The sequence below is a fragment of the Kribbella qitaiheensis genome, assembly GCF_014217565.1.
Lineage (GTDB): Bacteria > Actinomycetota > Actinomycetes > Propionibacteriales > Kribbellaceae > Kribbella > Kribbella qitaiheensis_A.
In genome coordinates, this window is record NZ_CP043661.1 from 3,024,661 (window position 1) to 3,476,743 (window position 452,083).

Genomic DNA, 452,083 nt, shown 5'->3' on the forward strand with positions numbered 1-452,083 from the left:
CCCACGTCGTCGCCCTGCCCTCGCTGAGCATAGGCCCGCCACCCGCCCGACGCCGTCGTTCCGGCACGTCTCAGGGGTTAACCCGCACGCGGTACGACGCGCGCCCGCGCTCCGCGGTTCGTGGCACCATGCAGCTATGGCCTTTCATATCGCCAACGAGCCGGCGGCTGACCAGGTTCTTGATGAGTACCCGTTCGCTGTGCTGGTCGGCATGATGCTGGATCAGCAGTACGGGATGGAACATGCTTTCCGCGGCGGTTGGAAGGTGCTGGGCCGGTTCGGCAACCTGGACCCCGCTGCCATCGCCGCCGCCGAGCCCGAGGCGTTCAAGGAGCTCTGCAGTCAGACTCCGGCGATTCATCGCTTCCCCGGCTCGATGGCTGCCCGGCTGCAGGAGTTGTCCGCGCTGATCGAGACCCGGTACGACGGCGACGTGACCCGGCTGTGGACGGAGCCGACCACCGGCAAGGAGCTCCTCAAGCGGGTGCAGGAGCTGCCTGGCTTCGGCAAGCAGAAGGCTCAGATCTTCGTGGCGCTGCTGGCCAAGCAACTCGGCGTACGGCCCGAGGGCTGGGAGGCCGCCGCAGGCGACTACGCGCTGGACGGCTACCGCTCGGTGGCCGACGTAGTGGACGCCGACTCGTTGTCGAAGGTCCGCGAGTTCAAGCAGCAGAAGAAGGCAGCCGCCAAGGCCGCAGCCGCCAAGTAGCTACCGCCCGACCAGATTCCGCGTCCGGCCCCGGTGGGCTCAACCCACTGATGTGGGGGTTCACCCCTGGTGTGAGGGTTCGCCCCCCGGCATGCCGATGGGCTAACCCCAACAGGAGGCGGGAAGCACCGCGTTTGGGCGGGGCGGGGCGAGGCGAGGCGGGGCGGGGCGGGGCGGACGTCGGGCGTTTGGGCTTACAAGGTGGCGGCTAGGCGGGTGGCTTGGTTGATGGCTCGTTTGGCGTCTAGTTCGGTGGCTATGTCGGCGCCGCCGATGAGGTGGACGGGGGTGGTGAGCGTGGCGGCCAGGTCTCGGACGGGTTCTTGGCCGGCGCAGATGACGATGGTTTCTACGGCGAGGGTGCGGGGGTTCTCGTGTTTGGGGCCGAAGGTGATGTGGAGACCTTCGTCGTCGATGCGTTCGTAGTTGACGCCGCGGAGTTGCTCGACCTTCTTGTTTTTCAAGGCCGCGCGGTGGACCCAGCCGGTGGTCTTGCCCAGGTCGGCGCCGATCTTTCCGGTCTTGCGCTGCAGCAAGTAAACCTGCCGCGGTGACGGCTCGGGATGCGGTTTGGTCAGAGCGCTGGGCGTGAGGGTCGGGTCCGTGACGCCCCACTCCGCCTTCCACGCGGCCAGGTCGAGCGTCGGGGAGTCCGTCGTGGTGAGGAACTCGCTGACGTCGACCCCGATCCCGCCTGCGCCGATCACCGCGACGCTCGCACCGACTGGTCGTCCGTGGCGCACGACATCGACGTACGAGAGGACCTTCTCGTGGTCGATCCCTGGGATTGCCGGGATGCGCGGCGCTACGCCCGTCGCCAGCACGACCTCGTCGAATCCCTTCAGATCCTCAGCAGTCGCCCGATGGCCGAGGTGAAGCTTCACACCGGTCAGGTCGAGCCGCCGCCGGTAGTACCGGATCGTCTCGGCGAACTCCTCCTTGCCCGGGATCTTCTGCGCGATACCGAACTGTCCACCGATCTCGTCGTCCGCCTCGAACAACTCGACCTGATGCCCTCGCTCAGCCGCCGTCACCGCGGCCGCTAGCCCAGCGGGCCCGGCCCCGACCACAGCGATCTTCTTCGTACGCCGGGTTGGCAGCAGCAAGAGCTCCGTCTCGTGCGCCGCCCGCGGGTTCACCATGCAACTGGCCGTCTTCTTCGCGAAGGCGTGGTCCAAGCAGGCCTGGTTGCAGGCGATGCAGACGTTGATCTCGTCGGCACGATCGGTGCTTGCCTTGAGCACCCATTCCGGATCGGCCAGGAACGGCCGGGCCATGCTGATCAGATCGGCGTCACCGCGGGCCAGCACCTCTTCACCCACCTGCGGCAGGTTGATCCGGTTCGAGGCGACCACCGGAATGCTCACGTGCGGCCGGAACGAGGCCGTCACCGAGGTGAAGGCGGCCCGCGGCACCGAGGTGACGATGGTCGGCACCCGCGCCTCGTGCCAGCCGATCCCGGTGTTGATGATCGACGCGCCGGCCGCCTCGATCTCCTTGCCCAGCGCAACGACCTCGTCCCAGCTCTGGCCGCCCTCGACCAGATCCGCCATCGACAGCCGGTAGATGATCAGGAAGTCCGGCCCGACCCGCTCGCGGATCCGCCGGACGATCTCGACCGCCAGCCGGCGCCGGTTCTCCGGACTGCCACCCCAGCGATCCTTGCGCTTGTTGGTCCGTTCGGCGAGGAACTGGTTGATGAAGTACCCCTCGGAGCCCATCACCTCGACACCGTCGTACCCGCCTTCGCGAGCCAGCGCCGCGCACTCGACGTACGCATCGATCTGGCGCCGGACACCACGATCCGACAACGCACGCGGCTTGAACGGGTTGATCGGTGCCTTCAACGCCGAGGCGGACACGCTGAACGGGTGGTACGAGTACCGCCCCGCATGCAGGATCTGCAGCGCGATCAGCCCGCCCTCGGCGTGCACGGCATCGGTGACGATCCGATGCTTCCGGGCCTGCCGCCTACTGGTCAGCTTGGACCCGAACGGAGCCAGCCAGCCGGTCCGGTTCGGCGCGTAGCCACCGGTCACCATCAGGCCGACTCCGCCCCGCGCCCGCTCGGCGAAGTACGCGGCGAGCTTCGGCAGGTCCTTGGCCCGGTCCTCCAGACCGGTATGCATCGAGCCCATGATCACCCGGTTCTTCAGGGTGACGTGGCCGAGGTCCAGGGGTGCCAGCAGGTTCGGGTACTCACTCATGACCGCTCCGATCGCAGTGCCTCGATGACCTCGTCGCACCAGGCCAGGAACGACTCCTCAGCCCGTACGCCGCCGCGTAGTACCAGATATTGGTGGAGCTCCCGGCCGCTCAGCTTGGCCGGCTTGGGGAAGTCGCGGCGCTGGATCCCGCGGAAGATCTCCAGCAGCGCGGCGTGCTCACCCCGGTGGCGCTCGACCTCGCGCAGTACGGCGGCCGGGTCGCCGAGAGACGCGCCGCGGAGCTTCACACTGAGCCCGTCGCGGAGAACGGCCACGTCGACCGGCTCAGCCAGCCAACGAGTCAGCTCGTCCCGGCCGGCAACCGAGACTTGGTAGACCTTCTTGTCCGGCCGGCCTTCCTGGGCGACGGCCGTATGCGTGACCCAGCCGGCGTCGTCCATCCGCCGCAGGACCCGGTAGATCTGCTGATGAGTGGCAGGCCAGAAGAAACCGATCGACCGGTCGAACCGGCGAGCGAGTTCGTACCCCGACCCGGCCCGCTCGGTCAGCGATACCAGGATCGCGTGCTCCAAAGCCATACCGGGGAATCTACCTATGCAACTCGTTGCACTGCACCTGATTGCAACATGAATCACACCGGACGGTTACCCGGGTAGCCCGCCGGCGACGGCGTACGCGCTCATCCTGGTCATCCTCGGCCCGATCACCGCCCGCTACACCGAGTCGGCCGTCCGCAAACTCAAGTCCCTCCGCACCCCACCCCCGCCGGCCAATCCTCCAGCCGCCGAACGCCTGGAAGATCCAGCCAGTATCACCACCTGACCAGGCAACTGCGAGCCGCCACCACTCACCAACTCAGCTGCCGCCCGGCAGCGCGCGACCAGTGAGCGCAAGAAGCGCGGCGGACCAGCGGTTGGTGAGTGTTGGCGGTCCGCTCACTCCCGCAGATGGCGAGGTGCCATCCGGGCCGCCGGCTCGCGGCCCGTGGGCTGGACTGGGCGACGTCGGTCAGCTCGGGTGGTTGGCGCGGTGGTTGGTGGTCGCAAGGGTGATGGTGGTGGTGATCCGCGCCTGGCGGGTCTCGGGGCGCTTGGCGCCGGCGATCCAGCTGAGGATGCGGACCTGGGATGACGGCGGGAACGCCGCGAAGTGACGGGCGGCGGTGGCGTTCTGGTCGAGCTCGGACTGGAGGTCGGCGGGGATGACGCCGTTCTGGGCTTCGGCCAAGCAGTCCCAGGCGCCGCTTTGGTTCGCCTGGTCGACCAGGTCCTGACCGGCGGGCATCATCAGCCCGGCCTTGGTGAGCTTCTCGATCCGGTCGCGGTTGATCCGGCTCCAGGTGCTGCGCGGGTTGCGCCTGGTGAACTGCTGGTATCGGCTCTGCCCGTCCCGCCTGATCGCCTTCGCGTCGATCCACCCGAAGCAGAGCGCCTGCTCGACCAGTTCCGGCATCTCGAAGTTGACCCGGCCGCTGGTCTTGTTGTGGATGACCAGCCAGACCGACCGCTCCTCCCCCGCGTTGGCCGTCAGCCACTCGCGCCACTCACCGACGGTCGCGAGGTCGGTTGCCAGCTCGTCGGTGACTACCTGCGGGGTCTTGGTCTGTGTGCTCATACCGGAAGCATGCGCCCGATAAGTGCTCACCCAATGAGCACTTTCCACAGGACCTCAGAAAAGAACGTCGGCCCGCTCGTGGTCGAGCAGTTGTTGCTTGCGCTCGAGCCCGCCGCCGTACCCGGTGAGGCTGCCGTTCGAGCCGACCACGCGGTGGCACGGGACGATGATGCTGATCGGATTCTTCCCATTCGCCAGTCCCACCGCCCGCGAAGCGCCGGGCACCAGGCCGAGTGACGCCCCCAGTTCTCCGTACGTCGTGATCTCGCCGTACGGGATCTCCTTCAGCGCCTCCCAGACCCGTTGCTGGAAGGGCGTCCCGTTCATCCGTAGTGGCACGTCGAAGGTGGTCCGGCCATCCTCGAAGTACTCGTGCAACTGCTCGACCACCATCGGCAGAACAGAATCGTCGCGAGCGCCGAACGTCTCCAGGTCCGGCAGATGGCGTTGCCGCTCCATGTAGAGGCCGATCAGCTCACCTTCCGCGGACGAGACAAGCGTGAGCAGCCCGACCGGGCTGTCGATCACCGCGTACGTCATGACCGGGCCTCCCACTCCGCGCGAGTGATCGGCTCGCGAGCCGGAAGGAACGGGGGCCCGAAGCTCGGCACCGACAGCCCGGTGAGCCCGATGAACCGACCCGTCTCGCGCACCTCCACTGCCCAGAACCCGAAGCCCCGGGTGTCGATCGAGGCAGTGAACGCGGCGAGCTGCGTGTCGCTCTGCTCCCGGGTGAAGGTCTTCGGGAAGTGCTCCATCACTGCCGGATCCGCGTTCAGCGCGGCGAACGGCTCCCGGTCCGACTCCTTCCACTGGCGCAGCAGTAGCCGGTCGATGGTCAGGTCACTCATCTCGCTCCGGGATCTTGTTGATGGCATGGTCTCCGGTCGCCCAGAGGTACTGCACGGCGTACGCACGCCAAGGTCGCCACGCTCGCGCGTGCTCGATCAGCGCTTTGGGGGCCTCCGGCAACCCTAGATCGCGGGCGGCGTACCGGATGCCCAGATCGCTTGCTACAAAGGCATCCGGGTCACCGAGCGCCCGCATCGCGATCGACTCGACGGTCCACGGGCCGATCCCCGGCAACGCCGCGAGCTGCTCGCGGGCTTTGTCCCAGTCGGCTCCGGCACCGAGGTCGATCTCGCCCGCCGCCAACGTGGCGATCAGGGTCGTGAGCGTCGTACGCCGGGACTTCGGAAAGGCGAGCGTCTCCGGATCGAGCCCGGCCAGCGCCTCCATCCGCGGGAACAAGTGCGTCAGTCCGCCGGCCGGATCGTCCACCGGATCGCCGTACGCCTGCACCAACCTGCTCGCATGAGTCCGCGCGGCCGCCGTGGAGACCTGCTGCCCAAGCACGGCCCGTACTGCGAACTCCGGGCCGTCCACCGTTCGCGGCACCCGTCGACCGGGCGCCTTGTCGATCAGCGGGGCCAGCACCGGGTCCGTCCGGAGCTGTTCGTCGACCGCGATCGGGTCGGCGTCGAGGTCGAGCATCCGGCGGCAGCGGCTGATCGCAATGGCCAGATCGCGTTGATCGGTCAGTGAAAGCTGGCAGGCGATGTGGTCCGGCATCGGCTTCATGCTTGCCACCCCGTGACCGTGCGGCAGGCGCAAGGTCCGCCGATACGCGCCGTCGCGCCACTCCTCGACACCCGGCACGCCGGTCGCGATGAGATGACCGAAGAGATTGTCCGGTGTCAGCGGCGCACGGAACGGCAAGCGCAGCGAGATGGTGCCCGGCACTCTCTGGCTCGCCCCCTTCTTGGCGCGGCTGCGGAGCTCCGTCGGCGAGAGGGCGAACACCTCCTGCACGGTCTCGTTGAACGTCCGGACGCTCGAAAACCCTGCGGCGAAAGCCACATCGGCCATCTGCAGGGGGCTCGTCTCGATCAGCAGCCGCGCGGTCTGGGCGCGCTGGGCTCTGGCCAGCGCGAGCGGCCCGGCGCCGAGCTCGGCCTGGAGCTGCCGCTGCACCTGGCGGACGCTGTACCCGAGTTGTGTGGCAAGACCTGGCACGCCGTCACGGTCGACGACGCCGTCACTGATCAACCGCATCGCACGGGCGACCAGGTCGGCGCGATCGTTCCACTCCGGGGAGCCTGGGCTCGCGTCCGGGCGGCACCTCTTGCAGGCACGGAACCCAGCCTGCTGGGCCGCCGCGGCGCTCGGGTAGAAGCGCATGTTCTCGACCTTCGGCGGCACCACCGGACAGCTCGGCCGGCAGTAGATCTTCGTCGTCAGGACGGCCGTGAAGAACCAACCGTCGAAACGCGCGTCTTTCGACTGCACCGCCCGCACACACCGCTCGCGACATTCGTACACATCCCCAGCATCCCTGCTGCCACCGACAGTCTCTAGCGATTTTGCGACATGGAGGTGAAGCGGCCCGATCGCGGAAATGCGACGTAAGGATCCGGTGTCGTTTTCCCGCCAGCAGACGCCGCCGCCGGCAGCTGAACTGGAGACACACAAAGCGAACTGGACGAAGAGAAAGTAGCACCGCAGATGACTGAACTGACCGGAAAGCTGGCCTTGGTGACGGGCGGAAGCCGTGGGATCGGGGCCGCTGCGGCGGTCGCGCTGGCCGAGCGCGGAGCCGACGTGGCTTTCACCTACCGGAGCTCCGCGGACGACGCCGCGCAGGTCGTCAAGCAGATCGAGGCGAACGGGCGACGTGGGTTCGCGATCGAGGCCGATGCCGCTGACGCCGAGGCGATCGAGCGGGCCGTCGTACAGGCGGTCGACGTCCTCGGTGGGCTCGACATCCTGGTCAACAACGCGGGGGTCGGCGCGATGGGGATGATCACCGACGTCGCGATCGAGGATCTCGACCGGGTACTGGCGGTCAACGTGCGTGGCGTGTACGTCGCGGCGCAAGCGGCGGCATCCCGCTTGTCGGAAGGCGGCCGGATGATCCACATCGGCAGCTGCGCCGCCGCGCGGGTCACAACTCCGGGGATGACGCTCTACGCGATGAGCAAGGCAGCCCTGGTCGGCCTGAACAAGGGGCTGGCCCGCGAGTTGGGCAGCCGCGGCATCACCTCGAACGTGATCCAGCCCGGCCCGATCGACACCTCGATGAACCCGGCCGACGGACCGTACGCCGAAGCCCAGCGTTCGTTCCTCGCCCTCGACCGGTTCGGCACCCCCGAAGAAGTCGCGGCCGCGGTCGTCTACCTGGCCGGTCCCGGCGCCGCCTACCTCACGGGCACCGAACTGACCATCGACGGCGGCCACGCCGCCTGACCCGTACGACGATGGAGCAGGTCACCCCTGGCGCCGCGCGATCAACTCCTGCGTGGATTCCTGGTACGCCGTCGTGGCGCGACCGAAGTACGCGAACAGGGTGGCCTGCTCCTCGGGCGGCAGGCTTCTGACGACGGCACCCAGCCGCCGTCGGGCTCCGGCCACGGCCCGGTCGAGGCCCTCGGGCTGAGCCGGGCCGCCGTCGGGCTCCGGCTACGGCCCGGTCGAGGCCCTCGGGCTGAGCCGCGCTCTCGACCATGACCTTGCGGCGATCCGCCGGGTCGGGCCGCCGCCGCACGTGCCCGCTGCCCGGTAGTTTCGGGGGATGAGATTCTCGGTGACGTTCGGGGCGGTCGGGGCCGGGCGGGATCCGCGCGGGCTGGCGGAGCTGGCGCGGATGGCGGAGGACTGCGGGTGGGACGGGGTGTTCCTGGAGGACTATCTCGTCTATCAGGGCGACGCGTCGGAGCCGACGTACGATCCGTGGGTTTGTCTGGCCGCGATGGCGACCGCGACATCGACGGTGAGGCTCGGTACTACGGTGACGCCGGTGCCGCGTCGACGGCCTTGGCAATTGGCTGCCGAGGCTGTCGCGCTGGACCATCTGTCCGGCGGGCGACTCGTGCTCGGCGTCGGGATCGGCGATCCGGGCGATCCCTTTCTCAGCGGCGTCGGCGAACCGAGTGATCCGCGCGTCCTCGCCGAGAAGCTGGATGAGGCGCTCGAGATCATCGACGCGCTGTGGAGCGGCGAGCCGGTGACGTTCAGCGGTAAGCACTACACGCTGGATGGCGTTCAATTGACAGCGCGGCCTGTTCAGCGGCCGCGGATTCCGATCTGGGTCGGCGGCAATTTTCTGGTCCCCGCCGTACGCCGGCGCATTCTCAGGTGGGACGGCAGTACCGCGTACAAGGGCAGCACCGACGCTCCTCAGCAGATCACTCCCGACGACGTGCGCGCTCTTCGCGCCGAGGCGCCGAGCGACACCTTTGAGATCAAGGTGACCCGCGGCGACCCGATCGCGTTCGCCGAGGCCGGCGCCGACTGGTGGGGACACTGGATCGCGCCCGGCCCCGTCTCCGAGGCCCACAAGATCCTCCGCGCCGGTCCCCCTCAGCTCAGCTGAGCTCGCGCTTCCGCTCCGCTGCCCACACCGTCCCTCCGCACCGACCCATCCCCGGCTGCCCTGAGCCTCCCTCCCCCCTCGCCACCCTCGCCTTGCGTCCGAACAGCAGTGGGTCCTGCCCCCCACCTCTTCGGACGCAACCAGCGCGGTGGGCGGAGGTCAGGGACGCAGCCACCTTGCGTCCGAACAACTGTGGGGCAGGACCCCCACCTCTTCGGACGCAACCAGCGCGGTGGGCGGAGGTCAGGGACGCAGCCACCTTGCGTCCGAACAACTGTGGGGCAGGACCCCCACCTCTTCGGACGCAAGCAGCGCGGCGGGGAGGCAGTGCGGTGGGGATGCGGGAGTCGGCTGACCGTTGACACGGAAGCTGGTGGCGGGTGAGACTGCGAGGGAGTTTTAACGTTCAAAAGGGCGTCTTCACCGAATTTGAGGGGGTCGTTCATGGCTACGCTGAAACAGGTCGCCGCTCACGCGGAGGTCTCGGTCCAGACCGTCTCTAACGCCTTGAACGCCCCGCACCGGCTCAGGCCCCGACACGCTGCAGCGGGTCACCAAGTCGATCGAACTGCTCAACTACCGCCCCAATCGTAACGCTCGCAGCCTTCGTACCAGCGCGGTCGAGCTGATCGGGTACTGCGTACCGAGCTGGCCGAACGGTCAGGCGCACCTCGTGATGGACCAGTTCCTGCACTCGTTGTGCGGCGCGGCCGAGGCGACCGGGCGGCACATCCTGCTCTTCACCGCGCCGACCGGAGTCGACGGCATGCCGGTGTACGACGACCTGCACGCGCGCCGTCTCGTGGACGGCTTCGTCCTCTCGCAGACCGAGACCCACGATCCGCGCCACGGGTGGCTGCGGGAGCAGAAGATCCCGTTCGTCTCGTTCGGCCGGGTCTGGAAGGAGACCACCCAGCCGGGTCCGTTCGTCGATGTGGACGGCGCCGTCGGCTGTGCGAGCGCAGTACGGCATCTGCACGAGACAGGTCGGCGGCGGATCGGTTTCCTCAGCTGGCCGAAGACGTCCGGACTCGCCGAAGACCGGCTGAGCGGATGGCAGGGCGCCTGCGAGGAACTTGGTCTGCCGACCGAAGGACTCGCGATCCGCTGTGCCGAAGACACTATCGACGAAGGTGCCCGCGCGACCGCCGAACTGCTCGACTCAGGTCAATCGGTCGACGGGATTGTTGCCATCAGCGACATTCTCGCTCTCGGTGTGCTGCGCGAACTCGGCACTCGTGGGCTGACCGCGGGAGTCGACGTGGGCGTCACCGGCTTCGACGATTCGCCGCTCGCGTCCGTGGTCTCGCCGGGCCTGAGCAGTATCCGCCAGCCGATGGATCAGATCGCGGCCGAGCTGATCGACATCCTGACCAGCGGCCAGCCGACTTCCGAAGTACCGGACGAGTCCACCCAGCAGCTCAGGTCGTCGACCGAGCGGCTGCTGCAACCGGAACTAGTCATCAGGGGCAGTTCAGCCCCGGGCTGATGCGGTGTAAGAGGCACCGCGAGAAGGAGGAACCCGTCATGACACCCCGCCCTGTCGGACGAACCACCAGAACCATCGCCGGTCCAGCCGGCATCCTCGCGACAGTGCTCGCCCTGAGCGCCGCCGCACTCCCCTCCCCCGCCAACGCCGGCCCACCAGGCACCACCGACGCCGGTACTACGGCCTCCCCCGCCGCCGCAGTACAAGACGCTGCCGGTACTGCGGGGTCGCGCCTCCGCCAGTGAGTTGTCGGAGAGTCGGCGGCTCGCGGATCGGCGGTCGCTGGTTGTCGGGGACCGGGCGTACGCGATGGGCGACGAGACCGGCCTGTACCCCGCGACCGGCTGGCACACCCGCGGCGAGATGGGCGGCATCTGGACGCCGCCGCTGAAGTTGCTCGACGGGCTGTGGTTCGGCCTCGACGGTGACTGGCTCGGCAAGGATGTCGCCGCCGCGAAGTACACCAGCGGACACGGCTACCAGCGGATCGACTACCCCGGCGACGTCCGCGTCCAGCGGACCGACTTCGTCCCCGACGGGATCCGCGCCACCGTCGTCGGGCTGACGCTCAAGGCGAGCAAGGCCAAGACCGTCACACTCGACGTCGACGCGCACTCCGAACTCATGCCGACCTACCCATGGGGCGGCACCACCCCGAACGCCGGCCAGTCGAACCTCCCCGACACCGGCTCGTACGCCGATGGCGCCTTGCGGTTCCGCGACCAGGGCACCCCGCCGGTCGCGAATGCCGCGGCACACGACTATGCCGCGCTCGTCGGATCGTCCCTGCGTCCGACCAGCCACGCGCTCGGCGCCAACCATCGCGGCCCGCAGGACCCGGCTGTGATCTGTCCGGCCGACGGTGACGCGCCCGCGCACTGCGACGACACAGCCTTCGGCAAGGGCACCGGTGGGCGACTCACCTACAGCGTCGATCTCAAACCCGGTAAGGCCACGACAGTCTGGTTCGCCGTTGCCGGTTCGGACGACGGCCAGGGCGCCGCGCGACGCGAGTACCGCAACGCGATCAGCAATCCGGAAAAGTTGCTGCGGGCAAAGACTGCGAGCCGCGACCGGATCAACTCGATGTCGTCAGTGGACCTGCCTGGTGACCGGCTGCTGCAGCAGAGCGTCGAGTGGAGCAAGCAGAACCTCGCGGATTCGGTCCAGGAGGCACACCACCTGCAGATCCGCGACGTCAACGAAGGCAAGTCGTACCCGGCCCCGGTAGGCACGGTCGACGTCGCGCGCTGGTTCGGCGCCGGCTTCCCCGACTACCCGTGGCTGTTCGCGACGGACGGCGAGTACACCTCGTACGCCGCGGTCGCGGCCGGCCAGTTCGACACGGTGAAGGCACACCTGCGTGCGCTGAAGGACGTCAGCGACATCCTCAACAACCGCAGCGGGAAGGTGGCGCACGAGGTCACCCCCACCGGCGATGTGTACTTCGGTTCCAACACGAGCGCGGGCAACACCGACGAGACGGTGAAGTTCCCGAGTATCGTGGCGCTGCTGTGGCGATGGACCGGCGACGACCGGTTCCGCGACGAGATGTACGACTTCAGCGTCCGGAACCTGAAGTACGTGTACCGCGAACTGGACGCCGACAACGACGGCTGGCTCGAGGGACTCGCGAACGTCGAGCGCACCGGGATGGGATCCGAGAAACTCGACAGCACGGTGTACCTCGCTCGCGGGCTGCGCGATCTCGCCGACCTGGCCGCCTCGAAGCATGATCGTGCGACCCAGCGATGGGCGACCGCGAAGGCTGACGATCTCCAGAAGCGGTTCGAGACGCGATGGTGGGTGGCGCAGGCGTTCGGGTACGCCGACTCGATCGACGACCCGGCGAATCCCGCGAACGACAACACCCCGATCTTCCAGCGGCACTGGACCGGAGTCACGCCGATGGAGGCCGAGGTTGGCGACGCTCCGCTGGCCTCACCGGAGCACGCGAAGATCGCTCTGACACAGCGGGAGAAGCCTTGCTACACAGGCCAATTCGGCCTGTTCCACACCGGTACCGGACCGACAGCCGACCCGGCCGGCAACCCCGGCCCATCTTGCGACGAGGTCGTCTCGGCAGTGAAGAGCGAGCGCAGCATCTTCTCGCTGAACACCTCGATCATGGCCGTTGCCGAGGGCAACTTCGGTCGACTGGGCACCGGTCAGCAGCAGGTGTACACCACCGGCAACGCGCGGATCCAGCTCGACCCGAAGGTCTGGGAGACGCCCGGCGGAATGCCCGAGATCGCGCCGTCGCCCGACTCGCCGGCGAACATCGACCGCGCCTTCACGGACCGCTCGATGACGATGCAGGCGTGGGGCACGTACGGCGTACTCTGGCCGGTCGTGCACCAGCAACTGGGCGTCGACCCTGATCTCGGGCACGGCCGGTTGTCGATCGTGCCGCAGATTCCCGGTGGCCAGCAGAAGGTGGCCGGTAGCAACATCCGGCTCGGCCACGGCTCTGTCGATGTCAGCTCACGCCTTGCGAACAAGGCGATCCGGACCGAGGTGACGATCCACGGTGTCGGTGCGGCCGTCACGATCGGAGCGGTGCTGCCCGCCGGAGCGAAGATTGCTTCCGTCTCGGTCGATGGCCGAAGCACGCAGTACAAGTTGGTGACGACGACGCGTGGTACCGAGGTGCACGTGGCCGCACATGGGTCGCGCTCCACGGTGGTGATCACGCTTCGCTGAATCCCGCTGCACCCGACGGCCGGCGTACAGGACTCCTGTACGCCGGCCGTCGGCGTGTGGGAGCTGGGTCGGGGAGTAAAAGCAAGACCCCTCCGAGTATGAGTCGGAGGGGCCCTGTACAGAGCTGAAGGAAGGTGACGTCTCCAGCTTCCCGGAACGGTCCGTCGGGTCCAGCAGACCCCGTCACCGGTCTACCTCGGTGGGGATCCCCACCGCTAAGGGTCCTCGGCTTCCGTCCGACCCGCCGCTCCGATTGGAACAGCGTGTCGACATTTCTACCTTTCGCGCCGGAGCCGCACAACCCCTTCTGATCAAGAGTTCCCGGCAATTCGCGACCACGCGCGTGTCGTCCACAGTGCGTGCCCGCCCATCCACAGAAACGAGCCGACTTATACACAGGCCCTGTGCATAACCCACCGTCGTACCGACATCGGGTGACCGTCAGCAACTACTCCCAGCGGAAGAACTTCGCGGCGAGCCCGATGCATGCGGCGGCCACCGCGACCAGTGCGATCAGATGAGCGGCGCCGGGCCAGTGGCCGGCCCAGGCGTCCTGCATGCTCGTCATGCCCGCACCCATCGGGGTGATGTCACGGACCCAGCGGATGGCATCCGGCATCAGGTCGCCCGGGGTCCAGACCCCCGCGAAGAACATGCTCGGGAAGAACAGGATGTTGCCGACGATGCTCGCGCCCTTGGCGGTCGAGACGAGTCCGGCGATCAGCAGTCCGATGGAGAGTTCGGCAACGGAGTACGGGATCACGGAGACGGCGAAAGCCAGCGGTGAGGCGGGAAGATCGGCGCCGAAGACGAGGCTGCCGAGCCCGAGGATCAGGACGATCACGACGACGCGATCCGGTCGCAGAGGTACTCGGCTTCCTCCATGAAGTGCGTGACCAGGATGATCGTGACGCCGTCGGCGCGGATCTGCTTGACCAGCTCCCAGGTGTCCCGGCGGCCCTGCGGGTCGAGGCCGGTGGTGAGCTCGTCGAGGATCGCGATCTTCGGATTGCCGATCAGCGCGAGTGCGATCGACAGCCGTTGCTTCTGGCCACCGGAGAGCTTGGCGAACGCGGTGTTGCGGACCTTGGTCAGGCCGAGCCGCTCCAGCATTTCGGCCGGATCGGCGGGTGAGGGGTAGAAGGACGCGTACAGCTCGAGCGCCTCGCCGGCCTTGATCCGGTCCGGGAGTTCGCTCGCCTGCAGCTGGACGCCGACCAGCGAGGTGATCTCGGTGCGGTGCTTGCGCGGATCCAGGCCGAGGACGCGGATCACGCCGCTGTCCGGCGTACGGAGGCCGGCGATCGACTCGACGGTGGTGGTCTTGCCGGCGCCGTTCGGGCCGAGGATGCCGAAGATCTCGCCGGACCGGACGGTCAGTGAGACGTCCTCGACGGCCACGGTCGCGCCGTAGGTCTTGCGGAGGTTGCTAACGGCAACCAGATCGTTGTTCTCCAGCTTGTTTTCGGGCATGGCAGAGCCTCCCTTGGCGCTTCAGGGGGTTACGGAAAGAGGTCAGCCCTTGGCGGGCTTGAGCCCTATCGGACGAATCAGCAGGTAGCCGAAGTACAGGCCGAGTGCGCTCACGGCGATCACTCCCGGTACGGCGACTGCCAGCGGTGGACGGTGGTAGCCGGTGTTCTCCAGCGCCTGGGCGATCCATTGCGCCACCAGCAGGAATTCCGCGGCGGCCGCCGGCAGTACGCCGAGCGGGAGCAACGCGAGACCCTTCCAGAAGCCGAACCGGTAGAACCCGATGCCGAGTAGCCAGCCGGCGACTTCGTGCGACACGATCAGCAGGAAGAACTCGGTGAAGATCAGCCCGACCTGCGAGGTCTTGGTGAACAGATGCGGATTCTCGAGTGCCTGGGTCAGCCCGGCCCAGGTGTAGATCACGCGCTCCACCTGGTAGACGAGCACCCAGAGCAGCGCGATGCCGGCCGCGGTACCGACCAGCAGGACGCCGCTGGCGATGGCGAACATCCGCCGGGTCACTCCGTGCGCGATCATCAGCGTGAACAACGCCGGTGTGAGGGTGATGCCGATCGCGGCCGAGAAGTACTTCGGCGATTGGGTGCCGTAGTCCCACATGCTGTGGTCGAGGCCGCCGCCGACGTACTGGGTGATCAGACCGCCGATGGTGAACGACACGATCATCACGAGGCAGTACCCGAGGATCATCGGACGGAGGCCGATCATCATCGCCTGCAGCACCCGGCGCAAGCGACCGCCGGCCGTGGCGGTGCCCGGCAGGGCCGCAGTACGGGCTTGGGTCGCGGCGGCGCTCATCGCTTGCTCACCTTCTGGTGCGTGGCTCCGGTCAGATGGACGAAGAGTTCCTGCAGGCCGACCTGGCCGATCTCGAGACCGGCCGACCGGGCCTTCGCGAGGAACGCCTCCTCCAGATCGCCAAGCACAGTGACGGACTTCGTCCCACCGAGGCGTTGCTCGGCGAGCACCGTCAGCTCGGCGGTCAACTCATCGACCATCGCGGCCGGGCCGACGATCGAGGCACCCCTGCCCCGCAGCGAATCGACCGGCGCCTGCGTGACGAGCTTGCCCTGATCGAGGATGACAACCTCCTCGAGCAGCGAGCTGACCTCGCTGACCAGGTGCGTGGACAGCACGATCGTGCGCGGCACCTCGGCATAGTCGGCCAGCAGTACGTCGTAGAAGAGGTTGCGCGAGGGGACATCCATGCCGAGGTACGACTCGTCGAAGATCGTCAGCGGCGCTCGACTCGCGATCCCGAGGACGACGCCGAGCGCGGACTTCTTGCCCCGCGACAACTTCTGCACCTTCTGGCGCGTCGGCACCTCGAACTTGTCCAGCAGTTCGCCGGCGAGATCCTGATCCCAGTAAGGCCGCAGACTGCTCGCGAGACCGAGGACATGCTTGACCGGAGCGCTGTCGGTGAGATCGCCGGATTCGCGGATCAGGCAGACCCGGCTGGTGACGATCGCGTCCTCGTACGGCTCGCGAGCGCCGTCGTACTCGTCGCTCTCGATCAGGACCCGGCCGTCCGACGGCTGCCGGAACCCGGCGAGGGTCGCGGCCAGCGTGCTCTTGCCCGAACCGTTACGCCCGAGCAGGCCGTGGATCTTGCCTGGTGCGAGCCGCAGGTCGAGACCGTCGACAGCTGGTACGCCGCTGTATCGGACGGTCAGATTCTCGGTCCGTACTCCGAGGCCGCTCACTGTGCACCGCCTTGTGTGGTCTCGGGCCGCTGCTCATTTTTGGTGATGTGGTCGATGACGTCGCGCAGTGGGACGCCGATCGCGTTGGCCTCGCGGATCATCGGATCGACCACGTCGGCGAAGAACGAGCCCTGCCGCCCGGACCGGAGCAACTGGCGGGCGTTCGGGCTGACGAACATCCCGATCCCGCGCTTCTTGTACAACACCCCTTCGTCGACCAGCTGGGCGAAGCCCTTGGCCGCAGTGGCGGGGTTGATCCGGTAGAACGCCGCGTACTGGTTCGTCGACATGACCTGCTCGTCCTCGGCGAGGGCACCCGTGACGATGTCGTTCTTGATCTGATCCGCGATCTGAAGATAGATCGGGCTGCGATCGTCGAACACCGGCGTCCCTCCTACTCGGTTCTTCGGTTCCTAGGTTCATTACTTGACCAACGAACCGTAGCACCTGGTCGACGAGGCGCGTCAAGTGAGTACGGCGGGAAGCACACCCACGCAGCTCCAACGTCGCCGCTCCCACCCACCCCAGGTCGCCACTCCTCCCTCGCGGCTCAACGAGAGCGGCCGCCTCGCCGGACGAAGCCAGTTCCGTGCTGCTTTGTCGGATCCGGGACTCACATGCACCACCAGTCCCCCGCCTCCGCCGGGCTGCGATGGCCTTGTGCACCAGCTGAGCATTCGGCTCCAGGAAGATGCTCAGCGGATGCACAGAGGCTGGCAACGGACGCAGGCGTTCCGCGTCTTTGTGCACGGCCTGAGCGTGCGATCGGCCCGGAACACTCAGCCTGTGCACCAAGACGTGAGCCGCGACGCAGGAGCGGCGAACCCGGGCGGGTGGGAGCTGCGACGCAGGAGCCGCGTGAGGCACGCGCCCGGCCGGTCATCGAGCGACGACGGTCCAGCATGCTTTCGTCGAGCCGCGACGTGAGAGCGGCGAACCGGGGCGGGTGGGAGCGGCGACAGAGGAGGTGCGTGGGCGTAGTACGTGTGGTTAGAGGGGGCGGGCGAGGGAGTTCAGGTGGGATTGCCAGGTGGTGGCGGTTGAGGCGGGGAGGGGGTCGATGGGGCCGTGGTTCCAGGCGTGGATGGGGCGGATGCCGTGGAGGGCGTTGAGGAGCCAGGTTTCGTACGACGTGAGGTCGTCGGGGGTGCGGGCGCGTTCATCCACCTGAATACCTTGGGTGGCGGCCAACTGGCGTAGGAGTTGGGCTGTGACTGAGGGGAGGAGAGGGCGGGTGGAGGGTGGGAAGCAGAGGGTGTCGTCCTCCCACCAGGCCAGGGATGAGTACGCCGCCTCGATGGCGATTCCGTCTGAATCGACCAGGAGGAGTTCGTCGGCGGCGTGGCTGGTGAAAGCTTGCGCCTTCAGTTCGCCTAGGACCGCGAGGTCGGGGCCCTTGACCCGCGGTGAGGTGCGGGGGTCGGGGCCGGTGTGGATCGCTACCCGGATCCGGCCGCCGGGTGAGGGGGCTGGACGCATCTGGAGTGCCGGGCCGTCGGAGGTCAGTCCGAACCGCGGGAACCAGCGACCGAAGGTCGGGATGCGAGACAGCGACGTGTCCCAAAAAGCTCCTGCGCCGTCGAAACCTGCCGCCGCACACGATCCTACGAATCGCTCCCGGTGCAACTCCAGACCACGAACCTTGCCTGCGGCAACCAAGAACGAATCCGCCACCAGTAAAGAACTCATGAGACTCCGCCGATCATTGCCGTTGCCGTCGTCACGAGCAGCAATCCGTCGCCCATCAGTGAACTCATGAGATCCTGCCGATCGCTGCTGTTGCCTTGAGCACCATTTCGTCGTACTCCGCTGCCGGGTCCGAGTCGAGCACGATCGCGCCGCCCGCGCCGACCACCGTGCCGGCCGGCGTCATCACCGCGGTGCGGATCACCACACTCAGGTCCGCGCGCCCGTCGACGGTCAAATAGCCGAGTGCCCCCGAGTAGACGCCGCGAGCGCTCCACTCCAGCGAATCGAGCAGCTCCATCGTCGCGATCTTCGGTGCGCCCGTCATCGATCCGGGCGGAAAACAAGCCCGTACGGCGTCCAGCGCGTCGACGTCGGGCCGCAGCCGGCCACGCACCGTCGTGACCAGCTGGTGCACGGTCTGGTAGGTCTCCACAGCCATCAACTGCGGCACCTGCACGGTGCCCGGTTGGCTCACCCGGCCGAGATCGTTGCGGATCAGGTCGACGATCATCAGGTTCTCGGCGCGCGTCTTCTCGTCCTCGGCCAGCGCCTTCGCGACCAGCTGGTCCTGAGCCGGGTCGGCCGAGCGCGGCGCGGTGCCCTTGATCGGCCGGCATTCGGCCCAGCCGTCCGCGTCAACGGTCAGGAACCGCTCGGGCGACGAGCTGGCCACCGCGAGTTCGCCGTACCGGAGGAAGGCCGAGTACGGCGCCGGGTTCTGCTCGCGTTGCCAGAGGTAGAACTCGAGCGGATCCTCCACCGCGGGCAGCCGAACCCGGTTCGTCAGGCAGACCTCGTACGTCCGGCCGGCCTCGAGCGCGGCCATGCACGTGTCGATCCCGGCCAGGTACGTCGCCCGGTCCTGCTCCAGATGCGCTTCGAGATCCAGCGCCGCGATCTCCGGCTGACCCCGCCCACTCATCCACCAAGAAGCAGGCAAGCCATCACCCCAACCAGCCGCCGCCACATCATCCGGCTCGTGCACGGCGACCAGATAGCTGACATCGCGATCATGATCGATGACCACGAACCGATCGGCCCAGATCCACAACGCGTCCGGCGTCGGCGCCTCGTGGGCCGTCGCTCCCCCGGTCAGCGCCTTGAACTCGTACCCGAAATACCCGACATACCCACCGCCGAACAGCTCGGCGATCTCCTCCGGTACTGCGGGCAGCCGCGCGCGTCGAGCGGCAAGAAGCTCCCGGAGCTCCGCGAACACATCCCCATCGGCGACATCGCGTACGACGACGTCCCCGCCGACCGACGTACCGAGGACCGAGACGCGGCGCTCCGCGCGGTCGGTCAGGCTCCCGTCGAGCCAGAAGGCGACCGGCTCATCGGCCAGCAGTTCGCGGTAGACCGTCTCGCCGTCGAGGGCGTGATCCACCGACCGAACCGACCAGACCAGAGCAGCCACACGAGAACCGTACCTACCCGCGCCGTCAGCTACCTCGGCCGCCCAACCGGTGGCCCTAGGGCAAGGCCGGCTTCGCCCGCATCGCGGTCAGCCGGCGAACCGGGATGGCGACCTCCAGGCCGTCTTCCTTGGTTTCGGCGCGCTCGGCCAGCCAGGCGGCAGCGGCCTCACGACGAGCGTCATTGCTCCCCGGCAGGTACAGCGCACCGACCATGCGGCGAGCGTCCTCAAGAGACCGGACGGTGTACGCATAGCGCTCGCGCTGACTCTCCAAGATGTCGAAACCGGCGACCCGCATCAGGTCCCGCAGGCCGGTGATCTCGCCTCCCGCCGGGAACTGCGGGGTGGACCGGAGCCGCGTGGTCAGCCCGGAGAGCGTCCGGATGTCACCACGACGCAACGGCCGGACGGCCGGGACGGTGGCCGCGAACACGCCTCCCCGTCGCAGTACGCGCGCCGCCTCGGCCAGCACCTCGGGCAGCGGCTGGAGGACCATCAGGCCCATCGAGCACGTCACCACGTCGAACGCCTCGTTCGCGAACGGCAGGTGCGACGCGTCCGCCTGCACCTTGGGCCCGGGTGACCCGCTGAGCTGGACCGAGTTGTTGTCGACGCCGACCACCCACCGGCCGTACAGCTCGCGGGCGACCGGACCGTTGCCGCAGGCCAGGTCCAGGATCCGGCGGGACTCCGCGGACACGGCTCGGACCAGCCACCGGTACGGCGTGTGGTCGCCCGACACGGCACGGGACAGCAGGGCTTCGGTACTGCCCGGGGTCGCGGTGTGGAACTGCCGCAGGTACCCGGGCCAGTCGATCTCGTTCTCAGGCATCGCGGACAGACGTTACTGCCTGACCACACTCAGTACAGCATCGAGCGCTGCCAGTACGCGTTCTTAATACAGCTCTGAAGTGCCGGACCTTCAAACCACGCTGACGAAGATGTGCCCAGCGGTCTCGTCGCTGATCACACCGCCGGCCTCGCGGCTGCCGACCAGGACACCCTCGGCGTCCAGCATCGAGTCGACCTCGCGGCCGGGCAGCGCGCCCGCGCGGCGCAGTACGGACATCGCGTCGTCGTCGGTCTGCACCGGCTCGGCGATCCGCCGCACCAGCACCCGGACGCTCTCGCCGGTCGCGGCGTCCAGCACCTTGTCGAGCGGCTCGACACCGAACCGGAACTCGCCGATCGCGGTCGCCACGGTGTCCTTCTGCAGCTCCTCCAGGCCCGGGATCGGGTTGCCGTACGGCGACTCGGTCGGGTTGTCCAGGATCTTCAGCAGCCGCAGCTCGACCGCGTCGCTCATCACGTGCTCCCAGCGGCAGGCCTCCGCGTGCACGTCCTCCCACTCCAGCCCGATGACGTCCACCAGCAGCCGCTCGGCCAGCCGGTGCTTGCGCATCACCCGGGTCGCCTGCATCCGGCCGACCTCGGTGAGCTCCAGGTGCCGATCACCCTCGACCGTGACGAGGCCGTCACGCTCCATCCGGGCCACCGTCTGACTGACCGTCGGGCCGGATTGGTGGAGCCGTTCGGCGATCCGCGCGCGCAGCGGCAGGATGCCTTCTTCTTCCAGCTCGTAGACGGTCCGCAGGTACATCTCGGTGGTATCGATCAGCTCGCTCACGACACCCATTCTCACTCACATAGGCAAGCCTTACCCAATTGCCCACCCCACGGCCCACCCGACATCGTTCAAGCGGGCTCGAAAGTTGTTCATCGGCCAGGATGGAGCGATGGGGTCTGCGGTGATGTGGTTTCGGCGGGATCTGCGGCTGGCGGACAATCCCGCGCTATTGGACGCGGTGTCGGCAGGCGATGGCAGCGTGCTCGCGTTGTTCGTGCTCGACCCGGCGCTGTGGGACAAGGCGGGGTCGCCGCGGCGCGATCACCTGGTCTCGTCGCTGCGGAGCCTGTCGGACTCGATCGGCGGCAAACTCGTCGTACGGCATGGCGATCCGGCGAAGGTGGTCCCGGCGCTCGCGGCGGAGATCGGCGCGGTCAACGTGCACATCGCCGCCGACTACGGCCCGTACGGACAACGCCGCGACTCGGCAGTCGAGGCCGCGCTCGATTGCCCACTCGTCAGCACCGGATCGCCGTACGCCGTGGCGCCCGGCCGGGTGCTGACCCAGCAGGGTTCGTCGTACAAGGTCTTCACCCCGTACTACGGCGCTTGGCGCGACCATGGCTGGCGGCAACCGGTGGAGCCGCCGACGGGGGTCAAGTGGATCGGCAAGCGGAGTGACGCGCTGCCGGAGAGCGCCGCGGCAGCCGGCGAGGAGGCCGCGCTGAAGCACTGGCACGAGTACCTCGACGACGTCGCGGCGTACGACGACGAGCGGGATCGGCCGGATCTGGATTCCACCTCGCGGATGTCGGTCCCGTTGAAGTACGGCGAGATCCACCCGCGGACGATGCTGGCAGACCTGCTCCGGAAGCCGAGCGATGGCGCTGCGGCGTACCAGCGGGAGCTGGCCTGGCGCGAGTTCTGCGCCGACCTGCTCGCGCGATACCCGGAGGCAGCCTGGAAGCCGTTGCGGCCGGAGTTCGAGCAGATGGAGTACGACGAGCCGGGCGACGCGTTCGATGCCTGGTGCAACGGGTTGACCGGGTACCCGATCGTCGACGCCGGGATGCGGCAGTTGGCCGAGACCGGCTTCATGCACAACCGGGTGCGAATGGTGGTCGCGTCGTTCCTGGTGAAGGACCTGCACTTGCATTGGAAGTACGGCGCCCGTTGGTTCATGCGGCAGTTGCGCGACGGCGATCTCGCCTCGAACTCGCTGAACTGGCAGTGGGTCGCGGGCTGCGGTGCCGACGCCTCGCCGTACTTCCGGATCTTCAACCCGACCACGCAGGGACTCAAGTTCGATCCCGACGGCAGCTACGTCCGTCGATGGGTCCACGAACTGCAGGACCTGCCTGGTAAGTCGGCCCATGAACCGTGGAAGGACGACTCGCCGTCGGAGTACCCGCGGCCGATCGTCGACCATGCCGAAGCGCGGCAGGAGTCGCTGCGCCGTTACGCCGCGATCAAAGGAACAGCGCCAGGCCCAGATCGTTCATGAGCTCACCGTCGATGGTGAACTCCGCCGTCCGCCGGGCCTCGACGATGTAGCCGTGTCGCGCGTACAGCCGCTGCGCCTCGTCGTTGACGCCGAAGACGTCGAGGCAGATCTTGCGCGCGCCCTGGCGTTCCCCCTCGGCCTTGATCGCGTTCAGCAGCGCTGAGCCGACACCACGACGCCGCGCCGTCAACGCCACCGCCAGACCGCCGACCGTCAGTACGCCGACGCCTTCGGGGAACGGATACTTGTCGGTCAGCCGGGCGAAGCCGACGATCTCGTCGCCGTCCATCGCCACCAGCACGTTCTGCGGCTGGCAGCGCTCGGTGAAGAACGACTCGCGCTCGGCGACCCGGAAGGACGGGAAGCCCGACCGCGAGTCGAAGGCCGTCCGCTCCAGCTCGATCAGCGCCGCACTGTCCGCCTCGACGGCCGGCCGGACGGTCACCTCTGCCTCAGTCATCCCCGAATCCTCCCTCAGGGCAGGACCACTCTTGACGACCGACCCACCCAGCAGCGTATTGTACTAGTTAACTAGATGAATAGGAGAACGCGATGATCGAGTTCCATCTCGACGAGCGGTCGGGCGTCTCGCCCTATCAGCAGATCGTCCAGCAGGTCCGCAACGCGCTCCGGCTGGGGATGCTGCAGGTCGGGGACCGGCTGCCGACCGTCAAAGAGGTGGTCGGCCAGCTCGCCATCAACCCGAACACCGTGCTGAAGGCCTATCGCGAGCTGGAGCACGAAGGCCTGGTCTCGGCGAAGCAGGGCGTCGGGACGTTCGTCACCCAGACGCTCGCCGACACCTCGCTCGCCGCGCACGGGCCGCTCCGGCAGGACCTGCGGCGCTGGCTCACCAAGGCGCGCCGGGCCGGGCTCGACGACGAGAGCATCGAGGCACTTTTCTTGGCCACCTTTCGGACCGCCGCCCAGGAGGAAATAGCGTGAACACAGTGCTGCAGGCCCACGGGTTGGGCAAGAAATACGGGCGGCGCTGGGCGCTGTCCGATTGCACCCTCGAGGTACCGGCCGGCCGGGTCGTCGGACTGGTCGGTCCCAACGGCGCCGGTAAGAGCACGCTGCTGAACCTGGCCGTCGGCTTGCTGACGCCGACCAGCGGCACGATCGAGGTGCTCGGCAGTCCGGCAGGTACCTCGCAGCGGGCGAAGATCGGATTCGTTGCCCAGGACACCCCGACGTACAGCCGGCTGAGCATCGCCGACCATCTACGACTCGGCGCGGGCCTCAACCCGAACTGGGACGATTCCCTCGCCCAGGCCCGGATCCAGCGGCTCGGCCTGAACCCGAAGCAACGGGCCGGCCGGTTGTCCGGCGGTCAGCGCGCCCAACTCGCGCTCACGCTGGGCATCTCGAAGCGGCCTGAGTTGCTGATCCTGGACGAGCCGGTCGCGGCCCTCGATCCGCTGGCCCGGCGGGAGTTCCTCCAGGACCTGATGGAGGCCGTCGCCGAACAGGAGCTGAGCGTCGTCCTGTCGTCCCACCTGGTCTCGGATGTCGAACGGTCCTGCGACTACCTGGTCGTCCTGGTCGACTCCCGGGTGCAGATCAGCGGCGAGATCGAGACCCTGCTGGCGACGCACTACAGGCTCAGTGGACCACGTCGCGACGAGAAGACGCTGCCCGCGGCCCAGCACGTGATCTCGGCGAGCCACACGGATCGCCAGTCCACGTTGGTGATCCGTACCGACCAGCCGATCCTCGATCCCGCCTGGACCGTCAGCCAGCTCTCCCTGGAAGACCTGGTGCTCGCCTATATGGGCCGCGCTGTCACACCCGAATCCCGTCCGGTCCTGGAGGTCCAAAGATGATCTGGCTGACCTGGCGTCAGTTCCGCCTGCAGGCGCTGGTGATCGGCGCCGCGGCGCTGGCGATCGGCTTCGCGCTGATCCTGACCGGACCTGACCTGCTGAACACCTATCAGACCTACAAGTCCGGTTTCCTCGATCAGCTCGAGTTCCAGCAGTGGAACAAGCGTCTGTACATCATCGGCACGATCGCCATGTACGCCGCTCCGCCGCTGATCGGCGCCTTCTGGGGAGCGCCGATGGTCGCGCGCGAACTGGAGGCCGGGACGCACCGGCTGGTCTGGAACCAGAGCATCAGCCGGACCCGCTGGCTGCTCACCAAGCTGGCCATCTCCGGTGGGTCCGCGCTGGTCGTCACCGGCCTGCTCAGCCTCGCGGTGAGCCGCTGGGCCGATCCGATCGACGACGCGGTCGGCGCCGGCCAGCAAACCAACTCGTTCCTGCCCCGGCTGTGGCCCGCGGTGTTCGGCGCCCGCGGCGTCGTACCGATCGGCTACACGGCCTTCGCCTTCGCTCTCGGCGTCGCGATCGGCATCGTCGTACGGCGCAGCCTGGTCGCCGTCGCGATCACCCTGGCGGTGGTGATCGCGGTACAGATCTTCACGCCGACGCTGCTGCGCCCACACCTGGTCACCCCCGCTACGACGACGGTGATCGTGACGACCGAGAACATGCGTGGGATCGAGATCCAGGGATCGCCGACGGATCCTCAAGTGAAGGGGCTCGAGGTCCAGATGGGCGGACCGGGCGACTGGAAACTGTCCGACCGGACGGTGAACTCCGCCGGGAAGCCGCAGGCTTTTCTGCCCACCTGGTTCGGAGCCTGCGCGCCGCCCCCGCCCAATGCGCCGGAAGAGAAGGAACCGCGGCAGAGCCTGCAAACCTGCTTCACCCGGTTGGCGGACGAGGGCTACCGGCAACAGATCAAGTACATCCCGGCCAACCGGTTCTGGGATCTGCAATGGCGCGAGACCGGGGTCTTCTTCGCCCTCGCGTTCCTGCTGGTCGGTTTCAGCGTCTGGCGGATCCGTCGCGACCTGACCTGACCAGCAACCGCAGCAGCAGAGCGATCGCCAGCAGGACGGCGGCCGTGACCACAGCGGCAGGCGGCAAGGTGAAGGCCAGGACGAGACAACCCAGCAAGCCGAGCACATTGACCGCCCGGGGCCAGCGTCGCTGGTCCCGGGGCTGGGTGAAGGCCGCCGCATTGGCGATCGCGTAGTACAGCAGGACGCCGAAAGACGAGAAGCCGATCACGCCGCGAAGGTCGGTGCTGAGGACGAGGACTCCGACCACCACGGCGAGCGCGAGTCCGGCGTGGTGCGGCACTTGGAACCGGGGATGGACCGCCGCCAGCCAGCGCGGCAGGTCCCCGTTCCGGGCCATCGCGAGCGAGGTCCGGCCGATCCCGGCGATCAGGCCGAGTAGCGCGCCGAGGCTCGCCACCGCAGCGCCGGCGCGGACGACCGGTTCGGCCCAGGCGGCGCCGACCGCGTCCACAGCGGCTGCCACTGGTGCGCCCGATCCCGCGATCCCGTCGGGCCCGAGGACCAGGAGCAGGCTCAACCCGACCACGAGATAGAGGCCGACGGCAAGGAAGAGGGCGAGCGAGATCGCCCGCGGGATGGTCCGGGCGGGGTCGCGGACCTCCTCCCCCATCGTCGCGATCCGCGCGTAGCCGGCAAAGGCGAAGAAGAGCAGTCCGGCTGCCTGCAATACGCCGTACGGGCCTGCGCTGGTCGGCCAGGAGGTGGTGTGGTGAGCGGAGGGTGAGACCGCCAGCACGACTACGACCCCGACGAGAATCACCAGGGTGCAGGCGACCAGGACGCGGGTGAGCCTGGCGGTTTTGGTGACGCCTCTGGAGTTCACACCGGCCAGCGCGAGTACTGCGATCAGCGCGACGACACGGCGGATCCAGGCCGGCCCCGGTACGGCGTACGTGGCGAAGGTGAGCGCCATCGCGGCGCAGGATGCGGTCTTCCCCAGCACGAAGGCGCAGCCGGCTGTGTAGCCCCACCACGGGCCCAACCGCTCGCGCCCATAGGCATAGGTCCCACCGGAGACCGGGTAGACCGCGGCCAGTTGCGCGGACGAAGCCGCGTTGCAGTAGGCAACTATTGCCGCGATCACCAACGCGACGAGCAACCAGCCACCTGCTGCCCGGGCGGCCGGCGCCCAGACGGCAAAGACACCGGCACCGACCATCGACCCCAGCCCGATCACCACCGCATCCCGCACCCCCAACCGCCGAACCAGCCCAGGCTGATCGCCGTCGGTCCGCTCGCTGTCGGCCGGCTTCCGGTCGCTCGGCGGGTCTGTGGGGTCCGGGGCGGTGGTCACGGCCGGGGGTCGCTCGCCAGGAGGGCTGCGGCGATCTTTTCTTCGGCCGCCGCGACGGCTTCAGCCGGCGCCGCCGGCATCAGGTCCGCCCAGAGTGGGAGCATCTCGCGACGGGCTTCGAGCATTCCGAGCGGGCGTGGGTAGAACCAGACATGGAAGTGGGCCGAGCCGTCGCCCCAGCGGTAGACGTGCACCCGCGCGATGTCACCGAGCGCCAGGATGGCTCGCTCGATCCGGGCGACCACGCCGCCGTAGCTCGCGGCCATCCGGTCGGGCAGGTCGGCGAACGAGTCGTGATGCTCCCTGCTGGCCAACCACACGATGCCGGGAATGGTGACGTCGACCGCCCGGCAGAGCACCCAGTCCTCGTCACTCCAGAGCGGCGGCTGATGCCCCGAGCGCGCCGGATCGGCGATCCACGCGCAGAACCCGCACGGATCCCCGCCAGGCTCGCCGATCCGTGGCGGCTCGGGGATCACCCGCGGTCCAGGTGCCAGCTTGGTCAGTGGTTCGGCGTACGGCAGTGTCATGGCGACCGTCCCTCTCGAAGGCGCCTCCTCGGCGCTCGGATCTGATGCACCTATGAAACGCCAACGTTGCAGTTTCTGCAACACCTATGTTGCAGAGGATCAGGGATCGACCATGCCACGCAGGACCAGGTCCAGCGTCAGCGAGCGGACCCTGGACCGGGACCAGTGATGCCGTCCGCGCATGTGGACGTAAGTGAAAGCGGCACTCACGAGCAACACCTCGGCAACGTCGCTGATCCGTCCCCGGGGATGGAGGGAGCCGTCCGCCACCCCCTCGCGCAGGAAGCGTTCGAACGGATCCAGGAAGGAGACCGAGCCGTTGCGTTCCTGCTCGCGATGGAAGATCAGGTCGGAGGACAACACCAGCGGGATGTGCCGGTCGATCACCTCGAACAAGGCGGTCAGGGTGCGCAGCAGGTTCTCCCGGCCGGAGCCGTGCGCGGCGAGCACCGGCCACATGGTGTCGCGGTAGTCCTGCGCCAGGTCGTCGAGCAGGGCGTTCAGCAGCGTCTCGACGGACAGACCCTGGCGCCACAGGGTGACGCGGGACCGGCCGACACGTTCGGCGACCCGCTCCAGCGTGACGCCGTTCCAGCCGTGCTCGGCCAGCACCTCGACCGTGGCTGCCCGCAGGGTCTGGTCCACCGTGGTTGCCGTCATACCGATCGACTCCTCAGCCAGGGCGCTCTTGTGAAACATGAACGTTGCATTGCAAGATGACTCTACCAACCGCCGAGGAGGATGCGTGGACGGCAGAACCGAGCTGCGGCTGCAGCTCACCCCGCAGGAGCTGGCCGGCATCGCGGCCCTGACCGCCGGCGTGTCCGGTGTCAACGAGTCGGAGGTCTCTCCGGAGGACGCCGTGGTGGCCGCGATCGAGTTCGCGCTGACACGGCTGATCGACGACTACGAGGTGCCGGACGCGAGCGCCCGTGACCAGGTGCGGATCGCCCGCGACCAGCTCCGCGCCGGCTGGGTCCGCGGCAACGCCTCGCTCTAGATCGCCGTCAACTGCTGCGGAACCCAGATCGCCTTCAGCAAGGTGAGAAGGCGGGCTACCTCGGTGGCGACCGCGGTACGGGCCGGGCCCAGGTATTTGCGGGTGTCAACCAAGGTGGGGTTGGCAGCGAGGGTCTCGCGGACCGAGGCGGTGAAGACGTTGTTGAGGTGGGTGGCGATATTGACCTTCGTCATCCCGGCCTCGACAGCGCGGGTCAGGTCCGCGTCCGCGACACCCGAAGATCCGTGCAGAACAAGGGGAACCCGTACTGCGGCGCGCAGTTCCGCGATCAGCGCGAAGTCGAGCTCGGCGGTGCGCTCGGTCATCGCGTGGGAGGAGCCGACGGCGACCGCGAGGGCGTCGACACCGGTTGCCTCGGCGAAGGCGAGGGCTTCGTCAGGGCGCGTGCGGGCGCCAGGCGCGTGGACGCCGTCCTTGCCGCCGACCTCACCGATCTCCGCCTCGACGAAGACACCGTGATCGTGGCAGAACTTGGTCACCTCGGTGGTCACCGCGACATTGTCGGCGTACTCGAGCTTGGAGGCGTCGAACATCACCGAGGTGAAGCCGAGCGACACCGCCTCACTGACCAGGTCGCGATCCATCGCGTGGTCGAGATGCACCACGACCGGCACTGTCGACGCCGACGCGGCGGCCAGAGTGGCAACGCCGATGGGCTTCAGCGCGCCGTGATACTTCACCGCGTTCTCGCTGATCTGCAGGATGACCGGCGCACCGACCTGCTCGGCCCCTGCGATCAGCGCGGTCGCGTGCTCCAGCTGGATCACGTTGAACGCGCCGACGCCCTTGCCCGCCTTCGCGGCACCCAGCACGACCTCGGCTCCGGAAACCAACGGCATCTCGAACTCCCTTGTCTACAAACTTTGGACGGCGACCTGCGGCTGCCACCGCCGGTACGCCGATAGGTCGATGTCGCCGGCAACCGGTGTCAGGACGGCCGCCGCTGAGGCAGCTACGGCCGACTTGAGTACTACGGACCAGTCGGGCTCGGGTGATTCCGCGACGGCGGCCGCGACCACCGCAGTACAGGCATCTCCTGCGCCAGTGGGGTTTCCGGCTACGCGCTCGACCGGCAGCGCACGCCAGGCACCACTCTTGCTGGCGGCAACCATCCCGCGCGAACCGTCCGTGATGACGGCAGCTGTGGCCCCGGCGACGACTAGTTGCCTCGCGCCTTCTTCGACAGAGATGTCGTTGCCCAGGGCATCGCGCAGCTCGGCCGCATTGGAGCGGACGACAGCGCCTGCCTTCGCCGCGGCGACCAGCGCTTCACCACCGGCGTCGATCACGGTGAGTACGTCGTGATGCCGCGCCCGGACAGCGAGCTCCGCATAGGCATCGGCCGGAAGTCCAGGCGGCAGACTTCCCGAACACGCCAGTACGCCGAGCCTGCCCCACGGCATCCGGTCATGGAAGGCGCGCCACTCGTCATCCGAGATGGACGGCCCCTGCTCGTTGAAGATCGTCGCGTCACCGTCGACACCGTTGACGATGGCAACAGTCCGGCGGGTCTCGCCTCTGATCGGTGTCAGCAGGGCGGTCAGTCCGGCATCGAAAAGCTCTTCGGCGACGAGCTCGCCGGTCACTCCACCGACGAACCCAAGTGCGAGGACCTGATGGCCCAGCGTCGCCGCGACCCTTGCCACGTTGACACCCTTGCCACCTGCGCGCTGCCGCGGATCGGTGACCCGGTGGCTGCCGCCGACAACAAGCTCGTCGACGCTGTAGGTGACGTCGAGCGCCAGGTTGAGAGTGACGGTGCCGATCAATCCAGCCACGCGCCGGCCCGCATCACCTTACGGACGGCGTACTCCTCGTCCAGGAGAACAAGATCGGCCCGTTTGCCGGTCTCGATACCACCCACGTTGTACCAACCGAACGCCTCGGCCGGCGTGGTCGACGCCATCCGCGACGCGTCGACCAGGGACGTCCCGGCCTTGACCGCGTTGGCGAACGCGACATCCATCGTCAAGGTGCTGCCGGCGATCGAATGGGTGCCGTGGGCAAGTGTCGCCAGCCCGTCCTTCACATCGACCTCGAGACTGCCGAGCAGGTAGCGCCCGTTCGGCATTCCGGTCGCGATCATCGCGTCGGTGATCAGCGCGATCCGGTTCACACCGGCCGCGGCCAGGGCGACCCGAACCACCTGCGGATCCAGGTGCATTCCGTCGTTGATCACCTCGAGCAGCAGCCGCGGATCGTTCAGCGCGGCGCCGACCGGACCCGGGTCGCGGTGATGGAACGGCCGCATCCCGTTGAAGAGATGGGTCGCCACCGTCGCGCCGGCATCCGCCCCGGCGATCATCTGTTCGTACGTCGCGTCCGTGTGCCCGAGCGCCGCGACCACGCCGGCGTCGACGACCTGACGGATCGCGTCCAGCCCGCTCGGCAGCTCCGGCGCGATCGTCACCATCTTCACCGCGTCGCCGAGCACCTTCGCGACATCACCCTCGACCGGGTCGCGCAGCAGCGTCGGCTCGTGCGCGCCACAACTGGCCTCCGACAGGAACGGGCCTTCGAGGTGTACGCCGGCGATCACGCCGTCGGTGACCAGATCGGCCAGGCAGGCGGTCTGACTGACGAGCTCGTCGAGCGGTCCGGTGACCAGGCTCGCCATCGTCGTGGTGGTGCCGTGCCTGGCATGGAAGGCCGCGACCTTGCGGGCCTCCTCGGGGTCGGTCGTCGAGTACGTCGAACCGCCACCGCCGTGCGTGTGAATGTCGACGAAGCCGGGGACCACCGTGACGTCGCCGAGGTCCTCGGGGCGCTGCCCGTCGGCCGGCATCCCGTCGGACCGGCGGCCGAAGGCGAAGATGTCGCTGTCGACCACCTGGATCCAGGCGTTCTCGAGTACGTCGTCGGGCGTGACCAGGCGGCCCACGCGATACGTCGTCATACCGGCTGTTCTCCACTCTCTTCGGCGGTGACGCTGTCCCAGGCCATCAAAGCGGCACCTAGACAACCGGCCTCTTCGCCGAGGACGGCGGCGACGATCTCCGGGTTGCGCTGGAACGTCAGCCGCGCGGTGACACCCTCGCGCAGCGGCGCCAGCAGGGTTTCACCGGCTCCGACCAGCCCGCCGCCGATGGCGATCCGGGTCGGCGCGACCAGGGTCGTGTAGAGGACCAGGGCGTCGATCAGAGCGGCCATCGCTTCCTTCCAGACGGCCTCGGCGTCGGGATCGCCTTCCGCGAGGAGCTCGAGAACCTCACGGGAGCCGTCGACGACCCGGCCCGTGCGTACGCCGTACCGTCTTGCCAAGGCGGCGGCAGAGGCGACCGTCTCGAGGCAGCCCCATTGGCCGCAGGCGCAGAGCTCGGCGGCTTCGCCGTTCACGAACCGGGTGTGGCCGAGCTCCCCGGCGTATCCGTCACCGCTGACCAGCGAACCGTCGACGACCATGGCCGCCGCGATCCCGGTACCGAGCGGGAGGAAGAGCGAGTTCGTCGTACCGGTCAGGGCGCCTTGGCGGAGCTCGGCGTAGCCGCCCGCGCGGACGTCGTGCGCCAGGATCACGTGCTGGTCGTGGCCGATCGCAGCCTTCAGCTCCGCGAGCACCGGCGTACCGGCCCAGGCGAGGTTCTCGGCTCCGACGGTGCCCGTCGCGGCGTCGATGATGCCGGGCACCACGACCCCGACGGCCCGGACCCGGTGGCCGTCGGCGGCCGCCTTCTGGCCCAGTTCGACGACGGTTTCGAGCAGGGCTTCGAGCACGGCGCGGCCCCCGGCCTCCCGGGGTGTCGGCCTGGTCTCGCGGTGCAGCACGGCACCGTCGGCGGCGACCAGGCCGCACTTCATCCGGGTTCCACCGAGATCGACGGCAACCACGACTTCACAGGGGTCCACGGAGTGCCATTATGCAGCGTTATCGCACGGTTCGAACATCCGCGAGCATTTTCTGGACACCCTCGACGGGACCAATCAGCCCAGACCCCGCTTCACACAGCTGTTCAAGCGCGGAGGCCCCGGTCGAAGGCGGCGACCAGGAACGCGATCAGGTTCTCGGCCAGCTTGCCCGGATCGTCGACCGGATCGACCGCGTCCCCCGGCGGCTTGGCGAGCGCCTGCGATTGGTGCAGGGCGAGCAGCCCGAGCATGTTCACGTAGCCGAACGCGACCGACTCCGGCGCGGACCTCGGCAACGCGGCCTGCAATGCCGCCAGATACCTCGCCTCGACCGGATCCGACTCGGCGGCGTACAGTTCGCGGATCCGCTGACTCGGGTCGAACGCGATCCGGCCGATGAACCTGGCGACCACCGGCCCGCGCTCACCGCGGCGTAGTACGAGATCAAGTCCTGGCTCGACGAACGCGCGGATCAACTGCTCGGCCGTCGGCCGGCCTTTCGCCTCCAACTGGTCCAGCCGGCGCCGGCGCTCGGTGTTCACCGGCGCCATCGCCCGAGCGACCGCGGCCCGGAGCAACGCTTCCTTCGAACCGAAGTGATAGTTCACAGCGGCGATATTGGCTGCTGCCGCGACCGTGATGGCTCGCAGCGAGGTACCTTCGTAACCCCCCTCGCCGAACCTCTGCTCGGCGATGTTGAGCAATCTTTCCCGGGTTGATTCCACGGGTGTTTCCACAGAGTTCTCCTTCCCCCCGGCCACTGCTCGCTCAGGCACCCCACCTGCTCACGCGCCGTAGCCTGCAGTCAGCATAGTTCAAACGGACGTTTGAATGAGAGTGGTCGGAGCAGTAAATCTGCAAAGTTCTTCAGAAAACGCAGGATTCCTCGCAAATTCCCCTGCAATCGATGCCACACCTAACCCCTCCAACCCCTCCAACCAGCCGAAGCCAGACCACCCAGCTCGGCCTCACCACCCACCCTTACCCCACCCAATCCCCCGCAAGCCCGCCCATATCCACCCCAGTTGCCGCTCCCCTCGGCTCATCGCCCTGTGCCTCCGCCCACCTCGCCTTCGTTCCCTCACCTTCACCACAGAGCGACCGATCCGACCCGCAGCCCCGCCCCCTCGCCTTGCGGGGTTAGGGTCTTTGGCCATGACCAGTGAGGTGGTGCGGATCGCTCCGCGGTTCCGGGGCCCCGCCCAATCGGGCAATGGCGGTTACGTCGCCGGAAGAGTCGGTACTGCGCTCGCCGGGGTCGCCGTCGACGGCACGGTCCCGCGAGTACGCCTGATGGTTCCGCCACCGATGCAACTCGACCTCGACCTGACCGTCGACACCAACGCCGCCCGCCTGACCACCGGCGAGACTCTGGTCGCCGAGGCAGTCCCCGTCGACGCGGAGACCCTGGCGGACGCGGCGATCGACCCAGTCACCCCCGACGAGGCGCGCGCGGCAGAAGCGTCGTACAGGGGTCTTTCCAACCACCCATTCCCAGGTTGCTTCGTCTGCGGCCCCGAGAACACAGAAGGCCTCCACCTGCGCCCAGGCCCGCTCGGCGACGGCCGTACCGCCTGCACCTGGCGCCCAGCCGCCGACCTGACCGGCCCGGACGGCCTGGTCGATCCCGTCTATCTCTGGTCAGCCCTCGACTGCCCCGGCGGTTGGACGATCGACCTCGATGGCCGCCCGTCGGTCCTCGGCCAGATGACCGCCCGCGTCGACGCCCGCCCATCCGCCGGCGAAACCTGCGTCATCATGGGCCGCATCCTCGCCGAGGACGGCCGCAAAACCCACACCGCCACCACCCTCTACGACGCCGACGGCCGAATCCTCGCCCGCGCCCGCCACACCTGGATCCTGGTAAACCCGGCCCTCTTCAACTGACCGACCTAGTTCTTCGGCTTGAGGTTGCTGCCGGGGCGGAGCGCCGCTGTCGTCGAGATCGGCCAGGACCGCAGGCAGGCCGACGCTCAGCATCTCCGCCGGACCCCGCCCAGTAGCTGTGCCATGAAGAACCCGCCGATCCCGGTGAATCCCGTGTGCTCCTAGGTGAAACGCGTGCCCCCAGCCTGCGGCTCAAGTCGATAGACGACCTCCGTCACGTCGCCGCCACCGCGCCGCCACCCTCCTCACCACGGGCCTAACCCCCTTCAACCCCTAACCGCCGACGCCCGCCACGTCGCAGTACCGGATCGACGTTGAGTTCCTGCGAGTTGGCAACTACCTAGGAACTATGGTCGAACCGCAGGAAGTCACCTTCTCCGACCTGCTTCAGCACCCCAACCGCACGGTTGCCCAGCTGAAGACAAGCCGGAGCCGCACGCTGCTGGTGCACCGTCGGGGCGCCGAGGACGATCTGATCCTGACCACCGCCACCCGGGCAGCCAGGACGGCGAGCTGGTCGACGTCGCCATCCGACTGCTGCGAGCGGTGATGAGCAACCTCGCAGCCAACGAGCCGCGACGGAGGAGCTGCGTGGGTGCTTTCCCCGTCGTACGTGGGTGTTTTCCCCTTGGTACGTGGGTGTTAGCGGGTTCTGGCTGCGTGGGCTCGGACTTTGGCTCTGTTGCCGCAGGTGGACATGGAGCACCAGCGGCGGCGGCCTCTTGGGTCCAGGAAGAGCCAGCCGCAGGCGTCGCCGGGGCAGGCTCGGATGTGGTCGCGGGAAGGGCCTGTCAAGAGGTCTGCTGCGAGGAGGGCCAGCTGGTCCAAAGGGAGGCCGAGGTCTTCCGGTAGGTCCCATGCGGCGCGGAAGCCGTTGCCGTCGGCCGGTACTGCGAGGAGCCTTCGGCGGGCGCCGGCTTGGTCGATCACCCGGGCGGCGGCGTCGAAGGAACCCGCTGCGCCCGAGTCGGTGAGTACGTCGTACAGGTCGGCGCGGAACTCGAGAGCCGCTTCCAGCCGGCGGGCGGCGTCGGTGGGTTTGACGGCGGCTTGCTCGATCAGCCGGAAGACGCTCGCGTCGGTGAGCAGCCCGACGTACCCCGTCCAGATCACCAGCGCCTGGTACGACGTGAGCCATTCGCTCCGGGCGGGCCCTCGGCCGGCCCACTCGGAACGGGTGTTCAGGAAGTCGAGGACCGGGTCAGCGCCGACCGGCCTGGGCAGGACGACGCCCTGCACCAGCTCGAGATGGGACGGCAGCGCGGACATGGGTTCAGCGCGGCGTCGTCGTCGGAGTGGGCACCGGGATGCTCACGTTGCCGTTCTGCGGAATCACCATGAACTGGATTTTGCCCGACTCGATCGCGGATTTCAGCAGGTAACCCTGTGACCCCAGCAACGCGACCTGCTGCTTGACGGACTGCAGTTCGACGTTGATCTGCTGGTTCTTCTGCTCCTGCGCCTGCTTGGCGAGCTCGGCCCGCTGCTTGGCTTCGAGCCCGTCGATGATGCCCTTGTCCAGCGGCGTCGGCTTCTGGATCGTGAAGGACAGCTCGCCGCACGCGTTCCCACCGGTGTACGACGGGCCGCAGAAGTAGTCGCCGCCGACGGCAGCCGGCAGCAGCTCGGTGAACTTGGTAGCGGCCGCGCTCTGGAATTTCGTCTTGCGAGCCTCGTTGTTGTAGAGCTCGTTCCACAGGTAGTCGGTGGCGACGGCAGCCAGCGCCCGGTCGATCTGCGGCCGGAAGTAGGACTGCAGCATCGCGTCCCAGCCTGCCTGCGTGTAGGCGTCGGTCTTCAGGCCGATCCGCTCGTGGAACTGCTGAATCACCTTCGGGTCCCGGTTCAGCGTGAAGTAGACCTGCACCCGTACGCCGAGCCGCACGTTGTCCTTGCTCACCACGGTGACCTCGTCGGCGTTGTCGGTGTCCGCGCCGGCGCCGCCGATGATGTAGGACCGCTGATCGATCGGGTACGTGTACAGCTTGTCGCCGGGCCCGATCAGCTTGTTCGTCGAACCGGGCGGCACGATCGACTTGAACTTCTTGTCCTCGATCACGCCGCCGCCGTAGTGCAGCCCGATCCGGTTCGCGTCCGTGCTGGCGAAGTTGAAGATGTTGAACAGGATGATCAACGCGATCACCGCGAGGACCAGACCGCCGATCACTTTCATCTTCACGTTGCCGCCTTTACTCAGCCGATTCTCGGCGGCCGCGGTCGCGTTCCCCAGCTTTGCCATCAGTGGTCGAGCTCCTTGCCCTCGGTGAGTCGCCGGAGGTCGGCGATCGTCAGGTCGGCGGTCAGCGCGACGTCGCGCGGGACCGACGGATGCGAGCTGAGCGTACGCAGGCCCTGCTCGGCAGCCGCGACCGCCTTCTCGAGCCTCCGGACCTCCCCCATCAGCGCCTTCGTCTCGGCGTTGAGCTCGGTCACGGTCTGCTCTGCGATGGCAGCCCGGCGGTACGACGACCACGCGAACCAGACGGTTCCGACCAGCAGCACGATGACGGGCAATCCGAGCCTGAAGACCATGTCTGCAATGGGACCACAGGAGGTCGTTCCACTGTCGGTGAAAACTCCCTTGATCAGCTCCTGGTCGCGACGTAGGTTTCAGTTACACGCGAAGGGAGGTGGTCCAAGGTATGAATTTCACTCGGACTCGTGAGGTGGCGGCGGGCTGACCGCCAACCACTAATTCAGTGGGCAAGTGGTCGGCCAGTTCAACGCCAGCCACCGGATCCGTGGACAGTCAGGAAAGTCCGCCTGACCCCGAGCTCGACCACCCGGTCGTGTCTCCGGAAGCGTCCACGGGTCTTTTTATTTCTCCGAACGCCGGTACGCCGCGCCCGATCGCTCAGCCGGGCAGAGCCTCGTCGGCCGGTGGGCAGTCCAACCCGAGCGCCTCGCCGATCTCGCGCAACTGCGCCGCAAAGTACGCGCCTGCGTCGTCCAGCGCCCAGTGCAGCTGGCCGAAGACCTCCATGCAGATCAGGCCGTACAGCCGGGTCCAGTAGGTCAGCGCCAGATAGACCGCTCCGGCCGGCATCCCGTCGAAGACCTCCGACTTCTGTTCGAGCTGCGCGACCAGTTCCGTCCCGAGCACCTCGTCCGCCGGACTCTCGAACGGCTGCAGATGCCACACCTTCGCCACCAGGTCCTTGAACACCGCCCCGAACCGCATCGCCGCCTGGTGGTTCTCGGTGAACTCGTGCCCCGGATCGAGCGGGTTCGGAGCCGGCGCACCGAACAGCAATCCGAACTCCGCCGGATGGGCCAGCGCCCAATCCCTTAGCCCGCCGGCGATCAGGAACAGTTGCTCGCCGAGATCCGACGCCGGGTCGCCGTCACGCAGACCGACCAGGTACGCCGTGAGCTCGTCGTACAGGTCGGCGATCAGCGCCGAGATGAGGTCCTCATGGCTGGCGAAGTACCGGTAGAGCGCGGGCGCACTGAGTCCGAGCTCGCGGGCGACGGCGCGCAGCCCGACCGCGGACACGCCACCTTCGACCAGCAGCTTCCGCGCCGCGGCTTTGATCTCCGCCACCGTCGCGGCCCGCTGCCGATCCCGCCGGCTCTCGCCCTCCACCTCGACCTACTCCTTCTCCGTCGCCCCGAACCGTACCGCGAACTCCTTGACAGCCAGGCCCGACATGCGGTTCAGTTTACACCGTTAACTGTTAACGGTGTTCACTAAAGCGACCACTGTTAAATCTTCGCCCAGAGGGAGCACGATCGTGTTCGAAAGGCTCGGCAGATTCAACTACCGGCACCGCCGCCTGGTGCTAGCTCTGACCGGCCTGTTCGTGGTGGCCGCGATCGCCTGGGGCACCGGGGTGTTCGGCTCATTGGCGAACGGCGGTTTCGAGGCGCCGGACACGGAGGCAGCCCGCGCCGTCCGCACGATCGAGCAGAGCATCGGCCGGGCCGGCACCGATGTGGTCGTGCTCTACCGCAGCCCGACGCAGACGACGAGCGCCCCCGCCTTCCGCAGCGCTGTCGAGCAGCACCTCGCGGACCTGCCCTCCAGGGAAGTGCTCGGCACCACGACCTTCTGGAGCACCAAGTCCCCCGCCTTCGTCTCCAAGGACCAGCACTCGACGTACGCCGTACTCACGCTGGCCGGCGCGGATCCCGACGAGCGGCTGGCCACCTTCCGCAAGATCGCCGACCAGGTCCGGCAGGCACCGGCCGGGCTCGACGTGAAGATCGGCGGCGAGGACGGCATCAACGACGAGATCAACGCCCAGACCGAGCACGACATCGTGAACGCGGAGACGATCTCGCTGCCGATCGTGCTGATCCTGCTGGTGATCGTCTTCGGCGGCCTGGTCGCCGCGAGTCTGCCGTTGTTCGTGGGCGCTCTGGCGATTCTCGGCGCCTTCGTCGTACTGCGCGCGCTGACCACCTTCACTGACGTCTCCGTGTTCTCGATCAACATCGTCACGATGATCGGACTGGGACTGGCGATCGACTACGCGCTGTTCATCGTCACCCGGTTCCGCGAACAACTTGCTCTCGGCAACGACGTGGAAACTGCGCTGACAGTCACGATGGGCACGGCCGGGCGGACGGTCGCGTTCTCTGGAGTCACCGTCGGAGTTGCGATCTCCAGCCTGGTGTTGTTCCCGGTGATGTTCCTGCGTTCGATGGCGTACGGCGGGGCCGCTGCCGTGCTGGTGGCCATGTTCGCCGCCCTGACCGCGCTACCCGCGTTGCTTGCGGTGCTTGGCGATCGGGTGAACAAGCTGCGAGTTCCCTGGCTGGCAAGGCGAGGCGGGCTCGGCGCGACCGAGCACGGCCCGTGGTACCGGCTCGCGCAGAGCGTGATGCGGCGCCCGATCCGCTACGTCGTAGTACTGGTTCCGCTTCTGCTCGTGCTCGGAATCCCTTTCCTGCAAGTGCAACTAGGCGGTGTGGACCACCGAGCGCTACCGGCCGGCTCGGACAGCCGTACGGTCACCGAGACCCTGCAGAACGACTTCGCCGGCGCCGGCGGATCCGACGTACTGGTGGCCGTCCGTTTCACCACACCGCCGGCAGATGCACAGCAAGCGCTAGCTCCCTACATCCAGCAGCTCGGCCAGGTGCGTGATGTGCAGGACGTGCAGCTCACCGGCTACAAGAACGGTGTCGCCTCCGTCCAGGTCCACACCCACTACACGTCCCAGGAACTGCCGGCACGCGATGTGGTGAAGGCGGTCCGTGCCGTGCAGCCGCCCGCCGGAACCACTGTCGAAGTAGGCGGCGACACTGCCGCTCTGGTCGATCTCTTACACGTACTACGTGAGCGCGTGCCGTGGATGGCCGGGTTCATCGTGCTAGTGACATTCATCCTGCTGTTCGTTGCCTTTGGCTCCTTTGTCCTTCCGGCCAAGGCCCTGCTGATGAACGTGCTTTCACTCTCGGCGTCCTTCGGCGCGATGGTGTGGATCTTCCAGGAGGGCCACCTGACCGGCCTGCTCGACTTCACCCCGTCGGGGTTCCTGGACGCGACCAACCCGGTACTGCTGTTCGCGGTGTTGTTCGGGCTGTCGATGGACTACGAGGTGTTCCTGCTCAGCCGCATCCGCGAGGAGTACGACCGGACCGGCGACAACACCCGCTCGGTCGCACTCGGCCTGCAGCGAACCGGTGGGATCATCACCAGCGCCGCACTGCTGCTGATCATCGTGGTCGGCGCCTTCGCCACCTCAGGCATCGTGTTCGTCAAGATGATCGGCGTCGGCCTGGTGATCGCGATCCTCCTCGACGCGACCGTCGTACGGGCCCTACTGGTCCCGGCCACCATGCGCCTACTCGGCCGAGCCAACTGGTGGGCGCCGGGCCCACTGGCCCGCTGGTGGCAACAACACGGCTTCCGCGAGACCGGGCCGGTCCAAGATCAGGGCTGGAGTCGGACTAGTTCCCAGGAAGAGGAGCTCGTGCGCCGGTAGGCGAGGCGGTCGTGGAGGCGGCCGGTGCGGCCTTGCCAGAACTCGAAGGCTTCGGGGCGGATGCGGTAGCCGCCCCAGAAGTAGGGGGTCGAGATCTCGGTGCCGTCCGGCCACTGCCGCTCGTACGAGGTGTACTGCAGGTCCAGCTCCTCCCGGCTCTCCACCGGCTGGCTCTGCTGGGAGGCCCAGGCGCCCAGCTGGGAACCGCGCGGCCGGCTGGCGAAGTACGCGTCGACCTCGTCGGACGCGACCTTCTCGACTACACCCTCGACCCGGACCTGGCGCTCCATGGCGTGCCAGGGGAACACCAGAGCGCAGTACGGGTTGGCGGCGAGGTCGTCAGCCTTGCGGGACTGCTGGTTGGTGTAGAAGACGAAGCCGCGCTCGTCCAGACCCTTCAGCAGCACAGTCCGCGCCGACGGACGGCCGTCCGCGTCGGCCCGTGGCGATCACCATCGCGTTCGGCTCCGCGAGCCCCGCCTCGGTGGCCTGCGCGAGCCACTTGCCGAACTGCACGATCGGGTCGGCATCGACCTGGCTCTCGAGCAACTCCCCCAGCCCGTACGTCTCCCGCATCTCTCCAAGATCCACAGCCCGAGCCTAGATCAGCGGTGCTGCGGACCATCCTGCGGCGGGTAGCCCTGCTGGCCCGGCTGCTGGCCGGGTGCGTACTGGCCGGGGTACTGCTGGCCAGGAAACGTCTGGCCGGGTTGGTAGTACCCCGGTACGTCCTGCCGCGGTCGCGGAGTACTCCGGGCGTCGGTGATCCAGCGCCGTACGCCTAGCACCAGCAGGATGCCGCCGATGAAGAGCACCGAGCCGTCCCACACGAGGTAGCCGGCCATATCCGTGCCCGGAACCACGAACAGCTTGGCGAGGTCGAAAGCCAGATGCAGCGGCAGGACGAACGCCGCCGCTCCCACGATCGTCAGCAAGAGTCCAGCACCCACCAGCGCGCCGGCGGCGAGCGCCCGGATCGACAGCACGAAGCCGGCCAGCAGCGACACCACCACGATGAGCAGCACCCAAGGAAGCCCGTGCACCATGCTGTTGTCGAACCGCGCGGTCCGTTGATAGTTGAGTTTGATGCCGGCGTAGTTGACCAGCGTCGTGGCGACCCAGGCCACTACGATCCCGATCAGCAGCCCGAGCAGCGGGTTCGGCTTGGTAGGCATGCGAGCGAGAGTAGTCGCCGAACCGGTCACAGATCTGTCCGTCCGGTGAGGCGGCGACCTGCGCTTCCTCGCCACCACCAACAAGTTTATGCTGCCTGGGCGCCATAACCGACAAGGGAGTCAGCGGCTGATGTCAGATCCGAAAACCGAGGTTCAGCACGGTCTGGAGGGAGTCGTCGCCTTCGACACCCAGATCGCCGAGCCGGACAAGGAAGGCTCGGCGCTGCGCTACCGCGGAGTCGACATCGAGGATCTGGTCGGCCGGGTGCCGTTCGAGAACGTCTGGGGACTGCTCGTCGACGGCTCGTTCACCCCGGGTCTGCCACCGGCCGAGCCGTTCCCGCTGCCGGTGCACACCGGCGATATCCGGGTCGACGTCCAGTCCGCGCTGGCGATGCTCGCCCCGGCCTGGGGCCTGCGGCAGCTGTACGACATCGACGACACGCAGGCCCGCGACGACCTGTCCCGGGCTGCAGTGATGGCCCTTTCGTACGTCGCTCAGGCCGCGCGCGGCATCGGGCAGCCGATGGTCCCGCAGCGTGAGGTGGACAAGGCGTCCACCATCACCGAGCGCTTCATGATCCGCTGGCGCGGCGAGCCCGACCCCAAGCACGTCAAGGCAGTCGACGCGTACTGGACCTCTGCCGCCGAGCACGGCATGAACGCCTCCACCTTCACCGCCCGGGTGATCGCCTCGACCGGTGCCGACGTTGCTGCCGCACTGTCGGGTGCTGTCGGGGCCATGTCCGGCCCGCTGCACGGCGGTGCACCGGCACGGGTGCTGACGATGATCGAAGGCGTCGAGAAGAGCGGTGACGCCCGCTCCTATGTGAAGGGTCTGCTGGACGCAGGTGAGCGGCTGATGGGCTTCGGCCACCGCGTGTACCGCGCCGAGGACCCGCGCGCCCGCGTACTTCGCCGTACGGCGCAGGAGCTGGACGCACCGCGCTACGAGGTCGCCGAGGCGCTGGAGAAGGCCGCACTAGCCGAGCTGCGCGAACGCCGCCCGGACCGGGTGCTGGAGACCAACGTCGAGTTCTGGGCCGCGATCGTGCTCGACTTCGCCGAGGTCCCGCCGCCGATGTTCACCTCCATGTTCACCTGCGCCCGTACCGCGGGTTGGAGCGCGCACGTCCTGGAGCAGAAGCGCACCGGCCGCCTGATCCGCCCATCGGCGATCTACTCCGGCCCGGACCCGCGCCCCGCCACCGCCATCGAGGGCTGGAACCCCAACTGGGCCTAGCACCTCGCGTCCGAAGAACTGGCCGCTATGTCCCGCCGGTTCTTCGGACGTAAGGTCGGTGCCGTGAGTCCAGCAGCAAAGGTGAAGCCTGACGATCTGTTGGTCATCTCGCCGCTCAAGGAATTCTCCTGTGCGGACTGCGGGACGACCGACGCCGACCTGATGCGGTTGGAGGACGACGCGCCGCATTGCCTGGCCTGCATGGATCTCGACCACCTGGTCTTCCTCCCGTCCGGCAACACCGCACTCACGCGGCGGGCGCGCAAGGAGAGCACGCTGTCGGCGATCGTGGTGCGCTGGAGCCGCGCGCGGAAACGGTACGAACGGCAGGGCGTGCTGGTCGAGCAACCCGCGCTCGAGCTAGCCGAAGCACAGTGCCTCGCCGACTCCGACGTACGGGCGCGGCAGCGGGAACGTGCCCGGGAGAAGCGGGCCGACGAGGACGTCGAGTTTCAGCAGCGGATGACGGCGGAGATCTCGCGGCTCTTCCCTGCTTGCCCGCCCGAGCGGGCCCAGGCGATCGCGAACCATGCCGGTACCCGGAGCAGCGGCCGGGTCGGCAGATCGGCAGCCGGCCGTGCCCTGGAGGAGAACGCGATCACGCTCGCCGTGGTCGCATCGATCCGCCACGAGAACACGCCGTACGACGAACTCCTGATGGCCGGCGTGGCCCGCTCCGCCGCCCGAGACCAGATCCGCGAACAACTCGACCAGGCCCTCAGCAGTTGGCGCGAGAGGCCGTCGGACTAGTTGGCGGGGCGGGGTTTGGCGGTGCTTGGGGAGTGGCCGGTGCGTTGCTTGTACTGGCGGCTGAAGTAGGGCGCGTCCGCGTAACCGAGGGCGGCCGCGACCTGGGTGACCGTCATCCCTGTCTCCGTCAGGAGTTGATGGGCGCGGTCGATCCTCGCCTTGATCAGGTACTGCGCCGGCGCCATGCCGTTCTGGGCCACGAACCTGCGGGTGAACTGGGCCCGGGACAGCGATGCCCTCGCGGCCATCTCCTTGACACTCCAGTCGCGCCCTGGATCCTGCCGGATCAGCTGGGCGACCTCCTCGATCACGGTGTCGGTCACGCTCGCCGGCGTACCGTGCGCCGCCTCCCAGATCAGGCAGAGCAACTGCTCCAGACAGAGCTCGGCCTGACGCTCCCCTAGCCGATCACCCCGCCTGAACGCGGCATCCGAACTCCTCGCCAACGCACCGAGCAACACCCGATCCCGCACTCCACTCCACCGCTCCTCCGGTACTACGTCCGCCGGGTCCTCCTCCGACCGCAGCTCGCCGACGGTGAAGTGCATGCCGAAGACCAGCAACCGCCTTCGTGGGTCGTGGTTCGCGGTCGGTGCGTCGCCTGGGGCGAAGACTGCGCACGTACCCGGACCTAGGTCTGTCGCCCGGTTGTCGAGTTCCAATCGGCCGATGCCGTCCAGGACGCACCAGAGCAGGTAGTTCGGCAGCGGGCGGGATACCCAGGACCAGCTCGGCTCGCATCGCCAGAACGTGGGCGGGGACAGCAACTGCAGGTCCAGCGGCTGTCCGGTGGAGAGAGCTGGCTGATGCGTCAAAACCTCAAGTCCTTGCGTCGAACTTCCGTGGCTCGCGGATCGCTGGTCTCGGAAAATTACCTTGTCAGGTTCTCAGTATGCGCCGCCGAACGACCAGCGGGGATCGAGCACGGGAGATGTGGATGAGCGTTTCATTCAAGGACGAGTTCGACCGTTCGGGGTACACGCTGGCGCGCGGGCTGTTCGGTGTGGACGAGGTCGAGCAACTCCGGGAGCACTACATGGCGCTGCGGGGACGTGGGTCGTACCCGGGCGACACGGTCGGAGTACGGGCGAACAGCCGCGATCCGCTGCGCCGGTATCCGCGGATGGCGCAGATGCACCGCTGGGACGAGGCCTCTCTGCGGTGGATGATCGACAGCCGGCTGGACGCGGTGATGACCGCGATTCTCGGCAGCTCGCCCTACGCGGTACAGACGATGATCTACTTCAAGCCGCCGGGGTCGCGTGGTCAGGCGATGCACCAGGACAACTTCTATCTGAAGGCTGAGCCCGGTACTTGTGTGGCGGCCTGGATGGCGCTCGACCAGGTGGACCAGGCGAACGGCTGCCTGGAAGTGGTGCCCGGCAGCCATCGGTGGCCGATCCTGTGTACCGAGAAGGCTGATACCAAGGTGAGCTTCACCGATGTCACCGTGCCGCTGCCGGACGCGGCGGCCGCGGTACCGATCGAGATGGAGCCGGGTGACGTGCTGTTCTTCCACGGTGCTCTGGTGCACGGGAGCGCGCCGAACGTCACCAGCGATCGTTTCCGGCGAGCGCTGATCGGCCACTACATCCAGGGCGAGGCGGAGCAGGTCGCCGAGTACTACCACCCGGCGCTGCGGATGGACGGCAGCCCGCTCGACCTCGGGGTAGCCGAAGGCGGCGGCGCCTGCGGCGAGTGGGTGACAACCGACACCGGCCAGGTGGCGGTCCTCACCGGCCAAGAAGCCCTCACCCGCAAACACGAGTAGGAGGCGGGGTGGTCCGGGATGCGAGGGTGGTCCGGGAGGCGGGGGGTGGTCCGCGAGGCGGGGTGGTCCGGGAGGCGGGGGGTGGTCCGCGAGGCGGGGTGGTCCGGGAGGCGGGGGGTGGTCCGCGAGGCGGGGTGGTCCGGGAGGCGGGGGTTGGTCCGCGAGGCGGGGGGTCTGCGAGGCGGGGTGGTCCGGGATGCGGGGGTGTTACGGGGGTGTGTCGGAGGTGTGGAACACTGGAGATCGCTGACAGCGTCGTCGGCAAGCATTCAGCCAGACGACGAAGGGAACCGCTGGTGACCAGCGACATTCAGATCCCCGCAGAGCTCAAGCCTCTCGACGGCCGGTTCGGTGCCGGTCCCTCCAAGGTTCGCCCGGAGGCCGTCGCGGCCTTGGCGACCGAGGGCATCAAGCTGCTCGGCACGTCGCACCGGCAGGCGCCGGTGAAGAATCTTGTTGGTCGCGTCCAGCAGGGCGTCGCCGATCTGTTCAACCTGCCCGACGGCTACCAGGTCGTGCTCGGCAACGGTGGGTCGACCGCGTTCTGGGACATCGCGACGTTCGCGCTGATCCGGGAGAAGAGCCAGCACCTGAGCTTCGGCGAGTTCTCCTCCAAGTTCGCCAAGGCCTCGCAACTCGCCCCGCACCTGGGCGAGCCGAGCGTGATCAAGTCCGACCCGGGCACACGGCCGGTCGCGGTCGCCGAGGCCGGCGTGGACCTGTACGCCTGGCCGCACAACGAGACCTCCACCGGCGTGATGGCTCCGGTCAAGCGGGTCGCGGGTGCCGACGAGGGCGCGCTGGTCGCGATCGACGCCACCTCGGGTGCGGGCGGCCTGCCGGTCGACCTGAACGAGGTCGACGTCTACTACTTCGCACCGCAGAAATGTTTCGCCGCCGACGGTGGTCTGTGGATCGCGATCATGTCGCCGGCGGCGCTGGCGCGGGTCGAGGAGATCACCGCGTCCGGTCGATGGATCCCGGCGTTCCTGGACCTGGCGACCGCGATCGACAACTCCAGCAAGAACCAGACCTACAACACGCCGTCGCTGGCCACGCTGTTCCTGATGGCCGAGCAGACCGACTGGATCAACGGCAACGGCGGTCTGGACTGGAGCGTCGCGCGCACCACCGACTCCAGCAACCGCCTCTACAACTGGGCCGAGAAGTCGGACTACGCGACCCCGTACGTCACCGACGCCGACGCCCGGTCGCTCGTCATCGGCACGATCGACCTGGACGACTCCATCGACGCCGCCGCGGTCGCCAAGGTGCTGCGCGCGAACGGCATCGTCGACACCGAGCCCTACCGCAAGCTCGGCCGCAACCAGCTCCGTGTCGCGATGTTCCCGGCCGTGGACCCCGACGACGTCGAGAAGCTCACCCAAGCCATCGACTACACAGTCGAGAAGCTCCGCTGACGGTTCTAAACCTCAACAGCCGTTCGTCCTCCCGGGCGAACGGCTGTTGCTTTTCACAACACACGCAGGGCGCGGAGGCGCAGGGCGCCAAGTGCGCAAGCGGGGGTCGCAGGGACGCATGCGGTTGCGAATGCAGGGCGCGCGGCGAGCGTGAAGGCGTTGGTGCTGCGGCCGGGAGTTAGGCGGCCGGTGTGAAGGCGTTGATGCTGCGGCCGGGAGTTAGCCGGCCGGTGTGAAGGCGTTGGTGCTGCGGCCGGGGGTCAGGCGGCGGGGGTGCGGCGGCGGGGGTGTTCGTTGGGTGGGGCCTGGCCGGTCAGGCGGGCGTTCTCGGCCATTCGGTCCAGGCGTTCGCGGCGGCCTGGGGGGAAGGTGATGATGGTGATGACGAAGGCGAAGAGGGCCGCGCCGATGATGATCCAGCGGAGGTTGTGGCTCTTCTTGGTGTCGCCGCTGTCGGCGGCCGCGTTCTTCGGGGTGGGGGTCGCGCTCGGGCTGGTCGTGCCCGCCTTGGCGGCCGGTACCGCCATCTCGTAGACGGCCGAGCCCTTGCCCTCGCTGCCGACGAGGATCGAGTTGCCTTCGTTCGAGGCGACGGCGACCGATTCACCCTGCGCGAGCGGCGTGCCGGCGCGGCCGACGACCTTGGGCGCCTCGCCCCAGGCGACTCGGGCGACGTCCACGTAGCTGCGCAGGACCACTACCTGCCCATCGGGCATGAAGGTGCCGTCGGTGACGCCGGCGGGGCCCTCGGCGATCTTGGTCAGCTCGTTCGTGCCTTCCCGCGACGCCGTCTCGGGCGCGGCATAGATACCGCCCAGTCCCTTCGCGACCTTGGTGACGAAGAACAGTTGCCGGCTCTGCGGGTTGATCAGCAGCGTTTCCGCGTCGTGCGCGCCGTCGGGGTACTTGAAGTCGAACCGATGGAACTTCACGCTCGTCGCGTCCGCGAGCTTGTCCGGCTCCGGGATCGTGTACACCTCGATCATGTCCCGGTCGGCCTTGTTGTCGCCGATGTCCGCGATGTAGATCGTGCCGTCCTTGTCGACCGCGACCGCCTCGACGTCCTTGACCGGGGCCTTGAAGCTGAGCACCGCCTTGAGCTTGCCGGTGTTGTTGATGCCGAACACCCGGGCGGTGTCGCCGGAGTCGTTCACCGTCCACCAGAGGTCTTCGTACTTCTGGCTCTTCGCCAGACCCGACGACTCGTCGATCCGCGCGTCGCGGATCGTGAACAGCTTCGTCGGACTGGGCGGCGGATCGGCCTGCGGGAGCGTAATCGCCGTGGCCGAACCGGCGGGCACCGCGGCCCCTGCCAGGCTGAGCAGGGTCACGGCGGTCACGGTCAGGGCGTTTCGCAGCAAGCTCAGAACACCGCCTCGCGGTTGGGATCCAGGACCAGCTCCGCCAGCCGTGGCTTGAGCTGCCACTCACCGACCAGCGCCTCGTACTCCGCGCGGACCTCTGGGCCTGCCGGAGCGCCCGTCCGGGCAGCCCGCAGCAGCAGATTGCGCGGCGTGTGTTCACTGTCCACGAACTGCACCACCTCTACCCGGTAACCGACTTGTCGCAACACGGCTGCTCGCAGCGTATCCGTCAGCACATCCGCGAACCGCTCACGAACGATGCCATACCTGGTGAGAGGTCCGTAAGGCGCCGGTGGTTCGACGCTCTTGAGCTGCTTTTGGATGTCGTGGTGGCAGCAAGGTGCCGCGAGCACCAGCGGAGCCTCCCAGCCGACCGCCCGGGCCAGCGCGTCGTCGGTGGCCGTGTCGCACGCGTGGAGGGCCAGCACGACGTCCGGCGGGCTGTCCAGCTCGGCGTCCGCGATCGTCGCGTCGACGAACCGCAGGTGGTCCTGCCAGCCCAGCGCCGCAACCCGCTTGGTGTTCCGCGACCGGGCTGCCGGAGTGCGATCGATACCAGTCATCCGGACGTCGTGGCCGGCCACGGTGAGCAGGTGGTAGGCCGCGAGCGTGAGGTACGCGTTCCCGCAACCGAGGTCGACCACCTGGAGCGGCCGACCGGACGGGATCCGCCCGGCGGCCAGCGCCTCGTCCACCGCCGGCGCCAGCAGCTTGCAGAACTCGTCGATCTGCTTGTACTTCGACTGCCGCGACGGCTTGACCCGGCCGAGGTGGTCGCTGATACCGAGCTCGATCAGGAAGGGCGCAGCCGGATCAAGGGCGCGCTGCTTGACCCGGTCGTGCCCGGTCTTCTGCTCGTGGCTCTCGTCCTGCCGGTGCAGCAGCGACTTGCCCTTCTTGGTGTAGCGCAACCGCAGCGTCTCGCCGGTCGTCTCGACGTGCCAGTTCCCGTACGGCGCCGAGAGCAGGCCGTCCACGGACTCGGCCGCCGGCTCCCCGGCCGTCGCGTTCCGGGTGTGCGCCTGGCGCTCGTCGTACTCGGTGATCTGCAGGTGCCGGACCCCCTTGAGGTCCACATACCGCAGCTCGACCCGCTGGTACTGCGGCGCGTCCGCGCCCCGGCGCCGACCCGATCCGATCGCGCGGACCAGCGTCTCGGGCGCCAGCAGCGCCCCACGGATCGCTTCGCGTGGTCCGGACTCGTCGTCCGGCTCCCCGATGGGGCCGCCCGGACCCGACTCTGCCTGCATCGCGCCATTGTCGCTGACCGCTCCAACGGATCACAAAACGGTATCGCCGACCGGCGTCAAGGACCCGCGCCGCGACGGCCCGCAGAACACCTCGCGGACCTCGTCGGGCCGGCCTGGTCATCGGAGTTTCTCGTCGTCGCTCAACAGGCCGAGGGTGCGCATCCGGACCTCGATCCCGCCCGGCTGCCGGCCGAGCTCCTTGACCAGCACGTCCTTGCCCATCCCGCCCTCGTGCAGCTCCTTCAGGCGGTCCTCCTCCTCCGGACTCCAGCTCCGGTACGCGTTCGGGAAGGTCTTCCGGGCCTCCTCGATCCGGCGGCCCATCGACCGCGAGGCCAGCATCTCCAGCGACCGGATCCGCATCTGCCGGTGCCGGCCGACCTCCTCCCCCTCCCGCCAGAACACCACCACGCCCTCGTCGAACGTCATCAGGTCGGCTGGGACGTCGCAGTAGTCCTCGTCCTCCAGCATCACCCGCACCATGTCTGACTCCTTCTCGCCGGCGGCCGACCGGCCCGGGTGGCCGAGTCAATTCCCGCTCACTGAAGAAGATGCCGCGAACGCCCCCACTCCCAGCCGTGACTTCAGACCCTGTGGACAACTCGACTCAATCGCAAAACTGGTTTGCAAAAACTCTTTGCAAACCAGTTTTGCAGTTCTAGACTCACCATCATGAGCAACGACGACAAGCCGGTCGGCCCCGACAAGACCGTGCACCTGGACGCCCAGCTGCTGCGGACCCTCGCCCACCCGATGCGCAACCGGATGCTCGGCCTGCTCCGGGTCCACGGCCCGGCCACCGCGACCACACTCGCCGAGCGCCTGGGTGTGAACACGGGAGCGACCAGCTACCACCTGCGCCAGCTGGCCGAGGGCCGGTCTGGTCATCGAGGACGACAGCCGCGGCAACGCCCGGGACCGCTGGTGGAAATCCGCACATCAGGGCACGGAGTTCGACACGAGCCATCTGCTCGACGAGGAGCCGGAGCTCACCCTCGGCTTCCTGCACGGGATCGGCCAGGTCTACGCCGAGAACATGTTCCAGGCCATCGACAGCCTGCAGACCCTGACGCCGGAGTGGCGTGAGGCGAGCTTGATCTCCGACTACTTCTTTCACCTCTCCGCCGCCGAGACGCACCAGATGGTGCAAGAGGTGCTGGCCGTGCTGGAGAAGTACCGCACCGAAGACCTGACCGCACCGGTCCCCGAGGGCGCCAAGCAGGTCACCGTCCAGATCCAGGCCTACCCCAGGGAGTCTCGATGAGCACGGTCACCGCCCAGCCGCCCCCGGCGGAAGAGCAGACGGCCACCAGCAGCACGCCGCACAAAGCGCCGTTGATCGCCTTCCTGGTCGCGAACGTGGTGTCGCTGTGCGGCACCCGGGTGAGCGCCATCGCGATCCCCTGGTTCGTCCTGGTCACCACCGGCTCACCGATGAAGACCGGACTGGTCGCGTTCGCCGAGATGACTCCGCTGGTGCTCTGCAAGGCCTTCGGCGGCCCACTGATCGACCGGATCGGCGGCCGCCGGATCAGCATCAGCGCCGACATCGCCAGCGCCGCGGTAGTCGCACTGATCCCTCTGCTGCACACCCTGCACCTGCTCTCCTTCCCGATGCTGCTCGGGCTCGTAGCCGTGGCAGGCGCGCTGCGTGGTCCCGGTGACGCGGCCAAGGGCACGCTGGTGCCCGACATCGCCGCCGCTGCCAAGGTGCCGCTGGAGCGCGTGACCGGACTGGAGAGCAGCACCGAACGCCTGGCGGGATTCATCGCCTACGGCGTGGCCGGTGGGCTCATCACGCTGGTCGGCACGGTCAACGCACTCTGGGTGGACGCCGTCTCCTTCGCAGTCTGCGCGGCTCTGATCCGGATCTGGGTGCCGAGGCTCACTATCGAAGCAAGTAAGAGCAGCGAGTCGGAAGAGCAGGCGACGTACTTCGAGCAGTTGCGGGAAGGCTGGCAGTTCCTTCGCCGGGACAAGCTGATGATGCCGCTGGTCCTGATGATCGCGGTGACCAATCTGCTCGACGCTGCGATCGGTGCGGTGCTGCTACCGGTCTGGATCAAGGAGCACGGCTTCGGTCCCGGTCACACCAGCATGATCCTGCTCTCGTTCGGCATCACCGCGACCTTGTTCGCCCTGCTGGCCTCCGCGATCGGCGACAAGCTCCCGCGGAAGGTGGTGTTCACGGTCGCCTTCCTGATCTGTGGTGCGCCCCGGTTCGTCCTGCTGGCGTTCGATGCCCCGGTCTGGTCGGTGATGGCGGTCTACGCCATCGGTGGTATCGGCGCCGGCTTCATCAACCCGGTGCTGGGCGCACTCTTCCTGGAGCGGATCCCGCGGCCCATGCTCGGCCGGGTCAGCTCACTGACCAACGCCATCGCCTGGACCGGAGTACCGCTCGGTGGGATCGCGGCCGGTGCGGCGATCGCAGGGATCGGTCTGGTCCCCGCCCTGCTCACGGCAGGCTGCTTGTACTTCGTGGCCACCACGGCGCCGGTCCTCATCGGCCGCACCGAGAACTGGGGCGGCCGACGCTCCAAAGCACAGCGAGCTAAGCAGGATCTCCCGGGTCTTCGGGGAACGGCGGAGCCGCAGGATCTGGTGGCAGTCCCCGCATCTTCGGCCTAGCCGGTACGGCGATCGCCTGCCGGAGCCGGTCGCGTTCGGCACCGAGCAACCCCAGCAGTACGAGGTCCAGCGTCATCCCGCCGACGGCCGCGAACTGTGTCCCGGCGAACTGGAACACCTGAGTCACCAGCAGCGACACCAGCACGGCAAGCTCGAACAGCCGTACTGCGCGCACCCGGTCCCCACGGCGAAACCGCAAGGCGCCCCGAGCGGTGAAGGTTGCCGACAGCAAGCTCCCGGCGGCTACCCCGAGGACCGGAAAGTCCGTCAGCAGCCGCCCGTCGTCGAACCGGATCCCTGCCGCGATAGCCGGCGCACCGATCGCCTGCACCACCAGTACCGCGATCGCCACCCGCGGTGCGTAGGGATGCGTCGCGAGCCGGACGAATCCGCGCTGCAAGGCCTGCCAGGCAGCGTCCACCGGCGCGGCGAGCTCTACCTCGTCAGGAGGGCAGGCTGCCAGCAGTGCCCGGGTCTCCGGCCAACCCTGGAGGCTGGCATCCACCAGGCCGAGCTGTTCCGTCGCCTGCGCGGTACGGCGCTTGGACAACCCGCCGGACACTCCCTCGACGGCATGGTCGATCACATTCGCCAACTGCTCCTTCGGGTCGATCGGCCGCCGGTTGGTGACGTACCTGGACCCGAGCACAATCAGTACGAACATGACGTACACGATCGCCGCGGTCGGTTGGTAGAAGTAGTTGTTGTCCGAGGTGACGAACTTGCCGACCTCGTCGATGAACAGACCGAAACCGACACCGCCGACCAGGGCGGCAGCCGGCCGCACCACCGGTCCGACGTACGAGAGCAGCAGGAAGATCGCCAGCAGCATCAGCAGGCCGCCGGGCAGCACGTGCGCGATGTGCAGGCCCTTGCCGCCGATCTGCGGGTAGCCACTGAGTCCCAGGATCAACCGGGTGATCAGCACCGTCGAGACACCGGCCACGACGAAGGTGGTCAGGTGCTCCGCGGTCCGTACGTTGCGGACCAGACCCGCTCGCATCAGGTACACCGACCGCGCGCTCGTCAGGCTCATGCCGCAGAACGTTAGCGGGCCGGGAGCCGAGCGGTCACCGCACGAGGGCCGTAATCACCACAATGGCGAGTAGCGCCAGCAGTACGACAGAGGTGACGAGCCGTCGAGTCCGGGGGTCCACTGGCTCAGGCTAGGCCATGGCTGCCGATCCCCTGCAGCCGCGAGGGACCAGGAGCCGACCACCGAGACGTCCCCGGTCGAGCCCAGCAGGCCGGTCAGGGGCCGGCACCATCCCAGCTTTCTGGGGTGATTCCAGTTCGGACCGCCTGACCGGATACGGTCGGCGCATGGCCAGCGACGGTGCACGGCAGCGGACGTGACGGATGGCTGCCATTCGCCAGTGGCTGGACAGGACAACCCAGACGTGGATCCCGCCGAAGCCCGGTGATCTGACCAGCTCGCTTCGCTTCCTCTTCTGGCTCGCTCGATCGCAGCCACGGCGGATCGCGACAGGTGCGATGTTCGGCAGTTGCTGGATGGTCGGCTTGACGGTGCCGCCCTGGGTGCTGTCCCGGGCGGTCGATGAGGGACTGGTCGCCGGCGAAACCGCCGCCCTCGTCAGGTGGGCTCTGGTACTGCTCGTGGTCAGCGTGCTGACCGCATTGCTGGCGATCGGGCGGCATCGCACGATGACCAAGGTCCGGATGGACGCATCGTTTCGCTCGGTCCGGGCAACGGTGTGGCACACGTCCCGCCTGGGCGCCTCTCTGTCGCGTCGCGTGAGCGCCGGAGAGGTGGTGACCGTCGGCATCGGCGACGTACACATCGTCGCGCAGGCATTGACAGTCATGGGTCCCGGCGTCGGCGCGGTGGTGGCGTACGGCGTCGTCGCGGTCGCGCTGTTCACGATCTCGCCGTTGCTGGCCGTGATGGTCCTCGTCGGAGTTCCGCTGCTCGCTGTCGCGGTGGGCCCGTTCCTGCAGCGGATCGAGCGCACCGGCGGCGAGTACCGCGTGCACCAGGGGCAGCTGACGACGCGCCTGGTCGATGTCCTGGCCGGGCTACGAGTGCTCAACGGCCTCGGCGGGAAGGGGGTCGTCGCCGAGCGGTACGGACAGCAGTCGCAGGGACTGGTCAGTCGTGGCTACCGGGTCGCCGGGCCATCGAGCTGGGTCGGCGCACTGTCCAGCGGGCTGCCGGCTCTGTTCCTGGCATCCGTGGTGTGGCTGTCTGCGCGAATGGCCGCGACCGGCGCCATCACCATCGGAGACGTCGTTGCCGTCTACGGCTATGTCGCCGTGCTGGTCGTGCCGGTGTCGGCCTTCATCGAGAGCGGTGGTGACATCGCTCGTGCGCGGGTGGCCGGTCAACGAATCATCGATCTGCTCAACCTGCCGGTGACGCACGACAACGACCGCGACCCGGCGATCGTCCCCACTGACGGTGGCCCGTTGGCCGACCCGGAATCGGGCGTCGCGATCCGGCCAGGACGTCTCACCGCGCTGGTCGCCGCGCGTCCGGCGGAAGCAGTCGCGGTGATCGAGAGGCTGGGTCAGCTGAGCACCGATCCCGAGAACGGTGCGACCTGGGCCGGCGTACGGATCGATGAGGTTGCCGCGACGAGTTCAGGCGCCGGTTGGTTGTCGCCGACAACTACGCCGAGGTGTTCGCCGGCTCGGTCCGCGACATCGTCGCGGGACGCCTTGAACCCGGCGACGACCGAATCCGCGCCGCCCTCCACACCGCAGTAGCCGAAGACGTCGTACAAGCATTGCCCGGCGGTCTGGACGCGTCGATCGCGGCCGGCGGGAGTGACCTTTCCGGTGGCCAACGGCAACGAATCCAACTTGCCCGCGCCGTCTATGCCGCACCCGAGGTCCTGCTCGCCGTCGAACCGACCTCCGCGGTCGACGCCAACACCGAAGCGGCCATGATCGACCGGCTCCGCGAAACCAGGCGCGGCTCGACCACGGTGATCACCACGACGTCACCGCTCGTACTGGACCGCGCCGACGAAGTCATCGTCCTCGTCGATGGTCGCGTGTCATCGGTCGGGACACATGACGAACTCCTCCGCAGCGATCGCCGCTATCGAGACCTGGTGTCCCGTGCGCAGGGCGATCAGGAGGACCATGAGTAGGCAGCTGCCGATCGCAGGCACAGCTGAAGTCCGTGCTGCAGCGCTCCGCGACTTGCGTGCGGACCGAGGCGCCGTGGTCGCGATCATCCTTGTCAACGCGCTTGCCTCCGCAGCGGGGCTGGTAGGTCCGTGGCTGCTCGGTCGAATCATCGACACGATCCAAGCCGGCACCGGTGACGTGCTCAGCAAGGTGGATCGGCTCGCGTTCGGCGCGCTGGTGTTCACGATCGTGCAGACAACCTTGACCTGGTGGGCGCTGAAGATCGGCTACCGGTTCGGTGAACGCACAGCAGCACGTGTTCGGGAACGATTCCTGAAGCGCACTCTGGCACTACCACCACGAGTCGCAGACCAACTGCCCACCGGCGACCTGATCGCCCGCGGAAGCACCGACGCAGCTGTGGTGGCTCTGACGTTGCGGTCGGCCGTACCCGAGGTACTCGTTGCCCTCGTCCACGCTCTGTTCCTCATCGTCGCCGTTGTCGTCCTGGATCCATTGCTCGGACTTTGCGGGCTCGCCTGCCTGATCGGCGTCGCAGCAGCCGTGCGCTGGTACCTAAAACGCGCCAGGCCGGCCTATCTGGCGGTAGCGGCGTCCGGAGCAGAACTGGCCGACGTCGTCGCCAGCACTGCCAAAGGCGCCCGGACGATCGAACTGCTCGGGTTGGAAGACCGCCGGGAGCAGGCCACCGAAGCCGCCATCAGTCAAGCCCGGTCCGCCCGCCTAGGGGCACTGTGGCTGCGAACTGTGCTGTTCCCGTGGGCGGACGTGTCGCTAGGACTGCCAGTGGTGGGAGTCCTCCTGGTCGGCGGCGCCCTGCACGCCAATGGTCTGGTCAGCATCGGTTTGGTGGTGACGGCGACGGTGTACCTTCGCCAGCTCGTCGGCCCGCTCGACATCCTGATGCTCTGGATCGAACAACTACAAGGCGCCGGAGCCTCCTACGCGCGCGTCGAAGGGCTAGCTGGCATCTCCGACGAGGAACGCCAGCCGACCGCGCACATCCAGGACGTCGACGCCGATCTCGGTGACCGTATCCAGGTGAACAACGCTCGCTACAGCTACACGGACGGTCGGGACGTGCTGCACGGAATCGATCTGATCGTGCAGCCCGGAGAACGGCTGGCCATCGTCGGCACCTCCGGAGCCGGGAAGTCAACGCTCGCGCGTCTCCTCGCCGGCCTCGACCGCCCGCACACCGGGTCGGTGACCATCGGCAGCACACCAGTTGCTGACCTGCCGCCCGGCCAGCTGCGCGAACACGTCGTACTCATCACCCAAGATCACCACGTCTTCCACGACACTCTGCGCGACAATCTGCGCATCGCGAGACCGAACGCGACGGACGAGGAACTGCACGCCGCGTTGCACGCCGTCGGAGCCGAGTGGTTGGACGATCTACCACTCGGGCTGGACACCGAGCTCGGCCACGAGACCATCCTCGACGGCGCCAGTGCCCAGCAACTCTCGCTGGCCCGAGTCGTCCTCGCCGATCCGCACACCCTGATCCTGGACGAAGCCACTGCACAACTCGATCCCAGAACCGCACGGCGTACGGAGCAATCGCTAGCGGCCGTACTGCGTGGTCGCACCGTGATCGCGATCGCCCATCGCCTGCAGACCGCGCACGACGCCGACAGGATCGCGGTCATGGAAGCCGGTGAACTCGTCGAGCTCGGCACTCACAACGAACTCGTCAGCGCAGGACGCGTCTACGGCAAACTCTGGCACTCCTGGCATGCAGAGGCCGATACCCCCTCCGACTGATCGGGCCGGCTTTGTGGGTTCCGCTTGTGCAGGTTCCGGTACGCCCCGGCCTGATCGCCTCGGCTATCGATAGGAAGCCGGCCGCCGGGGTCGTCGGCAGCGGTCAGCTGGGTGGGAGGGTGTGTAGGGGCTCGGGGCGGTGGACGCCTCGGGGACGGTAGGTGAGGGCGTCCGAGTGGCCCAGGTAGTCGGAGAGCAGCCAGATGATGGCCAGCCACATCTCGGTGCCTTGCAGGCCTGGGATCGCGCGGTCGTCGGTGCCGTCGGGTGCGAAGGCGAAACCGGCGCCGTCTACCCATCTGGGGAGGATGCTTTCCAGAGTGCTTTCGGCCCACCGCTTGCCGTCTGCTCTGCCGAAGTCGGTTTGGTGGCCGGCGAGCCAGAGTGGGTGGATGACGTCGAGGATATTGCAGGCGTTGTAGGCGTTGCCGGTGAAGTGGCGTCGGTCTTGGGTGTGGGTGAGGACCGTGCGGATGGCGGCTTCGGGGTACGGCAGGGGGAGGCCGAACTGGGCGTAGGTTCCGCGGGTTAAGCGGTAGAAGCCGTTGACTACCTGGAGCCAGCCGTTGTCGGGGTCTGGTTGGCCCCAGAGTCCGGTTCGCGGGTCTGCGTGGGTTGTCAGCCAGCCGATCAGGGTGGACAGAGGGCCTGGATCGTTGTGGTCGTTGAGGTTTCGGGCGATCGCCGTACCGGCTGCGTCGATCGCGGCGCCTGCGCTCCAGGCATTTCTTGCCCAGGGCAATTGATTTAGCTGCGTCTCGAGTTGGTCGATCGAGGTGACTGCGTGGATCGGGTGCTCGAAGCGACTGTCCAGCAGTTGGAGGGCATAGCCGGCGCAGAGGATGTGGTAACTGGCTTCGCCGTGGAGGACTGAGAGTTCGCCGTCGAATGGTTGCTTCAGGCCCGTATCGGCGAGGTCGCCTGGTGCGACGAGGCCGGTTCGAGGATCCTGGCGGGCGCGGAGCCGGCGTACGAGGTCGTCGCGGGTGTGGCCGTCGGGGGTTCGGCGGAGGAGCAGATCGGAGAGCTCGATGGCGTCGCACCAGGGGCGGATCGCGCCGGGGCGGTCGAGGCCGGGGCGGTCGACGAACCGCTCGCCGTCATAGCACCGCGCAAGCAGGTCGCCCGCCTGTTCACGCGCCCGGGAAGCAAAAGCAGAAAGGTGGTCCGCGAGGTCGCGGCGGTCAGGAAAGGCGAGGGCCGCGGAGGTGGTGGGGGTGGCGGTGGAGGCCGTGGGTGTGGGGGCGGGCGAATCCCGGCGGTCTCGGATTGCGCGGGCTGGGTTGCCTACTGCTATGGACCAGTCGGGGATGTTCTTGGTGACTACCGCGCCGGCGCCGATGATGCTGTGGGAGCCGATGATGATGCCGTCCAGGACGACCACGTTCGAGCCGATCCAGACGTCGTCGCCGACGGTGATGCCGAGGGCGGTGTGGGGCTGGCGGAAGATCGGCTGGTCGGGGGCGGTGCCGTGGTTGAAGGCGATCAGGCAGGCGTGCGCGCCGATCCGGACACCGTCGCCGAGGGTGATCCGGCCGCGGACCACGGCGAACGGGTTGATGGTCGAGTCCGCGCCGATCGTGATCTCGCCGGTGACGTACGCGTGGGCGCCGATGTAGGACCGCTCCCCCATCCGCAGCCGATCGCAGAACACGGCGGCAGACCCGGCGACGAAGGCATCGGGAGCCAGCTCCGCCTCACCTGCCGCGCCGAGTAAGCGATGCCGCTCGAGTTGCCGCGCGCGGTCCTCGTCCGACGCGGTACCGGCGTACTCCCAGGGCAGGAAATCGAGGCGTTCCGGAGGTTCAGCGATCATGGGATAACGCTATCCAAGACTGCTGGCAAGCCGCACGGAACGGCCGGAAAGCGGACGGCGCTGCTAATGTCCGGGGCATGCGGGGTGGAGGCAAGAGATGACGGCACCCGGATCATCCGACGGCGAGCAGGTCGCCCTCGACGGTCCGGCGAGCAGCGGTGGACGCCGGAGTCAGCGCGTCACCATCAGCGATCTCGCCCGCCGCCTGGACATCTCGAAGGCCTCCGTCTCGTACGCGCTGAACGGCCGCTCCGGCGTCAGCGAGGAGACTCGCCAACGGGTTCTCAGCCTGGCCGAGGAGCTCGGTTTCCACCCGAACTCGGCCGCGGTCGCGCTGTCCGCGAGCCGGACCCGCACGATCGGCATCGTGATCGCCCGGGACCCGGCGCTGATCTCGACCGAGGCGTTCTACATGCGCACGCTGGTCGGCATCGAGCAGTATCTGAACGAGGTGGACTCGTCGCTGCTGCTGCGGCTGACCGGTGAGCACGGCGAAGATCTGGCCGTACTGCGGCGCTGGAGCCGGCAGGGCAGGGTGGACGGATTCATCCTGTTCGACGAACTCGACGACGACCCGCGCGTCCCGCTGCTCAAGGAGATGGGCGTCCCCTGCGTCGTGGTCAGCTCGAACGCGCCGGACGACGGCGTCGGCCGGCTGATCAGCTCACCTGAAGAGACCGTGACGCTGCTGCTGGATCACCTGACCGAGCTGGGTCACGTGGAGGTCGCGCACGTCAGCGGACCGTTCAACTTCATCCACGAGCAACTCCGGGTCCGGTTGCTGCAGGAGCAGGCGCAGCAGCGCGGTATCCGGGTGACGCATCTGGAGGGCAGCTATCGGTACGAGGACGGCGCCGAGCTGACTCGCTCACTGCTGGCCGGGAAGAAGCCGCCGACCGCGTTGATCCTCGGCAACGACCTGATGGCAGTTGCCGCGCTCCGGGTGGCGATGGATCTCGGTACTGCGGTGCCGGACAAGCTGTCGATCCTTGCTTGGGACGACTCGCCTCTGTGCGAGCTCGCCCGGCCAGGGATCACCGCGGTCGACCAGCAGACGATGGAACGCGGCCGGATGGCGGCGGACCTGCTGTTCCGGATCGCGGCAGGCGAGTCCGGCCTGCACTGGGAGACGCCCCCAGGCGTACTACGCGTCCGCGACTCGAGCGGGCCCGCCCACAGCTAAGGCGAAAGAAAAGGGAAGGAAAGCGGCGGCGTAGGGCGGGGCGGCGGGGGTCGCGGGGCGGAGCGAGGCGTGCGCACCGCCGCACCCTCACAACAGCGGACGCTTCGTTTGTTACTTAGCGCGATTGTCGGACTACTACACGCTAGCTTGGGGTTGGTACGAACCTCGCGTCCGGATGGTGGGATTGCGCGATTGTGCGCGTAGCGACCGGGAACGGGCGGATAAGCGCTTTCCGGGTGGGTACGAGATCACGGATAACTAACGAACCCGGCCCATCTGAACCGGTTCGGGTTCCCATACTTAACCGGTTAGGCCACTATGGGGCCCGACCCGCCTCCGCAGTCTGCCGGAGGCTCGATGGGACGAGGAGTCCGACGTGAGACTGCGTTCGCTTGTAGCCGCAGCTGCGGTGTCCGCCCTGGGAATCAGCCTGGCCGCTTGCGGTGGCAGTGACTCCGGCGACAGCTCGAATGGCGGTAGTAGTGGAGATCAGACGCTGACCTACTGGGCCAGCAACCAGGGCACCAGCCTGGACAACGACAAGCAGGTGCTGACCCCGGTCCTGCAGAAGTTCACCCAGGACACCGGCATCAAGGTGAACCTGGAGGTGATCGGCTGGAACGACCTGCAGACCAGGATCCAGACCGCCACCACCTCCGGCCAGGGCCCCGATGTGCTCAACATCGGCAACACCTGGGCCGCCTCGCTGCAGGCGACCGGCGCGTTCCTGCCCTTCGACAACGACGCGATGACCGCGATCGGAGGTAAGGACAAGTTCGTGCCGACGGCCCTGGCGACCGGCGGCAAGGAAGGCGAGGACCCGACCTCGGTCCCGCTCTACGGTCTCGCCTACGGCCTGTACTACAACAAGGCGATGTTCGCCGCCGCCGGACTGCAGCCGCCGAAGACCTGGGAAGAGATGGTCACCGACGCGCAGAAGCTGACCATTCCCGCGAAGAAGCAGTGGGGCATGGCGCTGGCCGCCGGCAGCTACACCGAGAACGTGCACTTCGCCTTCATCAACGCCTCGCAGAACGGCGCCGACTGGTTCGACAAGGACGGCAAGCCGACCTTCACCGGTGACGGCAACGTGCAAGGCGTGCTGCGGTACCTCGACCTGATGCAGAAGGACAAGGTCGCGAACCCGTCGAACGCGCAGTACGACAACGGCACCAAGTCGGTGAACGACTTCGCGACCAAGAAGGTCGCGATGGTGATCAACCAGAACAACGCCGACTCGTCGATCGTTGCCAACGGCATGAAGGCGGGCGAGTACGGCGTGGTGCCGTTCCCCGCACCGGCGGGTGCCGCTCAGCCGGTCGCCAGCCACGTGGCCGGGATCAACCTGTCGATCTTCAAGAACACCAAGCACAAGGACGCGGCGCTGAAGTTCGTCAAGTACATGACGGACGAGGCCACCCAGACGACGCTGGGCAAGCCGTTCTCCTCGCTGCCCGTGCTGAAGGACGCCAAGCCGGTGTTCACGACCGACGCGGCCGAGGCGGCGACGTTCTCCGACGTCTACAACACCAAGTCCAAGCCGCTGCCGCTGGTGCCAGCCGAGGACCAGTTCGAAAGCACCGTCGGTAAGGCGATGAACGGCCTGTTCGGCAAGATCGCCACCGGTGGGACGGTGACCGCCGACGATGTGAAGGCGGCACTGAAGTCGGCCCAGGACCAGGTGGCCGCCAGTAGCTGACACCCCCGCTGTGGCCCGGGCGAGACCGCCCGGGCCACAGGAGGTTGTCAGCCGCAGGCCATCCACAGACAGGAGGCGAGCGGATGTCCGTCGCCACAGAACAGGTCCCCGCCGAGGCCGTGCCCGGCGTCCGGGCGGCCAAGAAACGCGGCCCGGACCATCGCCCCGGGCTGAGCCGGAAACTCCCCTACCTGCTGCTTGCCCCAGCGGTACTGCTCGAACTGCTGATCCACATCATCCCGATGCTGGTCGGCATCTGGATGAGCTTCGTGAAGCTGACGAAGTTCTTCATCGCCAACTGGTCGGCGGCCCCGTGGGCGGGCCTGAACAACTACCGGGTCGCGGTCGACATCCACAACAGCGTCGGCGAAGGCCTGCTGAAGTCGTTCGGCGTCACCGTCGCCTTCTCGCTCATCACCGTGATCCTGTCCTGGTGCCTCGGGATGGCCGCCGCGGTCGCGCTGCAGCCGCCGTTCAAGGGCCGCAGCGCGATCCGGACCCTGTTCCTGGTGCCGTACGCGCTCCCGGCGTACGCCGGAATCCTGACCTGGAACTTCATGCTCCAGCGCGACACCGGCGCGGTGAACCACGTCCTGGTCGACAACCTCGGCCTGATGTCCGACCGCCCGTTCTGGCTGCTCGGCGGCAACGCGCTCACGTCGCTGATCACGGTGGCGCTGTGGAGGTTGTGGCCGTTCGCCTTCCTGACCTTGATGGCCGGTCTGCAGAGCATCCCGCGGGACGTCTACGAGGCGGCTTCGGTGGACGGCGCCGGGTCGGTGCGGCAGTGGCGGAACATCACGCTGCCGTCGTTGCGGCCGGTCAACCTGGTCCTCGTGCTCGTCCTCTTCCTGTGGACGTTCAGCGACTTCAACACGCCGTACGTGCTGTTCGGTACGGCGCAACCGCCGGCGGGCGACCTGATCACCTTCCACATCTACAACGCGTCGTTCCTGACCTGGAACTTCGGCTCCGGTGCGGCGATGTCCGTGCTGCTGCTGATCTTCCTGATGATCGTGACCGGCGCCTATCTCATCGTCACCGGACGGAGGTCCCGCCGTGCGTGAGACCAGAGGATTCAAGGTCTACCGGGCCGTCGTACTGGCCGTGCTCGGACTGTTCGTCCTGGTGCCGCTCTACGTGATGGTGACTTCGTCGCTGAAGCCGCTGCGCGACGTCCAGGGCGCGTTCACCTGGTGGCCGTCGAACCTGACGCTCGACCCGTTCGTGGACATGTGGAAGACCGTGCCGCTGGCACGCTACTTCGTGAACAGCACGATCGTCTCGGTGGTCGCCACGGTCTGCTCGGTGGCGATCGCGATCCTGGCGGCGTTCGCTGTCTCGCGGTTCCGCTTCCGCGGCCGGACGGTGTTCACCACCACCGTGTTGTCGACCCAGATGTTCCCCGGCGTGCTGTTCCTGCTGCCGTTGTTCCTGATCTTCGTGAACATCAACAACTCGACCGGGCTGCAACTGGTCGGCACCCGGCTCGGGCTGATCATCACCTACCTGACCTTCAGCCTGCCGTTCTCGATCTGGATGCTCGCCGGGTACTTCGACAGCATCCCGCGCGACCTGGACGAGGCCGCGTTGGTGGACGGCTGCGGGCCGATGGGCGCACTTGTCCGCGTCGTACTGCCTGCTGCCCGGCCCGGCGTGATCGCGGTGGCGATCTACTCGTTCATGACGGCCTGGGGAGAAGTGCTCTTCGCGTCGGTGATGACGACGGAGTCCAACCGGACCCTGTCGGTCGGCCTGCGCCAGTACTCGACGCAGACGAACATCTACTGGAACCAGATCATGGCCGCGGCGCTGATCGTCAGCATCCCGGTGGTGATCGGCTTCCTGCTCGCTCAGCGCCACTTCGTCGCCGGTGTGACAGCAGGCGCCGTGAAGTAGCCGCGATCAGCGCGGCGGGATGGCCGTGGCGCTGTCGACCGTGAAGCTGACAGTCCACTTGCTGACGAGTTGCCCGGACGTGCCCGCGCTGACCCTGGTCGGTGGGTCGCACCAGACCTTGTAGCCACCGATCATGGTCGGGCCGTCCGGGCACTTGTTCAGGTGTCGGTTCAGCCAGGTCCGGACGGCCCCTTGAGTCTTGGCCTCCCCTGGCAACAGGTTCGAGAGCAGGGTCGGGGTCGCTCGCGTCAACTGGCCGATCACCCGTTCGCGTCCCGCGTCGTTGTTGCCGGCCGCCTGGCTGACGGTCGTCACGCTCAGGGTGGCCAACTGGTCGAGATCGGCGGATGCCGCCTGGAGGGACACCTCCGAGCCGTCGGCGCCGGAGCCGGCCCGGCAGGCGAGGTCGCCGCCGTCCTTCGCGCACTTGGCGCCCTGGACCTTGAGGGCATCGGCCACGCTGGTCACGGTGGCTCGCGGAAAGCAGTACAGCCCGCCGGCCGCCGACTCGCACGGCACAGGCCCGCCACGACCAGGCGTCGTACTGCCCGATCCGCTGCTGCCACCGCTCGGGCGCGCTGTGGGGCGCTCCGACCCGGCGAAGCTGGAGGCGTCGTCACGGTCCGTCTCGAACCGCAGGATGACGAACACCAGAACCACAGCGACCACGACGCCCGCGAAGACGCTCAGGTACAGCCCCGTCCGAGTCGGTCTGACCTGCCTGGAATCCCCCACCGCCCGCACATTACGTGGCGCAGGAGGCCTAGGTGAAGAGTTTCTCGCCCCAGTAGGAGCCGGGAGTGACGCCGCCAGGGCAGGCGAAGACGCCGGAACCGACGTGCCGGATGTACTCGTTCATCGTGTCCGAGCGGGACAGCTGCTGCTGGATCGGGATGAACTGCTTGCGCGGATCCCGCTGGTAGGCAAGGAAGAACAGTCCCGCGTCGAGCCGGCCGAGGCCGTCCGAACCGTCCACGAAGTTGTAGCCGCGGCGGAGCAGTTCGGCGCCTTTGTTGAACTGCGGATGCGCCAGCCGGACATGGGAGTGCGCTGCCACCTTGAAAGAACCGTCAGAATTCTTGGCGCCGAAGTCGATCGTGTCGAACTCGTCGGCCTTGCCGAGCGGAGCACCGGTGCCCTTGCCGCGGCCGATGATCTTCTCCTGCTCACCGAGCGAGGTCCGGTCCCAGATCTCGATCGTCATCCGGATCCGGCGGGAGACCAGATAGGAGCCGCCGACCATCCAGTCCGGGCCGTCCTCGGGCTGCACCCAGAGCTGCTGCTCGAGCTTGTCGGTGTCCTCCAGCTTGAGGTTGTTCGTCCCGTCCTTGAACCCGAACAGGTTCCGCGGCGTGCTCTGCGCCCTGCTGGTGGAAGACGTCCGGCCGAAGCCGAGCTGGGAGTACCGGACCGCGGCCCGGCCGAACCCGATCCGGGCGAGGTTGCGGATCGCGTGCACGGCGACCTGCGGATCGTCCGAACAAGCCTGTACTGCGATGTCGCCGCCGCTCCGGTTCGCGTCGAGGTTGTCCCCGATGAAGTGCGGCAGGTCCACCAGCGCGGCCGGCCGCTTCGCCTTGATCCCGAACCGGTCGTTGCCCGAAGCATCGACGAAGAAGCTCGGGCCGAAGCCGATGGTGATGGTCAGCCGGGCCGGCGGCAGGCCGACCGCTTCGCCGGTGTCCTCGGGCGGAGCCTCCCCCGGTCCGTTCACCGCGCCGTACTGGCCGATGTCGCGGCCAGCCGTCATCAGCGCCGCCGCGGCGGTCCACTCCTTCAGCAACGCGATCACGTCGTCCCGCTTGGTCGCGGTGACGTCGAAGGTCGCGAAGTGCAGCCGGTCCTGGGCCGGGGTGACGATCCCGGCCTGATGCGGCCCGTGGAACTCGACCGGGCCGGTGTTGTCCGCCGCCTGCGATTCCTCGCCTGCGAGCGCCGAGTGCGCGACGTACCCGGCGACACCGGTCGCCACCGCCGCGCCCGCGGCCCCGAACAGACCGCGGCGCGAGATTCCCTTGGAAGACCGTGCCGACGTCATTTCTTCGCGATCACTCCGGCGACCTTGCTGACCGGCTCGGCCAGCGCGTCGACCACGGTACCGAGCTGCTTCTTCTCGGCGTCGGACAGGTTGTACGGCTTGAATCCATCCGCGGTGCGGTACTTGTCGACCGCGGCGAAGACGGCCTTGAAGTTCGTGTCGAGGGTGCTGACAAGGGTGCCGTCCCGCTTCTGCAGCGCCGGGCGGAGTGCCTGGATCGCGGCCTGCGAACCTTCGACATTGGCCTGGAAGTCCCACAGGTCGGTGTGCGAGTAGCGGTCTTCCTCACCGGTGACCTTGCCGGTGGCGACCTCGTCCAGCAGTTCCTTGGCGCCGTTGGCCATCTGCAGCGGGGTGAGCTTCACGACCTTGGCCTTGGCGACCACGGTCTTCACGTCGACCAGCAACTGATCGGCGTACTTCGCCATCCCGGCGGTGGTGTTCTTCTCCCACAGAGCCTGCTCGATCCGGTGGTACCCGGTCCACTCGGTGCCCGGCTCGACGTCGTTGACCCGCGCGTCGATCTTCGGGTCGAGGTCGCCGAACGACTCCGCGACCGGCTCGATCCGCTCCCAGTAGGACCGCGAGACCGGGAACAGCGCCTTGGCCTTGGCCACATCCCCCGCCTTCACCGCGGTGACGAACTCGGTGGTCTTCTGCTCCAGCGCGATCGCCTGCGAGTTCACGTACCGCGAGTAGTTGTCGACGGCCTGCTTGAGCGCGGTGTCCTCGTCCACCTGGGCGGCGGCGTCACCTGCGACGTTCAGGTCGCCGCGGATCCCGTCGCCGACCATTCCGGGCTTGCAGACGGCCTGGTACTTGCCGGTCGGCAGCTCCACGATCAGGTCGCGCTTGAGGCCCGGGCCGATGTTCTCGACCTCACCCATCACCCGGTCGCCCTCGGCGTACACGTAGAACTCGGTGACCTTGCTGCCGCCGTTGGAGATGGAGAAGGTACTGGTGCCCGACTTCACGTCGCTGCGGCTCAGCGCGCACTCCGAGTCGGTCGCCTTGACGGTGACCGGACCGGTCGTGTCACCGGGCGCGGCTGCCGGGGTCTCCTTGGCGCAGCCGGCGACGCCCGCGAGCAGCAGTGCTGCGCCGACTGCGGTGGCCCGGCGGGCCGTGAGCGTGATCATGCTGGTGTCTCCTGGACGGGTGAGAGTGGAACGGGGCCGCGGACGGCTCAGGCTGCTTCGGCTTCTGCCTTGGCTGGTACTGCGGGCGGCGTACTGCGCTTGACGGGGCGCAGGTAGAGCACCAGCACCGGGACGAGATAGGCCAGCCAGGCGAGCGCCTCGATCACGCTCGGGGCCGGGTTGAAGTTGAAGATCCCCTTCAGGACCACGCCGTACCAGCTGTCCGGGGGGATCACGTGCGAGATGTCGAACGCCACATTGTGCAGGCCAGGCAGGATGCCGGCCTCCTGCAGGTCGTGGAAGCCGTAGGCGAAGATGCCGGCCGCGACCAGGATCAGGATCGCGCCGGTGTAGTTGAAGAAGGTGCCGAGGTTGATCTTCACGGCGCCCTTGTAGATGCCGAAGCCGAGGCCGACCGCGACCGCGAGGCCGAGCAGCACGCCGATGAACGGCGTCGCCGTGGTGGCGGTCGCTGCCGACGCGTAGACGATGAACGCGGTCTCGATGCCTTCGCGGAAGACCGCCAGGAAGGCCAGTACGACAACGGCGCGCGAACCCATCTCGAGTGCGGCGCCCATCCGGTCGCGCAACTCCTTGGCGATCGTCCGTGACGCCTTGCGCATCCAGAAGATCATCCAGGTGACGAAGCCGACCGCGAGGATCGACATCACCCCGCTGATGGTCTCCTGGGTGGTGAACGACTTCGCCGTCAGCGCGGTGATGAACTGCAGCAGGGCCCAGCCGAGCGCCGCCACACCGAGCGCCGCACCCACACCGGCCCAGACCAGTCTGAGCCGATCACGATGCCCGGACTTGACCAGGAAGGTGGCCAGAATGCTGACCACCAACGAGGCCTCGAGGCCTTCTCGCAGGCCGATCAGGAAGTTGGCGAGCATGACGGAACTCCAGGGATCTTAGGTACGGCTAACCTTCCGAAGGTTAGCCTAAGAACTCCCATTCGCCCACTGTGTCGTACGCCGCACCATGGCTCGGACCCTCTCCGAGCCGCGATGAGATCAGTTCGACCCGGTCAGCGGTCCAGACCGGTCCTTCGTACTCGTCGAAGATCCGCACCCAGCGGGCGACGTCCATCGGCTGCCGCAGCCGCGCCAGCGTCAGGTGCGGGGTGAACTTGCGCCCGTCCACGGTCACGCCGGCCTTGTTCGCCGCCGATCGCGTGGTCATCGCCAGATGTGGCAGCGCGTCCGACTCGTCCCGTACGCCGGTCCACAGCACCCGCGCGTCCGCCACGCTCGGGAAGGCGCCACTGCCTTTGAGCTGCAGGTCGAACGGCTTCTGCCGTTTGGCGGCCGACTCCAGCCGCTCCGCCAATTCTTCTGTTTTGTACTCCGGTACGTCGCCCAGGAACGCCAAGGTGACGTGCCAGTTCTCGTCCGCCGCCCACCGGATGTCCTCATCCGGAAACGCCCGCCGAGGCTCCACGAACTCGCTCAGGTGTTCCACAACCTCCACCGCCGGCACCAAACCCACAAACAATCGCATCCGCAAAGCGTAGAGGTCGCGAGCCCTCGCTGCTTCTGGATATCGCCCCCGGAGGTGACACTGAGGCATGACTGTGCACACGGATGGGCGGAATCTGCCGGCGCCGTGTGTGGTGGTGCTGGTCGGGCCCGGGGGCGGCCGGGAAGTCGACCTGGGCGGCTGAGACGTTCGCTCCGGACCTGATCGTGTCGAGTGATCGGCTCCGGGCGATGGTCGGCGCCGGCGAGGACGATCTGGCCGCGAGTGCCGATGCGTTCACCCTGCTCGAAGAGGTGGTCAGGCAACGGATCGGCCGGCGACTGACCACCGTCATCGACACGCTCGGACTTGATCCGGTACGACGGCGCAACTGGCTCGAACTCGCCAGGGCGCAAGGGATTCCGTGTGTGGCGGTCGCCTTCGACACTCCCCCGGCGGAGTGCCGGAGGCGCAATCGCGAGCGCACCAAGCGGATCCCGGCCGACGTGCTCACCAGCCAGCTCAAGACCTGGTCGGCGGTGAAGAAGGACCTTCCGGACGAGGGGTACGACGAAGTGCTCGCGCCGCGCGCGGTACGCGTAGTACCGGAGGCGTTCGTTGCCGCGACGGAAGCGGTGCAGCGGCAGCGGGATGCGCCGACGCGGTTGCAATTCGGGTTGCAGTTGAGCAGCTACACCCACAAGGCCGGCCGGAAGACGACGGGCCAATGGATCAAGCAGGTCGGAGTCGCCTCCGAGGCAGCGGGCTTCGACAGCATCTACGTGATGGACCATTTCCGGCAGATCCCGCAGGTCGGGCGCGCGTGGGAAGACTTTCTGGAGAGCTGGACGACGCTGGCCTATCTGGCGGCCTGCACCGAGCGGGTGAAGGTCGGCACGCTCGTCACCGGGATCACCTATCGCAACGTCGCCCACCTCGGGAAGATCGCCGCCACGCTCGACGTACTGAGTGGCGGCCGCGCGGTCTGCGGACTCGGGCTCGCCTGGTTCGAGGCCGAGCACAAGGCGTACGGCTGGGACTTTCCCTCGGTCGGCGATCGCTATGCCTTGCTCGAGGACGCACTGCAACTGCTACCCGTGTTGTGGGGACCGGGCAACAAGCCCTGGCGGGGCAAGGTTCTCGACGTACCGGAGACGGCTTGTTATCCACGCCCGTTGCAGGATCCGCTACCGATCCTGGTCGGTGGCAGTGGCCGCCGCACGCTCAAACTCGCCGCCCGGTACGCCGACGCGGTCAACGTCTTCGGCGATGCGGCCAAGGTGCGCGAGAAATCCGAGTTCCTCAAAGCGCAGACCGACGAACCACCACGACTCACCCAGCTGTCGACCACGCTCGTCGGCAAGGACCATCAGCACCTCACCGAGCTTGTCGAGCGACTCCGGCCGCGCAACCAGGACCCGGCCAAGTACGCCGCGACCGTCAACGCGGGCACTGTCTCCGATCAGATCGGCCGCTTCCGCGAACTCGCCGAGGCCGGTGCGGCCGAGGTGATGCTCAGCCTGCCCGACCTCGACGACGACCTGACTCCCCTCGCCACGATGGCCGAGGTGATCGCCGCCTTCCGCTAACCTCCTTTGCTTACGTCCGAAGAAGTGGAGGACACGTCCCTCCGGTTCTTCGGACGTAAGGAAGAAGGGTCAGCTCTTGAGTTTGAGGTTCAGCAGCGCGTTCTCGATCAGCTCGGGCATCGCCGGGTGGATCCAGTACTGACCGCGGGCCATCGTGTGGGCATCGAGGCCGAAGCTCATCGCCTGGATGACGGGCTGGATGACCGTCGACGCCTGCGGGCCGATCACATGGCAGCCGAGGATCTGCCCGGTGTCCGGGTCGGCCAGGATCTTGGCGAACCCGGTGGTGTCCTCCATCGCCCAGCCGTACGCGATATCGGCGTACGCCTCGCGGCCCACGACGTACCGGACGCCCTGCTCGATCGCCTCTTCCTCCGTCAGCCCGACCGACGCCACCTGGGGCGAACCGAACACTGCATGTGGCACGAACCGGTGATCGGAGTCGATCCGGTCGTCGGGGTGCAGCAGGTTGTGCTGCACGACCCGCGCCTCGTGGTTCGCGACGTGCTTCAGCTGGTACGGCGAACAGACGTCGCCGAGCGCGTAGATCCCCTCGACCGCCGTCTCCTGGAACTCGTCGACCACCACCCGGCCGTCGGACTCCAGCTCGATCCCGGTGACCCCGACATTGAGGAGGTCCGAGTTCGGTGTCCGGCCGACCGCGACCAGCAACTCGTCGACCACCAACTCGTCCACACCCGCAGGGCTGAGCGTCTTGACGACGATCCCGTCCTGCCCGCGCCAGACCCGAACGGTCTCGTGCAGCAGCTTGACCGTGTACCGCTCCTGCGCGATCTCCGTGTAGCGCTTCGCGATCTCGCTGTCCTCGTGCCGCAGCATCCGGTCGGAGCGCGCGATCAGCGTCACCTCGACGCCGAGTGACGAGAAGACATGCGCGAACTCGGCGGCGACGAAACCGCTGCCGATGATGCCCAGCCGGCTGGGCAGCTGCTCGAGGCGCATGATCGTCCCCGACGTCTGGAACCCGGTCTCGTCCAGCCCTGGGATGTCGGGCACGATCGGCCGGCTACCGGCCGCGAGCACGAACCGGTCGGCCGTCAGCACCTCGAGCTCGCCGCCCTCGTTGGCGGTCACGGTCAGCTCGCCGTCAGCGGTGAACCGGCCGGTGCCGTGGTACAGGGTGACGTTCACGTTGTTCGCGTGGTGCTCCCGGTACTCCGCGCCGCCGGCCGAGATCGGGTCGATCCGGCCGAAGATCCGGTCCCGGATGTCCGGCCAGCGCACCCCGGTGAGCTTCTCGTCCACGCCGAGCCGGGAACTGTGCGAAGGGGTGGCGGCCAGGTCGGCGGTGTGCACGAACATCTTGGTCGGGATACAGCCCACGTTCAGGCAGGTCCCGCCGAAGATGCCCTTTTCGACGATCGCCACTTTCCAGTTCGCGAACTGCTTGGACACGATCGTGTTGCCGGAGCCGGTGCCGACGACCACCAAGTCGTAATGAGTCACACCCCATTGTGCGCGTGACCCCCAACCAGAACCCACGGACCATCGTTACCTGGCCCTAACGGTGGAGGCAGCTTGCAGGGCCGGGCCGGCTCAGGCGACCCGGGGCTTGGTGGCCGGTGGATCAGTGAGGGTGGCCTTCTCGCCGAGCAGGTCCGTGGTCGGGGTGAGGATCTCGAGCCGTGGCCTGGGCAGCAGGTGCGGCCGGATCGCCAGACCGCGGCGGCGCGAGAAGTAGAGCACGGAGGCGGTCGTGCCGAGGAAGGTCAGGCTGCCGCCCACGATCAGGGACCACCGGGCGCCGTACTCCTGACCGACCCAGCCGATCAACGGCGAGCCGATCGGCGTACCGCCCATCAGAACCGTCATGTAGAGCGCCATCACCCGGCCGCGCATGGTCGGCTCGATCCCCAGCTGCATCGTGGCGTTGGCCGAGGTCAGCATCGTCAGGGCGGTGAACCCGACCAACGGGAGCACCAGGGCGAAGGTCAGGTACGTCGGCATCAGCCCGCTGATGACGACCATCACCCCGAAGGCCAGCGCGGCACCGAGCACCAACCGGGCCCTGGTCCGGACCCGCCGGGCCGCCAGCAGCGCGCCCGCGAGCGAGCCGATCGCCAGGATCGAGCCGAGGATGCCGTACTCCCCCGCGCCCTTGTGGAACGCTTGAGTGGCCATCAGCGCGGACGTCATCTGGAAGTTCAGCCCGAAACAGCCGGCGAAGAACACCGCGACCAGCACCATCATCAGATCGGGACGGCGCCACAGATACCGCATCCCGTCGCGAATCATGCCCTTGTCACGGGCCGCCACCTTGGGCGTGTGCAACTCGTTGGAGCGCATCAGGTGCAGGGACAGGATCACCGCCGCGTAGCTGACGCCGTTGATGATGATCACCGGCCCGGTGCCGATCCAGTGGATCAGCAGGCCGGCCAGCCCGGGGCCGATCAACCGCGCCGCGTTGAAGGACGCCGAGTTCAGACCTACGGCGTTGGACAGCTCCTCCTTGCCGACCATCTCGACGACGAACGCCTGCCGCGTCGGTGCGTCGAACGCGGTGCCGATCCCGAACAGGAAGGCGAGCGCGTAGACGTGCCAGGTCTGGACCACGCCGGTCACGGTCATCGTGCCCAGGATCAGGGCGATCGCGCCCATCGCGACCTGGGTGATGGTCAGCACCTTGCGCTTGGGGAACCGGTCCGCGATCAGACCCGCGTACGGCGAGATCAGCAGGGCAGGGAGGAACTGGAGACCGGTGACGATCCCCAGGGCGGTGCCGGAGTGGGTCAGCTCCAGGACCAGCCAGTCCTGGGCGACCCGCTGCATCCAGGTGCCGACGTTTGAGACGATGGCCCCGGAGGCGTAGAGACGGAAATTACGAACGTGGAACGCGCGGAAGGTCGGGCTCACATGGCCGCCAGGCGCTCTAGTACAGGTGCTGCCTTGCGCAGGATGTCGCGCTCCTCAGGGGTCAGTTTCTTCAGCTTGTTCTGCAGCCACTCGTCGCGCCGCCGCCGGTTGGCGTGCAGCAGGGCGTGGGCGGTCTCGGTCAGCTCGACCACGATCTGGCGCTTGTCGGTGTCGTGCGGGCGGCGGGCGACGAGGCCGGCCCTCCTCCATGTTCGACACGATCCGCGTCATCGACGGCGGCTTGACCTGCTCGTGCGCGGCCAGCTCGCCGATCGTCATCGCGTCGTGCTTGCCCAGCGCACCGAGCACGCCGAGCTGGTTGGCGGTCAGATCCGCACCATCGACGCGCTGCCGGCGGAGCTGTCGCGACAGCCGCAACGTGGACGACCTGATCGCACTCGCCAGACCGACATCACTCTTCACCTGCTGGGCAACCACCTCGGGCATATCGTTAGCATAACTCATTACCTTTGCTAACGAAAAATATTTACCTGCTATTCCACCGAAGGGAAGGAAGGAAGGCGAGAGGGTCGGGGCCCGGGCCAGCGCGGGGCGGGCGGGGGCCGGGCGCGGGGGGCGCAGGGCGCGGGCGGTGGGGTTGGCCCTGGGGGCATTAGGGTCTGGGGCATGGGGACGGACGCGGATCTGGCGGGGTACGAGCAGCGGTTTCGGCGGGCGGGGTTGCCGTTGTTCATCGAGGACTTCTCGGCGACGCACGACATCTTCACCCGGGCGACCCCGCTGCTCGGGCTCGTCTTCGTCGCGGAGATGCTCGGCGCGACCTCGCTCAAGTGGCCGTTCTGGGTCAACCTGCTCGCCGTACTCGGCGGCCTGGCCGTCCTGATCACCGGCTTCGCCGTCCTGAACCGCCTCCGCGGCCGCCCGTTCCGGTCGCTGCCGACCCGCTTCGGCACCCCCGAACTGGCCACCTTCGTCCTGCTCCCCGCGCTCCTGCCGGTGCTGTCGGAGTTCCAGTTCCGCCAGTTCTTCGGCGTTGCCGCCGGCAACTTGTTGCTGATCGGCCTGGTCTACGCCGTGGTCGGCTACGGCCTGATCGGTACGACGATCTGGGGGATACAGCGGCTCGGCTCCGAACTGGCCAGGTCGGTGGCCAGCCTGGTCCGGGCCTTGCCGCTGCTGCTCGTGTTCTCGCTGGTGCTGTTCATGACCGCCGACATGTGGCAGGTGTTCGCCGGCATGCCGACGACCTTCATCGTCTTCATGGCCGTCGCCTTCGCCCTGATCAGCAATCTCTTCCTGATCCTCCGGCTGCCCCAGGAGCTGGACCGGATCGAACGCGACGCGGACTCGGGCCCGCCGCTGCGCCGGATCCAGCGGCTCAATCTCAGCATCAGCCTGATGATCCGCCAATGGATGCAGGTGCTGGTCGTCAGCAGCGGCGTCGGGCTCTTCTTCGTCGCCTTCGGCCTGCTCGCGATCAGCCGCCACGTCTACGAACTCTGGGGCATCAGCCCCGGCACCTGGTCACACGAGTTCACCCTGCTGAACCACCCGCTGCTGCTCAGCGCGACCCTGACCAAGGTCGCCGCCGCGATCGCGATCTTCACCGGCCTCTACTACTCGATCTCGCTGATGACGGATGCCACCTACCGCGCGGAGTTCCTCGACAACGTCACCGCGGAACTCCGCGACCTCTTCACCGACCGCACCCGCTACCTGGCACTCCGCTCCGAACTGCTCGAAGCTACTCGACCTTCAGCGCGTTCTTGAGGAACTGGATTTCGTAACGCATCAGCCCCGCCACTGTCGCCTCGTCGGTCGGCCGGTGGGTCGCACCGGACAGCGGTAGCACCTGGTGCAGGCGACCCGCCGCGAGCAGAGCAGCAGACAGCCGCAAAGTGTGCGCAGCCACCACGTTGTCGTCAGCAAGACCATGTACGAGGAGCAGCGGCCGCTGGAGGTTGGCCGCGTCGGTGATCGGTGACGATCGGTCGTAGTCCTCCGGGTGCTCGTCCGGGTGACCGAGGAACCGCTCCCGCCAGTGAGTGTCGTAGAGCCGCTGGTCACTCGGGCCGGCTCCTGAGATAGCGGCGTGGAAGACCTCCGGCATCCGCAGTACGGCGGCTGCCGCGAGGGTTCCCCCGTAGCTCCAGCCGGCGATGCCGACCCGGGTCAGATCGAGATCGGGGCAGTACTCCGCAGCCGCGTGCAACGCGACGACCTGATCCTCGAGCGGCGCCGTCAGCGTGTCCCGATGAACAGTCTTCTCCCACGCCGGACCACGTCCCGGCGTACCGCGGCCGTCCGCGATCACCACCGCGAACCCAGCTTCGGCGTACCACTGAGCGGTCGAGAACCACCAACTACTGGCTCGCATCACCAACGCCATCGCAGGCCCGCCGTACGGCCGCATCAGCACCGGCAGCGGCCCATCCCCCGGCTTGTGCCACGACGGTAGGAGCAACGCCGTACGAATCTCCCGTACTCCGGCGCTCAGCCAGGTGATCCGGGGCGTGACCATCGGCTCCGCTTGGAGCGAGGTGACCGCCTGATCGGGCCGGCCATCCCGGCGTACGACGAAAGTCCGGCCGGACTCGGTGTTCGAGGCGAGCAAGAGCGCCCCGTCGACCCGATGGCCGGTATGCGAACCCGGGCCGTCGCTCAACCGACGCAGCCCCGCCTCGTCGTACAGCCACAGGTGGCACTCGGTCGGTTCGTCGTTCGCCTCGAACAGCACCGATTCACCCGACACTTCCAGAACGCGGCGGAGCTGCAGGCCTTCGGGCGTCACGGGCAGGCCGTCGATCGTCAGCCGCCGGGTCTCGCCCTCGTCGGCAGTGTGGACGAGGGCGCCCGAAGCGGTGCGCGCCGGCGTACCGCCGATGATCTCGACCCAGGCCGGGTCGCGCTGCTCGTGCAGGAGCCTCGTTCGACCCGTGTCCGCATCAGCCGCCAGGACGTGCAGGACGCGCTGATCGCGAGACTGGACGCTGATCAGCGGCCCGTGGGCATCCCAGCCGGCCGAGACCAGATACTCGTACCCCGTCCGGTCCCACTCGATGGCGACCGACTTCCCCTTCAGGTCGAACGCGTGCAACGAAACCAGCGCATTCGCCGTACCCGCTGCGGGATAGGCGATCTCGCGCGGCGGCCGATCCGGGTTCGCCGGGTCGGCGATCCACCAGCGCTGGACCGGAGTCCGGTCGACCCTTGCCGCCAGCAACGAAGTACCGTCCGGCGACCACCAGTGGCCGCGACTCCGGCCCATCGACTCCGACGCGACATGCTCGGCAAGACCCCAGCTGGTCTCTGGATCCGCATCTTCGGCCATCAGCCGATCGTTGCCGTCAGCAAGTTCGACCACACGCAGTGCACGGTCGGTCACGTAGGCGATCCGGCTGCCGGTCGGGTCGATCCGTGGGTCGACCGCCGGTCCCGCTGTCGGCACAGGCTTCGGCTCGCCATCCCCGTCGAGCACCCAGAGGTCGCCGTTCAGGGCGAACGCGACGGTGCGCATCGTCGAATCGGTCGTGTAGTCGACGATGCCGGCCGCGCTCTGGCCGGACCGTTCGCGGCGGATCACCTCCGCCGCAGGGATGGAGCCGTGCTCGTCGGGTGCGACCAGGAGCCGCTCGCCGTCGTCGTCCAGCAACCACAGGCAACTGGTCCGGTCCTCGGGACCGCGAGTACGGAGGAAGAGCGAGCGACGGCCGTCCGGTGCGAGGGTGAAAGCGCCCGGCAGGCCGAGGGTGAAGCGCGAGGTTCGCGCAGTCTGGGCAGGGAATCCGTTGGTATCCATACCTGAAATTCTGGGTGGTTGTATCAGGCGGATCAGGAGGTGACTTGGCCTGACGATCAACGCTTCGGAGCGGATCAGAGAGGCGATGCCGGAGAGCCCGACGACAGTCAGTCTAGCAAGGCCCGGTGTCACGCCCAGATGCGAGTAGGCCAGGCCAAAGCTGAGCGCCGGATGCCCAGGGTCCGGCATCCGGCGCAGGCACTCCGCTCTTTGTGCTCGGCCTGAGCGTGCGATCGGCCCGGAACACTCAGCCGGTGCACAAAGACGTCCACATCGCAAGCAAGGCGGGCTTCCCTGACGGCCCCAGCCGCGGAATGAGCCGACCTCCTCAATCGCGCTCGGAGCGGCCAGAAAGGGGGACCTTGAACACCAAATCGGGACGGTGAACAGGTCACTTCATGTCCGCAGTCCCGGTTTGGTGTTCAAGGCCCCAAGTTCTGGCCGACCGCGAGCGGTGGAGCACCCCACCATCACGAACTACGGCTGTAGTACTAGGACACCGCCCCGTCAGGTGAGCCAGTCACCCAGCGGGCCGATCGCGAAATAGACGACGAACAGGGCCGAGACGAGCCACATCAGCGGGTGGATCTGACGGGCCTTGCCGCGGACCACCTTGAGCAGTGTGTAGGAGACGAAGCCCGCGCCGATCCCGGCCGAGATCGAGTAGGTGAACGGCATCAGGATGATCGTCAGGAACGCCGGGATGGCGACCTCGAGATCGTCGAAGTCGATCCCCTTCACCTGCGTCATCATCAGGAAGCCGACCAGCACCAGCGCCGGCGTGGCCGCTTCGTACGGCACCAGCGTGACCAGCGGCGCGACCACCATCGAGATCAGGAAGCAGATCCCCGTCACCACGCTCGCCAGCCCGGTCCGCGCGCCCTCACCGACGCCCGACGCGGATTCGATGTACGACGTGTTGCTGGACACCGATGCCGCTCCACCGGCGGCGGCCGCGACGCTGTCCACGATCAGGATGCGCTGCGAGTTCGGCGGCGTACCGTCCTCGTCGAGCAGGCCCGCCTCCGCGCCGATCGCGGTCATCGTGCCCATCGTGTCGAAGAAGTCCGCCAGCATCAGGGTGAAGATCAGCAGCACCGCGGAGACGACGCCGACCTTGTCGAACGAGCCGAACAGGTTGAACTCGCCGATGGTGTCCAGATTCGGTTTGGTGAACCAGTTGTCCGGCAACTTGGGCACGCTCAGCCCCCAGCCGCCCGGGTTGTCGGCGGTCCGGCCGCCGACGTTGAAGATCGCCTCGACCGCGATCGCCAGCACGGTCGCCGCCAGGATGCCGATCAGGATCGCGCCCTTCACCTTGCGGGCGTACAGCGTGATGATCAGGATCAGGCCGACCACGAAGACCAGCACCGGCCAGCCACGAAGGTTGCCGCCGACACCCAACTCGACCGGCGGGCCACCGGCCGCCGTGGGCCTGCGGACGAAACCGGCGTCGACCACGCCGATGAAGGCGATGAACAGGCCGATGCCGACGCTGATCGCGACCTTCAGTTGCAATGGCACGGCCTCGAAGACGGCCTTCCGGAACCCGGTCAGCACCAGGATCAAGATGATGATGCCCTCGATCACGACCAGGCCCATCGCGTCGGCCCAGGTCATCTTGGTCGCCACGCTGAAGGCGATGAACGCGTTCAGACCGAGACCGGTCGCCAGCGCGAGCGGGAAGTTCGCGACCACGCCCATCAAGATGGTGACGACACCGGCGACCAGCGCCGTGGCCACCGCGATCTTCGCGATCGCCGCGACCGGGTCGGTGCCGCCGCCGACGTACTGGCCGGTGCCGTCCTTGACGGTGCCGATGATGAGCGGGTTCAGCACGACGATGTAGGCCATCGTGAAGAACGTGACCAGCCCGCCGCGGAGTTCGCGGCCGAGCGTGGAGCCACGCTCACTGATCTTGAAGAAGGTGTCTAGAAAGCCTGACCCGGGGCGGGCGGTGGCAGCCTGTGGCGAACTCATGCCCGCATCGTGCCAGTCCGGCGGACAGGTTGCGAGCAAGTTCACCGAACCGTGTCGACACGAGTCCGGGCCGAGGTCGGCGTGAGCCCCGGTGCCGGCCGGAACTGCCGATGTCGGCGGAGGCTCTCGATGTCGGCGGGGACTAAGGTGGGGGCGTGGCAGAGGAGAACGAGGCGCCGGTCTCGAAGAAGCGGACCGACCCGACCAGCCAGCTTGCCCGAGGCGAGCTGATGCACGCCGACGTGAAGCCACTGGACGTGTCCGGCGTCCCGACGGTGATCTTCGGCATCGTCGCCTGGGCGGTCGCCTTCGTGGTGGTGCTGATCTTCCGTGCCGACCTGAAGAAGGACGGCGACGAGTGGTGGCTATGGGTCACCGTGGCCGGCTTCGGCCTCGGCTGGGTCGGGCTGCTCTACTGCCGCCGCCGTTGGGCCGCCATCCAGGCCGGCCACCGCCCCGAACACGAGGACTGACCCTCAGCTCGCTGCGGAACCGCGCCTAGTAGTTCGCGGTTGCTTCCGCGTCGATTTCCGCCGCGGAGGGCATCTGGACCTCGTCGTCCGACGACGGCTCGGCGGCGGCCTCGACCTCGATCTGAACGGCGTCGGCCTCTGCAGTCTCCTCCCGTAGTACGTCCGCCACGTAGGCCCGTACGGCGTCGGCCGCTGCAGTCTCTTCTCGTACTACGTCCGCCACGTTGGCCTGTACCGCGTCGGCCTGGACTTGGCCGGCCTCTTCGTCCGGTACGACGTCCGTCCGGGTCGCGGTCTCCATCGCCAGGTCGTCGTAGCCGGTGGTGTCGAAGGCGTGCTCCGTGGACGGGTGGTCCGGTGCCTCGATGACGACATCCGAGTGCGCGCCGCAGCCGTAGTCGTAGGACACGACCCGGCCTTCACCCGGCGCCATCTCGTTCGCGCAGGCGCCGAAGGCCTGGCCGAGGCTGTCGTTCAGCCGGATCCAGTAGCCGCAGGAGTGGCACTTGTACGGCACGGCCTGGGCGATCGGGGAGGTCGGGCCGAAGTCCCCGGCGTACCAGCGCTCGGCTGCGTCTTCGCGACCGTCCTGCGAGAGGACGCGCTCACGGCCGAGACCTAGTTCCTCGACGACTGCCAGTACTTCGTCGGATGCGCCGGTCTCGGTGAAACCGGCCTCCAGCCGCGGGTCGTCCGGAAGCGTCGGGAACAGGTCGCCAGGGCGCAGGTCGCCCGGCTGGACGCGCTCCGACCACGGCACCCAGACCGGTGCGACGATCGCCTCGTCGCCGGGCAGCATCACGACCTCGTTGACGCTGATCGTCTTCGCGCGCGAGGCGCGGGTCACCGTCACCGCCCAGCGCCAGCCCCGGTAGCCCGGGTGGGTGGAGGCGAAGTAGTGGGTGACGAGCCGCTCGCCTTCGACCAGATGGCCGAGGTGCTCGCCGACCTGGGCGGCGCCCGCCTCGACGATCGCCGCGTCGCGGGCAGGTTCGACTGCCGCGACGCAGACGGCGTCGGGCTTCGCGCGGACCGGTTCCGGAGTCTTGACGGGAGTCACAATCGGTCATTCTCGCACGCCGCCGGACGTGCTCCGAACCGCGATCCACAAGTTCCCGCTGGTGTTGTCCACACAGTTCCGCGCCGCACCCGCGCTGTGTCCCTGGCACAAGGCAGGATGGGTGCATGGACAGTCCAGATCCCGCGGATCGCCGGCGCCCCGAGCACCCCCGGCGCCCAAACCCGGGCCCTGGCACCAACAACACCACCGGCCGCGCGCCGGGCGATACCGGTGGAGACCGTCGTACGCCGGGCAACAGCGGTGGCGGCGGACGTCCACCAGGCAACGGCGGTGGCGGCGGCCGACCACCTGGTGATGCTGGTGGAAACGGACGCCCACCTGGCAACGGCGGTGGGGGTCGGGCGCCGGGTGATGGTGGTGGGGAGAAGAAGGGCGCGGGTGGGCGGTTCGATGATGCTGGGCAGAAGCTTGACAGTGCCGGGCAGAAGATCGGGTCGGCGGGGAAGAAGATCGGGCATGCCTCGAAGGTCGGCGCGGTCGGGTTCGCGTCCGCGTCGAAGAAGACGGCCGGATTCACCGGCAAGGTGGGCAAGGCGACCGGTCGGCGGATCCGTGGTCTGACCGGTGCTCAGGGTGCCGGCGAGTCGGGATTGTCCCGGCTGATCGAGCTCGGCGCGATCAACGCGGCCGGCGACACAGCCTTCGCGGTGTCCCTCGCGGGCACAGTGTTCTTCGCAGTGCCGAGTTCGCAGGCCCGGGATCGGGTCGCGCTCTTCCTGTTGCTCACGATGGCGCCTTTCGCGTTGATGGCTCCGCTGATCGGCCCGGTCCTGGACCGGTTCCGGCACGGCCGCCGCTGGGCGATCGGTGCGACTCTCGGGCTGCGGGGCTTCCTCGTCTGGAGCCTGGCTGCCTCGATCTCCGGCAGTTCGGCCTGGCTCTACCCGGCTGCGCTGGGGTGCCTCGTCGCATCCAAGGCGTACGGCGTCACCCGAGCATCCGCAGTGCCGCGACTGTTGCCCAAGGACGTCACGTTGGTGACGGCGAACTCGCGCATCTCGCTCGCAGGTCTGGCCGGCGCCACCATCGGCGCGGGCATCGCAGGCGCGTTCGCCGCGATCGGGCCGCAGTGGTCGCTGCGCTGGGCCGCGCTCGTCTACACGGTCGGCCTGGTCCTCGCGATCCGGCTGCCCACCAAGGTGGACTCCCCCGCCGGCGAAGAGATGACCGGTGCGGAGGGCCGCGAGGCTCGTCGCCGGGCGATCACCGCGGCGGTGTCGCGCGGAATCCGCTGCAACCTCGGACTCCGGTTCGTCTCCGGCTTCCTGACCATGTACCTGGCGTTCCTGCTCCGGGACAAGCCGATCAGCGGGCTCAACGGAGCGGTCGCCGCAGGCGCGGTGATCGCGGCGGCCGGTATCGGCAACAGCCTCGGCACCTTGACCGGGTCGTTGCTCAAGGCCCGTAAACCCGAGGCCGTGGTGCTGGTCGTGCTGTTCGCCGACGCGATCGTGGCGATCTGCGTGGCGGTGTTCTACGGCTTCCCGCTGCTGATCGCGCTCGGCCTGGTCGCGGGGCTGTGCAGTTCCCTCGGCAAGTTGTCGCTGGACGCGATGATCCAGCGCGACGTACCGGAATCAGTCCGTACGTCGGTCTTCGCGCGCTCCGAGACCGTGCTGCAACTGGCCTGGGTGATCGGCGGCGGTTGCGGCATCCTGCTGCCGCTCATCCCCCGCCTCGGCTTCGGCTTCATGGCCGCGGTACTCGCGATCGTCGTCTTCCTCGTCATCCGCCACAAGCCCACCCCGGTCCCACCCACCCGAGGCTCGGACCACCCGGGTCCAAGAGGCCCTGCCCCGCACCGCGAAACCCGTCCGGTCCCGCACGACCCGGACCAAACCCAGGCGTCATCAGCAACCACCCGAACCATCCTCTCCACCGACCCCGAGTCAATAGCCGAACGCCGCACCCGCACCCCCCGCACCGACAACCCTTCCCGCTACTCAGAACCCACAGTCGAACTCCGCTTCAACCCCCACGCCGAGAACACCTCCGACCGCGACCCCACCGTCACGAACGAGCGCGATGACGCCGGCCGGCGGAGAGATGGGGAAGGCGAGAGCGGCGCGAGCACGCGACGCGGCGGCGGAGGTGATGGCGCGCGCGACGGCGCCAGGGGCGGGCGCGGTGGCGCCGGTGGCAGCACCAACGGTGCACGTAGTGGCGGCGATGAACGACCGGTGGCGGGGCGGTGGTGGAGTGGGCAGCAGGATGATGACGCGACGGTGGTCGAGGAGCAGCCGTGGGCTGCTGAGCCGACGCTGGAACGTAAGGCGGGGCCCTTCCGGCGTCGCCGGTCGGGCCCCGAGACCGGCTCAGGCATCCGGCCACCTCGCTGATCAGCTGACCACAGCCGCCCGCCCGTTGCCCTCAGCAACTACCTCCCTTTTACCGGATTCAATCTCAGCATCGTCGGAGGTTGACGAGGCCGGGTGACTGGTGCCGCGGAGGAGGAGGGTGACTGCGATGGCGGTGGCGGCGAGGAGGACGGCGCCGACGGTGGCGACCACGTTCAGGCTGTGGCTGAAGGAGAGGCGAGCTGCGTCCAGTACGAGGTTGCCCAGCTGGGTCGGCAGGTGTGCGGCGATAGCGCTCGCGGCCGGGAGGCCTTCGCGGACACCATCGGCGACACCGGCAGGCAGCGCCGACGGCAGGTGTGAGTCCAGGTTGCCGCGGTAGGCCGCAGTACCGATGCTGCCCAGTACTGCGATGCCGAGCGCCCCGCCGAACTCGCTGCAGGTCTCCATCAGCGCGGCGGCCGACCCGGCCCGCTCCGGCGCCACCGCACCGACGATCGCCTCGGTCACCAGCGACATCACCATCACCAGTCCGGCCGCCAGCAGACCGGCGCCGACCAGCAGGACCACCAGCGAAGAGTCGACGTGCATCTGAGTCAGTACGCCGAACCCGGCAGCCCCGATGACGAAGCCGATCCCCAGCACGTAAGCCCGGTCGATCCTCTGGGCAAGCACGCTACCGACCGGCGCTGCGGCACCGACCGCAACCGACGGGACCAGTGACCACAGTGCGGCCTTGAGCGGGCTCATCCCGAGCACCAGCTGCAGGTACTGCGTCATGAAGACCGCGTTGCCGACCAGCGCCAGCGTGCCGATGGTGTTCGCGGCGAGAGCTCCACTGAAGGCGCGGTTGCGGAACATCGCCAGCTCGATCATCGGGTGGTCTGCCGTCCGCTGCCGCTGGATGAAGCCGAAGCCGACGATCAGGCCGGCCACGATGCTGACGATCGGCAACGTCTCGATGCCGTTCGCGGCGAGTTCCTTGATCCCCCAGATCACCGGCAGCACCGAGGCCAGCGAGAGCGCCGAGCTGAGCAGGTCGAAGCGGCCCTTGGCCTGCGTCTTGAACTCGGGCAGCAGGACGGGAGCCAGAACCAGCAGCAACAGCATGAACGGGGTATTGATCAGGAACACCGAACCCCACCAGAAGTGCTCGAGCAGGAAGCCGCCGAGCACCGGGCCGAGCGAGATCCCGCCCATCATGATCGCGCTCCAGAACGCGATCGCCTTACTCCGCTGACCCGCGTCGTGGAACATGTTCCGGATCAACGCCAGCGTCGACGGCATCAGGGTGGCGCCGCCGATGCCCAGTACGGCGCGGGCCGCGATCAACTGCTCCGGGCTCTGCGCGTACGCCGCGGCGACCGACGCGAGGCCGAACGCGATCGCGCCGAAGATCAACAGCTTGCGGCGGCCGATCCGGTCACCGAGTGAGCCCATCGTGATCAGCAGGCCGGCCAGCACGAAGCCGTAGATGTCGAAGATCCACAGTTGCTGGGTCGCCGACACACCCAGGTCCGAAGAGATGAACGGGACCGCGAAGTACAGCACCGACACGTCCATCGAGACCAGCAGCAGCGGCAGCGCGAGTACGCCGAGCGCGATCCATTCCTTGCGTCCCGCCCGCTCCGGTGTGCTCATGAGACCCCTCCAGCTATCTGTGTACGACGCACACTGTGTGCGCCGTACGCAGACCATAGCAAGCATCTGTCTATGATGTAAACAGATAGACTGCGAGCAGATTTCGGAAGAGCAGACCGAGGAGCAGGCAATGGAAGAGACCCCGACAGAGCAGACGGCGGCGGAGTTGCCGCGAGTGCTGCAGTTGCTCTGGGGCATCGAGGGACCGGCCCGGCCGGGTCCCAAGCCGACGCTGCACATCAGCGACATCGGCGCGGCCGCGATCAGGATCGCGGACACGGCCGGGCTCGGCGCGGTCTCGATGGCGAAGGTGGCGGCCGAGGTCGGCTTCACCACGATGTCGCTCTACCGGTACGTCGACTCCAAGGACGAGCTGTACACGGTGATGATCGACGAGGCGTTCGGCGTACCGGAACCGATCGCGTCAGACGGTTGGCGGCCCGGGATCACCCAGTGGGCGACCATGGTCCGGGACGCGATCTACCGGCACCCCTGGATCCTGCAGGTCCCGTTGTTCGAGCCGCCGCTGTCACCGAAGCAGTTGCAATGGATGGAGGCCGGCCTGCGGGTCTTCGACGGAACCCCGCTCAAGGCGAGCGACCGGCTCTCGTCGATGGTGCTGGTGAACATCTACGTGCGCGGCGCGACCCAGCTGACCGCCGACATGTTCGTCAGTTCGGACCGGACGAAGGAAGAGAACGACCAGCTCTACCTCCGTCGGCTGCTGATGCTGGCCACCCCCGACCGCCTGCCGATGATCGCCGCCACGATGGCGGACTTCTCGGACGAGGGGGACGAATTCCAGTTCGGCCTGGATGCGGTCCTCGACGGCATCCAGGCACTCATCGACCGCAGCGCCGCGCGAGCCTGAGCCGGCGCGGCGGCGGGCGAATCGCAGTACGGACTAGACGTCGAGCTTGTCGGCTACTCCTCGCAGCACGGTGGCAACGCCGCGGGCGGCCTTGGCGTCGGGGTGACGGCCGCGGCGGTAGCCCTCGCCGATGCTGTCGAGGAGCTTGATCAGGTCCTCGATCACCAGCTGCATGTCTTCCGGCTTCGGGCGCATCGCCTTCGCCACCGACGGCGGCGGGTCGATCAAGCGGACCTGCAGCGCCTGCTCACCCTTGCGGCCCTCGACGACCCCGAACTCGACCTTCTGCCCCGGCTTGAGGTTGGTCACTCCGGCCGGCAGCGCCTCCGCGCGGACATAGACATCCCCGCCTTCCTCCTTGCTGAGGAAGCCGAACCCCTTCTCGGAGTCATACCACTTGACCTTGCCAACAGGCACGGGAACCTCTTCGATGTCAATCGTCGGAACAGGACGGAAAGGGTGACCGGACGGGCAGCCCGGGCCGGTTACCCAGCGTACGTGACCCCGGGCAGCAGCGCCTCTGAGAAACTATCTGATAAGGCAACGATTCCGCACTCCCCCGTCTCGTAATGCCCGAGGGAACGGAGGGGATTGGGAACCGACGTCCTGCCCAACGGTCGTTCGGGAGCAGACGGTCAGCGGTAGCGGTCGGGGTTGGCGAGACGTTCGTTCATCGAGCCGGAACGGAAGCCGCGGGGGTCGACGGCGGCGGCCGTGAAGCCCTGCGCCCGGACCGCATCGACCAGCGCCGCGAGGTCCACCCGGCTGAGCAGGTCGGCGTCGATCTCGATGCTCGCGGACTCCCCGAGATCGCGGACCCGGACGTTCTGCACGCCGTACGGCGTGAGCAGGTCGCGGACCGCCTGCTCGGCCCGGTCGACCCGGACGAGCAGGTTCGGGGTGATCCGGATCCCGTACGCGATCCGGCTGGAAAGGCAGGCCGCGGCCGGCTTGTCGGACGTCTCCAGCCCCCAGCCACGCGACGCCTCCCGGATCTGCGCCTTGGTCAGCCGGGCATCGCGCAGCGGAGTGATCGCGCCGCGCTCGAAGGCGGCCCGGATCCCGGGCCGGAAGCCCGCGATCGCGTCGTCGGCGTTCGTCCCGGTGGCGATCGCCTCGATCCCGAACTCGTCCGCGATCGGCTGCAGCGTCTCGACCAGCTCGGCCTTGCAGAAGTAGCACCGGTCGCCGGCGTTCGCCTGGTATCCCTCGCGGTCCATCTCGTGCGTGTGCGGAGTCACATGCCGTACGCCGAGCGAGTCCGCGAACCGGGCGGCCGGCTCGAGCTCGGCGACCGGAAGACTCGGGGACACGGCCGTCGCCGCCACCACGTTCGCCGGGCCGATCGCCCGGGCCGCGGCAGCCAGCAGGAATGCCGAGTCGGCGCCACCGGAGAACGCGACCACCAGCTTCTCGTAGCCGGACAGTCGCGCCATCAGGGCTTCGAGCCGCTGCTCGAGCACGTAGGCGTCGAGCCAGGCCGGGAACTCGGTCAGATCATTGAGTACTACGTCAGCGCCGTACGCGCGAAGCTCGTCCGCGGAGAACGGCCCGGTCGCCACGCTCACGGCGACGGCTCCGGCGGCCTTGGCTCCATCGATGTCGGCGGTGTGATCGCCGACGTAGATGGTGGCCTGGTGCTCACGCAGCGCGGTGCCCTTCTCGGCCCCGTGCAGGTCGCCGACCGGCTCGTCGACATCCAGCCTGAGGTGATCCAGGTGCAGCTTCACGCTCGGCGTGTACTTCGCGGACACCACCACGGTCCGTCCGCGCAGAGCCCGTACGGCGGCCAGCGACTCGGCGACGCCAGGAAGCGGCAGGCTGCCGGTGATCGCGTGGGCGGGGTAGACCTCGCGGTACCGGCTGACCATCGCGTCGACCTGATCCGCGGGGAACCAGTTCGCCATCTCCCAGGTCAGCGGCGGCCCGAGCCGGCTCACCACCAGGTCTGTGTCGATCGGCACGCCCGTCTCGGCCACCAGCAGGTCCCAGACAGCCTGGATCCCGGGCCGGGAGTCGATCAGCGTCATGTCGAGATCGAACCCGACCACAAGCTCCGGCACGTCATGGGTCACGGGATCGGCGGACTGCAGCTCGGCGGTTGACACGTCCCCAACCCTACGTCCTCCGCCTCCGCCAGGCCGCTGGGTATCCCAACCCCCGACCTCGGCCAGCCATCTCGGATGGCTTCCCCACCGGCATGGGCCTTCCCCCACCGGCATGGGGCTTCCCCCACCGGCATGGGGCTTCCCCCACCGGCATGGGGCTTCCCCCACCGGCATGGGGCTTCCCCCACCGGCATGGGGCTTCCCCCACCAGCATGGGGCTTCCCCCACCAGCATGGGGCTTCCCCCACCGGCATGGGGGTTCGCCCACCGGCATGGGGTTCGCCCACCGGCATGGGGTTCGCCCACTCCTGTTGGGGTTACCCCACTGGCATGGGGGTTCGCCCACTCCTGTTGGGGTTACCCCACTGCTCTAACAGTGGGGTAACCGCAATGGGGGGAAGCGAAGCACACGGTTTGCGTCGCCAGCAGGTCGCAGATGGAGCGGGTCGGGCGCTTTGCGCCGGACTGCGGGATTGACATTGCCAGTCATCTCGTCCGCTCTCTTGACATCAGGGCCCGAAATGTAAATCCTGGGTCGCATGGACTCCTTCGCCGCGCGGACCAAGCGGCGGTTGCGCGACGAGCTGCTCGACGCGGCCTACGACGTGATCGTGGCCGGTGGGTACGACGGGTTGCGGATGGCCGAGGTCGGGCGGCGGACCGGGGTTTCGCGGCAGACGGTGTACAACGAGTTCGGCGACAAGTGGGGTGTGCTCCAGGCGGTCGCGGCACGCGAGACCGAACGCTTCCTGGTCGATGTGAACGCCGCGCTGGCCGACCATCCCGACCCGATCGACGGTCTTCGCGCCGCGGTCGAGCGCGCGCTCACGCTGGCCTCCGACAACCCACTCGTGAAGGCCGCGCTCAGCGCCCCCGGTTCGGACCAGGCCAGCCAGCTCCTCACCACCCGCGGACAGCAGGTGCTCGAGTTGAGCCACCAACGCCTCGACGCGCACGTCCGCGAGCACTGGCCGGAGGTGGGCGCCGACGACGCGACCACCTGTGTGGACATCGCGCTGCGCGTCGTACTGAGCCACATCGTCAACCCCGGTCCGGCGCCCGCTGTGGTCGCCGAGCAGGTCGGCCGGGTGCTTGGTCCATTTCTCAGCAGCAGGAGGTAAGTGATGACGAATCCTCTTCACCGGCAGGGTTTCAGCACGTTGCAGGCGGGCGGGCTCAACTGGGACGCCCTGCCGCTGCGGCTGTTCGACAAGGGCAATCGCAAGTTCTGGAACCCGCGCGACATCGACTTCAGCCAGGACGCGAAGGACTGGCAGGACTTCACCGACAACGAGCGGGACAACGCGCTGATGCTGTGCTCGCAGTTCATCGCCGGCGAGGAAGCGGTCACCGAGGACCTGCAGCCGTTCCTGCAGGCGATGGCCGCGGAGGGCCGGTTCGGCGACGAGATGTACCTGACCCAGTTCTGCTTCGAGGAGGCCAAGCACACCGCGGTGTTCCGGATGTGGCTGGACGCGGTCGGCGTCACCGAGGATCTGCACCGGTATGTGGAGACCAACCCGGGGTACAGGGCGATCTTCTACGAGGCACTGCCGGTCGCGCTCAAGTCGCTCGCGGACGACCCGTCGCCGGCGAACCAGGTGCGCGCGTCGGTCACCTACAACCACGTAGTAGAAGGCACTCTGGCCCTGACCGGCTACCACTCGTGGAACCTGCTGTGCACCGGCCGCGGTGTCCTGCCCGGCATGCAGGAACTCATCCGCCGCATCGGTGACGACGAACGCCGCCACATGGCCTGGGGCACCTTCACCTGCCGCCGCCACGTCGCCGCCGATCCGTCGAACTGGAAGGTCGTCACGGACACGATGGAGGAGTTGCTCCCGCACGCCCTCGTGCAAATCCAATGGGCCCTGGAGAACTCCCCGGAACTCCCACCCGAGATCGATCCGACCGCCCTGATGACGTACGCCGGCGACCGCGCCACCCGTCGCCTCGGCGCGATCGAGTCGGCCGTCGGCGCGGACGTGGCCGGCATCGACCTCGACTACTCCCCCGAGAAGCTCGAGGACACCTTCGGCGACGAAGACTCCGCCGCACTCGCCGCCGTCCGGTAGCGCCCTGGCCCGGCCGGCTAGCTGATTTTGTGTACGACGGTGTCGGCGGGCGTGACGGCGCGCCCGTCGGCGGCGTGAACGGTCAGCGGCCGGAGGGCTTTGCCGTCGCGGCGGTCGAGGAGTTCCGAGTGAGGTTCACCTGGGGCGAAGGAGAAGGCCTCGCCCCATTGGCGCAGGGCAACGATGACCGGGAAGAGCGCCTCACCCTTGGGGGTCAGGAGGTACTCGTTGTAGGCGCCTGCTGGGTGCAGCTCCAGGATCCCCTGGTCCACCAGGGCTTTCAGGCGGGTGGACAGGATGTTCTTGGCGACGCCGAGGCTGCGCTGGAACTCGCCGAAACGGCGGCTCCCGTCGAACGCGTCCCGCACGATCAGCAGCGACCACCAGTCGCCGACCGCGTCGACCGACCGCGCCACTGGGCACTCCGCCTCGTCGAACCTGGTCCGCTCGACCATCATCCACCTCCTGGTTGCATCATGCTACCACTCTGCTTATGGTAGCAATATGCAACCAAGCAGACGGCTGTTCCTGGCGATCGCGGCCGGTGCGGCGGTCGCCAACGTGTACTTCGCGCAGCCGCTGGTGGTGACGATGGGCGCCGATCTCGGCATCCCACCGGGCCGCGTCGGCCTCTTCGTCACGATCACCCAACTCGGATACGGCCTCGGGCTGTTCTTCCTGGTCCCACTGGGCGATCTGGTCGACCGTCGCCGCCTGATCCGGCTTCAGTTCCTGCTCCTCGCGGCCGCCCTGCTCGTCACCGGCGTCGCCCACACGGCAGCCCTGCTCCTGATCGGCCTGGCCGCGATCGGATTGCTGGCGGTGGTGACCCAGTCCCTGGTGGCCTTCGCCGCTTCACTCAGCCGCCCGGCCGAGGTCGGGCGAGTGGTGGGCGCCGTCACCAGCGGAATCGTGATCGGCATCCTGCTGGCCCGGACAGTCTCCGGCCTGCTCGCCGATCTCGCCGGCTGGCGGTCGGTCTATCTCGCTTCCTGCGTCCTGAGCCTGCTCATCGCAGTGACCCTGTTCCGAACAACCCCACAAAACAAGGCGAATCTCTCGTACTGCGAATTGCTGCGCTCCACCGCGAGCCTCTGGACGGAGCCGCTGTTCCGCGCCCGCGCAGTACTGGCGTTACTCATCTTCGCCGCGTTCAGCACCCTCTGGAGCTCGATCGCCCTGCCACTGAGCGCACCGCCGTACGGCCTGTCACACACCGCAATCGGCGCGTTCGGGCTCGTCGGAGCGGCGGGTGCACTAGCGGCAGGACCGGCCGGACGCCTCAACGACCGAGGGCGGGGCAGGTTTACGACCCTGGCCGCACTGACCCTGCTGACGTTGAGTTGGTTGCCGCTGGCCTTCACTCCGAGATCGCTGTGGGCATTGGCGATCGGCGCGATCCTGCTCGACCTCGCAGTACAAGCCGTGCATGTCAGCAACCAGAGCATGATCTACGGACTGCGCCCCGACGCCGGCAGCCGCTTGATCGGCGGCTACATGGTGTTCTACTCGATCGGCAGCGGCCTCGGCGCGATCGCCTCCACCGCCTTGTACGACGCGTTCGGCTGGCTCGCGGTTTGTTTGCTCGGAGCAACCTTCAGTCTGGCGGCGCTGGTTGTCGCAGCCCGAGCAGGGCGAGTGACTTCTCGCGCATCTCGACTTTCCGGATCTTCCCGGTGACGGTCATCGGGAAGTCGTCGACGAGCAGGACGTAGCGCGGGAGCTTGAACCGCGCGAGCTTGCCGTCGGCGAACTCCTTGATCTTGGCGGCATCCAGCGGCTCGGCACCGTCCTTGAGCTTGATCCAGGCGCACAACTCCTCGCCGTACTTCTCGTCCGGTACGCCGATCACCTGTACGTCCGCGATGTCCGGGTGCGTGTAGAGGAACTCCTCGATCTCGCGTGGGTACACGTTCTCGCCGCCGCGGATCACCAGGTCCTTGATCCGGCCGACGATGTTCACGTAGCCGTCGTCGCGCATCACCGCGAGGTCGCCGGTGTGCATCCAGCGCGCCTGATCGATCGCCTCGGCGGTCTTCTCGGCCTCGTCCCAGTAGCCGAGCATCACCGAATACCCCCGCGTGCACAGCTCCCCCGGCTCGCCGCGCGGCACGACCAGTCCGGTGGCCGGGTCCAGCAGCTTCACCTCGACATGCGGCATCACGCGACCGACGGTCGACGTACGGCGGTCCAGGTCGTCGTCGCGACGGGTCTGCGTCGACACCGGCGAGGTCTCGGTCATCCCGTAACAGATGGCTACTTCCGCCATGTGCATGTCGGCGACGCAGCGCTTCATCACCTCGACCGGGCACGGCGAACCCGCCATCACGCCGGTCCGCAGCGAGGTCAGGTCGTACGACGCGAAGTCGGCCAGGCCCAGCTCGGCGATGAACATCGTCGGTACGCCGTACAGGCCGGTGCAGCGCTCGTCCTGGACAGCCTTCAGCGTCGCAGCGGGGTCGAAGGCGGGCGCCGGAATCACCATGCAGGCACCATGAGTGGTGCAGCCGAGATTCGCCATCACCATTCCGAAGCAATGATAAAAAGGTACTGGAATACATAACCGGTCGTCGGGGCCGAAGGCAATTGTCTCGGTGACGAAGTAGCCGTTGTTCAGAATGTTGTGGTGGCTCAGGGTGGCGCCCTTGGGAAAGCCGGTCGTCCCCGACGTGTACTGGATGTTGATCGCGTCGTCGAAGCTCAACTGCTCCGCGCGCTCGGCCAACTGCTCGGCCGTTACATCGCCCGACGCCTCGACCACCGCGGCCCAGTCCGGCGTACCGATGTAGACGACGTCCTCGAGCGCGGCACAGTCCGGCCGGACCTCCTCGACCATCTTGCGGTACTCGCTGGTCTTGAACTCGGTCGCGGAGATCAGCAGCTTCACGCCGGACTGATTCAGCGCGTACGCCAGCTCATGGGTCCGGTACGCCGGGTTGAGGTTCACCAGGATCGCGCCGATGGCGGCCGTCGCGTACTGCGTGATCGTCCACTCCGCGCAGTTCGGCGCCCAGATCCCGACCCGATCCCCCTTCGCGATCCCGCGCGCCATCAGCCCGCGGGCGAACTCGTCCACGTCGGCCCCGAACTCGGCGTACGTCCATCGCCGCCCACTCGCGACCTCGACCATCGCCTCGCGATCGCCGTACTCCGCGACCGTCCGGCTCAGGTTCTGCCCGATCGTCTCCCCCAGCAACGGAACCTCGGACACACCCGACGCATACGACGGCAGACTCATCCCGCCATCGTCACTCCAGACCACCCCGGCGACAACCCCAACCGCGCGTGCTGCCCGATTTCCCCCGGAGCGACTCGCCGGAGGTCGAACGGGTCTTCGAAACCGGGCGCCGGTTGCGGTCTTCGGTCAGACTGGCGGGTATGGACTCTGGGATCACTGTGGTGGGGACCGGGCAGGCTACTGCGCCGGCTGACGTATTACGTCTGACGCTGAGCGTGGGACACGATGCTCCGGACGTGGCGGCCGCGGTCGCTCAGGTAGGCGAGCGGACAGATGCGGTGAATGCAGCCATGCGCGAGCACGGGATCGCCGAGAAGGACATCCACACCAGTTCGGTGAACGTCTATCCGCAGTACGCCGACTCGATGCAGGTGGCCGGGTATCGCGCGTCGCATTCACTGACGGTCTCGACGACGGACCTGACCGGCTTCGGGCGGCTGCTGAACGCGGCCGTCGGTGCTGTCGGCAACGACCTCGGCCTGGACGGGCTGCAGTTCGACGTCGCGGACAAGGCGCCGCTGCTGGAGCAGGCGCGGGAGCTCGCCTTCGCCCAGGCCCGGCAGAAGGCCGACCACCTGGCCGGTCTGGCCGGCCAGACGATCGGGTCCATCGCCGCCGTCGCCGAGACCTACGGCCACGCACCGATCCGGGCGATGGCGGCGGGGAAGGCGGCGGCCGGGTTCGACGCGGAAATTGCCGTCACCCCGGGCGAACAGACGGTCGAGGTCTCGCTCGAGGTGCGCTGGTCCTGGGGCTGATCCTGGACGGATCTGTCTCAAAATCAGACCGGATCCCCTTTTGTCCCCGGCTTCGGACACACTTCTCCCATGTACGCACCGGCACCGCTTCGACGGCAACTGAACCGATCTGGCCTGTTGCTGCTCGGTCCTGCCTTCGTAGCGGCGGTCGCGTACGTGGATCCGGGCAACTTCGCGACCAACATCGCGGCGGGCGCGACGTACGGGTATCTGCTCTGCTGGGTCGTGGTCGGGGCGAACCTGATGGCCGTGCTGGTGCAGTATCTGGCGGCCAAGGCGAGTATCGCGACCGGCCGGACGCTGCCTCAGTTGTGCCGGGAACACTTCAAAAGGTCCACCTCCACCGGATTGTGGGCCCAGGCCGAGCTGGTCGCGGTCGCGACCGACCTGGCCGAGGTGGTCGGCGGTGCGATCGCGCTGAACCTGCTGTTCTCGATCCCGTTGCTGCTGGGCGGTGCGATCACCGGCGCTGTGTCGTTCGCCTTGCTGATCTATCAGTCGAAGCGTGGCCAGCGGCCGTTCGAGGCAGCGATCATCGGACTGCTGTCCGTAGTACTGGTCGGTTTCGTGGTGTCGACGATCCAGTCCCACCCGTCCGGATCCGGCGTCATCGGCGGGCTGGTGCCGCGGCTCGACGGCACCCAGTCCGTGGTGCTGGCGGCCGGAATGCTCGGCGCGACGGTGATGCCGCACGCGATCTGGTTGCACGGGGCCCTCGTCACCGACCGGCACTGGAAGTCGATCCGGTCGGCCTCAGGCAAGCAGCGCGTACTCCGCGCCACGCGGGTCGACGTCGCGGTCGCGATGGCGCTGGCCGGTGCGGTGAACCTGGCCATGGTCGTGGTCGCAGCGGCCGCGTTGAAGGGCACCGGGGCCGATTCGCTCGACGCGGCGCACACCGCGATCGGGGACCGGATCGGCAGTCTGCCCGCACTGTTGTTCGCGTTGGCCTTGCTGGCCAGCGGGTTCGCCTCGTCCTCGGTCGGGACGTATGCCGGATCGGTCATCCTGGAAGGGTTCTGGCAGCGGCACATCCCGCTCGCCGCCCGCCGGCTGGTGACGTTGCTGCCGGCCCTGATCATCCTCGCGATCGGCATCGACCCCAGCCGTGCGCTGGTCGTCTCCCAGGTCGTGCTCAGCTTCGGCATCCCCTGCGCGCTCTGGCCGCTGGTCCGGTTGACCGCCTCCAAGCGTGTCATGGGCGACCTGGTCAACCGTTGGCCGACTACTCTCACGGCATGCCTGGTCGCAGCCGCCGTCACGGCCCTCAACGTCGTACTGATCGTGCTGACGCTTCGAGGGTGAGCCCCGCATGACCGCGACGTACGCGGTCAGCGACATCCACGGCCATCCCGAGAAACTGGCCGAGGCACTCCAGGCGGCCGGCCTGATCGACGCCGAGGGCAACTGGTCGGACCACGACGTCCGGCTCTGGATCCTCGGCGACTTCTTCGACCGCGGCCCGGACGGCGTCGGCGTACTGGCCCTGGTCCGCCGCCTCGCCGCCCAGGCGGCGGCCGGCACCGGCGAGATCCGGGTACTGCTCGGCAACCACGAGATCCTGGCGCTCGGGATGCGCAAGTTCGGCGACACCTTCGTGCCGCACGACGGGATCACCTCCCGCAGCTTCGAACGCAGCTGGGCGCTGAACGGCGGCCAGGACCGCGACCAGGAACTGCTGACCGACGACGACGTGGCCTGGCTGATCGAGCAGCCGATGGTCGGACTGGACGCGGACCACCTGTTGCTGCACTCCGACACCGAGGAGTATCTCGAGTGGGGTGACTCGATCGACGAGATCAACGAGTCCGCCCGGGCCGACCTGCACAGCGACGACATCACCGTCTGGTGGGAGGTCTGGCGCCGGATGACGTCGCGCTACGCCTTCCGCGGCGAGGCCGGCCCGGCGGTGGCCGCCGATCTGCTGCAGCGCCTAGGCGGCCGCCGGATCGTGCACGGCCACAGCATCGTGGCCGACCAGCTCGGCATCGACCCGGCGTACCTGACCGGTCCCCTGCTGTACTCCGACGGCCTGGCCCTCGGCATCGACGGCGGCATCTTCGACGGCGGCCCGTGCCTGCTGATCAAGCTGCTACCGGTCTGAGTTCAGCACCTCAGCCACCGCCACGAAGTACTCGACCTGCCGCGACTCCACCCCAAGATGCTCGCAGAAAGCGGGAATGTGATCGCCGGCGTGGAGGTTGTTGAAACCTGAAGAGTCGATTCTTGGGAGCTGAGATGTCGGAGAAGCTTGTGAAGGTTCCGGGGCCGGATCACCCGATCACGGTGGAGAAGAACCCCGACCGCGTGGTCGTGAAGGTGGCCGGCCAGGTCGTCGCGGACACCCGCGAGGCGCTGTCGCTGCAGGAGGCGAACTACCCGGCGGTGCAGTACATCCCGCGCAAGGACGTCGACATGACGCAGCTGGAGCGCACCGACAACGAGAGCTACTGCCCGTACAAGGGCGACGCGTCGTACTTCAGCATCACCCCTGGTGGCGAGAAGACGGTGAACGCTGTCTGGACGTACGAGAGCCCGTACGCTCCGGTCGCAGACATCCAGGACCACCTGGCGTTCTACGCGGACCGCGTGGACTCCATCGAGATCCTGGCCGACTGACAACATCGCAGAACGGCGCGGCTCTGCTTGAGTGCGCCGTACTGCGTTGTCAGGCGAGGAAGGCTTCGACGACGGGGCCGAGCACCTCCGGCGGTACTACGTGCTGGTGACCCTGCAGTTCCACCTGCTGGCCGTCTGAGAGGGCGTTCGCGATCGACCGTGCGGCGTCGATCATGAACGGCGGGCTGGCCGAGCCGTAGATGACCAGCGTCGGCTGGGTGACCTTGGCGATCAGGTCGTACGGGACTGTGCCGCCGGGAGTGGCGTTCCCCATCACGGCGAAGTCGTGGGCCAGTGTCGGCGCCAAGTCGGCCATCCCGGGCTGAGCCGCCAGATCAACCGCTGCGTCGGCGGGCATCCCGGCCATGGTGAGGAACGTTTCGACGGCTTCTCTGTGCCGACCGTCCGCGAGGAAGCGCAGTACGGCCGGGCCCCCTTCATTGGGCTCAGCGTCGTCCTGTGCGTACGGCGGCTCCTGCAGCACCACCTTCGTGATCGGCAGCCCGGCGGCCGCCGCCTCCACCACCAGAGCAGCCCCGGACGAGAATCCGAAGACGGCTGCTTGACCGCCCAGGGCGGTGAGCAGGGCAGCGATGTCGTCGACCTCGCGCGCGACGTCGTACGGGCTCGTGTCGGTGCTGGCTCCGCGACCGCGACGGTCGTAGGAGACCACGGTGTACCGGTGCTCCAGCGCCTGGGCCAGTGGCCGGGTCGACGCGGCGACATTCAAAGCGCCGCCGACCAGGATGACCGGCGAGCCGGCGCCGGACACCTCGTACGCGATCGTGGTCCCGTCGGCTGACGTCACCTTCGGCATGTCGTCTCCTTCTCGAGTTGGGTGCTGCTCGTGGACGACGTCGGAGCCGGTTCGGTGACTTCGACATATTCGGTTGCCGTGGACCGATGCGGCTGCGACTCTCCGGGCATGAACTTGCTGACCGAGGTCGACGCTTACCTGCACGCCGCGCCGCTGTCCGGCGCTACCGCCGAGGAAGTCGGCCCGTTCACGTTGTTCCGCAGCACGGTCGTCTGGCCGTACTACGCGCGTCCGCGGCCGGGTTCGGAGCAGACCATCGAGGCGGCCGACCTGGAGCAGCTGCGGAAGCGCTGCGCCGAGCTCGACCTCCCGCTGAATCTGGAGTGGGTCGTCGAGACCTGCCCGTCGCTCAGCGCCGCCGCGGCCGCTGCCGGCCTGGAGGTCGTCGAGCACCCGCTGCTCGTCCTCGACCCGGCCGAGTTCAAGCCCACCACGGCCGCGGCGACCGTCACGATCCTGCCCGCGATCGAGTCCGTACTCCGGGAAGCCCGCGCCGTCGCCTCGGTCGCCTTCGGTAATCCCGGTACCGCGGTCGGTGACGGCGGCATCGAGGACAGGAAGGCCAAGACCGCCGAAGTCACGCCCGAGATGGCCAAGATGCTCCTGGATCGCGCCCAGGCCGGTTTCTCCATCACCGCCGGTGCGGCCACCGAGGACGGCCTGGTCGCCAGCGGCGTGCACCAGCCGGTCGGCAAGGCCAGCGAGATCGTCGGCGTCGCCACCTTGCCGACTATGCGTCGCCAGGGCCTCGCGGCTGCGGTGACCAGCTGCCTGGCCGAGCACGCCTTCGCGATGGGCGTCACTCTGGTCCTGCTGTCTGCCGAATCGGACGCCGTGGCAGCCGTCTACGAGCGGGTTGGCTTCCGCCGCATCGGCCACGCGGGAGCCGCCGAAGTACCGGCTGACAAGTAGCCACCGGCGCTTCGCTGTGACGGTGTAGTGACAAGAGTCTGGCTGCGAGTCGTGGTTGCTGGGTGCGGGGCCGTACCGTTGGAGGGATGAGCAATACCGAGTGGACCCGCCCCCGTACCCTCGCCGAGGCACTACGCGGTTGGGACGACGCTGCTCTCGGCCACCTGCTCCTCAACCGTCCCGACCTGGCCACACCGATCCCCGCCGACACCAGCCAGCTTGCGGCCCGGGCGACCACCAACGCCTCGGCGGCTCGTGCTATCAACCGGCTGGACGAGTTCAGTGTCGACCTGTTGGAGGCACTGTCCGCACTGGCCGAGCCGGTAGACCTCAAGGCTCTCGCTGAAGGTGTCGACCAGCCCCTAGAGATCGTGCAGCCTCGGGTAGTCGAGTTGCTCGCACTGGCGCTTGTCTGGGGCCACGAGGACGACCTGCGCCCGATCCGCGCGGTACATGAGCTCCTTGGGCCGACACCGGCCGGCCTTGGTCCGATCACTACTCGGCACTTCGGCGACCTGGACAAGCTCATCGAAGAGGCTGGTCCCGAGGCGCGTGAGGTGCTGGCGAAGCTCACCTGGGGTCCGCCGACCGGCACTGTCGAGAAGGCTGAGCGGCCGGTCACGATCGCGTCCGCCAAGACGCCGGTGGAGCAGTTGCTCGCCCGCGGTCTCGTAGTACCGAAGGACGCCAACACCGTGGCCCTGCCGCGGCAGATTGGGCTGCACCTGCGAGGTGGGCGCGTACTGGCGTCCACCAGGCCCACGCCGCCGCCGCTTGCGGGCAAGCAGGTGTCTGCCTTGATCGCTGATCGTGCTGCGGCTGGTGCTGCGCTCGACCTGGTTCGCCTCGTCGACAGTGCGCTCGAGCAGCTCGGCACCGATCCCCCGCCCGTACTGCGGACGGGCGGCATCGGCGTACGGGAGCTCCGCAGCCTCGGCGCCAAGATCGGTGCGGATGAGCAAACTGCTGGCGCCGTACTGGAGATCGCGTACGCCGCTGGGCTGGTTGCTGCCGCTGAGGTCGGTACGGGCGAGCTCTGGTTGCCGACTGCCTCGTATGACGACTGGCTGGAGCTCGACACCGCGCACCGGTGGGCTGTGCTGGTCATGGCGTGGCACAGCGGTCTGCGTGCGATCGGACTGATCGGTCGGCGCGACAGCGGTGGTGCAACTGCTGCTGCGCGCGAACGGTTGGTCAACGCTCTGGCACCGGATCTGGAGCGCTTGCTGGCGCCAGAGGTCCGGCAACTCACCTTGCAGGCCTTGTCCGAAGCAGGAGCCGGTACTGCGCCGGCAGCCGAGTCTGTCGTCACCTGGGTCGCATGGCATCGCCCGCGTCGCGGCGGGCAGTTCCGCGACGATCTGGTCGAGTGGACTGTTGTGGAAGCCGCACTGCTCGGGCTGACCGGTCTTGGTTCGCTTGCTTCCCATGCTCGGGTGCTGCTTGACGAGGAGCCTGCCGCCGACGACCTGGCGGCCGCGATCCAGCCGTTGGTCCCGGAGCCGGTTTCCGAGGTGCTGCTGCAAGCTGACCTGACCGCTGTCGCGCCTGGGCCGCTGGTGCGCGCAGTACAAGAGAACCTGGTCGTAATGGCTGATGCGGAGTCGCACGGTGGTGGCGGTGTCTATCGGTTCAGCGAGAGCTCGATCCGGCGCGCCTTCGACCTCGGGCGGACGGCTGAGCAGCTGCACTCTTGGCTGGTCGAGCACTCGCGTACGCCGGTGCCGCAGCCGCTCAGCTACCTCATCGACGACGTCGCCCGGCGCCACGGCGTACTGCGAATCGGCGCGGCCTCGACGTACCTGCGCTGCGACGACGAGACCGTGCTGACGCAGTTGCTCGGCTCCAACTTGCCGGGCATCCGCTTCCGGCGGCTGGCTCCGACCGTGGTGGTGTCGCCGTCGCCACCCGACATGGTGCTTTCGCGTTTGCGTGAGGCAGGCCTGGCTCCGCTCGGCGAGACCTTCGACGGCGTGGTCCACGTGACGTCGGCAGGTCACCGCCGCGGCGCACCCCCACGCCGCCGTACCAGCCGGGACTTCGCCGACAGCGTCATCGACCTGAGCGACGACCAGGTCAAGGCAGTCATCGAACGCGTCCGCGCAGGCGACCGAGTAGCCGCCGAGCGCCCCGCCGAACACACCGCCGGCGAAGCAACAGCCCCCGCCGAAACCATCAGCGTTCTCGCCGAGGCGGCCGAATCCGGCAGCCCGACGTGGATCTCCTACGTAGACCACAACGGCAACGCGGCAGAACGCATCGTAGAACCAGTCCGAGTAGCCGACGGCTGGCTCACGGCGTACGACGACGGCGCCGACCAACCCCGCACCTACGCCCTCCACCGCATAGCAGCCGCCCGCCCCGTCCCGGACTAACAGCCCCCACGCAACTCCTCCGTCGCCTGCTCCCGTCCACCTGGGGCCGCGCTTCCTTCGCCGCCACTCAACTGCGAACTGATGCCGGGCGACCGAGTTCGCCAGGGGTAATGCTCGTCCTGGGTGGCCCCTTGCCCCCCGCGCTTTGTGCTCGGGACGAGCGCCCCGCCGCGGGACAGCACTCATCCCAAGCACAAAGTGCCCTCGCCGGTCAGTGCCCTTGCCAGAGCAGTCGGACGGGACTAACGTACAACTACATGGTTGTACTTCAGGAAGAGAGCGAAGAGTCGCTCAATCAGCTCTTTCGTGCCTTGGCCGATGGGACTCGCCGCGACATCCTGGCGCGGTCGCTCACGGGGGCGCCGTCGGTGACCGAGCTTGCGGCGCGGTACGAGATGAGCTTTGCCGCTGTGCAGAAGCATGTCGCCGTGCTCGAGCGCGCGGGACTCATCCAGAAGCGTCCGAACGGCCGCGAGCAACTGGTCTCCACCAACCAAGCGCGGCTCCGGCGCGCCAGCGAGCTCCTCGACCACTACGAATCCATTTGGCGCCAGCGGATGGCGCAGCTCGACGAAGTTCTTCTGCCGAAAGGTAAATGACCATGCCGCTGACCGTTCTTCTGCCGGAAGGTAAATGACGATGCCGCTGACCTCTGTCACCAAAGACGCCGTACAGCTCACCCTCACCGTGGTGGGCGACTACCCGGTTCCGCAACAACGCCTGTGGGACGCCTTTGCCGACCCGCGCCAACTCGAGCGCTTCTGGGGACCACCTACCTGGCCCGCCACGTTCACCCGTCTCGACCTGGAAGTGGGCGGTCGCGCCGAGTACTTCCTGAGCGGGCAGAACGGAGAGAAATGGAGTGGCTCCTGGACGTACACCGCGGTGAATCCCATCAGCTCGTTCGAGGCGGACGACGGTGAGGACAACACCGAGGACGAGGACATGCCGTCGTCGATGAAGTTCACCTTCGACGCCACGCCGACGGGATCACGCACGACCATCGTCACCCGGTTCTCCAGCATCGAAGCGATGGAGCAAACGACACCCGGCATGGAACAAGGGCTGCGCGCGGCGATGCCCCAACTCGACGTACTGCTGGCCGAACGAGGCGCCTCCGCTGCCCACGCCTAGTGTCCTGCTTCTGAAGTTCGCTGGATAAGTCTGACACCATGCCGGGCGCGGGGGACGAGGCCTTCCCCGGCCCCCGGCCCCCCGCTCCCCGGAAGGTGTCTGAGGCCGCACCGATGGCAGCCAACCCCGACGCCCCAAGTGCGGGCGTCTTTGTGCACCGGCTGAGTATTCCACCCGCGGAAAACGCTCAGCGGATGCACAGAGGCCGGCAACCGACGCGGGCGTTCCGCGCCCTTGTGCACGCCCTGAGCACGCGATCGGCCCGGAACACTCAGCCGATGCACAAAGACGCCCACACCGCAGGCAACAGCGAGCATCCCAGACACACACAGCCTCGGAGCCAGCCGACCCGCCCAATCACGCTCCGCGCACTTGACCAACCCCACCAGACCCCGGTGCCCCGACGGCGAACGAACTCCCACCCGATCCCGGCGGGCGAAGGACTACTGCCACGCAGCCGAAGCCGCTACCGCCAACGCGGCACAGGACAAAACACCCGAGACCAACTTATCCAGCGAACTTCAGAACAGGACACTAGTACGGCACTAGTTCGTGATGTCCGGTCTCGATCCTGGCGGCGGAGCAATCTCGGGTGCCCGGAGCCGGCCAGAAATGGGGACCTTGAACACCAAACCGGGACTGCGGGCATGAAATGACCTGTCCGCAGTCCCGGTTTGGTGTTCAAGCCCCCAAGTTCTCGCCGACCGCGAGCGGTGGAGCACCCCACCATCACGAACTGCGGCTGTAGTACTAGGACGCCCACCCCGAACACGGAGACGCGCATGAGAAGCCTCAAGATCATCGAACACATCTCGCTGGACGGTGTGATCCAGCACTCCGACGACGGCGACGATTTCCCTTACAGCGAGTGGACCGCGCCCTATCGGACGCCCGCGGGCCGCGATCTGCTGCTCGCCGCCCACGGCGAGAGCTTCGATCTGCTGCTCGGCCGTTTCACCTACGATCTCTGGTCGGGCTTCTGGCCACATGCGCCGAGCAGCCCGATGGCAGATCGCCTCAATGCGGCCACGAAGTACGTCGCGACCCACCGACCGGAAAGCCTCGGATCATGGGGGCCGTTCGAGGACCTCGGACGGGACATGGTCGAGGGCGTACGCCGCATCAAGTCCGAGGACGGCCCCGACCTCGTACTCTCGGGCAGCTCGACGCTGACCTCGACCCTGCTCGAACACGGGCTCGCGGACGAAGTCCTGCTGATCGTCTACCCGGTCCTCCTGGGCACCGGGAAGCGCTTCTTCGCGGAAGGCACCCCGGGACGGGCCCTCGAGCTCGCCGGAACGAAAACAATGCCGTCCGGCATCATCGTCGGCACTTACAAGCCCGCCGGCTCCTTGAAGGCCGGATAGTTCGGGCGCGCGGCGAGCGCCTCGTTCCGGCCGGGGTACGACGGTACGAGGCGGAGCGGTGCGGGGTTCCGGACGGCGCGGGGTGCGGGGGTTCCGGACGGCGCGGGGTGCGGGGTTCCGGACGGCGCGGGGTGCGGGGTTCCGGACGGCGCGGGGTGCGGGGTTCCGGAGGCGCGGGGTGCGGGGTTCCGGACGGCGCGGGGTGCTGGACGGCGCGGGGTGCTGGACGGCGCCGGGTTGAGGGGCGCGGGGGTAGTACCGGCGGGGGTGTTTGGCGTGAGGAGGCACAATGGAGGGTCGGGCGGAGTGTTCCGTCCGAAGCCTGCTGACAGGAGAACCCGTAGTGACCGACGGGCCGTTGATCGTGCAGTCCGACAAGACGCTGCTGTTGGAGACCGCTCATGCCGAAGCGAGTGACTGCCGTAAGGCGATCGCCCCGTTCTCGGAGTTGGAGCGAGCTCCGGAGCATGTGCATACCTATCGATTGACCCCATTGGGGCTCTGGAACGCCCGGGCCGCGGGACATGACGCCGAGCAAGTGATCGACGTACTGCTGCGCTACAGCCGCTACCCGGTACCGCACTCGTTGCTGGTCGATATCGCCGAGACGCTGGACCGCTACGGGCGCTTGAGGCTGGAGAAGCACCCCGAGCACGGGCTGGTGCTGATCACGACCGACCGGCCGGTGCTCGAAGAGGTGTGCCGCAGCGCCAAGGTCAAGCCGCTGCTCGGGGCCCGGATCGACGACGACACCGTGATCGTGCACCCGTCGGAGCGCGGTCACTTGAAGCAGACGCTGCTGAAGCTCGGCTGGCCGGCTGAGGACCTCGCCGGGTACGTCGACGGCGAGGCGCACAAGATTGACCTGGTCAAAGATGGGTGGGACCTCCGTCCGTACCAGCAGCAGGCGACCGACGCGTTCTGGCACGGCGGCTCGGGCGTCGTAGTACTGCCCTGTGGCGCGGGAAAGACGATCGTCGGCGCTGCCGCGATGGCGCAGGCGTCCGCGACCACGCTGATCCTGGTCACGAACACCGTCTCCGCGCGGCAGTGGAAGGAAGAGCTGCTCAAGCGGACCACGCTGACCGAGGAGGAGATCGGCGAGTACTCCGGTGCGCGCAAGGAGGTCCGGCCGGTCACGATCGCGACGTACCAGGTGATGACGACCCGACGGAAGGGCGTCTACACGCACCTCGAGCTGCTGGACGCGCGCGACTGGGGGCTGATCGTGTACGACGAGGTGCACCTGCTGCCGGCCCCGATCTTCCGGATGACGGCGGATCTGCAGACGCGGCGGCGGATCGGGCTGACCGCGACGCTGGTCCGCGAGGACGGTCGCGAAGGCGATGTGTTCTCGCTGATCGGGCCGAAGCGGTACGACGCGCCCTGGAAGGACATCGAGGCGCAGGGCTGGATCGCGCCGGCCGACTGCGTCGAAGTACGGGTTGATCTGGAGCAGACCGAGCGGTTCGTGTATGCGACGGCCGAGCCGGAGGACCGGTACAGGCTGGCCGCCTCGACGCCGGCGAAGTCACGGCTGGTACGGCGGATCGCCGAGCACCACAAGGGCGAGCCGATGCTGGTGATCGGCCAGTACATCGACCAGCTCGACGAACTCGGCGAGCGGCTCGGATGCCCCGTGATCAAGGGCGAGACGACGGTGAAGGAGCGCCAGCGGCTGTTCCAGGCGTTCCGGACCGGCGAGATCAACATGCTGGTGGTCAGCAAGGTCGCGAACTTCTCGATCGACCTGCCCGAGGCGTCGGTCGCGGTCCAGGTCTCCGGCACGTTCGGCTCCCGCCAGGAAGAAGCCCAGCGCCTCGGCCGCGTACTCCGCCCGAAGGGTGACGGCCGGACGGCCCGCTTCTACTCGATCGTCGCCCGCGACACCGTCGACGCCGAGTTCGCCGCCCACCGCCAACGCTTCCTAGCCGAACAGGGCTACGCCTACACCATCGTCGACGCCGAAAACCTCTTCGCCTGACAGCCGCTCGTACTCCGTGAAAACGCGACTTGAGCACGCACTCACCGACCCAGGCGAACCGCCGGTACGGGAGCTGCCTGCCGAGGTGGCCGACTTGCTACTCCAACTGCGAGTTCCACCTCGGCTGGCAGCGCACCTGCGTGCGGTTCATGACGTCGCCTACGAGATCACCGCTTGGCTCGCTACCGCCTACAGCGACCTGCCCTTCGACCGCGAGGCAGTCCTGTACGGCGCCGCGACGCACGACATCGGCAAGACGATCCACGTCGAAGAGCTGTCCGGCCCAGGCTCTCTCCACGAGAAGGCCGGCCGGCAACTCCTCCTCGACGCCGGTGTGGCCTCACACGTCGCCCGCTTCGCCGCCACCCACTCCAACTGGACCGACCCAGACATCACCGTCGACGACCTCGTGGTCAGCCTCGCCGACAAGATCTGGAAGGCGAAACGAATCCGTGACCTCGAACAGTTGCTCGTCGACCATCTGGTGATCGCCTCCGGCCAGGAACCCTGGCAGGTATTCCTCGGCCTGGACGACCAGCTCGGCAGGCTCGCCGACACCGCCGACTCCCGCCTCGCCTTCCAGAACACCTACCCGATCACGGGCTGAGCCCGGGAAGAACGCGAACCGGCTGGACTTCACGAACGCGGTGGGCGGCCCATCAGGCTGCTGCTGTCGAGCGCCGACGCAGGAGGTGCGTGGGTGTTTGTTAAGGATCCAGGCGGGTGTGGATGCCTACGAAGTGGTGTTTCATCGAGCGGGCGAAGGCTTCTGGGCGCCCGGCCTTCAATGCGTCGAGGAGGTCTCGGTGCCAGCCGGCGGCGTCGGTGGGGGTGTAGCGAGCGCCTGGGAGGCGGGCGTCGACCTGGGCGAAGGTTCGCCAGAAGACGCTCAGGAGGTCGATGATGAGGGCGTTGCCGAGAGGCTCGTACAAAGCCTGGTGGAAAGCCCAGTCCTCATCAGGGAAGTACTCACCGGCAGCAGCTTTCGCTTCCATCCGGGCGACGATCGGGTCCAGCGCGTCGAATCCGGCAGTGCTGAAATGCGCGACCACCTCGTCCGCGAGGCCGACCTCGATCGCCTGCCGGACCTCAAGCACGTTCTGTACGTCGCGCAGGTCGCCGGCCATCGACTGAGACATCCGGAAGGCGAGCCCGTCCTCCAGCGCCTCGAGCGTCACCTCTCCGACGTAGGTGCCATACCCATGCCGGATCTCGATGATCCCGACCGCCTGCAGCGCCTTCATTGCCTCGCGCAACGGATGCCGCCCGACGCCGAGCTGGGCCATCAGCTCCTGCTCGTTGGGTAGCGGGTCGCCTGCCTTCAGCCCGCGCTCCAGGATGAACGACTTCATCTGGTCGCGGATGAAGGACTGATTACCAGCAGCGCCACGCGCCCGGCCGAGCCCACCCATCACCGGCCCCCTTCGAATAGAGATCGGCCAGTCTACTGACAGCCGCCGCTCACAGCAGCCCGGCACCACCGAGCAGCACCCGGATCCGCCCGATCTCGTCGTCGTCCAACGGGATAGACGGGTACGCCGTGAGCGGGCACGCGATCACCCCGAGCAGATAAAGCGCCGCCTTGAAAGCACCCAGCGCCGCCGAACTGGCCCCCATCCGCCCCCGATCAGCCACCTCGACGATGTCGAACAACCGGAACAACCGATCCTGCTCCGACCGTGCGACAGCAAGGTCCCCACCAGCAACGGCAGAGAAGATCCGCACATACCCGGCCGGATCCACGTTCCCCAGCCCGGGCACCACACCGTCGACCCCGAAGTTCAGCGCCGAGTCGACCGACAACTCCGAGCCGGTCATGACAGCGAAATCCGGCAGCCCAGCAGCAGCCCGGTCCAGCACCAGCCGCCGCAGGCTCGTCTCCTGCCCACTCGAATCCTTCACCCCGGCCAGCACCCCCTGCCGGCCCCAGCTCGATCAGCAACGACGAAAGCAGCTTCGTCCCGCCGATCCGCGACGGAATGTCGTACGCAAAGAGCGGCGTCTCCCCCGCCACCGAAGCCAACTGCAGAAAATGCCGCGAGATCTCCGCCGGATGCGTAGCCGCATAGAACGGCGCCGTCGCCACCACACCATCGACGCCCGCCTTCAACGCAGCAACAACATGCGCCCCCGATCGCGCAGTCGAGGTATCGATCGCACCGGCCAACACCGGCACCTGCCCAGCGACCTCACCAACTACGGTCTCCAGCACCGTACGCCGTTGCTCGTCGCTCAGGAACGTTCCTTCACCCGACGTCCCGAGCACGAAGACGCCAGCGACTCCCCCGCCCAGCTGATGCGCGACCAGCCGAGCCAGCGAGGCGATGTCGACGTCGTACGAAGAGGTCAGCGGCGTGACGAGCGGCGGAACCACACCACTCAAGCGAAAGGTGGTCAAGAGATCTCCCCAAAGAGCGTGGACGGATCGAACGTGACAAAGCGAAGCGTGGCGAAGGAAGACGTCTCACCCGCCTCGTAGAACAGCCCGACCTGACCGCCCGGCAGCGGCACCAGATCGGAATACCCAGCCATTCCCGGATGAACGACGACCCCCGGCCGCCAGGACCGCCCGTCGTCGGAACTGACGTACACGGTCAACTCCCGCCGGATCTCCGGATGGACAGGCGTCGAAAGCAGCAGCCGATCCCCCACCCGAAGCACGCTGCCCTGGCTGCCCGGCGCCGTGATTTCAGCGATTCCCTCGTACTGCGAATCAAGCGTCGCGCCGCCGTCGGACGAATACGCGTGCACTCTGGCGGGCCCGGTACCGCGGTGGTTCCGGGCGTTGAAGTAGAGCCGCCCATCGGCCAGTTCCATCACGGCCGTCTCGTTCGGGTTGATCTCGGCGCCGTCGTTGCGATCGACGAACCCGAGCGTCCAGGTCCGCCCGCCGTCATCGCTGAAGATGCAATGCCCGCCGTTCAACCGGACCGTGGCGGCCGAGTCCAGATAGTCAACATCACCAGGAACAAACGAGTGGTTCGCCGGCACGACCAGCCGCCCGGCGTACGGGCCCTGTGACAGTGCGATCCCATGGCACGGTCCGGTCGCGTACCAGCCCCACTCACCCGGCTTCACCTGCGCGGTGATCTCCGCAGGCTCACTCCAGGAAGCGCCGTCATCCGTACTCCGCTGGACGTAAACCCGCCGCCCGCTCTCCGGATCGGTGCCCCGGGCAACGGAAATTTCGATCGCGTCGGCGCCGTTCTGAGTCGTCACCAGCACCAGGTCTCCGCTCAACGGGTCGATCACCGGCACCGGATTCCCACAGGTCTTCCCGGCCGCGGCCGACACCACCTGCAACGGCAACCAGGTCCGCCCGCCGTCGCGGGAGCGCCGTAGTACGACCTCGATCTCACCGGCGTCCGCCGCCGAGCGCAGCCGGCCCTCGCAGAACGCGAAAACCCACTCGCCCCGCGCCACGACCGCCGGGATCCGGAACGTGTGGTACCCGCTGCCGGCCGGATCGAAGACGACCTCCGGCGGACCGACTCTTGAAGACATAGGACGTACTATGTCATGGTGAGGCCGCACTCTCAATCGCTCGGAAGTGAGGCCTCATGCGACTCAGCAGACGAACATTCCTCGGCGGTGGCCTGGCTGCTGCGGCAGTCGCGGTCACCGGTACGCCGTTGCTCAGCGGCTGCGCGGCCGACAAGAAGAACCAGGCCGCCGCCAATCTCGCGGTCAAGTTGCCGACCTATCTCCGCTTCACCGGGGTCAAGCCCGATCTCCCCGGCACCGACGTGGTCCTGGACGGTTTCCTGAAGTACCCGGCGAACCCGCTCAGGGCGATCACCGAGAAGCCCGGCGACGGCCGGCCGATCAGCTTCATGACCAACATCCCCGGCGCGATCCCGCCGGCCTCGGACAGCAACCAGTTCTGGCAGGCCCTCAACGAGCGGCTCGGCTCCGAACTGCAGATCAGCATGGCGTCGAACGACGAGTACCCGAACAAGCTCGCGACCCGAGTGGCCGGCGGCGACCTGCCAGACATCATCAACCTGCCGCCGACGACGCCGCAGATCCCGGCCCTGCTCAAGGCCAAGTGCCTGGACCTGACCGGTCAGCTGTCCGGCGATGCCGTGAAGAAGTATCCCTTCCTCGCGAACATCCCCGCGGAGTACTGGAAGGGCTGCATCTTCAACGGCGGCATCTACGGCGTACCGGTGCCGCGCGGGATGTCACGGACGACACTGCCGCTCTACCGCGAGGACCTCTTGCTTGCCAAGGGCATCAAAGACCCGGCGCCGAAGAACTTCGAGGACTTCCTCGACCTGGCCAAGGAGCTGACCGCGCCGAAGCAGAACCGCTGGGCCTGGACGAAGCCGCCGATCTCCTATCTCCGGCAAATGTTCGGGATCGCGAACCAGTGGAAGGAAGCCGGCGGCAAGTTCACCTCGTTCTACGAGGCCGAGGAGAACGCCGACGCGTTGGAGGGTTGCCGCAAGATGGTTGCGGCCGGCGTCATCAACCCGGACTCCTTCAGCGCCCAGGCGAGTCAGCGCAAGCAATGGTTCAACGGTGGCGTCGCCGCGTTCGACATCGACAGCTTCGTTGCCTGGAACCAGTACTACGCCGACAACACCGCCGGCGACGCCTTCTCGGTCAACATGCTCGACGTGCCGGGCTTCAACGGCGGCCAGGGCAAACCGTGGATGGGTGCCGCGCTCAACAACATCACCGCGTTCCGCAAGGACAGCAAGCACTCGGTCGAGACGCTGCTGAAGGTGGCCAACTGGATGGCGGCGCCGTTCGGCACCGAGGAGTACCTCTTCCGCAAGTACGGAGTTCAGGGTCGTCACTACGCCTTGCAGGGAACGGATCCCGTGCCGACCAAGACTGGCGTGGTGGAGACCGGGATCGGCCTGCAGTACATCGCCGACTCGACTCTCGCGCTTTACTCGGCCGGTAAGCCCGACGTGCCTCGCAAGCAGCACACCATCCAGCAGAAGCTCGCCTCCCGGCTGGTGTACGACGCGTCGTACGGGCTGTACTCCGAGACCGTCTCGAAGGACGGGCCGCGGCTCGTCAAGGTGATGACCGACCTGGAGAACCAGATCATGCAGGGCAAGAAGCCCGTGTCCGATTGGGCGCCGGCAGTCAAGGATTGGCTGTCGCAGGGTGGCGAGAAGATGCGCGGCGAACTGCAGCAGGCCTTCTCCGACGCGGCAGGACGCTAGCCAGATGCTGCAGCGCACCAAGACGCGCCCGGCGCAGCAACTCAGCCTCGGTCGCCGGTTACTCCGGGACCGGGTGCTGCTGCTGTTCGCACTACCCGGTACTGCGCTGATCCTCGCGTTCCACTACCTGCCGCTGCTCGGCAACGTGATCGCATTCAAGGACTACCAGCCGTTCCTCGGTATCGGCGCCAGCGACTGGTCCGGCTGGGAGAACTTCGCGGTGATCTTCAACGGCGATCCTGCGTTCCTGCAGGCACTGAAGAACACCCTGATCCTGACCGGCCTGCAGGCGATCCTGGTGTTTCCGGCGCCGATCCTGCTGGCACTGCTGCTGAATTCGCTGTTCTCCGAGCGGATCAAGCGGATCGCGCAGAGCATCCTCTACCTGCCGCACTTCATGTCCTGGGTGATCGTGGTGGCGTTGTTCCAGCAGATGCTGGGCGGCAGCGGACTCCTGAACAACTACCTGCGATCGCACAACCTCGCAACGCTGGACATCATCGGCAACTCCGACCTCTTCCGGGTACTGGTGACCTCGCAGGTGATCTGGAAGGACACCGGCTGGGCCACGATCCTGTTCCTGGCCGCGCTGTCGCAGATCGATTCGCAGCTCTACGAAGCGGCCAGCGTGGACGGCGCGAGCCGGATGCGGCAGATCTGGCACGTGACCATGCCGGGTCTGCGCGGGATCATCATCCTGCTGTTCATCCTGAAGCTCGGCGACTCGCTGACGGTCGGATTCGAGCAGATCATCCTGCAGCAGCAGGCCGCGGGACGCGACGTCAGCGAAGTACTGGACACCTACGTCTACAACAATGGCGTCCTCGGCGGCGCCTGGGGCGTCGCGGCCGCAGTCGGCCTGGTGAAGGGACTCGTCGGCGTCGTACTCGTGCTCACGGCGAACAAGGTGGCGCACATCTTCGGGGAGCAGGGGGTGTACAGCCGATGACACGCCGGATTGTTCAGGGCGTGCCGATGCCGTCATGGCCGATGCGCGCCTTCAAAGGCCTTGTGTTGTTAGTGTTCTGCGCGGTGGTGATCATTCCGTTCGTCGGGGTGATCTCGACCAGCGTGGCACCGAACAAGCAGATCAACGAGTCCGGTGGCTTGGTGTTGTTACCGGACTCGATCAACCTCAATGCCTACAAGTCTTTGTTCGCGGGCGGAGTCGTCACGCGGGCTCTGTTCGTGAGCATCTTCGTGACCGTGGTCGGGACGCTCTTGAGCCTGACGGTGTCGTGTCTGCTGGCCTATGCGCTGTCCCGGCCGGGATTCTCGGCCGGGCGGCCGATCCTGCTGATCGTGTTGTTCAGCATGTTGTTCTCGCCTGGGATCATCCCGATGTACCTCGTGGTCAAGGGCGCGGGGCTGCTGGACAGTCTCTGGGCGCTGATCGTGCCGACGATGGTGAGTGCGTTCAACGTGATCGTGCTGCGGGCGTTCTTCTCGAACCTGCCCGGTGAGATCACCGAGAGCGCGAGGATCGACGGGGCCAGCGAATTGAAGACCTTCGGCTACATCGTCCTGCCGTTGTCGAAGGCGGTGCTGTCGGTGATCGGGCTGTTCTACGCGGTCAGCTACTGGAACGCATTCTTCGGCGCGCTGCTGTATCTGAACGACAGCAAGCTGTGGCCATTGCAGCTGGTACTGCGAACGTACGTCATCAACGACACCCAGCTGGGCAGCGCCGATCTCGGCACCGAGTTGCTACCTCCACAGGCCTCGATCCAGATGGCCATCCTGGTGATCTCCATCGTGCCGATCCTGATCGTCTACCCCTTCTTGCAAAGGCACTTCGCGAAAGGCGTCCTGACCGGAGCGGTAAAGGGATAAGGGAAGGAAAGCGGGGGAAAGCGGGGCGCCGTCAAGGGGTGGCGGCGCCGCAGGGACTAGCGGGTGAGGTCTTCGCAGGGGATCAAGGGGCAGCCGGCTCGCTTCAGGTAGGAGCCGGCGCCTCGATCTCCGGTGGCCGCGGCTTTGGCTGCTTCCCAGTGCGCTCGGCCCATCAGCACCGGATGCCCGGCCCGGCCGCCATACCCGGCGCGCGACAGCACCGCGTCACCTGTCCCGACGCGGCCCGCCACCACCCGGCGTACGACGTCGGCTCCGACGTCCGGCATGTCCACGAAGTGCACCACCACAGCTTCGGCCGGCGTCTCCGCAACCCAGCTCAGGCCGCTGCGCAGCGAGGCAGACATCCCCGACTGCCAGTCGAGCGACGGCACGATCGTGACGCCCCCGCCGACCAGCAGCCCGCCATCAACCAGCAGACCAGCGTCGGCCAGCAGCGCGGTGACCTCCTCCGCCGCGGCTCCGACCACGACCCCGATCGGCCCGCACCCACCGTCCCGCAGTACGCGCACCGACCGGACCACCGACGGTACCCCGTCTGTGTCGCGGACCAGCGCCTTCGGCATCCCGATCCGCGTGCCGGCACCGGCCGCGAGCAACACCCCATACGGCTCCATGACTACCCAGTGTCCATCAGCCGTCGATCAGACCTGCGGTTCGTTGATTGTCAAGTGTGACCTTCGAGTCATTTGCCGATGGAATGCGGCCGCCTCCCCACCCGTTGGCGCTGATAAAGACGTTGTCGGCGATCAGCGGAACGGGGGTGACGGTGCGGTCGCAGAACGTGTCTCGGGGGTTGCCCAGGGCAACATCAGGGTTCAACCTGAGCCAATCCCGAGACTTCGACCGGTACCGTCGAGACGTATGGGGACACAAGCACTCGAGCGGGTGGAACTGACTGTAGAAAGCGGGCGCAGCTCCACCGGGGCGGGGCCGGTTGTCTGGCGGGTGGTGCGCGAAGCAGTCCTGCTGGCGACCATGTTCCTGGTCTACAGCGCGGGCCGGCAGTTCGCCGGGAAGCACACCGGATCCGCCTTCGATCATGCGCGCGAGGTGTTGTCCGTCCAGCACTGGTTACATCTGCCCGATGAGGCAGCGATCCAGCACTCGGCGATGCAGCTTCCCCAACTGGTCGAGGGAGCGAACCTGTACTACGCGTCGGTGCACGCTCCACTGACCGGCGCGATCCTGCTCTGGCTGTCGATCTGGCGCCCGAAGGCCTATCCCCGGGTCCGCTGGACGATCGTCTCGGTCACCGGCTTGGCGCTGGTCGGCCACATCCTGTTCCCGCTGGCCCCGCCGCGGATGATGCCCGGCTTCGTCGACACCGGACTGAAGTTCGGCCAATCCGTCTACGGACCGGAAAGCTCCAGCGGGGTGGCGAACCAGTTCGCCGCGATGCCGAGCCTGCACGTCGGCTGGGCGGCCCTGATCGCGCTCTCGATGATCCTGGTCACCCGGTCCAAGTGGCGCTGGTTGTGGCTCCTGCACCCGATCATCACGTTCTCGGTGGTGGTCGTGACAGGGAACCACTACTGGCTGGACGGCATCGCCGCCCTGCTGCTGATCGGCGTCAGCCTGCCGCTGCTGCTCCGGCCAGGCCTGCGCAGCGACAAGGCCGAGCCGCCAGCGGCGCGGTACGAGCCCCGCCCCACCGCCCAGTCAGGTAATTCGATCGCTCCACAGCCGGTCCTCAAGTAACGTGGCGGGGCTTCCCTGACCGTCGACCGCTTTGCGGAGGTCTTGTCGTGCCCCCCCATCCCGATCTCACGCAGCCCGACCCCACTCAACCGACCCTCCAAACCGAGAAGGACTACCTCCGCAGCTCCCGCGCCGCCCTCGCGCGGATGCGGGAGAAGACCGGATCGCTGAAGATCTACAGCGCCGACCCGGTCAACGCCGAGTTCCTGAAGGCGGCGATCTTCCGCCGGATGCAGGAGCTCGAGGACGATCCCGAGGTGCCGCTGTTCTTCGGCCGGCTGGACTACCTCGAACCCACCGAGGAGACTGTTTCTGGCCCAGATCGCGGGGAAGCGTTCCACATCGGCCGCCGGCACGTCAACGACGACCAGGGCGAGCCGCTCGTGGTCGACTGGCGGGCCGAGATCTCGGTGCCGTTCTACCGGGCCAGCCGGACCGAGCCGATGGGCGTCGGGATCCGTCGCCGGTTCGGCTTCACGCACGGCGAGATGACCGCCTTCGAGGACGAGGACCTGACCACCCCGGCGCCCGTCGCCGAGCACAGCGACATCCTGGACGCTGAGATCGAGCGGCCCCGCTCCGGCCCGATGCGCGACATCGTGGCGACGATCCAGCCGGAGCAGGACGTCATCGTCCGGGCCGGGGTGGACGAGACCATCTGCGTGCAGGGCGCCCCCGGTACCGGGAAGCCCCACCCGGGATTGAGACATACTTGTTACCGTCGCCACTGTGAGGCGGGGAGAGGGCGCGCGATACCTGGATCCGCAGCACAGCTAGCGGGACGAGTCGCAACCTCCTGGGGAGGGGTTGTCAGCCTAGCGAACGGCAGGGTTCGGCAGCCGCAGCGTCTTTAAAGTTGCATTGAGTTCGATCTCAATTCCGAGAGGCAAAATTAGATTTTCAACTTGATGCCCAATCTCACCTATTTGCATAATCGGAAAGTCATACCCGTCTGAAACTTCCCGAGCGATTTCTGCTATATCCCGGTCATTCCCTCCGCCCGGCTCGTCGCTTCCAAGGCAGTAGCCTACGACGAGCCCACGAATCGATTCAAATATTCCGCGCAGCTTTAATTGGACGAGGAGCGCTTGTATGTGCCGCTTTTGTAAGCGGTACGTCTCCAAGAATAAAATCGCATCGCTTACGTTCGGCGCGTAGCTGGTTCCGGCAAGCTGCATGAAAGCTTCGGAGTTGCCACCAATAGCGAACCCCTGCGCCTTGCCTTCCTTGATGGTTCGCCACTCCCTATAAGTAGTGGCGTCCCCGTGAAGATCACGCCAGTTCTGATTGGGAGCGTAGCTTCCGGACCATCGATCAAACAGAATCTCACGCATGCTCTGGGAGGCGTAAGGAAGGTCGCCATCCGCGTAATCGAACATTTCGAAGCCATGATACGTGACCACTCCCGTTCGCGCGGTTACCGCGTTTAGCAACGTAGACGAATCGGAGAGACCGGCAACTATCTTTGGGTTTGCGGCGATAGTTGCGTAATCAAGTCGATCTACTAAATCGATTGCAGTTGCTCCGCCTGTAGAAAACAAAACTGCACGGACATCGGGGTCAGAAAAGGCGGACATTATGTCGTCAGAGCGCTGTTGCGCAGTGCCTGATGAATAGAAGTGTTGACCGCGCGCGTTCGCTGCATAGACGAGGCGCAGACCAAATATCGATTCGATATTCTGTCTTGCTGACTCAGCCTGTTCAAGTCGGTCGGCAATAGTACTTGAAGGGGATACGATGACAACATGGTCGCCTGCGGTCAGACGAGCGGGCAGGATACCTTCTTGAATCATCAGACCTCTATCTGAGATAGTTTCGGTAAGCTTACTGATAACGGGAGCGAAGCCGATCTTTCATCTCGCGTGCTTGCCGGTCAAGACTGGTAGCGTCAGCCTCATGACCTAGAGCCGTATATGTCTGTGCGAGGCTCTGGAGACTGCGGACCGTATTAGGGTGATCGCCGGGATAAAGTCGGTTGTGCATGGCGAGCGCCTGTTCTGCAAGCCGTTTCGCTTCAACAAGCTCGCCCATCGCGCGCAGGTCTGCCGCCAGGTTGGCGAAGCTATGCGCGACATCTGGATGATCGCCGGGATCGAGACGCTGACGCATAGCAAGCGCCTGCTCGTTCAACTCACGAGCACGCGGGACATCATCTAGCTTATGCAGGTCGCCCGCTAGGTTGCTCAAGCTATACGCGATGTTCGGATGATCGGCTAGATAGAGTCTTTGTCTCATGTGAAGACCATCTTCGTGCCGCTGCCGCGCCGACTTGTAATCACCCAAAATGTGAAGGACATTGCCGAGATTGTCGAGGCTGTGTGCCGTATCGGCGTGATCCTTACCCGCATACCAGCGCATCCGCATCTCTAACGCCTGCTCATGGAGTGACCGCGCCTGTGCAGGCTCTCCAAGCTCATTCAATGCAACCGCGAGATGCACGAATCCTCGTGCAACTTCCGGATGATCCCCATCGTGCAGGCGTTGCCGCATTTGAAGTGCCTGCGCATGGTAGTTACGAGAGTCCGCGTAGCTTAGGCCACTGCACAGCAGGTAACGACCCATCCGTGTCAAAAGAGATGCTAGGTCTATACTCAGCAGGTCCGCATCCTTTGCATGCGAAAGGACGGACGCAGCATGTGAAGCCAGTTGAGCACAAACCGGCCAGGTCGTCGGCTCCGACGGCGTTTGCGGAAATAGCTCATTCAGAAGGGCCGCAGCATCGGTGACCCGGTGGTGCCGGTCGTTGATCCGCTCTCGAACAATTGTCCGGGTAAGTCGATGCAGGCGGGCTTCATTGTCCCCATCGATTGACAATAGACCGGACTGCCTAAGTTCAGTAAATATCTTGAGCCGATCAAGCGCGTCAAACTGCTCAGCAGTATCGTCTATATTCTGTACCGCCGACAGAAATTCCTTTATAGGAAGAATTTCCGATGAGCAAAGGCTGCACACTTCCAGAAGTCGCAACGCGGTTGGCGATGTCATTGACAGGCGTTCCAGCGTCAATGTGACAGTCGCGGCTACTGTGCTTGGATAGGCGAGCGCCGATCCGTGTTCGAGCAAACGTGCGCGTTCGGCTTGGAATAATTTTAGGTATTCACTGAGTGACACCGAAGTCTCCGCCGCGTACGCGGCGGCTTGTTCTATCGCGAGCGGCAATTGGCCGAGTTCGGCGGCGAGCGAGTTGGCCGATTCTTGATCGTTGTCGTGGCTCCACTCGCTCAGTAGTTCCGATGCTGACTTAATCGAGAGGACGTCTACCCCTAGGGGCGTTGCGAGCATTTGCCAACTGGGGTTTCGTGACGTGAAGATGACGTGCCCATGATTGCCTGCGCCCCGTGGAATGAACGACTCGATAACGCTTGGGGACGGTGCGTTATCGAAGACAATAAGCCACGACTTCCGGGCGCTCAGGTCTTCGAACAAGTAGTTAATTAATTCTGTCGAAGACCACTTTTCCGATGCGCCGAGCCGGACTGCAAGTTGTCCAATGCCGGTCACAATGTCGAGTCGTGTTTCGGCGGGAATCCACCATCCCAGATCGTATTCGGCGCGGTATGCTTGCGAGTAGGCCCGTACAAGTTGAGTCTTTCCGACGCCTGCAATTCCATGCACGGCGGTCGCAGTAACGCGTTCATCCGCGTCGTTCGCTGAATGCAAGGTCTGACGAAGCGCGCGTAGCTCATCCCTTCGGCCTCGGAATCCTCTGACCGGTGGCAAGATTGACCAGACTCCCGACGCCACGCTAGCCGTTCGAATATGCGCTCCGGGGTTGGATGGTACCTCACCATTGCTAGCACCATTCGTGACCTTGGGCGCTAAGCCCAATTCGACCCGCGAGGCGTCAGGCATGTTAAGTCCGTCAGCGATCGACTCGAACCGTTCGAGGCTAGTTACGCGTCGCCGCCCAGCCATTATTGAGCTTATTTCGGACTTCGCAATGCCGGTGCGCATCGTGAGTCCGGTTTGGCTTGCCCCGGCGTATTTGCGGACAAGCTGAAAGAGGGCGCCGGCGTCACGCGCGCGCAAAGCCTGTTTGGTCTCTAAACGATTCCAAAAGTCGTCAGGGACCACAAATTCAGACGGATCGTGGCGTTGCATGGTCTCCTCGCCTCTGGCAATCATCACGGACAGCAAAGTCTACTGCGCTGCCCGGCCATCTGGCCTGGGCACCTCAACTGGCCTGCTCTGCTGATCCCCAAGACCGACCTCTACCGGGTTTGCTTCTGCTGTGGAGCTGATTTCGTCAGATGGGAAGGTGCAGCGGGTGACTAACAGACGTAAGGGCAGGGTGCGCCCGCCCCACATCGCAGCCGCCGTCACCCAACGGCCCGACGCGCCACCTAACTTGCCCTCACAGGCTGACGATGGGGCGGTGATTCGTAATTGGCACGTAGGTCAGCCGATGCCTCGACACGCCAGGAGCGGGCCTACTACAGCCGTGCGTCTGCGCGAATCGTTGAATGGAGGCATAGCTCAATTGGGCACCCATGCGATCTTCGGCTATTTCAAGAAGAGCTCTCTCATGGGCGCTTCCGAGTCGGCGGCAATGCACAATCAAATTTTCCAGTGTGCGGAGAATCACTGTCTTGTCATCGACGCTATATACATAGATGAGATAGAAACTGCTCCCGCTCGACTAACCGCGCTGATTGCGACGCTGACTGCTGCCGATGAAAGGGTGATGATTCTTCCCAACTTGCTACATCTCGCAAGCCTTGGCAATCCGTATGATGTTCGGGCAGATATCGAAGGCAACGGAATACGGGTGCTGATTGCCAGAAGATAAGGACTAGCGAGGCGGATGCTCGCGCCGACTTCCATGTGATCTGGCATCGCTTGCGATTCGCGAGAAGTCGAATGACGGGTAGTCGAGTAAGCGGCCGGAATGCGGGTTTGGTGCGGCGCACAGAAACGGAGTTGATTAGGCGTGTTGAGGGAGCGTAGGCGGGTTCGTGTGTGGTTCGGGGATACGGCGATCAGTGACTACGTGGCTGCGCCGGACATAGCGGCGCGCTATGAGGAGGCTATGCGTAGGCGTTTCGCTGGGTTGCGAGTGACCAACGATGAGTTGCCGCCTTTGCCGGACCCGGCAACACTCCAACCGCTGAAGTGACGAAAGCGACGGGGCAGTAGGCGTGAAGACGATCGGGTATTTCAAGAAGAGTTTCTTGATGACCAGCCGAGAGATCGCTCAGATGCGGCAATTAATCGCAAATTGCGCTGCCGCTCATGATCGGACCTTAGACGCGCTGTATATCGATGAAATCGATACTGCTCCGGTCGAACTTTTCGCCTGCATCACGGACGCGATGGAACACGACGACATGATGCTCATCATACCGAATTTGCTGCATCTTGCGGGCGAGGGCGACCCGCACAGATTGCGGATGCATCTGGAGAGCGGCGGAATCGTCGTCTTGATAGCGCAACAACCCAGTCAGGCGGGGCGGGCGTGCCGAGCGGGGTAACTCTTATCCCTTTGTGACTCCGCGTCCGTTCCGCCCTTCCACGAAGTCGCCCGGCCGGAACCTCCTCACAGCCTCCCGGCCGGTCGGCTTCGCACCGGCTCTGCCTGCCGGTTGCCGGACCCCTCACCACGCACCGGCAGGCAGAGCCACCCAGATACGAGACCGGGCCACCCAAACCCTTGCACCGGAACGGGTGGCCCGGTTGGAAGTCCCGCAGGACCCCGGGAAGTGATGTTACCCCCGGGGGTTTCTGTGCTGCCTGTCGTGCGGTGCAGGGGCGTTGCCGCTTCGGGGGCCACCCTTGTTAGGGGAAGGCTCGACCGATGACCGACGAATGCCGAGACGTGCTGGCGGCTGTGAAGCCTTCAGATGCCCGTGCGCTCCTGGCCGTCTACCAGTCCGCCGAGGATGCCGCGCACGCGCTCAGGGACGCGCTGGCGGCTGCTGACCTGTCCATCATCGCGAGTGTCGGCCGTGACGGCGCTCCGTGCGTCGTGGTCGTCGGTGGCGGCGACACACACGAAGTGGTGGTGATGCTGCCGGTCGGTGTCGTGGAGGCAGTCGTCCGGCTGCGAACACGTATCCGCAAAGGGCAGCCACCCGCAGAGAAAGCGGCCTGAAAGCGAGACCCCGGCGCGCTCCCCCCTTCCGGTCCGTTAGAAATCCCGGTTGGGGTTTTGCGCGTGAAATGATGATGCCGGGGCACCTATGGTGCCCCGGCATTCCTCGTTCGTATATTCGGGTGTTTATTGGCCGGGTTGGTAGTGGAGTTGGGTGTTCTCGGCGCTGCGGTGGGTTTCTTGCATGATGAGGGGTCGGCCGTTGTGGGTGGCGAGTCGGCGGGTGACGAGCATCGGGATACCGTCGGGGATTCGTAGTGTCCGTGCATCGTCGGGGGTGGGGTTGCGTGCGGTGATGTAGTCGCTGAAGTCAGGCGATAGTCCGGCGTCGCAGGCGGCTTTGTAGACCTGCCCGGCGGACACGAACGGGTTTTCTTCAAGGGCCGGTATTTCCAGTGCGGTGGAGAACGGCACGTAGGTTTGTACGAAGATGCGGGTTCCGGCCGCGTTCTCTAACAGCCGGTCGGAGCCGAACAGCGGGGTATGTTCCGGAACACCGATGGCCAGCGCGAGAGTCGCGTCGGCGTTTCGGTGATACGTGCTCGGCGGCTCGGCTTCACGGAACTCGCCGTTACCGGTTTCGTTGTCGGTGAAGTTTCCGTCGTCATCGACGGTGATGGTCCGTTGGTGGGTGTGGAGTGGCCGGTCGGACGGGCGGCGCACGAACGCGCCTTTACCGGGGATGGTCTGCACCAGCCCTTCGGCGCGCAGCGCGGCGATCGCGGCTCGGACCGTGATCCGGGAGACGCCGTAGTGCTCGATCATCTGCCGCTCAGACGGCAGTAGCGCGGCCGGCGAGAGCTGGCCGGACAGGATCTGTTCGCGCAGCGTCGCGGCGAGCTGGTCAGCCTTCGACACCCCGCCTGGCGGACGGCCGGGCCGACCGGACCGGCCGGTGGCGCTGGTCTTGGTGGTGCTCACACGTACTCCCTTGTCTGTAGCGCCCTGCGAGCCGGTGTGAGTCTTCCGGTGGGTTGGCTCGGCGGGCGTGCTGTGCGTGGCCTAGCGAGGGACGCCGGGAACTGTCGGCGCACTCTGCTAGCGCTCGTCATAATATCTGCTTGTCTTCTGCCCTGTCTATGGTCTACGTTGGTCACAGTAGTCATAACAGGTGCGTCGATAGTGGAGGTGGTGGCCGATTGAAGACCGGCGGTAGTTGTTCCGGCCGGACGGTGGTTCGGGTCTTGAGCCGTACACGGTGCGCGTGTGGTGCGGTCAAGGATCGGGGCCGGGTGAGTTGCCGCAAGTGCGCGAGGCGGTACCGGTGGGACCGGCGCAAGTCGCGTAACGAGGGTTACCGGTGGTGAGTAGCACAACTCCCGGCAACCTTCCGAGAAAGTGTCGTGTTCCCGTGTGTGAGAGGGGGTGATGGTTTTTGCAGTTGACGGCTTCGATGTTGTTGGTGACAGCGGTCGCGGTGTTCGTGTTGATCCGGTATGCGGGGTTGAAGGTCCTGCACGCGGCGGTAGTCCTGTTGTTCGGGTTCTTCCTGGCCGGTAGCGAGTTCGCGCCCTACATCCGCCAGTTCCTGACACAGTTCCTCGGCGTCAAGTAAACGGCGGAAAGTACGTCCGCGGCCGCCTCCCGATTTCCTGCCGGACCCCCATAGCTGGCAGGAAACCAAGTAACCATGTAGTCGAAAGAAGGGAGTAAACGCCTATGGGTCTCGATGTGTCCTGTCTCTCGATCTAAGGAATTACTTGACCAATCGTGCAGTAACTCAGCTTGACGCTGTTGAGCTTGACCGGATGCGCGCCCGATTTGAGGCGACTCTGCGCGCTCCGAACATGGACAGTCTTTTCACCGCGACCATCGCCAGTTGCGGTGACGTTCCCGAACTCGTGACCAAAGTTGAGCGGCTGGCGTCGCGTTACGCCAACCTGGTAGCCGCCTGCCGCGCCGGGCTCGTCTGGGCCGTCGAGAACGGAGACCCGACCGACCGCGACACCCCGTGGGGTTTCGTGGCCGACGCGCTCCCCCCGGCACCGGCCGGACACCCCCTCCATACCCCGTCCGTTGAGGGTGGTGGTGTGGCATGAATCGCCGCTACGGCAATGCCTCTGGTTCGGCTCCGTCCCGCAAGGGACGGGGCCGTCCCGGCCGGGGCGAAATCATGATCGTTCAGGGCGGTTCCGGCGCGGCCGGAGACTTCGCCTACGTCCTGGGCGCGCTGGGCCGGGCCGGGTGGCGGTACCGCTCGGAGTTGGCTCCGCTGTATTGGTGGGCCGGTTCCCTGCTGGGCGGGGCGTGGCTGCACTCCACCCACCCCGCATGGTGGCCGCTGCCGCTGGTTGCCGGGGTCGCGGTACTGGTGGTGCTGGCGTGGCTTCCCCGGCCCGTGGTGACCCGCTGGCCGCTACTGGCGCGCTGGCGCGTCCGGGCATGGTCGGCAGGGTTCACGGCCGCTGTCACGGCCACGGTGGCCCTGGCGGGCCTGTATGGCGCGTCGGCGGGGGAACTGCCGACGTATGCGTTCATGGCAGCGATGGGGCTTGGTGCGCCGTGGTGGTGGCGAGAAGACCGCCGACGCCTGTCCAAGGTCCGCATGATCCGGGAGCGGTTCGGTGACACGGCCGATGCGGCGGGGTTGTCGGGGGCGCGGATGGTGTCGGCCGTGATCGGGCGGTGGGGCTGGACCGCGCGGTTGAAGCTGCGGCGCGGGCAGCACTACACCGACGCCGTGAACGCCCTCCCCGCGCTGGAGTCGGCGTTGGGGTCGCGGGTCGGGGCGCTGCGGGTCGAGCCGGTCACCGACGACGCCGCCGAAGTGGTGCTCAGGTTGGTGGAGTCCGACCCCCACGCCGAACCGATCCCGTGGGTGGCGCGGCCGGGGAAACGGCCGGCGTCCATCACGGCCCCGGTCACGGTCGGGGTCTGGGAAGACGGCTCCGACGTGGCCGTGTCCCTGCTCAGGAAACACGTCCTGATCGGTGGCGCGACCGACTCGGGCAAATCCGGGCTGTTGAACGTGATCCTGGCCCGGCTGGCCGAATGCAACGACGTGACGATCTGGGGTATCGACCTGAAAGAAGGAATGGAACTCGCCCCCTGGTCCAAAGTCCTACACCGGCTCGCCGTCAACGGTTCCCAAGGCGGGGCCCTGCTCAAAGACGCTGTTGCCGAACTGGAACGACGGGCCGCATTCCTTGCCGAGCAGGGCATCCGGGAGTGGACACCTACCGCTGAGGCTCCGGCGTTGGTGGTGATGATCGACGAATACGCCGAGCTCGGCCCGGCGGCGCGGAAGCTGGCCGACTCGATCGCCCGCCGGGGCCGCGCGGTCGCGGTGACACTGCTCATCGCCACCCAGCGGCCGACGCAAAAGACGATGGGCGACGGGTCGGCCATCCGGTCGCAGATGAACATCCGGTTCTGTCTGCGGGTGGTCGAACGCGGCGACGTCGACCTCATCCTCGGGGCCGGATCACTCACGGCAGGGTGGGACACCACCGGGTTTGACGCACCCGGCAAGTTCCTGCTCCGGGCGGCCGGTCACGACACACCCCGCCGGGCACGCGCTCAGTGGATCAACGATGCCGACGTGCAAGCCACCGCCACCCGCAACACCCGACCCAACCACCATCAACCCGCCCGCCCGCAGGACAGGAACGGAGACCACGCGAGCGGGCAGACACCACCGGGCACCACAGGGGCTCAGGACGGCGCTCCCGGCTCGTTGCGGGCACCGGGGGCCACCGGGACGCCCTCGGGCGTCTCTGGGCCGGACGTGGCCCTGTGGGAAGCGTTGAAGCAGGCCCCGCCGACCGGGGCAGGGATCACGGAGTTGATGACGGCTTCGGGGCGGTCGCGGCGGTGGGTTCACTACCGACTCCAAGCCCTGAAACGTCAGGGCAAGGCCGCGCCGTGCGGTGACGGCCGCTGGGTCGCCGTGCCCGGCCCGCGTGCCCGTCCGGACCGGGAGCCACCCGGCGCGGACGGTGACGCATCGTGACTGCAAATCGGGTGTGCACGGTGCACGTCCGCACGCCTCGCCCGCACGTTAAGGGCACACGTTCGCCCGCTTGCACACCCGCCGTGCACCCCCGCGAACGATCACAGTAGGTAACCACGATTGGTGGGTTCCCCCGGCCCTGCCCCGTCAGCCTGTCCCTGCCCCCGGACAAGCCACCTGAGCACCCGGGGGAACCCACACCGCGCCCAGACAGCGGAGGTGAACACCCAACGACAACACCCACGAAGACCGCCGACCCCGCCGACACCACGGCGAGAAAGGAGCAACCCAGCACCACCGAACCCACCGACGCGGCGAGCGCTGCCGCGTCGGCCGGGGACGTGATGCGCGCCAGGGTCGAAGCGCTCGCCCGGCCCCGCGCCGCCGACAGTCCAGCGGTGGCGGCACTGCGAGCGCTGCTGCGCGATCCGGTCCTCATGGCCGGAGCCGTGGACGACATCGCCACCACCTGGGCTTTCACCCCCGACCAACTCGACACACTCGCCGTGCTGCTGCGGCCCAATCCTCACCACCGACACCACCGACACCACGGCCCGGCGGGCAGTCCCCGGCGCTGACTTCCGAACGCCGAAGACCTGGAGCGGGGCCGGCCCTCACGGGGGTTTGGGCGGCCCCACCCGTGGCGTCGGGGGTTCCCGCGCCGTAGGGGCTCCTCGGAGTCATGCCCGAAAGGGGATGACCGACTTCTCGACTTGCACATTCGAGTACCCGTAGACCTCAAGAGCGCGCCGAACGCCACGTTCAGCGAAATCCTGTTCACGCCCTGGGCCGACGATGATCTTAGAGATAGGCAGACCGGTCGCTTCGGTAGCTGTGAGGGAGTTAGGACCGGACTTTTTCGCTGATTGCTCGGCGACGGCAACTTTGACGTATGGGCACAGGCCGATCGGGTTAGTGCGCAACTTGACGACGTCCAGTCGCGCGGGATCGAACGTAAATGCTGCCCTAACCTCTTGCTCAGCCTGGAATCCTGGGTTCTTGATATACGCAAGGACTGTCGTGATGACGCCGACGGCATGGAGAAGATCTATCTCATCGGGGGCACCCGAAGGAAGCGGCTTACTTTCGAAGAACTCCCTGAGGAAGCGCATCAGGTGGACCAGCAATCGTCCTTGTTCAAATGGGGAGTAAGCTACTGACATCCATCGTGGCTGGATATTGTTCACGAGTGAATATATCGGCTCGGCACCATCGGTGAGGATTTTCAGGGGATCGTCAAAGCCGTTCTTGACGTCAATGCCGATGGCGTACCCTGCGCGACCTCCGTATCCTCTCCACTGACTAAGTTCATCAGGGTTTTTGGAAGCGCAAAGGATATACACGTCGTTGCTTGACATTCGGCTAGAGGCATTGTCTATAGCTAATCGCATGATTTCTACGAGGTGTGGATCAAGTCCTCGCGCGAGGTACTTGTCGAAATAGAGCCCACTCACGCGCTTCAATTCATCAATGCCGAACGCGATCTCTCTGCTATCGTTGAGCATAGCGGCAGACGATGCCCAAAGGCAACGAGTGCGTAAGATGTTCAACAATGCGTTAGCGTCTGTGTAGTGCCACACTGTTCCGTTGAAAAACTTTGACGGCTCCGGAACCAGTCTCCATTCTCCACCGAGCAGCATCTTTAGCTCATACGTCACTGTTGACCCCTTTCAATCTTGGTCGCTGGGTTCACTAGTACGACGGCAAACTTCGTTCGATTCCGTTGCAGCCCACGGCATCATGTCCGCCGCATTCGAACACGACACGGCGCACCCTGCCCCGGCCGGGGCACGGCACAGATTGCCGTCCCCTCATCCATCGGCACCTAAGTCACTGGTCGGTGAGCCTGTGTTTGGGGGCGATGTGGACGCTTGCGGGGTCGAAGCCGCGTCCGCGTCGCCCGGTCGGCAGGATGGTCACGGTCATCAACCGATCGATTATGACGCGCTTGTTGGCTACTGGGAGACCTTCCCACGCGGCGACCGGATCGGCCACGTTAACCACTTCCGTCAGTGGGTCATCCGAAATCGACGCATTCAACGCGGCGTCGATTTGCTCGATACGGGCAACACCCGCTCTCGTCCCGGCCAGTACCTGACTACGGGTTCTCAGCCCGAGCACTTCGTCAGCCGCCAACTGATCCAGCGCCGCCCGGATACCCGCCCGCTCAGTCCGCAACGCCGCCGTATCAACCTCGGGCGCGGCGGACCGGTCCAGCAACTCATACGCCAACGGGTGAGTCAGCGCCGCCAAAACCCGCGACTGCACAAAATTATCAACATGGGCAGCGTTACGGACCAGATGATTACGGCTCTTGCAGCCGTAACGCGGCAACCGCCCAGCAATCGTGACCTTCACCGACACCGCATCGTCAGTTTCGGGCGGGAACCCGTCAGCGTCCAGCGGAGTGCAAATCCCGCACCGGTAAACACCGGTCCCCATCCAGCGCGGCGCGACACCAGCCGTCGTACGCCGAGACGCATCGGTCAACAACGACCGGACCGCCTCGAAAACCTCACGCTCAACAACCGGTTCCCACGGCGCGGCAACATCTTCCAGTACCTCACCCCGGTACACCACCAAACCCGCATTACGGGGCCGGAGCAGAATATCCCGCAGGGTTTCCGCCGACCACGCCGCACCCCTCACCGTCGGCACATCACCGCTGCGCAACTCAGCCGCCATAGACCGCAAGCTGACCCCTTGCAGCAACCGCCGAGAACAATCCTCGATTACCCGCGCTTCTACTTCGATCACGGACACCCCCGAAACACAATCGCGGCCACCATGCCACGGACATACAAATGAATCCACATCACTGCGACCGGGCGGCACTGCAGGCGCACCAGCACAAAACCCGAACGGCCGCTTACCCCCACCAAACTTTCCGCTCCGCGCCTGCCGCTCCCGCGCACTCGCCACCCGCCGCGCAGTATCCCGAGACGACTTATTCGCCACCAACACCCTGATCTGAGCGTCGAAATTATCCCGGCCTTTTTCTAGACGCAGTGAGCCGGTCACCGAATCCACCAAGATGGAATGCGGCGCGAACTCGACCACATCGATAAGGTCTTGCAGGTCACGCGGATCACGAAACGCCCGGTCCAAATCCAGCGCCAACAAGGCATCCGCCCGGCCCGAACTCAGGTCATCCAGCGCTTCCCGCAAATCAGGACGCCATACCCGGTATTCCCGGCGACCGTCCGGCAACGTCACCAACCGCTTTTTGTACGCCGACAAGCGGGGATTCTGAATCACCTTCCACACGTCCCACCCCAACTCATCAGCCCGCTTGCCCATCTGGCGAATCTGGTCATCCAGCGCCGCCGGGATACCTTCGTCCGTTAGGTCCAGGTCGTCACGCTTGTCAGACAACCGGGCCAACAGAACCGCCCGCCGACGCCGACCCGGCCCCCGCTACCTGCTCAGCCTTGCTCGCACGCTTCGTCATGCCCCCAAGATATGTGGCCTAACCCGGTGCGGGGCAAGACCGCCGTCGGGCTGCACCGGGCGGCATACCTGCTCTACGCGTACCGCGACCAGCTCAGCCGGTCCGGCGTACTGGTCGTCGGGCCGAACGCGAGCTTCCTGCGGTACATCGGCGACGTGCTCCCCGCGCTGGGCGAGATCGAGGCGAAGCAGACGACCGTCGAAGAGATGGTCGCCCGGGTCAAGATCGCCGGCCCGGGGACGGCTGCGGTCGACGTTCTCAAGGGCGACGCGCGGCTGGCCGAGGTGCTGCACCGCGCGGTCTGGTCGCAGGTGCAGCTGCCGAAGGAGTCGCTCGTCGTACCGCGCGGATCGCACCGCTGGCGCGTACCGGCGTACGAGGCCGAGGAGCTGGTCAACGAGCTCCGCACCCGGGGCATTCGGTACGGCGCGGGCCGGGCGATGCTGCCGCAGCGGCTGGCGCACGCGGTACTGCTCCGGATGGAAACCGGAGGCGACTCGCCTGATGACCGGGTGCAGGACTCGGTTGCGCGGAGCAGGCCGGTCAAGCTGTACGCCGAGGCGCTCTGGCCTGTCGTCGATCCGGCGAAGCTGTTGTTCCGGCTGTTCACGGATGCCGAACTGCTGGCCGAGCACGCCGACGGGATCCTGACTGCCGACGAGCAGGCACTGCTGTTGTGGGAGAAGGCGCCGCGGTCGGCGGGAGCCGCGAAGTGGTCTGTCGCCGATGCCACTTTGATCGACGAGATCGCGGATCTGGTGGACCGGACGCCCAGCCTCGGCCACGTAGTACTGGACGAGGCGCAAGACCTGTCGGCGATGCAGTTGCGTGCGGTCGGGCGACGGTGCTCGACCGGTTCGATGACTGTGCTCGGCGATATCGCGCAGGGCACGACGCCGTGGGCGACACCGTCGTGGGATGAGGCACTCAGGCATCTGGGCAAGAGCGGGGCGCACACCGAGGAGCTGACGGCCGGGTTCCGCGTGCCGGGGCAGGTCATCGAGTACGCCGCGCAGTTGCTGCCCTTGATCGCGCCGCACCTGACACCGCCGACCGCAGTACGGCGGGCGCGCGGTGAGCTGACGATCACGCAGGTGCCCGACAGTCTGGCGGCTGCCGTGGAGACCGTACAGGAGATCACCGAGCGGCCGGGATCGATCGGCGTGATTGTTCCGGACGCGCTCGTGCCGGCGGCCCGGAAAGCCTTGCAGGACAAGGGAGTCAGCTACTCGGTGCTCGGCGACGAAGGTGATGTCGATGCACACGTCGACGTCGTACCGGCCGGGCTGGCGAAGGGTCTCGAGTTCGACCACGTAGTACTGGTGGAACCGGCCGGCATCGTGGCGGGCGAGGCCGACGAACGCACCGGGCTGCGGCGTCTCTACGTCTGTCTCACCCGTGCGGTCACCTCGCTGGCGATCCTGCACACCGAGGACCTACCCGAGGTACTGCGGTAATTCGGTGGTGGTCCGGGGGCCGGATGCTGAAGAGTCCCGGGCATGAGTGAATTCGATCCGGCGAAGTCGTTCGGGCCCAAGGTCGCCGCGGAGTACGACGCCGCGCCTCGCGGTGACGAGGCGGACGGCGCCGCTTTCCTGGCTGAGCTGGCGACCGACGGTACGGCGCTGGAGTTCGCGATCGGGACCGGGCGGATGGCCTTGCCGCTGGTGGGTCATAACATCCGGGTGGACGGGATCGAACTGGCTCCCGCGATGGTCGAGCAACTCCGGTCGAAGCCCGGCGGCGCGGACCTGGACGTGACGATCGGGGACATGTCGAAGGTCGAGCTGGGGCGGAAATATCCGCTGGTCTATCTGGTTTTCAACACGATCTTCAACCTGCTCACCGCCGACGACCAGGTCCGGTGCTTCGAGAACGCGGCCAGGCATCTGAGCGACGACGGGGTGTTCGTGGTCGAGACCGCGCTGCCGAGCGCGTGGGTGAAACCGGACCGCCAGGACTACGTGGGGGTCGAGCACGTCGGCGTCGCTGAGGTCTCGCTGGACGTCTGCCGGTACGACCCGGTCACGCAGTTGCTGGAGGAGAACCATGTTCGGCTCGGCACGAACGGGATCACGATGAGCCCGATCACCTGCCGGCTCGTCACGCCAGGCGAGCTGGACCTGATGGCCCGCCTGGCCGGACTCCGCCTGGTCGACAGGGTCCAGGACTGGCGCCGCACCCCGTTCACAGCAGCCAGCCAGGCCCACGTCTCCGTCTACGGCAGGGCCTGACCCCGAGTCAGCCCGGCCCCGCTCGTCCCGCTCGTCCCGCTCGGCCCGGCCCCGCCTGGTCCTCTCGGTCAGAAGCCGCGGGAGCCGCCGGAGCGGCGGGAGGAGCGGCGGGACGAGCCGCCGCCGCTGGAGCGGGTGCGGGACGAGTACGACCGGCGGCGCGACGAGCCGGAGCTCCAGCTGCTGCGGTTGTCGTTGTCGTTGTCGTTGTCGTAGCTGCCGTAGCTGGACGAGGACGACCGGCTGGAGATCGCAGTACCGACGCTGTCGGAGAAGCTGCTGAGGCGTGCGCCGGCGCGACGCGAGCGCCAGCGGGATCGCATGGCCTCGCCAGCACGCCGAGCATCCTGGTCCGGGAACCACCAGCGCTTGCCGTCACCCTGGGACCAGTAGCCGTCCATGTAGGACGCCAGCTCCTCACCGAGAGTCCAGTAGGGCCGGGGGCGGTCCCGCAGCATCACCATGCGAATCTCGGGCTCCTGCTTGGCGGCAGCCCTTGCAGCGCAGGCAGTACACACCTGCACCTCTCGCGCTGAACCGCCCTCGGGCGCCCACTCCACAGCCGCAGTACTGGGTCCGTGGCGGGGGTCGAAGAAGCACGGCGGGGTCGGCTCGGGGATCGGCTTGCCTGCGCGCAACGCTTCGAGACAGACCATGCCGTACCGCGCAGAGCCGAGCAGTGTCGCGACCGCCTCGGTGTCCTCATCGCCCTTGGCTTCGTCGAGTCGATGCCTGGCCTTCTCGACAGTGTCGAGCACATCCTTCGACACCTTCGACTGCTCCGGATCCGACGTCGTCGGCAGCTCCGACACCTGCTGCGAGAGGGCGATGATCTCCTCGTTGAGGACCGGTACCGAGACTTCCAGGTGGTTCTTCTCGTCGCGCCTGCGAGCCCGGCGAGCGCTCAGCGTGGTGCCGCCCCACCAGAGGAACGCGACACCGGCTGCACCCCCGGCGTATGGAGCTGCGTCGATGAAGAACGGCTCGTCGATCACCTGCGCACGCTGGACGAACCGGGTCAGGATGCCGTCGTAGTCAGGCGCACAGCAGTCGACTGCCTCGTCCACGGCGTCACCCACGTGGTAGGTCGGGCCCTTGTCCGCGTGCTGCACGGCGTTGAAGCCACGGCCGTCCGACTCGGACCTGGCGTCGACCAGTACGGCGTACACGCCCTCCACGCCGACCCGGTCGTACAGCTGACTGGCGATCTCCTCACCCTCCCAGGCGAGCTGGGTGCGATAGCTGCCCTTCGGTGCCGTGTTGATCGCCGACGCCGGGATCACCGCGATCCGCATCGGCGCGGCGGCAGACTTCACCGCCCGGTCGAGCTCGGCCACCTCCGAGGCGCTGAGCTTGGTCACCGCCGAGTCGACCCAGATCCCCGGGTCACCGAGCTTGGCGGCGACATTGTCCAGGTAGCTCTTCGCGTCGGCATGCGCGCGCTCGCGGTCAGCCTTGTAGTCGGGTGGTGTGTACGGCGTGTAGACGTACGTCGGCTTGCTGCGTGTCGGTTTGCTCGTCGTCGGTTTGCCGGCTGTCGGCTTACTGGCCGTCGGGTTGGGTGTCGGCGTGGTCGCGTGGGCAGGCAGCGCGGCCAGTACCGGCGCGGCGACCAAGGCGAGCGTGCCGATCAGACGAAGGGGGCGGTTCATCGAGTTCCTCCAGCGAGGCGGTCCTGGCAGGCAGTACAGACAGGGATCTCCCGGGCCTTGCCGCCCGGTGGCGTGTACATCCAATCGGTCACGGAGGTCCCGTGCGCCGGATCGAAGAAGCAGGTAGCGCGCCGCGGCGGTGCCGGCGTACCGGCGACCAGCGCCTGGGCGCAGGCGAGTCGCCAGCGTCCGTACTCGACAGTGGCCCGTACTGCGCGGAGCTGCTTGTCGTCCGGCTCGTGGTCGACCACGCGACCCGCGTCGGCGTACGCGTCCATCGCCGCTTGCACATCCGTCGCCGTGTCCACACCGTCCAGACGCACGTCGGCGGTATCCAGTTCCTCGCCGAACCGGGTCACGTCCTCCGAGGCGAGCTTCCGCCGCTCGGCCAGGGTGTCCGCCTCATCCGGCAGCACCTCGTACGACGGCCGGTAGAGCGCGGGCCCGTCGTCCTTGCCCGGCCGCCGTCTCCACCACCGCAAGCCGAGTCCGACGCCGACCAGCAGGACCAGCACGATCCCGACCGGCAGCACCCACCCCGGCACGCCCTTGGAGGAGCTGGGCACATCCAGCCGGTCCAGTACGCCGTCCAGCGTCCCCACCGGATCCGACCGGCTGTGCTTGGCGAGCTCGTCGGTGAGTATCTCCGCGATCGGCGCATCCACCCCGACCGCACTCCCCCAGGTGATAGCCCCACCAAACACCACCAGGTAGATCCCGTCGGTCTGCTGCAGGTCCACCACGTGATCCACGAAGGCCCTGGCTGCCTGGTCGCGGTCTCCCTTGCCTAGCGCGGCAGCTGGAACGACAGCGATCCGGATAGCCGGCGTGTGGCCGTCAACCCGGGCGGCCAGCCGCTGGGACTCCTCCTCCGGCACGAGCGATCGCTGCGAAGAGTCGACATACACGGGCGAGCTCTTCCACCCCGCGACCACGTCCGACGGAGTGGCCGTCACCTCGGACGGCACGGCCCAGGTCGGCACGACGAGCAAGAGGGCAGCCAGCAGACGCATGGGCGCAAGCCTGCCCTAACAGGGTGTTAAGGCAGGCTTGCGGGTTGTTGCCGTGTGCGATCAGTCGGTGACGGCGGCTACTGGCAGGCACTCCTCGGCCCCGATCGGCTCCAGGTGCTCGATCGCTTCCAGCGCCGGGTTGCGGCGCAGGACGAACAGCAGGCCGAGTACGACCACGCCGAGTGCGGCGGCGATGGGCGGCAGCAGCTGTACGCCGACCAGGTTGATCACCACGCCGCCGGCTATGGCTGAGAGTCCGGCGCCCAGGTAGATCGCGGACGCGTTCATCGCCAGCAGCAGTCCACCGCCTGAGCCCAGCTCCAGCAGCAGGTTCTGGATCGGCGGGTTGAACGCCCACGTGAACAGACTCCACACGAACAGCGCGATCCCCGCACCGACCACAGTGGTGGCGGTCAACGTCAGCGTCGCGATCACCAGGGTGAACCCGGTCAGCGCCACGGCCAGCGTCCGCAAGCTGCCGAAGCGGTCGGTGGCCCGGCCGCCGAGCAGGTTGCCGACCACGGCGCCCAGTCCGTACACAAGCAGCAGCACACCGACGGTGCCGCCCTTCAAGTGAGCAGTCTCGGCCAGCAGCGGTACTACGTAGATGTAGACGCTCATGGTCGCCAGTACTGCGAGCACGGTCATCGCCAGCACGATCTGCACCCGCCTGTCGGTCACCCCGGCGAATCGTTCACGCAAGCTGACCGCCGGTGGCGCGTCAACCTTGGGAAGCGCTGCCTGCACGGCAATGGCGATCACCACGGCCACCGCCGCGATCAGCCCGAACACCCCGCGATAGCCGATAATCCCACCGAGCAAGCTGCCGGGCCGGCACGCCGAGCACGAGCGCGAACGTCAGTCCGCCGAACACGACAGCAACAGCTCGCCCTCGCTCCTCCGGCGGAAGGAACCCAGTAGCGAACAGCGTGGCGGCCGGCGTGTAGGCCGCGGCACCGAATGCGGCAACGACGCGGCCGACGATCAGTACCGAGTAGTCAGTGGCCAGAGCCGCTATCAGGTTGCCCACCGCAGCAGTGAGGAGCGCGGCGAGCAGCAGCGTGCGGCGCTCCCAGCGGCCCGTCAACGTGGACAACAGCGGCGCGCCGACGGCGTACGAGAGAGCGAACGCCGTGGCGAGCTGGCCGGCGGCGGTCAGTGAGACATGCAGCTCGGAGCTGACGGCGGGGAGCACGCCGGACACGACGTACGCGCTGGTGCCGACAGCGAAAGCACCGGCGGCCAGCAGGTAGATGCGTGCGGACATCAGGGGGACCTTCCCACGGAACGAGTATTTCGATGATCATCGTACTACGATCTCCGTCGAAGTTCGATAGGAGTCGTACTATGGACTCATGAGCACCTCGAAAGCCCTGCCGCAGCCCGATCGCGAAGACATTCGCATCGAGGCTGTCCTGCAGGCCCTGGGCGAGCCGGTGCGGTTGCAGATCGTCCGCCTGCTCGCCGAACTGCCGGAGGGCATCGCCTGCGGCGAGATCGACCTCCCGGTGACGGCGTCCACCCGGGCCCATCACCTGCGGATCCTGCGCGAGGCCGGCGTGCTGAGCACCCACACCGAAGGCACGAAGCGGATCAGCAGCCTGCGCCGCGACGACCTGGACTGCCTGTACCCCGGGCTGCTTCCCGGCGTACTGGCCGCGCCGCGCTGAGGCACCGCCGACAAACGGCAGGGCGGCATATCTCGGCGGACGATCGGCAACCGCAAGCCGATGGTGCCGAGATCGAGCGGCGGGCGTGTGGGCGGGCTGGCAGACTGTGGCGGTGGTGGCCTTGGGCGAACGGTGGAACGAGCTGATCCCTGGCTCGACGACGTTGGCCGACGACCTGGTCGCCAGATATCTCGGGCGGAACCGTCGCGCCTTCCGCGACCAGTACCTCGAAACCGTCTTGACCGGGCTCGAATCGCTGATCCAGTTGAGCACCGACCCGACCTCGGTCCGGCTCGCCGCCTGGTTCCACCGGGCCGTGCACGAACCGGGTGGCGGCGCTGCCGAGGACGCCGAGTCGTCGGCGCGACTAGCCGAGCAGACCCTGCCTGCGTACGGCGTGGACCCGATCCGGATCGCCGAAGTGGCCAGGCTGGTCAGGCTCACGGGCTCGTTGTCCACACCACCGACGGACTCGTACGCACCACCTCGGCGCGACGCGAACGGTGACGTCCTGCTCGATGCCGTCAACGCCACCCTCGCTACTGCACCCGCCCGCTACGAAGCCCACGCACACGAAGTACGCCGCGACTCCGGTGACCGGGCGACCGCGATAGAACGCCGGTACGACGAGGTGCGCGAACTGCTCGACGGCCACCTCTACCGCACCCAGCTGGCCCGGCAGCGAATGAGCTCGATGGCTCGCGACAACTTGGAAGCAGAGCTCGCCGGGCTCGACAGTGAACTCCCCGCTCCCTGGCGTGGTTGGCAGCAAGCAGCCCTGGCGGCCATGGCGACGTTCGGGGCCATCGCGGCCACAGTGGTCGCTATAGCTGCCGCCGGTGCCTCCTGGCAGGTGCCGGCATTGGAGTCGGAGACAGGATGGCCGCCGGTCGTACTGGCCGCCTTTGCCCTCTTCAGCGCACCTGCTTTGTTCCGCTGCGCTCGTAGCAGCACCCAGCGTGCTCTGCTCGTGTCTGGCGCCGTGGTGGCTGTGGCTGCGACCGGATTGCTGGTGGCGTGGGCTCAGGTCCCGGTGACGAACCCTGCTCTTGGGGTCGGGCTACGGGTGCCACTGCTGATCTCGGCGCTGCTACTGCTGCTGCTGGCCGGCGTTGCTGCGCTGGTCGGCTCGCTGCTGCGTACAAGAACCGCGCGCTTCCTCCCGTCGCGGAACCGTGGCCAGCAGCTTGCTTGGCTCGCAGTACCGGGGCTGATCGCGTTGGCACTGCTGTTGATCGTGCAGCCTCTCGCCCGCAACTACGTCCTGGACTCCAATGAGCGGGTGGAGGGCGGAGTCCGGCCGGCCGGCGAGTTCCCGCGGTCGACGCTCGACGGGAAGGTCGCGTGGGCCAGCAGGGAGTTGGCGGGTGCCGGCGCGGAGGAGGCCGTCGGTACGAAGTACGGGATCGCCATCCCGCGGCAGACCGGGGTGGTCGAGATGTTCGACGCCGCGACCGGTGAGTTGCGCTGGCGGTACACGCGCTCCGACTCGGATGAGAAGCCTGACATCTACGCCACCGGGAACGGCGAGCTACTGGTCGCGGAGTTCTCCGACATCGGGTACCTGCTGCTCGACGCGAACACCGGCAAGCGCAAGGCAGCATGGCCGGGGCGGACCCGGGATCACGCGATCCAGCAAGCGGATCCGCTGCTCACCCGCGAGGACGTCAGCAAGGGGTCGAACAAGCTGCGCGGGGTCGACCCGGACGGGCGGGAGCGCTGGACCTTCGAGCCCGGCAACTGCACCAACATCGGCGCGGTCGCCAGCCAGGACACCGTCGTCACGTTCCTTGGCCACGAGTGCGGTCGCGAGCCCGACGAGATAACAGGGCTGGATCTGAAGACCGGCAAGAAGTTGTGGACCAAGTCGCCGTCGGACATGTACCGCCGGCCGATCCTGGTGGGGGCGGTTGTCGTCGTCGCCGAGCCCGCCGGTGATTCCGACGTACCGGCCGCGTTGGTGGGGATCGACCCACGCACCGGCGACACCAAGTGGCGCTGGCCGGTACCGCGCGACTGGGCCTGCCGCACACTGCTGAACGCGGCCGGGAACCTGCTGATCGTGGTGGACTGCCCTGGCCCCGCCACCCGCGTGAACACCAAAACCATCGTCACCGCGATCGACACCACCACTGGCCTGACCGCCTGGCAGAGCACAGCCCCCGTCGACCCCCGCACCCGAGTCGCCGTCACCACGGACGCCCGCGTCACCTCCCTGACCCGCGGCACCGCCGGCTGCCTGGCCAACATCATCACCCGCGACGGCTACCGCCAGGCCCCCCTCCCCGAAGGCATCACCTGCGCCCGAGACCCCCGAGCCATCGGCAACCTGATCCTCACCTCCGGCGACAACACCATCATCGCCCTCCACTAACCCACGTACTACGCCGACGGAGGAGGTGCGTGGGGGACTTACCCGAGTTGCTGGTCGGCGGAGGCCAGCAACTCGACTATGTGGGTGCCGAAGGCTACGTCTACTGGGTGGGAGTCGCCTGACTCGGCGGCGAGGACTAGCTCTGTGGCTGCGCGGGTGAAGGAGTCGACGGCTGGGGTGGTTGGGCGTGGGAGGAGGGTGGTGCCGGAGTCGCCCCAGAGGCCGGTTTCGAAGCTGGTGCCGTTGGGGGGTGCCGAGAGGGAGAGGCTTGCCGTGCTGGTGGCGCCTGACTCGTGGGTGTTGACCAGGTGGACCAGGTCGCCGGCGCCGCCGACGGCCTGCAACGAGGTGATCGGGCCGAGCATGGCGGTCAGGTTGGAGAGGGCGTGCGGGCCGACATCCCACAGGGCCCCACGCTTCTCGCGGCGCCAGGCTGATTCGGAGTACGGATTGCCGGGGGCGTCCAACGACGCCAGCATCCGGCACCAGCCGCCGCGCCAGCCGCCGGTGGCCTGCACCTCGGCGAAGAAGGACCGGATCTCCGGGGCGAACCGCCCGGTGAAGAACACGACCGATGCGATTCCCTCGTTCGCTGCCTCGTCGGCGAGCGCACGGGCGTCGTCCAAGGAGTCAGCGACCGGCTTGTCCAGCAGGAGGTGCTTGCCGACCGCGGCGGCCTCGAGCGCCATCGTCGCCTGGATCCGGGGCGGCACGGCGAAGGCAACCGCATCCACGACCTCGAGTAACTCCGCGTAGTCGTCGTAGCCGGTCACCTCCAGCTCGGTCGCAAGCTGTGACGCCTTGTCACCGTTCCGCCCCCAGACGCCGACCAATTCGACGCCTTCTGCGGCGCGCAGCCCCGGGCCGTGCGTCACTCGCGCCCAGTGACCGGTACCAACCAGGCCGAATCGCATGGCGTGCTCCTCTTCTCCTGCTGAACCTGCAATCCGCCGCCCTGCACCGGTCAGGTGACAAGGCGATATCGCTTTGGCCACGACCCTAACCGGGAAGCCCGGATCGGTCGGTACAGGCCTCTGCCGGGTGCGAGACTCCCAGCCATGGACCTGCGCGACCAGTGGAATCGCCTGCTGCCGCACGCGCAGCCGCTGGGCGACGATCTGCTGGCTCGTTACGCAGAGCAACAACGCCACTATCACGACCAGCGGCACCTGACCGAGATGCTCGAAGCCATCGACAAGCTCGCCGACCTGGCCGACGACGCGGACACCGTGCGGCTCGCAGCCTGGTTCCACGACGCCATCTACGAGCCGACGGCCGAACCGGGCGAGAACGAAGAGGTCTCGGCGCAACTGGCCGAGCTCGAGCTCTCCGCGTACGGCGTACCGGCCGAGCAGGTCGAGGAAGTCGGCCGGCTGATCCGGCTCACCGCCAAGCACGACTGCGATCCGGACGACGCGAACGGTGCTGTCCTGTGCGACGCCGACCTGCGCATCCTGAGCCTGCCCGCCGACCGGTACGACGAGTACGCCGTCGGTATCCGCGAGGAGTACGGGCACATCGGCGACCGCGACTTCGCCCGTGGCCGGATGACCTTCCTGCAGGGCCTGGCCGGTACCGCGCTGTACGCGACCAGCCGAGGCCACGAGAACTGGGAGGCAGCCGCCCGCGAGAACGTAGATCGCGAGCTGACCACCTGGGCACCGAAGGCGGCCCGGCCGATCTCCGGCCTGATCCCGATGATCTACCTGGGCGCAGCGCTCGGCGTGATCGTCGCAGCCTCCGTACTGCTCGGCCGCGGCCTCGGTGCCGCGGCACACTGGCCTGCCGCTCCCAACAAAGTCACCGGCTTCCCGGTCTGGGCCCCAATAGCCGGTACTGCGGTCGCTGCCGCTCTGGTCTGCGCCTGGTTCCGGCGAGGCCAGCCGCGACTGGTGGCCATCCCCGCCCTCGCGTTGGTCGCCACAGGCGTGGTCGCCATCGGCGTGTGCTGGTGGCGCTGGCCCGCCGCGCAGCCGGGTGCCGCCATGAGCGAGCGCTGGCCGTACCTCATGCTCGCCTCTGTCGCATTAGTGCTCGCCGGGGCACTCCTTGCGCTCGCCCGACGCCTCCGCCTCGCCCCGCCGTACGCGCTGGCCCCACCGCGCGCCCTCGGTTTCGGAGTGGCTCTGGTCTGCGCTTCACTGCTGGCTTGGATCGTCGTGTCGGCCGGTGAGCCGTTCGTGCAGGCTCGGCTCGAGACGGCCAACACCGTGAGCACCACCACGACCATCCCGCCCGGCGTACTCCCCGTCCGGCTCGACGGCGAGCTGGCCTGGAGCCGGGAAGTCCCGGCGACCGGTGCGATCGCTGGAACCGCCGGCGGTGTCGCAGAGCTGCGCTCCGACGGCGTAGTGATGTCCGACGCGACCACTGGGCAGATCCGGTGGCGTTACTCCCGGGCCGACGTCGACGGCGCCGCCTCCAACGGGTCCCGTGGCCTACTCGTCTCCGGCGACGGCCGGACGCTCGCCGCACACCTCCCGTACGCCGGGAACCGGGCCCCTAGCGGGATCGAGCTGCCGACGTACGCCGTACTGAATGCCGAGACCGGCAAGGTGCTCACGGAGGTGCACACCGACGGCACCGCACTGGCCGTCGATGGGAACCAGTTGCTCGTGGCAGAGGGCAAGTACGTCGTCGCGCACGGCGTCAGCAATCCGACCCACTGGCGGACCCGCCTGCAGTGCACGGTGACGCAGGGCGAGCTCTTGGCCGACCAGGCCCGTGGTGGTCGACGCCTGCGATGACAATCACGCCGTGGTGCGCGGACTCGACCTGACGAACGGCAAGCAGCGCTGGGAGGTCGACCTGGGCATCCGGTTCGATCTGAGCACCGAGCTGGACCCGACGACGTGGGTAGGCGACATGGTGGCCGTCCCCGACAGTCGTGAGGTGTCCGGGCTGGTGTGGACCGGCGCGGCCGGCGGGACGCTCTACCAGTGGGCCGTGGACGTCGGCGAAGGCCGCGTCTCGTGGACCTCGCCAATACCCGGTACGCCGCGACCGCGACTCGGGACGTCCTCGTGCGACGCACAGTTGACGGCAACTCACGCGTCCCTCGTCCTGGTCACCTGCAGGACCACCAACGAGCCCGGCGAAGTACAGAACTACGATGTGTCGGCCGTGAGCCCGGCGGACGGCACTACGCAGTGGCACCACCTGCTGCCGGTGCCGCCGAAGCTGCAGCGGCCCGAGTACCCGCGGGACGGCTTCGGGATGCTGCCGGACGGCCGCGTGGTCACCTTGATGCCACAGCCCGACGGCACCTGCTCGCCCATCATGGTCGGCACCACCGGCATCCTGTCCCGCCCGATCGTGGCCGGTCCGACAGCGGCATCGGTCGCGGACACCAAGAAGGTCACCTGCGACAAGCCGGCGGTAACAGTCGCCGACGGCCGCCCCATCTTCTCCGACAACACCCGCCTCTTCGCCTTGAACTAGCCTCTTGTCACATGCGTCGAGCCGTAGCGATCTCCGTACTGTTCCTGCTGACCGCTGGTTGCGCTGATCCGGGCCGGCGTCCCAAAGTCCTGGAAGGTCGGCGACAGGACGGGCGGCGCCGGCTACGGCACCCGCAACGACATCGCCGTCGTCTGGCCGCCCGGCCGTGCCCCCATCGTCCTGGCGATCATGTCCAGCCGCTCGACCGTCGACGCGAAGTACGACGACGCCCTGATCGCCGCCGCCGCCGAGCTGGTGGTCCCGCAACTCTGATTCCGGTCACGGCGCGGGAATTCCGTTGCCGGGGGCAGCGTTGAGCTCTACCGTGATGACTATGTTCCGCGTGGATTCCGCTGCGTTCCTGTCAGGCCTATGCCTGCCAGGCGCTGCCGCGTGGGCATCAGAAGATCTGTTCACCGGCGCGCGAAGCCGACCCTCCTCCTGCTGAAGCAGGACCCGCGGAGGAGGGTGGCACGGCAAACCGGCCCCCTTCCACCGCAGTAAATACTGTGACCGCAGTACGAAACTGCTGTGTCGAAGGTGCGTGCCGGGGGTCCTGGCTCTGACTAATCTTCTGACCAGCAAGGGAAAACGCATCATGGCCAAGAGCCAGTTCGTGCGGACCAAGCCGCACCTCAACATCGGAACCATGGGCCACGTGGACCATGGCAAGACCACGCTGACCGCCGCGATCACCAAGGTGCTCGCCGAGCGCGACCCGGGCGTCAACCGCTTCGTCGCGTTCGACGGGATCGACCGGGCGCCGGAGGAGGTCCAGCGCGGGATCACCATCAACATCTCGCACGTCGAGTACGAGACCGCCAACCGGCACTACGCGCACGTCGACATGCCCGGGCACGCCGACTACGTGAAGAACATGATCACCGGCGCCGCCCAGGTGGACGCCGCGATCCTGGTCGTGTCGGCGCAGGACGGCGCCATGCCGCAGACCCGTGAGCACGTGCTGCTCGCGCAACGCGTCGGAGTGCCGTACCTGGTGGTCGCGCTGAACAAGGCGGACGCCGTCGACGACCCCGAACTGCTCGACCTGGTCGAGCTGGAGGTCCGGGAGTTGCTGTCGGAGTACGGCTTCCCGGGTGACGAGGTGCCGGTGATCCGCGTTTCCGGCCTGCGCGCGCTCGAGGGCGACCCCGAGTGGAGCAAGGCGATCGTCGAGTTGCTGGACGCGGTCGACGAGTACGTGCCGGTGCCGCCGCGTGAGCTGGGCGAGCCGTTCCTGATGCCGATCGAGAGCGTGCTCACCATCAGTGGGCGCGGCACGGTCGTCACCGGTGCGGTCGAGCGCGGCTCGCTGCGTGTCGGCGACGCCGTCGAGGTGGTGGGTCTCGGCCCGACCGTCGCGAGTGTGGCGATCGGGATGGAGACGTTCGGCAAGTCGCTGGAGTCCGCGGAGGCGGGCGACAACGCCGCCGTACTGCTGCGTGGCATCAAGCGCGACGAGGTCCGTCGCGGCCAGGTGGTGGTGCTGCCGGGCAGCGTGCGGCCGCACCGGAAGTTCCGGGCGCAACTGCACGCGCTGTCGACGGCCGAGGGCGGCCGGCACACGCCGTTCGCCGCGGACTACCGGCCGCAGTTCTACTTCCGTACGACGGACGTGTCCGGTGGCATCGACCTCGGTGAGATCACCCTGGTGATGCCCGGCGACACGATCGAGCTCGGCGTGGAGCTGGCCAAGCCGGTGGCGATGGACGTCGGCCTCGGCTTCGCCGTCCGCGAAGGCGGCCACACGGTCGCCGCCGGCACGGTGACCGAACTGCTCGACTAAAAGAAGGCCCCCGCCGCCGGCGGGGGCCTTCTCGTCATTCGGTCCAGGGACGCAGCTTCTCCGGGTTCCGGATCGCCCAGAGGTGCTTGACCCGGTTGTCGACGATGTCGAAGGCGAAGACCGTGACGGTCACGCCGTTCTGCCGGCCGATCAGACCTGGCTGACCGTTGACCGTGCTCTCGGCGAGTTCGAGGTCTCCGGCCCGCTCGGCGAGGTCCACGAGGAAACGGGCGATCGTCTCGCCGCCCTCGATCGGCTGGAGGAAGGCCTGGACCAGGCCGCCGCCGTCCGCGATCGAGGTGGCGTCCGGGTCGAGCAGGCCGATCAGCGCGCCGATGTCCTTGGCCTCCCAAGCCTGCTTGAAATCTCTGACGATGCCGACCTGCTGAGCGGTCGGGGTCACCGGAGCATCCGCGGCGCGGATCCGCCGACGGGCCGACGTGGCCAGCTGACGGCACGCTGCCGGCGTACGGCCGACGATCTCCGCCACTTCCTTGAAGGGATAGCGGAAGACGTCGTGCAGGACGAACGTCACCCGCTCCGCCGGCGTCATCGACTCGAGTACGACGAGGAACGCCATGTTGATCGACTCGTCGAGCGTGATCCGGTCGGCCGGATCGGAAGGCGTCCGCGAGCTGGCCCACTCCGTCCCGCCGGGCAGCGGCTCCGGAATCCACTCGCCCACGTACTTCTCCCGCCGGGCCCGCGCCGACCCGAGCAGGTCGAGACAGATCCGGCTGGCAACAGTCGTCAGCCAGGCGCCGGGGCGAATGGATCGCCTCCTGCTCCTCCCGCGACATCGCATACCAACGCGCATACGTGTCCTGTACGACGTCCTCCGCGTCCACCAGCGAGCCCAGCAACCGGTAAGCGACGTTGATCAGCTGCCGCCGCTCACTCATGATCGCGCTCAAACCCGGATCAGACTCTGTACTACTCACCCTGTCGGCTCCCTCGCACCCGGCTGCTCTCACCCACTCGACGAGATACGGCTCCTGAATGTGAGGTCAGGTGCCTTTGCGGTGGCGGAGGCCGGAGTTGATCAGGCGGCGGACCAGGTCGCGGCTGGCGACCGGGGTGGCGCCGGCCGCGATCAGTTCGTCGTACTTGTCGGACGGTACGTCGTAGTGGTCCCGGTCGAAGGCGCGAGCCGGGATACCTGCCTGGCGGGCGAAGGCATGCAACTCGTCGAGGGATTCGTCGCTGACCAGATGGGACCAGACCCGGTCCCAGCCCGGCCAGACCGGCGGGTCGATCAGGATCACGCGTTCTGTCCCTTGCTGTCCTGGGCGTCCAGCAGATTGCGCCAGGCCCGGACGAAGCGGGAGTTCACGTACGCCTTGGTCCACGAGCCGTCCTGTCGGACCGACGAGCCGACGTGGAAGCGCCGTACGCCGGCGCCGTACAGCCAGGGCACGTGTTCGGCCTGGAGCGAGCCGCCCGCCATCATCACCTTCGCCACCTGCGGGTCCTCCTTGGCCAGCCCGGTGAGGTCGTCCAGTCCGTGGCCGACCCCCAGTGACGAGCCGGCGGTGAGTACGCAGTCCAGGCCGGGCAGGCTGCGCAGCGCGCGCCAGGCAGGCCGTTGCTCGAGCACCGCGTCGATCGCCCGGTGGAACGTCCACGGCGTACCGGCGAAGGTGCTCGCCAGCGCCGCGACGGACTCGGTGTCGACCTGGTTGTCCGGGGTCAGGAAGCCGAACACGAACCCGTCCGCGCCGGCCGACAGGTACGACTGGGCCATCGCGGTCAGCCGGTTCAGCTCGGCCCCGTTGGTTCCGAACGTGTCCGTCAGGCGCAGCATCACCCGCAACGGCAGATCCGTCACCCGGCGGATCGCGCTCACCGTCGACACCGACGGGCACAGCCCCGAGGCTTCCATCGAGGCGCACAGCTCCAGCCGGTCCGCGCCACCCTCCTGAGCCGCTTCCGCATCGGCCGGATGCAGAGCGATGACCTCCAGCAACGAACCCATGCAGGACATCATCCTGCATCGCCCCACCCGGCCCGGCCAGAAATAGCTGTTGCACTCTCCGAAGACCTTCTGTATCGTTTTTCTAGAACGATTTAGAAGAACGATTCAGAAGAGAGGCAGGACGATGGCTCCCTCAGTCACCATCAAGACCGTGGCGCAGGCCGTCGGGGTGTCGCCGTCGACCGTCTCCAACGCCTACAACAAGCCCGGCCAGCTGTCCGGCGCACTCCGCGACCGGATCCTGGCCAAGGCCCAGGAGCTCGGGTACGCCGGCCCGGACGCCTCGGCCCGCGCGCTGCGCAGCGGCAAGGCCGGCGCCGTCGGCGTGCTGTTCACCGACAAGCTCGCCTACGCCTTCTCCGATCCGTACGCCGTCGGCTTCCTCGCGGGCCTGGCCGAGGTCGCCGAGGAGTTCGTCACCAGCCTGCTGCTGATGCCGCTCAGCTCGTCCGACATCGAGGGCGGCGCCAACGCGGTCCGGCAGGCCTCGATCGACGGCGCCGCGATCTTCTGCGTCGCCACCGGCCACCCCGGCCTCGACATGCTCGGCAAGCGCGGTATCCCGACCGTCTCGACCGCCCGCGACGCCGACCCGAAGTCGTCCTGGGTCGCGATCGACGAGCAGGAGGCCGCCGCCAAGCTCGGCCACCACCTGGCCCGGCTCGGCCACTCCGACCTGGTCGTGCTGGTCGACAACACCGAGGCCCCCGGCAGCCGGCCGGTGGAGCTCACCTTCGACGAGGTCGGGTGCAACGACTGCGAGTGGCGGATCCGTGGCCTGCAGCGGGAATTGCCAGGCGCCCGGATCAGGCTGGTCTCGGGCGGCGCCAACGCCTTCAGTTCAGGGCTCCGGGGCGCCGAGTTGGTGCTCGACTCCCAGGACCGGCCGACCGCGATCATCGGCCTGAGCGACGTCCAGGCACTCGGCGCGATGGAGGCGATGAAGACCCGCCGACTGGTTCCCGGCCGGGACCTGACCGTGGTCGGCTTCGACGACATCCCCGCCGCCGAGACCGCCGGGCTGACCACGATCCGGCAGCCGATCAAGGACAAGGGCCGGACGGTCGGCCGGGTCCTGCTCGACCCCGAGTTCACCGAACACCAAGTCCTGCTGCCGACCGAGCTGATCGTCCGCTCGAGCAGCGGTCCCGCACCGCACTGACCGCATAAATCCACAGGTCCGACCACGGCCGTCCGGCCGCTGGTTCTGATCACTGTGCCATCACAAAGCTCACCGGAAGGGAGCAGCACGACCATGACTTACTTCATCGCCGGCAACACCGCAGTGGAGAACGCGAGGTCTCTCGCCCAGTCCGCCCTACCGAACGCTCCCCAGGAGGAGTACTACGAGCCGGCACCCCGTCGCTCGTACGCCGTCCGCGCCGGCCTCGGCGCGATGCTTCGCAAGGCGGCGGCCCACGAGCTCAAGCTCGCGGACCGGATCGCCCCGCGGTCACACTGCGAACCGGCCTCCGGCTGACTCCTGGAACAGACCTCTCCCGAGGCGACCGGACCCCACGCCGACCAGGCGTGGGGTTTTGTCGGTTCCGTCTGGCACCCTGAAGGGCGATGAGTGAGCCCGGGATCCTGCTGACGGCCCGCGCGATGGTCTTGCACGACCTGGCCGCGCGGGGATTCGACGACGCCGTGATGGTGTCCCTGCTCGAGGACGTGGTGGCCGGCCGGCAGTGGTGGCTCGACCAGTGGCCCGACGGCGCCGAGCACATCGCCGGCCTGGTCGCCCAGGACCTGCAGGACCGGCTGGTCGACTCCGGCATCCGCTGGCCGCGCTGTACGGCGTGCGACGACCTGAACGACCACGAGCTTCGGATCGAGCCCGAGCTCGGCCCCGATCCGCACTGGGTCTGCGAGCGCGCCGGCATCATCGTCTCCCCCCTCGGCAACCTGACCTGACCTCCCCTCCGGCCGCACCCCGAGCGCCCCACTCGGGGGCTTCGGCCTGCCCGGCCGGGGTCTTCTCGGGAATATCCTGTCGCGCTACATGTAGACAAGCTACTAGTATGATCGACATGAAGTCCCTGGCAGTCCTCAGGGTGGTCGCGCTGACGCATGCCGTCGCGGTCTGCCTGCAACCCGTGCTCGCGGGTTCCTATCTGAACGGTTCGGGCACCGCGGTGCGGATCCATGAACCGATCGGCCTGAGTGTGGCGTTCCTCTGCCTCGGCCAGTTGCTGATAGCAACGATGTGGTGGCGGGGCGGCGGCCGCGGCCGGGCAGTCCTGCTGACGGCCGGGATCCTGGTCGCCGAGGTGGTCCAGGTCAGCATGGGATACACCCACAACCTGGTCCTGCACATCCCCCTCGGCATCGCCCTGGTCGGCAGCACCATCGCCTTCGCCGTCTGGATCCGCCGTACGACGAGAAGCCAGGCGGTGGCCGCATGACACAAGAGGTCCAAACACCCAGCCGACAGCCCGTACGACGTCCGCGCGTCTCCTTGTGGGCGTTTCGCCTCGTGCTGTTGCTCCACATGTGCCTTGTCGTCGCCCAACCGGTGATGGCCGGCTACTACCTCTCCGGTGACGCCGATGCGATGAACGTGCACAGCCCGATCGGCTCGACGCTCTGGATGCTTTGCATGCTCCAGTTCGTGGTCGCCCTGCTCTACTGGCGACCGGGCGGCGGCCGGCTGTGGCCTGCGGGCATCACGCTCGCGCTGTTCTTCGCCGAGTTCCTCCAGATGATCTTCGGGCATTCGCAGCAGCTCGCGATCCACGTGCCGCTCGGCACGGCCATCGTCGTCGGCGTCGTAGCCCTGACCAGCTGGTCCTTCCGCCCGAGCGCTCGCCACGGCCGCCTGGAGGTAACGCAATGAGGCTGTCCCGCCGAACGTTCCTGACTGTTGCCGGTGGCACCGGCCTGGCCGCGACCCTGGCTGACTGCGGCCTGGAGTTATCCCCCGGCCAGACGGCCGAACTGCTGCACAGCGAGGTCCCGCTACCGGAGCCCTTCAAGGTGCCGCTGCCGATCCCGCCAGTGAAGAAGCCGGTGCGGACCGAGGCTGATGGCGACTACTACCGGGTTGTGCAGAAGAGGGCGAGCCTGGAGATCCTGCCTGGCCTGCGAACCGAAGTACTGGGGTATGACGGACTGTTCCCCGGCCCGACCTTCGACGTACGCAGCGGGCGGACCACTGTGATCGAGCAGGTCAACCAACTCGACGTACCGACCGTGGTGCACCTGCATGGCGGTCACACTCCAGCTGCGAGTGACGGTTGGCCGTTGGATCTCCTGCTGCCGAACGGCGGTCACCACGAGCACATGGATCACATGGACACGGGCGGTGGCGACCAGAAGACCGGCAGTCGCACGTACACGTATCCGAACACCCAGCGAGCCGCCGCGCTCTGGTACCACGATCACCGGATGGACTACACCGCCCCGCAGGTCTACCGCGGGCTCGTCGGTCTTCATTTGATTCGCGACGACGAGGAGGACGCGCTGCCGTTGCCGCGCGGCGATCGCGAGATCCCGCTGGTGATCGCGGATCGCGCCTTCGCGGCCGACGGATCATTCCGCTACCCCGCCGCCAAGAACGGCCCTGGCGTCGAATCGGCTTACATGGAAGGCGTTATCGGCGATGTCGTCCTGGTCAACGGTGCGCCGTGGCCGGTCCTCGAGGTGGCGGCCGCGAAGTACCGGTTCCGGATCTTGAACGCCTCGAATGCCCGGCGGTACGAGCTGGCACTCGATCCCGGACAGCCGCTGATCCAGATCGGAAGCGACGGCGGGCTGCTCGGCGCACCGGTCGAGCACGACAGTCTGGTGGTCGCGCCGGCCGAGCGGTTCGACGTGGTCGTGGACTTCTCGAAGTACCAGCCGGGCACCGAGGTCACCCTGCTGAACAAGCTTTCCAAGGACCGCACCGGCCAGGTGATGCGCTTCCGGGTCACCGCCAAGGCCGCCGACGACACGAGCATCCCGAGCAAGCTCTCGTCGTACGCCGCGGTGCCCGAACCGGCCGGCGTGGTCCGCCGCAAGTGGGCCTTCCGCCGGGGCGACGCCGGTGGCCATACCGGCTGGACGATCAACGGCAAGGCATTCGATCCCGAGGTGATGCAGGCCGAGGTGAAACTCGATCAGTACGAGATCTGGTCGTTCGTCACCGACGTCCACCACCCCGTACACGTCCACCTCGCACCCTTCCAGGTGCTACGCCGCGGCGGCAAGAAGCCCGGCCCGTACGACGCGGGCTGGAAGGACACCGTCGACATCCGGCCTGCCGAGGTCGTCGAGGTCCTGGTCAGATTCACCGCCCACAAGGGCAAATACCTGATTCACTGCCACAACCTGGAGCACGAGGACATGGCCATGATGGCCGCCTTTCGTACCAGCTAACGCACTTCCTCGCCGGCGAGCCATTGGACCCGGATCAGGAGAGCCGGCCGGTCGATGCCTGCCAGGTCGAGTGCACGGGCGACCCGGCCGAGGTCGGTGTCGAGAATGCCGACGAGGATGTGGGCGGCGGTCAGCCGGTTGGCGCCGAGTCTCTTGGCCTTCTCAGCAGCGCGCTTGAGTACGAGCTTGGCCGATTCGCCGAACTTCGGCTGCCTGCCGCGATCAGGCGTTGCCGGGGGCAACTCCGCGACCGCGACGGCGATCCCGGCGACAGCCAACGTGCCCTCCCACTCACGGTCGAGCGCGGCGCGGATCGCCTCCCTGGTCAGGCCGGCCTCGGCCAGCAACTCGGCCACGCGACCTCCAGGCTGGCGGGCCAACCCGAGCAGCACGTGCTCCGCCTCGATGGCGGCCGAACCGTCCAGCGCCGCCTCCTCGCGGGCATCCTGGACCAGGACCGTGCGGACATCCTTCAACTTGGTCGTCATCAACGCCTCCTCAGGGCGACACCCGCGGCGATCAGCCGCGCGGCGTGTTTCTTGTGAACGGCCTGCCGGGTGACTCCCAGCACCTCAGCCACGTCGGACCAGCTCCAGCCGGTCCGCATCGCTTCCTCCACCTGGCTGTCCTCCAGCCGGTCGGCCAGCCGGCGCAGCGCCACCGCGGCCGCCAGGCCGGCGCCGGGATCCGTGGGATCCGTCAGCTTCTCCGTCGTCATACAAGCAACTTAGGTTGACATCTTTGGATTGTCAACCAAAGTTGCTAACCCGCCTCTTGACCGATCGCCCGCACCTGCCTATATTCAACACATCAGTTGATCAACGGAATGGTTGATAAAGATGTCGGTTGATGATGAACAACTCGACCGGGGCTTCACGGCCCTCGGTGATCCGGTCCGCCGGGCCCTGATCGCGCGGCTGTCCCGCAGCGAAGCGACGGTGAACGAACTGGCCGAGCCGTTCGGCATCACCAAGCAGGCGATCTCGCGGCACCTCCAGGTGCTCGAGGCCGCCGGCCTGATCACCCGCAGCCGCGACGGCCAACGCCGGCCGTGCCATCTCAACCCCGCCGCACTCGAGGCGCTGACGAGCTGGATCGACAGCTTCCGGCTGATCTCGGAGCGCCAGTTCCGCCGTATCGACGCCGTCCTCGAAACCGTGAAGGAGCAAGACTCATGAACACCAACCCGACCACCATCACCGCCGCACCCGGTACGCCGTTCGTCGAGGTGACCCGTGACTTCGACGCCACTCCGGCCCAGCTGTTCAAGGTCTCCACCGATCCGGACCTAATCGCCCAGTGGCTCGGCCCGCGCGAACTCGAGGCCGAGGTCGTCGAGTACGACGTCCGTCCCGGCGGCCGCTACCGCTATATCCACCGCGATGCCGACGGCAACGAGTACGCCTTTCGCGGGGTCTTCCACACCGTCGAGCAGGACGCCTTGGTGATCCAGACCTTCGAGTGGGAAGGCGCCCCCGGCGAGGTCTGCCTCGAGCGGGCCACCTACACCAAGACCGACACCGGCGTCCGCCTGCACACCCAGTCCGTCTTTCCCTCCGTCGAGAGCCGGGACGCGGCAGTCCAGAGCGGCATGGAGCACGGCATCCGCGACTCCTACGACCGCCTCACCGAACTCCTCGCCGGCGGTGCGGCATGAGCCGGGTGATCGTCGACATCTCGATGTCGCTGGACGGCTATGTCACCGGGCCCAACGCCGGTCTCGGCAACGGCCTCGGCGACGGCGGGATGCCGCTGCACGAATGGGTCCACCACGGCGCTGCCGAGGACCGCGCCATCCTGGACGCCGCCTTCGAGCGGACCGGCGCGCTCGTCCAGGGCCGGAACCTGTTCGACGTCATCGACGCTCCGGGCGGCTGGTCCGACGAGACGGGCGACGTCACCGGGCCGTCCGGCGAGGCGAATCCGCCGGTGTTCGTGGTCACCCGCTCCGCGCCGGCGCAGACCCGGCTGGGCGACCGTTTCCGCTTCGTCACCGACGGAGTGGCGAACGCAGTCGAGCAAGCGCTCGAAGTTGCCGATGGCAAGGATGTCGTGGTGATGGGCGGCGGCCAGATCTGTCACGAGGTGCTCGCGGCCGGACTGGCCGACGTCCTACTGGTGCACGTGGCAAACGTCGTACTCGGCGCCGGGACCCGCCTGTTCCCGGCCGAACCATCCGAATCCGTCCACCTGGAGCTGACCGAGTCGATCTCGACCCCGGCAGCCCAGCACCTCACCTACCGGGTGGTGAAGAAGTAGCCATGGGCAACGTCATCGCAAGCGCCGCCGTCTCGCTTGACGGTTTCGTCGCCGACACCACGGACGCGGTCGGTCCGCTGTTCGACTGGTACAACAACGGAACAGTGGAGGTCTACGGCACCGACCAGGGCCGCCCGTTCCACGTCAGCCAGGCCAGCGCCGACTACCTGAACTCGACCTGGCCGAACATCGGCGCCTGTGTGATCGGCCGGCACCTGTTCGACATCACGAACGGCTGGCACGGCGTGCCCGCGGTCGGCGACCACGTCTTCGTCGTCACCCACGAGCCTCCGACCGGCTGGCCGTTCCCCGATGCCCCGTTCACGTTCGTCGACGGAATCGAAGAGGCGATCGCCCAGGCCAAGGCCTTCGCCGGTGACCGCGACGTCTCCCTCACCGGCGGCAACCTCGCCGGCCAAGCACTAGCGGCAGACCTGGTCGACGAGATCGCCTACAACCTCATCCCGGTCGTCTTCGGCACCGGCATCCCCTTCTTCGGCACCTACCCCGGCCCGCAACGCCTCCTCGACAACCCCACCATCGTCCAGGGCGACCGCGTCACCCACCTCCACTACCGCGTCAGCCGCGAAGAACAGGATGGTCGGCGATGACCGTGTAGCTGCCGGGGTCGATCTCGGTGAAGCCTGCGTCTTGTACTACGGGGAGGCCGCTGGCGAGGAGGGTCGCCCAGTGCGCGGCGGACGGCGTACGGACTGACAGGACGAAGTCGGATTCGCGCCAGAGCTTGCGGGCCTCGTCGGAGAGGTCGAACCAGGCGAGCTGGGCGGCGTGACCGCATTGGGCCATCGCCTTACCGGCCGACATCTCCAGCTCAGGGTTCAGCCAGAGGACCGGCTCCGTGAGGTCCGGCTCGGACGGCGGCTCGGGGTCCTCCAGCGAAGTACCGGAGACCTGGAGCTTGAGGAGTTCCTTCGGCCAGCCGTCGAGCGGGATCGGCGGATAGACCCGTACTTCGGCGGTCGCACCGGTCACCGTGATCCCGGGCAACTCGGTCGCCTTCCGCCACTCGCCACCGCGCGCACGGCGGACGACCTTCCGGATCCGCGCGTCCTGCCAGGCCTCCATCGCCTCGGCCCACACACCCTCACCGGTCGACCGCTCAGCCGCCAGGATCATCAGCACCGCCCGCGCAGCCGTCTCCAGCGCATCGGTGAACCCCGGCGGCTCGACCTTCTCCAACCGCACCACCATCGGCAACACGTACTGAGGCGCCTCGTCCCGCGCATCCATCACTTCGCTCACCCCTGCAGTGTCCCAGCCGCCCGCGACCGCTCAGCGGACACGTCGTACGACGCACGTCGTGCCGCCCCGAGTGCCCCTGCCGGCGACTGTTAGTTTTGCGGCATGCGGCAGTATCTGGAGCTTCTCGACCACGTCCTGACCAACGGTGTCGAGAAGGGGGACCGGACGGGAACCGGCACGCTGAGCGTGTTCGGGCACCAGGCGCGGTACGACCTGAGCGCCGGGTTCCCCGCGGTGACCACGAAGAAGCTGCATCTGCGGTCCGTGGTCGGCGAGCTGATCTGGTTCCTCAGCGGCTCCACGAACGTGAAGTGGCTGCACGAGAACAACATCAGCATCTGGGACGAGTGGGCCGACGCGAACGGCGAACTCGGGCCGGTCTACGGCTACCAGTGGCGCTCCTGGCCGACTCCGGACGGGCGGCAGATCGACCAGATCGCGGCCGTGATCGAGTCGATCAAGCAGAACCCGAACTCGCGCCGTCACATCGTCAACGCGTGGAACGTGGCCGACGTGGACGGGATGGCGCTGCCGCCGTGCCACACGATGTTCCAGTTCTACGTCGCCGATGGCCGGTTGTCCTGCCAGCTCTACCAACGGTCGGCCGACATCTTTCTCGGCGTACCGTTCAACATCGCGTCGTACGCGCTGCTCACGCACATGGTCGCCCAGCAGACCGGTCTCGAGGTCGGTGACTTCGTGCACACCCTCGGCGACGCGCATCTCTACCTGAACCACCTCGACCAGGCGAAGCTGCAGCTGACCCGCGAGGCGCGGCCGTTGCCAACGCTGGAGCTGGCCAGGCGCGACTCGATCGACTCGTACGAGATCGCCGACGTGCAGCTGGTCGGGTACGACCCGCACCCGGGGATCAAGGCGCCCATCGCGGTATGACCATCATCCTGATCGCCGCGATCGGCGCGAACGGCGTGATCGGCCGCGACAACGACCTGCCCTGGCGGATCCGCGAGGACCTGCAGCACTTCAAGCAGCTCACCCTCGGCCACACGCTGGTGATGGGCCGCAAGACCTACGACTCGATCGGCCGCCCGCTGCCGGGCCGCCGTACGGTCGTCGTCACCCGCCAGCCCGACTGGTCCGCCGACGGCGTGGAGGTCGTCCACACCGTCGAGGAAGCCCTCAAGTCCGACGGCGACATCTATGTGGCCGGCGGCGGCGAGATCTACCGCCAGGCACTCCCGTACGCCGACCGCCTGGAGCTGACCGAGGTCGACCAGTCCCCCGACGGCGACGTCACCTTCCCGGCCTTCGACCGCTCCGAGTGGTCCGAGACCGCCCGTACGCCGAACCCCGGCTTCACCTTCGTCACCTACGACCGCACCTGATCCCGGGCGCACCCTCGCGGTGCCCTGGTCACGGATCGGGGAAGGTTCCACTCAGTCGACCGGGAACCGGTTAGATTGTGTGCGCGTCACGGAGTGTGTGACAGGGGACGCGGGCGCCGGCCCGCGAGTAGGCCACCGGAGGGGAACGACGATGACCGAAGCTGACAACCCGCAAGCCGCCGCCGCACAAGCTGCGCCTGTGCAGGCACCGCTTGCGCCGCCGACAGCTACCGCGCCTGGACTGATACTGACCGCGCCCGAGCCGACACAGCCTGTCGCCGCGACCGCCGCGCCGAGCCTGGCGCCCGCGGTCGACCCGGCCGCGCTGCCGGGGCTGGACTCCAAGGTCGACACGTTCCTGACCTCGCTGATGACGGCCGCGCCGCGCTCACCCGAGTTCGCGCAGAAGGCCGGCGATGTCCGGAGCATGGGCGACGTCGACATCCGGCACGCGGCGGAGAGCTCGAACCGGCTGCTGCAGTCGCCGGTGAAGGCGCTGAGCAGCGGCGGCCTGTCCGAGGGATCGACGGTCGGCAAGACGCTGCTGGACCTTCGCCGTACGGTCGAGAACCTGGACCCCAAGGAAGCGACCGGGGCCAAGAAGCTGCTCGGGATGATCCCGTTCGGGGACAAGATCGAGGACTACTTCCGCAAGTACCAGAGCGCCCAGAGCCACCTCGAAGGGATCCTGCACTCGCTCCGCGACGGCCAGGACGAGCTCGGCAAGGACAACGCCGCGCTGAACATGGAGAAGCAGCAACTCTGGGACGCGATGGGCCGGCTGAACCAGTACGTGTACGTCGCCGAGCGCCTCGACGCCCGGCTGTCCGCGACGATCGCCGAGCTGGAGACGACCGACCCGGACAAGGCCCGCGCGCTCCGCGAGGACGTGCTGTTCTACGTCCGGCAGAAGCACCAGGACCTGCTCGTCCAGCTGGCGGTGTCGATCCAGAACTACCTGGCCATCGACATCGTGATCAAGAACAACATCGAGCTCATCAAGGGCGTCGACCGCGCCTCCACCACGACCGTCTCCGCACTCCGTACGGCGGTCATCGTGGCGCAGGCCCTCGGCAACCAGAAGCTGGTGCTGGACCAGATCACCGCGCTGAACACGACCACCAGCGGCATGATCGAGCGGACCTCGCAGATGCTGCGGGACAACTCGGTCGCGATCCAGCAGCAGGCCGCGTCGGCGACCATCGGGCTGCCCCAGCTGCAGGCGGCGTTCGCGAACATCTACGCCACGATGGACGCGATCGACACCTTCAAGGTGCAGGCGCTCGACAACATGGCCGCCAGCATCGGCACGCTGGAGAACGAGGTGACCAAGTCCCGCAGTTACCTGGAGCGGGTGGCCAAGCAGGACCAGCGGGTCGTCGCCGGCACCCTCGACCTCGGCCGCTAGATCACCAGAGCGCAAGAGCACAAGACAAGAGAGCGGGATCGGCTGGATGGCATTGGGTGACTTCTTCGCGCGGCTGACCGGCCGCAAGGCGGAGCCCGAGCCTGCCCCGATCCCGCGCGCTCCGACCAATGACGATCTGCTCGCGGCGCTGGTCCGGGTCGAGCAACTGGTCGCCGACGGCGCCGTACCGGCCGTCGTCGCGTCCAGGGTCGGCCGGGTGGTGCGGATCGTCCGGGAGACCATCCCGCGGCTCGGCAACCTCGGCGGCAGCATGCAGGCCTACAACGTGATGGCAACGGCGACGGACTACCTGCCCGAGGCCATCGGTGGGTACCTGCGCCTGCCGCGGCAGTGGGCGGACAGCCGGCCGGTGGACCGCGGTAAGACCTCGCTGATGATTTTGATCGACCAGTTGGACCTGCTGGGCGCGACGATGGACAAGGTGTTCGACGCGGTGAACCGGGCCGACGCGGCCGCGCTCATCGCTCATGGCCGGTTCCTGCAGGAGAAGTTCGGGACCGGCTCGACCGGGGGCAGTCTTGCTCTCGGCGAGACACCGTCGACGCAGGCACCTTCGATACCGGAGCCGCCAGGAGCAGGGCCACTACAACCACCGCCAGGTCGAGGAGGGGCATGAGCAGCGCGGGGGGTACTTCGCTGCAGGACGCACTGTCGGCCCTGCTGTCAGTAGCTGCACGTGCGGGTGTGCCGGAAGCGGCTGCCCGAGCAGAGGGACTGTCACTCGCTGCCGCACTGGCCGAGTCAGCGCCTGGCGCTTCGGCCGATTGGGCCGCCGTGACACCCGGTGCCGGCACCCAGGACTTCTTCGACGCCGCTGTGCGTGGCCGGAGATGGCGCGGCGCACCAACGGCCGTGCTGACCGACCTGGTCGCGCAGGGATCAGCAGAGAAGATCCCGTACGCCGAGGCGCTGGCCGAGCTGGCCTCCGCGGCCTGCAATCTCGGTGAGCCGACCATGCGGGTCATCGGCAACGCCTCGGTCGCCGCGGCCGCGCAGCTCCAAGCAGCAGGCGCCCGGCAACTCCAGGTTGGCAACCCAGTCGGCACCAACCCGCTCGGCACCAGCCCGGTCGCAAGCCCAGCCACCAGCGCGCCTGCCGCCGCAGTACAGACAGAAGCCACGCCGGCTGTCGAGGCGGCTCCGGCTGAGCCAGAGCGCACAGTAGAAGAGCTACTGGCCGAGCTGGACGAGCTGACCGGCCTGGCGACCGTCAAGCGCGAGGTGCACCGGCAGGTCGCCGTACTGCGGGTCGAGAAGCTCCGCGCCGAAGCAGGACTCAAGAGCCCGACCATCACCCGGCACCTCGTATTCGTAGGCAATCCCGGGACAGGCAAGACCACTGTCGCGCGGCTGGTCAGCGGCATCTACAAGGCACTCGGTCTGCTCTCCAAGGGCCAGCTGGTCGAGGTCGACCGCTCCGAGCTCGTCGCCGGGTATCTGGGTCAGACCGCGACCAAGACGGCCGAGGTGGTGGCGTCCGCAGCCGGTGGAGTGCTCTTCATCGACGAGGCGTACAGCCTGACCGCAGGCGAGCTGGGCGCCGACCAGTACGGGCGGGAAGCCGTCGACACGCTGGTCAAGGAGATGGAGGACCGGCGCGACGATCTGGTCGTGATCGTCGCCGGCTACCCCGAGCCGATGGAGAACTTCATCTCGGCGAACCCCGGGCTGGCCAGCCGGTTCCGGACCACGATCGCGTTCGACGACTACACCGACGCCGAGCTGACCGACATCCTGACCGGGCTGGCCGCGGCGGCGGACTACGAGCTGACGCCGCACGCGCTGGACCAGTTCACGGTGATCCTCGCCTCCACAAGGCGGGACCGCTCGTTCGGCAACGGCCGCTACGCCCGGAACATGCTGGAGGCCGCGATCGGCCGGCATGCCTGGCGCCTTCGCGACGTGACGGCACCGACGACCGACCAGCTGCGTCAGATCCGTCCCGAAGACCTGACCGACGAACCAGCCGAACCGACCGAACCAGCCGAGTCGACCGATCCAGCTGAGCCCGCCGACGCAGCTGAGCCGGCCGGGCCGGCGGAAGCAGTCGAACCCACTGAGCCAGTCGAGCCTGAGCAGTCGGCCGGGCCCGAGCAAGAGGAGCAGGCGTGACCCAAACAACGAGCGCGCCCCCAGCCACCTGGTCGCCGCCGGCTCCACCGCCAGTGGCGATTGCCGGTACGCCGCGGCGCACGACCCCCGGCGGCGCGCTCCAGGCCTGGTTCGCCGGTACGCCGGGCCGGATGCGCACCGTACTCCTCCTGTCCGCAGCAGTGGCCGTGTTGTTCGGCCTGGCCGCGGCACAGGGATTCAGTGAGTCCGACGGTGCCCTGAAGCGGGCAGAGGCCAACACGTCCCAGTTGGTCCGGATCCAGGCGATCCACACCAACCTGGTCAGCGCCAACGCCGACGCCACCAACGCTTTCCTGGTCGGCGGCCTGGAGCCACCCGCGCAGCGGCAGCACTTCGTCGACTCGATGGCGCAGGCCTCCAAGCTGATCGCCGAAGCAGCCACCGCACAGCCCGCTGACCAGGCGGTGCTCGGCCAGCTCAACGCGACTCTGTTGACCTACCAGGGTCTGGTCGAGCAGGCCCGCGCCAACAACCGGCAGGGCCTGCCGATCGGCTCGCAGTACCTGAAGGACGCGAGCGCCGCTCTGCAGAACGACTCGCTGCCGCTGCTGAACGCGCTGGTCTCGGCCAACGAGGACCGCGTCGGCACGGAGTTCAACGGGATCGGCAAGGGCAATCTCTGGCTGATCGTCGGCGGCCTGATCACCCTGCTGGTGCTCGGCTTCGCCCTGTACTGGCTGGCAAAGCGGACCCACCGCTACCTGAACATGCCGATTGCGGCCGCTGCCGCACTGGTGCTGCTGACGATGCTGGTCGGCGGTACGGCGCTGTCGGGTGCGAGCAAGGACGCCAAAGACACTCGCGGCCACGCGTACGCCGACACGCTGGCGCTGTCCCGCGCCCGCATCGCGGCGTACGACGCCAAGTCGAACGAGAGCCTCACCTTGATCGCACGTGGCTCGGGTGACGCCTTCGACAAGGCCTGGGGCGTGTCGGCCAAGGAGGTCGACAAGCAGCTCGCCATCGTTGCGGCCACCGCTCCCGAACTGCAGGGCCCCTGGACGCAGTACAAGACCGTCCACACAACCATCCGCGACCTGGACAGCAAGCAGGGCAAATGGGACGACGCGGTGAAGGTGTCGGTCGGCAAGGCCCCCGGCCAGAACGCCGCGACCACCTTCACCGCCTTCGACAAGGGCTCCGCAGCAAGCCTCGACGCGACCGGTAAGAAGGTCGGCAGCGAATTGTCCGACGCCCGCAACGGCCTGCCACCGATCGGCTGGCTGGGGCTGCCGATCGGTATCGTCGCCGCACTGCTCGTGGCCTGGGGCATGTCCCAGCGACTGGGGGAATACCGATGAAGAAGCAGCTGATCGCGGCCGGTGCCGCCGCCACCCTGTTGGCACTGACGGCTTGTGGCTCCAGCAGCTACGAGGCGACGCCGCTCCCGACCAAGCCGGCTCCGACCACGACGACCCCGGGCCCGGCCAAGCCGCCGGTCACCTGTGCCAACCCGTTGGCCTCCTATGCGCCGGAAGGCGCGCTGCCCGCACCTGATCAGCTTCCGGCCGGCTCCTACCTGGCGAAGATCAAGGAGCGGGGCCGGCTGATCGCCGGTGTGTCTGCCGACAGCCTGCACCTGGGTTCCCGCAACCCGATCACCGGAACCATCGAGGGCTTCGACATCGACATGATCACCGCGGTCGCGAAGGCGCTCGGCGTCGGGGTCGAGCTGCGCGTCATCTCCAGCCCGCAACGGCTCCCGGTGATCATCGACGGTTCGGTCGACATCGTCGCGCGCAACATGACCATCAACTGCGACCGTTGGACCCAGATCGCCTTCTCCGCCGAGTACTACCGCTCCGGTCAGAAGTCGCTGGTGCCGCTGGACTCCGGAGTGAAGAGCCTCGCCGATCTACCCAAGGGCACCACGATCTGCACCCCGACCGGCTCGACCAGCTACGCCAACCTACGCAAGAAGTTCCCGGAGCTGACCGCGGTCACCGCCGACACCGACGGTGGCTGCCTGGAGCTCTTCCAGCAGGGCAAGGCCTACGGCATCAGCGGTGATGACACCGTGCTGGCCGGCGATGCCGCGCAGGACCCGTACGCCGAGGTGATCAAGGGCGAGCGGTTCAGCGACGAGCCTTACGGCCTCGGTATGTCGCTCAAGAACCGTGACTTCGTCCAGTTCGTCAACAGCGTCCTGGAGCAGATGAAGACCGACGGACGCTGGAAGGCGTCGTACGACAAGTGGTTCGCGGCCGACCTGGGTCCCGCGCCGGCGCCGCCGAAGGCGGTCTACGGGCGATGACGGTTCGTACTCCGACGGCAGTCGCGCCGGCCCCACCAGGGCGGATCGGCAGCAGCATCCCGGCCAAGGATCTGCTGACGTTCCTCGATGCGCTCGGGACCTGGCGCGACCGTCGGCGGGCCGAGCTGGACGAGCTCGACCAGGCCGCTCTGCAAGCCGAGGACGCCGACTCCCTCAGCGGTGACGTCGTGCTGGCGATGGCGGTCTGGAAGGCAGCCTCGGACCGGTACGAGCTGATCCTGGTCACCTGGGACTCCGGCCGGGTCGGCGCGACCGAGACCGAGCGGATCTCGACGCTGATCTGGGGCGGCCTCGACACCGGTGGCGCGAGCGGCTCGCTCGCGGTTTCGTTGCCTGAGGCATGCACTTTGTCCGATGCATTGGCCGCCACCCTGCGGGCCAGGCTCGCGCTGGAGCCGGGCGACGCGGACCTCGCCGCGCGGCTCAGGCAGCTCCGGGCGCAGGTGGAGCGGATCAGCGACCTGGTAAAGAACGAGCCTGCGATCAGCCGGAACGCGGCGATCGCGAACCACCACGATCTGGACCGCCGGGTCACCGACCTGACCGATCGTGCCAAGCGTGGTGCGGATGTCGGCGGTCTGATCGGCTCGCTCGAGATGGATGCCGCCCGTACCGAGCGGGACCTGATCGTCGGCGGTGCTACCCGCCGGGAGCGCGCTGCCGATGTGGCTCGCGCCCGCGCAGTACGGACCGAGCTGGAGGCACAGGGAGCCGCAGTACGGGCTCTTGCCGATCGGTGCGTCGCTGCGGTCACCCCTGCGCCGCGCCTCGGCGTACCGGACGTCACCGCGCTCGGACCGGTGCCGAACACCGCTGCCGAGCTGGACAGGTACCTGAGCCGCCTGGACGCCGTACGGCGTGCGCTGGGTCAGGCCCAGACGGCGTACGGCGCTGCACTGGAACGCAGGGACGAACTGGCCGCTCGGCTCGATGCGTACCAGGTGAAGGCGGGCAGTCTTGCCCGGACCAGCGGAACCACCGAAGACCTTGCCGAGCTCTACCGGCGCGGCCACGACGTGATCGACACCGAACCAGTGAACCTGGTCCGGCTCGGCGCGCTCGTAGCGGCCTACCAGACCTATCTGGACACCAGTCTTGCCGCCGACCCACACTCCGGTCGCGCCACAGGAGGGACGACATGACGAACATCGCCTGCACCCAGCCGGGCTGCTCCGGCACGATCATGGACGGCTACTGCGACGTCTGCGGTTCACCCGCTCCATCGGGGGCGCTCAGCCCGTCCGCTGTCGCCGGTGCTCCCGACGTCGCCGCACCGGTCGTCCAAGAGCCGATCAGCTCGCCGTCGACCGTCTCGCGCGCCTCCAACCGGCTGGCCTCCACACCACTCGGCTCGGCCCGCGCGACCAAGGCCGGCTCGAAGCTGACCCGCCGACTCGGTACTTCGTCCACCCGGCTGCGCGGGGCGCGGCTCGGTGCCGGACTCACCACCGTGCCGCCGATCCCGGCGATCGACGCCGGCAAGGCGATCCTGGTCAACCCGATGGTCCCCGAGGACCGCCGGACCTGCCCGACCTGCGGTAACGCGGTGGGCCGGTCCCGCGGCGACCAGCCGGGCCGGACCGAGGGGTTCTGCCCGAAGTGCCGTAGCCCGTTCTCGTTCGCCCCGAAGCTGAAGGCGGGCGACCTGGTGGCCGGCCAGTACGAGGTCGCCGGCGCCCTGGCACACGGTGGTTTCGGCTGGATCTACATGGCCAGGGACCTCAACGTCTCCAAGCGCTGGGTCGTGCTCAAGGGCCTGCTGAACTCCGAGGACCCGGACGCCGTCGCGGCCGCGATCGCCGAGCAGCAGTTCCTGGCCCGGGTCGAGCACCCGCTGATCGTGGAGATCTACAACTTCGTCACCCACGAAGGCGCCGGCTACATCGTGATGGAGTACGTCGGCGGTACTTCGCTGAAGACCCTGCTCAAGCAGCGGATGGAGGCGAACGGCGGCCGGTACAACGCACTGCCGATCGACCAGGCGATCGCCTACCTGCTGGAGATCCTGCCCGCCTTCTCGTACCTGCACGACCTCGGCCTGGTCTACTGCGACTTCAAGCCGGACAACATCATCCAGGTCGGCGACGCGGTGAAGCTGATCGACATGGGCGGTGTCCGCCGGATCGACGACATGGACTCAGCGATCTACGGCACGGTCGGCTACCAGGCCCCGGAGGTCCCCGAGGTCGGTACGTCGGTTGCCTCGGACATCTACACCCTGGGCCGCACTCTGACCGTGCTGGCGATGGAGTTCCGCGGCTACCAGTCGACGTACCTGTCCTCACTGCCGCCCGTGGCCGACGTCCCGCTGTTCCAGCAGCACGACTCCGTGTACCGGCTGCTGCTGAAGGCTTGCGCCAAGGATCCGGCCGACCGCTTCGTGTCCGCCGACGAGTTCCGCGTCCAGCTGCTCGGCGTACTGCGTGAGGTGGTCGCGTCGCAGCAGACTAGTGGCGCTGCGCAGCACTCCGCGTCGTCGCTGCTGTTCGGCAGCCCGGGCGACCTCTCCGCCGGTCTGGGCGAGGCCGCTCCCCCGTGGATGCGGCTGCCCTCACTGCTGACGGACAACACCGACAAGCTGGCCGGCTGGCTGAAGACCGTGAGCGTCCCGGACCCGGCCGCGCGGCTGGAGTTGCTGGTCAACGCGCCGGAGCAGTCGCCCCAGGTGCTGCTGGAGATCGCACTGGCCGCGCTGGAGTCCGGCCAGTACGACATGGTCGACACGGCCGTGTCCGACCTGCTGGCCGAGGACCCGTGGGAGTGGCGTGCGGTCTGGATGTCCGGGCTGGTCGCCCTGGCTCGCGGTGACAACGCCGCCGCGCAGTCGGCCTTCAACGCCGTCTATGGTCAGGTCCCTGGCGAGCTGGCACCCAAGCTCGCACTGGCCCTGTCCTGCGAACTCAGTGGCGAGTACGACGTCGCCGAAGGGCTCTACATCACCTGCGCCCGCACCGACGCCAACTACATCGCACCGTCGGCGTTCGGCCTGGCCACCATCCGCTCTGCCCGCGGCGACCTGGACGGAGCGATCGCGGCGGTCGACCTGGTACCGCCGACCAGCGGCGCGTTCATCCGGGCTCGCCGCCAACGAGCCGGATTGCTGGCAGGATCAGGGCGTGGCCTCCCCGCTCTCGCGGAGGCCATGGGCAGTATCGAGGCGCTGACGATCGACCCGGCCGACCGGGCTCAACTGTCGGCGAACGTGTTCCGGATCGCGTTGGACGAAGTGCTCGGCAAGGGCCCGCAGCCGGGCCTGCATATCGCGGGGCATGCTGCTACCGAACCGGAACTGCGGGACGGCCTGGAGTCCGCCTACCGTGAGCTGGCCGGGCAAGCGCCCAGCCGGGAGGAACGGATCGCCCTGGTCGACCAGGCCAACGAGGTTCGAGGATGGACATTGCGATGACGAGTACGACCGGCACGACGAGCATGGCCTGCCCGAGTTGCGGCGGGCCGATCTCCGACGCCGACCGTTTCTGCGAGGCGTGCGGGGCCGAGTTGACCCCGACCACGCCAGTGCCGTCGGCGGCGATCGACACGGACACCGAGCCGACGGTCGAGTTGAATCCGTCGGCGCTGCCCGGCCCCTGTCGCTCCTGCGGCGGCAAGATCGGCCCCGACCAGTACTGCGAGACCTGTGGCACCAAGGCGACGAAGCCACGCGATCACTTCAGCGAGCAGCCGGCGCCTTGGGTCGGCGCTGTCTGTGACCGCGGGATCCGGCACAGCCGGAACGAGGACGCCGTAGCGATCTCTGCGGACCCAGAGCCCGGTAGTAGGGCGCAGTTGGTGGTCTGTGACGGCGTGAGCTCCTCGCTGGACTCCGACGTGGCCAGCCTGGCTGCCGCGCGCGCCGCCCGCGAAGTACTGGCTGCCGGTCACGCGCAAGGGATGGGAACCGAGTCGTCGCGGGTCAGTGCGGTGATTGCCCGGTTGAAGGCCTCAGCGGATGCCGCCAACGACGCAGTACTGGCCAACACCAGCCCGGACAGCCCGAATCCGGCTTCCTGCACGTTCGTCGTCGCAGTACTCGAAGGCGACCTGCTGGTGGCCGGAGTGGTCGGCGACAGCCGTGCCTATTGGTTCCCGGACAACGAAGAGGCTGTCGGGCTCACCGTCGACGACTCCTGGGCGGCCGAGCTGATCGCCACCGGCGTACCGCGGCACGAGGCCGAGACCGGCCCGCAGGCGCACGCCATCACCCGCTGGCTCGGCAAGGACGCACCCGACCACACGCCCCGGACCACCACCGTCAAGATCGGCGGCCCGGGCTGGCTGGTCGTCTGCTCCGACGGTCTGTGGAACTACTGCTCCGAGGCGGCACCACTGGCCGACCTCGTACGTCAGACCGCTGCGGCCAACCGTGGCGAGCCCCTGGCCACCGCTTCCGCACTGGTCGACTGGGCGAACGCCCAGGGCGGCCAGGACAACATCACCGTCGCACTGGCTCGTCTGTGACCGAGCGCCAGCACTGTAGAAAGGACGCCTGAGATGGCCGAGTTCTCCGCCTCCGTGTACCAGAACGAGTTCCTTCCCGACGGCGGCACCGACGTCCACGCGATCGTCACGGTGTCCTGTACCGGCGCGGGCGCGGCCGGCCAGTCCGGTAGCGGCGACGCCGGCGAGATCATCATCGTCGACACCTCCGGCTCGATGGGTGCCGAAGGCATCCGGGCCGCCGCGTACGCCGCCCAGACCGCGCTCGACCAGATCCTCGACGGGGTCTGGTTCGCCGTCATCTCCGGCAACGACCGGGCCCAGCTCGCCTTCCCGCCGTCACCGGAACCGGTGATGGTGAAGATGGACCAGTTCACCCGGCAGGCCGCGAAGGACGCGGTCGCCCGCTTCTACGCCGACGGCGGTACGGCGATGGGCACCTGGCTGCGACTGGCCGCCCGGGTCTTCGCGACCGTGCCGTCGCTGTCGCAGAAGCACGCGATCCTGCTCACCGACGGCGAGAACCAGCACGAGTCGCCCGAGGTGCTGTCCGCCACGATCCAGGCCGTCACCGGTCAGTTCCAGTGCGACTGCCGTGGCGTCGGGGTGAACTGGCAGGTCGACGAGGTCCGCCGGATCGCCACCGCACTGCTCGGCTCGGTCGACATCATCCCCGCGCCCGACCAGCTGGCAGCGGAGTTCTCCAGCCTGATCCGGCAGGCGATGAGCAAGGGTGTCGCCGGGGCCGACATGCGGGTCTGGGCTCCGCAAGGGGCGCAGGTGCTGTTCGTCCGCCAGGTCGCTCCGACCGTCGACGACCTGACCGCCCGGCGTACCGAGGTGAACGCGCTGACCAGCGCGTACCCGACCGGCTCGTGGGGTGACGAGTCCCGCGACTACCACGTCGCGATCAGGCTGGCCGCGAAGGGTATCGGGCAGGAGCAACTGGCCGCCCGGGTCCAGCTCGCGATCGGCGACCAGGTGGTCGCGCAGGGCCTGGTGAAGGCGCTGTGGTCCAACGACGAGGCGCTCACCACCCGGATCAGCCCGGAGGTCGCGCACTACACCGGCCAGACCGAGCTCGCCGAGGCGATCCAGGACGGCCTGGCCGCGAAGGCCGCCGGCGACACCGCCACCGCGACCACCAAGCTCGGCCGCGCCGTCCAGCTCGCCGCCCAGACCGGCAACGAGGAAGCCACCTCGCGACTGCGCAAGGTGGTCGAGATCGACGATCAGGACACCGGCACCGTGCGACTCAAGCGCAGCGTCGAGAAGGCGGACGAGATGGCGCTCGACACGGCGTCCACCAAGACCACCAGGGTGAAGAAATGAGCTCAGCCACCTGCCCTAGCGGGCACCCGTCGGTCTCGACCGACTACTGCGACGTCTGCGGGCTTCCGATCGGCGCTGCGGCCTCCCCGGCCGCTGCGTCCGTCCCGGCTCCCGCCGTCGCGGCACCGGCGCCGGCGACCCAGGCCTGCCCGAACTGTTCCGACCCGGCCGCTCCGGACGCCTTGTTCTGCGAGAACTGCGGCTACGACTTCACCACCGGCACGATGCCGCGACCGGCCTCACCGCTGGACCTCGGTACGCCACCGCCGGTGCCGCCCGCGCCCCAGGAGGTAGCGGACTGGGTGGTGGAGCGCTGGGTCGACCCCGACTGGTACGCCGTACAGCAGAGCGACGACCCGTGCCCGTCACCGGGTCTGCCGGTGGTCATCCCGGTCACGGCCAAGAGCGTGCTGGTCGGCCGGCCGTCGAAGAGCCGCGGGATCTCCCCGGAGATCGACTGCGGCGACGACACCGGGGTGAGCCGCCGCCAGGCCCAGCTCACCACCGACGGCCAGCGCTGGTGGGTCGAGGACCTGCAGTCGTCCAACGGCACCTTCGTCGGCCAGGCTTCCGAGGCGCTCCCCGAGGACCCGATCACGCCCGGCCAGCGCCGCGAACTGACCGGCGACGACCGGGTCTATGTCGGCGCCTGGACCAGGCTCGTCGTCCGCAAGGCAACCCCGGAAGAACAAGCCGGCCAGGCCTAGAACGACAACCTGGACTACCATCCCCTTGGTCCAGGTTGTGCAGCTAACCTGGACCAAGAAGAGACGAGTCCAGGTTTTGAGTCAGCAGATCACATCCATCTGGCGAGCGAATCCAGACGCCTGCGGACCGCGCACGCACAGGCCGGCATTCGAGAATGGCTCGATCTGTTCCTCACCAGCCGGCCGCCATCGGCCGAGAGGGCCAGGCTGTTGACTCGCGGCACGGCCAGGAAGTCGTCGAACGTCGAGTAATCCACGGCCGACGGTAACCCTGGAGGAGTCCGTCGCCTACTGGTTCGTCCAGGCCGCTGCCGGGCGGAAGCAGAGCCACTCGATCAGCACCGACCCCAGCACGATCGGGATGGCCCAGGTCCACGGACTCCCCGGCACGTTGACCACCAGGAATGCCGTCCACAAGGCGATCCAGCCGCCGCCGTACCCGCGCAGTACGCCGCGATACCAGAGGCCGCCTCCCTCCTCGGCCGCCCGCTGACCGAAGTACACGAACAGGTAGGACGCGACAGCGATCGGCCAGAACACCCAGAGCTTCGCCCAGTCGTAGGGCACCATCACCAGGGCCGACAGGCAGACCAGCGCGACGGCCCAGTGATAGGTCTCGCCGAGCCAGTTGAGGCTTCGGCGGCGCAAGGTGAAAACGATCGCCAACGGACCGAACACGAGCGCGACGATTCCGGCCACCACGTGCAGGATCAGCGCGATATCACGCATCGCGGCGGCTCCCCTGACTCCGGTGATCACCGGAGGTGTCTGACATGTCAGGGAAGCATAGGGGTGATACCGCCCGCCGTCTGCCCCTGGTGAAGAACTCTTTCCACCAGGAGCAGACCACTCCCGTCAGTCGATCGGGTAGGACGCGACCATCCGTACGGCGTGGTTGCGGTAACCCTGCCGCTCGAAGCTCGCCGCCATCGGCTTGTTGGTCAGGTCGGTATCGGCCCTGATCCGCTCGGCTCCGCTCTCCACGAGCAGATGCGTCGTCTCGGCCAGCAGGTCATCGCTGTAGCGGTGCCCGCGTTGCTCCGGCACCACCCCGACATAGCCGACGACAGGCCCACCGTTGTTGGCCGAGGGCAACGTGAACCCGACCAGCTTGCCCTCACCGTCGTACGCGAGTCTCCACCAGGAGCGCTCACCCGGCATGGACTGGTAGATCGCCAGGTCCTCCCTGGCCGTGCCCTCGACACCGAGCCGGGCGACACCTCTTGCGGTAGCGGCGTCGAGGCTGCCCTCGATCACCCGGCTGAACACGGCGACGAAGGCCTCGTCGTCGGCCGGCTCGAACCGCAACCGGGTCGACCTCGCCGGCAGACCGTCGGCCGGCGTCCATTCGTACCGCAGCCGCTCGGTCAGCTCCGACAGCCCCGCCGCCGCGGCCGCTTCGAGCCGCGGCTCCAGCTCGGCGACGACGTCCGGCTGGTCACGCCAGGCGTTGGGCAGGAAGAAGTGGTACTCCGGCTGCTCAGCGTCGGCGGGGAAGGTGGCCAGCGCGGAGCGGATCAGCTCGGTCCAGACGGCGACCCGGTCGGCACCAGGTACGGCGTACAGGCCGTCGATGCTGAACGGATGGCCGAACTGCTCCATGCCCCACCAGATGGCCAGGCCGACGATCTCGCCGTCGCTTTCGGCCACCCAGGTCCAGTCGTAGCGGTAGGCGCCCGACGCGAGGTACTCGTCGAAGCGCGGTCGGGTCACGGTGTTCACCGACTGCTCGGCGATCAGCGTGTGGACGGTGTCGAGATCGGTCTCGACGGCAGTACGGATCTTCACTTTCGAATCCTCCAGAAGGAGGCACGGGATCGGCTCAGCGCGAGCTGGACGAGCGGATCGGACGCGCCGGAACACAGGTCAGTCGGTTCATCGGTCGCTCCTCTCCTCGCGGTCGTTCTCGCTGCCGCAGACAGTACGGCCATGGCGAGGTCATGGTCCACCGAATTAACCGGCCGATCCCTGCCACTCGCGGCGTCCTTCCGCAAGGTCACCAGCTGACCGCGTGGGACAACGCAAAGGCGGTCCCAGCCGGAGCTGGGACCGCCTTCATGATGCTTTGTGGTGCTGGACCTCAGGAGATCAGAAGTCCATGCCGCCCATGTCGGGGGCGCCGCCCTGGGCGGCACCGGCCTTCTCGGGCTTGTCGGCGATGACTGCCTCGGTGGTGAGGAACAGCGCCGCGATCGAGGCTGCGTTCTGCAGCGCCGAACGGGTGACCTTGGCCGGGTCGATGATGCCGGTCTTGATCAGGTCCACGTACTCACCGGTCGCGGCGTTCAGACCGTGACCCGGCTCGAGGTTGCGAACCTTCTCCACCACGACGCCACCCTCGAGGCCGGCGTTCACGGCGATCTGCTTCAACGGTGCCTCGACCGCGGACCGCACGATGGCGGCACCGGTGGCCTCGTCACCCTCGAGCTCCAGCTTCTCGAACGCGATCACGCTCGCCTGCAGCAGCGCCACGCCGCCACCGGCGACGATGCCCTCTTCGACGGCGGCCTTCGCGTTGCGAACGGCGTCCTCGATGCGGTGCTTGCGCTCCTTCAGCTCGACCTCGGTGGCCGCGCCGACCTTGATCACCGCAACGCCACCGGCCAGCTTGGCCAGTCGCTCCTGCAGCTTCTCGCGGTCGTAGTCGGAGTCCGACTTCTCGATCTCGGCGCGGATCTGGTTCACCCGGCCGGAGATCTGGTCGGCGTCGCCGGTGCCCTCGACGATGGTCGTCTCGTCCTTGGTGACGACGATCTTGCGGGCCTGGCCGAGCAGCTCCAGGTCCACGCTGTCGAGCTTGAGGCCGACCTCCTCGGAGATCACCTCGCCGCCGGTGAGGACGGCGATGTCGACGAGCATGGCCTTGCGGCGGTCACCGAAGCCCGGCGCCTTGACGGCGACGGTCTTGAAGGTGCCCTTGATCTTGTTCACGACCAGGGTCGCCAGGGCTTCGCCCTCGATGTCCTCGGCGATGATGGCCAGCGGCTTGCCGGTCTGCATCACCTTCTCCAGCACCGGGACCAGGTCCTTGATGCTGGAGATCTTGCTGTTCACGATGAGGATGTACGGGTCGTCGAGAACCGCTTCCATCCGCTCGGTGTCCGTCACGAAGTACGGCGAGATGTAACCCTTGTCGAAGCGCATGCCCTCGGTGAGCTCGAGCTCCAGACCGAAGGTGTTGCTCTCCTCGACGGTGATGACACCTTCCTTGCCGACCTTGTCCATCGCCTCGGCGATGATCTGGCCGACCTGGGTGTCCGCGGCCGAGATCGAGGCGGTGGCCGCGATCTGCTCGCGCGTCTCGACCGGCTTCGCCAGCGCCAGCAGCTGCTCGCTGACGGCCTCGACAGCCTTCTCGATGCCCTTCTTCAGGCCCATCGGGTTGGCGCCGGCGGCGACGTTGCGCAGACCCTCGCGCACGAGCGCCTGGGCCAGCACGGTCGCCGTGGTGGTGCCGTCACCAGCGACGTCATCCGTCTTCTTGGCAACTTCCTTGACGAGCTCGGCCCCGATCTTCTCGTACGGGTCCTCGAGCTCGATCTCCTTGGCGATGGAGACACCGTCATTGGTGATCGTGGGGGCGCCCCACTTCTTTTCCAAGACGACGTTGCGGCCCTTCGGGCCAAGCGTCACCTTGACGGCGTCGGCGAGGGTGTTCATACCTCGCTCGAGGCCACGGCGCGCCTCTTCATTGAAAGCAATCAGCTTGGGCATTCTCCGCGAGTCCTCCCGCGTCGAGTTTTTGGTTCAGCCGGCCGGATGCCCGCGACGGACGGTGCTTTCGGTGCGGCGGTCACGTCCCGCCACCTCTCCGGCACCTCATCGAGGCCGTCTATGGTCACACCTACCGGGCGCGAGCAATTATCACTCTCACCCGGTGAGTGCTAACCAAGTATTAGCACTCGCCCCAAGCGAGTGCAAGCCAGCCCTCCCTCCACACCCCCTCTTCCGGCCCCCGTTCCCGCTGCAGAACTAGTGTCCTGCGTCTGAAGCTTGCTGGATAAGTTGGTTTCGGGTGTTTGTCCTGCGACGCGGTGGTGGCGGCTTCGGCTGCGTTGGCGGTAGTACTCTGCCCGCCGGAATCGGGTGAGAGTTCGTTCGCCGTCGGGGGCAGGGGCGGTATGGGGTTGGTCAAGTCGCGCGGAGCGTGATTGGGCCGGCCGGCCGGCTCCGAGGGCTGTAGGCGTCCGGGAAGCCCCTGTTGCCTGCAGTACGGACGCCTTTGTGCATCGGCTGAGTGTTCCGGGCCGATCGCCTGCTCAGGCCGTGCACAAAGGTACGGAACGCCTGCGTCGGTTGCCGGCCCCTGTGCATCCAGTAGGCATGTTCCCGGGGCCGGGGTACTCAGCCGGTGCACAAAGACGCCCGCACTGGGGGCAACCGGGGTAGCCGTCACCGGCGCGGCCTCGGACACCGTCCGGGGGCCAGTTTCGACGAGGCGATCACCGGCCGAACGGGCCCGGATCGAGGCCGCCCGTCCAGCCCTGAACCGACGAAAGTCGTCAGGGGCGAGGGGTCGGTGTGGGCAGGGGTCGGCTCAGGGGTCGGTCGGGTCCGATCCTGATGTGGCGGAGGGGTCCGCGGCGGCACAGTTGGGGACATGACGAACTCAACTGCACCGTTCTCGAACCTGTCCGGCAAGGTCCTCCGTCGCTCGCGTAACCAGCGGATGCTGTCCGGTGTCTCCGGCGGCATCGCGGAGTACCTCAACATCGACGCGACGCTGGTCCGGCTGGGCATCGTCGGACTCACCATCATCACCGGCGGCACCGCACTGATCGGCTACGTGATCGCCTGGATCGTGATGCCGGAGTCCGACGGCAAGGCGGTCTGGCAGAACGTCCAACAGAACGTTCAGCAGAACGGCCAGCAGGAGTCGGACATCGCCGCCCGCATCTACGACGACAAGCCGCCGGCCGCGTGACCCCGGCAGCCCGGGCCATCCTGGCCCGGCGCCGGCGGGCACTACTACTCAAGCTCCACCGCCAACGCCAGCAGCACGGTGACGACTCTCCTCGGTAGGCCCCGACAGGTCGTCACCGTGCTGCCGCTCCACCGAACTACTGACACACTGCCCCGGTGCAGACGGAAACCGGGGCAACGCACTGCCCACAGTGCTCCCAGCAAGTCCCCGTAGACCCGCGGTGCGTCACCTGGTGCGACAAGTGCGACTGGAACGTCGATCCGACGCCTACTGACCGCCCGTACGCGGCCTGGCGCCTCAAGCTCGAGCACCGCCTCGCCGACACGCTCTACCGCGAACTGGAGTCCGGCACAGTCCACCGCGCAAGCTGGGACGCCGCCCGGCTCACGGCGTACCTACTGTCCGCACTGCTACTCCTGGTGCCACTGACCGCGTTCCTCGGCGGCATCGCCCTACTGCTCTTCTACAGACCGCTCTGGCTCAGCATCGCCTTCGCCGTAGTCGCCTTCTGCCTGGCAATCCTGTTCCGCCCACGCATGCATGGGCTGAGCGACGATGCACAGCCACTGCACCGCGCCGACGCCCCAAGCCTGTACGCCGTACTGGATCGCCTCGCCGAGGCCATCGGCACCCAGCCGGTACACCTGGTCGTCGTGGACGCCGAGCCGAACATCTGGTTCGCCAGGATCGGCTGGCGGTTCCGGCCCGTGGTCGGCATCGGCGTGCCGGCATGGATCGCCTTAGGTCCACAGGAGCGGGTCGCGGTGCTGGCGCACGAACTCGGCCACGGCAAGCACGGCGACGCCCGGCACGGTTTCGTGGTCGACGCCGCGGAGACGATCCTGGCCGAGATCCAGGAGACCTTCAGCACCCAGCCGCTGGACGACTTCCGCCGCGAGGCCGGCGTCTATCTGGAGACCGACCCGACCGTCGGCATCGTGACCAGGATCCTCAATGCCACTGTCGGCGCGCTGGCACGCAGCTACGGCTGGTTGCTGGCCAAGGCTGCGCTGCGCAGCAGCCAGCGGGCCGAGTATCTGGCCGACCGCAAAGCAGGCGAGATGGCCGGCTCCGAAGCGGCCGCGTCCATGCTCGAGCGGACGCTGCTGTTCAGTACCTCGTACTTGGCGCTCGAGCGAAGGCTCCGCTTCGCTCCCGACGAGGAGCCGGTTGCGGCGGTCCGCCGCGAGCTCGGTGAGTTCCCGGCCCGCGAGATCGAGCGGCGGGTCCGGGCCAGCCGGATCCGGGACACCAGAACCGACTCGACCCACCCGCCGACGTACCTGCGGACCAGGCTGATCCGCACCAGGCCCGCCACGAGTGCACGCGTAGTACTGGGTCCTGAGGAGAATCACGCGATCGATCGTAAGCTGGCTGGGCCGGCGGACGCGGCTCTGAGGGAGCTCCAGCTGTCGTTCCCGCGGTAGCTAGACCTTGAGGCTGGTCCGCGCGGCCGCGGCTACTGCTATGTCGGGGTGGTCGGCGAAGGCACCGTCGATGCCGGCCGCGGCGAAGCGGGCCAATTCACCGGCCATGTCCAGGCCGGGCCGGGGTGAAGCGACGCTCGGCACGGAAGGTCCAGACCTGCACGGAGAGCCCGGCGCGATGCGCCTGGTCCACCAGGCTGGTCGGTTCGCCCAGTGCCCCGCTGGAGGTCCGTGGGATCACCAGGTCCTTGTGCGGCGCCAGTACTTGCGCGTACGTCGAGATCTCGCGCAGGCCGGCCGGTTCGATCAGGTCCAGGAACGTCCTGCCGTCGCCCGTCCGCAGGAAGTCGTTCGGCGCGTTCTCGGAGTCGACCAGTTGCACCAGCGGCACACCAGTCATCACCGACAGGCGGCGGAGACTCGTCGGCTCGAACGACTGGACCATCGCCTCGCCCTTGCGCAGCCCCAGCACGGCCAGCCGCTCCGCGAGCAACTCCTCCAGCGGCAACCCCAGGTGCCGGAAGTACGCCGGATGCTTGATCTCGGGGATCACCCCGATCGGACGGCCGAGTCGCTGCGACTCCTGCCGGGCCAGCGCGACGACGTCGTCGAAGGTCGGGATCGTCTCCCGGCCGTCGTACGCCGTGTTGGCGGCCCGGAGCGCGGGCATCCGTTCCCTGGCCCGGAGCGTGCGCAGTTCCTCGTAGGTGAAGTCCTCGACGAACCAGCCGGTGACGGCGGCCCCGTCGATGATCTTGGTGATCCGCCGGTCCGCGAACACCGCGTGGTCGGCGATGTCCGTCGTACCGGAGATCTCGTTCTCGTGCCGGGCCACCAGGACGCCGTCGAGCGTGGCGACCAGGTCGGGCTCCAGGTAGTCGGCCCCCAGCGCCGCCGCGAGGCGGTACGCCGACGGCGTGTGTTCCGGACGGTAGCCACTCGCTCCACGATGCGCGATCACCAGCATGGATTCAGCACAGGCGGTCCAGGTGGCGGCCCGGGAACTCGTTGCCCAACGCAAGATGAAGCTCCGCCACACCTTCTGATCGCCGCGGGGTCGGAGGCGGGGGGTTTTTAATCACATGCTTCTGTCGGTGGCGCCGCCTAGCCTGAGAGAGCTATGAAACAGCTACCTGTCGCCGATCCCGGCACTCCCGATCACCGTTCGCCTGCCCGCTACCTCTGGTGGGTGGCGCGCGGTCAGAAAGCCACGCTCGCGGGCGGGATGGCGTTCGGGATCCTCTGGATGGCGTCGCAGGCCTTCATCCCCGCGATCCTGGGCAAGGCGATCGACCAGGGCATCGCGGATCGCAACGGCGACCGGCTGTTGCAGTGGACCGCCGCGCTGGCGGCCGTCGGGATCCTGCAGGCGCTGGCCGGCATCATGCGGCACCGGTACGCCGTGTCGAACTGGCTCTCCGCGGCGTACCGGACGGTCCAGGTGGTGACCCGGAAGTCGGCCGACCTCGGCGCGACGCTGCCGAAGAACCTGGCCACCGGTGAGGTGGTCAGCATCGGCGCGGGTGACCTCTCCTATGTCGGAAACCTGATGGAGGTCTGTGCCCGGTTCGCCGGATCGATCGTCTCCTTCGCCGTCGTCGCCTTCATCCTGCTGCAGTCCTCGACCGTGCTCGGCCTGGTCGTGCTGATCGGCGTGCCGGTGATGCTGTTCGCGCTCGGCCCGATGCTGCGGCCGCTGCACAAGCAGCAGTTCGCCCAACGCCAGGCGGTCGGCGAGCTGAACTCGCTCGGCTCCGACATCGTCTCCGGCCTGCGCGTACTGCGCGGCATCGGCGGCGAGGACTCCTTCTCCCGGCGCTACCGCGCCGAGTCGCAGGTGGTCCGGCGGGCCGGTGTCCAGGTAGCCCGGATCCAGTCCGTCCTGGATGCCGCCCAGGTCCTGCTGCCCGGCATCTTCGTGGTCTGCGTCGTCGGCCTGGGAGCCCACTTCGCGCTGCGGGGCGAGCTGAGCGCGGGCACGCTGGTCGCCTTCTACGGCTATGCGATGTTCCTGGTGCTGCCGCTGCGGACGGCGACCGAGTTCGCCAACGCGCTGATGCGTGGCCTGGTCGCGGCCGGCCGGGTGAACAGGGTGCTGGAGCTGACTCAGGAAGTGGTGGATCCGGCCGACCCGGTCCGGCTGCCGGAGCGCGGAGACCTGGTCGACCCGGTGTCCGGCATCCGTGCCCGGGACGGCCTGCTGACCGCGATCGTGTCCGCCGAGGCGGACAGCTTGGCGGTGCTGGCCGACCGACTCGGCCGGTACGACGACACCAGCGAGGCCCGGTACGGCGGGGTCACGCTCGCCAGCGCGACCCGGGCGGACGTGCGCAGGCGGATCCTGGTGAGCGACGTCGGCACCCAGCTGTTCACCGGCACCTTGCGCGACGAGCTCGACCCGGCCCACCGGCGTACGGACGATGAGCTGATGGCCGCGATCCGGACGGCGTCCGCCGAGGACGTGCTGGTCGCGTTGCCGGAAGGGCTCGACTCCGATGTCGAGGAGAAGGGCCGCTCCTTCTCCGGCGGGCAGCGGCAGCGGTTGGTCCTGGTCCGCGCGCTACTGGCCGACCCGTCGGTGCTGGTGCTGGTGGAGCCCACCTCCGCGGTGGACGCGCACACCGAGATGCGGATCGCGGAGCGGCTGGCGGAGCACCGGGCCGGCCGAAGCACCGTAGTACTGACTTCCAGCCCACTGCTGCTGGACCGGGTCGACGAGGTGATCTTCGTCGCCGCCGGGAGAGTGGTTGCCGTTGGCAAGCACCGGCAGCTGCTCGAGGAGCAATCGCAGTACCGCGGGACAGTGACCAGAGAGACCGAGGACGAGGAGGTGCCGGCGTGAGACAGATTCTGCCCGTCGCGAGTTCTGCCGACGTACGCCGGTATGCCCGGGTCCTCGCTCGGCGGCACCCGCGCCCACTGCTGATCGCGTTGAGTCTGCACGGCCTGGCGGCGGTGTCCGGCCTGGCCGCGCCACGGTTGATCGGCGGGCTGGTCGAGGACGTCCGGAACGGCACCACCGCAGGCAAGGTCAACCAGGTGATCCTGGTGATCGCCGTCTTCGTGGTGGTGCAGTCATTGCTCACCCGCTGGGCCCGGTATCGCTCCTTCGCGCTGGGCGAGCAGGTGCTGGCCGAGCTGCGCGAGGACTTCGTCGACAACGCATTGGCGCTGCCGATCGGCACGGTCGAGCGAGCCGGCACCGGCGACCTGCTGACCCGCACGTCGCGGGATGTGGACGCGTTGTCGAGGACAGTGCGGTTCGCCGTCCCGGAGACGATCGTGGCGTTCGTGACCGTGCTGTTCACGGTGGCGGCCGCGATGCTCGTCGGCGTCTGGGTGCTGGTCCCCGTGCTCGCGCTCGTCCCCGTGCTCGCGTTGAGCACCAAGTGGTACTTGCGCCGCGCCAAGGACGGGTATCTGCGCGAGAACGCGGCGTACGCACAGTTGACGAGCTCGCTCGCCGAGACCGTCGAGGGTGCTCGCACTGTTGAGGCACTGCAGCGGTACGACCAGCGCGTACAGCGTTCCGATGACGACATCCGCGGTTCGTACAACGCCGAGCGGTACACGTTGTTCCTCCGGACCGTCTGGTTCCCGGTGGTCGAGATCGGCTACGTGGTTCCGGTGGTGGGAACGCTGTTGTTCGGCGGCTGGCTGCACCTCGGTGGGCACGTCTCGCTGGGCGCGGTCACGGCCGGCGTGCTCTACGTCAACCAGCTGATCGATCCGGTGGACCGGCTGATCTCCTGGATGGACGAGCTCCAGAGCGGTGGCGCCGCACTCGCCCGGCTGCTCGGCATCACCGACGTACCGGACGACCGGACCCCGTCGGGCCGTACGCCGGACGGCGAGCTGGTCGAGGCACGCGACGTCAGGTTCTCGTACGTCGACGGGCGCGACGTCTTGCACGGCGTGGAGCTGACTGTCCAGCCGGGCGAGCGGATCGCCATGGTCGGGCCGTCCGGCGCGGGCAAGTCGACACTCGGCCGGCTGGTCGCGGGGATCCATCCGCCACGAACCGGCTCGGTGAGCGTCGGTGGGGTCGGGATGACCGAGCTGCCGTTGGACGATCTGCGCAAGCAGGTCGCGCTGGTCACCCAGGAGCACCACGTCTTCGTCGGCACGCTGCGGGACAACCTCTCGATGGCGCGCACGGACGCTTCCGACTCCGAACTGCTGGCTGCGTTGGAAGCAGTGGACGCGCGGGACTGGACGTTGGCGTTGCCGGACGGGCTCGACACGCGAGTCGGATCCGGGCAGCACGCGTTGACACCGGCCCAGGCACAGCAGTTGGCGTTGGCTCGATTGGTGCTGGCCGACCCGCATACGTTGGTGCTCGACGAGGCGACCTCGTTGATCGACCCGCGCGCCGCGCGGCACATGGAGCGCTCGTTGGGCGCGGTGCTGGAGGGGCGCACCGTGATCGCGATCGCCCACCGGCTCTACACAGCCCATGACGCCGACCGGGTCGCCGTGGTCGAGGACGGCCGGATCACCGAGCTGGGCAGCCACGACGAACTGGTCGCCCAGGACGGTTCCTACGCCGCATTGTGGCGCTCCTGGCACGGCTGACCGCACGAGTTGGCCCCGCCTTCCTGGCTCAGGAAGGCGGGGCCGTTGTCATTTTCGGGCCGTTCTGCGGACAGGACGGCGGATGAGCAGGACAGCTGAATCGACGTGTGGCGGTGGGGTGAAAGCCTTGCGAGGAAGGCGAATCCCGATCGACAGGTCGAAGTACCGCGACCAGCGGGCCGCACCCGGTGCGGCACCATTGGTCCACCGGTTCACCACGGCTCGTTGCAGGACGAGATCGGCCGAGACCAGGCGTGAGCCAGGCGCGAGCAACCTCTTCAGCAACGAGGTGGAGACACCGTACGGCGGGCTGGAGACCACCCGGAACGGTCTGCTGGGCAACCGGAGATCGGCAGCATCAGCACGAACCACCGTCACCGGTGCGTCCGCGAACCGCCGGCGCAACCGGTCGGCACGACCAGGGTGGAGCTCCACGGCGACCACCTGGGCTCCGGCCCGGACCAGCGGCGCGGTCAACGCGCCGAGGCCGGCTCCGACGTCGAGGACGAGTTCCCCGGGAGTGACCCCGGCGGCGTCCACGACCCGCTGAGCCCAACGACTATCGAGCGGATGCCATCCCCAGGCACCCCGCGCCTGCCCGTAGCCGGGCACGACGAACCATCACGAAGCAGTTGATAGACATACCCCGACTCTAAAACCCAAGACTCTCCTATCTCAAAGGCTTTCCGCCTCCGCCTCCGCATCCGTCGCCGTCGCCGATGCCGCCCGGGCGCCGACTCGGAGAGCCGTCTCCTAGGTTGACTCAGAGTGTCGACGGGGCTGCGTCGAGGGACTGCACAGCTTGGCGGGTGCGCTGCTCGGCGAGTTCCAGTCGTGCCTTCTTCTTTGTTGGCAGACCCGGCTTCGCGAGCTCACGCCGTACGTCGAGAACGCGGACCGCGCCCGGCTCCTCCGGGTTCGGGAACGACACCGTCGGGAACCAGGTCGTCCAGCAGATCCAGCAAAGTCCGGAACCGTGTCCGTCACCAGCAGCGGCGCGTACCCGGCCTGCTGCACCTTCCAGTGACCATCGCCGACCGGCGCGAAGGTGAAGCGAACGAGAAGACCCTCCGACTTCCGGCTACCCGGTTCCCGATGCGCGGCCGCGAGATTGCCCAGCCCGTAGGCGACCCACTTGCCGTTGATCTCCTGCATCGGCTGTACGACGTGCGCGTGGTGGCCCGCGTTCGTGGTCCCCACTGGAAAGGGGTGGTCGCACCAGGAGCGTGATAATAGTACCGGTATAACTATCACGTGAAGTTGAGGAAGAAGCTGATGGTCGAACTGAAGACGGCGGCAGAGATCGAGCAGATGCGCACCGCCGGCAAGGTGGTCGGCGCGGCGCTGACCGCGGTGAAGAAGCAGGCCGCTGTCGGTGTCTCGCTGCGCGAACTGGACGAGGTGGCTCGCGACGTACTGCGATCCGCCGGGGCCGTGTCGCTGTTCGACGGGTATCAGCCGGGGTTCGCGACCAACCCGTTCCGCGGCGTGATCTGCACGTCGGTCAACGACGCCGTCCTGCACGGCCTGCCGAGCGAGCTACGCCTGGCCGACGGCGACCTGCTGAACGTCGACTGCGGAGCCTCGATCGACGGTTGGTGCGCCGACTCGGCCACCAGTTTCGTCGTCGGTACACCGAACGCCGACGATCTGGAGCTGATCGCCGCCACCGAGCAGGCGCTCGCAGCGGGGATCGCCGCGGCGGTTCCGGGTGCCCGCATGGGCGACATCGGCGCCGCGATCGGCGAGGTCGGCCACAAAGCGGGCGTCGGCACCAACCTGGACTTCGGCGGCCACGGCATCGGCCGGAGCATGCACGAAGAACCGCACGTCCCGAACGGCGGCCAACCGGGCCGCGGCCTGAAGCTCCGCCCCGGACACGTGATTGCCATCGAACCCTGGTTCTGGCACGGCCCCGGCTCGGTCTACGTCATCGACGAAGACGGCTGGACCCTCCGCTCCGCCGACAAAACCCGAGGTGCCCACGCCGAACACACCGTCGCCATCACCGACTCCGGCCCCCAAATCCTCACCAGCCGCTAACCCACCCTCGCCGGCAACAACAACCAGCCATCCCACCCACCTCCTCCGTCGGCGCTCCCATCGACCCCAGCCGCTGACAACAGCAGGCGGGTCCGCCGAGAGCCACACGCAACCGGCGCCAGGCGCGCAACGAGGACGTCATCCGACCACCCTCGTCGGCAACGACCAGCTAACCCACGCACGTCCTCCGTCGACACTGCCACCCACCCCATAGGCGCGACTCCTACGTCGCCGCTGACAACAGCAGGCGGTGCGTCGGCCGCGCGCACTACCAGGGACGGGCGCGTGATGAAGGTGTCGGCCGACCACCGGTGGTGGCGGGTAGGTGAGCCGGCGCAACTCCTCGGCGGCGCACACGGCCGCGGCGACGAGAGTGTCGGCCAACTGCCCGTCCCGGCGGGGTAGGCCACGCAGCTCCCCCGGCGGCACCCGCGACTGCGGGCGGGCGGCTCAGCCGTGCTGGTCGTGGCGGTCGGGCAGTGGCGGCGTCCCGGGCGGTCCTGAGTTCGTGGCGGGCAAGTCAGTGCGTTCGCCGTACCGCCCGGCGGTGGGTGCTGGTGAGGGGCTTAGGTGGTGTGGAGGGTTCGGAAACTGGTGGGGTCTGCTGGGTCTCGGTCGGCTACTTGGATTGGGGGCGTGGGCCATTGGTAGGTGGGGATGGACGGGGTGCGGGTGAAGGTGATTCGGGCTCGGGTGCCTTCGACTTCTAGGTGGGGCCAGGAGGTGGCTATGCGGGTTCGGGTTGGGCCGTGAGTACGGAGTATTTCGGCGAGTACGGCGATGGTGTCGTAGCCCTCGAAGGCTACGAAGGAAGGGGGTTCGGGTAACAGCTTGCGGAGGGCGGTGTCGACTTGGGTGCCGAGGGGGGTTAGGTGTTCGGGTAGGTAGCGGAGGAAGGGGATTGCGGCGCCGTCGGTGCCCAGCAGAGTTGCCCATTCCGAGAACTCTGGTTGGCCGGCTGGGGCGCCGATCAAGAGTTCGGCCAGGCGGGGATCGTGGCGGATGGCCTTGACGAGTGGAACCGCTGGGTCTGGGTGGCCGACCAGTAGGAGAAGGGCTGTTGTGCGGTTGTTGGCTAGTTCGTCGCAGACGGCCGTGGGGGTTAGTGCGCGCAGGTCGAGTTCGGTGACGGTGCCACCGCGTGGGGTGAGGTAGTCCCGCAGGATGGTGAGGCCGGATGCCCAGTAGATGCTTGACTGGGTTGCGACGGCTATTTGGCTGTGGCCAGAGTTGAGTAGGAAGTCTGCGTAGAGCTGCCAGCCGCGGGATTGTGGCGGGGCTAGGCGCGCGACCCAGTCTGTTGGTTGTTCGGTGAGTGCGTCGAGGACCGCTGACGAGCAGAGAAACGGCAGGCCGAGGGCGTCCGCTCTGGTGGCAGCGGCGCGGGCGACGACGCTGTGATACTCCCCGGCTAAGGCAGCAACGCCTAGGCGGTCCAGCTCGTCTACCGCCGCTACGGCCTTTTGTGGATCGGCTGCGGTGTCTCTGACCAGCAGTTCGAGTGGGGTGCCGGCGATGCCGCCGGCGTCGTTGACATCGCGAACGGCCAACTCGAGTCCGGCTAGGAGGTGTTGCCCTGCCTCTACCCAGCCAGGCCGAGTGAGCGGGACGAGAGCGCCGATCCGGATAGCTGATCCGTCGAGACCAGGCGGCGAGGGCTCCGATGGCGGCGAGGACTGCGACGGCAGCGAGGGCGGTGATGGTGGCGAGGGCGGTGATGGCAGCGATCGTGGCGTGCTCATGAGTTGGCCTCTCCCGGCTGACGAGTCGGACGCAGTGCCCCGATCGCACAGTGGCGTCGGTCGCAGATGACCTGATCACACAGCGCCGAAGCCCGGCGAGCAACCGCTTTTCAGATCACCTGGCGGCCATGGTTCTAGAAAAGCGTGTCCTGGCTGAGGTCCGGGGTGGCTGGTGGGACAGGGGCCGGTGCCTTGCGGGGACCTCGGAAGCGAGCCCGGGTGGGGTCCGGTTCTCCCCAGCCGGAGTCTGAGCCTTGGCCTGGAATCTCGACGATGCCCAGCCGCTTGGTGGGGGTGACCGGTTCGCTGTCGGAGCGAGAGCGGTGGCGGGAGGAGGAGCCGAAGCCATGTTTGTCAAGGAGAGGGCGGACCTTCGCCTCGAAGTCGCGGCGGAAGCTCGGTGAGGCGTTCGCACCCCGCGAGTAGAGCTGCTCATAGCGTGAAACCAGGTCTGGACGCTCCTGGGCGAGCCAACCCATGAACCATTCCTTCACGCCCGGCCTCAGATGCAGGACGAGCGTCGTCACCCCGGTCGCGCCCGCCTCCGCCAGCTCACCCAGCAGCTCGTCCAGTTGCTCAGCAGAATCGGTCATCCACGGCAGCACCGGCGCCACCATCACGCCGCACGGCAGGCCGGCTGAACGCACTGCCCGGATCAGGTCCAGACGGCCGCGCACCGACGGCACGCCAGGCTCGAGACGCTTGCGGAGCTCCTCGTCCCCCAGCGCCAAGGAGATACCGATCCCGACCGGCACCCGCTCGGCCACTTCCGTCAGCAGCGAGAGGTCGCGCTTGAGCAACGTCCCCTTCGTCAGGATCGACAACGGCGTACCGGAATCCGCCAGCGCCTCGATGATTCCCGGCATCAGCCGGTAGCGCCCCTCCGCCCGCTGGTACGGGTCGGTATTGGTGCCGAGGGCAACTTGGTCACCACGCCACGAGGGCCGCGCCAGCTCCCTGCGGAGTACGTCGGCGACGTTCGTCTTGACCACGATCTGCTGGTCGAAATCCAGGCCCTGGTCCAATTCCAGGTAGCGATGGCTCGGACGCGCGAAGCAGTACCGGCAGGCGTGCGTGCAACCGCGGTACGGATTGACCGTCCAGTTGAACGGCAGCCCGGACCCGGGCACCGAGTTCAGCGCCGACCGCGCCAGCACCTCGTGGAACGTCACGCCACGGAACTCCGGCGTCGTCACACTCCGCACCAGGCCCGCGATCGACCCCAGCCCCGGCAACGTCCCCGGCGTTTCCTTGTCGATCTGCTGTCCAGCCCATCGCATGGATGATAGTCGAACACATGTTCGCCGCGCTTTCAAGGCCAGCGGTTCCCGACGTTGTCACCTTCCGTAATCGTCGTCCGTGACCTACTGTCACAAGAAGAGACCGGGGGATCCGATGCATAATGCAGCGAAGGTCATCATCAGCGTTGTCGTCCTGGGGCTGGGGCTCAGTGGATGCTGCAACGGCGCCGACTGTGAGGTCACGCCGACGCCGGCCACGAGCCGGATCAGCATTCCACCCTTCTCACCGCCGCCGTCGGATCCGCCGCCGGCCAAGGCGACCTATCAGGTTCCACGGACCGACTGCCCCGGCAACTACGGTGTCCCGCTCGTCGTCACGACGGACACCGAGGCCGAGGTGGAGTACATCGACAAGATCACCGCGTGTACGACGGTTTCCGGAGCCACGACCTATCTGGAGAACAACAGCGACGCCGTCTGGGTACTGCGGAACACGGGCAGCGTGGACGGCGACGTGACGCCCTGGGGCGACACCCTCACCATGACCTCGTACCGCGGAATCTTCGCAGCCGGCCGGAACTTCCTCGTGCCGGGAGGCGTCGTCACGGTCGACCTGCCACCGGCCTCGCTCGCGTGGGATCTGGAACTTCCGCTCACGGTCGGGTGGGTGGGGCATTCCGTGGTCGCGGGGAAGATCGCGTCACTCGGGCAGCAGGCCTTGGCCGATGCACTCAAACGCACCGGCCGGCTCAGTCCGGCACTGGTCCAATGCACCCTCGCGGTCACGAAGTACGCCGGGACCGTCGACGGACTGGCGGACAAGCAGTTGTCCACCATCGTCATGGAGGGGTTGGGCGTCGGGATCGCCACCAGCAAGTGCCGCGACGAAACCCTGAAGGTGACTGTCCGGGAGCCGACCACGAAGCTGCCGATCGCCTTGTCCGACGACATCGCCAAGGCGAGCAGGGTGACCGAGTACCTCGAAGGCATCGACAAGTTCCTCAACTATGCCAAGCAAGGCAGCCGCTTCTCCAAACTGGCCATCCGTTTCGTCGCCCACCTCTGAGGAGCGCACCGGCCTCTGTCGCCGCGATGGCGTAGCGTGTGGCGCCCGGGGGTGGGACGAGAGGCTGGGCATGGGGAGCGAGAACTTTCAGGTCGATCTGCACGGGATCGTCGATCTGCTGAGCAATCACCTGTACAGCAGTCCGCGGGTCTATCTGCGGGAGCTGTTGCAGAACGCTGTGGACGCGATCACCGCGCGCCGGACGCGAGAGCCGGACGCGCCGGCGCGGATCGACGTACGGACCGGTGCTGATCGGCTGAGTATCACCGACACCGGGATCGGGCTCGGGCCCGACGAGGTGCGGGAGTTGCTGGCGACGATCGGGCGGAGTTCGAAACGGGACGAGATCGGCTTCGCGCGGACCGAGTTCCTCGGCCAGTTCGGCATCGGGCTGCTGTCGGCCTTCATGGTCTCCGACGAGATCGAAGTACTGACACAGCCCACCGGCGGCCCGGCCACGCGCTGGGTCGGTACTGCGGACGGGCGATACTCCATCACCGAGGCGGGCCCGGCCGGAGAAACCGGTACGACGGTGACGCTCAACGCGCGTCGCGGTGCCGAGCAGTGGTTCAAGCAGGCCACCGTAATCGAGCTGATCAAGCTCTTCGGTGCTTTGCTTCCGCTCGAGATCCGCGTGGACGGCGAGCAGGTCACCGAGGGCAAGGCGCCTTGGGAGAGCACCGGCGCGACCCAACGGGCCGAGCTCGTCGGCTATGCGCAGGACAAGCTCGGCTTCACTCCTTTCGACGTGATTCAGCTCAACAGTCCCGGCGCCGGGCTCACCGGGGTCGCCTTCGTGCTGCCCTTCCCCGCGAACCCGGCCGAGCGCGCCACCCATCGCGTCTACCTCAAGCGCATGCTGCTGGCCGAAGGTGTCGAAGGCCTCTTGCCGGACTGGGCGTTCTTCGTCCGGGCCGTGATCGACACCTCCGAGCTCCGCCCGACCGCGAGCCGCGAGGCGCTCTTCGACGACGGTCAACTCGAGGCGACCAGGGAGGCACTCGGAGCCCAGCTGCGAGGCTGGCTGGTCCGCCTCGGCAGTACGGATCCGCAGAAGCTGGACCGCTTCCTCGGCATCCACCAGCTCGGTGTGAAGGCGCTCGCGCTGCACGACGACGAGATGCTCCGGCTGGTCCATCGCTGGCTGAGGTTCGAGACGAACCACGGCCGGATGACCTCCGCCGAATTGCACGAGCGGCATGACGAAATCCGGTATGTCGCGACGATCGAGGAGTTCCGTCAACTGGCCGCTGTCGCCGCGGCGCAGCAACTCACCGTGGTGAACGGCGGCTATACGTACGACACCGAGTTGCTCGAACGCCTGCCCGAGGTGGTTCCCGGGCTGGCAGTCAGCCGATTCGACGCGACCGAGCTGAGCACCAGCTTCGACAGTCTGGATCCGGAGACCGAGTTCGCGCTGAGGCCCTTCGTGCAGCTCGCCCAGGAGGCGCTCGACGCGGTCGGCTGCGAGGTCGTCGTCCGCGCGTTCGACCCGGCCCGGGCTACCCGCGATCTATCTCGTCGACCGGTCCGCTCAGTTCGCTGCCGAGCTGCGATCCACCAAAAGCAAGGCCGACGCGCTCTGGTCAGAGGTCCTCGGCGCGCTCGACACCCACGACGACAGCCGCCCGCAACTCGTGCTGAACCACCGAAGCCCGCTCGTACGCCGGATGGTCGGGCTCGCGGATCCCGAGCTCGCCCGGCTCGCGGTCGAAGGCCTCTACGGGCACGCCCTGATGCTCGGCTACCACCCGATCAGCCCGGCGGACTCCGCCTTGGTGAACCGATCGTTCCTCGGCCTGCTGGACCAGGCTGTCCCAACCCAGGAGGACTCGAGATGAGCGACGACGAGCTGATCGAACGACTCAACAGCGCCATGAGTACGCCGTACGGGAAAGCTCGTTCGGCCTTGCTGGAAGACGTCGTACGCCGGGCGGACGCGTCGACCGATGAGGACCTGGCCTTCTATGCACGGCTCACCCTCGTCACTGCGTACGTGATGGGCGGCGAGCCGCGGAAGATGCTGGTGCCGTTCGCGCGGTGCGTGACCGACTGGGATGCGGACCCGGCGAAGTACCAGCGGCATGCGCACACGTTCCTGTGGTGCTTCAAATACACGCCCAACACCTTGGCGAAGTTCCCCGAGGTCTCGCTCGACCAGACCTACGCGGTGCTGGACGACATGGATCGAAGGTGGCGCGCGGGCGGGCACAGTCCGCAGGTCGTGCATCACTACCGCTGGCTCGTCGCGAACCACATCGGTGACGAGACGACCGCGGCCGAGCAGTTCAGGCTGTGGTCGACCGCGCCGCGGGACGACCTCTCGGACTGCATCGGCTGTGACCCCACGGCGAAGGCGCGGCATCTGATCGAGACCGGGCAGCCGGCCGAGGCGCTGGCGCTGGCCGTCGGCGTGCTGGACGGGCAGCTGACCTGCAACGAGCAGCCGCAGCAACTGCTGACCACCCTGCTGCCCGCATATGTTGCTGAAGGCATGCATTCCGAGGCTGCCGACGCACATCGCCGGGCCTATCGGGCACTGCGCGGTAACCCGGGCGAGCTGGAGACGTACGCCGAGCACGTCCTGTTCTGCGCTCGCACCGGCAACGAGGCCCGCGCTGTCGAGCTGATCGAACGTCATCTGCCCGAGCTGTCGGACCCGCCCAGCCCATTCGCCGAGATGCGCTTCGCCGCCGCGGCCGCCCTTGCTCTGAGCCGGGTCGACCTGATGATCCGCCGCCCTCAGGAGGCCGAGATCGCCTCGGCAGACCTGTCGGCACAGTTCGCCGCCCGGGCGTTGGAGTTGGCCGGGCAGTTCGACGTACGGAACGGCACCGGCCACCAGACCGCCTCGATCCGTTCGATCCTCGACGCCGAGCCGTGGCTGGAGTACTTGCCGCTGTCCGAGACCGCCAGGCGTGCCTACGCGCGCAGCCAGGTCCAGGCACCGGCGCGCGCGGAAGAAGTTGCCGTAGGCCCTGATCCGGTCGGGACCGGCTGGCTGGACAAGGCCGAGGAGGACTGGCAGAACGATCGCCGTGAGCAGGCGATCGCGGCCTGGGAGGCGTTCGAGCGTGAGGTGCCGGCGGACGAGCGGACCAAGCTCGACCAGGCGCGTCTGCTCGACGGCCGCGGCCTGGCCGCGATGGGTCAGGACGAGCAGGCTCTCGATGCCTGGCGCGAGGCGCTCGCCCTGTACGCCGAGCTCGGTGAGGAGGTCCGGATGCTTCGCGACCGTGGCCGGATCGCCAGGGTGCTGTCCGAACTGGGCCGGATCGAGGAGAGCCTGGCAACGGGCGAAGAGCCGCTGCGCCGGCTGATCGACACCGACGAGCCGCGTCGCCAGAACGGCTGGCGGTATTCGCTCGCGACCATCCTCGCGCAGGCCGGCCGGGCCGAAGAAGCCCAGCAGGAGTTGACGATTCTCCGCACCAGCCCGAGCACCGAGGGCGAGCTGCGAGCTGCCGCGGGGATCCTGCAATGCAACCTGCTGATCCAGTCGGAGCAGCTCGACGAGGCCGAGGAAGCCGCGACCGCTGGTCTCGCGACCACGCACGACCTGCCGCGGTCGTTCGCCTACCGTCAGCGCGGCTGGATCAAGATCGCCAAGGACCGTCCGGACGAGGCCGTCGCCGATCTGGAGGAAGCGGTCGCGCTGGCCATCGGCGTCCCCGGTGCCGAAGTACATGTCGCGATCTGCCGCGTCGAACTCGCCCGCGCGTACCTGTTCACGGGCCGTCCGCTGGAGTCCGCCGAGACCGGCGAAGAGGCACTGCCCGTACTGCGTGATCCCGAGCTCGCGAGTCTCCAAGCCGACGTACGCGGCGTACTGGTTGACGCCTATCGAGCTCTGGGTGAGCTGGAGCCGGCCCTTGCGCAGGTCCGGGCGCTGCTGGCCGACGTACCGGCCGACGCGCACCCGGCCTGGCTCGGCAGGACCCGGCAGGACGAGGGGTTGCTGCTCGAACGGCTGGATCGGGACAAGGAAGCCATCGACGTGTTCCTGGTCGCGGCCGAGCATTTCGAGACGGCCGAGCTGCCGATCGAGTTCGTCCAGGCGATCCGCCTCGGTGCCCAGTCGGCTCGGTATGCCGGGGAGTTCGACCTCGTCGGTCAACTGCTCGGCCGGGCCCGGCAGGTGCTCGATCCGCTCCCCTCCGCCGATGAGGCCGTGTTGTTCCAGCTGGCCGGCGTCGATTGGGACCTGGGGATGCTGAAGCTGCAGCAGGGCGATATCGCGGCGGCGGTCGAGCAGGCACGGAGCGCCGCGGCGTACTACGAACACGGTGGTTTCGAGGTTCAGTTGACCAGCGCCCGGCTGCTGATCGCCGAACACGGCACTACCGACGAGGTCATGCTGCAGGAGATCTTCGCGAGTCTTCCGACTGGCGACGACGCCTGGTATCGGGCCGGCTGGTTGCTGGTCGACCGTCTCCGCACTCTCGGCCGCCCGGTCGACGCCGACGCTCTGGAGACCCGGCTTCAGGCGACATAGCTGACGTTGGCGACACACTTGGGCTCATGCCGGACAGGTGCGGGTCATGACGAATCCTTCACGCGCTCCGGACCGCGAGACTCGGTTCAGCGCGCTCTATCAGGCGGCGTACGCGGACCTGGTTCGATTTGCCCAGCGCCGCGTGCAGGGCCATGCCGAGGACGTCGTCGCTGAGGCGTTCCTGGTCGCCTGGCGGCGGATGGACGAGGTACCGGAGCAGCTCGTGGACGCCCGCGCGTGGCTCTTCGGCGTCGCCCGGCACGCCATCATGAACACCCAGCGCGGAGCCGAACGCCGCCGCGCGCTCGCCGTACGGCTGGCTACCGCACCCTCCGTATCGGCCGGCGGCGACGCGGATCTCGTTGCCCAGCAGGTCGATCTCGCGAAGGCGTGGGACCGGCTGTCGGCCGTGCATCAGGAGGCGCTCGCCCTTGTAGTACTCGACGATCTCGCGGCGCCGCAAGCCGCGGTCGTCCTCGGGATCTCCCCCGTCGCGTTCCGGCTGCGCCTCAGCCGAGCCCGCCGCGCGCTCCGGATGCACCTCGACCACCGCCCAGACTCCACGCTCGCCCCGGCCGAAAGGCAGTCCTCATGACACTGACCGACTTCGACGTACTCCGGACGCTGGATCCGGCTACCACCGAGATCGACCCGTTCGGGCCACGCGCCCGCGCGGATCTCGAACGCATCCTCGCGACCGACCCGGCGCTGCCCGCCATCCTGCCGCGGAGGAACCGCCGGCGGGCTGTCGCTTTGGCGGTCGGGGCTGTGGCTGCCGCGACTGTCGCTGCTCTTGTACTGCCGTCCACTCTCGGCGGCGACAAGGCCTTCGCCACCTGGGTAGCAGCGCCCACCGGCTTGTCGGCCTCGGAAAGCGCCAAGGCCGCCTCTTCCTGCCGCGACGCACGGAAGTCCTCTGGGAACGCTGCTCAGCTGAAGGCCGCTACCACCGCGATCTCGGAGCAGCGCGGCGCGTGGACGCTCGTGGTCCTTGCCGGCCAGAACGGCTTCTCCGCCCTCTGCATCACGGACGAGTCGACGCCGCTGTTCAAGTCCAACATCGGCTCGATCGGGTCGGCGTCGGACGCCGACCAGCCGGGCAACCGCAGGCTGTCCGCCACCGTCCTCGGCGCCGGCTCGATCGACGGCAATCAACTCTCGATCGCCGCCGGCGCCGCCGGATCGGACGTCGCCGCAGTCACCTACGCCAGCGCAACCCATGGCGTGGTCACCGCCACCGTCTCCGGCGGCCAGTTCGCGCTTTGGTTCCCCGGCAACGAACTCGAATCCCGCTCCCACAACACACCCGTCCGGGTCACCTACCGCGACGGCACCACCGCCACCGTCGTACTGACCCTGTAAACAACTGAAGCCCAGGACGCCAACAGCATCCTGGGCTTCACGGGTCTCAGACCTCGGTGTCGTCGCTGCGTGGGAAGGGAATCACTCCCACTCGATGGTGCCTGGGGGCTTGCTGGTGATGTCTACGGTTACGCGGTTGATCTCGTCGACCTCGTTGGTGATGCGGGTGGAGATCTTCTCCAGCACCTCGTACGGGAGACGCGCCCAGTCGGCGGTCATCGCGTCTTCGCTGGTGACCGGCCGCAGTACGACCGGGTGACCGTACGTACGCCCATCCCCCTGCACGCCGACCGAGCGGACATCGGCAAGGAGGACGACCGGGAACTGCCAGATGTCGCGGTCGAGACCGGCAGCGGTCAGCTCCGTCCGGGCGATCAGGTCGGCCGCGCGAAGAATCTCCAGCCGGTCCTTGGTGACCTCGCCGATGATCCGGATCGACAGCCCAGGCCCCGGGAACGGATGCCGGTAGACCAGCGTCTCCGGCAGTCCGAGCGCGATGCCGAGCTCCCGCACCTCGTCCTTGAACAGCGTCCGCAGCGGCTCGATCAGCGAGAACTGCAGGTCATCCGGCAGCCCACCCACGTTGTGATGTGACTTGATGTTCGCCGTACCGGTCCCGCCACCGGACTCGACCACATCTGGATAAAGCGTCCCCTGGACCAAGAACTCGATGTGCCGGTCCGCGTCCAGCTTCCGCGCGGTCGCCTCGAAGGTCCGAATGAACTCCCGCCCGACGATCTTCCGCTTCTGCTCCGGATCCGTCACCCCGGCCAGTGCTCCCAGGAACTGATCCTCAGCGTCGACAACCTCAAGCCGAGTCCCGGTAGCGGCGACGAAGTCCTTCTCGATCTGGTCCGACTCACCTGACCGCTGCAGCCCATGGTCGACGTACACACAAGTCAGCTGGTCACCGATCGCCCTGCTCACCAGAGCCGCCGCGACCGCGGAGTCGACACCACCGGACAGCGCGCACAGCACCTGCTTGTCGCCGACCTGCTGGCGGATCAGCTCGACCTGTTCGTCGACCACGTTCGTCGTCGTCCAGTCACCGCTGCAGCCCGCGATGTCGTACAGGAAGTGCTCCAGCACGGCCTGACCAGCCTGCGAGTGCAGCACCTCCGGGTGCCACTGCACCCCCGCCAGCTTGCTCTCCAGGTTCTCGAACGCCGCCACCGGTGCTCCCGAGGAAGCAGCCAGTACTGCGAACCCGGCCGGCGGCGCATGGACTGCGTCGCCGTGGGACATCCACACGTTCAGGTCCGCGGGAATGCCGGCGAGCAGCGTGCCCGCGTCGCTCACCGTGACCGGCGTACGGCCGAACTCGCGCAGTCCCGTACGGCGTACGTCGCCGCCCAGCGTCTGCGCCATCGCCTGGAACCCGTAGCAGATCCCGAATGCGGGAACCCCGGCCTCGAACAGTGCGGAATCCACCCGCGGCGCGCCCTCGGCGTACACGGACTGCGGTCCGCCGGACAGGATGATCGCCTTCGGCTGCCGGGCCAGCATCTCCTCGACGGCCATCGAGGACGGCACGATCTCGGAGTACACCTTCGCCTCGCGCACCCGCCGCGCGATCAACTGCGCGTACTGCGCCCCGAAGTCGACGACCAGAACCAGCTCATGTGGTGCAATTTCCTGGGTCACCCACAAAGGGTATCGGTGCAGCTCAGCAAGGCTGTAATCCACTCCAGCCGGTCCGGATTCAGGCCCGAGTCACCAGCAGCCGGGCCGGGGCTCGGAAGGACAGCAGGTCGATCATCGGCGGCTCTGCCTCAACAGCCCGTACTCCGTCCAGCAGCGCCCCGGCGCATTCCAGCGCGACCCGCGTCTCGAGCCGGGCCAGGCCGGCACCCAGGCAGCGGTGAATCCCCAACCCGAAGGCGAGATCGGCAGGACCCCCATGCCCGGTCAACCCGAGCAGAACCGGCGCACCCGCAGGCAGGTCCACCCCACCGATGGAGACGGGCCCGGCGGTGACGCGGCGCCAGGCCGGGACGGAGGAGGACTCCCCCAGGACTTGCTCCACAAGAGCCGCGGAGTCGCTCAATACCGACCGAGCGTCGGCGGAATCGCCCGGATCGGCCGAATCACGCGGAACAGCCGGATCGGACGGATCGGCCCGGTCGGCCCGGTCGGCCCGGTCGGCCCGGTCGGCCCGGTCGGCCCGGTCGGCCCGGTCGGCCCGGTCGGCCGTGATGGTGCGGTGGAAGGCGGTCGAGATGAGCTGAGTCGTGGTCTCCTGGCCGGCGATCAGCAGGAAGTACGCGACCGCGCACACCTCCTCATCGCTCAACCCCAGCTCGACCAGCACCCCGAACAAGTCGTCCCCGGCCAACCGCCGAGCCTCGCTGACCCGCTTCCGCAACCAGGCGTAGAACTCAGCCGCACTATGTGCAAGCTCCAACTGCCGATCCTCATCAGGCCACCCCCAGAACAACTCCAACGACTCCCGGCTCCACGCCTTCAACGCCGGTACGTCGACATCGCGCAGCCGGAGCAGGTCGAGCAACACCAGCGCGGGTGGCTCCGCGGCGACCGCCTCGACCAGGTCAACCACACCCAAGGCCTGCAATTGAGCCTCAGCAGCAACCACCCGCTCAACCACCAACCGGCGCGCCAGCGGCTCTACCGCCACAACCCTCGCCGGACTGAAGAACCGCGCCACCGCCGCCCGGATCGGCCGATGCGTTGCCCCCGCGTTGTTCGCCAGCGTCGGCGGCAACGCGAACCCGACCCCCTGCAACACCCGCAACGCCTTCACGCTCAACGCGCTGTGCGCCACCACCGCGTTGTCCGGCCGAAACACCTCCGGATCCAGCAACACGTCCCTGACCTCAGCCGGATCGTCGACCACCCACATCCCCAGCTCGTCGTCATACCGAGCAGGACATCCAGTCACGGCCGGAGTGTAGATCGAGACTGACTGAACCAGTGTTTCAGGCTAGAGAACATTGTTTCAGCTGAACCAACTGGGCGCCGTCGCGGTGAAAGCGTCGCGAGACAACGAGCCGACGCCTTCCGGGATGCGGCCGATGATCGGTACACCGGTTGTGGTCGGGAGGTCTTCGAGGTTGCACTGTTCGGCGAGATCGGGCTCGGTGGGCCAGGAGCCGATGATCAGGCCGGCGATCGGGAGGGCTCGGGCGCGGAGAGCCTCGACCGTAAGGCCGGTGTGGTTGAGGGTGCCTAGGCCGGAGCGGGTGACGAGGACGAAGGCGAAGGGGATGTCGAGGCGGGCGGCGAGATCGGCGAGGTCGTTGCCGTCGTCATCCAGGCCGACCAGGAGGCCGCCGGCGCCTTCGACCAGGACCAGGTCGTGATCGGCGGCCAGGTCTTCGATTGTTTTTGCGTGGGTGTCGACCGACGGCAGCGCGACGCCTTGACGGCGGCCTGCTGTGGTGGGGGCCAGGGGGTCCAGGAGGCGGATGCCTTCGTGGAGGTCTGTGAGGCCGGTGAGGCGGCGGATGTCGTCGAGGTCGCCTGGCTCGTCGGCAGTTACGCCTGTCTGTGCTGGCTTCACCACTGCTACGGATCCTGGGGCGGTGGCTGCCAGGGCGGCGGTAGCGATGGTCTTGCCCACGCCGGTGTCGGTGCCGGTGACGAAGAGGACTTTGGTCATGAGACTTCCTGGATTGCGGTGGTGATTACCTTGCAGGCGTGGTCCAGGTCTTCTGGAGAGAGGCCGGCGTGGGCGGTCAGGCGGAGGCGGGAGATGCCGTCGGGGACCGAGGGTGGGCGGAAGCTGCCTACTCGTACGCCGTTCTCCAGGCACAGCTCAGCGGCTTGGACTGCTTCACGGGGGCCGGGCATGGGGACCGAGACCACCGCGCCGGCTGACGGATCTACTCCACAGACCGACGCTAGGCGGGCGGCTGTGGCGTGGATGGCATCGGGGCGGGATGGGTCGTCCGCGAGGACGCGGAGGGCGGCGAGGGCGGCGGCGCAGGCGGCTGGGTTGAGGCCTGTGTCGAAGATGAAGGGGCGGGCTCGGTTGACGAGGTGCTCCCGTAGTACGGATGGGCCTAGGACTACGCCGCCTTGGCTGGCTAGGGATTTTGAGAGGGTCATGGTGACGATGACGTGGTCCTGGCCCGCTAGGCCGGCGGCGTGGACAGAGCCGTGGCCGTTGCCGGTGACACCTAATCCGTGGGCCTCGTCGACTAGGAGGACAGCTCCGTGCTCGATCGCGACTGCGGACAAGGCGTCTAGCGGTGCGGCGTCGCCTAGGACGCTGTAGACGGATTCGACCAGGACGACAGCGTGAGGTTCTTTGCGTTCGGCGAGGGCTTTGGTGATTGCCTCGAGATCGTTGTGAGGGACGACTTCTACGCGGGAGCGGGACAGGCGGCAGGCGTCGACGATCGAAGCGTGAACGTGCTCGTCCGAGACGAGGAGGGTGCCGGGGCCGCCGAGTGCTGTGACGGCTCCGAGGTTGGCGAGGTAGCCGGAGGAGAAGACGAGACCGGACTCCTGGCCGGCGTACAAAGCCAGCTCCGATTCCAGTTCCGCGTGGAGCGTCGTCGTACCGGTGACCAGGCGGGAAGCCGTCGCGCTCGCGCCCCACTCCCGTACTGCGGCAACCGCCGCCTCCACCACCCGCGGATCACGAGCCAGCCCGAGATAGTCGTTGCTCGCAAGGTCGATCAGTACTTCGCTGGAAGGTCGCGCCCGCAGTCGCCGGGTGAGTCCCCGGGACTCCAAGGCCGCCGCCTTGGGCGCCAACCACTCCGCGAGCAAGCCCGCCTCCGGCGCCGCCGATTTCCCGGGCAACCGTTCCTCCGGCGCAGCCGATTCCCCGGGCAACCGTTCCTCCGGCGCCGCCGATTCCCCGGGCAACCGTTCCTCCGGCGCCGCCGATTTCCCGGGCAACCGTTCCTCCGGCGCCGCCGATTCCCCGGGCGACCGTCCCGCCGACCCGGTCTGCTCCCCCGCCGGCCGCTCGGCCGCCATCAGTTGCCTTCGGCAATTGCGTCGGTGATGGCCGTGCCGATGGTGGCGATCTCTTCGTCGGTGCAGACGTACGGCGGCATCGTGTAGACGAGGTCGCGGAAGGGGCGGACCCAGACGCCGCGGCGCAGTACGGCCTCTGTCATGCGTTTCATGTCTACCGGGCCGGCCAGTTGGACGACGCCGACCGCGCCCAGTACTCGCACGTCCTTGACTCCGGGCAATGAGGCCGCGGGGGTCAGACTTGCGGTGAGAGCCGTGGAGATGCGGGCGATCTCGGCCGACCAGTCCTGGGCGAGTAGGAGGTCGATGCTTGCCAGGGCGACCGCGCAGGCCAAGGGGTTCGCCATGAAGGTGGGGCCGTGCATCAAGGCTCCGCCTGGCCCGCTCGAGACGGTGTGGGCGACATCCGTCGTACAGAGGGTGGCTGCCATTGAGAGGTAGCCGCCGGTGAGTGCCTTGCCGATGCAGAGGATGTCTGGGTCGATGCCGGCATGCGACGAGGCGAAGAGCGTTCCTGTGCGGCCGAATCCGGTGGCGATCTCGTCGAAGATGAGGAGGAAGCCGTGCTCGTCGGCCAGTTCGCGCAGCAGCTTGAGGCAGGCCGGGCTGTACGGGTACATCCCGCCGGCGCCTTGCAGGATCGGCTCGACGATGATCGCCGCGACCTGATCCTTGTACTGCGCAGCGACCTCCCGCATCGCCGCGGCCCACGCGAGGAACTCCGGGTCGTCGTCCGGGCGGTCGAAACCAGAAGGCGGCTGCGGACCGAAGACCTGTTCCTTCAGCGCGCCGGTGAAGAGTGAGTGCATCCCGTTCACCGGGTCGCAGACGCTCATCGGCGCGAACGTGTCGCCGTGGTACCCGCCGCGAACGGTCAGCATCCGGGTCCGGCCAAGCCGGCCGCGCGCGCCCTGGTACTGCAGGGCTAGCTTGATCGCGACCTCGACCGAGACCGAGCCGGAGTCGCTGAAGAAGACATGCTGCAGCGATGAAGGGGTGATCTCGACCAGCCGCGAAGCCAGCCGGATCGCCGGCTCGTGCGTCAGGCCGCCGAACATCACATGACTGAAATCGTCGACCTGCGCCTTCAAAGCCGCGTCCAGCACCGGGTTGCGGTAGCCGTGGATCATGCACCACCACGAAGACATCGCATCGATGACCTCGATCGTGCCGCCGTTCCCGTCGTCCAGTTGCAGCCGTACGCCGGACGCACCGCGGACCAGGTGCATCGGCGACGGCTCACTCAGCGACGAGTACGGATGCCAGAGCAGCTCGGAATCCGTCATGGCGAAGACAACTCCCCATGTGCTGAGCAGCGGGCTGTCCAGCCCATGGGGTGCACCTGAACGATCATCCGGCGGCGGCACTGGTCGCAGTACCGGGGTGGTTCGAGTGCGAGGGCCTGGCGGCACGCGTCGTGCCCGCCCTCGTCGGTCTCGCGGCCGCAGTGGCCGCAGTAGAGCACTGTGGTCATAGCGTCTTCTGGAGTTCCTTCACCGGCATCTTCAGGTCGGCCAGCAGATCCAGGTCCGCGGTCGCCGGACGGCCGAGGGTGGTCAGGTAGTTGCCGACGATGACCGCGTTGATCCCGCCGAGCAGGCCCTCGCGGGTGCCGAGGTCGCCCAGGGTCAGCTCACGGCCACCGGCGTACCGCAGCACGGTCTTCGGCATTGCCAGCCGGAACGCGGCGATCGTCCGCAGCGCGTCCTTGCCGGCCATGATCTCCATGTCGCCGAAGGGCGTCCCCGGCCGCGGGTTGAGGAAGTTCAGCGGCACCTCGTGCGGCTCCAGCTCGGCCAGCTGCGCGGCCAGCTCGGCGCGCTGCTCCAGCGACTCGCCCATCCCGACCAGGCCGCCGCAGCACAGCTCCATCCCGGACTCGCGGATCATCAGGCAGGTGTCCCAGCGCTCCTCGAAGGAGTGCGTGGTGACCACGTCGCCGAAGTACGAGCGGGCGGACTCGAGGTTGTGGTTGTAGCGGTGCACCCCCATCGCCTTGAGCTCGTCGACCTGCTCCTGGGTCAGCATCCCGAGCGAGCAGGCGATGTTGATGTCGACCTCGGCGTTGATCGCCTCGATGCCGGCCTTCACCTGCGACATCAGCCGGGCATCCGGGCCACGGACGGCGGCGACGATGCAGAACTCGGTCGCACCGGTCTTCGCGGTCTCCTTGGCGGCCTCGACCAGCTCGGGGATGTTCAGCCAGACCGCCCGGACCGGCGAGGTGAACTGGCCTGACTGGGAGCAGAAGTGGCAGTCCTCGGGGCAGCCGCCGGTCTTCAGCGAGATGATGCCCTCCACCTCGACCTCTTCACCGCACCACTTCACCCGTACTTCGTGCGCCAGCGCCAGCAGGTCGTCCAGTTGCTCGTCCGGCGATCGCAGGACCTCGACCAGCTGCTCCTGGGAGAGGCCGACGCCTCTTTCCAGTACCTGCTCACGAGCCACCTCGAGGATGTCGGTCATGGTTCTCCTGCCTCATCGAACGGTCGGCCCACAGTAAGGCAGCACAGCCGGTTCGCACTGCGAGGGGCGTCACGTGGAACACCCGTCCCGGAAGTGCCTCAGCGAAGTTCCGAGGAAAAGTTTTCTGCAACCTCGTAACCCCGTGTGAGTGGCCTCGTTGATGTGTGCAGAGGCGGTGATCGCAAGAACACAGCCTCTGATTACGAGGAGCGACTGAAATGTCGCACATTAAGATCAGCACGCAGAGTGATTACGGTCACCGTGAGCAGGTCAAAATGGCTCGAATCGGTAGTAGAGTGAGGCACATGAGCTCGGGTCGCCAGCTGTGGCTGGTGACCCGATCCCAAAGCGCCGGGCGCCTCACCCCGGCATGAGTGGGTCCCTCGGGAAACGATTTGGGCGGAAACGTTCCCGAGGGACCTGCTCCCTTTTCTGCGGTAATTACCCTCAACCTGACCAAGGTTGAGGGTTTTTCATTTCCTCAGTTGTGTCTTTCAGTCCCATGGCTCCCACTGTTTACGGAGCATTGTTGTCATAGCGTCACGGTTTCGTCACAGCCTGCTCCTCGGCCCAGAACTCCCGGAGCACGCAGGCGAGCTCAGAGATGTGAGGGTCTAGCCAGGATCTGAGGCCGAGCGGATCTCGACGATCGGCAGCCGAAGGGCGGCCGGGGCATCCGCGGGCACCACCGGGTTGGCCGGTGTGACCGGCGCCACCCGCTGGTACTCCGATCCGACGGCTGGCCGGGCATCGTCCGAGCCTTTGTTCGGCCAGAACGCCAACGCCCGCTCTGCCTGGGCCGTGATCGTCAGGGACGGGTTGACCCCCAGGTTGGCCGAGATCGTCGAACCGTCCACGATGTGCAGGCCCTCGTACCCGTAGACCCGCTGATACGGATCGACCACGCCGGTCGCGGCCGAGTCGCCGATCGCGCAACCGCCGATGAAGTGCGCGGTCATCGGCACGTTGAACGGCTCGCCGATGGTGCCGCCCGGCGTACCGTTCATCAGCTTCGCCATCCGCCGGACCACCTCGTTGGCGACCGGGATCCAGGACGGGTTCGGGGCGCCGTGGCCCTGCTTGGACGTCAGCTTCCAGCGGCCGAAACGGTCCCGCTTGCCGAAGGTGGTGATCGAGTTGTCCGCGGTCTGCATCACCAGCGCGATCACGGTCCGCTCGGACCAGTGCTTCAGGTCGTACAGCCGGCGCAGGTTCTTCCGCTGCACGGCCAGCTCCCGCAGCCAGACCCGCCAGCGCGGCTTGTCCCCGTCACCGTCGGTCAGCACGGTCTGCAGCAGCGACATCACGTTGCTGCCCTTGCCGTACCGGACCGGCTCGATGTGGGTGATCTCGTCCGGGTGGAACGACGAGGTGATCGCGACCCCGCGGCTGTAGTCCACGGTCCGGTCCCTGGAGATTGCCCCTAGCAACGATTCGGAGTTCGTCCGGGTCAGCACCCCGAGGCGCTCGGACAGCTTCGGCAGCTTGCCCTCGTCCTTCAGGCGGTGCAGGAGCTTGGCCGTGCCGAGGGCGGAGGCGGCGAAGATCACTTGCTGGGCGGTGAATCTGCGCGTTACCTTGCGATTCGACGTACGCCGGGTCTCGATCGCGTACCCGCCGTCCGGGAGCGGCTCGACCGACGTCACCGTGGTCATCGGGTACACCTCGGCACCGGCCTTCTCGGCCAGGTACAGGTAGTTCTTGGTCAGCGTGTTCTTCGCGTTGTGCCGGCAGCCGGTCATGCACTCGCCACAGTCGATACAGCCCGTACGCCGGGGGCCCGCGCCACCGAAGAACGGGTCGTCCACCTCGACGCCCGGCTCACCGAAGAACACCCCGACCGGGGTCGGGTGGAACGTGTCCCCCACCCCCATGTCGTCGGCGACCTGCTTCATCACCTCGTCGGCCGGGGTGAAGTGCGGGTAGGTGGTGACACCGAGCATCCGCTTCGCCTGGTCGTAGTACGGCGCGAGCTCGGACTTCCAGTCGGTGATGTGCGCCCAGGCCTTGTCGGCGTAGAACGCGGGCAGCGGCTCGTACAGGGTGTTCGCGTAGACGAGGCTGCCGCCGCCGACGCCGGCTCCGGACAGGATGATCACGTCGCGGAGCGCGCTGATCCGCTGGATGCCGTACATCCCGAGCGTCGGCGCGAACAGGAACCGCCTGGTGTCCCACGAGTTCTTCGCGTAGGTCTGGTCCTCGAACCGCGGCCCGGCCTCCAGCACCCCGACGTCGTAGCCCTTCTCCACCAGCCGGAGCGCGCTGACGGAGCCGCCGAAACCGGATCCGATGATGACGACGTCGTGGTCAAAGCTCATATGTGATCCCTCGTTGTGGGTCAGGCCCGGCCGAGCTTCTTCAGTATCCGCAGCGCCCCGGTCATCAGTTCGGCGTACGCCTCGTCCTTGATCCCGTGCGAGGCGGCGATCGGCACCAGCCGCTGCGTCGCGATCGCCTGCGGGTCGACGTACCGGCGGATGCCCTCGACGCCTTGACGGCGGCCGACGCCGGACGAGCGCATCCCGCCCATCGGGGTGTCGATCGAGCCGAAGGTGGCGGCGTAGCCCTCGTTCACGTTGACCGAGCCGGCCACCAGTTGGGCGGCGACCTTCCGGCCACGCCGGCCGTCCTTGGTCCAGACGCTCGCGTTCAGCCCGTACTCGCCTTCGTTGGCGCGCTCGATCGCCTCGGCCTCGTCGGAGAACCGGTAGATCGACACCACCGGCCCGAAGGTCTCGTGGTCGAAGCACTCCATCTCGGGCGTCACGCCGGACAGCACGGTCGGCTCGTAGAACAACGGCCCGATCTCCGGCCGCGCCTTACCGCCGGCCAGTACTACGGCCCCGCGCGTCCTGGCGTCCTCGACGTGCCGGCTGACCGTGTCCAGCTGGGCCTTGGAGATGAGCGAGCCCATGTCCACGTCCCAGCCGGTGCCGGCCGAGAGCTTGATCTTCTTCACCCGGTCCAGGAAGGCGGTGACGAAGGCGTCGTAGATCTGATCGGCGACGTACAGACGTTCCATCGAGACGCAGAGCTGACCAGCGCTGGAGAAGCAGGCCCGGACGGCGCCTTCGGCAGCACGATGGACGTCGGCGTCGCGGAGTACGAGCATCGGGTTCTTGCCGCCGAGCTCGAGGCTGCAGCCGATCAGGCGTTCGCCGGCCTGCTTGGCGACCAGCCGGCCGGTCTTGGTGGAGCCGGTGAAGCAGATGTAGTCGGTGTTCTGGATGATCGCGCCGCCGACGGTCGGGCCGTCACCGTTCACCGCCTGCCAGACGTCGCGCGGCAGACCGGCCTCGTACAGCAGCTCGATCGCGCGCAATGCGGTCAGTGGGGTCTGGCTGTCGGGCTTGTGGACAACGGTGTTCCCGGCGAGGACCGCGGGGATACCGTCCGCCATCGCCATGCTGAGCGGGTAGTTCCAGGGAGAGATGATGCCGACGACGCCCTTGGGCACAAACCGCTGCTCGGCGCGGGTGAGCACGGGGAACATGCCCAGCTTGCGCTGCGGCGCCAGCAGCTCGGCGGCCTTGCGCCCGTAGTACCGGGCGGTCAGCGCGACGTGCGCGACCTCCTCAAAGGCCTGCTTGCGAGCCTTGCCGGACTCCACGATGACCAGGTCGACCAGCTCGTGCCGGTGATCCAGGACGAGGTCGTGATAGCGCAGCAGGATCGCGGCGCGGTCGTCCAGCGAGGTGTTCTTCCAGCTCCGCTGGGTGCGACGCGCCGACCGTACTGCGGCGATCACGTCGTCGGGACTGGACAGCGGCAGCTCGGCAACCGGTTGCCCGGTGGCGGGTGCATAGGAGGTGCGCGTTCCTGCCGTCGCGTGCAACAGACCGCCCAGCCGACGGATGACCGACTGGTCGGTCGCGTACGACGCGGTGGGGTCGAGCTCGGGGTCAGCAGGGATCGACGTCTGCTCGCTCATCTGTCCAGGCTACCTGCCGGTAACAGCTGTGTCAGTAGTTGATAACGCCAACGGATACAGATGTCGCGGAGGTGAGGAAGTTCGGTGCGGTAAACGCTAGTGTGAGCGACTGAACAGGTGAAGGGCGGGGTTGTAAAGATGGTGGACAGCGGGGGGCTTTGGACGCCTCCTGAGGACGAGCTCGGCGAGGCGTTGCAGACAGCCCAGGTGCTGATCGAGGAAGGCCGTGCCGACGAGGCCGGGCCGTACCAGCAACGCGTGATCGAGCTTGCCAGAGAACGAGCAGGCGATCGCCCGGACCACTACGAGGCCAAGCATCTGATGGCGGCCACGCAGTACGAGCTGGCGGGGTCGCTGAATGCTTCGGGCCGGCACGAGGAAGCGCTTGCCGCCCTGCACGAGGCACAGCTCGGCTACACCGAGCTCAGCGATGCCGGCGTCCTGGACGCCACATCGTTCCTGGCCGACGTCCGTGCCCGGCGCGCGATGACCCAGGCACATCGTGGGTACGGCGCGACCGCGGTGCTGGAGATGGACGGCGCGGTGATCGCGTACGGCCAACTGGTCGGCGGTGAGGAAGGCATCCAGCATCAGCCCGACTTCGCCCGGGTGCTGGCGATGAACGCGCTCATCCTGCGCAGGTACGGCGATCCCGACCTGGCCGTGGCTTCCGCGGACGCGGCGACCCAGTTGTTCCTGCAACTGGCCGACCAGATCAACGCGAACCCCCAGTCACTGTCGTACGCGCGTTACCTGTGCTCCTCGACGGCCGTGTCCGCCGACGTGCACGCGGCCGAGGGCCGGCTCGATCTCGCGCTCGAAGCCGACGAGATCGGCCTGACCACGGCCGACACGCTCGCCGACTCCGAGTCCGCGACCGACCTGCGGACCCTGGTGTCCGCGCTGACTCGTAAGGGCAAACACCTCGGCATCGTCGGCCGGGTGATCGAAGGCGAGACCTGCCTTCGGACCGCGGTCGCGACCGACCCCGAGACGGCCGCCCGGGTCTCCGAGGAGCTGGATCGCGGCATCCCGCCGTCGCTGACGACCGCCTTGGAAAACGCCGAGATCAAGCTCGGCCCCTACGAGCAGTACTACCGGCTGATGGCATTGAGCGAGCCCGCGCCCGGGATGACGCTGGCGACCGTGTCCGGCCGGACCGACCCCGAGTCGGCCGCGGTCCGGGCGACCGAGCTGGCCGAGCTGGTCCGCCCGATGATGCCGTACGACAGCGAGACCGCGCTGACGCTGGGTCTGGAGGCGCACTACCTGTTCGCGATCTCGTCCGAGCGCGAGTCGCACCGGATGCGGTACGAGACGAGTACCTACGCACCGATCTGGGCGCAGGTGCTGCTCGACATCTCCGAGGCGTACCACGCGGCCGGGCAGACCGAGATGGCGCTGGACCTGGCCGGCTGGAGCGCCGAGGTGGCGACCGCGCTGATGCCGTTCACGATGACGAACGGCGAGGTGAAGGACCTCGCCGGCGCCTGCTACCGCCACCACGGCGACCTGCTCGCCGCGACCGGCGACTTCACCGCCTCCCAGCACGCCCACGACGCGGCCCAGCAACTGCAGCATTGACGCCCCCTCACCAGCGGGAGCACGCTGGCGCTAAGGGGGTTGATCATGGACGTTGTCGAGTTTCATCGTCGCGCCAGCGAGGATTTCGTTCGCCTGGTGGCGTTGGTAGGGCCGGATCAGTGGGGTGATCCGACGCCTTGTTCGGAGTGGGACGTGCGGGAGCTGGTCAACCACGTCGTCGGCGAGGAGCTCTGGACCGTGCCGTTGCTGGCCGGCCGGACCATCGAGGACATCGGCGACTCCCTCGACGGCGACCTGCTCGGCGACGACCCGGCATCGGCCGCGTCCCACGCCGCCCGCGCCGCCCAGAACTCCGTCACCGAGCCTGTACTACGAGGCGCCACCGTCCAGCTCTCGTACGGCGAGGAGCAGGCGGCCGAGTACGTGTACCAACTGGCCGCCGATCATCTAGTGCACGGCTGGGATCTGGCCGTCTCGATCGGCGCTCCGGCACACCTGGATCCGGAGGTCGTGGACGGGATCGCGACCTGGTTCAAGGATCGGGAGGACCTCTACCGAGGCGGCGGCGCGATCGGCGCCCGGCTCGAAGGATTCTCCGACCCGACCGCGTCGCTGCTGGGCGCCTTCGGCCGGGACCCGGGATGGACTCCGGCGCACGCGGCGGTGGGGCGGCTCGGTGCGGCGTTCGGACTGGGAGATGTCGACGCGATCATGGCCGAAATGACCTCGGACTGCGTCTTCGAGTCGACCTCACCCGCACCGGACGGGACCCTTGTGGTCGGGGCCGAGGCCGTCCGCGAGCAGTGGCAGCAGCTGTTCGGCCAGACGGACGGCGCCCTCTTCGAGACCGAGGAGTCGGTCGTCCTGGGCGACCGCGCGATCGTCCGCTGGCGGTTCTCCTGGAACGAAGCCGACGGACAGCGCGGTCACGTTCGCGGAGTCGACGTACTGCGCCTGCGCGACGGCAAAGTCGCGGAGAAGCTCTCCTACGTGAAGGGCTAGTTGTCCTGCAGGTCGAGGTTGAGGGCGCCGACGAAGAGGCCGGCCTCGGCTTCGGTCATGCCCGTTTCGCTGACCACCATGGCGGTTGCCTGGTGCAGTTCACCGGCTGCCTTCAGGGCCCGGGTCCGCTCGGCGAGGTTGGCGCCGGGCATCCGTAGTACGGGGGTGTCGCTGATCGGCGGCACATAGCGGCCGAGGCGGATCTCCTCGACCAGGTCGCGCGCCTGGTGGAGGTCGATCTCGGTGCGTTCCTTCACGTACTTCACCGCGAAGAGAGTCTTCTTGGTGGTGAGCAGGAAGCGGATCTGATCCACGTCCTCGGCGGAGAGCTGCGCCCGCGCGGCGGAGAGGGCAACGTTATCGGCGTCCTTGCTGCGGCGGCTGAACAGTCCCATGGCTCAATCCTTCCAGAACCACCCAACCGACACCGCCGCCACGCAAAGTGCCCCACCTCACAATCACCCTGCGGTTGGCAGGACGGCGGGTTTGTCAGCCGGCCAGGACCTCGAGGAGAACCGGCCACGCCCGGGCACCGAAGGCGCGGTCGGCCTGGTCCGATCCACCGCGCGCCATCGCCTGCCCACCGGTCTTCGGCTCCTCCCCCGGAAACACGAACCGGTGCCCGGCCTGGGCACCTATCATCGCCCGGGTCTCCAGACTGCCGCGCCGCAAGGCGATCTGCTCGGCGAACTCCACCGACGGCCACACCTTGTCGTCGCCGCCGGCCATCAGCAGCAGGTCTCCCTTGAACCGCTCGGCCGGGATCCGGGCCGCCGCGGCCTCGGCGGGGAACATCTTCAGGTGGTGCCGGTAACCGTCGACATAGCTCGGCGGATCGTCGGTCGGCCGCCACCCGGTGTCGAACGGAACGAACGGCAACGGCTCGCCCTGCCAGCTCCAATGTGAGGTCTGCACGCCGTTCTCGCTCCAGGCCCAGACGTGGGCGGCCGGCGCGAACCCGACCACCACCTCGATCCGGTCGTCCACCGTGCCGAGCAGCAGGGCTGCCTCGGCACCGAAGGAGCTGCCCATCACGACCAGCCGGTCGTTGCGGGCCGCGAGCTCGTCGAGCGGGAAGGACTCCAGCGGGATCTCGCTGACCCGCTCGTCGAACCACTTCGGCGCGAGGACGTCGTACCCCTCGGCCTGCAGGATCCTGGCGCGATCCAGATCCGGGATGCCGCTCGAACCGTGCAGCAGCAGGATCCCGGTGCTCACCCGACGACGACCTCGACCCGCTGGAACTCCTTGAGCTCCGTGTAGCCGGTGGTCGCCATCGCCCGCTTCAGCGCGCCGACCAGGTTCATCGTGCCGTCCGGGACCCAGGACGGGCCGAACAGGATCTCCTCCATCGTGCCGGTGACGCCGACCTCGACCCGCTCACCACGGGGCAGGTCCGCGTGCCAGGCCTCGGCGCCCCAGTGGAAGCCACCGCCCGGGGCATCGCTCGCCCGGGCCAGCGGGGAGCCGACCATCACGGCGTCCGCGCCACAGGCGATCGCCTTGGCCACGTCGCCCGACCGGCCGACCGAGCCGTCGGCGATGACGTGCACGTATCGCCCGCCGGACTCGTCCATGTAGTCCCTGCGGGCCGCCGCGACATCCGCAACCGCCGACGCCATCGGCACCGCGACACCGAGCACCTTGCGAGTCGTGTGCGCCGCGCCACCGCCGAAGCCGACCAGTACGCCGGCGGCGCCCGTCCGCATCAGGTGCAGTGCGGCCTGGTGGGTCGCGCAGCCGCCGACGATGACGGGGACGTCGAGGTCGTAGATGAACTGCTTGAGGTTGAGCGGCTCCGCCTGGCCCGAGACGTGCTCGGCCGAGACCGTCGTACCGCGGATGACGAACAGGTCGACGCCCGCGTCCACGACGTGCTTGGCGAACTGCTTGGTCCGCTGCGGCGACAACGCGCCGGCCACGGTCACCCCGGAATCGCGGATCTCCTGCACCCGCTGGGAGATCAGCTCGGGCTTGATCGGCGCCGAGTAGATCTCCTGCAGCCGGTGCACGGCCTGCTCCCGGCTGAGGCTGGTGATCTCCGCCAGCAGCGAGGTCGGGTCGTCGAAGCGGGTCCAGAGACCTTCGAGGTTCAGCACGCCGAGGCCGCCGGCCTTGCCGATCGCGATCGCGGTGGCCGGTGACATCACCGAGTCCATCGGCGCGGCCAGGATCGGCAGCTCGAACCGGTACGCGTCGATCTGCCAGGCGACCGAGACCTCCTCGGGGTCCCTGGTCCGCCGTGACGGCACGATCGCGATGTCGTCGAACGCGTAAGCCTGCCGACCCCGCTTGGCGCGGCCGATCTCGATCTCGGTCATAAGGTCAGCCTACCGATCGGAACATCCGCCGACGGTCAGTGGGCCTGCAGCTGATCGATCCAGGATTTCAAACCCGGGCACCGCTCGATCACGGCTTCAAGTCCCGCCTCCCGGATCACCTCGATACCGTCAGTGACCTTGTCATAGTCAGGCCAGCAGCGCAGTACCCGTTTCGAGGGCGCGGTCAGTGGCGAGTCGTTCAGCAACTCGACATCCCCGCCAACGATATCGACTTCAGCGTTGAGCTTCGTAGCGACTGCCCGCTCGCCCAGGACAGCAGTTGATCCCATCGCCGCGGCGATGACCCAAGTCTCGAACTCATGCAGTACTACGTTCGGAACGAAGCGTCGATGATCGATTGTCGCGGCCATAGCCTGAACGCGTTGCTCGGCACAGCCGCGCGGCTGATGCGGGCGTGCACAACAGTCGGCCCCTGGCGCGTCCCAGGGGTAGGCGTAGAAGTCGACCAGGATCGATACCCAACTGAACTGCTTCGCCCCGAGCAACTTTCTGAGGTCGCTCTCGTAGTGCCGCCAGCTACCGCCACCACGGAACGCCGTACCGTCAGCCAGCCGGGACGTCTTGACGATGACCGGCTTGACGTAGATATCGAATTGCTGCAGATACCTTGACGTAGATATCGAATTGCTGCAGATACGGAGCCAGGATCTCGCCGACAAAGGCAGATTCAGTCTGCCCCTCGACCACCAGGGGCGATCTGACGCAATCCCATCAGCTCCACGCACGCGGTGAGTCGTCAGGACGCGGTCGACCGCCGAGCAGATTCTTCTCCCAGAGCTCACCCAGGGAGTAGTCGGCCAGCCAATCCTCCAACGCGGCCGGATCCGGGCGCTGGATCTGCGTGCCTGTGCTGGTTCGTTCGACGATCGCGACTTCCTCGACGCCGAACTGCTCCAGCAGTGTCACCGACTGGGTGGCGGCAATCACCCTTCGATCGCTCGCCGCCCGCCGAAGTAGTGCGGCCAACTGGTGGATCGCGAACGGATGCAGACCGAGCTCGGGCTCATCCAGCACGATGGTGCCCGGAGCATGGTCTTGCAAGAGGAGAACAGACAGGCAAACAAATCGGAGGGTGCCGTCGCTGAGGTTGTCGGCGGAGAAGACCGAGTCCAGCCCACGCTCCCGCCAACGGAGCCGGATCGCGTTGCCTCGGGTTCCAGGACGAAGTCGTCGAAGTACGGCGCGACAGTGCGGACGGCCGGGATGACCCGGCGATAGCTCGACGGCTCCTCGGTCCGAAGCCGAAGCAGTACTGCGGCCAGGTTGCGCGCGTCCGGCGCCAGGTTGTCCGCCGGGTCCACCCGACGTTTGACCGGCGCGTCGGCGCTGGTGTCGTCGAAGTGGAAGACCCGGCAACCTGCGACGACACCGAGGACGTACGCCGCCTTGGCCTCATGCTCGGCCTCGAAGCGCAACGTGCTCTCCCGAGTTGCTGCCAACGTGGTCGAGTAGGGCCGCTCGAACCTCGCGCGGTCGTGCAGCAGCATCGTTTCGCGTACCAGGCCGGAGTCGTCGCTCGCAGCCTCGACCCTGACGTTGTAGCCGTTGGAAATGTTCCCTTGCCATTCACCCCAGACCTCGAGCTCGATCGCGTCGGGAGTCAGGCTGGGGTCCGTCGGCCGATGCAGGAGCGCGCCGAAACCGCCACCGGTCAGCAGGCTGTCGTTCAGTTGCTGGTCGATGATGCGGCCGAGCATCTCGAAGGCATTGACCACGTTGCTCTTACCTGCGCCATTCGGACCGACCAACAGAGTGACCGGGCTGGACAGCTCCAGGACGGCATGACTCAGAGAAGTCAGACCACGAACCTCGAGCATTCGCAGCGGCACCTCGGCAGCCATTTCTGCCTCCGTCATCGGTAGGTGTCCAGTCTCCCTAGACACTTCACACCTTGTCACAAGACAAAGCGTGAACCCTGGATCCTTGTCCTATTGCAGGGATCCAGCTCACGGAAGTCAGCGGCCGGAGTAGTTCGGCGCTTCTACCGTCATCTGGATGTCGTGCGGGTGCGACTCCTGCAGGCCGGCCGAGGTGATCCGGACGAACTGGCCCTTCTCCTGGAGCTCGGGGACGGTGCGCGATCCGCAGTACCACATCGACTGGCGGAGGCCGCCGATCAGCTGGTGGGCGACGGCGGCGAGCGGGCCGCGGTACGGCACCTGGCCCTCGACACCCTCGGCGATCAGCTTCTCGTCGCTGCCGACGTCGCTCTGGAAGTAGCGGTCCTTGGAGTACGACTTGCGCAGGCCGCCGGCGGACTGCATCGCGCCGAGCGAACCCATCCCGCGGTAGGCCTTGAACTGCTTGCCGTTGATGAACACCAGGTCGCCCGGCGACTCCTCGCAACCGGCCAGCAGCGAGCCGAGCATCACGGTGTCGGCACCGGCCACCAGGGCCTTGGCGATGTCACCGGAGTACTGCAGACCGCCGTCACCGATCACCGGGATGCCGGCCGGCTTGCAGGCCAGGGAAGCCTCGTAGATCGCGGTGACCTGCGGCACGCCGACGCCGGAGACGACCCGCGTCGTACAGATCGAACCGGGGCCGACCCCGACCTTCACGCCGTCAGCACCCGCGTCGACGAGCGCCTGAGCGCCCGCCCGGGTGCCCACGTTGCCGCCGACGACGTCGACGCCGCGGGTGGCCGGGTCGGCCTTGAGCTTGCGGATGATCTCCAGCTGGGCCTGCGAATGACCGTGCGCGGTGTCCACCACGAGCAGGTCGACGCCGGCCTCGACCAGGGTCATCGCCCGCTTGTAGGCCTCGCCGAAGAAGCCGATCGCGGCACCGACCCGCAGCCGCCCCGCGCCGTCCTTGGTGGACAGCGGGAACTGGTCGCGCTTGACGAAGTCCTTGAGGGTGATCAGGCCGGTCAGCTTGCCGGCCTCGTCGACCAGCGGCAGCTTCTCCACCTTGTGCTTGCTGAGCAGCGCCATCGCGTCGTCCGCGGAGATGCCCTGCTTGCCGAGGATCAGCGGCTGCTTGGTCATCACCTCGTGCACCGGGCGGTCCTGGCTCGTCTCGAACCGCATGTCACGGTTGGTGACGATGCCGACCAGCACGCCTGCGTCGTCCACGACGGGCACACCGGAGATCCGGTACTGCCCGCAGAGCGCGTCGGCCTCGCCGATGGTCGCGTCCGGGCCGATCGTGATCGGCTGCGCGATCATGCCGGACTCGGACCGCTTGACCAGATCGACCTGCTGGGCCTGGTCCTCGATCGACAGGTTGCGGTGCAGCACGCCGAGCCCGCCCTGGCGCGCCATCGCGATCGCCATCCGGGCCTCGGTGACGGTGTCCATCGCGCTGGAAAGCAGCGGGATGTTCACCTCGATGTTGCGGCTGACCCGGGAGCGGGTGACGGCCTCGGACGGAATGACGTCGGACTCGTTGGGCTGCAGCAGCACGTCGTCGAAAGTCAGACCGAGTACTGCGAACTTGTCGGGAACTCCGGAGGGTGTGATGTCCATGAGGAAGGCAGGCACCTTTGCACGGCGAGATCGGAGTCCCATCCTATGCCGGGGGTGCCCCGGAGCCTTAATCGGTCATCCGCAGGCGGCAGGGGACCCCCGGGGCGTCACCGCAAGACCACGCCCGGAGGCGCGGCCTTGCGTCCGCAGTACGGAGGGACTGGCTGTCAGCGTCCGTTCATCGGGACATTGAGGACCGTCAGGATCTGACGGAGCGTCATCCCGGCCATCGAACCGTGCGCCCGGGCGATCGCGGCGTGCCGGCCCTCGACGTACTTACCGTTCGAGTGCTTGCCCACCTGGTACTTGCCCTTGGCGTAGCCGAGCGCCACCTTGCCGCTCGAATGCTTCGCCGAGGTGTCCTGCGAGCCGCCGAAGTACTGCTCGAGCCGGGTCGGCAGCTCGGTCGGCTCACCGGTCGGCGTGGGCAGCAGCTCGCTGAGCGTTGGCCCGACGGACAGATCGCCTGACGGCAGGTCGCTGCCGGCCGGGGTGGTGTCCGTCGCGCCGCCAGGCGTGCTGGTCTGACCGGTGTCGCCGGTCTCGGTCTGGCCGGTCCCGGTCTCGCCGGTCGATTCGCCCGGCACGGTGGTCGGGATCGTCGTCGGTGCGGCGCTCGGCTCGGTGACCGGATCGCCGGTCGTCCCGTTGTCGCCCTCGCCGGCCGGCTGGGTCGGACCGCTGGTCGGCGGGTCGATCGGGCTCGGGGTCGGCGACGTCGTGTCCGTCGGCTCAGTCGGAGGAGGCGTCGGCGTCGTGTCGGTCGGCTCGCCGGTGGGATCGCCGGTCGGCTGCTCGCTCGGATCGGACGGCTGGGTCGGCTCGACCACCGGCGGCTGGACCGGGTCCTTCGTCGTGGTCGGCTTCTCCACCTGCAGCGGGTACGGCCGGTCCAGCGGCGGCGTCGGCAGACCGGTCAGGTCGGACGGGCCTGCGATGAACGGGTTGTCCTTCTGCTCGGCGTCCTTGACGGCCTGCTGCTCTTCCTGCTTCTTCTGGTAGTCCTTCTGGACCCGGACGATCTTCGACTTGTCGAAGATCGTCATTCCGTCGAGCTTCTCCTTCGGGACCGTCGTCTCCGGGCGCAGCCCTTCGACGACCTTCTCGATGACCTTCTCGTACGGCGACAGCGGGTCACCCGTCACCGCCGCGGCCACACCGGACACCGACAGCGCGGCGACCGCGACGACACCGAGCGCCAGGCCACGGGCCGCCATCTTGCGAGCGAACGGGTCGTTCACCGGATGCAGCGCGGCACAGCGCGCCAGGAAGCTCTCCGGGTCGTCGATCGTCTCCACCGGGAGCTCGTCCATCACCTCGACGGCCAGCCTGAGTTCGGCCAGCACCATCAGGGCCGGGTCGTGCTCGGCCGCCGCCCAGGCGGTCTCCCCACCGGCTGCGAGCAGGTCGAGCAGCGCGTCATCGGCTTCGATCGCGTCCAGATCAAATCGGTCACCCATGTCGCTCCTCCCCTGCCCTTCGTTCCACCTTTGCCTCATGCCCCACAAACCCCCTGAGCGTATTCAACGCCCGATGCTGTGCGACCCTCACCGCCCCCGGTGTCATCCCCAGTGCCCGGCCGGTCTCCTCGGCTGACATCCCCGCAACCACCCGGAGTCGCAGGATCTCCCGCAGCTTCTCCGGCAATCTGTCCATCAAGCTCATCACGTGCCTGAGCTCCGCATACCGTACGGCGTGCTCCTCCGGCGTCGGCGACTCGTCCGCGCCGTCCGGAAGATCCGGCGTCGACACGTCCGCCACCGCGAACGCACGCTGGGCATCGGCGACCTTCCTCGCCGCGATGCCGTACACGAACGCCTCGAACGGCCGACCCTCGTCACGGTACCGGCCGAGTGCGCCGAAGACCGCGACACAGACTTCCTGAGCGACGTCATCGACCATGTCGGCGCCGCCCGGATAAGTCCACAGCCTCGATCGCACATACCGATGGGCAACAGCCCGAACCCGGGTCAGCAGATCGTTCAACGCTGTCCGATCGCCACTGCTAGCCAGCGCGGCGAGATCACGCAGATCCACCCGGTCAGGGGTGTGCGGTACTTGGACCTCGGTCACCTCGCCCCCTCGTATCGGACCGGTCAGCCTGCAAGATAGTACGGCCGCCGACCCCGCTTGCATAGTGGCAATCGGTGATGACTGAGCTTCTTTCACTACAACCTGTCACTACCGCCACGTACAGCGAACAGCCCCCACGCAACTCCTGCCTGCCGGCGGCTGGTCGGGGCATCGCGACGTCTCCACTGTCGGGCCTGCGTCCGGCCCGAACGGACTCCAGGCACGGCCACAAGCGCGGCAGGAGTGTGGAGGCGGGGTGCTGCGCGGCCACGCTCTGGGGCGTCTCTGTGCACGGGGGTGAGTGTCCGCCGGGTGAAGGCTGCTCAGCTGGAGCACAAGGGCGCGGTGTGAGGGCCCCGGTCCCCTGCCCCCAGCGCGGGGGTGTACTTCCCGGAGTACAAGAAGAACTGCCCGGCTGGTCCGAGGACCGGCCGGGCAGTTCTGGTGGTGCGGGTGGAGAAGTGAAGAATCAGTGACCGTGGCCGTGACCGTGACCGGCCGCGGCGGGCTCTTCATCTTCGGGCTTGTCGACGATCAGGGTCTCCGTGGTGAGGAGCAGGGCCGCGATCGAGCCGGCGTTGGCCAGCGCGGAACGGGTCACCTTGACCGGGTCCAGGACACCCTGGGCCAGCAGGTCGCCATACTCGCCGGTGGCGGCGTTGAAGCCACTGCCGACCTCGAGCTCCGCGACCTTGGCGGTCACGACGTAGCCCTCGTAGCCACCGTTCTCGGCGATCCAGCGCAGCGGCTCGACGATGGCCTTGCGGACGATCCGGACTCCGGCGAGCTCGTCGCCCTCGAGGCCCAGGCCGCCCTCGAGGACAGCGGCGGCGTGCACGAGGGCGGAACCGCCACCGGCCACGATGCCTTCCTCGATGGCCGCACGGGTCGCGGACACGGCGTCCTCGATCCGGTGCTTCTTCTCCTTCAGCTCGACCTCGGTGGCCGCGCCGACCTTGATCACGCAGACGCCGCCGGCCAGCTTGGCGAGGCGCTCCTGGAGCTTCTCGCGGTCCCAGTCGGAGTCGGTGCGCTCGATCTCGGCCTTGATCTGGTTCACCCGGCCGTCGATGTCGTCGGACTTGCCGGCGCCTTCGACGACGGTGGTGTTGTCCTTGGTGACGACGATCCGGCGAGCGGTGCCGAGCACCTCCAGACCCACCTGGTCGAGCTTGAGGCCGACCTCGGGCGCGATCACCTGGGCGCCGGTCAGCGCGGCCAGGTCCTCGAGCATCGCCTTGCGGCGGTCGCCGAAGCCCGGCGCCTTGACGGCGACGGAGGTGAAGTTGCCGCGGATCTTGTTGACCACCAGGGTCGACAGGGCCTCGCCCTCGACGTCCTCGGCGATGATCAGCAGCGTCTTGCCCGACTGCACGACCTTCTCCAGCAGCGGCAGCAGGTCCGCGACAGCGGAGATCTTGCCCTGGTGGATCAGGATGTACGGGTCGTCCAGCACCGCTTCGCCACCCTCGGCGTCGGTGATGAAGTACGGCGAGATGAAGCCCTTGTCGAACTGCATGCCCTCGGTGAAGTCCAGCTCGGTGCCGAAGGTGTTCGACTCCTCGACGGTGATGACGCCGTCCTTGCCGACCTTGTCGAAGGCTTCCGCGATCAGCTTGCCGATCTCGGCGTCACGCGCGGAGATGGTGGCGACGTGGGCCATGTCGCCCTTGTCGTCGACCGGCCGCGCGGTCTCGATCAGGCGCGCCGACACGGCCTCGACGGCCGCCTCGATGCCCTTCTTCAGACCCATCGGGTTGACCCCGGCGGCGACGGCCCGCAGGCCCTCGTGCACCAGCGCCTGGGCCAGCACCGTCGCGGTGGTGGTGCCGTCACCGGCGACGTCGTTGGTCTTGGTGGCGACCTCCTTGGCCAGCTGCGCGCCAAGGTTCTCGAACGGGTCGTCCAGCTCGACCTCACGGGCGACGGTGACACCGTCGTTGGTGATGGTCGGGGCGCCCCACTTCTTGTCCAGCACGACGTAGCGGCCCTTCGGCCCCAGCGTCACCTTCACCGTGTTCGCGAGCTTGTCGACGCCACGCTCAAGGGCGCGCCGCGCGTTCTCGTCGAACTCGAGGATCTTCGGCATGGAAAACTCTGTCCCTCTCTGGGTTACTGGCGATCTTGGTGCCCGCGGTCAGAACCGACTCCGCCCCGGCGCCGGGAATCCGGTCACCGGAGCGGTGTCAGTCAGGACCTGCGGGCGATCGTCACTTGCTGACGATGGCGAGGATGTCGCGGGCGCCCAGGATCAGATAGTCCTGGCCGTCGTACTTGACCTCGGTGCCGCCGTACTTGGAGTAGATGACCTTGTCACCCACGTTGACGTCCAGCGGGACGCGGTTGCCGTTGTCGTCGATGCGGCCGGGGCCGGTCGCAATGACCTCGCCCTCCTGCGGCTTCTCCTTGGCGGTGTCCGGGATCACCAGGCCGGACTTCGTGGTCTGCTCGGCTTCGAGCGGCGCTACGAGGATACGGTCCTCGAGCGGCTTGATCGTGACCGACACTTGCTGACCTCCACGGTCGAGTTCTTCGTGTTTTCGGGGTGAAACAGACGGCCGTACGCCTCTGCCGTCGCGGGGATCAGAGGCCGGGCCGCTGGCACCCTCGAGTGGAGAGTGCCAACACCGAATCTAGGCCGCGTTTAGCACTCGGTCAACTCGAGTGCCAGAATCTCGCCCCCGGGAACAGTCCTACCCGATGTCGGGCAGCACGCGAGCCGCCGTGTAGACGATAGGGACCGCCCAGGCAGACTTGGGCGGGTGACTCTCACCCTGTTGCTCGACCCGATCGGCAGCACCGTGCTGGCCGAGGCTTGTTCGGCGTACGCGCCAGGCGGTGAGCTCAAGCTGGTCGAGAAGCTCAGACGCCGGTACGAAGCTGCTGTGGTGACCGCCGCGATTACCCAGGCGTCACTACGCCATCGGGCCGTCGCCAAGTTCGGCGCGGAGGACGCGGCACGGATGTACTTCACTCCGGATGGGTTCGAGCAGGCAACGCGTTCTACTGTCGGGAACCACCGGGCTGCACGGATCGCTGCGACGATGCCGGAGGCGTCGGTGGTCGACCTGGGCTGTGGGATCGGTGGCGACCTCATCAGCGCAGCGCGGGCCGGGCTGCGCGTCACGGGCGTCGAGCGCGACCCGGAGACGGCCGCAGCAGCACGCGCGAATCTTGCTGCGCTCGGCCTGCCGGGTGAGGTCGTCGTGGGAGACGCGGAGGCGCACGACGTCACGCAGTACGAGGTGGTCTTCGCTGACCCCGCCCGGCGGGCCGATGGGAAGCGGGTGTTCGACCACAACGCGTACTCGCCGCCGTGGTCCTTCATCAGTGCGCTCCTGGAGCGCACTGCCTGCGTCAAGGTCGCTCCGGGGATCCCGCACGACGCCGTACCGGCAGGGGTCGAAGCGGAGTGGGTGAGCGACGCCGGTGAGGTCAAGGAGGCCGCGCTCTGGTCGGGGAAGCTGTACGGCGGTACTGCGCGTCGCGCGACGCTGTTGCCGGGTGGAGCGACAGTGGCGTCTGCGCCGGAAGCCGTCGACGGTCCGGTCGGGCGGTACATCTACGAGCCGGATGGTGCGGTGGTTCGCGCTGGGCTGGTTACTGCGGTCGCCGACGCGGTCGGTGGTTGGCTGCTGGATCTACGGATCGCTTACGTCACTGCTGATGAGTTGGTGGCGACGCCGTTGGCCTCTGCCTATGAGGTTGTCGAGGAGTTGCCGTACCGCGAGAAGGCGCTGCGGGCCTGGGTGCGCGCGGAGGGCATCGGCACGCTCGAGATCAAGAAGCGTGGGGTCGATGTGGATCCCGCCGTACTGCGTCGGCGGCTGGCGCCGAAGGGGGCGGCGAGTGCCACACTCATCGTCACCCGGATCGGGCGTGACGCGGTCGCCTACTCGTGCCGGCGGGTCTCCGCCTGAGAGTCGGCAACTCGCTGCTCGGCGATTTGCATTCGGAGTGTATTCGAATGTATCTTCGAACACATGAGCGAGTGCCCGGTCGACCAGCCGACGGACGAGGTGCTGCGCCCGTTGCCGCTCCCGGCCGGGCACTCGCCGCTAATCCTGTTCCGCGCCGGCGCTTGACCTGGAGCGTGCTCTAGGTCGGAGGATGGAGGTCATGAGTTCGTACGCACCTGCCGAAGCCTCCGAGCGCACCGGCCTGAGCCTGGACACCTTGCGGTACTACGAACGCCTGGGCCTCTTCGGCCCGGTGCAGCGTACGTCGGGTGGTCAGCGGGTCTATACCGATCACGATGTGGCGTGGTTGGGGCTCTTGGTCTGCCTGCGCCGGGCCGGGCTGGGAATCACCGACCTGCAGAGGTTCATGGGCCGGCTGCGTGACCGCTCGAACGGCAGCGCGGACGTGGTCGAGTTGCTCGAAGGCAACCGGGACCGACTGCGAGACGAGGTCGCCAAGCTGAACCTCGCCCTCGAAGTCCTGGACGACAAGATCGCCTACTACCGCAACCACTGACCCACCCCCACCGTCTCGACACCGCGTCGATGCCGGGCGGCCGGTGACGGCGAGTGTCGCCGCCGGAGCCGTCGGCTTATCGTTGGTCCAGCCGGCGGGCCGAGCTCCGGACTGACCCGGTGCCACTTCAGGTACAGCTTGGTGAGCGCTGTCTGCACCAGGTCCTCGGCCCAGTGCGCGTCGCCGGTGGTGAGCAGCCGCGCGATCCGCACCATCCGGCCACGGTGCGCGGCGACGTACGTCGAGAATTCCTGGTCTCGGTCGATGGCCACGCTTCTCCTCGGATCCTTGCCGGACACTTCCTCACCGTTCGATACCGTCCAAGCCCGCTGCCAGGTTGCACGCACCGCAGGCATCAGCGCTTCACCACGTATCCACGCAGCACGGTCTGCTCCACCTTGTTGCCCTCAACGTCCTCCGCGACGGAACGCAGTGACACAGCCGCACCTCTGGGGTTGTCCACCTCCGCACGCCAGCCGTCCCCGACCTGATGCACCGTCGCAGCCCGCCAGGTCTTACCGTCGTCGGTGGAGACGTCGACGGTCAGGTTCTTCACGCGGACCGCCGGGGCGCCCGGCTGACGCTGGACGGAGACCGGGACGACGAACCTGGATCCTGCTTGTGCCTGGTTGTGATCGTCCAGCGGCGGCGTGAAGTTCACCGCCATGAAGGGCAGCGCCGCGGAGCCGTCGACGTGGGCGGACCGGAAAGTCCAGGCCGTCTCGACAGTGGTCGACCGCTGGCTCCACGGCGTCTCCACTCGCGTCTCGAGCCGGTACGACGCGCCGGCAGGCGGCACGTCGGCCGCTACGTAGGCTGCCCGGGGCCAGTCCACGACCAGCTCGCCGTCGCGGTACAGCTTGGCCGATCCGGACGGGAGCTTCGGTTCGTTCACGTGCAGCGGATTGCTGTCCGACCGCAAGCTCAGGCCGAGGATCAGCTGGTCGCCCACTCGCCGGGCGCCGCGCGCGAGCCCGTTCGGCATGATCGGAGGTGAGATCAACCGCGGCCCGAAGACCCCCTTGTTCCACTGCTGCTGGTAGGTCCGGCCAGGACGGTAGACCGACCGCTCCGAGTCGAACAGCCACGGCCCGGCCGAGGAGCCGTCCGCAGCCCGCGCGACGAAGGTCGAGGACCACGCCAATCCGTGCGTCAGGTAGTACTCGGTCCGCCGGAACGGCAGCGTGCTAACCAGCTCCCGTGCATCGGTAGTCGGTACTGCGTAGTCGAGCGTCGCGTCGGCCGGGTGGGGCCAGTGCATGGTCTTGCCCTCATCAGGCACGTCCGTGTCGACCGCGTAGGCGCCGTTCACCGTCGCGAAGTCCTGCTGCCGAGGGTTCAACTGGACGCCGTCCAGGACTTGGCCGAGCCGGTAGGCGGCCACGTTGTACTCGTACGGGCTGTTCGCGAAGTCTCCGGCCGGACCGGGCTCGGCGAAACGGGCGTAGGCAATGCTGACGACGTCGGTGCTGGGCGCAGGCGGGCCGAGATCGGTGACGTAGATCGGGTGCTCGGCGTCACCGGGCTGGAAGTATGTCAGCGCAGAGCCGGGTCCGCGGTGGACGTCCCGGGCCACCACCAGGTTCTGCTCCATCAACCGGGCCGTGGCCTTGGGCACCGACATTGCGAGCGGCTTGGCCTTCCGGGCGTCGAGGGTGAGCGCGCTCTCGGTACCGATGGTCAGGACCGAGTGCATCAGCAACGTCCAGTCGTTGCCGGTCACCGTGCTGAAGTCCGCAACCGTGTAGTCGCCGGGCGGCAGCCGGAGGGTGGCCGTTGGGGTTCCCGCGCCGTACAGGTAGCCGCCGCAGTACAGGTCGGTACCGCAGTCACCGATCCGGTCGAAGAACGTGAGGTGCTCGCGGGGAGCCTTGCCGTCCCGGCCGATGGTCGTCACCTCGACGGGGTACATCTCCGTCTCCTTCTCCACCCCGACCGGGACGCTCACCGTCGTACCGTCCGTACTGGCGACCAACTGTCCGCTGAACCGCCCGGCCGGAACTGTCCCGGACCTGGTGTCCGCTGTGACGGTCGCCTCTGCGGTCCCGCCCGCCGGTACGACGAGTCGCTGCGGCGAGACCGTGAACAGGCCGGCCGGGTTGCCGGCGATCCGCAGCTCGAGGTCGAGCGTCACCGGGGTGTCGGCCGAGTTGCGGTAGGCGATGGTCTTGGTCTGGACGGGATCGTCCTCGTGCGGCCAGCGTGCCAGTCCGAAGCTGAGACTTGCAGGCGTGGCCGTCACCTGCTGCTTGATCGCCCGGGCGACGTCGATCCGGCCGGCGCCCTGGTCGAACGCCCCCGATCCCCCCGCGGGCTTGGCCGAACCCGTCAAGACCGCCTTGACCTGAGCGCCGGTCCAGTCCGGGTGCTGCTGAAGGAGGATCGCCGCGGCACCGGCCACGTGTGGCGTGGCCATCGACGTACCGGACAGGGAGACGTAGTGGTCACCGACCGGGGTCCCGGCTTCGGTGCCGGCCGCCTTGGCCGCGACGATGTCGACTCCCGGAGCGGTGACGTCGGGTTTGACCAGCCCGTCGCTGGTCGCGCCGCGACCGCTGAAATCAGCCAGAACGTCCTGCTTGTCCACCGCGCCGACAGTCAATGCGGATGCGGCGCTGCCTGGGGAGTCGATCGTGCCCCCGCCACCCTGATGCCCACTGTTGCCCGCGGCGACCACGAACAGCGTGCCGTGCTGGGCCGACAGCGCGTTGACCGCCTGCTCCAGCGGATCGTCGCCCGGTGCGTCGGCGCTGCCGAGGCTGAGGTTGACCACCGCGGCCTGCTGCTCGACGGCAGCCCATTCCATCCCGGCCAGGATCGCGTCCTCCGGGCAATCCTGCTCGAGGCACACCTTGGCGTCGAGCAGCCGGGCATCCGGCGCGACCCCGCGGTAGCCGCCGCCGGACGCGGCGCCGGTGCCGGTGATCGTCGAGGCGACATGGGTTCCGTGCCCGACCTGATCACCCGCCGGAGCGTCGACGAAGTTCTTCGCGGCGGCGACCTTGCCGATCAGGTCCGGGTGCTGCGCGTCGATGCCGGTGTCGACGACCGCCACCGTGACACCACGACCGGTCAGCCCCGCCGACCAGGCCGCCGGCGCTCCGATCTGCGGCACGCTCTTGTCCAGCGTGGGATGCCGGAGGCCGTTCAGCCAGACCTTGCCGACCTCCGCGCGCAGGGTGCCGGCGCCGGACAGGGATTTCCAGAACGTGACCGCGTCCCGCTTCGACTCCTGGACCGAGAAGGCGCCGATGCTGGGAAGCTCTCGGCGCCCACTCCCGCCTGCCAGCGTGACCGCTGCCGAGCGAGCCGCCGCGGTGCGCTGCACGATCAGGGGCAACTGCGGCCGCCGGGTGTCGTCGTACCCGGACCGGATCAGCTCCGTCACGTCGAACAGACGCGGGTCGAGCTTGCCCGCCGCGAGCAGACTGACGGCGTCCAGCGGGATCACTCGGACGCGGCCGGCCTCGGTGGTGATCCGGAAGCGCATCGCGGCTCGCTCCGGCGCCGGGGTCACCTTCGGGGGCGCACCCGGTATGACGTCGACCTTGTCGCCGGTGATCAGGGTGACTGTCCCTCCCAGTTCTCCGGCAACCCGTGGACCAGCGGTGGAACGGGCCACCGCCGGACGACCGGGAACGACCAGCAAACTGCTGACCAACCCGATCGTGAGCAACGTCGTCGCGGGCCTACGCATGGGCGAACTCCTCAGGTAGCGGCGTCTTGTCTGTTAACTACCGGCCAACGCACTCGCCGGGTTGCACGGCTGCCTGGGGTCTTGGTAGCCGGAGAGCTGTCACTGGGCGCGGGGACTGTCCTGTTAGCCGGCTACCGACGGCAACGGGTGCCCTTCGGAATCGCGGCCACGACGAACACCACGACCGGATGAGAACTGAGCCCAGAAACGGCATCGGGGACTGAGTCGACTACAGGCTCAGGATGTCCACGATCGGCGATCCTCCCGGACCCCGAAGGCCCAGCGCGCCCCTGCCGTTGCCGCTGCTGACACGTCCCTGACCGACACCCTTAGAACCCAGAGCGCGCGCCGGCCACCTCAGAACCCGAGCACCAGTTCGGACTCAGCGACCGGACGTCTACCAGTGGGTCAGGCGGGAGCCGAGGCGGGCTCGGGCGATCGAGGCGATGCCTGAGGCGATCGGCGTGGGCCGCGTCCAGGCCGGCAGTGGGTCGCTGCGGTTCGGGTCGGTGCTCACGGCCTCGCAGGCCGGGGAATCACCGAGGGCAGCCCTGGTGAACCGGCCGACGAGAGTGTTCCAGTCGCCGGCCCGATGGAGCATCGCGTGCTTCTCACCCTCGAGGGTCAACATGGCGACCGGGATCCCGCCGGTCCGGAGGCGCCGGGCATAGGCCGCGGTCTGGCGCGGATCGGTGATGCGGTCGAGCGTGCCGTGCGCGAAAGCGACCAGGCCGCGCAGCTGGACGAGCGGTTCGTTCGGCGGCAGCCAGGGCGCCAGCCCGAGCACCCCCGAGACCAGCGGATGATTGCCAGCAGCAACTACTGCGCGGCCGCCCATCGAGTGGCCGATCAGCACCACCCGGCGGATGCGCGCCGGCAGCATGCCCAGCACGGTCCGAAGGTCCGCCGCCGGCGAGGCCGCAGGGCCGTTCCAGCCACGGTACCGATATCGCATCAGGCCGACGGCGGCGGTCGGCGCGGCAGCTCGGGCCGTCACCGCGAACGGCCACATGCGCAGCAGCGGCGCGCGCCACGCATGCGGATCGTCGAACGAGTCGACCACCCCGCCGTGCGCGAGCAGGACGAGATCCGTCGCCGCCGCCGGCGCGGCCAGCAGGTCGATGCCTGGTGAACGCACGAGCTGCTGCTCGTCTCCTCCGCGCTGAGCGGCCTTCCGGGTCATGCCTGATTGTTCCCGACTGTCTCGGCGTACAGGTCGGCGGCGGCCCGTTGGGCGACGAGGAAGCGGCTCGGATCGGCGAGACCCTCGAAGCCGTACGAGCGGTAGAGGCCGTGCGCGTCGGCCGTCGCCAGCATCGTCCGGCGCAAACCCTGCAACTCCGGATGGTCCAGAAGGGTCGACACGACAAAGCGGCCGAGCCCCTGACCCTGATGCGACGGAAGCACGAAGACGTCGGCGATCCAGGCGAAGGTGGCTCGGTCCGTCACCGCGCGGGCGAACGCGACCTGGGCGCCGTCCGGCGCATAGACGCCGACCACGATCGAGTTCGCGATCGCCCGGGCCACCACCTCGCGCGGGACGCCCGGCGACCAGTACGCCGTACGCAGGTAGCCGTGCACCACGTCCAGATCGACCCGCCCGGCGTCATCGTCAGCGACGAACCCCGCGGGATTCTCGCGCCGCATCAGTTGAGCACCGTGGTGATCGGCATCGACGAGTCGGCCGGCAGGTCCAGTGGGGATGGTGCCTTGCCGGCGCGGACCAGTTCTGAGCCGAGGGCGGCGACCATTGCTCCGTTGTCGGTGCACAGCCCGGGTCGCGGCACGCGAACGGCGATTCCGGCTTCTGTGCAACGCTCTTCGGCCATCGCGCGCAGTCGCGAGTTGGCCGCGACGCCGCCGCCGATCAGCAGGTGTTCGTAGCCCCGGTCCTTGCACGCATCGATCGCCTTACGGGTCAGCACGTCGCAGACCGCTTCCTGGAACGCGGCGGCAATGTGGTTGATCGGCACGTCCTCGCCATCGCGGCGGCGGGCCTCGACCCATCGCGCGACGGCGGTCTTCAGCCCGGAGAAGGAGAAGTCGAAGCGGTGCTGCTCGAGGTCGCGCTGACCCGTCAGCCCTCGCGGGAACTTCACGTAGAGCCGATCACCGCCGTCCTGTGCCGCTTTGTCGATATATGGACCTCCGGGGAACGGCAGGCCCAGCACCCGCGCGACCTTGTCGAACGCCTCCCCCGCGGCGTCGTCGATGGTCGAACCCATCGGCAGTACTCCGTCGGTGATGTCCTCGACGGCCAGCAGCGACGAGTGCCCACCGGACACCAGCATCGCCACGCAGCCCTTCGGGAGGTCGCCGTGTTCCAAGGTGTCGACGGCGACATGCGCGGCGAGGTGATTCACGCCGTACAAGGGCTTTTCGAGCGACAGCGCGAGACCCTTCGCGGCAGCGACTCCGACCAGCAGGGCGCCGGCGAGACCAGGGCCGCTGGTCACCGCGACGGCGTCGACGTCGGAGGGTTTGATCCCGGCCGTCTCGCAGGCGCGGCGGATCGTCGGAACCATCGCCTCCAGGTGGGCGCGGCTGGCGACCTCCGGTACGACGCCGCCGAAGCGGGCGTGTTCCTCGACGCTGGACGCGATCGCGTCGGCGAGCAGGGTCTGCCCGCGGACGATGCCGACCCCGGTCTCGTCGCACGACGTCTCGATGCCCAGGATCAGCGGCTCGTTCTCACTCATGGTCCTCCTGCCACCGCATGATGACGGCGTCCTCGCCGCCGGCGTAGTACCCGCGCCGGCGACTGATCTCGGTGAATCCGAACCCGCGGTACAGCTCCGCCGCGGATTCGTTGCTCTCAGCAACTTCCAGTAGAACGGTCCGGCCCGCGCACCGCTGCAAGGCGGCGGACATCAGTTGCCGGCCGATCCCCGTACGCCGTTCCGCCGGGTTGACCGCGATCCGCAGCAGATCCACGGGGTCCTCGGTCGCCGACGGAACCAGCAGTACGACGTATCCAACAACCTCACCCTCATCAGCAACCAGGATCACCCGATCCTGATCCAGCCGGGAGAACTCCTCAGCCCAGGCAACCGCACTCCAGCTCCCACTGGAGAAGCAGAGTTGGTCCAGGTCGGCAACCAGTCCCAGGTCTTCCGAACCGGCCGGGCGGATGTTGGGTCTCATTTGGGGAGGACGCTTTTGGGGCCGCCGGACATGGTGACATCGGGGCGGCGGAGGTAGAGCGGGTCGGGGGCAACGATCGGCAGCAAGCCTGTTGCCACGCCGAGCGCGAGCACTTCGGCCGATGGGTACTCGATGACCTCGGCGGACTCGCCGCGGCCGAGCGCTTCGGCGTACAGGGTGATGCCTCGGCCCGTGATGGGCAGACCGGACAGGACGTGGGCGACGTCTGCGGGCCGGTCGACGGCCGGGCCCTCGATGCGGCGACGGCTGCCGTCTGCGGCAGGGCTGTCGTACAGAGCCCAGTAGATCTCCTTGCGCCGAGCATCGGTCGCGACCGCGACGGGCTGGTCGACAGGAGACTGCAGGGCCAGGATGTCGAGGCTGCACACCCCTGCGAGCTCGATCCCGAGCACGTCGGCCATCGTCCGCGCGGTGACGAGTCCGACCCGCAGACCGGTGAACGGCCCCGGCCCGACGCCGACCGCGATCTTCGTCAGATCACGTGGCGTAAAGCCGGCTGACGCGAGCGCGGCAGCAATCGCCGGCGCGAGCAACTCGCCATGCCGCAAAGCATCAACGGTCGACGACGAGGCAAGCACCTCACCGGTCACAGGATCGGCCAACGCAACAGTCACAGCGGCACTGGACGTATCAAAAGCAAGCAGCATTTCAGTCCTTCTCCAACAGACGTACCCCGGTCTCGGCCCACCGGCGGCCGACCGGCGTGATGCGCAGGTCGCGGGTCTCGTCGGTGTCGTCGTCGCCGCGCGTCACCACGACGTCGAGCCGGTCCGTGGCCAGCGTCTCCGCCAGCCCGTGTCCCCACTCGACCACCGTCACGGCCTCGTCCAGGCTCGCATCCAGGTCGAGATCGTCCAACTCCGCGATCCCACCCAGCCGATAAGCATCCACGTGGACCAGCGCCGGCCCACCCGCCAACGATGGGTGCACGCGTGAGATCACGAATGTCGGCGAGGTGACGGCGCCCCGCACCTTCAACCCGGCACCGAGCCCCTGCGTGAACGTCGTCTTGCCCGCGCCGAGGTCGCCGGACAACACCAGTACGTCGCCCGGGCGCAGCTGCCCCGCGAGCTCTTCTCCGGCCGCCCGCATGTCGTCGTCGGTCGGGATAGTCAGCTCGATCGGCATCGCCTTCGCGTAGATCAGGTCGTGCCCGCGCTGCTCCACCACCGAATAGCCGCGCCGCCGCCAGAACTCCACCGTCTCCGGCAGCTCTTCCCGGGCGATCAGCCGGACCCGCCGCAAGCCACGAAGACGAGCGGTGTCCTCGGCACACCCGACCATCGCCGACGCGACCCCGCGGCCCTGGAAGCGCGGATTCACCGACACCCTTCGCAGCCCGAGCAGATCGCCGGACTCGTCGAAGAGCATGGCACCGGCCGGTACGCCGTCGATGCGCGCCAGCAGCCCGCCATGCGCCGCGACCGTGGCAGCAACGGTTGAAGCGTTCTCGGACAAAGCGGTCGACGGCGGATCGAGCACCCGCCGTACGGAGAAGGCGTGGTGGATCACCGCCACGATCTCGTCGACGTTGTCGGCCGTCGCGTCCACCACGTGCAGGTCGGTCATCTGTGTCCCAAGGATTGTTCGGCTCGCTCGATCATGTCGAGCAGGGCTGCGGTGAACTCGCGGTGGTGCTCGATCAGGCCGAGATGCCCGCAATTCTTCACCTCGACCAGTTCCGCGCCGGGCACCCGCCGGACGATCTCCTCGGAGTGCTCGAACGGGGTCAGGTGGTCGGAGTCGCCGCCGACCACCACGCATTCCACCTTCTGCAACGGCTCCAGGGCGCTGTACTTGTTGTGCAGCGCGAAGATCGGGTAGAACTCCGCGATCACCGAGATCGGCGTCGCGGCGATCATCTCGTTGACGAACTCGGTGAAGGCCGGCGGCACCTCGGAGCCGAACGAGTACTTCCGGGTCAGCAGATAGCTGATGTCCGTACCGGCCTTGCGGCCACGCTCGACCACATCGGGGATCCGTGCGAGGGCCGCGACCGTGGGCGTGGCCAACCGCCGTACCAGCATGCCGGCCCTGCCTGGCAAGGCGATCGGGGTCTGGTCAAGGGCACCTGCACTGGTGGAACACAGGCCTACGCCGATGATCCGGTCGCCGAAGATCTCCGGGTGCTGCTCGGCCATCGCCATGATCGACATGCCGCCCATCGAGTGGCCGATCAGGATGACCGGGCCGCTCGGCGCGTACGTCTCGAGGATCCCGTACAGGTCGCGGCCGAGCTGCTCGATGCTGACGTGCTCCTTCGGCGAGCGCCCGGACCGCCCGTGCGACCGCTGGTCGTAGAAGACCATCGTGCCGATCCCGGCCAGATCGCGCCTCTCGAAGTGCCAGCTGTCCATGTTCAGGCCGTACCCGTGCGCGAAGATCAGCGTCAGGTCCTCGGGTCCCTCCGGCGCCTTCCGCCGCAGCCTGCGCTTCGGCGGCACGACCGGCCGACGGGACCGGCGAAGCTCGTCCACCTCGACATACAGCTCAACACCGTCGTCTGCCGTGAATACATGCGGCGTACCGCGCAGCGAACCGAACGGCTCGGCCTCCAGTTGGGCGCGCTGTCCCGACCGCCGTCCGATCACCTGCCGCTCGACGGCGACACCGGCAGCGGCACCAGCCGCCAGCACTCCGACCGCGGCGCCGATCAACCCCGCGGTGCGTCCAGCCTTGGACATCAGCCGGTCGCCTCCGCGGTGTCGACGTACCGCCGCGGCACCCGGGCGCCGAGGCGGGTCACGATCTCGTAGTTGATGGTCTGCGCGGCGTCCGCCCAGTCGTCCGCGGTCGGCTCGCCGTTCGCTCCCGCCCCGAAGAGTACGACGGCGTCGCCGGCCATCGCCTCGTCGTCCTCGAGATTGACCACGCACTGGTCCATGCAGATCCGGCCGACGATGCCACGGCGCCGGCCCGCGACCTGGACGGGAGCCGAGTTCGAGGCGTGCCGGGGCAGCCCGTCGCCGTACCCGAGCGGGATCAGCCCGAGCGTCGACGGCCTCGGCGCGGTCCAGGTGAGCCCGTACGAGACGCCCGCACCGGCCGGCACGCGCTTGACCATGGCGAGCCGGGCCCGCAAGGTCATCGCGGGCCGCAGTCCGAGCTCGGACGACGGCAGCGCGTGCCCGAACGGAGACAGCCCGTACGTCGCGATGCCGGGCCGCACCAGGTCGAAATGGGTCTCCGGCAGCGCGAGCGTGCCGCCCGAATTGGCGAGGTGCTTCAGCGGCGGGTCGACGCCGAGTGAGGCGGCGACGTCGATCGCGGAGACGAAGTTGACCAATTGGGCCTCGTTCACCGGGCTCTTCGGCTCGTCCGACGAGGCCAGATGGGACCAGATCCCGACGATCTCGATCCGCCCGGCCTTCTCCTCGAGCTGGGCGGCGCGGAGCAGGGCAGGCCACTCCTCCGGTACGGCGCCACCGCGGCTCATGCCGGTGTCGATCTTGAGGTGCACGCGGGCCGGCCGGTCCGTCACCGCTTCGGCCAGCTCGGCGATCTCCCAGGGGGCGGCGGCGGACAGGTCGATGCCGGCGGCAATCGCCTCGGCGACCGGCTCACCCGGAGTCGTCAGCCAGCAGAAGATCGGCCCGGTGTCACCGGCGGCGCGGAGGCTGAGCGCCTCGTCCAGTACGGCGGCGCCGATCCAGTCCGCGCCGGCTTCCCGGGCGGCCCTGGCGACCGGGATCATCCCGTGCCCGTAACCATCCGCTTTCACCACGGTCATCAGTTGCGCGGACTCCACCCGGGAGCGCAGCGCGGCCACGTTGTGGCGGATCGCGGCGAGGTCCACCACCGCTTCGGCACGCACCGTCAGTGGCTCGAGAGGGTCATACATAACCCACCCAGTCTCTCAGGCCCTTTGGCCCAACTCCCCCAGGCGGTCCGGACCACCCACGTCCGGTCGGTCCAGAGAGGATACCCAGAACAGCCTGCCGGGACACTTTCAGGCACCTGCGATGAGCCCTGGAAGAGCGCTCATCTCCGTGAAGATCTCGGTGGCGGTGGTCAGTTTGTGACGGTCGGTCATGGCCGCGAAGCCGAAGACGCGCATCCCGGCCGCGTTGGCGGCGGCGACGCCGAGGGGGCTGTCCTCGACGACCACGCAGTCGTCCGGCTTGACGCCCATCGAGCTCGCCGCGTGCAGGAAGAGGTCCGGCGCCGGCTTACCGTGCTCGACGTCCTCCGAGCTGAAGATCCGCCCATCGAACCGGTCCCAGAAGCCGACCGTGGTCAGCGCGGTATGGATCCGCCGATGCGTCCCCGACGACGCCAGACAGTACGGCGTACCGTCGGCATCCAAACCGTCCAGCACCTCCCGTACTCCGGGCACCGGCTGCAGGTGAGCGAAGCCCTCGAACAGTTGCTGGTGATACCGGTCCTCCAGATCAGCCGGCAACGCGGACCCCAGCATCGCCTCGGCCTTCCGCCGCATCGACACCATGCTGCCGCCCATGTAGTCCCGGACCGCCTCGTCGAGCGTGTACGGCAGCCCGGCCTCGGTGAGCAGCCCGGCGAGGATCCCGTTGGCCAGTCGCTCGGAGTCCACCAGCACACCGTCGTTGTCGAAGATCACCAGCGCAGGTCGAGTCACACCGCAACCCTACGCAGCGCCTCGATCGCGGCGATGACCGCGGCGTTCTGTCTCATTTCGGCCCGGAGCAGGACGGCGACAGTCCGGCGAGGCGACGTACGGACCGGCAGCACGACGACGCCTCTCCCAGGAGCAGCCGTCAACGCGAGCTGCGGGAGCAAGGTCACCGCGAGTCCTTCGGCCACCAGTCGCTGCGCCACCACATAGTCGTCCGTCCGATGCCGTACGTCGGGAACGAAGCCCGCCTCGGCGGTCGCACTCATCAGATGCGCCTCGCACCGCGGACACCCCGCGATCCAGCGCTCCCCAGCCAGATCCCCCAACGCAACAGGCTTCCCCCGACGCGCCAGCCGATGACTCGACGGCAGTACTGCGCGCAGCGGGTCCTCGAACAGTTCCTCGGTGACCAGATCCCCGTGCTCCGGCTGATCCAGATGATCGAACACCAGCGCGAGATCCGCGGTCCCGGCCAGCACCTCCGCCCGCGCCTCAGGCGGTTCGAGCTGCGTCAGCCGTACGTCGAGGTCCGGCGCGCGAGTGGCCAACTCGGCCAGCGCCGGCGGGATCAGCACGGCCGCGGCGGACGGGAACGCCACCAGCGAGAGCGTGCCCTGCTGCAGCGTCGCCAGCGCCTGCAACTCGGACTCCGCCGCCGACAGTCGGGCAGCCATCGCGTCCGCGTGAACGAGCAGTGCCGTACCAGCCTCCGTCAGGGTGATCCCGCGAACCGAGCGGAGCAACAGCGGAATCCCGACCTCGCGCTCCAGCCGCTGCATGTGCTGGCCCACGGCAGGCTGCGTCCAGCCCAGCGCCTCGGCCGCCTTCGACAGCGAACCGAGTCGCGCGACCTCACGGAAGATCAGCAACCGGCGGGGATCCACATCCAAAGCTTAGCTTTGGGTCTATCTGAGAAGGACGGTGTAGCGCTTGAGCTGGCTCAGCGCGAGGGTGGAGTCATGACCTCAGTGGCCGAAGCCCAGCAAGAGTTCGACTCGACGGTGACCTACCTGAACACCCCCACGTTCGGGTTGCCGCCGCGGCGGAGTTGGGATGCCTTGCAGGGCGGGCTGACCGACTGGCGAGGCGGGACAGCGAATCCGGTCGCCTATGACCAACCGCTCCAGCGAGCACGTACGGCGTACGGGCAGTTGGCGGGCGTGGACCCGAGTCTGGTCGCGGTGGGGAGCCAGGTGTCGGGTTTCGTTGCCCTGGTCGCACACTGGCTGCCGGTCGGCGGCGAGGTACTGGTCGCGGAGGGTGATTTCACCAGCCTCACGTTCCCGTTCCTGGCGCTCGGGCATCGGGTCCGGGAGGTTCCGCTGGAGCGGCTCGCGGACGAGGTGCGGCCGGAGACCAGCCTGGTCGCGGTGTCGGCGGTGCAATCGTCCGACGGGCGGGTCGCCGATCTGGACGCGTTGCGGGAGACGGGTGCGCGGATCATGCTCGACACGACCCAGGCGATCGGGTGGCTGCCGGTCGACGCTTCGCAGTACGCGTTCACCGCGGCGGGCGGCTACAAATGGCTGCTCGCACCACGCGGTACGGCGTACTTCACTGTTCAGGCCGATTTGCTCGAGGAGCTGACCCCGCTCAACGCCAACTGGTACGCCGGTGAGGAGCCGTGGAACAGCATCTACGGTTCACCGCTGCGACTGGCCGCGAGTGCTCGCCGGCTGGATCTGTCCCCTGCCTGGCACTCGTGGATCGCCGCCGCGCCGGCACTCGAACTCATCGGCGAGGTGGGCGTGCGCGCGCTCCACGAGCACAGCACCGGCCTGGCCGAGCGGTTCCGCGCCGAGATCGGGCTGAAGGCTCCCGCGATCGCCTCCGCGATCGTCTCGGCCGTCGCGGACAACGAAGTACCGAGGCTGCTGAAGGACGCCGGGATCGTCGCGTCGTTCCGGGCCGGGCGGCTCCGCCTCGGCTTCCATCTGTCGACCACCGAGCAGGACGTCGACCACGCCGCGGCCGTACTGCGGAACCATCTGGCGGACTGATCCGGCGTCTGCTGCAACGTCTTGGTGGCCGGTGGCGTCCGTAGGTTGTGAGGATGCGGATGAGTGCTGCTGTCGTCGTGGCCGGGCTGGCCGTCGCCCTGAGCGGGTGCGGGAGTGAGTCGGGCGCGGGTGGGTCGGTCCTGGAAGGGAAGTCCTACCTGTCCACGGCCGTGACCGAGAGCGGCAAGCCGAAGCAGCTCGCGCCGAACACCCGGATCCAACTGCAGTTCATGGCGGACGGTCGGCTGAACGCGAACGCCGGCTGCAACTCGATGGGCGCCGCCAAGATTTCCACCAGCGGCGGCAAGCTCGGCGTGAAGGATCTCGCGATCACCGACATGGGCTGCGACGCCCCGCGGCATGCCCAGGACGACTGGCTGTCCAAGCTGCTGACGTCCGAGCCGACCTGGAAGCTGACCGACGACAAGCTCGAACTCAGTTCCGGCACCACCGTGATCTCGCTGGTCGACCGCCAGACCGCCGAGCCGGATCTCGTCCTGGACGGCACCAAGTGGACCTTGGAGACGGTGATCACCGGCGAGACCGCGTCGCACTCCGCCGAGGTCGCGAAGGTCCACCTGACGATCAGCGGCGAGCGGGTCACCGGTTCGACCGGCTGCAACGACTTCCAGGGCATCGTCTCCCGGACTGGCGACAAACTGACCTTCGGCGAACTCAGCGCTACCCTCCGCGCCTGCAAGGGTGATGTCGCGACCTTGGAGAAGACGATCCTCGGCGCCCTCAAGGGCGAGGTCGTCTACGGCATCACCTCGAACAACCTCCAGCTCAGCCCGACGAACGCCCCCGGTACCAGCCTCGCCTTCACTGGGACGCGCTAGTACCGGGGACGCACTGGTACCGGGGCCTGCTAGCGGGCCAGCCGGAGGTCGAAGGCCTGGACCTGGTTCTGGGTCGATTCGTACGACAGGAGCAGGTGGCCGTCCGCTGCCAACTGGGCTCGTTGCGCTGGAGACGTCGCAGTCGTCTGTGCCAGTACAGGTGGCGGCACCTTGCCAGACGCGGCCTAGGTCGAGGGTAGGTCCGTCGTCCTCGCCCGGGCCGGCAGTGCCATCCACAGTCGGGGTCGTGGTCGCCTGTGCGATAGCAGTCTTCGGTACTACGGACAGAGTGAGGACCTCGTTGCCAGTGCCGCCGGCGTACGTTGTCCTGACCGGCCTTCGGGTTCGGCGTCCCGTCCGGCAGGGTGTTCGGCTGGAACGGGACGAACGACTGGGCCAACCTGACTCACGAGCCCGAAAGCAAGAAGCCGAAGTCTTTGCTAGGTCCGGCTCAGGCCGCGACTCAAGCGAGGTCCAACAGCAGGCGGGTTGCCTCGGCGACCTTTCCGGCTACCTGCATCGCGGTGAGCGGGCCATCCGCCGAGGCGAGTTGGGCGGCGGCGCCGTGGAGGTACGCACCTACGGAGCCTGCGTCGAGCGGTGACAGGCCGGCGGCGAGGAGGGAGCCGCAGAGGCCGGCCAGTACGTCGCCGGCGCCGGCCGTGGCGAGCCAAGGGGTGGCGTTGCTGCTGACTCGCACCTGTCCGTCTGGTGCGGCGATGATCGTCGTCGCGCCCTTCAGCAACACAGTCACCTCGTACCGCTCGGCCGCCTGTCGTGCGTACTTCAGCCGCTCGGCCTCGACCACCTTGCGGGCTACCCCCAGCAACCGCGCGAGCTCTCCCGCATGCGGCGTCACCAGTACTGCGTTGTGGTCGCCGGAGTCGTCGAGTGCCTTCAACCCGTCGGCATCCAGCAGGACCGGTATTTCGGACATCAGCAACTCGCGGACCTTGGCGACGTCGAGTTCGTCGCCCAGCCCCGAACCGATCGCCCAGGCCTGGACCCGGCCTTCGCCCGCGACGATCTCGGGGTGCGCCGCGCGGACCGCGGTGGCGACCTCGTCGGGGCCGACGTACCGGAGCATGCCGATCGGTCCGGCGAGGGCGCCCGAGGTGGCGATGACGGCCGCGCCCGGGTACTGCGCTGAGCCGGCCATCAACCCGAGTACGCCGCGGGAGTACTTGTCGGACTCGCCGTGCGGGACCGGATAGAGGTCGCGAATGTCCGCGTCCTGGATCGCCGATACGGCGGCGGGCGGGAGCTCCAAGCCGATGTCGACCAGGTGGACCGGACCGCAAGCGGCGGCCGCCGGGTCGACGAGGTGGCAGATCTTGTGCGTCCCGAAGGTGACCGTGAACGCTGCCTTCACGTGCTCCGCCGGCGTCTCACCGCTGTCGACGTCCACCCCCGACGGCATGTCCACGGCAACAATCGGAACGTCGTGGTCAACAGCAACCTGTACGACGGCAAGCGCCTCGGGCTTCAGCCCGGGCCGTCCTCCGATGCCAACGATCCCGTCGACAACAACATCGGCTCCAGCGATCGCCTCTTCCCACCGCGCCTCGCCGGCTGCGCCGGCGAGGCGGGTGGAGGAGGGCGCGGTGGCGGGGGTGCTGCTGCCGTCCGCCGGGTGGACGCGGCCGCCGGCTGCGGTTAGTGCGGCGATGCCTGCTTCATGCGCCTTGTCCGAGAGCAGGATTGCGGTGACGTGGGCGCCGCGGCGGGCGAGGATCTCGCCGGCGTACAAGGCGTCTCCGCCGTTGTCGCCCGAGCCGACCAGGAGGACCACGCGCGCGCCGTACGAGTGGCCAAGGAAGTTGCTGATGGCAACGGCCAGGCCGGTGGCGGCGCGCTGCATCAAGGTGCCTTCGGGGAGGCGGGCCATCAGGTCCGCCTCGGCGGCGCGGACCTGGTCGACGGTGTGTGCGTGCCTCATCTCAGCCCTCCAGGATGACGACGGCCGACGCGATGCCGGCATCGTGGCTCAGCGACAGATGCATGTTCTGGACCCCCAGCCGCGAGGCGCGCTCGGCCACCGTGCCGGTGATCTCGAGCCACGGCCGCCCGGTGTCGTCGGTGCGGACCTCGGCGTCGTGCCAGTGCATCCCGGCCGGCGCCCCGAGCGCCTTGGCCAGCGCCTCCTTGGCCGCGAACCGGGCGGCGAGCGACGCCGGCGGCTTGGCTGCCTCCGCCGGAGTGAACACCTTCGTCCGGAGTCCGGGGGTGCGCTCCAGCGTTTTCATGAAGCGTTCGATGTCGACCACATCGATACCCACGCCGACGATCATGAAGTTCCTGATGTGACAACTGCCACACCCGCAGTCTCGTAGCCACACATGCCGGTCAGCGTAGCCCGGCCGGGTGTGGGAAGAATGGGGCCCATGCTGCAGCCGCCGCGGGAGGTGACCCCGTACACCGAGCTGGACCGGGCCGCCTGGGCGCAACTGGCCGAGACGACCGAGTCACCGCTGACCGCCGAGGAGATCGAGCGGCTGCGCGGCCTCGGTGACGAGATCGACATCGACGAGGTCCGCGAGGTCTACCTGCCGCTGTCGCGGATCCTGTCGCTGTACGTGCGGCACGCCCGCGCGCTGCACTCCGACACCGAGGCGTTCCTGGGCAAACCGGCCGAGATGCGGACGCCGTTCGTGATCGGCATCGGCGGCTCCGTTGCCGTCGGCAAATCCACCACGGCCCGGTTGCTGCGAGAACTCTTGGCTCGCTGGCCCGAGCACCCCCGGGTGGCGCTCGTGACCACCGACGGGTTCCTCTGGCCGAACACCGAGCTGGAGCGCCGCAACCTGATGCTGCGCAAGGGCTTCCCGGAGTCGTACGACCGCAAGTCGCTGCTGCGCTTCGTGGTGGAGGTGAAGTCCGGCATGGACAGCGTCGAGGCGCCGGTCTACTCCCACCTCCACTACGACCGGATGCCCGGCGTACGGACCACCGTCGAGCAGCCGGACATCCTGCTGCTCGAAGGCCTCAATGTCCTGCAACCGGCGCCCCGGCACGCGGACGGCAAGAGCGGGCTGGCCGTCAGCGACTTCTTCGACTTCTCGGTGTACGTCGACGCGGCCGCGGACGATGTCCGGTCCTGGTACGTGCACCGCTTCCTCAAGCTCTGGGAGACCGCCTTCCGCAACCCCGAGTCGTACTTCGTCCGGTACGGCGAGCTGAGTCGCGAGGAGGCGGTCGCGAAGGCCGAGTCGCTCTGGGACGGCATCAACGGCCCGAACCTGCGCGAGAACATCCTCCCGACCCGCTCCCGCGCCACCCTGGTCCTCCGCAAAGGCCCCGACCACGCCGTCCGCTGGGTCCGACTCCGCAAGCTCTGACGTCCCACGCGGAAACCACTCCTTGCGTCCGAAGAGGTGAGGGGCAGGACCCTCATCTCTTCGGACGCTAGGTTTCAGCGGCGTGCTGCGCGTAGCGCGGGGATGATCGCGGTAGCGACGACCGCAGCGGTGCGGTCGCCGTACCGGCCTGCGAGCCAGCGCGCCGCCGGAGCCGCGATCGCCTGGACCAGCAGCGCGACGGCGACGAGTGCGTGCCGATCGGCGGAGACGGCCAACGGCACGAAGGTCACGCTGATCCCGGCCGCCACGGTCACGGCGGCGAACACGAGGCTCGGCACCACCAGGCCGCTCCCCCGCAGTCCGCCGAGCACCTTCACGTGCTGGGGCTCGGTCTCCGTACTACGGGTGGGCATCCCGGCCAGGAACGCGAGGCCACCCAGCGAAGCGACCGCCGCGACGACGAAGAGCGCGCCGAATCCGATCACGTTGGTCAGGTAGACCCCGAGCGGCAGACCGATGACGGCCGGCAGACCGACCACCACGCCGTACAGGCCGAGGCTCTCACCGCGGCGGTGGGCCGGAGTGAGTTCGGCGACCAGGGCGACCGCGCCGACGACCAGGATCGCCAGGCCGCCACCACGTACGGCGCAGACGGCCAGGACCACCGGGAGGGGAGGCAGTCAGCAACAGGACCAGCGAGGGGGCGCCGAGCAGGATGAGGCCGAGTCCGAGGGTGCCGCGGTAGCCGAAACGGACCAGCATCCGCGGGACCAGCAGTTCCACCGCGACCGCGGAAAGCATCATCGCGCCGGTCGACAGACCCCGCGCCGACGCCGCCGGCACCGTTGGCTGCGAGGTAGAGCGGCACGACCGAGGTCAGCAGGTACATGCTCAGTCCGGAGCCGAACACCATCAGCAGCAACAAAGCGAACTGCCGGGTGATCAGCCGTTCCTGCCGCCCGAGGACGGGGACTACGGGAGCCTCGCAGATGATGTCGGTCATGCAATCACCGTAGAAGCGAACCGGTCTCCTCTACAGATCCGGTTCGCAAGCCGTGGAGGGGACCAATTACAGCTGGTCCATGATCAGCGCGGCCAGCCGGTTGAGCGCGGCGTCGATCTGCGCCGCGGTGACCGAGCTGCAGGAGAGCCGGAGCGCGTGGATCGGGCCGTCGCCGTCGTAGAAGTGGCTCATCGGGGTCCACAGCACGCCGTACTCGTGTGCCGACTTCTCCAGGAGGGCGTCGTCGACCGCGAACGGGACCGTGACGACGATGAAGAAGCCGCCCGACGGGACGGTCCAGGTCACCTGGCCGCCGGGGAAGCGAGCGGCCAGCCCATCGGTGACGGCGCGCAGGTTGTCCGCGTAGATCGCGCGTTCGCGCTGGTTCGCGGCGACGAGGCTGCAGCCGTTCTCCAGCAGCTTGCCGCCGATCACCGCCTGGGCGACGGCCGAGGTGTTGACCGTGACCATGCTCTTGATCTTCGACAGCTCGTCGGCGAGCAGGCCGACCGAGCCGTCCACAGCCTCCACCGTCTGGTCCGCGACCACGTAGCCGACCCGGGCGCCGGGGAGTGCGGTCTTGGCGAAGGAGCCGAGGTAGATCACTCGCCGATCGGTGTCGAGCGACTTCAGCGTCGGCACGCGTTCCACCCCGTCTGCCGGGAAGAGCCCGTACGGGTTGTCCTCGAGCAGCAACAGGTCCTGCTCCGCCGCGACCTCCAGCAACCGCCGCCGGGTCTCCAGGTCGAGGCTCAGCCCAGAAGGGTTCGCGAAGTCGGGCATCACGTAGCAGGCTCGCGGCCGGAGCCCTTCGGTCCGGGCTGCCTTGACCACGGCGACCAGGTCCTCCAGGTCCACGCCATCGTTGCCCCCGGCAACAGGGAGGACGGGGAGGTCCACCAGTCTTGCCGCACCGGTGATCCCGACATACGCCGGTGACACGACCAACAGGACGTCCTTCGGGTCAGACCGAAGCGCCCGCAGTACGAGGACCATTGCTTCCTGGCAGCCGACGGTGATCACCAGCGCCTCGGGGTCGACCTCGATCCCCTCGTCGAGCTTGAGATTGCGTGCGACGAGGTGATGCACGATGCCCTTGGTCCGGCCGTACTGGAACAGCGCCCGCCGGACGCCGACCTCGTCGTACCCGAGGTCGTCGCGCAGGTAGCGGCTGAAGGTATCCAGGTAGGAGTGCAGGTCCTCGATCGCGTAGAACTCTTCCGAGGGCCGCCCGGCCGCGAGTGAGATCGCGTCCGGATAGTGATTCGAGACCTCGTTGAGGAAGTTCATCGAGTTCAGGGTTCGATCGGTGAGCGAGCCGTGCAGGTCCACCACTTGCAGATCAGCCATCAGGCCCTCCCGGTCGTCAGGTCTGCGATCTCGGCCACCGTCGCACAGCCCGCGAGCATCATCGCCTGCGTCAGCTCGCCGCTCAGCAACTCCAACGCCTCGGCCGCCGCGTCGAGCGCCAATGCCCAGAGCAACGGACGGCCGATCAGTACCCCGGACGCCCCGAGCGCGAGCGCACGCAGTACGTCGGTGCCGCTGCGGATCCCACTGTCCAACAGGACCTCGCAGTCGACGGCCTCGACGACAGCAGCCAGCGCGTCGATCGAGGCGGGAGCGCCGTCCAACTGCCGCCCCCCGTGATTGGAGACAACGATGCCTTCAGCACCTGTCTCCGTCGCGCGGTAAGCATCACGGGGATCGAGAATTCCCTTCACCACCAGGGGAAGCTCGGTCCGCTGCCGGATCCACTCGAGGTCCAGCCAGGACAGCGATGGCTCGAAGGCCGCTGCTGTATGAGTAGCAACAGCCGATGCGCCGGCCACCCCGACATGCGCTTCGGTGCGTGCGCCGACCAGGTTGGCGGCGACAACCTCCGAGGGAAGCTGGAACGCGTTCCGTACGTCGCGCAGCCGCCGGCCCATCACCGGTACGTCGACCGTGACCATCAACGCGGTGCAGCCCGCCTGCCCGGCCCGGTCGATCAGCGACTCGACCATCGCGCGATCGCGCAACCAGTACAGCTGGAACCACGTCGACGCCTCGGCCGCGATCTGCTCCATCGGCTGACTGCTCAGAGTGCTGATGACGTAGGGAATTCCGGCCATCGCGGCGGCCCGGGCGAGCGCGATCTCACCCTCGGGATGCACGAGTTGCTGATAGGCCATCGGGGCGATCGCGACCGGTATAGCCGCCGGCGTACCAAGCAGCTTGGTCGATGGATCGGGCGACGAGACCCCGGCCAGCACTCGCGGAGCCATCGTCACCGCATCCAACGCCGACCGATTGCGCCGCAGCGTGGTCTCGGACCCGCTGCCGCCGGCAATGAAATCCCGTACTCCGGCTGGCAACACCTTCGATGCGAGCGACTCGTAGTCGTCCAGTGAGCTAGCCATCGGCGAAGGTCCGTTGCAGGAACTCGGCCGCCTCCGCGATCGCCTTCCGGCCGCCATCGAGGACGCCGGACATCGCGAAGAAGCCGTGCACCATCCCGTCGTACCGGCTGAGCTGGGTCGGCACGCCCGCGGCGTACAGCTTCTCCGCGTAGAACTCGCCTTCATCCCGGAGCGGGTCGTACTCCGCGGTGATCACCAGCGCGGGCGGCAGCCCGGCGTGCGACTCGGCGAGCAGCGGGGAAGCCAGCGGGTTCTGGCCGTCCGCGTGGTCGGTGAGGTAGTGGTCCCAGTACCAATCGACCGAGGTCCGGTTGAAGAGGAACGGATCGTCACCGGCCCGCATCGAGGCGGTGTCGGAGCCGTAGAGCGTGTTCGGGTAGATCAGTAGCTGCGCCGCCAGCGCTGGGCCGGATTCCCTTGCCAGCAAGCTGGTTGCGGCCGCAAGGTTGCCTCCGGCACTATCTCCACCGACGACGACGCGGTCAGGATCGACCTGGAGTTCGGCAGCGTGGGCCGCGATCCACTGGGTCGCCTGGTGACAGTCGTCGACGGCCGCCGGGAACGGGTTCTCCGGGGCCAGCCTGTAGCCAACAGTGATCACCTGGCACGGCACGGCATTGGCCAACTGGCGACAGATGCCGTCGGCGGTGTCGATGCTGCCGAGCGTCCAGCCACCACCGAAGAAGTACACCAGCGTCGGCAGCGGGTCGCTCCCTTCGGGCCGGTAGATCCTCAGCGGCAGCCCGGATTCCTCCATCACGACATCTTCGACGTGGTGGACCTGTTCCAGCGAGCCACCAGCTGCCTGGATCGAGGCCAGGTCGGCCGCCCGCGCCTCGGCGAGCGTCTGGGTGTACAGCTGCGGAACGTCAGCGGCCTCGCGCTGCGAACGCATCGCCTCGACCTGCGGATCCAACGGCATTTCGGTTCTCCCGTGATTTAGTTGCCCAGCACAACAGGCATGGTGGCGTAGCCGCGGAGCGCGAGCCCGGCACTCTGGACCGGCGGGCCGGCGAGGGCCAGATCGGGGAACCGCTGGAACAGCCTCGGCAACGCGAGCCGGCCTTCCGCCCGCGCGAGGACCGCGCCGATGCAGAAGTACGGGCCGGCGCCGAAGGTGATGTGGCGCTTGTCCGTCCGGTTGACGTCGAACACCTCGGGTGACGGGAAGCGCGCTGGGTCCCGGTTCGCGGCACCGAGGATCACCAGCACCAGACCGCCTTCCGGGATGACCACTCCTGCGACTTCGAGGTCCTCCGACGCCGTCCGGACCACCAGCTGTGCGGTTCCGTCGTACCGGAGAACCTCCTCCACGCAAGCCTCAGCCACCGCCGGGTCACTCGCAAGCGACTTAACCACCTCTGGACGTTCGAGCAGTGGCGGGATGGCGTTGCCGAGCAGGTTGATCGTGGTGACGAAGCTGGCGTTGAACAGCACCAGCAGGTTGCCGATCAGCTCCTCGTCGGTGAGATCACCGTCGCCGGCGTCGATCACCTGCACCAGCGCGCTGATCAGGTCGTTGCCCGGCTTCGCCCGGCGAGCGGCGATCAGCGACGCGTAGTACTCCGACATCTCGGTCGCCGAATTGTTGGCAGCGGCAACCTTCTCCGGAGTGCGGCCGCCGAAGTCGAGATAGTCCTCGACCCGCTGCACCCGGGTCCGGAACCAGTCCAGATCCGGCGCGGGGATCCCGAGCAGGGCGCTCATCACCCCGGCCGGCAACAGGTAGCCGAACTCGGCGATGAAGTCGACCGGACCACCCAGCTCCGCAAGACGATCCAGCAACGAGTCGGTCAGCGCGGCGATCTCCGGCTCCAGCGCCGCCACCCGCCGGGGCGTGAACGCCGCATGGAAGGCGCGCCGCATCCGGCCGTGGTCCGGCTCGGTCCGGAACATCATCGAGCTACTCAAGGCCTTGGTGATCGGGTCCGCGTCCGGCGCGGGCGGCGGACCACCTTTGACGAAGCGAGGATCACGCAGGATCTGGTCGACGGCCGCGTACCCGTTAGCCACTGCCGCGTACGCCGGGCTGGCGGGCGTCAGGTTCACCGGACCGAGCTCGTGAAGCCTTTCGTACAAGGGATACGGCGCCCGGCGACCAGCGTCGGTCTGCAACTCCGCGAGGATCTCGTCGGCGGTCATGGCGCTACCGGCATCGACTTGTAGCCGCGGAGGAACTGCTGCGGATTCCGCACCCGTGGTCCCGCCGTCCGTAGGGAGGGGAACCGCTCGATCAACCGCGGGAAGGCGATCCGCGCCTCGGCCCGGGCCAGCGCGGCGCCCAGGCAGTAGTGCGGTCCGGCTCCGAAGCTGAGCGGCTTCACGTCGGTCCTGGCCGGGTCGAAGATTTCCGGATCCTTGTAGCGGGAGGGATCCCGGTTCGCCGCACCGAGCATCACCAGCACCAGTTGCTTGGCGGGGATCACGGTGTCGGCCACGGTCTCCTCCTCGTCGGCGAAGCGCGCGACGAACTGCACCGGCGCTTCGTACCGGAGTACCTCTTCGATGAACGGCCCGATCTCTGCCTGCCGCGTCTCGGGCCGGTCCAGCAGCAGCTGCATGCCGTTGCCGATCAGGTGGATCGTGGTGACGAAGCTGGCATTGAACAACACCAGCAAGTTGCTGATCAGGTCGTCGTCGGACACTTGGTGCTCGCCGGCATCGATCGCCGCCGCGAGCTGACTGATCAGGTCATCCTTGGGCGCTGCCCGCCGTTCGGCGAGCAGCGACCGGTAGTACTCGGACAGCTCGACGGTCGCCTGGTCAGCGGCCGCCAGCACCTCGTCGGTCTTGCCGGTGACGTCCAGGAAGTCGTTGATCCGCTCGACCCGCGGCCGGAAGAACGACAGGTCGCTCTGGGGGATGCCTATCAGCGCGGCAACCACGCTGCTCGGCAGGAGGTAGGCGAACTCCGTCATGAAGTCCGCCTCCCCGTCGGCGGCGAACCGCTCCGCCATCGCGCCCATCAGGCCGTCGACCAACTCGGTGACGGCCGGCTCGAGCTCGACCACCCGGCGTGGCGTGAACACCTGGTGGAACAGCCGCCGGGTCTGCGTATGACGGCTGTCGTTGCTGTACATCATCGAGTTGTTGAGCACCGCCAGCAGCGGATGGTCACGCCAACCGCTGCCGCTGCGCTCATCGGTGTACACGTCGTCGGTGACGCGGAACCGTGGGTTACGAAGCAGTTGGTCGGCTGCCTCGTAGCCGGTGACCACCGCCGCGTAGGGGCCCTCGCCGCTGAGCAGCGAGACAGGACCGAGTTGGTGCAGTTCGGCGTAGTACTGGTACGGATCGTCCAGACCGGCTGCGCTGAACAGCCCCTTGAGCACCTGTGCGGCGGTGGTCATCCCTCCCTCACCGCACCAGCTGCAACGGGATCGCGTCGGCCATCGCCTGGTAGCCGACATCGCTCATGTGGATGTGGTCACCACCGTCGTACTCGGCCCGCGTCCTGGTCGGGTCGGCAGGGTCGCGAACGGCCTTGTCGAAGTCGATGAACCCGTCCGTGTCGTGGGTGCTCCGGATCCAGGCGTTGACCGTCTGCCGGGTCTGCTCGCGCTCCGGTGTCCAGCCGCCCGGCGTGGCGAAGCCGCCGTACGGCGTGATGGTGGCGCCGAGACTGCGGATGCCTCGCTCGTGCAGCTGGCTGTTGATCTGCTTGAGCGCCGCGATGATCTGGGCGGCCGGGGCATCGTCCATCCAGATGTCGTTCACGCCCAGGTGGGTGATGACGACCTTGGGCCGCGTCTGGGCGAAGACGTCCTCGTTCAGCCGGGCCAACGCGTTCACGCCGAGCTGCTGGATGCCGTTCGGGGCGCCGAGGATGGGGTCCGGGCTGTCGTGCAGCAGCCGGTTGCCGGCCATGCCGACGTTCAGCACGCCAGGTGCGTCATGGTGCTTGTCGGCCGCGAGCCGCTCGGCGAGCTGGTCGGGCCAGCGGTTGTTCCCGTTCAGCGTGCTGAGCAAGCCGTCCGCGATCGAGTCGCCGAGCACGACGATCGCGCCGTCGGAGTGCTCCGAGAGCACGTCGACGCCGGACAGGAACGTCCAGCAGCAGGCCCGGGTGGTGATGTACGGCGTTCCGTCGGCGGCGCCGGTCAGGTCGCCCGGGCCGAAGAAGTTCTGCTGCGTCGACGAGGCGTGCCAGGTGGTCGGGCCGGTCGCGGTCGGGTAGAAGACGCTGATCACCAGCGTGCTCAGGTCCGGCACCCGCAGGTTGACAGGGTCGCTGAGCAGCTCGGCGCCCTTGTTCATCACTGCCGTCGCCGAGCCGTTGAAGGTCAGCGTCTTCAGGCTCGTGGTGTCGATGTCCGAGGCGACCGGCGTGGCCGTGTCCGCCTTGGCCACGGTGGCGGCGCCGATCTGGATCGGCCGGTCACCGTAGATGTTCGAGAACCGGATCCGGACCTTGTCGCCCCCCACGGACGGCCGGACCACGTAACGGGCGCTCTGGTTGTTGAGTCCGGTGGCGGTGAAGCCGGTCGCCTCGCCCTGCGAGACACCGGCCCGCCCAGCTACCGACCCATTCGGACTGGTGACCGGAGTTCGAGGACTGCGAGGCCCCGGATCCGGTGAACACCAGTGCCGAACCGGCGAGCGAGACGGCCGCGGCCACCGCGGCCGTACGGAGACTACTGGGAATGCGCATGGAACAACCCCCCAAATGGGTTGGCGCGCGAGTGGCAAGAATTGCCCTGCGCGGATAGCGGTGGCGAAAACCTAGTTCCGGATCCCTGACACGTCAACGGGAGCTTTGAATTACTCGCTTGAATTCTTCGAGAACTGGTGGCGGTGGAATTCTCGAAGTACGCTCGGCCCGGATCGAGGAGGTACGCTCTGCGCGATTCGAGGAGGATGGCCTGCCGTGTCGGTCGAAATCGTGCTGGACGAAAACCTGGAGAAGTCGGGTTCTTATGTCGTGGCGGCGCTGCGGCTGTTCTCCGATTACGGCGACGCCGACGCGATCGTTTCCGGTCTGCGCCGGATCAGCTTCGCCGCCCTGCGCCGGCAGGTGCTCGACCTGGCCGCCGTGCTCCAGCAGCGCGGCATCGGCCGGGGCACCGGCGTGCTGGTGCTGGCCGGCAACACGATCGAGCTGCCGGCCCTGCAACTCGCGCTGCATCTGGTCGGCGCCCGGACGATGTGGATCGCGCCGATCGCCGGCCGCCGCGAGATCGAGGCGTTCGCCCGGCTGTCCGAGGCCGACGTCTTCGTGTACGACGCCGGCACGAAGGCCGTGCTCGGGGAACGCCTCGCCGTGCAACTCGGCGTACCGGTGCATTGCCTGGGGCCGGGTGGGCTCGGGCCTGACCTGTTGGCTACGACGCCTGCCAAGCCGTTCCAGCCGGAGCCGGGCGACCTGGAGCCGGCCACCTGCCTGCAGACGAGCGGGACGACCGGGGAGCCCAAGCTGGTGCACCACCGGCAGGGGTTCTACGAGCAGATCCTGACGCTGGCCGCCGACTACCTAGCGGCCGGACTGCCGGTGCTCCGGCACCTGTCGCACTCGCCGATGGCGTTCGCCAGCGGCCAGATCACCAGCTTCTTCAACCTGTTCATGGGCGGCGTGCTGTTCCTCGAGGATCAGTGGGACGCGGGTCGCGCGCTGACCACGATCGAGCGCGAGCGGATCAACTCGACGTACGTCTCACCGCCCCTGCTCTACCAACTCCTGGACCACCCGGACCTGCCGACCACCGACGTGAGCAGCCTGTTCATGCTCAACGTCGGTGCCGGTCCCGCGGCGCCCTCGCGGCTGCGGCAGGCGATCGAGCGGTTCGGCCCCGTACTGCGGATCGTCTACGGGCTGAGCGAGGTCATCGTGGTCACTGCCCAGCCCGGGCTGACCGAGGACCCGGAGTATCCGGAGCGACTGCGGTCGTCGGGAGCGCCGTACGGCGATGTCCGGGTGGAGATCCGCGACGCCGACGGCCACCGGCTGAAGCCGGGCGAGACCGGCGAGATCTACGCGACCAGCAAGCTGCGATTCGTCGGCTACTGGGGCCGCCCGGACCTCACCGAGCGAGCCATCGTCGACGGGTGGGTTCGCACGGGCGACCTGGGCTACCTGGACGCCGACGGCTACCTCTACGTCGTGGATCGGGTGCAGGACACGATCGTCACCGGGTCGAGCAACTGGAACGTCTACTGCCGGCCCATCGAGGACCTGCTGCAGGCGTATCCAGGCGTGCGGGCCGCTGCAGTGATCGGCGTACCGGACGAGGCCTTCGGGGAGGTGCCGCACGCCTACGTGGTCCGCTACGACGGCGCTGTGGTCACCGCGCAGGAACTGCAGCGATCGGTTCGGGACGAGTTCAACGAGATGTGGACACCGCGCACTGTCGAGTTTCTGGACGAGCTGCCGCTGACGTCCGCGCACAAGGTCGACAAGGTAGCCCTGCGAGCCAGGTACGCGTCCCCGTCATGAGCCGGTCATGAGCCGCAAGACCGGACTGATCGCGCTGTTCACGGCGGACGTGCTGTCCGTCCTGGGCGATCGCGTGTCGATGGTGGCGATCCCCTGGCTCGTCCTGATCACCACCGGCAGCCCAGCCAAGATGGGCCTCGTCGCAGGCGCGGAGATGCTCCCGTACGTCGTGTCGGGGGTGCTTGCCGCGCCACTGGCCGACCGGTTCGGGTTACGCCGTACGTCGATCGTCACCGACCTCGGCAGCGCGGTGGCGATGGCTGTGATCGTGATGTCGCCTGGCTCGTCGTTCGCCGGGTTGTGCCTCCTGGTCGCCGTCGCGGGCGCGCTGCGTGGGCTGGGCGACCGGGTCAAGCACGTGATGCTCAAACCGATGGCCGACGCGGCCGGCGTGAAGATGATCCGGGTCACCTCGTCGTACGAGGGGTTCACCCGGACCGCCACGCTGATCGGGGCGCCGCTGGGCGGGCTGCTGATCAGCTGGATCGGGCCGAACAAGGCGATCACCGTGGATGCGATCTCGTTCCTGGTCTGCGCCGCGCTGATCGGTCTGCTGGTCCGGCTGCCACCGGCCGCGTCAGACGAGCCGGTGCCGGTTCGCGAGCCGTACTTCCGGGCGCTGCGAGGCGGGTTCGACTACATCCGCAAGGACCAGTTGCTGCTCGGGATGATCGTGATGATCTTCTTCCTGAACGTCTTCAACCAGGCCAGTACGGCGGTCTTCGTGCCGCTCTGGGTCGAGCAGGTGCTCAAGTCCCCGGCAGCGCTCGGACTGCTGTTCGGCGGGTTCGCCGCAGGCGCGCTGCTAGGCAACGTGATCTTCACCGTGCTCGGGCCGCGACTGCCGCAGTACGGGTCGTTCGTGATCGGCGCTGCCGTCGGTGGGGCGCCTCGGCTGTTCACGCTCGGGCTGTCGCACCACCTGTGGCTGGTGGTCACGGTGAGCTTCTGCTGTGGGGTGGCCAACGCTGCGGTCAACCCGGTGATGGGCGTGACCCTGTACGAGCGGGTGCCTGCTGCGCTGCAGACCAGGGTGTTCGGAGTGACCGGGGCGATCGCCTTCATAGGCATCCCGATCGGCGGGGTGCTCGCGGGGTGGGGAGCGGCCACCTTCGGGCTGCGGCCGGCGGTGATCGCCTCTGGGGTGATCCTGCTGCTGGTGACGCTCGTGCCGGTCTACCGGCTGTGGAAGCGCCCAGTTGAGCTGGAGCACTACGCGTCGACGCCTGAGGAGGCGGCATGACAACCGAGGCCACCGACGAGTACTGCCTCGCCGAGGGCGAGTCCGCCAAGCTGCTGACGGGTCACCCGTGGCGGCGGTTCGTAGTACTGGGTGACAGCGTCGCGGAGGGCCTGTGCGAGCCAGTGCCCGGCTACAGCGAGCTGCAGTGGGCCGACCGGATGGCCTTCGAGCTGCGGTCCGCCGCGCCCGCCTTGGACTACCTCAACCTGGGCGTCAGCGGGCTGCGCGCCCACGAGATCCGCGCTGGTCAGCTGGAGCATGCGCTGGCCTTCCGCCCGGACCTGGCGCTGGTCGTAGGCGGCGGAAACGACGCCTTCAGCGCCCGCTACTCCCCGGACGCAGTAGATGCCGAGCTGAGCGCCATGGTGAGTGCGCTGCAGGCGGCCGGGGCCGACGTCATCACCCTGGGCATGTTCGACGTCTCCTACTCCCCCGCCATCGTCGAGTGGCTCCGCCCGGGCCTGCGGGAGCGCATGGGCCGCCTGGCTGAGCGCACCCGTCTCATGTCCGAGCGCCTCAACACCATCCACGTCCACCTGACCGACCACCCCCTCTCCACCGACCCAGGCCTCTACAGCGCCGACGGCCGCCACGGCAACGCCCGCAGCGACGCCATCGCCGCCGCGGTCACCCTCCGCCGCCTGGGCTCGCATCTCGGCAGGTAATCCCCCCACCCGGGCGCTCCTGCGTCGGCGAGACGCACTACCGCTCCACGATCAGGCCCGCCTTCAGCGCGATCTCCTCTACGTCTCGTGGGGTGCCGGTGAAGATGGTGTGGGCGTGTTCGGTGACCAGGTCTACCGGCCAGTTCCACCAGGCGGCGCGGAGGAGGCGGGCTACGTCTTCCTCCGGGTAGCGAAGCTTGAGGATGCGGCCCGGGTTGCCACCAACGACCGCGTACGGCGGGACGTCGGTGGTGACGACCGCGCCGGTGGCGATGATGGCGCCGTCGCCGATCGTCACGCCGGGCATGACCGTGACGCCGTAGCCGATCCAGACGTCGTTGCCGACCACCGTGTCGCCCTTGCGGGGGGCGCCGAGGGCAGGCTCCAGCGTCCGCTCGGCCCACTCGCCGCCGAAGATGAAGAACGGGTACGCCGAGACGCCGACCAGGGGGTGGTTGGCCGAGGACAGCAGGAAGGTGGCCTTGGCGGCGATCGGGCAGTACTTGCCGATGATCAGCTTCTCCGGGCCGAACGGATAAAGCACATTGTTCCGCTCGAAACCGGCCGCATCGTCCGGATCGTCGTAATAGGTGAATTCCCCGATTTGGACATAGGGAACCGTAATAAGGGGTTTCAGGAATACAGTGCGCCGCCGATCACTGAATGGGTAGATGACATTTGGGTTTGGCGCACTCGACACTGGCTGCTCCTTGGTCATGGGGATCCCCTGATGGAGTTTTCCGAACCTTTTGAACACTGCCGAAAAGGCGTGACTTCGTCTACAGTCCGGCCATGGCTGACAACGACGCGATCCTGATCTCCGGCGCCTCGGGCTGCATCGGCAGCACCCTGGCCCGGCTGCTGCACGCCGACGGCCGCGCCCTGGTCCTGTTCGGGCGCAACCGCGAGAGCCTCGACAAGCTCGCCGTCGAGCTGCCGGGCGCCGAGGTGCTGGTCGGCGACATCGGCCACGCCGACACCCTGGCGGGGACGACGACCTTCCCGGAGCGCCTGGCCGGCGTGGTCCACGCGGCCGGCATCTGCGAGGGCCGCCCGTTCGCCGACAGCGACCCGGCGATCATCCGCGAGCACCTCGAGGTGAACCTGGTCGGCCCGTCCGAGCTGACCCGGCTGGCCCTCCCCGCGCTCCGGGCCGGCCGTGGCAGCGTCGTACTGGTCAACTCGCTCGTCGGTCTCTACCCGTGGCCGGGCTGGATCGGCTACGCGATGAGCAAGTACGGGCTGCGCGCGTTCGCCGAGACGCTCCGGCTGGAGGAGTTCGACAAGGGCGTCCGGGTGACCAGCATCTTCGCCAGCCGGGTGGCGACCCCGCTGCAGGCGAAGGTGCACGCCCAGGAGGGCAAGGAGTACGTGCCGGACGAGTGGGTACAGCCCGAGACCATGGCCCGGACCATCCGCACCGTGCTGGACACCCCGCGCGACGCGGAGCTGAAGGACATCACCCTGATGCATCAGCACTACCCCCGGCCGTGACCAACACTGGGTCGGCCACGGTGACCGGCAAGGACTTGTAGCCGCGCAGGATGAACTGGTCGGTGCGGACCGGCTCGCTGCCGAGCGCCAGCTGCGGGAACCGCTCCATCACCATCGGCAACGCCAGCTGCGCCTCGGTCCGGGCCAGCGCTGCCCCCAGGCAGTAGTGCGCGCCAGCTCCGAAACTGATCGGCTGGTTGTCCGGCCGGGTCGGGTCGAACCGGTCCGGCTCGCTGAACCGCCGCGGATCCCTGTTCGCCGCTCCAGTCAGTACTGCGACCAGCTGCCCCTCCTTCAGCGGTACGCCGAGGAACTCGGTGTCCTTGCCCGCCACCCGGATGAACACGTGCGCGGGAGTGTCGTACCGAAGCACCTCCTCGACGTACGCCGCCGGGTCGGCCAGCAGCTGCGAATGCCCCTCGGACAGCAGCAGCGGCATCGCGTTGCCGAACAGGTGGATCGTCGTACTGAAGCTCGCGTTGAAGAGGACCAGCAGGTTGCCGACCAGCTCCAGGTCGGTGACCTGGTGCGTGCCATCGTCGATCGCCTTGGTCAGATCGCTGATCAGGTCCTGCTCGGGCTTGGCCCGGCGCTGCGCGATCAGATCCAGGTAGTACGTCGTGATGTCGGTGGCCGCCTTGTCGGCGGCGGCGAGCACCTCGGGCCCCTTGCGGCGGAAGTCCAGCCAGTCGTTGATCACGTCGACCTGGGAGCGGAACCAGCTGATGTCGTCGTCGGGCAGCCCGAGCAGCCGGCCGACGACCCGGGCCGGCAGCAGATAGGCGAACTCGGCCATGTAGTCGACCTCGGCGCCGCCTGCCCCCGCCAGCTCGATCCGGTCCAGCAGCTCGGACGCGATCGCGATCACGTCGGGCTCCATCTCCTGCACCCGGCGGGGCGTGAACACCTTGCGGAACAGCGCCCGCATCCGGGCCGTGCCGGTCGCCGTTGCTGAACATCATCGAGTTCATCAACGTGATCAGGACCGGGTGCTCGCGCCAGGTCGGGCTCATCGGCTCCAGCCGGAGCGCGTCGTGCACCTCGAAGGTCGCGTCCCGCATGATCTGGTCCACGGCCCGGTACCCGAAGGCGGCAGCGGAGTACGGCAGCTTGCCCGCGGTCAGTGCGCTCGCCTCCCCCAGCCCGTGCAGGTCGGCGTACAGCGGATACGGGTCGAGCCCCCCGCCACCGGCCGCCAGTGCCCCCACGATGCGGTCCGTCTCCGAAGTGATCTCCGACATATCTCCCCCTCCTGAAAACCCTTTTTCAGGGCATGGCAAAACACCTGGTCCGCTTTGACCGAATTTCCATCGAAGTCCCCGCCGGAGCACTTACACGGACGTTTTCCGTGTCGTACTGTGTGTCCCGGAGGCGGTCTCGGAGGACAAGGGGGTGACCATGCCGGAGCAGGCCCGCGGTAAACGACTGGGTCTTTACGCATTGCTCACCGCCGATGTGTTTTCGACCTTCGGCAGCAGGTTCTCCCTGGTAGCCATTCCCTGGCTGGTTCTGATCAGTACCGGAAGTGCCGCGAAAATGGGCTTGGTGGCCGCGTCGGAAATGATTCCGTATCTGTTGACGAGCGTCCTTGCGGCGCCGATCGCGGACCGGTTCGGCATGCGCCGTACGTCGGTCTGCTGTGATCTCGGGTCGGCCGTCGCGATGGCCCTGGTGGCCGCGATCGGCCAGCTCGGCTTCGTCCACCTCTGCCTGCTGATCGCGGTCAGCGGCGGCCTGCGCGGCGTCAGCGACCGCACCAAACACGTCCTGCTGCGACCCACCACAGCCGAGTCCGGCATCCCGATGTTGCGTGTGACCAGCGCATACGAGGCGATGAACCGCACCTCGGGACTGATCGGCGGCCCACTGGCCGGCGTCTTGGTGGCGACCATCGGGCCGCACCACACGATCTGGCTGGACGCCGGCACGTACGGCGTCGCGGCACTGCTGGTCGGCCTGCTGGTCAACCCGGCACCCGAGCCGGAAGTGGACACACCGGTCAAGGAACCGTACTGGCGGGCACTGCGTGGCGGGTTCGCGTTCCTGAAATCGGACCGCATTCTCCTGGGCATGCTCGGCATGTTGTTCATGGTCAATTTCTTCCAATACGCGAACGGCGTGGTGCTGCTACCACTGTGGGTTCGCGAGGAATTCGGATCGGCGACCGGGCTCGGCTGGATCATGGGGGTTTTCGCGGCCGGTTCATTACTCGGGAACGTGCTTTTCACGATCTTCGCGACCAAGATTCCGCAAATGCTTTCGTTCTTCGTCGGAGCGGCGATCGGCGGTGCCCCGAAGATTCTCGTCCTCGGCCTGACCGGCAATCTCACCGTCGTCCTGGTGGTGACATTCTTCGCGGGCCTCGGAATGGCCGGCGTGAATCCGGTCGTCGGCGCGGTGCTGTACGAACGGATCCCGGTCGAACTGCAGACCCGCGTGTTCGGCGTGGTCGGCGCGGTCGCGGTCGCGGGCATCCCGCTGGGCAGCGCGCTGACCGGCGCCTCGGTAGCCGGCATCGGGCTCCGGCCCACCATCATGATCTCGGCCCTGGTGCTGCTGGCGGCCACCGTGATCCCGTTGGCCGGCCACCTCCGCGGCATCACCAGGCGCACCGCAAGTGAGCAGCAACCGACCCCCGCAGCGCAATCGACAGGAGAGTAAGGATGACCGACCCACTGGGGCCCGCCGAACTGGCGGCGATGTCCGACCTGATCCCACCGATGGCCCTCCGCGCCGCCGCGACCCTGCGGCTGGCAGATCTGCTCGCCTCCGGCCCGGTGGAGCTGCGAACCCTCGCCGACAAGGCCGGAGTCGACGAGGAGTCGCTCGGCCGGCTGATGCGCTACCTGGTCGCCCGCGGCATCTTCGCCAGCGAGGAAGGCGGGTACGCACTGGGCGAGTCCGGTCGCTGGCTGCTCGACGACGCACCCAGCGGCCTGCGTCGCTGGCTCGACCTGGACGGCTTCGGCGGCCACATGGACCGTGCCTTCATCGAGCTGCTCGGCACCGTCCGCGCCGGCGGACCGGTTGCTGCCGGCAACAAGACGAGTCTCGAGCCCAAGGCCGCCGCGTCGTACGACGAGTTGATGGAGATCCGCGCGGTCCAGGAGGCACCGCTGCTCGCGACCGCGCTCGACTGGTCCCGCTTCGAGCATGTCGTCGACGTCGGCGGCGGCACCGGAGCGCAGCTGGTCGGCCTCCTCACCACGCTCCCGTCCCTGCGCGGCACTCTGGTAGACCTGCCCGTCAGCGCGCCCGCCGCGCTGGAGCGGTTCCGTACCCACGGCCTCGCCGAGCGCTGCGAAGTACTGGCCGGTGATCTGTTCGAGCTCGACCTGCCCAGCGCGGACGTCTTCGTGTTCCGCTACCTGCTGCACTCGTTCGAGGACGACGCCGCCGCCAGGGCACTGCGCCAAGCGGCCCAAGCGCTCAGGCCCGGTGGCTCCGTGCTGGTGATCGAGTCCGCCGAGACCGCGCCGGTCGCCTTCGCCTCGATGGACCTGCTGATGCTCGTCCTCGGCCACGGCCGGGAGCGGACCCTCACCGAGTACGACGCGTTGGCGGCCTCCGCCGGTCTCACCCGGACCGCGGTCCACCAGCCGGCGATCGGGCCGCGGGTGCTCGAATACACCTTCTGACATCACGCGCCACCGAGGAGCAGCGAGCCGGTGACATGCACGTTGCGCTTGAGGTTGAGGACCTCACCTTCGCCCTGACTGCCGATCCGGACGTAGCAGCCGGCTCCCTGACGGGCGAAGCTGTAGGGCCCGATCGAGAACGGGACCTCGGCCCCCTCGTGCGCCCCCGTCTCCAGGTGCACGAAGTCCATCGTCATCCGGTCCGGGCGCGAGTAGTCCTGGACCAGATGCAGTCCCTCGGCGACGCCGTGCTCGATCAGCGCGGTCCATTCCTCAGGCGTCGCCTCCCGGCCGACCACCACTCCCGACCCGCCGAATTCGTCCGCCGGCTTGAGAACCAGCTCTTCCCGCTCCGCGAGCACCGAGTCCTGCAGCTCCCGGGTGAGCATCCGCGTGCGGGGCAAGTGAGCGCGAACCAGCGCGGCATCCTCAGCAGGAAGATCCGCTGCGTCCTCCCAGAGCCAGGCGAAGACGAGCTTGTTGCTGATCAACCACGACGCCGCCGAGGTGAACAGCGCCGCTGTCCCGGCCTGCAAGGCGTCCTTTATCGCCTGCAACCCAACAGTCGGCGGCATCTCCGAGCAGACGAACAACCGCAGGATCGCCTCGACGCGACGCCCCCGCCCGACCAGGTGCTCATCCTCGGACAGCGTCAGCCAATCGACCGGCTGAACGTCCATGTCGTAACCGTTCTCACGACCCCGTACTACGAACGGCTGCAGCAACTCGACCAGCTTCTCCGGGTCGTGCGACTCCGGATACTCGCCGTCGGTCCGGAACACCATCGTCAGCCGGGCGCCCGGCGGCAGCCCGAGTGTCTCGCGGATCGCGGCGTACCGGCGATCGACCGCGGAGACCGGCGCCTCGACCGGTAGCTGGTCCACCAACCCCGTAGTACGGAAGAGCTCGAGGAAACGGGCCGACACCTTCTCTGAGTCCCAGACGCTGCCGACATCGCTGCCGACGTTGAACTCGACGAACTTCGGTACGCCGTCGGTCAGCAGGATGTCCGGACGCCCCGACATCAGCAGGTGTTCGGCGAGCGGCTCTGAGTCGTCCAGGAACTCGACCCGGCCGTCCGGAATGCCGAGCAGCTTCCGCAACTCCCCCGCAGTACTGGCCCGTCGGCGGCAACAGTCGAAGAGCAACTGCAGCATCCGATCGCTCAGCGCGTAGAGCTCTTCCAGCCACACCTTGTCCATCAGCACCGGCCGGAGCGGCCGCCAAGTCTGGTTGTAGGTGGCGATCTCGTCGAAGACCACCTGCCAGCCCGCCTGACCCGCGGCCAGGATCTCCGTCCGCAGGCCGGCCGACAAGTTGCCCCAGGCATCGAAGCCCGGCCGGCCGGCCCAGTCGAACGTCGTCATCGCGGCGCGACCAGCAGCGGTCCGGTGACATGGACGGCCCGCTTGAGGTTCAGTACCTCGCCGTGCTCGTGCGAGCCGACGCGGAGGAAGCACCCGAAGGACTCCCGGCCGAACGTGTACGGCCCGACGGAGTACGGCACCTCGGTCCGTAGCGTCTCGCCGGTCTCCAGGTTGGTGAAGTCCATCGTCAGGCGATCCGGCCGGACGTAGTCCTGGAGCAGGAAGTCAGCGCGCCGAACGCCCTCCTCAAGACCTGCCCGCCACTCGTCCGCCGAGGTCTCGTGGCCCACCAGGACCCCCGAGCCGCCGTACTCGTCAGCGGGCTTGAGCACCAGCTCGGCCCGTCGCTCGATCGCGTCCGCGACCATCTCGGCCGTCAGCATCCGGCTCCACGGGATGTGCCGGCGTACCAGCTCCTGATCCTCCGGCGCGAGCTGATCGAGGTCGCTCCAGAGCCAGGTCAGGAGCAGCTTGTTGGCCAGCAGCCAGCCCGCCGACGAGGTGAAGATCCTCGACGTACCGGCCTTCACCGCGGCCTTCAACGCCGCCTGGCCAGGGTTCTGCGGCATGTTGGCGCAGACGTACAAGCGGAAGACGGACTCGACCGGCCTGCCCTCGTGATGCAGCTTGCCGTCCTCGTCGGCCGCCAGCCACTGGATCGGCACGCAGTCCATGTCGATGCCGAGTGCCTGACCCCGCTCGACGAACGGGTCGAGCATCCGGACCAGAGCCGGGATGTCGTCGTTGCCGGGGTACTCGCCGTCGGTCCGCATCACCATCGTCAGCCGGTCACCTGGCTTCAGATCCAGGTACTTCGTGATCGCGTGGTACCGGCCGTCGATCGGCGACGGCGGCGCCTGCACCGGGACGAGCTCCTCCAGCCCGCGGCTGGTGAACATCTCCAGGAACCGGGTGGACACCTTCTCGGTGTCCCAGACGCAACCGACCTCGCTGCCGATGTTGAACTCGACGAACTTCGGTACGCCGTCGCAGACCAGCACGTCGGGGCGGCCGGACTGAACGAGGTGTTCGCCGAGCACCTCCTCGTCGTCGAGGTACTCGATCAGGCCGTCCGGCGTCCCGAGCAGCTTGCGCAACTGGCCCGCGGTCGTCGCTCGCCGCATCCCCGTCTCCAGGATCAGCTGCAGCAGCCGGTCCATCACGTGAGCCAGCTCTTCGTACTTGTTCTGGTCGATCAGCACCGGGCGGAGCGGTCGCCAGGTCCGATTGAAGGTCATCACGCCGGCGAAGACCTTGGTCCAGTCCTCCGCGCCGGCCGCCAGCACCTCGTCCTTGGTTGCTTGCGGCAACTGCTCCCAGTGGTCGAAGGGCGTCTGCTGCCAGTCGAAGTTCAGGTCCGGGGTCGTCATCTCACGCCTCCAGGTCGTTCACGAGCAGCAGGCCACCGGTCAGTGCGCCTTGGGTCAGGTTCACCACGCCACCCGCACCGGGCGGTGAGAACCGGCTGAAGACGCCGGCCGGGATGCGGTCGAACAGGTAGGTGGCCAGGCAGTACGAGACATCGGTCTCGACGACGTCGCCGGTCTCGGGCTTGAGGAACTGCATGGTGAGCGGATCGGCCTCGATCAGCTCCTGGATGATGTGCGGACCGTCGGCCGTGTCCAACGCGGTCAGCCATTCCTCCGGCGAGGTGAGCGGGCCGATGAAGACGCCACGGCCGCCGTAGTCGTCCGTCGGCTTGAGGACCAACTGCTCCCGCTCGTCGATCGCCCGCTGCCGCAACTCGGGGCCGTAGACCCATGTTCGCGGGATGGTCGCCCGGACCACCTCGGCGTCTTCCTCCGTGAGCAGGTCCAGATCCTCCCAGAGCCAGCCGAAGATCGCCTTGTTGCTCAGTAGCCAGACGGCCGTCGGCAGGTACATCTGGAAGGTGCCGGCCGCGTTCGCGACCCGGACCGCCTCCATCCCGGGGCTGTCGTTGACGAACGGCGGCACGAACATCCGCCAGACCGCGTCCAGCGTCCGGTCCCCTGCCTTGAGCCTCTTCTGATCGTCCAGCTCCACCCACTCGACCGGGTACACGATCAGGTCGACGCCCAACTCGCGGCCACGATCGGCGAACGGCGCCAGCCGGTTGATCATGTAGTTCGGCCGGTCGGCACCGGGATAGCCACCGCCCGCGGTGAACAGCATCGCGGTCGTCTTGCCCGGCCCCACATCGGCCCGGATCGCATCGAATCGCGCGTCGATGGCCGACGGCGGCGCGGCCGCGCCCATCGCGGTGAACATCGGCTCGTCGACGTACACGTCCATCCAGCGCTGGATCACACCGTCGGCGTCGAGCACCCCGCCGAGCGCGCTCTCCACGTTGCACTCGACCATCCGCGGTACGCCGCGTTCGAGCAGCAGGTCGGACCGGATCGCGTTGATCAGGCGACCGGTCAGCGGTTCACTCTCGTCCAGCAACTGGATCCGGCCATCCGGTACGCCGAGGACGCGGCGCAGCTCCCCCGCAGTACGAGCTCGGCGCCGGCAGGCTTCGAGGACCAGTCGCGAGACCACCTCGGTGACCCGGTTCATCTCCGCGTACGCCGCGTGGGTGGCGACCGGCGAGCGGAGCGGGATCCAGTCCTGGTTCTGCAGCGCCACGTCCTCGTAGACCTGCTGCCAGTACTTGTGGCCGTAGGCAAGCAATCGTTCGCGGACCGGCTCCGGCAGATCTGGCCACAGTTCGTGCACGGAAGGTCGTGCCGTCATCCTCGTCCCCCACTAGTCAGTACGTCGCGGACCGCCGCGAGCAGCTGGTCCCGGCCAGGCTGGACCGCTCGATCCAGGGCAAGCGCGAACGGCAGCACGGCCCCGTCCGGCCGGGTGACCCGACGCGGCGGCGCTATCAGCTCGAAGCGTTCGGCCGCTATCGCAAGTACTTCGGCGCCGAAGCCGCTGGTCCGGTTCGAGTCGTCGATCACCACCAGCCGGCCCGTCTTCGCGACCGAGGCGGCCAGTCCGTCGACGTCGAACGGATAGACCGTGCGCGGGTCGAAGACCTCGACCGAGACGCCCCCACCGGCGAGTTCGTCGGCCACTGCCAGCGCGTCGTGCACCAGGTGGCCCAGGGCAACAACAGTCACATCGGAACCGGTCCGTGCGATCCGGCCTACGCCGAGCGGTATCGGCGCCAAGGTCGAGAAGTCGACATCTTCACGGACTCCGAGCGCCCCCGACGGAGCGAAGACCACCACCGGGTCGTTATCCCGGATCGCCGACAGCAGCAGCCCGTACGCATCGGCCGGAGTCGCCGGCACCACCGTCTTCACCCCCACGTGGGCAAACAGGCTGTACGGATGATCCGAGTGCTGACCGGCCCAGCCCGTCCGCGATCCCGACCCCGGTACGACGTACGTGACCGGGACCTTGCACTGGCCACCCGTCATCAGCGAGAACTTGTGCGCCTGATTGGCGATCTGCTCGAACACCAGGAACAGCAGCGAAGGGATCTGGAACTCGACCACCGGCCGCAACCCGGCCAGTGCCGCACCGGTGGCGAAGTTGGTGAAGGCCTGCTCCGACAACGGTGTGTCCAGCACTCGCTCTGGCCCGAACCGCGCGAACAACCCGGCGGTCAGGTTGGAGGCGGCCACCCGGATGTCCTCGCCGAGCACGAACACGTCGGGGTCGGCGTCCATCTCGTCACCGAGGGCCCGGTTGAGGGCCTTCAAATAGGACAGCTTTGGCATCAGTGCATCACCTCGGGACTGGCGTAGAGGTACTCGAGAGCGGCGGCGGGATCGGGATGGGCGCTGCCCAAGGCGATCCCGGCCGCCGCATCGAGCAGGGCCTCGACCTCTGCGTTGACGGCTTCCCGGTCGTCGGCAGTGAGTCGAGCTCCCTGGATCTCCACTGGGTCCCGCGACCACCCAGCAGAGAGTTCATCGGCCGACCGATACGTGAGCCGGGTCCGGTGTTCGAACGTGTGATGGGCGTCCAGGCGGTGCGTCAGGCACTCCAGGAACGTCGGTCCCTTGCCGGCCCGGGCCCGGTCGACGGCGGCGGTCGTTGCCGCCAGCACCTTCTCGGGGTCCTGGCCGTCGATCGTGAAGGCCGGGATCCCGAACGCCTTGGCTCTGCCGGTGATACTGCCGGCCACGGCGCCGGCGACCGGCATCGTGGTGGCGTAGCCGTTGTTCTCGCAGACGAACAGCACCGGGACCTGCCAGAGCGCGGCCAGGTTGAATGCCTCCAGCAACATCCCCTCGTTCATCGCGCCGTCGCCGAAGAAGCTGACCGCGACGACATCGCGGCCACGGCGCCGGTGGGCCCAGGCCGCGCCGGTGGCGATCGAGCCGGCCGCGCCGACGATCGCGTTGGCGCCGAGGATGCCGAGGCTGAAGTCGGCCGCGTGCATCGAGCCGCCCCGGCCCTTGTTCAGCCCGGACTCGCGGCCCATCAGCTCGGCGAACATCCGCGCCGGGTTCACCCCCTTGGCCAGCACGTGCCCGTGGCCCCGGTGGGTGCTCGTGATCAGGTCTTCCGGCCGGAGCGCGGCGCAGACGCCGGCCGCGACGGCCTCCTCCCCGATGTAGGGGTGGATGCCGCCGACGATCTCCCCGGACCGGACGAACTCGATCGCGCGTTCCTCGAAGCGGCGGATCAACCGGACGGTCCGGTAGAGATCGACGGCCGACATCAGCGCTGCCCTCAGCCCTTGATCGCGGCGAGAATCGAGTCCCAGAGCCGGGCCCGGGCGGCCAGCGCGGTGTTGATCGTGTCCGCGCAGGCGTCCCACTTGGCCTGGTCGTCACCGCACAGATCGGCGACCATCTGCATCGCCATCGGGGTGTGGAACTCGCCGTCCACCTCGATGTGGCGTTCCAGGTAGTCGACGAAGGTGTTCAGCTTCTTCGACCGCTGGTTCACCGCGACCACCTGGGTGAACATGTCCGGGATCAGGTCTTCGCGGCCGAACGCGAACGCGGCCGCCTGGCAGTGCACCGGGTGGTTCTCGATGATGTCCCAGGTGGTGGCGGCGAAGTCGATCGACGCCTGCGGTACGCCGGCCGCGTGCAGCGACTCGACCACCGAACCGCCGTCGCGGAGCAGGTCGACCAGCTTCTCGATCGCGGTCGAGTCGGCACCGGCCTCGTGCATGCCGTTCACGTAGAGCTCGAAGTGACTGATGAAGGCGGGGCTGCCGTCCTCGGTCGCCAGTTCGTCGCTCTCCTCGACCATCACGATGTCGTTGATCAGCCGCCGGCTGCTGGTGTGCGCGGTCGGGATCCACGGCACGGTGACGCAGGTGAGCTCGCGCTGCAGCGACTTGAGCAGCGACATGAAGTCCCAGACCGCGAAGACGTGGTGCTCCATGAAGGTGACGAGTGACTCGTGGGTGTCCAGGTTGGCGTACAGCGGGTGCTGGACCACCTTGTCGCGGGCATCGGTGACGGCCTTCTCCAACTGCTCGATGCCCGGGTGGGTCTGACCCCAGTCGTAGCGTGACATTGCTTGTCTCCTTTAGCGGTCGGCCCAGAGGGTCGGGCAGAAGTCGGGGTCGGCGTAGTCGGGCCGCCCGTCAGAAGTCCGGCGGACCACGGCGTCGTGGTTGTACGCCGCCAGCGATCCGTCGGAGAGCGGAAACTCCCGGTAGGAGTTCGCTCCGTCCTGCAGGTGCAGCGAGATGGCCCGGCGCGGGCGGTCGCTGACGTTCGCACCGCTGCCGTGGTACGTCCGGCAGTGGTGGAAGTTCAGGTGGCCGCGCGGGATCGTGATCGGCAGCTTGACCACCTCGACGCCGTTGAAGGCGGCGTTCTCGGCGAGCATCTCGTCCAGCTCGGACCTGTCCCGCTCGGCGAAGTGCCGCACGACGGTGTCGTTGGCGCCGATCTCCTTCCAGCGGTGACTGCCGTCGACCATCGTGATGGTGCCCATCTCGGGCGGGCAGTCGTGGAACGGGATGAACGCGGTCAGCATCCGCTCGGACGACGAGGACGACCAGTAGTGCTTGTCGAAGTGCCAGGGCACGATGTTCGACGGCTCGCCCGCGACCGGCGGCTTGTAGATCAAGGTCGACTGGAAGATCCGGATCTCGTCGACCTGGGCGAGCCTGGCCGCGACCGCGCCGATCAGCGGCTTGCCCAGGATCTTCGCGAGTCCGTCGTGCTCGTAGTGCACGTAGTCGTTGTGCCGCTGGACATCGCCCTTCGACGGGTCCCAGTACGCCAGTTTCGGCGGCGCGGACGACAGCGACCGGTCCCGCTCGCCGGCGTAGTACCGCTCGCTGGAGTTGACCAGTTCGTCGGTCTCGTCGTCGGTGAGCAGCTTCTTGGACAGGTACCAGCCGTGCTCGGCGTAGAACGCGACGTCCTCGTCCGACGGCAGCAACTCGATCTCTTCCTCGGAGAGGCTGAATTCAAGAGACCGGGGCGGTGGGGTGAGGAAAGCATTAGACACAGTCATGCCTCAACTCCGGCGAGCTCGCGCTCCTTGGCCTCGTACAGAGCCTTGATGTTGCCGCTGCCGAACGTCATCGCACCGCGCCGCTCGATGATCTCCAGGAACAGCGTGCGGCGGACGTGCATGGACTCGGTGAAGATCTGCAGCAGCTGACCCCAGTGGTCCTTGTCGACCAGGATTCCCAGCTCCTGCAGGTCTTCCAGCGGTGTCTCCACCTCGCCGACCCGGCCCGGCAGCGCGTCGTAGTACGTGGACGGGGACGCGAGGAAGTTGACGCCGCGGCCGGCCAGGGTGCCGACGGCCTCGACGATGTCGCTGGTCCGCAGGGCGATGTGCTGTACGCCGGCGCCCGCGTGCCAGGTGAGGAAGTCGTTGATCTGGCCGGGGCCGGCGGGTCTCGTCCGGCTCGATCAGGGTGAAGGTGACGTGGGTCGACGGGCTCTGGACGACCGTCGACTCCATCCCCTGCCCGGCGACCTCGATGTACTCCTCGAAGATCGGCAGGAACCCGAACACCTTCTCGTAGAACTCGGTCGTCGGCTTCAACTGGCCGGACGGCACGCAGATCGCCAGGTGATCGATCTCGCTGAACAGCTTCTCGTCCGGCATCCCGGCCGGCTCGCTGATGGTGATCGCGCCGGGCAGGAACTCCCGCCGCGGTCCGTGCCGCTCGACCAGCCGGTGGATCACGTCACCGAAGCCCGCGACCTCCGCGACCACGACAGTGGTCTCCAGCTCGTCCGTGTAGGTGACCGGCTCGGACACCGATACGGCGCCGCGGGCAAGCAACTCCGTGTAGGCCACGGCGGCGTTGTCCACCTCCATGCCCACCACGGCGACACCATCACCGTGGCGCTGCACGTACTCGGCAGCCGGGTGACTGGCGGCCAGCCCCGAGGTCAGCACGATCTGTACGGCGCTCTCCCGCAGCAGCAGCGAGCGCTGGTCGGCCAGTCCCGTCTCCGGGCCCCCCTGGCCGTGCACCTGCAGACCGAAGGCGTTGGCCAAGTAGAACGCCGCCTGCTTTGCGTCGCCCACGTACATCTCCACGTGGTCGATCCCGTAGATCTCCATCACGATGACCTCACCGTCTTTCCCTCCATGAATTCCTTGCGAGCCGGCGTGCTCGCCGGTCCGAACAACAGACTCACGTTCTGGCCGCCGAACCCGAACGAGTTCGACAGCGCGTACTCCAGGCGCACCTCGCGCGGCTCCTTCCGGACGTGGTCCAGCCCGCAGGCCGGATCCGGGTCGTCGAGGTTGTACGTCGGTGGCAGCAACCCGGTGTTCACGGCCAGCGCGCTCGCGGCGGCCTCGACCACTCCGGAGGTGCCGAGCATGTGACCGGTCAGGGCCTTGGTCGAGCTCACAGCGGGCCCGGATCCGTTGAACGCGAGGCCGATCGCGACCGTCTCGGCGACATCGCCGAGCTTCGTACTGGTCCCGTGCGCGTTCACATAGCCGACCTGCTCCGGTACTACCCGCCCGCTGGCGAAAGCGCGTCGCATACAAGCGGCGGCTCCGGTGCCGTCGGGACGCGGCGCGGTCGGGTGATGCGCATCGGCGTTGACGCCGTACCCGGCCACGTCGGCGTACCCCGAGGCGCCGCGCGCGATGGCGTGCTCGGCGCTCTCCAGCACCAGCAGGCCCGCCCCTTCGGACAGCACGAAACCGTTCCTGCGCAGGTCGAACGGCCTACTCGCCTGCGTCGGGTCGTCCCAGCCACGGGCCAGTGCGCGGGCGTTGCCGAACGTCTCGGCGAAGGTCGGGAACAGCGGCGCCTCGCTCGCACCGCAGATCACCACATCCGCTTCACCACAACGGATCAGCCGGACCGCATCGGCGATCGCCTGCGCGCCCGACGCGCACGCAGTACCGACTGAAGAGGTGTAACCGCGCAGGCCGAACCGGATCGCGACCCGGGCGGCCGGCATGTTCGGCAGGATCCCGGTCAGCAGGTAGGGACTGACTGACACACGGCCTCGTTCGACGCGGGTGATGACCTGTTGCTCGAGCGTCGCCATCCCGCCGACGCCACCGATGATGATGCCGATCCGTTCCGGATCGACGTTCTCGCCGACGACCAGCCCGGCGTCCGCGAGTGCGTCCTCGGCAGTGAGCTGGGCGAGGATGACCGTGCGGTCCATCACCTTGCCGTCGGGGCCGCTCGCGATCGTGCCCGGATCGATCGGCCCCAGGAATCCGGCCAGCTCGACCGAGTTCGCGACCGGGTGATCGGCGGGCGGACGCGAGATCCCCGACTTGCCGTGCAGCAACGCGTCGAAGACCGCCGGCACGCCACGTCCGACGGGCGTGAGCAGTCCCATCCCAGTGATCGTCACGGCGGTCATGACGGCACCCCGGTCAGGCGTTCCTGCCGCAGCGCGACTTTGCGGACCTTGCCGGTCACGGTCACCGGCACGTCGTCCTGGCCGATCACGCTGATCCGCCGGATCGTCGCCGCGACCTCGTCCCCGACCGCCTGATGTACTTCGGCAGTGCGATCCGCGGCCGGGTCGGCATCCGGGACGAGTTCGAGCAGTACGTCGGTCAGGAAGCGACCGTCCTCCTGCGCGATGACGACCGTGCAGTCGAGCACCTCGGGCAACGCCGCCATGATCCGCTCCTCAGACATCGAGGTGTAGAGCTGCGGCCCCTCGAACCCGGCCACGGCGTCCGGAACCCGGTCCAGGTGGTAGTAGTGCCCGGCCTCGTCGGCGTACGCGAGGTCGCCGGTCAGGAACCAGCCGTTCAGGCGGAACTTGTAGGTGTTGACCGAGTCGTTCCAGTACCCCGGCGAGACCGACGGCGACCGGAAGCCGAGCAGTCCGACCTTGCCCAGTGGTACTTCGTTGCCATCGGCATCGAGCACGGCTGCCTCGGCGAACTGGTACACCTTGCCGATGCACCGGCCGTAGTGGTCGGAGTCGATCGTGTGGGTGATGTGGAACCCGTTGTGGCCCATCTCGCTGGAGCCGAGCCCGTCGATGAAGTGCGAGCCCTTGACCTTCAACCGGCCCTCGCGCCCGACGGTCTCCCGCGAACCGACCGCGACCAGCTTGCGGATGTGCGGCTCGTGCGCGCAGTCGCCGGTGTTGAACCACATCCGGACCGAGTCCAGATCGTGCTTGCTCAGGTCCTCCCGGGCCAGCCCGGCCCAGGTGACCGCGAACCCGTAGACGCCTTCGGGCTTCCAGCTCTCGATGTGCCCCAGCACGGTCGACGCGTCCTGCGATGAGACCAGCAGCATCTCCGCGCGATTGCCCAGCACCTGGTTGACCATCAGAACCGTCGCCGTGTGCGGGATCGGCAGCGCATTGAGGATCCTGCCGGTGCCCTGTGCCTGCGGCATCGTGAGCAGGTGCTTCAGCGCGGCATAGAGCGTCTTGTGAGAGTGCAGAACAGCCTTCGGTACGCCGGTTGTGCCGCTCGTGTGCGTGATCACGACCGGGTCGTCCTGGTGATGCCGGTAGTGCTCCGGCGCGTCGGCCGGATCCCCGCTGCCGAGCTCCTTCGGCTCCGCCAGGATCGGTGCCTCCTGCAACAACTCCCGGTGCGCCGCGTCAGCCAGTACGCCGGTGACGCGCAGCCGGCGGATGTACTCCTCGGCGATGGCCGGCGCCATTTTGCCGTTCATCAGCGCCGGGATCGCACCGACGCGGGTGAGCGCGAGGAAGCTCAGCACCACATCCGCGGCCTCGGTGGCCCAGACCGCGACGACATCCCGGCGGCCGATTCCGTGCGCCCGCAGCCACGCCGTACGGGCCTGGACCCGTTCGTCGAGTTCGCCCAGCGTCAAAGGGTGTTCGGCCGGGTAGTGGTCGACGGGCGTGTCGAATGTGAGGCCCGGCCCGTCCAGGTCGGCGCCGTGGGCGATGACCGTGGCGAGCACGTTGCCCGCGCCGATGGTCGGGTCGGCGGCCAGGGCGGCGCGGCGACTCAGTGTTTTCATGACGGTTCTCCCCCACTCACCAGCAGGGCGACGGCGGTGTCGCCCTGACTTGCCTGTTCCACGAGCACGACCAGCACCTGGTCGGTGTCACCGTCCGCGATCAGCAGCGCGGCCTGGTCGAACCCGGCCTGCCTGGCATCGCCTGCCGGGCTGAGGCAGACGACCGGACCGTGCAGCCCCCAGCGGGCCGCGACGTAGCCGGCCACGCTGTTCGGGACCGACTGGAAGAAGTAGAGCGGTCCGACTCGCTTGCCGTCGGCAACCGCTTGGTGGACCTGCTCGGCGGAGGCCCGGTCGCCGGTCCGGCTGACCAGGACGATGCCGACCTTTTCTCCTTGTTTCGCGGCGACTTCGCCGTACAGCGACTGCAGGCACCGGTCGGCGACGACCGCCACCAACGGGCTGAACGATGACCCGATGAAGCCGGGTAGTGACGGAGGACCTGCCAGCGCGTCGTCACCCGGCTGCGGCCAGTGACTGTCCGTGACCACACGGAGTTCAGGAATTTCGGCCAGGGGGTTCATCCAGCACGCACCAGCAAGGCCGTGTTGGCACCGCCGAAGGCGGCATTCAAAGTCAGCCCGTACTGCGCGGTCGCGGGCCGTGGTGCGTCCAGGATCAGATCCAGCGGGCAGGCCGGGTCCTCCGTGGTGAACCCGGCGTTGACCGGGAGCTTGCCGGCCCGCAACGCCAGCACCGTCATGACCAGCTCCAGCAGGCCGGACGCCTCCAAGGCGTGGCCGTGCACTGATTTGGTCGAACTGACCGGGACGGCAGTTGGAAACACCGCGCGGATGGCGGCTGCCTCCGACGCATCGCTGAAGGCGGTCCCGGTGGCATTCGCGTTGATGTAGCCGACCACGTCCGGCGGGAGCTCCGCCTTGCGCAGCGCGGCTTCGATCGCCGCCGCCAGACCTTGCCCGTCGGGTGCCGGCCGGCAGGGGTGATACGCATCGCCGGCACGCCCCCAGCCGACGATCTCTGCCTGTCCTTCGCCCCTCTGCAGCACGACCGCGACCACGCCGTCGCCGAGCAGCAGACCCCTGCGATCCAGGCTGAACGGCCGGACCGTGCTGTCGTCGGAGAGCGCGCGCCCCGCGTCGAACAGAGCGAACTGGTCTGCCTCGACCAGGTAACCGGCCGCGACGACGATCCGGTCCGCATAGCCGTGACGGATCAGCGCGGCCGCGTCGGCGACCGCCGTACTGGCCGAGACGCACGCACTGGTGTAGATCTTCGCCGCCCTGGTCGCCAGCCCCCGTACGCCGGCGCGGTCGTGCACCGCGAGGAACAACGGCGTCATCGCGCGTTCGGCCGGCGTCAGCCCCCCGTCGGCGCAAGCAGTGATGACCGCGTCGAGCATCTCCTCCTCCAGCGACCGGGCATCGAGCGCCGTCGCCGCCCGCGTCACCCGGCGGTTCGAGGTGTCGAACCGCCGGATCTCCCCGAACGCTGCGGCGCCGGGCAGTGCCGCCGCCAGCTGCGCCTCGGCACCACGGCCGAGCGCGCTCAGAACCGAGAGGCCGGTGATCGACACCTTGCCGGCTGAGAGGCCGGCTGAGAGGCCGGCGGACAGGTCAGGCATGGGTCCCCCGGTCCGGCTCCAGCTCCGGCGCCACGGCCAGGGCAGGCGAAGGCGGCAGGACACCCGCTGCGGACAGGGCCTCGGCGATCACGGCAACGGCGCTGTCGATCGTCTTGATCCGGTCCAGGTACTCGTCGGCGAGTTCGAGGGCATAGTGCTGCTCGACCTGGTGCACGAGCCAGGCGAGCTCCATCGAGTCGATCCGTTCGAGCTCGCCGGACCGCTCACCGAGACCGGCCAGCCAGTTGACGATCTCGGCCCGCCCGGGTGCTGTCGTGGGCGAGGTCGGGAGAGGGGCGGGGTTGTTCATCAGACCTGCTGGGCGACCCGGCCGGCCACCTCGGTGGTGAACTCGCCCACCGTCATCAAGGCCAGCTGCTCGGACTCCTCGTCGGAGAACCGCACCCCGAACTTGTCCTCCACCCGGATCGAAAGGTCCGCCAGCGCGAGCGATTCCAGGTCCACCCCCGCCGGGCCGAGCGTGGTCTCGTCGGTCAGCCCCTCGACGTCGTAGTTCATGTCCTCCAGTTGCGCGATGACGAACTCGCGAACCTCTTCCCTCATACCGCTACCTTCTTTCTGTGGAAGAACACGGGCAGTCCGATCTGAACCCCGTGCACGTCTGGGTGTCGGCTGTCGGCCAGGACCACGGTCGGGACCAGCGATCGGCCGCCCACGACCTCCTCCGCACCCTCGCCGCCACCCTTCGCACCCCGAGCGCCGAAGGCGCGAGTGACGCCGGCGCACACGGCGCGGGTGGCGCCGGGTCCGCCGCAGGCGGTGTGGTGTTGCGTCACGAAGCGTCCGGCCGACCTGTGGTCGATGGGCTCTCGGTGAGCCTCAGCCACGCCCGCGGGCTGGTCGCCGTGGCGGCGAGCTTCGCCGGTCCGATCGGCGTCGATGTAGAAAGTCGTCGGGAGTTCGAGATCGACGGCATGGCTCGCCGTTGGTTCGACCCCGCCGAGGTGACCTGGCTGCACCAGCAGCCCGATCCGCTCGACGCGTTCCTGCGTTTGTGGACCGCGAAGGAAGCCGTCGGCAAGGCGCTCGGCCGCGGCCTGCGCGGCTCCGGCCTCCGCCGCCGAATGCCACTCGACCCCGGACCCGCCGCCCTGCGACCGGAGATCGCCCACCTGATGCCGTCGGGTGTCGTCCCTGTCGAGCCCGATCTGGTCGTGCTGCAGTTGCCCGTGCGAGCCGAAGCGGTGCTGGCGGTTGCAGTGCCGGTGGGGGTTTCCGAGGTTTGGGTGACCGAGCATCACGGTGCGGCCTTGCGCAGTACGGTGACGTCGCGGACCAGCTTCCCGGTCGTTGTCCGCGGCAACTGATCGAGGATCCGCACACTCCGCGGCCGCTTGTACGACGCCAGCCGCTGAGCCAGTTCCGCCTCGATCCGCGCCACATCACGCCGCTCGCCGAGCTGCAGGTAAGCCGTGATCGCGCCGTCGAAGACCACCACCGCGGCCTCCACCCCGCGCAGCGTGCCGACGGTGTACTCCACCTCGGTCAGGTCGACCTTCAGCCCACCGACACTCACCTGCGAGTCCAGCCGACCCAGGATCGAGACCAGCCCGGTCTCCGGATCGACCACGCCCGCGTCCTTGGTCCGCAGCCAGCCGTCGGCCCACCGCGACGGATCCGACAGCCCCAGGTACGGCGACTCCGGCCGCCGGATCTGCAGTTCACCGTCGACAGCCCGTACTTCGATGCCCGGCGCCGGCTCGATCGTCGGGCGGTGCCGGCCCGAACAGGTCGGTGCCGATCACCCCGACCTCGGTCATCCCGTACATGTTCCCGAGCGGGACCTGGAACTTCTGCTCGAACGCCTTCACGACCGACGACGGCACCAGTTCACCACCGGTCGTCATCCGCTTGAACTGCGGCAGCGCGGGCGGCTCGTTGACCGAGGCCAGCAGACCGATGTGGAACGGGACGCCGAGCACGGTCGCCGGCGCGGTTCCACTCGCGATCGCCTGCAGGATCGCGTCACCCGTGAGGCGAGCCGGCGGGACCAGCGTGACACCGGCATGCAGGCCGTACATCAGCCCACCGACCAGGCCAAGCACGTGCACCATCGAGGGGAGCAGGATGATCCGCTCGCCGCGCTGCGGTACACCGTCGATCTGGGTGTAGCGCAGCACCTCCTCGATCAGGTCCTCTGCCGTCCGGCCGATCACCTTCGACGGGCCGGTCGATCCAGAACTCAGCTGCACCACGGCGTGCGAGGTGTTCGCCGGATGGCCGGAGTAGCTGGCCACCGAGGTGTCGACCTCGACGAACGTGCGCAGGCCCGACTGGACCGGATGTTCGGGCGACACCACGACCTGTGGCACCAGCCGCTCGATCGCCCGGCGGACCTCGTAGTCGGTCAGCCGGTGATCGAGCAGGATCGCCTGCCCGCCGGACCGCCAAACCGCCAGCAAATGCGTTACGAACGCCATTGACGGCGGTAAACGCAAAGCAGCGGCTCCGCCCGGGCGTAAACCGGAATCGGCCAGCTCTGATTGCCTGTCCCGGACCAGCCGGCGCAGCATTCCACGATCAATTGGTGTGGGTAGCGAGAAACAGACATCACTGGCGTCACCGGCCAGTAGAACGTCGTCGACCCACTGGGCACCCATAGTGGTTCCGGGCACCACGACAGTACCGTCCATGGTCATCCGAGCTCCGAAGTTCGCCTTGAACACAAAGGATTCAGAGCACCAGTCCCCCACCAAGGCCTGGCGATGACGTGACCATACGACACGATCGAGATGTCCCGCTATGGACCGAAAGTGATGACTCCACTACCGTTCGCGTTGATACATATCGGGCTTTTCGTCGCACCCCCGATTGGGGCTGCCGCTCCATTTCCAAAGCGGCCGAACTCAAGCATTCGCTTCGTTTCCAAACCGGTCAATTTGTGACAACGGGTTAGGAAATAACAACGGAAGGGATCCCGCAAAGGGGATCCCTTCCGACCGTCAAGCAAGCATTTTCCGGACTGTTCCAGATTAATCCGGGCGAACTTTTTTTCAAATTCGGCGCTGCAGCTCCTGGGCCAGCTCCACCGGCCGGTAGCCGAGCGTCGCGTTGACGGCGTTCATCGCCGTGTTCTGCTCGGCGTTCCAGGTGTGCACGATCCGCCGCTCGGAGTGGCTGCGCTGCAGTTCGGTGTGGTTGCGGACCTTCAGCGCCAGTCCGAGCCGGTGGCCCCGATGAGCCGGCGAGACCAACGTGCCCCACTGGTACGCGTTGCGCGCATCATGGACGCCGACGTACAGCTCGGTGTGACCGGCCAGCGTGCCGTCGGGAGCCACCGCGACGGTGATCCAGCCATTGCGCCCCTGGTCGATGCTCTGCTGCTCGACCACCCGGACCCTGGCCGCGTCGTAAGTCTGCGCCTCCAGCTCCAGCTCACCCATCGGCGCTTCGAGGTTGAACGTCGCCTGGAGAGCCGCGTAGGCGTCCACATATTCGTCGGGGCAGCGGTTCTGCCAGCTGACCAGCTCGTAGCCCTGATGATGCTCAGCGGCCTTCGCAGCGAGCCCGGCGAGGAAGTCCTCGGCGAGCGGCAGCTCCAGCACCCGGTGCACCTCGACATTGGCAACCGTCAGCCCGTGGGCCGCCGCGAACGCCTGTCCGGCGGTCTGCTCCCCATCGATGGGCACGTCGATCGCGGACTGGAGAACTGTCCGCCCGAAGGCCGCCGCGCGCTCCTCGAGCATCCCGGCCAGGGCGGTCCCGTAGCCCTGCCGACGCACGTCGGCCCGGACCCCGATGGCGACCTCGACCAGGGCCGTGTTGTCCTTCATCGGCAGCTCGAGATACATCGTGCCGGCGATCGCCCCGGCGTCGTCCCGGACGGCCCAGAGCTCCTTGTCCGAGTAGGGACTCTCCGCCAGCATGCCGACCCGCATCTCCTCGCGGGCCCAGCTGACGGGGAACTCCCGCCCTTCGTCCTGCGCCGCCCGGTGGACGTCGTACCAGGCATCGAAGACTTCGGCATCGCGCGGATCGATCCGCTCAGAGGTACTCACTCTCGTCACTGTAGAGACGAGAGGGCTGCGGCCTCCAACCGTTTTACCGATCCCGGGATCGAACGCTTGAAGAACTCAGGCGGTGTCGGAGCGTGCCGTGGTCAGCTGCCCGAGGGCCAGCGCGACCCGGCCACCGGTCTCTTCCAGAGCCTGGCGTGCGTCCGGCACAGGGCTGCCGGTGAGCAGATGCACCAGAGCGGGCTTCAGTTCGCCATCAGCGGCCGCCAGCGCAGCCGCGCAGGCGTCCGGATCGGCGCCGGTCGCCTCAGCCAGGATCCGCAGCATCCGGCCGCGAAGCTTGTTGTTGGTGGCAACCATGTCGACCATCAGGTTCGACCAGGTCCGGCCGAGCTTGATCATCAGCGTGGTGGAGAAGGCGTTCAGGATCATCTTCTGCGCGGTGCCCGCCTTCAGCCGGGTGGAGCCCGCGATCGCCTCGGGACCGGTGTCCGGCGCGATCAGGATGTCCGCGTACGCCGCCAGCGGGGCCGCCGGGTTCGACGTCACCAGCGCCGTGGTGGCACCGACTGCCCGGGCCGCACCCAACGCGCCCGCGACGTACGGCGTAGTACCGGAGGCTGCCAGGCCGATGACCAGGTCCTTGCCGGTCACCCCGGCGGCATCGGCGGCGCCGCCTTCCTCGGAGTCCTCGACGTTCTCGACGGCACGCAGCAGTGCTTCCATCCCGCCCGCGTGATGGGCGACCACCAGATCGTCCGGCGCGTGGAAGGTCGGCAACAACTCGGCGGCGTCGAGGACGGCCAGCCGACCGGAGGTCCCGGCGCCGAAGTAGTGCACCCGGCCGCCGTTCCGGATGGCCTCGACGCCGGCGTCCACCACCCGCGCGAGCTCAGGGATCACAGCACTGACGGCGCCCGCGACTCTGGCGTCCTCCGCGTTCACCATCCGGAGGATCTCGGTGGTGCCCACCGCATCGATCGCGAGCGTCCTGGGGTTGCGCTGCTCCGTGGGTGTGATCACAGCTACGATGTTAGTTTTCTACTGAAGATTTTTCAATTCTGTTGATCATTGACAGGACCTTTGACCCGGTGCCCGCGGACGGCGTTGGCGGTCGCCTCGAGCGCCTTCTGAGCGTCCGGCAGCACCAGCTGGGCCACCCCGATGAACAAACAGTCGATCACCGTCAGTTGCGCGATCCGGCTCGACATCGCGCCGGATCGGTATGTCGTCTCGCGGGCGGCGGTGGTCAGCACCAGATCCGCCGTGTGCGCGAGCGGCGAGCGGGGGAAGTTCGTCACCGCGACCGTGGTGGCGCCGTGCTTGGCCGCCTCCTCGACCGCCTCGATCACCTCGACCGTGGTGCCGGTATGGGAGATCCCGATCGCCACGTCGCCCTCACCGAGCAGCGCCGCGCTGGTCAGCGCCACGTGCACGTCCGACCAGGCGAACGCCACCCGGCGGATCCGGTGCAGTTTCTGCTGCAGGTCGAGCGCGACGAAGGAGCTGGCCGCGGATCCGTACAGGTCGACACGCGGCGCCTTGGCGACCGCTGCGACGACCTTGGCCAACGATTCCACGTCTAGCTGCTGCGCGGTCTCCCGGACCGCCCGCTCGTCCGCGAAGGCGACCTTGCCGACCACGTCCGCGAGCGAGTCCCCTGGTTCGATGTCGCCACCGACCCCGGGCCTGATGTTCTCCGTGGCCGACTGGGCCGCCAACTGCAGGCGGAGCTGCGGATAGCCGGGAACGCCGATCTGCTTGCAGAACCGGATGACCGTGGTCTCCGAGGTGGATGCCACCTCGGCCAGTTCGGAGATCGTCATCGCCGCCACTCCGCCCGGGTCCGCGAGGACCGCGTTCGCCACCCGCTGCTCGGCCGGCGCCAGCGCGGGCATCACCGCGCGGACCCGGACCAGCAGCGGCCCCGTGGGTTCTGGAGAGGTAACTGAAGTCATGACGCCACCGTACGGCGACTAAGCACCCAATGGGGTCACCGACGCGAAAGTCTCCAACCCGAAGCGGAAAATGATTCAGGTGTCCGTTCGCCGTCGAAAAGCACCTGGCGGCCGGCGCTGATCTTGACCCCGTCCACGTAGACGCCACGGCCTTGGTAGAGCGGGTCCGACGTATAGCGCCAACGCAGCGTCTGCTGGCCCGTTCCGAGCTCTGCCGACACCTGATGCCAGTGCCGGTCGCCGGAGCCGCTGATCGACCCGTCCGTGTCGATCACGGTCCCGCGATCCATCACGGTGAAGGGCACCTTGGTCCAGGTGGTCCCGTCGGCCGAGGTCTCCAGATACAGCAGATCCGAGTCCTCGGTGTCGACGAACAGGTCGAAGGCGAGCTTCGCACCGCCGGCCGGCACGGCGACAGGCACCGCGAGCGTCGTAGTACTGGCGTCTGTCGTCCCGGAGAACCACGCGTCCTTGCCGTGCTGCGGACCCACTCCCAAGGAGAGAGCCAGACCTTGTACTACGGCGCGCCGCGCGGGGTTGTTGCTGCCCCAGTTGCGGCTCGGGTGCACCCGGTTGGTGAGCAGGATCGCGAACGAGCGGGAGTCGAAGTCGATCACGATCGACGTCCCGGTGTAGCCGGTGTGCCCCGCCGTACGGGGTCCTGACAGGCCGCCCATGTACCACCGCTGGTTCAGCTCGAAACCGAGCCCGTGATCGTTGCCCGGGAAGCCCTGGTTGAAGTTGGTGATCATCGCGGTGACGGAGCCGTCCTTGAGGATCCGCGCGCCGCGATAGCTACCGCCGTTCAGGAAGGTCTGGGCGAGGACGGCCAGGTCGTCCGCAGTACTGAAGACGCCCGCGTGACCGGCGACGCCGCCGAGCGACCAGGCGTTCTCGTCGTGCACCGAACCCCAGACCATCCCGCGCGGCGGAGCCGTCTGGTACTCCGTGGCGGCGATCCGCGGCTTCTTCTTCTCGTCCGGGTTGTAGCCGGTGTCGCGCATCTGCAGCGGCTTGGTGATGCCGTCGGCTACCAGCTTGTCCAGGGTCTTGCCGGTGACCCGGTGCGCGAGCTCACCGAGCGAGATCAGGTTCAGGTCGGAGTACAGATAGGTGCTGCCCGGTGGGTTCTTCAGCTTCGCGGTGAGCGCCTCCCGCAGGCGGAGCTCCGGTGTGGGCTGATCACTCCACAACGGCAGGAATGCGGGCAGGCCGGTGGTGTGCGTGAGCGCCTGCCGGACGGTGATCGCGGCTTTGCCGTTCTCGGCGAACTCCGGAACGTACGTCGCGATCGGGGTGTCGAGATCGACCTTGCCCTTCTCGACCAATTGCAGGATCACGATCGAGGTGAAGAGCTTGGACACCGACGCCAGGTCGAAAATGGTGTCGTTCCGCATCGGGATCTGCTGGTCCGCGGGGAGTTCTGTTCCGCTGCCGTCGGAGTACTTCAGCGCCATCCCGGTCGCGTTGCGGGTGACGATCTTGCCGTCGTGGCCGAGCAGCGTGACGGCACCGGCGTACAAGGGATGGACGGTGCCCGACGGCTTGGTCCAGCCCGCGACCTGGGCCAGCGCGGCGTCGATCGGGGCGGGGTCGAGGCCGGCCTTGCCCGGAGTCGAGTCCCGCAGCAGGGTGGACTTCGGCGCGTACCCGTCGTACGGGTGGTCGAAGCGGCCAGATTTGTTGCCGGAGGCAATCGCAGGGGTGGTCATGGTGAGCATCAGGGTAGAGGTTAGCGCGATCAGTTTGACCAGCTTCACCGGTGATCTCCCTTGTAGAGCAGGTACTTCGCGCGCCGGTCGGTCCAGGCGTCCGTTTCGGCCTGCCAGGCGGCGACGATCGCCTCGGCCGTGGCACCGCCGTCGAGCATGGTGCGGAACCGGTCCGAGCCGGAGAGCAGATCGATCCACCGGCCGGGCGGGTTGTCACCAGTACGCCAGGCGAAACCCGGGTACAGCTTCTTGGCCTCGACGATCATGTGCGTCGCGGCCAGGATCGCCTCGGCCCGGTGCGGATCGGTGATCTGGACCTGGACACCCCCGCACAGCACGTTCGCGTTCTTGCTGATGAACGGGGTGAAGTAGGCCTCGCGGAAATCGACACCTGGGATGTTCTTGGCCTGCAACGCCTCGGCCCACCGATAGTCGACGTACGGGGCGCCGATCAGCTCGAACGGTCGCGTGGTGCCGCGACCTTCGGACATGTTGGTCGACTCGAACAGACACAGGCCCGGGTAGAGCAACGCGGTGTCCGGCGTCGGCATGTTCGGACTCGGCATCACCCAGGTCAGCCCGGTGTCGGCGTACAGCTGATCGCGCTTCCAGCCCTTGACCTCGATGACCTGCAGTTCCTTGAGCCGGGCGCCGTTCGTGTCCAGCGGCAGGTACTCCGCGTTGAACAGCCGGGCCAGCTCGCCGACGGTCATCCCATGCTGCTGGATGATCTCCCGCTTGCCGACGCCCGAGGTGAACCCCGGCTTCAGCATCGGGCCGCGGGCGTAGCCGCCGGTCGGGTTCGGCCGGTCCAGTACGACGAAGCGCGCGCCGGTGCGGACGGCGGCGAGCATCGCTTCGTACATGGTCCAGATGTAGGTGTAGAACCGCGCGCCGACGTCCTGGATGTCGAAGACGACGGTCTCGACGCCGGACTTCGCATAGAGCGTGGCGAGCTTGTCCGCGGCCGCGCCGTACGCGTCGTAGACCATGATCCCGGTGCGTGGGTCGACATGGTCACCCTCGGAACCGCCCGCTTGGGCGCTACCGCGGAAACCGTGCTCGGGGCCGAAGACCGCGACGACGTTGACCTTGCCGGACGCGTGCATGGTGTCGACGATGTGGCTCAGGTCGTCGAGGATGCCGGTCGGGTTGCTGATCACGCCGATCTTCTGGCCGGCGAGCGCCTTCCAGTCGTCGTTCGCCAGCGCCTGGGCGCCGGTCATGACCGTCTTCTGCTTGGCTTCCTGCGCTTGTGCTGCTTGTGCTGCGGCTATGTCGATCAGCGGGGCGGCCGCGAGGGCGCCGGCTCCGGCGAGCAGGGAACGTCTCTTCATGGTTGGGTCACCAGCTCAATCCGTGGCCGAAGGGGTACAAGGGCGTCTGCGGCTGGCCCGCGACCGGGATGTCGACAGGGAGCTTGCCTGTCGGGGCGATCTCGCCGTACAGGACCTTGGTCAGCGACTCCATCGAGACAGCCGCGTAGCCGTAGGTGGCCAGGTATGTCGGCGCTTGGTCGAAGTACGCAATGTCGTACGGGTCGCGGACAGCCACGACGATGACGGTCTTGCCGGTGGCCAGCAGGTCCTTCACGAGCTTCTGCTGCTTGGCCAGCTTGTCCGTCACCTTCGTGTCCCACGCCTTCTGGGTGAGCACCACGGTCACGTCGTTGGCCTGCGCCTTCGTGACCGCGTCGGCAATCGCGGCGTCCGTCGGTGCGGCACCGGTCTGAGCGACCGTCGTGGTCGCACCTCGCGTGGTGAGACTGTTCGCCAGCGATTGGGTCGTGGTGACGCCCCAGCCGGTGACCAGGATGCTGCGCGAGGTCTTGCTCAGCGGCAGGGTGCTGGTGTTGTTCTTGACCAGCGTGATGCTCTTGTCGACGATCTTCTGCGCGGTCGCCAGGCTGGCCGGCGTACCGACTGTGGTCGCGATCTTCGCGGGGTCGACGAACGGCTGGAACAGGACGCCGTTCTTGATCTTCATCAACAGCACCCGGAGCACGCTCTCGTTGATCTGGCGCTCGCTGATGCGGCCCGACTTCACCGCGTCGACGACCGCCTTGAACTGCACGTCCGGAGCCGGCGGCAGCAGCACCTGGTCGGCGCCGGCCTCGATCGCGCGAACGGCCACCTCGGCGTCGCCGTACTTGGCCCGGACCGCCGCCATCTCGAGTGCGTCGGTGACGATCAGACCCTTGAACCCGAGCTCGCCACGCAGTACGCCGGTCAGGATCGGCTTGCTCAGCGTCGCCGGGTCACCGGACGGGTCGAGCGACGGGACGACGATGTGCGCGGTCATGATCGAGTCGATGCCGGCCTTGATCGCGGCCTTGAACGAGGGCGCATCGATCGTGTTCCACTGCTCGCGGGTGTGGTTGATCGTCGGCAGCGCGGTGTGGCTGTCGTCGACGGTGTCGCCGTGGCCTGGGAAGTGCTTCGCGGTCGCGGCGATGCCGGCGTCGTTCTGGTAGCCCTGCACCTGGGCGACGACCATGTCCGACACCAGCTTCGGGTCGGAGGAGAACGACCGTACGCCGATGACGGGGTTGAGCGCGTTGACGTTGACGTCGGCGACCGGGGCGTAGTCCTCGCGGATGCCCATCGCCTTCAGCTCGTGGCCGGTGATCCCTGCCGCGGTCCGGGCGTCGGCGGTGTCGCGGGTCGCGCCGTGGGCCATGTTGCCGCCGAACTGGGTGGCGGGCGGGCCGATCCGGACGACGACGCCTTGCTCCTGGTCGGTCGCGATGGTCAGCGGGAGGTGCAGACCGGTTTTGACGGCTGCTGTTTGGAGCTGGTTCGAGTACGTCGCGAGCTGGGTCGGGTTCTGCACGTTGTCGCGCGCGTTGAAGTAGATCCAGCCGCCCGGGTGGTACTTCGCGACCACCTCGGCGGGTGTCGCCACGCCGTACAGGGCGGTGTTGCGCGCGTCAGGCGTCGCGGCGTCCGGACCGTAGGCGAACAACACGAACAGCTGCCCGATCTTGTCCTCCAGCGACATGCCCTGGACGGCCTTCGTCGCCTGCTGCAGACTGCTGATCTGCGCCGGCTTCGGCGGTTGGGCACTCTTGGACTCAGGCAATGGCGCGCTGACCGCGACGGCGGGCACGAGGGCTCCGACGGTCGCGGTGGCAAGGCTGGCAATAGCGAAGCGGCGCAAGGCGGACATATCCGACCCCTCAGGTAATTGAATTACGATCGTGCCCCCGCACGCGAAAGTTACCCACGCGATCGACCGCCGGTCAAGGGCAAACCCCAACCTCATCCAACACGCCCCGCACACCCCCAGCAACCCACAGCACCCCCCAAACGCTTGAACTACACCCCACGCACCTCCTCCGTCGCCACTCCCACCCACCCCTGTCCCGCCGCTCCTGCGTCGCGGCTCGCTGCCGGGTGCGGGTTGCTTGGGCTGGGCTGAAGGCGGACTCGGAGAATGCGCCGCATCCAAAGGGCACTCCAGCCGGACAGCGGGGGCAGCTAGATCAGCTGGCCGGGAAACGGCAAAGCCCCTGGGCGTACCCAGGGGCTTTGAAATACCGGAACCTTGGCAGTGTGGCCTGCCCGCAAGCGGACTACCAGGGACTGACCCAAGGTCTTCGTTCTCTACATTACATGCCCGCGGCAGATGCCGAGACCCTGCAACAGGTCAGGGATTGGGCAATGGTTGCGGGCAGCTCTGCAGGAGCTCGGCCACCCTGCTCTGATCAGCGACCCAGGAAGACAGATCTTGGTCGACGAAGGCGAGCAGCCGGAGCATTTCGTCGTGGAGTTCACGAAGCGGCGCCGTCCAGATGCGCTCGTGGTGCGCAAGCCTGTTCCGGAAGTCGTGAAGCCGAATGACTGGGAGCTCGACCGTCTCCCGCGCACGGTCCGGCGCATGCGGAAAGGCACCGGCCAGATCCGGCCAGAGGTTCGAGCTGTAACGGCGCGCCAGCAGGTAGCGCCAGAATCCGAAGCCCAACTCGGCGATAGTCTGACCATCGCCGACAGGCTTGGATTTGCGGACGGCACGCCGACGGGCGCTGAGGATGTCATCTCGGCTGTGGGGGTCCAGTTCATGGAAGGGATCGTCCAGCCACGAACCTCGCCTGCGCATGCGGCGGTGCCGATCGCTCATCCTGGCGGCGAGGGCATTCCGAAGTGCGATCTCGAGATAGCCGATCACCTCCCACATCGCTGCGGCCATCGCATTGTTCCAGCGGTAGAACTCCAAGGCCGCCCGCTCGCTCCCGCCACAGTGCTGGAGATAGCCAATGAACCGCGGCCTTCCGAACAGTTGCCTTGCACGCCGGGTGACGACCTCAAAAATGGCGTTCGACGCCGGGTCGAGCGCCACCGCCCGGGCGACCACAGCCGCCAGCGTTCGCGGAGAGACACTGGCGGTGTTCAAGGTCAGATCGAACATCCCCGGATCAGCGACACGCAACTCGCGCTGGACCTCGTCCCATACTTTCAGGTGCCCGCCGCCGGACGAGAGGTCAGCTTGAGCGAGGCGCTGCTCGCTTACTTCTCGCGGACACCAGAGGCAGACCACAAACCAGGTGACAGATAGACCTGCTGCCAGCAGGGCGCTGATGCCCGCAGCCTGCCGTAGCTGAACAATCGGAACCAGACCATCGGACACCTGCTCAAGCAGCGCCGGCCGATCGATGCCGTAGAGCACATCACCCCGGCTGCTCAGGTAGACGAGCTGTCCTGCGTCATCGATGGCGGCCAGTTGTTCGAGAGAAACGAGCCGACATCCGGCTGAACGCCCGGCGCCGACCTTCAGCCGTTGAAACCGGACGAATCGTGAGTCGAGCTCACCCAGTGCCTGTGTGACGGTGTCCAATCCTGCTGCAGGCGGACCATAAAGGACGAGACCAGTGCGCACGGAGAGTAACCCTAGGCCCGCTTCGGCAACGTACTCGGCCGTTATCCACTACTTGCCCCACGATGCCCCAACCTGCCCCTCTTTTAAGAACGGAGCGCCTCCGGCATGGGCCTGCTACTAGCCCGAAAGCGGCCTGCGCCCTGGGCACGAGCCGCGACGGAGGAGCGGCGGACCGGGGTGGGTGGGAGCTGCGACGGAGGAGCCGCGTGGGCGTAGGACGACAAACCCCGCTGACGGCAGAGCGGTCAGCGGGGTTTGGGGGGTGTGGTCAGAGCTTGAGGGAGGTGGCTACTACGTCGGCCAGGTCGTGGGCTACCTCGGCCGCGGTGGCTGAGGATTCGGCTTCGACCATGACTCGGACGAGGGGTTCCGTGCCGGAGGGGCGGAGGAGGACTCGCCCGGTGTCGCCCAGGCGGGCTGTGGCGGCAACTACGGCGGGCCTGGACGGTGGGGTCCGTGCCGGCGCGGGACTTGTCGACGCCGGGGACGTTGACGAGGATCTGCGGGAGGCGGGTCATCACGGCGGCCAGGTCGGCCAGTGACTTGCCGGTCTGAGCGACCCGGGCCAGCAGCATGACGGCGGTGAGGGTGCCGTCGCCGGTGGTGGCGTGATCGGACAGGATCACGTGCCCGGACTGTTCGCCGCCGAGCTTGTGGCCGCCTGCCTTCATCGCTTCCAGGACGTAACGGTCGCCGACCTTGGTCTGCTCGACCGCGATCTGCTCCCGGACCATCGCCTGGACGAAGCCGAGGTTGCTCATCACGGTCGCCACGACGGTGTCGTTGAACAGCCGGCCGCTGTCGCGCATGGCCAGGGCCAGGATCGCGAGGATCTGGTCACCGTCGACCAACTCACCGGCCCCGTCGACGGCCAGGCAGCGATCGGCGTCGCCGTCGAGCGCGATGCCGAGGTCGGCACGGTGGCCGATCACCTCACGGCGCAGCCCCTCCATGTGGGTGGAGCCGCACTCGAGGTTGATGTTCAGGCCGTCCGGCGAAGCGCCGTACGTGATCACCTCGGCGCCGAGGCGACGCAGGGCCTCCGGGGCGGTCAGCGAGGCGGCGCCGTTGGCGCAGTCGACGACGACCTTGACGCCGTCGAACCGGTTCGGGGCGGACCGGACCAGGTGCGAGACATAGGTCTCGAAGCCCTGCCCGTCGTCCAGGACCCGGCCGACAGCCGAGCCGGTCGGACGCTGCCACTCCTCGCCGACGCGGACCTCGATGGCGTCCTCGATCACGTCGTCGAGCTTGATCCCGCCGCGGGCCAGGAACTTGATGCCGTTGTCGGGCATCGGGTTGTGGCTGGCGGACAGCATCACGCCGAGGTCCGAGCCGGTCGAACCGGTCAGATAGGCGACGGCCGGGGTCGGCAGCACGCCGAGCCGGACGACATCGACGCCGGCACTGGCCAGACCGGCCACCACGGCGGCTTCCAGGAACTCACCACTGGCACGCGGATCCCGGCCCACAACGGCGCGTGGCCGGTGCCCTTCGAAGGCACCGGCCTCGCCGAGTACGTGAGCGGCAGCGACCGACAGGTCGAGTGCCAGCTCCGCGGTCAGGTCCACGTTCGCCAGGCCACGGACGCCGTCCGTGCCGAACAAACGCGACATCAGGTGATCAGCGCTTGCTGTACTGCGGAGCCTTACGGGCCTTCTTGAGACCGGCCTTCTTACGCTCCTTGATCCGCGCGTCGCGGCTGAGCAGACCGGCCTTCTTCAGACCAGGCCGGTTCGCCTCCTCGTCGGCGGCGTTCAGGCAACGGGCGATCCCCAGCTGCAGCGCACCGGCCTGGCCGGTGATGCCGCCGCCGTTGATCCGCGCGATGACGTCGTACGAGCCCTCGAGCCCGGCGACGACGAACGGCTCGTTGACGTGCTGCTGGTGCACCTTGTTCGGGAAGTACACGTCGATCGGCTTGCCGTTGACGGTGATGGTGCCCGTCCCCGGGATGAGGCGGACGCGAGCGACGGCCTCCTTGCGGCGGCCGGTCGCGCCGGCCGGGTTGATCACCGCGACGCGACCGGACTCGGCGCGCTGCTCCGGGCTCGGGTTCGTCTCGGAGGTGTAGGCGACCGGACCCTCGGTGTCGATGGGCACCTCGGTGTCGAGGTCTGCGGTCTCGGTGGTGATGTCGCTCACGCTGGGAATCCTCGTTTAACTGGCTCGTCGACCGCTACTACTGAGCGATCTGGGTGATCTCGAACGTCTTCGGCTGCTGGGCCGTGTGCGGGTGCTCCGGACCGGCGTAAACCTTCAGCTTGCCGAGCAGCTGCCGGCTGAGACGGTTCTTCGGGAGCATGCCCCAAACAGCCTTCTCGACGGCCTTGCGAGGGTCCTTGTCGAGGATCTCGCCGACCGGCGTGGCGGTCAGACCACCCGGGTGACCCGAGTGGCGGTAGGCCAGCTTGTCGGTCCGCTTCTTGCCGGACAGGCTGATCTTCGAGGCGTTGATGACGACGACGAAGTCACCCCCGTCCATGTGCGGAGCGAACGTCGGCTTGTGCTTGCCGCGCAGCAGGGTTGCGATCTGGACGGCGAGCCGACCGAGCACGACGTCGGTGGCGTCGATCACATGCCACTCACGAGTGAGGTCAGCAGGCTTCGGGCTGTACGTGCGCACGGTCGTTGACCTTCGTTTCTCAGAGGTTGACAAATAAGTACGTCGGCGAGCGGTCCGCCATACCCCATTGCAACCGGGAACAGACCTAGAAACGCACAACGACAGCCCAGAATACCGGCGCGGGAGCCTTTGGGTCAAAGTGAGCCCGAGCCAGCTGGGCACCCCGGCTTGGAACGAGCTGAGGACCGCACTAGTTTAGCCGTGAAGATTGCAGTCCGATCCGCGTCCCGCCGGCGACGATAACCCTCACTCTCCGGGCGATGACGCCAGCTTGCAAAGAGGGCATTGTGACCGAACAGTCGCTCACCGTCCGGGACAACCGGACCGGCAAGGACTACGACCTTGCCATCACCGATGGCACTATCCGTGCCGCCGATCTCAAGCAGATCAGCGCAGCCGAGGGCGACGGTGGCCTGGCCACCTACGACCCGGGCTTCGTCAACACCGCCTCCACCCGCTCGTCCGTCACCTTCATCGACGGCGACAAGGGCATCCTCGAGTACCGCGGCTACCCGATCGAGCAGCTCGCGGAGCAGTCCAACTACCTAGAGGTCGCGTACCTCCTGGTGAACGGGAAGCTCCCGAACAAGGCCGAGTACGAGGGCTGGGCGCACGACGTGACTTATCACACGTTCGTGCACGAGAACCTGAAGACCTTCATGCAGGGCTTCCGGTACGACGCGCACCCGATGGGCATGCTGCTCGCCTCGGTCGGTGCGCTGTCCACCTTCTACCCGGAGTCGCGCGACATCTTCGACGAGGAGTCGCGGGCGCTGCAGATCCGCCGGATGATCGCCAAGATGCCGACGCTGGGCGCCTTCGCCTTCCGGCACGCGCAGGGCAAGCCGTACGTCTACCCCGACAACGAGCTCAGCTACGCGGCGAACTTCCTGTCGATGCTGTTCAAGATGAGCGAGCCGAAGTACGCCGCCGACGACCGGTTGGTGCGTGCGCTCGAGATCCTGTTCATCCTGCACGCCGACCACGAGCAGAACGCCTCCACCAACGCGGTCCGCGCGATCGGCTCGACCCAGGTCGACCCGTACTCCGCCGTCACCGGTGGCATCGCCGCCCTCTACGGCCCGCTGCACGGTGGCGCCAACGAGGCGGTGCTGAAGATGCTGCGCCGGATCGGCACGGTCGAGAACGTGCCGTCGTTCATCGAGGGCGTGAAGGCGGGCGAAGAGCGGCTGATGGGCTTCGGCCACCGGGTCTACAAGAATTACGACCCGCGCGCCAAGATCATCAAGAAGGCTGCCGACGACGTGTTCGAGGTGACGGGCATCAACCCGCTGCTGAAGATCGCCGTCGAGCTGGAGAAGATCGCGCTGGAGGACGAGTACTTCGTCTCCCGCAAGCTCTACCCGAACGTCGACTTCTACTCCGGCCTGATCTACGAGGCCCTGCAGTTCCCGCCGGAGATGTTCACCGTGCTGTTCGCCATCCCGCGTACGTCGGGCTGGCTGGCGCAGTGGGCGGAGTCGCTCGGCGACAGCGACCAGAAGATCGCCCGGCCGAAGCAGATCTACACCGGCCAGCGCGGCGTCCAGTACGTCCCGATGGGCGACCGCTGATCAGCTAGGTGATTGGAACGACCCCGGTCCGGCGTTATCGCCTCGGACCGGGGTCGTTTGCGCTGCTGGCGACTACGACGCGGGCCGGGCCGCCCAGCGGTTCCCGCCAGTACGGCGATCAACTCGTCCAGCTGACCGCGGGCGCGGGACATCGCGACATGGTCGATGTAGTCGCGCGACTCGACAACGAGGCCGTCGCGGACCCGTAGTACGAACACACAGGGGACGGTGAACGGCTCGCCCGTCTCGATCGCGGTGCCGGCGTAGTCGAACTCCGCCACGATCACCTCCGGATCCAGCGTCTCGTGGATCCGCAGGTTGGCCGGTTCGAACCGGACCGCCCCGGCGACCCGCGGCCCCACGCCCCCGAAGTGCTCGCGGAGCGCGTCCCGGGACAGCAAAGGCTTGTCCCCGTACGGCGACATCGGATGCCGCACGTCGGTCTGTTCGGCGTACAAGTCGGGCAGTTCGTCGTACCGGCGGTCGCAAACACCGCGCACCAATCGCAGGAACACCTCAGTGGGAGTGATGGCGGATCCCTTCTAAACGGAGTCATTGCTCCGAATATACGGAGTAGCAACTCCGTTTACAACTTTCGTCGCCAAGCGCCGTCTCCTAGGCTGGGCGACGACCAAGGAGGCATGGCTGTTGCGAGCTGATGCGCAGGACAACCGCAAGCGGGTCCTGGCGGCGGCCGAGGAGATCTTCGGGCGGACGCCGGGCGCGTCCACCGAGGACGTGGCCAAGCTCGCCGGGGTCGGGATCGGCACCGTCTTCCGGCACTTCCCGACCAAGACCGAACTGCTCGAGGCCGTCCTCACCGTGCGGCTGGAACGGCTGCGCGATCGTGCCACCGAACTGGCCGGCGAGGCCGATGCGGGCGCCGCCTTCTTCGGGTTCTTCAGTCAGGTGGTCGCGGAGGCGTCGACCAAACTCGCGATCGCGGAGGCACTGCTCGCTTCTGGATCCGCGGCCGGTGCATCCGCCCGGAACGCGGGGGCCGGGATGCGAGAAGCATTCGGCACGCTGCTCAGCCGCGCCCAGCAGAGCGACGCGGTACGAGACGACGCGGACTTCCCGGAGGTGTATGCCTTGCTGATCGGCGCATCCCGCGGCGCGACAGCGGCGAACCTCGAACCGCTCGTTCGGGACAAGATGCTCGAAATCCTGTACGACGGCCTCCGTCCAGACCGGAGCTGATCGGGCACTAGCGTCGCTGGTCGCGTCGCCGCCGGGACTCGCCAAACAGCTCACCGGGACAGGGATCCGCGATCTCTACGTCCACACCGGCCCACTCGAGCACGACGGTTCATTGCCGCTAGCAACCGTCTCGCCCAGGGCCCAGTGGCTCGTCGACGCGGTCCACCAAGCGATGCCGAAGATCCGGGTACTGACTAACGAGCGCGTTCGACCCGGCCCTCGTCCCAGACCGGGGTCGGGGATTCGTAGACCGAACCGTCGCTGCCGAAGACCAGGTAGCGGTCGAAGCCACGGGAGAACCAGCGGTCGTGGGTGACCGCCAGCACCGTTCCGTCGAAGGCGTCGAGGCCCTCCTCCAGTGCTTCGGCCGACTCCACGTCCAGGTTGTCGGTCGGCTCGTCGAGCAGCAGCAGCGTCGCGCCGGACAACTCCAGCAGCAGGATCTGGAACCGCGCCTGCTGACCACCCGACAAACTGTCGAAGGTCTGCTCGGCGGCATGCGCCAGCTCGTACCGGTCGAGTTTGCGCGACGCCAGCTCGCGCCCCATCCCCTCCCGGTGCTCGTCGCCACGGTGCAGGATCTCCAGCAGCGTCCGGCCGAGCAACTCGGGGTGCTCGTGGGTCTGCGCGAACCAGCCCGGCCGGACCCGCGCACCGAGTTTGACGTTGCCGGTGTGCGCGACCGGCGCGAGCGGCACCTCACCGATCGGCTGGTGCTCGACGTCCGGATCCGTTCCACCGTTGGCGAGCAGTCGCAGGAAGTGCGACTTGCCGGACCCGTTCGAGCCGAGGACCGCCACGCGTTCGCCGTACCAGACCTCCAGGTCGAACGGCTTCATCAGTCCGGTCAGCTCCAGCGCGGTACTGACCACCGCGCGCTTGCCGGTCCGGCCGCCGGTCAGACGCATGCTGACCTTCTGCTCGCGCGGGATCGCCTGTGGCGGGCCGGCCTCCTCGAACTTGCGCAGCCGGGTCTGGGCCGCCTTGTAGCGAGACGCCAGCCCATCGTTGTACGCCGCCTTCTGCTTGTACATCAGCACCAGCGCCTTGAGCTTGGCCTGCTCCTCGTCCCAGCGGCGGCGCAGCTCCTCGAACCGCTCGAACCGGTGCGCGCGGGCCGCGTGGTAGGTCTTGAAACCACCACCGTGCGTCCAGATGCTGTTGCCTGCGGCACCTAGTTCGACGGTGACGATCCGGGTCGCGGTGTTGGCCAGCAGTTCGCGGTCGTGGCTGATGTAGAGCACGGTCTTCTGAGTCGCGTTGAGCTGCTCCTCGAGCCAGCGCTTGCCCGGTACGTCGAGGTAGTTGTCCGGCTCGTCGAGCATCAGTACTTCGTCCGGTCCGCGCAGCAGCGCTTCCAGGACGAGTCGCTTCTGCTCGCCGCCCGACAGGGTCTTGACCTCACGCCATCGGCAGTTGTCGTACGGGATGCCGAGTGCGCTCGTCGTACAGACGTCCCAGAGCACCTCGGCGTCGTAGCCGCCGACCTCGCCCCAGTCGGAGACGGCCTGTGCGTAGCGCAACTGGGTCTTCTCGTCGTCGGCCTCCATCATCGTCAGCTCGGCCTCGTCGAGCTTGACGGCGGCAGCCTGTACCGCGGCCGGCGCGACGCTGAGCAGCAGGTCGCGCACAGTGGACGAGTCCCGGACCGATCCGACGAACTGCCGCATCACCCCGAGCCCGCCGGAGCGGGCGATGCTGCCGCTGTGCGCTTTCAGGTCGCCGGCGATGATCCTGGTCAGCGTGGTCTTGCCGGAACCGTTGGCCCCGACCAGGGCGACCTTGGCCCCGTCCCCGACCCGGAACGTGATGTCGTCCAGCAACACCCGCCCGTCCGGCAACTCGAACCCGATCCCTGCGACATCGACGTGACCCATGCCCCCAGTCTGACCGGCCGTTCGCGGTACCGCGAACGGTTATGCCCTACCAGCCCTTCAGGTGGTCCAGGTAGATCCCGCCGGCCGGCCGGACGGTGCCCTTCATGAACAACTTCAGCGGCGCCGCGTAGAGCCCGAAGGTCTGCGAGCCGGTGAAGAAGCCGACCGACGCGCACCCGTCGTACGCGACCCAGACCTCCTTGCGCCCAAGGGCGGTGTCGAACCGGAGCACGATCGCCTCGTTGGCCTGGGCGGCGGAGGGCGCGCACTTGAACACCGGCAAGGCCGGATTCCGCTCCGGCAGCACCTTGATCGCGTCGACCACCTGTTGCGCCGTGTCGGCATTGAACTCCGCAGCGCCCAGCAGCATCGGATCGCCCGGCACAAGCCGGTAGCGGCACGCCTGGAGCCCGTAGACAGGCATCTGTACGTCGAGGCCGATCCCCGCCGGCACCGCTTCGGGACCGGGAGCTTTCTCGATCGGGTGTTGCGCCGGGCATCCTGCATCCGGTCGAGGCATCACGGGGCTGTCGAGACTGCCGTTCGCCTCCCCGGCGGCCTTGCTGTCGCCCGCACTCGTCGACACCGGCGACGGCTCACCGATAGCGCCCCAGACGCCGCCGATCGACACAGCGACCACCACAGTCGCCGCAGCGGTGATCAGCGTCTGCCGCCGGCGGCGAACCCGGCGCCGGGCGATCGCGGCCATCCCCTGGGCCCGAAGGCCGCGGGCGGAGTCCGCCTTGGTCTGGAAGGCGTCTGCGATCTTGGGGCCGAGCTCCTGCTCTGGTTCGTGCTCAGGCATCCTCGGCTCCTTCCTTGCTCAGTGTGTCCTTCAGCGACGCCAGTGCTCTGTGTACGTGCGATCTGGCCGTCGCCTCGGCGCAATGCAGCAGCTCCGCGATCTCGGCGTACGACAGCTCTTCGTAGAACCGCAGTACGACGGCGGCTCGTTGCTTGTCCGGCAGCGTGGAGCAGAGCACCCAGACGGCCTCCGCGTCGGCCCTGGCGGCTGTCCCGTCCACAGTGGGCGGCGCTGTCCGGGTCGGTTCGGCAGCAGGCGCCTCCCGGCGGCGGAAGCGGCGCCACCACGAGATGTGCGCGTTGACCACCATCCGCTTCAGGTACGCCTCTGGGTCGTCGGCGCGGCTGACCCGGCCCCAGCGGGCACAGGCCGTCGTCAGCGCGTCCTGGACGGCGTCCTCGGCCAGCGAGACGTCACCGGTCAGAACGTAGGCGAAGCGCAGCAGGGCATCGGCCCGCTCCGTGACGAACAGCTCGAAGTCGAGCGTGCCTGACTCTGCCTCTGCTGACGCCAAGGCTGCCTCCATACCTTCAGGACGGCGACGCGGCCTGGTTCGTTGCAGTGACTTTGAGGACCCTGAATCCCTTGGCGCTGGCCGTCCGTACACACGGATAGCCCTGCTCGCCCAACCACTTCTGCAGCGAGTCCGCGCCCAGGTTCTTGCCGACCACCAGCCAGGCCACCCCGTCCGGGGCGAGCAGGGCCAGCCAGTGCAGCAACATCTTGTGCAGCTCCGGCTTGCCGATGTGGATCGCCGGGTTCGACCAGATCTGGTCGAACCGTACGTCCTGCGGCACGCCGTCCGTCAGTACCGGGTACACCCGGTCACCGACACCGGCCGCCTTCGCGTTCTCCGCGGTGAGTTCGAGGGCCCTGGTGTTCACATCGACGGCCCAGACCTGCGCCTCGGGTGCTTCGACTGCCAGTGCTACTGCGATCGGGCCGTACCCGGTGCCCAGGTCAAGGATGGTCCCGCCACCGGTCGGCGCCTCCACCTCGCGCAGCAGCACCGCAGTACCGAGGTCCAGGCGGTCACGGGAGAACACACCGGACGCCGTGGTGAACGTGTACTCCCGGCCCCAGATCCGGGCCTGCACCGTACGGCGTACGTCGGCAGAGGTGGGCTCTGCCGAGAAGTAGTGGTCAGCCACGCTGGTGCACCTCTCCCCTGACCTGACGGGACTCACGCGCCCGGTTGGCCAGTTCTTCGTCTGCTGGGTACCGCACTTCTTCCAGAGTGAGCCCATGCGCGGGCATCACGGTCACTGCCGAGTGCCGTACGCCGCCCGCAAGCACCGTGGCCGGCCAACTCGCATCACGTCGGCCATCGCCCACCGGGATCACCGAGCCCACCAGGGCTCGCACCATCGAGTGGCAGAACGCATCCGCGATCACTGTGGCCTCCAGCAGCCCAGGAGCCACCCTTTCCCAACTGAAGGTCAGCAGGGCACGCACGGTGCTCGCACCCACCCGCTTCCTGCAGAAGGCGGCGAAGTCATGCTCGCCGAGCAGCCTGGTTGCCGCCTCGTTCATCCGGTCCACGTCCAGCGGCTGGTCGACCCGTAGTACCTCCTTGCGACGCAGTGGATCCCAGGTCGTGGGCTGGTCGCAGACGCGGTAGACGTACCGGCGGGCTATCGCCGAGAATCTGGCGTCGAAGCCTTCGGGGGCCACTGCGACCGCTGTCACCGCGACATCTTCGGGCAGCAGGCCGTTGAGCCGTCTCATCAGCTCTCTCATGGGCATGTCCGTCTCCAGGTCGACATGCGCGACCTGGCCGCGGGCATGCACGCCCGTGTCGGTTCTGCCGGCGCAGGTGACCGTCAGGGGCTCAGAGATCCGCAGTACGGTCCTGAGCGCCTCTTCCAGGGTCTCCTGCACGCTCCTGAGGGCAGTCTGACGGGCCCAGCCGTGGAATCCGGTGCCGTCGTACCTCAGATCAATCCGCAAACGCACAGGACTCCTCTCCCCCTGTCGAAAGCCGTTCAGCCTAACGCAGCTGCGCCCCCGCACTCGAAAGTGCGGGGGCGCAGCTGACTGCCTTGCTGAGGAGTTACTTGTCCTCGGTCTCGCCGGCCTTCGCGAAGCCGGCGGCCGCGGCGGCCCTCCTCGGTGCGGAACCACACCTCGGCCTCGGTCTGGTCGTACCACGGGGACTCGGTGGTGTGGTACTTCATCGAGTTCTCGTTGCCCTTGATGTCGAAGCCCTCCGGCGCGGAGCCGTCGGCGTTCGGGGCAGCCGAGTCGGCGCCGAACTTGCCCTCGACGGAGTCCTGGACCTTGGTCTCCTCGGCCGGGGCCTCGGTCTCCTCGGTCTTCGCCTCATCCTTCTTCGCGGTCGCCTTCTTGGCCGGGGCAGCCTTCTTCGCGGCAGCCTTCGCCTTCGGCGAGTCGGCCAGTGCCTCGACCAGCTCGATCTTCACCATCGGGGCGTTGTCGCCCTTGCGCGGGCCGAGCTTGATGATCCGGGTGTAGCCGCCCGGACGGTCCGCGTAGCGCTCACCGATCTCGGTGAACAGCACGTGCACGACGGACTTGTCGCGGATGCGCTTCATCACCTGACGACGCGCGTTCAGGTCGCCGCGCTTGGCCTTGGTGATCAAGGACTCCGCCAGCGGCTGCAGGCGCTTGGCCTTGGTCGCCGTGGTCGTGATCGCGCCGTGCTCGAACAGCGAGGTGGCCAGGTTGCTGAGGATCAGCTTCTGGTGCGCCGCGCTGCCGCCGAGGCGGGATCCCTTGGTGGGGGTAGGCATTTTCTGTAACTCCAGGAAATCTCAGGCCCGGGTGCGGACCTTGGGATGGGCCTTTATCAGTACTGCTCGGTCTCGGCGAAGCTCTCGTCCTCGTCCTCGGCGTCGTCGCCGTACGCCTCGGCGGCGGCGCGCAGGTCGAAGCCGGGGGGCGAGTCCTTCAGCGACAGGCCCATCTCGGCCAGCTTCAGCTTGACCTCGTCGATCGACTTGGAGCCGAAGTTGCGGATGTCCAGCAGGTCCTGCTCGCTGCGGGAGATCAGTTCACCCACGGTGTGGATGCCCTCGCGCTTGAGGCAGTTGTAGGACCGGACGGTGAGCTGCAGGTCCTCGACCGGCAGCGCCAGGTCGGCGGCCATCTGCTCGTCGACCGGCGACGGGCCGATGTCGATGCCCTCGGCCTCGACGTTCAGCTCGCGGGCCAGGCCGAACAGCTCGACCAGGGTCTTACCGGCCGACGCGACGGCGTCACGCGGCAGCATCGACGGCTTGGTCTCGACGTCCACGACGAGACGGTCGAAGTCGGTGCGCTGCTCGACGCGGGTGGCCTCGACCTTGTAGGTGACCTTGAGGACCGGGGAGTAGATCGAGTCGACCGGCATCCGGCCGATCTCGGCGTCCGCGGACTTGTTCTGGATCGCGGACACGTAGCCGCGGCCCCGCTCGACGACCAGCTCCATCTCGAGCCGGCCCTTCTCGTTCAGGGTGGCGATCTTCAGGTCCGGGTTGTGCACCTCGACACCGGCCGGCGGCGCGATGTCGGCGGCGGTGACGTCACCGGGGCCCTGCTTGCGCAGGTACATGGTGACCGGCTCGTCGTGCTCGGAGGAGACGACCAGGTCCTTGAGGTTCAGGATCAGCTGGGTGGCGTCTTCCTTCACCCCGGCGACGGTCGAGAACTCGTGCAGGACACCGTCGACCTTGATGCTGGTGACGGCCGCGCCCGGGATGGACGACAGCAGGGTGCGGCGGATCGAGTTGCCGAGGGTGTAGCCGAAGCCCGGCTCCAGCGGCTCGATCACGAACCGCGAGCGGTGCTCGTCGACGACCTCTTCGGCCAGGGTGGGACGCTGCGCGATAAGCACTTTTTGTTCTTCCTTCTAGTTCCGCGACGACCACTATTTGAGGTCGCGAACCGAAGACCGACGATCCGGCCGCCGCAGCCTGAGCCACAGCGGCCGGAGTACGTCAGTTCTTCGAGTAGAGCTCGACGATCAGGTGCTCGGCGACCTGGGTGTCGATCTGTGCCCGGGTGGGCAACTGGTGCACGAGGATCCGCAGCCGCTCGGGCAGCGCCTCGAGCCAGGCCGGAACCACTCGCTCGGAGTGGGTCTCCCTGGCGATGATGAACGGCGTCGTCTCGACCGACTTGGCCTTGACGTCGATCACGTCGTGGGCCGAGACCCGGTACGACGGGATGTTCACCTTGATGCCGTTCACGGTGAAGTGACCGTGGACGACGAGCTGACGGGCCTGCCGGCGCGTCCGGGCCAGACCGGCGCGGTACACGACGTTGTCGAGGCGCGACTCGAGGATGATCAGCAGGTTGTCACCGGTCTTACCAGGACGCCGCGAGGCCTCCTTGTAGTACAGGCTGAACTGCTTCTCAAGCACGCCGTAGGCGTAACGAGCCTTCTGCTTCTCACGAAGCTGGAGCAGGTACTCGCTCTCCTTGGGACGGCCGCGGCCGTGCATACCCGGGGGGTACGGACGACGCTCGAACGCCTTGTCGCCACCGACGAGGTCGACCCCGAGACGGCGCGACTTCTTGGTCATGGGTCCGGTGTAACGGGCCATTTTCGCTGCCTACCTTTCTCTGGGTCAGACCCGGCGCCGCTTGGGAGGGCGGCAGCCGTTGTGTGCGGTCGGGGTGACGTCCTGGATGGTGCCGACCTCGAGGCCGACAGCTCCCAGCGAACGGATCGCGGTCTCACGGCCGGAGCCGGGACCCTTCACGAACACGTCGATCTTCTTCATGCCGTGCTCCATCGCGCGCCGGCCGGCTGCCTCGGCAGCCATCTGCGCGGCGAACGGGGTCGACTTGCGCGAGCCCTTGAAGCCGACGGTGCCGGCGGAGGCCCACGAGATGACCGCGCCGGTCGGATCGGTGATCGTCACGATCGTGTTGTTGAACGTGCTCTTGATGTGCGCGTGGCCGACGGCCACGTTCTTCTTCTCCTTGCGGCGCACCTTCTTCGCGCCGGCCGCTGAGCGGCTCTTGGGAGGCATAAGTCAGTTACTCCTGGCAGTATCGTCTGCAAACGGGTCGAGGCACTGGGTCATCCGGGTCACTTCTTCTTCTTGCCGGCGATCGCCTTCTTGCGACCCTTCCGGGTGCGGGCGTTCGTCTTGGTGCGCTGACCGCGCACCGGCAGGCCGCTGCGATGACGGCGACCCTGGTAGGACCCGATCTCGATCTTGCGGCGGATGTCCGCGGTCACCTCACGGCGGAGGTCACCTTCGATCTGGTAATTGCCTTCGATCCAGTCGCGGAGCTTGACCAGTTCTTCGTCGCCCAGTTCGTGGACGCGCTTGTCACCGGAGATGCCGGTGGCTTCGAGCGTCTTCAGGGCGCGAGTACGACCTACACCGAAGATGTAGGTCAGAGCGACCTCGATGCGCTTGTCGCGCGGCAGGTCGACCCCTACGAGGCGTGCCATGTGGCGGTGTTCCTTTCGTCGGCAGAGGTGTGGTGGCGCGCTGCGTCCTTGCCCGCCTCGGTGAGTTGTTCACCGGCAAGGCCCCGGCCTCTGTTCCGGGGGCAACATCCAGAGTCGTGCTGGTTCTGGACGAGCATGCGCGCTGTGGTGCGAAAGTGCTGTGAAGCCTTGAGGTGGGGCTGGATCAGCCTTGCCGCTGCTTGTGCCGCGGGTTCTCGCAGATCACCATGACCCGACCGTGACGGCGGATCACCTTGCACTTGTCGCAGATCTTCTTGACGCTCGGATTGACCTTCATCGAGCTTCTTTCTTCGACAGGTGGGCTGGTTACTTGTACCGGTAGACGATGCGACCCCGGGTGAGGTCGTACGGCGACAGCTCCACGACTACCCGGTCCTCAGGAAGGATCCGGATGTAGTGCTGCCTCATCTTGCCGCTGATGTGCGCGAGCACCTTGTGCCCGTTGGACAGCTCAACACGGAACATCGCGTTCGGCAGGGCCTCGACGATGGTGCCCTCGAGTTCGATAACTCCCTCTTTTTTGGGCATGTCCTCGCACTTCTGTAGACAACTGATGGAAGGTACTGCTGGGTGGCTCAGCACCACCCCCGAACATCCGCTACCCTCCCGACGGCGCGAAGATTCGCAAACATCAGGCAGCCGCGGGCAGCACGATCAGAGGCTACAAAGAGCCAAGGAAAGAGTGTACGCCACCTACCCGCCGGAAACCCAATCGAGCCCCGGACGCTAGCGGCTCGACTCCAACTCCGCGAGGTGAGCAGCGCCCCAGGTGTCGAGGGGAGCCAACGCCTCGTTGAGCGATTCGCCCAGCGGGGTCAGGGAGTACTCGACCTTGGGCGGGACCTGGTGGAAGACCTCACGGTGGACTATGTGCCGGGCTTCGAGGTCGCGGAGCTGCTGGATGAGCATCTTCTCGGTGACGCCGGCGATGTCCTTGCGGAGTTGACCGAAACGACGCGGACCGTGGTGCAGGGCCCAGAGGATGCGGGGCTTCCACTTGCCCCCGATCACATCGGCGGCGGCGTCCAGCCCACAGGTGTACGGAATCGCGGCCACCATCATGCACCTCACTGACCTCTTGGTAAGTACCTGACAAATTAGTAGGTACTTGTTGACTTTAAACCATCAATCCAAGCTGGACGACATGAAGACATCTGTCACCGTCCTGGGCCTCGGCGCGATGGGAACCGCCCTCGCCCGGGCTTTCCTGGCCGCCGGCCACCCGACCACCGTCTGGAACCGCACCCCAGGCCGCTCCCCGGAACTCGACGGCCTCGGTGCCGTGCGCGCCGCCACTCTCACCGACGCCATCGCCGCCAACGGTCTGGTGATCGTCTGTCTGCTCGACTACGCCAGCGTCCACGAAGCGATTGATGACGCCGGCCTCACCGAGAAGGTCCTGGTCAACCTCACCAACGGCACCCCGGCACAAGCACGGAGTACTGCGGACTGGGCTGAACGCCTCGGCGCGCAGTACATCGACGGCGGCATCATGGCTGTGCCCGCGATGATCGGCGGTCCGGCCGCATCCGTGCTGTACAGCGGGTCCAGCACCGCCTTCGAACAACACCAGCACGGCCTTGCAGTACTGGGCAGAGCGACCTACCTAGGAGCAGACCCAGGTCTGGCCCCACTGCACGATATCGCCTTGCTCAGCGCGATGTACGGCCTCTTCGGCGGCGCACTCCAGGCGTACGCATTGATCGGCAGCGAGCAACTCTCACCAACCGCCTTTACTACCGACCTACTGCTGCCCTGGCTCACCGCCATGCTCACGTCACTGCCCCGGATGGCCAACGACCTCGAGTACGGCGCGCAGCCGGGTGCGGCCGGCTCCAATCTCGCCATGCAGGCGACGGGGTTCGCCAACCTCATCCAAGCAGCCGAGGACCAAGCGGTGAGTCCGGAAATCCTCCTACCGATCCAGGAACTCCTGAAGCGGGCTGTAGCAGCCGGAGCCGGCGACGAGGACCTAGCAGCACTTCTCCCCCACCTAACCCGGTGACTCCTGCTGGGTGGAGGTGGCGGCCCATTGCTCGCCCGCCTGCCAGACATGCTCCGGCATCAGGTCGAGCAGGTCGCAAGCGGCGTCCAGGTGCGCCAGCGCCGTACCGGCATCGCGGAAGGCGGGCAGGATGGCGACGAAACGCCGGCCCTCGCAGCTGAATCCGAACGGTGGTACCTGTCCGAGCGCCTCGACGGCCCGCGGATTCAGGGCCTGCAGGGCCAGGTCCTCACGGCCGTTGAACACCCGGTAGCCCTCCGCCGACCCCTCGACAGTCAGCTTGATCGGCAGCAGGCTCGCGGCCGCCACCGGAGCGAGCGAGACGGGCAGCACCTGTAGCGGCGGCAGTGGCCGGTCGACCTCCAGATCCAGGAAGTCGAAGCCCAGCTTGCGACGCCGTACCTGGTGCCGGAACCGTCCGCTCCAGAACTCCCGGCCGCGGTGCCGGCCGCTCGTCACGTCGACCGCCTCTGCCCGCGGATCCGCGTCGAACGGCGGGAACGGCCAGCGGTCCAGCACCCCGGCCTCGACGGCGCTGAAGTGCCAGCCCATCTGCTCGACGACGTCCTCCCAGGCCCGTCGCAACCGCAGTTCGGACCACCGCATCGCCAGCGTGAAGACCACCAGTACGGCGAACCAGCCCATCACCATCCAGCCGACCCAGCGCGGCTCCACCAGGAGGCCGAACAACACCAGCGGTACGGCGACGGCGAACCAGACCACGAAGACCAGGGCCGAGCCCTGCCGCAGCTGCCAGGCCCAGTCCGGCCGGAGCCGCGGCGACCGGCTCCGGCGTCCGGGCGGGGCCGCCGTCAACCGCGCCTTCTGAAATTGCCCATGGCGAAGAACGCCCACGGGATCAGCAGCCAGACCGGCCAGAAGTGCGGCCAGTGGCCGCCGCTGGCGAGCCCGATCACGAACCAGATCACCACGTTGATCATCACCACACCCGTGAACCCGCCGGCCAGGGCGCGGGCCGGGTGGTGATCCTTGTTCTTCTGCCGCTCGGGGAACTGCCCCGGGGCAGGCGCCGGCGCGACGTCCTGGACGTTCGCGGGCGTCTGGTAGGTCCGGACCGGCGGAAGGTCACGCACCAGCGGTTCCAGCTCGCCGTACGTCTGGACGGCGTAGAGCTGGTCGAGCCGCGAGCTGAACTCGGGCTGGTCCAGCCGGCCGTCGGCGAAGGCGTCCCGCAACCGGCCGGCGATCTTCTCGCGGTCGGTCTCGGTGAAGCGCTGGTGTGGCTGGTACTGACTGGGCATGTCTCAAGTGTGCCTCAGCCCAGGACCGCACGGCGTCCCCCGACGGATGGACCCGGGGCTGTCAACCGATGGAGTGAGTCTCAGTCGGCGAGCGGGCCGAAGGTGACGCCGAGCTCCTTGAGCCGGGCCTCGCCACCATCGAGCGCGGTCAGCACCCACGGGCCGAGCGGTGTCAGGGTGAACGAGTGCTCGGTGTGCGCCGCGACCGTGCCGTCATCGGTGACCACGGTCCAGTCGTCTTCGAGGGTGTGGTTGTCCTGCTTGCCGAAGGTCAGCATCGGCTCGACCGCGAGCGCGAGACCCTCGACCAGCTTGGGACCACGGCCGGCCTTGCCGAAGTTCGGCACGTTCGGCGGCTGGTGCATCGCCGACCCGATCCCGTGCCCGACGAAGTCCTCGACGATCCCGTACGACGAGTTGGCGCGCACGTGCTGCTCGACGGCGGCCGAGATGTCGGTCAGCCGGCCACCGAGCCGGGCGGCGGCGAACCCACGCCACATCGACTCGTCGCAGATCCGGGCCAGCTCGAGCAGCTCCGGAGCCGTTTCGCCGACGCCGACCGTGATCGCCGCGTCGCCGTGCCAGCCGTTCACGATCGCACCGCAGTCGATCGAGATCAGGTCACCCTCGGCCAGCACCCGGTCACCGGGGATGCCGTGCACGATCTCGTCGTTCACCGACGCGCAGATCGAACCGGTGAAGCCGTGGTAGCCCTTGAAGGACGGCGTCGCGCCGGCCGACCGGATGCTGTCCTCGGCGATCGCGTCCAGGTCCCCGGTGGTGATCCCGGCCTTGACCTCGGAGCGCAGCAGTTCGAGCGTGCGGCCGACCACCAGGCCGGCCGCACGCATCGCGACGATCTGTTCGCGGGTCTTGATCTCGATCCCGCGGTCCTTGAAAATCACTGCAGCTCAGTGTCCGTCGGTCAACGATTTGAGGGCGGCGAGCACGCGCTCGCTCACCTCGTCGATCTCGCCCACGCCGTCGACCTCGACCAGCAGGCCGCGCTGGGCGTACACCTGCAGCAGCGGCTTGGTCTCGGCGGCGTACACGTCCTGCCGGTGCCGGACGACCTCTTCGGAGTCGTCGGCCCGGCCGTCGGTCTTGGCCCGGCGCAGCATCCGGTCCACCAGCACGTCGGTGTCCGCGACCAGCGCCACCACGGCGTCCAGCTTGTGCCCGTGGTCGGCCAGGATGTCGTCAAGGGTGCCGACCTGAGGCAGGGTGCGGGGGTACCCGTCGAGCAGGAACCCCTCCCCCGCGTCAGCGTCGGAGAGCCGGTCGCGCACCATCGCGTTGGTGACCTCGTCCGGCACGTAGTTGCCCGCGTCCATGAAGCGCTTCGCCTCGAGCCCCAGCGGGGTCTCGTCCTTGACGTTCGCGCGGAAAATGTCGCCGGTGGAAACAGCCGGGATTCCGAGCCGGTCCGCAAGCACCTTTGCCTGCGTACCCTTACCCGCCCCGGGCGGACCCATCAGCAACATTCTCATCAGCGCAGGAACCCTTCGTAGTTACGCTGCTGCAACTGACTCTCGATCTGCTTCACCGTGTCCAGTCCGACGCCGACCATGATCAGGATCGACGTACCACCGAACGGGAAGTTCTGGCTCGCGTTCAAGAGCACCAGGGCGACCAGCGGGATCATCGAGATGACCGCGAGGTAGAGCGCGCCCGGCAGCGTGATGCGGGACAAGACGTAGGAGAGGTACTCCTCGGTCGGCCGGCCCGCCCGGATCCCGGGGATGAAGCCGCCGTACTTCTTCATGTTGTCTGCGACTTCCTTCGGGTTGAAGGTAATCGAGACGTAGAAGTACGTGAAGAAGATGATCAGGGCGACATACGTCACCATGTAGATCGGGTGGTCGCCCTTGACCAGGTTCCCCTGGATCCACTGCGCCCACTTCTCCTGCGATTTGAACTGGCTGACCAGTACCGGCAGATAGAGCAGGCTCGAGGCGAAGATGACCGGGATGACGCCGGCCTGGTTCACCTTCAGCGGGATGTAGGTGGAGGTACCGCCGAACATCTTCCGGCCGACCATCCGCTTGGCGTACTGGACCGGGATCCGGCGCTGCGCCTGCTCGATGAAGATGACGGCCGCCATGATCACCAGACCGATGGCCAGCACGACGATGAAGGTGCCGATGCCCTTCTGCTTGCGGATGTTCCACAGCTGTGTCGGGAAGGTGGCGACGATCTGGGTGAAGATCAGGATCGACATACCGTTACCGACACCACGGTCGGTGATCAGCTCGCCCAGCCACATGATCACGCCGGTACCGGCGGTCATGGTCAGCACCATCACGACGACGGTGAACCACTTGTCGTTGTGCAGCAACGGCTCCTGGCAGCTCGGGAAGAGCCGGCCGGGGGTCCGGGCCAGTGCCACGAACGCGGTCGCCTGCAGGATCGCAAGGCCCACGGTCAGGAACCGGGTGTACTGGGTGATCTTGGTCTGCCCCGCCTGGCCCTCCTTCTTCAGCGACTCGAGCCGCGGGATGACCACGGTGAGCAGCTGCAGAATGATGCTGGCGGTGATGTACGGCATGATGCCCAGCGCGAAGACCGCGAGCTGGAGCAGCGCCCCACCGGAGAACAGGTTGATCAGGTTGTACAGGTTCGCGTTCTGACCCGACGTGGCTGCTTTCAGGCACGTGTTCAACGACTTGACGTTGACGCCAGGTGCCGGCACGACCGAGCCGATGCGGAAGATCACGACGATGAAGAGCACGAACAAGATCTTCCGGCGCAGGTCCGGAGTCTTGAACGCGTTGGCAAAGGCGCCTAACACCCTGTCCTCCCATAAGTTTCCTGTGCCCGGTCAGGGCAGGGGCCTAGCAAAGCAGCTGGGCAAGAGACGAACCAGGGCTCGTCCGAACTCCAGCGTGAGGATAACAAACGCTGGCTCGCACGAGCCCTGGCAATCACACCTCGGTGGTGGTTCCCCCGGCCGCCGCGATCTTCTCCTTGGCGGACTTCGAGAACTTGTGAACCGAAACCTGCAGTGCAACGGTCAACTCGCCGTCGCCCAGCACCTTCACCGGGAGACTGTCTCGGACCGCACCCTTGGCGACCAGGTCGGCTACGCCGATCTCGCCACCTTCGGGGAACAGCTGTCCGAGCTTGTCCAGGTTAACGACCTGGAACTCCACTCGGTTCCTGCTCTTGAAGCCCTTCAGCTTCGGAAGCCGCATGTGCAGCGGCATCTGGCCACCCTCGAAGCCTTCGGGGATGTTGTTACGGGCCTTGCTGCCCTTGGTACCGCGGCCGGCCGTCTTGCCCTTGCTGCCCTCACCACGACCCACGCGGGTCTTGGCGGTCTTGGCGCCGGGCGCCGGACGCAGGTGATGAACCTTGAGCGTCATGTCAGTCAACCTCTTCGACGGTGATGAGGTGGCGAACCGCACGCACCATGCCACGGATCTCCGGGCGGTCGTCGTGAACGGCGACATCGCCGATCCGCTTCACGCCCAGCGTGCGCAGGGTGTCGCGCTGGTTCTGCTTGCCACCGATGCCGGAACGGGTCTGGGTCACCTTCAAGCGTGCCATCAGGAGATTCCCTCCGCCCGCGCCTTCAGCAGCGCCGCCGGGGCGACGTGCTCGACCGGCATGCCACGGCGCGCGGCCACGGCTTCCGGCGTCTCCAGGGCCTGCAGCGCGGCCACCGTGGCGTGAACCACGTTGATCGCGTTGGAGGAACCCAGCGACTTGCTCAGGATGTCGTGGATCCCGGCGCACTCCAGTACGGCGCGCGCCGAGCCACCCGCGATCACTCCGGTACCAGGAGCAGCCGGGCGCAGCATGACGACGCCGGCGGCCTTCTCACCCTGGACGGGGTGCGGGATGGTGCCTTGGATCCTGGGGACCTTGAAGAACGACTTCTTGGCCTCCTCGACACCCTTGGCGATCGCCGCGGGCACCTCCTTGGCCTTTCCGTAACCCACACCGACGGTGCCTTCACCGTCACCGACGACCACGAGGGCGGTGAAGCTGAAGCGACGACCACCCTTCACGACCTTGGCAACACGGTTGATGGCTACCACGCGCTCGATGTAGGCGGTCTTGTCAGCTGCCTGACCGCGACCACCGTCACGGCCACGGCGCTCACCACCGGCGCCGCCTCCGCGACGCTGCTGGCCTCCGCTCATTTCGAACTACCTTCTTCCTTTTGTGTCGCCATGTCAGAAGCCGAGGCCGCTCTCACGGGCGGCGTCGGCCAGGGCCGCGATCCGTCCGTGGTACTTGTTCCCGGCCCGGTCGAAGACGACCGAGTCGATACCGGCGGCCTTCGCGCGGTCGGCGATCAAGCCGCCCACGGTCTTGGCCTTGTCCGTCTTGTTCGCCTCCGCACCGCGCAGGTCCGACTCCATCGTGGAAGCCGAGACCAGGGTGACGCCGGCGACGTCGTCGATGACCTGAGCGAACAGGTGCTTCGAGGACTTGCTGACCACCAGGCGCGGCCGGTCGGCCGTGCCGTTGACCTTCTTGCGGACGCGGATCTGACGACGCAGCCGGGAAGAGGTCTTCTTGGCGGAGTGCTTGTTGTGACGCAATCCGATCGCCATGGTTACTTACCAGCCTTTCCGACCTTGCGGCGCACCTGCTCGCCGGCGTACCGGACACCCTTGCCCTTGTACGGCTCGGGCTTGCGCAGCTTGCGGATGTTGGCGGCAACCTCACCGACCGACTGCTTGTCGATTCCCTGCACCGAGAACTTGGTCGGCGCCTCCACCACGAAGGTGATGCCTTCCGGCGCCTCCACCGTGATCGTGTGGCTGTAGCCGAGCGAGAACTCCAGCGTGGCCGGGCCCTTTGACAGGACGCGGTAACCGACGCCGACGATCTCGAGCTTCTTCTCGTAGCCGTCCGTCACGCCGGTCACCAGGTTGGCGATCAGAGTGCGGGACAGGCCGTGCAGTTCTTTGCTCTTGCGCTGCTCGTCCGGACGCGAGACGGCAATGGTGCCGTCCTCGTCGCGAGCGACCGCGATGGGCTCCGCAACAACGTGCGAGAGCTGACCCTTGGGACCCTTAACGGTGACCGTCTGGCCGTCGATCGTGACGTCGACGCCGGACGGGACCGTGATCGGGAGCTTACCGATGCGAGACATGAGAGTGGTCCTCCTTCCGGTTCTTCGTCACCAGACGTAGGCGAGGACTTCCCCGCCAACGCCCTTGTGCTTGGCCTGCCGGTCCGTCAGCAATCCCTGTGACGTCGAGATGATCGCGACGCCGAGGCCACCGAGCACCTTGGGCAGGTTGGTCGACTTCGCATACACCCGCAGACCGGGCTTGCTGATCCGCCGTACGCCGGCGATCGAGCGCTCGCGGCTCGGACCGAACTTCAGGTCCACCACGAGGGTCTTACCGACGGTGCCCTCTTTGGGCTCCTCGACCTTGTAGGCCGAGATGTAACCCTCCTGCTGGAGGATGTCGGCAATGCCCTGCTTGATCTTGCTGTACGGCATCTGGGTCGACTCGTGATACGCCTGGTTGGCGTTGCGCAGACGTGTCAACATGTCTGCGATCGGGTCGGTCATCGTCATGGCCTGGGGCCTCTTTCCCGCCGTGGTTTCGCCGGCCGGCGACCTACGGTGACTAGATGGTGGTTGGAGAAAAGATCGGTGCTGGACAAGCGGTGGGTCACCAGCTGGACTTGGTGACGCCGGGCAGCTCGCCCCGGTGCGCCATCTCCCGCAGGCAGATCCGGCACAGGCCGAACTTGCGGAAGACCGCCTTCGGCCGGCCGCAGCGCTGGCAACGGGTGTAGCCGCGCACTGCGAACTTCGGCGTCCGGGCCTGCTTGACCTTGAGTGCTGTCTTCGCCACGTCAGTTCTCCTTGAACGGGAAGCCGAGCTGCCGCAGCAGCGCACGCCCCTCGTCGTCGTTCTTGGCGGTGGTCACCACGGTGATGTCCATGCCGCGGACCCGGTCGATCCGGTCCTGGTTGATCTCGTGGAACATCACCTGCTCGGTCAGACCGAAGGTGTAGTTCCCGTTGCCGTCGAACTGCTTCGCCGACAGGCCACGGAAGTCACGGATCCGGGGCAGCGCCAAGGCGAGCAGCCGGTCCAGGAACTCCCACATCCGGTCGCCGCGCAGCGTGACGTGCGCACCGATCGGCATGCCTTCACGCAGCTTGAACTGCGCGATGGACTTGCGGGCCTTGGTCACCGACGGCTTCTGGCCGGTGATCGCCGCCAGGTCGTTGATCGCGCCGTCGATCAGCTTGGAGTCGCGAGCCGCCTCGCCGACACCCATGTTCACCACGATCTTGGTGAGCCCGGGCACCTGCATGACGTTCTCGAACTGGAACTCCTCGCGCAGCTTGGCGACGATCTCCTCGCGGTACTTCGTCTTCATCCGCGGTTGAACGCTGCCGTTCTCGGTTGCCGTAGCAGTCATCAGATCTCCTCGCCGGTGCGGCGCGAGATACGCACGCTGCGGAACCCGGTGTACGTCGAACCGTCGGGGCGCCGCTTCTGCACCTCGACGCGGTTGTAGCCGACGCGCGTGGTGACCTTCTGCTTCTTGCCATCCGCGTCGGTGGTCTCGACGAGCAGCATCACGTTGGAGACGTGGATCGGGGCTTCCTGGGTGACGATGCCACCCGTGGTGCCGCCGCGCTGGGCCTGCTGCACCTTGGTGTGCTTCTTGACCCGGTTCACGCCTTCGACGATGACCTTCTCAGCCTCAGGCAGCACCGAGATGATCTTGCCCTCGTGGCCCTTGGACTTACCGGCGATCACGCGAACGAGATCACCCTTCTTCACGTGCAGCTTCTTCTGGGCTGCCATCTCAGAGCACCTCCGGAGCGAGCGAGATGATCTTCATGAACTTCTTCTCGCGCAACTCCCGGCCGACCGGCCCGAAGATGCGGGTGCCGCGCGGCTCGCCGTCGGCCTTGAGGATCACGGCGGCGTTCTCGTCGAACCGGATGTAGGAGCCGTCCGGACGCCGGCGCTCCTTCACAGTGCGAACGATGACGGCCTTGACGACGTCGCCCTTCTTGACGCCGCCGCCCGGGATCGCGTCCTTGACGGTGGCGACGATCGTGTCACCGACACCGGCATAGCGCCGACCGGAGCCACCGAGCACGCGGATGCACAAGATTTCCTTGGCACCCGTGTTGTCGGCGACCTTCAGTCGCGACTCCTGCTGGATCATCTGTTGATCTCCTGGTTGTCTCGCTGGTTCTCACTCACATGAGCCTTGCGGAACGAATGATTTCGATTGGGTACAGCTGGGCGTTGCGCTGCCCGAAAGGCCCTTGAGAGGCTGATTACTTGGCCTTCTCGAGGATCTCCACGATGCGCCAACGCTTGGTGGCGGACAGCGGCCGGGTCTCCATCAGGAGGACGCGGTCGCCGATGCCGGCGGCGTTCTGCTCATCGTGGGCCTTGAGCTTGCTGGTGCGGCGGATGACCTTGCCGTACAGCTTGTGCTTGACCCGGTCCTCGACCTCGACCGTCACGGTCTTGTCCATCTTGTCGCTCAGCACCAGACCGACCTTGGTCTTGCGGTTGCCGCGCTTCGCGTCGGGGGTCGTGCTCACGGTGTCGTCCTTCGCTGCATTCTCGGTCATGCCTTGCTCCCAGCCTTCTCGCTGTCGTCCGCGGTCTCTTCCACGGCGTCCTCGGCCTCAGCCACGGGCGCGGTCTGGTCGACCTCTTCGGTGATCCCGAGCGCACGCTCGGTCAGCACCGTGTAGATGCGGGCGATGTCCTTCTTGACGGCGCGCAGCCGTCCGTGGGACTCCAGCTGACCCGTGGCAGCCTGGAACCGGAGGTTGAACAGCTCCTCCTTGGCCTCGCCCAGCTTCTCCAGAAGCTCAGCCTTGCCAAGGTTCCGCAGCTCAGCGGCAGTCACGATAGCCATCAGTTCTCACCTGCCTCTCGGGTGATGAATTTGCACTTCATCGGCAACTTGTGAATCGCGCGGCGCATCGCCTCGCGAGCGGTCTCCTCGTCAACACCGGACAGTTCGAACATCACCCGGCCGGACTTGACGTTGGCGATCCACCACTCGGGCGAACCCTTGCCGGAACCCATCCGGGTCTCGGCAGGCTTCTTGGTCAGCGGGCGGTCCGGGTAGATGTTGATCCAGACCTTTCCGCCACGCTTGATGTGCCGGGTCATCGCGATACGAGCGGACTCGATCTGCCGGTTCGTGACGTAGTGGCTCTCGACGGCCTGGATGCCGAAGTCGCCGAACGCCAGCGCGGTGCCACCCTTGGCAGCGCCGGAGCGCTTCGGGTGGTGCTGCTTGCGGTGCTTGACCTTACGGGGGATGAGCATCGTTCAGCTCTCCGTTCCGGTCGTCTCGGCCGGCTTCTCGGCAGCCGGAGCCGCCGTCGCGTCAGCCTTCGGGGCGTCATTGCGGGCGCCACCGTCACGACGGTCATTACGACCGCCACGGTCACCACCGCGACCACCACGGTCACCGCGGTCGCCACCACCGTCACGGCGGGCCGGACGGCCACGCTGCTGGGTAGCGGCCCGAGCGGCGGCCTGCGCCTCGCGCTCGGCGCGGGTGCCGGCGACGTCGCCCTTGTAGATCCAGACCTTCACGCCGATCCGGCCGAAGGTCGTCCGGGCCTCGTAGAAGCCGTAGTCGATGTCCGCGCGAAGCGTGTGCAGGGGCACCCGGCCTTCGCGGTAGAACTCCGAACGCGACATCTCAGCGCCACCGAGACGGCCGGAGCACTGGATCCGGATGCCCAGGGCGCCGCCACGCATGGTGGTCTGCATCGCCTTGCGCATCGCGCGACGGAACGCCACGCGGCCGGACAGCTGCTCGGCAACGCCCTGGGCGACGAGCTGTGCGTCGACCTCGGCGTTCTTGACCTCGAGGATGTTCAACTGCACCTGCTTGCCGGTGAGCTCCTCGAGGCTGCCCCGGATCCGGTCCGCCTCGGCGCCGCGGCGACCGATGACGATGCCCGGACGGGCGGTGTGGATGTCGACGCGGACACGGTCACGGGTGCGCTCGATCTCCACCCGGGAGATGCCTGCGCGCTCCATGCCCTTGCTCAGCAAGCGACGGATCTTGACGTCCTCGCCCACGTAGTCCTTGTACAGCTTCTCCGCGTACCACCGGCTCTTGTGGTCCGTGCTGATGCCGAGTCGGAACCCGTGCGGGTTTACCTTCTGGCCCACTATCGGGTCTCCTTCTTCTCAGCCTTTTTGGCGGTTGCCTTCTTGGCCGGCGCCTTCTTGGCGGTGGCCTTGCTGGCCGCGCCCTTCTTTGCGTCGTCCTTCTTGGCGTCCGCCTTGTTGGCATCGGCCTTCTTCGCCGGCGGCGCGGCCTCGACCTTCGGGCCGACCACGACGGTGATGTGGCTGGTCCGCTTGTCGATCCGGGTCGCGCGACCCTGGGCACGGGGGCGGTGACGCTTCAGCGTCGGGCCCTCGTCCACATAGGCCTTCACCACGACCAGGTCGGCGCGGCTCAGGTGCTCGGTGCCCTCGGCGTTCGCCACGGCGCTGTCGACGACCTTGTACACGGTCTCGGCAGCGGCCTGCGGGGCGAACTTCAGAGTGGCGAGTGCGTCGTCGACGCCCATGCCGCGCACCAGGTCGACCACGCGACGTGCCTTCATCGGCGTCACGCGGACGAAGCGCGCGACCGCGAAGGCCCCGGGCTCGTCGCCCAGCAGGCCCTCGCGACGGGCACTGACTGCCCTACGCTCCATTACGCTCATGATGTTCGAATCTCTCCGTAGGTTGCTCTGCGCTTCGTCGCTGACCTAGGTCAGCGACGCCGTGCCTTGCGGTCGTCTTTTTCGTGGCCCTTGAACGTCCGGGTCGGGGCGAACTCGCCGAGCTTGTGCCCGACCATCGCGTCCGTCACGAACACGGGGACATGTTTGCGGCCGTCGTGCACCGCCAGGGTGTGACCGATCATGGTCGGAATGATCATCGATCGGCGCGACCAGGTCTTGATCACGTTCTTGGTGCCCTTTTCGTTCTGCACCTCCACCTTCTTCAACAGGTGGTGGTCGACGAACGGGCCCTTCTTGAGGCTGCGTGGCATCTGTCCGGCTCCCTATCAGCGCTTCTTGCCGGCCTTGCGGCGCCGGACGATCATGCGATCGCTTTCCTTGTGACCACGGGTGCGGCCATCGGGCTTGCCCCATGGGGACACCGGGTGACGTCCACCCGAGGTCTTACCCTCACCACCACCGTGCGGGTGGTCGACCGGGTTCATGGCGACACCACGGACGGTCGGGCGCTTGCCCTTCCAGCGCATCCGGCCGGCCTTGCCCCAGTTGATGTTCGACTGCTCGCCGTTGCCGACCTCACCGAGGGTGGCGCGGCAGCGTACGTCGACCATCCGGACCTCGCCCGAAGGCATCCGCAGGGTGGCCATCCGGCCCTCCTTGGCGACCAGCTGAACGCTGGCACCGGCGGAGCGGGCCATCTTGGCGCCACCACCCGGGCGCAGTTCGACGGCGTGCACCGTGGAACCGACCGGGATGTTGCGCAGCGGCAGGTTGTTGCCGACCTTGATGTCCGCGGGCCGGACCGTTCTCGACGATCGTGCCCTGCTTCAGGTTGGCCGGGGCGAGGATGTAGCGCTTCTCGCCGTCGACGTAGTGCAGCAGTGCGATCCGGGCGGTGCGGTTCGGGTCGTACTCGATCTCCGCGACCTTGGCCGGCACGCCGTCCTTGTCGTACCGCTTGAAGTCGATCAGGCGGTAGGCGCGCTTGTGACCGCCACCGTGGTGCCGAGTGGTGATCTTGCCGGAGCTGTTCCGGCCACCCTTCTTCGGCAGCGGGCGGAGCAGGGACTTCTCAGGGGTCGAACGGGTGAGCTCGACGAAGTCGGCAACGCTGGAGCCACGGCGGCCCGGCGTCGTCGGCTTGTATTTGCGGATACCCATTACGACTGGCCTCCGAAGATGTCGATGCGGTCGTCGCCGGCAAGGCTGACGATCGCTCGCTTGGTGTCAGGACGCTTGCCCCAGCCCGTACGGGTACGGCGGCGCTTGCCCTTGCGGTTGATCGTGTTGACGCTGGTGACCCGCACCTTGAACACCTTCTGGACCGCGAGCTTGATCTCGGTCTTGTTGGCGTCCGGGGCGACCTCGAACGTGTACTTCTGCTCGTCCAGCAGGCCGTAGCTCTTCTCGCTCACGACCGGCCGCAGCAGCACGTCCCGCGGGTCTTTGTTGACTCCGTGACTCATGCTTCTACCTCCTGCTCGGCCTCGGTCGACGTAGCGACGGCCTTGACGGACTTGCCCTTCGGCGTGCCTGCGACGAAGGTCGCCAGCGACGCGGTGGTGAAGATGACCGCGTCGTTGCACAGCACGTCGTACGCGTTCAGCTGGTCGGCCGCGATCAGGTGCACGGTCGGCACGTTGCGCAGGCTCAGCAGCGTCACGTCGTCGTCGCGCTCGACAACCACCAGCAGCTTCAGGAACTCGGTGACCTCGGCCAGGACCTTGCGGGCGACCTTGGTGGAGGGCACGTCGCCGTCCACGAACTGGTCGACCACGATGACGCGGCCTTCGCGGGCCCGGTCGGAGAGCGCACCGCGCAGGGCGGCGGCGATCATCTTCTTCGGGGTCCGCTGGCTGTAGTCACGCGGGGTCGGGCCGTGCACCACGCCACCACCGGTGAACTGCGGCGCGCGGGTCGAGCCCTGACGGGCGCGGCCGGTGCCCTTCTGGCGGTACGGCTTGGCGCCACCACCGGACACCTCGGCGCGGGTCTTGACCTTGTGCGTGCCCTGACGGGCAGCGGCCAGCTGCGCTACGACGACCTGGTGGATCAGCGGGATGTTCGCCTGTACGTCGAACAGGTCGGCGGGGAGCTCCGCGGAGCCCTTCTTGCTGACCTTGTCGCCCTTCACGACGACGACGTCAACGGTGCTCATTTGGTAGCTCCCTTCGCGGCGTTGCGGATCAGCACGAGGCCGCCCTTGGGGCCGGGGACGGCACCCTTGAGCAGGACCAGGCCACGCTCGACGTCGATCGCGTGGACCGTGACGTTCTGCGTGGTGACCTTCTCGTTGCCCATCCGGCCGGCCATCTTGAGGCCCTTGAAGACCCGGCCCGGGGTCGCGCACCCGCCGATGGAGCCCGGCGAACGGTGCTTCTTGTGCACACCGTGGGTGGAGCTGAGACCGTGGAAGCCGTGCCGCTTCATCACACCGGCGAAGCCCTTGCCCTTGCTGGTGGCGGACACGTCGACGATCTCGCCGGCGGCGAACGCCTCGGCCTTGATCTCCTGGCCGAGCGTGTACTCGCTGGCGTCAGCGGTGCGCAGTTCGAGCAGGTGGCGACGCGGGGTCACACCAGCCTTCTCGAAGTGGCCGCGCATCGGCGAGTTCACCTTGCGGGGGTCGATGTCGCCGAAAGCGATCTGCACGCCGTCGTAGCCGTGGCTGGCCGAGGTACGAACCTCGGTGACCACGCAGGGGCCGGCCTGGATCACGGTGACGGGGACGACTCGGTTGTTCTCGTCCCAGGTCTGGGTCATACCGAGCTTGGTGCCCAGCAGACCGCGAGTGGTTTTGCCTGTTTTTGCCATGTTTACAGGGCTCATTGGTTTCGCGTTTCCCTCAGAGCTTGATCTCGATGTCGACACCGGCCGGCAGGTCGAGACGCATCAGCGAGTCGACGGTCTTCGGCGTGGGGTCGATGATGTCGATGAGCCGCTTGTGGGTGCGCATCTCGAAGTGCTCGCGGCTGTCCTTGTACTTGTGCGGCGAGCGGATGACGCAGAACACGTTCTTTTCCGTCGGCAACGGCACCGGGCCAGCAACCTTCGCACCAGTACGCGTCACCGTGTCGACGATCTTGCGCGCCGAGCTGTCGATGACCTCGTGGTCGTAGGCCTTCAGCCGGATGCGGATCTTTTGTCCCGCCATCGCTTCGCTTCGTCCTTCTCTTCGTCATTCGTCTTCGTTGCTCCGACCCCCGAGGTCGGGTGTGTCGTGGACGCGGCACGCGCGTCACCACACATCTTTCGACCCTGGGATGGTGATCGGGGTTCGGTCTCGGACCGGAACCTCGGCATGGTCTCCGGTCCGGCGCACCTGGCAGAAACACGTCTGCGGCGCGCCCCGGCGGCCTCGCCTGAGCAACCTGAATAGTGTGCCAGAGATCGGCATCGAAATGCCAATCGAGGTGGCTTTACGCCCAGATCCCGAACCGTTCCGGAGTCACCGACCCCGACTTGCCCTGGATCAGGCGTAAAGCAGAGGTCCGCGAAGGCTCAACGAGCGAGCCCTCGCGGACCTCATGAAATCACTTGAGGATCTTGGTGACCCGGCCGGCGCCGACGGTGCGGCCACCTTCACGGATCGCGAACTTCAGGCCCTCTTCCATGGCGATCGGCTGGATCAGCTCGACCGACATGTCGGTGTTGTCGCCCGGCATGACCATCTCGGTGCCCTCGGGCAGCGTGACGACGCCGGTGACGTCCGTGGTGCGGAAGTAGAACTGGGGCCGGTAGTTCTGGAAGAACGGCGTGTGACGGCCACCCTCCTCCTTCGACAGGATGTAGACCGAAGCGTCGAAGTTGGTGTGCGGGGTGGTGGTGCCCGGCTTGATGACGACCATGCCGCGCTCGACGTCCTCGCGCTTGGTGCCACGAAGCAGCAGACCGACGTTCTCGCCGGCCTCACCGGTGTCGAGCAACTTGCGGAACATCTCGATGCCGGTGACCGTGGTGGTCTGCTTGGCCTCGCGGATTCCGATCAGGTCGACGGTCTCGTTGACCTTGACCACGCCGCGCTCGATCCGGCCGGTGATGACGGTACCGCGACCCGTGATGGTGAAGACATCCTCCACCGGCATCAGGAACGGCTTGTCGATCTCGCGGACCGGCTGCGGGATGTAGGAGTCGACAGCATCCATCAACTCGAGGATGGACTTGCCCCACTTCTCGTCACCCTGCAGTGCCGGGTGAGCCGCAACGTGCACGACGGGAGCGTTGTCGCCGTCGAACTCCTGGTCGCTGAGCAGCTCGCGAACCTCGAGCTCGACGAGCTCCAGGATCTCCTCGTCGTCGACCATGTCGCACTTGTTCAGGGCGACGACCATCGCCGGCACGCCGACCTGACGGGCGAGCAGCACGTGCTCACGCGTCTGCGGCATCGGGCCGTCGGTGGCGGCGACGACCAGGATCGCACCGTCCATCTGGGCCGCACCGGTGATCATGTTCTTGATGTAGTCCGCGTGCCCCGGGCAGTCGACGTGGGCGTAGTGCCGGGCCTCGGTCTGGTACTCGACGTGCGCGATGGAGATGGTGATACCGCGCTGGCGCTCTTCCGGCGCCTTGTCGATCTGATCGAAGGCCGAGGCCTCGTTCAGAGTCGGGTACTTGTCGTGCAGCACCTTGGTGATCGCCGCGGTAAGAGTCGTCTTACCGTGGTCGATGTGACCGATGGTGCCGATGTTGACGTGCGGCTTAGTCCGCTCGAACTTCGCCTTAGCCACTGGGGCCCTCCTGGAAAGTGTTGACTTACGCCGTACGCCGACGCGCTGTGGGTTGGTTGGTCCGGGGCGAGACTACTCGCCGCGGGCCTTCTTGATGATCTCTTCCGCCACGTTCTTCGGAACCTCGGCGTAGGAATCGAACTGCATCGAGTACGACGCGCGACCCTGGGTCTTCGACCGCAGGTCACCGACATACCCGAACATCTCGGACAACGGCACCAGAGCCTTGATAGCCCGGCTGCCCCCGGGGCCTTCGTCCATTGACTGGATCTGGCCGCGGCGTGAGTTGAGGTCGCCGATCACTTCACCCATGTAGTCCTCAGGGGTGATGACCTCGACCGAGAACATCGGCTCGAGGATGACCGGCGTCGCCCTGCGGGCGGCGTCCTTGAAAGCCATCGAACCGGCGATCTTGAAGGCGAGCTCGGACGAGTCGACATCGTGGTAGGCGCCGTCGGTCAGGGTGACCTTGACGTCCACCATCGGGTAGCCGGCCAGGACGCCGAACTCCATCGCTTCCTGGGCACCCTCGTCCACCGACGGGATGTACTCCCGCGGGATCCGGCCACCGGTGACGGCGTTGACGAACTCGTAACCGCCCTCGCCACCGCCCTCGGCCGACGTCGGCTCGATGTTGATGATCACACGCGCGAACTGACCCGAACCACCGGTCTGCTTCTTGTGCGTGTAGTCGACCTTCTCGACCTTCTTCTTGATGGTCTCGCGGTAGGCGACCTGGGGCTTGCCGACGTTGGCCTCGACGCGGAACTCGCGCTTCATCCGGTCGACCAGGATCTCCAGGTGGAGCTCACCCATACCGGCGATGATCGTCTGGCCGGTATCCTCGTCGGTCCGGACCTGGAAGGTCGGGTCCTCCTCGGCGAGCCGCTGGATCGCGACGCCCAGCTTCTCCTGGTCGCCCTTCGACTTCGGCTCGATGGCGACCGAGATGACCGGCGCCGGGAACGTCATCGACTCCAGCACGACAGGCTTGCTCGGGTCGCACAGCGTCTCACCGGTGGTGGTGTCCTTAAGACCCATCACCGCGACGATGTGGCCGGCGCCGACCGACGCGATCTCCTCACGCTTGTTCGCGTGCATCCGGTAGATCTTGCCGATCCGCTCCTTGCGCCCCTTGGTGGGGTTCAGGACCTGGGTGCCGGTCTCGAGCTTGCCCGAGTACACCCGGATGAAGGTCAGCTTGCCCAGGTGCGGGTCGGCCGCGATCTTGTACGCCAGGGCCGAGAACGGCTCGGAGTCATCCGGCTTGCGGGTGACGACGACCGCGGCGTCCTTGACGTCGTGGCCCTCGATGTCGGGCACGTCGACCGGGCTCGGCAGGAAGGCGTTGATCGCGTCGAGCAGCGGCTGGACGCCCTTGTTCTTGAAGGCCGTACCGGTCAGCACCGGGGTCAGCTTGCTGGCGATGGTCGCGCGCCGGATGCCGGCCACGATCTGCTCCTGGGACGGCTCTTCGCCCTCCAGGTACATCTCCATGATCTCGTCGTCGGCCTCGGCCAGCGTCTCGATCAGCTTGTCGCGCCACTCGGCGGCGATCTCGGTGTGACTGGCCGGGATCTCCTCGACGGTGTAGTCCTCACCCATCGTGGTCTCGCCGCGCCAGGTCAGCGCGCGCATCCCGATCAGGTCGACGACGCCGATGAAGTCGGCCTCGGCACCGATCGGCAGCTGCAGCACCAACGGCACCGCGGCCAGCCGGTCGATGATCATGTCGACGCAGCGCATGAACTCCGCGCCGGTCCGGTCGAGCTTGTTGACGAAGCAGATCCGCGGTACGCCGTACCGGTCCGCCTGACGCCACACGGTCTCCGACTGCGGCTCGACACCCGCGACACCGTCGAACACGGCGACCGCGCCGTCGAGGACGCGCAGCGAGCGCTCTACCTCGACGGTGAAGTCGACGTGACCCGGGGTGTCGATGATGTTGATGGTGTGGTCTTTCCAGATGCAGGTCGTCGCGGCGGACGTGATCGTGATGCCGCGCTCCTGCTCCTGCTCCATCCAGTCCATCGTGGCGGCGCCGTCGTGGACCTCACCGATCTTGTAAGTGATACCGGTGTAGAAGAGGATCCGCTCGGTCGTCGTCGTCTTACCGGCGTCGATGTGGGCCATGATGCCGATGTTGCGCACCATGCTCAGGTCGGTGGTGATTTGTACGGCCACCTCGGTGGTCTACCTCTCGCTTCTGTCTAGCTTCAAAATGGGTGAATCGCAGGGGTCCGGGATCGGACCCCGGATCACCAGCGGTAGTGGGCGAAAGCCTTGTTGGCTTCGGCCATCTTGTGCGTGTCCTCGCGGCGCTTGACTGCGGCACCCAGACCGTTCGACGCGTCCAGGATCTCGTTCATCAGGCGCTCGGACATGGTCTTCTCGCGACGACCGCGGGAGTACGACGTGAGCCAGCGCAGGGCGAGCGTGGTCGAGCGACCGGGCTTGACCTCGATCGGCACCTGGTAGGTGGCTCCACCGACGCGGCGGCTCTTCACCTCGATGCTGGGCTTCACGTTGTCCAGTGCGCGCTTCAGCGTGATCACGGGATCGGTGCCGGTCTTCGTCCGGGTGCCCTCGAGCGCCGTGTAGACGATGCTCTGGGCGATCTGCTTCTTGCCGTCGACCAGGATCTTGGAGATCAACTGTGTGACGAGCGGCGAACTGTAGACCGGGTCGATGATGACCGGCCGCTTCGGGGCGGGACCCTTACGCGGCATTAGCTCTTCTCCTTCTTCGCGCCGTACCGGCTGCGAGCCTGCTTCCGGTTCTTCACACCCTGGGTGTCGAGCGAACCGCGGATGATCTTGTACCGGACACCCGGGAGGTCCTTCACACGACCACCACGCACGAGCACGATCGAGTGCTCCTGCAGGTTGTGGCCGACGCCCGGGATGTAGGCGGTGACCTCGATGCCGCTGGTGAGGCGGACGCGAGCGACCTTACGAAGAGCCGAGTTCGGCTTCTTCGGGGTGGTCGTGTAGACGCGCGTGCACACACCACGACGCTGAGGGGAACCCTTCAGGGCCGGCGTCTTGTTCTTGGACACCTTGTCCTGGCGGCCCTTGCGGACCAACTGCTGGATGGTGGGCACCGCGTAGGTCTCTTTCTGTCGTCCGGTCGGTTGCTGCGCACCTGACCCCCGCGGTCGGGTGTGTCGCGAGGGCACGGACACGCCGGAGTCATAAACTTTCTGACTGTCGGCAGAAGTCCCGTGCCACGCGCTGACCCGGAAATATTACGAGGGGCACGCATGACGGCCCAGGATGACCCGGGCACGATCGTTAAGACTAGCGGCTGCCTCAAGCACGGTCAAAACAGAAGACCGTACGGCACTGAGGCGCAGCCGCGTGTCCAGTTTACAGGGTCAGCGCCGGAACCCTGGCATCGGCGCCTCAGGCGAGGATGCGGACCTCGGTAATGAGGCCTTCTTGTACGCGGTAGAAGGCGATTGCCGGCGTAGCGCCGTGGTCGCCGTCATGGCTGATGGACTGGTCCACCACCCATTCACCCAGCGTCATCCGGTGAATCAGCTCGGTCTTGCACTGGCCGGCCTCGAACCGCGGCTGGTAGTACTCCCGCAGCAACCGGCGACCGCGCAGTACCTTGCCTTCTGCCGTCTGGAGCTGTGCGGTCGGTGAGTACATGGCCAGAAACGCTTCCAGATCATGCGCTTCGTACGCCGAGTGCTCCCGCCCGACCACCCGAGCCGCAGCGGTATCGGTCGGCGCCGCCGCGGGAGCGGTGGGCCTGGTCGTGGTCGCGATCGGCTGGCTGGCGGGCGCAGCCGGCTCTGCCGGGGCCGGGCGAGTCGGGGCCGGGGCAGCGGCGGGGGCGCTGGTCCGGCGGCTGGTGGCGGGGGTCGTGGCAGCCGGGGCGGCAGCGGCCTGGGGAGTGGCTGGGATGGGGAGTTGGCCGGTGGGGTCTTCGCCCAGGTGGGCGATGGCCCAGTCGAGGGCCTTGGTCACCGCGGCGCGGGATTCGTCGGTGTGGTCGAGCATGTCGAAGCCGTGTTGCCCTTTCGGTACGTCGATGATGTCCAGCGCGGTGCCACCGGCGGAGACGAACTCCGCCACCGGCCCGGCGAGCTCAGCTCGCTCACGGCCGACCCTCGTCAGCAGCACCGGCAGGACGCTGTTTGAATCTTTCCCCGCCCCACCGCCCCGGTCGTGTCTGCCGATCACCTCGGCAGCGGAAACCAGTTCGTCGACACCGGGCGGGGTGGCGAGCAGGGGGTAGGTCAGGGCGACGCCGCGCAGCCAGTCGGGGCGGCTGTCCAGCCACTCCCCCGCCAGCAGCCCGGCACCGGAGAAGAACCAGAGCAGCACGCGCTCCGGGTCCACCTGGGAATCGGCCCGCAGCAGGCCGACAGCGGCCTCCACGTCGTCGGCGGCGGCGGTCAGCTGGTCGAGTCCACGAATCAGGCTGTGGTCGACCACGACGGCCACCAGGCCGCGCTGGGCGATCGCCGTCGCATAGCCCTGATAGACCGGCCAGTCGCGCGGCGAGGTGGTGAGGCCGGCGGGCCCCGGACCCCCGTGAATCAACAGGATCGCGCCCGTCCGCGCCGTACTGGCGGGGCGGTAGAAGTCCAGCTCGCCGACGCGGTCGACGGACTGGTCCGCGACCCCTTCGACGTCCAGCACGAACGGTCGCAGGTAGGGCGGGAGATCCGGCATGTGCGTCATCTTCGCGCATCCCGCCGACACTTACACGCCGACCCCTCGCGACACTCTGCAGCCGCTCGACCACCCTCGGCGTGTTGCCGCGGCCGCCTGCGCCAGAACCCCTTCCCGGCCATCGATCCGGGCCCCGGCGCGTAATTTGCCCTAGGCAACCACCGGCGCGGGCGGCCGGAAAAGCCCGAGGGCGGCACCCCCTGGTGGGGGTGCCGCCCTCGGCCGTACTACGGGACCAGCTCAGTTCTTGTACGAACCGAGGTCGAAGTCGTCCAGCGGGACCGACTGACCGGTGGACGGGCCGAAGTCGTAGTCGTACGACTCGTAACCGACCATCGAGTACATCGCGGCCTTCGCCTCCTCGGTGGGCTCCACCCGGATGTTGCGGTAACGGTCCATGCCGGTACCCGCCGGGATCAGCTTTCCGATGATGACGTTCTCCTTCAGACCGACCAGCGAGTCGGACTTGCCGTGGATCGCGGCCTCGGTCAGGACCCGGGTCGTCTCCTGGAAGGAGGCGGCCGACAGCCACGACTCGGTCGCGAGCGACGCCTTGGTGATACCCATCAGCACCGGACGACCAGACGCCGGCGTACCGCCCTCGGCAACCACCCGACGGTTCTCGGCCTCGAACATCAGCCGGTCCGCCAGCTCGCCCGGCAGCAGGTTCGCCTCGCCGGACTCGATCACCGTGACCCGGCGCAGCATCTGCCGGACGATGATCTCGATGTGCTTGTCGTGGATGGCCACACCCTGCGACCGGTAGACCTCCTGGACCTCGTCCACCAGGTGCTCCTGCGCCTTGCGGACACCCAGGATCCGCAGAACTTCCTGCGGGTCCGGCGTACCCTGCGTCAGCTGCTGACCGACCTCGACGTGCTGACCCTCTTCGATCAGCAGGCGGCCACGCTTGGACACCGGGTAGGCGACCTCCTCGGAACCGTCGTCCGGGGTGAGCACCAACTTCCGGGTCTTGTCCGTGTCCTCGATCGAGATCTTGCCCGCGGCCTCGGCGATCGGCGCCTTGCCCTTGGGCTGGCGAGCCTCGAAGAGCTCGACAACACGCGGCAGACCGTGGGTGATGTCATCACCCGCGACACCACCGGTGTGGAAGGTACGCATCGTCAGCTGCGTACCCGGCTCACCGATGGACTGCGCCGCGATGATGCCGACGGCCTCACCGATGTCGACCGGCTTGCCGGTCGCCAGCGAACGGCCGTAGCACTTCGCGCAGGTACCGGTCTTGGCGTCACAGGTCAGCACGGAGCGGACCTTGACCGACTCGATACCGGCATCGACCAGGATGGCGATGGAGACATCGCCCAGGTCGCTGCCCGCGGCCAGCACCAGCTTGCCCTTGGCGTCGAACGTGTCCGTCGCCAAGGTGCGTGCGTAGGCGCTGGTCTCCACGTTCTCGGCGTGCACGGTCTTGCCGTCCGCGCCGGTCTGACCGATCTGCTTGGGCAGACCACGCTCGGTGCCGCAGTCCTCCTCGCGGATGATGACGTCCTGCGACACGTCCACCAGACGACGGGTCAGGTACCCCGAGTCGGCGGTCCGCAGCGCGGTGTCGGCAAGACCCTTACGAGCACCGTGGGTGGCGATGAAGTACTCGACCACCGACAGACCCTCACGGAAGTTCGCCTTGATCGGCCGGGCGATGATCTCGCCCTTCGGGTTGGCCACCAGGCCACGCATACCGGCGATCTGCCGGATCTGCATCATGTTTCCCCGGGCACCCGAGTGGACCATCATCCAGATCGGGTTGGCCTTCTCGAAGTTCTCCTCCATGGCCTTACCGACCTCGGCGTTGGCCCCGGTCCAGATCTCGATCAGTTCCTGCCGCCGCTCGGACGCGGTGATCAGACCACGCTCGAACTGCTTCTGGACCTTCTCGGCCTGGGCCTCGTAGCGAGCCATGATCTCCGGCTTGCTCGGCGGCGTGCTGAAGTCGTCGATCGACACCGTGACACCCGAGCGGGTGGCCCAGCGGAAACCGAGGTCCTTCAGCGCGTCCAGGCAGAACGCCACCTGGACCTTGGAGTAACGCTCGGCCAGATCGTTGACGATCGAGCCCAGCTGCTTCTTGCCGACCTCGGTGTCCACGAAGGTGTAGTCGCTCGGCAGCGCCTCGTTGAAGAGGGCGCGGCCCAGCGTGGTCTCCATCGAGAATCCACCGTTCGGGCGCTCGGTCGAGCCGGCCGGCGCGCCGGCCTGGTCGAGCCGGAGCGTGATCTTGGCCTGCAGCGACAGCTCCTTGCGGTCGAAGGCCATCAGGGCCTCCGCCAGTGAGCTGAACGCCCGGCCCTCGCCCGGCACGCCTTCCTTCAGCATGGTCAGGAAGTAGATGCCGATGATCATGTCCTGGGTCGGCATCGTGACCGGACGGCCGTCAGCGGGCTTCAGGATGTTGTTCGTCGACAGCATCAGGATCCGGGCCTCGGCCTGCGCCTCGGCCGACAGCGGCAGGTGCACCGCCATCTGGTCACCGTCGAAGTCCGCGTTGAACGCGGAGCAGACGAGCGGGTGGATCTGGATCGCCTTGCCCTCGATCAGCTGCGGCTCGAACGCCTGGATACCCAGCCGGTGCAGGGTCGGTGCACGGTTGAGCAGGACCGGGTGCTCGGTGATGACCTCTTCCAGCACGTCCCAGACCTGGGCGCGCTGACGCTCGACCATCCGCTTGGCGGACTTGATGTTCTGCGCGTGGTTGAGGTCGACCAGCCGCTTCATCACGAACGGCTTGAACAGCTCCAGCGCCATCGCCTTCGGCAGACCGCACTGGTGCAGCTTCAGCTGCGGGCCGACCACGATGACCGAACGGCCGGAGTAGTCGACGCGCTTGCCCAGCAGGTTCTGACGGAAGCGACCCTGCTTGCCCTTGAGCATGTCGGACAGCGACTTCAGCGGCCGGTTGCCCGGGCCGGTGACCGGACGCCCACGGCGGCCGTTGTCGAACAGTGCGTCGACGGCCTCCTGCAGCATCCGCTTCTCGTTGTTGACGATGATCTCGGGCGCGCCCAGGTCGAGCAGCCGCTTGAGCCGGTTGTTCCGGTTGATCACCCGGCGGTACAGGTCGTTCAGGTCGGAGGTGGCGAACCGGCCACCGTCGAGCTGAACCATCGGCCGCAGGTCCGGCGGGATCACCGGAACGCAGTCGAGCACCATGCCCATCGGGCTGTTGTTGGTGGCCAGGAACGCGGTGACGACCTTGAGCCGCTTCAGGGCACGCGTCTTGCGCTGGCCCTTACCGGTCTTGATGGTCTCCCGCAGGCTGTCCGCCTCGGCCTTGAGGTCGAAGGTCTCCAGGCGCCGCTGAATCGCGGCCGCGCCCATCGAACCCTCGAAGTACTTGCCGAACCGCTCCTTCATGGCGCGGTACAGGATCTCGTCACCCTCGAGGTCTTGGACCTTGAGGTTCTTGAACCGGCTCCAGACCTCGTCGAGGCGGTCGATCTCGCGCTGCGCACGGTCGCGCAGCTGCTTGACCTCACGCTCGGCGCCTTCCTTCACCTTGCGGCGAACGTCGGCCTTCGCGCCCTCGGCCTCGAGCTGGGCGAGGTCCTCTTCGAGCTTCTTCATCCGGGTCTCGATGTCGTTGTCGCGCCGGCCCTCGAGCTGCTTGCGCTCGACATCGGTCCGGCCCTCCAACGACGAGAGGTCGCGGTGCCGCGCCTCGTCGTCGACGTCGGTGATCATGTACGCCGCGAAGTAGATGACCTTCTCGAGGTCCTTCGGGGCGAGGTCGAGCAGGTAGCCGAGTCGCGACGGGACACCCTTGAAGTACCAGATGTGGGTGACCGGCGCGGCCAGCTCGATGTGGCCCATCCGCTCGCGGCGCACCTTGGAACGGGTGACTTCGACGCCACACCGCTCGCAGATGATGCCCTTGAAGCGAACACGCTTGTATTTACCGCAGTAGCACTCCCAGTCCCGGGTGGGACCGAAGATCTTCTCGCAGAACAGACCGTCACGCTCGGGCTTGAGCGTCCGGTAGTTGATCGTCTCGGGCTTCTTGACCTCGCCGTGCGACCACTGGCGGATTTCATCCGCAGTCGCCAGGCCGATCCGAAGCTCGTCGAAGAAGTTCACGTCGAGCACGATGTGTTATCTCCCGATTGTAAAGATGGTCTGAGTGAGTTGGCTGTTGATCTCAAGCGGCAACCCGCTCAGACCTCCTCGACGCTGTTCGGCTCGCGCCGGGACAGGTCGATTCCCAGTTCTTCCGCAGCGCGGAAGACGTCCTCTTCGCTGTCGCGCATCTCGACCCGGCTTCCGTCGGACGAGAGGACCTCGACATTCAGACACAGGGACTGCATTTCCTTGACCAGAACCTTGAAGGACTCCGGGATACCCGGCTCCGGGATGTTCTCGCCCTTGACGATCGCTTCGTACACCTTGACGCGACCGACCACGTCGTCCGACTTGATCGTCAGCAACTCCTGCAGCGCGAAGGCGGCACCGTAGGCCTCGAGGGCCCACACCTCCATCTCGCCGAACCGCTGACCACCGAACTGCGCCTTACCACCCAGCGGCTGCTGCGTGATCATCGAGTACGGACCGGTCGAACGGGCGTGGATCTTGTCATCCACCAGGTGGTGCAGCTTCAGCATGTACATGTAGCCGACGCCGACCGGCTGCGGGAAAGGCTCACCCGAGCGGCCGTCGAACAGGTTGGCCTTGCCGGTGCTGTCGACCATCCGGTCGCCGTCGCGGTTCGGCAGGGTCGAGCCGAGCAGGGCCGGTGACCTCTTCCTCACGCGCGCCGTCGAAGACCGGGGTGGCGACGTTCGTGAACGGAGCGGCTTCGCCGGCACCGATCTTGATCAGTCGCTGGGCCCACTCTTCGGTGCTGTCCGGGTCGACCTTCCAGCCGCGGCTGGCAACCCAGCCGAGGTGGGTCTCGAGCACCTGACCGACGTTCATCCGGCCGGGCACGCCCAGCGGGTTCAAGATGATGTCGACCTGGGTGCCGTCTTCCATGAACGGCATGTCCTCGACCGGCAGGATCTTCGAGATGACGCCCTTGTTGCCATGGCGTCCGGCGAGCTTGTCACCGACGGAGATCTTGCGCTTCTGCGCGACGTACACGCGGACCAGCTGGTTCACGCCCGGCGGCAGTTCGTCGCCGTTGTCCCGGTCGAAGACGCGGACCCCGATGACGGTTCCGTTCTCACCGTGCGGCACCTTCAGCGAGGTGTCGCGGACCTCACGGGCCTTCTCACCGAAGATCGCCCGGAGCAGTCGCTCCTCCGGGGTCAGCTCGGTCTCACCCTTGGGCGTGACCTTGCCGACCAGGATGTCACCGGTGGTGACCTCCGCGCCGATCCGGATGATGCCGCGCTCGTCCAGGTCGGCCAGCATCTCGTCGGAGACGTTCGGGATGTCCCGAGTGATCTCTTCCGGGCCGAGCTTGGTGTCGCGGGCGTCGACCTCGTGCTCCTCGATGTGGATCGAGGTGAGCAGGTCCTGCTGCACGACCCGCTGGCTGAGGATGATCGCGTCCTCGTAGTTGTGCCCTTCCCACGGCATGAATGCCACGAGCAGGTTCCGGCCGAGGGCCATTTCACCCTCGTCGGTGCACGGACCGTCCGCCAGCGGCGAACCGACCTCGACCCGCTGACCGGCGTCTACCAGCGGACGCTGGTTGATGCAGGTGCCCTGGTTCGAGCGACGGAACTTCTGCAGCCGGTAGGTCTGGTAGGTGCCGTCGTCGGCGGCGACCTCGATCAGATCGGCCGAAACCTCCTTGATCACACCGCCCTTCTCCGACACCACCACGTCGCCGGCGTCGACCGCACCGCGGAACTCCATGCCGGTACCGACCAGGGGGGCGTCCGCGGTGATCAGCGGAACGGCCTGGCGCTGCATGTTGGACCCCATCAGGGCGCGGTTGGCGTCGTCGTGCTCAAGGAACGGGATCATCGCCGTCGCGACCGACACCATCTGGCGCGGCGAGACGTCCATGTAGTCCACGTCGTCGACCAGCACGAGCTCGACCTCACCGTGGCGCCGGCGAACCAGCACCCGGTCTTCGGCGAACACGTCGTCAGGGGTCAGCGCGGCGTTGGCCTGAGCGATGACGAAACGGTCCTCCTCGTCCGCGGTCAGGTAGTCGACCTGGTTGGTGACCCGGCCGTCGACCACCTTGCGGTACGGCGTCTCGACGAAGCCGAACGGGTTCACCCGGCCGTACGTCGCGAGCGAACCGATCAGGCCGATGTTCGGGCCTTCCGGGGTCTCGATCGGGCACATCCGGCCGTAGTGGGACGGGTGTACGTCGCGGACCTCGAAGCCGGCCCGCTCACGCGACAGACCACCCGGGCCAAGGGCCGACAGGCGGCGCTTGTGGGTGAGTCCCGCGATCGGGTTGGTCTGGTCCATGAACTGCGACAGCTGGGAGGTTCCGAAGAACTCCTTCAGCGCCGCGACCACCGGGCGGATGTTGATCAGGGTCTGCGGCGTGATCGCCTCGACGTCCTGGGTCGTCATCCGCTCGCGAACCACGCGCTCCATCCGGGCAAGCCCGGTACGCAACTGGTTCTGGATCAGCTCGCCGACCGTGCGCAGACGACGGTTGCCGAAGTGATCGATGTCGTCCTCTTCGACGACGATCTCGCCCTGCGGCGCGGTCAGCTCGGTCTTGCCCTCGTGCAGCGCGACCAGGTATTTGATCGTCGCGACGATGTCATTGATCGTCAGAACCGCGGTGTCGTGAGTCTCGTCACGGCCCAGCTTCTTGTTGATCTTGTACCGGCCGACCTTGGCCAGGTCGTAGCGCTTGCCGTTGAAGTAGTAGTTGTCCAACAGCGCCTGCGCAGCCTCACGCGTCGGCGGTTCGCCGGGGCGCAGCTTGCGGTAGATGTCGAGCAGCGCGTCGTCCTGCCCGGAGGTGTGGTCCTTCTCCAGGGTGAGGCGGATCGACTCGTACTCGCCGAACTCCTCGAGGATCTGCGCGTCGGTCCAGCCGAGCGCCTTGAGCAGCACGGTGACGTTCTGCTTGCGCTTGCGGTCCAGCCGCACGCCCACCATGTCGCGCTTGTCGACCTCGAACTCCAGCCACGCACCGCGCGACGGGATGATCTTGGCGGTGAAGATGTCCTTGTCCGACGTCTTGTCCGGCGTGCGCTCGAAGTACACACCGGGCGAGCGGACCAGCTGGGACACGACGACACGCTCGGTGCCGTTGATCACGAACGTGCCCTTGCGCGTCATCAACGGGAAGTCACCCATGAAGACGGTCTGGCTCTTGATCTCGCCGGTCTCGTTGTTCATGAACTCGGCGGTGACGAACAGTGGCGCCGAGTAGGTGACGTCACGTTCCTTGCACTCGTCGACCGTGTTCTTCGGGGGCTCGAATCGGTGGTCCCGGAACGACAGCGACATGGTGCCGCTGAAGTCCTCGATCGGGGAGATCTCTTCGAAGATCTCCTCCAGGCCGGACGGGGAGGAGAGGTCGGTTCGACCCTCCGCCTCGGCGGCGGCCACCCGGGCCTGCCAGGTTTCGTTCCCGACCAGCCAGTCGAAACTGTCCACCTGCAGCGCAAGGAGATCCGGAACCTCGAGAGGCTCTGAGATCTTTGCGAAGGAGATGCGGCGGGAGCCGGAAACGTTGGTAATACTGTCGGACTGAGGGTTGCGCGAGGCGACCAAGGGGCGTCCTTCCACGGGCTCGCAAAGTAACTACTGTGCTGGCACTTCGGTGCTGGGAGCGCATGCCAAACGACCCTAGTCAAGTTTTGAGCCGAACCAGGGTGGGGTAAAGGCAGCGCAAAGCAATAGGCTACCCGATCAGGGCAAGCCTGTCCAATGGGGTCCGATACTATGCCTTCGGACCACCCACTCCGTCAAGGAACGACCCGGGTTCTCCAGCGAGTAGACCTACTCGCGAGCCGCCCGGCACGTCCTGTCCGGAGTCACAAAGAGACTACAGTCCGGAGATCTCCTGGACCAGCCATTGATCCCCGTTTCGGACCATTGTGAATCGGGTCCGGTTCAGATCCACCCGCGGCTTACCCTGCGTGATCGTGCTGGTGGTGGTCTGGTTCACGAAGATCACCAGCGTGACCCGGTTCGCGTCGCCGTCGCGAACGCCGACCTCGCGGACGTCGGCCTTGACCGTCGCCTTGGTCTTGGTCGCGAGCTCGCCGGCCACCTTGGCGGTGGCGTCGAACTTGGTGGCGAAATCCGGGGTCATGGTGGCCCGGGCCGCCGCGAAACTCTTGTCCAGTGAGCGGTAGTCGTAGCTCAAGGCGACCTCCGCGGCCTTCCGGCCGGCGGTCGCGGCCTGGCTGCGGGCGTCCTCGGCCTGCTTGCCCTTCAGCGCCTTCACGCCCATGATCCCGGCGACGGCGAGCACCAGCACGATCAGTACGGCGAGCAGTGCGGACAGCACGACGCCGACCGGGCCCTTCCGCGTGGCATCGGCTTCGACCGGGTCCGAGGATGCCTCAACATCACTGCCCGTAATAGTGGCCTTGCCACCGGAGACGGGGGTTACCCGCTTTTCAGCCGTTTCAATCGTGTCGGTTGACACGTCGGAGACGGCGTCCTGGGGTGCCTCGGCAGCAACTTCAGGGGTCTCCGGCCCGGCGTCCTCGGCCGGCGGGAGCTCCGTGGCGTCCGTAGTACGGGCTTCTCCGGTACGGCGTTGGCCGGCGATCCGGGGGCGGTTCCTGGGACGGTCCGGCATCAGCCCACCACCTGGAAGTCGGCGGTCAGCCAGCGGTTCTTCTCCCGGACCATGTCGAGCTTGATCCGGTAGCGCCGCTGGACACCGTCCTTGGAGGCCGTGTTGGTGACCACCGCGTTCGCGATCACCAGCACCTGGGCCGAGTCCTTGTCGTTCGACACCACCGCGGCCTCCACCACCTCACCGGTCGAGGTGGCCTGGTTCGTCACCACCTCGGTCTTCACCTGGTTCGCGCCCGCCGCGAACTCTTCCTTGAACTGTCCGGTCGAGCCGTCCAGCACCCGCTTGGAGTCCTCGTCCCAGGAGCTGTACTTGTACGTCGTGAAGTCGAGCGTCAACTGCCGGGCCGCCTGCATCGCGCTGGTCCGTTCACTGTCGCGACTGTGCTGACGGCTCAGTGCCACCGCCGACAGGACGGCAGCGGTCAGGGCGACCAGGAGCAGGACGCTCAGCGCCCAGGCCAGGATCACCGGCCCGCGCCGGGAGGTACGAGAAGTCACTTTCCACTCACCGGTCCGAGGATAAGAGCTTTCCAGGAGTCAGCGCCGAGCAGGTCGGCCTGACCGCCTGTCGAGCCGAGGATCAGGTCCGGCATCCCGCCGGTCCCGCCGGCGTCACCGGTCGCCGGGTCGTAGCCGACGCCGTACCCGGTGCGGTTCAGGGTGCGCGACGAAGGCGCCGGCTTGTTCTGGGAGCCACGGACGTCGATGCCCGAGCCCGGCGAGGCCGTACAGCCGGCCTTGGTGTTCGCGGCCTTGTCGGTCGTGTCCTGCGGAACGCGCCAGGTCGTGCCGCCGTAGCCGGCCCGGCAGGCAGGCGGGCTGAAGCCGAGCACCAGGCCGAAGTGGGCGTCGTAGTGCCCCGTCCCCGGATCCTTCCCCGGTACTACGTATCCGCCCATCGCCACAGCCGGGTAGACGACCAGCAACTGCTCGACGGCGTCCAGCCGGACCGCGGTCATCTCACCGGTGGTCAGCAGGTTCCCGAGCAGTACTGCGATGTCGCCGCGGTTCTCCGAGATCAGGGCGGTGAGCTGCTCGGAGGCACCCGAGCCTTGGTCGATCACCTTGCGCAGGTTCGCGTCCGAGCTGACCAGCGTGTCCGACAGCAGCGCCAGGTTCTTCGCCCAGGTCTTGATCGCGTCACCGCTGGCCACCTGCGTGGCCAGCACGGTGTTGCCGTCGTTGATCAGCTTGATCGTCTGCAGGATGTTCGCGTCCGCGTCGTTGATCAGCACCCCGGAGCTGTCGATGATCTTCTGCAGGTCGCTGCCGCGGCCCCGGAGCGCGTCGCCGAGCTCCTTCACCGTCGTCCGCAGGCTGTCCTTGTCGACCGAGTTCACCAGTTGGTCCAGGTTGAGCAGCAGCTCGGTGGTGTCGATCGGCAGCGCGGTGTCGGCCCGGGCGATCTTCGAGTGGTCCTGCAAGTACGGCGAGCCGTCCCGTCGCGGTTGCAGGTCGACGTACTGCTCGCCGATCGCGGACCGGTTCGCCACCACGGCGAGCAGGTCCTTCGGGATCTTCGTCTTGTTGTCGATGTCGAGGTTGACCTCGACGCCGTCGGACAGCAGCTTCAGCTGGCCGACCCGGCCGACCGGCTGGCCGCGGTACGTCACCTCGGCGCCGGTGAAGATGCCACCGGACTCGGCGAAGCTGGCGCTGACCGTATAACTGTCGTCGAAGAACAACCGGTCGACCTGCGCGTACTTCGCGCCGACGAACGCGACACCGACCACGGTGATCAGCAGGAACACCATCAGCTGGATCCGGACACCTTTGGTGATCACTTCGCCACCCCCGGCATCAGGACCTTGGCCAGCTCCGGATCGAACGCGGACCGGTTCAGCTTCGGCGTACAGACCGGCAGGCCTAGCAGCGTGATGCAGCTGGTCGCCGCCCCGGTCGGCAACGGCAGCGGCGGCAGACCACCTGTGCCCTTGCCCGTCGGGAACTGCGGGGAGTTGTGCAGCGGCAGGCTGATCCCCAGCGTCGGCAAGGTCAAGCCGGTAGTGGGCAGGTTGAGCCCGAGCAGGCCCTTCAGCGCCTTCTGCGTGTTCACGTCGAGGGTGATGTTCAGGTTGGTGAAGTCACCCTGCACCGCCTTCCCCGCAGCGTCCGGGAAGGGGTAGGTGAACATCAGCTCGAGCGCCTTCGGCAGGTTCTCCCCCGCCTCGGCCAGCTTGGTCAGCACCGGGTAGAGCGACTGCAGGTTCGCGACCAGGTCCTTCTGCGAGGCCGTGATCACCCGGGTCGCGGTACTGCCCAGCTTGCTCAGCGCCTGCAGCGTCTTGACCAGGGCGGCGCGCTGCTTGTCCAGGGTGGAGATCGACTTCGGCAGCGAGTCGATCGCGGTCGCCAGCGTCGTCTTCTGCGCGTTCAGCTTCTTCGCCAGCGCGTCCACCGCGGTGATCGCGGTGACGATCTTCTGCTTGTTCTGATCCAGCGTGCCGACGAAGGTGTTCAGCTGGGTGAGCACGCTTCGGATGGCCGGCTCATTGCCGGTCAGCGCCTTGTTCAGCTCCTGGGTGATGATCTGCAACTGCGCGACACCGCCGCCGTTCAGCAGCAGCGAGAGTGCGGACAGCACTTCCTCGACCTCGACGTTGCTGGTGGTCCGCGACAGTGGGATCAGCTCGCCGTTGTCCAGCTTGCCCTGCGGCTTCTCGTCGCCGGTCGGCGGGGCGAGCGAGACGAACTTCTCACCCAGCAGGCTGGTCTGCCGGATCGTCGCGTGGGTGTTGTCGGGCAGGTCAAGGCTCTTCGGCAGCTTGATCTTGACCTTGGCCACGTAGCCCTCGAGCCAGACCTTCTGCACCGTGCCGACGGTGACGTCGTCCACCTTCACCGTCGACTTGGGCACCAGGTCGAGCACGTCGGCGAACTCGACCGTGACCGTGTACGACGGGCCCTTGATCTTGGCGCCGCCCGGCAACGGCAGCGAGTAGACGCTGAAATCGCAACCGGACAACAGGGTGGCCATCGCGACCACACCCGCCACCATCGCAGTACGGCGTCTCACTTGGCACCTCCCGGGACCAGGCCGCCGAGAGTCTCGTCGACGTTGTCCGGGCTGGGCAGCTTCTTCGGTGGCGGCGGCGCCCACGGCGTACCGGCGGGGCCACCGGAACCGGTGATCGAGCCCAGCAGCGGGAGCTTCGGCAACAGGTCGATCACGCCCTTCAGCGCCGAACAGGTCGACAGCGGCTGGTTCGCCTGCAGCAGGATCGAGCAGATGAAGGAGGCCGGGTCGTCCAGCTGGGCCAGGTTGATCCGCTGGTCCAGGGTGCCGAACTGCGGGTTGTAGACGCGGGCCAGGTTGCCCAGGCCGAGCGGCGCGGTGTCGATGATCTCGGCCAGCGCCGCCTTCTCCTTGACCAGGATCTGGGAGAGGTCGGTGGCACCGGAGATCGTCGTCTTCAGCAGGGCCCGGTTGTCCTTGACGAACGAGGCGACCTCTCCGAGCGCGGTCGCCAGCGTGGACAGCGCCGCGCCGAGGTCTTTGCGCTCCCCGGCGAGCGTGGTCGAGGTGGCGGCGAAGTTGGTGTTGAACTGCTTCACGAGGGTGTCGTTCGCGGCCAGCGCGGAGACGAAGGTCTGCAACTGCCGGACCGTGCTGAACAGACTCTTGGAGTTCCCCGCCAGGGTCTGGGTCAGCGTCGAGACGTCGGTGATGGTCTGGTTCAGCTTGGCGCCCTGGCCGTTCAGGTTCGCCGCGGAGACGTCCAGCAGCCGCGACAGCGCACCTTGGTCGTTCGCCCCCTTCGGGCCGAGCGCGACGGACAGGTCGTTCAGGCTCTGGTAGATCTGGTCCAGCTCCAGCGGTACTGCGGTGCGCTCCAGCGGGATCTGGGCCCCGTCGGCCATCACGGAGCCCTTGGAGTACGCCGGGGTGAGCTGGATGTAGCGATCGGCAACGATCGACGGCGAGGCGATCACCGCCTTCGCGTCGGCGGGAACCTTGTGCTCGGCCTCCCACCAGAACTTCACCCGGACCGAGCGGCCGGCCGGCGTCACGCTCTCGATCTCGCCGACCTTGATGCCGAGGATCCGGACGTCCGAACCGGGGTAGACGCTGACCGCGCGCGGGAAGTACGCCGTGGCGCTGACCCGCTTCGGGTGCGGCCAGAGCGCGATCACGCTGACCCCGATCACCACCAGGACGACACCGAGCGCGACCAGCCGGGAGAAGCCGGCGATCTTCCTCATCGGCCACCTCCAAGGATCGGCAGGCCGGGGATCGGCACCTTCGGCAGCGGGATCTCGGGCACCGGCACCAGGTTCTGCACATAGGTGTCGAACCACGGCCCGGTGCCGAGCGTGTTGGTGAAGACCCGGGCGTAGGGCGCCAGGCCCTTGATGCTGGCGTCGAGGGAATCCTGGTTCTTCAGCAGGACGCCCAGTACGGCGTTGACCTTCTGCAGGGTCGGCGACAGATCCTTGCGGTTCTCCCGGACCAGCGCGGTGATCTGGGCGGACAGCTTCTGGGTCGAGACCAGCAGTTCGTGGATCAGCGCCCGCCGGGCCTGGACCGCCTGGAACACCGTGTTGCCGTCCTTCAGCAGCTTGATCAGCTGCGCGTTCCGGTCGGCCAGGATCTTGGTGACGACATCGGAGTGCTGCAGCAGCTTCTTCAGCTCTTCGTCGCGCTTGGCCACGTTCCGGGACAGCCGGGACAGCCCGTCCAGCGAGGCACGGACCTCTTGTGGCGTGTTCTTGAAGGTCGACGACAGGGTGTCCAGGGCCTTGGCCAGCTGGGCGGTGTCGATCCGCTCGGTCGTGTTGGCCAGATCGGTGAAGGCGTCGACCACGTCGTACGCGGAGACCGTCCGGTCCAGCGGGATCTCGGTGCCCTCCTTGAGCTTGCCGTCCCCCGCCGGGTTCAGCTTGAGGTACTTCTGCCCGAGCAGGGTCTTGATCTTCATCTCGGCACCGGTCTTGTCGCCGAGCTTCACGCCCTTGTCCACCACGAAGTCGACCCGGACGTGGGTGCCTTCCAGCTCCACCTTGCGGACCTGGCCGACCCGGACACCGGCGACCCGGATCTCGTCGTTCGGCTTCAGCCCGCCGGCCTCGGAGAACTGCGCGGAGTACTTCGTGCCGCCACCGATCAGCGGCAGGTCCTGGGCCTTGAACGCGGCCAGCATGATCAGCCCGATGATGGTCAGCCCGACCACCCCGATGGTGACCTGGTTCTGTTCCCTGAACGGCTTCACTTCGCGCACCTCGCGGAGTTGTTGTCGTAGGAGACCGGGATCCGGGTGCCGAGCGGCAGGGTCACGTTGCCGTCGAAGCCACAGAGGAAGAAGTTGAACCACGACCCGTACTGCGCGGTCCGGGTCATCGTCTGCAGCTTCTCCGGCATGTACTGCAGCGTCTTCACCCAGATCGCCTGGGTGTCGTCCAGGGTCGTCGCCACCGTGCGGAGCCGGTCCAGATCGGCCTTCAGCGGGACCCGGGTCTGCTGCAACAGGCCGGCCGTCTTGTTGTTCAGCGAGTTGATCGAGCCGAGCGAGCCCAGGATCGGGTTGATGTCCTGACTCAGCCCGGTGATGAACTGCTGCAGGTTGATCAGCAGCTGGGAGAAATTCTGCTGCCGCTGCGAGACGATCTGCAGCGTCGACGTCAGGTTGGTGATCAGGTCACCGATCACCTGGTCGGAGTCGGCCAGCGTGCTGGTCAGCGAGGCGGTCCGAGCGAGCAAGCTCTCGATCGTGCCGCCCTCGCCCTGGAGCACCTTGATCACCTCGAAGGCGAACTGGTTCACATCGGCCGGGGTGAGCGCGGTGAACAGCGGCTTGAACCCGTTGAACAGCACCGACAGGTCCAGCGCGGGCGCCGTCCGGTCCTTGTCGATCAGCCCGTTCTTCTTCATCCGGGTGCCGCCGCCGACGCCCTCGGTGAGCGCGATGTAGCGGTTGCCGACCAGGTTGCGGTAGCGCAGCGTCGCCCGGGTGGTGGTGTCGACGGACTGGTCGGTGTCGACGCTGAACGTCACCATCGCGTACTTGTCCTGATAGATGGCGATCTTGTCGACCTGGCCGACCCGGACGCCCGCGATCCGGATGTCGTCGCCCTTGTTCAGCCCCACGACATCGGTGAACACGGCCCGGTACTTCGTGGTCGCGTTGAAGCTGATGTTGCCGATGGTGACGGCCAGCAGTGCGGTCGCGATCGTCGTGATCACCACGAAGATCCCCAGCCGCACGGTGTCGGCCGTCGTCTTCTTGTCGAAGAGCTTCATGGGGTGACCCCCCTCGGATGTTGGTGCGCAGCTCCGGTGTCCAGGTGGGTGCATCGCAAGGCGGAGGAGGGGCTCGATGCGGGGTTCATCGTGCCCCTCCGACAACGCGGCGAGGTGCCCACCTGGGCGCCGGAGCTGCGTGCCGAACGTTCGAGGGGGGTCACCTTAGGTTCACCTGACCGCCACGGACCAGGGGGCCGATCATCAGGGTGGTCAGATCCGGTACGTCGTCGGCCGGCATCCCGAGCACCGGGCCGGCGAAGGAGTCGATCACCCGCTGCTCGGCCGGGGTGCCGGCGCCGCCGTTGTCCATCGCGAACCCGGGCGCCGACCGGTTCAGGGTCAGGTTCAGCGGGAAGCGGGTGGTCTTGTTGTGGTCGCCGATCACACCGTCGTCACCGGTCACGTACGGCGCCGGGTTGTCTTGCGTGTACGGCCCGGGCTTCTCCCCCGGCACGCTGTAGTTCTTGCCCACGCAGGTCGGCCCGCGGTGGTCCTTGTAGGCCGGCAGCTCGTCCGACGTGTACGGCGTGGGCTGGTTCGTGATCAGCTCCAGGTTGATATGCAGCTCGCCGTCGCGGAACGTGTCGTTCAGCACCGGCGCGGTATCCGTCATCACCTTGAGGAAGCAGGGGAACTCCGGCGAGTACCGCTCCAGCAGGTCCAGTACCGGCCGGCTCACCTCGCCGAGGCGGATCACCCGGTCCTCGTTCTCCTTGAGGAACCCGTCGCCGGTGGTCGACAACGTCTGTACGTCGGTGAAGAACTTCTGCAACTGCTGCTCCTTCTCCACCACGGTGTTGCCGGTGATGGTGAGGTTGCGCAGCGCCCGGACCAGGTCCGGGGTGACGTCGCCGTAGATCTGGGAGACCTGGGTGAGCTTGGTCAGCGCCGCGATCAGGTTCGGCACGCTCGGGTTGAGCTTCTTCAGATACCCGTCGAGCTGGGTGAGCGTCTTGGCGATCTCGCTGCCGCGACCCTCCAGCGCCGTCGCGAGCGTGTTCAGGGTGGCGTTCAGATCGGCCGGATCGACCGCCTGCAGCAACGGCAGCGCGTCGTTCAGCACCTTCTCGATCTCGATGCCGACCGCCGTCTTGTCCCGCGCGATCACGTCGCCGGCGCGGATCGCCCGGCCTTCGCTGCCCTGCGGCGGCACCAGCGCGACGTACTTCTCACCGAACAGCGTCTTCGGCAGGATCCGGGCGCTGACCTGGCTGGAGATCTCCTTCACCTGGTCCGGCTTCAGGGACAGCTCGACGGTGGCCTCGTCGCCGTCGGTCGAGACCTGCTTCACCTCGCCGACGATGATGCCGCGCAGCTTCACGTCGGCGTGCCTGTTGAGCTGGAGGCCGATGTGGCTGGTCTTCAGCTCCACCGTGACCGTGTCGGTGAAGACCTTCGCGTAGAACGCGTAGGTCAGCCAGAGCAGGAAACAGAGCAGCCCGATGAAGGCGGTACCGAGAACACGTCTGGTCAGTGTCTGTGTCACGGCGCTATCCCGCCAGCCTGACCGTGGTCGTCGTACCCCAGATCGCCATCGACAGCAGCAGGTCGACGACGTTGATCACGACGATCGACGTCCGTACCGCGCGGCCGACGGCAACACCGACGCCGGCAGGACCGCCGGACGCGTGGTACCCGTGGTAGCAGTGCACCAGGATCACCAGGACCGCGAAGACGAGCACCTTCCCGAAGGACCAGAGCACGTCGCCGGGTGGCAAGAACAGATGGAAGTAATGGTCGTACGTTCCGGTGCTCTGCCCGTAGAAGGTGGTCACGGTCAGCCGGGTGGCGAAGTACGACGAGAGCAGACCCACGACGTACAAGGGGATCACCGCGATCAGGCCGGCGATGATCCGGGTGGTGACCAGGTACGGCAGCGACGGGATCGCCATCACCTCGAGCGCGTCGATCTCCTCACTGATCCGCATCGCGCCGAGCTGGGCGGTGAAGCCGCAGCCGACGGTCGCGGCCAGGGCGATACCGGCGATCAGCGGGCCGATCTCACGGGTGTTGATGTACGCGCTGACGAAGCCGGCGAAGGCCGAGGTGCCGATCTGGTTCAGCGCCGAGTAGCCCTGCAGGCCGACCTCGGTGCCGGTGAAGAAGGCCAGGAAGGTGATCACGCCGACGGTGCCGCCGATGACGGCGAGCGCGCCGGTGCCGAGCGTCACCTCGGCCAGCAGCCGGAGGATCTCCCGGCGGTACCGGGTGATCGACTTGCCCGACCAGGCCAGCGCCTTGAGGTAGAAGGCGAGCTGCTCGCCGAGGTGGTCGAGCGAGCTCAGCGGCTTCTTGACCAGGTAGTCCAGGGCCGTCATCTCAGGCCCCCTTCGGCGGGACGAGCTGGAAGTAGATCGCCGTCATCGAGAAGTTCGCGACGAACAGCAACATGAAGGTGATGACGACCGACTGGTTCACGGCGTCGCCGACGCCCTTCGGGCCGCCACCGGCGTTCATTCCCTTGTACGACGCGACGACCGCGGCCAGGAACCCGAACACGAGCGCCTTCACCTGCCCCTGCCAGAGGTCGGGCAGATGCGCGAGGGCGGTGAACGAGGCGATATAGCTACCCGGCGTACCGTCCTGCAGGACCACGTTGAAGACGTAGCCGCCCATCACGCCGACGACGCTGACGAAGCCGTTCAGGAAGAACGCGACCATCATGGTGGCCAGTACCCGCGGTACGACCAGGCGCTGGATCGGGTCGATGCCGAGCACCATCATCGCGTCGAGTTCCTCGCGGATCTTGCGGGAGCCGAGGTCGGCGCAGATGGCCGACCCGCCGGCGCCCGCGATCAGCAGCGCGGTCGCGATCGGCGAAGCCTCCCGGACGACGGCCAGGACGGCGGCCGAACCGGTGAACGCCTGGGCGCCGAACTGCTTGATCAGCCCGCCGACCTGCAGCGCGATCACCGCGCCGAAGGGGATCGCGACGAGGGCGGTCGGGATGATGGTCACGCTCGCGACGAACCAGGCCTGCTGGAGGAACTCGCGCACCTGGAACGGCCGCCGGACCGAGGCCCGGGCGGTGTCGAGCGCGAACGCGAAGAGGTTTCCTGCGGCCTTCAGCGGGGCGGTCGCCGAAATACTCACCTGGCCCCCACCGTGCTGGTGGCGAACGATCCGGGCGGCGGGGTCACCCCGTTGTCCTCGCACCACTGACCCGGCACCCGCTGGGTCGGGCGGAGCATCCCGCTGCTCGGCAGTTGCTGGAGCGGGATCGGCGGCAGCGGCGGCAACTCCTGGTCCGCCTCGGCGGCCAGCTCGTCGGCGTCCTTCTCCTCCGACATGCCGATCGGGCCGATCATCTGCGCGTTCAGGAACTGCCGGACCACCGGCTCCTCGCTGGACAGCAGCATCTCGCGCGGCCCGAACATCGCCAGGTGCTTGTGGTAGAGCATCCCGATGTTGTCCGGCACCGTCCGGGCGGTGTTGACGTCGTGGGTGACGATCAGGAAGGTCGCGCCGAACGCCTCGTTCAGGTCGATCATCACCTGGTTCAGGAACGAGGTGCGGACCGGGTCGAGGCCGGAGTCCGGCTCGTCGACCAGCAGGATCTCCGGGTCGAGCACCAACGCGCGGGCCAGCCCGGCCCGCTTGCGCATCCCGCCGGAGATCTCGCCGGGCAGCTTCTTCTCCGCGCCGACCAGGCCGACCATCTCCATCTTCTCCATCACGATGGAGCGGACGTCGGACTCGGACTTCTTGGTGTGCTCGCGGAGCGGGAAGGCGACGTTGTCGTAGAGGTTCATCGAGCCGAACATCGCGCCGTCCTGGAACAGCACCCCGAACAGCCGGCGGATCTCGTACAGCTCGCGCTCGCTGCAGGTGGCGATGTCGGTGCCCTCGATGAAGACGTGACCCTTGTCCGGCTTGAGCAGACCGATCAGCGTCTTGAGGAAAACGGACTTACCGGTTCCGGAAGGACCGAGCATCACGCAGATCTCGCCGGCGGGCAGCGTCAGGGACACATCGCCCCAGATCAGCTGACTTCCGAAGGACTTCGTCAGTCCCTCGACGCGGACTTCTACGCCCACCGGTCCTCCTCAACGGGATGTTTCTCGACCCCGACCGACGACGCTTTCGACGGTCCAACGAGGGCGCGGTGCCCTAGGTTACGCACGAGTCACTTATTACGTAACCCCCGAATGTCAAGTGTCGGTGACCGATGAGTCACGCTCTGGTCACGCTCCGTCCGGCGCCTTTAGGCGCGTCCGGCCCGGTCACCGGTCTGGACCAGCCCGTTCGGGTACAGTCCTGCGCGTCCCGCCCTTCGAGGTGGCGAAGAGCCCAGTTGCCGGAGGAACAGTGCCGCGGCCAGCTACTTGGTTGAACCGCCTGCGGCCTCGCCTGTCTGGAAGCCTGCCGCAAGGCATCGCCTCACCGCAGCACGGTGACCAGCTCCCACACCCGCGCTCGGAGATCCTAGCGCTGACCGGTGTCAGAGCCGCGGCGGCCCTCGCCGTCGTGGTTCATCACATTGGGTTACCAGCTTCGGCGCCGGAACCACTGCGCAATCTGGCCGCCTCCGGCTACATCGGCGTACCGCTGTTCTTCATGTTGTCCGGGCTCGTGCTGGCTTGGAACTACTCGTCGTTGACCGTCCTGTCGGGCACCAGGTTGTGGCGGTTCTACCTGGCCCGCATCGCCCGGGTGATGCCGCTGTACTGGGCCGTGCTGCTCTTCCTGGTGGTGCAGCGATCGGCGCGCGGTGTGCCGCAGGAAGCACTGTGGCGACACCTGCTGGCGATCCAGACCTGGTCCGGCGACTACGTGATCGGTCAGGCCAGCTACAACCCGCCCGGCTGGTCGATCTGCGTGGAGATCTTCCTGTACGCGTTGTTCCCGTTGCTGATCCCCGTGATCGCCTTTGTTTCAAGGCGGTTCGGCGTAGCCGGGCTGGTCTCGGTGATGGTCTTCGCGTTCGCAGTACAGGTGCTGCTGGTTGCGCTGTTCACTGCCGAGGGCTGGGCGCATCTGTCGATGCGGGATCCCTCCTCCGGGCATCGCTGGCTCTACCGGAACCCGCTGCCGCGGCTGTCCGAGTTCATGATCGGGATGTCGCTCGCGTTCCTCCTGCTCCGCGGTTTCCGGCTGCGGATCCGGGTCGCCGGCTGGCTGCAAGCCGCTTGCGTCGTGGTCGTGCTGGTTGTTGCTTCACTGGGGCCGGATCACGCCGATTGGGAGCTGCCTGCCTTCTACGGCGCGATGTGGACCGTGCCGTTCGCAGTACTACTGCTATCGCTCGCTGCTGCGCCTACTGCCTGGCTATCGCGCTTCTTCTCTACCCGCGCGCTCGTGTCACTCGGTACTGCGAGTTACGCCCTCTACCTGACCCACCGACCGCTGCTGCCCTACCTGGGGAAGGATCGGCTCGACCTGCTGACGGATCCTTCCGGCTGGGCGATGTACGCATCGGTGGCTGTGACCATCGGCCTCTGCATGCTGGTGGGAGAAGGCGCGCACCGGCTGATCGAAGTACCGGCTCGACGGGCCGTGCTGCGGCTTGTCCAGCGGCGTACCAGTCCACGACTGGTCACAGAGCGTACGCCGTCGGAGGTGTCGGCGTGACAGGTCTCACATCGGTTGAGGAGGGCGCTGCGCTGAATCACCGGCTGCCCGAGATCCTCGCGCTGACAGGGTTGCGGGGACTGGCTGCGCTTGGCGTGGTCGCCTCGCAGGTGGGCGTCTGGCGGACCGCTCCCCCGGTGCTGCATCACCTGGTCGCGGCAGGTTCGCTGGGCGTGCCGTTCTTCTTCTTGCTGACCGGGTTCGTGCTCGCCTACAACTACCCGGCACTGAGTCTCGGGCGTCAACTGGGCCGCTACGCAGTGGCCAGGTTCGCGCGGCTCGGCCCGCTGTTCGTGGTGGTCGGCGGCGGTGTCCTCATCCTGAGCGGACTGAACGGTGGCGACTGGGCCCGGTCCGTGCTCGGCTCCCAGACCTGGTTCCTCGGTACTGCGCTCGTCCTGTACGCCGCGTATCCCGTGCTGGCCCGAGTGGTCGCTGCGAACCCAGGGCGGGCTGCAGTTGGCGCTCTGGTCGCACAGGCGCTCGTGCTCGTACTGCGGTTGGCCACAGGCTCCGACAACTGGCTCTATCGCAACCCACTGGTGTGGATCCCGGACCTGGTCCTGGGGATGGTGCTGGCCGGGTTGGCGACCAACGGCTTCCGGCTGACCCGGCGTACGGCGTACGTCGTACAGGCGGCCCGTGCTCGTCTATGCGGTGGCGATGGTTCTTGCCTTTGGTTCCAGCAGTGCGCTGCGATACAGCGCAGTGTGGTCCGTGCCGCTCGGGCTGCTGATCCTCAGCGTGCTCACGAGCACCCGCGTCTCGGCTGTGCTGGCCGGACCGGTGCTGGTCCGGCTCGGGGTGATCGGCTACGCCTTGTTCCTGCTGAGGGCGGTCGTGCTCGAGGGTTTCGGCGCGGTGCACTCCGGCTCACTGTCGAACGCCCTGCTCGCCCTCGGCTGGATCGGCTTCGCCGTGCTGATCGCGGAGGGGGCGCACAGATATATAGGTGTCCCCGGCCGCCGCTGGGTCCTTGCCGTGGCCCGTCGCCAGACCGCGCGGGTCTGAAGCTTTCGGGACACAGCGAAGGGCGGCCCCTGGTGGGACCGCCCTTCGTTGTCGTTCAGGTACTGCGGGTGCGGCTAGGCCGCACGGGTCACTTCAGGGTGACGGTGGCCCCGGCGCCCTCGAGGGCCTCCTTGGCCTTCTCCGCGGCAGCCTTGTCGACCTTCTCCAGGATGGCCTTGGGCGCACCCTCGACGAGGTCCTTGGCCTCCTTCAGGCCGAGGCTCGTGAGCGCGCGCACCTCCTTGATGACCTGGATCTTCTTGTCGCCGGCGGCCTCGAGGACGACGTCGAACTCGTCCTGCTCGGCAGCCTCTTCGGCAGCGGCGCCGGGGGCACCCGGGGCAGCGGCGACGGCGACGGGAGCAGCGGCGGTCACGCCGAACTCCTCCTCGAAGGCCTTCACGAACTCAGAGAGCTCGAGCAGGGTGAGGTCCTTGAACTGACCGAGCAGCTCTTCGGTGCTGAGCTTCGCCATTTTGGCGGTCCTTCCTTCAACGTGGTGCTAGGTGATTATTGAATGGGGTCCTGCGTGAAGTGAACGGGTCAGCTGTCAGCTGACGCGGTCTCCTCGGTGCTCGTCTCCTCGGCAGGTGCGTCGGCCGGTGCGTCCTGCACAGCCTCGGCAGCCGGAGCCTCGTCCGCCACGGGGGCGTCCTGGGCCGGCAGCTTGTCCTGCAGCGCCGCGAACAGGCGGGCAGCCTGTGCGAGCGGAGCAGCGAACAGCGACACCGCTTGCTGCGGGGCCGCCTTCATCGCACCTGCGAGCTTCGAGAGGAGAACCTCACGCGACTCCAGGTCAGCGAGCTTGTTGATCTCGTCAGAGTTGAGTGCCTTGCCATCCAGCACACCACCCTTGATGACGAGAAGGGGATTGGCCTTGGCGAAGTCACGCAGCCCCTTGGCCGCGACCACCGGGTCGCCCTTGATGAAGGCGATGGCCGACGGACCCTGCAGCAGCGAGTCGAACGACTCCACTCCCGCGTCCTTGGCCGCGATCTTGGTCAGCGTGTTCTTCACCACGGCGTAGTTCACGTCGTCACCGAGCGTAGTGCGCAACTGCCGCAACTGCGCCACGGTGAGTCCGCGGTACTCGGTCAGCACGGCGCCGGCGGAGCTCTTGAAGTTCTCAGTGAGCTCTGCGACGTCGGCAGCCTTGTCCGGCCTCGCCATGGGTCTCCTTCCGCTCCACCAATTGATGGAGTTTGGCCTGAAATGCCATACCGCTTGCCACACCGGCCAGGACCCTCAACATCGAAAACGCCCCTGCGCAGGCGCAAGGGCGTGAGACTTCCACTAACTTGTCACCTACGCGGGCCGCCCACGAGCTTGTGGGACCTTCAGCTGCTCCGGGAGCAACGACCAGCGGTCTTTGGCAGCCTCAAATGTAACAAGCTCCGGCCTGGCCACCAAATCGATTCCGGCCCCGGGTTCCCGCAGTAGGGTGCCGAGATGAGCTTGCGGCCGGTCGATCTTGCCCGTGAGGCAGGGATCTCGGCTCAGTTGGTGCGTAATTACGAAGCCGAGGGAATTCTGCCACCGGCGCTCAGGAGCGAGTCGGGGTACCGCCGGTACGAGCAGGCGCATCTGGCTGCCTTGCGGGCGTTTCGGGCATTGGCACCTGGCTTCGGGCGCGAGGCGGCGACGGAGATCATGCGGGCGGTGCATGCCGGGGACAACGGCTTGGCGCTTCGAGTGGTCGATGCCAGCCATGCCGCGTTGCATGCGCAGCGGCTGGCGACCGACGAGATGAGCGAAGCCTTGGGTGCTGCGGCTGAGCAGTTCCTGGGGCCGCAGGTGGCTGTTGCGGGACCGCCGTTGCTGGTGGGCGAGCTGGCGGCGCAGCTTGGAGTGCGGGCTGCCACGCTGCGGCTCTGGGAGTCGGCCGGGCTGCTGATGCCCAGCCGGGAACGCAGTACGAAGTACAGAAGGTATGGGCCGCCGCAGGTCCGGGACGCTCGGATCATCGCGATGTTGCGGCGGGGGCGGTACGGGTTCGACCAGATCAGGCCGGTGCTCGAAGGACTTCGCCGTACGGGGAGCACCGAGGCGCTGCGAGCCGCTGTGGCCGAACGGCGAGCGGCACACGACCGGCGTACGCGGGCCATGCTGCACGGCGCTGCGCTGTTGGATCGCTACCTGACTGGGCTCAGTCAGGGCGAGTGGGATGAGGCGGGATCCAGCGACTCATAGCTGTCGCCGCTGCCCAGCCAGTAAGTCCCATAACCAGTACTGCGGGCGCCAGGCCGGCCAGTGCGGTCACTGCCGCGATGAGCAGCGGCCCGGCGCCGTTGCCCGTGTCCGCGAAGAGGCGGAAGGCGCCGAGGAACTGAGCCCGGCCGACCGGCGGGGAAGCGTCTGCTCCGAGTGTCATGATCACGCCCGCGCCGAGTCCGTTGCCGATGCCCATTAGTAGAGCCACTGCCGTCAACGCTCCTGCCGAGTGGGTCAGTGGCAGTAGTAGATGCGCGAGGCCCAGGACCAGCATCGACGGTACGGCGACCCACTTGCGGCCGAAGCGGTCCATCACCGAGCCGGCTGGATAGAAGAGCAGCATGTCCACCGCGCCGGAGACCCCGAAGATGAGGCTGGTCGTCTGCGGATCCAGGCCGAGGTGCTCCGCCCAGAGCGGGATCACCACCTGCCGGGACGCGCGCACCGCGCCGACGAGAAGTGCGCCGACGCCGAGCGTTCGCAGTACGGGGAGGTGTTCGCGGATGACCGCGCGGGTGGACTGCACGACGACCGGCCGCGCGGCGCGGGCACGGCGTACGGACTCGATGTCTGGAAGGCTCACCAGCACCGCGCAGGCCAGCAGCGCGGCGACCAGGTGGACCCAGTAGGCGCCGTCCGTGCCGAGGAACTTCATCGCGAAGGCGCCCAGGAACGGGCCGATGAACGACCCGATCCGCCCTACTCCGCCCAGCGTGGACAGCGCCCGTGCCCGGAGCTCGATCGGAACGGCTTCACTCAAGTACGCCTGCCGAGCCAATCCCCAGACCGCCGCGGCCAGCCCTGTCGCGAAGATCGCCAGCGCGAGCCCCCACACGGTGGGCACCACGAGACAGGCGCCGAGCGCGATAGACACGAGCACAGTCGCCGCCACCATCGCGCGACGCTCACCGATCCGCGTGGTCAGCGCCCCGGCCGGAATGTCCCCGACCACTTGCCCCAGCCCGGGCCGCCGCGACCACCAAGCCGGCCGACGCGACCGAAGCGCCCAGGTCGCGGCCGGACAGCGCCACGACCGGCGCGATCGCCCCCTGCCCGATGCCGTACAGCAACGCCGGCAAATAGACCGAGGGGGCGATCCGCAGAAGCCTGACGGGAGCTGCCATCCGCCCCATCGTCCCACCTTCAACCGCTGGATGAGACGCCTGGTCTCACCCAGCGATCATTCGTTGACCGACCGGTACGACGGTCAGCAAGCCTTCAAGCCCTCGGAAGTCGTCCGGATTCGTGGTGAACAAGGGAAGTTCTTCGGCCGCGGCGATACTGGCGATCATCAGATCGGCGGTGCGGCGCCGCGGGGTCCGCCCGGCGGCCACGACCGCGGCGCAGATCCGGCCATAGATCCGGGCCGCCTCCGCGTCGAACGGGATCGGATCAAACTCGTTCTCGGCGCGCTGGAGGACATCCATCCGCCGGGCCCGCTCGGCATGTTCTTCGTACCGGTCCTGGTCACCGCGCACCTGATGCGGACCCGCAGACAGTTCCGCCAGCGTGACGGCCGAGATGGCCATCTCCACGGGCAGTTCCGCCGGGTCGATCCACCTGCGCCGGATCATGATGTTCGTGTCGAGCAGCCCCCTGCTGATACTCAGCGGGCATAGGGGTCGTTGGGCTCGGCGTCGATGTCGGCGTCCTGGTCGGCGCGGAAGGTGTCCAGCAGAATGTCCGGCGCGGTGCGAGACATCGCGGCGAACTCTCCGCGGGGGACGAACCGCCGCCGGCGGCGTAGTGGGATCAACTCGCCGATCCGGTGGCCGTCCCGGGTGACCGTGAAGGACTCACCGCTCTGGACGGCATCCATGATCTCTTTGGACCGTAGTCGCAAGTCGCGTTGGGTGATCTCGGACTGGGCGCTCATAGCACCATCGCAACCGCCAGTGGCGGATCAGTCCAGGGCGGCGAGGGCGTCGATCTCGACCAGCATCTGCTCGAGCGGGAGGCCGGTGAAGACGGTGGTACGGGAGGGGAGGATGCCGCTGGGGGTGCGCGGGGTGACGAACTCGGCGTAGGCCTCGTTCATCGGGGCGAAGTCCTCGCGGGTGGTCAGGTAGACGCGCAGCATCACGACGTCGTCGAAGGTCGCGCCGCCGGCCTTGAGGATGGCCTCGATGTTCTGCAGGACCTGGGTGGTCTGCGCCTTGACGTCGCCCTCGTTGACGAACTTCCCGCTGGGGTCGACCGAGCCCTGGCCGGACACCTGCAGGATGCCGCCCTTGCGCACACCCTGGGAGAAGACGGGCATCGGCGCGGGGGCGTCGGTGGTGGAGATGACGGTCTTGGAGGACATGCGGTACAGCCTTCCTGATTGGTTGACTCAGTTGTAGTCGGCGCCGATGGCCGCCGTGGTGGTGAGCAGGTCGGGCAGCAACTCCAGCACCTGCTCATAGTTGAGCAGAACGTCCGGCACGGACACGGAGACGGCCCCGACCACCCGGCCGGAGCGTTCCTTGATCGGAGCCCCGATGCAATTGATGAACGACTCGTGCTCGGCCCGGTCGTGCGCCCAGCCCTGCGACCGGACCAGATCGAGCTCGTCGCGCAGCGCATCCGGCTCCGTGATCGTGTTCGGGGTGAACTGCCGGTACTCGATGGTCGTCAGCAGTGCCTCGCGCTGCCGCTTGGGCTGCGCCGCCAGCAGGATCTTGCCGACCGCCGTGCAGTGCAGCGCCGCAGGGACCCCGATCTGCGAGTACATCCGGACCGACTGCACGCTGTCGAGCTTGTCGATGTAGATGACCTGCCCGTTCTCGTACGCCGCGAGGTGCACCGTCTGCCCGGTCCGCTGGTTCAACTGCCGCAAGTGGGGAGCCGCAACAGCTCGCACGACATGCTGCTCGCGCGCCGCGTCGGCAAGGGAGAACAGACGCGAGCCCAGTCGGTACCGATGGGCGTCGTCGCGGCGTACGAAGTGCTCGACCTCCATCGTCCGCAGCAGCCGCAACACGGTCGTCTTGTGCACGTCCAGCTCGGTCGCGAGCTGGTCCAGCGACCGATCCCCTTCGCCGAGGCTCACCAGGATCTGCAGCGCTCTGGCCAGGCTCTGACTCATACGGCACCTCCAACCAGTGCAGGCGAACTGATGCCCTGGGCACCTACTTGAGTACGAGCCCAGTCCTCGTCGGAACAGTGCAACAAAGCATCCCGTACTACGGGCTCCGGCGGTGCCGCGTGGTCGTCCGGTACTGCGAGGACCGCTGCCGCACTGAGGTGCCCCAGCCGAAGCCGCTGCTCCATCGGCAACCCCTGCAACGTGCCAGCCAAGTACCCAGCCGCGAAGGCGTCCCCTGCTCCCACTGGCTCGACCACGTCGACAGTAAGCGCCGGCACCTCCGTCCAACGGCCGCTCGGCTCCAGCGCGAGCGCTACGTGCGCATCGGACTTCACCACGAGCGTCGAACGCGAACCAAGCAGTTGCCGAAGCTCGGCAGGGTCACTGGTTCCAGCGAACAGCATCGCCTCGTCCGCACCGATCAGCACGACATCGGCAGCTCGCAGCAATCGCCAGAGCGGCGCCGGGTCCGTGTCCCGCCACAAGGCCGGCCGCCAGTTCAGGTCGACGCTCAAGGTGAAGCCCAGCGTGTCTCGCAGCGCAGCCAGCCGGTCCAGCAATTCCGCGGCCGTAGTGGAGATAGCTGCGGTGATGCCGGTGGTGTGCACGAGTTCGGCGCCGACCAGGCGATTGCGCACAGCCGGCCGGTCGAGGAAGGTCGCATCCATCGCGGCCGCTGCCGATCCGGAGCGGTAGTAGTGCATCCGGGTCCGACCGCCGGTGGTGTGCTTCACATACAGCCCGGTCGGCCGCAGTGGATCGTCCTCCACCCCACCGACGTCGACACCGCGGGATTCGAGGTCACGCAGTACGTGGCGACCGAAGCCGTCCGCGCCGAGCCTCGAAACCCACCCGGTCGGGACACCGAGCGCCGCCAGGCCACCGGCGACATTGCACTCGGCGCCGCCGACGGATCGCCGGAACGTCTCGACATCCTCCAACGGGGCACCGGTCTCGGCGGCGAGCATGATCATCGCCTCACCCAGGCAGATCGCTCGGTGTACCAAATCGACCACCGGCCAGTCCTCTCGAGCGTCTGTCGTTGACGGAAGTTCTAGCGCGATGCTACAACCGGTACATCAGAATGCGCAACGACCGTTGCGCAATATGCAATTCAGTACTGCCGATCCGAGGGACGCAATGTCAGCTTCGTACGATGCCGCAGCCGTCGCAGCCCTGGCCGACCAGCCTGTGAGCTGGCAGGACAAGGCACTGCCGCCGGCGTTCTGGGGGCAGACCGTAGCCGAGGTGCTGGCCGGCAAGCCGCGACTTTCCGGGCTGCCGACTCCCCTGCTCACTCTGTCCGCGCCCGGCCTGCGGCACAACGTCTTGACGTTGGCCCGTTGGTGCGCAGACCACGGCGTCGAGATCGCGCCGCACGGCAAGACCACGATGGCTCCCGCGCTGTGGGCGACCCAGCTCGAGGCCGGCGCCTGGGGCATGACGTTCGCGAACGTCTTCCAGCTCGGCGTGGCCCGCGCCTACGGAGTCAGCCGGGTGATGATCGCGAACTCGGTGATCTCCCCGCTGCAGCTCCGCTGGCTCGCCGACCAACTCGCCGCCGACGACTCGTTCGAGCTGATGGTCTGGGCCGACTCGGTTCGTACGGTCCAGATCATGGAGGCGGCCCGCTCGGCGTACGTGGAAGCAGGCGCGCGCCAACTCGACGTACTGGTCGAGGTCGGCGGCAAGGGCGGCCGCACCGGCGCGCGAGGTGCCGAGACAGCTCTTGCTGTCGCTGAGGCGATCGAGGCAGCACCGACCCTTCGGTTGGCCGGCGTCGCTGGATACGAAGGTGCGATCGCGCACGGCGCGGACGACGCCGGGCTCGAACACGTCCGCTCCTATCTTCGCGACCTCGCCGCGGTCCACACCCGCTTGCAGGAGGACGGCCGGTACGACGAGGGCCTGGTGCCGGTAGTCAGCGCCGGTGGAAGCGCGTACTTCGAGCAGGTGGCCCAGGTGCTCAGCCCGCTCGCCAAGACCGGCGCTCGGGTGGTGATCCGGTCCGGAGCGTACATCGCGCACGACGACGGGTACTACCGCGAGATCTCCCCACTCGGCTCGGTCCCTCGCACCGACGGCGAGGTGCTGACCCCGGCGATGCACGGCTGGATCCGGATCACCTCACAACCCGAACCGGGGTTGGCGATCTTCGACGCCGGCAAGCGTGACCTGCCCTTCGACGAGAACCTGCCCGAGCCGCAGTTGCTGCGCCCCCGGACGCCGGCTGACGCGGTCCGGCCGGTCGACGGGATGACCGTCACCAAGATGAACGACCAGCACGGGTTCCTCACCTTCGGTGCCGACGCCGTGGTGATCGGCGACGAACTGCGGGTCGGGCTGTCGCATCCCTGTACGGCGTTCGACAAGTGGGGCCTGATCCCGGTCATCGACGACCCGGATGCCGACGACCCCGTCGTGGTCGACCTGATCCGCACCTTCTTCTGATCGATCGTGAGGCTCTGATGACCGACCTGCTGATCACCGGCGCGACCGTCTACGACGGCACTGGCAGCGCCGGCTACGCCGCCGACGTCGTGGTGGACAAAGGGCGGATCGCCGCGATCCTGCGTCGGCACGCAGACCCGGCCACGTCGCCCGGCGGAGCGGCGCTCCGCGCCGGCACCAGCGAGGCGACGAGCGGCGAGCTTCAGCCGGCTCGGACGATCGACGCGAGTGGGTTGGCGCTGGCGCCTGGGTTCATCGACATGCATGCGCACTCCGACCTTCAGATCCTGGCGAATCCGGACCATCTGGCCAAGATCAGTCAGGGCGTCACGCTGGAGGTGCTCGGCCAGGACGGGCTGTCGTTCGCACCGATCGACGATCCCACCCGGGCCGCCGTCCGCCGCCAGATCGCCGGCTGGAACGGCGAACCGGACGACTTCGACTTCTCCTGGTCCACCGTCGCCGGCTATCTCGACCGGCTCGACCAAGGGATCGCCTGCAACGCGGCGTACCTGGTCCCGCAGGGCACTCTGCGGATGATGGTCGTCGGTACTGCGAACCGCCCGGCCACTCCGGCCGAGCTCGACGAGATGAAGCGGCTGCTCGCGGCGGGTCTCGACCAGGGTGCCGCCGGGATGAGCAGTGGACTCACCTACACGCCCGGCATGTTCGCCGGTACCAACGAACTGGTGGAGCTCTGCCGCGTCGTCGCTTCGTACGGCGGGTACTACAGCCCGCACCAGCGCTCCTACGGAAAGGGCGCGCTGGAGGCGTACGGCGAGATGATCGACGTCGCCCGGGAGTCCGGCTGCGCCCTTCACCTCACCCACGCGACGATGAACTTCGAGCCGAACCGCGGCCGCGGCGTCGACCTGCTGGCGCTGATCGACGCTGGCCTGGCCGACGGCGTGGACATCACCACCGACACCTACCCGTACTTGCCGGGGGCAACCACTCTGGCCGCGATCCTGCCGAGCTGGACGGCCGAAGGCGGACCCGACGCGTTGCTGGCCCGGCTCGCCGACCCGGCCGATCGGGAGCGGATCGCCTACGAGTTGGAGCAGGTCGGGACCGACGGCTGCCACGGCTGCGTGACCGACTGGAACACCATCGAGATCGGCGGGGTGAAGAACGAGACCCTGTCCGGCGCGGTCGGTAACACCGTCGCCGCGATCGCCGCCGGGATCGGCAAGCCGCCGTCGTGGGTGTTCTTCGACCTGCTGGTCCGGGACAACCTCGCGACCACGATCCTGCAGCACGTCGGCCATGAGGAGAACGTGCAGGCGATCATGCGGCACCCGACCCATACCGGTGGATCGGACGCGATCCTGGTCGGTGGCAAGCCGCATCCGCGCGCCTGGGGGACGTTCCCGCGCTACCTGGCCCACTACGTCCGCGAACTGGGCGTTCTCGAACTGGCCGACTGCATCCACCACCTGACCGGGCGTCCCGCGCGTCGATTGCGCCTGACCGACCGGGGTCTGGTCCGGGAGGGGTACCACGCAGATCTGGTCCTCTTCGACCCGAACACCGTCCGCGACGCGGCCACCTTCGACAACCCGCGTCAGCAGGCCGAAGGCATCCCCTGGGTGCTGGTCAACGGTGTTCCGGTGATCGCCGACGGACGCCGCACCGACGAACTCCCCGGCCGCGCGATCCGGCGTACGGCCGTCTCTAGTGAAGGAAACCGATGAGCACTCTGGACCTGCTGCGCCAAGACCGCGTACTGAGCGTCGTCCGCGCGCCGGCGATCGACGACGCGCGTGATCTCTGCGCCGCTTTGGTTGCCGGTGGCATCCATGTGATCGAACTGACCTTCACCACGCCGGAGCTGCCCCGGCATCTGGAGCGGGCTGCCTCGACGTCGGCCGAGACCGGCGCCGTAGTAGGAGCGGGCACCGTGCGGACCGCGGCGCAGGCCAAGCAGGCGGTCGAAGCCGGAGCGCAGTTCATCGTGACGCCGGGCCAGGGGCTGGAGGCGGCGGAGATCGTGGCGACCGCGCACGCCGCCGGGATCCCGATCGTGCTGGGTGCGTTCACGCCCTCGGAAGTCATGACGGCCCTCGCGCTCGGCTCCGACGCGGTCAAGATCTTCCCGGCGCATCAGCTGGGACCGAAGTACCTGAAAGACCTCGGTGGGCCGTTCCCCGGCGTACCGCTGGTCCCCTCCGGCGGTGTGAACGCCGGCAACGCCCGCCAGTTCCTCGACGCCGGTGCCCTCGCGGTCAGTGCCGGTACCGACGTGGTGTCCCCCGCCGACGTGGAAGCCGCCCGTTGGGCGGACATCACCGCCAAGGCGACCACTTTCTGTGCCGCACTGGGCTGAACCGCCCCTTCCGTCCCCTGCTGGACCGCCCCCACCCGCTCTTATCTTCCCTTTTTTAGTTGTCCCTGCCGTCCCCTGCTAGACCTCGGAGTGTCCCCATGTCCGGTGCCATCGATTGGCTGCACCATGACACGGCAGGCTTGTTGCTGCTGTGTCTGGTGGCCATCGCGCTGCTGTTGTTCCTGATCATCAAGGTCAAGCTCGAGCCGTTCATCTCGCTGCTCGCCACCGGCCTGTTCCTGGCCCTGGCGGCCCGGGCTGAACGTCCGGCAGATCGTCGGTACGGCGCTCAAATCGAGTGACTCCGTGCTGGAGAAGGGTTTCGGCGGGATTCTCGGCCATATCGCCGTCATCATCGGCCTGGGTACCGTGCTCGGCGCTCTGCTGGAGAGGTCCGGCGGCGCCGACGTGCTGAGCCGCCGGCTGCTGAAGCTGTTCGGCCCGAAGGGCACGCCGGTCGCGATGGGCCTGGTCGGCCTGATCTTCGGAATCCCGGTCTTCTTCGACATCGGCATCTTCGTGCTCGCCCCGCTCGTGTACGTCGCGGCGAAGCGTGGCGGCAAGTCGCTCGTGCTCTACGCGTTGCCGGTGCTCGCGGGTCTGTCGATGACGCACGCGTTCCTGCCGCCCCACCCCGGTCCGACGGCGGTCGCCGGTCTGCTGCACGTGGACATGGGCTGGCTCATCATCATCGGGCTCGCCTGCGGTCTGCCCGCCTTCGCGGTGGCCGGCATTCTCTGGCCGCTCTACATCGCGCCGCGCGTTCCCGTCAGCGTGCCGAACGAGTTCATCGTCGCGGAGGAGAGCGAGGGCGAGCAGAAGCCCGAGCCGTCGCTCGGCCTGGTGATGGCGGTCATCCTGCTGCCGCTGGTGCTGATCCTCGGGGCCACCTTCGGCACGCTGATCCTCGATCCGCACCGGGACCTGCTGAGCGTGCTCACCTTCCTCGGCAACCCGGCCGTCGCCCTGCTGCTGGCCGTGCTGGCGGCGTACTACCTGCTCGGCGTACGGCGTGGCATGACGAACGCAGAGTTCAGCGAGCTGTCCAGCAACTCTCTGAAGCCGGTCGGCATGATCCTCCTGGTCGTCGGCGCGGGCGCGTTCTTCGGCGCGGTCATCTCGGCTACCGGCGTTGGTGCCGCGCTGGCCAAGAGCCTGTCGAGTGCGGGGCTGCCGGTGCTGCTGCTCGCCTACGTGATCTCTTGTGGGCTGCGGATCGCGCAGGGTTCCGCGACGGTCGCGATCGTCACCACGGGTGGCATCGTCGGTCCGCTGCTGACCACCGACGGGTACTCGCAGGCTCACCTGGCGCTGATCGCCGCCGCCATCTGCGCCGGCTCCATCATCCTCAGCCACGTGAACGACGGCGGTTTCTGGATCGTCGCGAAGTACTTCAACATGACGGTCAAGCAGACCCTGCTGACCTGGTCGGTGCTGGAAACCGTCCTGTCCCTGGTCGGCTTCGGCATGTCGGCGTTGCTCTGGGCAATTATTTAGAGTCGACGGTGATGCTTCCGTTGCTGCTGCGGAGGTGGAACTGGTTGGGCGAGCTCAGGTCGTTGTCGACATTGAGCTCGGTGGATCCGTGGTCAGCGGCGGCGTCGATCGCGTACGCCGCTGACTTCGGAACCAGGAGGTGCACGGATCCGTTGTCGGTGGTCACCTCGATGTTGGCCGGTGCCCGGTCGTAGCCGAGATCCACCGAGCCGCTCTGCGTTTTGATCGAAGCTCTGACGCCGCCGAGGCGTACCCCGTTCACCGACCCGTCGTCGGCCGTGACCTGCAGGTTGCCAGTCAATCGGAGCAGCTCCACCGACGCCCCTTCGGTACTGATCGACACCCGGGTCGAACTCGGCAACGCGATCTCCAGCGCGAGCCGGCAACCGGAGCCGGCGCACTGCGCGCCGACCTGAAGTTCGTGCGCCCGCGGCTCGAGGTTCCGTACGTCGATCGTCGGCTGGTGATCCGTATAGGTCCCAATCAGCGTGACGTGCACCTTGCCGTCCCTGCTCGGGGCGACCTCGACCTGCATGTTCGCCGTGATGGTGATTCCGTCGATCGCCTTGTCGTAGGTCGTCGAGTAGTCGTAGTCCAGCTTGCCGCGGATCATCGAGACCGTGACCGCGGCGCCGCCGAGGATCAGCGCGAGTACCGGGATCAGGCCAAGTTGCAGCATTCTCCGCTGTGCCTTCGTCATCACGACTCCAGGAACTTGAGGACGGCTCGCACCCGGCGATGTTCGCCGTCGGCCGGGGCCAGCCCGAGCTTGGCGAAGATGTTGCTGATGTGCTTCTCGATCGCACCCTCGCCGACCACCAGCGCCTTCGCGATCCCCGCGTTGGAGCGGCCTTCGGCCATCGCCCGCAGTACGTCCTGCTCACGTGGGCTGAGCACGGAGAGCGGGTCAGCCTGGCGGGACCGGACCAGCAGCTGGGAGATCACCTCCGGGTCGAGCGCGGCGCCACCTTCGGCGACCCGGCGCAACCCGTCGATGAACTGGTCGACGTCCGCGACCCGGTCCTTCAGCAGGTAGCCGACGCCGCCCGGGTTGTTCCCGATCAGCTCGCTCGCGTAGCGCTCCTCGACGTACTGCGACAGCACGAGTACGCCGATCTGCGGCGACCGCTGCCGGATCACCAGGGCGGCTCGCAGCCCTTCGTCGGTGAAGGTCGGCGGCATCCGGACGTCGACCACGCAGACATCGGGCTGGTGCTCGTCCACCGCCTTGAGGAGCTGGTCGCCATCACCGACGGCAGCCAGCACCTCGCAGTCCTGCTCCTCGAGCAGCCGCACGATCCCCTCCCGCAACAACACCGAATCCTCGGCGATCACGACCCGCATGGCACCTCCAGAACGCTTGGGCCGCCAACCGGGCTGACCGCTGTGATCACGAGCCGCATGGCACCTCCGCCGTCAGGGTGGTCGGGCCGCCGATCGGGCTGACCACCGCGAGTTTTCCGTCCACCCCGGAGACGCGGTCGACGAGACCGCGCAGACCGGTGCCGTGCGCCGGATCGGCGCCGCCTCTTCCGTCGTCGGTCACCACGACCCGAAGTACGTCGCCTGTCCGGACGATCTGGACCGACGCCCTCGCGGCCTGGGCATGCTTCGCCACGTTCGTCAGCGCCTCGGTGACGACGAAGTACGCGATCGCCTCGATCGTCAGCGACGGCCTGGGATCGACCCGTACGTCGACTTGCACCGGCACGGGCGCGCGTGCGGCCACCGCGGAGATGGCGGCATCGAGCCCGCGATCGGTCAGCACCGGCGGGTGGAGTCCGCGCGTGAGGTCCCGCAGCTCGGCGATCGCCTGCATCGCCTCGGCATGTGCTTCTTCGATCAGGTCCTTGACCGCCGGGTTGGTTTCACCCAGCCGACCGCGAGCTCGGCCCAGCGTCATCGCCAACGAGACCAGGCGTTGCTGGGCGCCATCGTGCAGGTCGCGCTCCATCCGCCGGCGCTCGGACTCGACCGAGTCGACCACCTGCTGACGGCTCGTCACCAGTTGGTCGACGCGCTTCACCAACGCGCCGGTCTCGGAGGCGCCGAGGAGGTTGCGCGCCAGGATCCCGTCGACCGCCGAGAGGCCCCGGATGAGCAGCGGTGACACCGCGAACAGGAACAGGAACGCGATCACGGCGACCGCGATCGCCTGGTCGACGCTGTCGACCACGAACGGCCCGAGCTGAGCCTTGGAGGCCGCGAACTTGGAGAAGTAGAACGGCAACGCCATCAGTACGGGCGGCACAGACCAGGCCAGCACGATCGCTGGGACGCCAACCAGTGCCATGCCGAGCAACAGAATGAAGTACCCGAACTGCCGCCAGAGCGCGCGATCGGCCAAGGCTGCCCGGGCATCGGCGGCTGCCGAACCGGTGCCGGCCGGTCTGACCAGGGGCGCAATCACCTGGTCGCGGGTGATCGCGGCCCGCGCCCGCTCCAGCTTGCCAACGGCGTACACGACTCGGGTGGCGCCGACCGTCAGCTGGATGCCGAGGTAGGCGAGCGGGAAGGCGACCACAGCCACCAGAAGCATCAGCGGAACAAGCAACCCACCGACGAGCACCACGACAGCGTCACCGAGCAGATGCACAGTAGCCAGCCACAAGTACGGCGACCGCCAGATCCGCCAGGGCGCCCGAGGAACAGGACTCGCGACGCTCGTCGCCATTCCACTGCACCCTTCTTCTTGTGTTGGCCGTAGGCAACAACCTACGGGGCGGTGGCGGTCGGGCGGGATGGGGGAAGCCACCGGTTCGACCGGGGGTTATCCCCCGGTCGGCTTCGTGGGCTGACCTGACTGTGGTCAGCGCTCGTTTTCGGGAGGCTCGAAGGCATGACGACGACCATGCCGGACCGACCGGTTTCCCACCGCCTTCTCACCACCGGCAGCGCCCTGCCCGACGCGCTGGGCGACGCGATCGACGACCGGGTCGCCGAGGTTCTCGACGACTACCTGGCCGAAGGACGCCTCGACGGCCGGATCCGACCGCGCCGCTCCCCCGCCGGCCTCGCGACGCTGGTCGCCGCCGGAGTCGCCGCAGTACTGCTCCCCTGGTGTCTGATCCTCGCGGCGACTCTTCCGTCGACCTACCAGGCGAATCACTGGAAGCTCGCCTGGATCGGCCTCGACTGCGGCACCGCCCTAGCGGCCGCCGCCACCGCCTACCTCCTCCACAAGCAGGACATCCGCGCAGCCCTCACCTCGGTGGCAGCCGGCACTCTCCTACTCGCCGACGCCTGGTTCGACGTCAGCACCTCCGCCCCCGGCTTGGACCACACCCTCTCCCTCACCGAAGCCCTCCTCCTGGAGGTTCCGCTGGCAATCTGCGCCTTCGCCGTTGCCACCCGAGCACTCCGCCACTCCGGGCGAACCGCTCGTGACTAGCCTCCGATTAGTTCCAGCACTGGCCCTTCGTGGAGGGCGCGATAAACCTTGTCCCGTAGGGCGTTCGCCTCGGCCGCGGTGAGGGTGCGGTCGACGGGACGCAGGATCAGCCTGACGAGGACGTTGCGCTGACCGGGCTCGAGTCGCAGCCGATCGCGGGCCGCCGGCGGCAGTTCGTCGTACGACGTCTCGCCGAGAATCTCCAGCAACTCGGCGGCATCGGCGTCAGCCCCGAGCGCGTCACGCACCTTGTCGCCAAGCGCCTCGGGTGAGGTGTCGGCGTCCGGGCCGACCACGAGCGACAGGTCTCGCCGGACCGGAGGCATCGACGAAACGGACTTGTACGCCGAAAGGTCCAGCATCTGCCCCGCCACCCGGGGATCTGTTGACCGAAGCAACCGAATGTCGCGGATGCCCTTGCGCAGCATCAGCAATCGGTCCAGCCCCGGCCCCATCGCCAGACCGGTCCAGCGTTCGTCGAGCCCGGCCCGTCGCAGTACGGCGGGAGCCGCCACGCCGCATTCGCCGATCTCGATCCACTGATCGTCAAGCAGTACGTCGATCTGGCGACCGTGGATCGTGTACGGGTGCACCGCCGGCACCGTGCGGTAGGTCTGCCCCGGCAGCACGGTCGCGACGAGCGTGGCGATCATTGCCTCCAGCTCCGGCTCCCCCAGCGTGACGTTGCGGCTGAGCCGCCAAAGGTCCAGCTGATGCGGCGTACCGGTGTGCTGCCAGTCGACAGAGTCGCGGCGGTAGCAGATCCCGGCACAGATCATGAGTACGTCGGACGCGGCTGACGAGTCGGCCAGTTCGCGAAGCGCCGGCGGGATCATCGCCGACGTGTGGCTTCGCAGTACGGTCCCGGCGGAGGCGTACCGGGTGTAGCGCTCCTCGCGGGTGACCGCGTCGGCGGCGTACCCGAGGTTGTCGTAGTTGTCGGCCAGCGGGACGACGGGATGATCGCGCCGGGTCCAGATCTCGGTGTACGGCCAGGCCTGGCCGAGCTCGGTCCGGATCGAATCGACGATCAGCTGGATCGCGTGCGGGCCTTGCGCCGGGTCGGCGAGGTCGCGCAGGGACAGGGCGGCGTGCAGTTCTTCAGCAGTCAGAACAGACATGAGGGTTTACTCCAGAGTGAGCAGCGGGTTCGGAGGAGAAGACACCCCGACCGGCCGCGGTCACCTCAGGAGAGAGCGCAGCAGCAGCTCACCCCGTCGGCACCACTGTGCCGGCCGGGGCGCAGAAATCGCTGCCCAGTTAAGTTCACGTCATCAGTCTACCGGGCACGATCCAGCCTTCGCACGGCCCTTTTGGGCAAACTGGCGCGCGGCAGGCACCGAGGCGGTGGCACGATCAAGATCATGCGATGGATCGACACCCTGGAAGCGGCCGCTGCCGAGAAGCTGCCCGAGCCCGTCCACCGGTACTTCCGGCAGGGATCGGCAGGCGGCGTCAGCGTCGGCGAGGCGACCGCAGCCTGGAGCTCGTACCGGTTCCGGCCGCACGTCCTGACCGACGTGTCGACCGTCGACCTGCGCACGACCGCACTCGGTACGCCGATCGACGTCCCGATCATGGTGGCGCCGACGACGCTCCAGCGGCAGGCCGATCCGGACGGTGAGTCCGCGATGGCAGCCGGAGTCGCCGCGGCCCACTCGGTTCTCGGTGTCTCCAGCAACGCCGGTACGACGTTCGCCGAACTCGGCGCCGTCGGAGCGCCTTGGTGGCTGCAGATCTACGTGGTGAAGAACCGCGACGCGACGCTCCGGATGCTCGACAAGGCGGTCGAGGGCGGCGCGCGAGCCGTAATACTGACTGCTGATACTCCCGTGGTCGGCCGGAAAGAGGACGACGGACCGAGCGTCTGGGAGGTGATCCCGGACGGGCAACTGCTGGCGAATCTGGACGAAAACAAGTACGCCGACGGCGACCTCGGCAAGGCGGACGACCTCACCCCGGACGTCATCGGCTGGCTCACCGAACGCACCGGGCTCCCGGTCGTGGTCAAGGGCGTACTGCGCGGCGACGACGCCAAGCGTTGCGCCGACGCGGGTGCTGCCGGAGTGATCGTGTCGAACCACGGCGGCCGGCAGCTCGACGGGGCGATCTCGACGGCGCACGCATTGCCCGATGTCGCCGAGGCGCTCGCCGGTTCCGGCACTGAGCTGTACGTCGATGGCGGGATCCGGCGCGGCGAACACATCCTGGCGGCACTGGCTCTCGGCGCCCGCGCGGTGTTCGTCGGCCGACCCGCGTTGTGGGCGCTCACGGTCGGCGGCTCGGCCGGCGTCACCCGGTTGATCGGCGATCTCGGTGAGGAACTCGAGCACGCGATGCGGCTGGTCGGCGTACCGAACCTGGCCGATCTCTCCCCCGACCTGCTCGATCGCTGAGCCAGAACCGATACGCACCGACCTGCGAGCAACGGGAACCGGCCGTATGGTGGTGAGCAGGCGAGGCTACCGCGTGGTCACGCCGTTGCGATGGGGACGCGGAAACGCGAAAGGCCCGGTCCGCCGACCGGGCCTTTCGTCTGTTCAAGCGGTGCTACCAGGCTCAGACCTGAGCCGGGTCCTCGAGCAGGTTGCGGACGATGTTCGGGTCAACCTGGACACCCGGACCCATCGTCGTCGAGAAGACCGTCTTCTTGATGTAACGGCCCTTGGAGCTGGAGGGCTTCAGCCGGAGAATCTCCTCCAGTGCGGCGCCGTAGTTCTCCACCAGCTGGGCCTCGTCGAAGGAGGCCTTGCCGATGATGAAGTGCAGGTTCGCGTGCCGGTCGACCCGGAACTCGATCTTGCCGCCCTTGATCTCGTTGACAGCCTTGACCACGTCCGGGGTGACCGTGCCGGTCTTCGGGTTCGGCATCAGACCACGCGGTCCGAGCACCCGGCCGAGCCGGCCGACCTTGCCCATCAGGTCAGGCGTGGCGACGACGGCGTCGAAGTCCAGCCAGCCGTCGGTCACCTTCTTGATCATGTCGTCGTCACCGACGAAGTCGGCGCCGGCGGCCAGTGCGGCCTCGGCCTTCTCACCGGTGGCGAAGACGAGGACCCGAGCCGTCTTGCCGGTGCCGTGCGGAAGGATGACGGTGCCGCGCACCATCTGGTCGGCCTTGCGGGGGTCGACCCCGAGCCGCATCGCGACGTCGACGGTGGAGTTCAGCTTCTTGCCGGCTGCCGCTTCCTTGGCCAGCTTGATGGCCTCGAGCGGGGTGTACAGGTGGTCGAAGTCGATCTTTTCCGCGATCGCGCGGTAGCTTTTGCTGCGTTGTGCCATGAGGTTTTCTCTACTCCTGTTTGTGGTGTCACGGGCGATCTTCATCGCCCTTCCACTCCTGCTGACCCACTGCGGGCCGGGTGGACTACTACTTCTCTACGACGACGCCCATCGAGCGGGCGGTGCCCTCGATGATCTTCATCGCGGCGTCGATGTCGCGCGCGTTCAGGTCCGGCATCTTGGTGGTGGCGATCTCGCGGACCTGGTCCTTGGTGATCTTGCCGACCTTGTCCTTCTGCGGGACGGCCGAGCCCTTCTGCAGGCCCGCGGCCTTCTTGATCATCTCGGGCGCCGGCGGCGTCTTGGTGATGAACGTGAAGGAGCGGTCTTCGTAGATGGTGATCTCGACCGGCACGACGTTGCCACGCATGGATTCCGTCTGGGCGTTGTACGCCTTGCAGAACTCCATGATGTTGACGCCGTGCGGTCCGAGCGCGGTACCGACCGGCGGGGCCGGCGTCGCGGCACCGGCCTGGAGCTGCACCTTGACGAGGGCAGCGATCTTCCGTGATTTGGGAGGCATGTTGTTCTCGGGTCCTTAGACTTTCTGGATCTGGCTGAAGCTGAGTTCCACCGGGGTCTCCCGGCCGAAGATCTCCACCAGCGCCTTGATCCGCTGGGCGTCGGCATTGATCTCCGTGATCGTGGCGTGCAGGGTCGCGAACGGCCCGTCGACCACCATGACCGAGTCACCGACGCCGAAGTCGGCGACCTCGACCTTCTTCTTGGCCGCGGCCTTGGTGGGTGCGGCACCGGTTTCGGCTGCCGCCGCCTCGGCCGCCGCCACGACGGCCGGAGCGAGCATCTTCTCAACCTCTTCGAGGCTGAGCGGGACGGGCTTCTGGCTGTTCCCGACGAAGCCGGTCACCGACGGCGTGTGCCGCACGGTCGACCAGGACTCGTCCGTCAGGTCCATCCGGACCAGCACGTAGCCGGGAAGCACGGTGCGCTTCACCATCCGGCGCTGCCCGTTCTTGATCTCGGCGACCTCTTCGGTCGGCACGACGATCTCGAAGATGAAGTCCTCCATGTTCAGGGAGTTGATCCGGTTCTCGAGGTTGCCCTTGACCCGGTTCTCCATCCCTGAGTACGTGTGCACCACGTACCAGTCGCCGATCTGGGAGCGCAGCGTGCTGCGCAGCTCCTCCAGCGGGTCGACCGGCTCGGCCGGCTCCGCTTCCTCGGCGTCCTCTTCTTCGTCCTCGTCCTCAGCTTCCGAGTCCGCGTCGTCGTCGGCGCTGGAGAAGACGACCGCGTCGGGCGCGACCGGCGCCTCGTCGGTGTCGTCGAGCGTCGTCTCGGCGGTCTCCTCGGCCAACTCGTCGGCGGCGTCGTCGACATCCTCGGCGGTGACGACCTCGTCGGCCTCCGCGGCGTCGGCGGCCGCGACGACCACTACCGGCTCGTCATCGGAGTCGTCGGAGTCCGGCGTGCCGTCCTCGGCCTCGTCGTCGGCGGCGTACTCGCTGTCCGCCGCGACCTCGACCGCGTCGTCATCGTCGTCATCGGAAACCTCGACGTCGAGGTCGGCGAACAGATCATCGTCGTCGTCGGAGTCGTCCGAGTCGTCGAGGTCGAAGCCGAGGTCGTCGCCGGAGTCAGCGGATACGTCGAACTCGTCCTCTACCTCGAGGACCTCGTCGTCGCGCTGGTCGGACACGTTGTACTCCGTCATCTGTGCATCGGGGGTGGAACAGGCTTCCGCGGGTGGTTACGGCCGGTCGGGATCAGCCGAAGATCTTGAACATCGCCCAGCCGAAGACCAGGTCGAGCACCGACACGATCGCGATGACGAACACCACGAAGGTCAGCACGACCATGAAGTAGGTGGACAGCTGCTTGCGAGTCGGCCAGACCACCTTGCGGAGCTCGGCGACGACCTGGCGATAGAAGCGCAGCAGCCGGTTGCCCGACTTGCTCTCCGCCGGCTTGCCGGCGCCGGACGGTGCCGGGGTGCGCGTCTCCGTCACGACCTACCTCTTTCGCTAGCGGCGTCCCTGGCCGGCCCTGCGCCGGTCAGGATTTGCAGGGCACGAGGGACTTGAACCCCCAACCTTCGGTTTTGGAGACCGATGCTCTGCCAGTTGAGCTAGTGCCCTCTGCAAATCTCGTACTGCTTCCCAGCGCCGCCAGACCTGATCCAGGGCATGCCGGATCAGGGCCATCAACGCCCGGACTAGAAGAGTGTACGGGGTCGGGGCCACCTGGTCGAACTGAGCCCAGGTGAGGCTCCGAGCGCCCGCCACGCCCTGTACCGGACGCCGTACCGCGGGCTGAACCATACCGTCTTCACCTCCCGGTAACGGCGCGGGGTCGAGATGAGTTCCGCACCAGGCCGATCACCGGACGGCGGTCAGGCTGGTCACCAGGCGATACCGAAGTGTGACGGCCCGGCCGGCAGTGCCAGGATGGGCCGCATGGTCTCCCGTATTTCTGCACGTATCGGTGCAATCAGTGAATCGGCCACGCTCGCGGTGGACGCGAAGGCGAAGGCGCTCAAGGCCGCCGGCCGCCCGGTGATCGGCTTCGGCGCCGGCGAACCGGACTTCCCCACCCCGGACTACATCGTCGAGGCCGCCGTCGTGGCCGCCCGCGATCCGAAGAACCACCGCTACAGCCCGGCCGGCGGTCTGCCGGAGCTGAAGCAGGCCATCGTCGAGAAGACGAAGCGGGATTCCGGCTACGAGATCGAGGCCTCGCAGGTCCTGGTCACCAACGGCGGCAAGCACGCGGTCTACAACACGTTCGCGACGCTGCTCGACCCGGGCGACGAGGTGCTGCTGCCGGCGCCGTACTGGACCACCTACCCGGAGACGATCCAGCTGGCCGGCGGCGTACCGGTCGAGGTGCTCGCCGACGAGACCCAGAACTACCTGGTCACCGTCGAGCAGCTGGAGGCGGCCCGGACCGAGAAGACGAAGGCGCTGCTGTTCTGCTCGCCGTCGAACCCGACCGGCGCGGTGGACACCCCGGAGGCGATCGAGGCGATCGGCCGCTGGGCGCTGGAGCACGACATCTGGGTGATCACCGACGAGATCTACGAGCATCTGACGTACGGCGACACGAAGTCGACCTCGCTGCCGGTCGCGGTACCGGAACTGGCGAACCAGACCGTCGTCCTGAACGGCGTCGCCAAGACGTACGCGATGACCGGCTGGCGGGTCGGCTGGATGATCGGTCCGAAGGACGTCATCAAGGCCGCGACCAACCTGCAGTCGCACCAGACCTCGAACGTCTGCAACGTCGCCCAGCGGGCCGCGATCGCCGCGCTGACCGGTGACCTGACCGCGGTCGACGAGATGAAGGTGGCCTTCGACCGGCGCCGCAAGCTGATGGTCTCGATGCTGAACGACATCCCGGGCATCGAGTGCCCCGAGCCGACCGGCGCGTTCTACGCCTACCCGTCGGTGAAGGGCGTCTTCGGCCGCGAGATCAACGGCCGGACCGCGAACACGTCCACCGACCTGGCCGCGATCATCCTGGACGAGGCCGAGGTCGCCGTCGTACCGGGCGAGGCCTTCGGCGCGCCGGGCTACCTGCGGCTGTCCTACGCGCTCGGCGACGAGGACCTGGTCGAGGGCGTCTCCCGGATCGCCAAGCTGCTGGGCTGACCCCGCGGCACCAGAACGAACAGGCCCGGCCGGGCAACTGGCCGGGCTCTGTTGTGACGTAGCCGCCGGGCCGGGGCGTCGGATGAGTATGAGACCTTTCCGACCGCTGGGAGTCGGCCTACTGGCCGTCACAATGGCCACCGTCGCAGCCCCGGTCACATCCGCCAATCCACCACCCGCCATCAACGCCGGTTCCGGCACCAGCCGGGTGCTGACCCTGATCACCGGTGACCAGGTGCGGCTCTCGGCCGACCAGCAACAGGTACAGCCGATTCCCGCCGCCGGCCGGACCGGCGCCAAGTTCAAGATCCAGCGCTTTCGCGGCCATGTCTCGGTCATCCCGCTGGACGCGCTGCCACTGATCGGACGGGGGCGCCTCGACCCGCGACTCTTCGACGTCACCGAACTCGCGTCAGCCGGCTACGACGACGCCCACAGCAAGGAGCTCCCCCTCCTCTTCACGTACGACGGGTCGCCGGCCGCCGCGACCTCCACTCTCCGCACCGCCGGCAGCATCGCGCAGAAGCCCCTCCCCGCCATCAACGGAGCGGCCGCCCGGATCCCCAAGGACAAACTGTCCGGACTGTTCACCGAGCTGGCACCGGCCCTGGGTGCGGCGGCCAAGTCGAAGGCGAGCACGGCCGCCGGTATCGGCAAGGTCTGGCTCGACGGCAAGCGCACACCGACGTTGGACCACAGCGTGCCGCAGATCGGAGCACCTGCCGCCTGGGCCGCCGGATACACCGGCCGCGGCGTCAAGGTCGCAGTACTCGACAGTGGCGTGGATGCGGCTCATCCCGACTTCGCCGGCCGGCTGCAGTCGGAGAACTTCACCCCCGAAGGTCCGGAGGACGCGATCGGGCACGCCACCCATGTGGCCTCGATCGTGGCCGGCTCCGGCGCCGCGTCGGACGGTAGGTACAAAGGTGTTGCCCCGGACGCCGAACTCCTGTCCGGCAAGGTCTGCGTCTTCGACGGCTGCGAGGAATCCTGGATCCTCGCCGGGATGAACTGGGCAGTCCAGCAGCACGCCAAGATCGTCAACCTCAGCCTCGGCGGCGGGGACTACCCTGGCGACGATCCGTTGGAGCAAGCGGTCAACACGCTGACCGCGACGACCGGCACATTGTTCGTGGTTGCCGCCGGCAACCACGGCTCGTCCGCCGGCACCGTGGACTCGCCGGGAAGCGCGGCTGCCGCCCTGACCGTCGGCGCGGTGGATCGCGACGACCAGATGGCCGGCTTCTCCGGCCGGGGCCCGACCGTGGCCGGTCTGGCGAAGCCCGACGTCACCGCGCCCGGCGTCGGCATCGTCGCGGCGAAGGCCTCGAACAGCCAGATCGGCGATCCGGTCGGCACCAGCTACCTACGGCTGAGCGGCACCTCGATGGCGACACCGCACGTGGCCGGAGCGGCCGCGCTGCTCGCCCAGGAGCACCCGGACTGGAAAGCGGGTCAGCTGAAGGCCGCCCTGATGGGCTCGGCCGTCACTGTCGCCGACGTGCCCGTCTTGACTCAGGGCAACGGCCGGATCGATGTCGCTGCGGCCACGAAGCTGACGGTGACGGCGGACACCGGCTCGCTGGCTTACGATCCGCAGCAGTGGCCGCATACGGATGATGTTGCCCAGAGCAAGGACATCACCTATACCAACGCCGCGGCCCAGCCCGTCACGCTCGACCTGACGGCCTCCTACACCGGCCCTGACGGCGAGCCCGCGCCCGCTGGCGCAGTACGGCTGAGTGCGTCCAGCGTGACGATCCCCGGCAACGGCACCGCGACGGTAACCGTCACCTCTGACACCGCCTTCGCCGGACCGGACGGCCTGTACGTCGGCAGCGTGGTGGCTCGCGCCGGTACGACGAAGCTGTCGACGGCACTCTCCGTCCATCGGGAGCAGGAGAGCTACAACCTGACGATCAACCACCTCGACCGGGCCGGTGCGGTCACCGGCGACTACCTCGACATCATCCTCAACCGGCAGGCCGAGGACGAGTGGCCGCTCTTCCTCAGCGAAGAGGATGGTACGACGAACGTGCGACTGCCGAAGGGGCAGTACCTGCTCGACACCACCGTCGGTCAAGAGCGGGGCCGCGCCGAGGCCAGCAACCTGGTGCAGCCGAAGCTGGACCTCACCTCGGACACGAGCATCACCGTGGACGCGCGGCAGGCCAAGCCGGTCACCATCAGCGTTCCGGAAGCCACCGCGCGAAATGTGTTCACCTCTGTCGACTACACGATGGTCACGCCGGGCTTCACCTGGTTCAGCGGTGTCGCGGATGTTCCCGAAGGCCACGAGGGCGCCAGGCTGTACACGGCGCAGGTCGGCCCCTCCGTTTCCGGGTTCGACGGCCGGGTCACCAGCCAGTGGGCGCGCCTCGACCCCGAGGGCGGTCAGTTCTTCGACAACACTCCGTACCTGTATGCACTCGGCTGGCCGCGGGACGGCGGCTACTTCACCGGTTTCAGCAAGGTGGTCCGTCCATCCGAGCTCGCGACGCTCAAGCCGGCCATCACCGCGCAGAGCGTCGGAACGACCGGCGTCTTCGGGGTGATGGGTGAGACGAGCAAGATCCTTGGCGGCCTGGGCTACGGCTACCCCTACAGCCACCTTCCGGCCACGCCTTCGGTGTACGTCACGACTGAGGGCGTCAGCTGGGCGGGTGCTCTGATCTACACCAACGGTGACGCCGAGGCCGCCTTCCTGAACTCGAGGGCCGTCACCTACCGGCCGGGACGGACCTACCGCGAGAACTGGGGCCGCGCTGTCGTTGGGCCGGCTTTCCCGCAGCACTCACCCTGGGTCTCACGAACCGGCGACACACTCGGCCTGACGCCACCCCAGGCGGACAGCGATGGCCACTACGGCCAGGGAGTCGCCGGTAACGGCTCGATGGTCGTGTATCGGGACGGGGTGGAGCTGGCCACGCTGGACTACCCGTTCCAGGCTCCCAAGGACACTGGGTTCGCAGTACCGGCCGGGCCGGGGAGCTATCGCCTCGAGGTCGAGACGGCCGGGTCCGGCGTACTCGATGTGTCGACTGCGACGCGGACCTCGTGGACCTTCAAGTCGACGACCACTGCCGGTACTACGGCCCTGCCATTGTGGGCGGTTCGGTTCCTGCCGGGCGTGGACGGCCACAACGTGCTGAGGACCGGCCGGACCCATGTGCTGCCGATCGTCGCGCAGGCTCAGCAGGGCTCTGCGGTCGGCAAGTTGAAGACGGTGAAGGTCCAGACGTCGACAGATGACGGCAAGACCTGGCTGACCGCTCCGGTGCGGACCACTGCGGCCGGGAAGTTCGCTGCGGTCGTCACGGTGCCCGACGGCGCGACGTACGTGTCAGTCCGGGCGCAGGCGGCCGACTCCAAGGGCAACACCGTGCAGGAGACGATCACCAGGGCGTACAAGGTCGCCCGCTGATCCCCTGTGGTCCACCCGGTTTCCTTGGCCGGGTGGACCACAGGTTGGACGGGCCGATTTCTGTCTGAGCGCCCTGCGTCGGTAACCTTCTGTGATGACGAGTCGGGACCTGCGGCTGCTGCCCAAGACCCACCTGCACCTGCACTTCTCCGGCTCGATGCGCCACCTCACCCTGGTCGAGCTGGCCGACAAGCACGGCGTCCGGTTGCCCGACGCCCTGCGCACCGACTGGCCGCCGGATCTGTCCGCCGCCGACGAGCGCGGCTGGTTCCGCTTCCAGCGGCTGTACGACATCGCCAGGTCGGTGCTGCGCAGCGAGGACGACGTACGCCGGCTGGTCCGCGAGGCGGCCGAGGACGACCGGGCCGACGGCTCCCGCTGGCTGGAGATCCAGGTCGACCCGTCCGGATACGCGGGCCGCTTCCACGGCATCACCGAGTTCACCGACCTGGTCCTGGACGCCGCGCGGGATGCGGCCGCGTCCACCGGGATCGGGGTCCAGGTGGTCATCGCGGCGAACAGGACACGGCACCCCCTCGACGCAAGGACCCTCGCGCGGCTGGCAGCGCAGTACGTCGGCCGCGGGGTGGTCGGGTTCGGGCTGTCGAACGACGAGCGGCGCGGGACCACGTCCGAGTTCGCTCCGGCCTTCCGGATCGCTCGCAACGCGGGGCTCCTCGCAGTACCGCATGGTGGTGAGCTCTGTGGCCCCGCAACCGTGCGTACTTGTCTGGACGAGCTGGGAGCCGGCCGGATCGGGCACGGCGTGCGTACCGTCGAGAACCCGGAGCTCCTGAAGCGCGTGGTCGACGCAGGAGTCGCTCTGGAGGTGTGTCCGGCTTCCAACGTGTCGCTGGGGGTCTACCAACGCCCCGAGGACGTGCCGTTGCGACAGCTGTACGACGCCGGCGCGCGGATCGCACTAGGTGCCGACGACCCGCTGCTGTTCGGCTCCCGGCTGGCGGAGCAGTACGAGACCGCCCGGAGCGTGCACGGCTTCAGCGACGCCGAACTGGCCGGGCTCGCCAAGGGATCGGTGCTCGCGTCGACCGCGCCGCCCGACGTCCAGAAGGGCCTGCTCACCGAGATCGACGAGTGGCTCGGGGTCGATCGACCCGCGCCGGTGGCCACGGCCCTCTGACAAGTGCAGGTGAAGTGCCGGGTGGGTGCACGAAGAGGGCATTGCGGCGCGCTGGGAGCAGGCCTAACTTTGCGTGCATGACGCCGACGAAGATCCTGCTGCCCGAGGACGAGCTGCCGACCCGCTGGTACAACGTGCTGCACGATCTGCCGACGCCACCGCCGCCGGTGCTGCACCCCGGCACCGGGCAGCCGATCGGTCCGGACGACCTGGCACCGCTGTTCCCGATGGACCTGATCATGCAAGAGGTGTCGCAGGAGCAGTACGTCGATATCCCGGGTGAGGTGCTCGACGTCTACCGGTTGTGGCGGCCGAGCCCGCTCTACCGGGCGCACCGGCTGGAGAAGGCGCTGGATACGCCTGCGCGGATCTACTACAAGTACGAGGGCGTCTCCCCGGCAGGCTCACACAAGCCGAACACGGCGGTTCCGCAGGCGTACTACAACGCGAAGTCCGGGGTCCGGAAGCTGACCACCGAGACCGGCGCCGGTCAATGGGGAACGGCGCTGGCGTTCGCGTGCGCGCAGTACGGGCTGGAGTGCGAGGTCTGGCAGGTGCGGGCGTCGTACGACCAGAAGCCCTACCGGCGCACGATGATGGAGGTGTTCGGGGCGACCGTTCACCCGAGCCCGTCTGAGCTGACCGAGGCCGGGCGCAAGATCCTTGCCGAGAATCCCGCGTCCAGCGGCTCGCTCGGGATCGCGATCAGCGAGGCCGTCGAGATGGCGGTACAGGACCCGACCGTCCACTACGCGCTCGGCAGCGTGCTGAACCACGTCCTGATGCACCAGACGATCATCGGCGAGGAAGCGCTGATGCAGCTCGCGATGGTCGGCGAGACGCCTGACCTGCTGATCGGCTGCACCGGCGGCGGGTCGAACTTCGGCGGGCTGGCGTTCCCGTTCCTGCGGGAGAAGTGGGCGGGACGGATGGCTCCCGTCGTACGGGCAGTCGAGCCGACCGCCTGCCCGACGCTGACGCAGGGGACGTACGCGTACGACTTCGGCGACGCGCTCGGGATGACGCCGCTGATGAAGATGCACACCCTCGGGCACGACTTCGTGCCGGACCCGATCCACGCCGGCGGGCTGCGGTACCACGGGATGAGCCCGCTGATCAGTCACCTGTACGAGACCGGCGAGATCGAGGCGATCGCGAAGAACCAGTCGGACTGCTTCGCGGCCGGCGTCCTGTTCGCCCGGACCGAGGGGATCGTGCCGGCGCCGGAGCCGACGCACGCACTCGCGGCGGCGATCGAGGAGGCCGAACGCTGCAAGGAGTCCGGTGAGGAGAAGGTGATCCTGACCGCGCTCTGCGGGCACGGCCATCTGGATCTGGCGGCGTACGACGCCTATCTGTCCGGCGCGATGACCGATCGTGCCTGGGACGACGCCGACCTACAGGCCTCTGTCGCGCGGGCGCTCGAGAAGCTGCCGGTCGTCTAGAACCGCTTCCACCAGGGCTTCTTGTACTTCGGGATCGCGGCCAGCCAATCGGCCGGGATCTCCCAGCCCTTGGCGGTGATCCGCTCGAAGTACTGGGCTTTGAGGGAGTCGGGCAGCCAGTAGGTGGCACTGGACTGCTCGCTCGCCTCGAAGTAGGTGGTCCGGCTGCCCTCGCTCCACACCGTCGCCAGGCGGGAGCAGTAGGCAAGCCGCGTGTAGTCCCACCGCGCCTGCTCGTCGGTCAGGTCGTACTCGCGTTCCGTCACGGTCGAGTACCACGCCCGCTTCGGCTCGGTCGCAGGCATCGCGTCGATCAGTCCCCGCACGACGGCTCGGTCGTCGGTCATCTCGTCCGGCAACACCAGCAACGCCGGGTCGAGCGTCGCCGACTTGATCCACGGCTGCGCCACCTCGAGAAACGTCTCGAGCAACGCGAAGGCTTCCTCAGCTCGCTCGAACAGGGACAGCCCGGCGTGCAAGGTGGTGACGGCTTCTTCGGGCACCCCTCACCCTAACGAGACCCTCAATCAGGGCAGGAGATCGGGGCATCGCGGGGCATCTCGGGGCATCGTGGGGCAGGTCATCCACAGGGCCGGTTTCGGCCGTCGCCGAGCGTGGTCGGGCACCTACAGTTACGGCCATGTCAGAGGGCAACGGGTTGTTACGAGCCGCACGGGAGCGGACACCGTCGCGGCGTGCGCCGGGCGAGTACATGTCCCGCGCCGAGCTCGCGGAGGCAGTCGTGGCGTGGCTGTGGGAGACCACCGACACGCAGTACGACCTCGACGGGCATTACATCGCCAAGCTCGAACGAGGTGCGGTGCGCTGGCCGGGCGCGGCGTACCGGTCGGGTCTGCGGCACGTGCTGAACGTCAGCAGCGACAACGAGCTGGGCTTCATCCAGTCCGGTCCGGCGGGCTCCTTGGAGACGGACCTGACCCAGTACTCGACGCTCGGGCTGGCCGACGACCTGATCGACGCGGGCGACGAGTCGATCTCGCTGCTCACGCTCGCCGAGGAGTCGAACGTCGGCGACCTCACGGTCGAACAGCTGCACGTCGACATCGAGCGGATCGCGCTGAACTACCTCAAGGTGCCGACCAAGCCGCTGTTCGATCGCACCAAGGCCGTCCGCGACCGCGCGTTCAAACTCCTCTCCGGCCGACAGCCACCGCACCAGACCCGCGACCTGTACGCCGCGGCCGGCTGGGCCATCACGCTGCTCGCCTGGATGTCGGTCGACCTGGGCCGCCCGGACATCGCCGAGAGCCATACCCGGACCGCCTGGGCGTGCGCCGAAGCCGCCGACTTCGACGAGCTGCGCGCCTGGGTCCGCGCCACCCAGCACACCGCCGCCTTCTGGCAGGACGACTTCGGCCGCGCCGCCGAGTTCGCCCAGGACGGACTCCGGTACGCCGCGGGCACGTCGGCCCTGTTCCTCGCGAGTGTGGCGGCGGTGGACCTGGCCCGGGTCGGCCGGCTGTCCGAGGCTCGAGGTGCGCTGGAGGCGGCGAAACGAATCACGATCAACCGCGATGTTCTTGATCTCGGCGGGCCCTTCCGCTGTACGCCGGAACGCGCCGAGGGGATCTGGTCCGACGCCCATCTGGCACTCGGCGAAGCGCGGTACACGCTGCGGCACGCGGATCGTGGGGTGGCGTTGTTCGAGGCGGCTCCCCACGCGCTGCGCAACTACGGCTCCGAGCGGATGGTCCGGCTGCAACAGGTGAAGGGGCGGCTGGAGACCGGTGAGCTGGACGGTGCCCTGGAGGCGCTGCGCCCCGTGCTCGCCATTCCTTCGGAGTACAGGGTGCGGCCGTTGATCCACCGGATCAGCGAGGTGGCGGCACTCACCCGCGGCGAGCGCTACGCCGACGAGAACAAGGCCCAGGCGATGCATGAAGGCATCCGCGAATTCGTCCGACGCCCGGCCGCCGAGACCCGGCCGGATCGACTGATTGGAGTCACCGATGATCGATGAGGTCCGCGACCACTGGTACCTGCGGCCGGGCTGGCGAGTCGGCCGGTCCTTCTACACCTGGCACCTGACGTTCGCCGACTCCCCTTCGGTAGCCGACCTGGCCGACTCGTACGCCGACGTGGTGGCGCGGATGCCCGGCCTCACCCCGGTCACGCCCCAATGGCTGCACCTCACCATGCAAGGCGTCGGCTTCACCGACCGCGTCCCCGACGCCGACCTGACCGAAATCATCGAAGCCACCAAGTCGCGCCTGTCCCGAGTCTCCCCCTTCGAGGTCACCATCGGCCCCGCAGTACTCGACGCCGAATCCCTCCAACTCCCAGTCGCCCCCGTCGCCCCGCTCCAGAACCTCCGCGACCACCTCCGAGCCGCCATCGGCGACGCCTGGGGCCCCGATGCAATCCCCGAACTCCCCCACCTAACTCCCCACATCTCCCTCGGCTACTGGAACCGCCCAGCCCCCGCAGCTCCCCTAGCCACCCTCCTCTCCACCTCCCCCACCCACACCGCCACCACCCCCATCACAGCCATCTCCCTAATAGCCCTAACCCGCACCACCCACCTCTACACGTGGACCCCCACCACAACCCTCACCCTCTCTTGAGCCCACCTGCTCACCAACGGACAAGCAGCCGAGGGGATTTGTACGACAGGAGCTGACGACCCATGAGTCCACCTGTCGTGAGATTCGCCGAGTACCGCAAGTACGAGGAAAGGCGGGTCGAGGCCGGCAACGCGATGATGGGTCTGCTCGCCGGAGCCCAGCTCGCCTCACACCTTCTCCAGCTGACCGAAGGCTCCGATCGACTACTGCCCGAGGTCTTTCCACGAGTCCGGCACATCGGGCGTTTCAATCTCACCACCGAGGAAGCTCGAGCCATCCTCGATGCGGCGGACACCCATCTTGGAGAGATGAGCGTGCCCTACGCCCTTGCTCTGCATGAGGATCACCTCAAAACCTGCCTGGACCTGCTGGCTCGTGGCGGCTGCTGCCAAAGGCGACGCCGATCGGGCAAAGATGAAGCTGGCCACGCAGCACGCGGGGATCGAACGAGCCACCGGCGGCTCGTTCTCACCGGACGGTCTGGCTCAACTGGGCACGTTGCGGCTGATGCGGAACTGCATGATCCACGACGGGAGCCGCGCGAATCAGGCCCTGGTCAACAAGATCGCTTCATGGACGTCGTCCACCGAGGCCGCCTGGATCCAGGTGACCAAGCGGAGTCTGCGTCAGCTTCGCCGTGGCGATGTCGTCGAGTTCGGCCACCCTGAGTTGATCCTGAGTCTGGTGGTGACCACAGCGCTGGCCAAGGAGGCCAACGGACTGCTCCAGGCGGCCTTGCCCCGCCAGTTGTGGGCCGACCTGGTGATCGAGGACCTTCACTGCACAGACCCGCGGCTGACCGGGCTGAGCCTCAGGCGCAAAGCCCGGGGCTTGGCACGATTCCATTACGGACCGATCCGGCTGACCGACGACGAACTGGCAGCTGCGATCGCCCGGAAATAAGGAGAAAGGGCCGCCCGAAGGCGGCCCTTTCGACGTTCGAAGGCGGGGCTCTACTCGTTGAGCTAGCTCTCTCCGAGGGGAGAGGCCGGGACTTGCACCCGGATCACCACGCCTCTGGCAACAGAGTACCAAAGCCGAACCCCGACTACGTTTTCTTGAGGTGGCTCCAGTACCTATACCTACCTTTTGATGGTTGGCCCTTGGGCTTGGAGAGGGGTCCAGGTGGGGGCCCGTCGAAGTCGAGGAAGATCGTCTGCTGCTTCTTGTCCAGCTCGAGTGGCTACACCTAGATGAGCGTTTGACGAGCTGTGAAGGATATGGCACGAAGAGTCACGACCGTGGTCGGCGGTCAGCATGCCGGGCACCCGCAGTACGCGAAAAGGTTCAGTACTGCGGGGGAAATCGCAGCCGGGTGTCAGAGTGAGCAGTTCACCAGGACGGGCTCGTTGACGAGGGTGATACCGAATGCCTGGTGCACCTCGGCCCGGACGTGCGCGGCCAGGGCGAGGATCTCCTTCGCCGACGCGTCGCCACGGTTGGTCAGCGCCAGCGTGTGCTTGGACGACACCGCCGCCCCGCCGATCGCGAATCCCTTGGCCACGCCGGCGTGCTCGATCAGCCAGGCCCGCGCTGGTCTTCACCCGGCCGTCAGGCTGCGGCCATTGCGGCGCACCCGCCGGTACGTCGGCAGTCGCGTCGAGCAGCGGGTTGGTGAAGAAGGACCCGGCACTCCACGTGTCGTGGTCAGCCTCGTCCAGCACCATCCCCTTGCTCCGGCGCAACCCGAGCACGGCCTCGCGAACCTCGGTCATCGGCGCCCGCGACCCCGTCTCGACGTCGAGCACGCGCGCTAGTTCGGCGTACCCGATCGGCGCGGACAGATCACCGAGTGGCAACTGGAAGGCGACCTCCAGTACGGCGTAGCGGGCGGGGTCGGCCTTGAAGCGTGAGGTCCGGTAGCTGAATCCGCAGTCGGCGGCGAAGATCGTCCGGACCGCGTTGTCGACCCGGTCCCAGACCCGGACGGACGCGATCGTCTCGGCCACCTCGTGCCCGTACGCGCCGACATTCTGCACCGGGGTCGACCCGGCCAGGCCGGGGATGCCCGACATCGACTCGAGTCCGGACCACTCCTCCGCGATCGCGCGCTGGACGACCTCGTCCCAGTCCTCGCCGGCGGCGACGTGGATCATCGCGCCCGAGCAGGCGTCAGCGTCGACCCGGATCCCGCGGCTGGCGATCTTGATCACCGTGCCCCGGAAGCCCTCGTCGGCGACCACCATGTTGCTGCCGCCGGACACCAGCAGCACCGGCTCGGCGGCCGCGTCGGCATCCCGGACGGCCGCGATCAGGTCTTCCTCGGTGGTCACCTCGATCAGGCGATCAGCCGGCCCGCCGACCCGCAGGGTGGTCAGCTCGGCCAGGCGCACATCGGTCTTCACGAGACGCGCACAACCGCCCGGGCGCGACCGAGAACCTTCTCGTCGCCGAAGATCGCGGTGATGTCGATCTCGGCACTGCCGTCGACGACCTTGTCCACCTTGGCGGAGAAGGTGACGGTGGCGCCCTTGTCGTCGTCCGGGACCACGACCGGCTTGGTGAACCGTACGCCGTACTCGACCAGGTCGGCCGGGTTCTGCAACCAGTCGGTCACCACACGGGCCGCCGAGGCCATCGTGAGCATCCCGTGCGCGATCACGCCGGGCAGACCGAGGGCGATCGCCATCCGGTCGTTCCAGTGGATCGGGTTGAAGTCGCCACTCGCACCGGCGTACCGGACCAGGTCCTCGCGCCGGATCGTCACGGTCAGCGGCGGCAGCTCGGTGCCGGCCTCGATCGTGGTCATGAGTCCGCCCGGTTGTGCGAGACGGTCGCGGTGGAGGTGGCGAGCTGCTCGCCGTCGCCGCTCGTCAGGACGGTCTCGTACATGATCACCTCGACGTCACCCGCTTTGCGGACGGTGGTGATGGTCGCCGTGGCGGCCACCTCGTCGCCGACCCTGATCGGGCGGACGTAGTTGAACTTCTGCGCGCCGTGCACGATCCGGTCCAGCCGCAGCCCGAGCTCCGGGTCCGCCAGCAGCAGATCGAGTGCGGGCGCGCTCAGCACGAACGCGAAAGTAGGCGGCGCGACGGCGTCGTCACCCCGGTACGCCGGGTTGGGGTCACCGATCGCGTCGGCGAACTCCCGGATCTTCTCCCGGCCGACCTGGTAGGACTCGGCGGCCGTGTAACTCCGGCCGACCATCGTGGCGTCGATCGTCATGACCGGTAACCCTAGGGCATGTCCCCTGAGCCCCTGCAGTCGCGAGCAGGTATCCGGTGCGGTAGCTCGGTGTGCTGGGGTGAAATCCGGCGATGCCCAGCATCGTGGATTTTGCCCCAGTGCAGCGAGGTGCCGCACCGGATACCACGCAGCACGCAGGGGCTCGGGGGACATGCCCTCGTGGCAGACTGGGGGCTCGAGTGCCGCCACCCACTCTGCTGAGAACTCTTTGGGGAAGGCAGGACGTGTGACGGCAGGACGCGCGGGCGTGGCCGCTCTGGCCCAATATGCCCCTCGCTACGGCGTGGAAATCGGCGAACCGAGTGGCTCGGAGTGGCTGCGGGTGGACCGGATCCTCGAACCGGACGGTCCCGAGCTGACCGAACTCCTGAAACACGACAACGACGCCGGCGGGCATGTCAGCGCCCACGCCGCCGCGCTCAGCCTGACATCGTTCTACGCGGGCCGAGCTCCGGCGACGGCACTACTGCTCTGGGCGCTCGAAGGCCGCGTCCTGGACATCCGCCCGCACAACCTCTGGGTCCGCCCACACGACGGCCATGGCATCGCCTCGGTCGCCATCCGCTCAGCCCGCTTTCTGCCGGGGGGACTGGAGACCCTGTACGACGTGGTGCTGGCTCAGCACCTGCTCCGGCTCGCCGCTGAACTCCACCGGCGTACCCGAGCCGGCCTCCGCCAACTCCACGGTGGCATCGCAGCCGGCTGCGCGATGGCGTTCTGCGCCGCCACCCGCGAGGAGGTGACGCTCGACCCGGCCTTCCTTCTTACCCGCTGGGAAAGCTTTATCACCCGAGCCCCAGGCGACCTGTCCCGCCTGGGCGACGTCACCATCGCCGCCAACAAACTCGTCTACCTCCGCAACACCTGCTGCCTCTACTACACGAGCGAGGTCGGCGCCGGCACAGTCTGCGGCTCCTGCTGCCTAACCCCTCGCCCGGCCCGCCTACACGCGTACGAGGCCGGGCGGCCAATCCTCACGGTCTGAGAGCTGCTTGGTACTGCGGTGAAGATCACCCACGCAGCGACGCAGGATCTGCGCAGGTGCACTAACCCAACACAACCGCCCAGCAGCACCACTGCACGCAGTCATCAGCCGCCGTGATCCGCCAACAGATGCGCGACACATGTCCGTCAACTGATGCGCGACAGGCTAGAAAATCTGTCCACGTGTCGGAGCAATGCACGGATCTGCCGAATGCGCGGACGGTTCGGAGCGGCTAGTCGGTTGCGACCTGGACGGCGCTCAGGATGCTCGACAGGCTGGCCGGGTGGGCCAGCTTCAAGTCTCCGAGATCGCTGGGCCGGAACCAGCGAAGATCGTCGTGCTCCTCGGGTTCGGCGTTGACAGGTTCCCCTTCCCAGCGCGTGACGAGGAACGCGTGCAGGTCGAGGGTGGGGTCACTGATCGTCATCGGGATGGGCCGGGGGTCGTGGACGTGGACACCGAGTTCTTCGAGGCATTCCCGACTGACGGCCTGGTGAGGCAACTCGCCCGACTCGACATGACCGCCGACGAGGTCCCAGCAGTCGGGATACCACCGACGCGATGGATGGCGGTGCACCAGGAGCACGAGACCATCGCGCACAAGCGCAGCGACTGAGATCGGAATCGGGACGACCATGACGACACACTAGTGCCAACGCACTAGCGGCGACGGAGGACTGCGTGGGTGCACTAACCCCAGCACAACCGCCAAGTAGCACCACCGCACGCAGTCATCAGCCGCGACGCAGGAGCGGCGTCACCGGGTGGGCCGGAGCGGCGACGCAGGAGCTGCGTGGGGGGCTGTCCCGTAGTACCGGGGCAAGGCGAAAGGGCCGCTCCAAGATGGAGCGGCCCTTTCGGGAAACTTACTGGGGTCAGCGGGTTTCGCGGTGGTCCGTGTGGTCGTTGCAGCGGGCGCAGTACTTCTTCAGCTCAAGACGGTCCGGGTCGTTACGCCGGTTCTTCTTGGTGATGTAGTTGCGCTCCTTGCACACGGTGCACGCGAGCGTGATCTTCGGGCGGACGTCTGTTGACTTGGCCACTGGTGCCTCTTCTTGTCAGGAGTGCGCAACTGGGGTGATCGCACTCTCGAGATACTGCGTTGGTGGGTAGCGGGGGCGGGAGTCGAACCCGCGACACCACGATTATGAGCCGTGTGCTCTAACCACCTGAGCTACCCCGCCAATGAGTTCGTCACCCCACCCGGCGGACCGGATGGGACAGCGATTCTCGAGCCCCTTTACGGAATCGAACCGTAGACCTTCTCCTTACCATGGAGACGCTCTGCCGACTGAGCTAAAGGGGCGGGCCGAGGAGAGAGATTACACGGTCTGCGGCCCCGATGTGAAATCGAGGTCGACAGCCCCTGCGGACCGCTCTTCCGACCTGAGAAGCATACCGGCTTCCAGACCCTCCGCCGACCACTTTTCCACCGGCTCCGGACCCGTCTCGCGATGTCGCCCCGGAGTACCGGCATGAATCGTCAAGAGGCCCAGACCCGGCTCGGGTAGGCGGCCCGGAGTACCGGGACGACCTCTGTGAGGAAGGTCTCGACACTGGCCCGGTTCTCGCCCTCGGGCAGTCCTGCGACCTCGAGAGAGACGCCGGACAACTCGTGCCCGAAGGCCTCCTGGTACCGCCCGAACTTGTCGATCACCTGCTCCGGCGACCCGACCAGTACGGACCCGGTCTCCAGGAACTCCTCCAGCGTCGAGAACGGCAGCTGGTTGTGCCGAGCGCCCGGGGAATTCATGAACGGGTCGAAGATCGGCCGGTAGCCATCCACAGCCTCCTGCGACGTCTTCTTCACATAGAGCCCGTTGAACCCCGCCCCGACGACCGCATCCGCCGGATCATGCCCGTACGCCGCCCAGCGCTCCCGGTAGTGGTCGATGAGCCCGCGTACTTCGCCATCGGGTGGAACCCATTCGCCGAGAACAGCGGCTCGCCCCACTTCGCAGCGAGCTCCGTGGACTCGGTGGACGAGGCAGAGCCGTGCCAGATCGGGATGCCAGGCTGCTGGTACGGCCGCGGCTGCGTAGTGGCGCCAGACAAAGAAGGCCGATACGTACCCGACCAGCTGACGTCTGTCTCCAGCAGCAGCCGCCGGAGCAGCTCGTACTTCTCCCTGTTCCGGTCCCACTGCCCATCGAGGTCGTAGCCGAACAGCGCGTTCTGGTCCGGGTCATTCCCCTTCCCGATGATGATGTCGAGCCGCCCACCCGACAGCTGGTCCAGCGTCGCGTAGTCCTCCGCAACGCGCACCGGATCGAGCAGCGACAGCACGGTCACCGTAGTAAGCAGCCTGATCCGGCTTGTAGCCGCAGCGATGTACGCGAGCACCACCGGCGGCGAGGACGAGATGAATCGCTGCGCATGCCGCTCCCCCACGCCGTAGCCGTCGAAGCCGAGCTCCTCCGCCCACTGCGCCTGCCGGACCACGTGCTGGAACCGCTCGTACGTCGTGCGCTGTCGCCCGCTGATCGGGTCCGGCGAGTTGTCGATCAGCGTGTACGTACAGAACTTCACCGAGGCACCTTCTCCCCCGCCGTGACGGGCAGCGCCAACCTGTTGCCGGGGATGGGCGCCGGGCACGTCCCGTAGTCGGTGAACGCGTACGGCAGGTTGATGGTCCGGTTGAAGTCCAGCGCCACGCTCCGGTCGCCCTGCACCACACCAGTGGTCACAGTGCGCCAGGGAGCCGTCTCCAGGCCGTTGGTCTCGTCATGGAACGACAGGGACAGCTGTCCCTCGCCCGCAGAGGTAGCCACTAGCTCGTACGCCGATTCGCCAAGCGCCACGTGGACTGTGCCGACAGCGGTGACGTGCTGCCGCAGATCGGGCCGCGCCGTGGCCACCTCGACCCGCTCGGGCTCCGTGAACGGCGTGAAGTGCCCAGTCACCAGCCACCGAGGATTCACCGGGTACGCCGGTACGCCGTGGAACCCGACTCGGGTAGGTGCCTGCGGGTCTCGCTGCCGGATCGCATAGCGACCACCGCGGAGTACGAGCTCGGCCAGCTTGTCGCCATAGAACAGCCAACCCAGTGAGCCCGCCTCCGCCACGCTGGCCGAGGCGGAGCCGTCCAGGGGCTCGCCGTCGAGCGTCAGATCGGTCGCCTCGACATGCGCCAGGCCGTCGGCGGCCCACCACTTCCCTGGCAGTCCGGGCAGCTCTGCAGGCGTAGTAGTGAGCCAGTTGAAGGCGGTGAGGCTCAGCCAGCCCTGCTCCCTGCTCAGGTCCTGCTCGCGCACGATGTGCCAGAGCTGCCAGTCGCTCTCGTAGGTCATGAGGCCAGGTCCCTTCGCTCGTGGGCCTCCCGGCGGGCGACCTCGTCACGGACCAGCGGGATGACGTAGCGGCCGAAGTCGACCGCGTCGTCGTAGATGTCGTAGCCGCGGGCGGAGAAGATCCGGACGCCCAGGTCGTAGTAGTCGAGCAACGCGGCGGCGACCGTCTCCGGCGTACCGACCAGTGCGGTGGAGTTGTCGCCAGCGCCAGTCAGCCCGGTCGGCGCGGTCCACAACGCCCGGTCATGCCGCTCGCCGGCGGCAACGGCCGCCAGCAACCGCTGCGATCCCGCATTCTCAGGCGTCGCAGACCGCAGCCGCCCCTTGCCCACACCACCGCCGCCCCCGGTCTCCGCGCCGCCACCTCCACCCCCTCCGCGTCCGGCGCCGGCTCCCGCTCCGCGTCCCGCGCCGGCTCCCGCTCCGCGTCCCGCGCCGGCTCCCGCTCCGCGTCCCGCGCCGGCTCCCGCTCCGCGTCCCGCGCCGGCTCCCGCTCCGCGTCCCGCGTCGGCTCCCGCTCCGCGTCCCGCGCCGGCGCCGGCGCCGGCTGCGGTGTCCTTGATCCGGCCGAGGATGGCTTCCGCCTTCTCCCAGGCCAACTCCTCGGTGGGCGCCAGGATCGGCCGGAAGGCGATCTGGATGATCGGCCGGTCTGCTCGGCCGGCCTTCGCGGCTTCGGCTTCGATCGTGGCTAGCTGCTCGCGCGTTCCGGCGAGGGGCTCGCCCCAAAGCGCGAAGATGTCCGCCTCGGTTGCGCCGACCGCGTAGGCCGCTGCGGACGAACCGCCGAAGGAGATCCGCGGCCGGGGTTGCGTCAGCGGCTTGATGTCGGTGACGAACTGCTCGAACTGGTAGTGCTCGCCCGCGAAGTCGAACCGCTCTTCGGAGCTCCAGGCCCGCTTGAGGATCTGGATGAACTCCCGCGTCCGCCCGTACCGGTCGTCCTTGGCCAGGAAGTCGCCCTCGGCAGCCTGATCCGCCGTCGACCCACCAGTGATCACGTGTACTTCGAACCGCCCGCCGCTGAGGTGGTCCAGCGTCGCGAAGGTCTTCGCCGTCAAGGTCGGGTAGGCCACGTTCGGCCGGTGGGCGACCACGAGGTTGATCCGCTCGGTCTTGCCGGCCACGTACGCCGCGACCTGGGACGGGTCGGGCGAACCGGAGTGGTACGCGAACAGAATCCGGTCCCAGCCGTTGTCCTCATGAGCCCTGGCCAGCCTGGCGGTGTACTCCAGATCGAGCGGACCGCCGGGGCGCGGGGTGACCTCACTGGCCGGGTTGGTCCTGGCGATGCCGAGGAACTCAACTGGCATGTCGTTGACCTGCTTTCTGCGAGGTTTGCTGGGAAGAGACGTCCAATAGCCGAAGGAGTTGCCGGGCGACCGCGTCGTTCTGGCGGAAGCCCGGACCGTTGAAGTGCGGCCGGGAGAATCCCGACGAGCCGGCCGAGCCGGAGACCGACGGGCCGAGCAGGAACAGCGACGGATGGACCGAGCCGTCGGCCTTGATCGCCCGGCAAGAGGCGTCGGCCTTGAGCTGCCCGCCGCCGAGGCTGGTGCCGTCGGCCGCGACCAGGTGGTCGGCGGCCAGCAGTCCGGATCGCAGCAGCCCGCGGACCAGTGGATCCGTGGCGGCGAGTACATCCGGTCGCGGCAGCCGCGCTTCGACGAATGCCCTGGCTTCGATCTCACCCTGTACTGCGGGACTGGTGGCGACGAACCGATCCTTGCCCAGAGCAACCGACAGCTCAGGTCCGGCGAAATGCACGATCCCGGCGCGATGCAGCGCGAGCAGCGGTACGACGCGGCTGTTGCGGCCGTAGATCACCTGGACCTGGTAGAAGAGTTCCGGGATCGCCATCACCGAGACGATCGAGGTGCCCTTGAACAGGCTGATCACCTCGTTCGCCGCGTTCGGCAGGATCGAGCGCATCGCCTGCGGCAACACGATCCGGAAGAACTGCCGGAACCGCGGAATCCCCAGCGCGGCAGCGGCTTCCAGCTGCCCTGATCCACCGAGATGATGCCGCCACGGATGATCTCGGCGGCGTACGCGGCCTGATGCAAGGCCAACCCCAGTACTGCGGCGCCCAGCGGCCCGAAGAGGTCGTTCGTGCTGAAGTGCACGAACTCCGGGCCGAACGGGATCCCGAGGCTCAACTCCTGGTACAGATAAGCGATGTTGAACCAGAAGAGCAGCTGCACGATCAAGGGGATCGACCGGAACGCCCAGATGTAGCCCCACGAAACCACTTGCAGGAAAGGGCTTCTGGACAGCCGCATCGATGCGATCACCGCACCCGGCACGAAGCCGAGCACGGTGCCGTAGACGGTCAGCCGGATCGTCACCCAGAGCGCGGAGAAGATCGTCCGGGTGGTGAAGAACTGGAAGAAGGTCGGCCATTCCCAACCAGGGTTGGTGATCAGGCCGTGCACGAACATGGCCAGCAGGACCAGTATGACGGCGACGCCGACCCAGCGCCACGGGTGCCGGCGACCGACGACGGTCAGCTCGGAGTCCGGCAGGTCAGCGGTTTCGGGTGGGGGTGGGTCGGTGGCGGTCGATGCCGAGGGCAGTGAGGTGATCGACACGATCTTCTCCTGGGCGGGATGAGTCGGGCAGGCCGAACAGCGCCGCCACCAGAAGGGGGCATGGCGCGGTAGACGGCCCTCAGACAGGGGCGTCTTGACGTGGGTGTGGGCTCAGTCGGCTAGAGCGGACAGAGCGCGCTGGAGACGCGCAGCAGATCGATGTGGAGACGGTAGTAGGCGAGCTCGCGCGGGGCCGGTCCTGTCATCAGCGTCTCCTTCCTCTGGGGCTGACTTCCAGTATGCGAGGACATTGAAAGATCAGTAAGTTAGTAGACAACCTTCCAATATATGGACGCTCTATATCGACTTCAGGGGGCCCAGGACAGGTCCGACACGAGTGATCCCGGTCACGCCCAATTTCAACCAACTCGGCCCCCGCCGCACGCCTGAGCCGCCACGAACCGCTGGAAATCGACTACTCGAAGTCACCGAATTCGGTGATCTGATCGCAATCCACATTTGGGGTCATCGTGACCTCATCGTTATGGTCGATGCGCCGCTGGGGATGACCTTGGCGGCAAACTCGACTCTGGAAGGCCCTCGTGTCCCCTCACCATGACGTGTCGGAAGCTGAACGCGCGACGCTTCGCCGTTCGTCCGACTCGCGTCGGGTGGCGAAGCACCGCCTGACCCGGCGAAACACCACCCGCGGCGTTCAGCTGGTCGGCCTCACCGCGGCACTCGCCGCGGCGGCCGGAACCAGTGCTGTCGGCATCACCTCTACTTCGAACGCCTCGGCAACCAGCACGAGCGTCAACCCCTCACTCGAGTCCATGACCGCTGCCCGGGTCGAGCGCCGCCAGCTCGGCTCCCGGGACACGTCCCGTTTCGACCTCTCCCTGGAAGCGGCCCGCGAAAGCGCGGCCGCTCAGCTGGCGGGAGCCCGGAACGCCAAGCTCGCCGCGACCGCGACGCTGACCGAGCGCCGCGCGATCGCGCTCCGGATGGCCAAGGAAGCAGCCGCCGCGAAGGCTGCCGCTGCCGCCAAGGCCGCCGCCGCTGCGAAGGCCGCCGCGGCCGCCAAGGCAGCGGCCGCACCCAAGGTCGTCCTTCCGACCACCGGCTACCACCTGACCGCCCGCTTCGGGCAGGGTGGCGGGCGCTGGGCGCACAACCACACCGGCCTCGACTTCGCCGCTCCGATCGGTACGCCGATCGACTCGGTGATGGCCGGTGAAGTGATCCAGGCCGACTTCGAGGGCGCGTACGGCCGGCAGGTGAAGGTCCGTCACGCCGACGGCACCGTCACGTCGTACAGCCACATGTCCGCGTTCACCGTGTCGGTCGGCGACACGGTCGCGGCCGGCGACCAGGTCGGCGCGATCGGCGTCACCGGCAACACGACCGGCCCGCACGTGCACTTCGAGGTCCTGCCCGGTGGCGGCGACCCGATCGACCCGGAGCCCTGGCTTCGCGAGCACGGCGTCAACCCGTAGTACCCGACGCTTACGTCCGAAGAAGTGGGGGGCGCGTCCCTCCGGTTCTTCGGACGTTAGCGATGAGGTAAGGATCACCGTTGCGGTGAGGCCGCCTGCCGGGTGGGCAGTAGGTGGCTCACCGCGGTTCGGCGGGTGGGTTGGGAGCCGTGGCCAAGCTGCGCTGGGACCAGGCGACGTCGTGCCAGGCGCCGAGTTTCCAGCCGATGTTCCGGTAGGTGCCGATCGGCTCGAACCCCAGCGCCGCGTGCAACCCCACGCTCGCGTCGTTCGGCAGCGTCATTCCCGCGACCGCGGTCCGGTAGCCGCGCTCGGTGAGCCGCTCGAACAGCGCCTCGTACAAGGCCCGCCCGCCACCCGTACGCCGACGGCCCAGCTCCAGGTAGATGCTCACCTCACAGGACCATCGGTACGCCGCGCGCGGCTTCATCGGAGTGCCGTACGCATACCCGATCACGCGCCCGTCGCACTCGAGAACCAGCCAGGCATGAGTTTCCTGGGCACGGGCGATCCGCTCCACCATCTCGGCCGCTGTCGGCGGCTCGAGCTCGAAGGTGATCGCGGTGCCGGTGACGTACGGCGCGTAGATCGCGGCGCAGGTCTCGGCATCCAGTTCGGTCGCGTCCCGGATCAGCAAGGTGTTCTGCATGTCACGATAGTAGCCATAGATGCCGCTATAGTGGCAAGCATGGAAGATCCGCTCTCCGCCTCGCTCGCCGCCGCCGTCCAGCAGGCCCGGGTCGCGCTCGACCTGTCGGTGAACGCGCTGGCCGAGCGATCCGGCGTCTCGCGGGCCATGATCGGCAAGATCGAACGCGGCGAGGCGCAGCCGACCGCAGTACTGCTCGGACGCCTCTCCGGCGCGCTCGGAATGACCCTGTCCGAACTGGTCGCCCGAGCCGAGGAAGGCACCGGCGACCTGCTCCGCCGGGCCGCCGATCAGCCGGTCTGGACGGACCCGGCGACCGGGTACCGCCGGCGCGCGGTCTCCCCCGCCACCGACGGCCCACTCGAACTGGTCGAGGTCGAACTCCCGGCCGGCGCGTCCGTCTCCTACCCGGCCGACGCCTACATCTTCAAGACCCAGCAACTCTGGATCCTGTCCGGCCGGCTCCGCTTCCACGAAGGCCCTGTCATCCACGATCTCGCCGCCGGCGACTGCCTCCAACTCGGCCCACCGACGGCGACAACCTTCGAGAACCCGGGTACTGCGGTCTGCCGCTACCTGGTCGCGCTGGTCAAAGGCCGCGGCTGAACCCGTACTGCGAACCAGTGCGCGAGCGCGTCGGCAAGCGACTCTTGCTCGTCCGGTCCATCAGCAGCCCAGGCAACGTACCCGTCCGGCCGGACCAGCAAGGCGACCGGCGTTCCGGGAGTCGCGCGGCGGCCAAGAACCTGCTCGGGACTTGGTCGAGTCGTTCGGCGACAGTGGGCGTGGAGGCGTGATTGGCTGGTGCCCGTCCTGCCTAGACCTTCTGATCGGACCTTTGATGAGCGCGTCTCCGCTGGCCTGGATCCTGACCGTGGCGGCGATCATCGCGCTGCTGGTCTTCGACTACGTGTTCCATGTCCGGAGCGCGCATGTCCCGACCACCCGCGAGGCCGCGCTCTGGTCCGCCCTGTACGTCGGGATCGCGCTGTCGTTCGGCGTCGGCACCTTCGTCTTCGGCGGTAGCTCGATGGGATCGGAGTACTTCGCCGGGTACATCACCGAGAAGGCGCTGTCGGTCGACAACCTGTTCGTGTTCCTGATCATCATGGGCAGCTTCCGGGTGCCTCGGGAGAACCAGCAGAAGGTGCTGCTGGTCGGCATCGTCATCTCGCTGCTCGCCCGGACCGCGTTCATCCTGGTCGGCTCGGCGCTGATCAACCAGTTCGCATGGGTCTTCTACCTCTTCGGGCTGGCACTGCTGATCACCGCCGGCAACATGTTCCGGCCGCAGACCGAGGAGTCGCACTCGGCCCAGAACGTCATCGTCAGATTCAGCCGCCGGCTGTTCCGGACCACCGACAACTACGACGGCGACCGGCTCTTCACCCGTCTCAACGGCCGCCGGGCGATGACCCCGATGCTGCTGGTGATGGTCGCCATCGGCGGCACCGACCTGATGTTCGCGCTGGACTCGATCCCGGCGATCTTCGGTCTCACCCAGAACGTCTTCGTGGTCTTCACCGCGACCGCGTTCAGCCTGCTCGGCCTGCGCCAGCTGTACTTCCTGCTCGACGGACTCCTCGACCGGCTGATCTACCTGTCGTACGGGCTGGCCGCGATCCTGGCGTTCATCGGCACCAAGCTGATCCTGCACGCGCTGCACGAGAACAACCTGCCGTTCGTCAACGACGGCGAGCCGATCGAGGTCGTCGAGATCACGACCGGCTTGTCCCTGATCGTCATCCTCGTGGTCCTGCTGATCACGATCTTCGGATCACTTTTCAGTACCCGCGGCCGGACCCAGACCGCGATGGCGAACGTCCGCCGGGACGCGAGGGCCTATCTCGACGCCGAGTACACGGACGACGCGGCCGAGCGCGAGCGCATCTACCGCCGCCTGCTCGACTCCCGCGATCACATCATCGCCCTTGGCCCGAAGGCCAAGCAGATCGTCAAGAACGAGCCCGAACTCCTGGAACTCTGCCGCCGGGCGTCCGCTTCCCACGAATCCGAAGCAACAGCCGCCGGAACTCCGCACACGCACTAGTCGTGCAGGCGGCCCTGGTGACGGCGCGCCTTGAGGCGGTTACCGCAGGTCGACATCGAGCACCAGCGACGGGCGTTCGCCTTGCTGCGATCGATCAGGAACAACGTGCATTCCTCGTGGTTCTCACACGGCCGTAGCCGAGCCTGAACCTCCGCCCACGCCAGCACCGCCCGCGCCGGGAACCGCGCCCCCTCGACTCGCCACGCCACCCCATCAACCGAGATTGCCGGCACCTGCCGCACATCGACCAGGAACTTCTGCAGACTCCGAGCCGGCACCTGTCCCCGTACTACGGCGGCAACGGCATCCCGTACTTCGCGCGCAGCGGCCGGCGGACCCGGGATTCCGTGCTCCCGGAGCCAGTCGCCCGCACCCGACCCGCGCAACTCATCGATCGGCACGCCGTCGACCATCGGCGCCGAGTTGAGCAACTCCAGCAGCAGTGCCTCATCAGGCATAACCACATTGGACATGTTGACAGGTTACACCTTCTCGGTGTTTGCTGTATCCTGTAACCAGATCAAGCAACTAAAGGGGTTAGACGATGACTGTGCATCACCGGACCGTCGAGGTCGAGGGACACGAGATCTTCTACCGGGAGGCCGGTCCTGCCGACGCGCCCGTTCTCCTGCTACTGCACGGTTTTCCGACCAGCTCGCACATGTTCCGCGACCTGATCCCCAAGCTGGCGGACAAGTACCACCTGATCGCGCCGGACCACCTCGGTTTCGGATACTCGGCGATGCCGGCGGCCGACGAGTTCGAGTACAGCTTCGCGGCGCTGGCCGAGCTCACGACCGCCTTCACCGAGAAGCTCGGCCTGACGGAGTACGCGGTGTATGTGCAGGACTACGGCGCGCCGATCGCATGGCGGATGGCGCTCGCGCACCCGGAGCGGATCACGGCGGTCGTCACGCAGAACGGCAACGCCTACGAGGACGGCGTCGTCGAGGCGATGTGGGCCGACATCGTTGCCTATGACGCCGACCCCACACCGGAGCACGGTGCTGCCGTGAGCCGGATGCAGAGCGAGGCGATGGTGAAGTGGCAGTACCAGACCGGGGTGGCGGACCAGACGCTGCTCAACCCGGATGCCTGGCAGCACGACCTTTCGCTGATGGCGCGCCCCGGGACCTATGAGGTGCAGCTCGATCTGGCTCGGACCTACCTGACGAACTTCACGCTGTACCCGAAGTTCCAGCAGTACTTCCGGACCAGCCAGGTGCCCTTGCTCGCCGTCTGGGGCGAAGGCGACGAGATCTTCCCGCCCGCGGGCGCCAAGGCGTTCCAGCGCGATCTCCCCGACGCCGAGATCCACCTCCTCCCGAGCGGACACTTCGCTCTCGAAACCCACGCCGCCGAGATCGCGACCCTGATCGACGGCTTCCTCGAGCGCGTCCTGCCGTAGTACCGGCCGCATGTCGAGGTGGTGGGGCGGGCACCGACGTACCGGAGGAAGGGCGTTCATCCAGGACGCCCACCGACGGAAGAGGTTTGGCAATGACGATCAAGGCTGTGCTCGCGGTGATCCCGGTGACCGACCTGGACAAGGCGTGTGAGTGGTACGAGTCCTTCTTCGGCCGTGCCGCCGACACCCGTCCGATGGACACGCTGGCCGAGTGGCACCTGAGCGAGCTCGGCGTCGTCCAGGTCTTCCAGGAGCCCGACCGCGCCGGTCACACCATGGTCAACTTCGCCGTCGAGGACCTGGACACCACCATCTCGACCCTCGCCGCCGCGGACATCCACACCACCGACCCGACGAAGGTCTCGCAGGGTCGCCAGCGCCTCGTCTCCACCACCGACCCCGACAACAATCAGCTGGGTCTGATCGAAACCCTCGCCTGAACACCGCCAGTTACTGGCGTACCCCCGACTCGTAGGGTGGGGGGATGGCGGGTGTGCGGGTGAGTAGCCGGAATGCGCGGTTCCAGGTCTGGCAGGCGTTGCTGGGGAACCGCAACAAGCGACAGCGGGCCGGTGAGTTTCTCGTCCAAGGCGTCCGGCCGATCAGCATCGCCGTCGAGCACGGCTGGCCGATCCGGGCCTTGATCCATGACGCCGACCGCCCGCTGTCCCGCTGGGCGCAGGACGTGCTGCGCGGGCAGCGTGGCGCCGAACAGGTCAGCATGGCGGCGGACCTGCTGGCCGAACTCGGCGAGAAGGGCGAGAACGCACCTGAACTGATCGCGGTGATGGAGATGCCGCCCGACGATCTCGACCGGATCAAGGTCGAGCAGGATTTCCTCGGTGTCGTGTTCGACCGGCCTACGGGACCGGGGAACATCGGCTCGATCATCCGGTCCGCCGACGCGTTCGGCGCCGATGGTCTGATCGTCACGGGGCACGCGGCCGATGCGTACGACCCGAAGTCGGTGCGGGCGAGCACGGGTTCGATCTTCGCGCTGCCGTCGGTCCGCGTCCCGTCGCAGCGTGAGGTGATGGAGTGGGTGGAGGCCCGGCGTACGGCAGGGATCCCCATCGTGATCGTCGGAACCGACGAACACGGCACGGTCGACATCTTCGACCACGACCTCACCCAGCCGACCCTGCTGCTGATCGGCAACGAGACGTCGGGGCTGAGCGCAGCCTGGAAAGACCTCGCCGACCAGCTCGTTCGCATCCCGATGACGGGTTCGGCGAGCTCACTCAATGCCGCGAACGCAGCCACCGCCGTTCTGTACGAGGCTTCGCGCCAGCGTGCCCATTCGTTCAAGACCGGCGGCAGCGGCAGGCCTTAGCGTCATCGGCATGACTGCATCCGTACGACCACAGCCGATGATCGCCGTGACCGACGTGGAGAAAAGCAGTGCCTGGTACTGCGAACTGCTCGGCGCGACGAGCGGGCACGGCGGATCGGAGTACGAGCAGGTCTTGGTCGATGGTCAGCTGATCCTCCAGCTGCACAGGCTCGAAGCCGGCCATCACCACGGGACCATAGGCGACCCTGATCTTCCACTGGGTAACGGGTTCGCCGTCTGGTTTGAAGTCGACTTACTCGGGGGCCGCGGCTGATCGCGCGCGAGCGGCCGGCTTCACGATCCAGACCGATGTCCACCACAACCCGAACGCAGACCATCACGAACTCTGGCTCCGCGACCCCGACCACTACCTCGTAGTACTGGCCGACCTCGCCCCCAGCGCCTCGTAGTACCGGCCGACGCGCCGACTCCTGCGGCTCAGGCCGTGGCGATGATTTCGCCGTGGAGGAGGGACATCCAGGCCTCCGGGGTGGTGGACCACGCCTGCCAGGCCTTGGAGATGGCTTGCAGAGTCGACTCCGGTACGCCGGACGCGCGGGCCTGGTGTGCCATCGCCGAATCGAGGATCCGGTCGGCCCACATGCCACCCCACCAGGCGCGATCCGTGTCGTTCGCGAAGGTCCAGTTGCTCGCCGTCGACTCGACGTTCTCGAAGCCTGCCGCCAACGCCCACGACAGCAACCGGCGACCGGCATCAGGCTCGCCTCCGTTGGCGCGGGCCAGTCGCTGGTAGAGCTCCATCCACTCGTCGAGCTCGGGCAGCGACGGATACCAGGCGAACGCGCGATAGTCCGAGTCGCGCGCGGCGACGATCCCGCCCGGCTTGCAGACCCGGCGCATCTCTCGCAAAGCCTGGACCGGATCGGCCACGTGCTGGAGCACCTGGTGCGCGTGCACTACGTCGTACGAGTCGTCCGGGAGATCCAGCTTGTGCACGTCGCCGGCAACGAAGTCGACCTCGATGTCCAGCTCGGCGAAGGTCGCCCGGGTGATATCGAGGGCCGACTCGTTGGCTTCGAGAGCGGTGGTGCGGCCCGGCTGGACGAGGCGAGCCAGGTCGGCGGTGATGGTGCCGGGGCCTGCGCCGACGTCGAGCAACGTCATGCCTGGACGAAGGTGGGTGAGCAGGTAGCCGGCCGAGTTCTCCGCCGTCCGCCAGCGGTGCGAACGCAGTACGGATTCGTGGTGGCCGTGCGTGTACACGTTGTTCATGACCCGCCCTCTCGTCGTCGTTGACAGACTCAGGCTAACCCAAAATCTTGTCTAATGAGACATATTGTCTCGAATAATGAACAGCCTGACATGACCGAATATGGCCAGACCCGGGGTGGTCTCACGGGCGAGGCTTGGGGCATCGAAACAACACCCCAGGAGGACGAAAGTGCTTGTCAAGGTATTCCCGATCAAGTTGAAGGACGGCAACCAGGCGAAGGCCGAGGAGCTCGTCCAGGCGTTCGCACCGCAGGGACCCGGGCAGGAGGAGGGGACGCTGTCGTTCCGCGTCTACCGTGACCCGGCTCAGCCCGACTACCTGCTGTTCGTGGAGCACTTCGCCGACCAGGCGGCGTACGACGCGCACACCGGTTCGTCGGCGTACAAGGAGTTGATCGCGGGGCAGTTCGCCGGCCTGATCGTCGAGTTCGTCGAGATCGATCACGAGTTGGTGGTGAGCCTGTGACCATCGATCGGAGGGCGCAGGCGCGCGAACTGCACGCGCTGCACCAGCAGCCGCCGCTCGTCCTGCCGAACGCCTGGGATCCGGGCTCGGCGCGAGCGATCGAGGCAGCCGGCTCGAAGGCGATCGCGACGACGAGCGCAGGCCTTTCGTGGGCCGACGGGGTGACGGACGGAGGCGGGCTGACCCGCTCGGCGGCGCTCGCGGCGTTGCGGCGCATCGTCTCCGTCGTCTCCGTTCCCGTCACTGCCGACATCGAAGGCGGGTACGGCGGGTCGCCGGCTGAGGTCGGCGAGACAGTGGCCGAGGTGATCGAGATCGGCGCCGTCGGCATCAATCTCGAAGACAGCTCAATTGGCGCGCTGATCGACCCGTCCGCGCAGGCGGAGCGAATCGCCGCAGCCCGCGCCGCGGCCGATGCCGTCGGGATCGAACTCTGCATCAACGCACGAATCGACACCTACTTCTACGGCGATCCAGCGGACACAGCCAAACGCGCCGCGATCTACACCGAAGCAGGCGCAGACGTCCTGTTCGTCCCCGGGCCTACTCGACCCCACGGCAATCCGCGAACTGCTCCCGCAGCTCTCCCTCCCCCTCAACCTGATGGTCGGCCCCGGAGCCCCCACGATCCCCCAACTCGTCGACCTCGGCGTCACCAGATTCACCATCGGCCCAGCCATCACCACCGGCGCCTACGGCCTGGCCGCCGGCGCCGCCGAAGAACTCCTGACCCACGGCACCTACACCCTCCTCAAGGCCGCAGTCGGCTACGGCACCCACAACAACCTCCTGCACTAGCCCCCACGGCCGCCGCCACCCCCCAGGGTGCGGCGGCCTCCCAGTGCCGTCACCGAGGTGCGGCGGCCTCCAGGTGCATGGCGGCCAGGGCGCGCCAGGGGCGCCAGGCCTCGTCGGGCTCCCTGGCGCCTTTTGTAATTGGCGAAGCGTCGCGGGCTCCGAGCCGTAAGGCGACCCATTGGGCAGCCTCTTCACTCACTCCATCGATCGCCAGCAGCGCGCCGGTCAGCTCCTCCAGCGGCGCACAGGCCGCCAACGACAAGTTGCCCAGAGCAACCTCATGCGCCAGCGCCTTGATCGTCCGAGCCACCTCCCCCGGTATGCCGGACAGGTCTGCCTCGGCCACCGACTCTGCCGACGGAAAGGCGTGGGTCAACCCGAAGCCCAACCCGTCCACCTGCGTCCCCGCCACCTCGACCACCCGCGCCAACACCTCCCGCGCCTCCGTCAGCGCGGGCCTATCGCCTTGGCTGCTGCCCGCATGTGGGCGCTCCCCCGGCGACGGTCTCGTGAGGGCGGGGTGGTGGGTGACGACTGCTTGGACGGCTACTTCGAACGGGCCCCAGGCGCCCGGCACCCGGATGCCGGGGCGTGCCTCGATCAGGGGGCCGATGACGGGATCGGCTGCGAGTTGGGCGGCGGCCAGGACCGGTTCGGTGGTCAGTCCGACGAGACAGCCGGCGCGCTCCACCACATGGATCGCGCCTTCCCAGTAAGGAAGATGGGCCTTCAGCAGCAGGTGATCGACACCGCCCGGGCCGATTTCCAGCAGCCCCAGCGCGCCGTCGAGCGCGATCGTCCGGCGATAGACGCCGCCCTGCACCGACTCGACTCCCGGCACCGCGTTCCGGGCGAGGAACCCGGCCATCGCGTCCCAGTCGTACGGCGGGGTGAAGGGCATCCGCAGTACGAGACCACCATCCGCGGCCAGGCGATCGGTACGGCGACGGCGGTCGCGGAGTTCGCGAGGCGTTGCGCGAAACACTTCCCGCATCGCCCGGTTGAACTGGCGAAGGCTCCCGAACCCCGACGCGAACGCGACGTCCGCGATGGTCAGCTCCGAATCGTCCAGCAGCCGCCTGGCGAAGTGCGCCCGCCTGGACCGCGCGAACTGGTCCGGCGTCACCCCGAGGTGATCGTTGAACAGCCGGCGCAGATGCCTGGCCGACATCCCCAACTGCGCCCCGAGCGCGACCTCATCCGCGTCGTCGAGGACCCCCGCGATGATCAACTGCACCGCCCTGCACACCAACTCAGGCGCGTCATCCGCGACCGTCCCCGCGACCCGGTACGGACGGCACCTGAGGCAGGCGCGATATCCCTCCGCCTCCGCCGCGGCTGCCAGCTCGAACGTCCGCACATTCTCCGCCAACGGCTTGGCCCCACACCCCGGCCGACAGTAAATCCCCGTCGTCCGCACCGCCGAATACGTAGTCACCCTCACCTCATCCCCACCAGCCCCGCCAACCCCGGACACCCACAGACACTAAGCACCCCGACCGACATTTCCCCACCCGCGCACCGATCCAGCCCACCTTCCACTCCCCTCCCCACCGGATCGCGGCCACCACCCGCGCACCGATCCAGCCCACCTTCCACTCCCCTCCCCACCCGTTCGCGGTCGCCACCCTGAACCGCCCGCACTCACCTTTCACCCACACGACCAGCACCCACCGCCCCGCCGGGCGTGCCTCGCGCCGACCCAAACCCCGCAATCTCGGCTTGGTGAGTGCTGGCGGTCCGCTGCCTCGGCGTACGGGCGGATCGCCACGCCATCAGTCGCCCGTGCTCGCTCGAGGGTTAAGCGTGAAGCCGGGCAATCGTGGTGGCGGTTGATGGCGTGCAGGTCCGGCTCCCACGCGACAGCGGCACCTGCACCAGACCGGCCTACATGTCCGACCCGGCAGCGGCGCGCCGGACGGGGTCGGGGGCTAGTGCCCCGAGTTCGAAGTTGTTTGACAGTGGGCGCCGGTCCACGTCAAAGAACTTCGGACTCGGGGCACTAGGGTGCGGTGGGTGGGTTTGATGCCGATGGTTGTGGTGGTTAGTGGGGCGCCGGGGTCGGGGAAGACGACGCTTGCGCATGAGGTGGCGGGGGCGATCGGGTGTCCGGCGATCTGCCGGGACGAGATCAAGGAAGGCATGGTTCATGCGACGCCGGATTTTGTTCAGAGCGCTTCTGATCCGCTCAGCCTGCGGACGCTCTCCACGTTCTTCGACGTCATCGGGTTGCTGATCGGGCGCGGTACGACGGTTGTCGCCGAAGCCGCGTTTCAGGATCGTCTCTGGCGTCCTGGTCTTGCCCCGCTGCTCGGTTCGGCTGACGTGCGGATCATCCAGTGCACGGTGTCACCCGAGGCCGCGCTTGACCGGATCGCCACTCGCACTGCCGGCAATCCGCTCCGTAGAGCCCACGAAGACCCTCACACCCCGCCCGATCTGGATGCCCTTCGCCGCGTCCAGACCAACTTCGATCCGATCACGTTGCCCGTTCCCACCCTCGGCGTCGACACCACCGACGGCTACCACCCCGCTCTCCCCGAGATCCTCGCCTTCCTCGCGCGCTGAGCGACCCCGCAGCCCCCGACCCAACGAACTGGAACCGCTGAACTCCCCCGACCCGACGAGCGGGCGCAGTACGGGAAGACTGTGGTGTCGTATCGGTTCTCTGACTAAAGTCAGGGATTCGACGAGCTTAAGGGGACGGGTCATGGAGCAGGCGGAACTTCAGAAGCGGTTCGCGGAACTCACCTGCGCGCATGTCGCCGACGCATGCCTGCGATTGCAGCTCCCGGTCCGGACGGTTTCACTGACGGCTGTGTTCCCGGCCCGGATCGCCGGGCGCGTGCTGCCCGTTCAGCACGTCGGCAGTGTCGATCTCTTCCTCGAGGCCTTCGGATCGGCCGAGCCAGGCGACGTACTCGTCGTCGACAACGGTGCCCGCCGGGACGAGGCATGCGCGGGTGACCTCGTCGCCGCAGAAGCCAAATCCGCCGGCGTTTCCGGGCTGGTCCTGTGGGGCCTGCACCGCGACACCGTCGACATCAAGGCGATCGGCCTCCCCGTCTACAGCCTCGGCGCGATGCCGACCGGCCCGCTGCGGCTCGATCCGGCGCCGACCGACGCTCTGCAGCAAGCGACCGTCGGCGAATGGACAGTCACCAGCGACGACGTAGTACTGGGTGACGAGGACGGCATCGTCTTCATCCCGGCCGACCGCGTCGACGAGCTCTTCTCACTCGCCGAATCGATCCGCGACACCGAACGCCGCCAGTCCGAACTGATCAAGGCCGGTACTCCGTTGCGCGAGCAGGTGCGCTTCGACGCCTACCTCGCGGCGCGGGCCGAGCGACCGGGCCTGACCTTCCGCGAGCACCTTCGTGGGGTCGGTGGCGCGATCGAGGAGTGACATAGGGTCGTGGAATGCCTGCTGACATCTCCGCGACCGCCGCTGGTGCCTGGAAACTCGGCGATCTCACCGTCAACCGCCTGGGTTTCGGTGCCATGCGCATCACCGCGAATCCCGATCGTGAAGTGGCGATTCGCGTACTGCGTAAGGCCGTTGAGCTCGGCGTGAACCATCTCGACACCGCTGCGTTCTACAGATCGCCGGGCGGCACCCTCGGAGTCGGCGAGGGCCCGGTGCGGTTCGCCAACGAGCTGATCCGCGAGGCGCTCTCGCCGTACCCGGAGGACCTCGTCATCACCACCAAGGTCGGCCCCGGCGTCGACGAACGCGGGTTCTACAACGCGACCACGCCGGCCGAGCTGCGGAGCCAGGTCGAGGAGAACCTCCGCCAGCTCGGGCGCGACCACCTCGACGTGGTCAACCTGCGGATCATGAAGAAGCCCGGCGAGTCGATCTCGGACCGCTTCGGCTGGCTCGCCGAACTACGCGAAGCCGGGCTGATCCGGCACCTGGGCATCTCCAACGTCCGCCCCGAGCACCTCGACGAGGCGCAGGCGATAGCACCCGTCGTCTGTGTCCAGAACAGCTACGCCATCGACACCCATCGCGAGGACGACACGTTCCTCCCGCTCTGCGGCGAACGCGGCGTCGCCTACGTCCCGTTCTTCGCAATCGCCGGCGCGGAACGCGAATCCGGCCCGACCGTCGACCACACCAAAGCGCTGGAAGCCCTGGCCGCCGCCCACAACGCGACCCCCGCCCAGATCCGCCTCGCCTGGACCCTCCACCAGGGCGACCACGTGCTGGCGATCCCCGGTACCGGCAACCCCGCCCACCTGGAGGTGAACATCGCCGCCGGTGCCCTCAAGCTCACGACCGAAGAACTCGCCACCCTTGGTTGACCTCACCTACGACCGACGGGGCGTCGGGTTGACCGACCTACGGCCGTTAGCGACCCTCAATTACTCGGCGCCACCTACGACCGTTGGGCCGTTCCAGGTCAGACCGTTGCTGCAGGCGCCGGAGTCAGTTGAGCGGTGGCTTCCCGTACCGCGGGGGCTACCTCCTCCGCCCAGCGTTTGAGGCTGACCTCGAAGGGGTCGGGACCGGTGGGGAACAGGGTGAAACCGGCAGCGCCGTGATCGAGTACGGCGCCGGTCAGTTCTTCGGTCCACTGGTCCGCGGAGCCGCCGATCCACCGGCCGTCGTCGTCGCGGGTCCGGGGCAACGGCCTGGCGGTGATCGCGCCTGGGAGGTTGTAGATCGTCGCGATCTCGGCCGGCTCGCGGCCGACCGCGGCCGCCGCCTCGTCGACGATCGCCCGGGACCGTCGGTACGGCTCGCTCAACCAGTCCGCCGCATGGCCCGGGATCCAGCCGTCGGCTTGGCGTCCGGTCGCCGCAAGCGACTTCGGGCCGACTGATCCCGTCCAGATCTCCGCGGCCCGGACCGGCGATGCCGCCAGCCCTCTCACCGGGTAGTGGGCCCCCGACGAAACCGCCGGGCCTCCGCCGGACAGCTGGCGGATCAGCACCATCGCTTCCTCGAACGCTTCGACCGCTTGGGCGGGCGTCAGCGAGGGAACTCCCATCGTGGTGATCCGGTCCCAGGCGCCGCCCGCACCCAGGCCGAGGATGAATCGGTCCGCCGACATCGCGGTCAGCGTCGCCGCAGTACGGGCCAGCATCGGGGCCGGGCGGAGAGGCAGGTTGGTGACGTTGACCAGGCCCGCGATCCGTTCGGTCCGGCCGAGCAGGAATCCGAGCATGGCGTAGCCGTCCAACCGCCCGGCCAGATACGGGTGGTCCGAGGTCGAGAAGTGGTCCAGGCCGTCCCGGTCGGCCTGTTCGGCCAGCCGCAATACGTCGCTGACCTCGTCGAGTTCGGCGGGCGAGCCGTATCCGAAGCGCGCATTCATGGGTAGCCTCCATCGGTAGATAGTTCGTACATCTAAATAGTAGACCTACGAACTATTAGGACAACGAACAGTCCGGTCATCGGACTACAGTGGAGTGGTGGCAACCAAGGCAGCGAGCGACACGGAGCTGGTCGGCTCCCTGGTGCGATTGATGCACGTACTACAAGACCTGTACGCCGAGACGAGCCGGCCGCTCGGGTTGACCCCCCAGCAGGCCCATCTGCTCTGCGTACTACTCGACGGCCCACTCGGTATGACGGAGCTGAGCCGGATCATGAGCATTGAACGTTCGAGTCTGACCAGCATGGTCGACCGGCTGGAACGACGATCTCTGGTCGCCCGGGCCGCCGACCCGGCCGACCGCCGGGCCTGCCAGATCGGTCTCACTGACGACGGCCGGACCCTTGCCCACGAGGTGCACGACGCCTACACCGCACGCGTCGACGCCCTGACCACCGACCTCGCCCCCAGCCACAGGTCGCACGTCCTCGCAGCAGTGCGCCGCATCGTCACAGCAGCCACGCCCTAGGCACCAGTTGCCCGGCACCGACGACCAGCAGCCACCAACTGGAGGTCGCGCAAGGTAGCCGGACACGCCAGCGCCCGGGGACACACGTAGTACGAGATCCAACGCCCGTCCGGTCCAGAAGGGCGCTGACGCGTCGAAAATCTCCAGGACGAGTGCGGCTGAGGATGGTTGTCAGCGGGTGAAGGTGAAGAGGGTGCTGTTGGCGGGCGGGGGTTGCGGCGGCCCGGTGTAGCGGTGGGAGCCGACGCCTACTTCGACGTCGTCGGGGGCGAAGAAGGACTCCTCGATGAAGCCGCTGGCGGTGAACCAGGAGCGGATCGCCGGCGTGAGGTCGGGGGCTCCTCGGTGGCGGGTCCAGATCACCAGGGCACCTGGTTCGCACATTCCGGGGAGGGCCTCGATCGTGGCCTGGACGTCTTCGTCGCTGATGTTGCCGAACACGCCGGCCATCAGGACCAGGTCGGCCGGGATCGCGCCGTCATAGGACTCGGCTCGGCCCGCGTCGACCTGCCGTACTGCGATCGCGGGGAACTCCGCCGCGGCCGACCTGGCTCGCGCGACGTTCTCCTCGTCGTACTCGAGCAATGTCGCCGTTACCCGCTTCGCGTCGCCGCGATTTCGTAGTACCTGCAAGAGATCTCTGCCGTCGCCGGCGCACGCGCTGACCACTCGGACGTCATCCGGAGCAGTCCGGTCCAGCCAGTCGCCGATCAAGCCTTGGATGACGCGCAACCGCCGGGACAGCCCGGATTCAGGATCGTCGTAGAGCGAATGCCAGGCGTTCCAGTCGGTCGTCATCCACCCGAGGCTAGCCGAGCGGAACCGCGTGCGGGGCGGTGTTGTCGAAGAGGGTGGTTCGGCCGTCGGACCAGACGACCAGGCCGGTACGACCGGGGCGGCGGCGGAGCCACGTGACTGCGTGGAGGCCGTGAGCGAAGGCGGTGGTGGCCTCGATGTCGGTCCAGGCGAGGGAGTCGCCGACGACCGTGACCGAAGCGATCCCGTACGGCGGGAGCCCGGTGCGCGGGCCGACGATGTGGGTGCCGCGGTGGGCGGTTCCGGAGGTGGCGACCGCGCCGGTACGCAGGGGCACCGTGGCCACGACGCGGGTGGGATCGAGTGGGTCCTCGATGCCGATAGACCAGGGCGCGGTCTCGGGATCGAGGGTGCGCGCGATCAGGTCGCCGCCGGCGGACAGGCAGTAGTCGGTATCGGCCAGGTGGTCGAGATGGCGGCGGGCTGCCCGTTCGACAGCCCAGCCCTTGACGACGCCGCTGGGGTCGAAGATCAACTCGCCGTCGGCATCCGGCAGATAGACCGAGAAGACGCCGTCGGACAATTCCACTGCCTGGTTGGCGAGTTCGAGGACCTCGCTCACCTCGGGCGCGCAGTCCGCCAGGCCGATCTCGTCGCGCCCGAGGCGGGAGATGAACGAGTCCGGGCGGTAGGTGCTGAAGATCCGGTCGACCTCACGCAACTCGTCGATGACAGCGTTCCACGTACTGCGGGCGCTCGTGTCGTGGGTGTGTTTGCCGCGGAGGGCGAGGCTGATCGGCATGCCCATCACCTGCTCGACGTACCGGGCGATCGGCGGAGCCGGTGGAGCCGGTGGAGTCGGCGGGGTCGGCGGGGTCGGCGCGGTCACAGGCCGGCCTTGTCGATGGCGGACTGCAGCGATCGGGTGTAGCCGTCGCTGGTGACGGTAGCGCCGCTGATCATGTCGATGGCCGCGCTCTGCTTGGCGAGGGTCTCGTCGATGAGCACTGGCAGGGCGTACGCGTTGATCTCCTGGTCCCGGCCGTTGCCGTTGGGGTACTGCAAGACGGAGACGTTGGTGATCTTGCCGCTGGCAACGGTGATCTGTACCTCGACCGGGCCCCATCGGGTGTCGGCCACATCACCTTGGACCTGAGCTGCGGTAGAGGTCGGTGAAGGCGAGGCCGTCGGGCTGGGCGACGTCGTACCGGTCGGACTAGGTGATGTCGTACCGGTCGAGTCTGGTGATGGCGTCCCGGTCGGCTCGCTGCTCGGACCGGAGCCGCTCGAAGGGTCGGGGCTGGTCGAAGGGTCGGGGCTGGTCGAAGGGTCCGAGCCCGTCGAAGGGGCTGCGGCGCCGATCACTGCCGGCGTACTCGTGCCCCTGCCGGAGGTCGAGGTGTGGTAGCCGAAGAGGAGTACGACGACGGTGATGGTGCTGAGGAGCCAGGCCGCGATGCGTTTCATGCGATCACCAACTGAAGTTCTCAAGGTGGATACGGTCGGCGGGAACGCCGGCCCGCGAGAGCTGCGCGGGACACGGACCCGGTCCACGGATCCGGTCCGCACAGGTAGACGTCCCGATCCGCGATGTCAGGGATCCAGGTACGAAGGGCGGCCACGTCGTCGAGGTGGTCGACACCGGCACCGAGCCACGAGTCGGGAGCGCGCCGATGGCCGGGCAGCAGGCCGATCAGGAGTCCGCGCTCGTCGGCGAGCATCCGGAGTTCCCGTTCGAAGAGCGGCGTACCGGTGTAGCGCTGAAGCAGGATGGCCTCACCGGGTCCGTAGTCGAGTCCCTCGGCCAAAGCGCGCAGCGGCGTGATCCCGACCCCTGCACCGATGAGCGCCACTCGGCGACCCGTAAGAGCCCGTGCCGAGAGCCGCCCGTACGGGCCTTCCATCAGCACAGGCGTGCCGGGCCGCAGGGTGCGCAGGGCTTTACTGTTGTCACCCAACGCCTTCACCGAGATCCGGAGGCCGGAAGCGCTAGGTGCGGCCGAGAGGGAGTACGGGTGGCCCCTGGTCCAACCAGCGCGGTCTAGGAAGCGCCAGGTGAGGAACTGGCCTGCCTCTGCTCCCAGTCGATCCAGCCGTCGCCCTGTCACGTACACCGACACCACACCACCGCCCTCGTCCGCCACCGCAGCTACGCGGAGTCGGTGACGCGCACTGTTGACCAGCGGTACTCCGACTCGCCACACCAGTACTGCGGCTGCGGTGACAGCCCAGACCGTCCACCAGTACGCCGTTGCTGCGGGCGAGCTAATGAACTCCTGCCCGGTCCACAGTTGGTGGGGAAGCGCTAGGCCCACTCCGAGGTAGGCGTAGAGGTGGAGCAGGTGCCACGACTCGTAGCGCAGCCGTCGACGCGCAGCCCGCACGCTGGTCACCACGGTCAGCACCAGGCACGCAGTACCGGCTAGTGCGAGCAGTACGCCGGGGTAGTTTGCGATGAGGTCCCAGAAGGTGCTGGGGATCGCGGTGATCCGACCAGCGGCGTACCCCCAGGTGATCAGTACCAGGTGGGCCAGCATCAGGTTGAACGAGGTGAAGCCGACGATCCGGTGGATCCGCAGCGCCCGGTCCTGGCCGAACGCGTGCTCCAGAAGCGGAACGCGCGCGATCAGCAGTACTTGGACCAGGAGCAGGTTCGAGGCGAGCAGACCAGCGAGCCGGCCGAGTGAGGTCAGACCGGACTCCCAGCCGTTCATCGCTTGGAGGCCGCGACCGGCGACCCACCAATAGGTGACAACCAGCAGACTCAACCACAGGGCGGACCCGGCGAGCACCCGCACACCCGAGTCGAACCGCGCCCGCCGACCGGGCCGCTGGTGCCGCGGCTGACCGGGCTGCTGGTGCCGCGACAGACCTGGCGGCGGACCGGTGGGTGGCGCGTGACTGACCGCCTCGAGTCGGCGTACGTCGGTAGTGGTGTGCATCGAGGCCCCCTGGCGGAGTGGTGATTCCTCGATGATTCACGGACTTGCTGAGACCCAGACCCGTACAAGCTGTGAGCTTGCTGTGCGTTTGCCCGAGTCCTCGCGTACTCGCCTACCTCAACAACCCGTGATCTGGAGCGGGGGCCTTTGCCCTGCGTGGGAGGCTGGCTTGTGTGGAGACGACTAGCGGAGTGAACGGATGAAGAGCCGGTTCAAGCCTGACCGTGGGCTGAACAGGCGGATGCTGGCGACCACGTTCCTGCTCGGATTGCTGTATGTGGTCTTCATCGGCGTGCTCATCGCGCTGATCAAGAGCGCGGTGCTGGCCATCGTCATCGCCGGCGGGTTGCTGTTCGCGCAGTACTGGTTCTCCGACCGCATCGCGCTGTTCGCCATGCACGGGCGCGTGGTCACTCCCGAGGAGGCGCCCGAGCTGCACGGCGTGATCGACCGGCTGTGCGCCCTGGCCGATATGCCGAAGCCCGCTGTCGCGATCGCCGATGTCGATCTGCCCAACGCGTTCGCCACCGGGCGCAGCCCCAAGAAGGCGGTGGTGTGCGTGACCACCGGGATCATGCGCCGCCTCGACGCCAATGAGCTCGAAGGCGTCCTCGCGCACGAGCTGTCGCATGTCGCGCATCGCGACGTCGCCGTGATGACGATCGCGTCCTTCCTCGGCGTACTCGCCGGGCTGATCACCCGGATCACTCTCTGGAGCGGCTTCGGCCGGAGTCGCGATCAGAACGCGGCGATCGTGGTGCTGACCATCGTGGGCGTGTCCGCGGTCGTCTATGCGCTCTCGTTCCTGCTCACCCGCGCCCTGTCGCGCTACCGCGAACTGGCCGCGGACCGCGCCGCCGCCATCCTCACCGGCCACCCCTCCGCGCTGGCCTCGGCACTCACGAAGGTGAGCGGCGAGATCGCCCGGATCCCCTCTCGCGATCTACGCCAGGCCGAGGCGTTCAACGCGTTCTTCTTCGCTCCCGCGATAGCGCAGGGCTTCAGCATCTCCTCGCTGTTCGCCACCCACCCGCCGCTCGAACGGCGTCTCGACCAATTGGCCGGAATCGCCCGCGAGCTCGGGCAGGAAGGCTAGGGATGGGCTTCTTGAACGCGCTGTTCGGCCGGACCAAACCCGTCCCCCCGAACCTCGACCAGCTCTTCGGACTCCCCTCCGCCGCAATCACTCTGCAGACCTCTACCGGATACAAACCGACCGGTATTGGTTCGGTGTGCTTCAAGGCGGCCGAGGGCGGCGGGTTCGCCGCGCTGCGGGAAGAGGTCGACAAGCTGCTGGCGCTGGACGGCAAGTACACGAGCCAGACCGACACCTACGGCTACACCTGGTTGATCCGGCAGACCCAAGACATCGATCTGGCCGGCCTGGCCACGGACCTCCACGGCGTGAACAGCGCACTGGTCGACGCCGGCTTCGGGCCCGCGTTGCTCTGCACCCTCATTGCCTTCACCGACGGCACCCAGCCGGTCGGCCTTGTCTACCTCTACAAGCAGGGCACCTGGTATCCGTTCGCCCCGACCGGGCCGAACAGTCGCGACAACACCGTCGAGCTTCAGGTCAGGTCCGCGCTCGCACAGGACCTGCGAATCGAGCCCGATCTGGCCCGCTGGTTCCCGCTGTACGGCGCGCCAGGCCTCTGACGCGCCGCCTCAGCTAAGAGCTGTCGGCTGGGCTAAGACTTCGCCGCGAGGTGGAGCCGGAGGATCGTGTCGTAGTCGACCAGCTCGACGGCGTCGACCTGTTCGACAGCGTCTTGGCTCGTGGTCACCAGGAGCTTGCGCGGATCGCTGAGCTCAACGCCGTACTTCGTCTTCGCGAAAGCACGGTTGTCGGCGTTCTTGAAGAACTCCTCGTACTGCGTGAGTCGCGCGGCGTCACCAGGTGTGGTGGAGCGGCGGCGGAGCTTCCCGTCCTTCGCCGTCTCCAGGAGCGGGAGGGCGAGGTCGCCGACGATGTGGGTGCCGTCCGAGCGCTCCAGGATGAAGTCGGGGGCAAGCGTCGTACCGTCCTCTGCCTCGAGGACCGGTTCGCGGATCAGCTGGGTCGCGTCGAAGGCCGACAGCAGGATCTCTTCGTGCTGCTGCAGGAACTCACCGACGGTCGTCTTGTGGAGACCCTGGTGGTACGTGCTCCCGAACGGCTCCGCCTTGAGCAGCTCTTCGAGCTCGCCGCGCGGTACGGCGAAGGTGCCGACCGGGTCGAGGTGCGGCACCGAGTTCACCAGATTCTGCAGGAAGTCGCGGTACTTGTCGGCCGGCTCGGACCGGTGGATCGCGATCGTCAGGAACGTCCAGTGCAGCCCGGTGCCCGAAGCAAGCAGGACCCGATTGAGCACCGAGTAGTTCCCAGGAGCGAACTGCAGCAGCTTGCCGTCGCCGGTACCGACCAGCTCGCGCCCGATCAGCCCTTCAGCGCCCGGGAACCGGTTCCGCAGCGCACCGCGTCCGGTCTCAGTCGCGATGGTCGCGTCCTGGTAGACATCCGCCTCGCGCAGGATCACTACCGGCTTGGAGCCGCCCGCGTCCCCGAAGTACTGATCGATCCCGGCGGCCTTCTGGCGCCGTACTTCGAGCGACCGGTACTCCCGGCTGATCCCGACGAACTCCAGGATGTTCCAGTCCGGCGTCTCGGTCAGCACCATCGTCCGCGGGAACAGCAGCGGCCCGGGCAGCTCCCGGGAGTGACTGGCAGTCAGATGGTCACTCACACCCTTGAGGTGCTCGTGCCAGAACTGCCCATTCACCTTGACGAACTCAGTGGGTTTCATCGCCCGCGTCTCCTACCTCGTACTCAGCCAACCCCGACGTAGTGGCAACCCCCGACCGCCCCAACCCTATTCCCCACCCGGCGAAACAGCCCCCGACCCGCGTCTGCGCAGGTCAGGCCCCAGACGGACAACCTCAACCTGGTCTACCTGGAGCTCATCGTGCACCCGCAGTACCGGCGCCGCGGCATCTGCACCGCGCTGCTGGAGCAGGTCTACGCGGCAGCCCGACACCAACACCGCAGCCTGATCGAGCTCCAGACGGTCCGTGCACTCCCCGGCGGCATCGCCCGCGACGAGGCCGGCTACCGCTACCTCACCAACCGCGCCCACCACCCCGGCATGACCAGCATCAGATCCCGCTGTCGCCTCGCCGCCCCTTCACCGGCCGACAAGGCAACGCTCGCCGAGGCGTGGACCCACGCAAACAGCTACTCACTGATCCAGTGGCGCGATGCAGCCCCCGAAGAAATCATCAAGGACATCGCCGCCCTGCAGAGCCGCCTCACCCTCGACGCCCCCACCGGCAACCTGGCAGTAGAGCAACAGCTATACGACACCGAGCGCGTACGCCGCCAGGAGGCCACCGAAGTGGGGCCGCGGCCACCACTCCTACTCAACGGCAGCCCGACACGACGCCACCGGCCAAATCGTCGCCCGCACCAAACTGTCATTCGAATCGAACGACCACACCCACGCCCGCCAACGAGTCACAATCGTCGAGCCCGCCCACCGAGGCCACCGCCTCGGGCTGCTCGTGAAGTCGGCCAACCACGCGCACACAAAGGCCCAAGAGCCAGCGCTGCACCCCATCGACGCCTGGAACGCCGAGGACAACACCCACATGCGAGCGGTCAACGAACTACTCGGCTTCCACCCGGTAGACACCTGGCCAACCTTCCAACTACCGGTCCCGGCCACGTAACCACAGCCCATGAAACCCGACCCCGAACAACAAATCAGCCCCCGACCCGCGTTTCCGCGGGTCAGGGGCTGTTTTGAGCTCCTGTGGCAGGTGCAGGGTTCGAACCTGCGTAGGCATAAGCCGACAGATTTACAGTCTGCTCCCTTTGGCCACTCGGGCAACCTGCCAGGGTGCTGCCGACCCGTGGACCGGCGTGAGAGACGATACAACAGACAGTGCCCCTGACAGCAAATCGGAAAGGAACTGCCCATGGCTTCGGAGTCCTCCTTCGACATCGTGAACAAGGTCGATCAGCAGGAGGTGGACAACGCCGTGAACCAGGCGGCGAAGGAGATCAGCCAGCGGTTCGACTTCAAGAACGTCGACGCGTCCATCAAGCTGACCGGCGAGACGATCGACATGCAGGCCAACACCGAGGAGCGCGTCAACGCCGTCCTCGACGTGCTCAAGGACAAGCTGGTCAAGCGGCAGATCTCGCTGAAGGGTCTGGACGCCGAGGATCCCAAGCTGTCCGGCAAGATCTACAAGCTCACCGCGACGATCAACGCCGGTATCACCCAGGAGAACGCGAAGAAGCTGTCGAAGCTGATCCGCGACGAGGGACCCAAGGGGGCCAAGGCGCAGATCCAGGGCGATGAGCTGCGGATCTCCAGCAAGAGCCGCGACGACCTGCAGGCCGTCCAGGCGCTGATCAAGGGCCAGGACCTCGACTTCGCCGTCCAGTTCGTCAACTACCGCTGAGCCAACCGCGTAGCGTCCGAACGTCGCGCCGGCTGATCCAGCCGGCCGGCGACGGTCGCTCAGCCGCGGGCCGCAGTGACCGATGTCACTGTCGCCACCAAGCACCAAGCACCAAGCGTCAGCCGAGCCGGATGAGTTGGGGCCAGAGAGCTGACCAAGGTTCGCGGAGTTGGCAGATCCAGATTGGTTTGCCTTTTTCTCGGGTTGCTGTGGGGGCCTCGATGGTGCCGGCCCGGGTGAGGGTTTGGCAGGCTTGGTGGGTCCATTCGGGGACATCGCCAGGGCCGGTACGGCGGAAGCCGTCGACCACGATGGCAATGTCGGACGAGTCCGGGGGCGGGCCCCAGTAGCCGAAGCCGTTGTGGCCGCTGTACGCCTGGGGTAGGCCGCGGGCGGGGCCGTAGCGCTGCAGGGCGGCAGCCTGGCCGTAGCTGTAGGCGTAGACGACCGCGCGGGAGCGCTCGGCCGGTGACAGCTGGTTCGTCGCGCGGGCGACCGAGTCGGCCAGTTCGGGCCAGCCGCTCTGGCTGCGGGCCTGGTCGACGCCCAGCATCTTGCCGTACGCAATCGCCGTACGTTCTGGCAGCAGTGGTAGCCCGAGAGGCGCAGCGATCAGCAGGGACAACCCGAGTACGCCGTACAGGGTCAGGGCGCGGCGGCGGGAGCGCATCCAGCGGTCGGCGGCGATCCCTGCACCGGCGAAGACGGCCGGATAGGCGCTGGCCAGGTAGGTGGCCTTGCCGCCGGTTGCCATCAGTAGCGCGGTGAAGACGATGAAGGTCACTGCGAAGACGCGGTACTGCCTGGTGCGCCACAGCCAGACCCCGCCTACGACGCACAGGGGCAGCAGTAGCGGCCCGACCACGACCTGGTACGGCAGTAGGCCTAGCGAGCCGCCCTGGGCAGCCTGTGCTCGCAGTGCCGAGGCCATGGTCAGCTGGGGCCAGTCGTGATTCGCCTGCCACAGCAGGTACGGCGTCCAGAACGCCGCTGCCACCAGGCCCCCGACAAGGAACCAGCGGCTGTGCATGATCCGTCGAGGGCCGACCAGGACAAGCGCGATCAGTGCAGCAAACACCCACAGAGCCAGCGTCATCTTGTTGAGCAGGCCGACTCCCAGCACCAGTCCGATGACCAGCCAGAGCCGGTCGTTGCCGGTACGGATCAGTCGGCACAGCAGCCAGCTCAGCGCGGCCACGAAGGTCAGGTCGGTCGTGCTCGTCCCCAGCACGTGCCCGGTGATCAGCACCATCGTCGAGCACGAGAAAGCGCCTGCAGCTATCAGCTCAGCTCTACGAGCGCCACCCAGCTCCCGGACCAGCAGAGCCACGAACAGCACGGTCAGGACGGTACAGACCGTCGCCGGGATCCGCAGGGCCCAGACCTCGCCGGGTGCGAGCGCATCCCCGAGCCGGGCCAGCAGTGGCGTCAACGGCGGCTGGTCGGGGTACCCCCAGGCCGGGTGCTGGCCGGAGACCAGGAAGTACATCTCGTCGTGGTAGTACCCGTAGCGGTTGCTGACCAGCGTCAGCACGGTCGCCAGCCCGCCGAGCAGGGCCAGCAACGGACGATTGCGGCTGGCCTCGCGACGCACCGGCGCGGAGAGCCCGACCTCTTCGGACGCGGTCAGCAGTGAGCTCATGCTTCCGAGCCTCGGACAGCGGTCTATACCTCGGGCATATCCGATCGCTCCGGTACGGCCACGGTCGACAAGAAATCCGGTGGTCCTACCGCTGGTCCCGGACTAGCGTGAGCCGCATGTACGAGCTGATCCCCGTGGCTGCGGCACCCGAGCTGGACGACGAAGCCGAGCAGCGGTTCATAGAGGACTGGCCCGAATTCATCTTTCACGACGAGGGCGTGGCGCCGTACCGGGAGCGGCGGATCGAGTACTTCCGCGACTGGGAGTTCTACCTCGTCGATGCCGATGACCGGCGACTGATCGCGGGCTGCTGGGGTGTGCCGATCGCGTGGGACGGGACGGTCGAGGATCTCCCCGGCGGCTTCACGGACTCGTTGGCTCGCTCCGTCGAGTCGTACGAGGCGGGGGTGGAGCCAAACACCTTCGTGCTGATGGCAGCGGCCGTACGGAACGACGAGCAGGGCAAAGGCCACGCCGGACGGGTGATCACCGCGGTCAAGGAGCAGGCGCTCGCACGCGGCCTCAGCCACATGATCGCGCCAGTGCGGCCGACCTTGAAGTCGCAGTACCCGCTGATCGACATCGCCGAGTTCATGACCTGGACCCGCGACGACGGACTGCCGCTGGACCCGTGGCTGCGGACCCACGTCCGGCTCGGCGCCACCCTGCTCGCCCCTGCCACAGTGAGCCAGACGATGACCGGCTCAGTCGCCGACTGGGAGAAGTGGACCGGCCTGGCCCTTCCCGCTACCGGTACCTACGTCATCCCCGACGGACTGACCACGCTCGCCATCGACCGCAGTACGGATGCCGGTCTCTACCAGGAGCCCAACATCTGGCTCCAGCACGCCTGACGCTCAAGCAAGAGCCTGTACTGCGAGTCCGTCGGGGCTTAGGACGCCTTGGAGGATGCGGAGGCAGTCCTCGCGGTCCGGGCCGTCGATGGCCTGGTCGGCCCATTGGGCGATGTCTTCCAGGGCTCGGGCGCAGCGGTAGTAGGTGAGTCGGGTGGCGTCCAGGTCGACGGCGCCGTAGCCGCTGAAGAAGGCGTCCTTCTGGGCCGTTGTGGCGGGTCCTAGAGAACCCATGCCCCCCAGGAAGAACAGCAGGTCTTGCTCGCGGGGTGCTAGTACTACGTCGTCCCAGTCAATGAGGTACAGCTGCCCAGCAGCGACCAGGACGTTGCCGAGGTGAGGGTCCGCGTGACAGAGGACCGGGATGCCGCCCAGGTCGCGGCGGGCCAGGTCCTCGGTCTGTTCGACGATGGTGGCGATGGTGTCGCTGTGGGCCCGCCATACGGTCGCTAGCTCTTCCTCGATCGCGTCCTTAGGTGTAGCGAGCCGGGCCTGGATGGAGTGGGTCAGGGCGGGCATGCGGGCGTTGATCGGGTTGATGCGCGGCAGGACGGCCTGTAGCTCCGCAGGCGGCTCTGTGCGATGCACTTCAGCCAGCAGGGCGCCGTACGAGGTCCACTGCTCGACAGTGAGCCCGGTGCGGGCCGCACGCTCTCCTGCGATCCAGGGGACCACAGAGAGCCGCCCGCCCTCCCGTTCACTCCACAGGTCGCCGCCAAGAGTAGGGACCGGCGAGGGGACACCACGGATGCCTCTGCTTGCCAGGTACGCCGTTGCGCGCGGCCCGGCGTCAGTACCGCCGCCGGACCACTTCACGGCGTACGAGAGCTCCCCTGTCGCTCGCCAGACCTCAGCAGCGACATCAGCGCCCTCGTGGACCTGCTCGAGCTCCCGTACGGCGAACCCGAAGTCCTCAGCCAGCCACAACCGCAGCTTGTCCGTCACCGGCCCAACAATGCCCTACAGACAACAGGCCGCAGCCCAATTACCCGGCGCGGACGCTTCGGGGCGAGCCGCCCAGTTCACGGTGACAGGACTTGTTGAAGGCGTGCAGGTCGGGGATGCCCACGGAGGCGGCTACGGCCGGGATCGAGAGAGTGGACGAGACCAGCAGGTGGCGGGCGCGGGCCATCCGGCGTTGGCGGATGTAGGCGACGACCGTAGTACCGGTCTCTGAGCCGAAGAGGCGGGTCAGGTGGTTGTGGGAGATGCCGGCCGCTCGGGCGAGCGCGGGCACAGTAAGCGGCCGGGCCAGGTTCGCTTCGATGTAGGCGATGGCTGCCGCGACGGACGGGTGGCCCGCGGTACCGCCGCCTTCGCCGAGTGCAGCGCTGAGTTGGGCGACCCGCCAGAGCGCGGTCCACACCTCGGCGGCGACTCGCGCCGAGCCGGATGGTGTCGCCTCGATCGCCTGGCGGAGCAGGTCGGAGATGACGGGCGCCGCAGTACCGGAGTCTTGCACCACCGGCACGTACGACGGCTCGCCGACCAGCCGCGGCCGGAAGTGCGCGTAGAGGTGCTCCGACCGGCCGCGATAGGCGAACTCCACCTGCACGCCGGCCGGCACCAGACTGACCGACCCGGGCGAGACCCCGTACGTCGTACCGCCGACCGTCAGATCCGCGGAGTACCCGAAGAGGTGGAACTGCCAGAGATCGGGCAGCCGGAAGACATCCCGTCGGCCGCGGACGCCGTGGACACCGACGCCGGCATTCACCACCTCGGGCGGCTCGGCCAGGTGAAGAAGCACCATGGTGAGAAATTACCACCAGTGGTGATCTCAACCCACGCGAGACAAGTGGTTGGAAACCTAGCCTGGTCGAGTACCAACCACCACGGACCACTCGCCCCGACAGGGAGAGACATGCCCCATCCACATCGCAAGAACCTGCTGACCTCGGTCCAGCTGGCGCATTTCGTCGCCACCGGCGCGTTCCGGATGGACGCCGTCGTCCCCGACGAGATGAACCGCGAGGCGCTCGACGTCCTCAAGGCCGGCATCCCCGGCGTCCCGTACGGCACCCCGCTCTCGGAGGCCTTCGAAAGCAGCGAGTTCGTCCAGAAGCTGGTGCAGCTGCCGGAGATCGCCGGCGCCATCCACAGCCTGGTCGGCCCCGAGCCGACCGTCGACCACCACGCGGTCCACATCCGGGAGGCGCACGAGGGTGAGGCGCAGAACCTGCACGGCGACGCGATCATCGACGTACGGCCGGACGCGTTCGACGTACAGCTCATGTACTACCCGCAGGAGGTGACGCTCGAGATGGGCGGCACCCTGAGCGTGCCCGGCAGCCACCTGCGCCGGACCAACGAGTCCGACACCGGCCGGTACCAGAACCTGCTCGGCCAGACCCGGCTCACCTGCCCGCCCGGAACGATCGTCCTGCTGCACCACGGCATCTGGCACGGCGGCCGCAAGAACGACAGCGACATCGACCGCTACATGTTCAAGATCCGCTTCAACCCGACCGTCCGCCAGGTCCGGCTCTGGAACACCGACGACCTGTACGACGAGCAGGTGGCGGCCGAGCTCGGCCAGTACTTCCCCTGGTACGAGAACGCCACCGGGCCGGCTGGAGATCTACAACCGGGTCAAGCTCTGGCAGGCCCTCACCGGCGACGACACGTTCGACCCGGACTACTGGGTCACCCGGGTGTCGAACCGCCCGCAGCGGGTCGTCGCGCAGCGCAGCCTCAACCCGCACGCCGCGAAGAAGGAGATGGCATGACAACTGTTCAGCAGACCCTTCACCAGCAAGTACAGCGCCAGCAGGTGCTGGTGCTGTACCTGGCCTCTTCGGCGCTGGACTCGCGCGTGGTCGGCTGGTCGACGTACGACGGGACCGGGGCGACGTCACCGACGACGGGTGACAGTGACGAGCCGCCGTACGCGAACGGTCTTGACGCGTTGAAGGACGGCTGGCGGCTCTTCCAGGCGGCGCAACTGCTGCCGCCGCAGCCGGGGCACGAGTACGACGTGTCGTTCCTCAAGCACGAGTTCTTCTTCGAAAAACTCGTCTGAGCATCACCAGAAGCAGGAACCCCGGCCGGGCCCTCGGCCGGGGCTCCTTTTTTTGGACCTGTTTTGGATTCAGACAGGCAGCACGCAGCCGGGCTGGGGCCAGCTCAGCGGCGTCCCCGTTGCGGTGAGGGCGCCGCTGCTCTGGTCGACGGCGAAGACCGCGATCGAGTCGGATCGCTCGTTCGCCGCGTACAGCTGGGTCCCATCCTTGCTGAAGGCAAGGTGCCGCGGCCAGGTCCCACCGGATCCGATCGTCTGGATCAGCTCCGCGTCGACTCCCTCGGCACCGGTCTCGAACACCGCGATGGTGTCGTCACCGCGGTTCGAGCCGTAGACGAACCGGCCGTCGGCCGACACCAGCACCTCGGCCGGGAAACTCTCGCCCTCGGCATCGTCCGGCCGCGTCGACAGGGTCTGTACGACGGTCAGCTTGCCGTCGGCGTAGGCGCAAACGGTGAGCGTCGAGTCCAGCTCGTTGATCACGTACGCCGCTCCGCCGCCCGGGTGGAACACGATGTGCCGAGGTCCGGCACCTGCGTGGATCGCGAGCCGGTCGACGTCTTCCAGCCGGCCTTCTTTTGTGAGCTTGGAGATGTAGACCGAGTCGGAGCCGAGGTCGACGTTGAACGCGTACGCACCGGCCGGGTCGAAGGTGATCTGGTGGGCGTGCGGGCCTTCCTGGCGCTCCTCGTTGGGGCCGGTGCCTTCGCGCTGCAGGATCTGGGTCGCGTCGCCGAGTGAACCGTCGGCCGCGATCGGGTGGATCGCGACCGAACCGGAGCTGTAGTTCGCCGACAGCAGGAAGCTTCCGGTCGGGTCGATCGCCAGGTGGCAGGGGTGAGCGCCCTCGGTCGACTGATCGTTGAGGAACTCCAGCGAACCGTCCTCCTGGATCGCGAACGCGCTGACCCGGCCGGCCTCCAGCTCGTTCGTCGCGTAGAGGAACCGCCCGTCGCCCGACCGGGTCAGGAACGACGGGTCGTCCGTCGCCACGGCGAGCGTCATCGCATCGAGCGAGCCGACGCCGATGCCCTTCCCGCCGCCCGCCCGATTGGTGTAACTACCGACGTAGATCCGCTCCGAAGTCATGCCCCCACCCTGCCAGGTCTTCGAACCCCAGGCACTCCCCGATCCAGCATTCAAGCCGTCGTGGTTATTGGTGGGTGAGTCTTTGCCGTTCGCCCCTACTCTCGGTCCATGGATACGACCGCCTTCCTTCGCCGGCTCGGACTCCGTGGGCATGACGGGCCGAGCCTCGAAGCGCTCACCACTCTGCATGCCGCGTTCTCGGACTCGGTGCCGTACGAGACGGTCCAGTACCAGTTCGGCCAGGGCGGTCCGCTGGATCCCGAGGCGGCCGCGGCGCGGATCATCTCGCGCGAAGCCGGTGGGTACTGCTTCCAGCTGAACGGCTCCTTCGGCGCTCTGCTCACCGCCCTTGGCTACCAGGTGACCATGCATCGAGGCGGTGCCGAGACCGCGACCCGTCCTGCGAAGGTGGACGCCAGCCACCTGGTCCTCACCGTCGACGGTCTGCCGGACGCACCCGGGACCTGGCTGGTCGACGTCGGGCTCGGCGAAGGACTGATCGCACCACTGCCGCTCGGTGTGGGGCGGTTCGAGCAGGAGCCCTTCAAGCTCCGTCTGCGACCGTCCGAGATCGTCGACGGCTGGCGGCTCGACCACGACCCGCGCAGCAGCCTGGTCGGCATGGATTTCGAGGCCGCTCCCGCCACGATGCAGGCGTTCGAGGCGCAGCACGCCTACCTGTCCGCCTCACCGGACTCCCCCTTCGTCCGGCTCCTATCAGCCTTCCGCCGCAAGCCCCGCAGTACAGCGATCCTCCGCGGCCTCACCCTCACCGAACTCTCCGCCACCGACCTCAGCACCACGATCCTGGAATCCAAGCCCGACTTCTACACCGCCCTCAACGACATCTTCGGCCTCCCCATGACCCACCTCACCCCCGCCCAACGCACCCACCTCTGGCACCGCGCGACCAACCAGCACGAGGACTTCCTGGCCCGCTCGCAGTAGGTACTGTCGCTGGATGATCTTCGATGACCAGCGATCCGCCCGCGGCCTGCGAACCGTCTCCGACCTGCTGGAACTGGCCGAGGCAGGCACGATCATCCTCGACCCGTACTCCGTGCTGCTCGGCACGCGAGTCGTTCTGGGCACCGGAAACGTGCTCTACCCGGGTGTCGTCATCGAGTGCGGCCCAGATAGCTCCTGCTCAGTCGGCTCAAGTAACACCTTCCTACCGGGCACCTTCCTCGCCGCGACCAACGGCGGCTCGATCGTCATCGGCGACAACAACCGGATCGGCGAAGGCGGGGCCCGGATCATGGCGGACAGCGGACGGGTGACGCTCGGCGACAGAATCCGAATCAGCAGCGGCCCGGTCATCGTCGCCCCGGCGGACCTCGGCACCGGCTGCCAGGTCCTCGGCCAGATCACGGCCCAGGGCGTCCGCCTCGGTGCAGGCGAGGACTTCAACTACCCCGACCCGGACGGCCGCGGCGCAGTACTGAAGGGCTTCGGCAAGGCCCGTGGTCTGACGCTCGGGGCGGGAGAGGTCGTCAACGGCGCCGGGGACTTCGCCGACGCCCCGGTTGAGCGGCAGCGTGGCTATCACCCGAACAGCCCAACCCTCCGGCCCGCGCCCAGGAGCTGATGAAAGGGGATACGGCCGGGCGGAGGCCGGCGGAGACCGCCGAAGCGGAGGCCGGGCGGAGCGCACCCTGGCGGAGGTGCGAGGCGGGGCGTAGCCGCCAGCGGTGGGCGGGAGGACGAGTCAGGACGACGCCGCGGAGCCGCAGTCACATCATCACTGTTAGGTGACTAGGGCGAAGAGGGTGCCGGGGAGGATGGAGAGGATTACGGCGGCGCCGGCGCAGGTGCTGATTACGGCTACTGCGGGGGTTTCGATGTTGACCGAGAAAGGGTCTTCCGCGGGGAGGCGGAAGAGTTCGGCTATCCAGCGGAGGTAGACGGCTAGGCCGATCATGACGTTGAGGGCCATGACTACTGCTAGCCAGCCGATATGCGCGTCTAGGACTGCCTGGAAGGCGGCGAATTTGGTGAAGAGGCCGGCTAGGCCCGGTGGGAGACCGGCGAGGACTACCAAGAAGAAGACCAGGGCGACGCCTAGGCCGGGCTCTGAGCGGACCATTCCTCGATAGTCGGTCAGTAGGCCGGCTGGGCGGTGGCGTTGTACCACGGCTACTGCTCCGAAGGCGCCGAGCGTGACGACGACGTACGCCGCTAGGTAGCCGACTGCCGCCTGGGCGTCGCCCACCGCGAGGGGCGCGAGCAGGAAGCCGACTTGGCCGATCGACGACCATGCGAGGAGTCGGACAGCCTCGACCTGGCGCAGCGCGGCCAGGTTTCCGACCGTCATCGTGACCGCCGCGAGGATGCAGACCACAGTTCGCAGCTCCGACCCGCTCGGGGCGAGGCCGAACGTCACGAGCACCAGCAGCCCGCCGACTCCGGCCGACTTCGACACCACGGCAAGGAAGGCGGCCACCTCGACCGGCGCACCGGCGTACGTGTCCGGAAGCCAACCGTGGAAGGGCACCGCGGCGATCTTGAACCCGAAGCCGACGATCACGAACAACCCGGCCGCGAATGCGACCCGGCGCAGGTCCGGATCGATCCCCGGCAGGCGGTTAACGATCGTCTGCAGGTAGAGGGACCCCGTCACGCCGTACAGGTAGGAGATCCCGAACAGCATCACCGCGGTCGACAACACCGAGACCAGGAACGCCTTGAGCGCACCTTCCGAGCCGCGCCGATCGCGGCGCAGGGCGACCATCGCGAAGCTCGGCAGTGACACCACCTCGAGCGCGATCACGACCGTGGCGAGGTCTCGCGCACCGGCCAGAACCGTCCCTCCGGTCAGCGCGCTGAGCAGGAGGAAGTGGTACTCCCCCACCGGAATGTCCACGTCGAGCAACCGGTACGCCGAGAGGCCGACGACGCCGAGCCCGCCCATCAGCAGCACCGCCCAGAGCCCGACCGTCAGCGGCTCGAAGACCAGGCTGCACTGAGCCGGCCCCTCGATCGCCGGCCGGCAGAACGCGGGCTTCAGGCTGTTGCGCTGAACCGCGATGAACGCGAGCCCGAACAGGATCGCCGCTCCGGTCATCAGCGTGATCACCGTGTGCTTGACCTGCTTGCTGCCGGTCCGCCAGAAACCGTCAGCCAGCAACACGGTGACGGCACCAAGGGCGAGCACCAGCGGTACGGCGATCGCCTGCCAGTCGATCCAGGTCATCGTCATGCGAACGTCCAGTACTGGAGCAGGAACCAGGGCCAGATCCCGAGGAAAACGGTGAGTGCTACCAGCGGCGTCCAGGTGATCAGCTCGATCCGGCTCAGGTCCACCGCGAAGGCGGCCGCCGGATGTTCGGCCGGATCACCCTGGCAGAGGTTCCGAATGAGGCGCAGGAAGTACGCAGCAGTGAGCACAGTGCCGATCCCGGCGATCACCATGAACACCAGGAAAGTTGTCCGTGGCAACAGATCGCCCGGGTGGTAAGCGCCGAGCAGGACCAGCATCTCGCCCCAGAACCCGGCCAGCCCGGGCAGCCCGAGTGAGGCGAGACAGGCGAACGTGAGCAACCCGCTGAGCCGTGGCAGCCGGGCATACAACGCACGGCCGATCTCGCGCAGGTCACTGGTGTCGTGGCGGTCCTTGATCGCCCCGGCGAGGAAGAACAGCAGGCCGGTGATGATGCCGTGCGCGATGTTCGCGAACAGCGCGCCGCTCAGGCCTTCGGGTGACATGGTCGCGATGCCGAGCCCGATGAAGCCCATGTGACCGACGCTGGAGTACGCGATCAGGCGTTTCACGTCGGTCTGCGCAAGGCACGCCAACGACCCGACGATGATCGCCACCGTCGACAATCCACCGAGGTACGGCGCGATGGTGGCCGAATCTCCCGGCAGCACCGGCAGCAGGATCCGGACCATCCCGTAGCTGCCGAGCTTCAGCAGGACGCCCGCGAGCAGCACCGACCCGACCGTGGGGGCCTTGGCGTGCGCGTCCGGCAGCCAGATGTGCAGCGGCCACAGCGGCATCTTCACCGCCAGGCCGATCGCGATCAGGATGGCGGCCTTGAGGCCCGTGCCACCACTGCTTCGCCAGGGATGGCTGCTCAGGTACTCGATGTCGAACGAGCCGGCCAGCCGATGCACCAGCAGGAACCCGAGCAGCATCAGCGCCGACCCGAACACCGTCATCAGCACGAAGGTGGTCGCGGCGCGCCGCCGCCCGGCCGGGTCGTGGTGGTCGCCCCAGATGTCGATCACCAGCCACATCGGGATCAGCACGACCTCGAAGAACAGAAAGAACAACACCAGGTCGAGCGCCGAGAACGTCCCGATCACGCCGGTCTCGATCACCAGCAGCAGTGCGATCAGCGACCTGGCCCGGCCGGCCCGAGGGGTGATGCGGAGCGAGTACAGACAACAGAGGAACACCAGCAAGGCGGTGAGCACGATCAACGGCATCGAGATCGTGTCGATGCCGAGGTGGAACCGCACGTCGAGCGCGGGGATCCAGGACACGTCCGTTTCGGCGTACGCGTTGACCTTGCCGGGCAAAGTCCTCGGGATGTCGTTCGTGGCCACCAGGTCCAGCGTCGGCGTACCGCGCGGCCTCAGCAGATCCCACCAGAGCAGAGCCGATCCGATCAGCACCAGACCGGAGATGACCGAGCCGACGACGGCGGCAACCCGCTCGCCAACTCCCGCCGGTAGCGCCCACAGCAGCGCGGCGGTCAGCGCCGGCACGGCAATCAGAGCGATCAGCAACCCGCTCACGAGCCGATCACCCCCGCCAGGACCGCGAGCGCGACCACTCCGACCACGGCCGCGGTCAGATACGTCTGGACGTTTCCGGTCTGCAAACGCCGGAAACCTTCGGATGCGAGCGTCCCGGCCCGCCCGGTCGCCCGGACGTACCCACCGATCACGTCCCGATCACCACCGACCGCAAGCTTCGCGAACCACCGCACCGGCACTACGAACAGCCGCTGGTACGCCGTATCGACGCCGAACTCGCGTTCCAGCAGGACCGGCCGTGGATCCGCGCCACGCTGCCACAGCGAGTACGCCGGGAGTGCGCCGAACAGCGCCAGCACGGTGGTCACCAGCGCGATCACCCAGTTCACGTGGACTCCGTCGACGTACCCCAGCCCGGCGGCTCCGATGGCCAGCACCACCAGTGGAGCCAGCATCAGCCAGGAAGGCTCGTGCAGCTTCGACAGGTCGGGGTCCTCCAGATCCGCCATCGGATCGTCGGCCTCGAACGCTCCCAGGGCGCCCGCGAGCGCCGGCGTACGGAAGAAGACCCAGAGCCAGAGGCGTACGCAGTAGAAGGCAGTCATCGCGGCGGTCACGCAGACCGACATCAGCACGACCCAGCCGAGCGTGGAGCCGTCGCGCGCGTGGTCCCAGGCTGCTTCGACCACCGAGTCCTTGGAGAAGAACCCGGCCAGGCCTGGTACGCCGGCGAGCGCGCCGAGGCCGATCGTCATCGTGACGAAAGTGACCGGCATCGCCCTACGCAGCGCACCACGGCGGGTGTAGCGCCGGAGTACGACGAATGCCGCACTGCCGACCTGATGCAGCAGGACACCGGCACAGAGGAAGAGGAGGCCCTTGAAGGCAGCGTGGGTGAGCAGGTGGAACAACGCGGCGTGCCGGCCGTCCTTGGTGCCGAGCGAGAGGCCGGCGAACATGATCGCGAGTTGACTCACGGTCGACCAGGCGAGCACCCGCTTCACCTCGACCGCGGCCATCGCGCAGAGTGCGGCGAACAGCATCGTCACGCAAGCGACGATCGCGAGCACGGTGAGCGTCGCGTCGGCCGCGGTGAACAAGTCGTACAGGCGGGCTATCAGGAAGACACCGGCGGCGACCATCGTGGCTGCGTGGATCAGTGCGCTGACCGGGCTCGGGCCCGGCATCGCGTCGGGGAGCCAGGTCTGCAAGGGAACTTGAGCAGACTTGCCGACCACGCCGACGAGCAGCAGCAAGGTCCCGGCGGTCAGAGCGGGTGACGACATCTCGTCGGCGCGGAGGCCGGAGATCCGGAAGGTGTCGCCGGCCAGGCCGAGCACGAAGATGCCGAACAGGAAGCCGACATCGCCGAGCCGGGTCATCAGGAACGCCTTCATCGCGCCGGACCGGGCGTCCTGGCGCTCCCAGTAGTGACCGATCAGCAGGTACGAGCAGACGCCCATCACCTCCCAGCCGATCAGCAGCAGGAACAGGCTGTCCGAGATGACGACAGTCACCATCGCCGCGGTGAAGAGGGTGACGAGCGCCGTGTACGACGCGACGCGTTTCTCGAGGTAGCCGATCGAGTAGAGCTGCACGCAGGCCGAGACGACTCCGACGACGGCGAGCATCAGCACGGTCAGGTCGTCGGTCCGGACGGCGAAATCGACGTAGATGTGGATGCCTACGTAGCTGCCGGCGAGCTCGACCTGCTGTGGATCCACGCCGTGCAGCAGGGCGGCGGTCAGGATGACCAGCAGGGAGAAGCCGACGCCGATCACCCGCGAGGCGGTCGCGATCACAGCTCGTTCTCCTGAAGCTCGGGCCGCTCACGCAGGTCACGAGCCGCGTCGGCGTCGACATGGCCGTGGCCGCGGAACAACAGCAACACGATCGCGAGGCCGAGTCCGATCTCAGCGGCGGCCAGGGTGATCACGAAGACCGCGAGGGTCTGCCCCGTCGCCAGGCCATCGAGTCGCCAGGCGTCGAAAGCGACCAGGTTGAGGTTCACCGCGTTCAGCATCAGCTCGAAGGACATCAGCATCGTGATCGCGTTGCGACGCGCGAGCACGCCGTACACGCCGAGGCAGAACAGCAGCACCGCCAGCAACAGCGGCAGGATCAACGGCATCAGTCGTCCCCCTTCACCGAGGACGACACCGTCTCATCTGGCTCCGACAGTTTTCCGGACCGTTGCGAAAGGACGATCGCGCCGATCAATGCCGCCAGCAACAACACCGACAAAACCTCGAACGGGAGCACCCAGACGCGGAACACCGCAGTACCGATGTCTTCGGCCGATCCAGCTGGTACCGGCTTGATCTTTTCGTTGCCGAAGGCAATGACTATGCCGGTGCCGAGGAGGAGAAAGAGTGCGCCGGCTACTACAGCGGCGAACGGGCTGCGTCTTGTCGTCAATGCCGGCAACGGATTCGTCGGCGCCTTCGTGAGCATCAGGGCGAAGAGGACCAGTACTACGATCGCGCCGACGTAGACCAGGATCTGAACGAGCGCGACGAACTCGGCGTGCAGTGCCCCGAAGCAACCGGCTACCGCGCCGAGGGCAACTACCAACCAGAGGGCCGCGTGCACGATTCGGCGCGTGGTGACGACGACCACCGCCGCCGCCACTGCCACCGCCCCCGCGATGGAGAAGAGCGCAGTGGTCACTCCTCGCCCCCGGGCTCGGCCTGACCTTCTTGGGCCGGTCCAGCTTGGGCCGGATCGGCTTCGATCACCGACGGGCCGGGGTCGATCGGTTGGGGTGCTGGGACGGTCCACATCCAGTCGCGGAGGCGGTCCTTCTCGTGGGTCAGATTGCGCAGTTCCGTCTCGGCGTACTCGAATTCCGGCGACCAGAACAGCGCGTCGAACGGGCATGCCTCGATGCAGATCCCGCAGTACATACAGAGCGAGAAGTCGATCGCGAACCGGTCCAGCACGTTCCGGCTCCGCTCCCGGGCCTGCTCACCGACCGACGGCGCGGTCTCGGTGTGCGAGTCGATGTAGATACACCAGCTCGGGCATTCGCGCGCGCAGAGCATGCAGGAGGTGCAGTTCTCCTCCATCAGCGCGATCACCCCGCGCGTCCGCGGCGGCAGCTCAGGCTGGACATCCGGGTACTGCTCGGTGACGGAGCGGCGGCCCAGTGTCTTCGCGGTGACCTTCAGGCCATCGATCAACCCCTTGCCAGGTACGGCCACGCCTCCTCCTCCGTCAGTCGGTTCGCAGGCTGAGACTAGTCGGTCCAGGCCGATGACGGGACGGAGAGGCGCGTACTGCGGGCAAAAGCCCCCGCGCAGCTCCTCTGTCGGCGCTCCCGCCCACCCAGGTACGCCACTCCGTCGCGGTTGAAACTGCGGGATTGTCCCGCAGCGCATCACGCTGGGGGCTCATTGCCCACGCTCCTGGTCGCAGCGCCTCGCCCGAGGGCGCCGACCCTCTGCGAGTCGAGCCGGGAAGTGGGGGCGACGCTCTCGAGTCGAGGCGACGCATGGCAGGTCCAGGCTCCGTTGTCGATGCCGGCCGGACCGCCACGCCATCAGTAGGCGGTATTTCAAGTGTCGGTGTGCCTGGCAATACCCCGTCCGGACGGGGTATTGATGGCCTGGAGGTCCGGGCAGGCAGGACTGAGCTCGGTCCGGTTGCGACGACGATTCACCGGAACTCGTACACCCACTCCCCGCGACGCGTAGCCGGGGTCGTCGGTCTCGGAGGTGTCCACGAGGATCGGCTCCACCGGACGACCTCCTCCATCGCGGCTGAACAACTGCGGGCGGTGCCGCGAGATGGTGTCTCAGCGGGGTCCGGCGTCCCGACGGACAGGTAGTGGGCCCGGCGAACGGCCCGATACGAAGGGGGTTGAGCGTGGCCGGATGCCGGGCGGTGGACTACTACCTGTCCGTCGGGACACCCACGGGCCGGGAAGGTCGGATCGAAGAGTCCTAGGTGGCGGGCCGCACAAAGATCGGCCCAGCCAGCCGCCTTGGGAAGCGCGAGCGGGCGGAGTACCGGTTAGAGGTCGCGTTCCAGGCGGGCGGCGACTTGGCGGTAGCGGCTCACGGGGATCAGGTGCACGCCGTCGAAGGCGCCGCTGGCTCTGATCTGGAGGATGTGGTCGCAGGCTGCGTCGATGCCGGCGTCGGGGTCCTGCTCGACCGAGGCGATCAGGGTGTCGGGGATTGTGAGTTGAGGTAGGGCGGCCAGGTTGTGGGCCATTTTGGCGCTGGCGAGGACCATGACGCCGGCGTACACGGGGATGTCGACGGTGATGCTGTCCCGCCAGCGCAGAAGGTCCTCCAAGGAGTAGCTGACCTGGACGTAGAGGAAGTCGGCCTCTGCTTTCCAAGCGGGGACGGGGCGGAGGCGGGTTGCCGCGCCGACCTGGAACGGGGCGATGCCGGGGAAGGACGTGGCGCGGGCCTCTTCGATCATCGTGCGGACGGTGAGTTGGCTGGTCCGGGCACCGGCGGTCGGTTCGTCGCCGTGGACGAAGAGGAACTGCTCCACGCCGTACGCCGCAGCCGTGAGCAGGTCGCGGCGGAAACCGAGCAGGTTCCGGTCGCGGGAGTTCAGGCAGGCGATGCCGCGGGCACCCATCCCCTGTACTTCGTTGGCCACGGCGACGCTGGACACCGTCGCCCGGCCGATGTGGTTGTCGGGGATCAGGAAGGCGTCCGCGATCGGGCTCAGTACGCCGATCTGGTGCCGCACCTTTTTCAGATCGGGCCGCGTCGGCGGCTCCACCTCACAGATCAATTCGAATCCTTCAGCCATGACACCGGACTGTAGCGAGTGAAGGCGGCGTGTTCGGGCACCGGACGAGCGGTCCGCCAGCCAGGCAGTGGCCCTGCGGCGACTTCCCATTCACGCTCAACATCCCTACGCCGTGCCCAACCTGGACGAGCACTGCCTGTCTGGCGGATCAGTTCGCCCCGAGATGGCGGACCGACCCTGCCGAGTCAGCCGGATTGCGTCGCTGATCGAGCGACGGCGCCTGCCACCGAGGTGCTGAGTGCTGGAGGTCCGCCTTCGCCTAGAGGGTGGACTGTTGGTGGGTCAGGAAGGTGCGTTCAGCCGTGTTGGTGGTGAGGGGGATGGCTGCGGCGTATGCGGCGCGTGCGGCGGCCTTCCTGTCTAGGCGTTTGAGGAGGTCGGCTCGGATGGCGTGGAAGAGGTAGTAGTTGCCGAGATCGAGTTCGTCGACTAGCGCGAGGGCCGCTTCGGGTCCGTCGACTTCCGCGACCGCTACCGCGCGATTCAGGGCGACGACTGGGGTCGGGGTGAAGGTGAGGAGTTGGTCGTAGAGCTGGACGATCTGGTCCCATGCCGTTGTCGATGTACTAGGTGCGTCGCTGTGGACTGCGTTGATCGCGGCCTGGAGCTGGTACGGGCCTGGCGCGTCTCGGCGAAGGCACCGGCGTACGAGGTCTTGGCCCTCCAGAACCAACGCGCGATCCCAGAGGGACCGGTCTTGTTGAGCCAATAAGACCAGCGAACCATCGGGCCCGACTCGCGCGGGTCGGCGCGATTCCTGGAGGAGCATGAGGGCGAGCAGGCCGACAGCCTCGGGTTCGTCGGGCATCAGTTCGACCAGGAGCCGCCCGAGCCGGATCGCCTCGAGGCAGAGCTCCGACCGGATCAGCTCATCGCCGGACGACGCGGCGTACCCCTCGTTGAAGATCAGGTACACGACAGCCAGTACGCCGCGGACGCGCTCGGGCAGATCCGCCTCATAAGGAACCCGGTACGGAATCCCCGCGGTCCGGATCTTCGCCTTCGCGCGGACCAGTCGTTGCGCCATCGTCGGCTCGGGGACCAGGAAAGCACGCGCGATCTCGGTGGTGGTGAGCCCGCCGAGCAGCCGCAGGGTCAGCGCGACCCGGACGTTCAGAGCCAGCGCCGGGTGGCAGCACGTGAAGATCAACCGCAGCCGGTCATCGCGCACGACACCCTCCTCCACTGGCTCGCCCTGGGCATGCAGCAACGCCGCTTGCGCGTGCTTGTCCTCCCGCGACGACTCCCGCCGCAGCCGATCGATCGCACGATTCCGCGCCGTCGTGATGATCCAGCCGGCCGGACTCGGCGGCAGCCCTGCTGCCGGCCACTTCTCCACCGCCGCCGCGAAGGCCTCCTGTACTGCGTCCTCGGCGATCTCCAGATCCCCGAAAACCCGAGCCAGTACCGCGACCGCCCGCCCGTGCTCAGCACGGAAGACGCCCGCGACCTCCGCCACCGAAATGCTGCCCGACTGCATCAGGTGAAAGGCCTGACTTCTACGGACAGGGGCTCGAGAATCCGGGTGAGTTTGCGAGCCCAGAGCAATGCTTCGTCGAGGTCCTCGACCTGGATGACGGTGAAGCCGCCGAGGTGCTCCTTGCCTTCCGTGAACGGGCCGTCCGTGACGAGCACCTCGTCACCCGAAGCACGCAGTACGGTCGATGACTCCGGCGGATGAAGACCGGCGCTGAACACCCAGGACCCGGCTTCGCGCAGCTCGTCATTCCAGCTAGCGAGGTTCGTCATGATCGGTTCCAGCACCGACGGCTCCGGAATCGGCCCATCCGGCTGGTAGATGCCGAGCAGATACTGCTTCATCTGTCCTCCCAAGAGACGGTTCTACCCTCTGTACGAACGGGGTCAGCCCGGATCGACAGGCAGCGTCGCGACCACCACCAACCCACCGCCTCGGCGAGGATCGGCACGCACCGATCCACCATGAGCCTCGGCCACGGAACGGACGATCGACAACCCCAGCCCGGCCCCTTTCGCGCCGACCAGCCGGTTGCCGCTCAGCCGGTGGAACGGCTTGAACAGCCCCTCGACCTCGTACGCCGGTACGTCGGGCCCGCTGTTCGCCACCTTCACCTCGACCTGATCCTGATCGGTGGTCCGGCTGGTGAGCTCGACCCAGCCACCCGCGTGGTTGTGCCGGATGGCGTTCTCGACCAGGTTGTGGACCAGCCGTTCGAGCAGCAGCGCGTCCCCGGTGGTCGGCGCGTCGCCCGGCTCGGCCCGTACTTCGACTTCGGCAGCGGCGGCCTCGCGCGTCAGCTGAGCCACCACGTGGCTGCTGACGTCGGCCAGGTTCACCGGGTATCTGGCTGTCAGTTCCTTCTCGGAATCGGCGAGCAGCAGCAGCCCGCTGATCAGCTGCTCGTGCCGGTCGTTGATCGCCAGCAGGCTCTCACCCAGTTGCTTCACGTCGTCGGAGGCCGATCGCCGGTGCATCGCGATCTCGACGAGCGCCCGGCCGAGGGTGAGCGGCGTACGGAGTTCGTGGGAGGCGTTCGCCACGAACCGGCGCTGGCCGTCGAACGAGTGGTCCAGCCGTTCCACCATCGTGTCGAACGCGTCGGCGAGGTTCTTCACCTCGTCGTCCGGCCCGCGCAGGGCGATCCGCTCGTGCAGTCCCCGTCCGGCCGCCGGAGCCGTCGCGATCCGGCGAGCGGTGTCGGTGACGCGATGCAGGGGCGCGAGCACCCGGCCTGCCACCAGCCAGCCGGAGCCGGCTGCCAGTCCGCCGACCAGCAGCAAGGCGATCCCGCCCTCGGTCAGCAGGGATTTGGTGGCGGCCGATCGCAACTGGTCGCGCTGTTCGTTCATCACCCGCTCGGCATCGGGTCCGGTCAGCACGTCGCCCGCGCTGTTGAGCACCACCAGGCTTTTGTCCGAGGGCTTGGCTGTCGGTGTGGCACCGCTCGGAGGAGGCGACAGATAGGTGCCCTTGACGATCACGCGATGGTCCGACGAGAGCTGCTGACTGAACAGTGCATAGGTGAGGCCGAGCAGCAGCACGCCGGCCGCCATGAACAGGCCGCCGTAGATCAAGGTCAGCCGGGCGCGGAGGGTGAGGTGACGCGGTAGCAGCTTCACGGAATCCGGTACCCCACTCCGGTGACGGTCTCCACGACCGCGGGCTCGCCGAGTTTGCGGCGCAGTTTGAGAATGGTCAGCCGCACCGCGCCGGTGAACGGGTCGACATGTTCGTCCCAGGCCTTCTCCAGCAACTGCTCGGCGGACACCGTCGCCCCGTCGGCCCGGAGCAGCTCGGCCAGTACCGCGAACTCCTTCTTCGCGAGCGGCACATAGCGGCCGTCCCGGAACACCTCGTGCCGCGCCGGATCCAGGGTCAGCCCGTTGCGACGTAGTACGGGCGGATCGGCCGGGCGGCTCCGGCGGCCCAGCGCCTGGACGCGGGCCGCCAGCTCGGCGAACGCGAACGGCTTCGTGAGGTAGTCGTCGGCGCCGATCCCGAGACCCTCCACCCGGTCGTTGATCGCCGCCGCCGCGGTCAGCATCAGGACCCGCGTCGTCGATCCGGACGCCACCAGTTCGCGGCAGACGTCGTCCCCGTGCACCCGCGGGAGATCCCGGTCCAGCACCAGTACGTCGTACTCGTTGACCGTCAGGCGTTCGAGCGCCGCCGAACCGTCCGGCGCCAGATCGACGGCATGCGCCTCGTCCCGCAGCCACTCCGCGATCGCTGCCGCGAGCAACGGTTCGTCCTCGGCCACCAGTACCCGCATCCCACCGCCACCTTCCGTCGGTCTCCCCATGATCCACGACCGCGGTGTTTCCCCCGCGTTACCGCCGAAGTGGAAACGCCGGGGAAACGCCGGGGCGCCTTGGCTGGGGATCTCAATCGATTTCGAAGGAGACAACGTGAAGCTCACCATCAGCGCGGTACTCGCCGCGGCGACGCTGACCCTGGTCCTGTCCGGCTGTGGAGCCAAGGCCGAGGACAACCAGGTGGCCTCGGGCGGCGGCGCGCAGGGGACGGCCGGCCCGAGCAGCGCCCCGGCGAGCCTGAGTCGCGACGAGAAGGGCGTGAAGTTCGCCCAGTGCCTGCGGGAGCACGGGATCAATGTGCAGGATCCCGAACCGGGCAAGGGGATCCAGCTCAAGATCGACCCCAGCAGCGGGGTGGCCAAGGCGGACGTCGACAAGGCGATGGAAGCGTGCAAGCAGTACGACCCGCAGGCCGACGGAACGAACAACGCGAATCCGCAGGCGGAGGAGAACGGGCGCAAGTTCGCCGAGTGCATGCGGAAGAACGGTGTCGAGAAGTTTCCGGACCCGAAGCCGGGTCAGCGCGGGATCCTGATCGACAAGGCGACCGCCGACGACCCGGACCTGCCGAAGGCGCAGGAGATCTGCCAGCCCATCCTGGCGGGTAAGTGATGCCGCGGCGCAACCGCCGAGCGTTAATGGTCGTGGCGATGCTCGCAGCGAGCGGCGTACTGACGGCTGTCCTGCTCACCCGATCGGACAGCAGCCAGGCCACCGACAAGAAGGCTGTCGACCTACCGCCCAACACCGCCAAGGTGACTCGCCAGACGCTCACGGACACCGAGACCGTCGACGGCGAGCTCGGATACGGCACGACGACAGCAGCAGCCAGCCGTACTCCTGGAACCATCACCTGGCTTCCTGACAGCGGGCAGGCGCTCAGCCGCGGACAAGCGCTCTTCAAGGTGAACAACAAGCCCACCAGCATCATGTACGGCGCACTGCCGGCGTACCGGCGGCTTGCGGTCGACAGCGAAGGGCAGGATGTCCGCCAGCTCGAGCAGAACCTCAAGGCGCTGGGCTACACCGGGTTCACGGTCGACGACGAATACACGTCCGCAACAGCCTCGGCGGTCGAGGAATGGCAGGAGGACCGCGGTCTGGACGAGACCGGGGTCGTGGAGCTCGGCCAAGTCGTCTTCACCGGCGGCCCGGTGCGGGTGGACAGCCTTTCGGCCCAAGAGGGTGCACCGACGGCGCCAGGCCAGACCGTACTGACGTACACCGGCACCACCAAGGCGGTCACGGTCGAGCTCGACGCGGCGGATCAGCGCTTGGCGAAGCGGAACGGAAATGTGTCGGTGACGTTGCCTGACGACAGTACGGTCGCGGGCCGGATCGACGAGGTGTCCACGAAGATCGTGCCCGCCGAGTCGCCGGACAAGGAGCCGGAAACGAAGATCGAGCTTGTTGTTGCCATTAGCAACCAGAAGGCGGCCGCACCGGCGTCGGTCGACGTGGTGTTCACGGCGTCCGAGCGGAAGAACGTCCTGACCGTGCCGGTCGCGGCTCTGCTCGCGTTGCAGGAGGGCGGCTTCGGCGTCCAAGTGACCGGCACCGGCTCGCAGTACACGCCGGTGAAGACAGGGATGTTCGCGAACGGCCGGGTCGAGATCAGCGGTGCGGGGATCGCGGCCGGCGTGAGTGTGGGGGTGCCGAAGTGATCGAGCTGACCGACGTGACGAAGGTCTACCCGGGTGGTGTCAGCGCACTGGCGGGAGTGTCGCTGCGGATCGAAGCGGGCGAACTGGTGGCGATCGTCGGCCCGTCCGGGTCCGGCAAGTCGACGATGCTGAATGTGCTCGGCACGCTGGACCGGCCCACCAGCGGCCGGGTCCGGATCGACCGGTACGACGTGGCGCGACTGTCCGACAGTGGCTTGTCGGCCCTGCGGGCGAGCCGGATCGGGTTCGTGTTCCAGCAGTTCCACCTGGCGGCCGGAGTACGGGCGGTCGACAACGTGGCGGACGGGTTGTTGTACTCCGGCCTGAGGCGAGCCGAACGCCGTCGCCGGGCCGAAGCCGCGCTGGAACGAGTCGGACTTGGGCATCGGATGGATCACGAACCGCACGAGCTCTCCGGCGGAGAACGCCAACGGGTCGCTGTGGCCCGCGCGGTGGCAGGCGATCCCGCTCTGCTCCTCGCGGACGAGCCGACCGGAGCGTTGGACTCGGTCTCAGGTGCGGGCGTGATGCAACTGCTCCGCGACCTGCACTCGGGCGGTACGACGGTCGTCATCATCACCCACGACCGCGACATCGCCGCCTCGCTCCCCCGCCAACTGCCGATGCGAGACGGCCACCTACTCCCTGAGGCCGGCTGATGGCGGGCGAGTTGCGGGCCGCCAGATTGTGGCCGGGCGACGTACTGCGGGTCGGCGGGGTCGGACTGAGAACCCGGCCGTTGCGAGCCTTCCTGTCGGCGCTGGGGATCGCGATCGGGATCGGCGCGATGGTCTCGGTGGTCGGCATCTCGTCGTCCTCGCAGGCCGGGCTGAACGCGACGCTCGATGCCCTGGGCACCAATCTGCTCACCGTCGCACCGGGCACGACGCTGACCGGCGAGCAGGCGCAGTTGCCGCTCGCCGCCGAGGCGATGGTCAGCCGGATCGGCCCGGTCCAGGCGCAGTCCGCGATCGGCCGGGTCGACGACGCGAATGTCTACCGCACCAACCGGATTCCCGCCATCGAGACCAACGGGATCGTCCCGTACGCCGCCCGCGCCGACCTGCTCACCACCATCGGTGGAACCATCCGCAGCGGCCGCTGGCTCGATGCCGCGACGGGCTCCTACCCGGCGACCGTGCTCGGCTCCGCAGCCGCGGAACGGCTCGGGATCAGCCGATCCGGCCCGGACACCCAGGTACTGATCGGCAACCGCTGGTTCACCGTCATCGGCATCCTGCAACCGGCCGCGCTCGCCCCCGAACTCGACAGCGCCGTGCTGATCGGCTGGCCCGCGGCCGACTCCACCCTCGGTTTCGACGGGCACCCGACCCGGATCTACACCCGGTCGCCGGATTCCCAGGTCGAGGCGGTCCGGTCGGTCCTCGGCGCCACTGCGAATCCCGAGGCACCGAACGAGGTGGAGGTCTCCCGCCCGTCCGACGCGCTGGCGGCGAAACAGGCCGCGGGTGAGGCGTTCACCGGGCTGCTGCTCGGGCTCGGCGCGGTTGCCCTGCTCGTCGGCGGGGTCGGCGTCGCCAACATCATGGTGATCTCCGTGCTCGAACGCCGGGCCGAGATCGGGTTGCGGAGGTCGCTGGGAGCTACTCGGGGTCAGGTCAGGACCCAGTTCCTGACGGAGTCGTTGCTGTTGTCCGCGTTGGGTGGTGCCGGCGGTAGCGTCCTGGGCAGCGGGGTGACCGCGACCTACGCGGCGTACCAGGACTGGCTGACGGTGATTCCGGTGTGGGCGTTGCTCGGCGGGTTCGCCTCGACCTTGGTGATCGGTGGCCTGGCCGGCCTCTACCCGGCGATCCGCGCTTCGCGGCTCTCACCCACCGAAGCGCTCGCCAACCCGTAGTGCGTCAGTAGAAGATCGCTACGCCGATGCCTGTCAGGGCCAGTTGGAGGAGGGCCAGCGGGACCAGGCCCTGCCAGGCGAGTTTCTGGAGTTGGTCGGCGCGCATGCGGGGAAAGGCGACGCGGACCCAGATGACGACGAGGGAGACCGCTGCGACCTTGAGCACTGTCCAGAGCCAGTCGAGTTCGTCGGGACCCGGGCCTGACCAACCGCCGAGGAACAGGACTGTGGTCAGGCCTGCCAGCACCACGATCCCGGCGTACTCCGCGAGCAGGAACATCGCGAACCGCAGCCCGGTGTACTCCGTGTAGGGGCCGAAGATCACCTCGGAGTCGGCCACCGGCATGTCGAACGGGGGCCGTTGCAGCTCGGCGAGACCGGCGATGAAGAACACGATCAGACCGGGGAGCTGCCAGAGCAACCACCACGGATTCCATTGGTCGACGATCCCGCTCAGGCTCAGCGTGCCCGCGGCGACGGCGACACTCGCGGCCGAGAGCACGAACGGCAGCTCGTAGCTCATCAGCTGCGCCGCGACCCGCAGGCCACCGAGGAGGCTGTACTTGTTGCCGCTCGCCCAGCCCGCCATCAGGGAGCCGAGCACGCCGACCGACATCACCGCGAGGACGAAGAACACTCCCGAGTCGAGATCCGCGCCGACGATGCCGGGCGCGATCGGGATCGCGGCCATCGCCGCCATGTACGGCAGGATCGCGACGACCGGGGCCCACTCGAAGACCCGCTTGTCCGCGGCGGTCGGGGTGACACTCTCCTTCTGGATGAACTTCACCCCGTCGGCGACGAGCTGCGCCCAGCCGTGGAAGGCCCCGGCGTACATCGGGCCGAGCCTGGACTGCATGTGCGCCATCACCTTGTGCTCGGCCTGGCCGACCAGCAACGGGGTCACCAGGAACGCGACCAGCACGCCGACGACCCGCACCAAGAACTCGAGCATGACCGAACCCTACCGAGTCCGGCTTGACCTGAACCATTGTTGAGGTCCCAAGGTGTGGATAAACCACAGTTGGAGGAGCTCATGCCCACAGTTCTCGTCACCGGCGCTACCGGACGCGTCGGCCGGCATTTGGTGAACGATCTGCTGGACGCCGGTACTACGGTGCGCGCGCTGGTGCGGGACCCGGCCGCTGCCGCGCTGCCCGAGGCCGTCGAGGTGGTGCACGGTGACATCACTGACGAGGCGGCCGTCGACCGTGCTGCGGCCGGGACGGATGCCGCGTTCCTGCTGTGGCCGTCGTTCAGCGCCGAGGGTGCGCAGCCGGTGGTCGCGGCGTTGACCGAGCAGGTCTCGCGGGTGGTGTACCTGTCCTCGCTGAGCGTGCGCGACGACGAGCCGCCGGCCGCTTCGGGGGTCTGGGGCGAGGTCGAGGATCTGTTGATCGGCTCGGACTGGACCTTCTTGCGGCCGAGCGGGTTCGCGGTGAACACGCTGGGGTGGGCGGAGGAGTTCCGCCGAGGGAACGTCGTACGGGTGTCGTCGCCTGAGGCGGGGCGGTCGCTGATCCACCAGCGCGACATCGCAGCGGTCGCGGCCGTCGCGTTGCTGGACGACAAGCACATCGGGCAGAAATACCTGCTGACCGGGCCGGAGGTGCTGACCCAGACCCAGCAGGTCGCAATCCTCAGCGAGGCCGTCGGCAAGCCGATGCGGATCGAGGAGCAGTCCCCCGCCGAAGCCCGCCAAGCGATGCTGGACCTCGGCGCCGACCCAACCCTCGCCGACAGCTCAGTCGCCTACTGGGCGTCCCTGGTCACCAACCCAGAACCAGTCACCACCACAGTCCCCGACCTCCTCAACCGCCCCGCCCTCACCTTCCAAGCCTGGGCCGAAGAACACGCCGACGACTTCCGCAACTAGTTTCAGAGCCCAAGAATTGGAGCTGCGCCCGTCCGCCACGGCATTCCGATATCATGTGATATCGGAAAGGGAGGTTGGTATGAGTGACGTTCTGATTCGCGACGTTCCAGATGATGTTCTCGCGGTGATCGATCACCGCGCCGGTCACCTTGGGCTGTCCCGGAGCGAATACCTACGCCGGCAGTTGAGCCGGGAGGCGGCTCGAAGTGACGGCCCCGTGTCTACGGCTGATCTTCAGCGGCTGTCCCACACACTCCGGGATCTGGCAGATCCAGATGTCATGGACCAGGCCTGGTCGTGACGCCCAAGGGTGAGAACCGGCGCTGGCTGGTCGACAAGTCAGCATTGGTACGCCTGGGGGAAAGCCCTAACGTCGACGAGTGGGCAAACCGGATCGACCGCGGGCTGGTGCACATCGCCACCGTCACCTTACTTGAGGTCGGCTTCTCCGCAAGGACTCCGGAGGAGCATCGGCTCGCCTTGCAGAATCCGCCGATCTCCTCGATGCCTGTCGAAAACACGACACCCGCCATCGAGCGGAGAGCTGTGGCCATTCAGTCCATGCTCGCGTCCGCCGGGCAGCATCGAGCGCCGTCGGTGCCAGATCTGCTGATCTCAGCTACCGCCGAACTAGCCGGACTGATCGTCCTCCACCTCGACAAGGACTTCGAGTTGATCGCAGCTCTGACCGGCCAACGACTGGAACGTCTGGACCAGAGCGACTCATAGCCGAACCAGTGGTACCGCTCAGATCTCGGGGCTTTCCGTACCGCGGTCAGGTGGTGCCGCGGCGGGCGGGTCGGCGGGGGTTACCGGCGTACTGGGCGTGTCCGCTGCAGTCGGCTCGGCGGGTGGGGCTGGGGTGGCTGTCGGTGTAGTGCGGGGGTTGCGGCGTTCGCCTGATGCGCGGCGGGGGCGGGCTGGGGTGGCGGCGCTCAAAGCCGGCGCGAGAGGATCCGGGTCGGGTGAGCCGGGTGGACGCGGTCCCCATGAGTCAGGATCCGGTACGCCGGGTGGGAGGGTACGGCGGCGGCCGGGGGCGCCGGCCCTTGGCGGCTGGAGCGTGGTCGGATTCGCCAGGTTCTTTGGCTCCTGGCCACGGCTTCGCTACCCGGGAGGCGAGGACAAACTCCTTGCGCAGCGGGTGTCCCTCGAAGCCGTCCGGGAGCAGCAGTGGGATCAGGTTCGGGTGGCCGTCGAAGGTGATGCCGAACATCTCGGCCGTCTCGCGCTCATGCCAGTTCGCGCCGGCGTACACGTCTGCCAGGGAAGCGAGCTGCGGCGTCGCCCGCGGGATCAGCGTCCGGACCATCAGGTGATCGACGTGCGACCCACCCCAGAAGTCCGCCAGGTGCGTGACCACCCGGAACCCGTCGTTCAGCTCGTCGCTGGCGGTCAGGAAGTCGAAGAAGGTCACCCCGACCTCGTCCCGCAGTACTTCGTGCGCGGCGACCCACGCCTCAGCCGGTACGTCGTACGCCTGCGGCCCGAAGCTGTCCGACACCGTCGCCGCGATCCCCGCCGCGGTCAGCGCGGCAAGCACCTCGTCGCTCACTCCGCCGGCTCCTCGACCGAAGAGCCCTGGCCCGGTGCGACCAGCCCGCGAGTCAGCGCTCCCACAGACGGTTCGTAACGGCTGGTGACGTTCTCGCCGGCGATCTTCTCCTGGAGCTTGAGGATGCCTTGCAGCAACGCCTCCGGCCGCGGCGGACAGCCCGGTACATAGACGTCGACCGGGATGATCTGGTCGACACCCTTCGTCACGCAGTACGAATCCCAGTACGGCCCGCCCGAGTTCGAGCAGGACCCGAACGAGATCACGTACTTCGGCTCCGGCATCTGGTCGTAGAGCCGCTTGATCGCGGGCGCCATCTTGTCCGTCACCGTGCCGGAGACCACCATCAGATCGGCCTGCCGCGGCCCGGGCGCGAACGGGATCACGCCGAGCCGGATGAAGTCGTGCCGCCCCATCGAGGCGGCGATGAACTCGATCGCGCAGCAGGCGAGCCCGAAGTTGAAGACCCAGAGCGAGTACTTGCGGCCCCAGTTGAGCAGGTACCGGACCGGCTCGGGCGCCAGTTTCGCCAGCGCTCCGACGGCCGGCCGTACGGTCGGCGTCGGCAGATGAACCGGACTGTCAGGCATGGGCCTCAGCCTAGTCCGACAATCTCCTCCGCGAGGATCTCCGGGTATTCCAGCGGCGCGTAATGCCCGGCCCCGTCGACGTGGCGGAGCCGGACGTCGCTGAAGAAGTCGTCGAGCCGGTCCGACCAGGCGCGCGGAAAGAGCGGATCGAACTCCGGCCACAGCACCACCGTCGGCACGCTGATCCGGTCGTAGATCGCCGGCGCCGTCTCTGCCGCGGAAGTCGCGACGGACCCCGCACCCGCCCGGTACCAATTGATCGAGGCGGTGAAGGCACCCGGCTGCGAGTACACCTCCACCAAGTGATCCAGCTCAGGCTCGAAGCCCGGCCCCGACCAGTGCGTCCAGAAGTGCTCCAGGTAAGCCCGCACCGCATCGGGCCGCCCGTCGACAAGCTGCTCGATCACGGGCAGCTTGTGAAAGGCCTGGTACCAGAACTCCGCCTGCGCCTTCTCCGAGAACACCCGCTTCCCGATGCCCGGCAGCGGCGGCGCGACAACCAGACCGTCCACCAGTTCCGGCCTGCTGCGCGCGATCCCCTGCGCGATCCGGCTGCCGACGTCGTAGCCCGCCAGCACCGGCCGCTCGAGACCCAACTCCTCGATCAGCCCCAGCACGCTCCGCGCCTGCCCAGCCACCCCGTACTGCGCGGCCGGGTCAGCCGCATGCTTGTCCGACTCCCCGAACCCGCGCAGATCCGGTACTACGACCTCATGCCCCTGCTCCACCAGCAGCGGCACCAGTCGCCGGTAGTCGGTCCGATCACCAGGCCAGCCGTGCAGCAGCACGACGGCGGGACCCTCACCTTCCCGGTCGTAGGCCAATGAGAACCCGTCTACAGCAGCACTGTTCGACATGGGGCCCATCATGGGTCCCCAGGTAAATCAGCGCAGGTGAATCAGCCGATCTTGTTGAGGAGATGACCTGGGCCTGTCGTCAGCCCACCTTCCACCGGCAGGGTGATGCCGGTGATCCAGGCCGCGTCGTCGGAGGCCAGGAAGGCGATGGCGGCCGCGACATCCTCGGGCTGACCGACCCGGCCGAGCGGGTAGATCGCCTTCAGCTCGTCCAGCAGCTTCTCCTTGCCGAGAAACCGGTCGGTGGCAACGGTCGCCGGGGCCACCACGTTGAAGCGGACGCCCTGCGGCCCGTGGTCGGAGGCCAGATTGCGAACGAGGTTGGCCACCGCAGCCTTCGCAGCGGCGTACGGGGCGGTGCCGAGGGCAACCTCGCCACTGATCGAGCCGACCAGGACGACCGCTCCGCGGGACTCCATCAGATGCGGCAGCGACGCCCGGATGCAGCGGACTGCGCCGGTGAAGGTGAAGTCGTACTGCCGGCCCCACTGCTCCTCGGCAGGCTCAGCTCCCTCGAGCCCTCCGACGTTGTGACCGGCAACGTTGGCCAGTACGTCGAGCCGCCCGAACCGCCCGACCGTCGCTGCCACCGCCGCGTCGACCGAGGCGGTGTCGGTGATGTCGCAGCTGAGTGCCACGGCAGATCCTCCGGCCTCGGTGATCTCGGCGACGACCGCGGCTGTCCCTTCGGCGTCGACATCGGCTGCTCCGATCGCGGCGCCTTCCGCCGCTAGGCGCAGGACGGTCGCCCGGCCGATGCCGTGCGCTGCTCCGGTGACAAAAGCGACCCGGTTCTCGAACCTCTTCAAAGCCATCTCCTCCGCTGGGAGTCCAGACGCTAGGTCCTAGAGAGGGCTCTAGGTCAAACCGCTCCTTGACCCTGACATCCGGCCGTCGTAGCTTGATTGAACAGGACTGGACAGGTTCATTTCGAGTGGGAGAACCGATGACGGATCAGGTGCAGGTGGAGCCGGGCGAGGTTCGGGCTCTGCAGGTGGAGCTCAACGGGCTGAACGTTATCGACGACGCCGATCGGAAGGGCAGGCCGAACCATCTGTTCTGGCCCTGGTTCGGCGCCAACGTGTCGGTGCTCGGGCTCAGCTACGGGGCGTTCGCGCTCGGGTTCGGCATCTCGTTCTGGCAGGCCGTGATCGCCGGCGTGGTCGGGATCGTCTTCTCGTTCCTGCTCTGTGGTCTGATCGCGCTGGCCGGTAAGCGTGGTTCCGCGCCGACGATGGTGCTTAGCCGGGCCGCGTTCGGCGTACGGGGCAACAAGCTGCCCTCGCTCATCTCGTGGTTGCTGACGGTCGGCTGGGAGACCGTGCTGACCATCCTCGCCACGCTCGCGACGGCGACCGTCTTCGACCGCCTCGGCTGGGGCGGCGGTGGCGTCACCAAGGTGATCGCGCTGGTGGTCGTCGGTACCTTGATCGTCGGCTGCGGTGTGCTCGGCTTCGACCTGATCATGCGGATGCAGACGATCATCACGATCGTCACCGGCGTACTCACCGTCGTCTACATCGCACTCGTTGCCGACCAGGTCCACTGGAGCACGGTGAGCGGCCTGCCGAACGGCTCGACCCAGGCCGTGATCGGCGCCCTGGTCTTCCTGATGACCGGATTCGGGCTCGGCTGGGTGAACGCGGCGGCCGACTACTCGCGCTACCTCCCGCGCTCCGCGTCCAGCAGCGGCGTGATCGGCTGGACCACCTTCGGCTCGTCGATCGCGCCGATCGTCCTGCTGATCTTCGGCCTGATGCTCGCGGGTTCCTCGCCGGACCTCTCCACGGCCATCGCGGCAGATCCGATCGGGGCCCTCGCCGGGACGTTGCCGACCTGGTTCCTGGTGCCGTTCGTGATCGTCGCCGTCCTCGGACTCGTCGGGGGTGCGGTGCTGGACATCTACTCGTCCGGCCTGGCCCTGCTCTCGATCGGACTGCCGGCACCGCGGTACGTCGCGGCCTTCGTCGACGGCGTCATCATGATCGCCGGCACGATCTACGTGGTGTTCTTCGGCGACGAGTTCCTCGGCCAGTTCACCGGCTTCCTGATCACCCTCGGAGTGCCGGTCGCGGCCTGGTGCGGCATCATGCTCGCCGACATCGCCAGCCGGCGGCGCGACTACGCCGAGGCCGACCTGTTCGACCGCAACGGCCGGTACGGCGACATCCGCTGGTTGCCCGTAGCAACCATTCTGATTACGACCGCGATCGGCTGGGGCCTGGTCACCAACGGCAGCGCCAAGTGGCTCACCTGGCAGGGCTACCTGCTCGACCCGCTCGGACTCGGCGGCAAGCAGGGCAACTGGGCTTTCGCCAATCTGGGCGTGCTGTTCGCCCTCGTCGTGGCCTTCGTCGTGCAACTGCTGGCGGGCCGGCGGGCGGTCGAAGCACAGGAGGTAGCCGCCTGATGGTGCTCGCGATCATCGACCTGCAACGGATCTTCGCCGAACCCGAGAGCGGCTGGGCGACCCCTGACTTCCAGCGCGTGGTGAAGCCGACCCAACGATTGGTCGAGCTGTTCGCGCCGGACGTCGTCTTCACCCGCTTCATCGCACCCGAACAACCGACCGGCTCCTGGATCCCGTACTACGAGCTGTACCCGTTCGCGCTGCAGTCCCCCGACTCGTACGCGTATCAGCTGGTGGACGAGTTCCGTGGCGCACCCACGCTCGACAAGACCACCTTCGGCAAATGGGGCACCGACCTCGCGGAGGCCGCGAATGGGCGACTCGTCCTGAGCGGGGTGAGCACGGAATGCTGCGTGCTCACCACCGCCTTGGCCGCGGTCGACGCCGGCGTCGCAGTACAGGTGGTCGAGGATGCGTGTGCCGGTGTGGACGAGGCCGGCCACCGCAAGGCGATCGACCTGATGCGGCTCTACTCCCCCATGCTCGAGGTCGTCACCGTCGACGAGCTGGTACGGCGCGCGGAGCAGCAGTGATGCGGGGGGTGAACCTGAAGCACGAGCGGATCGCGTCGGTGCTGGCCCGGGAGATCCGCTCCGGCCGGGTCGGCCACGGTGACCAGTTGCCCGGCGAGATCGAACTCGCGAAGCGGTTCGCGGTCAGCCGGAACACGGTCCGCTCGGCGCTCGCCGTACTGACCGAGGACGGCCTGATCACCACCCGCACCGGTAAGGGTTCCTTCGTCCTCTTCGACGGCCGACCGCTGGACGACCGGCTCGGTTGGACCCACGCGCTCGCGGAACAGGGCGTCGAGACCCAGGTCCGCGTACTTCGGCTCGCGCTCGTGCAGGACGCCCGACTGGCCGATCGACTGGCCATGGAGTCGCCTGACTTCGTCGTGATCGAACGGCTCCGGGTGATCGTCGGCGGAGCCGCGATCTCGATCGAACGCAGCCGCATCCCAGCACTCGGCCACCTCCGCGAATTGCCGTCCCGGGGACTACTGGACGACTCGATCACCGCAAGCCTCAGCCAGGCCGGCATCCATCTCGATCACGGCCGGCAGCGGCTCCGGGGCCGGCCGCTCGACGCGGAGGAGGCCGCGTTGCTGGACCGGCCCGTAGGCACCTGGTTCCTGCACACCCGGCGTACTAGCTGGACGGCCGACGACCGGTTCGCCGAGCAGGTCGACAGCCTCCTCGATCCACTGCACTTCGAACTCAGCCTGAACTACAACGGGACCAGCCGGTGACTCGTACTACGCGCGCAGCCGGTGCTCTCTACGGCCTGGCGATCGGCGACGCGCTCGGGATGCCAACCCAGTCGTTGCCCAGGGCGCTCATCGTCGAGCGGTACGGCGAACTGCTCGACGGTTTCCACCCTGCGCCTGACGATCAGCCACTGGCCGCCGGGATGCCGGCCGGCGCGATCACCGACGACACCGAGCAGGCAGTCCTGCTCGGTGAGCTCGTCGTCTCCTCGCGCGGCAAGATCGACGGGCACGAGTTGGCGCGGAAGTTGCTGGCCTGGGAGGTCTCGATGCGCGCCCGCGGCTCGCTCGACCTGCTCGGCCCGTCCACCAGGCGAGCCATCGACGAACTCCTGGCCGGCACCGACATCACCGAGACCGGCCGCTTCGGTACGACGAACGGCGCCGCCATGCGAATCACGCCGGTCGGCATCGCGACCTCACTTACTCCAGCCGGCTTGCTGCTCGATCGCGTGGTCGCGGCAAGCGCGGCGACGCACAACACCGGCCTCGCCCTGTCAGCCGCCGCGGCCGTCGCTGCCGCGGTCAGCGCAGGCATCGACGGCGCGACCGTTGCCGAGGCGATCCCGATCGCGATCCAGGCCGCCGCCGAAGCAGCCGACCGCGGCCACTGGGTAGCCGGCGCAGCCCTCGCCCCCCGAATCACCTGGGCCACCTCCCTGATCGACACGGCGCCTGGCACTACCCCTCCTCGGCCGGGCGCCGTGTCTGCACTGCTGTACGACCTGGTCGGCACCAGCCTGGCCAGCCAGGAATCCGTGCCGGCCGCCTTCGCCGTCCTCGCCGCCTACCCGGACGACCCCTGGCTCGTCTGCCGGCTGGCAGCGTCGGTTGGTGGCGACACGGACACCATCGCGGCGATCGCCGGAGCGGTGGCCGGCGCCTGCCACGGCCTCGACGCGTTCCCGGCGGATGCCCGGCAGACCGTTGCCGAGGTCAACGGCCTCCACCTCGACGACCTGGCCGACCGCCTCCTCGAAGTACGCGACGCATGAGACTGATCCACCTCGGCAACGTCGTCGTCGACCTCGTGCTCACCGTGGGCGATCTCCCGGTCCGCGGCGGTGACGTGATCGCCTCCAGCACGACGGTCACCCCCGGCGGCGGCTTCAACGTGATGGCTGCCGCCTCCCGGCTCGGCCTCACCACCCTGTACGCCGGTCCGCTTGGCACCGGCCCCTTCGGCGACAAGGCGCGAGCCGCTCTCACCGCAGCCGGTATCGAGTGGTTGCTCCCGGCAAGGGCGGAGCTGGACACGGGTTTCGTGGTCACGCTGGTCGACTCGTCCGGCGAACGTACCTTCGTCACCAGCCGTGGCGCCGAGGCAACTCTGAGCAGCGCCGACCTACGGCGGCCGGATCCTGACGACGTGGTGTACCTGTCCGGCTACAGCCTGCTCCACGATTCCAACCGAGCAGCTCTGGTCCCATGGCTCGAGACGATCCCGGCTGACGTACAGGTCTTCTTCGACCCGGGTCCTTTGGTTGCCGACATCCCCTCAACTGCTCTTGAAGCCGTCCTCGCGAGAGCCAGTTGGATCAGCTGCAACGCCGCCGAGGCGGAGGCGCTGACAGGCCTGACTGACCCCGCTACTGCCGCCGCCGCTGCCGGCGCCGCTGCTGTCGCCGCCGCTGCGTTGGCTGCTCGGGCTGGCCGCGGCGGGGTGATCCCGGGCAACGCGTCCATCGCCCCGGACCCGGCGCCCGGAGTACTGGTTCGAATCGGGTCGGGCGGCTGCCTGCTCGCAGTACGGGGTGAGGTTGTGGCTGTCGAGGGGTTCGCCGTGGATGCAGTGGACCTGAACGGTGCCGGGGACGCCCACGCGGGGGCATTTCTGGCAGGGATTGCCGAGGGCAAGGAACCGGTGGAGGCGGCCCGCTGGGCCAATGCGGCCGCGGCTCTTGCGGTCACTCGTCGCGGACCGGCTACCGGGCCGTCCAGGAGTGAGCTCGAGGGGTTCCTAAGGGAGCACTAGTGCGCCCGGCGTGGGCGTAGGTACCGGGATAGGGAGTTGTGCGGATGTGCCCGTCCTCCTCAGGCGAGCAGAGTCTGGGCATCGACACACTCCCGGAGGAGATCATGATGTTGTTCTACTCTTCCCAGTTCCTCGACGCGGAGATCGCCTACCGCCAGGAGCGGATCAAGCGGGACTACCAGCGCCCACTGTGGTTCCGTAAGCCCAAGCCCGCCCCGAAGCCCACACCGCAGCAGGCTTGCCGCCCAGCGGTCCAGGCCCGGCACGCCATGTGAATGCCCGGTCCCCACCCCAACCCCAATCCCCCCACTGCGCAGCGCGGCCGAGGTCCCTCCCAGACCCCGGCCGCGCTGCCGCATTTCCGCCTCGCAAGCCTCAGGCAGACCTCCTCTGAACCTCTCGCTTTCCCTCACCTGTGCCCGCGCGACGGCCAGTCGCCTGCGGCGTACGAGAAGGGGGCCTTAGGCGGCATTCCAGCCAGCTGAGGACTACCTAGTGAGTCCCTAGGGCCAGGGATAGGGAGGAAGTCCGATGTGCGGCCCCTCCTCAGACGAGCAGATTAGGGGCATCGGCAAGGAGCCGGGAGCAACAGCCAGGAGGCAACCGAAATGTTCACCACCGACAGCGTCAAGGCCGAGGTCACCTACCGCCGCGAGCGTCTCACCCGCGACTACGGCCGGACGGCTCGCCGTACCGGAGCCAGCCGGCACCTCGTCCACCTGTTCACCAAGAACGTCTGAGGGGAGGCAACAACCATGTTCATCAACACTTACTCGATCCAGGCGGAGACCGCCTACCGACAAGAGCGGACCAAGCGCGAGTTCCGGGTCACCCCCCGGAAGGAGAGCCAGCAGCAGGCCCCCAAGCCTGAACCGCGGCAAGCGCGCCGGGCCCTGCGACCCACCCACGCCGCATGACCCCCGCATCCACCGTCCCCGACCGGTTACTCCAGGTCGGGGACGGTGTTCTTTCTCCCGACCCTCACCCAGCCGGTGGTACAGGTGTTCGGACAGTGATTCTTTCGGCCGCGGACAGCGCGCGGACGGGATGCCGTCGATTTGTGTCGGCTCCAGGGGCGAAGATGGACGACGTGCCCTGGACCTCGACACCCCTCGTCGGCCGCTCGACCGAGATGGCCGCCCTGCTCAGCACCGTCGACGACGCGAAAACGCGTCGCGCCGGTGCAGTTCTGCTGTCCGGTGACGCGGGCGTCGGCAAGACCCGGCTGCTAGACGAGGTCGCGACCGGCGCGCACGAGCGCGGGTTCGGTGTCCTGGTCGGGCACTGCACCGACTTCGGCGACGCCGGGCCTGCCGTACCTCGCCTTCACCGAGATCTTCGGCCGGCTGGCCGGGGAGCGCCCCGACCTGGTCGAGAGCGTGCTCGACAACTTCCCCGCGATCAGCCGGCTGCTGCCCACGCACCGGCTGATCGGCGCGCCCGCCGTTCCGCAGGACGGCCAGCTGGACCGCGCCGCCCTGTTCGACGCCGTGCTCGGGGCCTTCACCGCGCTGTCCACCAGCGAGCCGCTGCTGGTGATCATCGAGGACGCGCACTGGGCAGACGACTCGACGCGGGACCTGATCGGTTTCCTGCTCACCCGGCTGACCTCGCAACGGCTCGCGCTGGTGGTCTCGTACCGCAGCGACGACCTGCACCGTCGGCACCCGCTGCGCCGGCCGATCGCCGAGTGGTCCCGCATCCCGCGCGTACGCCGGGTGAACGTGGCTCCGTTGAACGCCGACGAGTCCCTGACCCTGCTCAACGAGCTGACCACCGAACCGCTGTCGGAGGTCGAAGTACGGCGGATTCTGGAGCGGGCCGGGGGGAACGCCTTCTTCACCGAGGAGCTGGTCGCCGCCGCATCCATGGGCGACGGCGACATGGTGCCACCGGATCTGGCCGATCTCCTGCTGGTCCGCCTCGACCCACTGTCGGACGACGCGCGCCAGGTCGCCCGGGTGATCGCCGTCGCCGGGCGACGCGTTCCGCACACCCTGCTGACCGCCGTGGCCGGGCTGCCGGACCGCGAGCTCGACGCCGCGCTCCGGGAGCTCATCGACGCGCACATCATCGAGCACCCCGGCAACGCGAGCTACTACTTCCGGCACGCGCTGCTGGCCGAGGCTGTGTACGACGACCTGCTGCCGGGCGAGCGGGTGCGCCAGCACGCGGCGTACGCGAAAGCACTGAAGGACCAGACAGTCGCCGGTACTGCGGCGGAGCTGGCTGGGCACGCCACCAGGTCGCATGATCTGGCGACCGCCTTCGAAGCACGGGTGCGGGCCGGTCAGGAGGCGATCTCGGTCGCTGCGCCGCAGGAGGCACTGAAGCACTACGAGATGGCGCTGGAGCTGTATCCGAACGCGGCCGAGGACGCCAGCATCGACAAGACCTGGCTCGTCGTCGCGACGGCAAAGGCAGCCGCCCTCTCGGCGCAGCAACCGCGAGCTCTGAAGTTGCTCCGCAAGGCCCTGGTCGAGCTGCCGGCCGATGCTCCGCGCCTCCAGCGGGCCCAGCTGTTGATGCCGCTGGCCGAGATCGCGCTGTACATCGACTACGACCAGGAGGCGCACGAGGCCATCACCCAGGCTCTGCGGCTGACCTCGGACGAGCCTGCGAGCGTGTTCAAGGCAGAGGTCATGTCGCTGTACGCGCGGGTCTCGGACGCGCTCGGCCGGCCGATGGAGGCAGAGCGCTGGGCGCTCGAGGCGGTCCAGATCGCCCGCGAGGTCGGCCAGGAGTCGGCAGCGGGCGACGCCGGGATCACCCTCGCCATCCTTCGCCGCCGTGCGGGTGACCCCGTCGCCGCGGCGAAACAGTTGGAGGAGGCCGCCGTACGGGCCCAGCTGGCCGGAGACCCGGCGGCCGAAGTACGCAGCCGGTTCCTGCTCGGCTCTACCCACTACGAACAAGGTGACCTGGTCAATGCCAGGACTGCCCTTCAGGACGCCGCTCTGCGGGCGGGCGAGCTCGGACGGCAGTGGGCCGCGTACGGGTTCGACGCCCGGCGGATGCTCGCGCTGACCCAGTTCATGCTCGGCGATTGGGACGGCGCAGCTGCCACCGCCCGGGTCGGTTCGATGACGCCGATCGCGGCGGAGGCCGCTTTGCGCGGCGTGGGCCTGGCTGTCCGGGGCGGGCGCGGCGACACCTCGGTTGCCGAGGACCTGGAACGGCTGCGCAAGTGGTGGTCGCTCGATGTGATGCTGCCGATCATCGGGTTGCAGCCCGCGGTGGACGCCTATCGCGCGCTGGGTCAGACCGCCGAGGCGGAGAAGCTCATCGCCGACGTATCGGCGCTGTGTGCCGACGCGTTCCAGACCGACTGGTTCATGGCGAGGATCCGGTTCTCGGCACTCGGGCTCCAGCTGCTCAGCCACCGAGTGGTGAGTGAGCCCAGTGCGGCCGCGGAGCTCGTCGCGCGGGGCGCGGAGCTGGTCGGCGACGGACAGGCGACCGCCGAGAAGGGAACGCCGCCCGGGCGGGTGCTCGGGGCCGAGGGGATCGCCTGGCTGGCCCGGCTGGAAGCCGAGTGGGAGCGGCTGCGCTGGCTGGCGGGGATCGATGCGCCGACGGCCGAGGAGCATGTCGCGACCTGGCGGCGGACCGTGGATGCCTTCGGGTACGGATACGTGTTCGAGCAGGCGTGGTCGCGGGTGCATCTGTCGGCGGCATTGCGTGCGGCCGGCCGGATGACCGACGCGCACGAGCAGACCCAGCTCGCGACCGAGGTGGCCCGGCAGTTGGGGGCCAAACCGCTGCTCGACGAGCTCGGTGGAGCCGAAGCGGGGATGGGGCCCGCCGCGTTGACCGCTCGCGAGACCGAGGTGCTGGCGCTGCTGGCCGAGGGCCGGACCAACCGGCAACTGGCCCGCGAGCTCTACATCAGCGAGAAGACAGTCAGCGTGCACGTCTCCAACATCTTGGCCAAGCTCGGTGTCCGCTCCCGGACCGAAGCAGCCGCCGTGGCCCGCCGCGACGGCCTGCTGGACAGCTGACGCCGCTGCGGTCCAGCAGTGCCGGGCGTGCGATGCCGGCAGCTAGTGGTGGCGGCGGTGGCCGGCTATGTGCGGAAGGTGGGTGAAGGCCCCTCGCCGGTTCGACTCGCGTTCGAGGCGCCGGCGGCCCACCTCGTCGGCGCGCGGGTCTGTGCTGCCGGCGGTCTGACCGACGATCTGGTTGAAGATTTCTTCAGCGTGCCGCAGCTTCAGCACGAAGAAACCGACCCCACCCGCCACAGCCGTCGCAACCAATACCCAGAGTTGCCAAGACATACCTCACCACCCCGTATTCGCCCCGTATCCCCGAGTAGTCACCTTAACCCTGTTTTAACGAATTGGCGACAGGCAGATAGCAATCCGTCACATAACAAGGCATCAGGAGCGATTGTTGTGCGAGGCAATGACTCAGGGTGATCAGGCAACGACCGTTCCCTGCGGCGGCAGGTTACTCTCCGCTACGCCCTCAGGTCGCCGAGGACGCGGAGCAGGTTGGCGCCGAGGATCTTCCGGATCGTTGGTTCGGGCATTCCGCGGGACACCAGTTCGTCGGTGAGCAGCGGCATACCGGCCGGACCTTCGAGGCCCGGGACGTGGATGTCGGCGTCGAGGCCTTCGATGATCAGCGGCCGATCGCAAGCCGGGATCTTCTCGTCGAACACTTCCTGGACGAAGTCGCTGCCGAGCCCGACGTGGTCCTCCCCGGCAACGTCCACGATGTACTGGACGTGGCCGGCGAGGTGGCCGATCGTCGGCTTCTCGGTGGTCAGGAAGCCCGCGAAGAAGTTCACGCAGATCACGCCCCCGGTCGCGGCGATCCCGCGGAGCTGCTCGTCGGTCAGGTTGCGGTGGTGCTCGCGCAGCGCGAAGGCGCTCGAGTGCGAGGCGACGACCGGCTTCGTGGCGAGCTCCAGAATGTGCTCGACGCCGCCGCGGCCGACGTGCGAGACATCGATCAGGACGCCGAGTTCCTCCAGCAGCCCGACCGCTTCCACGCCGGCCCCGGGTCAGCCGGCTGCCCGCCGCGTCCTCACCGGAGCCGTCGCCGAGCGCACTCCGGCCGAAGTGGGTGAACGAAGCCATCCGTACGCCGAGGCGCTGCAGCGTCTGCAGCAGTTCGAGATCGACGTCGATCTGTGGGCAGCCCTCCAACGCGAGGACCAAGGCGATCTTGTTCGCCTCGACCGCAGCGGTGATCTCGGCCCCGCTGCGGCACAGCGCCACCTCGTCACCATTGCCTTCGGCGATCTGGTGCGCGGCCTCGACCATCCGGAGCGTCTCGCGCAACGAGCCTTCGGGACGGAACTCGTCGTCGATGAAGACCGGCAGCACCTGGACGTCGACGCCGCCCTCGCGGAGCTGCGGGATCCAGCGCTCGCGGAAGTACCCGACCCAGTTCCGCCGCGGCCGTCTTGCCACCAGCATCAACAGGTCGTTGTGCGCGTCCGCGACCACCGCGTCCCGATGCAGCTCCGTCATCGATTCCCCTCAGCTTTTCCGTCGTCCCCGAATCCGCAGGCCAACCGCTTACGTCCGAAGAGCTGCGGGGCAGGTCCCTCCGGTCTTCGGACGTAAGCGGTCTTCTCCGACTGAGTTTCCCGCGTCGAGGATCCGGGGGGTTAGCGTCTGGGCGCCGGAGATCGGGGTGGATTCCTGCCGCGGGGCACTAGCGATTCGCCAGCACCTAAGGTACGGGCCATGAAGGTTCTGTCTGCCGACGACGTACGTCGCCTGACGCCGATGCCGGTCGCGATCGACGTGGTCAGGCAGGCGTTCCTGGACCTGGCTGCCGGACACTTCGTCCTACCGGCCAGGCAGATCTTCGGCGACGGCGCGGTACTGGTGATGTCGGCGTACCACACCCCTACCCGGACCGCGGTGGTGAAGAAGATCGGCATCGCCCTCGACCAGATCCCGGCGATCCGCGCGACGGTGATCTGGACCGGCGACGGCGAACAGTTCGTCGCCGACGGCATATCGATCACCACCTTGCGGACCGGCGCGGTCGTCGGTGTGGCCACGGACCTCCTCGCGCCGCCCGACGCGACCCGACTCGCCTTGCTAGGTACCGGCGCTCAGGCGGCGGATCAGGCCCGCGCGGTCCTCGCAGTACGGCGTATCGCCCGCGTCACCGTCACCGGACGAAACCTCGCTCGGGCGACTTCGCTGGCGTCGGAGTTGGCCACCGAGTTCCCCGAGGTGAAGTTCGTCCCGTCGACCTCGATCGGTGAGTCGGTCTCCGACGCCGACGTGATCTGCTGCGCGACGTCTTCCTCGACTCCACTCTTCGAGCTCGCCGCCCTCCCCGACCGCGTCCACATCAACGCCATCGGCGCCTTCCGCCCCACCATGCGCGAACTCCCCCGCCCCCTCTTCGCCGACGCCTCCCTAGTCGTCGTCGACCAGATCGAGGCCGCCCTAGAAGAATCCGGCGAAATCATCGACGCCGTCACCTCCGGCACCCTGCCCCAGTCCGCCCTCCTCGAACTAGGCACAGCCCTCACCACCCACCCCACCCCCACCGGCCGCACCATCTTCAAATCCGTGGGCGTAGGCCCCCAAGACTGGGCAATAACCCACCACCTCCACACGGTCAGCTGACGACCGTCAGGTCCAGGAGAGGACGCCTTTGCGGTAGGCGTAGAGGAGGCCGACTGTGACGAAGGCGAGGAAGACGAACATCTCGATCAGGGACGAGACGCCGACGGCGGCGAAGACGCCTGCCCACGGGAAGAGGTAGATCGCGTCCACGGCGAAGATGACGTAGAGGTAGGCGTAGAGGTAGTAGCGGATGTGGACCTGGGCCCAGCCTTCGCCGACCGGGTCCACGCCCGACTCGTACGTCTTGAGTTTTTCGGCCGTCGGGTAGGTGATGGTCAGGGCGCGGTTCAGCGCGAAAGCGCCGATCAGGCCGCCGAGACCCAGGACGAGAATCGCCGCGACAACTCCGTAGCCCTCTGACACGCTGCCTACTTTAGGTGCTGCAGGCTCAGTTGGTGCAGAGCAGCATCGAGTCGGTGGCGACCTGCGGGCCGTAGCCGGAATTCACGTCCGCGACCTGGAGGCGCAGCCGGGTGACGCCGGCGATCTGGCGGTTCAGCCAGCCCTCGCTCTCCTGGACCTGGTCGAGAGTGCCGAGCACCGTGCTGCCGTTCAGCAGCGAGGCGCGGATCGTGCCGTCGGTGATGTTGCCGAGCCAGTTCTTCACCCAGCTGCAGCCCGCGCTGTTGATGTCGCCCCAGACCAGACCGCCCTTGTCCGCGAGCAGTTCGGCTTCGGCCCGGCGAGGGCCTTCGGCCGGCGGGACGATGTTGTACTGCGGGTGGTTCTTGCCGCCGCTGGCCAGCAGCGGTTGCTTGTAGATGCCCCGCCAGACGTAGTGGTTGAACCCGGTCGGCGCGGACGCGGCAGCGGCGTACGGCGCCTGCGGCCCGATCGCGAGCCGGTACGTGCGGATCGAGCCGGGCTGGTTCGCGGAGATCGTCACCTGGGTGCCGGACGCGCTGGCATGGCCGATCTCCTGCCAGCCCGCCGTCGCCGACCAGCGCTGAAGGGCGACGCGAGAACCGGGGGCTGGTGCCGGCGTGAGCGTCCCGGCCACGGTCAGCGTGCCATTGGTGTAGTCGCTGGTCCGGATGCTGGTGATCTTCACGGTCCGGACCGGCGCAGCGGCCTGTGTGGCCGCCTGGCTTCTCTGGAGCGTGAGCGAGCTCTCTGCCGGCAGGGCGGTCGCGCCGCAAGCAGTCAACGGTGCGAGCAGCAGCACCACGGTCAGCATGACGATCGGGCGAACGCCCATGGTGGAACTCCCTCGAGCCCGGGTGGATCCCGGGGTAGATCACAGATCAATGACGACACCCTGCCGGTAATAACTGCAGAAGGCAAGCGAACGACTGCTTTGAGTCACCAGTGCGCCGTGTCGGAGGTTCCGTTAGCGATAGCGGTGGTCAGGTGCGTGCCTCGCGGTGGCGGAGGGAAGGCCTCGATGTTTTCCATCGTGGCCTTTCCTCCGCTGCCGTGAGGTGCGTGCCTGGGCGCCGGTAGCGCAACGGAACCTCCGACACGGCGCACTAGCGATGGGTGATCCCAGGCTGTGGACTGCACTGGCTTCTGCGTGGTTCCGTACAAGGGGCGAACTAACATGGGGGTATCGCCCTACCGGGGGGATCGGCTGTCTCCACAAGAGATCAGGCCGGCCCAAGCTCGACTTGGAGATGAAGAGACCAGTGACCATCGAGGTCAGGCAGCTCGACCGCGTGGTGATCCGATTCGCCGGTGACTCCGGTGACGGGATGCAGCTCACGGGGGACAGGTTCACAGCGGAAACGGCATCGTTCGGCAATGACCTGTCGACCCTGCCCAACTTCCCCGCCGAGATCCGGGCACCAGCCGGGACTCTGCCGGGCGTCTCGTCGTTCCAGTTGCACTTCGCCGACCACGACATCCTGACGCCTGGTGATGCGCCCGATGTGCTGATCGCGATGAACCCCGCCGCCCTGAAGGCGAACCTGACCGACGTACCGCGCGGTTCGACCCTGATCATCGACACCGCGGACTTCACCGCCCGGAACCTGAAGCGGATCGGGTACGACGAGAACCCGCTGGAGACCGGCGAGCTGGACGGCTACCACGTCGTACCGCTGAACCTGACCGGGATGACGGTGGAGTCGGTCAAGGAGTTCGGCCTGACCCGCAAGGACGCGTCCCGGGCGAAGAACATGTACGCCCTCGGCCTGGTGTCCTGGCTGTTCCAGCGACCGGTCGAGTCGACGATCAGCTTCCTCCAGACGAAGTTCGCCGGTAAGCCCGACATCCGGGACGCGAACATCGCGGCCTTCCGGGCCGGCTACAACTTCGGCGAGACGGCCGAGGAGTTCTCGGTCCGGTACGAGGTGAAGCCGGCGAGAATGGCCACCGGCCAGTACCGCAACATCTCCGGCAACCTCGCCTTGGCGTACGGCCTGGTGGCGGGCGCCCAGCGAGCCGGGATGCCGCTGGTGCTCGGCGCGTATCCGATCACGCCCGCGTCCGACGTACTGCATGAGCTGTCCAAGCTGAAGCGGTTCGACGTGACGACGATCCAGGCCGAGGACGAGATCGCCGGTGTCGGCGCTGCCCTTGGTGCCTCGTTCGCCGGGGCGCTCGGCGTCACCACCTCGTCCGGCCCGGGCATCAGCCTGAAGTCCGAGACGATCGGCCTCGGCGTGATGCTCGAGCTGCCGCTCGTCGTCTGCGACATCCAGCGGGCCGGCCCGTCGACGGGGATGCCGACCAAGACCGAGCAGGCCGACCTGCTGCAGGTGATGTTCGGCCGTAACGGCGAGGCACCACTGCCGGTGGTCGCGGCCCAGTCCCCCGCGGACTGCTTCGCGATCGCGGTCGAGGCGACCCGGATCGCGGTCACCTACCGGACGCCGGTGATGGTGCTGTCCGACGGCTACCTGGCCAACGGTTCGGAGCCCTGGCAGATCCCGGTGATCGAGAATCTGCCTTCCATCGACCCGAATTTCACGACTGGGCCCAACGCCACCAACGACAAGGGTGAGCCGATCTACCTTCCCTACCTGCGCGATCCGGAGACCCTGGCCCGTGCCTGGGCGATTCCCGGTACGCCGGGGCTCGATCACCGCATCGGCGGTCTGGAGAAGGAGGACAAGACCGGCAACATCTCCTACGACCCGGCGAACCACGATCTGATGATCCGCACCCGGCAGGCCAAGATCGACGGGATCACCGTCCCGCCACTGGAGGTGGACGATCCGGACGGTACGGCGAAGGTGCTGGTACTCGGCTGGGGTTCGACGTACGGGCCGATCGGTGCCGCGTGCCGCCGGGTCCGCAAGGTGGGCGGCAAGATCGCGCAGGCGCACCTTCGGCATCTCAACCCGTTCCCGTCGAACCTGGGCGACATCCTCAAGTCGCACGACAAGGTGCTCGTCCCCGAGATGAACCTCGGCCAGCTGGCGATGCTGCTCCGCGCGAAGTACCTGGTCGACGTCGTCTCGTACGCGCAGGTCCGCGGCATGCCGCTCGGCGCGGCCGAACTCGCCGAGGTGATCGGCAACCTGGTCGAGGAGACCGAGGGGATCGACGACGACGCCCGGCATCTGGGCGCCGACGCGGCCGCGGTCACCCACGGCGAGGCGCTGCACGATCCCATTACGCACTCTTCTGCCAACGGACATCTGAACCCGGAGGGAGCACGATGAGCACGATCGACCTGGGTCTGCCCGGCCTCCACGGAGTCCCGACCGCAGACGAGCCGCAGAACCGCAAGGAGTACGTGTCGGACCAGGAGGTCCGCTGGTGCCCAGGGTGCGGCGACTACGCAGTACTGGCTGCTTTCCAGGGGTTCCTGCCCGAGCTCGGGATCAAGCGCGAGAACGTCGCGATGGTCTCCGGGATCGGCTGCTCCTCGCGCTTCCCGTACTACCTCTCGACGTACGGCATGCACTCGATCCACGGTCGCGCACCGGCGATCGCGACCGGGCTCGCGGTGGCCCGGCCGGATCTGAGCGTCTGGGTCGTCACCGGTGACGGCGACGCGCTGTCGATCGGCGGCAACCATCTGATCCACACGCTGCGGCGCAATGTGAACCTGAAGATCCTGCTGTTCAACAACCGGATCTACGGCCTGACGAAGGGGCAGTACTCCCCCACCTCGGAGCCGGGCAAGGTGACGAAGTCGACGCCGATGGGGTCGGTGGACAACCCGTTCAACCCGGTCTCGCTGGCGCTCGGCGCGGAGGCGACCTTCGTGGCGCGCACGGTCGATTCGGACCGCAAGCACCTGACCTCCGTACTGCGTGAAGCCGCGGCCCACCGCGGTACGGCGATCGTGGAGATCTACCAGAACTGCCCGATCTTCAACGACAACGCCTTCGACGCGTTCAAGAACCCCGAGACCCGCGACGACGCGATCATCCCGCTGGTCCACGGCGAACCCATCCGCTTCGGCACCGACGGCCGCCTCGGCGTAGTACGCGACGGCTTCGCCTCCCTCGCGGTGCGCGAGGTCGCGTCGCTCCCCGGCGGCGAGGCCGACCTGGTCATCCACGACGCCCACGCCGACGACCCGGCCTACGCCTTCGCCCTCTCCCGCCTGACCGACACCGGCGTCCTCCACCGAGCCCCGATCGGCGTCTTCCGCTCGGTCAAACGCCCGGCATACGACGACCTGGTCCGCCAACAGGTAACCACCGCCAAAGAATCCCAAGGCCCCGGCGACCTCCAGGCCCTCGTAACCGGCGCCGACACCTGGACAGTCAACTAAGAAAGCCCCCACGCACCTCATACGTCGCCGCTCCCACCCACCCCGGGGTCGCCGCACCTCCGTCGCGGCTCAGCGGCCGGTGCTTGCGGCGGCGACCAAGGTGATCGTCACGCTCGCAAAGGCTGTCTTCGGCCTGGTGTGGTGACCGGGCTCACGCGCCGCTGGTTGCGGCGGCCCTACCCGGTTCACGTGCAGATGGTTGCGGCCGGTGTCCAGCCGACGGCAGCTTCAGGCAGAGAGCAAGACACGCTTGGACAAGAGGTCCGTCTGCCGGATGTCGACCAACCCGTCGTCAGAGAGGCGCAGCCGGTCAGGGACCTGCCGCATGGCCTTTCGATCCGGAAGGTACTTGCGACCTGCGGCGTGCTCCAGAACCACCTGTGTGCTCATGAGGCTCAGGCTCCCCACAGGGCGCCCTAGCTTCTGCAGACGCTGAAGCCGAGCACCTTCGACTGCCGCGAGCGCCGCGCCGCGCCGCGCCCATCATCGATCAGCACGACGACATCACTTCCGCCCTCCGCCCGAACGGCGGCGTGCCCGAGCACCATGATCTCCCCGAGGTCCTTGGCTCTGGTCATTCGCTCTGCCATCGGCACGCTGGTAATGCGCTGGATGGCAGCCGCGAGTTCCGGGGTCGCGTTGTCGGAGAGCACCTCGAGCCAGACGCTCTGCGCCAGCTTCGCCCAGACATCGGCGGCGACCCGGAAGCGGGGATCCTGTTTTGCCTTGCCCTTGATCTCTCCAGCAACGGTTTCCGGTACGGCGATCTTGCCCACGGCATCGATAAGCAGGCGTTCCTGGTTGATCGAAAAGAAGTTCAGGGCCGGTCCTGCGTCGACGATGACGGGGTCGGTCATTCGCGATGCGTTCCCGAATCATGTCCTGCGACACCGCGACGGTCGGTCAGCTCATCGAGGGCGTCGAGGTCGCTGAAGTCGGTGTCCGGGCGACGGCTGTCCGCGGGCTTGATCGGCGCGGTGACCGGCTCGATCGGGTCGGGCACGATGCCGGCCAACTCGAACTCCGTTGCGACCTGCTCGACTGGCAGACCGCGGAGTCGTGCAACTGCTGCGAGGGATACGACGTTGGCCACGTAGCCCTGGATCGCTCTGGACAACAAGCGCTGAGGGGCCCGTCGAGTGTCAGATTCCTGCTGCCATCCCTGGTAGAGGTCGGTCCACCCGAAGCGTGATGCGAGCGTCGGGGTCGACAGTGCCATCCACTCCTTCTTCCGGGCAGCGCTGATCAAACCGCCCTCGTGCAGTTGGATCGCCACCAGAACTGGTGACGCCTTGAACCGCTGCACGATCATGGACAGCTCCGGCAGCGCGACCTTTTCCCTGTCAGGTCGCTCCCCCTCGCGCGATCCACCGACGACGCGATCCGCAAGCACTGCCTCGATGCCGGCGACGGGTACGAGCAGGTGCCGAGCGAACGCATCAGCGCGGATCTCCTCAGGGCTCCGGCTGTCCCAGCCGCCGGTCTTCGGTGGAGCGAAGTCGCCGAAGAGAACGTGCCCGAGTTCATGCGCGAGCGTGCTGCGCTGGCGCACCGGCTTACGAGTCGTGGCGACAGCCACCATCACCACGTCGCGGGCCGGATCGCGCACTGTCATGCCGTGCTCAGCCGGCTCTGCATCGAGCACCGCGACATCGACATGCTGTGTCAGCTCGATCAGACTGACCAAGTCAGGCAGTGGGACGTGCCCGAGTTTGTGCTCCTTACGGAAGGCCTCCGCTCGCGCCCGCCCTTGGTTCTCTGCGTTCATATCTGCGGCGAGATTCCTTGATCCTCGAGATACGCATCCAGTTCCAGGTAGTGGCTCAGCTCGCTGTACATGGTCTTCATATCGGCGTCGTCCGTTGCACGGGCGACGCACTGCAGCCGTTCCTGCACGCTCGAGAGGCCGGTCAACTCCGAGATCGTGCAGCCGAGCACGTCCGCGAGGATGACGATCTCGTTCATCTTGGCGGCCCGCGTGCCCTGCTCGATGCGTGAGAGCGTGGCCTGGGCGATCCCGGAGCGAGTCGCGAGCTGGCGTTGCGACAGCTTGGCCGCTTCGCGCGCTTCAGCTATCCGGCGGGACTGCTCGCCCTCGTGGACCACCTGAATCACTCTCCCTCGTAGTGATTCAGTCTATCTCCGGCAGAGATCCCTGGCAATTCGGACTCACCGGTTCCTGTGCGCACCGCGCAGGTCGTCGACGCTCAGCCGTCGACTCGGCCGCCGGTTGCTAGAGGAGTTGGGCGAGGGTGTGGATTAGGAGGCCTACCAGGGCTCCTACGACGGTGCCGTTGATGCGGATGAATTGGAGGTCTCGGCCTACGTGGAGTTCGATCCGGTCGGCGGCTTCTCGGCCGTCCCAGCGTTCGATGGTGTCGGAGATTACGGAGACGATCTCGGGGCCGTAGGTGCGGATCACGTAGGTGACTGCCTCGGAGGCTCGGGTGTCTACGCGGGCGCGGAGGGTGTCGTCGGTTTGGAGGCGGGTGCCCAGGTCCTTGATGAATTGGGTGCCGCGAGTGCGAAGGGGGCCGGCCGGGTCGGCGATCGCGTCGATCAACGCAGTACGGACTGCGTCCCAGACGGCGGTCAGACTGGTGCCCATGTCGGGGTGGGTGAGCATCCGGCGTTTGAAGGCCTCGAAGCGGTCCATCATCTCTGGATCGTGCTGGAGGTCGTCGGCCAGTTGGTCGAGCAGGCGGTCGACGGCCTTGCGGGCTGGATGGTGCTGGTCGTCCCGTACTCCGGCCAGCCAGGTGAGCGCCTCGCGGTGGATCCGATCGATGACGATCGAGTCCACCCAGCGCGGGGACCAGCGGGGTGCGCGTGGGCCGACCACTTCGGTCAGGAGTTCCCGGTTCTCGCTGAGCCAGTCGTACGCCTCGACCATCAGCAGGTCGAAGAGAGCGTGGTGGGCACCGTCGTCGACGACCGACTTGAGGAAGTGGCCGGCGATCGGACTCAGGGGCTCCTCAGCGAAGCGGGGTAGGAGGGAGCCCTGGACGAATGCTGTGACGTCGTCGTCGCCGAGCTTCGGGAGTGCGGCGCCGATCGTGCGGGCGCCTTCCTCGACGATCCGCTCGGCGTGGTTGCCCGCGGCAAGCCATTCGCCGACGCGGCGGCCGACCTCGGCGGTCCGCATCTTCTCGGCGACGACCTCTTCGGACAGGAAGTTCTCGGTGACGAACTGTTCGAGGCTCTCAGCCAGGCTGTCCTTGCGGGTCGGCACGATCGCGGTATGCGGGATCGGCAACCCGAGCGGGTGCCGGAACAGCGCGGTGACGGCGAACCAGTCGGCGAGCGCACCGACCATCGCGGCCTCGGCCGCCGAGTTCACGTATCCCCAGCCGCCGTCGTGGTGCAGCGTGAAGATGTAGATGATCGCCGCCAGGACCAGCAAGGAGAGCGCCACCATACGCATCTGCCGCAGCCCACGCTTCCGCACCAGATCCGCCCCGCTCAAAACCATTGTCGCCATACCCCGATTCAACCAACCCACGAAAGCATCAGGCTCCGGCAACCGCCGGAGACACCCCTGAATCTGGGGAAGAAGGGAGGGAAGGCGCGCAGAGCGCGCGGGAAAGACGTGCGGACGCAGGCGCAGAGCGCGCGTAGCTGCGCGGGGCGAAGGAGCGGAGTGCGGGACCCAGGCGCAGAGCCCGGGGCAAGGCCGACGAGGTCCGTACGCCCGCGGACGGCTGTTACGGGGTGGTTGGGTAGTTCACGACCTGGTCGGAGGGGACCCCGATTTTTGTGGTGGGGGTGGATTGGAGGGGGTAGATGTAGCGATCGGTCTCGGTGAGGGGCTTGGCGTGTTCGATGTCGTGCCATTGGCGGAGGTCGCGGAGTTTGCTTTGGCGGAGCAGGGTTTCCAGCATGGCCAGCCAAGCGCCGCGGTAGCCCGGTTGCTTCACCGAGAGCGCCGCGGGCAGCTTCGCGTCGAAGGCGTCCGTCGCCAGCTGTTCGGCGGCTGCAGGTGTCTTCGCCGGGCCGAACTTCTGAGCGGCCATTCCCGTGATCGTGCTCGTGATCAGCCCGTACGAAAGGTCGTACGCACGCCTCGCGTCATCCAAATGCTCCTGCTCGCCGCGCTGGATGAGACCAGAGATGTCCGTACTGACCCGATGCCAGGCGGCGTACGTCTTGCCCTTCGCACCGGGCGCGGTATGCGTCCCCCATTTGTGGTCGCCCGGCGCCGGGAAGAACGAGTCGTGCACCGCGTCGGGCGACGCCACCGGCGGATCGACCGTGACGAAGTGGTCCTCACCAGGCTTGGCCGGCCGGATCCAGCTGGTGGTGAAGTTCGGGGTGACGAAGGCGCCGGCCATCTTGATGCCCGTCCATCCGGCCGCGGCACCGAGCGCCGAGCTGGCTTCGTTGGACTGAATCGCGTCCATGCCGCCGGGCGGAACCTGCGCGGTGGCGGCACCGGCGTACAGGTCCAGGCGGTCGGCGCGAGGTTCGACCGAGCGGATCTCGGCGAGGTCCGTGGAACGCAGCGACGAGAGCAGCTGACAGACAGCCGCATTGCCGGCCGTGTGCTGCAGGTGCGCCAGCGGTCCGTCACTGCCAGAGGACCGCGCTACCCGCCCGGCCTCGAACTCCCGGGACCGATCGATCATGGATTGGCCAGACGTCGCCCGGGATCGGCCGAGCTTATGGCTGCGCATCCCGGCACCTCCCCGAACCAGTTACCGCTGAGAGTAGCCCTCCACAGCAGGCGATGTCGTGCCCTCGCCAACCGCCCGGCCCGTACGCCGGTCCATCAGCCCCGACACCAGCGCGAGCACCAGACCCGCCACAGCCAGCACCGCACCCACGCGACTCGGCCACTCGTAGCCATAACCCGCGGAGAGCACGACGCTGCCGAGCCAGGCGCCGAGAGCGTTCGCGACGTTGAGCGTCGAGTGATTCAGGGAGGCGGCGAGCGACTGACCCTCGTGAGCGACGTCCATCAACCGGGTCTGCAGCGCCGGGATCAGAATGCTCGCGCTGAACCCCATCGCGAACACCCCGATCAGCGCGCCCGGCTTGGACTGCGCGAGCCAGCCGAAGGTCCCGAGCACGATCGTGACGGCCACCAACCCGCCGTACAGGCTGGGCATCAACGCGCGGTCGGCCAGCCGGCCGCCGACCAGGGTGCCGCCGGTCATGCCGACGCCGTACACCGCCAGCACGATCGTCACCGCGGTCTCGCTGAAGCCGGCCAGCTCCGTCATCGTCGGGGTGATGAACGAGTACGTCGCGAACATGCCGCCGAAACCGACCATGCCGACCAGCAGCGCCATCCAGACCTGCGGTTTCGCCAGCGCGCTCAGTTCGCTGCGGACGTTGACGTCGTTGCCGACCGGCTGCGGCGCGACCCAGAACCAGACCGCGACCAGGGTCAGCAGACCGAGTACGCCGACCGCCAGGAACGGGATCTGCCAGCCGAGCCGCTGACCGAGCAGCGTGGTCAGCGGGACGCCGATGATGTTGGCCACCGGCAGGCCGACCATGATCATCGAGACGGCCCAGGCCCGCCGGTTCGCCGGCACCATCGAGGTGCCGACGACGGCGCCGATCCCGAAGAACGCACCGTGCGGCAGGCCGGTCAGGAACCGGGCGGCCATCAGGAGTTCGTAGCTGTTGGCAACGGCCGAGAGAACGTTGCCGATGACAAAGACCGCCATCAACCCGAGCAGCAGGCGTTTGCGGCCGGTCCGCGCGCCGAGGGCGGCGATCACGGGGGCGCCGACGACAACACCGATCGCGTACGCCGAGACGACGTGCCCGGCGGTCGGGATGGAGATATGCACCCCGTCAGCGATCTGCGGCAACAGCCCCATCGTGACGAACTCGGTGGTCCCGATCGCGAAACCACCGATCGCCAAGGCCAGCAGGGCCAGCCCCAGATGCCGCGAGGCGCGCGGACCGTCAGGAGCTACTGAGGTGGTCACGCCTGATTGTCTCATCACCCTCTGCCGCCGGGGCCGTCGTCCCAGCCGCGGGTGTGACCACTGCCACCCGCCGCCACGCGACCACCAGCCTCCACCAGCACGATCGGGACCGTGATGCTCCACACCGTGTGCAGAGTGAGCACGAACACCGCCCAAGGCGCCCCTACTTCGCGATGACAGATGTCATGGCCGCCCCCGCCCCGGCGACGCCGGACGGGCCTTCCCTGCGACAGGCGCCGCGTGAAAACATCCGGAAATGGCCAACTACGGCGATCATCAGTTGAGCATCTACCTGCAGGGGATGTTCCAGAACACCCGGCCGGAGATCACCACCGACCTGTCCCGGCTGGAATCCCAGGCCGCGGCGAATCTGACGGCCGAGGCGATGGGATACATCGTCCCGAGCGCCGGCAGTGGTTCGACCGCGCGGGCAAATCTGGCCGCCTTCGACCGGTGGCGACTGGTCCCGCGCATGCTCCGCGGCAGCACCGAGCGAGATCTGTCCTGCACCATTCTCGGCACCAAGATGCCCGCGCCGGTGGTGATCGCGCCTGTCGGCGTACAGACGCTTGCTCATCCCGAGGGCGAACTGGCGACGGCGCGGGCCGCAAGCGCGCTCGGGTTGACCTACACGCACTCGACGCAGGCGAGCCACTCGTTCGAGCAGATCGAGGCGGACAGCAAGTGGTACCAGCTGTATTGGCCGACCGACAAGGACGTCTGCCTCAGCTTCCTGCAACGAGCCAAGGCCAGCGGGTACTCCGTGCTGCTACTCACGCTCGACACCGGAACGATCGGGTGGCGACCGGCTGATCTGGATCGTGGCTTCCTGCCGTTCCTGAAGGGCGAGGGGCTGGCCAACTACTTCAGCGATCCCGCGTTCCAGGCGAAGCTGGCCAAGCCGATCGCGGAGGATCCCACCGCGGCGGTGATGCACTGGGCGCAGATGTTCCCGAACGTCGGGCTGGGCTGGGACGAACTGTCCTTCCTCCGCGACAACTGGGACGGCCCGATCGTGCTCAAGGGGATCACGTCGGTCGACGACGCCAAGCTTGCGGCCGAGCACGGCGTCGACGGCATCGTGGTGTCGAACCATGGCGGTCGCCAGGTCGACGGCGCGATCGCGGCACTCGACGCGCTACCCGCGATCGCGGACACGGTCGGCGAGCAGGTCACCGTGCTCTTCGACTCGGGGATCCGGACCGGCTCCGACGCCGCGAAGGCGCTTGCCCTTGGTGCGAAGGCGATCCTGCTCGGCCGCCCGTTCCTGTACGGCCTCGCGCTCGCCGGCCAAGCAGGAGTCGAACACGTACTGCGGTGCCTGCTGGCCGAGCTGGACCTCACCCTCGCCCTCTCCGGCTACGCCAACCACCGCGAACTCAACCGCGACTCGGTGAAACCGGCGTGAAGGCGGTTGTGTTCGATCTCGACGACACGCTGTTCGACCACACGGCCTCGGCCACCCAGGCGGTCCACGCCTGGGTCGCGGAGCTCGGTGGCACGCCTTCCGACGAACTGATCGCGCAGTGGTTCGAGATCGAGCAACGCGTCTACGGCGACTGGCTGACGGGCAAGCTCACCCATCAAGGACAGCGCCGGGCCAGAATCCGTGAGTTCCTGCCACTCATCGATCGACCGGTGCCCGGTACCGATGACGAGCAGGACAACGCCTTCGAGCCCTACCTCACCTTGTACCGCGGGAACTGGTCCGCGTTCGACGATGCGCGACCGGCGCTGGAAGTTGCCCGTAGCAACGGCTGGCGGATCGGCGTACTGACCAACGGAAGTACGGTGCAACAGAACGCCAAGCTCGAGCAGATCGGGTTGGCGGATCTCGTCGACGTGGTGTGCACCTCGCAGAGCCTTGGGTACAGCAAGCCCGCGGTAGAGGCGTATCAGCTGATCTGTGAGGCGCTCGGGGTGGAACCGGCCGAGACCTTGATGATCGGCGACAACCTCGACCTCGACGTACTGGGCGCCCGCGCCGCCGGCCTGACCGCCGAGCACCTGGACCGCGCTGCGGGGGTCACCCTCACCCAGCTGATCCGGAGCACCCGCGTTCCGTAGTACGGGCTAGCGAGCGGCCAGCCCGTACTACGCGTCTTCAGCTGAGGACCGCGGTCAGATCCCGCAGTTGGGGGCTGACCAGGAGTTCGTGGTGCGGATGTCGACGTGGGTGTGGTCGTCGTGGCCCGGGTAGCCGGGACCGAAGATCCCGCCGAAGCCGTGGTAGCGCGCTTGTTTGGCCAGCGTGCAGAACGACGGCGATCCGGTCAGGTCGGCGGACCGGCCGTACAGGTGCTGGCTGTTGCTCGCGCCGCCGACCGAGTTGTTGCAGGGAATGCTGCGGAACCCGCTGCTGATGTTGATCGCCACGTCGCCGAGCGCGTGCCGGAGCGCCTCCAGTTGCCACATGGTCTGCAGTGCGTTCGCCTTGGTGGCAGCCTCGGACAGCGGCCCACCGTCGTACCCACTGCCGCCGCAGCCGTCGTCGAGTTCGGCGTAGGTGAAGTGGATCGGTGTGCAGTCGTCGTCCTGCAGGGCGTAGATCTTGCTGAACGTCCCGGAACCGGCGATGCCGTCCGCACCCAGCCCGTAGGCGGACTGGAAGCGCTGCACCGCCGCCTTGGTCGCCGGGCCGAACGCGCCGTCGGCAGCGATATGACCGCCGTACGCCGGATAGCCGGCGACCCGGATCTGCAATTGCCGGACGTCCTCACCACTGGCGCCCTCACTGAGCGTGCGACTCCAGGTGTAGCAACCGTCGGCGTGCGCCTTGGTCGCGGTGACGATCGAGGTGGTGATGCTGGTCGCGAGCATCGCCGCGAACAGGGCGAGTACGGCCAGGATCCTGGGAAGTCTTCTCCTACTGAGCATGGGTATACCTCCGGGGCGTGAGGGGGTGGAACGTGGTTGTTATCGGCCAGAATTGCGTGACTATCTACCGCTTGACCAGGGCTCGACGGAAACTTTTCGACGAACGGGCAACCAATTCCACCCACCGGTGGGTTCTGCTCACGTCTCAGCGATCGCGCCCGATCGCGCCGATCGCCGGTGCGGTGACAGCGGGACGTCGGTGCTGAGGCGGCTGGGCGGCGCACTGGCCCGGCGGGGTGACCATCGATTCCGACCTCAACGGTTCAGGTCGCGGCACTAGCTCGCCTGCGCGCAGTCAGTACGACGCGCATCATGCCGGCCAGCCGATCCATCGCCGTTGTACGCGGGCCGATCACGCTCTAGTTCGGGCGGCGGGCGACCAGGATGTCTCGGACGATCGCCTGGTCGACGCGGTGGACGAAGTCCTGGTACGGCGGGGCGTCGAGCGGTTCGAGGCCGGCTTCGGCCAGGATCTCGGCCGCTGCCGAACGCTTCGCCACATTGGTATTCCAGGCGATGCCGAGTGCACCGCCTCGCCGGAGCAGCTTGGCCCAGATCGGGGCGGCCGCCTTGAGCAGGTCGATCGGGCTGCGGTGAAGCCCGCTCTCCGTAGTGCGAGAGCCGTGCTGCACGCCGTACGGCGCGTCGGTCACCACCAGGTCGAAGCTGCCGGGTTTGTAGAACTCGAGCGCCTTGGTGGTGTCGGCGCTGACGTAGCTGAGGTTCAGCTTGTCGCCGGCCTTCCAGTCTTCCTTCGTGAGCCCGAGCGACACCTCCAGCCGATGCGCCACCACCCGGCCCTCACGCCGGACCCGGACAACCTCGGCGTCGTGCTTGAACCGCTTGCGCTTCAACCAGGTCTGGATGAAAGTGCCGTACGCCTCGAAGTCCTTGCGATCGACATCGACCCCGGCCGCGTCGAACCCGTACATCAGCGCCTGGTTCATCGTGGTGCCGCGGCCGCAGAGCGGGTCGATCACCGAGAACTTGCGCTCCAGCAGCTCGCCGGCGAAGTTCGACGAGAGCAGGGTGACGTTGAGCAGCAGCTTCGTGAACAGCTCGTTGGTCTTGCCCTGGTACTTCGGAATGCTGATCAGGTCGCTGTCGAGCTTGTCGAGCGATTGCAGGAAGACCGGCTCCAGCAACTTCCCGTCGTACCGGAACAGTGCGTAGATCGACGACAGGTTGGCGAGCTTGGCCGCGTCGGTCTCGGTCAGGTCGTCGGCCTCGAAGGTGACGTACGGGACGCCGCCGATCGTCGTCCGGGCGATGTCGTGCACCGGCGTCTCGAGCGCGGTCTGGCCGAACAGGGCCAGCTCGGCCATCGTCAGCTCGGTGGACGACTCGGCGTACACCCGGTTGGTCGACGGAAGAATGAGTAGCGCGTACTGAGCCATGACTCCTGCACATTGCCGGCGAATCCTGAGGACCCGCCATGCTATCGCCCGGTGTCGGTCAGACCCAGGAGTGCAGGTCCGCGGCGTCGGTGGTGAGCTGGGTGACCGAGTCGTCGGCGACGAACTCGAGCAGCGCGTTGATCTCGCGGGGCTCGGCGGCGAGGCGGTCGAGGACCGGGCGCCAGAGTGCCTCGCGGGCCGAGAGCGGGAGCCGGTTGTTCGACGGCCACCAGGAGAACACGTGCACCGTGCTCAGCCAGGGCATCAGCGCCTCCAGCTGCTCGAGGCACTCGGCGTCGTCGAGGTCGACCGGCGGTTGCCAGTACGTCGTGAGGTTGGGCGCGCCGACATCGAGCAGCAAGGTGATGGTCGAGTCCACCTCGTCGGTGAGCGTGTTGCGGTGGTACTCCATCGCGATCTCGATCCCGGACCCCGCGGCCACGTCGGCCAGCTCGGCCAGCCCGCGAGTCACCGCCATCCGGTCCCCGACGCCGGCTTCCGCCGTACCGACCGTTCCGGCCCAGACGCGGATCCTCGGCGCACCGAGCTCGACCGCCGTGGTCACCGCAGTACGGATCTCTTCGCGGTCGACACTGCCGGCCCGCAGATAAGACCCGTACGCCGCGATCGCGAGACCGCGGTCCTCGCAAAGGGCCCGCGCCTTCCGGGCAGCCTGCAGGTCACCGAGCGGGACGTGGATGTCGCCACCCCATTCGATCGCCGCCAGCCCCGCCTGGTCAGCCACCTCGACAACCTCTTCGACAGCCAACTGCCGAAACGTCACCGAGACCAAACCGGTCCTCACACCCACGCGAGCCTCCTCGTGTTCACCCCTCTATCCAACCTCATCACTCCAACGTCCCTCACTCATCACCGCCGAGCGGACTGACAGACGCCCCCGCAGCTCCTCTGTCACTGCTCCCCACCCTCCAGCTACGGCGCTCCCACGTCGCCCCCTCCGCCGCCCCTCCCCACCCTCCAGCTACGCGCTCCACCGGATCCAGCACTGACGGCACTCCGACTGGCCTTGACGGGCGTGCCGCCGTACGTCCAGCCAGGCAGTACTCGCTCCAGGCGAGGGCACTCGCGCTCCAGGTCTCGTAGGTTCGGGCGCCGAGGCAGGCACTGCCTGGCTGGGGACACACCCGCCCCCAAGCGCGACTGCGCTCAGATCGGCTACTAATACAGTGTGTCATGACACGGAACGCCGTGTCAGCATGGATCCTGCCCACTTGACTCTGGTTATTCAGGACATTTAATATCCAGGTTATGAAGATGAACGAGGGCGTGGAGTGGGCTCTGCACAGTTGCGTGAATCTGTCGTTCATTCCTGGTGAGACTGTTACCGCCAAGCGGCTGGCCGCCTTTTACAACCTGCCCACGGCGTACCTGAACAAGCAACTGCAGGCGCTGAACCGGGCCGGGATCCTCTCATCAACCTCGGGACCCAAGGGTGGCTTCCAGCTCGCCCGGCGGCCCGATCAGATCAGTCTGCTCGACATCGTGGTCGCCATCGACGGCGCCGAGGACGCGTTCCGGTGCGCCGGAATCCTCAAGGACGGCCCCAGCGGCGACCCGAAGGCCGACTATCGCAAGACCTGCCTGATCTCCCAGGCGATGCGCACCGCCGAGCTCAACTACCGCCGCGAACTGGCCGGCCAGACCATCGCCGACATCGTCCACCAGGTGCAGACCACCTTCCCGGACACCCCGGACAACACCCGGAACTGGTTCGCCAACCTCAAGTCCTGAAGTCCGCCGTCCACACTCGAGCTTCACCCAGCAGCTAATTCTGGACGTCTAACATCCAGATAACCCCACAAGTCCGTTGCCACCCCTGAATCACTCACCAAACAAGGAGAAACTCATGAGCATCACCAAGCCTGTCCTGGTCCGGTCGACGGATGCCGAGGTGCTCGCCGCGAGCGGCGTGACGCTGCTCGCCGACACCCCAGCCACCAATGGTCAGCTGACCAGTCACCGGTCGATCTTCAAGCCCGGCAAGGAAGGCGCTCCCCCGCACCTGCACAAGGAGGCGTCCGAGTTGTTCTTCGTTCTCGGCGGCAGTCTGAAGGTGCTCACCAGTGAGGACATCCTGACGCTCGACCAAGGTGATTTCCTGCTGGTGCCGCCCAACACCCCGCACGCCTTCGAAGCCGCCGGCACCGAGGACGCCGAGGTCCTCTTCGTCCTGACCCAGGCCAAACCGCGCTTCGACTACTACCGGCTACTCGAAGGCGTCTACCGCGGCGAGACCGACCCAGCCGAGCTCGCGGCGGCCAGCGACCTCTACGACAACCACTACGTCAACAGCCCCGCCTGGCAAGCTCGCTGAGCAACTAAAAGCCCACCTTCAGCAGCGCTGGAGGTGGGCTCTTTCTACGAGAACTAGACCGAGCGGGTGACTACCAGGTCGCAGAGGGATTCGAGGGCGGCGCGGGCAGAGCCCTCGGGGAGGTCCTCGAGAAGCTTGCGGGCGTCGTCCGCGCGACGGCGTACGTCGTCCTCGGCCTGACGGA

Annotated in this window: 454 protein-coding genes, 4 tRNA genes and 17 pseudogenes (1 of these 475 cut by a window edge); 180 read left to right on the forward strand and 295 right to left on the reverse strand. The window is 67.6% G+C overall.

Annotation, left to right across the window (positions count from 1 at the left end):
* The first annotated feature begins 136 nt into the window (after positions 1–136).
* Positions 137–709 (forward strand): HhH-GPD-type base excision DNA repair protein, encoded by a 573-nt coding sequence (locus F1D05_RS13860; protein ID WP_185448078.1) that lies wholly within the window; start codon positions 137–139, stop codon positions 707–709.
* 194 nt (positions 710–903) lie between these two features.
* On the opposite strand, the gene F1D05_RS13865 is transcribed toward F1D05_RS13860, so the two are convergent.
* The 6 genes from F1D05_RS13865 to F1D05_RS13890 form a co-directional block, all read right to left on the reverse strand.
* Positions 904–2,916: an NADPH-dependent 2,4-dienoyl-CoA reductase gene (locus tag F1D05_RS13865; RefSeq protein WP_185448079.1), complete on the reverse strand. Its 2,013-nt coding sequence runs from the start codon at positions 2,914–2,916 to the stop codon at positions 904–906.
* Positions 2,913–3,455, reverse strand: a complete 543-nt coding sequence (locus tag F1D05_RS13870; protein WP_185448080.1) for a PadR family transcriptional regulator — start codon at positions 3,453–3,455, stop codon at positions 2,913–2,915. Before F1D05_RS13870 ends, F1D05_RS13865 begins: the two co-directional genes overlap by 4 nt.
* A gap of 430 nt (positions 3,456–3,885) precedes the next feature.
* A complete protein-coding gene (locus F1D05_RS13875) occupies positions 3,886–4,491 on the reverse strand; it encodes a YdeI/OmpD-associated family protein (RefSeq protein WP_185448081.1) in 606 nt (201 codons plus the stop codon).
* A 54-nt stretch (positions 4,492–4,545) separates the two neighbouring features.
* Positions 4,546–5,031, reverse strand: a complete 486-nt coding sequence (locus F1D05_RS13880; protein WP_185448082.1) for a methylated-DNA--[protein]-cysteine S-methyltransferase — start codon at positions 5,029–5,031, stop codon at positions 4,546–4,548.
* On the reverse strand, positions 5,028–5,342 hold the full coding sequence (locus F1D05_RS13885) for a GNAT family N-acetyltransferase (protein ID WP_185448083.1): 315 nt from the start codon (positions 5,340–5,342) through the stop codon (positions 5,028–5,030). The genes F1D05_RS13880 and F1D05_RS13885 overlap by 4 nt, the downstream gene beginning before the upstream one ends.
* Positions 5,335–6,780, reverse strand: coding sequence for an AlkA N-terminal domain-containing protein (locus F1D05_RS13890; protein ID WP_281388943.1), 1,446 nt, complete (start codon positions 6,778–6,780; stop codon positions 5,335–5,337). Before F1D05_RS13890 ends, F1D05_RS13885 begins: the two co-directional genes overlap by 8 nt.
* Positions 6,781–6,996: 216 nt before the next feature.
* On the opposite strand from F1D05_RS13890, the gene F1D05_RS13895 reads away from it, so the two are divergent.
* Positions 6,997–7,737, forward strand: a complete 741-nt coding sequence (locus F1D05_RS13895) for an SDR family oxidoreductase (protein WP_185448085.1) — start codon at positions 6,997–6,999, stop codon at positions 7,735–7,737.
* 21 nt (positions 7,738–7,758) lie between these two features.
* On the opposite strand, the gene F1D05_RS13900 is transcribed toward F1D05_RS13895, so the two are convergent.
* A complete protein-coding gene (locus F1D05_RS13900) occupies positions 7,759–7,902 on the reverse strand; it encodes a hypothetical protein (protein WP_185448086.1) in 144 nt (47 codons plus the stop codon).
* A 160-nt stretch (positions 7,903–8,062) separates the two neighbouring features.
* Between F1D05_RS13900 and F1D05_RS13905 the strand changes: the two genes are divergently transcribed.
* The 4 genes from F1D05_RS13905 to F1D05_RS13920 all read left to right on the forward strand — a co-directional run bounded on the left by F1D05_RS13905 (position 8,063) and on the right by F1D05_RS13920 (position 13,055).
* A complete protein-coding gene (locus F1D05_RS13905; RefSeq protein WP_185448087.1) occupies positions 8,063–8,863 on the forward strand; it encodes an LLM class flavin-dependent oxidoreductase in 801 nt (266 codons plus the stop codon).
* A gap of 676 nt (positions 8,864–9,539) precedes the next feature.
* Positions 9,540–10,352 (forward strand): substrate-binding domain-containing protein, encoded by an 813-nt coding sequence (locus F1D05_RS13910; RefSeq protein WP_246486859.1) that lies wholly within the window; start codon positions 9,540–9,542, stop codon positions 10,350–10,352.
* 38 nt (positions 10,353–10,390) lie between these two features.
* Positions 10,391–10,597, forward strand: a complete 207-nt coding sequence (locus tag F1D05_RS13915) for a hypothetical protein (RefSeq protein ID WP_185448088.1) — start codon at positions 10,391–10,393, stop codon at positions 10,595–10,597.
* A 1-nt stretch (position 10,598) separates the two neighbouring features.
* Positions 10,599–13,055, forward strand: a complete 2,457-nt coding sequence (locus F1D05_RS13920) for a glycogen debranching protein (protein WP_185448089.1) — start codon at positions 10,599–10,601, stop codon at positions 13,053–13,055.
* A 448-nt stretch (positions 13,056–13,503) separates the two neighbouring features.
* Here the strand turns inward: F1D05_RS13920 and F1D05_RS13925 are convergent, their stop codons facing one another.
* From F1D05_RS13925 to F1D05_RS13965, 9 genes are all read right to left on the reverse strand, one after another.
* Positions 13,504–13,899, reverse strand: coding sequence for an ABC transporter permease (locus F1D05_RS13925; protein WP_246486674.1), 396 nt, complete (start codon positions 13,897–13,899; stop codon positions 13,504–13,506).
* Positions 13,896–14,528, reverse strand: coding sequence for an ABC transporter ATP-binding protein (locus F1D05_RS13930; RefSeq protein WP_246486675.1), 633 nt, complete (start codon positions 14,526–14,528; stop codon positions 13,896–13,898). The genes F1D05_RS13925 and F1D05_RS13930 overlap by 4 nt, the downstream gene beginning before the upstream one ends.
* 42 nt (positions 14,529–14,570) lie before the next feature.
* Positions 14,571–15,344 carry a hypothetical protein gene (locus F1D05_RS13935; protein ID WP_185448090.1) on the reverse strand — a complete coding sequence of 258 codons (774 nt, stop codon included), beginning with the start codon at positions 15,342–15,344 and terminating at the stop codon, positions 14,571–14,573.
* Positions 15,341–16,252 (reverse strand): ATP-binding cassette domain-containing protein, encoded by a 912-nt coding sequence (locus F1D05_RS13940; protein WP_185448091.1) that lies wholly within the window; start codon positions 16,250–16,252, stop codon positions 15,341–15,343. Before F1D05_RS13940 ends, F1D05_RS13935 begins: the two co-directional genes overlap by 4 nt.
* Positions 16,249–16,635, reverse strand: a complete 387-nt coding sequence (locus tag F1D05_RS13945) for a GntR family transcriptional regulator (protein ID WP_185448092.1) — start codon at positions 16,633–16,635, stop codon at positions 16,249–16,251. The genes F1D05_RS13940 and F1D05_RS13945 overlap by 4 nt, the downstream gene beginning before the upstream one ends.
* A 607-nt stretch (positions 16,636–17,242) precedes the next feature.
* Positions 17,243–17,941, reverse strand: coding sequence for an aminotransferase class IV (locus F1D05_RS13950; RefSeq protein ID WP_185448093.1), 699 nt, complete (start codon positions 17,939–17,941; stop codon positions 17,243–17,245).
* Between the two features lie 64 nt (positions 17,942–18,005).
* Positions 18,006–19,358, reverse strand: coding sequence for an aminodeoxychorismate synthase component I (gene pabB, locus F1D05_RS13955; RefSeq protein WP_185448094.1), 1,353 nt, complete (start codon positions 19,356–19,358; stop codon positions 18,006–18,008).
* A gap of 55 nt (positions 19,359–19,413) precedes the next feature.
* Positions 19,414–20,190 (reverse strand): class I SAM-dependent methyltransferase, encoded by a 777-nt coding sequence (locus tag F1D05_RS13960; protein ID WP_185448095.1) that lies wholly within the window; start codon positions 20,188–20,190, stop codon positions 19,414–19,416.
* Positions 20,191–20,280: 90 nt separating this feature from the next.
* Positions 20,281–20,994: a metal-dependent transcriptional regulator gene (locus tag F1D05_RS13965; protein WP_185448096.1), complete on the reverse strand. Its 714-nt coding sequence runs from the start codon at positions 20,992–20,994 to the stop codon at positions 20,281–20,283.
* Positions 20,995–21,094: 100 nt separating this feature from the next.
* Between F1D05_RS13965 and F1D05_RS13970 the strand changes: the two genes are divergently transcribed.
* On the forward strand, positions 21,095–22,429 hold the full coding sequence (locus F1D05_RS13970) for a cryptochrome/photolyase family protein (RefSeq protein WP_185448097.1): 1,335 nt from the start codon (positions 21,095–21,097) through the stop codon (positions 22,427–22,429).
* Here the strand turns inward: F1D05_RS13970 and F1D05_RS13975 are convergent.
* Entirely contained in the window at positions 22,395–22,889 is a 495-nt protein-coding gene (locus F1D05_RS13975) for a GNAT family N-acetyltransferase (RefSeq protein ID WP_185448098.1), read from the reverse strand. The genes F1D05_RS13970 and F1D05_RS13975 overlap by 35 nt on opposite strands.
* A 92-nt stretch (positions 22,890–22,981) precedes the next feature.
* Here F1D05_RS13975 and F1D05_RS13980 point away from each other — a divergent pair, with 92 nt between their 5' ends.
* The 3 genes from F1D05_RS13980 to F1D05_RS13990 are packed head-to-tail and all read left to right on the forward strand — an operon-like array spanning position 22,982 to position 25,298.
* Positions 22,982–23,374, forward strand: a complete 393-nt coding sequence (locus F1D05_RS13980) for a GntR family transcriptional regulator (RefSeq protein ID WP_185448099.1) — start codon at positions 22,982–22,984, stop codon at positions 23,372–23,374.
* On the forward strand, positions 23,371–24,255 hold the full coding sequence (locus F1D05_RS13985; RefSeq protein WP_185448100.1) for an ABC transporter ATP-binding protein: 885 nt from the start codon (positions 23,371–23,373) through the stop codon (positions 24,253–24,255). The genes F1D05_RS13980 and F1D05_RS13985 overlap by 4 nt, the downstream gene beginning before the upstream one ends.
* A complete protein-coding gene (locus tag F1D05_RS13990) occupies positions 24,252–25,298 on the forward strand; it encodes an ABC transporter permease subunit (RefSeq protein WP_185448101.1) in 1,047 nt (348 codons plus the stop codon). The genes F1D05_RS13985 and F1D05_RS13990 overlap by 4 nt, the downstream gene beginning before the upstream one ends.
* Here the strand turns inward: F1D05_RS13990 and F1D05_RS13995 are convergent.
* From F1D05_RS13995 to F1D05_RS14005, 3 genes are all read right to left on the reverse strand, one after another.
* Positions 25,264–26,595 carry an APC family permease gene (locus F1D05_RS13995; protein WP_246486677.1) on the reverse strand — a complete coding sequence of 444 codons (1,332 nt, stop codon included), beginning with the start codon at positions 26,593–26,595 and terminating at the stop codon, positions 25,264–25,266. The two genes, F1D05_RS13990 and F1D05_RS13995, sit on opposite strands and share 35 nt — an antisense overlap.
* A complete protein-coding gene (locus F1D05_RS14000; protein WP_185448102.1) occupies positions 26,592–27,125 on the reverse strand; it encodes a hypothetical protein in 534 nt (177 codons plus the stop codon). The genes F1D05_RS13995 and F1D05_RS14000 overlap by 4 nt, the downstream gene beginning before the upstream one ends.
* 99 nt (positions 27,126–27,224) lie before the next feature.
* On the reverse strand, positions 27,225–27,785 hold the full coding sequence (locus F1D05_RS14005) for a TetR/AcrR family transcriptional regulator (RefSeq protein ID WP_185448103.1): 561 nt from the start codon (positions 27,783–27,785) through the stop codon (positions 27,225–27,227).
* Between the two features lie 85 nt (positions 27,786–27,870).
* Here F1D05_RS14005 and F1D05_RS14010 point away from each other — a divergent pair, with 85 nt between their 5' ends.
* Positions 27,871–28,125, forward strand: a complete 255-nt coding sequence (locus F1D05_RS14010; protein WP_185448104.1) for a hypothetical protein — start codon at positions 27,871–27,873, stop codon at positions 28,123–28,125.
* Here the strand turns inward: F1D05_RS14010 and F1D05_RS14015 are convergent.
* From F1D05_RS14015 to F1D05_RS14035, 5 genes are all read right to left on the reverse strand, one after another.
* The gene (locus tag F1D05_RS14015) at positions 28,122–28,985 is read right to left on the reverse strand and encodes a class II fructose-bisphosphate aldolase (protein ID WP_185448105.1); all 864 of its coding nucleotides are present in this window, start codon (positions 28,983–28,985) and stop codon (positions 28,122–28,124) included. The genes F1D05_RS14010 and F1D05_RS14015 overlap by 4 nt on opposite strands.
* Before the next feature lie 15 nt (positions 28,986–29,000).
* Positions 29,001–29,924 carry a 1-phosphofructokinase family hexose kinase gene (locus F1D05_RS14020; RefSeq protein WP_206686208.1) on the reverse strand — a complete coding sequence of 308 codons (924 nt, stop codon included), beginning with the start codon at positions 29,922–29,924 and terminating at the stop codon, positions 29,001–29,003.
* A complete protein-coding gene (nagA, locus tag F1D05_RS14025; RefSeq protein ID WP_185448106.1) occupies positions 29,912–31,042 on the reverse strand; it encodes an N-acetylglucosamine-6-phosphate deacetylase in 1,131 nt (376 codons plus the stop codon). The genes F1D05_RS14020 and nagA overlap by 13 nt, the downstream gene beginning before the upstream one ends.
* A complete protein-coding gene (locus F1D05_RS14030; RefSeq protein WP_246486678.1) occupies positions 31,039–31,992 on the reverse strand; it encodes an ROK family protein in 954 nt (317 codons plus the stop codon). Before F1D05_RS14030 ends, nagA begins: the two co-directional genes overlap by 4 nt.
* Before the next feature lie 104 nt (positions 31,993–32,096).
* Positions 32,097–32,729 carry a TetR family transcriptional regulator gene (locus tag F1D05_RS14035; RefSeq protein WP_185448107.1) on the reverse strand — a complete coding sequence of 211 codons (633 nt, stop codon included), beginning with the start codon at positions 32,727–32,729 and terminating at the stop codon, positions 32,097–32,099.
* A gap of 418 nt (positions 32,730–33,147) precedes the next feature.
* Between F1D05_RS14035 and F1D05_RS14040 the strand changes: the two genes are divergently transcribed.
* Positions 33,148–33,879: a hypothetical protein gene (locus F1D05_RS14040; RefSeq protein WP_185448108.1), complete on the forward strand. Its 732-nt coding sequence runs from the start codon at positions 33,148–33,150 to the stop codon at positions 33,877–33,879.
* 349 nt (positions 33,880–34,228) lie between these two features.
* Positions 34,229–34,429: a hypothetical protein gene (locus F1D05_RS14045; RefSeq protein ID WP_185448109.1), complete on the forward strand. Its 201-nt coding sequence runs from the start codon at positions 34,229–34,231 to the stop codon at positions 34,427–34,429.
* Positions 34,430–34,521: 92 nt separating this feature from the next.
* Here F1D05_RS14045 and F1D05_RS14050 read toward each other — a convergent pair whose 3' ends face one another.
* The 4 genes from F1D05_RS14050 to F1D05_RS14065 all read right to left on the reverse strand — a co-directional run bounded on the left by F1D05_RS14050 (position 34,522) and on the right by F1D05_RS14065 (position 37,465).
* Complete coding sequence (locus F1D05_RS14050) at positions 34,522–35,148, reverse strand: CGNR zinc finger domain-containing protein (RefSeq protein WP_185448110.1); 627 nt, start codon at positions 35,146–35,148, stop codon at positions 34,522–34,524.
* Positions 35,149–35,152: 4 nt separating this feature from the next.
* Positions 35,153–36,118, reverse strand: coding sequence for an SPFH domain-containing protein (locus tag F1D05_RS14055; protein WP_185448111.1), 966 nt, complete (start codon positions 36,116–36,118; stop codon positions 35,153–35,155).
* Entirely contained in the window at positions 36,118–36,411 is a 294-nt protein-coding gene (locus tag F1D05_RS14060; RefSeq protein ID WP_246486679.1) for a hypothetical protein, read from the reverse strand. The genes F1D05_RS14055 and F1D05_RS14060 overlap by 1 nt, the downstream gene beginning before the upstream one ends.
* A gap of 322 nt (positions 36,412–36,733) precedes the next feature.
* Positions 36,734–37,465, reverse strand: a complete 732-nt coding sequence (locus F1D05_RS14065) for a TetR/AcrR family transcriptional regulator (RefSeq protein ID WP_185448112.1) — start codon at positions 37,463–37,465, stop codon at positions 36,734–36,736.
* A 148-nt stretch (positions 37,466–37,613) separates the two neighbouring features.
* On the opposite strand from F1D05_RS14065, the gene F1D05_RS14070 reads away from it, so the two are divergent.
* Entirely contained in the window at positions 37,614–39,812 is a 2,199-nt protein-coding gene (locus F1D05_RS14070; RefSeq protein WP_185448113.1) for an MMPL family transporter, read from the forward strand.
* Here the strand turns inward: F1D05_RS14070 and pdxH are convergent.
* The 3 genes from pdxH to F1D05_RS14080 are packed head-to-tail and all read right to left on the reverse strand — an operon-like array spanning position 39,761 to position 40,987.
* On the reverse strand, positions 39,761–40,219 hold the full coding sequence (gene pdxH, locus F1D05_RS14075; protein ID WP_246486680.1) for a pyridoxamine 5'-phosphate oxidase: 459 nt from the start codon (positions 40,217–40,219) through the stop codon (positions 39,761–39,763). The genes F1D05_RS14070 and pdxH overlap by 52 nt on opposite strands.
* On the reverse strand, positions 40,152–40,403 hold the full coding sequence (locus F1D05_RS40200) for a hypothetical protein (RefSeq protein ID WP_246486681.1): 252 nt from the start codon (positions 40,401–40,403) through the stop codon (positions 40,152–40,154). The genes pdxH and F1D05_RS40200 overlap by 68 nt, the downstream gene beginning before the upstream one ends.
* A gap of 14 nt (positions 40,404–40,417) precedes the next feature.
* Positions 40,418–40,987 carry a hypothetical protein gene (locus F1D05_RS14080; protein ID WP_185448114.1) on the reverse strand — a complete coding sequence of 190 codons (570 nt, stop codon included), beginning with the start codon at positions 40,985–40,987 and terminating at the stop codon, positions 40,418–40,420.
* 130 nt (positions 40,988–41,117) lie between these two features.
* On the opposite strand from F1D05_RS14080, the gene F1D05_RS14085 reads away from it, so the two are divergent.
* Positions 41,118–42,230, forward strand: a complete 1,113-nt coding sequence (locus tag F1D05_RS14085; protein WP_185448115.1) for a citrate synthase 2 — start codon at positions 41,118–41,120, stop codon at positions 42,228–42,230.
* 63 nt (positions 42,231–42,293) lie between these two features.
* Positions 42,294–42,980 (forward strand): DUF2293 domain-containing protein, encoded by a 687-nt coding sequence (locus F1D05_RS14090; protein WP_246486682.1) that lies wholly within the window; start codon positions 42,294–42,296, stop codon positions 42,978–42,980.
* Here F1D05_RS14090 and F1D05_RS14095 read toward each other — a convergent pair.
* The gene (locus tag F1D05_RS14095) at positions 42,977–43,795 is read right to left on the reverse strand and encodes a helix-turn-helix domain-containing protein (RefSeq protein WP_185448117.1); all 819 of its coding nucleotides are present in this window, start codon (positions 43,793–43,795) and stop codon (positions 42,977–42,979) included. The genes F1D05_RS14090 and F1D05_RS14095 overlap by 4 nt on opposite strands.
* A 122-nt stretch (positions 43,796–43,917) precedes the next feature.
* On the opposite strand from F1D05_RS14095, the gene F1D05_RS14100 reads away from it, so the two are divergent.
* Positions 43,918–44,751, forward strand: coding sequence for a phytanoyl-CoA dioxygenase family protein (locus F1D05_RS14100; RefSeq protein ID WP_185448118.1), 834 nt, complete (start codon positions 43,918–43,920; stop codon positions 44,749–44,751).
* Between the two features lie 296 nt (positions 44,752–45,047).
* Positions 45,048–46,172, forward strand: a complete 1,125-nt coding sequence (gene serC / locus F1D05_RS14105; protein ID WP_185448119.1) for a phosphoserine transaminase — start codon at positions 45,048–45,050, stop codon at positions 46,170–46,172.
* A gap of 260 nt (positions 46,173–46,432) precedes the next feature.
* On the opposite strand, the gene F1D05_RS14110 is transcribed toward serC, so the two are convergent.
* The 3 genes from F1D05_RS14110 to F1D05_RS14120 all read right to left on the reverse strand — a co-directional run bounded on the left by F1D05_RS14110 (position 46,433) and on the right by F1D05_RS14120 (position 49,269).
* The gene (locus F1D05_RS14110; RefSeq protein WP_246486683.1) at positions 46,433–47,512 is read right to left on the reverse strand and encodes an esterase-like activity of phytase family protein; all 1,080 of its coding nucleotides are present in this window, start codon (positions 47,510–47,512) and stop codon (positions 46,433–46,435) included.
* A 23-nt stretch (positions 47,513–47,535) separates the two neighbouring features.
* Positions 47,536–48,786, reverse strand: coding sequence for a class I SAM-dependent methyltransferase (locus tag F1D05_RS14115; RefSeq protein ID WP_185448120.1), 1,251 nt, complete (start codon positions 48,784–48,786; stop codon positions 47,536–47,538).
* 117 nt (positions 48,787–48,903) lie between these two features.
* Positions 48,904–49,269 (reverse strand): hypothetical protein, encoded by a 366-nt coding sequence (locus F1D05_RS14120; RefSeq protein WP_185448121.1) that lies wholly within the window; start codon positions 49,267–49,269, stop codon positions 48,904–48,906.
* A gap of 270 nt (positions 49,270–49,539) precedes the next feature.
* Here F1D05_RS14120 and F1D05_RS42975 point away from each other — a divergent pair, with 270 nt between their 5' ends.
* The 3 genes from F1D05_RS42975 to F1D05_RS14135 are packed head-to-tail and all read left to right on the forward strand — an operon-like array spanning position 49,540 to position 51,417.
* Positions 49,540–49,872 (forward strand): helix-turn-helix domain-containing protein, encoded by a 333-nt coding sequence (locus F1D05_RS42975; RefSeq protein ID WP_428995029.1) that lies wholly within the window; start codon positions 49,540–49,542, stop codon positions 49,870–49,872.
* Positions 49,823–50,050 (forward strand): hypothetical protein, encoded by a 228-nt coding sequence (locus F1D05_RS14130; protein WP_185448123.1) that lies wholly within the window; start codon positions 49,823–49,825, stop codon positions 50,048–50,050. The genes F1D05_RS42975 and F1D05_RS14130 overlap by 50 nt, the downstream gene beginning before the upstream one ends.
* Complete coding sequence (locus F1D05_RS14135; protein ID WP_185448124.1) at positions 50,047–51,417, forward strand: MFS transporter; 1,371 nt, start codon at positions 50,047–50,049, stop codon at positions 51,415–51,417. Before F1D05_RS14130 ends, F1D05_RS14135 begins: the two co-directional genes overlap by 4 nt.
* On the opposite strand, the gene F1D05_RS14140 is transcribed toward F1D05_RS14135, so the two are convergent.
* Entirely contained in the window at positions 51,341–52,453 is a 1,113-nt protein-coding gene (locus F1D05_RS14140; RefSeq protein WP_246486684.1) for a hypothetical protein, read from the reverse strand. The genes F1D05_RS14135 and F1D05_RS14140 overlap by 77 nt on opposite strands.
* Positions 52,454–52,776: 323 nt before the next feature.
* Between F1D05_RS14140 and F1D05_RS14145 the strand changes: the two genes are divergently transcribed.
* The 3 genes from F1D05_RS14145 to F1D05_RS14150 are packed head-to-tail and all read left to right on the forward strand — an operon-like array spanning position 52,777 to position 56,301.
* Entirely contained in the window at positions 52,777–54,144 is a 1,368-nt protein-coding gene (locus F1D05_RS14145; protein WP_206686209.1) for an ABC transporter transmembrane domain-containing protein, read from the forward strand.
* Positions 54,030–54,533: an ATP-binding cassette domain-containing protein gene (locus F1D05_RS38840; RefSeq protein ID WP_206686210.1), complete on the forward strand. Its 504-nt coding sequence runs from the start codon at positions 54,030–54,032 to the stop codon at positions 54,531–54,533. The genes F1D05_RS14145 and F1D05_RS38840 overlap by 115 nt, the downstream gene beginning before the upstream one ends.
* A complete protein-coding gene (locus tag F1D05_RS14150) occupies positions 54,526–56,301 on the forward strand; it encodes an ABC transporter ATP-binding protein (RefSeq protein WP_185448125.1) in 1,776 nt (591 codons plus the stop codon). Before F1D05_RS38840 ends, F1D05_RS14150 begins: the two co-directional genes overlap by 8 nt.
* A gap of 103 nt (positions 56,302–56,404) precedes the next feature.
* Here F1D05_RS14150 and F1D05_RS14155 read toward each other — a convergent pair whose 3' ends face one another.
* Positions 56,405–58,117 carry an acyltransferase gene (locus tag F1D05_RS14155; protein ID WP_185448126.1) on the reverse strand — a complete coding sequence of 571 codons (1,713 nt, stop codon included), beginning with the start codon at positions 58,115–58,117 and terminating at the stop codon, positions 56,405–56,407.
* A gap of 97 nt (positions 58,118–58,214) precedes the next feature.
* Here F1D05_RS14155 and F1D05_RS14160 point away from each other — a divergent pair, with 97 nt between their 5' ends.
* The 4 genes from F1D05_RS14160 to F1D05_RS14175 all read left to right on the forward strand — a co-directional run bounded on the left by F1D05_RS14160 (position 58,215) and on the right by F1D05_RS14175 (position 62,898).
* Entirely contained in the window at positions 58,215–59,300 is a 1,086-nt protein-coding gene (locus F1D05_RS14160) for a LacI family DNA-binding transcriptional regulator (protein ID WP_185448127.1), read from the forward strand.
* A gap of 376 nt (positions 59,301–59,676) precedes the next feature.
* A complete protein-coding gene (locus tag F1D05_RS14165) occupies positions 59,677–60,999 on the forward strand; it encodes an ABC transporter substrate-binding protein (protein WP_185448128.1) in 1,323 nt (440 codons plus the stop codon).
* An 83-nt stretch (positions 61,000–61,082) separates the two neighbouring features.
* On the forward strand, positions 61,083–62,066 hold the full coding sequence (locus tag F1D05_RS14170) for a carbohydrate ABC transporter permease (protein ID WP_185448129.1): 984 nt from the start codon (positions 61,083–61,085) through the stop codon (positions 62,064–62,066).
* A complete protein-coding gene (locus F1D05_RS14175) occupies positions 62,059–62,898 on the forward strand; it encodes a carbohydrate ABC transporter permease (RefSeq protein WP_185448130.1) in 840 nt (279 codons plus the stop codon). The genes F1D05_RS14170 and F1D05_RS14175 overlap by 8 nt, the downstream gene beginning before the upstream one ends.
* Positions 62,899–62,904: 6 nt before the next feature.
* On the opposite strand, the gene F1D05_RS14180 is transcribed toward F1D05_RS14175, so the two are convergent.
* From F1D05_RS14180 to thpR, 5 genes are read right to left on the reverse strand one after another with little or no spacing between them, the layout of a single operon-like run.
* Positions 62,905–63,633 (reverse strand): hypothetical protein, encoded by a 729-nt coding sequence (locus tag F1D05_RS14180; RefSeq protein WP_185448131.1) that lies wholly within the window; start codon positions 63,631–63,633, stop codon positions 62,905–62,907.
* A gap of 28 nt (positions 63,634–63,661) precedes the next feature.
* The gene (gene efeB / locus F1D05_RS14185; protein ID WP_185448132.1) at positions 63,662–64,936 is read right to left on the reverse strand and encodes an iron uptake transporter deferrochelatase/peroxidase subunit; all 1,275 of its coding nucleotides are present in this window, start codon (positions 64,934–64,936) and stop codon (positions 63,662–63,664) included.
* Positions 64,933–66,075, reverse strand: coding sequence for an iron uptake system protein EfeO (gene efeO / locus F1D05_RS14190; protein WP_185448133.1), 1,143 nt, complete (start codon positions 66,073–66,075; stop codon positions 64,933–64,935). The genes efeB and efeO overlap by 4 nt, the downstream gene beginning before the upstream one ends.
* A 47-nt stretch (positions 66,076–66,122) precedes the next feature.
* Positions 66,123–66,971: an iron uptake transporter permease EfeU gene (gene efeU / locus F1D05_RS14195; RefSeq protein WP_185448134.1), complete on the reverse strand. Its 849-nt coding sequence runs from the start codon at positions 66,969–66,971 to the stop codon at positions 66,123–66,125.
* Positions 66,972–67,014: 43 nt separating this feature from the next.
* Entirely contained in the window at positions 67,015–67,578 is a 564-nt protein-coding gene (gene thpR, locus F1D05_RS14200) for an RNA 2',3'-cyclic phosphodiesterase (protein WP_185448135.1), read from the reverse strand.
* Between the two features lie 185 nt (positions 67,579–67,763).
* On the opposite strand from thpR, the gene F1D05_RS14205 reads away from it, so the two are divergent.
* Positions 67,764–69,125, forward strand: coding sequence for an LLM class flavin-dependent oxidoreductase (locus tag F1D05_RS14205; RefSeq protein ID WP_246486685.1), 1,362 nt, complete (start codon positions 67,764–67,766; stop codon positions 69,123–69,125).
* 69 nt (positions 69,126–69,194) lie between these two features.
* On the opposite strand, the gene F1D05_RS14210 is transcribed toward F1D05_RS14205, so the two are convergent.
* The 3 genes from F1D05_RS14210 to F1D05_RS14220 form a co-directional block, all read right to left on the reverse strand.
* Positions 69,195–70,592: a mycothione reductase gene (locus tag F1D05_RS14210; RefSeq protein WP_185448137.1), complete on the reverse strand. Its 1,398-nt coding sequence runs from the start codon at positions 70,590–70,592 to the stop codon at positions 69,195–69,197.
* Positions 70,593–70,682: 90 nt separating this feature from the next.
* A complete protein-coding gene (locus F1D05_RS14215) occupies positions 70,683–71,999 on the reverse strand; it encodes an MFS transporter (RefSeq protein WP_185448138.1) in 1,317 nt (438 codons plus the stop codon).
* A 54-nt stretch (positions 72,000–72,053) separates the two neighbouring features.
* A complete protein-coding gene (locus F1D05_RS14220) occupies positions 72,054–72,446 on the reverse strand; it encodes a MarR family transcriptional regulator (protein WP_246486686.1) in 393 nt (130 codons plus the stop codon).
* 180 nt (positions 72,447–72,626) lie between these two features.
* Between F1D05_RS14220 and F1D05_RS14225 the strand changes: the two genes are divergently transcribed.
* Positions 72,627–73,730: a hypothetical protein gene (locus F1D05_RS14225; protein WP_185448139.1), complete on the forward strand. Its 1,104-nt coding sequence runs from the start codon at positions 72,627–72,629 to the stop codon at positions 73,728–73,730.
* Here the strand turns inward: F1D05_RS14225 and F1D05_RS14230 are convergent.
* The gene (locus F1D05_RS14230; RefSeq protein ID WP_185448140.1) at positions 73,705–75,759 is read right to left on the reverse strand and encodes a S9 family peptidase; all 2,055 of its coding nucleotides are present in this window, start codon (positions 75,757–75,759) and stop codon (positions 73,705–73,707) included. The two genes, F1D05_RS14225 and F1D05_RS14230, sit on opposite strands and share 26 nt — an antisense overlap.
* 507 nt (positions 75,760–76,266) lie before the next feature.
* A complete protein-coding gene (locus tag F1D05_RS14235; protein ID WP_185448141.1) occupies positions 76,267–77,739 on the reverse strand; it encodes an NCS2 family permease in 1,473 nt (490 codons plus the stop codon).
* 155 nt (positions 77,740–77,894) lie between these two features.
* Here F1D05_RS14235 and F1D05_RS14240 point away from each other — a divergent pair, with 155 nt between their 5' ends.
* Complete coding sequence (locus tag F1D05_RS14240) at positions 77,895–78,212, forward strand: DUF2530 domain-containing protein (RefSeq protein ID WP_185448142.1); 318 nt, start codon at positions 77,895–77,897, stop codon at positions 78,210–78,212.
* A gap of 295 nt (positions 78,213–78,507) precedes the next feature.
* Here F1D05_RS14240 and F1D05_RS14245 read toward each other — a convergent pair.
* Positions 78,508–79,275 (reverse strand): annotated as a pseudogene (locus F1D05_RS14245) (DUF3027 domain-containing protein); the annotation flags it as partial.
* A gap of 122 nt (positions 79,276–79,397) precedes the next feature.
* On the opposite strand from F1D05_RS14245, the gene F1D05_RS14250 reads away from it, so the two are divergent.
* On the forward strand, positions 79,398–81,632 hold the full coding sequence (locus F1D05_RS14250) for an MFS transporter (protein WP_246486688.1): 2,235 nt from the start codon (positions 79,398–79,400) through the stop codon (positions 81,630–81,632).
* On the opposite strand, the gene F1D05_RS14255 is transcribed toward F1D05_RS14250, so the two are convergent.
* Positions 81,633–83,231 (reverse strand): MFS transporter, encoded by a 1,599-nt coding sequence (locus tag F1D05_RS14255; protein WP_185448143.1) that lies wholly within the window; start codon positions 83,229–83,231, stop codon positions 81,633–81,635.
* 130 nt (positions 83,232–83,361) lie between these two features.
* Here F1D05_RS14255 and F1D05_RS14260 point away from each other — a divergent pair, with 130 nt between their 5' ends.
* The gene (locus F1D05_RS14260) at positions 83,362–84,102 is read left to right on the forward strand and encodes a TetR/AcrR family transcriptional regulator (RefSeq protein WP_185448144.1); all 741 of its coding nucleotides are present in this window, start codon (positions 83,362–83,364) and stop codon (positions 84,100–84,102) included.
* A gap of 33 nt (positions 84,103–84,135) precedes the next feature.
* On the opposite strand, the gene F1D05_RS14265 is transcribed toward F1D05_RS14260, so the two are convergent.
* A complete protein-coding gene (locus tag F1D05_RS14265; RefSeq protein WP_185448145.1) occupies positions 84,136–84,519 on the reverse strand; it encodes a cold-shock protein in 384 nt (127 codons plus the stop codon).
* Between the two features lie 218 nt (positions 84,520–84,737).
* A complete protein-coding gene (gene larE / locus F1D05_RS14270; protein ID WP_185448146.1) occupies positions 84,738–86,210 on the reverse strand; it encodes an ATP-dependent sacrificial sulfur transferase LarE in 1,473 nt (490 codons plus the stop codon).
* Positions 86,211–86,749: 539 nt separating this feature from the next.
* On the opposite strand from larE, the gene F1D05_RS14275 reads away from it, so the two are divergent.
* Both F1D05_RS14275 and F1D05_RS14280 read left to right on the forward strand, forming a co-directional pair.
* The gene (locus F1D05_RS14275) at positions 86,750–87,331 is read left to right on the forward strand and encodes a TetR/AcrR family transcriptional regulator (protein WP_185448147.1); all 582 of its coding nucleotides are present in this window, start codon (positions 86,750–86,752) and stop codon (positions 87,329–87,331) included.
* Positions 87,332–87,334: 3 nt separating this feature from the next.
* Positions 87,335–88,285 carry a R2-like ligand-binding oxidase gene (locus F1D05_RS14280; RefSeq protein WP_185448148.1) on the forward strand — a complete coding sequence of 317 codons (951 nt, stop codon included), beginning with the start codon at positions 87,335–87,337 and terminating at the stop codon, positions 88,283–88,285.
* A gap of 17 nt (positions 88,286–88,302) precedes the next feature.
* Here the strand turns inward: F1D05_RS14280 and F1D05_RS14285 are convergent, their stop codons facing one another.
* Complete coding sequence (locus tag F1D05_RS14285; protein ID WP_185449165.1) at positions 88,303–88,740, reverse strand: winged helix-turn-helix transcriptional regulator; 438 nt, start codon at positions 88,738–88,740, stop codon at positions 88,303–88,305.
* A 49-nt stretch (positions 88,741–88,789) separates the two neighbouring features.
* On the opposite strand from F1D05_RS14285, the gene F1D05_RS14290 reads away from it, so the two are divergent.
* A complete protein-coding gene (locus F1D05_RS14290; protein ID WP_185448149.1) occupies positions 88,790–89,965 on the forward strand; it encodes an MFS transporter in 1,176 nt (391 codons plus the stop codon).
* On the opposite strand, the gene F1D05_RS14295 is transcribed toward F1D05_RS14290, so the two are convergent.
* Positions 89,883–91,523 carry an AMP-binding protein gene (locus F1D05_RS14295; RefSeq protein ID WP_185448150.1) on the reverse strand — a complete coding sequence of 547 codons (1,641 nt, stop codon included), beginning with the start codon at positions 91,521–91,523 and terminating at the stop codon, positions 89,883–89,885. The genes F1D05_RS14290 and F1D05_RS14295 overlap by 83 nt on opposite strands.
* 140 nt (positions 91,524–91,663) lie before the next feature.
* Between F1D05_RS14295 and F1D05_RS14300 the strand changes: the two genes are divergently transcribed.
* The 4 genes from F1D05_RS14300 (at position 91,664) to F1D05_RS14315 (ending at position 94,900) form a co-directional block, all read left to right on the forward strand.
* Complete coding sequence (locus F1D05_RS14300; protein ID WP_185448151.1) at positions 91,664–92,281, forward strand: SIMPL domain-containing protein; 618 nt, start codon at positions 91,664–91,666, stop codon at positions 92,279–92,281.
* Between the two features lie 69 nt (positions 92,282–92,350).
* Positions 92,351–93,586 carry an Nramp family divalent metal transporter gene (locus tag F1D05_RS14305; protein ID WP_185448152.1) on the forward strand — a complete coding sequence of 412 codons (1,236 nt, stop codon included), beginning with the start codon at positions 92,351–92,353 and terminating at the stop codon, positions 93,584–93,586.
* Positions 93,587–93,593: 7 nt separating this feature from the next.
* Positions 93,594–94,385, forward strand: coding sequence for a metallophosphoesterase (locus F1D05_RS14310; RefSeq protein ID WP_185448153.1), 792 nt, complete (start codon positions 93,594–93,596; stop codon positions 94,383–94,385).
* Positions 94,386–94,519: 134 nt separating this feature from the next.
* Positions 94,520–94,900 carry a DUF427 domain-containing protein gene (locus F1D05_RS14315; RefSeq protein WP_185448154.1) on the forward strand — a complete coding sequence of 127 codons (381 nt, stop codon included), beginning with the start codon at positions 94,520–94,522 and terminating at the stop codon, positions 94,898–94,900.
* Between the two features lie 49 nt (positions 94,901–94,949).
* On the opposite strand, the gene F1D05_RS14320 is transcribed toward F1D05_RS14315, so the two are convergent.
* A complete protein-coding gene (locus F1D05_RS14320) occupies positions 94,950–95,717 on the reverse strand; it encodes an alpha/beta fold hydrolase (protein ID WP_185448155.1) in 768 nt (255 codons plus the stop codon).
* A gap of 108 nt (positions 95,718–95,825) precedes the next feature.
* On the opposite strand from F1D05_RS14320, the gene F1D05_RS14325 reads away from it, so the two are divergent.
* The 7 genes from F1D05_RS14325 to F1D05_RS14355 all read left to right on the forward strand — a co-directional run bounded on the left by F1D05_RS14325 (position 95,826) and on the right by F1D05_RS14355 (position 104,096).
* Complete coding sequence (locus F1D05_RS14325) at positions 95,826–96,629, forward strand: GNAT family N-acetyltransferase (protein WP_185448156.1); 804 nt, start codon at positions 95,826–95,828, stop codon at positions 96,627–96,629.
* Positions 96,630–96,715: 86 nt separating this feature from the next.
* The gene (locus F1D05_RS14330) at positions 96,716–99,004 is read left to right on the forward strand and encodes a helicase C-terminal domain-containing protein (protein WP_185448157.1); all 2,289 of its coding nucleotides are present in this window, start codon (positions 96,716–96,718) and stop codon (positions 99,002–99,004) included.
* Between the two features lie 257 nt (positions 99,005–99,261).
* A complete protein-coding gene (locus F1D05_RS14335; protein ID WP_185448158.1) occupies positions 99,262–99,603 on the forward strand; it encodes an ArsR/SmtB family transcription factor in 342 nt (113 codons plus the stop codon).
* Positions 99,604–99,643: 40 nt separating this feature from the next.
* On the forward strand, positions 99,644–100,138 hold the full coding sequence (locus tag F1D05_RS14340; protein ID WP_206686211.1) for an SRPBCC family protein: 495 nt from the start codon (positions 99,644–99,646) through the stop codon (positions 100,136–100,138).
* Positions 100,139–100,920: 782 nt separating this feature from the next.
* Positions 100,921–101,505, forward strand: a complete 585-nt coding sequence (locus tag F1D05_RS14345; RefSeq protein WP_185448160.1) for a dihydrofolate reductase family protein — start codon at positions 100,921–100,923, stop codon at positions 101,503–101,505.
* A gap of 343 nt (positions 101,506–101,848) precedes the next feature.
* Positions 101,849–103,489: a DNA repair helicase XPB gene (locus F1D05_RS14350; RefSeq protein ID WP_185448161.1), complete on the forward strand. Its 1,641-nt coding sequence runs from the start codon at positions 101,849–101,851 to the stop codon at positions 103,487–103,489.
* Positions 103,490–103,505: 16 nt separating this feature from the next.
* Positions 103,506–104,096, forward strand: a complete 591-nt coding sequence (locus F1D05_RS14355) for an HD domain-containing protein (RefSeq protein WP_185448162.1) — start codon at positions 103,506–103,508, stop codon at positions 104,094–104,096.
* A gap of 100 nt (positions 104,097–104,196) precedes the next feature.
* Here F1D05_RS14355 and F1D05_RS14360 read toward each other — a convergent pair whose 3' ends face one another.
* From F1D05_RS14360 to F1D05_RS14370, 4 genes and pseudogenes are all read right to left on the reverse strand, one after another.
* Positions 104,197–104,901 carry a FadR/GntR family transcriptional regulator gene (locus F1D05_RS14360; RefSeq protein WP_185448163.1) on the reverse strand — a complete coding sequence of 235 codons (705 nt, stop codon included), beginning with the start codon at positions 104,899–104,901 and terminating at the stop codon, positions 104,197–104,199.
* A gap of 49 nt (positions 104,902–104,950) precedes the next feature.
* Complete coding sequence (locus tag F1D05_RS41955) at positions 104,951–105,391, reverse strand: dihydrodipicolinate synthase family protein (protein ID WP_281388944.1); 441 nt, start codon at positions 105,389–105,391, stop codon at positions 104,951–104,953.
* 121 nt (positions 105,392–105,512) lie between these two features.
* A pseudogene (locus F1D05_RS41960) lies at positions 105,513–105,863 on the reverse strand (dihydrodipicolinate synthase family protein); the annotation flags it as partial.
* Between the two features lie 20 nt (positions 105,864–105,883).
* On the reverse strand, positions 105,884–106,993 hold the full coding sequence (locus F1D05_RS14370) for a sialidase family protein (protein WP_185448164.1): 1,110 nt from the start codon (positions 106,991–106,993) through the stop codon (positions 105,884–105,886).
* A 56-nt stretch (positions 106,994–107,049) separates the two neighbouring features.
* Here F1D05_RS14370 and F1D05_RS14375 point away from each other — a divergent pair, with 56 nt between their 5' ends.
* The 3 genes from F1D05_RS14375 to F1D05_RS14385 are packed head-to-tail and all read left to right on the forward strand — an operon-like array spanning position 107,050 to position 110,505.
* Positions 107,050–108,672 carry an extracellular solute-binding protein gene (locus F1D05_RS14375; protein ID WP_185448165.1) on the forward strand — a complete coding sequence of 541 codons (1,623 nt, stop codon included), beginning with the start codon at positions 107,050–107,052 and terminating at the stop codon, positions 108,670–108,672.
* A 4-nt stretch (positions 108,673–108,676) separates the two neighbouring features.
* On the forward strand, positions 108,677–109,621 hold the full coding sequence (locus F1D05_RS14380) for an ABC transporter permease subunit (RefSeq protein WP_185448166.1): 945 nt from the start codon (positions 108,677–108,679) through the stop codon (positions 109,619–109,621).
* Positions 109,618–110,505 (forward strand): carbohydrate ABC transporter permease, encoded by an 888-nt coding sequence (locus tag F1D05_RS14385; RefSeq protein ID WP_185448167.1) that lies wholly within the window; start codon positions 109,618–109,620, stop codon positions 110,503–110,505. Before F1D05_RS14380 ends, F1D05_RS14385 begins: the two co-directional genes overlap by 4 nt.
* Before the next feature lie 56 nt (positions 110,506–110,561).
* On the opposite strand, the gene F1D05_RS14390 is transcribed toward F1D05_RS14385, so the two are convergent.
* The gene (locus F1D05_RS14390; RefSeq protein ID WP_185448168.1) at positions 110,562–111,140 is read right to left on the reverse strand and encodes a nucleotidyltransferase family protein; all 579 of its coding nucleotides are present in this window, start codon (positions 111,138–111,140) and stop codon (positions 110,562–110,564) included.
* 271 nt (positions 111,141–111,411) lie between these two features.
* Here F1D05_RS14390 and F1D05_RS14395 point away from each other — a divergent pair, with 271 nt between their 5' ends.
* Together F1D05_RS14395 and F1D05_RS14400 are read left to right on the forward strand one after the other, a co-directional pair.
* Entirely contained in the window at positions 111,412–112,224 is an 813-nt protein-coding gene (locus tag F1D05_RS14395; protein WP_246486689.1) for a phosphatase PAP2 family protein, read from the forward strand.
* A gap of 47 nt (positions 112,225–112,271) precedes the next feature.
* Positions 112,272–113,078: a hypothetical protein gene (locus F1D05_RS14400; protein WP_246486690.1), complete on the forward strand. Its 807-nt coding sequence runs from the start codon at positions 112,272–112,274 to the stop codon at positions 113,076–113,078.
* Here F1D05_RS14400 and F1D05_RS14405 read toward each other — a convergent pair.
* On the reverse strand, positions 113,040–114,017 hold the full coding sequence (locus F1D05_RS14405) for a S66 peptidase family protein (RefSeq protein WP_185448170.1): 978 nt from the start codon (positions 114,015–114,017) through the stop codon (positions 113,040–113,042). The two genes, F1D05_RS14400 and F1D05_RS14405, sit on opposite strands and share 39 nt — an antisense overlap.
* A gap of 31 nt (positions 114,018–114,048) precedes the next feature.
* Positions 114,049–116,349, reverse strand: coding sequence for an FxSxx-COOH system tetratricopeptide repeat protein (gene fxsT, locus F1D05_RS14410; RefSeq protein ID WP_206686212.1), 2,301 nt, complete (start codon positions 116,347–116,349; stop codon positions 114,049–114,051).
* Positions 116,350–116,665: 316 nt separating this feature from the next.
* On the opposite strand from fxsT, the gene F1D05_RS14415 reads away from it, so the two are divergent.
* The 3 genes from F1D05_RS14415 (at position 116,666) to F1D05_RS14425 (ending at position 118,315) form a co-directional block, all read left to right on the forward strand.
* The gene (locus F1D05_RS14415) at positions 116,666–117,013 is read left to right on the forward strand and encodes a hypothetical protein (RefSeq protein ID WP_185448172.1); all 348 of its coding nucleotides are present in this window, start codon (positions 116,666–116,668) and stop codon (positions 117,011–117,013) included.
* Positions 117,014–117,362: 349 nt separating this feature from the next.
* On the forward strand, positions 117,363–117,695 hold the full coding sequence (locus F1D05_RS14420; protein ID WP_185448173.1) for a hypothetical protein: 333 nt from the start codon (positions 117,363–117,365) through the stop codon (positions 117,693–117,695).
* Between the two features lie 323 nt (positions 117,696–118,018).
* Complete coding sequence (locus F1D05_RS14425; protein ID WP_185448174.1) at positions 118,019–118,315, forward strand: hypothetical protein; 297 nt, start codon at positions 118,019–118,021, stop codon at positions 118,313–118,315.
* A 126-nt stretch (positions 118,316–118,441) separates the two neighbouring features.
* Here the strand turns inward: F1D05_RS14425 and F1D05_RS14430 are convergent, their stop codons facing one another.
* Positions 118,442–119,236, reverse strand: coding sequence for a GntR family transcriptional regulator (locus F1D05_RS14430; RefSeq protein ID WP_185448175.1), 795 nt, complete (start codon positions 119,234–119,236; stop codon positions 118,442–118,444).
* A 460-nt stretch (positions 119,237–119,696) separates the two neighbouring features.
* Between F1D05_RS14430 and F1D05_RS14435 the strand changes: the two genes are divergently transcribed.
* The 4 genes from F1D05_RS14435 to F1D05_RS14450 all read left to right on the forward strand — a co-directional run bounded on the left by F1D05_RS14435 (position 119,697) and on the right by F1D05_RS14450 (position 122,845).
* Positions 119,697–119,870, forward strand: coding sequence for a hypothetical protein (locus tag F1D05_RS14435; protein ID WP_206686213.1), 174 nt, complete (start codon positions 119,697–119,699; stop codon positions 119,868–119,870).
* Positions 119,871–120,063: 193 nt separating this feature from the next.
* Positions 120,064–120,354, forward strand: a complete 291-nt coding sequence (locus F1D05_RS14440) for a hypothetical protein (RefSeq protein ID WP_185448177.1) — start codon at positions 120,064–120,066, stop codon at positions 120,352–120,354.
* A gap of 74 nt (positions 120,355–120,428) precedes the next feature.
* Positions 120,429–122,267 carry an FtsK/SpoIIIE domain-containing protein gene (locus tag F1D05_RS14445; protein WP_185448178.1) on the forward strand — a complete coding sequence of 613 codons (1,839 nt, stop codon included), beginning with the start codon at positions 120,429–120,431 and terminating at the stop codon, positions 122,265–122,267.
* Positions 122,268–122,665: 398 nt separating this feature from the next.
* The gene (locus F1D05_RS14450; RefSeq protein WP_185448179.1) at positions 122,666–122,845 is read left to right on the forward strand and encodes a hypothetical protein; all 180 of its coding nucleotides are present in this window, start codon (positions 122,666–122,668) and stop codon (positions 122,843–122,845) included.
* A 102-nt stretch (positions 122,846–122,947) separates the two neighbouring features.
* On the opposite strand, the gene F1D05_RS14455 is transcribed toward F1D05_RS14450, so the two are convergent.
* Positions 122,948–123,772, reverse strand: a complete 825-nt coding sequence (locus tag F1D05_RS14455) for a DUF2971 domain-containing protein (protein WP_185448180.1) — start codon at positions 123,770–123,772, stop codon at positions 122,948–122,950.
* Between the two features lie 325 nt (positions 123,773–124,097).
* Positions 124,098–125,642: a recombinase family protein gene (locus tag F1D05_RS14460; RefSeq protein WP_185448181.1), complete on the reverse strand. Its 1,545-nt coding sequence runs from the start codon at positions 125,640–125,642 to the stop codon at positions 124,098–124,100.
* A 102-nt stretch (positions 125,643–125,744) separates the two neighbouring features.
* Here F1D05_RS14460 and F1D05_RS14465 point away from each other — a divergent pair, with 102 nt between their 5' ends.
* On the forward strand, positions 125,745–127,175 hold the full coding sequence (locus F1D05_RS14465; RefSeq protein WP_246486692.1) for a HelD family protein: 1,431 nt from the start codon (positions 125,745–125,747) through the stop codon (positions 127,173–127,175).
* A 42-nt stretch (positions 127,176–127,217) separates the two neighbouring features.
* Positions 127,218–127,952 carry a class I SAM-dependent methyltransferase gene (locus tag F1D05_RS14470; RefSeq protein WP_185448182.1) on the forward strand — a complete coding sequence of 245 codons (735 nt, stop codon included), beginning with the start codon at positions 127,218–127,220 and terminating at the stop codon, positions 127,950–127,952.
* Positions 127,953–128,020: 68 nt separating this feature from the next.
* On the opposite strand, the gene F1D05_RS14475 is transcribed toward F1D05_RS14470, so the two are convergent.
* Genes F1D05_RS14475 through F1D05_RS38850 form a run of 4 tightly spaced genes read right to left on the reverse strand, consistent with a single transcriptional unit; the run spans position 128,021 to position 131,884 of the window.
* Complete coding sequence (locus F1D05_RS14475; RefSeq protein WP_185448183.1) at positions 128,021–129,604, reverse strand: hypothetical protein; 1,584 nt, start codon at positions 129,602–129,604, stop codon at positions 128,021–128,023.
* Positions 129,601–130,617 (reverse strand): hypothetical protein, encoded by a 1,017-nt coding sequence (locus F1D05_RS14480; RefSeq protein ID WP_185448184.1) that lies wholly within the window; start codon positions 130,615–130,617, stop codon positions 129,601–129,603. Before F1D05_RS14480 ends, F1D05_RS14475 begins: the two co-directional genes overlap by 4 nt.
* A gap of 60 nt (positions 130,618–130,677) precedes the next feature.
* The gene (locus tag F1D05_RS38845; protein WP_343066596.1) at positions 130,678–131,409 is read right to left on the reverse strand and encodes an MFS transporter; all 732 of its coding nucleotides are present in this window, start codon (positions 131,407–131,409) and stop codon (positions 130,678–130,680) included.
* Entirely contained in the window at positions 131,339–131,884 is a 546-nt protein-coding gene (locus F1D05_RS38850) for an MFS transporter (protein ID WP_206686215.1), read from the reverse strand. Before F1D05_RS38850 ends, F1D05_RS38845 begins: the two co-directional genes overlap by 71 nt.
* An 88-nt stretch (positions 131,885–131,972) precedes the next feature.
* On the opposite strand from F1D05_RS38850, the gene F1D05_RS14490 reads away from it, so the two are divergent.
* Positions 131,973–132,287 (forward strand): ArsR/SmtB family transcription factor, encoded by a 315-nt coding sequence (locus F1D05_RS14490; RefSeq protein ID WP_185448185.1) that lies wholly within the window; start codon positions 131,973–131,975, stop codon positions 132,285–132,287.
* A 112-nt stretch (positions 132,288–132,399) separates the two neighbouring features.
* Positions 132,400–134,661: a PQQ-binding-like beta-propeller repeat protein gene (locus F1D05_RS14495; RefSeq protein ID WP_246486693.1), complete on the forward strand. Its 2,262-nt coding sequence runs from the start codon at positions 132,400–132,402 to the stop codon at positions 134,659–134,661.
* Positions 134,662–134,699: 38 nt separating this feature from the next.
* Here the strand turns inward: F1D05_RS14495 and F1D05_RS14500 are convergent, their stop codons facing one another.
* Positions 134,700–135,575 carry a Gfo/Idh/MocA family protein gene (locus F1D05_RS14500; protein ID WP_185448187.1) on the reverse strand — a complete coding sequence of 292 codons (876 nt, stop codon included), beginning with the start codon at positions 135,573–135,575 and terminating at the stop codon, positions 134,700–134,702.
* 144 nt (positions 135,576–135,719) lie between these two features.
* Between F1D05_RS14500 and F1D05_RS14505 the strand changes: the two genes are divergently transcribed.
* The 4 genes and pseudogenes from F1D05_RS14505 (at position 135,720) to tuf (F1D05_RS14515) (ending at position 139,888) form a co-directional block, all read left to right on the forward strand.
* Complete coding sequence (locus F1D05_RS14505; RefSeq protein ID WP_246486694.1) at positions 135,720–137,408, forward strand: HD domain-containing protein; 1,689 nt, start codon at positions 135,720–135,722, stop codon at positions 137,406–137,408.
* Between the two features lie 10 nt (positions 137,409–137,418).
* Positions 137,419–138,102: a hypothetical protein gene (locus F1D05_RS40210; RefSeq protein ID WP_246486695.1), complete on the forward strand. Its 684-nt coding sequence runs from the start codon at positions 137,419–137,421 to the stop codon at positions 138,100–138,102.
* A 60-nt stretch (positions 138,103–138,162) separates the two neighbouring features.
* Positions 138,163–138,375, forward strand: a pseudogene (locus tag F1D05_RS14510) (serine hydrolase); the annotation flags it as partial.
* 325 nt (positions 138,376–138,700) lie between these two features.
* On the forward strand, positions 138,701–139,888 hold the full coding sequence (gene tuf, locus F1D05_RS14515) for an elongation factor Tu (RefSeq protein ID WP_185448188.1): 1,188 nt from the start codon (positions 138,701–138,703) through the stop codon (positions 139,886–139,888).
* 34 nt (positions 139,889–139,922) lie between these two features.
* Here the strand turns inward: tuf (F1D05_RS14515) and F1D05_RS14520 are convergent, their stop codons facing one another.
* The 4 genes and pseudogenes from F1D05_RS14520 to F1D05_RS14530 all read right to left on the reverse strand — a co-directional run bounded on the left by F1D05_RS14520 (position 139,923) and on the right by F1D05_RS14530 (position 141,863).
* Positions 139,923–140,573 (reverse strand): sigma factor-like helix-turn-helix DNA-binding protein, encoded by a 651-nt coding sequence (locus F1D05_RS14520; RefSeq protein WP_246486696.1) that lies wholly within the window; start codon positions 140,571–140,573, stop codon positions 139,923–139,925.
* Between the two features lie 160 nt (positions 140,574–140,733).
* A pseudogene (locus F1D05_RS40215) lies at positions 140,734–140,790 on the reverse strand (hypothetical protein); the annotation flags it as partial.
* A gap of 105 nt (positions 140,791–140,895) precedes the next feature.
* The gene (locus F1D05_RS14525; protein WP_185448189.1) at positions 140,896–141,153 is read right to left on the reverse strand and encodes a DUF4031 domain-containing protein; all 258 of its coding nucleotides are present in this window, start codon (positions 141,151–141,153) and stop codon (positions 140,896–140,898) included.
* Positions 141,150–141,863 carry a copper homeostasis protein CutC gene (locus F1D05_RS14530; RefSeq protein WP_185448190.1) on the reverse strand — a complete coding sequence of 238 codons (714 nt, stop codon included), beginning with the start codon at positions 141,861–141,863 and terminating at the stop codon, positions 141,150–141,152. Before F1D05_RS14530 ends, F1D05_RS14525 begins: the two co-directional genes overlap by 4 nt.
* Positions 141,864–141,987: 124 nt before the next feature.
* Here F1D05_RS14530 and F1D05_RS14535 point away from each other — a divergent pair, with 124 nt between their 5' ends.
* The 6 genes from F1D05_RS14535 (at position 141,988) to F1D05_RS14560 (ending at position 146,222) form a co-directional block, all read left to right on the forward strand.
* Positions 141,988–143,025 (forward strand): LacI family DNA-binding transcriptional regulator, encoded by a 1,038-nt coding sequence (locus F1D05_RS14535; protein ID WP_185448191.1) that lies wholly within the window; start codon positions 141,988–141,990, stop codon positions 143,023–143,025.
* Between the two features lie 93 nt (positions 143,026–143,118).
* Positions 143,119–143,343: a hypothetical protein gene (locus F1D05_RS14540; protein WP_185448192.1), complete on the forward strand. Its 225-nt coding sequence runs from the start codon at positions 143,119–143,121 to the stop codon at positions 143,341–143,343.
* An 89-nt stretch (positions 143,344–143,432) separates the two neighbouring features.
* Complete coding sequence (locus F1D05_RS14545) at positions 143,433–143,777, forward strand: hypothetical protein (protein WP_185448193.1); 345 nt, start codon at positions 143,433–143,435, stop codon at positions 143,775–143,777.
* 116 nt (positions 143,778–143,893) lie between these two features.
* A complete protein-coding gene (locus tag F1D05_RS14550; protein WP_185448194.1) occupies positions 143,894–144,268 on the forward strand; it encodes a hypothetical protein in 375 nt (124 codons plus the stop codon).
* On the forward strand, positions 144,265–144,699 hold the full coding sequence (locus F1D05_RS14555) for a hypothetical protein (protein WP_185448195.1): 435 nt from the start codon (positions 144,265–144,267) through the stop codon (positions 144,697–144,699). Before F1D05_RS14550 ends, F1D05_RS14555 begins: the two co-directional genes overlap by 4 nt.
* Entirely contained in the window at positions 144,696–146,222 is a 1,527-nt protein-coding gene (locus F1D05_RS14560) for a multicopper oxidase family protein (RefSeq protein WP_185448196.1), read from the forward strand. Before F1D05_RS14555 ends, F1D05_RS14560 begins: the two co-directional genes overlap by 4 nt.
* On the opposite strand, the gene F1D05_RS14565 is transcribed toward F1D05_RS14560, so the two are convergent.
* Together F1D05_RS14565 and F1D05_RS14570 are read right to left on the reverse strand one after the other, a co-directional pair.
* Entirely contained in the window at positions 146,219–146,710 is a 492-nt protein-coding gene (locus F1D05_RS14565; protein WP_185448197.1) for a Clp protease N-terminal domain-containing protein, read from the reverse strand. The two genes, F1D05_RS14560 and F1D05_RS14565, sit on opposite strands and share 4 nt — an antisense overlap.
* A complete protein-coding gene (locus F1D05_RS14570; RefSeq protein ID WP_185448198.1) occupies positions 146,710–146,940 on the reverse strand; it encodes a hypothetical protein in 231 nt (76 codons plus the stop codon). The genes F1D05_RS14565 and F1D05_RS14570 overlap by 1 nt, the downstream gene beginning before the upstream one ends.
* 121 nt (positions 146,941–147,061) lie before the next feature.
* Here F1D05_RS14570 and F1D05_RS14575 point away from each other — a divergent pair, with 121 nt between their 5' ends.
* From F1D05_RS14575 to F1D05_RS14590, 4 genes are read left to right on the forward strand one after another with little or no spacing between them, the layout of a single operon-like run.
* Entirely contained in the window at positions 147,062–147,400 is a 339-nt protein-coding gene (locus F1D05_RS14575) for an ArsR/SmtB family transcription factor (protein ID WP_185448199.1), read from the forward strand.
* Complete coding sequence (locus F1D05_RS14580; protein ID WP_185448200.1) at positions 147,397–147,879, forward strand: SRPBCC family protein; 483 nt, start codon at positions 147,397–147,399, stop codon at positions 147,877–147,879. Before F1D05_RS14575 ends, F1D05_RS14580 begins: the two co-directional genes overlap by 4 nt.
* A complete protein-coding gene (locus F1D05_RS14585) occupies positions 147,876–148,481 on the forward strand; it encodes a dihydrofolate reductase family protein (protein ID WP_185448201.1) in 606 nt (201 codons plus the stop codon). Before F1D05_RS14580 ends, F1D05_RS14585 begins: the two co-directional genes overlap by 4 nt.
* Positions 148,482–148,483: 2 nt before the next feature.
* Positions 148,484–149,092, forward strand: a complete 609-nt coding sequence (locus F1D05_RS14590) for a dihydrofolate reductase family protein (protein ID WP_185448202.1) — start codon at positions 148,484–148,486, stop codon at positions 149,090–149,092.
* Here the strand turns inward: F1D05_RS14590 and F1D05_RS14595 are convergent.
* Positions 149,061–149,744: an aminoacyl-tRNA hydrolase gene (locus tag F1D05_RS14595; RefSeq protein ID WP_246486697.1), complete on the reverse strand. Its 684-nt coding sequence runs from the start codon at positions 149,742–149,744 to the stop codon at positions 149,061–149,063. The genes F1D05_RS14590 and F1D05_RS14595 overlap by 32 nt on opposite strands.
* Before the next feature lie 102 nt (positions 149,745–149,846).
* Between F1D05_RS14595 and F1D05_RS14600 the strand changes: the two genes are divergently transcribed.
* The 12 genes from F1D05_RS14600 to F1D05_RS14655 all read left to right on the forward strand — a co-directional run bounded on the left by F1D05_RS14600 (position 149,847) and on the right by F1D05_RS14655 (position 163,403).
* Positions 149,847–150,638: a thymidylate synthase gene (locus tag F1D05_RS14600; protein ID WP_185448203.1), complete on the forward strand. Its 792-nt coding sequence runs from the start codon at positions 149,847–149,849 to the stop codon at positions 150,636–150,638.
* The gene (locus F1D05_RS14605; RefSeq protein WP_185448204.1) at positions 150,635–151,090 is read left to right on the forward strand and encodes a dihydrofolate reductase; all 456 of its coding nucleotides are present in this window, start codon (positions 150,635–150,637) and stop codon (positions 151,088–151,090) included. Before F1D05_RS14600 ends, F1D05_RS14605 begins: the two co-directional genes overlap by 4 nt.
* A gap of 151 nt (positions 151,091–151,241) precedes the next feature.
* Positions 151,242–152,498: a toxic anion resistance protein gene (locus tag F1D05_RS14610; protein ID WP_185448205.1), complete on the forward strand. Its 1,257-nt coding sequence runs from the start codon at positions 151,242–151,244 to the stop codon at positions 152,496–152,498.
* A 46-nt stretch (positions 152,499–152,544) separates the two neighbouring features.
* Positions 152,545–153,135 (forward strand): hypothetical protein, encoded by a 591-nt coding sequence (locus F1D05_RS14615; protein ID WP_185448206.1) that lies wholly within the window; start codon positions 152,545–152,547, stop codon positions 153,133–153,135.
* On the forward strand, positions 153,132–154,631 hold the full coding sequence (locus F1D05_RS14620) for an AAA family ATPase (RefSeq protein WP_185448207.1): 1,500 nt from the start codon (positions 153,132–153,134) through the stop codon (positions 154,629–154,631). The genes F1D05_RS14615 and F1D05_RS14620 overlap by 4 nt, the downstream gene beginning before the upstream one ends.
* On the forward strand, positions 154,628–155,953 hold the full coding sequence (locus F1D05_RS14625; protein ID WP_185448208.1) for a hypothetical protein: 1,326 nt from the start codon (positions 154,628–154,630) through the stop codon (positions 155,951–155,953). The genes F1D05_RS14620 and F1D05_RS14625 overlap by 4 nt, the downstream gene beginning before the upstream one ends.
* The gene (locus F1D05_RS14630) at positions 155,950–156,906 is read left to right on the forward strand and encodes a glutamate ABC transporter substrate-binding protein (protein ID WP_185448209.1); all 957 of its coding nucleotides are present in this window, start codon (positions 155,950–155,952) and stop codon (positions 156,904–156,906) included. The genes F1D05_RS14625 and F1D05_RS14630 overlap by 4 nt, the downstream gene beginning before the upstream one ends.
* Positions 156,903–158,069 (forward strand): hypothetical protein, encoded by a 1,167-nt coding sequence (locus F1D05_RS14635; protein WP_185448210.1) that lies wholly within the window; start codon positions 156,903–156,905, stop codon positions 158,067–158,069. The genes F1D05_RS14630 and F1D05_RS14635 overlap by 4 nt, the downstream gene beginning before the upstream one ends.
* Positions 158,066–160,333 carry a serine/threonine-protein kinase gene (locus tag F1D05_RS14640; protein ID WP_185448211.1) on the forward strand — a complete coding sequence of 756 codons (2,268 nt, stop codon included), beginning with the start codon at positions 158,066–158,068 and terminating at the stop codon, positions 160,331–160,333. Before F1D05_RS14635 ends, F1D05_RS14640 begins: the two co-directional genes overlap by 4 nt.
* Positions 160,330–161,385, forward strand: coding sequence for a PP2C family serine/threonine-protein phosphatase (locus F1D05_RS14645; RefSeq protein WP_246486698.1), 1,056 nt, complete (start codon positions 160,330–160,332; stop codon positions 161,383–161,385). Before F1D05_RS14640 ends, F1D05_RS14645 begins: the two co-directional genes overlap by 4 nt.
* Before the next feature lie 33 nt (positions 161,386–161,418).
* A complete protein-coding gene (locus F1D05_RS14650) occupies positions 161,419–162,696 on the forward strand; it encodes a vWA domain-containing protein (RefSeq protein WP_185448213.1) in 1,278 nt (425 codons plus the stop codon).
* Entirely contained in the window at positions 162,693–163,403 is a 711-nt protein-coding gene (locus tag F1D05_RS14655; RefSeq protein ID WP_185448214.1) for an FHA domain-containing protein, read from the forward strand. The genes F1D05_RS14650 and F1D05_RS14655 overlap by 4 nt, the downstream gene beginning before the upstream one ends.
* 288 nt (positions 163,404–163,691) lie before the next feature.
* Here the strand turns inward: F1D05_RS14655 and F1D05_RS14660 are convergent, their stop codons facing one another.
* The 3 genes from F1D05_RS14660 to groL (F1D05_RS14670) all read right to left on the reverse strand — a co-directional run bounded on the left by F1D05_RS14660 (position 163,692) and on the right by groL (F1D05_RS14670) (position 167,117).
* Positions 163,692–164,132: a hypothetical protein gene (locus F1D05_RS14660; protein WP_185448215.1), complete on the reverse strand. Its 441-nt coding sequence runs from the start codon at positions 164,130–164,132 to the stop codon at positions 163,692–163,694.
* Positions 164,133–164,258: 126 nt separating this feature from the next.
* Positions 164,259–165,191 carry a GNAT family N-acetyltransferase gene (locus tag F1D05_RS14665; RefSeq protein ID WP_185448216.1) on the reverse strand — a complete coding sequence of 311 codons (933 nt, stop codon included), beginning with the start codon at positions 165,189–165,191 and terminating at the stop codon, positions 164,259–164,261.
* A 300-nt stretch (positions 165,192–165,491) separates the two neighbouring features.
* Positions 165,492–167,117, reverse strand: coding sequence for a chaperonin GroEL (gene groL, locus F1D05_RS14670; RefSeq protein ID WP_185448217.1), 1,626 nt, complete (start codon positions 167,115–167,117; stop codon positions 165,492–165,494).
* A gap of 886 nt (positions 167,118–168,003) precedes the next feature.
* On the opposite strand from groL (F1D05_RS14670), the gene F1D05_RS14675 reads away from it, so the two are divergent.
* Positions 168,004–168,327: a PspC domain-containing protein gene (locus tag F1D05_RS14675; protein ID WP_185448218.1), complete on the forward strand. Its 324-nt coding sequence runs from the start codon at positions 168,004–168,006 to the stop codon at positions 168,325–168,327.
* Positions 168,328–168,482: 155 nt separating this feature from the next.
* Positions 168,483–169,754, forward strand: coding sequence for a M48 family metalloprotease (locus tag F1D05_RS14680; RefSeq protein WP_185448219.1), 1,272 nt, complete (start codon positions 168,483–168,485; stop codon positions 169,752–169,754).
* 97 nt (positions 169,755–169,851) lie between these two features.
* Here the strand turns inward: F1D05_RS14680 and F1D05_RS14685 are convergent, their stop codons facing one another.
* Positions 169,852–170,721, reverse strand: coding sequence for a glycerophosphodiester phosphodiesterase family protein (locus F1D05_RS14685; protein WP_246486699.1), 870 nt, complete (start codon positions 170,719–170,721; stop codon positions 169,852–169,854).
* A 153-nt stretch (positions 170,722–170,874) separates the two neighbouring features.
* Between F1D05_RS14685 and F1D05_RS14690 the strand changes: the two genes are divergently transcribed.
* Positions 170,875–172,596: an ABC transporter ATP-binding protein gene (locus F1D05_RS14690; RefSeq protein ID WP_185448220.1), complete on the forward strand. Its 1,722-nt coding sequence runs from the start codon at positions 170,875–170,877 to the stop codon at positions 172,594–172,596.
* On the forward strand, positions 172,593–174,329 hold the full coding sequence (locus tag F1D05_RS14695) for an ABC transporter ATP-binding protein (protein ID WP_185448221.1): 1,737 nt from the start codon (positions 172,593–172,595) through the stop codon (positions 174,327–174,329). The genes F1D05_RS14690 and F1D05_RS14695 overlap by 4 nt, the downstream gene beginning before the upstream one ends.
* A gap of 48 nt (positions 174,330–174,377) precedes the next feature.
* Here F1D05_RS14695 and F1D05_RS14700 read toward each other — a convergent pair whose 3' ends face one another.
* Positions 174,378–174,941, reverse strand: a complete 564-nt coding sequence (locus F1D05_RS14700; RefSeq protein WP_185448222.1) for an rRNA adenine N(6)-methyltransferase family protein — start codon at positions 174,939–174,941, stop codon at positions 174,378–174,380.
* A gap of 151 nt (positions 174,942–175,092) precedes the next feature.
* Positions 175,093–175,260: a hypothetical protein gene (locus F1D05_RS40220; protein WP_246486700.1), complete on the reverse strand. Its 168-nt coding sequence runs from the start codon at positions 175,258–175,260 to the stop codon at positions 175,093–175,095.
* A gap of 344 nt (positions 175,261–175,604) precedes the next feature.
* On the opposite strand from F1D05_RS40220, the gene map (F1D05_RS14710) reads away from it, so the two are divergent.
* Positions 175,605–176,372 carry a type I methionyl aminopeptidase gene (gene map, locus F1D05_RS14710; protein WP_185449168.1) on the forward strand — a complete coding sequence of 256 codons (768 nt, stop codon included), beginning with the start codon at positions 175,605–175,607 and terminating at the stop codon, positions 176,370–176,372.
* 566 nt (positions 176,373–176,938) lie between these two features.
* Here the strand turns inward: map (F1D05_RS14710) and F1D05_RS14715 are convergent.
* Both F1D05_RS14715 and F1D05_RS14720 read right to left on the reverse strand, forming a co-directional pair.
* Entirely contained in the window at positions 176,939–178,060 is a 1,122-nt protein-coding gene (locus tag F1D05_RS14715; protein ID WP_246486861.1) for an ABC transporter substrate-binding protein, read from the reverse strand.
* A gap of 188 nt (positions 178,061–178,248) precedes the next feature.
* Positions 178,249–179,394: an Rv2578c family radical SAM protein gene (locus F1D05_RS14720; protein WP_185448225.1), complete on the reverse strand. Its 1,146-nt coding sequence runs from the start codon at positions 179,392–179,394 to the stop codon at positions 178,249–178,251.
* 115 nt (positions 179,395–179,509) lie between these two features.
* On the opposite strand from F1D05_RS14720, the gene F1D05_RS14725 reads away from it, so the two are divergent.
* The 4 genes from F1D05_RS14725 (at position 179,510) to F1D05_RS14745 (ending at position 186,278) form a co-directional block, all read left to right on the forward strand.
* Complete coding sequence (locus tag F1D05_RS14725; protein WP_185448226.1) at positions 179,510–180,421, forward strand: hypothetical protein; 912 nt, start codon at positions 179,510–179,512, stop codon at positions 180,419–180,421.
* Positions 180,422–180,491: 70 nt separating this feature from the next.
* The gene (locus F1D05_RS38855; RefSeq protein WP_206686216.1) at positions 180,492–184,916 is read left to right on the forward strand and encodes an HSP90 family protein; all 4,425 of its coding nucleotides are present in this window, start codon (positions 180,492–180,494) and stop codon (positions 184,914–184,916) included.
* A gap of 46 nt (positions 184,917–184,962) precedes the next feature.
* Positions 184,963–185,511 carry an RNA polymerase sigma factor gene (locus tag F1D05_RS14740; protein ID WP_185448228.1) on the forward strand — a complete coding sequence of 183 codons (549 nt, stop codon included), beginning with the start codon at positions 184,963–184,965 and terminating at the stop codon, positions 185,509–185,511.
* On the forward strand, positions 185,508–186,278 hold the full coding sequence (locus tag F1D05_RS14745; RefSeq protein ID WP_185448229.1) for a hypothetical protein: 771 nt from the start codon (positions 185,508–185,510) through the stop codon (positions 186,276–186,278). Before F1D05_RS14740 ends, F1D05_RS14745 begins: the two co-directional genes overlap by 4 nt.
* Positions 186,279–186,359: 81 nt before the next feature.
* Here F1D05_RS14745 and guaA read toward each other — a convergent pair whose 3' ends face one another.
* The 8 genes from guaA to F1D05_RS14785 all read right to left on the reverse strand — a co-directional run bounded on the left by guaA (position 186,360) and on the right by F1D05_RS14785 (position 197,625).
* On the reverse strand, positions 186,360–187,922 hold the full coding sequence (gene guaA / locus F1D05_RS14750; protein ID WP_206686217.1) for a glutamine-hydrolyzing GMP synthase: 1,563 nt from the start codon (positions 187,920–187,922) through the stop codon (positions 186,360–186,362).
* 58 nt (positions 187,923–187,980) lie between these two features.
* Positions 187,981–189,177: a cytochrome P450 gene (locus F1D05_RS14755; protein ID WP_206686218.1), complete on the reverse strand. Its 1,197-nt coding sequence runs from the start codon at positions 189,175–189,177 to the stop codon at positions 187,981–187,983.
* A 57-nt stretch (positions 189,178–189,234) separates the two neighbouring features.
* Positions 189,235–189,897 carry a dethiobiotin synthase gene (bioD, locus tag F1D05_RS14760; protein WP_185448230.1) on the reverse strand — a complete coding sequence of 221 codons (663 nt, stop codon included), beginning with the start codon at positions 189,895–189,897 and terminating at the stop codon, positions 189,235–189,237.
* The gene (locus tag F1D05_RS14765; RefSeq protein ID WP_281388946.1) at positions 189,894–191,228 is read right to left on the reverse strand and encodes an 8-amino-7-oxononanoate synthase; all 1,335 of its coding nucleotides are present in this window, start codon (positions 191,226–191,228) and stop codon (positions 189,894–189,896) included. The genes bioD and F1D05_RS14765 overlap by 4 nt, the downstream gene beginning before the upstream one ends.
* On the reverse strand, positions 191,228–192,514 hold the full coding sequence (gene bioA / locus F1D05_RS14770; protein WP_185448231.1) for an adenosylmethionine--8-amino-7-oxononanoate transaminase: 1,287 nt from the start codon (positions 192,512–192,514) through the stop codon (positions 191,228–191,230). Before bioA ends, F1D05_RS14765 begins: the two co-directional genes overlap by 1 nt.
* A 184-nt stretch (positions 192,515–192,698) precedes the next feature.
* On the reverse strand, positions 192,699–193,694 hold the full coding sequence (gene bioB, locus F1D05_RS14775) for a biotin synthase BioB (RefSeq protein ID WP_185448232.1): 996 nt from the start codon (positions 193,692–193,694) through the stop codon (positions 192,699–192,701).
* A 614-nt stretch (positions 193,695–194,308) separates the two neighbouring features.
* Positions 194,309–196,012, reverse strand: a complete 1,704-nt coding sequence (locus tag F1D05_RS14780) for a GMC oxidoreductase (RefSeq protein ID WP_185448233.1) — start codon at positions 196,010–196,012, stop codon at positions 194,309–194,311.
* A gap of 20 nt (positions 196,013–196,032) precedes the next feature.
* Positions 196,033–197,625, reverse strand: a complete 1,593-nt coding sequence (locus F1D05_RS14785; protein WP_185448234.1) for a succinic semialdehyde dehydrogenase — start codon at positions 197,623–197,625, stop codon at positions 196,033–196,035.
* Between the two features lie 138 nt (positions 197,626–197,763).
* Here F1D05_RS14785 and F1D05_RS14790 point away from each other — a divergent pair, with 138 nt between their 5' ends.
* Together F1D05_RS14790 and F1D05_RS14795 are read left to right on the forward strand one after the other, a co-directional pair.
* Positions 197,764–199,209 (forward strand): tetratricopeptide repeat protein, encoded by a 1,446-nt coding sequence (locus tag F1D05_RS14790; RefSeq protein WP_246486702.1) that lies wholly within the window; start codon positions 197,764–197,766, stop codon positions 199,207–199,209.
* A 45-nt stretch (positions 199,210–199,254) separates the two neighbouring features.
* Positions 199,255–200,172, forward strand: coding sequence for a TIGR03086 family metal-binding protein (locus F1D05_RS14795; protein WP_185448235.1), 918 nt, complete (start codon positions 199,255–199,257; stop codon positions 200,170–200,172).
* Here F1D05_RS14795 and F1D05_RS14800 read toward each other — a convergent pair.
* The 12 genes and pseudogenes from F1D05_RS14800 to groES all read right to left on the reverse strand — a co-directional run bounded on the left by F1D05_RS14800 (position 200,169) and on the right by groES (position 210,564).
* Positions 200,169–200,567 carry a hypothetical protein gene (locus F1D05_RS14800; protein WP_185448236.1) on the reverse strand — a complete coding sequence of 133 codons (399 nt, stop codon included), beginning with the start codon at positions 200,565–200,567 and terminating at the stop codon, positions 200,169–200,171. The two genes, F1D05_RS14795 and F1D05_RS14800, sit on opposite strands and share 4 nt — an antisense overlap.
* A gap of 94 nt (positions 200,568–200,661) precedes the next feature.
* Positions 200,662–201,390, reverse strand: coding sequence for an alpha/beta hydrolase family protein (locus F1D05_RS14805; RefSeq protein ID WP_185448237.1), 729 nt, complete (start codon positions 201,388–201,390; stop codon positions 200,662–200,664).
* A complete protein-coding gene (locus tag F1D05_RS14810; protein ID WP_185448238.1) occupies positions 201,387–202,493 on the reverse strand; it encodes a GuaB3 family IMP dehydrogenase-related protein in 1,107 nt (368 codons plus the stop codon). Before F1D05_RS14810 ends, F1D05_RS14805 begins: the two co-directional genes overlap by 4 nt.
* 35 nt (positions 202,494–202,528) lie before the next feature.
* Entirely contained in the window at positions 202,529–203,173 is a 645-nt protein-coding gene (locus F1D05_RS14815) for a DUF4276 family protein (RefSeq protein ID WP_185448239.1), read from the reverse strand.
* 52 nt (positions 203,174–203,225) lie between these two features.
* Positions 203,226–203,441 carry a hypothetical protein gene (locus tag F1D05_RS38860; protein WP_206686467.1) on the reverse strand — a complete coding sequence of 72 codons (216 nt, stop codon included), beginning with the start codon at positions 203,439–203,441 and terminating at the stop codon, positions 203,226–203,228.
* A 24-nt stretch (positions 203,442–203,465) separates the two neighbouring features.
* A pseudogene (locus tag F1D05_RS42980) lies at positions 203,466–203,870 on the reverse strand (AAA family ATPase); the annotation flags it as partial.
* Between the two features lie 290 nt (positions 203,871–204,160).
* A pseudogene (locus tag F1D05_RS42985) lies at positions 204,161–204,370 on the reverse strand (AAA family ATPase); the annotation flags it as partial.
* A 99-nt stretch (positions 204,371–204,469) separates the two neighbouring features.
* Positions 204,470–205,984 carry an IMP dehydrogenase gene (gene guaB, locus F1D05_RS14825; protein ID WP_185448240.1) on the reverse strand — a complete coding sequence of 505 codons (1,515 nt, stop codon included), beginning with the start codon at positions 205,982–205,984 and terminating at the stop codon, positions 204,470–204,472.
* A gap of 167 nt (positions 205,985–206,151) precedes the next feature.
* Positions 206,152–207,444 carry a hypothetical protein gene (locus tag F1D05_RS14830; protein WP_185448241.1) on the reverse strand — a complete coding sequence of 431 codons (1,293 nt, stop codon included), beginning with the start codon at positions 207,442–207,444 and terminating at the stop codon, positions 206,152–206,154.
* Positions 207,437–208,120 carry an RNA polymerase sigma factor ShbA gene (shbA, locus tag F1D05_RS14835; RefSeq protein WP_246486703.1) on the reverse strand — a complete coding sequence of 228 codons (684 nt, stop codon included), beginning with the start codon at positions 208,118–208,120 and terminating at the stop codon, positions 207,437–207,439. The genes F1D05_RS14830 and shbA overlap by 8 nt, the downstream gene beginning before the upstream one ends.
* Positions 208,121–208,526: 406 nt before the next feature.
* Entirely contained in the window at positions 208,527–210,146 is a 1,620-nt protein-coding gene (gene groL / locus F1D05_RS14840; RefSeq protein ID WP_185448243.1) for a chaperonin GroEL, read from the reverse strand.
* 121 nt (positions 210,147–210,267) lie between these two features.
* A complete protein-coding gene (gene groES, locus F1D05_RS14845) occupies positions 210,268–210,564 on the reverse strand; it encodes a co-chaperone GroES (RefSeq protein ID WP_112243007.1) in 297 nt (98 codons plus the stop codon).
* A 255-nt stretch (positions 210,565–210,819) separates the two neighbouring features.
* On the opposite strand from groES, the gene F1D05_RS14850 reads away from it, so the two are divergent.
* A complete protein-coding gene (locus tag F1D05_RS14850) occupies positions 210,820–211,977 on the forward strand; it encodes a class I SAM-dependent methyltransferase (protein ID WP_185448244.1) in 1,158 nt (385 codons plus the stop codon).
* 199 nt (positions 211,978–212,176) lie between these two features.
* Positions 212,177–212,533, forward strand: a complete 357-nt coding sequence (locus F1D05_RS14855; protein ID WP_185448245.1) for a MerR family transcriptional regulator — start codon at positions 212,177–212,179, stop codon at positions 212,531–212,533.
* Here F1D05_RS14855 and F1D05_RS41965 read toward each other — a convergent pair.
* The 12 genes from F1D05_RS41965 to F1D05_RS14915 form a co-directional block, all read right to left on the reverse strand.
* Positions 212,518–212,805 carry a sigma factor gene (locus F1D05_RS41965; RefSeq protein ID WP_281388947.1) on the reverse strand — a complete coding sequence of 96 codons (288 nt, stop codon included), beginning with the start codon at positions 212,803–212,805 and terminating at the stop codon, positions 212,518–212,520. The two genes, F1D05_RS14855 and F1D05_RS41965, sit on opposite strands and share 16 nt — an antisense overlap.
* An 83-nt stretch (positions 212,806–212,888) precedes the next feature.
* Entirely contained in the window at positions 212,889–216,230 is a 3,342-nt protein-coding gene (locus tag F1D05_RS14865; RefSeq protein WP_185448246.1) for a S8 family serine peptidase, read from the reverse strand.
* A 397-nt stretch (positions 216,231–216,627) separates the two neighbouring features.
* Positions 216,628–217,413, reverse strand: coding sequence for an alpha/beta fold hydrolase (locus F1D05_RS14870; RefSeq protein ID WP_246486704.1), 786 nt, complete (start codon positions 217,411–217,413; stop codon positions 216,628–216,630).
* The gene (locus F1D05_RS14875) at positions 217,410–217,877 is read right to left on the reverse strand and encodes a GNAT family N-acetyltransferase (RefSeq protein ID WP_185448247.1); all 468 of its coding nucleotides are present in this window, start codon (positions 217,875–217,877) and stop codon (positions 217,410–217,412) included. The genes F1D05_RS14870 and F1D05_RS14875 overlap by 4 nt, the downstream gene beginning before the upstream one ends.
* The gene (tsaD, locus tag F1D05_RS14880; protein WP_185448248.1) at positions 217,877–218,929 is read right to left on the reverse strand and encodes a tRNA (adenosine(37)-N6)-threonylcarbamoyltransferase complex transferase subunit TsaD; all 1,053 of its coding nucleotides are present in this window, start codon (positions 218,927–218,929) and stop codon (positions 217,877–217,879) included. Before tsaD ends, F1D05_RS14875 begins: the two co-directional genes overlap by 1 nt.
* Complete coding sequence (gene rimI / locus F1D05_RS14885) at positions 218,922–219,374, reverse strand: ribosomal protein S18-alanine N-acetyltransferase (protein ID WP_185448249.1); 453 nt, start codon at positions 219,372–219,374, stop codon at positions 218,922–218,924. The genes tsaD and rimI overlap by 8 nt, the downstream gene beginning before the upstream one ends.
* On the reverse strand, positions 219,371–220,042 hold the full coding sequence (tsaB, locus tag F1D05_RS14890; protein ID WP_185448250.1) for a tRNA (adenosine(37)-N6)-threonylcarbamoyltransferase complex dimerization subunit type 1 TsaB: 672 nt from the start codon (positions 220,040–220,042) through the stop codon (positions 219,371–219,373). Before tsaB ends, rimI begins: the two co-directional genes overlap by 4 nt.
* Position 220,043: 1 nt before the next feature.
* The gene (gene tsaE, locus F1D05_RS14895) at positions 220,044–220,964 is read right to left on the reverse strand and encodes a tRNA (adenosine(37)-N6)-threonylcarbamoyltransferase complex ATPase subunit type 1 TsaE (RefSeq protein ID WP_185448251.1); all 921 of its coding nucleotides are present in this window, start codon (positions 220,962–220,964) and stop codon (positions 220,044–220,046) included.
* Positions 220,961–222,079, reverse strand: a complete 1,119-nt coding sequence (locus F1D05_RS14900) for an alpha/beta fold hydrolase (protein ID WP_185448252.1) — start codon at positions 222,077–222,079, stop codon at positions 220,961–220,963. The genes tsaE and F1D05_RS14900 overlap by 4 nt, the downstream gene beginning before the upstream one ends.
* Positions 222,079–223,236: an alanine racemase gene (gene alr, locus F1D05_RS14905; protein WP_185448253.1), complete on the reverse strand. Its 1,158-nt coding sequence runs from the start codon at positions 223,234–223,236 to the stop codon at positions 222,079–222,081. Before alr ends, F1D05_RS14900 begins: the two co-directional genes overlap by 1 nt.
* Positions 223,237–223,344: 108 nt before the next feature.
* Positions 223,345–223,992 (reverse strand): HAD family hydrolase, encoded by a 648-nt coding sequence (locus F1D05_RS14910; RefSeq protein ID WP_246486706.1) that lies wholly within the window; start codon positions 223,990–223,992, stop codon positions 223,345–223,347.
* Positions 223,989–224,873, reverse strand: a complete 885-nt coding sequence (locus tag F1D05_RS14915) for a LysR family transcriptional regulator (protein WP_246486707.1) — start codon at positions 224,871–224,873, stop codon at positions 223,989–223,991. Before F1D05_RS14915 ends, F1D05_RS14910 begins: the two co-directional genes overlap by 4 nt.
* A 75-nt stretch (positions 224,874–224,948) precedes the next feature.
* Between F1D05_RS14915 and F1D05_RS14920 the strand changes: the two genes are divergently transcribed.
* Both F1D05_RS14920 and F1D05_RS14925 read left to right on the forward strand, forming a co-directional pair.
* Positions 224,949–225,989 carry an aminotransferase class V-fold PLP-dependent enzyme gene (locus F1D05_RS14920; protein ID WP_185448254.1) on the forward strand — a complete coding sequence of 347 codons (1,041 nt, stop codon included), beginning with the start codon at positions 224,949–224,951 and terminating at the stop codon, positions 225,987–225,989.
* Positions 225,990–226,048: 59 nt separating this feature from the next.
* Positions 226,049–226,828 (forward strand): META domain-containing protein, encoded by a 780-nt coding sequence (locus F1D05_RS14925; protein ID WP_185448255.1) that lies wholly within the window; start codon positions 226,049–226,051, stop codon positions 226,826–226,828.
* A gap of 29 nt (positions 226,829–226,857) precedes the next feature.
* On the opposite strand, the gene F1D05_RS14930 is transcribed toward F1D05_RS14925, so the two are convergent.
* The 3 genes from F1D05_RS14930 to F1D05_RS14940 all read right to left on the reverse strand — a co-directional run bounded on the left by F1D05_RS14930 (position 226,858) and on the right by F1D05_RS14940 (position 229,119).
* Positions 226,858–226,998: a hypothetical protein gene (locus F1D05_RS14930; RefSeq protein WP_185448256.1), complete on the reverse strand. Its 141-nt coding sequence runs from the start codon at positions 226,996–226,998 to the stop codon at positions 226,858–226,860.
* Between the two features lie 293 nt (positions 226,999–227,291).
* The gene (locus F1D05_RS14935; RefSeq protein ID WP_185448257.1) at positions 227,292–228,767 is read right to left on the reverse strand and encodes an NAD(P)H-hydrate dehydratase; all 1,476 of its coding nucleotides are present in this window, start codon (positions 228,765–228,767) and stop codon (positions 227,292–227,294) included.
* A 1-nt stretch (position 228,768) separates the two neighbouring features.
* Entirely contained in the window at positions 228,769–229,119 is a 351-nt protein-coding gene (locus F1D05_RS14940; protein ID WP_185448258.1) for a holo-ACP synthase, read from the reverse strand.
* A gap of 93 nt (positions 229,120–229,212) precedes the next feature.
* On the opposite strand from F1D05_RS14940, the gene coaA reads away from it, so the two are divergent.
* Positions 229,213–230,166 carry a type I pantothenate kinase gene (gene coaA / locus F1D05_RS14945; protein WP_246486708.1) on the forward strand — a complete coding sequence of 318 codons (954 nt, stop codon included), beginning with the start codon at positions 229,213–229,215 and terminating at the stop codon, positions 230,164–230,166.
* A gap of 74 nt (positions 230,167–230,240) precedes the next feature.
* Here the strand turns inward: coaA and F1D05_RS40230 are convergent, their stop codons facing one another.
* From F1D05_RS40230 to F1D05_RS14980, 7 genes are all read right to left on the reverse strand, one after another.
* Entirely contained in the window at positions 230,241–230,792 is a 552-nt protein-coding gene (locus F1D05_RS40230; protein WP_246486709.1) for an MFS transporter, read from the reverse strand.
* 404 nt (positions 230,793–231,196) lie between these two features.
* Positions 231,197–232,480 carry a PLP-dependent aminotransferase family protein gene (locus F1D05_RS14955; RefSeq protein ID WP_185448260.1) on the reverse strand — a complete coding sequence of 428 codons (1,284 nt, stop codon included), beginning with the start codon at positions 232,478–232,480 and terminating at the stop codon, positions 231,197–231,199.
* Entirely contained in the window at positions 232,480–233,532 is a 1,053-nt protein-coding gene (locus tag F1D05_RS14960; RefSeq protein WP_185448261.1) for an alpha-hydroxy acid oxidase, read from the reverse strand. The genes F1D05_RS14955 and F1D05_RS14960 overlap by 1 nt, the downstream gene beginning before the upstream one ends.
* Entirely contained in the window at positions 233,525–234,454 is a 930-nt protein-coding gene (locus F1D05_RS14965) for an alpha/beta hydrolase (RefSeq protein ID WP_185448262.1), read from the reverse strand. The genes F1D05_RS14960 and F1D05_RS14965 overlap by 8 nt, the downstream gene beginning before the upstream one ends.
* 17 nt (positions 234,455–234,471) lie before the next feature.
* Positions 234,472–235,674 (reverse strand): cytochrome P450, encoded by a 1,203-nt coding sequence (locus F1D05_RS14970; RefSeq protein ID WP_185448263.1) that lies wholly within the window; start codon positions 235,672–235,674, stop codon positions 234,472–234,474.
* Positions 235,671–236,882: a cytochrome P450 gene (locus tag F1D05_RS14975; RefSeq protein ID WP_185448264.1), complete on the reverse strand. Its 1,212-nt coding sequence runs from the start codon at positions 236,880–236,882 to the stop codon at positions 235,671–235,673. Before F1D05_RS14975 ends, F1D05_RS14970 begins: the two co-directional genes overlap by 4 nt.
* A gap of 7 nt (positions 236,883–236,889) precedes the next feature.
* Positions 236,890–237,957: an SGNH/GDSL hydrolase family protein gene (locus F1D05_RS14980; protein WP_246486710.1), complete on the reverse strand. Its 1,068-nt coding sequence runs from the start codon at positions 237,955–237,957 to the stop codon at positions 236,890–236,892.
* Between the two features lie 442 nt (positions 237,958–238,399).
* Between F1D05_RS14980 and F1D05_RS14985 the strand changes: the two genes are divergently transcribed.
* From F1D05_RS14985 to F1D05_RS14995, 3 genes are read left to right on the forward strand one after another with little or no spacing between them, the layout of a single operon-like run.
* Positions 238,400–239,962, forward strand: a complete 1,563-nt coding sequence (locus tag F1D05_RS14985) for a class I adenylate-forming enzyme family protein (RefSeq protein WP_185448265.1) — start codon at positions 238,400–238,402, stop codon at positions 239,960–239,962.
* A gap of 7 nt (positions 239,963–239,969) precedes the next feature.
* The gene (locus F1D05_RS14990) at positions 239,970–241,205 is read left to right on the forward strand and encodes an MFS transporter (RefSeq protein WP_185448266.1); all 1,236 of its coding nucleotides are present in this window, start codon (positions 239,970–239,972) and stop codon (positions 241,203–241,205) included.
* Positions 241,202–241,870, forward strand: coding sequence for an SGNH/GDSL hydrolase family protein (locus tag F1D05_RS14995; RefSeq protein ID WP_185448267.1), 669 nt, complete (start codon positions 241,202–241,204; stop codon positions 241,868–241,870). Before F1D05_RS14990 ends, F1D05_RS14995 begins: the two co-directional genes overlap by 4 nt.
* 37 nt (positions 241,871–241,907) lie before the next feature.
* On the opposite strand, the gene F1D05_RS41970 is transcribed toward F1D05_RS14995, so the two are convergent.
* Entirely contained in the window at positions 241,908–242,570 is a 663-nt protein-coding gene (locus F1D05_RS41970) for a CatB-related O-acetyltransferase (protein ID WP_281388948.1), read from the reverse strand.
* Positions 242,571–242,662: 92 nt separating this feature from the next.
* Between F1D05_RS41970 and F1D05_RS15005 the strand changes: the two genes are divergently transcribed.
* Positions 242,663–243,364, forward strand: coding sequence for an SDR family NAD(P)-dependent oxidoreductase (locus tag F1D05_RS15005; RefSeq protein WP_185448269.1), 702 nt, complete (start codon positions 242,663–242,665; stop codon positions 243,362–243,364).
* On the opposite strand, the gene F1D05_RS15010 is transcribed toward F1D05_RS15005, so the two are convergent.
* Positions 243,330–244,292, reverse strand: a complete 963-nt coding sequence (locus F1D05_RS15010; RefSeq protein WP_185448270.1) for a cytochrome P450 — start codon at positions 244,290–244,292, stop codon at positions 243,330–243,332. The genes F1D05_RS15005 and F1D05_RS15010 overlap by 35 nt on opposite strands.
* Before the next feature lie 470 nt (positions 244,293–244,762).
* Here F1D05_RS15010 and F1D05_RS15015 point away from each other — a divergent pair, with 470 nt between their 5' ends.
* Positions 244,763–246,025 (forward strand): MFS transporter, encoded by a 1,263-nt coding sequence (locus F1D05_RS15015; RefSeq protein WP_185449176.1) that lies wholly within the window; start codon positions 244,763–244,765, stop codon positions 246,023–246,025.
* A 2-nt stretch (positions 246,026–246,027) separates the two neighbouring features.
* Positions 246,028–247,002 carry a methyltransferase gene (locus F1D05_RS15020; RefSeq protein ID WP_185448271.1) on the forward strand — a complete coding sequence of 325 codons (975 nt, stop codon included), beginning with the start codon at positions 246,028–246,030 and terminating at the stop codon, positions 247,000–247,002.
* 2 nt (positions 247,003–247,004) lie between these two features.
* Here F1D05_RS15020 and F1D05_RS15025 read toward each other — a convergent pair whose 3' ends face one another.
* Genes F1D05_RS15025 through F1D05_RS15090 form a run of 14 tightly spaced genes read right to left on the reverse strand, consistent with a single transcriptional unit; the run spans position 247,005 to position 260,881 of the window.
* Positions 247,005–248,369 carry a hypothetical protein gene (locus F1D05_RS15025; RefSeq protein ID WP_185448272.1) on the reverse strand — a complete coding sequence of 455 codons (1,365 nt, stop codon included), beginning with the start codon at positions 248,367–248,369 and terminating at the stop codon, positions 247,005–247,007.
* Positions 248,366–249,739: a hypothetical protein gene (locus F1D05_RS15030; RefSeq protein ID WP_185448273.1), complete on the reverse strand. Its 1,374-nt coding sequence runs from the start codon at positions 249,737–249,739 to the stop codon at positions 248,366–248,368. The genes F1D05_RS15025 and F1D05_RS15030 overlap by 4 nt, the downstream gene beginning before the upstream one ends.
* A gap of 1 nt (position 249,740) precedes the next feature.
* Positions 249,741–251,087 (reverse strand): hypothetical protein, encoded by a 1,347-nt coding sequence (locus F1D05_RS15035; RefSeq protein WP_185448274.1) that lies wholly within the window; start codon positions 251,085–251,087, stop codon positions 249,741–249,743.
* Entirely contained in the window at positions 251,084–252,067 is a 984-nt protein-coding gene (locus tag F1D05_RS15040; protein ID WP_185448275.1) for an alpha-ketoacid dehydrogenase subunit beta, read from the reverse strand. The genes F1D05_RS15035 and F1D05_RS15040 overlap by 4 nt, the downstream gene beginning before the upstream one ends.
* Positions 252,067–253,017 (reverse strand): thiamine pyrophosphate-dependent dehydrogenase E1 component subunit alpha, encoded by a 951-nt coding sequence (locus F1D05_RS15045; protein WP_185448276.1) that lies wholly within the window; start codon positions 253,015–253,017, stop codon positions 252,067–252,069. Before F1D05_RS15045 ends, F1D05_RS15040 begins: the two co-directional genes overlap by 1 nt.
* 11 nt (positions 253,018–253,028) lie before the next feature.
* Positions 253,029–253,829 carry a DUF3050 domain-containing protein gene (locus F1D05_RS15050; protein ID WP_185448277.1) on the reverse strand — a complete coding sequence of 267 codons (801 nt, stop codon included), beginning with the start codon at positions 253,827–253,829 and terminating at the stop codon, positions 253,029–253,031.
* Positions 253,830–253,841: 12 nt separating this feature from the next.
* Positions 253,842–254,783, reverse strand: coding sequence for a phytanoyl-CoA dioxygenase family protein (locus F1D05_RS15055; protein ID WP_185448278.1), 942 nt, complete (start codon positions 254,781–254,783; stop codon positions 253,842–253,844).
* Between the two features lie 3 nt (positions 254,784–254,786).
* Positions 254,787–255,854, reverse strand: coding sequence for a VOC family protein (locus tag F1D05_RS15060; protein ID WP_246486711.1), 1,068 nt, complete (start codon positions 255,852–255,854; stop codon positions 254,787–254,789).
* A complete protein-coding gene (locus tag F1D05_RS15065; RefSeq protein ID WP_185448279.1) occupies positions 255,854–257,131 on the reverse strand; it encodes a beta-ketoacyl-[acyl-carrier-protein] synthase family protein in 1,278 nt (425 codons plus the stop codon). Before F1D05_RS15065 ends, F1D05_RS15060 begins: the two co-directional genes overlap by 1 nt.
* Positions 257,128–258,732, reverse strand: coding sequence for a class I adenylate-forming enzyme family protein (locus F1D05_RS15070; RefSeq protein ID WP_185448280.1), 1,605 nt, complete (start codon positions 258,730–258,732; stop codon positions 257,128–257,130). The genes F1D05_RS15065 and F1D05_RS15070 overlap by 4 nt, the downstream gene beginning before the upstream one ends.
* Positions 258,729–259,256, reverse strand: a complete 528-nt coding sequence (locus F1D05_RS15075; RefSeq protein WP_185448281.1) for a beta-ketoacyl synthase chain length factor — start codon at positions 259,254–259,256, stop codon at positions 258,729–258,731. Before F1D05_RS15075 ends, F1D05_RS15070 begins: the two co-directional genes overlap by 4 nt.
* Entirely contained in the window at positions 259,253–260,317 is a 1,065-nt protein-coding gene (locus tag F1D05_RS15080) for a beta-ketoacyl synthase N-terminal-like domain-containing protein (RefSeq protein WP_185448282.1), read from the reverse strand. The genes F1D05_RS15075 and F1D05_RS15080 overlap by 4 nt, the downstream gene beginning before the upstream one ends.
* Positions 260,310–260,627 (reverse strand): acyl carrier protein, encoded by a 318-nt coding sequence (locus F1D05_RS15085; RefSeq protein ID WP_206686221.1) that lies wholly within the window; start codon positions 260,625–260,627, stop codon positions 260,310–260,312. Before F1D05_RS15085 ends, F1D05_RS15080 begins: the two co-directional genes overlap by 8 nt.
* A complete protein-coding gene (locus F1D05_RS15090) occupies positions 260,627–260,881 on the reverse strand; it encodes an acyl carrier protein (RefSeq protein ID WP_185448283.1) in 255 nt (84 codons plus the stop codon). Before F1D05_RS15090 ends, F1D05_RS15085 begins: the two co-directional genes overlap by 1 nt.
* A gap of 17 nt (positions 260,882–260,898) precedes the next feature.
* Between F1D05_RS15090 and F1D05_RS15095 the strand changes: the two genes are divergently transcribed.
* Entirely contained in the window at positions 260,899–261,645 is a 747-nt protein-coding gene (locus tag F1D05_RS15095; RefSeq protein WP_206686222.1) for a 4'-phosphopantetheinyl transferase family protein, read from the forward strand.
* On the opposite strand, the gene F1D05_RS40240 is transcribed toward F1D05_RS15095, so the two are convergent.
* The 12 genes and pseudogenes from F1D05_RS40240 to rplM all read right to left on the reverse strand — a co-directional run bounded on the left by F1D05_RS40240 (position 261,576) and on the right by rplM (position 275,465).
* A complete protein-coding gene (locus F1D05_RS40240) occupies positions 261,576–261,908 on the reverse strand; it encodes an AMP-binding enzyme (RefSeq protein ID WP_246486712.1) in 333 nt (110 codons plus the stop codon). The two genes, F1D05_RS15095 and F1D05_RS40240, sit on opposite strands and share 70 nt — an antisense overlap.
* A gap of 91 nt (positions 261,909–261,999) precedes the next feature.
* Positions 262,000–262,977: an AMP-binding protein gene (locus tag F1D05_RS40245; protein WP_246486713.1), complete on the reverse strand. Its 978-nt coding sequence runs from the start codon at positions 262,975–262,977 to the stop codon at positions 262,000–262,002.
* Positions 262,978–263,331: 354 nt separating this feature from the next.
* A complete protein-coding gene (locus F1D05_RS15105) occupies positions 263,332–264,336 on the reverse strand; it encodes a GNAT family N-acetyltransferase (RefSeq protein WP_185448284.1) in 1,005 nt (334 codons plus the stop codon).
* Positions 264,337–264,411: 75 nt separating this feature from the next.
* Entirely contained in the window at positions 264,412–265,317 is a 906-nt protein-coding gene (locus F1D05_RS15110; protein WP_185448285.1) for an N-acetylmuramic acid 6-phosphate etherase, read from the reverse strand.
* Between the two features lie 32 nt (positions 265,318–265,349).
* A complete protein-coding gene (locus F1D05_RS15115) occupies positions 265,350–266,252 on the reverse strand; it encodes a MurR/RpiR family transcriptional regulator (RefSeq protein WP_185448286.1) in 903 nt (300 codons plus the stop codon).
* Between the two features lie 35 nt (positions 266,253–266,287).
* Entirely contained in the window at positions 266,288–268,012 is a 1,725-nt protein-coding gene (locus F1D05_RS15120; protein ID WP_246486714.1) for a serine hydrolase domain-containing protein, read from the reverse strand.
* Positions 268,009–269,301, reverse strand: coding sequence for an exo-beta-N-acetylmuramidase NamZ family protein (locus tag F1D05_RS15125; RefSeq protein WP_185448287.1), 1,293 nt, complete (start codon positions 269,299–269,301; stop codon positions 268,009–268,011). Before F1D05_RS15125 ends, F1D05_RS15120 begins: the two co-directional genes overlap by 4 nt.
* Positions 269,302–269,308: 7 nt before the next feature.
* Positions 269,309–271,132 carry a glycoside hydrolase family 3 protein gene (locus F1D05_RS15130; protein WP_185448288.1) on the reverse strand — a complete coding sequence of 608 codons (1,824 nt, stop codon included), beginning with the start codon at positions 271,130–271,132 and terminating at the stop codon, positions 269,309–269,311.
* Positions 271,133–271,612: 480 nt separating this feature from the next.
* The gene (locus F1D05_RS38870; protein WP_206686223.1) at positions 271,613–272,839 is read right to left on the reverse strand and encodes a hypothetical protein; all 1,227 of its coding nucleotides are present in this window, start codon (positions 272,837–272,839) and stop codon (positions 271,613–271,615) included.
* 268 nt (positions 272,840–273,107) lie between these two features.
* Positions 273,108–274,455, reverse strand: a pseudogene (gene glmM, locus F1D05_RS15140) (phosphoglucosamine mutase).
* 7 nt (positions 274,456–274,462) lie between these two features.
* On the reverse strand, positions 274,463–274,984 hold the full coding sequence (rpsI, locus tag F1D05_RS15145) for a 30S ribosomal protein S9 (RefSeq protein ID WP_185448289.1): 522 nt from the start codon (positions 274,982–274,984) through the stop codon (positions 274,463–274,465).
* A 37-nt stretch (positions 274,985–275,021) separates the two neighbouring features.
* Positions 275,022–275,465 (reverse strand): 50S ribosomal protein L13, encoded by a 444-nt coding sequence (gene rplM, locus F1D05_RS15150; protein WP_185448290.1) that lies wholly within the window; start codon positions 275,463–275,465, stop codon positions 275,022–275,024.
* A gap of 287 nt (positions 275,466–275,752) precedes the next feature.
* On the opposite strand from rplM, the gene F1D05_RS15155 reads away from it, so the two are divergent.
* Positions 275,753–277,039, forward strand: a complete 1,287-nt coding sequence (locus F1D05_RS15155) for a citrate synthase (RefSeq protein WP_246486715.1) — start codon at positions 275,753–275,755, stop codon at positions 277,037–277,039.
* Here F1D05_RS15155 and F1D05_RS15160 read toward each other — a convergent pair.
* Complete coding sequence (locus F1D05_RS15160) at positions 276,991–277,554, reverse strand: nuclear transport factor 2 family protein (RefSeq protein ID WP_246486716.1); 564 nt, start codon at positions 277,552–277,554, stop codon at positions 276,991–276,993. The two genes, F1D05_RS15155 and F1D05_RS15160, sit on opposite strands and share 49 nt — an antisense overlap.
* Before the next feature lie 133 nt (positions 277,555–277,687).
* On the opposite strand from F1D05_RS15160, the gene F1D05_RS15165 reads away from it, so the two are divergent.
* On the forward strand, positions 277,688–278,239 hold the full coding sequence (locus F1D05_RS15165; RefSeq protein ID WP_185448292.1) for a TetR/AcrR family transcriptional regulator: 552 nt from the start codon (positions 277,688–277,690) through the stop codon (positions 278,237–278,239).
* 194 nt (positions 278,240–278,433) lie between these two features.
* Here F1D05_RS15165 and F1D05_RS15170 read toward each other — a convergent pair whose 3' ends face one another.
* The 13 genes from F1D05_RS15170 to F1D05_RS15230 form a co-directional block, all read right to left on the reverse strand.
* The gene (locus tag F1D05_RS15170) at positions 278,434–280,116 is read right to left on the reverse strand and encodes an ABC-F family ATP-binding cassette domain-containing protein (protein WP_185448293.1); all 1,683 of its coding nucleotides are present in this window, start codon (positions 280,114–280,116) and stop codon (positions 278,434–278,436) included.
* Positions 280,117–280,162: 46 nt separating this feature from the next.
* Positions 280,163–280,921: a hypothetical protein gene (locus F1D05_RS15175; RefSeq protein WP_185448294.1), complete on the reverse strand. Its 759-nt coding sequence runs from the start codon at positions 280,919–280,921 to the stop codon at positions 280,163–280,165.
* Positions 280,914–281,435 (reverse strand): SigE family RNA polymerase sigma factor, encoded by a 522-nt coding sequence (locus F1D05_RS15180; RefSeq protein ID WP_246486717.1) that lies wholly within the window; start codon positions 281,433–281,435, stop codon positions 280,914–280,916. Before F1D05_RS15180 ends, F1D05_RS15175 begins: the two co-directional genes overlap by 8 nt.
* 16 nt (positions 281,436–281,451) lie before the next feature.
* On the reverse strand, positions 281,452–282,072 hold the full coding sequence (locus F1D05_RS15185; protein WP_185448296.1) for a class I SAM-dependent methyltransferase: 621 nt from the start codon (positions 282,070–282,072) through the stop codon (positions 281,452–281,454).
* Positions 282,065–282,877, reverse strand: coding sequence for a tRNA pseudouridine(38-40) synthase TruA (gene truA / locus F1D05_RS15190; RefSeq protein ID WP_185448297.1), 813 nt, complete (start codon positions 282,875–282,877; stop codon positions 282,065–282,067). Before truA ends, F1D05_RS15185 begins: the two co-directional genes overlap by 8 nt.
* 29 nt (positions 282,878–282,906) lie before the next feature.
* Positions 282,907–283,674 (reverse strand): 50S ribosomal protein L17, encoded by a 768-nt coding sequence (gene rplQ / locus F1D05_RS42550; protein ID WP_185448298.1) that lies wholly within the window; start codon positions 283,672–283,674, stop codon positions 282,907–282,909.
* Positions 283,675–283,730: 56 nt separating this feature from the next.
* A complete protein-coding gene (locus F1D05_RS15200; protein ID WP_112243143.1) occupies positions 283,731–284,756 on the reverse strand; it encodes a DNA-directed RNA polymerase subunit alpha in 1,026 nt (341 codons plus the stop codon).
* A 103-nt stretch (positions 284,757–284,859) separates the two neighbouring features.
* A complete protein-coding gene (gene rpsD / locus F1D05_RS15205; RefSeq protein ID WP_185448299.1) occupies positions 284,860–285,468 on the reverse strand; it encodes a 30S ribosomal protein S4 in 609 nt (202 codons plus the stop codon).
* Positions 285,469–285,492: 24 nt separating this feature from the next.
* Complete coding sequence (gene rpsK / locus F1D05_RS15210) at positions 285,493–285,900, reverse strand: 30S ribosomal protein S11 (protein WP_185448300.1); 408 nt, start codon at positions 285,898–285,900, stop codon at positions 285,493–285,495.
* A 59-nt stretch (positions 285,901–285,959) separates the two neighbouring features.
* Complete coding sequence (gene rpsM / locus F1D05_RS15215) at positions 285,960–286,331, reverse strand: 30S ribosomal protein S13 (RefSeq protein WP_132402604.1); 372 nt, start codon at positions 286,329–286,331, stop codon at positions 285,960–285,962.
* Positions 286,332–286,515: 184 nt separating this feature from the next.
* The gene (rpmJ, locus tag F1D05_RS15220; protein WP_008361054.1) at positions 286,516–286,629 is read right to left on the reverse strand and encodes a 50S ribosomal protein L36; all 114 of its coding nucleotides are present in this window, start codon (positions 286,627–286,629) and stop codon (positions 286,516–286,518) included.
* A gap of 29 nt (positions 286,630–286,658) precedes the next feature.
* A complete protein-coding gene (gene infA / locus F1D05_RS15225) occupies positions 286,659–286,880 on the reverse strand; it encodes a translation initiation factor IF-1 (protein ID WP_012923661.1) in 222 nt (73 codons plus the stop codon).
* Positions 286,881–287,078: 198 nt separating this feature from the next.
* On the reverse strand, positions 287,079–287,411 hold the full coding sequence (locus F1D05_RS15230; protein WP_185448301.1) for a winged helix-turn-helix transcriptional regulator: 333 nt from the start codon (positions 287,409–287,411) through the stop codon (positions 287,079–287,081).
* A gap of 85 nt (positions 287,412–287,496) precedes the next feature.
* On the opposite strand from F1D05_RS15230, the gene F1D05_RS15235 reads away from it, so the two are divergent.
* A complete protein-coding gene (locus F1D05_RS15235) occupies positions 287,497–288,357 on the forward strand; it encodes an NAD(P)-dependent oxidoreductase (RefSeq protein WP_185448302.1) in 861 nt (286 codons plus the stop codon).
* Here the strand turns inward: F1D05_RS15235 and F1D05_RS15240 are convergent.
* The 44 genes and pseudogenes from F1D05_RS15240 to F1D05_RS15455 all read right to left on the reverse strand — a co-directional run bounded on the left by F1D05_RS15240 (position 288,346) and on the right by F1D05_RS15455 (position 327,730).
* Complete coding sequence (locus tag F1D05_RS15240; RefSeq protein ID WP_185448303.1) at positions 288,346–289,173, reverse strand: hypothetical protein; 828 nt, start codon at positions 289,171–289,173, stop codon at positions 288,346–288,348. The two genes, F1D05_RS15235 and F1D05_RS15240, sit on opposite strands and share 12 nt — an antisense overlap.
* Positions 289,170–289,619, reverse strand: coding sequence for a DUF1707 SHOCT-like domain-containing protein (locus F1D05_RS15245; RefSeq protein ID WP_185448304.1), 450 nt, complete (start codon positions 289,617–289,619; stop codon positions 289,170–289,172). Before F1D05_RS15245 ends, F1D05_RS15240 begins: the two co-directional genes overlap by 4 nt.
* A gap of 80 nt (positions 289,620–289,699) precedes the next feature.
* On the reverse strand, positions 289,700–290,524 hold the full coding sequence (map, locus tag F1D05_RS15250; RefSeq protein WP_185448305.1) for a type I methionyl aminopeptidase: 825 nt from the start codon (positions 290,522–290,524) through the stop codon (positions 289,700–289,702).
* Positions 290,525–290,530: 6 nt separating this feature from the next.
* A complete protein-coding gene (locus tag F1D05_RS15255; RefSeq protein WP_185448306.1) occupies positions 290,531–291,109 on the reverse strand; it encodes an adenylate kinase in 579 nt (192 codons plus the stop codon).
* Positions 291,109–292,410, reverse strand: a complete 1,302-nt coding sequence (gene secY / locus F1D05_RS15260) for a preprotein translocase subunit SecY (protein WP_185448307.1) — start codon at positions 292,408–292,410, stop codon at positions 291,109–291,111. Before secY ends, F1D05_RS15255 begins: the two co-directional genes overlap by 1 nt.
* A gap of 133 nt (positions 292,411–292,543) precedes the next feature.
* The gene (gene rplO / locus F1D05_RS15265; protein ID WP_112243159.1) at positions 292,544–292,984 is read right to left on the reverse strand and encodes a 50S ribosomal protein L15; all 441 of its coding nucleotides are present in this window, start codon (positions 292,982–292,984) and stop codon (positions 292,544–292,546) included.
* Between the two features lies 1 nt (position 292,985).
* Positions 292,986–293,168 (reverse strand): 50S ribosomal protein L30, encoded by a 183-nt coding sequence (rpmD, locus tag F1D05_RS15270; protein ID WP_185448308.1) that lies wholly within the window; start codon positions 293,166–293,168, stop codon positions 292,986–292,988.
* Positions 293,168–293,767 (reverse strand): 30S ribosomal protein S5, encoded by a 600-nt coding sequence (rpsE, locus tag F1D05_RS15275; RefSeq protein ID WP_185448309.1) that lies wholly within the window; start codon positions 293,765–293,767, stop codon positions 293,168–293,170. Before rpsE ends, rpmD begins: the two co-directional genes overlap by 1 nt.
* Before the next feature lie 33 nt (positions 293,768–293,800).
* On the reverse strand, positions 293,801–294,184 hold the full coding sequence (gene rplR / locus F1D05_RS15280; protein WP_185448310.1) for a 50S ribosomal protein L18: 384 nt from the start codon (positions 294,182–294,184) through the stop codon (positions 293,801–293,803).
* Positions 294,185–294,186: 2 nt separating this feature from the next.
* Complete coding sequence (gene rplF / locus F1D05_RS15285) at positions 294,187–294,729, reverse strand: 50S ribosomal protein L6 (protein WP_185448311.1); 543 nt, start codon at positions 294,727–294,729, stop codon at positions 294,187–294,189.
* A gap of 27 nt (positions 294,730–294,756) precedes the next feature.
* Positions 294,757–295,164, reverse strand: coding sequence for a 30S ribosomal protein S8 (gene rpsH, locus F1D05_RS15290; RefSeq protein ID WP_185448312.1), 408 nt, complete (start codon positions 295,162–295,164; stop codon positions 294,757–294,759).
* A gap of 97 nt (positions 295,165–295,261) precedes the next feature.
* A complete protein-coding gene (locus F1D05_RS15295) occupies positions 295,262–295,447 on the reverse strand; it encodes a type Z 30S ribosomal protein S14 (RefSeq protein WP_132167346.1) in 186 nt (61 codons plus the stop codon).
* Between the two features lies 1 nt (position 295,448).
* A complete protein-coding gene (gene rplE / locus F1D05_RS15300) occupies positions 295,449–296,024 on the reverse strand; it encodes a 50S ribosomal protein L5 (protein ID WP_185448313.1) in 576 nt (191 codons plus the stop codon).
* On the reverse strand, positions 296,024–296,416 hold the full coding sequence (gene rplX, locus F1D05_RS15305; protein ID WP_185448314.1) for a 50S ribosomal protein L24: 393 nt from the start codon (positions 296,414–296,416) through the stop codon (positions 296,024–296,026). Before rplX ends, rplE begins: the two co-directional genes overlap by 1 nt.
* Before the next feature lies 1 nt (position 296,417).
* Positions 296,418–296,786 (reverse strand): 50S ribosomal protein L14, encoded by a 369-nt coding sequence (gene rplN, locus F1D05_RS15310; RefSeq protein ID WP_020388099.1) that lies wholly within the window; start codon positions 296,784–296,786, stop codon positions 296,418–296,420.
* Between the two features lie 115 nt (positions 296,787–296,901).
* Positions 296,902–297,204 (reverse strand): 30S ribosomal protein S17, encoded by a 303-nt coding sequence (gene rpsQ / locus F1D05_RS15315; RefSeq protein WP_185448315.1) that lies wholly within the window; start codon positions 297,202–297,204, stop codon positions 296,902–296,904.
* Positions 297,201–297,497 (reverse strand): 50S ribosomal protein L29, encoded by a 297-nt coding sequence (gene rpmC / locus F1D05_RS15320; protein ID WP_185448316.1) that lies wholly within the window; start codon positions 297,495–297,497, stop codon positions 297,201–297,203. The genes rpsQ and rpmC overlap by 4 nt, the downstream gene beginning before the upstream one ends.
* Positions 297,497–297,916 carry a 50S ribosomal protein L16 gene (rplP, locus tag F1D05_RS15325; protein ID WP_185448317.1) on the reverse strand — a complete coding sequence of 140 codons (420 nt, stop codon included), beginning with the start codon at positions 297,914–297,916 and terminating at the stop codon, positions 297,497–297,499. Before rplP ends, rpmC begins: the two co-directional genes overlap by 1 nt.
* A 3-nt stretch (positions 297,917–297,919) precedes the next feature.
* Positions 297,920–298,777, reverse strand: a complete 858-nt coding sequence (gene rpsC, locus F1D05_RS15330) for a 30S ribosomal protein S3 (protein ID WP_185448318.1) — start codon at positions 298,775–298,777, stop codon at positions 297,920–297,922.
* A 77-nt stretch (positions 298,778–298,854) separates the two neighbouring features.
* Positions 298,855–299,313: pseudogene (rplV, locus tag F1D05_RS15335) on the reverse strand (50S ribosomal protein L22); the annotation flags it as partial.
* Between the two features lie 59 nt (positions 299,314–299,372).
* Positions 299,373–299,654: a 30S ribosomal protein S19 gene (gene rpsS, locus F1D05_RS15340; protein ID WP_112243213.1), complete on the reverse strand. Its 282-nt coding sequence runs from the start codon at positions 299,652–299,654 to the stop codon at positions 299,373–299,375.
* 15 nt (positions 299,655–299,669) lie between these two features.
* A pseudogene (gene rplB, locus F1D05_RS15345) lies at positions 299,670–300,504 on the reverse strand (50S ribosomal protein L2).
* Positions 300,504–300,809 carry a 50S ribosomal protein L23 gene (rplW, locus tag F1D05_RS15350; RefSeq protein ID WP_112243217.1) on the reverse strand — a complete coding sequence of 102 codons (306 nt, stop codon included), beginning with the start codon at positions 300,807–300,809 and terminating at the stop codon, positions 300,504–300,506. The pseudogene rplB and the gene rplW overlap by 1 nt, the downstream one beginning before the upstream one ends.
* The gene (gene rplD, locus F1D05_RS15355) at positions 300,806–301,501 is read right to left on the reverse strand and encodes a 50S ribosomal protein L4 (RefSeq protein ID WP_185448320.1); all 696 of its coding nucleotides are present in this window, start codon (positions 301,499–301,501) and stop codon (positions 300,806–300,808) included. Before rplD ends, rplW begins: the two co-directional genes overlap by 4 nt.
* Complete coding sequence (gene rplC, locus F1D05_RS15360) at positions 301,498–302,157, reverse strand: 50S ribosomal protein L3 (RefSeq protein WP_185448321.1); 660 nt, start codon at positions 302,155–302,157, stop codon at positions 301,498–301,500. The genes rplD and rplC overlap by 4 nt, the downstream gene beginning before the upstream one ends.
* A gap of 31 nt (positions 302,158–302,188) precedes the next feature.
* The gene (rpsJ, locus tag F1D05_RS15365) at positions 302,189–302,497 is read right to left on the reverse strand and encodes a 30S ribosomal protein S10 (protein WP_012923688.1); all 309 of its coding nucleotides are present in this window, start codon (positions 302,495–302,497) and stop codon (positions 302,189–302,191) included.
* 379 nt (positions 302,498–302,876) lie between these two features.
* A complete protein-coding gene (gene tuf, locus F1D05_RS15370; protein WP_185448322.1) occupies positions 302,877–304,070 on the reverse strand; it encodes an elongation factor Tu in 1,194 nt (397 codons plus the stop codon).
* Between the two features lie 72 nt (positions 304,071–304,142).
* Positions 304,143–306,224 carry an elongation factor G gene (gene fusA, locus F1D05_RS15375; RefSeq protein ID WP_219733016.1) on the reverse strand — a complete coding sequence of 694 codons (2,082 nt, stop codon included), beginning with the start codon at positions 306,222–306,224 and terminating at the stop codon, positions 304,143–304,145.
* 104 nt (positions 306,225–306,328) lie between these two features.
* Positions 306,329–306,799 (reverse strand): 30S ribosomal protein S7, encoded by a 471-nt coding sequence (gene rpsG, locus F1D05_RS15380; RefSeq protein WP_185448324.1) that lies wholly within the window; start codon positions 306,797–306,799, stop codon positions 306,329–306,331.
* A complete protein-coding gene (rpsL, locus tag F1D05_RS15385) occupies positions 306,799–307,173 on the reverse strand; it encodes a 30S ribosomal protein S12 (RefSeq protein WP_012923692.1) in 375 nt (124 codons plus the stop codon). Before rpsL ends, rpsG begins: the two co-directional genes overlap by 1 nt.
* A gap of 301 nt (positions 307,174–307,474) precedes the next feature.
* Positions 307,475–308,767 (reverse strand): nuclear transport factor 2 family protein, encoded by a 1,293-nt coding sequence (locus tag F1D05_RS15390; protein ID WP_246486718.1) that lies wholly within the window; start codon positions 308,765–308,767, stop codon positions 307,475–307,477.
* 231 nt (positions 308,768–308,998) lie between these two features.
* Complete coding sequence (locus F1D05_RS15395; protein ID WP_185448325.1) at positions 308,999–312,859, reverse strand: DNA-directed RNA polymerase subunit beta'; 3,861 nt, start codon at positions 312,857–312,859, stop codon at positions 308,999–309,001.
* 68 nt (positions 312,860–312,927) lie between these two features.
* Positions 312,928–316,411: pseudogene (gene rpoB / locus F1D05_RS15400) on the reverse strand (DNA-directed RNA polymerase subunit beta).
* A gap of 274 nt (positions 316,412–316,685) precedes the next feature.
* Positions 316,686–317,450, reverse strand: a complete 765-nt coding sequence (locus F1D05_RS15405; protein ID WP_185448326.1) for a hypothetical protein — start codon at positions 317,448–317,450, stop codon at positions 316,686–316,688.
* On the reverse strand, positions 317,450–317,950 hold the full coding sequence (locus F1D05_RS15410) for a hypothetical protein (RefSeq protein ID WP_185448327.1): 501 nt from the start codon (positions 317,948–317,950) through the stop codon (positions 317,450–317,452). The genes F1D05_RS15405 and F1D05_RS15410 overlap by 1 nt, the downstream gene beginning before the upstream one ends.
* Positions 317,947–319,236, reverse strand: a complete 1,290-nt coding sequence (locus F1D05_RS15415; protein ID WP_185448328.1) for an MCE family protein — start codon at positions 319,234–319,236, stop codon at positions 317,947–317,949. Before F1D05_RS15415 ends, F1D05_RS15410 begins: the two co-directional genes overlap by 4 nt.
* Positions 319,233–320,468, reverse strand: coding sequence for an MCE family protein (locus tag F1D05_RS15420; protein ID WP_246486719.1), 1,236 nt, complete (start codon positions 320,466–320,468; stop codon positions 319,233–319,235). The genes F1D05_RS15415 and F1D05_RS15420 overlap by 4 nt, the downstream gene beginning before the upstream one ends.
* Positions 320,465–321,655 (reverse strand): MCE family protein, encoded by a 1,191-nt coding sequence (locus tag F1D05_RS15425; protein WP_185448329.1) that lies wholly within the window; start codon positions 321,653–321,655, stop codon positions 320,465–320,467. The genes F1D05_RS15420 and F1D05_RS15425 overlap by 4 nt, the downstream gene beginning before the upstream one ends.
* The gene (locus F1D05_RS15430; RefSeq protein ID WP_185448330.1) at positions 321,652–322,662 is read right to left on the reverse strand and encodes an MCE family protein; all 1,011 of its coding nucleotides are present in this window, start codon (positions 322,660–322,662) and stop codon (positions 321,652–321,654) included. The genes F1D05_RS15425 and F1D05_RS15430 overlap by 4 nt, the downstream gene beginning before the upstream one ends.
* Positions 322,659–323,690 carry an MCE family protein gene (locus F1D05_RS15435; protein ID WP_185448331.1) on the reverse strand — a complete coding sequence of 344 codons (1,032 nt, stop codon included), beginning with the start codon at positions 323,688–323,690 and terminating at the stop codon, positions 322,659–322,661. The genes F1D05_RS15430 and F1D05_RS15435 overlap by 4 nt, the downstream gene beginning before the upstream one ends.
* Positions 323,691–323,850: 160 nt before the next feature.
* The gene (locus F1D05_RS15440; protein WP_246486720.1) at positions 323,851–325,179 is read right to left on the reverse strand and encodes an MCE family protein; all 1,329 of its coding nucleotides are present in this window, start codon (positions 325,177–325,179) and stop codon (positions 323,851–323,853) included.
* A gap of 4 nt (positions 325,180–325,183) precedes the next feature.
* A complete protein-coding gene (locus tag F1D05_RS15445) occupies positions 325,184–326,011 on the reverse strand; it encodes an MlaE family ABC transporter permease (protein ID WP_185448332.1) in 828 nt (275 codons plus the stop codon).
* Position 326,012: 1 nt separating this feature from the next.
* On the reverse strand, positions 326,013–326,786 hold the full coding sequence (locus tag F1D05_RS15450; RefSeq protein WP_185448333.1) for an MlaE family ABC transporter permease: 774 nt from the start codon (positions 326,784–326,786) through the stop codon (positions 326,013–326,015).
* Positions 326,783–327,730 carry an ABC transporter ATP-binding protein gene (locus F1D05_RS15455; protein ID WP_185448334.1) on the reverse strand — a complete coding sequence of 316 codons (948 nt, stop codon included), beginning with the start codon at positions 327,728–327,730 and terminating at the stop codon, positions 326,783–326,785. The genes F1D05_RS15450 and F1D05_RS15455 overlap by 4 nt, the downstream gene beginning before the upstream one ends.
* Positions 327,731–328,001: 271 nt before the next feature.
* Between F1D05_RS15455 and F1D05_RS15460 the strand changes: the two genes are divergently transcribed.
* From F1D05_RS15460 to F1D05_RS15465, 3 genes and pseudogenes are all read left to right on the forward strand, one after another.
* Positions 328,002–329,264 (forward strand): acyltransferase family protein, encoded by a 1,263-nt coding sequence (locus tag F1D05_RS15460; RefSeq protein ID WP_281388949.1) that lies wholly within the window; start codon positions 328,002–328,004, stop codon positions 329,262–329,264.
* Positions 329,261–329,833, forward strand: a pseudogene (locus tag F1D05_RS42990) (acyltransferase family protein); the annotation flags it as partial. The gene F1D05_RS15460 and the pseudogene F1D05_RS42990, both read left to right, overlap by 4 nt.
* Before the next feature lie 73 nt (positions 329,834–329,906).
* Positions 329,907–330,275 carry a hypothetical protein gene (locus tag F1D05_RS15465; RefSeq protein WP_185448336.1) on the forward strand — a complete coding sequence of 123 codons (369 nt, stop codon included), beginning with the start codon at positions 329,907–329,909 and terminating at the stop codon, positions 330,273–330,275.
* Between the two features lie 88 nt (positions 330,276–330,363).
* Here F1D05_RS15465 and rplL read toward each other — a convergent pair whose 3' ends face one another.
* Positions 330,364–330,750 carry a 50S ribosomal protein L7/L12 gene (rplL, locus tag F1D05_RS15470; protein WP_185448337.1) on the reverse strand — a complete coding sequence of 129 codons (387 nt, stop codon included), beginning with the start codon at positions 330,748–330,750 and terminating at the stop codon, positions 330,364–330,366.
* A 68-nt stretch (positions 330,751–330,818) separates the two neighbouring features.
* Positions 330,819–331,445 (reverse strand): 50S ribosomal protein L10, encoded by a 627-nt coding sequence (rplJ, locus tag F1D05_RS15475; RefSeq protein WP_185448338.1) that lies wholly within the window; start codon positions 331,443–331,445, stop codon positions 330,819–330,821.
* 279 nt (positions 331,446–331,724) lie between these two features.
* On the opposite strand from rplJ, the gene F1D05_RS41975 reads away from it, so the two are divergent.
* On the forward strand, positions 331,725–332,465 hold the full coding sequence (locus F1D05_RS41975; protein ID WP_185448339.1) for a MerR family transcriptional regulator: 741 nt from the start codon (positions 331,725–331,727) through the stop codon (positions 332,463–332,465).
* On the opposite strand, the gene F1D05_RS15485 is transcribed toward F1D05_RS41975, so the two are convergent.
* Genes F1D05_RS15485 through F1D05_RS15510 form a run of 7 tightly spaced genes read right to left on the reverse strand, consistent with a single transcriptional unit; the run spans position 332,422 to position 336,569 of the window.
* On the reverse strand, positions 332,422–333,438 hold the full coding sequence (locus F1D05_RS15485) for an MFS transporter (RefSeq protein WP_246486721.1): 1,017 nt from the start codon (positions 333,436–333,438) through the stop codon (positions 332,422–332,424). The genes F1D05_RS41975 and F1D05_RS15485 overlap by 44 nt on opposite strands.
* The gene (locus tag F1D05_RS40260; RefSeq protein WP_246486722.1) at positions 333,392–333,610 is read right to left on the reverse strand and encodes a hypothetical protein; all 219 of its coding nucleotides are present in this window, start codon (positions 333,608–333,610) and stop codon (positions 333,392–333,394) included. The genes F1D05_RS15485 and F1D05_RS40260 overlap by 47 nt, the downstream gene beginning before the upstream one ends.
* A 45-nt stretch (positions 333,611–333,655) precedes the next feature.
* Entirely contained in the window at positions 333,656–334,060 is a 405-nt protein-coding gene (locus tag F1D05_RS15490) for a type II toxin-antitoxin system VapC family toxin (protein ID WP_185448340.1), read from the reverse strand.
* Positions 334,061–334,092: 32 nt separating this feature from the next.
* Entirely contained in the window at positions 334,093–334,362 is a 270-nt protein-coding gene (locus F1D05_RS15495; protein ID WP_185448341.1) for a type II toxin-antitoxin system Phd/YefM family antitoxin, read from the reverse strand.
* Between the two features lie 27 nt (positions 334,363–334,389).
* Complete coding sequence (locus F1D05_RS15500; protein WP_185448342.1) at positions 334,390–334,791, reverse strand: RidA family protein; 402 nt, start codon at positions 334,789–334,791, stop codon at positions 334,390–334,392.
* Between the two features lie 27 nt (positions 334,792–334,818).
* Positions 334,819–335,553 carry an IclR family transcriptional regulator gene (locus tag F1D05_RS15505; protein ID WP_185448343.1) on the reverse strand — a complete coding sequence of 245 codons (735 nt, stop codon included), beginning with the start codon at positions 335,551–335,553 and terminating at the stop codon, positions 334,819–334,821.
* Complete coding sequence (locus F1D05_RS15510) at positions 335,550–336,569, reverse strand: sugar kinase (RefSeq protein WP_185448344.1); 1,020 nt, start codon at positions 336,567–336,569, stop codon at positions 335,550–335,552. The genes F1D05_RS15505 and F1D05_RS15510 overlap by 4 nt, the downstream gene beginning before the upstream one ends.
* 124 nt (positions 336,570–336,693) lie before the next feature.
* Here F1D05_RS15510 and F1D05_RS15515 point away from each other — a divergent pair, with 124 nt between their 5' ends.
* The 5 genes from F1D05_RS15515 to F1D05_RS15530 all read left to right on the forward strand — a co-directional run bounded on the left by F1D05_RS15515 (position 336,694) and on the right by F1D05_RS15530 (position 341,827).
* Complete coding sequence (locus F1D05_RS15515) at positions 336,694–338,004, forward strand: alanine racemase (RefSeq protein WP_185448345.1); 1,311 nt, start codon at positions 336,694–336,696, stop codon at positions 338,002–338,004.
* Positions 338,005–338,021: 17 nt separating this feature from the next.
* The gene (locus F1D05_RS15520) at positions 338,022–339,698 is read left to right on the forward strand and encodes an N-acyl-D-amino-acid deacylase family protein (protein WP_185448346.1); all 1,677 of its coding nucleotides are present in this window, start codon (positions 338,022–338,024) and stop codon (positions 339,696–339,698) included.
* On the forward strand, positions 339,695–340,330 hold the full coding sequence (locus F1D05_RS15525; protein ID WP_185448347.1) for a bifunctional 4-hydroxy-2-oxoglutarate aldolase/2-dehydro-3-deoxy-phosphogluconate aldolase: 636 nt from the start codon (positions 339,695–339,697) through the stop codon (positions 340,328–340,330). Before F1D05_RS15520 ends, F1D05_RS15525 begins: the two co-directional genes overlap by 4 nt.
* A gap of 98 nt (positions 340,331–340,428) precedes the next feature.
* Positions 340,429–340,632, forward strand: coding sequence for a hypothetical protein (locus F1D05_RS39390; protein WP_219733002.1), 204 nt, complete (start codon positions 340,429–340,431; stop codon positions 340,630–340,632).
* A 4-nt stretch (positions 340,633–340,636) separates the two neighbouring features.
* Positions 340,637–341,827 carry a GntP family permease gene (locus F1D05_RS15530; RefSeq protein ID WP_219733003.1) on the forward strand — a complete coding sequence of 397 codons (1,191 nt, stop codon included), beginning with the start codon at positions 340,637–340,639 and terminating at the stop codon, positions 341,825–341,827.
* On the opposite strand, the gene F1D05_RS15535 is transcribed toward F1D05_RS15530, so the two are convergent.
* From F1D05_RS15535 to F1D05_RS15545, 3 genes are read right to left on the reverse strand one after another with little or no spacing between them, the layout of a single operon-like run.
* Positions 341,820–342,527 carry a DUF4097 family beta strand repeat-containing protein gene (locus F1D05_RS15535; protein ID WP_185448348.1) on the reverse strand — a complete coding sequence of 236 codons (708 nt, stop codon included), beginning with the start codon at positions 342,525–342,527 and terminating at the stop codon, positions 341,820–341,822. The two genes, F1D05_RS15530 and F1D05_RS15535, sit on opposite strands and share 8 nt — an antisense overlap.
* Complete coding sequence (locus tag F1D05_RS15540; protein WP_185448349.1) at positions 342,527–343,171, reverse strand: response regulator transcription factor; 645 nt, start codon at positions 343,169–343,171, stop codon at positions 342,527–342,529. Before F1D05_RS15540 ends, F1D05_RS15535 begins: the two co-directional genes overlap by 1 nt.
* A gap of 46 nt (positions 343,172–343,217) precedes the next feature.
* Complete coding sequence (locus F1D05_RS15545; protein WP_185448350.1) at positions 343,218–344,501, reverse strand: sensor histidine kinase; 1,284 nt, start codon at positions 344,499–344,501, stop codon at positions 343,218–343,220.
* A 165-nt stretch (positions 344,502–344,666) separates the two neighbouring features.
* Between F1D05_RS15545 and F1D05_RS15550 the strand changes: the two genes are divergently transcribed.
* A complete protein-coding gene (locus F1D05_RS15550) occupies positions 344,667–345,218 on the forward strand; it encodes a hypothetical protein (protein WP_185448351.1) in 552 nt (183 codons plus the stop codon).
* On the opposite strand, the gene F1D05_RS15555 is transcribed toward F1D05_RS15550, so the two are convergent.
* Positions 345,215–346,339 carry a hypothetical protein gene (locus F1D05_RS15555; RefSeq protein WP_185448352.1) on the reverse strand — a complete coding sequence of 375 codons (1,125 nt, stop codon included), beginning with the start codon at positions 346,337–346,339 and terminating at the stop codon, positions 345,215–345,217. The two genes, F1D05_RS15550 and F1D05_RS15555, sit on opposite strands and share 4 nt — an antisense overlap.
* 243 nt (positions 346,340–346,582) lie before the next feature.
* On the opposite strand from F1D05_RS15555, the gene F1D05_RS15560 reads away from it, so the two are divergent.
* On the forward strand, positions 346,583–347,614 hold the full coding sequence (locus F1D05_RS15560) for an alpha-hydroxy acid oxidase (RefSeq protein ID WP_185448353.1): 1,032 nt from the start codon (positions 346,583–346,585) through the stop codon (positions 347,612–347,614).
* A 163-nt stretch (positions 347,615–347,777) separates the two neighbouring features.
* On the opposite strand, the gene rplA is transcribed toward F1D05_RS15560, so the two are convergent.
* The 5 genes from rplA to F1D05_RS15585 all read right to left on the reverse strand — a co-directional run bounded on the left by rplA (position 347,778) and on the right by F1D05_RS15585 (position 350,599).
* Entirely contained in the window at positions 347,778–348,500 is a 723-nt protein-coding gene (gene rplA / locus F1D05_RS15565) for a 50S ribosomal protein L1 (RefSeq protein ID WP_185448354.1), read from the reverse strand.
* Between the two features lie 88 nt (positions 348,501–348,588).
* On the reverse strand, positions 348,589–349,023 hold the full coding sequence (rplK, locus tag F1D05_RS15570; RefSeq protein WP_185448355.1) for a 50S ribosomal protein L11: 435 nt from the start codon (positions 349,021–349,023) through the stop codon (positions 348,589–348,591).
* 15 nt (positions 349,024–349,038) lie between these two features.
* A complete protein-coding gene (gene nusG / locus F1D05_RS15575; protein WP_428995030.1) occupies positions 349,039–349,896 on the reverse strand; it encodes a transcription termination/antitermination protein NusG in 858 nt (285 codons plus the stop codon).
* A 331-nt stretch (positions 349,897–350,227) separates the two neighbouring features.
* Complete coding sequence (gene secE / locus F1D05_RS15580; RefSeq protein WP_112243312.1) at positions 350,228–350,470, reverse strand: preprotein translocase subunit SecE; 243 nt, start codon at positions 350,468–350,470, stop codon at positions 350,228–350,230.
* Between the two features lie 56 nt (positions 350,471–350,526).
* A tRNA-Trp gene (locus F1D05_RS15585) sits at positions 350,527–350,599 on the reverse strand.
* A 318-nt stretch (positions 350,600–350,917) separates the two neighbouring features.
* Here F1D05_RS15585 and F1D05_RS15590 point away from each other — a divergent pair.
* The 4 genes from F1D05_RS15590 (at position 350,918) to F1D05_RS15605 (ending at position 358,121) form a co-directional block, all read left to right on the forward strand.
* Positions 350,918–352,111 (forward strand): pyridoxal phosphate-dependent aminotransferase, encoded by a 1,194-nt coding sequence (locus F1D05_RS15590; RefSeq protein WP_185448356.1) that lies wholly within the window; start codon positions 350,918–350,920, stop codon positions 352,109–352,111.
* A gap of 82 nt (positions 352,112–352,193) precedes the next feature.
* A complete protein-coding gene (locus tag F1D05_RS15595) occupies positions 352,194–355,535 on the forward strand; it encodes a S8 family peptidase (RefSeq protein ID WP_185448357.1) in 3,342 nt (1,113 codons plus the stop codon).
* 94 nt (positions 355,536–355,629) lie between these two features.
* Positions 355,630–356,676 carry an adenosine deaminase gene (locus F1D05_RS15600; RefSeq protein WP_185448358.1) on the forward strand — a complete coding sequence of 349 codons (1,047 nt, stop codon included), beginning with the start codon at positions 355,630–355,632 and terminating at the stop codon, positions 356,674–356,676.
* A 77-nt stretch (positions 356,677–356,753) separates the two neighbouring features.
* Complete coding sequence (locus F1D05_RS15605) at positions 356,754–358,121, forward strand: TrpB-like pyridoxal phosphate-dependent enzyme (RefSeq protein WP_185448359.1); 1,368 nt, start codon at positions 356,754–356,756, stop codon at positions 358,119–358,121.
* Here F1D05_RS15605 and F1D05_RS15610 read toward each other — a convergent pair.
* Positions 358,118–358,624 carry a hypothetical protein gene (locus tag F1D05_RS15610; protein WP_185448360.1) on the reverse strand — a complete coding sequence of 169 codons (507 nt, stop codon included), beginning with the start codon at positions 358,622–358,624 and terminating at the stop codon, positions 358,118–358,120. The genes F1D05_RS15605 and F1D05_RS15610 overlap by 4 nt on opposite strands.
* Before the next feature lie 137 nt (positions 358,625–358,761).
* Here F1D05_RS15610 and F1D05_RS15615 point away from each other — a divergent pair, with 137 nt between their 5' ends.
* Together F1D05_RS15615 and F1D05_RS15620 are read left to right on the forward strand one after the other, a co-directional pair.
* Positions 358,762–360,102: a DUF4864 domain-containing protein gene (locus F1D05_RS15615; protein ID WP_246486723.1), complete on the forward strand. Its 1,341-nt coding sequence runs from the start codon at positions 358,762–358,764 to the stop codon at positions 360,100–360,102.
* Complete coding sequence (locus F1D05_RS15620) at positions 360,092–360,706, forward strand: 2'-5' RNA ligase family protein (protein ID WP_185448361.1); 615 nt, start codon at positions 360,092–360,094, stop codon at positions 360,704–360,706. The genes F1D05_RS15615 and F1D05_RS15620 overlap by 11 nt, the downstream gene beginning before the upstream one ends.
* Before the next feature lie 203 nt (positions 360,707–360,909).
* On the opposite strand, the gene F1D05_RS15625 is transcribed toward F1D05_RS15620, so the two are convergent.
* Positions 360,910–361,134 (reverse strand): hypothetical protein, encoded by a 225-nt coding sequence (locus tag F1D05_RS15625; RefSeq protein WP_185448362.1) that lies wholly within the window; start codon positions 361,132–361,134, stop codon positions 360,910–360,912.
* Here F1D05_RS15625 and F1D05_RS15630 point away from each other — a divergent pair.
* On the forward strand, positions 361,121–361,609 hold the full coding sequence (locus tag F1D05_RS15630) for a hypothetical protein (RefSeq protein ID WP_185448363.1): 489 nt from the start codon (positions 361,121–361,123) through the stop codon (positions 361,607–361,609). The genes F1D05_RS15625 and F1D05_RS15630 overlap by 14 nt on opposite strands.
* A 179-nt stretch (positions 361,610–361,788) precedes the next feature.
* On the opposite strand, the gene F1D05_RS42995 is transcribed toward F1D05_RS15630, so the two are convergent.
* From F1D05_RS42995 to F1D05_RS15645, 3 genes are read right to left on the reverse strand one after another with little or no spacing between them, the layout of a single operon-like run.
* Positions 361,789–363,051 (reverse strand): UDP-N-acetylmuramate dehydrogenase, encoded by a 1,263-nt coding sequence (locus F1D05_RS42995; protein WP_428995015.1) that lies wholly within the window; start codon positions 363,049–363,051, stop codon positions 361,789–361,791.
* Positions 363,048–363,455 carry a MaoC/PaaZ C-terminal domain-containing protein gene (locus F1D05_RS15640; RefSeq protein WP_185448364.1) on the reverse strand — a complete coding sequence of 136 codons (408 nt, stop codon included), beginning with the start codon at positions 363,453–363,455 and terminating at the stop codon, positions 363,048–363,050. Before F1D05_RS15640 ends, F1D05_RS42995 begins: the two co-directional genes overlap by 4 nt.
* Positions 363,452–363,874: an FAS1-like dehydratase domain-containing protein gene (locus F1D05_RS15645; RefSeq protein ID WP_185448365.1), complete on the reverse strand. Its 423-nt coding sequence runs from the start codon at positions 363,872–363,874 to the stop codon at positions 363,452–363,454. The genes F1D05_RS15640 and F1D05_RS15645 overlap by 4 nt, the downstream gene beginning before the upstream one ends.
* A gap of 247 nt (positions 363,875–364,121) precedes the next feature.
* On the opposite strand from F1D05_RS15645, the gene F1D05_RS15650 reads away from it, so the two are divergent.
* Entirely contained in the window at positions 364,122–364,880 is a 759-nt protein-coding gene (locus tag F1D05_RS15650) for a hypothetical protein (RefSeq protein WP_246486724.1), read from the forward strand.
* 232 nt (positions 364,881–365,112) lie between these two features.
* Here the strand turns inward: F1D05_RS15650 and F1D05_RS15655 are convergent, their stop codons facing one another.
* The 10 genes and pseudogenes from F1D05_RS15655 to F1D05_RS43005 all read right to left on the reverse strand — a co-directional run bounded on the left by F1D05_RS15655 (position 365,113) and on the right by F1D05_RS43005 (position 371,012).
* Positions 365,113–365,517, reverse strand: a complete 405-nt coding sequence (locus tag F1D05_RS15655) for an NUDIX domain-containing protein (protein WP_185448366.1) — start codon at positions 365,515–365,517, stop codon at positions 365,113–365,115.
* Positions 365,518–365,755: 238 nt separating this feature from the next.
* Positions 365,756–365,923 (reverse strand): 50S ribosomal protein L33, encoded by a 168-nt coding sequence (rpmG, locus tag F1D05_RS15660; RefSeq protein ID WP_112249091.1) that lies wholly within the window; start codon positions 365,921–365,923, stop codon positions 365,756–365,758.
* A 67-nt stretch (positions 365,924–365,990) separates the two neighbouring features.
* Positions 365,991–366,064 (reverse strand) — tRNA-Met (locus F1D05_RS15665).
* Between the two features lie 49 nt (positions 366,065–366,113).
* Positions 366,114–366,186 (reverse strand) — tRNA-Thr (locus F1D05_RS15670).
* A gap of 177 nt (positions 366,187–366,363) precedes the next feature.
* Positions 366,364–367,475, reverse strand: a pseudogene (locus tag F1D05_RS43000) (LLM class flavin-dependent oxidoreductase).
* Positions 367,406–368,170, reverse strand: coding sequence for a DUF1684 domain-containing protein (locus F1D05_RS15680; RefSeq protein WP_185448367.1), 765 nt, complete (start codon positions 368,168–368,170; stop codon positions 367,406–367,408). The pseudogene F1D05_RS43000 and the gene F1D05_RS15680 overlap by 70 nt, the downstream one beginning before the upstream one ends.
* A complete protein-coding gene (locus F1D05_RS40275; RefSeq protein WP_246486726.1) occupies positions 368,167–369,483 on the reverse strand; it encodes an LLM class flavin-dependent oxidoreductase in 1,317 nt (438 codons plus the stop codon). Before F1D05_RS40275 ends, F1D05_RS15680 begins: the two co-directional genes overlap by 4 nt.
* Entirely contained in the window at positions 369,473–370,171 is a 699-nt protein-coding gene (locus F1D05_RS40280; RefSeq protein ID WP_343066635.1) for an ABC transporter permease subunit, read from the reverse strand. Before F1D05_RS40280 ends, F1D05_RS40275 begins: the two co-directional genes overlap by 11 nt.
* Positions 370,066–370,761 (reverse strand): ABC transporter permease subunit, encoded by a 696-nt coding sequence (locus tag F1D05_RS15695; RefSeq protein WP_246486728.1) that lies wholly within the window; start codon positions 370,759–370,761, stop codon positions 370,066–370,068. The genes F1D05_RS40280 and F1D05_RS15695 overlap by 106 nt, the downstream gene beginning before the upstream one ends.
* Before the next feature lie 119 nt (positions 370,762–370,880).
* Positions 370,881–371,012, reverse strand: a complete 132-nt coding sequence (locus tag F1D05_RS43005) for a putative leader peptide (protein ID WP_428995016.1) — start codon at positions 371,010–371,012, stop codon at positions 370,881–370,883.
* Between the two features lie 360 nt (positions 371,013–371,372).
* Here F1D05_RS43005 and F1D05_RS15700 point away from each other — a divergent pair, with 360 nt between their 5' ends.
* Positions 371,373–372,197 carry a M23 family metallopeptidase gene (locus tag F1D05_RS15700; protein ID WP_185448368.1) on the forward strand — a complete coding sequence of 275 codons (825 nt, stop codon included), beginning with the start codon at positions 371,373–371,375 and terminating at the stop codon, positions 372,195–372,197.
* A gap of 118 nt (positions 372,198–372,315) precedes the next feature.
* Here F1D05_RS15700 and F1D05_RS15705 read toward each other — a convergent pair whose 3' ends face one another.
* The gene (locus F1D05_RS15705; RefSeq protein ID WP_185448369.1) at positions 372,316–372,846 is read right to left on the reverse strand and encodes a GNAT family N-acetyltransferase; all 531 of its coding nucleotides are present in this window, start codon (positions 372,844–372,846) and stop codon (positions 372,316–372,318) included.
* A gap of 39 nt (positions 372,847–372,885) precedes the next feature.
* Between F1D05_RS15705 and F1D05_RS15710 the strand changes: the two genes are divergently transcribed.
* A complete protein-coding gene (locus tag F1D05_RS15710) occupies positions 372,886–373,452 on the forward strand; it encodes a helix-turn-helix domain-containing protein (protein ID WP_185448370.1) in 567 nt (188 codons plus the stop codon).
* Here F1D05_RS15710 and F1D05_RS42555 read toward each other — a convergent pair.
* A pseudogene (locus F1D05_RS42555) lies at positions 373,419–373,559 on the reverse strand (hypothetical protein); the annotation flags it as partial. The gene F1D05_RS15710 and the pseudogene F1D05_RS42555 sit on opposite strands and share 34 nt — an antisense overlap.
* Before the next feature lie 128 nt (positions 373,560–373,687).
* Between F1D05_RS42555 and F1D05_RS15715 the strand changes: the two are divergent.
* Positions 373,688–374,896, forward strand: a complete 1,209-nt coding sequence (locus F1D05_RS15715; protein WP_185448371.1) for a TerC family protein — start codon at positions 373,688–373,690, stop codon at positions 374,894–374,896.
* Here the strand turns inward: F1D05_RS15715 and F1D05_RS15720 are convergent.
* Entirely contained in the window at positions 374,893–375,369 is a 477-nt protein-coding gene (locus F1D05_RS15720) for a CGNR zinc finger domain-containing protein (RefSeq protein ID WP_246486729.1), read from the reverse strand. The two genes, F1D05_RS15715 and F1D05_RS15720, sit on opposite strands and share 4 nt — an antisense overlap.
* Positions 375,370–375,440: 71 nt before the next feature.
* On the opposite strand from F1D05_RS15720, the gene F1D05_RS15725 reads away from it, so the two are divergent.
* From F1D05_RS15725 to F1D05_RS38880, 5 genes are all read left to right on the forward strand, one after another.
* Positions 375,441–376,304 carry an alpha/beta fold hydrolase gene (locus tag F1D05_RS15725; RefSeq protein ID WP_185448372.1) on the forward strand — a complete coding sequence of 288 codons (864 nt, stop codon included), beginning with the start codon at positions 375,441–375,443 and terminating at the stop codon, positions 376,302–376,304.
* Between the two features lie 92 nt (positions 376,305–376,396).
* Entirely contained in the window at positions 376,397–376,744 is a 348-nt protein-coding gene (locus F1D05_RS15730; RefSeq protein ID WP_185448373.1) for a VOC family protein, read from the forward strand.
* 59 nt (positions 376,745–376,803) lie between these two features.
* Complete coding sequence (locus F1D05_RS15735) at positions 376,804–377,637, forward strand: RNA methyltransferase (protein WP_246486730.1); 834 nt, start codon at positions 376,804–376,806, stop codon at positions 377,635–377,637.
* A 37-nt stretch (positions 377,638–377,674) separates the two neighbouring features.
* Positions 377,675–377,911 (forward strand): hypothetical protein, encoded by a 237-nt coding sequence (locus tag F1D05_RS38875; RefSeq protein ID WP_206686225.1) that lies wholly within the window; start codon positions 377,675–377,677, stop codon positions 377,909–377,911.
* Entirely contained in the window at positions 377,880–378,047 is a 168-nt protein-coding gene (locus F1D05_RS38880) for a hypothetical protein (protein ID WP_206686226.1), read from the forward strand. Before F1D05_RS38875 ends, F1D05_RS38880 begins: the two co-directional genes overlap by 32 nt.
* 28 nt (positions 378,048–378,075) lie before the next feature.
* On the opposite strand, the gene F1D05_RS15745 is transcribed toward F1D05_RS38880, so the two are convergent.
* Complete coding sequence (locus F1D05_RS15745; RefSeq protein ID WP_185448375.1) at positions 378,076–378,870, reverse strand: class I SAM-dependent methyltransferase; 795 nt, start codon at positions 378,868–378,870, stop codon at positions 378,076–378,078.
* Between the two features lie 169 nt (positions 378,871–379,039).
* Here F1D05_RS15745 and F1D05_RS15750 point away from each other — a divergent pair, with 169 nt between their 5' ends.
* The 3 genes and pseudogenes from F1D05_RS15750 (at position 379,040) to F1D05_RS40290 (ending at position 380,134) form a co-directional block, all read left to right on the forward strand.
* A complete protein-coding gene (locus F1D05_RS15750) occupies positions 379,040–379,336 on the forward strand; it encodes a putative quinol monooxygenase (RefSeq protein WP_185448376.1) in 297 nt (98 codons plus the stop codon).
* A pseudogene (locus F1D05_RS40285) lies at positions 379,333–379,830 on the forward strand (isocitrate lyase/phosphoenolpyruvate mutase family protein); the annotation flags it as partial. The gene F1D05_RS15750 and the pseudogene F1D05_RS40285, both read left to right, overlap by 4 nt.
* Positions 379,831–379,939: 109 nt before the next feature.
* Positions 379,940–380,134: a hypothetical protein gene (locus F1D05_RS40290; RefSeq protein ID WP_246486731.1), complete on the forward strand. Its 195-nt coding sequence runs from the start codon at positions 379,940–379,942 to the stop codon at positions 380,132–380,134.
* A gap of 49 nt (positions 380,135–380,183) precedes the next feature.
* Here F1D05_RS40290 and F1D05_RS15760 read toward each other — a convergent pair whose 3' ends face one another.
* Positions 380,184–381,611 carry an AlkA N-terminal domain-containing protein gene (locus tag F1D05_RS15760; RefSeq protein WP_343066606.1) on the reverse strand — a complete coding sequence of 476 codons (1,428 nt, stop codon included), beginning with the start codon at positions 381,609–381,611 and terminating at the stop codon, positions 380,184–380,186.
* Between the two features lie 548 nt (positions 381,612–382,159).
* Here F1D05_RS15760 and F1D05_RS15765 point away from each other — a divergent pair.
* The 3 genes from F1D05_RS15765 to F1D05_RS15775 all read left to right on the forward strand — a co-directional run bounded on the left by F1D05_RS15765 (position 382,160) and on the right by F1D05_RS15775 (position 384,445).
* Positions 382,160–382,702 (forward strand): AAA family ATPase, encoded by a 543-nt coding sequence (locus F1D05_RS15765; protein WP_246486733.1) that lies wholly within the window; start codon positions 382,160–382,162, stop codon positions 382,700–382,702.
* A 142-nt stretch (positions 382,703–382,844) separates the two neighbouring features.
* Positions 382,845–383,543, forward strand: a complete 699-nt coding sequence (locus F1D05_RS15770; protein ID WP_185448378.1) for an RraA family protein — start codon at positions 382,845–382,847, stop codon at positions 383,541–383,543.
* A 14-nt stretch (positions 383,544–383,557) separates the two neighbouring features.
* Positions 383,558–384,445 (forward strand): aldo/keto reductase, encoded by an 888-nt coding sequence (locus F1D05_RS15775; protein ID WP_185448379.1) that lies wholly within the window; start codon positions 383,558–383,560, stop codon positions 384,443–384,445.
* Positions 384,446–384,543: 98 nt separating this feature from the next.
* Here the strand turns inward: F1D05_RS15775 and F1D05_RS15780 are convergent, their stop codons facing one another.
* Entirely contained in the window at positions 384,544–385,461 is a 918-nt protein-coding gene (locus F1D05_RS15780) for an LLM class flavin-dependent oxidoreductase (protein WP_185448380.1), read from the reverse strand.
* 97 nt (positions 385,462–385,558) lie between these two features.
* Between F1D05_RS15780 and F1D05_RS15785 the strand changes: the two genes are divergently transcribed.
* On the forward strand, positions 385,559–385,990 hold the full coding sequence (locus F1D05_RS15785; RefSeq protein ID WP_246486734.1) for a MarR family winged helix-turn-helix transcriptional regulator: 432 nt from the start codon (positions 385,559–385,561) through the stop codon (positions 385,988–385,990).
* Between the two features lie 171 nt (positions 385,991–386,161).
* Here the strand turns inward: F1D05_RS15785 and F1D05_RS15790 are convergent, their stop codons facing one another.
* The 4 genes from F1D05_RS15790 to F1D05_RS15805 are packed head-to-tail and all read right to left on the reverse strand — an operon-like array spanning position 386,162 to position 389,688.
* Positions 386,162–386,788, reverse strand: coding sequence for a class I SAM-dependent methyltransferase (locus tag F1D05_RS15790; protein WP_185448381.1), 627 nt, complete (start codon positions 386,786–386,788; stop codon positions 386,162–386,164).
* A 10-nt stretch (positions 386,789–386,798) separates the two neighbouring features.
* Complete coding sequence (locus F1D05_RS15795) at positions 386,799–387,635, reverse strand: FAD:protein FMN transferase (RefSeq protein WP_246486735.1); 837 nt, start codon at positions 387,633–387,635, stop codon at positions 386,799–386,801.
* Entirely contained in the window at positions 387,632–388,213 is a 582-nt protein-coding gene (locus F1D05_RS15800; protein ID WP_185448382.1) for an FMN-binding protein, read from the reverse strand. The genes F1D05_RS15795 and F1D05_RS15800 overlap by 4 nt, the downstream gene beginning before the upstream one ends.
* A gap of 20 nt (positions 388,214–388,233) precedes the next feature.
* Complete coding sequence (locus F1D05_RS15805; protein WP_246486736.1) at positions 388,234–389,688, reverse strand: ferredoxin reductase family protein; 1,455 nt, start codon at positions 389,686–389,688, stop codon at positions 388,234–388,236.
* 199 nt (positions 389,689–389,887) lie between these two features.
* Between F1D05_RS15805 and htpX the strand changes: the two genes are divergently transcribed.
* Together htpX and pspAB are read left to right on the forward strand one after the other, a co-directional pair.
* A complete protein-coding gene (gene htpX / locus F1D05_RS15810) occupies positions 389,888–390,784 on the forward strand; it encodes a zinc metalloprotease HtpX (RefSeq protein WP_185448383.1) in 897 nt (298 codons plus the stop codon).
* 2 nt (positions 390,785–390,786) lie between these two features.
* Positions 390,787–391,347, forward strand: a complete 561-nt coding sequence (pspAB, locus tag F1D05_RS15815) for a PspA-associated protein PspAB (protein ID WP_185448384.1) — start codon at positions 390,787–390,789, stop codon at positions 391,345–391,347.
* Positions 391,348–391,379: 32 nt separating this feature from the next.
* On the opposite strand, the gene F1D05_RS15820 is transcribed toward pspAB, so the two are convergent.
* On the reverse strand, positions 391,380–392,474 hold the full coding sequence (locus F1D05_RS15820; RefSeq protein WP_185448385.1) for a hypothetical protein: 1,095 nt from the start codon (positions 392,472–392,474) through the stop codon (positions 391,380–391,382).
* 147 nt (positions 392,475–392,621) lie between these two features.
* Between F1D05_RS15820 and F1D05_RS43010 the strand changes: the two genes are divergently transcribed.
* Positions 392,622–393,473, forward strand: a complete 852-nt coding sequence (locus F1D05_RS43010; RefSeq protein ID WP_428995031.1) for a GNAT family N-acetyltransferase — start codon at positions 392,622–392,624, stop codon at positions 393,471–393,473.
* A gap of 7 nt (positions 393,474–393,480) precedes the next feature.
* Here F1D05_RS43010 and F1D05_RS15830 read toward each other — a convergent pair.
* Positions 393,481–393,563, reverse strand: a tRNA-Tyr gene (locus tag F1D05_RS15830).
* 82 nt (positions 393,564–393,645) lie between these two features.
* Here F1D05_RS15830 and F1D05_RS15835 point away from each other — a divergent pair.
* Positions 393,646–394,137, forward strand: coding sequence for a YajQ family cyclic di-GMP-binding protein (locus F1D05_RS15835; protein ID WP_185448387.1), 492 nt, complete (start codon positions 393,646–393,648; stop codon positions 394,135–394,137).
* Between the two features lie 118 nt (positions 394,138–394,255).
* Here the strand turns inward: F1D05_RS15835 and F1D05_RS15840 are convergent, their stop codons facing one another.
* The gene (locus F1D05_RS15840) at positions 394,256–395,779 is read right to left on the reverse strand and encodes a glycosyltransferase family 39 protein (RefSeq protein WP_185448388.1); all 1,524 of its coding nucleotides are present in this window, start codon (positions 395,777–395,779) and stop codon (positions 394,256–394,258) included.
* Between the two features lie 116 nt (positions 395,780–395,895).
* Between F1D05_RS15840 and F1D05_RS15845 the strand changes: the two genes are divergently transcribed.
* A complete protein-coding gene (locus F1D05_RS15845) occupies positions 395,896–396,633 on the forward strand; it encodes a GNAT family N-acetyltransferase (protein WP_185448389.1) in 738 nt (245 codons plus the stop codon).
* Between the two features lie 3 nt (positions 396,634–396,636).
* Here the strand turns inward: F1D05_RS15845 and F1D05_RS15850 are convergent, their stop codons facing one another.
* The gene (locus F1D05_RS15850) at positions 396,637–397,578 is read right to left on the reverse strand and encodes a phosphotransferase enzyme family protein (RefSeq protein WP_185448390.1); all 942 of its coding nucleotides are present in this window, start codon (positions 397,576–397,578) and stop codon (positions 396,637–396,639) included.
* A 40-nt stretch (positions 397,579–397,618) separates the two neighbouring features.
* Positions 397,619–398,386, reverse strand: coding sequence for an AraC family transcriptional regulator (locus tag F1D05_RS15855; protein ID WP_185448391.1), 768 nt, complete (start codon positions 398,384–398,386; stop codon positions 397,619–397,621).
* Between the two features lie 111 nt (positions 398,387–398,497).
* Here F1D05_RS15855 and F1D05_RS15860 point away from each other — a divergent pair, with 111 nt between their 5' ends.
* A complete protein-coding gene (locus tag F1D05_RS15860) occupies positions 398,498–399,655 on the forward strand; it encodes a phytanoyl-CoA dioxygenase family protein (protein WP_246486737.1) in 1,158 nt (385 codons plus the stop codon).
* 69 nt (positions 399,656–399,724) lie between these two features.
* On the opposite strand, the gene F1D05_RS15870 is transcribed toward F1D05_RS15860, so the two are convergent.
* Positions 399,725–400,744 (reverse strand): lactonase family protein, encoded by a 1,020-nt coding sequence (locus F1D05_RS15870; protein ID WP_185448393.1) that lies wholly within the window; start codon positions 400,742–400,744, stop codon positions 399,725–399,727.
* A gap of 108 nt (positions 400,745–400,852) precedes the next feature.
* Here F1D05_RS15870 and F1D05_RS15875 point away from each other — a divergent pair, with 108 nt between their 5' ends.
* Both F1D05_RS15875 and F1D05_RS15880 read left to right on the forward strand, forming a co-directional pair.
* Positions 400,853–401,692 (forward strand): arylamine N-acetyltransferase family protein, encoded by an 840-nt coding sequence (locus F1D05_RS15875; protein ID WP_185448394.1) that lies wholly within the window; start codon positions 400,853–400,855, stop codon positions 401,690–401,692.
* Positions 401,693–401,705: 13 nt separating this feature from the next.
* The gene (locus F1D05_RS15880) at positions 401,706–402,332 is read left to right on the forward strand and encodes a hypothetical protein (RefSeq protein WP_185448395.1); all 627 of its coding nucleotides are present in this window, start codon (positions 401,706–401,708) and stop codon (positions 402,330–402,332) included.
* A gap of 159 nt (positions 402,333–402,491) precedes the next feature.
* On the opposite strand, the gene F1D05_RS15885 is transcribed toward F1D05_RS15880, so the two are convergent.
* From F1D05_RS15885 to F1D05_RS15935, 11 genes and pseudogenes are all read right to left on the reverse strand, one after another.
* Positions 402,492–403,943 (reverse strand): NADH-quinone oxidoreductase subunit N, encoded by a 1,452-nt coding sequence (locus F1D05_RS15885; protein ID WP_185448396.1) that lies wholly within the window; start codon positions 403,941–403,943, stop codon positions 402,492–402,494.
* Complete coding sequence (locus F1D05_RS15890; protein ID WP_185448397.1) at positions 403,940–405,487, reverse strand: complex I subunit 4 family protein; 1,548 nt, start codon at positions 405,485–405,487, stop codon at positions 403,940–403,942. Before F1D05_RS15890 ends, F1D05_RS15885 begins: the two co-directional genes overlap by 4 nt.
* Positions 405,484–407,250 (reverse strand): NADH-quinone oxidoreductase subunit 5 family protein, encoded by a 1,767-nt coding sequence (locus F1D05_RS15895; RefSeq protein ID WP_185448398.1) that lies wholly within the window; start codon positions 407,248–407,250, stop codon positions 405,484–405,486. The genes F1D05_RS15890 and F1D05_RS15895 overlap by 4 nt, the downstream gene beginning before the upstream one ends.
* Complete coding sequence (gene nuoK / locus F1D05_RS15900) at positions 407,247–407,579, reverse strand: NADH-quinone oxidoreductase subunit NuoK (protein ID WP_185448399.1); 333 nt, start codon at positions 407,577–407,579, stop codon at positions 407,247–407,249. Before nuoK ends, F1D05_RS15895 begins: the two co-directional genes overlap by 4 nt.
* The gene (locus F1D05_RS15905) at positions 407,579–408,118 is read right to left on the reverse strand and encodes an NADH-quinone oxidoreductase subunit J family protein (protein ID WP_185448400.1); all 540 of its coding nucleotides are present in this window, start codon (positions 408,116–408,118) and stop codon (positions 407,579–407,581) included. Before F1D05_RS15905 ends, nuoK begins: the two co-directional genes overlap by 1 nt.
* 182 nt (positions 408,119–408,300) lie before the next feature.
* Positions 408,301–408,516: pseudogene (locus F1D05_RS40295) on the reverse strand (4Fe-4S binding protein); the annotation flags it as partial.
* 946 nt (positions 408,517–409,462) lie between these two features.
* The gene (locus F1D05_RS15915) at positions 409,463–410,224 is read right to left on the reverse strand and encodes a methylenetetrahydrofolate reductase (RefSeq protein WP_185448402.1); all 762 of its coding nucleotides are present in this window, start codon (positions 410,222–410,224) and stop codon (positions 409,463–409,465) included.
* Between the two features lie 259 nt (positions 410,225–410,483).
* Positions 410,484–411,704, reverse strand: coding sequence for an RNA polymerase sigma factor (locus F1D05_RS15920; protein ID WP_185448403.1), 1,221 nt, complete (start codon positions 411,702–411,704; stop codon positions 410,484–410,486).
* Entirely contained in the window at positions 411,704–412,045 is a 342-nt protein-coding gene (locus F1D05_RS15925; protein ID WP_185448404.1) for a YciI family protein, read from the reverse strand. Before F1D05_RS15925 ends, F1D05_RS15920 begins: the two co-directional genes overlap by 1 nt.
* A 42-nt stretch (positions 412,046–412,087) precedes the next feature.
* The gene (locus F1D05_RS15930) at positions 412,088–413,323 is read right to left on the reverse strand and encodes a sensor histidine kinase (protein ID WP_206686227.1); all 1,236 of its coding nucleotides are present in this window, start codon (positions 413,321–413,323) and stop codon (positions 412,088–412,090) included.
* A complete protein-coding gene (locus tag F1D05_RS15935) occupies positions 413,320–413,976 on the reverse strand; it encodes a response regulator transcription factor (protein ID WP_185448405.1) in 657 nt (218 codons plus the stop codon). Before F1D05_RS15935 ends, F1D05_RS15930 begins: the two co-directional genes overlap by 4 nt.
* 136 nt (positions 413,977–414,112) lie before the next feature.
* Between F1D05_RS15935 and F1D05_RS15940 the strand changes: the two genes are divergently transcribed.
* The 4 genes from F1D05_RS15940 to F1D05_RS15955 are packed head-to-tail and all read left to right on the forward strand — an operon-like array spanning position 414,113 to position 417,544.
* Entirely contained in the window at positions 414,113–414,631 is a 519-nt protein-coding gene (locus tag F1D05_RS15940) for a hypothetical protein (protein ID WP_206686228.1), read from the forward strand.
* 38 nt (positions 414,632–414,669) lie between these two features.
* Positions 414,670–415,683 (forward strand): peptidoglycan-binding protein, encoded by a 1,014-nt coding sequence (locus tag F1D05_RS15945; protein WP_246486738.1) that lies wholly within the window; start codon positions 414,670–414,672, stop codon positions 415,681–415,683.
* A complete protein-coding gene (locus F1D05_RS15950) occupies positions 415,680–416,342 on the forward strand; it encodes an ABC transporter ATP-binding protein (RefSeq protein ID WP_185448407.1) in 663 nt (220 codons plus the stop codon). Before F1D05_RS15945 ends, F1D05_RS15950 begins: the two co-directional genes overlap by 4 nt.
* Complete coding sequence (locus F1D05_RS15955) at positions 416,342–417,544, forward strand: ABC transporter permease (RefSeq protein ID WP_185448408.1); 1,203 nt, start codon at positions 416,342–416,344, stop codon at positions 417,542–417,544. The genes F1D05_RS15950 and F1D05_RS15955 overlap by 1 nt, the downstream gene beginning before the upstream one ends.
* Positions 417,545–417,548: 4 nt before the next feature.
* Here the strand turns inward: F1D05_RS15955 and F1D05_RS15960 are convergent, their stop codons facing one another.
* Positions 417,549–418,499: a complex I subunit 1/NuoH family protein gene (locus tag F1D05_RS15960; RefSeq protein ID WP_185448409.1), complete on the reverse strand. Its 951-nt coding sequence runs from the start codon at positions 418,497–418,499 to the stop codon at positions 417,549–417,551.
* A gap of 81 nt (positions 418,500–418,580) precedes the next feature.
* Here F1D05_RS15960 and F1D05_RS15965 point away from each other — a divergent pair, with 81 nt between their 5' ends.
* Together F1D05_RS15965 and F1D05_RS15970 are read left to right on the forward strand one after the other, a co-directional pair.
* A complete protein-coding gene (locus F1D05_RS15965; RefSeq protein ID WP_185448410.1) occupies positions 418,581–419,420 on the forward strand; it encodes an SDR family oxidoreductase in 840 nt (279 codons plus the stop codon).
* A 297-nt stretch (positions 419,421–419,717) separates the two neighbouring features.
* Positions 419,718–420,149: a PIN domain nuclease gene (locus tag F1D05_RS15970; protein WP_185448411.1), complete on the forward strand. Its 432-nt coding sequence runs from the start codon at positions 419,718–419,720 to the stop codon at positions 420,147–420,149.
* Positions 420,150–420,414: 265 nt separating this feature from the next.
* Here F1D05_RS15970 and F1D05_RS15975 read toward each other — a convergent pair whose 3' ends face one another.
* Genes F1D05_RS15975 through F1D05_RS15990 form a run of 4 tightly spaced genes read right to left on the reverse strand, consistent with a single transcriptional unit; the run spans position 420,415 to position 423,237 of the window.
* On the reverse strand, positions 420,415–420,975 hold the full coding sequence (locus F1D05_RS15975) for an NADH-quinone oxidoreductase subunit C (protein ID WP_246486739.1): 561 nt from the start codon (positions 420,973–420,975) through the stop codon (positions 420,415–420,417).
* Positions 420,972–421,565 carry an NADH-quinone oxidoreductase subunit B gene (locus F1D05_RS15980; protein ID WP_185448412.1) on the reverse strand — a complete coding sequence of 198 codons (594 nt, stop codon included), beginning with the start codon at positions 421,563–421,565 and terminating at the stop codon, positions 420,972–420,974. The genes F1D05_RS15975 and F1D05_RS15980 overlap by 4 nt, the downstream gene beginning before the upstream one ends.
* A gap of 5 nt (positions 421,566–421,570) precedes the next feature.
* Positions 421,571–422,422, reverse strand: a complete 852-nt coding sequence (locus F1D05_RS15985) for an alpha/beta fold hydrolase (protein WP_185448413.1) — start codon at positions 422,420–422,422, stop codon at positions 421,571–421,573.
* A gap of 41 nt (positions 422,423–422,463) precedes the next feature.
* Positions 422,464–423,237, reverse strand: coding sequence for an SDR family NAD(P)-dependent oxidoreductase (locus F1D05_RS15990; protein WP_185448414.1), 774 nt, complete (start codon positions 423,235–423,237; stop codon positions 422,464–422,466).
* A 131-nt stretch (positions 423,238–423,368) separates the two neighbouring features.
* On the opposite strand from F1D05_RS15990, the gene F1D05_RS15995 reads away from it, so the two are divergent.
* From F1D05_RS15995 to F1D05_RS41985, 10 genes and pseudogenes are all read left to right on the forward strand, one after another.
* Positions 423,369–424,832, forward strand: coding sequence for a purine-cytosine permease family protein (locus F1D05_RS15995; protein ID WP_185448415.1), 1,464 nt, complete (start codon positions 423,369–423,371; stop codon positions 424,830–424,832).
* A complete protein-coding gene (locus tag F1D05_RS16000) occupies positions 424,832–425,365 on the forward strand; it encodes a cysteine hydrolase family protein (RefSeq protein ID WP_185448416.1) in 534 nt (177 codons plus the stop codon). Before F1D05_RS15995 ends, F1D05_RS16000 begins: the two co-directional genes overlap by 1 nt.
* Complete coding sequence (locus F1D05_RS16005) at positions 425,365–426,081, forward strand: GntR family transcriptional regulator (protein WP_185448417.1); 717 nt, start codon at positions 425,365–425,367, stop codon at positions 426,079–426,081. The genes F1D05_RS16000 and F1D05_RS16005 overlap by 1 nt, the downstream gene beginning before the upstream one ends.
* Entirely contained in the window at positions 426,078–427,094 is a 1,017-nt protein-coding gene (locus F1D05_RS16010) for an ADP-ribosylglycohydrolase family protein (protein ID WP_185448418.1), read from the forward strand. The genes F1D05_RS16005 and F1D05_RS16010 overlap by 4 nt, the downstream gene beginning before the upstream one ends.
* A complete protein-coding gene (locus tag F1D05_RS16015; protein ID WP_185448419.1) occupies positions 427,091–428,074 on the forward strand; it encodes a PfkB family carbohydrate kinase in 984 nt (327 codons plus the stop codon). Before F1D05_RS16010 ends, F1D05_RS16015 begins: the two co-directional genes overlap by 4 nt.
* A 107-nt stretch (positions 428,075–428,181) precedes the next feature.
* Positions 428,182–428,349 carry a hypothetical protein gene (locus tag F1D05_RS16020; protein WP_185448420.1) on the forward strand — a complete coding sequence of 56 codons (168 nt, stop codon included), beginning with the start codon at positions 428,182–428,184 and terminating at the stop codon, positions 428,347–428,349.
* 333 nt (positions 428,350–428,682) lie between these two features.
* Entirely contained in the window at positions 428,683–428,814 is a 132-nt protein-coding gene (locus F1D05_RS41980; protein ID WP_281388950.1) for a hypothetical protein, read from the forward strand.
* A 15-nt stretch (positions 428,815–428,829) separates the two neighbouring features.
* Complete coding sequence (locus tag F1D05_RS16025) at positions 428,830–428,991, forward strand: hypothetical protein (RefSeq protein WP_185448421.1); 162 nt, start codon at positions 428,830–428,832, stop codon at positions 428,989–428,991.
* Between the two features lie 215 nt (positions 428,992–429,206).
* Positions 429,207–429,309: pseudogene (locus tag F1D05_RS40300) on the forward strand (hypothetical protein); the annotation flags it as partial.
* A gap of 33 nt (positions 429,310–429,342) precedes the next feature.
* Entirely contained in the window at positions 429,343–432,075 is a 2,733-nt protein-coding gene (locus F1D05_RS41985; RefSeq protein ID WP_281388951.1) for a helix-turn-helix transcriptional regulator, read from the forward strand.
* 42 nt (positions 432,076–432,117) lie between these two features.
* Here the strand turns inward: F1D05_RS41985 and F1D05_RS16035 are convergent, their stop codons facing one another.
* The 3 genes and pseudogenes from F1D05_RS16035 to F1D05_RS41995 all read right to left on the reverse strand — a co-directional run.
* The gene (locus tag F1D05_RS16035; RefSeq protein WP_185448422.1) at positions 432,118–432,351 is read right to left on the reverse strand and encodes a hypothetical protein; all 234 of its coding nucleotides are present in this window, start codon (positions 432,349–432,351) and stop codon (positions 432,118–432,120) included.
* A 182-nt stretch (positions 432,352–432,533) separates the two neighbouring features.
* Positions 432,534–433,070 (reverse strand): dipeptidase, encoded by a 537-nt coding sequence (locus F1D05_RS41990; RefSeq protein WP_281388952.1) that lies wholly within the window; start codon positions 433,068–433,070, stop codon positions 432,534–432,536.
* Positions 433,071–433,155: 85 nt separating this feature from the next.
* Positions 433,156–433,554: pseudogene (locus F1D05_RS41995) on the reverse strand (membrane dipeptidase); the annotation flags it as partial.
* 219 nt (positions 433,555–433,773) lie between these two features.
* Between F1D05_RS41995 and F1D05_RS16045 the strand changes: the two are divergent.
* Positions 433,774–434,676: an ornithine cyclodeaminase family protein gene (locus F1D05_RS16045; RefSeq protein WP_185448423.1), complete on the forward strand. Its 903-nt coding sequence runs from the start codon at positions 433,774–433,776 to the stop codon at positions 434,674–434,676.
* 6 nt (positions 434,677–434,682) lie between these two features.
* Here the strand turns inward: F1D05_RS16045 and F1D05_RS16050 are convergent, their stop codons facing one another.
* Positions 434,683–435,039, reverse strand: coding sequence for an NADH-quinone oxidoreductase subunit A (locus tag F1D05_RS16050; protein WP_185448424.1), 357 nt, complete (start codon positions 435,037–435,039; stop codon positions 434,683–434,685).
* A gap of 25 nt (positions 435,040–435,064) precedes the next feature.
* Complete coding sequence (locus F1D05_RS16055; RefSeq protein WP_185448425.1) at positions 435,065–435,874, reverse strand: hypothetical protein; 810 nt, start codon at positions 435,872–435,874, stop codon at positions 435,065–435,067.
* A 415-nt stretch (positions 435,875–436,289) separates the two neighbouring features.
* Here F1D05_RS16055 and F1D05_RS16060 point away from each other — a divergent pair, with 415 nt between their 5' ends.
* Together F1D05_RS16060 and F1D05_RS16065 are read left to right on the forward strand one after the other, a co-directional pair.
* The gene (locus F1D05_RS16060) at positions 436,290–438,284 is read left to right on the forward strand and encodes a 2-oxoacid:acceptor oxidoreductase subunit alpha (protein ID WP_246486740.1); all 1,995 of its coding nucleotides are present in this window, start codon (positions 436,290–436,292) and stop codon (positions 438,282–438,284) included.
* Positions 438,281–439,348 (forward strand): 2-oxoacid:ferredoxin oxidoreductase subunit beta, encoded by a 1,068-nt coding sequence (locus F1D05_RS16065; protein WP_185448426.1) that lies wholly within the window; start codon positions 438,281–438,283, stop codon positions 439,346–439,348. Before F1D05_RS16060 ends, F1D05_RS16065 begins: the two co-directional genes overlap by 4 nt.
* Positions 439,349–439,576: 228 nt before the next feature.
* On the opposite strand, the gene F1D05_RS38885 is transcribed toward F1D05_RS16065, so the two are convergent.
* The 8 genes from F1D05_RS38885 to F1D05_RS42000 form a co-directional block, all read right to left on the reverse strand.
* Positions 439,577–439,738: a hypothetical protein gene (locus F1D05_RS38885; RefSeq protein ID WP_206686230.1), complete on the reverse strand. Its 162-nt coding sequence runs from the start codon at positions 439,736–439,738 to the stop codon at positions 439,577–439,579.
* Between the two features lie 26 nt (positions 439,739–439,764).
* Positions 439,765–440,205, reverse strand: coding sequence for a hypothetical protein (locus F1D05_RS16070; protein ID WP_206686231.1), 441 nt, complete (start codon positions 440,203–440,205; stop codon positions 439,765–439,767).
* Entirely contained in the window at positions 440,202–441,116 is a 915-nt protein-coding gene (locus F1D05_RS16075) for an ImmA/IrrE family metallo-endopeptidase (protein WP_185448427.1), read from the reverse strand. The genes F1D05_RS16070 and F1D05_RS16075 overlap by 4 nt, the downstream gene beginning before the upstream one ends.
* Positions 441,113–441,454 (reverse strand): helix-turn-helix domain-containing protein, encoded by a 342-nt coding sequence (locus tag F1D05_RS16080; protein ID WP_185448428.1) that lies wholly within the window; start codon positions 441,452–441,454, stop codon positions 441,113–441,115. The genes F1D05_RS16075 and F1D05_RS16080 overlap by 4 nt, the downstream gene beginning before the upstream one ends.
* A gap of 127 nt (positions 441,455–441,581) precedes the next feature.
* Positions 441,582–442,829, reverse strand: coding sequence for a DUF445 domain-containing protein (locus tag F1D05_RS16085; RefSeq protein WP_185448429.1), 1,248 nt, complete (start codon positions 442,827–442,829; stop codon positions 441,582–441,584).
* Between the two features lie 223 nt (positions 442,830–443,052).
* Complete coding sequence (locus F1D05_RS16090) at positions 443,053–443,973, reverse strand: hypothetical protein (protein WP_185448430.1); 921 nt, start codon at positions 443,971–443,973, stop codon at positions 443,053–443,055.
* Between the two features lie 69 nt (positions 443,974–444,042).
* Positions 444,043–445,290: an MFS transporter gene (locus tag F1D05_RS16095; protein WP_246486741.1), complete on the reverse strand. Its 1,248-nt coding sequence runs from the start codon at positions 445,288–445,290 to the stop codon at positions 444,043–444,045.
* Between the two features lie 14 nt (positions 445,291–445,304).
* Positions 445,305–445,439 (reverse strand): hypothetical protein, encoded by a 135-nt coding sequence (locus F1D05_RS42000; protein WP_281388953.1) that lies wholly within the window; start codon positions 445,437–445,439, stop codon positions 445,305–445,307.
* Between the two features lie 107 nt (positions 445,440–445,546).
* Here F1D05_RS42000 and F1D05_RS16100 point away from each other — a divergent pair, with 107 nt between their 5' ends.
* Both F1D05_RS16100 and F1D05_RS16105 read left to right on the forward strand, forming a co-directional pair.
* Positions 445,547–446,698, forward strand: a complete 1,152-nt coding sequence (locus F1D05_RS16100; RefSeq protein ID WP_185448432.1) for an alpha-hydroxy-acid oxidizing protein — start codon at positions 445,547–445,549, stop codon at positions 446,696–446,698.
* Positions 446,695–447,357, forward strand: a complete 663-nt coding sequence (locus F1D05_RS16105; RefSeq protein WP_185448433.1) for an HAD family hydrolase — start codon at positions 446,695–446,697, stop codon at positions 447,355–447,357. The genes F1D05_RS16100 and F1D05_RS16105 overlap by 4 nt, the downstream gene beginning before the upstream one ends.
* Positions 447,358–447,411: 54 nt before the next feature.
* Here F1D05_RS16105 and F1D05_RS16110 read toward each other — a convergent pair whose 3' ends face one another.
* From F1D05_RS16110 to F1D05_RS16120, 3 genes are all read right to left on the reverse strand, one after another.
* On the reverse strand, positions 447,412–448,167 hold the full coding sequence (locus F1D05_RS16110; protein WP_246486742.1) for a D-Ala-D-Ala carboxypeptidase family metallohydrolase: 756 nt from the start codon (positions 448,165–448,167) through the stop codon (positions 447,412–447,414).
* 359 nt (positions 448,168–448,526) lie between these two features.
* Positions 448,527–449,564: a TRM11 family SAM-dependent methyltransferase gene (locus F1D05_RS16115; protein ID WP_185448434.1), complete on the reverse strand. Its 1,038-nt coding sequence runs from the start codon at positions 449,562–449,564 to the stop codon at positions 448,527–448,529.
* Positions 449,565–449,622: 58 nt separating this feature from the next.
* A complete protein-coding gene (locus F1D05_RS16120; protein WP_185448435.1) occupies positions 449,623–450,375 on the reverse strand; it encodes a sugar phosphate isomerase/epimerase family protein in 753 nt (250 codons plus the stop codon).
* 458 nt (positions 450,376–450,833) lie between these two features.
* On the opposite strand from F1D05_RS16120, the gene F1D05_RS16125 reads away from it, so the two are divergent.
* Both F1D05_RS16125 and F1D05_RS16130 read left to right on the forward strand, forming a co-directional pair.
* Positions 450,834–451,316: an RrF2 family transcriptional regulator gene (locus F1D05_RS16125; protein ID WP_185448436.1), complete on the forward strand. Its 483-nt coding sequence runs from the start codon at positions 450,834–450,836 to the stop codon at positions 451,314–451,316.
* Between the two features lie 115 nt (positions 451,317–451,431).
* Positions 451,432–451,899 (forward strand): cupin domain-containing protein, encoded by a 468-nt coding sequence (locus tag F1D05_RS16130; RefSeq protein ID WP_185448437.1) that lies wholly within the window; start codon positions 451,432–451,434, stop codon positions 451,897–451,899.
* Between the two features lie 53 nt (positions 451,900–451,952).
* Here the strand turns inward: F1D05_RS16130 and F1D05_RS16135 are convergent, their stop codons facing one another.
* Positions 451,953–452,083: the final stretch of a polyprenyl synthetase family protein gene (locus tag F1D05_RS16135; RefSeq protein WP_185448438.1), read on the reverse strand. Its footprint extends 886 nt past the window's final position; the window shows 131 of its 1,017 coding nt (coding positions 887–1,017); its start codon lies beyond the right edge, outside the window; its stop codon occupies positions 451,953–451,955.

Coding starts and splice junctions, on each gene's coding strand:
- F1D05_RS15115 (WP_185448286.1), bottom strand. CDS start 266,252: ATGACTTCAGTTACCTCTCCAGAACCCACGGGGCCGCTGCTGGTCCGG.
- F1D05_RS14650 (WP_185448213.1), top strand. CDS start 161,419: ATGGCCGAGTTCTCCGCCTCCGTGTACCAGAACGAGTTCCTTCCCGAC.
- F1D05_RS15780 (WP_185448380.1), bottom strand. CDS start 385,461: ATGAATGCGCGCTTCGGATACGGCTCGCCCGCCGAACTCGACGAGGTC.
- alr (WP_185448253.1), bottom strand. CDS start 223,236: ATGTATGACCCTCTCGAGCCACTGACGGTGCGTGCCGAAGCGGTGGTG.
- F1D05_RS15605 (WP_185448359.1), top strand. CDS start 356,754: ATGACGCCGACGAAGATCCTGCTGCCCGAGGACGAGCTGCCGACCCGC.
- F1D05_RS13910 (WP_246486859.1), top strand. CDS start 9,540: ATGGACCAGTTCCTGCACTCGTTGTGCGGCGCGGCCGAGGCGACCGGG.
- F1D05_RS14550 (WP_185448194.1), top strand. CDS start 143,894: ATGAAGTCCCTGGCAGTCCTCAGGGTGGTCGCGCTGACGCATGCCGTC.
- efeU (WP_185448134.1), bottom strand. CDS start 66,971: ATGCTCGCCAACTTCCTGATCGGCCTGCGAGAAGGCCTCGAGGCCTCG.
- fusA (WP_219733016.1), bottom strand. CDS start 306,224: ATGGTGCGCAACATCGGCATCATGGCCCACATCGACGCCGGTAAGACG.
- F1D05_RS15915 (WP_185448402.1), bottom strand. CDS start 410,224: ATGGCTGAAGGATTCGAATTGATCTGTGAGGTGGAGCCGCCGACGCGG.
- fxsT (WP_206686212.1), bottom strand. CDS start 116,349: ATGATTGCCAGAGGCGAGGAGACCATGCAACGCCACGATCCGTCTGAA.
- F1D05_RS13975 (WP_185448098.1), bottom strand. CDS start 22,889: ATGACTGAGGCAGAGGTGACCGTCCGGCCGGCCGTCGAGGCGGACAGT.
- nuoK (WP_185448399.1), bottom strand. CDS start 407,579: ATGCCGTTGATCCTGCCGCTGTTGCTGGCGGTGCTGCTGTTCTGCCTC.
- F1D05_RS15965 (WP_185448410.1), top strand. CDS start 418,581: ATGCCCACAGTTCTCGTCACCGGCGCTACCGGACGCGTCGGCCGGCAT.
- F1D05_RS14015 (WP_185448105.1), bottom strand. CDS start 28,985: ATGCCGTTGGTTTCCGGAGCCGAGGTCGTGCTGGGTGCCGCGAAGGCG.
- F1D05_RS14380 (WP_185448166.1), top strand. CDS start 108,677: ATGCTGCAGCGCACCAAGACGCGCCCGGCGCAGCAACTCAGCCTCGGT.
- F1D05_RS15820 (WP_185448385.1), bottom strand. CDS start 392,474: ATGAAACCCACTGAGTTCGTCAAGGTGAATGGGCAGTTCTGGCACGAG.
- F1D05_RS14865 (WP_185448246.1), bottom strand. CDS start 216,230: ATGCGTAGGCCCGCGACGACGTTGCTCACGATCGGGTTGGTCAGCAGT.
- rpsD (WP_185448299.1), bottom strand. CDS start 285,468: ATGGCCCGTTACACCGGACCCATGACCAAGAAGTCGCGCCGTCTCGGG.
- F1D05_RS14810 (WP_185448238.1), bottom strand. CDS start 202,493: ATGACCGAGATCGAGATCGGCCGCGCCAAGCGGGGTCGGCAGGCTTAC.
- tsaB (WP_185448250.1), bottom strand. CDS start 220,042: ATGCTGCTTGCTTTTGATACGTCCAGTGCCGCTGTGACTGTTGCGTTG.
- F1D05_RS16085 (WP_185448429.1), bottom strand. CDS start 442,829: ATGGCGACAATGGTTTTGAGCGGGGCGGATCTGGTGCGGAAGCGTGGG.
- F1D05_RS14155 (WP_185448126.1), bottom strand. CDS start 58,117: ATGATCGCTGAACCTCCGGAACGCCTCGATTTCCTGCCCTGGGAGTAC.
- F1D05_RS15645 (WP_185448365.1), bottom strand. CDS start 363,874: ATGACGATCGACGCCACGATGGTCGGCCGGAGTTACACGGCCGCCGAG.
- F1D05_RS15030 (WP_185448273.1), bottom strand. CDS start 249,739: ATGACGACCCCGGACCTGAACTTCGACTGGCAGCAGACGCCCTTCGAC.
- F1D05_RS14005 (WP_185448103.1), bottom strand. CDS start 27,785: ATGACGGCAACCACGGTGGACCAGACCCTGCGGGCAGCCACGGTCGAG.
- F1D05_RS16025 (WP_185448421.1), top strand. CDS start 428,830: ATGTTCATCAACACTTACTCGATCCAGGCGGAGACCGCCTACCGACAA.
- F1D05_RS16110 (WP_246486742.1), bottom strand. CDS start 448,167: ATGCTCAGTAGGAGAAGACTTCCCAGGATCCTGGCCGTACTCGCCCTG.
- groL (WP_185448243.1), bottom strand. CDS start 210,146: ATGCCGAAGATCCTCGAGTTCGACGAGAACGCGCGGCGCGCCCTTGAG.
- F1D05_RS14800 (WP_185448236.1), bottom strand. CDS start 200,567: ATGGGACTGTTCAGCCGCCGCAGCAAGGACGCCGATAACGTTGCCCTC.
- F1D05_RS15835 (WP_185448387.1), top strand. CDS start 393,646: ATGGCTTCGGAGTCCTCCTTCGACATCGTGAACAAGGTCGATCAGCAG.
- F1D05_RS15725 (WP_185448372.1), top strand. CDS start 375,441: ATGACTGTGCATCACCGGACCGTCGAGGTCGAGGGACACGAGATCTTC.
- F1D05_RS13960 (WP_185448095.1), bottom strand. CDS start 20,190: ATGCCTGAGAACGAGATCGACTGGCCCGGGTACCTGCGGCAGTTCCAC.
- F1D05_RS15790 (WP_185448381.1), bottom strand. CDS start 386,788: ATGACGACCGACTGGAACGCCTGGCATTCGCTCTACGACGATCCTGAA.
- F1D05_RS14935 (WP_185448257.1), bottom strand. CDS start 228,767: ATGAGGCACGCACACACCGTCGACCAGGTCCGCGCCGCCGAGGCGGAC.
- F1D05_RS14740 (WP_185448228.1), top strand. CDS start 184,963: ATGACGAATCCTTCACGCGCTCCGGACCGCGAGACTCGGTTCAGCGCG.
- shbA (WP_246486703.1), bottom strand. CDS start 208,120: ATGCAAGCGGGGTCGGCGGCCGTACTATCTTGCAGGCTGACCGGTCCG.
- F1D05_RS14440 (WP_185448177.1), top strand. CDS start 120,064: ATGCGCGCCCGATTTGAGGCGACTCTGCGCGCTCCGAACATGGACAGT.
- F1D05_RS14655 (WP_185448214.1), top strand. CDS start 162,693: ATGAGCTCAGCCACCTGCCCTAGCGGGCACCCGTCGGTCTCGACCGAC.
- F1D05_RS14170 (WP_185448129.1), top strand. CDS start 61,083: ATGTCCGTCGCCACAGAACAGGTCCCCGCCGAGGCCGTGCCCGGCGTC.
- F1D05_RS14540 (WP_185448192.1), top strand. CDS start 143,119: ATGACTTACTTCATCGCCGGCAACACCGCAGTGGAGAACGCGAGGTCT.
- F1D05_RS40290 (WP_246486731.1), top strand. CDS start 379,940: ATGGTCGGCCCCGGAGCCCCCACGATCCCCCAACTCGTCGACCTCGGC.
- F1D05_RS15425 (WP_185448329.1), bottom strand. CDS start 321,655: ATGAGGAAGATCGCCGGCTTCTCCCGGCTGGTCGCGCTCGGTGTCGTC.
- F1D05_RS14260 (WP_185448144.1), top strand. CDS start 83,362: ATGGAAGAGACCCCGACAGAGCAGACGGCGGCGGAGTTGCCGCGAGTG.
- tsaD (WP_185448248.1), bottom strand. CDS start 218,929: ATGAGTGAGAACGAGCCGCTGATCCTGGGCATCGAGACGTCGTGCGAC.
- F1D05_RS15885 (WP_185448396.1), bottom strand. CDS start 403,943: ATGACGATGACCTGGATCGACTGGCAGGCGATCGCCGTACCGCTGGTG.
- F1D05_RS14470 (WP_185448182.1), top strand. CDS start 127,218: ATGAGTGAATTCGATCCGGCGAAGTCGTTCGGGCCCAAGGTCGCCGCG.
- F1D05_RS14780 (WP_185448233.1), bottom strand. CDS start 196,012: ATGAGCTTTGACCACGACGTCGTCATCATCGGATCCGGTTTCGGCGGC.
- F1D05_RS15085 (WP_206686221.1), bottom strand. CDS start 260,627: ATGAACAACCCCGCCCCTCTCCCGACCTCGCCCACGACAGCACCCGGG.
- rplE (WP_185448313.1), bottom strand. CDS start 296,024: ATGACTGCTACGGCAACCGAGAACGGCAGCGTTCAACCGCGGATGAAG.
- F1D05_RS14050 (WP_185448110.1), bottom strand. CDS start 35,148: ATGTCCGCGCTGCCGTCCCATCTCGAGCTGGTGCAGGGCGTCGTCCTG.
- F1D05_RS14145 (WP_206686209.1), top strand. CDS start 52,777: ATGGCTGCCATTCGCCAGTGGCTGGACAGGACAACCCAGACGTGGATC.
- rplO (WP_112243159.1), bottom strand. CDS start 292,984: ATGACGCTCAAGGTTCATCACCTGCGTCCGGCGCCCGGCGCCAAGACC.
- F1D05_RS15080 (WP_185448282.1), bottom strand. CDS start 260,317: ATGCCTGACCTGTCCGCCGGCCTCTCAGCCGGCCTCTCAGCCGGCAAG.
- F1D05_RS14340 (WP_206686211.1), top strand. CDS start 99,644: ATGCCGCTGACCTCTGTCACCAAAGACGCCGTACAGCTCACCCTCACC.
- F1D05_RS38850 (WP_206686215.1), bottom strand. CDS start 131,884: ATGTCCGCACGCATCTACCTGCTGGCCGCCGGTGCTTTCGCTGTCGGC.
- F1D05_RS13875 (WP_185448081.1), bottom strand. CDS start 4,491: ATGAGCACACAGACCAAGACCCCGCAGGTAGTCACCGACGAGCTGGCA.
- nagA (WP_185448106.1), bottom strand. CDS start 31,042: ATGACGACGTATCGCGTGGGCCGCCTGGTCACGCCCGACGACGTACTC.
- F1D05_RS14965 (WP_185448262.1), bottom strand. CDS start 234,454: ATGCCGTTGGATCCGCAGGTCGAGGCGATGCGTTCGCAGCGCGAGGCC.
- F1D05_RS15025 (WP_185448272.1), bottom strand. CDS start 248,369: ATGACGACGTTCGACTGGGCCGGCCGGCCGGGCTTCGATGCCTGGGGC.
- F1D05_RS15630 (WP_185448363.1), top strand. CDS start 361,121: ATGAAGCTGGCCACGCAGCACGCGGGGATCGAACGAGCCACCGGCGGC.
- F1D05_RS14875 (WP_185448247.1), bottom strand. CDS start 217,877: ATGCGGCGCGAGAATCCCGCGGGGTTCGTCGCTGACGATGACGCCGGG.
- F1D05_RS14720 (WP_185448225.1), bottom strand. CDS start 179,394: ATGCGATGGGCTGGACAGCAGATCGACAAGGAAACGCCGGGGACGTTG.
- F1D05_RS13935 (WP_185448090.1), bottom strand. CDS start 15,344: ATGAGCGCCGCCGCGACCCAAGCCCGTACTGCGGCCCTGCCGGGCACC.
- infA (WP_012923661.1), bottom strand. CDS start 286,880: ATGCCCAAAAAAGAGGGAGTTATCGAACTCGAGGGCACCATCGTCGAG.
- F1D05_RS14830 (WP_185448241.1), bottom strand. CDS start 207,444: ATGGGTGACCGATTTGATCTGGACGCGATCGAAGCCGATGACGCGCTG.
- F1D05_RS16115 (WP_185448434.1), bottom strand. CDS start 449,564: ATGGCTCAGTACGCGCTACTCATTCTTCCGTCGACCAACCGGGTGTAC.
- F1D05_RS13950 (WP_185448093.1), bottom strand. CDS start 17,941: ATGAGTTCTTTACTGGTGGCGGATTCGTTCTTGGTTGCCGCAGGCAAG.
- F1D05_RS15065 (WP_185448279.1), bottom strand. CDS start 257,131: ATGACCGCCGTGACGATCACTGGGATGGGACTGCTCACGCCCGTCGGA.
- F1D05_RS15800 (WP_185448382.1), bottom strand. CDS start 388,213: ATGAAACGCATCGCGGCCTGGCTCCTCAGCACCATCACCGTCGTCGTA.
- F1D05_RS14085 (WP_185448115.1), top strand. CDS start 41,118: ATGTCAGATCCGAAAACCGAGGTTCAGCACGGTCTGGAGGGAGTCGTC.
- F1D05_RS15490 (WP_185448340.1), bottom strand. CDS start 334,060: ATGATCCGGCGCAGGTGGATCGACCCGGCGGAACTGCCCGTGGAGATG.
- rplC (WP_185448321.1), bottom strand. CDS start 302,157: ATGGCAAAAACAGGCAAAACCACTCGCGGTCTGCTGGGCACCAAGCTC.
- F1D05_RS15945 (WP_246486738.1), top strand. CDS start 414,670: ATGCTCGCAGCGAGCGGCGTACTGACGGCTGTCCTGCTCACCCGATCG.
- F1D05_RS14745 (WP_185448229.1), top strand. CDS start 185,508: ATGACACTGACCGACTTCGACGTACTCCGGACGCTGGATCCGGCTACC.
- bioB (WP_185448232.1), bottom strand. CDS start 193,694: ATGACCGACATCCTCGAGGTGGCTCGTGAGCAGGTACTGGAAAGAGGC.
- F1D05_RS16070 (WP_206686231.1), bottom strand. CDS start 440,205: ATGACCGACCCCGTCATCGTCGACGCAGGACCGGCCCTGAACTTCTTT.
- F1D05_RS14220 (WP_246486686.1), bottom strand. CDS start 72,446: ATGCCCGAGGTGGTTGCCCAGCAGGTGAAGAGTGATGTCGGTCTGGCG.
- F1D05_RS14990 (WP_185448266.1), top strand. CDS start 239,970: ATGAGCCGCAAGACCGGACTGATCGCGCTGTTCACGGCGGACGTGCTG.
- F1D05_RS14970 (WP_185448263.1), bottom strand. CDS start 235,674: ATGACCGCCGACGAGATCCTCGCGGAGTTGCAGACCGACGCTGGTCGC.
- F1D05_RS14000 (WP_185448102.1), bottom strand. CDS start 27,125: ATGACACTGCCGTACGCCGAACCACTGACCAAGCTGGCACCTGGACCG.
- F1D05_RS13885 (WP_185448083.1), bottom strand. CDS start 5,342: ATGAGTGACCTGACCATCGACCGGCTACTGCTGCGCCAGTGGAAGGAG.
- F1D05_RS15550 (WP_185448351.1), top strand. CDS start 344,667: ATGACGACGACCATGCCGGACCGACCGGTTTCCCACCGCCTTCTCACC.
- F1D05_RS14870 (WP_246486704.1), bottom strand. CDS start 217,413: ATGACCCGGAAGGCCGCTCAGCGCGGAGGAGACGAGCAGCAGCTCGTG.
- F1D05_RS14530 (WP_185448190.1), bottom strand. CDS start 141,863: ATGGGTTCGTTGCTGGAGGTCATCGCTCTGCATCCGGCCGATGCGGAA.
- F1D05_RS15525 (WP_185448347.1), top strand. CDS start 339,695: ATGAGCACTCTGGACCTGCTGCGCCAAGACCGCGTACTGAGCGTCGTC.
- F1D05_RS14160 (WP_185448127.1), top strand. CDS start 58,215: ATGACGGCACCCGGATCATCCGACGGCGAGCAGGTCGCCCTCGACGGT.
- F1D05_RS43005 (WP_428995016.1), bottom strand. CDS start 371,012: ATGTCCTCGCATACTGGAAGTCAGCCCCAGAGGAAGGAGACGCTGATG.
- F1D05_RS16090 (WP_185448430.1), bottom strand. CDS start 443,973: ATGATCGATCGGTCCCGGGAGTTCGAGGCCGGGCGGGTAGCGCGGTCC.
- F1D05_RS16015 (WP_185448419.1), top strand. CDS start 427,091: ATGAGACTGATCCACCTCGGCAACGTCGTCGTCGACCTCGTGCTCACC.
- F1D05_RS14255 (WP_185448143.1), bottom strand. CDS start 83,231: ATGAGCACACCGGAGCGGGCGGGACGCAAGGAATGGATCGCGCTCGGC.
- F1D05_RS15060 (WP_246486711.1), bottom strand. CDS start 255,854: ATGGAGATCTACGGGATCGACCACGTGGAGATGTACGTGGGCGACGCA.
- rplR (WP_185448310.1), bottom strand. CDS start 294,184: ATGGCGATCGGATTGCGTCACAACAAGCACTCCGCCAAGAAGACCTCT.
- F1D05_RS14130 (WP_185448123.1), top strand. CDS start 49,823: ATGTTCCAGGCCATCGACAGCCTGCAGACCCTGACGCCGGAGTGGCGT.
- F1D05_RS16130 (WP_185448437.1), top strand. CDS start 451,432: ATGAGCATCACCAAGCCTGTCCTGGTCCGGTCGACGGATGCCGAGGTG.
- F1D05_RS15230 (WP_185448301.1), bottom strand. CDS start 287,411: ATGGTGGCCGCGATTCCGTACACCTGTGGGCTGGACGCCGCCGCCGAT.
- F1D05_RS15980 (WP_185448412.1), bottom strand. CDS start 421,565: ATGCCTGACAGTCCGGTTCATCTGCCGACGCCGACCGTACGGCCGGCC.
- F1D05_RS16075 (WP_185448427.1), bottom strand. CDS start 441,116: ATGAACGCAGAGAACCAAGGGCGGGCGCGAGCGGAGGCCTTCCGTAAG.
- F1D05_RS15005 (WP_185448269.1), top strand. CDS start 242,663: ATGGCTGACAACGACGCGATCCTGATCTCCGGCGCCTCGGGCTGCATC.
- F1D05_RS14425 (WP_185448174.1), top strand. CDS start 118,019: ATGACCGACGAATGCCGAGACGTGCTGGCGGCTGTGAAGCCTTCAGAT.
- F1D05_RS16035 (WP_185448422.1), bottom strand. CDS start 432,351: ATGTCTTGGCAACTCTGGGTATTGGTTGCGACGGCTGTGGCGGGTGGG.
- F1D05_RS14960 (WP_185448261.1), bottom strand. CDS start 233,532: ATGGCTAGCTCACTGGACGACTACGAGTCGCTCGCATCGAAGGTGTTG.
- F1D05_RS15765 (WP_246486733.1), top strand. CDS start 382,160: ATGCCGATGGTTGTGGTGGTTAGTGGGGCGCCGGGGTCGGGGAAGACG.
- F1D05_RS15845 (WP_185448389.1), top strand. CDS start 395,896: ATGTACGAGCTGATCCCCGTGGCTGCGGCACCCGAGCTGGACGACGAA.
- F1D05_RS14855 (WP_185448245.1), top strand. CDS start 212,177: ATGAGTTCGTACGCACCTGCCGAAGCCTCCGAGCGCACCGGCCTGAGC.
- efeB (WP_185448132.1), bottom strand. CDS start 64,936: ATGACGTCGGCACGGTCTTCCAAGGGAATCTCGCGCCGCGGTCTGTTC.
- F1D05_RS13860 (WP_185448078.1), top strand. CDS start 137: ATGGCCTTTCATATCGCCAACGAGCCGGCGGCTGACCAGGTTCTTGAT.
- rpsK (WP_185448300.1), bottom strand. CDS start 285,900: ATGCCTCCCAAGAGCCGCTCAGCGGCCGGCGCGAAGAAGGTGCGCCGC.
- F1D05_RS14940 (WP_185448258.1), bottom strand. CDS start 229,119: ATGATCGTCGGCGTGGGTATCGATGTGGTCGACATCGAACGCTTCATG.
- F1D05_RS15435 (WP_185448331.1), bottom strand. CDS start 323,690: ATGAAGCTCTTCGACAAGAAGACGACGGCCGACACCGTGCGGCTGGGG.
- F1D05_RS13980 (WP_185448099.1), top strand. CDS start 22,982: ATGATCGAGTTCCATCTCGACGAGCGGTCGGGCGTCTCGCCCTATCAG.
- F1D05_RS14580 (WP_185448200.1), top strand. CDS start 147,397: ATGAACACCAACCCGACCACCATCACCGCCGCACCCGGTACGCCGTTC.
- F1D05_RS14490 (WP_185448185.1), top strand. CDS start 131,973: ATGAGCACCTCGAAAGCCCTGCCGCAGCCCGATCGCGAAGACATTCGC.
- efeO (WP_185448133.1), bottom strand. CDS start 66,075: ATGATCACGCTCACGGCCCGCCGGGCCACCGCAGTCGGCGCAGCACTG.
- F1D05_RS14570 (WP_185448198.1), bottom strand. CDS start 146,940: ATGACGACGGAGAAGCTGACGGATCCCACGGATCCCGGCGCCGGCCTG.
- F1D05_RS14445 (WP_185448178.1), top strand. CDS start 120,429: ATGATCGTTCAGGGCGGTTCCGGCGCGGCCGGAGACTTCGCCTACGTC.
- F1D05_RS14645 (WP_246486698.1), top strand. CDS start 160,330: ATGACGAGTACGACCGGCACGACGAGCATGGCCTGCCCGAGTTGCGGC.
- F1D05_RS14590 (WP_185448202.1), top strand. CDS start 148,484: ATGGGCAACGTCATCGCAAGCGCCGCCGTCTCGCTTGACGGTTTCGTC.
- F1D05_RS15960 (WP_185448409.1), bottom strand. CDS start 418,499: ATGCTCGAGTTCTTGGTGCGGGTCGTCGGCGTGCTGGTCGCGTTCCTG.
- F1D05_RS15705 (WP_185448369.1), bottom strand. CDS start 372,846: ATGCAGAACACCTTGCTGATCCGGGACGCGACCGAACTGGATGCCGAG.
- F1D05_RS14585 (WP_185448201.1), top strand. CDS start 147,876: ATGAGCCGGGTGATCGTCGACATCTCGATGTCGCTGGACGGCTATGTC.
- F1D05_RS15955 (WP_185448408.1), top strand. CDS start 416,342: ATGGCGGGCGAGTTGCGGGCCGCCAGATTGTGGCCGGGCGACGTACTG.
- F1D05_RS15770 (WP_185448378.1), top strand. CDS start 382,845: ATGGAGCAGGCGGAACTTCAGAAGCGGTTCGCGGAACTCACCTGCGCG.
- F1D05_RS15405 (WP_185448326.1), bottom strand. CDS start 317,450: ATGCCGGACCGTCCCAGGAACCGCCCCCGGATCGCCGGCCAACGCCGT.
- F1D05_RS15090 (WP_185448283.1), bottom strand. CDS start 260,881: ATGAGGGAAGAGGTTCGCGAGTTCGTCATCGCGCAACTGGAGGACATG.
- F1D05_RS15870 (WP_185448393.1), bottom strand. CDS start 400,744: ATGACTTCGGAGCGGATCTACGTCGGTAGTTACACCAATCGGGCGGGC.
- F1D05_RS14610 (WP_185448205.1), top strand. CDS start 151,242: ATGACCGAAGCTGACAACCCGCAAGCCGCCGCCGCACAAGCTGCGCCT.
- F1D05_RS14545 (WP_185448193.1), top strand. CDS start 143,433: ATGAGTGAGCCCGGGATCCTGCTGACGGCCCGCGCGATGGTCTTGCAC.
- F1D05_RS14275 (WP_185448147.1), top strand. CDS start 86,750: ATGGACTCCTTCGCCGCGCGGACCAAGCGGCGGTTGCGCGACGAGCTG.
- rpmD (WP_185448308.1), bottom strand. CDS start 293,168: ATGGCACGCTTGAAGGTGACCCAGACCCGTTCCGGCATCGGTGGCAAG.
- F1D05_RS16125 (WP_185448436.1), top strand. CDS start 450,834: ATGAAGATGAACGAGGGCGTGGAGTGGGCTCTGCACAGTTGCGTGAAT.
- F1D05_RS13970 (WP_185448097.1), top strand. CDS start 21,095: ATGGGGTCTGCGGTGATGTGGTTTCGGCGGGATCTGCGGCTGGCGGAC.
- F1D05_RS14555 (WP_185448195.1), top strand. CDS start 144,265: ATGACACAAGAGGTCCAAACACCCAGCCGACAGCCCGTACGACGTCCG.
- F1D05_RS15595 (WP_185448357.1), top strand. CDS start 352,194: ATGAGTATGAGACCTTTCCGACCGCTGGGAGTCGGCCTACTGGCCGTC.
- F1D05_RS14285 (WP_185449165.1), bottom strand. CDS start 88,740: ATGGTCGAGCGGACCAGGTTCGACGAGGCGGAGTGCCCAGTGGCGCGG.
- F1D05_RS15875 (WP_185448394.1), top strand. CDS start 400,853: ATGGATACGACCGCCTTCCTTCGCCGGCTCGGACTCCGTGGGCATGAC.
- F1D05_RS13870 (WP_185448080.1), bottom strand. CDS start 3,455: ATGGCTTTGGAGCACGCGATCCTGGTATCGCTGACCGAGCGGGCCGGG.
- F1D05_RS14560 (WP_185448196.1), top strand. CDS start 144,696: ATGAGGCTGTCCCGCCGAACGTTCCTGACTGTTGCCGGTGGCACCGGC.
- F1D05_RS14330 (WP_185448157.1), top strand. CDS start 96,716: ATGAGCAATACCGAGTGGACCCGCCCCCGTACCCTCGCCGAGGCACTA.
- F1D05_RS15730 (WP_185448373.1), top strand. CDS start 376,397: ATGACGATCAAGGCTGTGCTCGCGGTGATCCCGGTGACCGACCTGGAC.
- F1D05_RS14575 (WP_185448199.1), top strand. CDS start 147,062: ATGTCGGTTGATGATGAACAACTCGACCGGGGCTTCACGGCCCTCGGT.
- F1D05_RS14335 (WP_185448158.1), top strand. CDS start 99,262: ATGGTTGTACTTCAGGAAGAGAGCGAAGAGTCGCTCAATCAGCTCTTT.
- F1D05_RS14290 (WP_185448149.1), top strand. CDS start 88,790: ATGCAACCAAGCAGACGGCTGTTCCTGGCGATCGCGGCCGGTGCGGCG.
- rpsM (WP_132402604.1), bottom strand. CDS start 286,331: ATGGCACGCCTCGTAGGGGTCGACCTGCCGCGCGACAAGCGCATCGAG.
- F1D05_RS15620 (WP_185448361.1), top strand. CDS start 360,092: ATGATCGATGAGGTCCGCGACCACTGGTACCTGCGGCCGGGCTGGCGA.
- F1D05_RS14925 (WP_185448255.1), top strand. CDS start 226,049: ATGAGTGCTGCTGTCGTCGTGGCCGGGCTGGCCGTCGCCCTGAGCGGG.
- F1D05_RS15805 (WP_246486736.1), bottom strand. CDS start 389,688: ATGCACACCACTACCGACGTACGCCGACTCGAGGCGGTCAGTCACGCG.
- F1D05_RS14345 (WP_185448160.1), top strand. CDS start 100,921: ATGAGAAGCCTCAAGATCATCGAACACATCTCGCTGGACGGTGTGATC.
- F1D05_RS14480 (WP_185448184.1), bottom strand. CDS start 130,617: ATGCGTCTGCTGGCTGCCCTCTTGCTCGTCGTGCCGACCTGGGCCGTG.
- F1D05_RS15745 (WP_185448375.1), bottom strand. CDS start 378,870: ATGAACAACGTGTACACGCACGGCCACCACGAATCCGTACTGCGTTCG.
- F1D05_RS14975 (WP_185448264.1), bottom strand. CDS start 236,882: ATGACCACCGCCGCACAGGTGCTCAAGGGGCTGTTCAGCGCAGCCGGT.
- F1D05_RS16020 (WP_185448420.1), top strand. CDS start 428,182: ATGTTGTTCTACTCTTCCCAGTTCCTCGACGCGGAGATCGCCTACCGC.
- F1D05_RS13895 (WP_185448085.1), top strand. CDS start 6,997: ATGACTGAACTGACCGGAAAGCTGGCCTTGGTGACGGGCGGAAGCCGT.
- F1D05_RS14045 (WP_185448109.1), top strand. CDS start 34,229: ATGGTCGAACCGCAGGAAGTCACCTTCTCCGACCTGCTTCAGCACCCC.
- F1D05_RS16055 (WP_185448425.1), bottom strand. CDS start 435,874: ATGGGCGTTCGCCCGATCGTCATGCTGACCGTGGTGCTGCTGCTCGCA.
- F1D05_RS15640 (WP_185448364.1), bottom strand. CDS start 363,455: ATGACCACGATCGAGGCCGGCACCGAGCTGCCGCCGCTGACCGTGACG.
- rpsQ (WP_185448315.1), bottom strand. CDS start 297,204: ATGACCGAGAATGCAGCGAAGGACGACACCGTGAGCACGACCCCCGAC.
- F1D05_RS15680 (WP_185448367.1), bottom strand. CDS start 368,170: ATGACCTACGAGAGCGACTGGCAGCTCTGGCACATCGTGCGCGAGCAG.
- F1D05_RS14135 (WP_185448124.1), top strand. CDS start 50,047: ATGAGCACGGTCACCGCCCAGCCGCCCCCGGCGGAAGAGCAGACGGCC.
- F1D05_RS16045 (WP_185448423.1), top strand. CDS start 433,774: ATGAAGGTTCTGTCTGCCGACGACGTACGTCGCCTGACGCCGATGCCG.
- F1D05_RS38885 (WP_206686230.1), bottom strand. CDS start 439,738: ATGAGCACACAGGTGGTTCTGGAGCACGCCGCAGGTCGCAAGTACCTT.
- F1D05_RS14140 (WP_246486684.1), bottom strand. CDS start 52,453: ATGAGCCTGACGAGCGCGCGGTCGGTGTACCTGATGCGAGCGGGTCTG.
- F1D05_RS15720 (WP_246486729.1), bottom strand. CDS start 375,369: ATGTCCAATGTGGTTATGCCTGATGAGGCACTGCTGCTGGAGTTGCTC.
- rpmC (WP_185448316.1), bottom strand. CDS start 297,497: ATGGCTATCGTGACTGCCGCTGAGCTGCGGAACCTTGGCAAGGCTGAG.
- F1D05_RS14790 (WP_246486702.1), top strand. CDS start 197,764: ATGGTGGACAGCGGGGGGCTTTGGACGCCTCCTGAGGACGAGCTCGGC.
- rplX (WP_185448314.1), bottom strand. CDS start 296,416: ATGGCAGCCCAGAAGAAGCTGCACGTGAAGAAGGGTGATCTCGTTCGC.
- F1D05_RS15125 (WP_185448287.1), bottom strand. CDS start 269,301: ATGAAGAGACGTTCCCTGCTCGCCGGAGCCGGCGCCCTCGCGGCCGCC.
- F1D05_RS13905 (WP_185448087.1), top strand. CDS start 8,063: ATGAGATTCTCGGTGACGTTCGGGGCGGTCGGGGCCGGGCGGGATCCG.
- rplA (WP_185448354.1), bottom strand. CDS start 348,500: ATGGCACAACGCAGCAAAAGCTACCGCGCGATCGCGGAAAAGATCGAC.
- guaB (WP_185448240.1), bottom strand. CDS start 205,984: ATGGACATCACACCCTCCGGAGTTCCCGACAAGTTCGCAGTACTCGGT.
- F1D05_RS15990 (WP_185448414.1), bottom strand. CDS start 423,237: ATGGCTTTGAAGAGGTTCGAGAACCGGGTCGCTTTTGTCACCGGAGCA.
- rplD (WP_185448320.1), bottom strand. CDS start 301,501: ATGAGCACCGTTGACGTCGTCGTCGTGAAGGGCGACAAGGTCAGCAAG.
- F1D05_RS40245 (WP_246486713.1), bottom strand. CDS start 262,977: ATGACCATGGACGGTACTGTCGTGGTGCCCGGAACCACTATGGGTGCC.
- F1D05_RS15500 (WP_185448342.1), bottom strand. CDS start 334,791: ATGTCCTCCAAGACCGTCATCTCCACCACCGACGCCCCCGCGCCGATG.
- F1D05_RS15245 (WP_185448304.1), bottom strand. CDS start 289,619: ATGCCCAGTCAGTACCAGCCACACCAGCGCTTCACCGAGACCGACCGC.
- F1D05_RS14565 (WP_185448197.1), bottom strand. CDS start 146,710: ATGACGACCAAGTTGAAGGATGTCCGCACGGTCCTGGTCCAGGATGCC.
- F1D05_RS14235 (WP_185448141.1), bottom strand. CDS start 77,739: ATGAGTTCGCCACAGGCTGCCACCGCCCGCCCCGGGTCAGGCTTTCTA.
- F1D05_RS15840 (WP_185448388.1), bottom strand. CDS start 395,779: ATGAGCTCACTGCTGACCGCGTCCGAAGAGGTCGGGCTCTCCGCGCCG.
- F1D05_RS14370 (WP_185448164.1), bottom strand. CDS start 106,993: ATGTCTTCAAGAGTCGGTCCGCCGGAGGTCGTCTTCGATCCGGCCGGC.
- F1D05_RS15600 (WP_185448358.1), top strand. CDS start 355,630: ATGACGAGTCGGGACCTGCGGCTGCTGCCCAAGACCCACCTGCACCTG.
- F1D05_RS13915 (WP_185448088.1), top strand. CDS start 10,391: ATGACACCCCGCCCTGTCGGACGAACCACCAGAACCATCGCCGGTCCA.
- rplF (WP_185448311.1), bottom strand. CDS start 294,729: ATGTCTCGCATCGGTAAGCTCCCGATCACGGTCCCGTCCGGCGTCGAC.
- F1D05_RS14405 (WP_185448170.1), bottom strand. CDS start 114,017: ATGATTCAAGAAGGTATCCTGCCCGCTCGTCTGACCGCAGGCGACCAT.
- F1D05_RS15545 (WP_185448350.1), bottom strand. CDS start 344,501: ATGGCGACGAGCGTCGCGAGTCCTGTTCCTCGGGCGCCCTGGCGGATC.
- F1D05_RS14115 (WP_185448120.1), bottom strand. CDS start 48,786: ATGCAGGCAGAGTCGGGTCCGGGCGGCCCCATCGGGGAGCCGGACGAC.
- F1D05_RS38855 (WP_206686216.1), top strand. CDS start 180,492: ATGGGGAGCGAGAACTTTCAGGTCGATCTGCACGGGATCGTCGATCTG.
- F1D05_RS14660 (WP_185448215.1), bottom strand. CDS start 164,132: ATGCGTGATATCGCGCTGATCCTGCACGTGGTGGCCGGAATCGTCGCG.
- F1D05_RS15040 (WP_185448275.1), bottom strand. CDS start 252,067: ATGCCAAAGCTGTCCTATTTGAAGGCCCTCAACCGGGCCCTCGGTGAC.
- F1D05_RS14900 (WP_185448252.1), bottom strand. CDS start 222,079: ATGTCCAAGGCTGGACGCACCGCGGGGTTGATCGGCGCCGCGGTCGGA.
- F1D05_RS14325 (WP_185448156.1), top strand. CDS start 95,826: ATGAACTTGCTGACCGAGGTCGACGCTTACCTGCACGCCGCGCCGCTG.
- F1D05_RS38875 (WP_206686225.1), top strand. CDS start 377,675: ATGATCGCCGTGACCGACGTGGAGAAAAGCAGTGCCTGGTACTGCGAA.
- rpsJ (WP_012923688.1), bottom strand. CDS start 302,497: ATGGCGGGACAAAAGATCCGCATCCGGCTGAAGGCCTACGACCACGAG.
- htpX (WP_185448383.1), top strand. CDS start 389,888: ATGAAGAGCCGGTTCAAGCCTGACCGTGGGCTGAACAGGCGGATGCTG.
- F1D05_RS16060 (WP_246486740.1), top strand. CDS start 436,290: ATGAAGAGACCAGTGACCATCGAGGTCAGGCAGCTCGACCGCGTGGTG.
- F1D05_RS15055 (WP_185448278.1), bottom strand. CDS start 254,783: ATGACTGTGTCTAATGCTTTCCTCACCCCACCGCCCCGGTCTCTTGAA.
- F1D05_RS14785 (WP_185448234.1), bottom strand. CDS start 197,625: ATGAGCGAGCAGACGTCGATCCCTGCTGACCCCGAGCTCGACCCCACC.
- F1D05_RS14060 (WP_246486679.1), bottom strand. CDS start 36,411: ATGGTCTTCAGGCTCGGATTGCCCGTCATCGTGCTGCTGGTCGGAACC.
- F1D05_RS15075 (WP_185448281.1), bottom strand. CDS start 259,256: ATGAACCCCCTGGCCGAAATTCCTGAACTCCGTGTGGTCACGGACAGT.
- F1D05_RS42975 (WP_428995029.1), top strand. CDS start 49,540: ATGCGCAACCGGATGCTCGGCCTGCTCCGGGTCCACGGCCCGGCCACC.
- F1D05_RS15935 (WP_185448405.1), bottom strand. CDS start 413,976: ATGCGGGTACTGGTGGCCGAGGACGAACCGTTGCTCGCGGCAGCGATC.
- F1D05_RS14635 (WP_185448210.1), top strand. CDS start 156,903: ATGACGGTTCGTACTCCGACGGCAGTCGCGCCGGCCCCACCAGGGCGG.
- F1D05_RS14080 (WP_185448114.1), bottom strand. CDS start 40,987: ATGCCTACCAAGCCGAACCCGCTGCTCGGGCTGCTGATCGGGATCGTA.
- map (WP_185449168.1), top strand. CDS start 175,605: ATGGTCGAACTGAAGACGGCGGCAGAGATCGAGCAGATGCGCACCGCC.
- F1D05_RS15445 (WP_185448332.1), bottom strand. CDS start 326,011: ATGACGGCCCTGGACTACCTGGTCAAGAAGCCGCTGAGCTCGCTCGAC.
- F1D05_RS15560 (WP_185448353.1), top strand. CDS start 346,583: ATGCGATGGATCGACACCCTGGAAGCGGCCGCTGCCGAGAAGCTGCCC.
- tuf (WP_185448188.1), top strand. CDS start 138,701: ATGGCCAAGAGCCAGTTCGTGCGGACCAAGCCGCACCTCAACATCGGA.
- F1D05_RS15255 (WP_185448306.1), bottom strand. CDS start 291,109: ATGAGAATGTTGCTGATGGGTCCGCCCGGGGCGGGTAAGGGTACGCAG.
- F1D05_RS14640 (WP_185448211.1), top strand. CDS start 158,066: ATGACGAACATCGCCTGCACCCAGCCGGGCTGCTCCGGCACGATCATG.
- rplP (WP_185448317.1), bottom strand. CDS start 297,916: ATGCTCATCCCCCGTAAGGTCAAGCACCGCAAGCAGCACCACCCGAAG.
- rplJ (WP_185448338.1), bottom strand. CDS start 331,445: ATGGCGAGGCCGGACAAGGCTGCCGACGTCGCAGAGCTCACTGAGAAC.
- rplL (WP_185448337.1), bottom strand. CDS start 330,750: ATGGCGAAGCTCAGCACCGAAGAGCTGCTCGGTCAGTTCAAGGACCTC.
- F1D05_RS14305 (WP_185448152.1), top strand. CDS start 92,351: ATGTACGCACCGGCACCGCTTCGACGGCAACTGAACCGATCTGGCCTG.
- pspAB (WP_185448384.1), top strand. CDS start 390,787: ATGGGCTTCTTGAACGCGCTGTTCGGCCGGACCAAACCCGTCCCCCCG.
- coaA (WP_246486708.1), top strand. CDS start 229,213: ATGCTGCAGCCGCCGCGGGAGGTGACCCCGTACACCGAGCTGGACCGG.
- F1D05_RS15175 (WP_185448294.1), bottom strand. CDS start 280,921: ATGCCTGAGCACGAACCAGAGCAGGAGCTCGGCCCCAAGATCGCAGAC.
- F1D05_RS14600 (WP_185448203.1), top strand. CDS start 149,847: ATGCGGCAGTATCTGGAGCTTCTCGACCACGTCCTGACCAACGGTGTC.
- F1D05_RS14505 (WP_246486694.1), top strand. CDS start 135,720: ATGGACCTGCGCGACCAGTGGAATCGCCTGCTGCCGCACGCGCAGCCG.
- F1D05_RS14055 (WP_185448111.1), bottom strand. CDS start 36,118: ATGGCAAAGCTGGGGAACGCGACCGCGGCCGCCGAGAATCGGCTGAGT.
- F1D05_RS14120 (WP_185448121.1), bottom strand. CDS start 49,269: ATGGTGCGGGTGATGCTGGAGGACGAGGACTACTGCGACGTCCCAGCC.
- F1D05_RS41975 (WP_185448339.1), top strand. CDS start 331,725: ATGAGCTTGCGGCCGGTCGATCTTGCCCGTGAGGCAGGGATCTCGGCT.
- bioD (WP_185448230.1), bottom strand. CDS start 189,897: ATGACCAAAGTCCTCTTCGTCACCGGCACCGACACCGGCGTGGGCAAG.
- F1D05_RS16000 (WP_185448416.1), top strand. CDS start 424,832: ATGGTGCTCGCGATCATCGACCTGCAACGGATCTTCGCCGAACCCGAG.
- F1D05_RS15775 (WP_185448379.1), top strand. CDS start 383,558: ATGCCTGCTGACATCTCCGCGACCGCCGCTGGTGCCTGGAAACTCGGC.
- F1D05_RS13880 (WP_185448082.1), bottom strand. CDS start 5,031: ATGACGTACGCGGTGATCGACAGCCCGGTCGGGCTGCTCACGCTTGTC.
- F1D05_RS14320 (WP_185448155.1), bottom strand. CDS start 95,717: ATGCCGAAGGTGACGTCAGCCGACGGGACCACGATCGCGTACGAGGTG.
- F1D05_RS14455 (WP_185448180.1), bottom strand. CDS start 123,772: ATGCTCAACGATAGCAGAGAGATCGCGTTCGGCATTGATGAATTGAAG.
- F1D05_RS15925 (WP_185448404.1), bottom strand. CDS start 412,045: ATGAAGCAGTATCTGCTCGGCATCTACCAGCCGGATGGGCCGATTCCG.
- F1D05_RS14725 (WP_185448226.1), top strand. CDS start 179,510: ATGCATAATGCAGCGAAGGTCATCATCAGCGTTGTCGTCCTGGGGCTG.
- F1D05_RS15015 (WP_185449176.1), top strand. CDS start 244,763: ATGCCGGAGCAGGCCCGCGGTAAACGACTGGGTCTTTACGCATTGCTC.
- F1D05_RS14295 (WP_185448150.1), bottom strand. CDS start 91,523: ATGAGTCTGCCGTCGTATGCGTCGGGTGTGTCCGAGGTTCCGTTGCTG.
- F1D05_RS15855 (WP_185448391.1), bottom strand. CDS start 398,386: ATGGTGCTTCTTCACCTGGCCGAGCCGCCCGAGGTGGTGAATGCCGGC.
- F1D05_RS13990 (WP_185448101.1), top strand. CDS start 24,252: ATGATCTGGCTGACCTGGCGTCAGTTCCGCCTGCAGGCGCTGGTGATC.
- F1D05_RS15655 (WP_185448366.1), bottom strand. CDS start 365,517: ATGGTCGTCCCGATTCCGATCTCAGTCGCTGCGCTTGTGCGCGATGGT.
- F1D05_RS15045 (WP_185448276.1), bottom strand. CDS start 253,017: ATGTCGGCCGTCGATCTCTACCGGACCGTCCGGTTGATCCGCCGCTTC.
- F1D05_RS14535 (WP_185448191.1), top strand. CDS start 141,988: ATGGCTCCCTCAGTCACCATCAAGACCGTGGCGCAGGCCGTCGGGGTG.
- F1D05_RS15920 (WP_185448403.1), bottom strand. CDS start 411,704: ATGCAGTCGGGCAGCATTTCGGTGGCGGAGGTCGCGGGCGTCTTCCGT.
- F1D05_RS15495 (WP_185448341.1), bottom strand. CDS start 334,362: ATGAGCGCCCAGTCCGAGATCACCCAACGCGACTTGCGACTACGGTCC.
- F1D05_RS15715 (WP_185448371.1), top strand. CDS start 373,688: ATGAGCGCGTCTCCGCTGGCCTGGATCCTGACCGTGGCGGCGATCATC.
- F1D05_RS15235 (WP_185448302.1), top strand. CDS start 287,497: ATGAAGACATCTGTCACCGTCCTGGGCCTCGGCGCGATGGGAACCGCC.
- bioA (WP_185448231.1), bottom strand. CDS start 192,514: ATGACGGATTCCGAGCTGCTCTGGCATCCGTACTCGTCGCTGAGTGAG.
- F1D05_RS39390 (WP_219733002.1), top strand. CDS start 340,429: ATGTCCGGTGCCATCGATTGGCTGCACCATGACACGGCAGGCTTGTTG.
- F1D05_RS15520 (WP_185448346.1), top strand. CDS start 338,022: ATGACCGACCTGCTGATCACCGGCGCGACCGTCTACGACGGCACTGGC.
- F1D05_RS14475 (WP_185448183.1), bottom strand. CDS start 129,604: ATGAACCGCCCCCTTCGTCTGATCGGCACGCTCGCCTTGGTCGCCGCG.
- F1D05_RS15590 (WP_185448356.1), top strand. CDS start 350,918: ATGGTCTCCCGTATTTCTGCACGTATCGGTGCAATCAGTGAATCGGCC.
- F1D05_RS14100 (WP_185448118.1), top strand. CDS start 43,918: ATGAGCGTTTCATTCAAGGACGAGTTCGACCGTTCGGGGTACACGCTG.
- F1D05_RS14230 (WP_185448140.1), bottom strand. CDS start 75,759: ATGGATACCAACGGATTCCCTGCCCAGACTGCGCGAACCTCGCGCTTC.
- rplN (WP_020388099.1), bottom strand. CDS start 296,786: ATGATCCAGCAGGAGTCGCGACTGAAGGTCGCCGACAACACGGGTGCC.
- F1D05_RS14040 (WP_185448108.1), top strand. CDS start 33,148: ATGACCAGTGAGGTGGTGCGGATCGCTCCGCGGTTCCGGGGCCCCGCC.
- F1D05_RS15615 (WP_246486723.1), top strand. CDS start 358,762: ATGTCAGAGGGCAACGGGTTGTTACGAGCCGCACGGGAGCGGACACCG.
- F1D05_RS15540 (WP_185448349.1), bottom strand. CDS start 343,171: ATGCGGGTCGTGATCGCCGAGGATTCGGTGTTGTTGCGGGAGGGGATC.
- rpsH (WP_185448312.1), bottom strand. CDS start 295,164: ATGACGATGACCGACCCGATCGCAGACATGTTGACACGTCTGCGCAAC.
- F1D05_RS14690 (WP_185448220.1), top strand. CDS start 170,875: ATGAAACAGCTACCTGTCGCCGATCCCGGCACTCCCGATCACCGTTCG.
- rpsG (WP_185448324.1), bottom strand. CDS start 306,799: ATGCCGCGTAAGGGTCCCGCCCCGAAGCGGCCGGTCATCATCGACCCG.
- F1D05_RS14685 (WP_246486699.1), bottom strand. CDS start 170,721: ATGCTGGTGATCGCGCATCGTGGAGCGAGTGGCTACCGTCCGGAACAC.
- rpsS (WP_112243213.1), bottom strand. CDS start 299,654: ATGCCACGCAGCCTCAAGAAGGGCCCGTTCGTCGACCACCACCTGTTG.
- rpsE (WP_185448309.1), bottom strand. CDS start 293,767: ATGAGCGGAGGCCAGCAGCGTCGCGGAGGCGGCGCCGGTGGTGAGCGC.
- F1D05_RS14620 (WP_185448207.1), top strand. CDS start 153,132: ATGAGCAGCGCGGGGGGTACTTCGCTGCAGGACGCACTGTCGGCCCTG.
- F1D05_RS15505 (WP_185448343.1), bottom strand. CDS start 335,553: ATGAGTCAGAGCCTGGCCAGAGCGCTGCAGATCCTGGTGAGCCTCGGC.
- F1D05_RS16065 (WP_185448426.1), top strand. CDS start 438,281: ATGAGCACGATCGACCTGGGTCTGCCCGGCCTCCACGGAGTCCCGACC.
- F1D05_RS15880 (WP_185448395.1), top strand. CDS start 401,706: ATGATCTTCGATGACCAGCGATCCGCCCGCGGCCTGCGAACCGTCTCC.
- F1D05_RS14310 (WP_185448153.1), top strand. CDS start 93,594: ATGACCGCGACGTACGCGGTCAGCGACATCCACGGCCATCCCGAGAAA.
- groL (WP_185448217.1), bottom strand. CDS start 167,117: ATGCCCAAGCTGATTGCTTTCAATGAAGAGGCGCGCCGTGGCCTCGAG.
- rplK (WP_185448355.1), bottom strand. CDS start 349,023: ATGCCTCCCAAATCACGGAAGATCGCTGCCCTCGTCAAGGTGCAGCTC.
- F1D05_RS13930 (WP_246486675.1), bottom strand. CDS start 14,528: ATGCCCGAAAACAAGCTGGAGAACAACGATCTGGTTGCCGTTAGCAAC.
- F1D05_RS15515 (WP_185448345.1), top strand. CDS start 336,694: ATGTCAGCTTCGTACGATGCCGCAGCCGTCGCAGCCCTGGCCGACCAG.
- F1D05_RS14765 (WP_281388946.1), bottom strand. CDS start 191,228: ATGGCGGCCGAGCGGCCGGCGGGGGAGCAGACCGGGTCGGCGGGACGG.
- F1D05_RS14225 (WP_185448139.1), top strand. CDS start 72,627: ATGGGGACGGACGCGGATCTGGCGGGGTACGAGCAGCGGTTTCGGCGG.
- F1D05_RS41980 (WP_281388950.1), top strand. CDS start 428,683: ATGTTCACCACCGACAGCGTCAAGGCCGAGGTCACCTACCGCCGCGAG.
- F1D05_RS15020 (WP_185448271.1), top strand. CDS start 246,028: ATGACCGACCCACTGGGGCCCGCCGAACTGGCGGCGATGTCCGACCTG.
- F1D05_RS16005 (WP_185448417.1), top strand. CDS start 425,365: ATGCGGGGGGTGAACCTGAAGCACGAGCGGATCGCGTCGGTGCTGGCC.
- F1D05_RS15050 (WP_185448277.1), bottom strand. CDS start 253,829: ATGTCACGCTACGACTGGGGTCAGACCCACCCGGGCATCGAGCAGTTG.
- F1D05_RS14630 (WP_185448209.1), top strand. CDS start 155,950: ATGAAGAAGCAGCTGATCGCGGCCGGTGCCGCCGCCACCCTGTTGGCA.
- F1D05_RS14920 (WP_185448254.1), top strand. CDS start 224,949: ATGACCTCAGTGGCCGAAGCCCAGCAAGAGTTCGACTCGACGGTGACC.
- F1D05_RS13865 (WP_185448079.1), bottom strand. CDS start 2,916: ATGAGTGAGTACCCGAACCTGCTGGCACCCCTGGACCTCGGCCACGTC.
- F1D05_RS15170 (WP_185448293.1), bottom strand. CDS start 280,116: ATGGGTCACGTCGATGTCGCAGGGATCGGGTTCGAGTTGCCGGACGGG.
- F1D05_RS15070 (WP_185448280.1), bottom strand. CDS start 258,732: ATGAAAACACTGAGTCGCCGCGCCGCCCTGGCCGCCGACCCGACCATC.
- F1D05_RS14280 (WP_185448148.1), top strand. CDS start 87,335: ATGACGAATCCTCTTCACCGGCAGGGTTTCAGCACGTTGCAGGCGGGC.
- F1D05_RS14675 (WP_185448218.1), top strand. CDS start 168,004: ATGACGAACTCAACTGCACCGTTCTCGAACCTGTCCGGCAAGGTCCTC.
- F1D05_RS14250 (WP_246486688.1), top strand. CDS start 79,398: ATGGACAGTCCAGATCCCGCGGATCGCCGGCGCCCCGAGCACCCCCGG.
- F1D05_RS15995 (WP_185448415.1), top strand. CDS start 423,369: ATGACGGATCAGGTGCAGGTGGAGCCGGGCGAGGTTCGGGCTCTGCAG.
- F1D05_RS15860 (WP_246486737.1), top strand. CDS start 398,498: ATGCCCCATCCACATCGCAAGAACCTGCTGACCTCGGTCCAGCTGGCG.
- F1D05_RS14795 (WP_185448235.1), top strand. CDS start 199,255: ATGGACGTTGTCGAGTTTCATCGTCGCGCCAGCGAGGATTTCGTTCGC.
- F1D05_RS40260 (WP_246486722.1), bottom strand. CDS start 333,610: ATGGCAGCTCCCGTCAGGCTTCTGCGGATCGCCCCCTCGGTCTATTTG.
- F1D05_RS14300 (WP_185448151.1), top strand. CDS start 91,664: ATGGACTCTGGGATCACTGTGGTGGGGACCGGGCAGGCTACTGCGCCG.
- rpmJ (WP_008361054.1), bottom strand. CDS start 286,629: ATGAAGGTCAATCCGAGCGTCAAGAAGATCTGCGACAAGTGCAAGGTG.
- F1D05_RS14375 (WP_185448165.1), top strand. CDS start 107,050: ATGCGACTCAGCAGACGAACATTCCTCGGCGGTGGCCTGGCTGCTGCG.
- F1D05_RS14605 (WP_185448204.1), top strand. CDS start 150,635: ATGACCATCATCCTGATCGCCGCGATCGGCGCGAACGGCGTGATCGGC.
- F1D05_RS15555 (WP_185448352.1), bottom strand. CDS start 346,339: ATGTCTGTTCTGACTGCTGAAGAACTGCACGCCGCCCTGTCCCTGCGC.
- F1D05_RS14150 (WP_185448125.1), top strand. CDS start 54,526: ATGAGTAGGCAGCTGCCGATCGCAGGCACAGCTGAAGTCCGTGCTGCA.
- F1D05_RS14315 (WP_185448154.1), top strand. CDS start 94,520: ATGTCGGAGAAGCTTGTGAAGGTTCCGGGGCCGGATCACCCGATCACG.
- rplW (WP_112243217.1), bottom strand. CDS start 300,809: ATGAGTCACGGAGTCAACAAAGACCCGCGGGACGTGCTGCTGCGGCCG.
- F1D05_RS15010 (WP_185448270.1), bottom strand. CDS start 244,292: ATGCGGGCGCTGTTCCGCAAGGTGTTCACGCCCCGCCGGGTGCAGGAG.
- F1D05_RS15985 (WP_185448413.1), bottom strand. CDS start 422,422: ATGTCGAACAGTGCTGCTGTAGACGGGTTCTCATTGGCCTACGACCGG.
- F1D05_RS14995 (WP_185448267.1), top strand. CDS start 241,202: ATGACAACCGAGGCCACCGACGAGTACTGCCTCGCCGAGGGCGAGTCC.
- F1D05_RS14500 (WP_185448187.1), bottom strand. CDS start 135,575: ATGCGATTCGGCCTGGTTGGTACCGGTCACTGGGCGCGAGTGACGCAC.
- F1D05_RS15535 (WP_185448348.1), bottom strand. CDS start 342,527: ATGACGAAGGCACAGCGGAGAATGCTGCAACTTGGCCTGATCCCGGTA.
- F1D05_RS14385 (WP_185448167.1), top strand. CDS start 109,618: ATGACACGCCGGATTGTTCAGGGCGTGCCGATGCCGTCATGGCCGATG.
- F1D05_RS40275 (WP_246486726.1), bottom strand. CDS start 369,483: ATGCCAGTTGAGTTCCTCGGCATCGCCAGGACCAACCCGGCCAGTGAG.
- F1D05_RS14390 (WP_185448168.1), bottom strand. CDS start 111,140: ATGGAGCCGTATGGGGTGTTGCTCGCGGCCGGTGCCGGCACGCGGATC.
- F1D05_RS15035 (WP_185448274.1), bottom strand. CDS start 251,087: ATGACGGCACGACCTTCCGTGCACGAACTGTGGCCAGATCTGCCGGAG.
- F1D05_RS13965 (WP_185448096.1), bottom strand. CDS start 20,994: ATGGGTGTCGTGAGCGAGCTGATCGATACCACCGAGATGTACCTGCGG.
- F1D05_RS14955 (WP_185448260.1), bottom strand. CDS start 232,480: ATGGCTGATCTGCAAGTGGTGGACCTGCACGGCTCGCTCACCGATCGA.
- F1D05_RS15390 (WP_246486718.1), bottom strand. CDS start 308,767: ATGACGCACATGCCGGATCTCCCGCCCTACCTGCGACCGTTCGTGCTG.
- F1D05_RS15710 (WP_185448370.1), top strand. CDS start 372,886: ATGGAAGATCCGCTCTCCGCCTCGCTCGCCGCCGCCGTCCAGCAGGCC.
- F1D05_RS15130 (WP_185448288.1), bottom strand. CDS start 271,132: ATGTCCGCCTTGCGCCGCTTCGCTATTGCCAGCCTTGCCACCGCGACC.
- F1D05_RS14615 (WP_185448206.1), top strand. CDS start 152,545: ATGGCATTGGGTGACTTCTTCGCGCGGCTGACCGGCCGCAAGGCGGAG.
- rimI (WP_185448249.1), bottom strand. CDS start 219,374: ATGAGACCCAACATCCGCCCGGCCGGTTCGGAAGACCTGGGACTGGTT.
- F1D05_RS14360 (WP_185448163.1), bottom strand. CDS start 104,901: ATGGGTGGGCTCGGCCGGGCGCGTGGCGCTGCTGGTAATCAGTCCTTC.
- F1D05_RS16100 (WP_185448432.1), top strand. CDS start 445,547: ATGGCCAACTACGGCGATCATCAGTTGAGCATCTACCTGCAGGGGATG.
- rplQ (WP_185448298.1), bottom strand. CDS start 283,674: ATGCCTACCCCCACCAAGGGATCCCGCCTCGGCGGCAGCGCGGCGCAC.
- tsaE (WP_185448251.1), bottom strand. CDS start 220,964: ATGACCGACCTGCACGTGGTGGACGCGACGGCCGACAACGTCGACGAG.
- thpR (WP_185448135.1), bottom strand. CDS start 67,578: ATGCGATTGTTTGTGGGTTTGGTGCCGGCGGTGGAGGTTGTGGAACAC.